The organism is Actinoallomurus sp. CA-142502 (assembly GCF_050936355.1).
Classification (GTDB): domain Bacteria; phylum Actinomycetota; class Actinomycetes; order Streptosporangiales; family Streptosporangiaceae; genus Actinoallomurus; species Actinoallomurus iriomotensis.
Genome location: NZ_JBNJMY010000001.1, coordinates 603,484 through 1,064,856, shown reverse-complemented (window position 1 = coordinate 1,064,856; position 461,373 = coordinate 603,484). Strand labels below are relative to the sequence as shown.

Here is a 461,373-nt window from a genome sequence, read left to right as displayed (position 1 = left end):
CGCCGCGGAACCGGAGGAACTGCGCGCTCCCGACCCGGGCACGTGGCGCCTCACCGCCCTCCCCGTGACCCTCGGCGAGTGACGCAGGCCACTTCGGCCACCTGAGCGTTAAAAGATCAATGAGAAGGGTTCTTGTGAGGGCGGAGAATTCCGCTCTCACGAGAATCCGGCGTTCCGCCGAATGCGGCGATCACGGGCTTCGCCGGGGCCACGAGTGGCATATTGGGTCCACACCGCACGACAATGGGAGCGGGAGATCCTCATGCCTACAGACCATGGCGAACCGAACATCAATGCGCGTCGGTTGGGGCTTTACTTACGGACAATTCGGGAATTCCTCGAATTGTCGTATGACGAGGCGGCGGTTCAACTCGGGTGCCAGTCGAACTGGCTGGTCCGGGTGGAGACCGGGTTCGAATGGCCTTCGCCGGTCGAGGTGGAGCGGATGATGGAGCGCTACCAGGTCCGGGGCTCCATGGTGGCCGAGGTGGTGATCGACCTGGCGTCCCGGCCGAACGGGCCCGACTGGCTGAGCGCCCACGCCGAACGCCTGAAACCCTCCACCCGCGACGTACTGATCATGGAGTCGGAGGCCTCGGTCATCCACACCTACGGCGTGCTGACCGTCCCGTACCTCGCACGCGCGGAGGCCTACGTCCGCCATATCGCCCCCCGCATCGACCCCGACTGCGACGTCGACGCCGAATGGGACCTGCTCGACAACCGCCAGCGCCACCGCCCCGGCGGCCGGCGACGCGACCTCGACGTGATCGTCGACGAGGGCGCGCTGACGCTCCAGCTCTCCGAGCCCGAGGTCATGGTGGACCAGCTGCGCCACCTGCTCGACCTGAGCATGCGCCCGGACACCACGATCCGGGTGGTCCCCCGTGGCGCGCTGTTCTACGAGGCGCGCGCGAACCCCTTCGACCTGCTGGAATTCCCCGAGGTCAGCGACCGGCTCGCGCTCGTGCACAGCGCGCTGGGCACTCACTTCACCCCGGTGGACCTCACCGACACGTGGAACCGCATCGAGGAGGGCGACGCCCTCGCACCGGAGGAGAGCCGCGCCCTCCTCCGGCGTCTGATCAACGAGCCCCCCGCGAGTTAGCCGGCCTGCGCGGCGAACTGGGCGACCAGGCCGTGGGGCGCGTCGCCGGCGAGGCAGAGCTCGAGGTTCGCGGCCGAGTCGGCGGCGGCGACCTCGGCGCGGGCGAACATCGCGTCCTCGTAGGCGGCGAGCGCGGTCTCGGTGTCGCCGGGGTGGCCGATGAGGGCCTGGGCGAGTTCGGCGGCGTCCTGCATGGCGATGTTGGCGCCCTCGCCGGCGAACGGCGACATCACGTGCGCCGCGTCGCCCAGCAGGGTCACCCCCGGCACCCGGTCCCAGCGGTGGCCGACAGGCAGGGCGACGATCGAACGCGGCACCAGCTCGCCGTCGGCGTCGGCGACCAGGGCGCGGAGCCCCGGGTGCCAGTCGGCGAACTCCTCCAGCACGGCCTTCTTCGCCGTCTCGGTGTCGGCGAAGTCGATGCCGTCGAGCCACGACCGGCCGGTCCTGACGGTGGCGTAGACGTGGAGGCTGCCGTCGGACTCCCGGTGGCCGAGAAAGCCCCTGGCGTCGGAGAGGGCGAAGAGCATGCCACCGCCGACCACGGCCGCGGGCTCCGGGTGGCGCGCGGCCGCGTCCTGAAAATCGCACTCGACCATGGACACTCCGGTGTAGGCGGGCCGGGCGTCGGAGACGAGCGGGCGGACCCTCGACCAGGCGCCGTCCGCCCCGATCAGCAGGTCCGTGGTGAAGACGGTGCCGTCGGCGAGGGTGACCTCGTGCCGGCCGTCGCCGAGGGTGCGGGTCGCGACGACCTTGGAGTCCCAGCGCACCGTCCCGTCCGGCAGGGAGTCCAGCAGCAGGTCGCGCAGCTGCCCGCGATCGACCTCCGGACGGGCGTGGGAGGAGTCCTCGTCACTCTGCTCCAGCAGGACGGTGGCGCGCTTGTCCAGGATCCGCATGGCCTCACCGCCGGGGAGCACCAGCGCGCGGAAGTCGTCGTGGAGCCCGGCGGCGCGCAGGGCGGCCTGGCCGGACTCCTCGTGGATGTCGAGCATGCCGCCCTGGGTACGGGCGTGCCGGTCGGCGTCGAGGTCGAAGACGGGCGTCTCGACGCCGCCCACGTGCAGGACGCGGGCGAGGGTCAGCCCGCCGAGGCCGGCGCCGATGACGGCCATGGGGTGATGTGTTCCGGTCATGGGAAAGCCCTTCGTTGCTGAGGGCGGGACGTACGGACGGGGTGTCAGTCCGGCGTCCGCGCGGTGGTACGCGCGCCGTTGATGACGGCGCGGAAGGTCCAGGCCAGTCGCTGTTCGGGAGTGCCGGAGACGAGGTCGCCGGCGAGGGCGGCGATCCGCGGATACGTCTCGGCCGGGACCGCGCGCAGGGCCGCGACGAGCGCGAGGTGCTCGTCCTCGGCGGCGGCGTCGCGGTCGCGCGCGGACTGCTCGGCCGCGGTCGCGGTGGCCACCTGGAGCAGCACGTCCACGCCCCACGCGGCCTGCCCGTCCGGCACGCCGCCCTCGTGGAGGAGGGCGAGCACCGCCTCGACGAGCGCCAGGTAGTTCGGCCCCGACGGGCGGGCGACCAGCGCGGAGTGGGCGAGGTCGGGGTGCTGGAACAGGACCTCGGTGTAGGAGCCGAGCACGCCGGCGAGCCGGTCGCGCCAGTCTCCCGGCGCGCCGACCGGCGCCAGGTCGACGGCGCCGAGCAGCTCTTCGAGGATCGCCGCGTGCAGCTCGGCGGTATTGGCCACGTACACGTACAGCGACGCGGGCCCGGTGTCGAGCTCCTGCGCCAGGCGCCGCATGGTGACCCGTCGCAGACCCTCGTCCTTCATGAGCCGGACCGCGGTGGCGACGATGCCGTCGTAGGTGAGGGCCGGCTTGGCGGGCCGCTCACGGCGGCTGCGGGGCGCGTTTCTCGGAGCCATGACCCAAGTATGACGAACATGTTCGTTACAGACAAGTTCGTAACGAACATGTTCGCCTCTCCAGACCGGGGAACGAGGAATCCCGTCGCCGCCTCTACCGACTCACCCCGTACGGCGTCGAGACCGCCCGCCAGGAGCCGCCGATTCTCGCCGTATCCGATCCCGGCCCGGATGGGCCGCTCGACAAGGTGGCGGCCGAGGAGCATGACGACCTGCGAGCGTTGACGACCCGCGATGCGAACATCCTCTTCGGACAGCTCACGTGGTGCTCGCGGGGGCGACCGCCAGCGCATACGCGGCGCCGCGTTGCTCCAGGTCACCGTGCGGTGTCGGGTTGCTGCCGTCGCCATGCCCTCGTGGGTGCCGGTCCAGCACCTGTGGCGCGTCGCGATTTTTAGGAACACTCGTTCTTGACTGATCGTTCCTCAAAACCCTAGAGTCCGTCGTATGGGACGACGAAGGTCTTTCGATGTGGACGAGGCCGTGGGGGCGGCGGCGGATCTGTTCGCCCGCCGCGCCTACGACGGTGTCTCGATCGACGACCTGGTCACTCGACTCGGAGTGCACCGCAACAGCCTCTACGGCGTGTTCGGCAGTAAACGCGGGCTGTATCTGGCGGCGTTGCGTCATCACATCGATCGCGACGTCCGTCCGCAGTTGGCTCACGTGGCCCAGTCGGAACACGTGCCGGTATGGGACCTGCTGTTGGTCGCCGCGGTCGATCGGGCGCCCGACGATCTGGAGGTCGCCGACCTGGTGTCGTCGGTCTTCGCCGAACTCGACGAAGCGACAGGTGATCCACGCGCCACCGCGGCGCTGCTGGGGCAGTGGCTGCGCCGACGGCCAGATGTCGCGCGCCACCTGGAGACCGCGTCCGACCGTGACGTCCCCAGAGCCAATGATGTGCAGGAAACGTTGCCTAGTAAGGAGATCTGATATGGCAGTCATCAGTGTGCAAGGTCGGGACCTGATTGTGGAAATGGAGGGAATGGACAAGTTGTGGGCTTTGAAGAGCAAGCTGACCATTCCACTCGCGCACGTGCGGGGCGCCACGGTGGACCCAGGGATCTTGGGTGAGCCGAAGGGGATTCGGGCGTCGGGCACGCACGTGCCCGGGGTGATCACGGCGGGCACTTTCCACCGGGACGGCGAAAAGGTCTTCTGGGCGGTACATGACGCGCTCAAGGCCGTGGTCGTGGAGCTGACCGACGAACGTTATACCCGCCTGGTAGTCGAAGTCGACGACCCTCGCGCGGCCGTGGCCTTGGTCGAACAGGCCACGAGCCGATAATCGCCAGAGTCGCGTTCGCACTCGCGGCGGCGGCCTCCACCGCCGCCGTCACGGTCGCGTCTCCGCCGCCAGCGCCACCCTGGCGGCCGGGTTCACCGCCGACGGCCACCACGACTCCGCGACCTGGTTGCCCGCACGCGACGAGCAGGTGTCCTTCGTCGTAGAAGGCACGACTGCCTACGGGACGCTCCACGTGCCAGGCGGCGCCGCCCCGACGGCCTTCCTCACCCTCGGCCTCGTCATCCGGTTGGCGCCCGGGCTCTTCGGGTCGTTCTGGGTCTCGAGCACCGTCATCCTCGTGCCGTTGCCGGTGGTCCTGGCGCGGCGTCACCGGGGCCGGGCGGGATGAGCCCCGGCGTTCACGCCGCCGGCAGGGTCTCCCCCTGCACCGCCTGGATGTCGAGTTCCACCTTCAGCGTGGTGCCGACCATCGCCATCCCGGTCTGGAGGACCTGGTTGTAGTTGATCGCGAAGTCTTCGCGGCGCAGCTCGGTCGTGGCGCGGAAGGCGGCGCGGACGCCGCCCCAGGGGTCGGGGCCGGTGCCGAGGTAGACGAGGTCCAGGTCGACGAGGCGGGTGACGCCGCGCAGGCCGAGTTCGCCGTGGACGGTCCAGCGGTCGGGACCGGCGGGCGTCAGGCCGGTCGAGCGGTAGGTGATCTCCGGGTACTGCTCGGCGGCCAGGAAGTCGCCCGACCTGAGGTGGTCGTCGCGCATGCCGTTGCGGGTGTCGATCGAGGCGGTGCGGATCACCGCCTCGACCCGGGACTTGTCGGCGTCCGGGGCCACCTCGACGCGCCCGCCGAAGTCGGTGAAGTGGCCGCGCACGCTGGACAGGCCCAGGTGCTGGGCCACCGCCGCCACGGACGAGTGCGCCGGGTCGATGGTCCACGGGCCCGGTGGGGGCAGCTCGGCGCCGCCCTGGCGGCCGAGCACGATCTGGCCGAGTTCGGCGCGGCCGCTCGTGGTGACGAGCGCGGTCGACGCGGCGGGCGTGTACCCGGGGGCGGTGACGATGACGGTGTAGCGGCCCGGGGCCAGGGGCGCGTCGTCGGCGACGGCGCCCTCGGTGTCGGCCTCCGCACGCATGATCTGCGCGCCGGTCATGTCGGTCACCGTGAGCACCGCGTTGGGCACGGCCCAGCCGTTGCGGGCGCGAACTCGCGCGCTGAGTGGCATGGCGTTTCTCTTCTCTTCCGTACGGCCGGGGACGCGAGCAGGCGCGCCCCCGGCGAGGAGGGCGCCCCACGTCGGGGCGCCCGCGGGGCGGCTACTCGTCGCCTGGGGCGAGTTCGAGGTCGTGGCCGTCGACGTCGCCGCCGGTCACGACCACCTCGGCGGACTGCGGCCGGTAGCCGGTCGCGACGACCGTGTAGACGCCGCCGTCCAGGTCCGCGAAGGCGTACTCACCGTCGAGGCCGGTCGTGGTGGTGGCGACCACGTTGCCCGCGGCGTCGACCATCGTCACGCGCGCGTCCCTGAGCGGTGCGCCTCCCCCGCGGATCGTGCCCCGCACCTGCGCACCCGGCTGGAGCCGGACGTCGACGCGAGCGGTCTCGCCGCTCTCGATCTCGACGGGCAGGGCCAACGGCCGGTGCTTGGGCGAGTTGACCGCGAGGGTGACCGTCCCCGGCGCCAGGTCGCCGAGGGTGAACTCGCCCAGCGCGTCGGTCTGCCCGGTGGTCAGGACGTCACCGTGGACGTCGGTCGCGACGATGACCGCTCCGGCGACCGGTGCTCCGCTGTCCGCGGCCCGTACCGTACCGGCCAGGCCGCTGCCGCTCCCGAGCAGGATGTCGTACGGCAAAGGCGTGTCACCGACGACGATCGTCGAGGCGTGGGGCTGGTGGCCCGCCGCCGAGGCGATCAGGAAGTACGAACCCGCGCGGGGCACGCCGATGCCGTACGAGCCGTCGCCCTGCGCCAGCGACCGGCCGAGCTGCTGTCCCTCCAGCGAGATCAGCGTCACCGCGGCCCCGGTCACGGGCACGTTGTTCGGGCTGTGGACGCGCCCGCTCACCAGGATCCCGCCGCTCGCCCCGTCGCCCGGAACGGTTCCGGCGAAGGCGGGCGCGGGCGCGGCATGCCGGGAAGGCGCGCCATTCGCGTGGGGGCCGGACTGGGAGAAGGCGGGCGTGCGCGGCGCGGGCACGCCGGCGGGTTCGGGTGTCGGCACGGGCGCCGCGAGCCTGGCGGCGGCCGGCCGGCGGCCGGGCAGGAACAGAGCGAGCAGGAAGGCGAGCACGGCGGCGCCGCCGGCGACCGCCATCACGACACGGAAGCCGTCCAGGGAGGGCAGCGCGACGTTGCCGAAGGTGGTGGTCATCTTGGCCAGTACGGCACCGGCGACGGCACTGGAGACCGACGTGCCGAGGGACCGCATCAGGGTGTTGAGGCTGTTGGCGGCGGCCGTCTCGGACGCGGGTACGGCGCCCATGATGAGCGCGGGCATCGCGCCGTAGGCGAAGCCGATGCCGGCGCCGATGACGCAGGAGGTCAGGATCAGTTCCCAGACGGCGTGCAGCAGCACGATGCTCAGTCCGTAGCCGACGCCCACGATCAGGACGCCGACCATCAGGGTCACCTTCGGGCCCATCCTCTTGGTGATGAGGGCGGACAGCGGAGCCATGGCCATCATGACCAGGCCCGTCGGCGCCAGCACCAGACCGGCGTGCAGCACGGACTGGCCCAGTCCGTACCCGGTGGCCTTGGGCAGTTCGAGGATCTGCGGCAGGATCAGGGACGTTCCGAACATCGCGAAGCCGGTGGCCACCGAGGCGAGGTTGGTGAACAGCACCTGACGGCGGGCGGTGGTGCGCAGGTCCACCAGCGGCTGCCGGGTGCGCAGCTCGAACCATCCCCACAGCAGCAGGATGACGACGGCCGCGGCGAACAGCCCGAGGATCGTCCCGCTGGTCCATCCCCAGTCGGCGCCCTTGGAGATCCCCAGCAGCAGGCAGACCAGGCCGGCCGCCATGCCGATGGCGCCGAGCAGGTCGAAACGCCCACCGCTGCGTACCGCCGACTCGTGCACCAGCCCGAGCACGAGCAGGGTGACGAGGACGCCGAGCCCGGCAGAGACCCAGAACAGCACATGCCAGTCGTAATGGTCGGCGATGAGCGCGGCGGCGGGCAGACCGAGCGCTCCGCCGATGCCCAGAGAGGCGCTCATCAGCGCGGTGGCGCCGGCGAGCCGCTCGGCGGGAACCTCGTCGCGCATGATGCTGATGCCCAGCGGGATGACGCCGGACGCCAACCCCTGGAGGACCCGCCCCACGATCATCGGGACCAGGGAGTCGCTCAGCCCGCACACGACCGACCCGACCACCAGCATGACGAGGCTGAACAGCAACATGAGGCGCTTGCCGTACATGTCGCCGAGGCGTCCCATCACCGGCGTGGCGACGGCCGCGGCCAGCAGCGTCGCGGTCACGGCCCAGGCGGCGTTCGAGGCGGTGGCGTGCAGCAGACGCGGAAGCTCCGGAACGATCGGGATCACGAGGGTCTGCATCAGCGAGACCACGATCCCGCCGAAGGCGAGGACCGCCACGACGACGTTCGCCCGCGGCGGCGCGGACGCCCCCGGCGCGGGGGGTTGGGCATGGGACATGGGTCGAGCCTCCGTACGTATGTCCAGGGGTGCCGGTGCGGCGGAAGTCCCGTCGATCGCTCGGCTCACGAGATGCGGAACCTCCGTCGGGAGCGTGTCCGGCGCGCTCGATTTAAATCAACTGATTGACTTAGCATAGCGGAAGAGCTTCACTGGAAACAGCAGGTCGGCGCCGGGCAGGACAGGAAGCGCGGACGCTCCCCCGCCTCGGGCAGGTGCTCGGCGTGTCTCCCGACCGGCTACGCTCCCTCGGACCCGCCGCCCTCGGCGGAGAAGCCGCGGCCGAGGCGAAGGACGGGCCACCGGAGGGCCGCACGGGCTGCCGGTGCGACGGTGAGGAGACGGACATGGCAGGCGGAACGGCACGCGCCGAGCGAGTACAGGCGACGCGAGAGGCGATCCTGACCGCGGCCGAGCGGCTGTTCGCCGAGCACGGGGTGTTCGCCGTGTCCAACCGCCAGATCAGCGAGGCCGCCGGCCAGGGCAACAACGCCGCCGTCAACTACCACTTCGGCACCAAGACCGACCTGGTCCGCGCGATCGTGCGCCGGCACAGCGATGAGATCGAGCAGATCCGCGTACGGATGGTGGCCGAGGCCGCCGACTCCACGGATCCTCGCGACTGGATCGCCTGCCTCGTACGCCCGAACGCCGAGCACCTGGCCACGCTGGAGAGCCCCAGCTGGTTCGCCCGCTTCGCCGCGCAGGTGATGACCGATCCGGAGCTGCGCGACATCATGACCGCCGAGTCGCTCGCGTCGCCGTCGCTGAACCGGGCCGTGGAGGGGCTGAAGCGGTGCCTGCCCGAGTTGCCGCCCGAGGTACGCGCCGAGCGCGACGAGATGATCCGCCAGCTGATGATGCACGTGACCGCCGAGCGTGAGCGCGCCTTGGCCGACGGACGACCCACCGCCCGCGCCAGCTGGCACGACGCGGCCACTGGACTGATCGACGCGATCGCCGGGCTGCTGCAGGCACCGGTCACCCCGGCGCAGGGCGACTCCTGAGCGGAGCCCCCGCTTACTCCGCGTTGAGCAGGCGCAGGCCGAGCGGCGTGATCAGATGCGTGACCGCCCTGCCGGTGCGCCGTGTGACGACCAGCCCGCCGCGGCGCAGGGTCCGGGCATGTTCGGACGCCGACGCCCCGCTGATCCCCAGAGTTCCGGCGAGCTCGGTGGTCGTCCGTGGCGCGGTCAGTACGCGCAGGACGTCCGCGCGGGTTTGGCCGACCAGCGCGCCCAGGGTGTCGCCGTCCTCTGGTTCGATCAGCGGCATCGGAGTGAGCGCCGGATAGACCAACAGCATCGACCCGTCCGGATGAACGCTGGTCCGCGGCCCGCCCGTCCAGAACGGGGACGGCAGCAGGGTGAGGCCGCGTCCTTCCAGCAGCCGTTCGCCTTCCCACGGCACGTTCATCTCCAGCGTGGCACCGTCCCATCTGGAGCCGGGACAGATGCTGACGAGGGCCGCTCGCAGCCCTTCCTGGGACAACAGCATCTGCCGCCATGCGACGTCGGCATGGAAGCTCGCGCGGACCCGGGTCCACTCCGCTTCGATGAGGCCGTCGTACGCGCCGCGAAGCGCGCGCTCCAAGGTTTGCCAGGCGTCGCGTTCGCCGTCGATCAGCCCCTTCGTCCAGGGCGTGGGCCGACAGCCCCGGGCGAGTTCCGCGCTCACGTCGTCGCGGGGGGTGGACAGCACTCTGTCCAAGCCGTCATCGAAATCCTCGCTCACCGGGTCGAGGAAAACGGGCCCGCCGGCGGTGGGCGGGATCAGTTCGAAGAGCGGCCGAGCGCTGCGAGGCAGCCGGATCCGGCGCGCCCAACGCCTGAACACGGCGTCGTCGCGCCGGAGCGTGGCGATGGCCATGCCCAGCTCCATCAGCGGGGCCGGGGCGGAGGCGATGCGCACCCGCAGAAGATCTTCCGCCGTGAAACGAATTCGGAGCATTTCTCGGCCTTTCGCTCTACACCGAAACCCTCGCACGTGAAGGCGCTTCCTCCCGATGATGCGTTCACTTGTCGACGAAAGGATGGCAATGCGCCGTACGTTCACCATTGTCGCGGTCGCGGCATCGGCGGTGGGCCTGCTCGCCCCGGCCGCAGGCGCCGCCGGGAAGGGCGACTGGCACCCCGCTCCGACCGAGCCGTTCGTGACCTCCGGAGTCTGTTCCTTCACCATGAAGGGCGACATCGTCCGGGACACGACCGAGGCACGGACCCTCTCCACCTACCCGGACGGCTCGGTCGAGGTCGAAGAGGCCCGCGGACCCCTCGTGATCCGCTTCACCAACGCGAGCACAGGCCGTTCCGTCGTACGAGACGTGTCCGGTTATGCCCTCATCCGCTATCTCGAGGACGGCGGCAGGGAGTACCACTTCGACGGCGGGGGAAGCATCCCCGTCCGCGTCGCGAGTCCCGGCTTCCCGCCGGGCTGGTACATCCTGCACGGGCGGTTCACGGTCGTCGGGCACACCGACGGCACCCGGATCTTCAGCGACGTGCACGCCACGGTGGAGAACCTCTGCGAGACGCTGACCTGACTCCGCCCTGAAGGTGGTTCGCGTCACTACGGGCAACGTTGCATAATGCAATTATGGCCCCCGGCAAAGAACTCCGCACCTCCGCATGTCCTCCCGCCTCCTCCGCCGACGAAGGACACGGGCCGATCCGCGCGCGGAGGGGTCTCGCGGCCGCCGCCACGAGCCTGCGGGAGGCTCCGTCCGGGGTGCTGGTGACGGCACTGGTGGTCGGCGCGGGCGCCGGACTCGGCGCGATCGCGTTCCGCTGGCTGATCGTCACCTTCACCCACCTGTTCTCCGGACACGCCGACTACTCGGCGGCGGGACACGCGTCCAACCCACGTCTGCCCTGGCTGGGGCCCTGGTTCGTCCTGCTGGCCCCGGTCGTCGGCGGATTGCTGTACGGGCCGCTGGTGCAGCGGTTCGCGCGCGAGGCGCGGGGCCACGGGGTTCCCGAGGTCATGTTCGCGGTGGCCCAGCGCGGCGGACGGATCGCCCCACGGGTCGCGGTGGTCAAGTCCCTGGCCTCCGCGCTGTGCATCGGATCGGGTGGCTCGGTCGGCCGGGAGGGCCCGATCGTGCAGATCGGCTCCGCGCTCGGCTCCAGCATCGGCCAGGCCCTGCGGCTGACCGAGAACCGGCTCCGGATCCTGGTCGCCTGCGGTGCGGCCGGTGGGATCGCGGCAACGTTCAACGCGCCTCTGGCCGGTGTGTTCTTCGCGATGGAGCTGATCTTGCGCGACTTCACCGCGGAGTCCTTCGGCGCGGTCGTGCTGGCGAGCGTGACCGCCAGCGTCGTCGGCCGCGCCGCGCTCGGTGACACCGCGTTCCTGCAGCTGCCCGCCTTCCACGTGAGCCACCCGGCCGAGTACCTGCTGTACGCCGGTCTGGGAGTGCTCGCCGGAGCGGCCGGTGTGGGCTTCACGCGCGTTCTCTACCTCGTCGAGGACCTGTGCGACTGGGCCTGGCGCGGCCCCGAATGGCTCCGCCCGGCCACCGGCGGCCTCGTCCTCGGCGGACTGCTTCTCGCGCTGCCCCAGATGTACGGCGTCGGCTACCCCGTCCTGGAGAACGCCATCGGCGGCCGGTACCTCATCGGCTTCCTGCTCCTTCTGCTCGCCGGCAAGGCCCTCGCGACGAGCCTCACCATCGGCATCGGTGGTTCGGGAGGCGTCTTCGCGCCCAGCCTGTTCATGGGCGCCATGGCCGGGAGCGCGTACGGCATCGTCGCGCACCATCTGGCTCCGGGCCTGGCCACCTCCCCCGGGGCGTACGGGCTGGTCGGCATGGGCGCGGTGTTCGCCGGAGCGGCCCGTGCGCCGATCACCGCGGTGATCATCATGTTCGAGCTCACCGGTGAGTACTCGATCATCCTGCCGCTCATGCTCGCCATCGTCCTGGCGACCGTCGTGAGCCGCGTGCTGTCCGGCGACACGATCTACACGCTCAAGCTCCGGCGCCGGGGCGTCGACCTCGATGCCCATGAGCCGGTGAACCCGCTGGCCACCACGCCGGTCGGCGAGGTGATGGAACCGGTTCCCCCGTCGCTTCCCGACACCACCGCGCTGGAAGAGGCGGCCCGCCTGCTGGTCACCTCCGACCACGGCGTCCTGCCCGTGACCGCGTCCGACGGCCGATACTGCGGCACGGTCACCGCCCGCGCCGCCGCGGAGGCGCTCACCGACGGCGACGGCCGGCCGGCCACGATCGGCGAGCTCGCCGAGCTGCCCACGCCCGTCATCGCCCACGACGCCCTCGCCGACGCCCTGCACGTACTCGTCACCACACAGGGCACGGGCGTCCCCGTGCTGGCCGACGACAGAACCGCCATCGTCGGCTGGATCACCCATCAGACGATCCTCGGCGCGCTCCGCACGCAGGACGCCGGCCACGGCTGACGTTCTGGGGCAAAGAGCGAGTAATCATCGACGCCCTGTATCACCCGCGCCGGTGATCACCGTACGGGCGCCGGGTATCAGCATCACATGGCCCACCACCACACTCCGGGACGGCTCGTCCGGACGGCCCGGGGCGCATTGGCCGGGGCGGCTACGGTCACGGTAGTGGCCTTGGCACCGCCGACCGGAGCGAACGCGGCCATGACGCCCACCGGAGAGGGATCCGGTCACGGCCAGTGGAACGGCGGCCACGTCAGCGGCGTCGGGAACGGCAAGTTCAACAAGAACGACCTGTCCGTCAACAGCCCCTCGTTCGTCAACGGAAACCAGCACGTGTTCAACCAGAACGTCGGCGGGCAGGCCGCCACGCAGAACGTGATCTGCAAGTGGAGACATACCCGTTGCAAGATCAACCAGCGGATGATCGTCCGGGACCCGTGACGCCGATCGGCGCCCGAAGGAGGGGGTGACCGCGCGTCCCGAGGATCTCGTCCGGGCCGTGCGGGCGGCGGGGATCCGTGACGAGCGGGTGATCGAGGCCCTCCGGACGACGCCACGCGCCGCGTTCGTGCCCGCCGACCAGGTCGGGCGCGCCTACGACGACGTGCCCATCCCGATCGGCCACGGGCAGGTCACGACGCAGCCGTCGCTGTCGGCACGGATGATCGAGGGGCTCCGCCTCGACGGGCGCGAGCACGTGCTGGAGATCGGCACCGGCCTCGGCTTCCAGACCGCGCTGCTGGCACGCCTCGCCGGGGACGTGGTGAGCGTCGAGTACCGGCCCGACCTGGCCCGGCGGGCCCGGCGAAACCTCGCCCGGCTCGGCGTCACCAACGTCGAGCCGCGCGTCGGCGACGGCAGCGGCGGTGTACCGGAGCTCGCGCCGTACGACGCCGTCATCGTGTCCGCCGCCTACCCCGAAGTGCCCGCGCCGCTGGCCGAGCAGCTCCGGCCCGGCGGCCGGCTCGTGCAGCCCATCGGACCGGGCGGGCGGGAGGACGTGGTGCTGTTCGAGCGTACGGCGACCGGGCTGGAGCGCCGGAGCACCCTGATCCCGGCCTGCTTCGTCCGGCTGCACGGCCGGTACGGCTTTCCCCACTGACCCTTGGGGCCGATCAGGTCGTCGGCGGCGCCAGGGTGCGCAGGACGTCGAACTCGTTGCCCTCGGGGTCGGCCATGACCACCCAGCTCCGGTCGGGGCCCTGGCCCACGTCCACCTTGACGGCGCCGAGGCCGAGCAACCTGGTCACTTCATCGTCGGTACCGCCGTCGATCGGGCTGACGTCGAGGTGGAGCCGGTTCTTCACCGTCTTGCCCTCGGGCACCCGGATGAACACCAGGGTGGGCGGCATCTGGCGGGCCCGGACCTCCTCGACGGTCGGCTCCCAGGAGCCGATCTCGACCTTGCCCTCGCTCCGGTCGATCACCGTGAAGTCCAGGGCCGCGCACCAGAAGGCCGCGAGCCGCTCCGGATCGTGGCAGTCGACGACCAACTCGGTGAACCTGCTGGTCAAGATTTCCCCCAGACGCCGCGGACGGAGGCTCAGTTTAGGGGGCTAGGGTGCGAGGCCGGGATTCCGAGCCTCGGGGGTGGTCATGGCCCTGTCACGGGCGTTGGTCCGGCTGCTGGCGCTGACCTGCGGCGTCACGATCGCGAACATCTACTACGCGCAGCCGCTGGTCCACGGCATCGCCCACGACCTTGGGACGGCCGACTCCTCGGCCGGCGCGCTCGTCACCGCGACACAGCTCGGGTACGCCGCCGGGCTGCTGCTGGTCGTGCCGCTCGGCGACATCATCGCCCGCCGGCCGCTGCTCACCACGCTGCTGACGATCGACGCGGTGGCGCTCGCGGCCACCGCCGTCGCGCCCGGACTGGCCCTGCTGAGCGTGCTGGCCGTGGTCATCGGCCTCTCCTCGGTCGTGGTGCAGATGCTCATCCCGTACGCCGCCACGCTCGCCGCTCCCCACCAGCGCGCCGGAATCATCGGCACGCTCATGGGCGCCCTGCTCCTCGGCATCCTGCTCTCCCGTACGTTCGCCGGCGTCGTGGCCGGTCTCGCCGGGTGGCGCGGTGTCTATACCGTCGCGGCCGGGCTGATGGCCGTCACCGCGATCGTCGTGGGCCGCGTGCTGCCGGCCGAGGCCCGCGAGGTCGGGATCGGTTATCTCGCGCAGATGCGCGCCGTCGTACGGCTGGCGCGGAGCGAGCCGGTGCTGCGGCGGCGGTCGCTGGTCGGCGCGGCCCAGTTCGCGGCGTTCAGCTGCTTCTGGACGACGGTGACGTTCCTGCTGTCGGGCCGGTCGTTCGGTTACACGCAGACCGAGATCGGGCTGTTCGCGCTGGTCGGCGCGGCGGGCGCGAGCTGTGTGCTCGTCGGCGGACGGTTGCTGGACCGGCACCGGAACCTCGCGTGGCAGGTCACCGGAGCCGCCCTCGTCCTGATGCTGGCCTCCTTCGGCGTCCTCGCCGCCGGCACGTACGGGCTGGTCTGGCTGGTCGTCGGGGCACTGCTCATGGACGCCTGCAGCCAGGCCGTGCACGTGACCAACCAGGCGGTGCTCTACGACCTGGTGGACGGGGCCCGGTCCCGGATCACCACCGTGTACATGACCGTTTACTTCGTCGGCGGAGCACTCGGCACGACGACGGGCACGGCGGCGTACGGCCGCTGGGGCTGGGGCGGCGCCTGCGCGGCCGCGGCCGGGTTCTGCGTCCTGGCGGTGCTCGCCTGGTGGGCCGCCCGCCGGCACGAGCGGCCCGCGGCCTCCGGCGTCACGGAGCCTCGTGCGGAGGTCGCACGAGGTGGAGCAGGGAGTGGATGACCGGGTCGGCGAGCCGGTAGCGGATGACGCGTCCGGTGCGTTCGCCAGTCACCAGGCCGCCGGTGCGCAGGAGGCGTAGCGCCTGGGAGACGGCGGCGTCGTTCATGCCGGTGGCCACGGACAGGTCGGTCACGCTGATCGGTGCGGCGGCGTGAATCGCCAGGAGGAGGGCGAGCCGGTTCGGATCGGACAGCACCGCGAAGCGACCGGCCCACCGCGCGACGTCGCCCGAGTCTCCGACCGCCGCGATCGCGTCGCACACCCGGTGATCGTCGATGATGCGGCGCCCGGCCCGGTCGGCGGGTACGAGATGCATGATCCCATCTTCCCGCGCCTCACGCGTGCGGGCGCGACATCTGCATGATCAATCAGCCTTGCAGGCTTCGCGCTTCCGTCGTACGTTGTGAGCGCCGTGGTGTTCGGGAAGCCGGTGAAGGACCGGCGCGGCCCTCGCCACTGTGATCGGGTGCACCGCCCATGCACGCCACTGGGCCCCTCGGGGCCTGGGAAGGCGGGCGGTGCGAGACCCGTCAGCCAGGAGACCGGCCACGGCACCGACGCAGTCGTCCACGAGGTGCTGGAAGGCGATCTCCCCCATGAGCCCACGTTCGTTCTCCGTCCGGTCCGCGCTCGAACGGCGGGACTGGACGCGTCTCGCCGCGCTGCTCGGCGTCATCGTCGCGGTGCACATCGCCGCGTGGGGTGTGCTGATCCTGCTGGTCGCGCCGCAGCACTACGCCGTCGGCACCAAGGTGTTCGGCGTCGGGCTCGGCGTCACCGCCTACACGCTGGGCATGCGGCACGCCTTCGACGCCGACCACATCGCCGCGATCGACAACACCACCCGCAAGCTGATGGCCGACGGCAAGCGTCCGGTCTCGGTGGGGTTCTGGTTCGCGCTCGGTCACTCCAGCGTCGTCGTCCTGCTGACCGCGCTCATCTCGCTGGGCACGCACATCGCCGGCACCGTCATGGACCAGGGCTCGGGAACCCACCAGACGCTCGGCCTGATCGGCACCAGCGTCTCCGGCGGCTTCCTCTACCTGATCGCGTTCCTCAACCTGCTCGCCCTGCTGGGCATCCTCCGGGTCTGGCGGACGATGCGCCAAGGTCACTTCGACGAACGCGCCCTGCAGGCCGAGCTGGACCAGCGCGGCCTGTTCAACCGCTTCCTCGGCCGGCTGTTGCGCGCCATCACCCACCCGTGGCAGATGTTTCCGATCGGCCTGCTGTTCGGCGTCGGTTTCGACACGGCCACCGAGATCACCGTGCTCGTGCTGGCCGGCAGCGGCGCGGCCAGCGGCCTGCCCTGGTACGCGATCCTCATCCTGCCCGTGCTGTTCGCCGCCGGGATGAGCCTGTTCGACACCCTCGACGGCACGTTCATGAACTTCGCCTACCACTGGGCCTTCGCCAACCCGGTCCGCAAGGTCTACTACAACCTCACCATCACCGGCCTGTCGGTCGCCGTCGCGTTCGTCATCGGCACCGTCGAGATCGTCGGCCTGCTGCACGACGACGCGGGCCTGGACAGCCCGGTGACCAACTGGGTCGCCGGGCTGGACCTGGACAACGTCGGCTTCGTCATCGTCGGCCTGTTCGTCGTCGTCTGGGCCGTCGCGATCGCGTACTGGCGTCTCACGAACGTCGAACACCGCTGGGCCGTCGAGCCCGACGACACCCCGTGACCGCATCGGGCGCCCTACGCCGCCGGCCGGTCCCGCCCGGCCGCGATGGTGACGGCGACCAGCAGGACGCAGACGCCGGCGACGGCCGCGACCACGGCGGCCACGCCCATCGCCGGGGCCGCCAGCGGCAGGAGCGCGACGGCGACGACGCCGACCGCCACCCCACCGGGGTGCATCGCCCCCTCCGAGGCGATGGGCGCCTGCACCAGCCGGAGCAGGGTCAGGAAGACGGCGACGGGGATCGCGACGGCGTAACAGATGACCGTGGGCGACGGTTCGAGCTTGTGCCCGGTCTGCCCGACGGCCACTTCGAGCCCGGCACCGAGGGCCCCGAGACTCGCGAAGATGGCGTAGTGGCCGTAGCCCCACAGGTACGACCGGTCGCGCCGGTCGCGGAGGCCTTCGCCGGCCGGGGCGAGGAAGTAGATCCACCACAGGGCGAACAGCAGGACGAGGCCGGAGAAGGCGATGGTGAGGAAGGGACCGCTGATGGCGGTGCCCCGCAGCGCGCCCTCCACGCCCCGGGCCACGGCGAGGACGCTCTCGCCGAGCAGAATGATCACGAACAGCCCGTAGCGCTCGGCGATGTGGTGCGGGTGCCAGTTGGTGGACCTGACCCGCTCCGCCCACCGGGGCACCATCAGCTCCAGCACGACCAGGCAGGCGAACAGTGGAAGCCGGACGGACGAGGCGTCCCCGAAGAAGAGGCGGAGCACCCAGCCCACCTGCACGAGGGCGATGCCGGCGGCGTACCGCAGCGCGGTGCGGCGGCTCGACGGGTCCTCGGCGCCGGCCCGCAGCCACTGGGCGACGAGCCCGACCCGCATGACGAAGTAACCGAGCGTGACGGCACGGTAGTCGGAGTGGTCGAACGCGGCCGGCACCCCCGCGGCGAGGACGAGCACTCCGGCCATCTGCACCATGGTCAGCAGCCGGTACGCGACGTCGTCGGTGTCGTACGACGACGCGAACCAGGTGAAGTTCATCCACGCCCACCAGATCGCGAAGAAGACCTGAAGGAACGGGACGAGCCTGGTCAGGCCGTGACCGCCTTCGACGCCGTGCGCGAGCTGGTCGGTGAGCGCCGCGACCGCCACCACGAAGGTGAGGTCGAACAGAAGCTCCAGGGGGCTCGAGACCCGGTGGGGCTCATCGATCGGACGCGCACTCATCCGGATCCAGACCCGGCTACTCGTACGTGCTGGCGGCACGGTCACGCTCCTGTCACTCGGACGGACTTGTCCCAGGACAGGACAGTCTTCAGGCCGCGACCGCCCGGGCGCCAGCCGGGGGCCGGGTGGACGCGCGAACGCGTACGGCATGATGCATCCGGGATGATCGCGTACGGAACGGCACAGGCATGGGTCTGAAGGATCGGGTGGGCGACGTCAGGCGCGCGGCCGGCGCGGGCCTGGACAAGGCGACGAACGTGGGCCGGGAGAAGGCCGCGAGTCTGGACAAAGAGGCGCTCAGCGCCGCCGGACGCGGCGCCGTGGCGACCGCGCGGCAGGCCGACGACTGGGTCCTGAACCAGTTGCAGGCCGTCCGGCCGCCCGCGCTGCCGCTGACCGAGGCGTGGAAGCTGTCCATCGGCGGGATCGTCGCCGCGCACCCGAAGGCGCCCCGGCTGACCGGCCGGCTCCTCGCCCCGCTCGACAGGTTGGGCGCCATCGCGATCGGGCCCGACGAGATCGGGTTCGACGGCGACACGGTGGAGTGGGGCCGGGTCACCGAGGTCCGTACCCGCCCCCTCACGGACCTCGCCGTCGGCGCCGTCTGGGACTTCGCGATCGACGACCTGCGCACCCGCCTGCCACCGGTTCCGGGCCGCAAGTGGGCCGTCACCAAGATCCTCCAGGTCCTGCTCGCCATGACGGTCGACCTCGAGAAGCAGATCGAGGCGGCGGCGGAGGACGACGACGCGCCGCGACTCGTCGCCTGCGAGATCGTGCACCGCGGGCGGATCCAGCGGAACAAGCAGTCGACGACCGGCCTGTTCTCCGCGCTCGCGCTGTGCGCGTTGCCCCAGGTGGGCGAGACGCTGGCGGCCGCCGCCGGTGAGAGGGGCGTCCCGGTCGTGGCCGCCGAGCCGTACGAGCACGTGTCGGCCAACGAGCGCGTACTGAGGATGCGCCGGCGGCGCGAGGTCCTCGCCTCGCAGGCCCACGAGCTGGAGAGCGCCGCCGACGAGGACGACTGACCGGACGCTACACACGACCCGCGCCGCCGAGCCGACGGCCCGGGCCCGGCGGGGTGGTCACCTCGCGGAACGCCGGGCCAGTGAGCAGGGCAGGTACGGGGACTCGGCCCCCGGAACGGAAGCGCGGCCTCGATGACCTTCCACGCCTCGTCGCGGCCGCCCTGCCGAACGAGCTACGGGCGCGGTCCAGGGACATGCGGAAGGCCGGGCGCTCGGGCGGTACGTGGTCGGCGATCCAGCGGTCCTCCGGCTCGTCCGGCTCGGGCGCCAGGTCGCCCCGATGCGGGCGACTCCCTCACCGTCCTCGGACACGTCCCCGGGGTCGGGGATCCAGAACTGCGCGTCGCCGTCCGCTGAGCTCGGCGGAGCGCGGTCCATCAGCTCGTCCTCGTCGCCCCCGGGACTCCACTCGCCTGCAGCCGGAGCGGCTGGACTAGAGGGACCTTCCGCTGTGCTTCGGAAGCCATGACGTCACATCCGCAGGCTTCCATGCTTGCGGTGACGTCACGATGATGTCAGTATGGCGTCATGGACCTCACCCCGTACATCACCAACCTTCGCCGGGAGCTCGCGGTCGCCGCCGAGGCCGGAGGCGATGACGTTCGCGCCATGGCCGAACGGCTCGGGACGGCGCTCGAGTCGGCGGCCCGGCTCGCCATGCTCGAGGCTCTCTCGGCCGCCGCGGACGAGATCACCACCGACCTGGCACCGGGTTCGGTCGAGGTTCGCCTGCGTGGACGCGACCCTGACTTCGTCGTGACGCCACCGCCGACCGAAGTGACGTCAGACGAGACGTCACACGGTGCTCTGCGGAACGCGATCGCCGGCGCGATCGAGGTCACGATGGGCGTGCGGCCGCCCGCCTCGTCCGAGCCCGAGGAGAGCGGCGGCACGTCACGCATCACCCTGCGTCTCCCCGAACATCTCAAGCCGCGCATCGACGAGGCCGCGAACCGCATGGGGCTGTCGGTCAACGCCTGGCTCGTCCGCGCCGTGACCGTCGCCCTCGAACTCGGCGACCAGGGCGGCAGCCCGGGCAGCGGTCCGAGCGGCGGCCGAAGCGGCACGCAGCTCGGGCAGCGCTACACCGGCTGGGTTCGCTGACGCGACCCGCCTTCCTCCCATCCCTGAAACACCGGCCGAAGCCACCGAGAGGGCACCGCCATGCCGAAATACGACACTCCCGAGCCCATCACCGCGGTCATCGACATCACGGCGGGCCGGGTGCAGATCAACGCCGGTGACCGCGCCGACACGGTCGTCGACGTACGCCCGAGTGACCCGACCAGGGAGGGCGACGTCACCGCCGCCGAACAGACCCAGGTCGAGTACGCGGGCGGCCAGCTCTCCGTGAGAGGGCCCAAGAACAAGCTTCGCTCGCTCATCGGCCGCCCGCCGTCGCTCGACGTGACGATCGAGCTGCCGGCCGGCTCACGCGTCGACGCCAAGGGCTGGGCGAACTATCGCAGCCAGGGCCGCCTCGGCGATGCCAGCTTCGACACCGCCACCGGCTCCGTCCGCCTCGACCACACCGGCGCGTTGAAGCTGCGCACCGCCGCCGGAGACGTCTCGGTCGCCCGGACGGACGGGTACACCGACGTGAGCACCTCCACCGGCAAGATCTGGATCGGCGAGATCGACGGCGCGGCGGTGGTCAAGACCGCCAACGGCGACATCACCATCGGCGCGGTCACCGCCGACGCGCGGCTGAACACGGCCAACGGCGACATCAACGTCCACCGGGCCCTGGGCTCCGTCAACGCCAAGACCGCGTACGGCAGCGTCCGGGTCGACGAGGTGGTCCACGGCGCGGTCGTGCTGGAGACCAGCTTCGGAGAGCTGGAGCTCGGAGTCCGCGAGGGCACGGCCGCCTGGCTCGACGTCAGTTCGAAGTTCGGCACCGTCCGCAGCGAGCTGGAGGCCGGCGACGGCCCCGGCGAATCCAACGACACCGTCGAGGTGTACGCGCGCACCGGCTACGGCGACATCGTCATCCGCCGCCCCTGAGGCACCACAACCGAAAAGAGGAACCATGACCACCGCCCCAGCGATCATGGCGACCGGGCTGCGCAAGTCGTACGGCGACAACGTCGTGCTCGACGGCGTCGACCTGGAGGTCGCCGAGGGAACGATCTTCTCGCTGCTCGGACCCAACGGCGCCGGCAAGACCACCATGGTGCAGATCCTGTCCACGCTCATCGGCGCCGACGGCGGCGAGGTGCGCGTCGCCGGTCACGACCTGGCCCGCGAGCCCGACGCCGTACGCGCAGCGATCGGCGTCACCGGCCAGTACTCCGCCGTCGACAGGCTCCTCACCGGCGAGGAGAACCTCCTGCTGATGGCGGACCTGCACCACCTGAGGCGCGCGGAGGGCCGCCGCCGCGCCGCCGAGCTGCTCGAACGGTTCGACCTGACCGACGCGGCGGGCAAGACCGCCGCCACCTACTCCGGGGGCATGCAACGCCGGCTCGACCTGGCGATGACCCTGGTCGGCGACCCGCGCATCATCTACCTCGACGAGCCGACCACCGGCCTGGACCCGCGCAGCCGTCGCACCATGTGGCAGATCATCCGTGACCTCGTCGCGGGTGGCGTCACCATCTTCCTCACCACGCAGTATTTGGAAGAGGCCGACGAGCTCGCCGACCGGATCGCCCTGCTCGACCACGGGCGGTTCATCGCCGAGGGCACGGCCGACGAGCTCAAGCGCCGCATCCCCGGCGGCCACATCCGCCTGCGGTTCGCCGACGCCGACGCGCTGCGGTCGGCCACACACGTGCTCGGCGAGGTGTCCACCGACGAGGAGGGGCTCGCCCTTCGCGTGCCGAGCGACGGCGGCGTCCGGTCGATCCGGACCCTGCTCGCCCGGCTCGACGACCAGTCGATCGAGGTCGAGGAGATGTCGGTCCACACCCCCGACCTCGACGACGTCTTCCTGACCCTCACCGGCCAACCCGAGAAGGAGCCTGTTCGATGAGCGCCCTGACCCTCTCCGCGCGTGACTCGGCGACGATGCTGCGCCGCAGCCTCCGGCACATGCTGCGCTACCCGTCGATGACGCTGATGATCGCCGGGATGCCGGTGGTCTTCCTGCTGATATTCGTCTACGTCTTCGGCGGCACGATGGGCAACGGGCTCGGCGGCGCGGCGGGCGGCCGGCACGCGTACGTCAACTACGTGACGCCCGGCATCATCCTGATGACCATCGCGGGCGCCGCCACCGCGACGGCGGTGTCGGTGGCGATGGACATGACCGAGGGGATCGTCGCCCGGTTCCGCACCATGGCGATCTCCCGCGCCTCGGTGCTGACCGGGCACGTCGTCGGCAGCGTGATCCAGAACCTGCTCAGCATGGCGCTCGTCGTGGCCGTCGCGCTGGCGATCGGGTTCCGCCCCACCGCGAGCCCCATGGAGTGGCTCGCCGCGGCCGGCCTGCTCACGCTGCTCGTCCTGGCGCTCACCTGGCTGTCGGTCGGGCTCGGCCTGGTCAGCAAGACCGTCGAGTCCGCGAGCAACGCGCCCATGCCCCTGATGCTCCTGCCGTTCCTCGGCAGCGGGTTCGTGCCCACCGACTCGATGCCGGCCGGGCTGCGCTGGTTCGCCGAGTACCAGCCCTTCACGCCGGTCATCAACGCGCTGCGCGGCCTGCTGCTGGGCTCCCCCATCGGCAACGACGGGATCGTCGCCGTCGCCTGGTGCGTCGGCATCGCGCTGGTCGGCTACCTCTGGTCGAAGAAGCTGTTCAACCGCGACCCGTCACGCTGACGCCCCTCGCGTACGGAGTGAGGCCGGCGCACCGCCGACGCCGACGACGGCGCTCGCGGTGCGCCGACCGCGTCGTCGGTCTTCATCCGCCCGGTCAGGACGCCTCCACGCCGCTCACGCCCAGCAGCTCCCGATGCCACAGCAGCTCACAGACCCGTTCGAGGCCGCGGGTCAGGTGCCGGCGGTAGGTGCTGAACGGCAGGCCCAGCCGGTCCGCGGCGGCCTGCTGCGTCGGAGTGTTCTGCATGAACGTCATCGTGATCGCCCGATACAGCTTCACCTCGCGCGGGTCGGCGGCGAGTTTCTCCACCGCCTCGTGCAGCACTCTGCGCAGCGCCTCGACCGGCTCGCCTCCCGTCTCGGCGACCACCCGGGCCGGGACCAGCGGACTGGCCGCCAGTTCGTCCGGCCGGTTCCACGAGCGCAGCGCGCCACGGACGCCCGCGTCGAACTCGGCCCGCGACAGCACCGCGTACGTGCGCACGGCGCGGTGCCGCGGTGCCCGCCAGGCCGCGGGCGTACGGCGCGGAGTGAGCTGTTCGAGCCAGGTGTCGAGCCGCGTCTCCTGCCAGTTCCGGCAGAACAGCCCGAAGATGCGGTCGCCGACCCCCACCATCAACGGGTCCTGCTCGCCGAAGAGGGCGAACCGCTGCCAACGCTCCGGGTCCGACACGACCATGCAGGTCCAGGCCACGCCCTCGTCCTGGATCGCCATCGTCACGAGCCGCGCGGCGATGAGGTCCGAGACCGGCGAGGGGAATGCGTCGCGCGCCAGCATGAGCCGCGCGAGCGCGAGGTGTTCGCCCTCGCGCAGCGGGCTCACCCGGCGGACGTACGACCACGCCTCCGCCACGACCGGGTCGACGGCGTTCTCCTCGGCGTCGGGCTCGGTGAGCCGGAGCGTCAGCACGAACCCGGCCGGCTCCCCCGACATCGAACTCCGGTAGACGGAGAACGCCTCGGGCCGCCGTTCGAGCCAGAACTCCACGATGGCGGCGGTCTCGTCGTTGGTGTTCGCGACGGTGATGTCCAGGAGCGCTCTCCGGTCGCCCGCCCGTACGACGTCCTCGCGGAAGTCGTACTCCTCCTGCTCACCGAACAGGCCCGAGCCGTGCCACAGGAGGTACATCAGCGCCTCCAGCTGGGCGAAGCTCGGCGGGTCCGGCGCGGTCCGTGCCTCACCGACGTAGTGGCGGATGAGCCGGCGGTGCATGTCCTGGTACCGCTCGGGATCGCGCCAGGACAGGTCGGCGTCGAGCGCCTCGCGGATGACCTCGTGCGGACGGATGCCCGACGGCACGGACGTCATGAACGACAGGCGCCGCAGCCAGTCGAACAGGGCGCCCGCGTCGACCTCCGGCAGCACGGCGCGCAGCAGTCCCTCGGTGGTGGTCCGCACGTGGGCGCTGACCTCCAGCGCCTGCTGGTGCAGCGGTGAGGGCACCTGACCGACCAGCCGTGTGAGCAGCGCGCCGATCAGGTCCGGGGACGGGGTCCACTCGGCTCCCTCGCGGCCGGTCACGTCGTCGACCGCCGACGCGGCCAGGGACAGGGCCAGCGGGTGGCCTCCGGCGAAGGAGTGCACCGCCGGGTGCCGGGCGACCGGCACCCCGCGCGCGGTGAGCAGGGCGCCCGCGTCATCACGCGACAGGTCGCCCAGGGTGATCACCTGCAGGACGTCCCGCCAGCCCGGATCCGACAGCCACATGGCCCCCGGCGGTCGCCGGCCCGCGAAGACCACGAGCGAGCCGGCGGGAAGGCGGGGCAGGAACCGGTCCCGCAGCCAGCCTTCGAGCGGCCGGTACGTCTCGAAGTCGTCCACGAACAACGCCGCGGGCTCGTCGGTGAACATCTTGATCGCGTCGGCCTCGAACGCCTCCGGGGACTGCGGCGGCCGGTGCTCGCCGATCTCGACCACGATCCGGCCGGCCACGGCGGCCTCGTAGGCGAACCGCTGCAGCAGGGTCGACTTGCCGACGCCTCCGGGTCCGGTCACGAACTGCACCGCGAAGGAGTCGGCGGCGCGGTCCAGCGCCGCACGGAACAGCGCCAGCTCGGCGGAACGGCCGACAAAGGACCGGTATCGTGCCGACTGGAGCTGCTCACCGAGACTGGCGAGCTGCCGGATTTGAGGCTTCATATCGTCGTCGGCCGAGGCGGTCCCGTTCCCCGCGCCGTCCTCCCTCCTTGATCATCCTGTAACGCTAAGGCAACATTGCGTTCGATGTGAGCATTCGAGTGAACAATCGACTTCGCGTCGCCGCAGCGTGTGAAGTCACAGTCCGCCGGAAACGCGACAGAATGATTAGTTTCTGACCTGTCAGGTGAACAGTCAGCCGAGGCACGATGTTGTCGGGTGCCGATCGGTGGCGGCCGACCCTCCCTTTCCCGTTCGGCGCACACGAGACCGACGACGTCATGGCGCCCACACCGTGGAAGGCGAGCCATTGAGCGACCGTGTCATGTTCGGGCTGCTGGGCCCGCTTGAGGCATGGTCCGGCGAGGCCCGGCTCGACCTGGGCCCGCCCAAGCGACGCCTGCTGCTCACCCGCCTCCTGGTCGAGGACGGCCACCCGGTCTCGGCCGACCGCCTGTGTGACGACCTGTGGGAGGGCAGTCCGCCCGCGGGCGCCGTCTCCTCCGTCCACTCCCACATCAGCCGCCTGCGCGCCGTACTGGAGCCGGGCCGTGCGCGGCGGGGGCAGGGCACCGTGCTGGTCAGCGGACCGGCCGGGTACACGCTCAACGCGCCGCCCGAGACCCGCGACTCGACCCGCTTCGAGGAGTCGGTCACCCACGCCCGCGAGCTGCTGTCCCAGGGGCGGCTCGAGGACGCCCGGCACGAGGTCGAGAGCGGCCTGGGCCTGTGGCGGGGTGCCGCCCTGGCCGACGCCGCCAACCACGCCTTCGCCGCCCGCGAGATCTCCCGGCTGGAGGAGATCAGAATGGCCGCCGGTGAGCTGAACGCCACCGTGCTGCTCCAGCAGCGCGAGTACGACCGGGCGGCCCTCATCGCCGAGGAGCTCACCACACGGTCTCCCCTGCGCGAGGCCGCGTGGGCGCTGCTGATGCGCGCCCTCTACCTGGCCGGGCGGCCCGCCGAGGCGCTGCGGCGCTACGAGACGATCCGCACGCTGCTCGCCGACGAGCTCGGCGCCGTGCCGGGCCCCGAGCTGAGCGGCGTCCACGTCGCCGTGCTCCGCCAGGACCTGCCCGCACCGGAGCCCGTACGGCCGCCCGCCCCGCAGGCATCGCCCGGCGCGCGGGCCGCGCCGCCCGCGCGGCCGGCGCGGCCGGCGCGACCGTCGGTCATCGCCCGCCCGCTCGTCGGCCGGGCCGGGGAAGTGGCCCGTTACGAGGAGCTCCTGGGCGACGCGGCCGAGGGCCGGACCCGCTGGGTGCTGCTGTCCGGAGAGTCCGGCAGCGGGAAGACCCGGCTCGCCGAGGAGTTCGCCTCCCGCGCCGCGGACCTGGCGTTCCGCGTCGTGTGGGTCCGCTGCGGCATCGACACCGCCTCCGATGAGGAGGAAGAGGCCGAGAACGACCGGTTCAATCCGCTCGGGCAACTGCTGTCGGCGCTCTACCCGCAGATCCGCGTGGAGGGCGAGCCGGAGGCGATCGCCCGCGACCTGGCCGAGCGGCTGGCCCGCCAGCCCACCATCTGCCTGATCGAGGACCTGCACCGCGCCGGCCGACGGTTCCGCCGGCTGCTCGGGATGTACGCCACGCTGCTGCGCGACGTGCCGCTGGTCGTGGTCTGCACGACGCAGGACACCGACGACGTCGGCCTGCGCGAGTTGCTCGCACTGCTCGTCCGGCAGAGCCGCGCCACCCTGCTCCCGCTGGGCCCGCTCACCGTCGAGGACGTCCACGAGCTGATGAGGCTCCGCTCCACGCCGTTCGACGAGCTGATGGGCAGCGAGCCGCGGGAGCTCGAGGCGGCGGCGCTGCACCGGCGCGGCGAGGGTAATCCGTTCCTCATCACCGAGATCCTCGAACTGCCCGGCGACCAGCGCACCGGATCCGGCGCGCGGCTCCCCGCCTCCGTCATCCGGGTCCTGCGCGCTCGGATGGACCAGCTCGACCAGCGCGTGCTGAAAATGCTGGAGGCCCTCGCGGTGACCGGAGGCGAGCTCGACCCCGAGCTCCTCGTGGGCATCCGGGCCATCACGCGCGAGGAACTGCTCTCGCTCATCGACGCGGCCGTCATCGCCCGAATGCTGGACTGGGAAGAGGGCGCCGACGGCCGGATGGGCCGTTACCTGATGCCCGAGCTCGCCCGCGAGGTGGTGTTGCACGATCTCACTCCCGCCCGCCGTCAGATGCTGCACGCCGCGGCCGCGCGTGCGCTGGGTGAGCTGCCGCACCGCCACCCCGCGCAGATCTCGCGGCACCTGATGGCCGCCGGTCCGCTCGTCGCCCGCGACGACCTGGTGGCGGCGGCGCTGCGAGCCGGCGAACGCTGCGCGGATGACGAGCAGCACGGCGAGGCGGCGGTCTGGTTCGACCACGCGGCCGCCCTGGCCGACGATCCGGCCGTACAGGCCGAGGCCCGGCGCGCGGCGGAGGCGGCGCGCCGGCGGCTCGCCCAGGCACAGCAGGGCATCGGCCATCCGTGCGACCCCGCCGGCATGCCCGGCGACGACTCCGGGTGGGCGGGCCCCGAGCCCCGGGTGAGCTGATCCGGCGTACGGGTCACTCGCCGCTGGGCCACGACCACTCGTCGCCGCTTCCGCACTTGTGGACCTCGAGCTGCTTGGCGTGCTCGTGGGAGCGGCCGATCGGCCCGAGACACAGCCCGTGGCTCGAGTAGTTGCGGATGCGGTACAGGTGGCCGCGGGTGTGGCTCCGGTACCACAGCTGGTTGTCGCCCTTGGGCCGGCAGTAGTACTCGGTCACCTTGGTGCCCGCCGACACGCCCTTGTAGTAGGGCAGGTCCATGCAGAGGTCGTCCTTGGTGTTGCGGATCAGGAAGAGGGCGGTGCCGCCGGGTCCCTTCATGTCGCGCATCACGCCGAGCGACCAGACCTGGTTGTCGGCGTCACCGGGGGTGCAGTAGTACTGCATGACCTTGTCGTCGGGCGACCCCTTCCCGTAGCCGGAGATGTCGGCGCACATCTTGCTTCCGGCGTTTCTCAGCAGCACGTTGGAGACGCCCGACCACGCGGCCTTCTTCTTGGCGGCCGCCTTCTTGGCGTTCTTGTCGTCCTTGGGCTTGACCTTCTTCTTCGCCGACGCGGACGGCGTGGGCGTCGGGGTGGGCGTCGGCGACTGGGAGGTGAACGCGCCCGCCGGCGGCTGCGCGTCACCGGGCAGCACGGTGTCGGCCGCGGCGACGGTCGGATGCTTCTTAGGGTGGTGCGAACCGGTGCCGATCAACAGGATCGGCACCGCCAGCACGATCGCGCCGCCGATCGCCACCCCCGCCAGGATCGGCTTCTTCGGCCGGTCCGGCGGCATCCCGTTCCCGTCGCCGTCGCCGTCGGCTCCGGGCGTCGCCACCGCGACGTCGGTCGCCGTGGCGAAGCTCTGGCCGCCCTTGGCCTGCGCGGCGGTCTCGGCCGCCGGCTCCTTCACCTCGGCGGTCGCCCCGGCGCCCGAGGCCGCCTTGGCGCCGGCGTCCTCCTGGTCCTTGCCGGCGGCCTCGCCGCTCTCCGGCTCGGAGTCGGCCGGCGCCAGGTTCCCGGCGCCCTCCATGTCCGTCTCCGGCAGTTCGACCGGCCGGCGGACACCGAGCGACTCCGCGCGGTCGCCAGATCCTGACTTGGAAGCCACGGTCTTCTTTCCTTTTCTAGAGGTCGGTCGCGGGCGCGACCGGCGGTACGGCGTGGGTGCTCAGCGGGGGCCGTCTCCGGGCCGCGGGCCGGATCACCGGTAGGTGCCGGTGGCCCAGACGGGGTGACCGTCGTGGTCGACGATCACCATGTTGTAGTCGGATTGCAGGACCAGCGTCGAGTCGTCGTGACCGAACGATCCCGACGCCCAGACCGCCTTCCGGCCGGCGGCGTAGAGGACCAGATTGCCGTCGGACTGGAATTCGGCGTAGACCCCGCGCTTGTGCGTCCCGCTCGACCAGATGATCTTGTTGCTCTTGTCGCGCAGCACGAGGTCGCCGCCGGACTGCATGGTCAACGCGATGCGGTTCGAACGCACCGTCTTGCCCGGGTAGATGTCGCGCGGCGCGTGGATCCGCAGAGTCGACGGCGCGCTCGCCGACGGCCTCTCGTTGGACCCGGCCTTGGCCAGTGCGTGAACGCCGGCCGAGGGCTTGGGAGAGGGTGAGGCCTTCTTCTTGGCCTTGGCCTTGTCCTTCTTGCTCGCGGTGGGCGTCGGCGTCGGGGTGGGCGTGCTCGTGACGAACGCACCCGGCGGCTGCTGCGCGGCACCGGGCAGCACCGTGTCGGCCGCGGCGGCGGTCGGGTGCTTCTTGGCGTGGTGCGAACCCGTTCCGATCAGCAGGATCGGGACCGCCAGCACGACGGCCCCGCCGATCGCCACGGCAGCCAGGACGGGCTTGTTCGGCCGATCGGGCGGCATCGCGTCGCCTGCACCGGCCGTCGGCGGCGGGGCCGCGGCGATGTCCCGCGCCGCCGCGGCTTCGTCGTCCTTCTTCTCCTGGACGGCCTTCTCCTGAACGGCCTTCTCCTGAACGGCGGAGTCCGCGGGAGCGTCGGCGTCATCCGCGGCGGCCGAGGCGGCCTCGCCCTGCTCCGCCTCGGCCGGCGCCGGATCGTCGACGGCGTCCATGTCGGTCTCCGGCAGTTCGACCGGCCGGCGGACGCCGAGCGACTCCGTGCGTTCGCCGGACCCTGGCTCTGCAGACAAGATCATGCTCCTTCGAGATCAGATCGCGGACGGCCGCCTGCGGCTCTCCAGGCGCCGGTGAGACGTCACGCCGCCCCCTCTCCCAGGGGCTCGGCGCAGCGCGCCGGCCAGGCGTCCGCGGAGGCACCGCCGGTCGAGGCCGCCTGCCGGCGCAGGGCCTCGTCGAGCCGTTCGAGCGTCGCCCGGTCGGCGTCGTCCAGCCCGCCGGGCCGCTCGTCCACGGGTCCCCCGCCGGTCACCTCGGTCATCAGGACGACCGGCGCCGGGCCCGCGGACCGTACGTCCAGCACGCGGAAGGCGACGCCGGGCGGGAACACCACCTCGTCGGAGGCCGCACCGGGCGTGGAACCCAGCAGCGGGCGTACCCGGCGGCCGGTGGCGGACCAGATGACGTATCCCCCCGCCGCGGCGGACAGCCCGGCGGCGATCCCGATCGGCAGCGCGCTGACCGGTGCCGCCTCCCGCACCACGCTTCCCGGCATGAACCGCTCCAGGCCCCCTTCGGGCAGCCCGCCGCGTACGACGACTCCCCGGTAGGAGGGCAGACGGCACAGGCCCGAGCTCAGGCAGGCGGTGTAGCCGGCGGGCACGCCGCCGTCCCCCTGGCCGAGCTCGTCCTCTCCGCCCGAGAGGTGAATGTGCACCGCGACCAGGTCGGTCCGCGCGGCGTCCACCTGGGCGCCGCGCAACGCGGGCATCCGCGTCATCGCCCGGTTCACCGAGGCGCTGTGCCGTTCCCACACCGGCTGGGCGAGCGTACGGAACTCGGCCCGCTCCGCCTCGGTGCTGCGGCGGACCGCCTTCACCGGGGGCCGGGGCCGGGGCCGCGTTCCCTGAGCCGGGGCAGGCGGCACGACCGGCTTGACCGGCGCCGCCGCGGGCGTCTCGGCGGGCCGGGGCGGCTCCGGCGGGGCGGCCGGGGGCCTGGCGGCCGCGGACTCCGTGGTGATCCTGGGCGCAGCGGATTCCGTCGGCTCCGTGACCTCCATGGGCTCAGCCGGGCGCGCGGGCTCCGCCGGTTTCGCGGGAATCGCGGGTGTCGCGGATGTCGCGGGAATCGCGGATGTCGCGGGTGTCGCGGGAGTCGCGGGAGTCGCGGGTTCGGCGGGAGTCGCGGGTTCGGCGGGAGTCGCCGGAGTCAGGGACTGAGGCGTGACCGGGGTCAGCGGGATCGGGTCCAGCCTCGGCGGGAGCGGCTGGACACCGCGGGGAGTCGGCGGCGAGCCCGGAGGGCGACCGGGACCCTCGGTGGCGGCGGGCGCGGAGTCCGCCGGGTCGCGCCGGGGCGCGGGCTCGGCGCTCTCCCCCGGCGTGGCCGCGTCGCCGGACGCGGGCGTCGCGGGACCGCCGTTCGACGGCGTCACCGGCCCATCGTTCGTCACCGGAGCGCCGGGCCCGTACGCGGTCGGACCGCCGGTCGCCGGAACCGCCGGACCGCTGTTCATCCGCGGAGCGTCCGGCCGGGGCGGGCCGCCGTTCGCGGGCGGACCGGCCGGCATGGACTCGGTGGCACGGGCGGGTTCGGCGAATCCGGTTCTTGTCTCCGACGAGCGCGGGGCCGGCGCGACGGCGGGTTCCTGCGGACGCCGGGAGCGTGGGATGGCGACGGTCTGCACCGCCGACATCGCGGGCTCCGGCGGCGCCTCGGCCGGCGGGGGCTCCGCCAGCGAGACACCGTGGTCGATCGCCAGCCGCAGCAGGCGGAAGTCCTCGCCCGCGGGCTGGTGCGACGGCAGGTCCCGGTGGATGGTGACGAAGTCGCGGACCCCGGTCCCGATCTCGGACAGCAGACGGGACAGGTCGGTGAAGAGCGCGTCGTCGGCCGGCGCGCCGCGCAGGTTCACCTCGATGGCCAGTTGCCCGGACGACACCGGCCGTTCGGCGATGTCGGCCTGCTCACCGCGCGGCCCGACCGACAGGCCGGCCCTCGTCACGCAGACCTGCCAGTGGTCCGAGAGCGGCACGGGCGCCGGGTCCGTACGGCGGATGCCGGACATCGGGGACCGCCAGCGGACCAGCCGGGGCTCGACGGCGCGGCCGTCCGCGTCGTACGGCCGGCACGCGACCGCCTCGACGAACGGCGCCCAGGTCGGCTCGGCGTCCGCACCGATCAGGACGGGCCGTACGTCGGGTTCGGCGTCGGTGCCGACGACCAGCGGGAGGCCGGTCAGCACCTCGACCTCGGCGCCCAGCATCTCGGCGGTGTCCTGGCCGACGCTCAGCAGGTCCAGCGGACCGCAGGGGGCGAGCCGGACCGTCGCCCGGGTGGGGTCCGGCAGCGCGGCCAGCAGGGCCGCGATGTCCTCGGCCGGGACCTCCGGCTCGTCGCTGGACTCGGGGGCGTCGACGAGGACGGTGGGGTGGTCGCCGTCGACCGGCACGGCGTAGCAGAGGTGACCGGCGCGGGTGGCGGGCGCCTTCGCCGACCGCACCAGGATCCCGGCCGGAACCTGCTCGACGACGTGACCGGCGGCGGTACGGCCGGGCAGCCGCGCGAGTTCGGGCTGCCAGAGCGGCGCGGGGCTGCGCGGGCCGAGCGACGTCGGCTTCGCGCCGGGCGTGAACGACCGCCAGCCGCGGTCGGGCCCGTCGGCGCCGAGCGCGAACAGCGAGCCCCCGGGCACGATGATCACGCCCGCGTCCGGGGCGATCACGTTGATCCCCCAGGCGTCGGCGATGCGCTGTGCCATGGCGGGCCGGCCGGAGCGCGACGCGCCCGCGCCTGACAGCGCGAGGCGGACGGTCCGCACGCCCCGGTCGCGCAGGGAGTCCAGGACGGCGCCGAGCCGGGTCCAGAGCTCGGCGTCCGCGCCGTCCGCGCCGACCACGACGGTGAACACCTTCTGCCCGTCGTCGCCGCCGCTGAGGAAGCGGGCGAGCTCGGCCACGCCCTCCGGCCGCGGTGACGCGTCCGCGGAAGAGCGCAGCAGGATGAGGTCGTCGTACTCGTCGACCACGACCGCGGGCCGGTCCTTGGCACGGCCGGCGCGGCCGGCGCGGCCCTTCCTGGGCGAGACGGCCGGGTGCTGCCGGTCTCGGTCCCGGCGGGTGGACGCCCTTCTCCAGCGGGTCACGATCACCTCCGGTGACGGCTTCGGTCGTGGCGGGGAAGGTGGCCGGTCACCGGTGCACCTCCTCCACGTGACCGCTGCACGGCGGTCCGAGGTCAACCTCTCGCCCCGTACGGAGGCGGCTACGGCGAAAGGCGGCCCTCAGTAAGACATACGAACCCGACAGTGTTCGGGTTCAAGACCGATCTACTCCGTTTTCGCCCGGATGTCACCGGCCTTGCCCGATTCTGCCCGGATCTTTTCTCATCCGCCGCAGAGGTGTCCCCCAACCGTGCCCGGTTGCCCGAAGTCACCCGCCGACGGCGGAGGGGCGGAGCGAGGTGACGCCGTCCAGTGCGTCACGGAGCACGGTGGTGTCCACGGTCATGCTCACCGGGGCCGAGGGGTTGAGGTAGATGACGTGGCCGGAGGGTACCCGGTCGGCCAGGTCCCGCACGCTCATCAGCTCGTACGCCAGCCGGCCCGCGGCGTGCAGGTAGCCCGGCGAGGTGAAGACGGGGACCACGGGAGTGGTGCCGTCCGGGGCGGTGGCCGACAGCAGGTCGCCCTGCGGCGTGACGAAGACCGCCGCCTCCGGCAGCGCCGCCAGCGCCTCGGTCACGGCCTCGCCGGGACCGTAGCCCGTGGCGGCGAGCTGCACCGCCGCGTCGACCTCATCGGCCGGCTCCGGCCAGCCGAGCGCCGACGGCGACGGCCGGTACTCCTCGTTGTCGCGCCACTCGACGATCTCGCCCTCCGGGCTGGACCGCCACTGCCCGACCAGCGCCCATGACGGCGGGGCGCCCTCTCCGGTCCAGGTGGGGTCGACCATGCCCAGCCAGTGGTCGGGAGCGAGCCGGGCGGCCTCCCGGATCGAGTCCGGGATGGGGGGCATCGCCCTGTCCGCGCCTTCGACCGGCTCGTCCCCATCGTCGATCGGCTCGCGGGCGTCGCCCTGATCGGCAGTCACTGTGCCCTCAATTCATGTCCGGCCGGCTCGGCGGCGGATCGACGCGGGCGGGTGTAACGTTCCAAACCTGCCGCCGCATCGACGCGCGATTCAGCAACAACCATTTTTGTTTCGTATCCAGAACCACTTTTGTCAAATATGACGACGCTCATCTATGGCGATGATACCGACTCCATCGGATGAGCCGGTGACCTCCGCTTTCGCTCAGATGATCACCCAGAAGCTACCAATGGGAGCATTGACCGTCGAGCCCGCGTCAGCCGAATTTTCTCGATCGTCATTGTTATTTCACATGCCGCTAACGCCCGGCTCCGGATACTTCATCCGTTGTCGGTCTCGGCGCCGACGCCCGGCCCACCGGAGATCCAGGTGGTTTCGTCCCCGTCCAGGCCCGGATGCGTCTGCAACACCGGCAGGTGCACGCGGCGGCGGGTCAGCTCGCCGACACGGGAGACGAAGGCGAGGGCGGCTCGGCGGTCCGTGACCGCGCCGACCTGCCGCGGCCACACCACGATGTCGAAGAACCCGTCCAGCCACGCACCGACCAGACCGGCGAACTCCTCACCCTCCATCGGCCGGCCGCCCGCGCCGTGCGCGGCCGCGACGGGCCGCCCCGGCCGGCCGTCGGAGAACCAGTGGAAGACGGCGGCACCGGACCCGGCGGGCAGCGGGCGGGCGACCGGCACGACTCCGCCCTCGGCGCCGGCGTGCCAAGCCGGGTACGACGTCGGCGAACCCCCGCCGGACGGCACCGTATTCGCCGGATATGACGCCAGGCCCTGGAACCGCCCGTCCCGGTCGCGGACCTGACGCAGCACGATGTCGTCGTGCCAGCCCGGGTGTTCGGCGTCGTGGCGGCGGGGCCGGCCGAACAGGTCGGGCAGCGACTCCTCCAGGCCGCCGGCCAGCCGGTACCCCCCCGTGGGGTTCTCCTCCAGCGGGAGCATCCCGTACAGGCCGCGCGGCGCGCGCACCCGCAGGGTGCCGTGGTGTCCGCGCATGACGAGGTCGAGGGTGAACCGGTAGTGCCGGTACCGGCGCGTGGCCTCCTTGTTCCTCTCGTCGGTGCCGCCCAGCTCGCCGGACAGCTCCTCCGAGTGTTCGCGGCCGTACTCGAACCCGCCGATCCCCAGCGACCGGGCGGTGCCCATCTCGCCGCCGGCCTCGGGACCGAGGGAGAGGTTGAACCCGCCGGAGTGCTCGGAGGTGTCCTTGTCCGCCTCCGACTCCTGTGTGTAGTTCCGGCCCTTGAAGTTCGTGCCGTCGACCGGGCCGATGACCTCGGCCGCGACGATCTCCGCACCGACGATCGTCTTCCGGCCGCCGACCGGCACCTCGTACACGTCGCGCAGCACGTCCTTGATGTCCGGCCGGATGGTGTTCCGCGCGGTGAAGTGCAGGTACCGCAGCCCCGCCCAGGTGGTGAAGTCGAGTCCCGGGACCCGCCAGGCGCCCGGGGCGTTCAGGTCCTTCGGACGGCCGTACGGGGAGGAGGGCAGCCCGGCCCACCGCTCCACCGCGTCCGCGAACGGCACTCCCCATGGGTGCAGGTTCTCGATGAGCGTGTCGACCGCCGCCTGGTCGCGCCCGTCCCAGAGCGGACGGCCGTCCCAGACCGGGTTCCTCCCGAGGACGGGCTCGAGTCCACCGGGAGGCGCGTCGAGGAGCGCGATGTGGTCCGGCACCAGCAGGCGGACGCGACCCGTCACGCCGCCGGGGCCCGGTTCGTCGACGTGGTGCCGGAGGAAGATCCCGTGGGCGTACCAGAGCCGGCCGGGCCACCGGGCGTGCGTGAGCCGGCCCAGGCCCACGAAGGCGAGCCGCATGCCACGGGCCGGTACGTTGAGGACCTCCGGCAGCTCACCGCTCAGCCCGAGCTCGATCCGGAACGCCAGCCGGTGCCGGTACTCCTGAGACCCCTCCCGCGTGCCGGCGCGATAGATCTCCAGCGTCTTCTCGGACTTCTCGGCGCCCCGCGCGGAGGACCGGTGGAACTCCCCGCTCGCCTCGATCCCTCCGTGGTCGCCCTCGTGTCCTTCCTTCCCGGCGCGGGTCCGCAGGTTGGCACCGGCCCCGTACCCGAAGCCCGACGACTTCGTCCTGGTCTTCTTCTCCTGCCCCTCGTCCCGCAGTGTCAGCTTCACCTCGGGCCGCGGCAGTTGCTCGTCGGCGACGGCGACACTGGCGGTGACCCGGACGAACACGTAGCGGACGGCGCCGAACGCGCGCGGCAGCGGGATCCAGCGGACCACCCCCGAACCGGTGAGCGCGACGAACTGGTTGCGCAACGCGTCGGAGGAGTACGCCGCCTCCAGTTCCCGCTTCAGCAGGTTCGGGCGGTCCTGCGGCGGTCCCGGACGCAGCACCCCCTCGTCGCGCAGCCACGCCTCGATCCGGGGCAGCACGTTCTCGGCGTCCATCGTCTCCGGATACGACATCTCCGGCAGCAGGGCGGGCGGCACGTGCCGCGTCGGGCGCCGTGGGACGGGCGGCGTCGCCCCGGGCGCGGTCAGCCCGAGGTCGAAGATCCGCCGCTCGGGGATGACGACGTCGAGCGCGTCCGTCGCGTGCAGGTAACGCGACCGCCAGCTGATCGACTTGCCCTTCCAGCGGATCAGGGTCACCTCGAAGACCGGATCCATCCGGTAGGTGTGGGTTCGCCCGCCGTAGGTGGCCCGGGTGATGTCCACCGGGCCCTTCTCCCGTGCGCGCTCGCGCTTCCACTCCCAGCGCGCCTCGGCATGCCCGGTGAGCTGGATCCGCCCGCCGGGCCCGGTGTTCTCCGCGCTCTCCGGCGAGTGGTCGCTCCACCCTCCGTCCTCCGGGCTCAGTGAATGGGGGTCCTCGGCCTCGCCGCCCAGACGGAACTGCGGTCCGGCGGAGAACGTCGGCCCGGCCTCCCACTTGTGCTTGGTCTCGTCCTTGTAGGCGGCGTTGCCCTGGGCGTACTGCTCGATCTCGGTGTCGTCGCCGGAGTAGAGATGGCGTGGCCGGTAACCGCGCAACCGGATGCGCAACGCCTGTTTGCGGCCGTCCTTGCCGCGCGGCAGAGCGACGTACCGCCCGGTCCGGCTCGTCAGGGACGCGAAGTGGGCGGTGAGCCCGCTCGGACGCGTCGCGTTCTTGATCGCCTCCGGCCATGCGCCGGAGTCGTCCAGCCAGGCGTCGGTGAGGTCGTTCGCCTCGGCGTACATGCGCGCGGCCAGCCGCCACAGCTCGGGCAGGACGAAGAACGCCGGGTACAGGCCCGAGACCCCGCGCGTGAGGCCGGCGTCCGGACGCCGCGGCCACCGCCAGGACTCGGAGGTCCGCCGTGCCCCCGCGATCTGCTCCGGCGTGGGCGGTATCGCGAGCCGGTGCTCCTCGGGGAGGACGATCCGGGCGGTGACGTCCCCGCGCTCGTCGATCCACCAGACGTCGGCCTGCCCGCCGGGCGACCGCACCGACAACCCGTAGATCACGTTGCACGGGTGCTCGTGCACCTGGCCGGTCGTCTCCGTACGGCGGTAGGACTTGACGCCCCCGGTGAGCTGGCGCTTGGGAGAGTAGGAGTACCCGCCGTGCACGCCGGCGGCGCCGAGCGCGAACCGCAGCCAGTTGAACGCCGTGACCCGTGCCCCGATCCCGGCCCCCAGCCGGATTCCCAGCTCGGTCGCCCGGTGCCCGTTCGACGACGCGGCCGCCAGCGCCCGCAGGTTGACGGTCAGGGAGTAGGGGGCGCCGGCGCGGTTCAGCCGCTCCATCAGGTACGCGCGGGCGGCCAGCCGGTACTCCCGGCCGCCGACCCGGATGGTGCGTTCGATCCCGGCCATCGTGGTCGACAGGTCCGCCTCCAGGGCGGGCCTGCTGTACCAGGCGGCCAGTTGCAGATCCGCCTCCGACCAGTCGGCCTTCGCACCCTTCGAGACGGCGTTGTGTCTCCGCAGCATGACCGCCCGGAGCTGTTCGTGCACGAGTTCCGCACCGGGCAGCGTGGCCCCGGTGCCGAACCCGAGGCCCCGGCGCGCGGCGAGGGCGAGCGGCTCTCCGTGGGCGGCGTCCACCGGCATCGCGCGGTCGAGGCGCGCCGGGCGGCGGTACGCCTCCTTGGGCACCACGCCGCGCGGGGTCCGCAGCAACGCGTACACCCGGAGCTGCGCGGCCCCGTCCTCCGCCGGCCGCGCGGAGCCGGTCAGCCGGCGTTCGAAGTCGGCCGCCTCGCTCTTGGGCACCCCGACCTCCGACTCGACCACGGTGGAGACGTCCGGGATGTCGTGCGTGGTCGAGCGGATCTCCACGTTCACTCGCAGCCCCGACCGGTAACGGGCCTGCGTCATCTTCCGGTTGAGGACGGTGTGGCCGAGGGTCTGCTCGGCCATCCCGTGCCCCGCGGCACGCGAGAACGCGAGCGTGAGCGCCGGCCCGTGCACGAATCCCGTGCCGGAATCGTCGTGGTGCTCGGAGGCGGTGAGTCCGGCCACGTTGAGGCCGAGGCCCAGGGAGGTCCCGCTGTCCTTGCCGCGTCCCGGCTTGTCCGTCAGGCCGCTGCCGGTGTCCTCGCGTACGGTCACCTCGCCGTCGCCGAAGTACTGGAGGGTCTCGAGGTCCGCCCGGACCAGGAAGTGTCCCTCGAAGGACTTCAGGTGCCCCGTCGGCACCCGCACCTTCTTCGTCGGAACGCCGCTGCCGAGCAGCAGGCGATCGCGGTTGCGCGCCGACTTCTCGGTCAGGTGCTCCATGACCTCGCCCATCGCGGTCAGCACGGACTCGGCCGGCAGGCCGGCGCCGAGCAGACGCCCCTGCAACTCCGCCACCACCGGGATCAGGTCGACCGCGTTGAGGGACTCCGCGGACTGTGAGGGCCGCCGTCCCGTCCGCCCCCCGCCGACGGTCCGCACCGTCGTCTCCGGCCGCGGCGCGCCCGGCGCGGTGAGCTCGTCCGGCAGGTCGAGGTCGAACCGGGCCGGGAGCACGGCGTCGTTCGGGCGCTCCCTTCCGTCCACGAACACGCGCACCGCCATGCCGCCGCGGAAGCGCGCGTACCCACCCACGAAGAGCTTGCGCCCTGCGATGACCTGAACCTCCCACTCCTCCTCCCGCTTGTCCGCCGAGCTCATGCCCAGCGACGGCAGACCGGGGATGAGCGTCGAGGCCGCCCGCAGGCCGAGCGAGAAGAACGTGAGCAGTGTGCCGTCGAAACCGGCCGAGACCTCCCGCGCCCTCTTGCCCCCGGCCGCCAGCGACGCGAACGACACGTTGTACTCGCGGACCGTGCCGGGCTGCTGCGTGCCCACCCGCACGTCCCGTGGTACGGGCCGGAGCCACACGAGACGGCCACCGGCGGTGAACAGGCGTCCCCGCTGGAAGAGCTCGTCCCACTCGGCCGGGTCGTCGCTCCGGAGCATCGCCCGCAGCTCGCGCTGGATGCCGCCGCTCAGCTCCGGGCCGTCGTCCGTGTGCCGGGAACCGCTCGCGACATGGTGTGCCCAGAGCTGGACCTGGTCCTCGGTCCACGAGTCCACGCCACGCACCGACGCCTCGCCGAGCGCGTCGAAGTCCAGGTACCACGGGCTCCGCCGTTCGGCCCGTTCCGGCTCCTTGCCCTTGGCCGGTTCCGATTCGGGGGAACGCGTGCCCTCCGGGCCTGGGGCGGTCGTCAGGGCACCGCCCTCCTCGTCCGCCCACCGCACCTGCTTCTTCGCCGGCACGGCGAGAGCCGCGGGCCCGTTGCGGAGCTCCGGTCCGGGCAGGACCGGCTGCTCGTCCCCGGCGGGCACGGCCTCGCTGAGGACGATGCGCACGCCCAGGCGCCGGGCGGCCGCGTCCAGGGCCGCGGTGATCTCCGCCCACGTCTCCGCGGTCGCCGGCTCGGTCTCCATCGCCAGCCGGAACCGCTGGACGCGGTCGAGACCCAGCGACGCGACGGGGAGCCGATCGTTCTGGAGGACCGCCTGCGCCCGCTGCCCGGCCGTCAGCCGGACGCCGACGCGCTCGAGGTCCTTGATCCGCGCCTGTGCCGCCTCGTCGGCGAGCGGCGCGGACACGGGCAGGTCGTCCTCTGTCAGACCGGCGAAGAACCGGTCGGCCGGGGTGGCGCCCTCAGCCGGGGACTCGTCGCCCTCCGGCAGGAGCGACGCGTTCGCGTTGAGGGCCCGCGCCAGCGCGCCGCCGAACGTCTCGCCCTCACGCGGCAGGACCGGCAACTCGACGAGCACGCCGGCCGGCTGCGACGACGTCGCAGGGCGGGGCGACACAGAGGACCAGCCGGTCTCGCCCCCCTCCGGATCGGCGTACGTGTGGGCGCTCGCCTTCCCCGTCGCCGGGTCCAGGTCGAAGGCGGTCTCCCACTCGGGCACGTGGGCGCGGCGACCGGTCAGCTCGCTGACGCGGGTGGCGAGCGCGAGCGTGGCGGCACGGTCGACGGCGGACTCGGTCTGGCAGGACCACACCACGATGTCGGTGAATCCGCCCAACCGGCTCTCGATGAGCTCGACGAGCTCATCGGCCTCCATCGAGCGGGTGCCCTCGTCGCGGGTGGCGGCGGTGAACCGGCCGGCCGTGCCGTGCGAGAACCAGTGGAAGGTCTTCTCGCCGAACGGCATCTTCCGCTTGACCGGCGCCATGTCGCCCGTGGCGTCGGCATGCCACGCCGTGTAGGTGGTCAGAGACGACACGTGGGGCAGCGCGGGAGCGCGCGCGGCCAGGTCCTTCGGCCCGTATGAGGCGAGCCCCTGGAACCGCCCGTTCTCGTCCCGGACCTCGTGCAGCACGATGTCGGCGTGCCATCCCGGCGTGCTCGGCTCAGGGGCGAGCCGAGGAGTGAGCGATGAGGGAGGCCCGGCCGGCGGGTCGGTGTGGACCGGCTCGTCGGTGGACGTGGTCCGCACGGGTTCGGGCGGCGGCGGGCCGTCCGGAGCCGGGATGTTCTGCTCGCCGGCGGGCGTGGCCCGGTGGGGCCGCCAGTGGACCGCCGGGCTCGGGTACATCGTGCCGGGTTCGTCGTCGAGGCGCGTGCCGCGCAGCTGGGGGATGATCTGCCTGGTCAGCACCTCATCCAGGGATGCGCCGTACGCGATCGGCTCGCCGCCGTCGGCCGGCACGAGGAGCCAACGGCCGGTGGTGAGGTCGTGGTCCTGCCGGATGTCATCGGTGGTGATCAGCAGGTCGCGTCCGGTTCGCCGCGCGATGCCGGCGGCGAACGCCACGTCGAGGCCGCCCATGACCAGCACGACGGGTCGGTCGCCGAGGTCGTCGAAGCCGGCGAGGCGTGCTGCGAAATCGGCCTCGCCCAGATACTCCGTGACGAATGCCGGGCGGCCCGTGGTCTCGTCGTGGCGCATCGCGCTCAGGACCACCTGCCGGCCGGCCGGGTCGTAGTGTCCGGCGAGCATGGCCCAGTCGCCGTACCGGGGCATGCCGAGAGCCGCGCGCAGCCGGTTCAGCTCCTCGGCGGCGGCCGGGCTGCCGTGCGGCGGAGCGGCGGCCGGGACGTGCGGGAGGTAGCGGCGGCCGTCCAGGCCCGGGATCCCCTCCGAGCCGAACAGCATCCGCTGGGCCAGCGCGGTCTCCGGGTCCAGCAGGAGTTCGATCGTGTGGTCCATGGCGTACCAGAGCTGGGACTCGCCGGCCCCGTAGGAGATGTCGCGGCGTTCGTTGGCTCCGCTGATCCGCGGTCCGGCCAGTACACCGGCGTCCACGCGCAGGTAGTGCACGTGACGCCGGAAGACGATCGGCCGGACGAGCCGTTCGCCGGCGGTGCCGCCCTGGTCGTGGCTCTGCCCGAGGGAGACGGAGGGCTCGACGGGCACCACCGGGTTCCCGCCCGGCGGGGCCAGCGCCGGGCCACTGTCCAGCGACGCGTTGAGCGTCGTGCCGGCGGCGTCCATCAGGTCGTTCTCGGCCATGTGGAGCGACTCGGAGGTCAGCCGGCCGTCGACCCAGCCGAGGGGCTCCGGGTCGTAGAAGCGGGTCTGGATGAACGCCTCGCCGCGCGCGTCCGTGGCCGGTCCGTCCTCGCGCACGAGTGAGGGGAACGTGTGGCCGCCGTCGAGTGTCAGGTGGAAGCTCGTGATGAACTGGTGCCGGCTCAGCAGCCCCGCGTAGGCCTCCCACGGGATGCCGGTGGCGGTCATCAGGCTCCGCACCACGGCGGGCACGGAGCGGTCGGCGTCCGTGCCGGAGAAGACCGCGATCGACAGGTCGAACAGGACGCGCAGCGCGAACGGGTCGATCCCGGCCGGGACGACGCCCCGGCGCAGGATGTCCGCCCGCCCGACCGGGAAGAGCGTCCGTCCGGCGTCGGTCAGCACCTGCTCGGGCGTTGCCGCTGGGGCCAGCCGTCGCACCCGCTCGGCCACCGGCGCGAGGTCCCGCGGCCGGCCGGGCACCATCGACGCTGGGAACTGAGCCCGTTCGACGATGTCCACCGAGTCGGTGGCGGCGACCGGCACGGGCTTGTTGGGATCGACGATGAGCGCGAGCCCGTGGTCCGCCAGGCCGAACGTGAGCACCTGGAGCGTCTTGGACGCGGTGTAGCTGCGGTAGACGGTCGCGGTGATCCGCAGCCGGCCGGTGTAGGCGTGCGTGTCGCCGAGGATCGTCAGTACGTCGCGGGTACGGAAGATCTCGCCCTTCGCGGTCGTCATCTGCTCGTAGTGGTCGCCCTCGGCCGTGCCTTCGAGGTACGTGCCGCTGACCGTCTCGCTGACGGCGGGCATCCGGGCCGTGCCGGCGTTCGCGCCCACGCTGTGCGCCGAGGTCGTCCCGCGTCTGGTGACCCGGCGTTGGGTGTTGAGCCGGTACAGGGCGAAGTTGCGGGCGCGGGTGTCCTCGTAGGTGTAGTCCGCCGGCTCGTCTTCTTCTGGGGAGTCGTCTTTTCGTTCTTCCACACGCAGGACGAGCGTGACCTGTTCGCTGGCGCCGGCCAGCGAACGGGCCAGGTGGAGGATCAGACCGGGGCCCATGAGGGTGTCGCGGTGCCCGATCAGGGCGTTGTGCTCCAAGATCGTGTGCAGCGTGGTCGGCATTCCCGAGCGCACCGTCTTGAGCTTGCCGCCCACGATGTGCCACTGCCGGTACAGCAGTTGTTCGTCGACGTTCCGAAGGACGCCCCGCACCATGGCCAGCACGGGGTTGAGCCCGCCGGGCGTGTACCGCAGCTCCGGCCACTCCAGGCGGTCCGAGGTGGTCACCAGCGGCAGCCGGTCCAGGCGCAGGTGCTCCGCGACGCCGGCGGGACGCTCGACGTACGGCTGGGGCGCCGGCCGCAGCACAAGGAGGCCGCCGACGACGAGCACCTGCATCCGGTCGTGCGACACCGACCAGGTGCCGAGGGCGTTGGCGCTCCAGCTCTTCACCGTGACGTCCCAGAGCATCGTCCCGCGGTGCGGGCGGTACTCGCGGTTCTCCTGGGTGAGCCAGCGGCCGGACAGCACCTCGTACGAGTCGAACTTCGTGTCGGTGACGTTGCGGAACGTCCAGCTCCCGTACGGTCCTCCGTCTTCCAGCTCACCGGCCAGGTCGGCACTGCCCGACACGGTGTGGGCGGTGGACCGGCGGCCGACGAAGATCATCGCCGGCTCGGAGTCGGTGATGTCGGTCTCCCACATCTCGGCCCCGCCGACCTGGGGGCGCAGCCGGAGCGCCTGTCCGCGCAGTGAGATCACCGCGTGCCGGTCGCCGACGTCGTCGCCGTGCACGACCCCGGACGCCTGGACGACCGGGCCGCCCCACATCATCCGGCCGATGATCTGGTCCTCATTGACCGTGACGTCGAGTGTGTCGCTGTAGGTCTCGGGCGGGATCCCGGCGGCCTCGAGCAGTTTTGCGGCCACCTGCCACAGGTCCTCGATGCCGAGGACCTCCAGCGGCTGGTCGTCGGGGCGCAGCCGTTCGGGCTGTCCGGCGGCCCAGGCCCACAGGTCCTCGAACGTCATCGGCGCGACGGGCGGCCGCCGTACGAGGGCCCGGCCCAGGTCGGCGCTCGGCGAGCGGGGGATGGAGTGGCCGACGGTCAGCGGGCTGAGGCCCTCCGCGACCGCATAGCGGATGAGGCCGGCCCAGTCGTCGTGGCGGCGGATCGTACGCGTCGGAAGGCCGAGCTCGGACGTGTTCGTGAGGAGGCCGGCGGCCTGTCGGACGGCGCCACCGGCGAGCCCGCCGACCGTGCCGCCCGAGGCGACGTCCGGCTCGAAGGTCAGCTCGACGTCGACGTGGTACCGGGTGCCGAACAGGAAGACACGGGCCGGCCCCTCGTAGACGAAACCCAGCGAGGACCACGCGCCGGAGCGCGCGGTCAGCATCGCCGTCCGGGAACGGCTGTAGTTGAACTGCGCCGGCAAGTTCAGCCTGCGCAGGACGCTGTGCAGCGGGCCCAGGCGCAGGTGGCCTCCGCCGCGGTAGCCGAGCTTGTCCGCCACCTGCTCGCTCGCGCCCAGGTCGCTGTAGGAGATCGGGTAGTGGTCGATGCGGTACCAGGCCAGCCGGCCGCCGGTCCAGTCCTCGCCCTGCCGCGACCGCACCCACACCTTCAGCCGCAGCCGGCCGCCCACCGCCTGGTAGAGCCGGGTGAACGACATCCGATGGCTGATGAGCCGGCTGGAGTACGCCAGGGCGGTGGTCACCGAGAAGCGCTGGCCGATAGCGCGTTCGAGCCGATGCCGCTGCCGCCGCGTCAGGGCCGGGGCGAGGGTCGCCAGGCGCGGGTCGCCGAACGCCTGGTCGATCAGGTCCATCGCCCGGGGTACCACCTGTTCGAACCCGCCGAGCATGTCGGGGACGGACGGCCCGCGGCTGCGGCCCTTCAGGATGCCGAGCGGCGGCATGCGGTCGGTGAGGTTCTCACCGTCGGCCGGCACGATCATCCGGCCGTCGGCCCCGAGCCGGTACAGGGCCAGACCTTCGAGCACGTCGTTCAGCTCGCGCTCGAACCGGTCCGCCTCCCGCTCCGGCACCTCCACGTAGGTGGTCATCGCGAACCGTACGGGCCGCTCGGCCTCCGGCCGTGAGGACCTGACGTCGACGTCGAGAGTCGTCGTGAGCCGGTAGACCCTTCGCATGGAGGGGTAGGCGCCGTAGCGCCAGTCGCCGGCGCCCATCGACGCCGCGAGGCTCCGGGTGACCGAGCCGGAGGCTCCGACGGAACCCGTCGGACCGATCTGCACCGGTACGCCCCGGATGGTGAAGGTCGGCGGTGACGCGTTGAGGGCCAGGCCCGACGCCACGCCGCCGTTCATCGAGCTCGACTCGCCCGACCAGAACAGGTGCCGCGCGTCCTGCTGGCCGTAAGTTTCGACGGAGTCGACCTGCTGGAACGCCGTCATCAGGCCTCGCAGGCGGAAGGCCGCCCAGTCCTCGGTGTCCTGGTTCAACCGGAACTCATCCGACAGGTAGCCGTGGCCCAGGACGTCCTTGTGCACCCGGAACAGCGCGGACTCGGTGAACAGGTCCGACACCGCCTCCTTGAAGGCGGCGCCGGCGTCGGGGAAGCGGCGCGTGATCCGCCGGCCGGCGGCCTCCGGCCCAAGGTCCACGACCATCGACTCGATGATCGTGCCCGCCCGCCAGAGCACGCTGTGGAACTCCTCGGCCATCGCCTCGGTGTGCTCGTCGGGCAGCGCGCGCACCGGGCCGAACGGCGTAGGCGCTGCCCCGTCCACCGGCGGCGACTCGTCCTCGGCGAAGGCCAGGAGCACGTCGGCCGGGCGGACGACGGTCTGCTCACCGTCCGCGCCGGCGAACGTCACGGACCAGTGGCTACCGGCCGCCGGGTCGTCATGGTTCGCGGGCACCTCGAAGTAGGCGTACTGGCTGTGCCAGATCTGCTGGACCGTCTGGATGACCGCGCCCTCGTACGCGCCGAAGCCCCGCGAGCCCTGCCCCGTGACCGTGGGCATGACGCCGATGTTCGGCAGGATCTTCCAGCCCGTCGCGATGGAGATCGGACCGTCGCCCAGCGACTCGGGCGCGATCGAGCGGTTGTCGGTGAAGTCGGTGAACGTGGACGGCGTGAGAACCTGCGGCAGGTCCAGCGCCTGGGACGGGTGCGCGCCGATCTGGACCGACTGCACCTCCTCCGGACGGCGGTAGCGCGCGCCGCGCTCGCCGGTCAGGGGCCCGAGGACCAGCCGTACCGTGACCGGACCGTTCGGCGTCCGCACCCGCAGCCCGGTCGGTGCGGCCAGCCGGCGGCCCGCCTCCTGGCTGCCCAGACGCGCGAACGCGGCGACGACACCGTCCTCGACCGGCCGCCGCAGGTTCGCGGGCAGCGGCTCCGCGATCGACGCGGCCAGCCGCCTGTCCTCGCCCAACCGCACGTCACCGACCCGGGAGACGTGTCCCCATTCGCCCCATGGCAGGGATCGGCGGAGCCCACGGCCGGCGTTCTCCTCCGCCGCGTACCGGATCCGTCCGGGCAGCCGCCGGGCGGGCCGTCGGGGCGCGGCCTCGGTGCCCGTTTCGGCGTGAGCCGCGGGGTCGGCGGGCGGTGCCGGGTCCGGCGTCCTCGCGAGCGCGGCCTCGGACCGGATCGCCAGCAGTTCGTGCACGGCCACCGGGCCGATGTCCTGTTCCCGGCTTCCCAACCTCCGGCGGAATGCCTCGGCGACGTCCGCGTCCAGGGAGGAGTCGGCCAGGCCGGTCCTGATCTGCTCTTCGAGGCTGTGTACGGCAGCGGTGTGGATCTCGTCGATCCGCCGCTCCACCTCCCGCAGGGCGTCGCGGAGCCGCTCGACGCGGGCGCGCTGGTTCGGCCGCCACGGAGCGTCGGCGAGCGCGCGCAGCGCTTCCAGCCGCTGGTCGAGCGCGGCGCGGAGGGGGGTGGCCGCCTCCGCGCCGAGCACCGAGAACGACGGCTCGACCTGGGCCGCGGCCAGGAGAGCCTCGCTCAGCACGGCCATGGCCTCCGAAAGCGACACCCCGGCGGCGGTCTCCCAGGCCGTACGGAGCCCGGCGACCGTCAGCGGCGCCGAGCCGAACTCCTCCAGCACCAGGGCGGCGGCCATCCGCACGTCGTCGAGTGCCGGGTACTCATCCGGCGCGTAGCCGCCGAACGAGTGAACCAGCTCGCGCAGGTCGCCGAGCCTTACCTCGTCCCCGGGCTCCCGGCCGGGCCGTCCCAGGACGGTGGAGAGCGTGGTCGCGTCCGACCGCATGGCGTCGGCGAGCCGCCGGGCGTTCCTCAGCTGGTCGAAGGTGAAACCGGACCCGTGCACGTCGAACGCGAGCCTGGCCGCCGAGAGGAGCCCGGGCAGATCCGCGGGCAGCACCGCGCTCATCGCGTCGGTGACCAGGCCCGGCGCCCAGCCGCGGTTCACCCGGTGGGCGAGGGCGGCCCAGTCCGGCCGGGCGTCCGGCTCCTGCTCCGTCCCGGCCAGCCGCCGCAGCTCGCCCATCGCGGCGGCGTGCGCCGGGGTGAACCCGTAGGTCACCGGAAGCCGAAACTCGGTGCGGGCCCTGGCGTGTGCCTCGGCGACCTCCCCGCGTGGCGGTGGGGCGAGCGGTCCCTCGGTCGCGCGCGTGCCCGGGGCGGCGGGCCCGGGATGTGTCGCCTCCTCGTCCGCCGGACCCACGATCGTCTCCGCCGCGGGGTCGGCGGAGTACTCTCGCGCCCCTGCTCCCGCCGCCGCCGTCGTCTCGGGCGCGAGATCGACGCCTGAGCGGGGCAACGGGTGGTCGAGCAGGACCGCCGTCGCGTCGGCGACGGCCTCCAGAATCCGCAGGTAGCGGGCGGGCAGAGGCTGCACCGGGTCGAACGCGCCGCCGGCCATGATCCCGTCGGCCTTGACCGCCGACGAGGCCGCCCTGCCCCGGAGCAGCGACCGCCGATCCGGGTACTCGTCGAGCAGGCCGAAGTAGTGCAGCACCTCGTGCACCAGGGCGTAGATGTAGTCGTCCAGCCCCCAGTGCCGGGTGTCCAGCTCGGAGTCGGGGCCGTGCTCCGTCGTGCCCGGCCGTATCTCCACGGCTTTGCGATACTCCGGGGCGTGGACCAGTTTCACCGCCAGGTGCAACTGATCCTTGTGGACCGGCAGTTCGTAGCCACGGTTGACGTAGGCGTCGAACGCCTCGTTCAGCCGGGTCTCCAGGGCCTGGACGTCCTCCCAGGCGACCCCGGGCATCGGCCTCACCGGAAGCACGGCGACCTGGTAGCGGACCCACTGGTCGTCGGTCACCTGGATCCGCTGCACGTTGAAGCGGATGTCGGCGTCCCAGCGCTCGTCCTCGGGACTCCTCGCGGTGGTGAAGCCGACCTTGGGCTCGGAACGCTGCGTCACCACCGGCACCACGGGCGCGTCCGCCCGGCGATCGAACCACTGCTCCTTCGTCACCGGCGTGGCGACCAGCCGGCCCGGCTCGGCCACCGGGACCGGAGCGTCATCGGGGCCGGCCGGCCACAGTGCCGGCGCCGCGACCTCCCGGGGAGTGAATGGGGCCTGGGCGTACCGGTTCTCGCCCGCCGGCGCCCCGACGATCAGCCCCGCCGCTCGCTCGCGGGCGATGATCTGTGCGATCGCCCGGCCGCGTATCCGCAGCGGCTGCCTGGCCAGGTGGCCGGGTAGGCCGTCGTGGATCCGCACCAGCGTCTCGGAGTCCAGCGAGACCGGTTGCCCGTCACGGATCAGCCGGCGAAGCCCCTCCTTCGCCTCGAACATCAGCATCCGGTGGTCGAACGAGGACGGGTCCAGGCTTCCACCGGGATCACCGGCCGGCTCCGGCTCGGGGTGCTCCGCCGCGGCGTCGTGACGGCTGATGGTTCCGTCGGGGTGGTGGACGCGGACTCCGGTGGCCCGGCCGGAGGCGTCCGGGAGGAGGTTGACGGCGCCGGGCGTGGGGGCGATCGCGCCGGTTCCCTCGACGATGGTCAGGCCGAAGTCCCGTGCCACGTCGCCCAGCCCCGCCGACTCCGGCGCCCGCGTCTCGTCGGCGCAGCGGAGGAGCAGGAGGGTGGTGAAGCCCTGCTGAACGATCTCGCGGGCCGTGGTCCGGGCGAGGTCGGGCAGGTCGCGGAGCTTGGCCCCGTGTCCGGCGAGGATGTAGACGCGGCTGCGGTCGCCGAGCGGCACCTCCACCGGCGCGCTGACCTCCTGGCCCGGCGTCCCCGACCAGGAGCGGAACTCCGCGTCCTGCAGGTCACCGTAGAACGGTGACCGCAGACGCCAGTCCTCGTCGTTGAAGAACGCCCGCCCGACGACGCGCCCGTCCGACGAGCGAACGTCGTGCCAACGCGGCGGGTCCAGGGCGGCCTTTTCCGCCGTGAAGGTCAGACCTCGGTGAACGGGCCCGGCGTCGTTGACGTACTGGGGATCCGGGTACCGGCGCTCCGAGTGCCGGCGCAGTTCCTTGATCAGCAGGTCGGCACGCCTGATCAGGTCGTCGAGGTGACGGCTCGCGCGCCTGGCCGAGTCACGCTCGATGATCAGGGCGTCCCGGATGGCATCGATCGCGTGCCGCAGGTCACGTGCGGTCTGGCGCTCGGAGTCCTCGATGAAGTCGCTCAGCGCGACGACGGCGTCCGCCTGGAGGTTGGACGTCACGTTCCCACGGAAGATGGGGTCGCGGACCACGTCCGGGAAGTGCCGGGCCACCGAGCTCAGCAGGTTGGTCACGTCAGTGGCCAGGTCGTCGCGGGGCGGCTCGTACCCGCTGACCGTATCCACGGCCCGGCTCAGCCTGGCGTTGTACGCCCGGCCCTCCTCGGTGCCGTTGTTGTGCGCCACCCGCTCGGCCTGCGCGTGCGTGAGTCGCGCGATCTCGGCGAACTCCTCGGCCGTCTCCTCCGACGTGCGCAGGCTCTGCCGCTGCGAGCCGACGTCGCGGATCTCGGTCACGATCAGCCCGCGGTCGAGCCGGCGCATGTTGGTCCGGATGTTCATCGCGTCGTTCTGGTCCACGTAGACCCTGGGCCGCCCGAGGGGAAGCATCATGTTGTCGACGTAGTCGCCGAGGGTCATGGCCTCGTTTCTCAGCGGGTACTGGAACAGGGAGAGCGCCTGCGGGCCGAACCGACGCCAGCGCCGGTGCCGGTTCGGGTGCTGCTCGTAGTTCCTGATCGCGCGGGCGAGCCGCTCTCGGAGATCGGCGCGCAGTTTCTCCCTGATCTCGGCGTCATGGCCCTGCAGGAACCTCTGGGCCTCCGGCGGCATCGACTCGCGAACGGCAGCGAACGAGGTGCGCAGCACCCCGTGGACGAGGTTCTTCGCCAGGTGTTCGTCCGCGCGGACGAACACGCGGGCGGCGGCGTACGTGTGCGTGTTCATGAACGTCATCGACGCGCGCACGTCGGCGACGCCCGGCACGTACTCCATCGCCGGACCGGCGAACCGGCCCACGCGCCGGCCCACCCGGTCGTCCAGGTACGTCAGCACCACTTCGTCGCCGAACCGCAGACCGGCCTGGAAGTAGTCCTTGACGTCGTCGGCCTCGGCGAACCGCTCGATGGCCCGCAGGAAGGCCAGCGTGGACGTCAGGTACGTGCCCTCGGTGATGTGCGTGTACACCGAGTCGTCGAACCCCGGCGGCAGGAGGACGGACAGGTCGTCGGCCTTCGGCCCGAACTGGTAGTCGGGATCGTCGCCGAACAGTTCCCGCAGCGAGGTGCCGCGGAAGCCGGGCCCGGCCTCGCCGTCGCGCAGCCGCACCGCGTTGTTCAGCCGCCTCCGCGCGTCCCGGATTCCGGCGCGCACCACTGCCGGGTCGTAGTGGTGGTTCTCCCCGGTCGGCCGTACCCGCTCCGGCCTGCTGACGACCTCGACGATGTTGACGCCCTTGCGCTTGACCTTTCCGCGCCGCGACGCCACCGCCGCCTGTTTCGTCGCGAAGTAACGGCCACCGGCGACCCAGAGGTGCGTCGTGTCGGTCTCCACGACCACGCCGGTCGCCCGGTTGAAGACGAGGACCTCGTCCGTCCCACGGAAGGTGGTGAGGCCATGACCGTGGACGACGTGATTCATCTCGTGTTCGCGTCCCTGCGCGGCGAAACCGGGCTCCTCCGGCGCGAGCCGCAGCGCGTCCACGTCGTACGGCGCCTCCGCGAGGGAGTCCGGCACGACCGCGTGGCCGGTCGCGTCCGCCAGGATGACGTGCACGTCCCCGCCCGGCACCGGCGCGCCGTCCTCGACGGCGTACACCCGCGCTCCGGGCCCGGCCTGCGTCTCCACCCACAACAGGTGGCCGCCCTCGTTCCGCAGCGCGTAGGCGTGTCCCGGACCCTGCTGCATCGAGACGAGCAGGAACGCCGTCGTACCCGGTCCCAGGCGCTTCACCAGGGGCGCGACGCTCTCCGCCGGGCCGTGCAGCGGAAGCCAGTCGCCGCCCAGGGCGGCCGCCAGCGCCCGCTCCGGCCGCCGGTCCCCGACCGTGAAGTCGTCCTGGAACACCGCCGGGCCGCCGTACAGCTCGCGTCTCAACGCCTCCAGCCGGTAGACGCAGTCCGCGGCCGTCCCGTCGTACGGCGGCAGCACCTCGGCCAGCCGCCGCTCGAGCGCGGCGGCCGTGATGATCTGGTCGCCGACCGCCCAGTGGCCGCCAATGCCCACCGCGTCCGCGACCCGCCGCAGGTCGACCATTGACAGGTGCGCCGGGTTCGCCTCTTCGGGCAGGAGGTCGCTCATCAGGCCGGCCTTGAGCGCCTTGAGGAACAGCGGCACGTCGCTCGCGGGCAGGCCCAGCTCCCGGTACGCCAGCATCAGCCGTGCGGTCGGCTCGATCCGCGGATCGCTCGTCAGGGCGCCGGCACCGAGGTCGAGCCGGTCGAGCCGTGCCTCCACGCGCGACGCGAGGTCCGCGGTCCGTACGGGGCGCTTGCCCTTGCCCGATACGACGGTGTGCTCGTCCGCCCACTCGTCGAACCGCGCGTGGAACCGGTCGGCGGCGGTGCGCACTCTCGGGCCCGCGCCGGAGGCGGTGACGTCGCGGCTCGCTCCGGTGCCGCTGGGGCCGGCCTCGACCGGATTCCGCACCTGCTCCGGGACGAGGTTCCGGCCTCCCCGCAGCCGGGGCGCCCGGCCGAAGACGATCTGGTGCACGAGGTCGGTGACCAGGCCGGCCGGATCGGTGGGGCCGCCCTGGGGCAGGTCGGCCAGCGCCTCGCGGATCTGTCCCCGGTCGATCCGGCCGAGGAGCCAGCGTCCGCCGAAGCGGGCGAGCCGGGAGTTGACCTCGGTGAAGAGGTAGTCCGAGATCCGGGTCCGGGCTCGTACGCCCGTGCCGGACGAAGCGACCGGGACCGGCCCCGTGGATTCGCCCAGTTGCGCCTGGTACTCCTGGACCATCCGTTCCAGGTCACCGACGGTGCTGACGTTGGCGTCGAGCCGGTGCTGCGGGAACAGGTGCGTCGCCGTCCCGGTGCGGTGCCTCGTCAGCTCCCGGTCCCGGGCGGCGAGCCGCTGCTGCACCTGGGTCCTGAGGTCGCGGACGATGTCGGGGTCGAGCCGGGACGTGAGGCTCTCCAGGTCCGCCCGCACGTTCGCGTACCGCCGGTTCACCCAGGCGATCTGACGGTCGTACTGCGCGCGGGCCACGGCGGCGGAGGTCGGCTGGACCGGCTGGAAGGTCCGCCACGGGATCGGGGGCGCGTCCGTGCGGGTGCTCCGGGTCCCCATGTAGTGGCCGGGCATGCGGACGAAGCTGAGCTGGGCCGGCCCCTCCGGGCCGACCGTGGTGACGTACCGGTCCTGGATCAGCGTGATCCGCAGGCCCAGCTCGTACGCCGCCAGGTGCGCGACGACGTCGCCCGCCTCGTCGTCCCACTCGCCCATCAACCGGATCTGGCTCACCAGCGTCCGCTGCTGCCGCGCGACCGACGGCCCGCCCTCGGCCACGTGGAAGAAGCCTGCGTACCGCGACGGCAGGCCCTGGGCCGCGACGGCGAAGTCGGCCTCCAGCCGGTCCGCGAGCCAGTTCCGCAGCGCCTGCACCGCACGGAGGCGGTTCCCTCGCGCGCTGACTCCGGGGATGTGCTGCTCCAGGTACGCCCCGGCGATCTCGATCAGGCTCTGGTAGAAGCAGTTCCCGTCGCCGGGCACTTCGAGGAGCCGGAGCTGCCGGGCCCGGAGCGTCGCCCGCAGCCGTGCCGGGTCGAACGCCCGGCGTTCGACCTCCGAGGCGAGCCTCGCCTCCTTCGCCACCGTGGTCGCGCTGGAGGAGGTGTCCTTCGCGGGCGCCTTCCCCTTCGGCGCGGTGGCCGTGAGCGGCCGGGCGATCAGGTAGTGGTGCCCGGCCCCGGACGGGAGTTCGCCGCCGCCCTGGTCCGGGAGGACCTGGGTCGTGCCGTCGGGCTTCAGGCTGCGGTAGCGGCTGCCGGACAACACCACCGCGCCATCGATGGTCTCCGGACCGGAGTAGTAGACCAGCGTGCCCTCGGGCAGGCCCGCCGGCAGTGCGTCGGTCAGCTCGACGGTACGGCCGGTGGCGCCGGCCAGGAGCGTGCGGACCGTCTCCTCGTGCTCGTCCAGCACGTGGTCCTCGGTGAGGAAGGCGATCGCCCGGTCCAGCTCCTCCCGCACGACGACGTCTTCGGTCAGTCCACGCTCCGGCCCGTGGCGGAGCAGCCAGGACGTCAGCGTGTACTCGCCCACCGCGCCCAGGTCCGTCCAGGTGCCGCGGGTCATCCCGGCGGCGGTGACCCGGTGCTGCCCGTCCTCGCTGACGTACACGTGCGGGTCGGCCGGCAGCGGGTCGTCCACGAGCGCGGGCCGCGTTCGTACCGGCGGGAGGCCGTGCGACGAACCGGAGCCCTTGCCGATCCGCCTCCCGCCGGCCGGGTCGGTCGATACCGTGCCGTGCTCCGGTGCGGGCGCGGTCCGCGCCCGGGCGAGCACGATGGTGTGCGGCCGGCCGTTGAGCTCTCGCAAAGCCTGGGGTGCCGAGATCTCCCGCGTGCGGCTCGTACCGGTGAGCAGGACGCGGTACCCGGTGCCGGTGGCCACCGCGGCCCCGCTGCGACCCTGGCCGGTGAACCACACCCAGGTGCCGGGCGGCAGGTCGTCCGGCAGCCGGTCGACCTGCTCGACGTCGCGGTCGGCGTGTTCGCCGAACGCCCGGCGGACCCGCTGTGCCATGGTCTGGCCGGTGTCTCCGGACAGGAACCGGACGGCGTCACCGAGGGCGGTCCGGCGGACGTCGCCCACCGTGACACCCTCCGCCCGCGCCCCTCGGGTCAGCCAGTGGACCGGCGCGAAGTCCGCCAGGGCGCCCAGCCGGGTCCAGCCCGGGACGTTCAGGCCGCCGGGGCCGACGCCGTGCTGCCCGTGGTCGTTGCGGTAGACGTGCGCGTCGGCGAGCCGGTCGGCGCGCATCGCGGTGGCCAGGCTCACGATGCGCGGTCCCGGCGCGGCCGTCAGGGTGACCAGGCGCTCGTTCTGGTAGGCGATCCGGCTCTCGAACTCGGTCACGAACCGGGGCAGGTGAGACCCCGAGCGTACGGCGGCCTCCCGCGCGTCGGGCCGGACCAGGCCGTGGTCGAGGTGGTGTTCGATGTCGGCGAGCGCCAGGTGGCGCACCGGTCCGAAGTACCGTTCCGACGCCGCCGGTCCGCTCAGCTCGGCGGGCGGGTCCAGCAGCACGCCGTCGCCGCCCACGTCCAGCGAGTACAGGCGCTGGGCATCCCGCGGCGGCTCCGCCGGCAGCCGGGACTCGGCCTCGAACCACTGGATCCGGCCGCGGTGGTTGACCACGGTGAACCGCCCGCCGGCGCCGGCCGCGTCCTGGGTGACGACGAGGGACACCGCGCCGGAACCGGCGGCCTCCAGCGTCCGGTGCAGCCCGTCGATGGCCTGCTGCGTCGTCGGTTCGCTCCGCTGCCGGTACGCATGGCCCACCCGGCGCTCGTCCAGCACCGACTCCGAGGCCGTCAGCCGCTCGCTCTCCGCCTGTACGGTCTGGTCCGTCCACCGCGCCCGCGCGGTGGACCCCGGCCGGGTGGCGCGCAGCTCGTCGAGCAGGCTCTCCGCCGCACGGGCCGCGCGACGCGCCTCGTCGAGACTCCGGGCGAGCAGCGCCATCGGCTCGTCGTGGTCGCCGAGCGCCTGCCGCAGCCGGAGCGCGTCGCCCTCCAGCGGCCTCATCCGGCCCAGGATGGAGTTCATCTCGGCCGGGTCGTGGCTCGGCTCCAGGGTGAGGCGGATCCGTCGGCCGTCGAGCTCGTCCAGCTGGTCCTGGACGAGCTTGAGGTCCTTCTGCGCCTGCTCGACCTGTCGCGTCAGCCCGGCGTGCTCGGCCTCGAGCCGGGTGACGATCGACCGCCATCCGGCGGCGGCCTCCATGGCCCGTCCGAACAGGCCGGGCAGCGCCCGGTGCACCTCCGCCAGAGCCCGGCCGCGCTCCTCGATCGCGGTGAGGACGGCCTGTTCGAAGGTCTGCTGGTGCGTCCAGGAGGTGCGGTAGAACCGGGCCAGCTCCAGCGGGCCGAAGCCGTGGGCCACGGCGAGGCGGCGCGTCTCGTCGGTCCAGAGCCCGGCGCGCGACGCCTGGTCCGCGGTCAGCGTGGCGTCGCTGAACGTCGCCGGGTCGAACGCGTGGATCCGCCCGCCCGGATCCACCCAGTGCGAGCGCGTGGTCCCGTCCGCCTGCGCGACGTCCACCCGCACGTGGGCCCGCAGCTCGGCCGCGAGGTCGCGGGCCAGGTGCACGGGGTCCATGGCGAGCAGCGCCGCCTCCGGCGGCAGCTCGGCCGGAGCGCCCGATGCGTTGTCGGGGCGCTGGTCGTGGAGCCGGTTCACCTCGTTGACGATCGCGGTGATCTCGTCCTCGACGGAGTGGGCGAGACCGTCGAACAGCCGGCCGTCGTCCCGCGTGAGGAGGTCCTCGTAGCGCTGGAGAGCGGCCGGGGTCCGGAAGCCCGGGTCCTCCTGCCGCACCGCGGTCAGGTCGGCCCGCATGGTCCGCGCCGCCCACCGGAGCATCGACCGGTACTCCAGCGTCCGCGCGTTCTGGCCGAAGGTGAGCACCAGCGGGCCGTTCGCGCCGCCCTGCTCGCGGATGTGGTCCACGATCGGGTGGTGGGCGCGGACGGCCGTGTAGTTCTGGGCCGCCGCGTCGACCAGCAGCGAGGGCAGGTCGAAGGCCGGCGCGGTGGCCAGCCGGTTCCAGGCCGCCGGGTCCACCCGGTTCCGCAGCGCGGCCTCGGCCGCCTTCCGGTTCTTGGCGATGTCGGCGAGCAGCTCCTGGTACTGCGCCTCGAACAGCTCCACGTACACGTCGCCGGAGATCGGGTCGGTGCGGACCGGAGCGCCGACCTTCTTGGGGGCGCGGAACAGGTGGTGCTCGGTCTTCTGTGCCTCCACCCACCACTGGCCGCGCAGGCGCAGCAGGAGGAGCGAGCCCAGCTCTTTGGCGTGGCCCTCCCGGCGGTAGTTCTCGGTGCCGGCGCTGTTCTGGCTCGCGGACGTGACCCGGCTGCCGCTGTCGCTGAACGTGTAGCCGTGGTCCGGACGCTGCGGCGGCGCCCCCTCGGGCTGGGGCGGCTGCGGGTTGATCACGTCGCTGCCGTTGATGGCGTAGTCGCCGACACCCCGGGCCAGGTCGGTGCTGTTGTTCGCGGTGGTGCCGCTCTGGTGCTTGATGTAGCGGCCGGTGCCGGTGCCGCCGTCGGACATCCGCATGAGCACCTGGGCGTCGTACACCTCGCCCTGCACCGACAGGTTCGCCCGCTCGGAGCTGTCGCCACCGATGATCATGCCCTCGGGGAGGGCGTACCGGTTGCCGCCGATCGTGTCCCGCACGTGGTTGGTCAGGTGCGACCGCGACAGCAGCGTCGGCAGCGACAGGCTGGACCGCAGGTTCGGGTCGCCCTTCTTCGTGCCGAGCGCGCCCTGCACCCAGCCGGGCCCGAGCAGCCCGTCGAGGAGCTTGCGGGCCGCCGGGTACAGCCCGTCCAGGACGACGCCGATGAAGGCCGCGTTGCCCGGCATCTTCGGCAGCGGGAGCAGGTCGCGCAGTTGCTCGGGACCGCGCAGGTTGCCCGCCTCGGCGAGGGCGTGCGGGATCTGGAGGTTCAGCGTGCCCGCCACGGTGATCTCGGAGGTCGCGCTGTGCCGGGTCCACCGGTCGAACCCCTTCAGGAGCAGGTTGTTGAGCGGCCGGCCGCCCATCTTGAGCCGCCGCACCCGCACCGTCATCTGGTGCCGGTACCGCACGGCGTAGTGGTTGGCCCAGTCGTAGACGGTCTGCTCGCTGACCGCGCTCTCGGCGCGGGTCGTGCCACGGTGGTGGCCCACGGACGTCTTGAGGTCCACCGGGCCGCTGGCCTTGCTGTTGCCGGCGCTGAGCTTGGCCGGCATCCACGCCTGTGAGCCGTCACGGGACTTGGACTTGGCCGTGCCGATGTAACCGTGCAGGTAGTTCTCCAGGCCGGTGTTCCACTTGTAGTCGACGATCTCCGGCTCGGCGATCAGCACGTCCTTCAGGTACACCTCGACCGGGTCGGTCAGCAGCCAGCCGACCGGGTTGACCAGGAAGAGGGAGAAGCCGTCCTTGCCGAGGAAGTCCTCCCACATGGCCAGCTCACGGCCCCGGGCGAAGATCGACTGCAGGGCGTCGACGCTGCCCTGCATCCGGCCGATCCGCCGGCCCTTGCCGTCCCAGATCTCCGCGCCGGCCGCCAGCATGCCGGGCGCAACCTGCTCGATCCGCTCCCGTACCAGCTGGTACAGGGACCTATAACCCTGGTAGTCGGCGTCGTACAGGCCCGAGTGGCCGAGGAACCGGCCGCTCGGGTCCTTACGCGTCAGGTACTCCGGCAGCTCCATGAGGTGGTACGGGCGGCGCGGGTTGCCCAGCGACTTGCCGAAGGCGGCGTTGAACCGCTCGCGGAGTGCCAGGGACTCGATCGGCCGTCCACCCGTCTGGTGCAGTTCGGCGAGCGCGCCGATCGCGGCGCTGCGGGCTCCCCGCGTCTCGGGCGGCAGCTCGGGGACCTCGTCGTGCCAGCGCATCAGGGTCTGGGCGACCGTGTCGCCGCTCAGCCAGGTGGTGCCCTCGCGCCACTGGGCCAGTACCTCCTCCAGCTGCGCGTCGGTGAGCGCGGGCCCCCGGCCCGAGGAATAGGCGACGACGTCGTCGGGCATCCGCGGGCGCACGTACGGGTCGTACGGGTCGCGCAGGTCCTGGCCGAAGGTCGTGTTGAACCGCTCTCTGACCCGCGGGTCCAGGATCGGCGTCGCCCCGGTGCGGTGCAGGCGCGCCATCGTGCGGACCAGCTTTCCGCGCCGGACGCGCGCCTCCTTGGGAAGCACCCGCACGTCGTTGTGCCAGCGCGTGAGGATCTTCGCCGCCAGGTCGCCGCTCAGCTTCAGCTGACCGGTGTGCCAGCGGAGCATGGCGTCCTTGAGCTGCCGGTCGGAGATCGTGAGGTGCCCGGCGGCGTACTGGGCGAGCGCCTCCGGCTCCGACAGCAGGAACGTCATGGTCCGCGGCGCCATGTTCTCGGTGTGGGACTTCGGGGTGCCGCTGGGCCACAGCTTGGAGTGGTTCTCCAGGCGGCTGCGGACCGTGAAGTCGACCGTGGTCTGGAAGATGTAGACCCGGTTGAAGTCGAGCTGGATCGGCTCCTTACCGCCGGTGGCGCCCATGGTGGTCGAGCGGTTGTGCTGCCAGTGCCGGTTGACGTCCGTCTCGCCGACGAGCGTGGCCGGCCCGACGTCCCCGCCGCCGGCGAGGTCGAGCTGGTCCCAGGTCCAGCCCGTCGCGCTCGTCTGGGTGACGCGGCTCTCGGACAGGAACAGCCGGATGATGCCGAGGACGAACTTGTCCTTGGTGGCCCCGGTGAACTTCGTGCGCCCCATGGCGCCGCTGATGTCGATCGCGCCGAACTTGTCGCGGAACACGCCGGACTCGAACGGCCGGTCGGTCGTGTACTCGCCCTGGAGGATCTCCTTCAGGTGCGCCCGCATCTCGATGGTGCCCGCGAAGGTGTCCCGCATCGACGAGGCCTTGCCGGCCGGGTCGACGAGATGCCCGAGCGCCTGCACCGCGTCGCGGGTGCCGGTGGTGTCGAGGAAGTACACCACCGCCTGGTCGAGCACCGCCGCCGGCGTCGGACCGGTCGTCGTCGGGCCGTCCTCGGTGCCGATCGGCAGCAGATACGCCAGCGCCGTCTGGTCCTTCACCGACCACGTCGGCGAGTCGCGCCGTCCCGCGCGGATCCGGCCCTGGGTTCCCGAGTGCTGGTACTCGACCTTGACCTCGTAGTCGCTGGTCAGCTCGAACTCGTCGACGATGCCGGGGTACTCCAGCAGCTCGGGACGGTTGTTGAGGTAGTTGACCGCGTCGGAGGCGCCCACGATCCGCTGCCACTCCATGCCCATCATGGAGTTCTTCAGCGCCAGGTAGAGCGCCTTCACCTTGATGCCGAACGCGAGCTTGCGGGTGTGGCCGACGGAGGTGCCGGCGCTGTCCATGCCCATCGCCAGGTTGACGGTGTGGAACTGGTTGGTGCTGCGGAGGAACCGCGGCGGGTGCGCGGCGCTCTTCTTCGCCCGGATGGTGACCTTGGCCGAGTCGACGTCCAGGTCCACTCCCATGCCGCCGCGCCGCCTGCGCAGCGTGAACGTCATGCCGTCCTGGTGGATCTGGTCGTAGTGGGAGTCCAGGCCCCGGCTGGAGACCATCTTCTCGAACAGCTCGAGGTTGTCGATCAGGCCGTCGGTCTTGTTGCCGTGCGCGTACCAGGCGTACTCGCCGAACGGGTCCTCGCTGTCGGCGGGGAGGAACCCGGTCCTGCGCAGCTCGGTCTCCAGCAGGCGCTGGACCCGCTCGACGGTGCTGTCGGCGACCATCGGCAGGCCCATGCCGATGCCCTTGCCGTCCGCGACGTACTGCGGCACGGGCTTGGCGGCGGGGTCGCCGGGGCGCGCCCCGAGGTTGCGGATGGCGTCCTTCTGGAACGGCACCTCGCCGCCCTGCGCCGGCGGGTTCTTCAGCGCCGTGCGGTCGACCGGGAAACCGTGCTCGTACGCGGCGGCCTCCGGCATCCGGAGCAGCGCGCGGCCGGTGACCGCCGACGTCGTCCTCGGTGCCCGCGTGTTCGCCTTGCCGCGGACGCTGACCGTCGCCTGGTGCGAGAACCACGCGTCGTACGCGACGGTGTGCGAGGTGTCGCGCGGCACCACCACGTTGAGACCCACCCGGCCCGTCGAGAGCCCCTCGACGTTCGAAGAGGTGTAGCCGAGGGACGCGATCAGGCCGAGCTGCAGGTCGGGCAGGCCGGGGGTCGGCATCAGGTCGAACTCGATGCTCGGGAACGTGAGGGTGCTGCTGTTGGTGATGCTGTGGCCGCCGCTCGATCCGTCGATGGCCGTCCGCACGTTCTCGATGTGCGACTTGTCGCTGGTGGCGCCCACGCGGGTGGCGGTCAGGCGCTTGGACTTGACCGCGACCGTCGCGACCTGCCGCCCGTACTTGTTGTGCAGCGTGAACCGGTAGCCGCGGTCGGTGTTGACCGCGGCGTCCAGGTGCATGTTCAGGTTCCACAGCTTCTGCAGCAGCTCGCCACGGGTGAGGCTGCCCATCGGCAGCTTCAGCCCCTTGGCCCGCAGGGCGGACACGATCTCGTCGAACAGCCGGGGAAGGTTGGTCAGGCCGGAGGCGAAGAAGAACTTGGGCAGCTTCGTGGTCTTGACTGCGTCGCCGGTGGCCGTGACCTGGTCCCCGTCCGGGTGCTCGAGGTAGTGCCCGGTGATCCACAGCAGCAGGCGTTCGTCGGTCGGGCCGGTCAGCCGGTGCGCCGGGGTGTTCCGCCAGCTCTGGGTCGGGCTCTTGCGGACCTTGAACGACCAGTTCGCGGTGTAGGCGACCAGGGTCGCCTCGGCCCGGTTGTCCTCGACGTGACCGCCTTCGGCGTCGGCGATGTGGGTGTTGGACCGGTTCGACTGGTTGGCGGTGCCGGAGATCCCGCCGCCGACCTTGACCACCTGCAGGATGCCGGGTGTCGCGCCGATGCCGAAGGTCAGCGAGAGGGCGCCGCGCGTGGCGCCCGTCTGCCCGGACTCGGTCTGGGTGTGCGCGCCGGTCGCGAACACCGAGTTGATGGTGTCGACCGCGTGGTGCTCACCCTCCACCTTCGGCAGGGTCGACGGCACGAGCGTCGACCCGGCGGGGTTGTTCAGGCTGTGCGGGTCGGTCGGGTCGAGGGTGAACAGCAGCTCGCCGTCGCCGATCGGCACCATCAGGCCGCTCGTGCCGTTGTCGTCGTCCGCCTTGAGCAGGTACGGGTAGTTGGCCAGCAGCCGCTGGGGCAGCAGGCTGAGTTCCTTCTCGGTGTACTTCACCCCGGCCAGGCCGAGCTGCCGCCGGACCTCTCTCATGAGCTCCGGCTGCTGTGGCAGACCGGCGCGCGGGACGCCGATCGACCGGATGGCCGGGTGGGCATCGATCGGCGTCATCGGCGGCGCCGTCGGCTGCGGCTGCGGCTCCGGCTCCGGCGGTTGCGGCACCGGCGGCGCGGAGCGGCCTTCCCGCCGCTCGGGCGCGGTGGACGAGGAGCCCGGATCCGGGTCGGGGCTGGGCTCCGCGCCCGGGTCTCGACCGCCGGCCTTCCCGCCGTACAGCGCCATGATGATCGGGTCGCCCTGCGCGTCGCCCGGGGTGTAGAGGCGGAACCACTCCTCCTTGGGCGGCGCGCCCTCGACCGGCCCACCGGGGCGGCGGGAGGTGACCTCACCGGTGTCCGGGTCGAACGTCGCCTCATGCGGGGTGGCCAGCACCGGCTCGTCCATCGCGCGCGACAGCGGCTCGGCCAGCTTGGCGCCGCCGGAGATCGCCAGGAACGGGCGCAGGTCGGGTGCGCGGCTCATGATGGCCGAGGCCATCGCCTCCACCGTGATCTCCCGGTCGCCCGCCATCAGGCGGCCGCCCCGCATGTCACCGAAGACGAGCACCGTCCCCGCGGGAAGGACGTCGTCGAGCCGGCTCAGCATCCTCGCCGCGTCGGCCGGCGCGGGCATGTCCGCGCCGGGCAGCCAGACCGCGAGCGGGCGGCCGTTGACCACGCCCACCTGGGTCTGCTGGAGCACGTCCTCGATCGGCATCGCGGGCGGCGGCGCGGTCTCGCCCGTGTCGGTCTCCGTAACCGGCTCCAGCGCCGGCTCGACGGCGAGCTCCGTCTCCTCCTCGGGCTCGATCACGGTCGGCTCGTCGGCGAAGCGGACCTTCTTCGGCGGCGTCATCAGGGCGCGCGCGAGGTCCATGCCGGCTTCGGTTCCGGCGCGGGCGATCTCGGCGCCGACCAGCGTCCGCCATTCCCGCGGCGCCCGCTCGCGGGGTGCCTGTCCGGCGGACGGCCGGGTGATCGCCTCGCGGATGACCCGGTCCGTCTCGTCCCCGATCTGCCGGAGCCGCTCGTCGGACAGCATGCCCAGTGTCGTACGGGCCTGGTCGGCGTCGCGCCGGGCGGCGTTCGCCAGCCGGTCGACCAGCTTCACCGCGTCGCCCGACTCCGGCAGGCGGGGCAGGCCGAGGAGGTCGGCCGCGAGGTCGTAGGCGCCCCGGTGTCCGGTCCAGGGGATCTCGGCCGCCGCGATCAGCCACACCATCGTCTGCTGCCGCGCCGCCCCCCGCATGACGGTGGGCGCCGGGTGGGTGCCGGTCAGCTCCCGTACCAGCTCTCCGGCGTCGTCGAGGAGCCGCAGGTACTGCTCCTCGGAGTCGTCCCGCACCTGCTCCAGCGTGGTGCGGGCCATCCGCAGCCGGTCGTCGTCCATGCGGGCGCGCGGCACCCCGGGTTCCCTGAGGTGCGGCGCCAGCTGCCGCGCGAGGTTCCGGCCGGCCGGCAGCCCCGACCGCGCGATCTCCGCCGCCACGAGCAGCCCCGCCCGGTCCAGGCGCGAGCCCGAATCGCCGTGGTCCTCGGCGGACGGCGTCCGCCCGGTGATCTCGTGGAGCACCTCACCGGCCCGGCGCATGACCCGGGTACGCCGGTTGTCCGGCAGCTCGCCGAGCGTCGTACGGGCACGGTCGAGGTCGAGGGGAGACTCCTCCGGCGGGCGAAGGGTGAGCCGGGGCCCGGAGGCGCGCTCCACCAGCAACCGCCGCGCGAGCGCCTCACCGGCCGCCCGGCCCGACCGCGCGATCTCCGCCGCCACCAGGAGCCCCGCCCGATCGGCCCCCGACACCTCACCGCCCGGATCGTGCGCCGACGGCACCCGGCCGCCCAGATCACCCACGATCACGCCGGACTCGGCCATCACCTCCGCACGACGCTCCTCCGACAACTCGCCCAACGTCGTACGGGCACGCTCGACGGCGAGCGGGGAGTCGGGTGGCGGACGGAGCGTCAGCCGCGGCCCCAACGCGGACTCCGCCAGCAACCGCCGCGCCAGCGCCTCACCGGCCGCCCGGCCCGACCGCGCGATCTCCGCCGCCACCAGCAGCCCCGCCCGATCGGCACCCGACACCTCACCACCCGGATCGTGCGCCGACGGCACCCGGCCGCCCAGATCACCCACGATCACGCCGGACTCGGCCATCACCTCCGCACGACGCTCCTCCGACAACTCGCCCACCGTCGTACGGGCACGGCCGAGGTCGAGCGGGGACGCGGGCGGGCGCAGCGTGAGGCGCGGGCCGGGCGCGGGCCTGGTCAGCAACCGCCGGGCAAGGGCCTCGGCGCTCGCCCGGTCGGCCCGGGCGAGCTCCGCCGCGACCAGCAGCCGCGCGCGGTCGATCCGGGTCACGCGGCCGCCGGGGTCCTGCTCCGAGGGCATCTCGCCGGTCAGGTCGGCCACGATCGCCTGCGACTCGCTCAGGACCTCGGCGCGGTGCTCCTCGGGCAGGTCGCCGAGGGTCGCCCGGGCGCGGTCGAGGGCGGTCATGGCCCCGAGCCGGCGTGGAGGCGGCGTGGCGACGGTTCTCCGCGGCTTCGGCGTGGTGGACGTGGTCTCCCGGCTCACCTCGGGTTCGGGCGGCGTCGTCGCCGGAGGCGCCGCCTCCTCCCGCTCCACGGTGACGGGCTCGACGGCGGGCGTCTCCGTGCCGGTCTCGGGCGTCGGGTGGACCGGCGGCTCCAGCATCGTGACGGTGCCGTCGCCGGAGCGGGTCTCCAGCGGTCCGCCGCCGCCCGTGGTCGTCGTGTGCTCGCCCGCGCCTTGCTCCTCCGCGACGTCGCGCAAGGTGGTGATCTTGGACTTCGGAGTCACCTTCGGGGGCTTGGGCTTCGGCGTTCCCAGCTCGGCCCGCTTCTTCGCGGACTCCTCGCGGATGTCGTCGCTCAGGCCCTTGATGCCCTCGCCCTTGCCGTCGCCCGCGCCGAGCGCCTGGCCGGGCCGGTCGAACGGGGCGCGCTTCGGCTCGGACTCACGCCGCGTCGGCGGATCGTTGATCGTCATCGGCGTGCCGCCGAAGCCCTTGCGCGGCTGCCGGGACGGCCGGCCGGACAACGCCTCCTCCACGGACTCCGGCGTCGCGGGGTCGTGAATGGTCGCCGGCCGGTCATACCCCGGACCACGCCGAGCCTGCGACGGCGCGGGCGTCGTCTCCTCGCCGCCGGCCGACTCCTCCGGATCGACTCGGACGGCACCGCCGAGACGGTCGCCCAGCCTCATTCCCGGGTGGTCGAACGGCGTCTCCTCCACGGACTCCGACGTCGCGGGGTCGTGAATGGTCGCCGGCCGGTCATACCCCGGACCACGCCGGACCTGCGACGGCCCGGCCGTCGTCTCCTCGCCGCCGGCCGACTCCTCCGGGCTGACCTGTACCTCGTCGCCGGGCTCCTCACCCAGCCTCATCCCCGGACGGTCGAACGCCGACCCCGCCACCGGCTCCGTCACCGGCCCCTGCGTCTCCGGGTCGTCGATCGTCGCGGGACGGTCGTATCCCGGGCCGCGAGGCCGGGTGGCCGGAGGCGTCACCTCGCCGGCGGCCGAGTCCTCCGCGCTGATCCGGACCTCATCGCCGGGCTCCTCACCCAGCCTCATCCCCGGCCGGTCGAACGCCGACCCCGCCACCGGCTCCGCCGCCGGCGTCTGCGTCGCCGGGTCGTCGACCGTCGCCGGGCGGTCGTACCCCGGACCGCGCCGGACCTGCGACGGCGCGGGCCGGTTCCGGCCCTCGCCGTCGGCCTGCGTCAGGGTGTCCTCGTGGTCCTTCGCCCAGGCGGCCCGCTCCGTCTCGCCGAAGCCCGCGATCGGCCGGCCCGTGCCCTCCCCCAGCCGTTGCCCTCCGGCGGGGAACGGATACCGGGCGTCCGGATCGTCCCGGCTCACGTTGCCCCAGGGCAGCGTCTCGACGAAGTCGGTGTCGCCGCTCTCCGGGTCCCTGACCGGGAAGTCGTCGGTGTTCCCGGGCCGGGCGCCGATGCGGCTCCCGCGCGGCCAGGGTGTCATGGCCGGCCGCACGGCGTCGCGCGGGAGGTTCTCGCTCATGGGCAGGAACCGCAGGCTGCTGAAGTTCAGCGGCAGGTCGGCGTCGTCGCCGGTCTGCGGGTCGAGGAAGTAGACCTTGCCCTTGAGGTTGACGGCGCCGACGATGTGCTCGACGTCCGTGCCATGCGTGCCGATGAGGACCATGCCGTGTGCGCCCGGCCTCCCCTCGAGCGCGTCCTCGATGGCCTTGTAGCCGGCCACGTCGATCGGGTCGCCCCGCTCGAGGTTCGCCAGGTGCTCGTACGGCGAGACGACGTCCGGCGGCACCTGGTAGTAGGCCTGCCGCGCCGGGTCCTGTTCCGGGAACAGCCGCATCTCTTCCAGGGTGAGGTGCAGGCCGATGCCCGTGAGCAGGCAGTTCGTGAAGAAGTCAGCGCCCTTGGCGTACAGCGGATTGATCTTGGGCAGCCAGGGGACCTCCCGCCGGATCCCCTCGGAGCCGAGCCTGGTCTGCGACCAGCCGCTCATGTGCGGCACGGTCAGCCGGACGAGCAGGTCGGGGTCGGTGGTGAGGGCGCGCGGGGCGAAGGTCGCGCCGGCCCACTCGTACAGGGCGGCCGCCTCGGTCTCCAGCACCTCCTCGGGCACCGCGTGCGCCGGGTGGTCGCCGAGCCCGACGTGGCGCCACGCCGCGAGGGTCTCGTACAGAGCGGCGACGTTGTCGGCGATCACCGCGCGGAGGAACAGGGCGCGCTGGTCCGGGTCGAGGTCGAGGAGCCGGTAGACCCGGAAGATCCACTCACTGTGCTGGTTCAGCCGGCGGCCGGGCCGGTAGCCGCGGTCGATCTGGTGGTCGAGCCAGTCGTTCTCCCGCAGCGGGAACGGGCGCTGGTGGTGGTCCCAGCCCAGCACGTCGCGATGGTCTCTGATCACCGAGCGGAAGTCGGTCATCAGGTCGTGCAGCGACCACCCCGCGTCGTCGGCGAGGCGGCGTTCCAGCTCGGCCGCCGGCCTCCCGCCCTTGAAGCTACGGGCGACCGTCTCGGGATCCATCCAGCCGCTGAGCCGGGCGAACAGGCTGCGGTTCGCCTCGCGGACGGCGCCGATCAGGCGCGGATCGCCGGCCAGCGCCGTGGAGAGGGCGCGCTCGTGATCGTTCCGGCGGAAGTCCCAGATCTTCGCGTCGTACTCGGCCTGGTAGCGGGCGGACGTGCCGTTCTCCACCGCAACCAGGAACTGCCGGAACCTCGCGTAGAGCTCGTTCTCCGCGGTGGTCCGGTAGAGCGGATTCGCGTCGAAGCGGTCCCCGGCCGGGCCGAAGACCTCCTTCATGATCTGGAAGGTCTCCAGGTCGTTGTCGCGCAGCTCCTCCGCGCCGTTGAACCGGCGCAGGCCGGTGTTCGGGTCGAGGCCGGCGTTCGCCTTGAAGAAGGCCACCGCCGCCTGCGGGAAGTACTCCTCCACCATCGTGGCCCCGTAGTTGACCTTCCCCGGCCGTGCCGGGTCGTACAGGTCGCGGTCCGGCCACATGGCACTGGGGTCGTTCCACTTGCGGGCGAAGAGGTTTTGGACGCGGGCCTTGACGCCCGGTTCCAGCCCGTGGGCCCAGATGAGGTGCGCGAACTCGTGCGGGAGGGTGCCGTAGCCGTCGGGCGAGGTGAGGCCGATGTAGGCCCACTCGCCGATGAGGCCCTCCTCGTTCGCGGCGGCGATGGGGCCGCCCTGAACCCCCCGGCTGAGCTCTGCCGGCGCACCGGCGTTCACCTTGCCGGCCATGTGGCGCCAGGGTCCGTAGCGGGTGAGCGGCTCGTTCCGCGGGAGGACGAACATGCGCACGTCCGCGGTCAGCATCTTCTCGGCCGCTTCCGGCATGTTCTTCAGCATCCGGGCCATGACCTCGTGCGCCCGGAACCGGGTCGTCGCCGGCTGTTCCGCCTCCGGCGGCACGTGGAGCATCAGCCGCGCGGCCGCGTCCGTGAACTCCTCCGGGTCCGCCATCGACTCGCGCAACCGGCGGACGAACTCGGGGCTCCTCGCCAGGGTCTCCCGCTGGAGCTGCGACATCGCCTCCAGTTCGTTCCGCCGCTCCGCGGGCTTCAGGCCGGCCAGCCGGTCCGCCTCGTCGGTGAACGACGCCGGCCAGTCCGACAGCTTCGGGAACCGGTAGTCCAGGTTCGCCCTGGCCACCGCCTCCTCCGGCACCGACCCCGACGCGGCCAGCGGATCCGGCGAGGAGAACAGATGAGTCAGCGCCTCCCGCTGCTCGGCCGAGTAGTGGTCGAGCAGATCCTGCGCGTGCTCGTCGGGGAACTTGCCCTCGTAGGCCACGTTCTGGCGCAGCTCGTCCTCGCTGAACGGGGCGAAGTGCCGGTAGCGGCGCCAGTCGTCCACGTACTTCAGGGCCGGGTCGTCGTGCCTGAGCTCCTTCAACGCGACTTCGTAGCCGCGCATCACCTCGTGGAAGCGGTGGTGTCGCTGCGACCGCATCGTCGCGAACAGGGCCGCGCGGAGAAGCCCGTGGTCAAGGTCCTCCACGCCTCGCCAGCGCGTGATCCGCTTGAGGTTGAAGGCGATCTTGTAGGCCGAGCCCGACGTGCCGGTGTCCACCAGGCCGCCGTTCGCCTTCGAACTCTGCGCGAAGGCGCTCGTGGCGATCGGCAGCTCCTCGTTGTGGCTGGCCGGGATCCACGGCAGGTCCTCGCCCTCGCCGATCAGCGCCCTCTCGACCTCGCTGAGCGGGGGCCGGACCTGCGACGCCTTCAGTGGCGTGCGGAGGACCTTCTGCTCCTCCTCGATCGCCGCCTCCTTCTCGGCCGGCGACAGGTCCGAAGCGTTGATCTCCCTGAGCCGCTCCTCGTAGTGGTCGCGGGCCCGGGTGTTCGCGCGCTGCGTGCGCTCGGCCTCGATCTCCGGAGCCATGAGCTCGCTCCCCTTCAGGAGCGCGGGGAGCATGCCGCTGGCCACTCCGTTGAACAGGAAGGTGACCCGCTCACGGAGGTTGCCGGAGTCGACGACCCGTTGCAGCGCCTCGATGGACTTCCCGACCCGGCCGGCGTCCCACTCCTTGTCCGTGCCGTACATCGGGCGCCGCTCGTCCGACGTGCGCTCCCAGAGGGTCCGGACGAGCCGGCCGATGTACTCGTTGACCCGCGGGTCCTCGGCCAGGTAGTCGGCGAGCCGCTCCTCGTACCGGAGAGACTCGTCCAGGTACCGGATGCGGACCAGGTCCTCGGGCGAGGCGTCCTTGGGCACGAAGGTCGCCGCGTCGGACCTCGGTGGCGTGCCGGGGGCCGCATGGAGGCGTGCGGGCTCCGTGGTCGAGGGGTCGAAGTAGGGGTTGTGGATGTATTCGCCGGTGGGCGAGCCGTCGCGCAACGGCTGTACGCCGCGGATGAACCGCACGTGGATGCCGCCGGGGAAGGCGACCTCCTCCTGGTCGGGGAACGGCGACGCGATGCCGAGCGTCGCGTTGACGTCGATCCCACCAGGCAGGTCCACGTCGTAGCGGTATCGGTACCTGTCGAAGAGCAATCCGGCCGTGGCCGGGTCGTTCAACGCCGAGTCACGCAGGTAGTTCCGGCTCCGCGACGTGCTCAGGTACCCGGTGTCCTCGGGACTGTTGTACACGTGATCGATCAGGTGCCCCAGTCGAGCGCCCTTGGGGAACAGGCCGCCGCCGGGGCGAAGGACCGTCTCCGGCCTCTCCTTGCTGAACTTGTACAGGGGGGAGCCGTCGCTGCGCCACATCATCGCGTGCGGCAGGCCGGAGGCGAACACCTTGGGCCACGCGGCGGTGACGATCGGATCGAGGGCAGGACGGCCGCTGACGGGATACCGGATCCGGCGGTTGCGCGGCGCCCCGGCGCCCTCTGGCGCACTCGGATCCTTGTAGGTCTCCGGCCGGGAGGAGGCCACCACGGCCGAGCGCCCCGGCAGATACCAGTTCCACGCGGGGCCCTCGTCGTAGAGCCGCCCCTCGCCGTCGCTGACCCGGCCCGCCCTAGGAGCCTCCGCGTCGTACTGTCCGCGTAGCCCGCCCAGCGCCGGGCTCTCCGCGACGAACACCCGCAGCTCCGGATCCTCCGACCCCTGCCCCCACACCGTCCACCACTCGTCACGGATCACGATGGGGAACTCCGCGACGGTCTCGGCGTATTCGGCCTCGAAGCGGGATGTGCCGGCCGCGTCGTTCGCCAGCGTGCTGGGGGCCGAGTAGAGGCGTGCCGGGTCCTTGCCGGCGTCACGCGTGGGCCGGTGGAAGTCGCGTCCGTAGTGGCGCCGCAGCTCGTCCAGGTCGTAGAACCTGCTGTTCTCCGCGATCGGCCGGACGCCCGGTGGGAAGGCGACCTCCCTCTCGTTGTGGAGCATCCGCACGAGGTACCTGTCGCCGTTCTGGAACACGTCCCACTGGATGTTCGCGGCCATCGGCGACACGGACTCGCCCCGCCAGGGGTTGTCGGCGTAGGTGTACGGCCGCTCCGCCGTCGCCGGCCTCTCGCTGCCCGGCAGGCCCAGCAGGGCGGCGAACGGGACGATCGTCTGCGCGTGGGCGAAGCGCAGTGCGGCGCCCACGTCGCTGGTCCCCACCCGCCTGGCCTCGATCTGCGCGAAGAAGTCGTCGAGCAGGACGTTCGCCAGGTTGTACGTGATGTCGCTGTCCGCGAAGCCCGGCCCTCTGCGGTAGAAGGTGGTCGCGTCACTCAGGTAGGCCAACCAGGACGCGTCGTGCGGAGCGACGTACCGCTCCAGGTGCCAGGCGCCCTCGTCGCTCATCCCTGGAGCGATGCTGTAGAGCTCGTACACCGCCCGGGCCGCGTCGAGACCGGTGCCGATCGAGGAGAACTCCTCGGCGAAGATCCGATCCACGAAGTCGGGGGTGAAGATCTTCAGCAGCACGCCGCGAGCCGCGTCACGGATGGCCGGCTGGTCCCTGACCTCCTGAAGCCGGGCCGCGAGGCGCTCGTCGTTGGCGAGGAAGGTCCGGTAGTCGGCACTCCCCGCGGACTTCTGGAAGTGGAGCAGGTCGCGGTCGGTCCTGGCCGGGCCGACGAGTGGCCGCAGGGCCGGGTCGTCGGCGGTGAGCGCGCCGGTGAAGACGTCGCCGCTCTCGATCGTCCGGCCCTTGCCCGAGTTGACGACCTCGATCCGCCCGGACCCCTCGGCGATCTTCGTGAACAGTCCGGGAAGGCGCTCGCGCATCCGCGCCGCCGCGTCCCGCAGTTCCCGCCTGCCCCGGCCGCTGAGGTTGCCGTACCCGATGTTCTCCATCGCGTGGAGCAGCGACCGTACCTTCGGGCCGAACTCCTCGCCGTCCCGGGTGAGGGCGCCTTCGCCGGCGGCCAGGTCCCACAGCCGCAGGATCTGGTCCCCGTCCCTGCTGCTCGCCGCGGCGCGCGAGCCATGGCGGAAGACGCTCTGGGTGAACACCGGCGTGAAACCCGGTGGCGGCTGCTCGTACGTCCGCGGATCCTGTTGCGGCTCGTACGGGGTCTTCGTGCCGTAGCCGCGCCTCACCACGCCGCCGCCGGGGTCGGTCTCCAGGGGCGTCGACTCGACGGCGTCTCTCCCCACGCCCCGCTGCCGCGGCGGCGCGCCCGCCATCAGGCGGACGATGGCGTCGGCCAGACCGCCGGGAGCGGCAGAGCCGCCCGGGGGCAGGTCGCGCAGCGCCTCCTCGATCTGTCCCCGGTCGACCTGGCCGACCAGCCAGTGCCCGCCGAGGTCGCGCAGCCGTGAGTTGACCTCCGTGAGGAGGTAGTCCGTCGCCCGGGCCCGCACGCCCTGGGCCGGCGACGCCGTGGCCGACGAGCCCGCCGGTGTTCCTCCGTGTCGTTGGAGGAGGTTCTCCAGGTCCCTGACCGCGCTGCTCATGATGTCGAGCCGCCGCTGTGCCCGCGCGTACACCGGGACGTCGCGGGGCAGGCGTCCCGCGTCGAACCCCTGGCGGAACCGGGCGATCAGCGAGGCGACCTGGCGGTTGAGCGCGCCGCGTTCCGGCCCCGGACGGCCGTTCGCGATCCGCCTGAGGGCGCTCACCGCGCGTGCCTGCCGCCGGTCGAGCCAGCCGACCTGGCGCGCGAACTGCGGGCCCGCGACCCTGGAGGATGTCGGAGGCAACGGCGTGAATCGGTGCCACGGGACCGCCGGCGGGTTCGGCAGGGTGCTCTCCGCGCCCATGAAGTGATCGGGCCGGCGGATGAAGCTGATCTCCGCGACTCCCTGCGGGCCCAGCGTCTGGACGTACCGGTCCTGGATCAGCGTGATCCGCAGGCCGAGTTCGTAGGCCGCCAGGTGCGCGACGAGGTCGCCCGCCTGGTCGTCCCACTCGCCCATGTCCCGGATCTGCCGCACCAGATCGTCCTGCTGACGCTGGATCGACCGCCGGTCGACGGTGTGGAAGAAGGCGGCGTACCGCGACGGCAGGCCCTGGTTCGCCGCCGCGAAGTCGGCCCTCAGCCGGTCCGCCAGCCAGTTCCGCAGCGCCTGGACCTCCTCCAGGCGGGTCCGGGCGCGCGCCAGCTCCGGGATGTGCCGGGCCAGGTACGGGCGGGCGATGACGATCAGGCTGGAGTAGAAGCAGTTCCCGTCGCCGAGGACGTTGACGGCCCGCAGGTTGCGGGCGCGGAGCACGTCGTTCAGCCGCCGCTCGTCGAAGTCCTGCGCGGTCCCGGCCGTGCTCGCCGCCTTCTCGCCGAGTGCCGCGCTCTCGGCCGGGCGGGCGATCACGAAGGTGTGCCGTCCGTCGGCGACGTCCGCCAGCCCGCCGCGCCCCACCGACACACTGGTCGCGCCGCCCGCCGCCAGGTGACGGAAGCGGCCCTCGGCCAGGGCCACCGCGGCGCCCGTCCCTGTCGGACCGGTGAAGTGGACGAGCGTCCCCGCGGGCAGCGTGTCGGGAAGGGTCGTGGTCAGCTCGACGGGCCGTCCGGTGAATCGCGCCAGCAGCGACCGGACCGTCTCGGCGTCCTCCTTCAGCACGGCGGTCTCGGTGAGGAAGCCGACCGCGGTGTCCATCTCGTCCCGCAGGAGGTCGGCCAGGGGCCGGGCCCGCTCCGCACCGCCGTGGACCAGCCACGAGACGGAGGCGTACGAGGCGAGCGCCCCCTGGTCGGTCCAGCCGTGCTCGGTGAGGCCGGGCGCGGCGACGCGGTACCGGCCGTCGGCGGCGACGTACAGGTGGGCGTCGGCCGGCAGCGGGCTGTCCACGGTGACGCGCAGCGACCGCGAACGGGCCACGTCCTTGCCCGAACTCTTGCCGGACCGGGTCTCGTTGCCGGACCGCGCCGGCCGGGTGGTGCCAGTGATCTTGCTCGTGAGGGCCTTCGGCGTGACCGGCCCCGCCTCGCGGACCGCGACGGGCCGGCCGACGACGATCTCGTGGGGTTCGGTGCCCAGCGCCCGCGTCATCGCCCCGGCCGGCACCAGGCGGGTCGTGCTCCGCCCGGTGAGGAGGACGCGATGGCCGTCGGCGGTGACCAGCGCCGTCCCGGTGCCCTGCGGCCCGGAGAACCAGATCCAGGTGTTCTCCGGCAGGTCGTCCGGCAGCCGGTCGACCGACTCCGCCTCCCTGCCCGGCCGGCCGTCGAACATCTCCCGTACGCGCTCGGCCCGTGCCGGACCCGCGGCGGACAGGTACCGCGCCGCCGCGCCCAGGCCGCCGGCCCGCGCGATGTCCTGGACGCTCGGCACCTGGTCCCGCCCGCTCCGCATGAGCCAGAAGAGCGGCCGGAAGTCGGCCACCGGGCCCACCCGCGTCCAGCCCGGCGTCGTCAGCCCGTCCGGACCGACGGCGTGCTGTCCCTCTTCGTTGCGGTAGAGGTGCGCGTCGTGGGGAACGCCGTCGCGCGCCGCCGTCAGCAGGCTCACGAGACGCCGCTCCGGCGCGCCCGCCAGCCGGTTGAGCCGATCGTCCCGTGCGGCGAGCCCGTCCTCGAACGCGTCCAGCGCCTGTTCGAGCGTTGTCGGCCCACGCCCGGTCGCCAGCCGTTCCCGCACCGACGCCCGCGCGGACGGGGCGACCATGTGGGCGGGCACCTGCGGTTCGAGCGCGATGAGCGCCAGGTCGCGGATCGCGGCGAACGACCGTGCCGCGGGTGTCGAGTCGCGCAGTTCGGCGGGTGGGGCGATGAGCCGGCCGGCGCCGTCCAGGTCCAGGGAGTACAGGCGCGTGGCCTGCCGGGGCGGCTCCACCGGCAGCCCGGAGTCCGTCTCGAACCAGCGGATCCGGCCCTGGTCGTTGACCACGATGAACCGCCCGCCGGTGCCCGCGCCGTCGGCGGTGACGACGAGCGCGAGCGCGCCTCGCCCGGCGGTGAGAAGCGTGGCGTGCAGGCCGTCGATCGCGGCCGGCAGGTCGGTCACGTCGCGTGGCCGGTACGCGAGGCGCGTGCGCCGCTCGTCCAGCTCCAGCTCCGAGTCGCGCAGCAGCTCGTCGGCGGCCGTGATCTCCTCGGCGGTGTGGGCCGCCCGCTGGGTGAGCGGCCGGCCCTGCCCGATGGCGCGCAGGTCGGCGAGCAGTCCCTCGACCGCCGCGAGCTGCCTGCGGGTGTACTCGAACTCCCGGCTGATCGGCTCCTGCCGCTCCGTCAGCTCGCGCACCCGCGCCTGCGGGGCCGCCAGGCTGTTCTCGAGCGGGGTGATCTGCCCGCGCAACCGCGTCAGCTCCGCCTGCGCGGCCTCCTCGATCCGCCGGTCCGCCTCGCTCGGCGGCCCCTGCCGGGCCCGCCGTTCGCGCTGCTCGGCCAGGATCTGCCGTTCCCGCTCCCGCAACGGCCGGAGCCGGGCCTGAAGGTCGTCGACCTCCGCCTGCGCCGTGGCGATCGCGCGGGCGAGCCGGGCGTCCTCGTCGCCGATACGGCGGACGATCGGCACCCAGGCCGTCGCCGCCTCCACGGCCCGGTGGAAGAGCCCCGGGAGCGCCGCGTTCTCCGTCCTCATGTTCTCCAGCCGGACGGCGGCCTCGGCGAGCACGGACTGCTCGAAGGTCCGCTGGTGCGACCAGGAGGTCCGGTAGAACTCCGCGAGCCGGGCCGCGTCGAACCCGTGGGCGGCGGCGGTGGCGCGCGTGCTGTCGTGCCAGAGACCGGCGCGCGTCGCGTCGTCGGCGGACAGCGTGGTGCGCGCGCCGGACGAGGGGTCGAAGACGTGGATCCGGCCGCTCGGGTCCACCCAGCGCGAGCGCGTCGTCCCGTCCGCCTCCTCGACGTCCACCCGTACGTGGGAGACGAGCTCGTGCGCGATGTCGCGGGCGAGGTCGACCGGGTCCACGCCGAGCAGCGCCACCTCCGGCGGGAGCGCCGCCGGGGCGCCGACCGTGTTGTCCGGGCGGAGAGCGTGGACGTCGTTGACCTCGTTGATGATCCTGGTGATCTCGTCGTCCAGGGCACGGGTCAGGTCCGCGACCCGTGTGCCGGCCGGCAGGGTCCCGCCGCGCTCCCGGCTCTCGAGCAGCGCCAGCGCGCGCTCGGGGTCACCGGCGGTGCCTCGCAGCGCCAGGCGCCGGGCGTCGATCGCGCGCCGCGCGGCGCCGTCGGCGTCCGCCCCGGCCCGGGCCGCCGCGCCCAGGGTGTCGGTGGACCACTGGCGGATCGCCCGGTAGGTCGCGATCCGTGCGCTCTGCCCGTGCGTGAGCACCAGCGGTCCGCCCGCCCGGCCGTCCTCCCGCAGGTGATGCACCAGGTGGTGGTGGGCGCGCCCGGCCGTGTAGTGGAGCGCCGCCGCGCGGGTCAGCAGCGGCGTCAGGGCGACCGTCGGCGCGCCGCGCAGCCCCGCCCACGCCTGCGGGTCGACCCGCTCCTCCAGTTTCCGCCGCGCCGCCTCCTCGTTCGCGGCCTTGTCGGCGAGGAAGGTCCGGTACTGCGCCTCGAACATCAGCACGTACACGTCGCCGGTGAACGGGTCGCTGTGGACCTCCGCGCCGACCGGCTTCGGGTCGTGGAAGAACGTGCGCGACGTCTTCTGCGCGCCCAGCCGGAACTGGCCGCGCATCCGGATCAGCAGCGTCGCGCCCTGCTCCTTGGCGTGCTGCTCACGCCGGTAGTTCTCGGTCCCGGCACTGTTCTGGTTGGCCGACGTGTTGCGGCTGCCCGGGTCGGTCAGCGACCAGTTGTGGTCCGGGCGCTGCGGCGGAGCGCCTTCGGGCGCCGCGGGCTGCGGATTGAGCTTGTCGGTGGCGGTGGCGGAGTACTCGCCGATGGTCCGGACGTGGTCGGAACTGCTGGTCGCGGTGGTGCCGCTCTGGTGCTTGATGTAGCGGCCGGTGCCGGTGCCGTCGACCATGCGGCCGATGACCTGCGCGTCGAACAGGTCGCCCTCGAGCCACATCTTGGCGCGGTCACCGGACTCGCCGGCGACGAACAGGTCCTCGGGGAACTCGTAGCGAGCGCCGCCCGTCGCCTCCCAGATGTGGTTCGCCAGGTGCGACCGCGACAGCAGCACGGGCAGAGACAGGCTCTTCAGCACGTCGGTGTCGGCGGCCCTGGCACCGAGGACCTTCTCGTACCAGCTCGGGCCGAACAGCTCGGTGAGCATCCCGTCCCCGATGCGGCGGATGCCGTTCACGATCACGCCGGAGACGAACGCGTTGCGCGGCAGGGCCGGGAGCGGGAGCAGGTCGCGTACCGGGCTCGGGCCGAAGATCGGGCCCGCCTCGGCCAGGGCGTGCGGGATCTGTACATCTAGCGCGCCGTCGAAAGTGCCGCGCGCGGTCCGGCGGAAGCCCGTCCACTTCTTGAACCCGCGCAGCAGCAGGTTGTTCAGCGGGCGGCCGGACATCTTGACGTGCCGGACGTCCACCGTGAGCCGGTGCCGGAGCCGTACGGCGTAGTGGTTCGCCCAGTCGTAGACGGTCTGCTCGCTGACGGCGTTCTCCGCGTGGGTCAGCGCGCGGTGGTGTCCCTCGGACGCCTTCAGATCGCCGGAGCCGGCGCCCTTGCCTCCGCCCGAGGAGAGCTTGGCGAACATCCACGCCTGCGACCCGTCGCGGGACCGGGACTCCGCGCTGCCGATGTACCCGTGGGAGTAGACCTCCAGACCGCGGTTCCGCCGGTAGTCGAGCACCTCGGGCACCGAGACCAGTTCGTCCCGCAGGTTGATCTCCACCACGTCGGTCAGGAGCCAGCCGACCGGGTTGACCAGGTAGAAGGAGTAGCCCTCCTCGCCGAGCAGCTCTCCCCAGATCGCCTGGTCGCGCCCGTGCGCGAAGATCCCCTCCAGCGCGTCCACGCCGCCCTGCATCCGGCCGATCACGCGGCCCTTGCGGTCCCAGACCTCCGCGCCGGCCGCCAGCATGCCCGGCGCCACCTGCTCGACCAGCCGCCGGACGTTCTCGTAGGTGGTCCGGCCGTTGTCGTAGGTGAGGTCGTCGATGCCGGCGTGACCGAGGTGCCGCCCGCCCGGGTCGTCCCGGGTGAGGTACTCCGGCAGCACCATCCGGTCGAAGGGCAGCCTCGGGTGCGAGAGCTTCTGCTTGAAGGCCGTGTTGAACTGCTCGCGGACCGACAGGGAGGTGATCGGCGTCGCGCCCTCCCCGTGCCGTTCGACCAGGGCGACGACCAGCGGCGCGCGTCGTGTCGACAGCCCGGCGGGCGTCTCGGGGACCTCGTCGTACCAGCGCATCAGGGCCAGCGCGACCACGTTCCCGCTCAGCCGGCGGTCGCCGTCGCGCCACTCCTGGAGCAGCTCGGCCAGCCGTTCGTTCGTCAGCGTGGCCCGGCCCTCGGTGTACGCGAGCAGGTCCGACGGCATCACCGGGGTCTCGAACGGGTCGAACGGGTCGCCGAGGTGCTGCCCGAACGCGTTGTCGAAGTTCGTCCGGACCGTCGGGTCCATGATCTGGGCCTCGCCCGTACGGTGCAGCCGCGCGAGGCTGCGGGCGAACGTCGCCGGGCGGACCCGCACCTCGGGGGTCTCCTCATGACGTCGGATGAGAACGCGCGCCATCAGGTCGTCGCTCAACGGGAGCCGGCCGCTCTGCCAGCCGTTCAGCACCTCGGTCAGCCGCTGGTTCGTGAGCCGCGCGCCGCCCTCCGCGTACGCCTTGACGTCCGCCGGCGGTGCGGGCGGCGCGGGCGGGGTGTCCGGGACGGTGGCGTGGGCGAGCCCGGTGCCGAAGGCGGCGTTGAACTCGTGCCGCAGCCGGCCGTTCAGGATCGGGGCCACGCCGTCGCCGTGCAGGCGGGCCAGGGTGCGCACCGCCCGCGCCCGCCAGACCTGGAGCTCCTTCGACGGCGCCGGCCGGTCCCGGAACGAGCGCAGTAGCACGCGCGCCACCACGTCTCCGCGCATCCGCAGGTCGCCGTCCAGCCACTGCCGCAGCACCGTGGCGACCTGCTGCTCCGACAGCGGGCGGCGGCCCCGGGTGTACGCGGTGACGTGGGCGGGCGGCCGGGACCACGTGGACGGCTCGTGGGCCGCGCCAAGATCGTGGCCGAAGACCCGGTTGAAGTCGGCGAGGACCTGGTCGTCCTGGATGCGGGCCGCGCCCAGGCGGTGCCGGCGGGCCAGCGTCTGGGCGAACTTGGCGGTGCGCACCTGGTGTGTCAGGTCCCCCTGCCAGCGCGTCAGCACACTGGCGGCGAGGTTCCCGCTCAGCTTGAGGCTGCCGGTCTGCACGCGGCGGAACATGTCCCGCAGGTAGCGGTCGGACAGCGGCAGGTGCCCCTGGGCGTAGAGCGCGAGCGCCTCGGTCTCGGGCAGCGCGAACGCCATCAGCCGCGGGGTCATGCGCTCCGTGTGGTGCTGCCGGCCGGTGGGCAGCAGCTTGGCGTGCTTCTCCAGGCGGCTGCGGACCTCGAAGTTCACCGTGGTGATGAAGGCCAGCTCGCGCTCGAAGCTGAGCTGGAGGCGCTCGTCGCCGCCGACGCGCCCGCTGGAGCGCGAAAGGTTGTGCTGCCAGTGCCGGTTGAGGTCGTTCTCGCCGGTCAACGAGGCGTTCCCCACCTCGCCGCCCCCGGCGAGGTCGAGCTGGTCCCAGGTCAGGCCGTGGGAGCCGGTGTCGGTGATCTTGGACTCGGCCAGCCCCAGCTTGATCAGGCCCAGGACGGCCGGGTCGTCGGAGATGCCGGCGAACGTGATGTCGCCGAGCGTGCCCCGGATGTCCATCGCGCCGAGCCGGTCGCGGAGGATACCCGACTCGAACGGGCGGTCCGTGGTGTACTCGCCCTTCAGGATCTCCTTCATGTGCGCGCGCATCTCGATGTTGCCCGCGAAGGTGTTCCGGTCGGCCGCGGCCGACCCGGCCGGGTCGGTCAGCCGGCCGAGCGCCTGCACCGCCTCGCGGGCGCCCGTGGTGTCCAGGAAGAAGACGACGCCCTGGTCGAGCACGCTCGCCGGGATGGGGCCCTTCAGCGTGTCGCCGATGTCGGTGCCGAGCGGCAGCACGTACAGCTCGGCGGTCCCGCCCTTGACCTCGATCGGCGCCGGATCGCGCCGGCCCTGGCGGACCCGGCCCTGCCGCCCCGAATGCTGGAACTTCAGGTGGACCGTGTAGTCGTTGGTGACGCGGGCCACCCGGACGCGTTCGCCGGTCTCCCGCAGGTCGGGCATGTTGGTGAGGTAGTTCAGCGCGTCCGTGGCGCCGACGCTCCGCTGGTACTCGATGCCCATGACGGCGGCCTTGAGCGCCTGGAACAGCCCCCGCGCCTTGAACCCGACGGAGATCTTCCGCGAGTGGCTGAAGGCCATCCCGGCGCTGTCCATGCCCATCGCCAGGTTGACCGTGTGGAAGTTCTTCGTCGTGCGCAGGAAGACCGGCGGGCGCTCGGCGTCCGGCCTCCCCTTGATCGTGATCTCGACGGTGTCGGTGTCCCAGTCGATGCCCACGCCGCCCCGCCGCTTGCGGAGCGTGAAGGTCATGCCGTCCTGCTGGGTCTCGTCATAGTGGGAGTCCAGGCCGCGACTGGAGACCATCTTGTCGAACAGCCCGAGGTTGTCGACCTGGCTGTCGGTCTTGTTGCCGTGGGCGTACCAGGTGTAGTCGGCGAAGGGGTCGTCGTCGTCCTTCGGCAGGAAGCCCTCGCGGCGCAGGATGGGTGAGATCGCGTCCCGGATCCGCTGGACGGTCTCCGGGGACACCATCACCAGGCCGGTGCCGACGCCCTTGCCCTCGTTGACCCACTGCGGGAACCGCCGCTTCGCCGGGTCGCTCTCCGGCCGGTCGGAGCTGCGGACGGCGTCGTCGACGAACGGGACGGTGGTCTCGCCCTTCTTGGGCGCCTGCCTCAGCGCCGAGCGGTCGATGGGGAAGCCGTACTCGAAGGCCGTCCGCTCCGGCATCCGGACCAGCGCGTGCCCCCGTACGGGCCTGGTCGTCCGCGCCGCCCGCGTCTTGGTGCCGCCGCGCACGCTCACGGTGGCGCGGTGAGAGAACCAGACCCGGTACGCGGAGGTCTGCGTGACGTCACGCGGCACGAGGACGTTCAGGCCGGTCCGCGCCCCGGAGATCGTGTTGGTGTTCGTGGAGGTGTAGGTCAGCCCGCCCGAGAAGCCGAGACCGACATCCGGGTTGCCGGGGATCGGCGCCAGGTCGAATTCCACGTACGGCAGGGTCAGGCTGCTCGTGTTGGTGATCGTGTGGCTGCCGCTGATGCCGTCGATGGCGGTCCGGACGTTCTCGATGTGCGACTTGTCGCTGGTCGTGCCGACGCGCCGTACGTCGGCCAGGCGCTCGGACCGGATGGTGATCTTCGCGACCGGCCGCCCGAACCGGTTGTGCAGGTCGAAGTGGTAGCCGGACTTGTTGTTCACGGCCGCGTCCAGATGCATGTTCAGGTTCCACAGCTTCTGGAGCAGCTCGCGGCGCGTCAGGCTGCCGAGCGGTAGCCTCATCCCGCTTGTGCGGAGCGACGCGACGATCTCGTCGAACAGCCGGGGCAGGTTCGTCATCCCGGAGGCGAAGTAGTACGCCGGGATCTCCTTGTCCCGTACGCGCGGTCCGGTCGCGGTGACCTGGTCGGGCGCCTTGTCCAGGTAGTGGTCGGGGATCCACAGCAGCAGCCGCTCGTCGGTCTCGTCGACGGCGAGCTTGTGGACCGGCGTCTTGGTCCAGCTCTGGTCCGGGTCGGTCCGTACCTTGAACGACCAGCGCGCGGTGTAGGCGATCAGCTTGGACTCGGACCGGTTGTCCTCGACGTGGCCGCCTTCGGCGTCGGTGATGAGGGTGCTGGAGCGGTTCGACTGGTTGGCGGTCCCGGTCAGCGTGGCGCCGATCTTGACCATCTGCAGCACGAAGGGCGTCGCGCCGATGCCGAAGGTCAGCGCCAGCGCGCCGCGCGTCGCGCCCGTCTGCCCGGACTGGGTCTGGGTGTGCGCGCCGGTCGCGAACACCGAGTTGATCGTGCCGGTGGCCTTGTGGTCGCCCTCGACCAGCGGCAGGTCCGACGCCGCCATCGTGGAGCCCGCCGGGTTGGTCAGCGTGTGCGGGTCCTGGGGGTCGAGGCTGAACAGCAGCTCGGCGTCGCCGATCGGCACCTGCAGGCCCCGCGTGCCGGTGTCGGAGTCGGTGCCGATCAGGTACGGGTAGTTCGACAGCAGCCGGTGCGGGAGCAGGTTGAACTGGCTCTCGGTGTAGTGCGCGCCGGCCTGGTCCAGCTCCTGCCGGACCAGCTTCATCAGCTCGTCCATCTGCGGCAGGCCCGTGCGCGGCACGCCGATCGAGCGGATCATCGGGTCCAGGTCGGCCGGCGTCATCACCGGCAGCGTGCCGGTCTCCGGGGGCTGCGGCGGCTCCTCCGGCTCGGGCGGGCCCTCCGGCTCCAGCTTCTTGGGCGTCGGGTCCGGCACCTTGATCGTCGGCTCGGTCTCCGGGGCGGGCCGCCCTTCCTCCTGGGAGGACCTCTCCTGTTCTCCGGCGAACAGCCCCGGCGAGAACGGCTTGGTCTCCTCCCCGAGGGCGAAGAGCTGGAACCACTCCTCCTGCTCCAGCCGGTCGCCGGGCTCGCCGTCCGGGCGGCGCGGCACCAGGTCGCCGGTCTTCTCGTCCAGCTTCGCCTCGTACCGGGAGGCGATGACCGGCTCGTTCGTGACGTCCGACAGCTCCCTGGCCATCGTCGTGCCGTCCTTCATCAGCAGGAACGGCGACAGACCCGGGGCCTTCTGCATGATCGCCAACGCCACCGCGACGACCGGAACCTCCTGGCCGTCGTGCACGATCCGGCCGTCCTCCATGCTGCCGAAGACGAAGACCGTGTCGTCGAGGCGGAGCTTCGCGAGCCGGGCGAGCGTCTTGGCGTCGAAGTCCGGCACACCCGGCAGCCGGATCGCGACGACGCCGCCCTCGTGCGTCTCCGCCGTGGTCTGGTCGATCACTTCGTCGATCGGCATGACCGGCGGGCCGCCGGGCTTCGGGGTGATCTGAGGCGCCTTCTCGGCGAACGAGTCCCCGATGGAGCCGTACGCCGGGAGTTCCTCGCCCTCGGTGACGGGACCGAGGTCGTCGGGTTCGAACTCCTCGAGGACGGACTCGCCCTCTTCGGGGCCGTAGGAGCCGGCTTCGTAGGCGGGCGGGCGCTCGGTCTCGACCTCCGGCAGCGGCTCTGGCTCGGTCTGGAGCGCGGTCGGGGGTTCGGTCTGGTTCTCGGCCGGGAGCTCGACGGTCTCGACAGGCCGCTCCTCGTCGGCGAACCGCACCCGCTTCGGCGTCGCCCGGCGAGGCGGGGGCGGCAGAGGAGCGTCCGCGACCAGGCCACGCGCGAACCTCTCGCCCGCCACCGAGCCGGACCGGGCGATCTCGGCGGCGACGAGCAGCCGCCACTCACGCGGCGCCCGCCCGCGGGCCGGCCCGCTCGACGGATGGGTGATCGCCGTCCGGATGATGTGGTCGGTCTCCTCCAGGAGCTGCCCCACTCGGCCCTCGGAGAGCAGGTCCAGCGTCTGCCGGGCCCGCTCGGGGTCGTGCCGGGCGGCGTTCGCGAGACCGCGCAGGAGCCGCGTCGCGGCGCGCGGCCGGAGCGCGCGGGGGATGCCGAGGACGTCGGCGGCGAGCCGCCGGGCCGCCGCGTGCCCGGCCCAGGGGATCTCCGCGGCGATCAACAGCATGGTCGCGGTCAGCAGCCGGGACTGCCCGCGCAGGGCGGTCTGGGACGGGAACGCCCCGGCCAGCTCCTGGACGATCAGCCGGGCCTCGTTGAGCAGCTGCGCGTGGCGCTGCTCGGAGTCCTTCCGGATCGCGGTCAGCGTGGAGCGCGCGACGTCGATCCGGTTCTGGTCGGCGAAGACACGCACGTCCGGCTGGAACGGAACCGTCAGCGTGTCCAGGCGCGGCGCCATGCGGCGCGCGAGCGCCTCACCGGCGGCCCGGCCGGAGTCGGCGATCTCGGCCGCGACCAGCGTCCTGAGCCGCGCCTCCGGCGTGACGTGCTCCCCGTCCCCCTCGGCCGGCCGGGGAAGCCCGATCAGGTCGCCGACCACCGCGTCGGCCTCGTCCAGGACCTGGGCGCGACGGTCGTCCGGCAGCCCGTCCAGGCGTGTCCGGGCGCGGTCGACCGCGGCGTCCGGCCCGAGCCGCAGCACCGGCGCGGCCGGAGCCGGACCCCGCACCGCCGGATCCCGCGCCAACCGCCGCGCCAGGGACTCACCCGCCGCGCGCCCCGCCACCGCCGACTCCGCCGCCACCAGCACCCGCGCCCGCCCCAACGGCGAACCCAGCAGCCCACCCGGCTCCTGCGAAGGCACCCGACCGACCAGATCCCCCAGCAGCACATCCGCCTGCGCCAGCGCCTCGGCGCGCCGATCCTCCGGCAGCTCGTCCAGCCGCGCCTGAGCCCGGCCGATCATGTCCTCCGGATGGAGTCGCAGCACCGGCACGGCCGGAGCCGGACCCCGCACCGCCGGATCCCGCGCCAACCGCCGCGCCAGGGACTCACCCGCCGCGCGCCCCGCCACCGCCGACTCCGCCGCCACCAGCACCCGCGCCCGCCCCAACGGCGAACCCAGCAGCCCACCCGGCTCCTGCGAAGGCACCCGACCGACCAGATCCCCCAGCAGCACATCCGCGTCGGCCAGCGCCTCGGCGCGCCGATCCTCCGGCAGGCCGTCCAGCCGCGCCTGCGCTCGCCCGATCGCCGCCTCCGGTCCGAGCCGCAGCACCGGCAGTGACCGCGCGCTGGCCGGGTCCCGTACCGCCGGGTCCCGCGCCAGCCACTCCGCCTCCCGGTACCCGGCCGCCCGGCCCGAGCGGGCGATCTCGGCGGCCACCAGCACCCGCGCCCGGCCCAGCGGCGTGTTCATCAGCCCGCCCGGCTCCTGCGAGGGCGCCCGCCCGGTGATGTGGCGCAGGAGGATGTCCGCGTCGCGCATCGCCTGGGTACGGCGCTCCTCCGGCAGCGCGTCCAGCTCGGTACGGGCCCGGCGCAGCGCGTCCGCCGGCCGGGGCCGCACGCGAGGCGCCGGAGCGGGCGGCGCCGTTTCGGGAGGCGCGGTCTCGGGTGCCGCGGTTTCGGAAGGCGCGATGCCGTCCTCGTCCGCACCGTGCGGCTCGGTGACGGGCGTCGTGTCCTCCGGCTGCCGGACCGGCTCGGTGACCGACGGCTCGGTGACCGGTGGCTCGGTGAGCGGCCGCTCGACGGCGGGCGTGTGGTCACCGGGCTCGACGGCCGGTTCGGCGAGGAGGGACTCGGCCGGCCGGGACGTGTCGGTGGGCGGCTCCGTACGGGTCTCGGCGGGAGTGGCGCCGTCGGTGTGCCGTACGGGCTGTTCGAGCAGTGTCGTGCTGCCGCTGCCGGAACGGTTCTGGAGCGTCCCCCCGGACCGGCGGTCGCCTCCACCCGTCCCCGTCGTCGTCTCGGTGACGTCGCGCAGGAAGGTGATCTTGGGCGGGGTCTGCGCCCGGACCGGCTTGACCGCCGGATTCCCGAGCGCCAGACGTTTCGCCCTGGCCGTCGCGCGGTCCTCGTTGCTCAGCCCAGGGATGCCCTGGCCTCGCCCGTCACCGGCGCCGAGCGCCTGCCCGTTCCCGTCGAACGGATGGGTGACCTTCGCCGGTCGCTCGGGGGTCGGCGGGTCGTGGATGGTCATCGGGTCGCTGCCGGTGCCCATGCCCGGCCGTACGCTCGGCACCTCTCCCTCGGGCAGGTCGTGGATGGTCATGGGGTCGCCGCCGGTACCGGCGCCCGGACGCCGCGCCGGGCCCTCGGACTCCCCCTCGGGCAGGTCGTGGATGGTCATCGGCTCGCCGCCGAAGCCCTTGCCGGTGCGCCGCGCCACCGCGGGCGGCACCCGGAACCCGTTCGTGCTGTTCGCACCGTTCGCCAGAATGCGCTGACCGTTCTCCGACCAGCGCCACGCGATGCGCGCGGCCGTGGCGGCGGCCGGGTCCGCCAGTGGGATGTGGACCGCCGGCTCGCCCTCCGCCCAGGTGGGTTTCAGGTAGATGCCCGACTCACCGGCGGCGACCGTGTACGGAACGGCCTCGACGTCCGGCGACTCCAGCAGCGCGACCAGTTCCTCGGCGTTGGCCACCTGGCCGATCCAGCCGCTGTCACCGCGCAGGAACGCGCCGGTCGGGACGTGCACGAAGTCGTCGCCGAACCGCACCCAGCCGTCGGCGGACAGGAGCCGGCCGTCCGGGAGGCTGATCAGCCCCGTCTCGCTGACCTGGTAGCGCAGCGGCGCGGAGCGCCCCGCGGACGTACGCGTGTAGGTGTGCCAGCGCTCGGCGGCCTTGCCGGTGTACGTCGGCACCTCATCGGCGGACCGGAGGGAGAGGCCGCCGTAGCGGGGTTCCCCGACGGTCAGCTCGTGGCCGATCGGCCGGTTCGCCTCGATCGGGTCGATCCCGGTGTCACGCGACCCGCCGCGCAGCCCACCGCCCCGCAGCCGCAGCGGCTGGGGCTGTCCGTGCAGGAGCTCGGCGGCGATCTGCGGGAGGGCGTAGCCGCCGTTGAAGAGCGCGTGGAGGTTGTCGCTGATCACGGGGTGGAAACCGTGCCGCAGGAGCAGGTCCGGCAACAACACGTAGAGGTTGAGCCGGCCGTTTCCGTCGGCGTACGGGTGCAGGACGTGCAAGGTGCGGACCAGCCGGCCGATCGCGATCAGCCGATCGAGATCCGTGGTCGCCGAGGAGAGCTCCGCGCGGTACCGGTCGAAGACCTCGTTGATCAGGGCCGGTGTCTCGGCGGAGTCGTAGAGCGTGTAGATGTACGTCTTACCGGTGACGTGGCGCTGGTAGACGGTCAGGGCGTCGACGTCCTGACCCGCGTCGATCATCGCCCGGACCTCGTCGTAGGAGGCCATGAGCCGCCGGCCGCCGAGGACCTCGCCGAGGATGTCCGCCGCGGGCGCGATCGCGCTCAGCGGGAAGCGCCCCATGCTGGTGCCGACGCCGTTGCGCTGGAACTCCCCCCGCAGGCCGCCGGTGACCACGGCGTGCAGGTCGTTGTAGGTGTTCCAGTCGAGGTGGAGCGGTTCTACGCGGTTGAAGACCTCGTCGAACGCGCGAAGCATCGCCGCCCGGAAGCCGGGCGACCGGTCGTTGTCGTAGTAAGAGCCGGGATCCCACGGATGTGCGGCGAGTGCGTCGGCGTGATGCCGCGCTTCGATGATGTGCTTCCAGACGTCGCCCGCCGCCACGACGTCGAAGAACCGGAGCGGGGGACGCGGCGGCCTCGACCGGACCGCGGCCGGATAGCGGGCCGCCAGTTCGGCGACGGGGCCGGTACGAGACGGGCGTGCGGCGGTCCGGCGGGTCGGCGTGCCGCTCTCGGCGGCGTACCGGTGCCCGGCGTCCGGAGGGTCGATGACGATTTCCGGCAACCCGCTGGCCAGACGCCTCGAAGGAGCGCCGTGGCGTGTGCTCTGGTACGCCGGGAACGGATCGTCGCCTTCACCGCTGGTCAGGTCCCACTGCCGCAGGGTCCGGTCCTCGTCCGGCACCGTCCGGACCTCGCCGACCTCGAACGCCTGCGGCGTGAGGTAGTACAGCCCGTCCTGCCCGGTCTCCTCGGCGAACGCTCCCGGGTCCCGTACGCGGGCGGTCGTGTGGAACACCTCGAACCAGCCGGGGCCGTCGCCCTCGTCGGTCTGCGCCAGCGCCTCCTCCGCCGACCCCCACGTGTGCAGGACGTGCGGTACGGCCAGGGCTTCTCCCCGTACGGGCGAGGACAGCGTCTCCGCCTCGCCCGGACGCCAGACCGCCCACCACACCTCCCGGCGCACCTCGGGCAGCCGCTCGATCGCCCGGCGGGCCATCTCCCGGTGGACGGTGAACGTCCCGTCCTGGTCCGGGTCGGACTCGTCGTTCTCCTCCCGCGTGGCCTCCAGCTCCGTGTCCCGGATGTCCCGCAGGATCATCAGGGCCGTGGCGTCTCTCGGCGTCAGGCCCTGCCCGGCGGCGGCGCGAAGCTGGTCCTCGCTCAGGGTGGTGTCCAGGAGCCGGTCGTAGCCGCGCAGGTGGGGCGGGGTCAGCGCATCGTCCGGCCCGCGCTCACCAGGGGGCACCAGCGACCGGTCGATCCAGTCGTACATGCCGGCCGCTTCGTCGCCGAAGACCGTGTGCGGCGTCTCATCGGCGAGCCCGGCCTCGTGCCACGCGAGAAGGCTGTCGTACGCCCGCTGCCCCACGTGCTCGCCCGTGGCGAGCACCGCCCGGAGGAACGCCCGCCCGTCACTCCCGGATGACAGTTCCCGGTAGGCCGCGAAGAGCGTTCCGGCGCGGTCGGAGGGCAGGGCGGAGGCGAGGTACCCGCCGATCGTCCGGACCCGTTCGCGCCACTCGTCGTCGCGCGCGCCGTCGTTGCGGGTCGCGACGCCCGTCAGGGTGTTCCAGTGCCGGACCCCGTTCTCGGCCGCCGCCATCGTGGCGAACAGGTCCCACTCCGAGCCGTCCGTGAGGAGGCGGTCCAGCTCCGCCGCCGCGCCGTCCCGGCGGCCGCCGGTGAGGACCGCGGCGGCGGCGTCCTCGTCCATCAGGGTGGAGAGCCGCCCGTGCACCAGCCGCGCGAAGTCGCGGGCGGCGCCCCACGTGGCCGGGTCCGCGGCCAGCGCCCGGGCCAGCGCGGACTCGTACGAGTCGACGAGCCGGGGCCAGTCGGGGCCGTAGACGACGCGGAACGCGGACGGCCGGACCGACCCGGGCGCCTCGGGCGGCGGTGCCAGGCTCCGCAGCTCGGCTCCTGCCGCCTCGACGCTCGCGAGATCCTCGGGGGGCGGCGTGAGCAGGCGCTCGGCGCGGGAGCGCAGCGTGTGCATCGTGTCGGCGAGGACCGCCCGGTGGGCCTGCGCGCTCTCCGCGCTGACCTGCGACTCGCCGTACGCGCGGATCTCCGCCACGGTCATGCCGTCGTGGAGCCCGGGCAGGGCGGTCATCGTGGTCGCGTCGTTCAGCCGTACCTTCGGCGCCCCGGCGACCAGGCCGGAACGCAGGAAGTCCGCGACGGTCCAGCGGAGGTCCTGCACCCGGTACGCGAGCGGCCCCGCCGCAGGCCGGCCCTGCCGGTCCCGGAACCGCTGGTCGGCGTCCGGTATCCGGTCCAGGAACGAGCGCTCGAACATCCCCAGGAACGCGTCGGCGTCGGCGCGCAGGAAGTCCTGCACGTCCTTCGGCAGGGCGGCCAGCAGCACGTCCGGGTCGAGGCGTTCGAGCAGGGCCGCGTTGGACTTGTCCCAGCCGCCGCGGAGCCGGCCGTTGGCCAGCATCGCGCCCTCGACGTACAGCACGGCGGCGTGGTGCCGGAGCTCCTGCACCGCACGGTCGGGCAGGTCGAGGTAGCGGTTCGCGACCGCCGCGTCCGCCGGGACGTACCCGAGAAAACGCCGGCCGATGTAGCGCGCCGTGACCCGGTCGGCGAAGTTCAGCGCGTCGCCCAGGTGGTCCTTGGTGAAGTACCCGAAGCTCTGGTCGCGCCAGGTGTGTTCGAGCACGTGCGTGAAGAGCGCGTGGCCGACGACCGGGTGGAAGTCGATGTTGAGGTGGTCGTGCGACCCGGCCGGCGCGCCGACCGGCCGTGGCCCGGCGGACCAGCCCCGTCCGAGTTCGGTGAGCGACCAGCCCTCCGGCAGGACGCTTTCGAGCGGGACCTCGGCGGTCAGGCCGTCGAGCGTGGCCCCGAAGCTCCGCTCCACCTCGTGCCCGTGGTCGGGGTCGGCGTGACCCGTCTCGTCCTCGAAGACGCGCAGGATCCCGAACGTGGCCTCGATGACCGCGATCGTCCGGTGCTCGCCCGTGCCGCCGGCCCGGATCGCCTCGTCCCGGTCGACGTACAGGCGGCCGTTCGGGCCGAGGTGGGCGTCCTTGGTCTCGATGGCCAGCCAGGCGCCGTCCGGACCGGTCGCCAGCGCCTTCCCTCGTACGACGGTGAGGTTCGGCGGCGGGTTCGGGTGCGACAGGGTGGCCCAGTACTCCTTCTCCGCGGCCATGCCTCCGCCGCGGACCCGCGGCGCGGATTCGGTGCCGGGCAACCGGGGCGCGCCGTGCGCCGACGAGAGCGCGTTCGGGTCCGGCGCCGAGAGCGAGAGCGGCGAGGGTGGGTCCAGCTCGGCCGCGTCGTCGGCCGTCAGCCCCTCAGGCCCGGAGACCGGGGACGGGTCCGGCGACTGGCCGCCGGTCATCGCCCGGTGCGGCGGCACCAGGTCGGCGAGCACGGCCGGGTCGCTGGTCAGGTCGCGCGGGGCGAAGGTCGTGTCGATCCAGTCGTACAGGTCGGCGGCCTCGCCGTCGAAGATCTCCTCGGGCACCGGGTGGGCGGGATCGTCGCCGAACCCGGTGAACCGCCACGCGGCGAGGGTCTCGTACAAGGTCCCCGAGGTGGCGAGCGCCGCGCGCAGCAACGAGGCGCGGTCGTCCGGCCCGAGGTCGAGGTAGCGGAAGACGCGGAACAGGAACTCCACCTGCTCGGACCTGCGACGCCCGGGCCGGTAGCCGCGGTCGATCATCTCGTCGATCCAGCGCTCCTCGCGGAGCGGCGGGCGCTGGATCAGGTCCCAGCCGAGCCGGTCGCGGTTGGAACCAACGGCCGAGCGGAACGCGGACATGAGGTCGGCGAGGTTCCATCCGGCGTCGTCGTCGATCCGCTGCTCCCACTCCGCGTCGGACAGCTTCCCGAGCGGGTCCAGGTGACTCCGGATGGCCGACTTGTCGGGGGTGGCGACGTTGAGCAGGCGGTCCAGCTTGCGCAGGGCCTGGCGGACGGGGCCGACCAGGCGCGGGTCGCCGGCCAGCGCGGCGGTCAGCGCACTCTGGTAGCGGCTGACCAGGCGGTCCCAGCTGAGCTCGGCGTAGGCCGCGGCGTACCGGACCCGCCCGCCGTCGGCGAGCAGCCGCTCGAACGAGCGCAACCCCTGGTAGGCGTCGTTCTCCGTCTGGGTCCGATTGAACGGGCTGCCCTCGAGCAGGCCCTCCTTCACCGACCCGAAGTACTCCTCCATGAGCTGCACGATCTTCGGGTCGTGCGCGCGGAGCTCCTCCGCGGTGTGGAGGCGCTCCAGCTTGGTGATCACGTCGACGCCGGCGTTCACCTCGAAGAAGACGGCGACCGCCTGCGCGAAGTACTCGTAGGCGTTGCGAGAGGAGTAGTTCTGCCGGTCCGGCCGCTTCGGGTCGAACAGGTCACCGTCGGGCCACTTGCCCGTCCCAGACGTTTTCCGCTCGTCGTAGTACTTCTGGACCCGATCCCAATCCCTGTCGGACAGCCCGTGTTCGTGCAAGAGATGCGCGAACTCGTGCACCACGACGCTGAAGCCGTTTGTGGGGTCGTCAGCGATGAGCGACCTCTCGCCGGTGATGTCCTCCTCGGGCGTCACGGCGACCGTGCCGTCCATCAGCCCCAGGTGGGTCTCGGCGATCCTGCCGCTGATCAGGTGACCGGCCTCTCCCGACCAGGGCGCCCGGACGGTCAGGCTCTCCCCCCTCGGGATGATCACCAGCCGGGCGCCGCGGTCGAGCATCCGCATGGCCGCGGCCGGCGCGAATTTCAGCATCCGGGTCATGACCTTCACGGCCACCTCCCGGATCACCGCCGCCTGCTCGGCCTCCGGCGGCACCTGGAGCATTAGCCGCGCCGCCGCTTCCGCGAACTCCGGGCTGCTGTCCTTCAGCCGGTCGGACAGCCGGAGCACGAACTCCCGGCTCGAGGCCAGCGTCTCCCGCTGCGGCTGCGACAGTGTGTTCAGCTCGTTCGCCCGCTCCTCCGGCGTGAGATCCGCGAGCCGGTTCGCCTCGTCCACGAACGACGCCGGCCAGTCCGGCACCGTCGGGAACCGGTACCGCGGGTTCGCGTGCGTCGACCCCGGCGGGCCCAGGTCGGCCTGCGAAATCCGCTGCGCCGGTGCGTTCGTGGTCGGCGCGAGCGCTGCGCCGTCGGAACGCAGGCGCGACAGGTCGGCCGTCGAATCGTCCAGCGGGATGTGGACCGCCTCGGTGGCATCCTCGGTCCGCGTCAGGTAAATGCCGGAGGAGTCCGCGACCAGCGTGTACGGCGCGGCCTCGGTCTCCGGCAGGGCCAACAGGGCCCGCAGCTCGTCGGCGTTGGCGACCTGGCCGATCCAGCCGCTGTCGCCGCGCAGGAACGCGCCGCTCGGCACGTGCACGAAGTCGTCGCCGAACCGCACCCATCCCTCGGGGGACAGCAGGCGGCCGTCCGGGAGCCGGATCGTGCCCGAGTCGCCGACCTCGTACCGCAGCGGTTCCGAGGTCGACGCGAGCGAGCGCTGGAAGGAGTGCCACCGCTCGGCGCCCTTGCCGGTGTGCACCGGCACCTCGCCGGCCGGGCGCGTCGTCAGCCCGCCGGACCGGGGCTCGCCCACCGTCAGCTCGTGGCCGATCGGCCAGTGCGCCACCAGCGGATCGATCCCGGTGTCCCGCGACCCGCCGAGCAGGCCGCCCTGCTCGCGGTGCGGCGGGAGCAGGTCGGCCAGCACCGCCGGGTCGCTCGTCAGGTCACGCGGCCGGAACGTCGCGTCGACCCAGTCGTACAGGTCGGCCGCCTCGCCGTCGAGGATCTCCTCGGGCACCTCGTGCGCGGGATCGTCGCCGAGCCCGACGTACCGCCACGCGGCGAGGGTGTCGTACAGCGAGCCGCCGGTGGCCAGCGCGGCGCGCAGGAACAGCGCGCGGTCCTGCGGCCCGAACCCGAAGTAGTGGAAGACCCGGAACACGAACTCCGTCCGGTCGGACAGACGACGGCCGGGCCGGTAGCCGCGGTCGATCATCTCGTCGACCCAGCGGTTCTCGTACAGCGGGAAGGGACGCTTGATCACGTCCCAGCCGAGCAGGTCACGGTTGTTGTTGACGGCCGAGCGGAACGCGGTCATGACGGTGGCGAGCGTCCAGCCGGCGTCGTCGTCGAGCCGCTGCCGGTACTCGGCGTCGGAGAGCTGCTGACCCGGCGCCACGAAGCTGCGGACCGGGGACTTGCCGGGCGCGCTGACCGAGAGCCTGCGATCCAGCTCGCGGAGGGCCCGGCGGACGGGGGCGATCAGACGGGTGTCGTTCCCCAGCGCGGTGCTCAGCGCGTTCTGGTAGTGGCGGATCGCGATGTCCCACTTGGGCTCCGCGTACTTCGCGGCGTGCCGGACCACGCCGCCGTCCGCGAGGTACCGCTCGAACGACCGGAGCGTCGTGAAGCCCGCGTTGTCGAGCTGGGTCCGCGTCAGCGGGCTGCCCTCGAGCCGGTCCCCGGCCTTCCCGAAGTACTTCTCCATCAGCGTCACGATCGTCGGATCGTGCGCGCGCAGTTCCTCGGCGGTGTGGAGGCGCTCCAGCCCGGTGGTCGGGTCCTTGCCCGGGTTGATCTCGAAGAAGGCGGACACCGCCTGCGCGAAGTACTCGTAGACGTTGAAGGAGGAGTAGTTCTGCCGGTGCGGCCGCTTCGGGTCGAACAGGTCGCCGTCGGGCCACTTGCCCGTCCCGGCCTTCCGCTGGTCGTAGTGGGCCTGGAGCAGGTCCCGGTCGGCGTCGGTCAGCCCGTAGACGTGTATGAGATGCGCGAACTCGTGCGCCACGACGTTGCTGCCGCCGGGGTGGTCGGTGTTGAACAGCGCCGGCTCACCGGTGAGGCTCTCCTCCGCGGCCGAGGCGACCGTGCCGTACTGCGCGCCCCGCTGGACCTCCATGGGCGAGCGGTGCATCAGCACGCCGGCGTCCGTCGTCCAGGGTTCGCGTTGGATGATGCTCTCACCGCGCGGGGTGATCAGCAGCCGCGCGCCCCCGTCGAGCATCCGCACCGCCGTGTCCGGCGAGTTCCGCAGCATCCGGGTCATGGTCCGGATGGCCAGGTCCCGGCTCGTCCCCGCCTCGTCGACCTCCGGCGGCACCTGGAGCATCAGCCGGGCCGCCGCCTCCGCGAACTCCTCGTTCTGGTTGCTCAGCCCGTCTCTCAGGCGGAGCACGAAGTCCTGGTTCGAGGCGAGCGTCTCCCGCTCCGGCTGGGTGAAGGCCTCCAGCGTGTTCCGGCGCTCCTGCGGCGTCATGCCCGCGAGCCGGTCGGCCTCGTCGTGGAACGACGCCGGCCAGCCCGACACGGTCGGCAGCCGGTAATTCGGGTTCGCGGGCGTCGACCCCGGCGGCCCGGCGTGAATCTTCGGCTGCTGCGTCGACCCGCCACCCGCGGTCGGAGCGCCCAGGGCGCCTTCGTGACCGCCGCCCACGGTCCAGGCCGGCGCCCGGGAGACGACCGTGAGGTCGGGCCCGAACTCCTCCAGCAGTTCCTCGATCGTGGTGAGCTGCAACGCGCCGGGTGCCTCCGCGTCGGCGTTCGCCTCCCGTTGCGCCGCCAGGTACTGGGAGTGGCTGAGCACCTGCTGACGGCCGAACGCGTCAAGCGTCCCCGTCGCGAGGGCCACATGGTGCGCGTCGCCGAACGACACCCAGTGCCCGCGCGGAACCACCGGCCCGACCCTCCCGTCGGTGCCCAGCATGTGCCGGGTGGTGGCGCCCGAGCCGACCAGCTCCATGATCGTGCTGGTGTGGGCCTCGTACGCCTGACCGATCGCGTCCTCCTCGGAGAACCCGGAGGCCATGGCCCGGTCGAACGTCCGGACGGCCGCGTCGGTCGCGGCGTCGTGCACGCCGACCAGCCACTCCTTGTTCACGGCGCCGGACTGGTGGGCGAGGAGGAGGATCACCTGCCAGCAGTTCATCGACCCGGATGTCGTCGGCTCCGGCCCGGTGCCACGGATCCAGCGGGCGAAGTCGTTGGGCAGCCCGAACATGCCGGTCTCCGACAGGCGGAACCCGTCGTCGGCGTCCGGACCGGAGTTGCCCCACCACTCGTAGGAGCCGACGGAGTCCTGCCCGAGGCGCACCACCTCGTCCACCGGATCGCGGAAGTCGTGCGACGGCGCCATGCCCATCATCGCCGAGCTCGTCTGCGACCGGTCGTCCTGCCGCGGCTCCGCCATGGCGCCGAAGCCGCCCGGACCGTCCACGTACACCGGCGCGGGGTGGCGGGACGGGTCGGTGGGCCGCCACTCGGCGACCTGGTCCGCCGGCCGCAGGACCGTACCGTCGGGCAGGTACGTCGTCCAGGGCGACGTCCGGCCGTCCGGGCGGACCGGCAGGTGGAGCAGCGCCGGCCCGCCGTCGGCCCCCGGCCCGGGCGCGAACAGCGCGGTGTGGATGCGGATGCCGTGCTCCTGGGCCAGGGACCGCAGGGTCGCCGCCGCCTGCTCGGAGTACTCGGCGCCGGCCAGCATGAGCAGGTCGGTGACCCCGGCCTCGGCCAGCTCCGGCACGGAGCCGGCCGCGAAGAGCTCCGGTGCGCCGACCATGTCGTGGTGGCCCGCGAAGACGAATGTGGTCTCCGGGTCGGCCAGCGGCACGGGGAAGCGCGCCGTGGCCAGGGCGCCGGTCACCGGGTCCCGGCGCCACGCCACGACTTCTTCGGGAACCTGCTTGAACAGCGGTTCCCACCGCCGCCAATCCGCGTCACGGAAGTACCCGACGCCGTAGGGGGCCTCGTGGCCGGAGCGGTAGATCTCTTGGGGCAGGACGGTCCGCGAGGACCGGACGATGCCGCTGTCCGGGAGGACCGACAGCTCGACATGGCGCGCGCCTGTGGCCGGGTCGGTGACGGTACGGACCGCGCCGACGCCGTACGTTCCGTCCTCGGGCACGAAGGACAGCGTGCCGTGGCCGGACGCCGGCCCGAACCTGCCGGTGGATCTGACCTCCCCGTCGAAGTCGGCCACCACGACCCAGCCCGGCTCCGCGCCCGGTTCGACGCTCGCCATGGCCTCCTCGGCCGAACCCCAGAGGCGCCGCCCCGCGGACAGCGGAATCCGCGTGCCCGCCGCCGTGCCGGGCAGCGCGTGCGGCTCACCCGGCTGCCACCATGCCGTCCAGACCCGGGCCGTCACCTCGGGAAGGCGAGCGAGACCCCGGTACGCGAACCGCCGTTGCAGATCGGCCAGCGGGTCCGCGCCCTCCGGCGGCAGGTCGTGCAGCGCCAGCAGGGCGGCGGCCTCCTGGGGCATGAGGCCGATCTCCTCCGCGGCGGCCGTGGCGTCCGCGGAGAGAGACCACGAGACCAGGCGGTCGTACACGCCACGGTGCGGCGGCGTCAGCCGGGCCAGCCACAGCGGGTCGGTCACTCCCCTGCGGAGCGCGAACGTACGGCCGACCCACTCGTACAGCTCGAACGCCTCGCTGCTCAGCGCCTGCCGCGCCGTGTCCCGGCCGAACCCGGCGCGATGCCAGGCCTGCACGATGTCGTACAGCGGCTGCCCCAGCGGGACCCGCCACGCGATCATCGCGGCGAGAAGGCCCCGGCCGCTCTCCTCCGGGTTCGCCAGCCACCGATAGTGGGCGAATATCCGCTCCACGTCGGCGGCCGGCTGCTCGGCCAGGCGATAACCCCGTGCCTCCATCCGCGTACGCCACCAGGCGCTGCGCGGCCCGGGGTCGTGGAAGCCGATCCGGTTCGCCCACGTCTGGGGCAGCCTGCGGGCCGCGCCTTCGAGGGTCCGCATCAGCGCGGCCAGGTCCATGTTCCCGGGGTCGGCCGAGTGCGGGCTCCGGGGCAGCCGGCGGACCGCGGCGCGGGCGGCGGACAGCGTGGCCTCGCGCTGTCCCAGCACGCTCGCGGCGGCCTGCTCGTACTGGGCCCGCTCGTCCGGGAGCTTTCCGGCGTACAGCAGGCCGAAGCGCGGGGGCGGGCCGGGCGGAAGGGGCTCGCCGGGCGGATCCAGGGCTCGCAGCTCCGCGAGATCGTGGTCGAGGCGCGCCACATCCTCGGGGGTGGGGTGATGGAGCCGCTCGGCCGTGGAGTAGAGCTCGACCGCCTTGCCCGTGAGCGCCTTGTGCAGTTCCCGCGACTTCTCCGCGTTCACCTGCGGCTGCCCGAAGACACGTCCCTCGAGCACGTCCTTGCCGAGTGTGCCGCCGGCGGTGTCACGCTCCGTCAGGACGGTGCTGGCGGCGAAGTCGTCCAGGTGGATATCCAGATCGCCGGTCAGCCCGGCGACCAGGTAGTTCTTGACGCCCAGCTCCTCCGGTACGTCGAGGATCGACTTTCCGTCCGCGGGCGGCGTTTTCCCGGCCGCGGCGGCGCGTTGCCGGTAGTCCGGAACCCGAGCCAGGTACGACCGTTCGAAGGCCGCCAGGAACGCCGCCTGGTCCTCGCTCAGGAAGGAGCGTGCCCGCTCCGGCAGGTCGCGGAACGCCGACCCCGGGTCGCGACGTACGAGGACGGCGGCGTTGGACTTCGTGTTGCCCGGCTGGAAGTCGCCGGTGAGGCGCATCGCCCCGACGATGTACAGCTGCGCGGCATGGAACCGGATCTCCTGCACCGCGAGGTCGCCGAGATCCAGCCACGGGTACAGCGCGCGGACGTCGTCCGCGATGCGTCCCAGGTACTCCTGGGACAGGAAACGCGCCGCGACGAAGTCGGCGAAGTCCAGCGCGTCGGCCAGGTGATCCTTGGTGAAGTAGCCGTGGCTCTGGTCCCGCCAGGTGCGCTCCAAAAAGTACTTCAGGTACGGGTGGCCCACGGCGGGCACCACGCCGACGTTGATGTGGTCGTGCGAGCCCGCCGGCGCGCCGACCGGCCGGGGCCCGATCAGCCAGCCCTGGCCCTCCTCCGTCACGGTCCAGCCGCGCGGCAGGATGCCGTCGAGGGAGTGCGTGGCCGGCCCGCCGTGCTCGCCGGGAATCGTGTCCAGCACGATCTCCAGCGCCTGCTCGGCTTTGAACGACTCGTCCGGGTCGGCGTACTCGAGCTCCTCCGGAAGGTCCCGCAGTACCCCGAAGATCGGTTCGGGCACCAGGATGACCTGCCTCGTCGCCCTCCCACCGGCCTCGACGGCCTCCGCTTCGGAGATGAAGTAACGCCCGTCCGGCGTCTGGAAGACGTTCTTGTGCTCCACGGTCAGCTCGGCACCGTCCGGGCCCACGGCCAGCACGATGTCGTCCATGCTGTAGAGCGACACGCCTTCGGGAGGCTTGAGGACGGACCAGTACTCCTTCTCCTTGCCCGACCCTCCGCCGCGCAGGCGCATCGGATCGAGCCGCGCGACGAGCTCTCGCGCCAGGTCGGACAAGGGGGCACGCTGCTCCGTCACACCGGCCCAGAACTCTTCGAACGCGGCGGCGATCTCCTCGCTCTCCCGGTCCTCGCCGACGATCAGGGACCCGATCCTGTCGAGCTCGTCGGCGTCCACGCGGATGGCCCGCGTGGCGAGATCACCGGACGCGCCGGTCGGCGCCGCACCGTTCTCGGCCAGGTACTCGGTCGCGAGCCGCGTCAGGAGGCCATGCAGGTCGCGGACGGCCTCCGGCGCCATGGACGTCTCGGTCGGCCGGGCCACCGATACTCGCACGCCGCGCAGCCGCAGCGTCTCGGCGACCGCCGGGTCGGCGCCGAGCACCATCGCGAGGATCCCCGTCAGCCGCAGGACATCAAGGTCCGGCTGTGCCGGTGTGTCGACCAGAGAGCCGACGAACTCCTGCCCGCGCCGCATCTCCTCGTCCACCAGGTCGCCGGCCTCGTGCGGCGGCGTCATCGACCGTGGCGTCGTGCTCAGCTCCGCAGAGGTGACCGGCTCCGGCGCCTCGGCCGGGTCGGTCCGCGAGACGCGCTGTTCCGGCGTCTCCGTCGCGAGGTCGGGGACGGGCCGCGTGAGCCGAGGCGGCGGCGCCCAGGGCCCGACGGCCGGGTCGCCGATGTCTCGGACGGGACTGAGCGGCGACTCGTCGTGCTCTCCCAGGCCGGGCGGTGTCAGCCCGGCGAGCACGTCCCGGTCGACGGTACGGTCGCGTAGAGCGAACTCACGGTCGATCCAGGCGTACAGGTCGGTCGCCTCGCCGGCCAGGATCTCGGCGGGCACCGTGAAGCCGAGGTCACCGTGGGACTCGGCCCAGCGCCACGCCCGCACCGTGTCGAACAGCGGCCGGGACATCGCCGCGCCCCAGGCCATCGCCGCCTGGAAGAACAGCCGGTCCTCCTCCGGCCCGAAGCCCAGTTTCCCGTAGACCCGGAAGATCCACTCGGCCTGGTCGGGCGGCAGGAAGTGCACGTTGTAACCACGGGCGCCGCGCATCTCGGCGAACCACTCGTCATCGCGCGGGTCCCGGACGTGGGGAGCCTCGTCCCACAGCGCGCGCAGCGCCGGCTCGTGGTGGGCGACCGCCCGGCTGAGCGCGGTCATGACGTCGTTCAGACCCCACTCCGAGTCGCCGCCGAGCAGCCGCTCCAGCTCCTCCGCCGGATACTCGGAGAAGCCCGCCGCGGCCTCCTCCTGCCCCAGGCGCTCGCCCAGCACGGTGAGCAGGCGGCCCGCGACCGCGCGCGCCGTCCGGAGCACCTCCGGGTCCGCGGCCGGCACCCGGCCCACGGCCCGCTCGTACGCCAGACGCGCCGAGGCCCAGGAGGCGCGGGCGTACACGTGCCCGTATGCGACCGGCAGGACGGGTGCGTCGTCGGCGTCCCGTGACGGTTCCCACCCGGCGAGGAGGTCGTCGGTGCCCTCGCTCGTCCGCTGCGGCCAGCCCGGCGGCCGGTACGGCGCGAGCGACGTCTCCTCGACCGGTTCGACCGTCGTCGGGCGTTGAGCCTCGTCCTCCAAGGTGAGGCGCCGGGACACCTGCTCGAAGTACTCACCCGTGCCCTCGATGGCGTCGCGGGCGGGCGCCGGTCCGGCGTTCTCCCGCAGGTGGGGCGGCGTCAGTTCGGGGAGCAGGCGCGGGTCGTCGGTACGGTCTCGCGGGGTGAACTCCGTGTCGATCCAGGCGTGCAGGTCCGTCGTCTGACCGGCCAGGACCTCGGCGGGCACCGCGAAGCCCTGCTCGCCGAGTCCGGCTGCGTGCCATGCCCGCACCGTGTCGAACAGCGGCCGGGACACCGCCGTGCTCCAGGCCATCGCCGCCTGGAAGAACAGCCGGCTCTCCGCCGGGTCGAAGCCGAGTTCCCCGTACACGCGGAACATCCACTCGGTCTGGTCGAGGGGCAGCGGAGCCGGCTCCTCCCGCATCCCGACCAGAGTCTCGTGGTGGTGATGAACCGCCTGGTGGAAGGCGGTCATGACCTCGTGGACGCCCCACTCCGAGTCGCCGCCGAGCAGGCGTTCCAGCTCCTCCGCCGGATACGTGGAGAAGCCGGCCGCTGCCTCCTCGGGCCCGACGCGCCGGGCGAGGGCGTCGAACAGGCGGTGGGCGGCGTCGCGAGCGGCCCGGATCACCTCGGGGTCCGCCGCCGGCACCCGGCCCACGGCACGCTCGTACACCCCGCCTTCGGAGGCCAGGCTGTAGACGGAGGACAGGAGCGCGTCGACCGGCTCGGCCAGGGGGTCGCGGGCGGCCTGCTCCTCGAAGGACAGCCGCCGCAGGAGTTCCTCGTGGTAGACGACGGCCTGATCCGGGCCTTGGCCGGCCGAGGCCGGCTCGGTGGACAGCTCCATGGGGCGGGAGTCGGTCAGGGAGATGCGGACCGCGTCTCCGTCGTCTTCCGGCACGAGATACATGTCCGTCGGCCCACCGACGAGGGTGTACGGCGCGGCCTCCGTCTCTGGTACGGCCAGCAGCCCCCGCAGCTCGTCGGCGTTGGCGACCTGGCCGATCCAGCCGCTGTCGCCCCGGAGGAAGGCGCCCGTCGGCTCGTGGAAGAAGTCGTCGCCGAACCGTCGCCAGCCGTCCGCCGAGAGCATCCGGCCGTCGGGGAGCCGGATCCCGCCCAGCTCACCGACCTGGTAGGTCAGCGGCGTCGAACGCGACTCCAACGTCCGCGAGTAGGTGAACCACCGCTCCGCCGACTTGCCCGCCGGGGGCATCGGCACCTCGTGGGCCGGCACGGTCGTGACGTCCCCGAAACGCCGCTCACCGACGGTCAGCTCCCGGCCGATCGGCCAGTGTGCCGCCAGCGGGTCCACGCCGGTGTCGCGCGACCCTCCGCGCAGACCGCCGCCGTGCAACTCGAGGTGCGCCGGGTCCGGATAGGCCTCCGGGCCCGCGTGCGTCCAGGTCTCGATCGCCTCCGCCGGCCGGAACTCGCCGCCCTCCGGCAGGTACGTCACCCAGGGCGCCGACCGGCCCTGCGCGTCGATCGGCAGGTGGAACACCGCCGGTTCGCCGTCGCCGCCGGGTACCAGCGCCAGCGGGGCGGTGTGGATGCGCAGACCGTGGTCCCGCGCCAGTCGCGCCAGCGTGTGCGATTCCAGTGCGGAGTAACGGACGTCGGCCAGCAGCAGCAGATCGGTGTAGCCCTCCTCCGCCAGCCGCTCCGCGTGCTGGGCGGCGTAGACCGCGGGCGATCCGATCGCGTCGCCGTACCCGCCGTACACCCACGTCCTCGCCGGGTCCGCGAACGGCGTCGTGAACCGCGCCGTGAGCAGTTCCCCGTTCGCGTCCTGGTCCCAGGCGACGACGTCGGTGGCCGCGCGCCGGAACAGCGGCGCCAGCCGCACCCAGTCCTCGGTCCGGAGGAAGAGGGTCCCGTACTGTTCCTCGTCCTCGTCCCGTAGCTGCGCCTCCAGGAGCTCGCCCACCGCGGTGCCGAGCGTCAGCTCGACCGCCAACGTGTCGGCGGCGGTGCGCACCGCGGTGACGTCGAACGTGCCGCCGTCCACGAGGTAGCGCACCCGGCCCTGGCCGCTGGCCGGTCCGAACGCGCCCGCGTCGTGGACGGTGTGGCGCACCCGGGCCAGGACCATCCAGCCCGGTCCCTCGGGTCGGACGTGCGCCACGGCCTCCGCCGGGGACCCCCACACGCGCACGATCGGGGGCAACGTCATGGGCAGTCCGGCCGCCGTCCGGGGGAATGACGCCGGGTCTCCTCGCTGCCACATCGCGGTCCAGGCCCACTGTTCCGCGGCGGGGAGGCGCAGGGCCGCCCTGCGGGCGACGACCCACTGGAGATCGGTCAGCGGCGTGCCGTCGCCCTCGGGCGGCAGGCCGCCGAACGCCAGCAGGGCGGCGGCCTCGCGGCGCGTCAGCCGCATCTGCGCGGCCGCCGGAACCAGGCCCTCGGGCACCCGCGGGTTCACCAGCCGGTCGTACCCGAGGAGGTGCGGCGGCGTCAGTGACTGGAGGGCCTGCGGGTTCGTCACGCCGGCACGGGGGTTGAGCGTACGGTCGACCCACTCGTACAGCTCCGACGCCTCGCTGAACAGCGCCTCGCGCACCGGCTCGCCGCCGTACCCGGCCCGCCACCAGCCGAGCACGACGTCGAACAGCGACGCGCCCTTCGGCACCTGCCAGGCGATCATCGCGGCGAGGATGCCGCGGCCGTCGTCGGAGGCCGGCGCGAGGCTCCGGTAGACGGAGAACGGCAGTTCGAAGCCCGGTGCCGTGTCGTTCAGCCGGTAGCCGCGCGTCCCCTCCATCCAGCTCCGCCACCAGGCGGGCCGCTCGCCGGGCGAACGGCGGGAGAAGCCCTCGACGCCCGCCTCGGCGGCGCGCCGGATCGCGGTGGTGAAGGCGTCCATCCGGGCGCCCAGGCCCTCCGCCGACCGGTCGTCGACCAGGGCCCGCAGGTCGTGCCCCGAGCCGATCGGCCGCTCGCCCGTGCCGAACATCGAGGTGACGTCGCGTCTGAGCTCGCCCGACAGCCGCTGGAACAGCCCGCCGATGGCGGACCGCGTGACCGCGAACGAACCCTGGTGCGCGGCCAGCCGCGCGGCGAGAGTCCGCTCGTACCGCTCGCGCGCCATCGGCCACGCGTCGTCGTGGTAGACGGGGTCGAAGAACTCGGCCGGCTCCAGCTCGAGCTCGTCTCCACGGGGTGGCGCCAGCCGCCGCAGCTCCGCCCGCGCCGCCTCGATCGCCGCCAGGTCCTCGGGCGAGGGGTTGTGCAGCCGCTCGACCCAGGGGCCCAGCTCCCGTACCGCGTCCGTCAGGGCCTGGTGATACTTCTGCGACGTCGCCGCGTCCGTCATCAGCTGCCCGTAGTAACGGATCTCCAGCACGGCCTTGGCGAGCGGCCCGCCGTTCGTGTCGAACTTGTCCAGGACGTTGGTGTTGGCGAAGTCGGCCAGCGTGACGCCCGACTTGCCGAGGATCGCCGTGTCCAGGTAGTCGCCGACGGCGTCGTCGCCCACCGCCATCAGGCCCTCGTCCGGGACGGGGATCTCGTTGAACTCCAGGTACTGCTCGTCGTAGTCCGGGACCCGGTTCCGGAACCTCTCCTCCAGGAGCGCCCGGAAGGCCGCCCGGTCCCGTGGGAGGAACATGTGCGCGCGTTCCGGCAGCTCCTTGAACCGCGCGTCGGTCTCGTGCCGGATGAGGTAGGCGGCGTGGGCCTTCCGGAGTCCGAGGTGGATGTCCCGGTTCAGCGCCATGGCCGCGAGCACGTACTCCGTGAAGGCGTGGGAGCGCAGTTCCTGCAACGCGAGGTCGGGCACGTCCAGGTAGGGGCGGACGACCGACAGGTCCGCGGGGACGTAGCCCAGGGTCTCGAAGGCGAACATCCTGGCCGCGACGTCGTTCGCGAAGTCCCGCGCGTCGTCCAGGTGGTCGCGCGTGAGGTACCCGTCCGTCAGGTCGCGCCAGGTCCTCTCGGCCACGTGTTCGGTCATCAGGCGGTAGATCGCCGACGGCCAGACGCCCACGTTGTACTGGTCGTGCGAGCCACCGGGGGCGCCGACCGGCGGCGGCCCGACCAGCCAGCCCGCGCCCTCCTCGGTGAGCGTCCAGCCCTCCGGGATGAACCGCTCCAGCGGAAGAGAGGGCCGGTCGCCGGGCGTGCCGGTGAGGGCGTTGAACGCGTTCTCGAACGCCACCTCCGTCCGGTACACGTGCTCCGGGTGGGTGTAGCTCTCGCCCGGGTGGTCGCGCATCACCCCGGTGTCGACCTCGACGATCGCGGCGGGCTTGAGGAGGCCGCTGCCCCCCGCCTTCACCGCGTCGTCCTCGAACCGGTAGAGGCGGTCGCCCGGCCCCATGTAGACCTTTTTGAGCTCGACGGACAACGTGGCGCCGTGCGGCCCCCTCGCCAGCACCACGCTGCCCATCGTGGTGGCGTCCTCCAGATCCGGATGCGCGAGGACCGCCCAGAACTCCTTCTCCTTCGCCGACCCCGCGCCCATGAGCCCCACCCGCTGGTCGGGCCGCACCAGGCTCTTGAGGTGGTTCAGCACGATCGCCTCAGCGGCCGACCGCGTGTGACTCCGCTCTCTCGGGGACAGCGCCGCGTACTTCTCCGGCAGCTCGGCCCGCAGGGTCCGCGCCGCCTCGTCGTCGACGGGCAGGCCGCGGCCCCTCAGCGCGGTCCGCACGTCGGCCCACAGCACGCGGTGCGGGTCCAGCCCCGTCACCTCGATGGACGCGGGCGTCTCCGCGGGCGGGGAGGTCTCGTTCAGCGTGGAAGCCTCGGAGAGCGTCACCGTCTCGGCCAGCGTGGACGCCTCGGCCAGCGCGGCGGCCTCGGTGGCGGCCTCCTCGCGGCCGGCCGAGAACGCGTTGGTGGTGGCCGCCTCCTGCTCCGCCCAGGACGCGGACAGGTCCCGCGGGGCGAACAGCACGCGGAACTCGTCGAACGCCTCCTCGTGGAAGGCCTCGGCGGTGTGGTTCAGCCACACCTCGTCGTCCGTGCGGTGGCCCTCGCTGATCGTGTGGAACGACCGGCCCATTCCCTTCAGGGCGGGCGGGGCCAGCGCCTCGAAGGAGAGGTGGGCGGGCAGGTCCGCGGTCAGGCGTTCCACGCGCTGGTCCCACACCCACGTGCGGGCGTCCAGTTCCTCCGTCTTCTTCAGCCCGAGACCGAAGACGCCGTCGTAGGCGTTGAGCATGCGCTCCACCAGGCCCGACCGGGCCCGCGCCAGGTCGTCCTCGGACAGTCGCCGGTCCGGGTTCTCAGCCTGCCAGCGCGCGGACTGCTCCGCGAAGATCTGCTCGGCCTTGCCGGTCACGCCCTGGCGCGCCGTCTCCACCGAGAGCCAGACGTTCAGCCGGTCGGCGCCGGCAGCCTCGTCGTACCACGCGCGCCACTCTTCGAGCCGGGCGGACAGGCTCTTGTCCTGCTCCCCGGTGAACAGCGTGCCGAAGTGGTCGTTGACCGAACGGCCGAGGGCGGTCTGCATCGACGACAGCGTCCCCCTGGCCAGCGTGACGCCGTGCTGGAGGCCGAACCGCTCACGGAACTCCTCGGTCAGCCCCGGGTCGTTCTCCCATGCCGCGTGCCGGGTCTCCAGGTCCCGGAAGGAGCGCTGGAGCGCGGCCTCGCGCGCGGTCTGCTCCGCGAGCCGGGACGGCAGGGACTCGACCGTCTTGTCGAAGGTCTCCCGCCACCGCGTCACCGCCTCCTCGGTGACCGGCTCGCCGGCCGGGAAGTGCCGGTCGTAGCCCTTCTGGAGCGTCTCCAGACCGTCGTGCAGCACCTGCCGGCGGCCCGGGTCGGAGGGCGTGGCGTCCCGGGTCGCGAACCCGTCCAGGAGGGCGCGGTCCGCGTCGGACAGGTCGTCCTTGAACGACCCGGCCCGCGCCTCGTACAGCTCGGCGAACCGCTCCTGCTCGGAGGCGAGACCGGCCCGCCGGTCGAACGCGTCGAACAGGTCCTTGGTCAGCTCGTCCAGCCGGAGGGCGGCCTCGCGACGGCGCGCCGCCAGGTCCTCGCGGATGTCGGAGACCTGCCGGAAGACCTCCCGTACGGCGTCGTCCCAGCGCCGTTCGAACTCCACCCACTCCCGCTCGCGTACGGTCTCGGCGACCGAGCCGGTCAGCTCGAACGGCAGGGAGTGCTCCGGAGAGCCGACCCGGCGCTGCCACAGGCCGAACTTCCGGTCGAAGGCGGTCTGGCCGTGGCGGAGCGCGATCTGCCGGGCCGCCTCCAGGTCCAGCTCGCCGGGGAGCTCGTCGATGACCTCCTGCCGCTCCCGGTCGCCGGCCAGGAGCCGGCGTTCGAAGTCCGCCTCCATCCGGTCCTTGATCTGGGTGAAGGAGGGGTGGTCCTTCGCCTGCGGGTTGGTCAGCAGCCAGGACTCGACCTTCTCCTCGAAGGCCGCCCGGTCCTCGGCGGTCACGGTGGTCTCGGGCAGGCCGGCGAGCTCTTCGTCGTGCTCGGCGAACAGCTCCTCGTACCGGTCGAACAGCCGCGTCTGCGCCGACCGCCACGCGTGCCCGCGCCAGTCGCCGGGCGCGGTCTCCGGCGGCGCGGGGACGAACTCCCGGCCCTGCTCCTCGGCCCCGCGGAGCGCGTTGTCGGCGAGCTGCTCCTCGACGTACGCGCGACGGATCTGCTCGATCCGCTGGTTCGCCCACGAGACCGTCTGGTGGGAGCGCATCTTCGCCTGCCCGGCCTCCCGCGCGACGGACAGGCCGGCGAACTCCTGGCGGGCGAGCTCCCGGCCGCGCGCGACCTCGTTCAGGGCGTTGAGCCTGCGCGTGTAGTCCGACTCCAGCCGGGCGCGCAGCTTCGTGTCGAACGGCCGGTCGCGTACGAGGTCCATCGTCTGCCGGGTGAGCTCGGTCCGCTCGCTCCGGTACCAGGACTGGATCTCCGGCGACCAGTCGGGGGACGGTTCGCGGCTCTCCGCGACCTGCTCCAGGCGGCGGCCCAAGTCGGCGATCGGCCGGGCCTGGGCGTTGAGCCGCTGGGCCTCCTGCCGGACGCTCTCGGTCAGCTGGGCCGACTCGGGCGCGGACGGGTCGGACAGCGCCGCGCGCTCGTCCGTGTAGCGCTCCCGGAGGCGGGTCAGCTCCTCCTCGTGCCAGCGGCGGGTCAGGTTGTCCCATTCGTGCCGGCTCTGGCCCAGGTCGACGCGGCCCTGCGGGCCGTTCACGGTGAGCGCGGCCTCGAAGGCGCGGTTCGCGGCGGTCTGCTGCCGCCATTCGGTCCGCGCCTGCCGGTACTCCTCGCGCAGCCGCTCGACCAGCCCGGCACGTTCGGTCTCGGCGAGCGAGGACTCGCTCAGCTCGCGGACGAAGCGTTCACGCAGCTCCCGCACCTGAGGAGACTGCGTGAAGGCATTCTCCCGGCCTCCCCACGGCCGCCACCGGTCGCCGCCGGCCACCTCCCGGTCGAACGCCTTACCGGCCTCGACCGCCGCGTGCGCCTGGTCCAGCCGCCGGGTCAGTTCCCCACCCAGCACCGTACGGTCCTCGCCGCCCGCCCACTGGTCGGCGAACCACTCGCGGAGCGCGCCCTCCTCCTCCAGCGGCAAGCGGGCGTCGCTCGGGCGGGCGGCCACACGCCGCTCGAACTCCAGGTAAGCCTCGTCGCGGGTGGCGATCTCGGCGCGCAGGGCGGCGAGTTCCTCGCGGACCCGGTTCTCCGCCTCGACCATCCGTGCGGAACGCGGCGCGGGAGGCGCCTCGGTCTCGTGGAGCAGAATCTCCGCGTCCTCATCCGGCAGCGGCGGCTTCTCGGCCTCGTCCGGGGCGTCCTCCACGTACGGCCGCCGGTCCTCCGGGTCGCGCGGCGGAGGATCGTGCGGGCCGTCGGACACGGTCTTGGGGCGCGCGCTCTCCGGGGTGACCGGCTCCGGCTCGATCTCGTCCGACCCGGTCCGGTGCTCGTACGCCTCGACCGGTGTGCGGGTGATGCCGAGCCGCCCGAAGTCCAGCGTCCACTCGGGGTTCTCGCTCCACTCCCGGTAGGCCGCCTCGCGCTCCACGGCCCGCGCGCGGAGCTCGGCGACGCCGGTCCGCGCCGTGTCGACGAGCGCCGCGCGCTCCTCGTCGGTCACCGCGCGGTCCCAGCCGTCGGCGAGGTTCCGCCGGAGCGTCTGGAGCCCCTCCTGGTACTCGTTCCGCGCCGCCGGGAACGTCAGCGGCGGGTGCCCCTCCTCGAACCCGTTCTCCAGGGACTCCAGCACCGAGGCCCGGCGCGTCAGCCGGCCCATCGTCTCGGCGAGCTGCTGCCGCCACGCCTCGTGCTCGGCCTCCGCCTGCGCGCGCAGCCGCGCCACGCGCGGCGCGTCCACCTCGGCCTGGAAGCGCGTCCAGGCGTCCCGCAGAGTGGTGCCGAAGACGTCGCCGGTCTCCTGCTCGCGCGCCAGCATCGCGGGCAGGTCCCGGCCCACGCCGTGGGCCTCGTGGAAGAGCGTCGCCCACTCGGCCCGGAAGTCGTTCGCCATCGACTCGAACGTCCGGTCGGCCATGGCGTACCGTCGCCGCGCCTGGCCGGTCAGCTCGCTCGCCTCGCTGGTCATCTCGTGGAACCGGGACCCGCCGTCGCCCATCGCGCGGTCCAGGCCGGCCTCGAACGCGAGCCGGTCGTTCAGCGACGCGAGGTACGGCTGGAAGTACTCCCGGTCGAACGCGGCCTCCCGCAGGGCCAGCTCCTCCGGCGACCAGACGCCGTCCTCGGGCCGCCCGACCACCGCCTTGTGCGCCTCGGTCACCGCCTCGCGGAAGTCTGCCTCGACCCGCTCGACGTGCTCGGCCGGAGCCTCCAGGCCCGTCAGGGCCTGCTCCACCCGGCGGAGCGCGGCGGCGCGGCCGGCGTACTCGTCGAACCGCGCGGGCATCCCCGCGGCCAGGCGTTCGAACGCCGTGGTCAGCGCGGCGGCGTATTCGTCCCACTCACGGGCGGTCAGCTCCCACGTGTCGCGTCCGCCGAGGAGGCGGCGGGCCTCCGCGCGCAGGTCGTCGCGCAGCTCGGCGAGCACCGGGGCGTGGTCCACCTCGCCGGTCCGCCCGGACTGTTCCCGCCAGTCGATCTCGTACCGCCCCATGTCCTCTTCCGCGCGGGCGAGCAGGGCGTCCTCGGCGGACTTGGCGCGCAGCCGTGCGGCCCAGCGCTCGTCCAGGTCGCGCAGCTGGGGGTCCAGCTCCGCGGCGCGGCGTTCGTAGTCGTCCAGGCGCAGTGTCCGGGTCTCGGCGCCGCCCGGCAGGGTCCGCGTACGGGCCGCGAACTCCGCGTCGTACTCCGCGCGGAGCGTACGGGCCTCGGGAGCGGCGCGGTCCAGGCCCGCCTGCTCCAGGAGACGGCCGAAGTGCTCGTCCGCGGCGGTCTCGAGGGCCATGCGGGTGCGCATGCCCCGTACCAGGTCGTAGACCCGCTGGTCGGCTTCGGCGTGGAACCGATCCCACACCTGCGGGTCGACCCGCTCGCCGCGCAGGCCGAGCCGCTCGGCGATCCGGCGCACCTCGGACTCGACGGCGTCGCCGAACCGCGCCCGCAGCCGGGCGGCGGCGACCGGCGAGTGCGACGCGGTGAGGCGGGAAAGGTCGAAGTCGGTCTCCGCGCTGGAGCGTGCCGAGCGCACCGCCGCTTCCAGCTCCAGCTCGTCGTTCAGCCCGTCGACCAGATCGTCGAAGCGCCGCTCGAACTCCAGCCCGGTCAGCTCGCCGTCCAGGTGCCGCTGGAACAGCTCCTGCCAGCGGCCGTCGAAGCGCTGCCGGACCTGCTCGGTCCACGGCCGCGACGTGTCGGCGTCGACCCGCGCCTGCTCCCGCACCAGCCCCTCGGCCAGCGTACGGGCGTTCGGACGGGGGCCCGCCTCCGGCTCGGGCAGCCGGGATTCGAGCGCCTCGGTCAGCCGCGTGGTGAAGGCCGCGTCGTTGTCCTCGGTGAGGGTGCCGGACTCGGTGCGGACCGCCCGGTACACCGTGGTGGCGTCGTCGGCGAGGTGCTCGGGCACCCCGGTCGAGCGGACCAGCGCGGCCGGGTCCACCCGCGGGTCGGAGCCGAGGAGGATCTCGGCGGTGCGAGGGGCCGACCCGTCGTGCCCGGTGGCCTCGAACACCGTCTCCAGCTTGCCCGCGAGGCGCTGCTGGAGGGACGGCGGCCCACCTGTGCGCCCATCCGTGCCCTCACCGCCGGTCGTCCGCGTGGTGCGGGTGGTGCGCGGGGCGGCCTCGTGCTCGGCGACGGCGTCGCGGTACGCCGACAGGACCAGGGCGTCCAGGTGCGTGGGCAGGCCGGCCGCGCGGACCAGCGTGGCCGGGTCGGGGCGGGGGCCCTCCGGGGGCACGCCGTGCGTGTTGGACGCGCGGTACGCGGAGACGGCGGCGTCGAGACGCTGGTCGGCGTCGCGCTGCCGCCAGTACCGGCGGTCCTCGTTCTCCAGCCGCTCGGTGTAACGGCGTACCTGGTCGTCTCGGCCGGTCTCCAGGCGCTGCTGGGCGGCATGGTCGCCGCCGTCGAAGACGAAGTTCGGCGTGACGTCCTCGTGCCCGGACACCAGGTCCGCCGGCGGGACCGCGTCGTGCGGCGCCGGCGGAGCCTCGTGCGACGTGCCGTCGTGCGAGATGTCGTCGTGCGAGGCGTCGTCCTGCGACGTGGTGTCGTGCGGCTGCGGGTCGTGCGACGTCGTATCGGGCGGCGGGTTCTGCGACGTCGTGTCGCGGGGGGCCGGGGGCGGTTCGTGCTCGGTCTCCGGCGGTGTGCCGTCGGAACCCTTCTCGTTCGTCACCGACTCGGTGCGTACGGGCCGCGCGGGCGGCACGGGCCGATCCTGGACCGCGCCATCGCGCCCGGGCACCGGGGGCGGCGCCGACTCCGGCGGCCGGTTAGACGGCAGCGGAGTCGTCGCGGGCTCGGTGCCCCGGGACGTGACGGCCGGGTTCGTGGACGAGGTGACCGGCCGCTCCACGATGGGCACGCCGTGCTCATCCAGCACCGGAGGCTCGACGATGGGCCGGCCGTGCTCATCCAGCACCGGAGGCTCGACGATGGGTTGGCCGTGCTCATCCAGCGCCGGAGGCTCGACGATGGGCTGGCCGTTCTCGTCCAGCACCGGCATGTTCTCGGAGAACGGGGTCTCCCCGGGCGGGAGGTTCTCCCGCCCCACCGGCCGGCCCCCCAGGACGCCCGGAGTCCGGGTGGTGCCGGTGAGCGGATCCGTGGTGGGCGTGATCGGCCGCTCTTCCACGATCGGCGGCCCGTTCTCCTCCAGCCTCGGCGGCATCTGGGTGAACGGGACCCGCGACGACGGGACGTTCGGCAGGGCCGGCGGCCTCTCCTGCACGCCGGACGGTGACTGGAAGGGGTTGACGGCGGCCGGGTTCTCCAGGTCGGGGCTGACGGTCGACTCGTCGCCGAGCGTCTCGTGCGGCAGCGGTTCGATCAGGCCCGGTCCGGGACGCTCCGGTCCGGGACGCACCGGCCCGCCGCCCCGTGGCCCGTTGAGCCCCGGAACCGGCCCCTCCGGTGGCGGCTGGTCGATGACCCTCTGCGGGCTGAAAGTGTCGACGGTCCCCCTGGGGCCGCCACCGCCGGGGGAATCGCCCGGACCCCTGCCCGACGGCGGGTCGGTCAGCAGGTCGGACTTGTCGATCGGCCGGATGAGGTTCGGGTCGATGTTCAGCTTCGCCATGCGGTACTTCATGCCGCCCAGCGCGGCGCCCCGTACGGCCGCGCCGAAGGCCACACCGCCGATGCCGCCGCCGACGAACATCATCGGCAGGACCTGCCAGTTGCCGTCGATCAGCCCCTGGGTGAACGTGCCGGCGATCGCGCCGCCGCCGCCCATCTTGACGAAGTCGCCCGTGATGTTCGTCAGCTCGGTGATGAACTTGTTGTCGAGGCTCTTGAGGGCGTTGCCGATGAGGTTGTCGAAGAGACCGCCGATGCCCCGGATGCCGATGTCGGCGAGGGCTCCGCCGAGCGCACCCTCGCCGACCCACTTCCAGTTGATGTGGGGGCCCTGCGGGTCGCCGTCGATCGAGGACGCGACCAGGCTCGCCGCCATCATCAGCAGCGCGCCGATCGCCGCCTGGAGAGCCGTCGGCATGAGGAACCGGGTGAGCGACAGGAGCTGCTGCATGATCATCTCGAGGCCGAGACGCGTGGTCTGCTCGGCGACCACCTCCTCGCCGAGCGTCGAGCCGCCGGTGAAGGCGGCCAGCGCCGTCATGATCGCGAGCTGCACCATCAACGCGATCAGCATCGCGATGATCTGGACCTGGGCCTCCAGGAGGCTCCGCGCCCATTCACCGACCTGGTCGCCCATCTGCTGGGCGGCCTCTCTGATCTGGTCGACGTGGTTGATGCCGCCGTTCGCGCCGAGGAACGCGCCGAACGTCTGCTTGAACTGCGCGACGACCTCGTCGGGCAGCGCGCCGTCGATGTCGCTGACGACGCCGGCGTAGTGCTCCGCGAGCGAGCCCAGCTCCTGGTTGAGGTTGTCGAACGGCGTCCTGAGCGCATAGACGTTCTGGGGCGGAGCCTCCGGCGGCTCCGTCCCCATCAGGAACAGGAAGAGCTTGCGTTCGTCCTCGTTGAACGTCAGCCCTTCCGGCGCGTCACCCACGACCCCGTACCCTCGCTTACTTGCCGGTCAGGCCGCCTCTCCCCGGATGGCCCTCACCCTGGTAGGCGCCGTACTCGTTGATGGCGTCGACGATCCCCGCCTGGGTCTTCTTCACGTACTTGCTCTGGTTGTTGAGCGCTTCGTCGAACCCCTCGGGGACCAGGCCGAACGCGGCGAGCACCTGGCTGAACTGGAGCTTCTGCCCGTTGAGCTGCGTGAACGCGGTCCGGCCGAACTCGTCGTGGCCGAGGACCTCCCCGGCGTTGCTCAGCCCGTCCAGGAAGCGCTGGTTGATGCCCTTGATCTCGTCCCCCAGACCCAGGATCTTCTCCCTGGCCGCCTTGGCCCGGTCCGGGTTCGCCTGGAACTTGTCAGACATCGCCATCCTCCACGATCTCGTCGTGCAGTTTCCGGGTCGTCCGGTCCCGGCGCGATGGGGCCCCGCGGCCTCCCGCCTTCAGCGCCGACCCGAAGATCTGTTCCCAGTCGGGGGTGTAGGCGGGCAGGTCCGAGCCGCTCCGGCCCATCCGGCTGATCTCGGAGAAGGTCTCCTTCACCCGGCGGGCCATCACCGCCCGGCCCTTGTCGGCCGCCTCGACGATGGCCGCGGACAGCTGCGCCGGCTCCATCGTCCGGTACTTCTCGTCCAGGAACTTCACCCGCTTCAGCTCGCCCTGCGGGCCGACCGTCACCTCGACGGAGCGGTCCTTGGACCGTACGGTCGTGGACGCCTCGTTCAGCTCGGCGCGTGCGCGCGCCACCGCGGCCTTGGTCGACTCGAGGCGCTCCCGCGCCTCGGCGACCCGCGCCGCCATCTCCTCGTTCAGATCCATCCGTGCTGTTCCCTCCCTCGCGTGACCGTGGCGTACGTCATCCGATGACGGCGGGTGAGCCGCCCTCGTCGGTGCCCCAGACGTCCTCCTCCTCGGGCACCCATGACTCGCGCTCCCGCTCGCCGCTCTCGGTCCGCTCGCGTTCGGCGTCTCCCGCGTACGGGTCGTAGCCCGCGGCGGTGGGCGTGCGCCGGCCCGCCGCGGTCTCGGTCTCGTAGGCGCCCGGGCGGCGGCTCCGCCGGCCGAGGGAACCGCCCTCGGCGGTGACGATGTCGTCGTCGTCGTAGACCTGGCGGACGCGCTCGCCGGAGCCCTGCTTGTCGGCTCCCCCCATGCCGCCCATGCCGCCCATCCCGCCCATCGGCATCCCGCCCATGGGCGTGCCGCCTGTCATCGGCGTGCCGGCCGGCGGCATCCCACCGGTCGTGCTCCCGTCGATGCGGGTACCCAGCGGCAGGTAGTTCCCGGACTGGCTGACGGAGCTGCCGGGCACCAGCTGCTGGGCCGTCGGCAGGGAGCCCGCGGAGCCCAGCGTCCCGTCGTACGGCACCACGTCGTGCAGCTCGGGCTCGTAGGACGAATTGAGGTTCGGCGTTGAGACGTGCGGCAGCGTGGCCCCGTTGCCCAGCGGCGTGGTGATGGTCTTCCCGTCCGGCTCGTGCGTGGTGGCCATTCCCGTCTGCGGGTTGACCGTGGTGACGCTGCCGTCCGGGAAGTGAGTCGTGAGGGTCCCGTCGTTGTTGACCGTCGTCGAGCTGCCGTCGGGGTTCGTGAAGGAGTGCCCGGGGCTCAGGTGCTCGGTCGTGACGCTGCCGTCCGGGAGGGTCGTCGTCTCCTGTCCCGTGTGCGGGTTGATCGTCGTCGAGCTGCCGTTGCTGTAGTCGGTGGTGACGGTTCCGTCGGGGTTGAGATGGGTCTGGCTGCCGACCTGCCCGCCGTTGTATGCGTTCTCCAGCTGGTGCTGGAACTGGTCCTGCTGCTGCTGGAGCTGCTGAAGGTGCTGCAACTGCTGCTGTTGGTGCTGCTGCTCGGGGGTCCCGCCGCCCGGCAACTGCTGGTACTGCTGCTGGAGCAGCTTCTGCTGCTGGTCGTACTGCTGCTGAGCCTGCTTCTGCTGCAGGTCGGCCTGCTGCTGAGCCTGCTTCTGCTGCTGGTCGGCCTGCTGCTGGGCCTGCTTCTGCTGCTGGTCGTACTGCTGCTGGGCCTTGTTCTCCTGCTCCTTCTGGAGCTTCTCCTGCCGCGCGACCTCGTCCTGCTGGTCCTTGCGCTGCTGCTCGTACTGCTGCTTGGCCTGCTCTTCCTGCTTCTTCTGGTAGTCGGCCTGGGTCTGCTGCTGCTCCTTGTACTGCTGCTGGGCCAGCTCCTCCTGCTTCTTCTGCTGCTCCTCCTGCTTCTTCTGTTGCTCCTCCTGCTTGGCCTCCTGTTCCTTCTGGAGCTTCTCCTGCTTGGCCTCCTGCTCCTGCTGGAGCTGCTCCTGCCTCTGCTGCGCCTCCTCCTGCTTCTTCTCCTGCTCCTTCTGGAGCTGTTCCTGCTTCTTCTCCTGCTCCTCCTGCTTCTTCTCCTGCTCCTTCTGCATGGCCGTCTGCATGGCCATCTGCTGCTGGTACTGCTGCTCGGCCTTCTGCTCCTGCTCCTTCTGGAGCTCCTCCTGCTTCTTCTCCTGCTCCGCCTGCTTGGCCTCCTGCTCCTTCTGCAACTGCTCCTGCTTGGCCTCCTGCTCCTTCTGCAGCTGCTCCTGTTTGGCCTCCTGCTCCTTCTGCAACTGCTCCTGCTTGGCCTGCTGCTCCTTCTGTTCCTTCTCCTGCTCCTCGCGCTCCTTCTCGGCCTTGTCCTCCATCTCCTTCTGGTGCGCGAGGTCCTCGGCCCGCTGCTTGTCGGCCTTGTCCTCCATCTCCTTCTGATGCGCCGCCGCGGCAGCCGCGTCGGCCGCCGCCTTGTCCTCCATCTCCTTCTGGTGCGCGAGGTCCTCGGCCCGCTGCTTGTCGGCCTTGTCCTCCATCTCCTTCTCGTGCGCCGCCGCGGCAGCGGCGGCCTTGTCGGCCTTGTCCTGCTCCGCCGCCGCCTTGTCCGCCTGGTAGTCGGACTGGAGGTTGACACTCTGGGTCGTCAGCTTCTGCAGGGTCTTGCTGAGGTCGACCCAGGCGTTGTTGACCGCGTCGAGCGCCTTGCTGCCGGCCGTCCCGAGCTGGTCGACCACGGACTGCTGCCAGCGGCTGACCGCCTCGTCGCCGATGGCCTTCCAGGTGCTCATGTCGTTCAGGTCGCCGTAGCTGGTGCCGTCCTTCTTGTTGGCGCTGGTACGAAAACCCTCGGTGGCCACCTCGTTCGACCACGTGGTGACGTACTCGGAGACGAACGGCACGGCGCGGACCTTGACGAGGTTGTAGTCCCAGATGTCGTCGGTGACCTCGAGCAGGATGTCGTGCAGCCACCGCAGCGGGTTGCCGGTGTAGAGCGCCCAGGTGCTCCAGGTCGAGTGCAGGTTGGTGATGGCGTTGGAGACGCCCTGCTTCGCCCGGCGCAGGTCGTCACCGGCCTTGGAGAAGATGAACTCCAGCGGGAGCGTGTCCGTGTAGTTCTGGTACGTCACGCCGAGCTGGTGGATGATGTCCCAGAAGACACCGGCGGCCTGTCCCCGCCACGCCGCGTCCTCCGCGCCGAGCTGGTCCTCCCAGGTCTGGATCGTGGCGCGGGAGAGATAGAAGAACCGCGCCGCCCGGTCGAACGCCTCGGCGGCCCGCTCGAACCCGGTCAGGTCGACGGCGTTCGCGTCATCGACGTGGATGTCGTTCCAGGAGAAACCCCAGGTGGAGTACGGGTCGTTCATCAACGCCTCGAGCGCGACGCCACCGCCGTAGCTGTAGCTGGCGAGCGGCCCGGAGTCCCACCCCTTGAAGCCATCGGGCATGAGGTGGCTGCCGTGCTCGGTGAACTGGCCGCCGTGGGTCACGCCGCCGGCCGGAACGTCGTGGCCGGTGGTGCCCAGAAGGGTGATCCGCGCCTTGCGCATGTTCACCGTCGAGCCGACACTCGTCGGCCCGTTGAAGAACGGCACGACGAAGTCGGTGTTCTCGATGCGCCAGCCGGAGTTCTGCGTCCGCCAGCTCATGGCGTTGATGGCGCTCATCTCGGCCAGGTCCGGCTCGACGTCCCAGTCGCTGATCTCGAGCTTCATCAGCGGGATGTCGTCGTTGCCGTACAGCTTGTCCTTGAAGATCGTGCCGCGCGGGGGCAGCTTGTAGCCGGTGAGCAGGTTGACGGCCTCGGCCCACTTGTCGTTCGCCGAATAGGCCGGCGCCTTGTCGTCGGTGCTGTCCGCCATGGTCCGCTCTCCGGTGGAAGATTTACGTGGGCCGGGATGTCAGCCGGCGCTCAGGTCTGCTGAGAACCGCCGGTCCCCTGGAAGTCGCCGGGCACGGTACCCAGACCGTCCAGGAAGATCTTTCCGTCGATCTTCACCAGGTTGTCGTGCTGGCCGTCCATCAGCTTGCTGATCGTGGTGTTCAGGTTCGTGTGCAGGTCCTTGAACAGCTTGATCTGCTTGACGTAGACATCCGAGATCGACTGCGCGGTGTCGGTGATGGCCGCGACGACCGCCTTGCCGTGGGTACGCGTGTCGTCGGTCGCCATCTGGCCGATCGACAGCGGATGCTGGATCTTGAAGATCTCCGGCTCGCCCTCGGTGATCTTGCCCTTTCCGAGGAGGCTGTCCATCGTCACCCCCTCGTCGCTGTCCTGATTCGCGATCTTGTCGAGGGAGTCCGAGAAGGGGACGATCTGGTCGTCGACGAAGCTCTTCAGGCCCGCCTTGTCCAAAGTCAATTTCGGCTTGTCGGCCACTGCTCACCTCTCCTGAGTGCGTGGGATGTCAGGCCGTCCGCGTCGCCTCCGGCCGCCCGTGACCACGAGCGGCCGGAGACGGACGATCAACCGCCGATGCGTACCTCGGACCACATCTGGCTGAGGTTGTTCTCGTTGTACTTGTAGCTGCCGGAGATCTCGTCCAGAAGCTGGGAGTGCTGGGTGAGCATGTTCTCCATCGCCTTGATGGCGTTGTCCCACGCGGTCTGCTTCTGGGTGTAGGTGTCCTTGTCGTCACCGATCCAGCTCTTCTTGAGCTCGGAGAGCTCCATCTCCATGTTGGAGATCGTCTGCGCGATGGCCTTGGTCTGGGAGACCAGGTCGTCGGCGGCGTTGCTCATGTGGGAGTAGTCGACGTAGATGTAACCGTCGGTGAAGTCCTCGCTCATCGATGTCCTCGTTTCTCGTCCGCGGGAGGGAGGGGAACGTGCTCAGCCGTGCAGGGCGTCGAAGACGGACTGCGACTGGTTGTACGCCTGGTTGATCGACTCGTTGCTCGACCCCTGCTGCTGGTGCTGGGAGGTCAGGGTGGTGTTGAGCTTGTCGACCATGTCCCGCAGGTTGCCGAGGATGACGTCACACTGCTGTTCCCAGTTGTTGACGAGCTCACCGAACTTCCCGCCGTCCGAGCCCTTGTAGCCCGAGGCGAGGTTGTAGCGCGTCGACTCGACGTCCTGCCGGATCTTCGTGATGCCGGTGAACGCCTGTTCGAGGGCGTTGATGCCGTTCTTGGTCGCCGATACTTGCGACTGTTGCATTCCGTTGGCTGCCACCGTCCGCCTTCCTCTCTGGTTCGGTGCACGGGATCGGGGGCAGGATGGGAAGCGCCCGTCGAGCCGGCGCGTCCGCCATCCGCATCATCGCCCCATGCCCTCTTCTCCTTATCGGGTGCGACTTGTCGTGGACTTGTCACCGCCTTGCCCGGCGCTTCCGCACGGCTCCGTCGGCGTCGGGGCGGAGCCCGAAGCGGCGGCGGCCGCACTCAGGTCCGGGCCGGCCGGCATCATCGCGAGCAGCGGTGACGGCAGCGCCACCGCCTCTCCGATCGAGTAACCGAGCGCCGTGAGATCGGCACTGGTCGGCACGCGGTACTTGGTGCCGGTGTCGGTCACGAGGTAGACGGTGGCGCCGCCCGTGCCGCCGTCGGCCGCCAGCGCCCGTACGAGAACCCCGCCGCCCGGCGGAGTGGTGATGCGGTCCACGGGAACACATGCGGCGGAGGTCGCCGCCTGGGCGACCATGCCGAGCGTGCCCGGATCCGCCAGCACCACGCTCACCCGGGGACCCGCGTCGCCCGGCGCGACCCGTACGCACGCGGCCTGGGAGATGCCGCGGCTCACGAGCCGGGGTGGCGTCTCGGGCAGCGTGCCCGGGGACGACGTCTGGTCCGCCGGGGCGAGGTGCGCGTTCAGCACGTCGGGCGTCAACGAGGCCGCGGTCGCGCTCCGGTTCGCGTACGCCAGGCGGCGGACGTCCGGGTCGCCCATCAGCAGGTCGGCGACGGTGACGCTGATCTCGGCCAGGCCGTTCTGGCGGAGCTGGTAGTAGCGCGGCTCGGAGCCGATCACACCGACCCGGAAGACCTGGCCGACACGGGTCGCGTGCCCGTCGAGGGCCGGTCCGGCGGTGCCCATGCCGGGCACGGCGGGCGCGGTCAGGTCGGGTCCGGCCGGCAGCGCGTCGAGGAACGCCGCCGAGACCGGAGACGGGGGCCGCCCCGCGTAGCCGAGCGCGGACATCGCACCGCTCTTCTGGTCGATCCGCAGCCGGCTGCCCTGCCACACGAGGTACACGGCGGAGTCGGGTCCGGTGACGAGCATCCCCTCGCCCGCGGTCAGCGGGTCGTCGCCCGTGGTGCTCGCGCCCACGGCGAGCGTCGTCGAGGTGGCGGCGGGCCCGGTGTCCCCGGCGCTGGAGCACACCGCCCAGGGGTCCTGGTCGAGGTCCGCCGGCGCCGGCAGCGAGTCGGGCGCCCCGACGATGCCGACCGGCTGCCCGTGCGGCGCGCCGTCCAGCGACTTCGTCCGTACCTTGTGCGTCGTCATCTTGGTGCCGCCGATCAGGCGCGCCGACGCGTAGTTGCGGACCGGCCGCAGCCGGCCGTCCACATACAGGTAGGCGGCGCCGGTGTCCTGGTCGACGATCAGGCTCTGCGGATCGCGCCAGGTGTTCGACCGGCCCGGGGAGATCAGCCCCCAGACGAACGCCGCGGCGCACAGCAGCAGCGCGACGACGATCCCGGCGACCGCGCCGCGGTTCGTCCGGCCCTGCGGGCTCTCCGGCGCGTCCGGGTCGGCCCGCAGCATCCCGGAGGTGATCCGGCCCATGACGAACAGGTGGGCCTGGACCTGGTCACGGCGTGACTGCATCGTCTTCCGCCCGTCCTCTCCTGTCCCGGATCAGCCGATCGCCCGCAACTCGCTGTACACGCCGAGGACCCACAGGGCCAGTGGCAGCAGACTGACCGCCACCAGGCTGTGCAGGATCTCCGCGGCCCGGCCCCAGTACGGCACGAGCCGGCGGCCCGGCACGACCCAACCGGAGATGAGAAGCGCGGCGGCGGCCGACGCCACCCCGACCGCCGGCAGCGTACGGCCGCCCGGATCGACCCCGGCGACGTGGACGGCGATCATCATGGCGGCGCCCCAGACGCCCGGCGCGACCAGGGACAGGCGCTGCCAGACGTTGCCCAGTCCCCGGCTGTGCAACACCAGGAGCAGGGACAGCGCGAAGGCCATCATCAGCTGGCTGAGCCGGTGGTTGTGGGCCAGCGCCGTCAGGCAGAGGGCGGAGGTCAGGCCGACCGTCGCGTACATGGCGGTCATCCAGGTGTCGGCGATGACCGCGCGAGCGGCCACGGCCGACGGCGAGCGCGGTTCGATGCCCTCCTGGAGCTGCTCGGCGTTGGTCGGCAGCGGCGGCGTCCGCAGCCCCGACAGCCGGAACGACAGCGACGGTACGAACGCGCCGAAGATCACCGCCACGAGAGCCACGATGCTCGCCGCGTGCTCGGGCGGCATGTCCGCGACCATCAGCAGGACGCCGCCGAGCGCGCCCGCGAGCGCGAACACGGTCGCGCCGACGAAGAGTGCCGTGTAGGCCGCCACCACGGCGAGCGCGAGCACCGAGGCGCCCGCCTCCGCCGCGGACGCGGCCAGCAGCCGGGCGCCGAGCGTCTGATAGTGGTCCGGGCCGCTCAGCGAGCCGCCGGGCAGCAGCCAGCCGGCCAGCACGAGGTACGGGCCGACCATCGCGCCCAGGAGCGCGGCCGCGGCCGCGTCGCCCACGGCGCGGCTCGCCGCGGCGGCGCCGGCCAGCAGCAGCAACGCGAACGCGCCCGCCGTGATCTCGCGCTGCACGGCCGAACCGCCCGGCAGCGCGATGATGACGAGCGCGCCGATGAGGGCCACCAGCGTCAGCCCGCGCAGCAGCCGCCGGCTCGCCTGCGGGCTCCAGCCGTGCGGGCTCTCCTTCATCGTGGTCGAGATGCCGTCGACGATGTCGTCCAGCCGTACCTCGGGCAGCGCCTCGGTACGGGGCCGCAGGTAGACCGTGTCGCCGTCGCGCAGCCCGAGCGACTCGAGCGTGGCCTCCTGGTCGAGCGGGGCCTCACCCAGCCGCTGGAGCACCCAGCCCTCGTGTTCGAGGCCCGCCTCGCCGAGGTCGTCTCCGCCGTACCCGAGCACGGCCGGAAGCAGGTCGGCGACCGGGACGTCGGCGGGTACGGCGAGGTCGATGGCCTTCGAGGGCGCGCGTACCGTCAGCCGGCACAGCCCCGCCGCCGCGCCACTGCTCATGGGCCCTCCTTCGTCGGAGGAGTGACCAGAGATTGCGTGTCTTCGATTCGCTCGCTCCGCTCGCTCATGGGGCCCTCCTTCGCGATTCAGCTGTGTTCTGTTGTTCTCGTCAGTGCTCTCCGGTTAGGCATACGTAAGCGAAGAGCACCCGGTTCATCCGTGTTCTAACGATCCGGTCGATGGCTGGTCACTGTACGATGCCTGGCAACGAGTCCGCTCGCTTCTCCTCGGCCGCTCTCCGCACACCGCCGACCCATCGCCGCGTGCCGTGCCGCACACGCCCAGGAGGCCCCCGTTGAGTTTCTTGCTTTTCCGCAGGCCCGTGCGCCGACGCGCGCCGGAGATGCCCGACGGGGAGATCAACCTCCAGGAGCCGCCGACCCTCCCCGAAACGGTGCCCGACTCGTCCGCCATCTGGACGTACCTGCCGATGGCGCTGATGTCCGGCGCCATGATGATGATGTACATGACGCGCGGCGGCGGGAGCAGGACCAACGGCTTCCTGCCGATCTCGCTGATCATGATGGTCGCCGCCGCCGGCGCCATGCTGCTGGGCAACGGCATGCGCCGCAGCGGCGAACGCAAGCAGAAGCTCAAGGGCGCGCGCCGCGACTACCTCCGCTACCTCTCCCAGACCCGGCGCAAGGTCCGCAACGCCGTGCGCGACCAGCAGAAGTCCCTGGTCTGGCGGCACCCGTCACCGCTGACGCTGTGGTCCGTGATCGGCACCACCCGCATGTGGGAGCGCCGCCCGTCCGACCCCGACTTCGCCGAGGCGCGGCTCGCCATCGGCGAGCAGAAGCTCGGGCTGCGCCTGTCGCCGACCTCCACCAAGCCGGTCGAGGACCTCGAACCGCTGACCGCCCACGCGCTGCGCAGCTTCATCCGCGCGTACGCCACCGTGCCCGAGCAGCCCACCGCCGTCTACCTGCGGTCCTGGGCCCGGCTGCTGATGCGCGGGGACGAGGAGGCCATCCGCGGCATGGTGCGGGCGATGATCGCCCAGCTCGTCGTCTTCCACTGCCCGGACGACCTGTGGCTCGCGCTGTGCGTCGCGCCCGGCCGCCGGGCCGAGTGGGAGTGGGTCAAGTGGCTGCCGCACAACCACAACCCGCACGACAGCGACGGCGCCGGTCCGGTCCGCATGATCGCCACCGACTTCCCGGAGCTGGAGGGAATGCTCGGCGCCGAGTTCTGGGAGCGCCCGCAGTACGACCCGGAGGCGCGGACCGGCCGCGAGGAGCCGTACACGCTCATCGTGGTGGACGGCGCCACCATCCCGGCCGGGCACCCGCTGGACGGCCCGGGGATGCGCAACGTCACCGTGCTCGACCTGAGCGGCACGCTCACCTGGCGGCCGGGCCGTACGACCCTGCGTCTCGATGTGCGGGACGGCGAGCTGCGGCTGGTCCGTACCGACCGCGACCGCAAGGAGCAGACGACCCTGCTCGGCCGGCCCGACGAGCTGGGCGTGCGGAGCGCGGCCGCGCTGGCCAAGAGGCTCTCGCCGTACCGGCTGGGCGTGGGCGGCGAGACCGCGGAACCGCTGTCGTCCACCATCGATCTGGCCACGCTGCTGGGCATCCCCGACCTGCACCGCCACGACCCCGCGACGCTGTGGCGCAAGCGCACGGCCTCCGAGCGGCTGAAGGTGCCGATCGCGGTCGGCGCCGACGGCACGCCCGTGGAGCTGGACATCAAGGAGTCCGCGCAGGGCGGCACCGGCCCGCACGGCATGCTGATCGGCGCGACCGGCTCGGGCAAGAGCGAGCTGCTGCGCACGCTCGTCCTCGCGATGGCGCTGACCAACTCCTCCGAGACGCTCAACTTCGTCCTCGTCGACTTCAAGGGCGGCGCGACCTTCCTCGGCCTGGACGAGCTGCCGCACGTCTCCGCGGTCATCACGAACCTGGCCGACGAGGCGTCGCTGGTCGCCCGCATGCGCGACGCGATCCACGGTGAGCTGATGCGGCGGCAGGAGCTGCTGCGCGCCGCCGGCAACTACGTGTCCGTGCTGGAGTACGAGCGGGCGCGCGCCTCCGGCACGCCGCTGGAGCCGCTGCCGAGCCTGTTCGTGGTGGTGGACGAGTTCAGCGAGCTGCTCGCCGCACACCGCGACTTCATGGAGCTGTTCGTGATGATCGGCCGGCTCGGCCGCAGCCTCGGCGTGCACCTGCTGCTCGCCTCGCAGCGGCTCGACGAGGGCCGGATGCACCAGCTGGAGAGCCACCTGTCCTACCGCATCGGCCTGCGGACGTTCTCGGCCATGGAGAGCCGCGGCGTGCTCGGCGTCCCGGACGCGCACACGCTCCCGCCGCAGCCCGGTAGCGGCTTCCTCAAGACCGGTGTCGAGGCGCTGACGCGGTTCCGCGCGGCCTACTCCTCCGGCGCGTACCGGGCGCGCAGCAAGGCCGACCAGGCGCGGGTCGCGAGCCAGGTGGTGCCGTGGTCCGCCTCGCGGGTCGCGCCGGTCGAGCCGCCCGAGCCCGTGGAGGCCGAGGAGGAGACCGAGGAGACCGGCGAGACGCTGCTGTCGGTCGCGGTCGACCGGATGCGCGACGCCGGGCCGCCCGCCCACCAGGTGTGGCTGCCGCCGCTGGACCTGCCCCCGACGCTCGACCAGATCCTCCCGCCGCTCGAGCCCGACGACGTTCTCGGCCTGACGACCGTCGACTGGGAGCTCCGCGGCGAGCTCACCGTGCCGGTGGGCATCGTCGACCGGCCCTTCGAGCAGATCCGTGACCTGCTGGTCGTCGACCTGCACGGCGCGGGCGGCCACGTCGCCATCGCCGGCGGCCCGCAGAGCGGCAAGAGCACGCTCATCCGCACCATGATCGCCGCGCTGGCGCTCACCCACACGCCGCGCGAGGTGCAGTTCTACTGCCTCGACTTCGGCGGCGGCACGCTGATCGGCCTGGCCGGCCTCCCGCACGTTGCCGGGGTCGCCGCGCGCATGGACGCCGAACGCGTCGGCCGGACGATCGCCGAGGTCACCGCGCTGCTCGCCGACCGCGAGCAGTTCTTCCTCACGCACGAGATCGACTCGATGGCGACCTACCGGCGCCGCCGGGCGGAGGGCGAGTTCGCCGACCAGCCGCACGGCGACGTGTTCCTCATCGTGGACGGATGGTCGACGCTCCGGCAGGACTACGACCGGTACCTCCCGACGTTCAACGCGATCGCCGCCCGCGGCCTCAACTACGGCATCCACCTCATCATCACGACCGCACGCTGGGTCGAGCTGACGGCGGCCGTGCGCGACCAGGCCGCGACCCACCTGGAGCTGCGGATGGGCGATCCGATGGACTCGGAGATCGACGCCCGCCGCGCGGCCTCCGTGCCGCGCGTCCCCGGCCGCGGCATGACCCGCGACAGCAAGCTGCACTACCTCACCGCCCTGCCGCGCATCGACTCGGTGGAGAGCGCCGGCGACCTCGCGGAGGGGGTCGCCGGGCTGGTGGCGGCGGTGAGCGAGAGCTGGTCGGGGCCGCCGGCGCCGCCGGTGCGGATGCTGCCGGCCACGCTGCACGCACGCGAGCTGCCCGCGCCCGAGGGCGACTTCCGCGTGCCCCTGGGGCTGGAGGAAGAACGGCTCTCCACGGTGTGGCACGACTTCGGCGAGAACCCCCACATGATCGTGGTCGGCGACACCGAGTGCGGCAAGACGAACCTGCTGCGGCTCATGGCCAAGGCCATCACCACGCGGTACACGCCCGAGGAGGCCCGCATCATGGTGGTGGACTACCGCCGTGAGCTGGTCGAGGCGGTGCCCGACGAATACCGGCTCGGGCACGCCGTGTCGATTGACGCGCTACGCGACCTCCTGGACGGCGCCGGACGGGCGATCAAGGCGCGCGTGCCGGGCCCGGACATCGCGCCGGCCCGCATGCGGCTGTGCGACTGGTGGAGCGGGCCCCGGCTGTTCATCCTGGTCGACGACTACGACATGGTCGGCGCGGGCCCGATGCAGCATCCGTTCGACCCGCTCATCCCGCATCTCGCCCTCGGCTACGAGGTCGGCCTGCACCTGGTCGTCGCGCGGTCCGCGGCGGGCGCCGGACGCGGGCTGGGCGAGATGATGATGCGGCGGCTCCAGGAGGTCAACACGCCCTCCCTGCTGATGTCGTGCCCACCGGACGAAGGCTTCCTGTTCGGCAACATCAAGGGCCGCATCCTGCCGCCCGGCCGGGCCCTGCGGATCGCCCGGCGCAAGGCGGTGCAGATGCAGACGGCCCTGCTCGACTGAGCCGCGCACGGCGGCCCGTGGTCCTAGTCGAGTGACGTGTCGCCGAGGGACTCCAGGAGGTCGCGCAGCGTGCCCGCCAGCCGGTCGCGTTCGCGCGGGCCCAGTGCGGCCAGGAGGAGCGCCTCGTTCTCGGTGTGCGGGCCGACCAGCTTCTCGACCGTCTCCCAGCCGCGTTCGGTGAGCCGTACGCGCACCGAGCGGCGGTCCGTCTCGTCGGGCACGCGTTCGACGAGCCCCCGCTTGGCCATCCGGTCGATGCGGTTGGTGATCGCGCCGGAGGTGATCATCGCCGCCCGGTTGAGGGCGCCGGCCGTCAGCTCGTACGGCGGGCCCGACCGGCGCAGGGTGGCCATGACGTCGAACTCCCACCGCTCCAGGTCGTGCTCGGCGAAGAACTCCTTCAACCGGATGTCCAGCAACCGTGACAGGCGGGAGATCCGCCCGACGATCCCCATCGGCCACACGTCGACGTCGGGACGTTCCCGTCCCCACTGGGCCAGCACCAGGTCAACCGCGTCACTCATGGGTCCTCCCCCTCACGATTGACAATCTTAACGTTGAACTACTTGACGTTGAAGGTCTTCGCGCTGCACAGTTATCTCAACGTTGAGATTATCAATGTGGAGAGATCGCCATGCCTCTTTCACGCCTCCCCAACGCGCGGGATCTCGCGCTGACCGGGCTCACCCCGCTCGCCTGGGGATCGACCTACGCGGTCACCACGGAGTTCCTGCCGCCCGGCCGGCCGATGTTCACCGCGCTGATGAGGGCGCTCCCGGCCGGCCTGGCCCTGCTGGCCCTCACCCGTACGCTTCCGCGCGGCGCGTGGATCTGGCGGGCGGCGGTGCTGGGCGTGCTGAACATCGGCGCGTTCTTCCCCCTGCTGTTCCTGGCGGCGTACCGGCTGCCGGGCGGCGTGGCGGCCGTCCTGGGCTCGGTGGGACCGCTCTTCGCGCTGGTCTTCGCGGCCATGCTGCTCGCCGAGCGGCCGACCGCCCGCCGCCTGCTCGCCGGCCTCATCGGGGTGCTGGGCGTGAGCCTGGTCGTCCTGCGTTCCGGCGCGCGCCTCGACACCGTCGGCGTACTCGCCGGACTGGCCGGGGCCGCGGCGATGTCGGCCGGAACGGTGCTCACCAAGCGCTGGGGACGTCCCGCTGGCGTCGGAGCGCTCACCCTCACCGGCTGGCAGCTCACCGCCGGCGGGCTCCTGCTCGTCCCCGTCAGCCTGCTCGCGGAGGGCGCCCCGCCCGCCCTCGACGGCCGCGCGGTGGCCGGCTACGTCTACCTCGGCGTCGTCGGCACGGCGATCGGGTACTGGCTGTGGTTCCGCGGCGTGTCCCGGCTGCCCGCCACCTCGGTCGCGTTCCTCACCCTGCTCAGCCCGCTGTCCGCCGCGGTGATCGGCTGGGCCGCGCTCGGCCAGGCGCTCAACGCGCTCCAGGTGCTCGGCATGGCGATCGCCTTCGGCGGCACGCTGCTTGGCCAGACGCGCCGTACGCGCCCCACCCCCACCCCTGAACCCGCACCGGTGTCGGCCCCGGCCCGCGCCTGCTGAAGGAGAGAGACATGCGCATCACCGTGTTCGGCGCCGCCGGAGACACCGGAAGCCGGGTGGTGACCGAAGCGCTCGACCGCGGGCATGAGGTCACCGCCGTCGTACGCCGCCCCGGCCACCACCACGACGGCGCCGAAGTCCGCATGGGCGACGCCGCGGACGCCGGCGATGTGGCCCGACTGAGCGCCGGCCAGGACGTCGTCATCTCGGCCACCCGCCCGGCACCCGGCCGGGAACACGAGCTCGCCGCGACCGCCGAGGCTCTCCTGACCGGCGTCGCCCGTACGGATCCGGCGGCGCGGCTGCTGATCGTCGGCGGCGCGGCGACCCTGACCGTACCGGGTACCGGCGGCTTCGTGATCGACGACCCGGACTTCCCGGCGGACCGGCGGCCGATCGCGCTGGCGTGCGCCGAGCAGCTCACGGTCTGCCGCACCACCGAAACCGACGTGGACTGGGCCTACCTGAGCCCGGCCGCACTGCTCGAACCGGGGAAGCGCACCGGCGTCTACCGGACGGGCACCGACACGCTGCTGACCGACGACGAGGGGAACTCCGCGATCTCCATGGAGGACCTCGCGGTCGCCCTGCTCGACGAGGCGGAGAACCCGGCCCACCACCGCACGAGATTCACCGTCGCCTGGTGAGGCGATCACCGCGCCTTCCCACCGCGGTCCCGTAAGGCCGTCTGTTTCCGCAGGATCCGGCGCATCAAGCCATAACTGACGCCGAACTCCTGCGCCACGCGTCGGATGGGCCAGCCTTGGTCGTAGAGACGCGCGGCATCCCGTTCGAAGCCCCGCCGCTCGACCACGTTGGCGTCCCGGAGAGCCACCACCTCGCCGCGCCGGTAGCGGCGATGGCCGCCGGGGGTGCGGACGGCGGGCTTGATGAGCCCGTCCCGCGCCCACCGGGCGACCGTGGTGGTCCGTACGCCCAGCAGCGCCGCCGCCTCGCGCGGCGTGAGCAGATCGTCGAAGTCAGGCATCGGGGAGGACCGCCCATACACATTTTCCAGAGGCCACCACGCGACATCCCCACGTCTCCGAGAAAGCCGCGATCAAATGCATTCCACGTCCGTGTTCGCCGTCGAAGTCGATCGGCAGGACCGTGGGGCGATGTGGAGATGAGTCCCACATCTCAAGGCGGACGGCTCCGCCGTTCCAGTCGACCGCGACGATGTAGTCCCGGCTCGGCGCGTGAATCAGCGCGTTGTTGAACATCTCGCCGATGACCTGGACTCCGTCGTCGATCTGACCGGACCGCCCCCACAGACGCAGCCTGGACGCGACGAAGTCTCGCGCTATACCGGCCGACGTGAGGAATGGCGGCAGACGCCGCTCCTGACGCATCGCGTCGCTCCCATCTTTCGCCAACGAGTCGCGGCCTATTGCCGCGATACCGCTAAAGACTGGCCCGAGCGAACTACGATCGGAATGGTTCGACACAGCCACCAGAGCAAGGCCACGGCGAAACACGGTTCACTGAATCAAAAGTGAAATAACCACAAGAGGGAGATTATGGGCAGAACCCCCAGTCCGACGCTGATCACGCTCGGCCGCATCGTGCGGTTCTGTCGGGACGCGGCGGATATCAAGCAGGCCGACCTGGCCAGGACACTCGGCTACTCGGTGGGCTGGCTGAGCAACGTGGAAACGGGCCAGCTCCGCGCGCGGCGCGACCAGGTGGTCGCCATCGAGAAGGCATTAGGCCTGGCGGAGTCGACGCTCACCGACATCTACGACGACCTCCGCCACGACCACCCTGTGGAGCGGTTCGAGAGGTACGAGGAGAGGGAGCGCCGAGCCACGAGAATTCTCGACTACGAGCCCCTGGCCGTACCCGGCCTGCTCCAGACCGAGGAAACGGTACGCGCTCTGCTGGTCGCCGGCCGACCCGCGGACCCGCCGGACGCCATCGACGATCTCGTGGATAGACGCATGGCCCGGCAGCACATCTTTACGCGGGACACTCCGCCGACGCTGTGGGTCATACTCGACGAGACGGTGATCCGACGCCCGGTCGGAGGATCGAAGGTCCACGCCGGCCAACTCGACCACCTGCTGAAAATGGCCGAGCGGCCGGGAATCTCGGTTCAGGTCATACCGTTCGCCACCGGTGCGCACGCGGGCCTCGTCGGCGTATTTCACATCCTCAGCTTCGGGAACGAACCGAGCATCGCGTACACTGAAGATCCAGCGACCGGACATATTCACGAACGACCTGAACTGGTGCGGACGATATCTGATACGTATCACGCGCTTCAGACGTCGGCACTTCCCTCCACAGCATCGCTAGCGATCATCAAGGAGGTGAGAGACGAAATATGACCGTCGAGAATTCCGAATGGCGCAAGTCCAGCCGCTCAGGAGGCAACGGTGGCACATGCGTCGAGGTCACCGTCATCCAGGCCGACTAGGGGACGAGACCATGATCGTCGAGTATGCCGAATGGCGTAAGGCCAGCCGCTCAGGAGGCAACGGTGGCGCGTGTGTCGAGGTCACCGTTCTCCAGGCCGACTAGGATCCCCTGAGCAGCAGAAAGCCTCTGATCAGTGCGATCAGAGGCTTTCACTTATGCGAAGTAGTGGCCTTGCTCCAGGTCTTCGATGAGTCCCGGATGGGCCGGTTCCCAGCCGAGCACCTTTCGGGTCACCTCACTGGAAGTCGGGTTGTCCACCCCCACGACCGTGCCGAGGAAGGCGAAGCGCTCCCCAGCATCCTCTGCGGAGATGCTTTCCACGGGCACACCGGCCCCGCGGCCGATGGTGGCCGCGATGTCGCGGAAGGGGATGCCCTCGTCCGCGACCGCGTGCAGGCGGCTCCCGGCCGGGGCGCTCTCCAGGGCCAGCCGGTACACCCGCGCCGCGTCGAGTGTGTGCACCGACGGCCATCGGTTCGTCCCTTCTCCCACGTACGCCGACGCGCCGGTCTGCCGTGCCACGCCGATCAGGATGTGCGCGAAGCCGTGGTGGTCTAGCGAACTGTGCACGATCGGGGGCAGCCGGACGGCGGACGATCGCACGCCGTGTTCGGCGAGTCCGATCACGAAGTTCTCCGCGTCCACCCGGGGACCGCCGGGAGCGAAGTCGGCCTCGGTGCCCGGTCGTCCGGTGATGCCCGCGCCGGCGAGCATGAGCGTGCCGGACGAGGTGACGAGCGGCTTGCCCGTCCCTTCGAGCGCCGCGGCGAGCGCCTTGATGGCGGCGAAGTCGGCGGCGGCCGCACCGGCGAAGTCACCGGCCCCCATCAGGTCGTGCTTGAAGGCGAGGTGGATGACGCCGTCGGCCGCCTCGGCGGCCTCGCGCAGCCCGTCCAGGTCGTCCAGGTCGCCGCGTCGGACCTCGGCGCCGGCGGCCGCGATCGCCTCGGCTGAGCGGTCCGAACGCGCCAGCCCCACGACCTGATGCCCGGCCCGCAACAGTTCGGGTACGACCGCCGACCCGATGTGCCCGGACGCGCCGGTCACGAGAACACGCATGGGAAACCCTCCCGGAAATGAGTGATGTCACCTGGTGTCATCACACTAGCACGGCGATGACACCGGGTGTCATCAGCTAGTCTTGCCGCATGGGCAGATGGCGGCCGGACGCGCGGGCGCGACTTCAGGAGGCGGCCCTGACCCTCTACGGCGAGCGCGGCTACGAGAAGACGACCGTCGCGGAGATCGCGGAGCGCGCGGGGCTGACGAAGCGCACGTTCTTCCGGTATTTCGCGGACAAGCGCGAGGTGCTGTTCTGGGGCTCGGAACTCCTGGAGCAGCGGATGGTGGCCGCCATCGAGGCCGCCCCGGCGTCCACCTCGGCTCTCGGCCTTATCGGCGCGGCGCTGGACGCCGCCGCCGTCCGGTTCGAGGAGGTCCGCGAGTTCGCCGGCCTGCGGCACCGGATCATCGCCGCCAGCCCCGAACTGCGGGAACGCGAGCTGATCAAGGCGATGTCGCTGACCGCCGCGGTGACACGGGCCCTGCGCGCACGGGGACTCGACGACACCGCCGCCGCCCTCGCCGCCCACACCGGCGCCACCGTCATGCACGTCGCCTTCGAGCAGTGGGTCGACGATCCGAGCCGGACGCCGTTCCAGCAGATCGCCAGGGATTCCCTGGCACAACTCCGGGAGATCGCCTCTACCGGATGATTCACGACCAGGTCGGTCCGACCGCGCAGCGGGTGGGCCACCATCGTTCGCGGGGTTCTCCTGACAGGAGAAAATTCTGCTCACGTAAGAACGCCGCGAACGGCATACCCCACGCCTTGAGAGCGGAAGGGCGGGTTCAACGACGCGTGGCCCGGCAGTTTCGTCACTGCCGGGCCACGCGTTTCTCCTAGCCGTTACGACGGCAGGTCGCCGGGGGGCTCAGTAGGTCGGCTGCACCCACAGCTCGTACTGGCCGTAGCCGAGCGACTGGCAGTAGAAGCCCACCCAGCGGCCCTGCGGGAAACCGGCGTTGCCGGCGTCCGAGCACGCCTGGACCGACGGGTAGACGCCTCCGGGGACGAAAGTGGCGGCGGACGCCGAGCCCGCCGTGGCGAGGGCACCGCCCGCCACACCCGCCGCGAGGGCCAGCGACACCAGAGTCTTACGCATCATGTGAAAACTCCCAACCTGATGAGGAATCGACTCGAGCGCGGATTTCGCTCTTTGACACGACCCGGCCTGGATTGCTCAATCCATTACGGCCTGGGCACGCAGTGACGCGCGCAGGGCGCGCATGGCGTAGTGGGCGCGGGACTTGACCGTTCCCGGCGCGAGGCCGAGCGCGGCCGCCGTCTGCTCGACGCTGTAGCCGGCGTAATAGGTGTAGATGAGGACCTCGCGCTGCTGCACGGTGAGCTCGGTCATGGTCTCCAGCACCGCCCGCAGCGTCACGACCCGGTCGGCCGGGTCGGGCACGGCGGGCTCTTCGGGCTCATCGGCGACCTCTTTCGGCCGAGCCTGCCGGGCGCGGTGGTGGTCGATCACCAGCCGGTGCGCGACGGTGAACAGCCAGGTGCGCACCTGGTCCGTCGTCGGGTCGAGGATTCCCCGATGCTGCCAGGCGCGTACGGCGGTCTCCTGGACGACGTCCTCGGCCCGGTACCGGTCGCCGCCGCACAGCTGGACGACGAAGCTGAGCAGGACCGTGCCGTGCCGCTCGTAGAGCGTGCGGGAGAAGGCGTCGTCCCCCAGAGCGTCCGACTCCTGGGCCGGGCCCTGTACCGGCGCGGGCACCGCTCCCCGCGGCAGCACGTCGCCGCCACGTCGCGCGCGCACCGGCGCGTTCGCCCGATCGCGACCGCGCGGTGCGACCACCGGACGGTCGGCGACGGTGGTCCGGTTCAGCGGCCGGTCCAGCACCTGACTGCGCGTCATAAGGAGGCGACCCCATCTGTTCGTCCGGAACAGGTCGCGCCCTCGTGCTTGACGCGACCACTGTCATCGCGCTCCATGCTGGGCAGGCGGTCTTGGTGCCTGCTTGCCGACTCCTTGCCGACGCGGCCGACGCGCCCGCGGGCGCGTCGGCAAGGTCAGTGCGGGCTCGGGGTGTTCGCGGCCGGGATGTCCTCGGGCAGCAGCGAGCGCAGGGCCGACACGTCCGGTGAACGCATGCCGCCGAGCCGCCGGGCCTGGCGGGTCATCATCGTCTCCAGCAGCTGGCGGGCCAGCCGCGCGTTGCCGAACGTACGGTCGCGCGGGATGGCGTCCACGTACGCCCGCAGCGAATGGACCGTCTCGGGGGCGCACTCGTACCCGTTGGCCTCGGCCTGGCTCCTCATGATCGCGACCAGCTCGTCGGTGCTGTAGTCCTCGAACTCCACGTGCCGGGAGAACCGCGAGGCCAGGCCCGGGTTGGAGCCGAGGAATCGCCGCATCTCCTCGGTGTAGCCCGCGACGATGACGACGACCTCGTCGCGGTGGTCCTCCATCAGCTTCAGGAGCGTCTCCACGGCCTCCCGGCCGAAGTCGTTCCCGGAGCCCTCCGGGGTGAGGGTGTAGGCCTCGTCGATGAACAGCACACCGCCCAGCGCGGTCTGGAACACGTCCCGGGTGAGCTGTGCGGTGTGACCGACGTAGCGGCCCACCAGGTCCGCGCGCGCCACCTCCACCAGCTGCCCGCGTGGCAGTACGCCGAGGGCGTGCAGCAGCTCGGCGTAGAGCCGGGCGACCGTCGTCTTGCCGGTGCCGGGCGAGCCGGTGAAGACCAGGTGCCGGCTGATGTTGGGCGCGGGCAGCCCGGCGGCCTCCCGCTGCTTGGCCGCGGTCAGCAGGTCGACCATGTCCTTGACCTCCCGCTTCACGGCACCGAGGCCGATCATGCCGGAGAGCTGGGCCAGGAGGGTCTCGCGGTCGGCGGAGGTCTCGGTCGCCCGCGCGGCGTCGTCGCTGACGTCCTCGGGCAGGAGCAGCGTCAGGTCGCTCTCGGCCGGGTCGGTCATCCCGGCGAGACGGAACGCCTGACGGTCGACCATCTCCTCGAACACGCCCCGCGCGGCCCGGCCGTTGCCGAACGTGGCGCCGCGCGGCATGCGCTCATAGTGTGCGGCGAGCGCCTGCCGGGTGCGCGGGTCCAGCTCGTACCGGTGGTTCCGGCACATGTTCTCGGTGATCGTGACGAGCTCTTCGACCGAGTAGTTGGTGAACTCGATGGTGCGGCTGAACCGCGAGGCCATGCCGGGGTTGGTGGACAGGAACGACTGCATCTCGTCGTTGTAGCCGGCCGCCACCACCACGACGTCGTCGCGATGGTCCTCCATGAGCTTCACCAGGGTGTCGATGGCCTCCCGGCCGAAGTCGTTCTTGCCCTCCGAGACCAGGGTGTACGCCTCGTCGATGAACAGCACGCCGCCGAGGGCCTCGTTGAACGCCTCCGTGGTCTTGATGGCCGTCGCGCCGACGTACTGGGCGACCAGGTCGGCGCGGGACACCTCGACCAGGTGCCCGCTGCGCAGCACCCCGAGTTCGGTGAGGATCCCGCCGTACAGCCGGGCGACCGTGGTCTTGCCGGTGCCGGGCGGCCCGGCGAAGATCAGGTGCCGGCTCATCGGGGGCACGGGCATGCCGAGCCGGGCCCGGCGCTGCGACATCTGGTTGAGGTTGACCAGCGTGCGCACCTGCCGCTTGACGCCCTCCAGGCCGACGAGGGCGTCCAGCTCCTCCAGCGGCCCCGAGGGCTTGGCCTGCCGGGTCTCCGCGGGCTTGTCGGGCGCCTCGGGGTCGACGTCCTCGCCCACCTCGAGCCCCCAGGAGTCGGCCGCGGCGTTGCCGGAGCTCTCCAGGTCGCGTACGGTCAGCCGCCCGCCGGGGCGGGGCTGACGCAGGCCGGCGCCACGGTTGTCGCGTACGGCGCAGCCGATGACGGAGACCGCCTCGGCGGTGTCGACCCGGATGCCGTCGCCGAGGCTGGTGGACAGCTCACAGGCGTCGAGCGTGGCCCGTGCCCCGGCCGACAGCAGGACGCCGTGCGCGCCGGAGCCGCTGACCCGGGCCCGGGTCATGGTCACGTCGCCGCCCTCGCGTACGACGACGCCCGAGGCCCCGCTGCCGGACACCTCGCAGTCCAGGACGACGCCCATTCCGCCGGACTCGACCGAGATGCCCGCGTCGCCGGCCGACCGGAACGCGCAGTCGCGGAAGGAGACGTTGGCCCCGCCGCCGATGCGCACGGCGACGCCGGTCGCCCGCTCGACGACGCAGTGCTCCAGCCGCCCGCGCCCGTCATCGGCGATCTCCACGCCGTTCCCGCCGGGCGAGGTGACGGTGGCGGACCGGATGAGCGGGGTGGCGCCGGAGCGTACGGCGATCGCGGTGCCGGCGGCGTCCGCCACCTCCAGCCGGTCGAACTCGGGCACCGAGTCCTCGGACAGCAGCACGGACGCCGACGCGTCGGCGCACTCGCGCACCGTCGTCGCGGTGAGCGCCGGCGAGCTGGAGCCGGTGACCTTGATGGCGGAAGCCGTCGAGCCGGTGAACTCGCACTCCTCGAACGTGCCGCGCGAGCGTTCGGTGACGGCCAGCCCGTTGTCCTTCGTACGGGCCGTGCGGCAGCGCCGCAGCAGCGGGTCCGCCCCGCCGGCCAGCACGATGCCGGGACCGGAGGTGATGTCGCTGACCGTGACGTCCTCCAGCACCGGCCGCGAGCCGCTCGTGACGTAGACGCCCACCGCGCAGTCGCGCACGCTGGTGCGCACGATTTTGGTGGCGCTGTCGCCCTCCAGCGCGATGGCCGGCTTGGAGGTCGTGGCGATGTGGCAGTCCTCGATCGTGCCCTGCGCCTCGCCGTTGGCCAGCACGCCGTTGCCGCGCGCGTCGCGCATCCGGCAGCCGCGGATGATGGAGCGGGCGTTCTCGCCCAGGACGACGGCGGAGGTGCCGAGGTTCTCGATCAGGCAGTCCTCGATGACGCTGGCCGTCTCGGCGGTGTCCACGATGCCCGCGCCCTCGGCGTTGGTGATGCGGCAGCCGCGGATCGCCAGCGACCCGGCTCCGCGGGCGAGCACGGCGGTCCACCCGGAGCCGGCCACGGTGCAGCCCTCCATGGCGATCTGACCGTGCGCGGCGTCCACCACGGGTACGTCGTCGCCACCACCGCGCAGCGTGAGGTCGGTCAGCATCACGGCGTCCGTCAGCAACATCACCGCCGTCCCGCTCCGCGGGCAGATCTCCACGCTCCCCCGCTCGCCTTCGGCCACGATCGTGACCCGGGTGCGGATGACGAGGCTCTCGGCGTACCGGCCCGGCCGGATCCGGACGACCGACCCGGTGCGTGCCGCGGACAGCGCCTCCTGGATCGTCCGGAAACCGCCCGGTCCGTCCGGGGAGACCGTGAGCAACTGCCGAGACACGCTGGACCCTCCTCGGGGGCGGTGTGATGCTGTAGGTCGATGATGTCGTGGGCGGCGCCGTTCATATGCCTTTCGGACCATCATGCCGCTCAGGGGGACCGCTTGACACCCTCCCCGGGCGTCCTGCGGACCAGCAAGGACGAATACCTCCGACGACAAGAAAACGACAAGACGGTTCTCCTAGGCTGAGCGCATGCGACGTGTCCCTCGGCGTGCGCGCGCCGTCGCCTCGGTGGCCGTCGCCACCCTCACGCTCGCCGTCTCCGCTCTCCCCGGAGCCGCGTCGGCCACCGCGTACCGGCGACGGCCCGCCGCCGCGCCCACCCCGGTCGGCCTGCCCGTGATGCCGTCGTCCCTCGCCACCGGCCAGCCCTGCACCGGCGCCTCCCCCACGGAGGCGCACGCCCAGCCGTGGACGGTGCGCGCGCTGAGCCTGTCGCGGGTGCGCCAGCTGAGCCAGGGCGCGGGGATCACGGTCGCGGTCGTGGACACCGGCGTGTCCCCCACGGTGCCCGCGCTGGCCGGCCGGGTCTCCGCACCGGGCGGCGCGGACAAGGACTGCGTCGGCCACGGCACCTTCGCCGCGGGCCTGATCGCCGGCCGCGCCGACGACGCGACCGGCGGCGGCGTCGCACCCCAGGCGCGGATCCTCGCCGTACGCGGCACCGGCCCGCGCGGTGAGCCCGACCCCACCGCGGTCGCGGCGGGCATCCGCTCCGCGGCCGACGCCGGCGCGCGCGTCGTGTACGTCGGTGTGGCCCTGATCGTGGGACGCGCCGAACTCACCGCGGCGGTCGCGTACGCCACCCGCAAGGACGTCCTCGTGGTCGCGCCCGCGGCGCTGGACGTGGCCCCCACCACCGGCGGTGTGCCCGGGGCCGCGCCGAGCACCCCGCCGGCCCAGCCGTACTTTCCGGCCTTCATCCCGCAGGTGGTCTCGGTCGAGGACTACGGGGACGGCGGCACCCGCCCGAAGGACGCCCCGACCATCTTCGCCGCCGACCTGGCCGCGCCCGGCGACGCGGTGGTGAGCGTCGGGCCGAAGGGCACCGGTCACTTCATCGGCTCCGGCTCGTCACTGGCGGCGGCCAACGTGGCGGGGACGGCGGCGCTCATCCGGGCGTACGACCCCAAGCTCACCGCCGCCGAGGTCGCCCGGCGGCTGGTCGTCTCCTCCTATCCGGCGGCGGTCCCGATCCTGGACCCGTACGCCGCGGTGTCCGCCGTCTCGTCCACGGCGGCCCCGGCCGCCGCGCCGCGGCCCGACCCCGCCGTCCGGATGCCCGCCTCCGGCGCCGACACCACGCGCGGCCGGGCCCTGATCGTCGCCGCGGTGGGCGGCGGCCTGGTCGCACTGGTGGCCGCCGCCGCCGTGGTCATCCCCCGCGGCCGCGCCCGCCACTGGCGCCCCGCCGGACGCGACGGCTGAGCCGGCGGACGCGCGAGCGCGTCCCCGGCACTCGCCGCTCAGTACTCGTCGAGGATGGCCAGGCGGGCGGTTCCGCTCACGTCGGCGACCGTCGGCCGGACGCCCGCGACGCGGCACAGCAACTCGATGTCGTGGTCGAACGCGGTGTCCAGAGCGTCTTCGGAGTCCATCTCCTCCAGCGCGCGCCGCGCCTCGGGTGAGTTCACCTCGCCGTCGCCGTTCTCCCCGAAGTTGTCGACCTCCTCGCCGTCACGGGACACGATGAAGCCGAAGTCGGCGTTGACGCTCATGTAGCTGGACACCGCGAAGGTGCCCGCCGAGAGGGCGGGATCGTTGACCGCGCGGTACCCGTTGTCCTCCACGAGCAGCGTGTGCGGGCCGAGCGCGAAGGCGGCGACCGTCGTGTTCGGCTCGGCCTCCTCCAGGTCGGCGCGCTCCATCAGGTCGGTCCACGTGCCGGTGGTGACCTGCGACGGTTCGGCGCCGAGGCGCCGCAGCGCCTCGTCCGGCTCGACGTCGTGGATGACGGTCACGCAGTACGCCTCGTCGTTCAGCCGCTCCAGCCATGAGGTGTGGTCCTCTTCCGCCGTCGCGGCCGGTTCGCCCTCGCGCCAGACGACGGTTCCGTCCTCGCGGCGCAGCACGACGCTCTCGCGTCCCACGACCAGCTCGTCGCCCGGCCCGCCCAGGTCCAGCGCCGAGGAACCGTCGTCGGCGCGTAGGCGAAGCATGCCGTCGTCGTCGAGCGTGAGATGGGTGCGGCCGTCGTCCCCGAAGTGACTGTTCCAGAGCCAGCGTCCGTCCTCGCCGTACAGCACGATCCGGCAGTCGTCGCGATGGGCCAGCACCGTGCCGCCGTCGACGGAGGTGAGGGACTGGCGCCGCAGCGTCTCGCCGCGCCGCAGCACCGATCCCCGCGCCACGTCGGCCACCGGCGCCGGGGCATGCGGCCCGGTCCTGACCTCCCAGACCGCGGTGCCCGCGTCGTCGAGCAGCGCGATGCCGCCTTCGTCGTCGACGACGAGCCACTGCGCGTCCGAGCCCGCCGTGCCCGACCGCCAGACCGGTCCCCCGCACAGGTTGCGGACGACGAGTTCGCCGTCCTCGGTCAGGTCGGTCCAGCCGTCGCCGGCCCACCACGTGTCCGTGGCCCAGACCGCCCGGCGCTCCGGGTTGTAGTACAGGACCAGGTTCCCGTCGTCCTGGTGCACGAGCGTGTAGACGCCTGAGATCGAGGTGAGCGACTGGTGTCGCAGGCGTCCGCCGCGGCCCAGCTCCGGGCCGCCGTACACGTGCGGGAGGGCCTGTGGGGGCGCCGGCGACAGGCCGCGCATGTCGTCGCGCCAGAGCGGTTCGCCCTCGGTGTCCACCAGGCAGAGTTCCCGGGTCTTGCGGCCCTCGTACGGGAGGATCCGCCAGGTCAGGAGCGTGTCGGGTTGCCGCTCCATCCACTGGACCAGCGGGGCGATCAACGTGTGGCTCCAGCCGTAGCCGGGCGCGCTCATGCTGACCTGCAGCGAGCCGTCCGGGTTCCGGACCACGACGTGGCGCCTCTTTCCGCCTTCCCGCAGCAGGTAGCGGTCGCCCGTGATCGCAGCGACGGGCGCCGCGTCGCCCAGGGCCGCCGAGTCAACCGGGCCGGTGCGCGAGTTCAGCAGCCGGACGCGTTGCCCGTCGAGAAGTTCGAAGTCTCCGTCGTCGGTGAGGACGAGCGCGCGGGCCTCCGGCGCCGCGCAGTCGGAGCTCCACAAGGTCTCGTAGCGGTCGTCGGCGGACTCGACCTGGATCGCCCCGCCGCTGCCGAGGAGAAACCGTCCCGCGACCGGCCGGTCCGGCTCGCCGGCCCGCCACCGGACCTCTCCGGTGCTCTGGTCCGTGACGGTGGCGACGCCGTCGGCGTCGTATCGCAGCACGAACCGGCCGGACGGCGAGCTGAGCGGTTCATCGTCGTCGTAAAGCCGATTGAACTGGATCAATTCCTGCACTGATATCTCCGCTTCACCTGAGTGGAAAGACGGCGCCGCCCATTCGCCCGGTCAATCCCGCCTACGAAGCGAAGGACGGAACGGTTCACCCATCAGCGACATCTCCTCCCAAATCGCCGTCGAGGATCGAACGCGCCGTACGATGATCGCTCTCGAGAACAGGCAGGTGGCCCGTGATCAGACAAGTCGCCTCGATCGCGGCTTCGGTCGCCTTTCTCCTGCCGGCGGCGAGCACACCGGCCCGCGCGTCCGACACGACGCCCGAGCGCATCGACGACTACAACGTCACCCTCACCGTCGAGCCCGGCGGGCGCCTCCACGTGGCCGAGCGCATCCGGTACACGTTCGCCCCCGGCCGGGAGCGGCACGGCATCGAACGCCGGATCCCCGAGCGCGTGCGGTACGACGGGCGCCACGACCGGGTTCTGCGGCTCAGCGGGTTCCGCGTGGCCGGCCCACCAGGCCCCGCGGGCGCGCTGGCCGGCCACGAGGACGACGGCACGGAGAAGCTGCGCATCGGCGATCCGCACCGGACCGTCACCGGCACCCAGACCTACGCGATCGACTACGACGTCGACCGCGCGCTGACACGCGACGCCTCCGGGATCCTCCTGACCTGGAACGCGATCGGAACCGACTGGAACGTCCCGATCACGCGTGCCGACGTGACCGTACGCTCGCCCGTCCCCATCCTGGGCGTGACCTGCGCCGCGGGCGCCGAGCACGACACGGCGCCGTGCGCACGGGCGACGTCGGCGGGCACCGGCCCTGCTCTTCGGGCGACCTTCGCCGCCACCGCGCTACCCGACCACGCCGGGCTCACCGTCCGCGTCGGACTTCCGCGGGGTTCGGTCCCCGTCTCGCCGCCCCGGCTCCTGGCGCTCACCGAGCCATTCGCCGTGACGCGCTTCACGACAGTGGGAATCGGCACGGCGGCGGGCCTGCTGCTGATCGCCGCCTGGTGGTTCCTGCCGCACCGTCGCCGTGGCCGGGCCCGTGGCGACGGCGGCCCGCCGGACGGCCCGCGCGTGCCGCCGGGGCCGGCCGCGCTGGCGCTGAACGGCCCGGGCGCGGAGCGGCCCGCCCTCGCCGCCACCCTGGTGGACCTCGCCGTACGCGGCCACATCCGCCTGGAGGCGTACCGGCCGACCCGTGAGGAGAAACTGATCCGGGCCATCCGGGGTGACGCGGCGGAGGAGGACCTTCTCGACGTCGAACGCCGGTTCCTCGACATGGTCTTCCGTACGCACCGCACCGCGTCCGTCCACATGCTGTGGACACACGCGCCCCTGCGGCCGATGAGTGAATCGCTGGAGCGCGCCCTCGTCGAGCTCGGCTGGTACCGCAGGTCCCAGCGGGCGCAGGCGGCCCAGGGAACCGCGGCGGCGTGGTCGGCCGGGATCGTGGGCGTGCTCCTGTTCGTGCTCTCCTTCGCCGCATCGTCGTTCGCCGGTGCGGGATGGGTGAGTCTGACCGCACTGGTGCTCGTGCCGGCGCTCGCGGTGATGGGACGGTACGCCGTGCCGCGCCGGGCGGCGGGCGCACGGGCGGAGGCGGCCGCGGACGCCTGGCGGACGACGGTGATGGAAGGACCGCCGCGCGACGACGTCACCGCGCTGTCGCGCACGTTCCCCTACGCGCTGGCGTTCGGACGAGCCCACGCCTGGCCCGAGGCACTGGCGCCGTCGGCGCTCCGCGGCGAACTGGACTGGTTCACCGTCGTCGAGCACGGGCGTGGACGTAGGCGCAGGCGTGAGCGGGAGACCGAACAGACGGTCGCCCCCTGGATCAACAGCCTGGGGGCCGCCTGGCCTCGGCACCGGCCCCTGCGGGGTACCGCGGGTCGTACGGGCCGGAGTTCCGGCCGGGGTGGAAGCACCGACTCCTACCCTCTCGGCTCCGCCGGCGGTGGCGGAGGAATGTCCGTCGGCGATGGTGGCGGAGGGGGAGGAGGTGGCAGCTGGTGAGAGGAAATGGAAATGGCGCAAAATCAACGCGATCGAACATGACGACTCGTCGAATTAAACAGTGATTGACACGATTGACCCAGCTATTTAACTTAAATCAACACCTAGGTGCAGCCCCGCCAAAACGTCCGCCGTGCCGGCCGGCAGACGCTTCCAACCCTCCGCACCAGGAGCCGTCGCCATGCGCAGACATCGCCCCATGACTGCCGCCCCGCCCCCGGCGTCACCGCCATCCCGACGCCGCATCCGCCTGTCGTCCGTCCTCGCCACCCTCGTCCTCGCCATCGGCGCCCTCATCGGCATGACCGGCGCCGCGCCGGCCGCCACGTCGCTCCCCTGCGACATCTACGCCGCCGCCGGCACGCCGTGCGTCGCCGCGCACAGCACCGTACGCGCCCTGTTCACCGCCTACTCGGGCCCGCTCTACCAGCTGACCCGCGCCTCCGACCATGCGACGCACGACGTGGGCGTGCTGTCCGCGGGCGGCTACGCGAACGCGGGCGACCACGACGCGTTCTGCAACGGCACCACGTGCGGCATCACGAAGATCTACGACCAGTCCTCGCGCCACAACGACCTGACCCCGTCGCCGGCCGGCACGGCCGGGACGGGGGCGGACAGCCCGGCGGACGCGAGCGAGATCGCGGTCACCGCCGGCGGTCACAAGGTGTACGGCGTGTGGATCTCCCCGCAGCACGGCTACCGGCACGCCGTCGGGTCCGGCGTCGCGCAGAACGGCCAGCCCGAGGGCATGTACATGGTCGCGAGCGGCACCCACGTCGGATCCGCGTGCTGCTTCGACTACGGCAACGCCGAGGCCACGCCGGCCGACACCGGAAACGGCCACATGGACGCCGTCAGCATCGCCACCACCTGCTACTTCACCCCATGCAGCGGCTCGGGTCCATGGGTCGAGGCCGACCTGGAGAACGGCATGTTCCAGGGCGCCAACGGCTCCAACACCGCGAACCTCGGCAACAACAGCACGTACGTCACGGCACTGCTGAAGAACAACGGCCAGACCACGTACGCGCTCAAGGGCGGCAACGCGCAGTCCGGCAGCCTGAGCACGTGGTGGAACGGCGCGCTGCCGAACCGCGGCGGCTACATCCCGATGCACCAGGAGGGCTCGATCATCCTGGGCACCGGCGGCGACAACAGCAACTGGAACATGGGCACGTTCTTCGAAGGGGTGATGACCTCCGGCTACCCGACCGACGCCGCCGACAACGCGGTGCAGGCCAACATCGTCTCGGTCGGCTACTCCGGTCAGACGAACGTGCCGAACGGCCCGCAGGGCACGGTCACCGGCCCGGGCAGCAAGTGCGTCGACGTCGCCGCCGACGACACCGGCGTCAACCAGGCCGCGGTGCAGCTGTGGGACTGCCAGAGCTACGCCGAGGACCAGCACTGGGAGCACTTCGCCGACAACACGCTGCGCACCCTCGGCCGCTGCCTCGACATCAACGGCAACGGCACCGCGAACGGCACGCAGGTGGAGCTGTACGACTGCAACGGCGTCGGCGGTCAGAAGTGGGTCCAGCAGGCCGACGGCTCGCTACGCAACCCGCAGTCGGGCCGCTGCCTCGACTCACCGAGCGGCGCGACCGGGAACGGCACGCGGCTACAGATCTATGACTGCAACGGCTCCGCGGCGCAGAAGTTCGCGGTGAACGGCGGCGGCGCGATCGTCGGCCCCGGTGGCAAGTGCGTCGACGTCCTCGGCGACGACAACGGCGCCAACTCCACGGCCGTCAACATCTGGGACTGCCAGTCGTACTCGGTGGACCAGCACTGGGTGCACCAGTCGGACGGCACGCTCAAGACGCTCGGCCGCTGCCTGGACATCAACGGCAACGGCACGGCGAACGGCACCCAGGTCCAGCTCTACGACTGCGACGGGGCCGGTGGCCAGGTCTGGCAGCAGCAGGCCGACGGCTCACTGCTCAATCCGCAGTCCGGCCGCTGCCTCGACTCGCCGAGCGGAGCGACGACGAACGGCACCCGGCTCCAGATCTGGGACTGCAACGGCGCCGCGGCGCAGAAGTTCGCCCTGAGCTAGGGCCCTGCGGCGAGGCCCGTCGTCGTGGCGGGCCTCGCCCCGGTCACCGGGCAGATGCGCTTTAAGGTCCATCCGATTCCCGCGACGCAGGCACGCACCCTTTAAGCGTATTGTTTCCGCCGAATTCCATGCTCCTGAAATCGAGTATGGACTCTCCCGAGAATTCCGGGTTACCTTTCTTCGACCATCGACGGGGAGAGGAACGCGCCATGTCACAGCCGCTCGGCGAGGTGGACCAGAAAGCACTTCTTCGGTGGGCGTTCCAGCGCCGTTCGGAGATCTCGAAGATCCTTTCCCGGATGCCCGCCCGCGAGTCTCGAACCGGGGTCGAGACGCTGATCAGCCGGGTGAGCCGGCTTGAGACGAACCTGGTGGGCGGCACGGACCCGATCGAGGCATGGGACGAGTTCGTCGAGTTCCTGGACGGCGAGGGCGCCGACGCCTGGGAGTACTACCTCAAGCAGCAGGAGGCGGTCGACAAGGAGCTACAGGAGGTCGAGCGCCGTAAGGCGCGGGACCGCCTCGCCGCCCTCGCCGCCAGGGTCGCCGTCAAAGCGCGCAACAAGTACCAAGGTGGCCCGAACGCCCAGGTCGGCACCGTGATCGCCGGACTGGTCGACGTGACCACCGGCCGCACGTGGGTCGGCACGAGCGGAGTCGCCGCGCACGCGACCGCGGCGCATCCGGTCATGACCGCACTGCTCGACCGGACCAGAGACGTCGAGAAGTGGCCCGTCGCCTCCTGCGCCGAAGTCGACGCGATGAAACAGTATCTCCACGCGAACAACATCACCTCGCTGCAGGAGATCCCGGCGGAGTCCCTGTTTTTCCACGCCGAGACATGGAACGAAGAAGCCCGCAAATGGCAGGGCCGCAGCGCCTGCAAGAACTGCAGCCAGTGGTTCACCAAAATCCAGGCCCAGCGCGTCTGAGCCAAGGCAGGACGGCGAGGCCCGCGGATACCCCCCTGCGGGCCTCGCGCTCGCGCTCACCGTCCGTCTCGACGGCAGCGCCACGGTACGAGAAAATGTCAGGTGATGAGCCGCAAGAGCAGGAAGCCGCGACAGCGGCCGTTACCGCGGCGTTCCCCCGACAAGGCGAATCCGGGGAGAAACGGGAGCACGCCGCAGAGCGACGACGGCGATGAACGCGGGCGCGCCGCCGAACGCGCGTTGCCCCCCGTTCCAGGGATCGACCTCGGCCAGGTCGCCAGGTGCTACGCCGCGGCCGTGCCGCGAGTTCTGGCCGCGCCACGATGGCGTGCCCTCGGCGCGGATCTGATCGTGCTGGGCCTGTTGTTCTATCTCAGCTTGATGGTGGGGCGGCGCATCGGCGCACTACCGTCGACGTCACCGCCTTCCGCGGTTCTCGTCGCGGTGGCGGTGTACCTGGCGGTCGTCGCCGTCCTCGGGCTCGGATTCGACACCCTGCGGAGCGTGGCAAGGAACGGCAACTTGATCTTTGAGTCGGCCGGTGTGGTCGGGTTCGTCGAATGGTTTGGTCTGGTGGCCGCCCGCGTACCGGCAAAGCACGGCACCGACCGGCCGCGGCCGTTGGACCGGGTGGCGACGCAGCTCACCGTCGTCGCCGCGTCCGTGCGACGCGCGGCCGGCAAGCCCGAGACCATCGGTCACGCCGAGGTCCGGTGGTGGGTCGGTTCGCTGGAACGGGCGGCCCGCGACGCCGAACGCTTCGCACTGCGGAGTGTGCCGTGGTGGGACCTGGAGGCTCGGCACGCGGCGCATCTCGACGGACTCCGCCTCGCCGCGGTCGTACGGGCGCACAAGACACCGTTGACTCGGGCGATGAGCGGCGGCGACTTGGCCAAAGTGGCGAACTCCCTCACCGTGGGTCTGGGCGCGTGGTCCCGGGGAGACTTCGCGGCGCTGGTGCGGAACGCGCCCGAGGTGACGCGGCCCGCCCGGCTACGGCCGGTGCTGGCGCGACTCGGGCCGCCGGCGATCCTCGTCGGCTCCGGGATCGTGCTCCCGCTGCTGCCGCCGCTGAACGCCGCGGCGGAGGCCGCCGCGTCCGCGCGGACCGCGTTACTCGTCGGCGTCGCCATGGTGCTGGCCACCGGGAGCGCCCAGCAGGCCCCGGACTACCTGAAGGCGGTCCTGGATAAGGCCGTGTTGCCGAAGTGACCGGCGACCCTCCGCCCGTGACCTGCTGATCACGCTGGGTCCGTGCGGCGCGGGTGGGGGCCGGGCGACGTCAGGGGCGTGAAAGACTTGGGCCGGGAAGAAGTCGAACGACGCCCGGTGATTCGCGCTGGTCAGCCTGGCCTTGCCTCATCGCACCGCGGTCCGTACGCGCGGTCGGCGCTCGGGGCTCTCCGTGTCGTTCGCCTTGTCGGGGGTACGCGCGGTACCGGTCGCGCGCGCCGGGATCCCGTCTCTTCGGAGTGGGGCGTCCGCGCGCCGTGGCGTCGGTGCCGTCGCAGTGGAAGGAGCACGTGTGAAGATCCCGAGGCGTCTCAACTCCGCCTTGGACTGGATCGGCGACCATGCCCGGGTCATGTTGATCGTCGTGTCTCTGGTGATCGCCGCGATCGCCGTGCCGTGGATGCCCGCCCTGGCCGCGCTCGTGGTGGGCGTCGGCGCCGGCAGTGTGGCGGTCCACTTCCGGATGAGCAAGCGGGTGGCCCGGCTGCGCGCCGAGGTCGACGACCTGCTGCGCGAGAACGGCGCGCTGCGGCACCGGCGGACCATGATCGCCCAGGCGAACATCACGTCCGAAAGCGTGCTCACCCAGAGGCTGCCCACGATCCCCGAGGAACGCGACGAGTAGCCGCCCCGCAGTACGCCGAACGCGCGAACGCCCGCAACCTCGGTTCCCTCCCCCAAAGAAACCGGTGCGGACGTCCGCTCTGGGGCCCCGTGGACGTCGACACACAGCCGGGCCCCACTCGGCCGGAGCGCGAGAACCCCCCAATTCTCGCCGCGGTCCGGCCAATTCTTCGCTCAGACCGCGAGGATACGAAAATCCCCCGCCGACTTGCGTCGGTCCACGGTTGACATCTGCGTGTACACCCACGGTTGACATCACGCCCGGGGTCACCCCGTCGGGATCCGGACGCGCAGCGACGTGCCCTGGCCGGGCGGGCTGGAGATCGCCAGGTCGCCGCCCAGCGCCTCGACGCGGTCCCGGATCCCGATCAGGCCCGACCCGTGCGCGAGGCTCGCCCCGTGCGAGAGGTGGGCCCCGCCGCGGCCATCGTCGTGGCACCACATCCACACGGCCCCTCGCTGGAGGCGGACGTCGATGTGGGCCCTGGTCGCGTTCGCGTGTTGGAGCGTGTTGGCCAGCGCCTCCGAGGCGGCGGCGTACACGGCCGTCTCGACGGTCTCGGCCAGCCGGCCGCCCACACACCCACTGAGCTCCACCGGGAGCGGCGAACGGCGCGCCAGCGACTTCAGAGCGACGTCGATGCCGCCCCGGGACAGGCTGACCGGGTGCAGCCCATGGGAGATCTCCCACAGGTCCGTCATGGCGCCGTGCAGGTCCGCCTCCATGCGCCGCACGCGTTCCCTCAGCTCCTCATCGACGGCGCCCTGGAGGCCGCGCAGCTCCAGGGCGAGTACGACGAGGCACTGCTGGACCCCGTCGTGGAGATCGCGTTCGACGCGGCGTCTCGTGGCGTCGCAGGCGAGGGCGAGGCGGGCGCGGGAGGCGAGCAGCTCGTCCCGGCTCTCGGCGTGGGCGATCGCGGCGGCGAGGAGTTCGGCGAATTTCGCCATCCGCTCCTCCGTGCCGTCGGGCCGCGGCGCGGGCCCGGAGGAGACCTCCGCCATGAGGCCCCACAGGCGTCCCTGGACGATGACCGGGCACGCGACGATGTGCCGCGGCCCACGGGTCCACACGCCGATCTCGGTGCCGTGGCGTGCCTGGTCCGTCCGGCGCGCCGACCGGCCCGTCCGCGCGACCTCGGCCCCCAAGGCGCTCTCGTCGACGGAGCGGCGCCGGGCGGAGAACGGAGCACGGCCGGCCCAGCGGCAGACCACGATGGTCGTACGGTCCGGCTGGTACCTGCTGATCGTGACGTGGTCGCCGCCCAGCAGCCGGCCGAGCTCCTGGGCGACCGAGGCGAACATCCGCGCGGGCGAGGCACCTTGCGCGGCCAGCGTCATCACACGGTGAAGCGCCGCCTGCTCGTCCGTGAGTTCACGCAGCCGTGCACGCGCCGCCGCCAGCGAGATGACGGCGCCCTGCCCGCCGGCCCGCGAGCCGTCGTACGTCCACGCGACCGGATCACCGCGCGCTCCGGCCGGGTCCGTCCGGCGGCGGGCACGGCTCCAGGCCCTGGCCCGGCTCCCCCAGCCTCCCACCGATGGTCCCCTCGACACGAAAAATGACTGGTCACGGGGGATTTCACCAGCAGTCTACGCGGGTCGGCGGATGTTCACCGCCGCCAGCGGGACCACCAGCCACGCCGGGGGCGTGGGGCGGCCTCCGGTGCGCCGACGGGCACGGGCTCGAGCGCGTTGCTGAGGTAGACCAGGCGGAACTTGCCGATCTGGACCTCATCGCCGCTGGACAGGGCGGTCTCGTCGATCCGCTGCCGGTTGACGTAGGTGCCGTTGAGGCTGCCCACGTCGCGTACGGAGAACCGCGCGCCCTGCCGGTAGAACTCGGCGTGCCCTCGCGACACGGTGACGTCGTCGAGGAAGATGTCGCTCTCCGGGTGACGGCCCGCGCTGGTTCTCTCCCGGTCGAGCAGGAACCGGCTGCCGGCGTTCGGCCCTCTCTTCACGAGGAGAAGCGCCGTGTTGGGCGGGAGTGACTCGATCCCCACCTGATCGCCGGTCGACTCGTCGGCCTGCTCGGCCGCCACGGCCGCCTCGATCGCGCTGAACGACATCGTCGACGTCGAATCACCGGGCTCATCTGTCACCGGCGGAACACCGTGAGTGAGCGGAGTGCCGCAGTTCGAGCAGAAGCGGGCACCATCCGGATTGGTGTGACCGCACTGCGTACAGGAAGCGCTCGGCATCGTCGCTCCACCTCCTACCTGTGGCTTCGGGGGTGCCTCGTGCACCGTACGGCACGCGCGTCGCGCATTCGTCCTCCGGTGGCACCACGGCTCCGATCCGTCCGCGTCGCACCGCCCGTCACGCTACGTACGAACCGAAACGATCTTGAAGATTTCCCGCCTGAGGGTTGGCGAAACGTTGACTGATCAACACTTGGGCGCCGCGAGGAGTTCCCGCCGGCACGAGAAACCCGGCGATCCAGTGATCCCGGTCAAGGTTATCTGGCCCGAGGGAGCGATCAATCGATCCCGGATGGGCTGGAAATCTCCCCCCAAAAAAGTCAATCTCTGACGCGTCACGGATGTTCAGCGGGAGGCCGGCTTGACGAGATTGATCGACCTGCGTGATGGAAGACGCGTCGCGGTGGAGGAATGGGGGGCACCCAGCGGAAGCCCCGTCTTACTCCTCCACGGCACGCCGGGCAGCCGTCTCGGGCCGGTTCCGCGGCCCCTCGTCCTGTACCAGCTCGGCATCCGGCTGATCACCTTCGACCGGCCCGGCTATGGCCGCTCCGACCGCATGCCCGGCCGCAGGGTCGCCGACGTCGCCGCCGACGTTCTGGAGATAGCCGACGCCCTGGGACTGGAACGGTTCGGCGTCCTCGGCCGCTCCGGCGGCGGGCCGCACGCACTGGCGTGCGCCGCGCTCCTGCCCGAACGGACGACCCGCGCCGCGGTGCTCGTCGGGCTGGCGCCGAGCGAGGCCGACGGGCTCGACTGGTTCGCCGACATGACCGCCTCGAACGTCGACGCCTACCAGGCGGTCCGCGACGACGGCGGCGAGGTGATGGCCCGCCTCCGGCCGATGGCCGACCAGATCCGGGCGAACCCCGCGCAGTTGGTCACGAACCTCTACGACGAGCTCACCCAGTCCGACCGCCGGATCGTGGCGGATGCGGGCATCAGACGGCAGCTCATCGAGAACTACGCCGAGGCCGTGCGGGACTCCGCCGATGGCTGGTTCGACGACCTGCACGCCTTCGCCACCTCCTGGGGTTTCGAACCCGGCAGCATCGAACGACCGATCATGCTGTGGCACGGCGCCGAGGACACCTTCTCCCCGGTCGGTCACTCACGATGGCTCGGCGAGCACATCCCCTCCTCCTTCGTGATCGTGGAGCGGGGCAGCGCGCACTTCGGCGCGTTGAACGTCATGCCCGACGTGCTGCACTGGCTCGCCGGATCGTGATCAGGCGGGCTGCGGCTCGAGGTCCCGGCAGAGACGCCGGCCGCGCCGTACGGCGACGACGTCAGGGTGATCTTCGCCGAGCAGCCGGCTCATGAGAGCGATCGCCTCCTGGCGGTGTGCCCTCGCCTCCGTGGTGCGGCCCAGCGCCTCCAGGCTGGCGGAGAGATTGCAGCGGGCGGCCAACGTGTCGGGGTGCGTCGGGTACAGGCGGTCGGTCAGCTTCGCGATCGCGTCGCCCTCCAGCTCGGCGGCGTCCGCGTACCGGTCGAGATCGGCGGCGCAGTTCGCCAGGTTCAGCATGCCGGCCAGCGTGAACGGGTGCTCCTCCCCGAAGGTCGTGAGGAGCCGCGGCACGGTCGACTTCGCGAGTTCGTACGCTCCGCCGACGTCCCCGACCTCCCGGAGGAAGATGGCCAGGTTGTTCTCCAGCAGCCGGCCGTAGTGGTGATCCTCGCCCAGGGCGTCGCGGAGCACACCGAGTGTCCGGCGGGTACGGTCCCTGGCGGCGACGCCGTCGCCGATCGCCCACAGGCAGACGGCGACCTCCGCGTCGGCCGCCACAGCGTCGGGCGAGTCCGGATAGAACTGGCGGTAACGGTCGTAGGTGCCCTCCGCCAGCTTGAGGGCCTCCTCGGTATGTCCGGCCTTCCGCAGCGACACCGCGAGGCTCTTGGCGGTGCGCAGTGGATCCGGGAGCTGGTCGCCGAGCACCTCGAGGTAGGTCTCGTAGGTCGCGCGCAGGCGCGTCACGGACTCCTCGTACTCTCCGCCCTCCCGCAGGTCGCGGGCGAGGTTGGCGGCCGAGAAGAGCGTGTAGGGATGTTTCTCCCCGAGTGCGGCCTGCCGGCGCTCCAGCGTGTCCTCGTCCAGCTTCCGCGCGCTGTAGTAGTTCCCGACCGAACGATGCGACACGGCCAGGTTGTTCGCCGTCATCAGCGTCCGGGGGTGATCCTCTCCGTAGAGGTCCTTGAGCGCCGCGTACGTCTCCTCGTCCAGCCGGAGCGCGTTCTTGAACATGCCGAGCGCGCGCATGTCGGCGGTCAGTCCGCTGGCCGTGATGAGCGTGTGCGGATGCGTGGGCCCGATCGCCGGTGACTTCTTCTGCCGGTCCCAGACGTCCATGTCGAGCTTGTACGCCTCGGTGAACAGGCCCTGCGAGCGGTAGACGTTGGCCAGTTGCGACAGCAGGAACAGGCGCTGCCAGTAATCCGCGCCGAGCCGATCGCGCCACAGGTCGGCGAGGTACTGACCGCTGGCGAGAGCGCCCTCGAAGTTGCCGCGCTTCCACTGGTAGCGGACGAGATCGATGAACATCTGCCGGGTGTCCTCCTCGTCGCACTCCGCGGCGAGTGAGGCTTCGACGTGCGGCATGATCTTGTCGAGGCTGGGCCAGTTGTCGGGGTCGTCGGTGTCTCCGTGCGGGGGCCGCGCGCCCACGAGGATCTTGTGTACGTCGTGCATGGTCTCGTTCGCGCGTTCGGGATCCATGCCCTCTCGCATGACGGCCTGCACCAGTGTGTGCACCTGGATGGAGTTGTTCCCCTGGTCCACCTTGGCCAGCGCGAACCGGCTGATCTCACGCACGACCTTGCCCAGCACCAGCTTGTCGCGCAGGGTCTCGTCGTACGGGACGAGGATCTCGGCCGTCTGGTCGCTGTAGATCAGGTCCAGGGAGATCGGCTCGGAGGAGAAGAAGGCGAGGAGTTCGAGCAGGCGGGCCGCGGCCGGTGACGCCTCTCTGAGCTGCCGGAAGGACACGTTCCACGTCAGCGCCACCGACTGGGGGAACTCCTTCGTCCTGAGATCGAGCGTCGAAGCGGTCTCGTGTTCCAGTGCGTTGAGGTACTCACTCGCCGGCATCGACGTGGCCTCCAGCCACGCGGCCACCTGTTCGATGGCCAGTGGCAGGAACCCCAGCGCCCGGCCGATCTTCACGGCGTTCTCCGGGGCGAGGCCCGGCACCCGGCGCAGCAGGTGTAACGCGGCCTCCCTTTCGGTGAAGACGTCGACGGCGATCGGCTTGGCGAGCTTGGTCCAGGCCGGATCCAGGGACGTGATCAGCACGTGGCCGTCACCGCCGGGGAGGAACTGCTTGAGTTCGGTCTGGTTGGGGGCGTTGTCGAAGATCAGGAGCCAGCGCGCGTACGGCGTGCCCCGGCGAAGGGCCTCCAGAGCCGCGTTGGCGGCCTCGGCGACGTTGTCGCCCACTCGTAGTCCGAGCCGGCCCGCCATGGCGGCCAGCGCGCTCCTGATCGAGTCGGGTTGCAGCGCGGGAACCCACCAGACCACGTCGTAGTCGGCGCGGAAACGATGGGCGTACTCAAGCGCGACCTGGGTCTTGCCCACTCCCGCGAGGCCGTGCAGCGCCTGGGGCAGCACGACGCGCTGGGTGGCGCCGAGCAGTTGGTCGCGGAGTTGTTCGAGCACCTGGCCGCGACCGGTGAAGACCGCGTTCCGCCGGTCGACGTTCCACACCGCCGGTGAGGTCCTCGCCGCGCCGGGAAACCTCGCGGTCAGCCGGCCGTGTTCGCTGACCGGCTCGGCGGTACGGCTCGGCCGGCCGAGTGCGCGCAGGACGGCGTCGGCCGCCTGTTCCTCGCCGAGGCCCGTGAGGTCCAGCGGCGTCAGCTGGGAGAAGAACGGCTCGAGCTTGGCATTCAGGATGCGGAGAACCGTCACCTGCTGAAAGGCCGCGCCGGGCTGCGTCGGCGCGAGCGACTCCCAGGTCCGTCGGCCACGCTCGGATTCGATGAAGGCCGGCGAGAGAAGGACGATCGTATGGCTGCTCCGCTCCAGACGAACGTCGAGTTCCTCGGGAGACGCCACGTCCGTGCAGTTGGCCGTGACCCGGAAGCCCGCCGAACTGAGCACTCCCGAGACCCAGTCAGCCCAGGGCCGGTCCTCGGCGGCGTGGACGATGAGCGCTTCGGAGCTCTCCGCGGGTCCACGCCTCGTGAAGCGCTCGAGCGTCGCCAGGCGGAGTTGTTCGTCCATGGGAGAGATGGCCGAGACCTGTCCCTCGGTGATCTCCGCGGCGAGCCGTTCGAACGCGGCCAGCATGGAGTTGGGCGAGCCTGGCGCGTCGCCGAACGTCGCGAGTGTCTCCTCGAACGCGTAGAAGGGCCGATAGGGGATCTCGACGGAGAGCCAGTACCGATTCGCCTCTTCGTGGTCGAGACCTTTCGGGAACCGGTCGAAGCGCGCCCGAGCCAGCGCACGACCCGCCTCGACCTTGGCGTTCTCCCCGAATTCAATACGCATCGGAACCGGAAGGATGCGGATTTTACGCCGGCGGCCGTAGCGCTGGTCGATGTGCCGGGCCACCGCGGAGGCGCCGTCGATGCTCTGGTCGCTCAGGGTGAAGCAGTCGACGAGGACGTCCGGGAACTGCACGGTGCAAATTTCGGCGATGTCGCTCAGTCCGGTCCTGCTGTCGATCAGCACGTAGTCGTAGTGCCGCTTCATGTCCTCTCGTAGCGCGTCGAAGAACTGGCCGCCGCCGAGCCGCCCATAGAAGTTGTCCCAGTCCATGCTGGTGATCAACGACGAGTAGTCGCGGTTCTGACGTCCGGCGGAGACGAAGTCCAGCGTGCCCTCGCCAGGGAAATCCCATTCCAGCGACACCGCGTAGTCGAGTATCTTCGCGAACTCCTTGTGCCAGTCCAGTGCGTTCTCGTGCTGCTCGGTGGCGGCCCATGAGTATCGGCTCAGTAACTCGACGACGCCATCGGTCACAGCCAGCGCGCTCTGATCGATGAATGGCTGGAAGAACCGGTGCAGACCCGGCGACTCGAGGTCCCAATCCAGGGCGAGAACTCGTTTACCGGCCATAGCGAGGATCCAGGAGACATTCGCCAGCGCCATCGTGCGGCCGGTGCCTCCCTTGTAGGAGTAGAAGGTCACTATCGTTCCGGCCGTTTTTTCCACGAGTCCCCCAAACGTCTACTTATCCGGCAGTTCTAGGGTCGGCCGCTCCATCGTCGGCTCGATCTCCGGCGGGTGCACCGGAGCCTCCTTGAAATATCGATTGATCGCTTCACCCACGGCCTTCGGGAGGGCCGCACGGAACGCCTCGATGCTCGCCACCGACTTCACCGAACCGGGGAGGACGAGGCTGCGGCCGAGCACGGCGTCGACGGTCCGGTTGAGGTCCTTCTCCGCGTCGGCGGTCTCCCCGTCGTCGGCGTTGTAGGGCACGAGGACGTTCACCGGATCCTCGTCGATCCGGCGAAGCTCGCCGCCGATCGCCGGATCCCGGCTGACCCACGGGTCGACGAGCAGGACCGTCGGCGACGCGGCCGGATCGGTCGCGGGCTCGTCGACGCTGTCCACTATGGGCTCGTGGCCGAGCTCGGCGACCACCTGCTCGGCGTACCGCGCGATCGGAGTGGTGTAGTCGGCGTTGCGATACGGGGTCCATTCGGGCATGGTCCGCCCGTAGTAGTACGTGTCCCGACCGGGTGGAAGGCTGTCGAGCCGGTGTGCGGCCACCGTGAGCTTGATCGGCCGGCGGCCTCGCGCGCGGCCGCGATAGTCGGCGAAGGCGTTGCCGAGGGCGTCGAAGTCGGAGATCGGCCCGGTCGCCAGATCCGCCTGCTCCGCGGTCTCCTTGACCAGCCGGGCGAGTTGAAGAACGGCCTGTTTGTACTGCTCGCGGTAGCGTCCCAGCTTCATGATTCCGTAGAAGCCCTCCGCGGCGTACTGAGACGGAAAGTCGGGAGGGATGTACTGCATGGACTTCAGGTCAGGCGGGAGTTCGGACGGGTCCAGCCGCGTCCATAACGCGGGAATGACCGCCAACGGGCGATCGAGACCGGCCTGCTGACTCTTCACCCGCCCTAAGAACGCCGCCCACTCCTTACCGCAGTATTCGCTCGTGAAGTACGCGGGCGACAGCAGCGCCAGGAACACGCGGCAGCTCGCCAGCGCCTCGGCGAGATGATCGGGCCACTGCGTTCCGGCGGGTATTTGCCTGTCCATAAAGCCGGGCGTGGGCATTCCGGTAACGACACCGACGTCATGGCAGAGATCTTTGAACAGTTTCGTCACCCAACGATCGGGATCGGTGCCGTCGTCGGGCCGGAAGCGGGACCTCGCGTAGCTGAGGAAGAAGTAGGGACGCCGATCATCGTCACCGTATATTCCCAAGGTCATACATTCCTCCCCATCTCCGACTATACGGGCGGAACAACTGGCAACGGCACCCCTGTTCTCCCGGAGATATGGCGCTCAGCGTTCGCGAGTGGCGGCGAACCAGCCGGCCGCGAAGTCGACCAACCGCCGGAGCGATACCAACCGGGAGTCGGCGAGCCCCACCCGCCCCCGTCTGACGTATGAGGTGTCGTCGAAGGCGGCACCGACCGCGAGGAAGTCACGGTCGTCGAGAACCACGTCCGCGTAGGTCCACCACCGCGCCTCACCGTCCCGCTCGATCACACAGCTGTAGCCGCGCGTCGGCGGGTTTCGGGTGTAGCGGTACTCGGCCAGGTGAAGAGCCGTACAGGTGTCGTATCCGGTGCCGAGCATGAGCACCTCGGCGTCAAGGTCGTACAGCCGGGCGAGCGGGGACTCCTCGCCCAGGTGGCAGTCGGGCGCATGGCCGTCGGTGATCAGCTTCGCCTGCGCGCCCACGGCCGCGAACGACGTCTGCGGATGCTCGCTGCGCAACGCACCGGGGGTGAGCCGGACGCTCTCGGGAAAGACCCCGGCCCCCGTGGACGGTGTGCGCGCCGGATCGAAGGCGGGCATCGCGGCACGGTGGCGACGCCGCTCCGCGGCGGTCATTCCCTCGACCCGGGCCAGATGGGCCCGCGAGGAATCGGAGTTCTCCGGCGTCGGGGTGGGCACGACGACGGTGCCGTCCGGCCCCAGCGCCGCGAGGATCGCTTCCGCCAGAGCCGTCGCGCCGCCGATGAGGCGGCCGATGCGCCGCATGGACGTGTGCACCAGCAGCGCCGTGCCGGGACGCGGACCCAGGGTACGAAGATCGGAGAGGAGATCGTCGCGAGTCATCTCAAGCCGACCACGCGTCCAGCGTGCCGCGCATCTCTTCGACGAATTCCCTGCCGAGCCGGGTCAACGAGCCTGATGCGAGAATCACATCCACATCCGTCGCCGCCTCGGTTATGGTCTGGCCTCCCGGACGCCGTCGCCGGAAGTCGGTAACGGCGAGCCGAGCATACGAGTCGGACAAAAGGCGTTCTGTGTCGGCTGACGCAGTGGACGTGCGATCGTCGAACAGCTGGAGCATGTCCAGGACGCCACCGAGTTTCATCCGCTGTGTCTCCCCCAGCAACAGCAGGCACAACGTCTCGGGGTCCGGGGGCAGGGCGACGGCGACCGAGCCGAAGGCGTCCCGCACCGATGAGCCCATCGGCTCCCCTTCGACCGGCACCACCGTGGACAGGGCGACCGTCAGCGTGGGGACGTACTCGGGACACCGCGTCGCGATGAGGTCCCAGGCCGCGTCGAACATCGCCTGCCAGTGCCCGGCCTGCTCGTCGGTGAGCCGGCCGGCGACCGGCCGCCGGTGACGGTCACGGAGCGGATCCAGGTCCTCGACCAGCAGCGGATGACCGCCGACGTCCAGAAACCGCACCCGGCGTACGGCGGTGGCGCGCTCGACCGTGACCTCGCCGGACCGGATCTCGACCGTGGTCTCGGCCGCGTCGGGGACCTCGTAGCGGCCGACGGTGGGCAGGAAGACCGCGCCGTCCCGCACCGGCACGCGCAGGGCCGCGGACATGCCGGCGCGCGCCGCCGCCACACAGGCGAGAGCCGCCAGACGCCCGTCGTCACGCCGATCCGGGTGGCGCAGCCGGCCCACCGCCCAGACCCGGTTGTACGGATGGCCGAACACGTCGTCCACGATGGCGGGCTCGACCCGGCGAAGAAGATCCCACTCCGGCGACGGGCCGGCCTGGTCCCGCACCGCGGTGATCAACGCCCGGCGAATGCTTCGCTGGCCCCGCTGGAGAATGGTGAGCGCCTCCACCGTGCCCTGCCCGGCCGCGATCGACCGCAGGGCCGCGTGGGGCACGATGTGGCGGGGAACGGATATGCGCCGTTGGACGTGCTCGATCAGTTCTTTCAGGTCGGCACAGAAGACACTGGGGTTGTCGAAACCCGAGCCGGCGCGATAGCGGTGCGCGAAGAGGCCACCTCCGCAACTCTCCAATACCGGGCAGGCGCGGCACGTCGCGCTCACGCCGTCTCTGCCTCGCCGCCGGGCGGCCACGCCTTCGTGTTCGGCGACCTGATCGATCGAGTGCCGGAAGACGTCCGTCCCGGTTTCCGGGGCGCCGTCGAACGCGATCTTGATGGAATCCGCCTGCTCGAACGTCCCGTCGGTCTCCACGACCAGAAGGTCGCTGGGTTCGAGGCCGAGCGACTCGGTCAGTGCCGGGCCGCCCTGACTGGTGCTGATGATGGAGTCGAACGTGCGTACCGGAACCGGGCGACCGTCCGCGAGCCACTTGTCGAAAATGGTGGCGAGCCAGTCGGCGTAATCGGTCTCAACGGCGCGGAATGGAGGATCGTCCCAGGTGGCGTGCGGGAGCAGCAGATCGATCGCCGGCGGATCATGGGACACCAGAGCGTCGTACACCGCGATGGGATCATTTCTTACGTCGATCGTGCAGAGGAGCCCGGAGTAGAGGTCGGGATACCCGGTACGGAGCAGTTCGATGGCTCTGGCCACCTTGTCGAAACTGCTCCGCCCGTCCCGGTAGCGCCGGTGCCGATCATTCGCCGCGCGGTCTCCGTCGAGCGAAATACCGACCTTGACGCCGTGCGCACGGAACAACTCGCAGAACCGGCGGTCGAGCAGCACACCGTTGGTGTGGATGTGCAGGTCGAGTTCGCAGTCTCCGGGGAGTCCCGACTCCAGCGCGCGGATCAGCGCGGACAGCCGCTCGGGGCCGCAGAGCAGTGGTTCACCGCCGTGCAGCACCGCGTGGACCCGGTCGAGCCCCTGGCTCCTGGCGTGCTCCCCGATCCGGGCAGCCACCTGGGCCATGGTCTCGACGGCCATCGTGACCGGCTTGCCACGCCAACTCTGGTCGGCGTGTTCGTAGACGTAACAGTGATCGCAGGCGAGGTCACATCTACTGTGCACCTTGAGCACGAATTGACGAAACGGGAGTCGTGTGCTCATTGTGCGGCTTACGATTTATATGTAAGAGTTGAAGGCGCCGACCGTGCGGGCTTGGGGCTTGCGCTCCCCGAAGGCGAACCGGGCGACCATCGCTTGCATGGCGACACCGGTGGCCGGCTCGGACAACGGGGCGCCACAGAGGTCAATAACGTCGGATGCGTTCGAAGGCACCGTGATCATTGCGTCGTTCATATCGACCATCCAGGTCAGTTGAGAGGACGGCACGACGCCTGGAGTGCCCGGGGTCCACGGCAACCTACGCCGAACACCGCCACATCTCCAGCGGCGTGCCGGAAGGGTAGCCTGACTTCGCAGGCTAGCAAGATAACTCCTTTCCGCCGCCGCCATGCGGGATTCTCGTATGTGATTTTGTACCGAGTCGGCTAAAGCCAAACCCGGGACTCGGCCATCTCGCGCCGACCGGCGCGAAACCGCGACACCGCGCTGAGCTCAGATGTCGACCTGGGACCCCATGACCACGAGGCGGAGCTCGGGCAGGTTGAAACGCTCCGCCGGGCTGGCGGAGTTGTTGGCCAGCACGAGGAACAGGCGCTTACGCCACATGCGCATCCCCGGTGCCCGGGTCACCTGCAACGTCACCTTCGACAGGAAGTACGACGCCTGATCCGGGTCGATGTTCAGTTCGGCGTTCGTACGGTCCGACGCCAGACGACGCAGCGCCGCCGGGATGTCCCGGTCGTCCTGGAAGCCGTACCGGAGGGTGACGTGCACGAGCCCGTCGTCCCGGTAGCCGAGGTCGTCGACGCTGGCGCGTTCGGCCACCGGGACGTGCGGGACGTTCTCGTCCATGGTCGAGACGATCACCACGTGCTCGTGGACGACCTGGTTGTGCTCGACGTTCGCGCGCAGCGCCAGCGGCGTGGTCGCCTTCGTCGGATGCGGGAAGACCGCGGTGCCCGGCACGCGGACGACGTCCGAGCCGCGGAGCGTCTCGACGAACTCCGGCAGCGGACCCTCCTTGGCCGTACGGCGCTCGGTGACGATCTCGCGTCCCCGCTCCCAGGTCTTCATGATGGTGAACACCGACACGGCGATCAGCAGCGGCAGCCAGCCGCCGTGGGCGACCTTCGTCAGGTTGGCCGCGAAGTAGGTGACCTCCGCGCCGCCGATCACGACCGCCACCACCACGAGCCTCCACACCGCCCAGCCCCAGTGCGCCCGCGCCACCACGAGGAACAGCACGGTGGTGATGATCAGGGTCGCGGTGACGGCGACCCCGTACGCCGTCGCGAGGCGTTCGGAGGAGCGGAAGCCGAGCATCAGGCCCAGCACGCCGACGAACAGGATCCAGTTGACGGCCGGCACGTACACCTGCCCGACCTCACGCGGCGACGTGTGCCGGATCCGCAGGAACGGCAGGAAGCCGAGCCGTACCGCCTGCCGCGACACCGAGAACGCGCCGGTGATCACCGCCTGCGAGGCGATCACCGTGGCGAGCGTCGCCAGGACGACCATCGGCACCCGCGCCCAGGTGGGCAGGAGCAGGAAGAACGGGTTCGCGATGCTGCGCGGGTCGCGCAGGATCAGCGCGCCCTGGCCCAGGTAGTTCAGCGTCAGCGCGGGGAACACCACGGCGAACCAGGCACGCCGGATCGGCCGGCGGCCGAAGTGGCCCATGTCCGCGTACAGCGCCTCCGCTCCGGTGATCGACAGCACCACCGCGCCCATCGCGATGAAGGCGATGTACGGGTGGTCGAGCACGAACGCGCCCGCGTACGTCGGCGACAGGCCCGTGATGATGCCGGGACGCCGGACCACCTCCTGCACGCCCGCCACGGCGATCGCCGAGAACCACAGCACCATCACCGGCCCGAACAGGCTCCCGACCCGGTGCGTGCCCCAGCGCTGCGCCACGAACAGCAGCGTCAGGATCGTCGCCGCGACCGGCACGACCACGTGGGACAGGCTGGGCGTGGCCACCTTGAGGCCCTCCACGGCCGACAGCACCGAGATCGCCGGCGTGATGACGCTGTCGCCGTAGAACAGCGAGGCGCCGAACACGCCCAGCGCCATGACCGCGGCAGCCCTCCCGCGCACCCCGCCGAGCACCCGGCGTACGAGGGCGGCGAGCGCCATCACGCCGCCCTCCCCGTCGTTGTCGGCGCGGAGGATGAAGACCACGTACTTCACCGACACGATGAGGGTGACCGACCAGAACACCATCGAGATCACGCCGTAGACGTCGCCGCTCGTCGGGCGCACCGCCCCGTGGTCGATCGAGAAGACCGTCTGCAGGGCGTACAGCGGGCTGGTGCCGATGTCCCCGTACACGACACCCAGCGCACCGAGCATCAGCGCCAGCTGCCCGGCGCGGCCGCCGGACGCACCGGAATGAGAGCCTTGCGGCCGCTTCGCGGAAGACGCGCCGGTGACGTGCGCGGAATCTGTCATGGTGCCTACCTAACCGGACGGCCCGGCGACGACCAACGACGGCCTCCGATTCCTGAGCCGACGACCGGTCGGCTACCGCACTCCTGTCGGCCAAACCCCCGGCTGGCCGACACAGGCCTCGTACTAGGTCGAGTCGACCATTCACGGTAAAGTCCGCTTGGGTCTTTTGGGGTGCATGTGTACGGGGGGAAAGCGGATGACGCATGGGGTTCGACGCATCGTCACGTGGATGGTCGCTGTCGTGCTCATCGGGGCGGGTATCGGATTCGCCGGCACGGGCCAGGCGGACGCGGCATTCAACCCGAAGGCCGGACCGGTCTTCAACGATCCCGAGGGCGACACGGCCGCCCAGTACGCGATCGTCCGGCAGATCGAGACGAACATCGACACCGCGCCCGCGGGATCGGTGATCCGGGCCGCGTTCTACAGCATCAATCTGAGCGATTTCGCCGACAAGCTGATCGCCGCGCACAAGCGCGGCGTTTACGTCCAGGTGCTGATGGACCAGCACGCTCAGAATTCGACCTGGTCTCGCCTGGTCTCCGCGCTGGGGAAGAAGGTGAGCACCGCGAGCGCCGCCAGCTACGCGGCCGTGTGTTACGGCGGGTGCGTCGCGCACCATTACACCAACGGGGCGCCGTCGGCGTTCCTGCACACGAAGTTCTTCCTCTTCTCCGGCGGCGGAACGCGCGCCGTGACCGTCTCCAGCGCGAACCCCACCGACACGCAGGCCGAGGTCGCCTACAACAACAGCTACACCGTGGTCGGCAACACCGGTCTCTACAACGCCTACGTCAAGACCTTCACCGACATGGCGAAGGGTGCGACGGGCAAGTACAAGCCCGGTTACTACTGGACGTACGGCTCGAACCCGAAGGCGTACTACTGGCCCAAGGCCAGCGGGGGCAGCGACACGGTCCTGGGCATGCTGCAACTGGTCACGTGCTCCAAGACCTACCCGAGTCAGGTCCGCGTGGCGATGTTCGAGTGGACCGACAACCGGCTCCCGCTCGCCAAGCAGCTCGTCAGCATGGCGTCCAAGGGTTGCAAGGTCACGGTGGCGTACACCAAGGCCCAGGTCTCCTCGACGGTCCGGTCGACACTGGCCAACTCCAAGATCGACGTACGGGACACGACCCACGGCAAGGACGCCGACGGGTACGCCGAGCACTACACGCACGACAAGTACCTGCTGATCGACGGCCGGTACAGCGGCGCGAGCGGGCAGAAGATCGTCCTGACCGGCTCGGCGAACTACACCGCGAACTCGCTGTACCACAACGACGAGTCGGACGTTAAGGTCACGAGCTCGACGGTGTACGCGGCCTACCTGGCGAACTTCAACGACCAGCTCGCGGCGATCCCGACGATCACCGCGAAGCAGCAGGCGCTCGGCCAGAAGCCCACCATCCCGGTCAACCCCGAGGAAGCCGCCGACAGCTGATCGTCCGCGGTCTCCGCGACGCCGTGCGGCGTCGCGGAGACGCCGGCGGCCGGTGAGAGACTACGGCGCCTCCGTGCGCGGGGAACGGGTCCGCGTCGCCCGGCGGTAGCGGAGCTCGGGACGGCCGACCTGCCCGTACTGCGGCGCTCGTTCGGCGTAGCCGTGGTCGACGAGGTACTCCAGATAGCGGCGAGCGGTGACACGGGAAACGCCCGCCGCCTTCGCCGTGGCCTCGGCGGTCACGCCCTCCTCGGCGTGGCGCAGGATCTCCCGTACGGACTCCAGCGTCGGCGCGCTCACGCCTTTCGGCAGGGCCGATCCGTCGGGGCTGCGAAGAGTGGCGATCGCGCGGTCCACCTCGTCCTGGTCGGTCGCCTCGCCCGGCCGGCCGAGCGTGGAGTGGAACCGGGCGTAGCGTTCGAGTTTGGCGCGGAACGTGGCGAACGTGAACGGCTTCAGCAGGTACTGCACCACGCCGACGGACACCGCCGACCGGACCGTGGCCAGGTCGCGCGCCGAGGTCACCGCGATCACGTCGGCGAGGTGGCCGGCGGCGCGGAGACGCCGGCAGATCTCCAGGCCGTGGCGGTCCGGCAGGTAGAAGTCGAGCAGGACCAGGTCGACGGGTCGCCGATCCAGGACGCGCAGTGCCTCGGCGCCGGAGTGGACCACGTCCACGACGGCGAAGCCGGGCACCCGTTCGACGTAGCGCCGGTGCGCCTCCGCGGCGAGCCGGTCGTCCTCGACGACGAGGACCTCGATCATGCGTTCACCTCCTCGTGCAGCGGAAGCGTGACGGTGAACACCGCTCCGACGTCGCGGTCCACGTCCACGCGCCCGCCGTGCCGGGCGGCCGCCTGCGCGACGAGGGCGAGGCCCAGCCCCCGGCCGGACGGCCGGGCTCCGGGTTTGGTCGACCAGCCGCGCCGGAACACGTTTCGCACGGCGTCGCTCTCGACGCCACGGCCGGTGTCGGCGACCCGCAGGACGAGCGCGCCGGCGTCGGCTCGGACGGTGACGAAGACCCTCGGCGGGCGTCCTTCGCCGTCGGCCGCCGCGTCGATGGCATTGTCGACCAGGTTCCCCAGGATCGTCACCAGGTCGCGCGCCTCGAGACCGTCCGGTATCGCGTCGTCGTCGACCTGCGTGTCGGGCGTGACGACGAGTTCGACGCCTCTCTCGTTCGCCTGCGCGGCCTTGCCCAGCAGCAGCGCGGCGAGCACCGGCTCGGCGACCGCCTCCATCAGCTGATCGGTGAACCGCTGCGCGATCTCCAGCTCGGCCGTGGCGAACTCCACGGCCTCGTCCGTACGGCCGAGCTCGATGAGGGAGACGACGGTGTGCAGGCGGTTGGCGGCCTCGTGCGTCTGCGAGCGCAGCGACTCGGCGAAGCCGCGCACGGAATCCAGCTCACCGCTCAGGGCCTGCAGTTCGGTGTGGTCTCGAAGGGTGACGACACTGCCGAGGTCGCGGGTGCCCGACGTGACGGCGGACTTGTTGACCACGACGACACGGTCGCGGGTCAGGTGGATCTCGTCGAGGCACGGTACGTCTCCCGACAGCGCCGCGGTGAGCGCCTCCGGGAGTCCCAGGCCGGCCACGTGCCGGCCCTCCACGTCGGCGGGGAGACGGAACAGCTCGCGCGCGCCGTCGTTGGCCAGAACGATGCGGTGGTCCGGGCTGAGCAGGAGCAGCCCCTCCCGCACGGTGTGCAGGATCGCGTCGTGGTACTCGTACATCCGGCTCAGCTCGGCGGTGCTCATCCCGTGCGTGTGCCGCCGCAGCCGCGCGTTGGCCAGGTAGGTGCCCACGCCGCCGACGGCGAGGGCGATCAGGGCGACCGCGACCAGGACCAGCACCTGAGCCCTGACCTGCGCGCTGATGGTCCGTACGGTGATCCCCACGCTGACCAGCGCGACGACCTGGTGCCGCGAGCCGAAGACCGGGGTCACGACGCGGACGGACGGCCCGAGCGTCCCGGTGTAGGTCTCGGTGAACGTGTGTCCGGCGAGCGCTCGCCCGGTGTTGCCGAGGAAGCGCTTGCCGATCATCGCGGGATTGGGATGGGTGTAACGGATGCCGTCCGGCCTCATGATCGTCACGAAGTCGACACCCGTGTCGCGCTGGACCTGGTCGGCGTACGGCTGGAGCACCCTGGACGGGTCGGCACCGGTCACGGCCGCGGCCGTCGTCGGCGCGTCCGCGATGCCGGCCGCCACGGCGATGACCTGGTGGCGGGCCGAATCGCTCGTGCCGCGCTCGGCCTTCACCGAGGCGAGGCCGGCGCCGCCGGTCACGACGACGGCGACGACGATCGCCTGCATGAGGAAGAGCTGGCCCGCCAGGCTGTGACGCCGGTGTCCACGGGATGGGTGGCGCATCTCGACAGTGTGCCTCCTTCGGCACGCTGTTCGTTACCGGCACGTTAAGGGGGATTTTCGTGAACGTAATGAACGAAAACGTGACCTGAGTCACCCCGCACCGCATAGTCCTTGCAGATTTCGGCCGATGGAGCCACGAGCAAGGAGATCGGATGCCCGTCGAAACCGCGCCGGTACGACCGCGCCCCCGCAGACGACGCGACCGCACGCACTTCCTCTACCTCGCGGTGGTCGCCGCGGTGATCGCCGGTGCCGTGGTGGGCCTCGCGGCACCGGGCTTCGCCACCGAGCTCAAGCCGCTCGGCACCGGGTTCGTGAACCTCATCAAGATGATGATCAGCCCGATCATCTTCTGCACGATCGTGCTGGGCGTGGGTTCGGTCACCCGGGCCGCGAAGGTCGGCGCGGTCGGCGGCCTCGCCCTGGCCTACTTCCTGATCCTGTCGACGTTCGCGCTGGCCATCGGCCTCGTCGTCGGCAACATCATGCATCCCGGAGCCGGCCTGCACCTGACGGACGCCGCACGGCACGCCGGCCGGGAACAGGTCGGCGAGGGCAGTACGGGAACGGTCGACTTCCTTCTGGGCATCATCCCGACGACGCTGGTGTCGGCCTTCACCGAGGGGCAGGTGCTGCAGACGCTGCTCGTCGCCCTGCTCGCCGGGTTCGGCCTGCAGGCGATGGGCGAAACGGGCCGGCCCGTCCTGCGCGGGCTGGAGTACATCCAGCGTCTGGTGTTCCGCGTCTTGTCGATCATCATGTGGGCGGCACCGGTCGGCGCGTTCGGCGCGATGGCGGCCGTGGTCGGCGCGAGCGGCGTCGACGCCCTGAAGGGCCTCGTGATGATGATGGTGGCCTTCTACGTCACCTGCCTGCTGTTCGTGGTGGTCGTGCTCGGCTCGATCCTGTGGCTCGTGGCTCGGGTGAACCTGTTCTCGCTCCTGCGCTATCTCGCCCGTGAGTTCCTGCTCATCCTGTCGACGTCGTCCTCGGAGAGCGCGCTGCCACGGCTCATCGCGAAGATGGAGCATCTCGGCGTGAGCCGGCCGGTCGTCGGCATCACCGTGCCGACCGGGTACTCCTTCAACCTGGACGGTACGGCGATCTACCTGACGATGGCGTCGCTGTTCATCGCCTCCGCGACCGACGCTCCGCTCTCGATCGGCGAGCAGATATCGCTGCTGCTGTTCATGGTCGTCGCCTCGAAGGGCGCCGCCGGCGTGACCGGCGCCGGTCTGGCCACGCTGGCCGGGGGCCTGCAGTCACACCGGCCCGCGCTCGTCGACGGAGTCGGCCTCATCGTCGGCATCGACCGGTTCATGTCCGAGGCGCGGGCGCTGACGAACTTCGCCGGCAACGCGGTCGCGACGGTGGTCATCGGCACGCTGACCGGGGAGTTCGACCGGGACCGAGCGCAGCTGGTGCTGGCCGGCCGGGACCCGTTCGACGAGACGACCCTGCTGGACGACGCCCCCTCGCGGCCGGACGCGGTCCGCGACTCGCGGGCCGACGGCTCACCGGCCATCGCGGGCGCGGACATCTGAGGAGCACCTGATGAGATTCCCCCTACGTACGGCGGCCGCGGTCTTCCTCGCCCTCACCTTGTGCGGCGCCGCCACCGCTCCCGCGATGGCGCAGGCCGGAGGAACCGTCGACCGTCCGCTGCCGACGACCGGCTGCGGCAAGGCACCGTCGGTACGACCCGGCGACTCGTCGACGGAGTACCTGGTCTCCGGAGGAGTCCGGCGCGGCTACCTGCTGCACGTGCCGGACCGTTACGACCCGCGCCGGCCGTACGCGCTGGTGCTGTCCTTCCACGGCCACAAGCGCACGTCGGCGTACCAGGAGGAGCTGACCGGCATGTCCGCCCTGAACGCCGTCACGGTCTACCCGCAGGGCCTGGTCGGCACCGACGGGCAGACCGCGTGGCAGGGCGCGCCGTACTCCGCCGACGTCGACGACGTGCTGTTCACCAGCGACCTGATCACTCGGCTGCAGGGAGGCTACTGCGTCGACCCGCACCGGATCTACGCGGCCGGCAAGTCCAACGGCGGTGGCTTCACCGGCGTCCTCGCCTGCCGCATGGCCGGGCGCATCGCCGCCTTCGCCCCGGTGTCCGGAGCCTTCTATCCCCAGGGCGGCCCCTGCGAGCCGTCCCGCCCGGCCCCGATCGCCGACTTCCACGGCACCGCGGACACCACGATCCCCTATGACGGCGACCCGGCCAGGGGACTGCCGGACCTCCCGTCCTGGCTGAACGCCTGGGCGGCCCGCGACCGCTGCCTGCCGCGTCCGGCCGAACACGTGATCGCGGGAAACGTGACGGTCCAGGACTGGCGGGGCTGCGCGCGCGGGAGCACGGTGCGGCACTACCGCATCGCGGGCGCGGGCCACGTCTGGCCGAGCACGAGCCCGAACCTGGACTCACCCACCCCGACCTCCATCGACGCCACACCGTTGATCTGGGAGTTCTTCCGGCGAAACCCGCTTCCGGCGGCTTGAGGCCGCCGACGACCGACCGTCAGCCGCGGCGCCGTACGGCGTCGCGGAGGCGGTGGAGGATGTCCTCCAGGATCGGCCGGGACGTCGCGAAGTTCAGCCGCGCGAACCCCTCGCCGCCCGGCCCGAAGGCCGGGCCGGAGGAGAGCAGCACCCGGGCCTCGTCGAGGAAGAACGCGGCGGGGTCCGGGCCGGTGCCGAGGTCGCGGCAGTCGAGCCAGGCCAGGTATCCCGCCTCGGGAGGGCGGTGGCGGACGCCGGGCGGGAGGGCCCCGGCGACCAGCGCCCGGTTGCGGGCGAGGGTCGCCCGTGCCTCGGCCAGCCAGTCGTCGCCGTCTCGCCAGGCCGCCAGCGTCGCGACGACGCCCAGCGCGCTCACCTCGCCGAACAGCAGCGGCGGCTGGGCGGCCAGCGCCTCGCGGACGCGGCGGTCGCCGACGTGCGCGACCGAGCAGCGCAGGCCCGCGAGGTTGAACGCCTTGGTCGCCGAGGTGAGCGTGACCGTGCGGGCGGCGGCCTCGGGGCCGAGCGAGGCGAACGGCACGTGCCGGTGCGGGTCGTGGACGAGCTCCGCGTGGATCTCGTCGGCGATCACGAGCAGGTCATGCCGTTCCGCCACCTCCGCGATCGCGGTGAGCTCGTCGCGGCGGAACACGCGGCCCGTCGGGTTCTGCGGGTTGACCAGCACCAGTGCGCGGCAGCCGTGCCGGGCGACGTCCTCGGCCAGCCGGGCGGCGTCGAACCCCCAGCCGCCGGCACTCTCGATCATGGGGATGGGGACGAGTCGCCGGTCCATGTCCGCGAGCGTCTCCACGAACGGCGGGTACGTCGGCGTGTGGATCGCGACGGCGTCACCGGGCCGGGTGGCGACGTGCAGGATCGCCTGCAGCCCCTGGATCAGCTCGGTGAACTCCCGTACGTGGGCGGGGTCGACGGCCAGGCCGTACCGCCGGTGCATCCGTTCGGCGTACGCGGTCCGCAGCGGGTTGCTCTCGGGGTGGTCGTCCCATGCGGGATAGCCGAGATCGTCCAGGCTCTCGGCGAGGGCCGCCCGTACGGGGGGCGGAGACGGGAAGTCCATGTCCGCGATCCAGGCGGGGAGCACGTCCGCGGCGACGTGGCTCCACTTCACTCCCGGACGCCGCCGCAGCTCGGTCAGGTCGAGGTCGTCGAACATGCGAAAAATCCTACGAAGTGCCGGTCTGACGGATCGCCACGGCCGCCGCGAAGGTGAGGGCGGCCAGCACGCAGTACGAAACGGGGTACCCGCCGGTCAGCCGGGCGAGCAGCGCGCCGCCGCCGGGAGCGAGCGCGATGGCGACCGTGATCGGAGCGGTGAAGACGCCGTTGACGTGCCCGAACGCGCGTGTACCCCAGCGGTCGGCGATCGTCGTGGCCTGGAGCAGCGTGAACATCCCGCGTGCCGCGCCCGCCAGGACGGCGACGACGACCGCGCCCGGGCCGCGGAGCACGCCCAGGACGGCGACCGTGACCGCGCCCGCGGTGAGGATGGCGGCGGCACGGCCGGGTGGTGCGGTGCGGGCGGCGAGCCGCGGGTAGCCCAGCCGGCCGAGCACCTGGCCCGCGCCGCAGAGGCCGAGGGCCACGGCCGCCAGGTGGGTGCCCATTCCGCCTGAGGTCAGCAGCGGGACGAGGTTCACGGTGGCGGCGTAGCAACCGAACGCGGCGCAGGTCATCGCGGCCGTCAGCACGGCGAACGGCCGGCTGCGCACGACCGCCCGCGCATGGGCGTCCCGCTCGTACGGGGCGCCGCGGGTCCGGCCGTGCCGCCAGGGCGGAGTCAGGCACAAGGCGTGCAGCGGGACGGTGACCACGCCCAGGATCACGGCGAGCGCGAGGTAGGTGCCACGCCAGGTCAGGTGGTCCAGCAGGAGGGCGGTCAGCGGGGCGAAGACCGTACTGGCGAACCCGCCCGCGAGCGTGACCGCGGTGAGCGCGCGCACGCGGTCGGGACCGTACCAGCCGGTGAGCGCGGTGAACGCCGGCTGGTAGAGCACGGCCGACTGGGCGAGACCGGCGAGCACCCAGGCGGCGAAGAAGAGCGGCAGGCTCGGCGCGGCGGCGATCGCCACGACGGCGGCGACACCGACGACCGAGCCGGTGGTCATGACCGGACGGGGGCCGCGCGCGTCGATGAGGCGGCCGACGAGGATGCCGGCGAGGGCGGAGACGACCGCTCCGGCGGAGAAGGCCGCCATGGCGGTCGCGGTCGACCAGCCGGTGTCGCGGGTGAGCGACGACAGCGTCACCGGGAACGCGTAGTACAGCACGCCCCAGCTGGTGATCTCGGTGGCGCACAGGCCGATCAGCACACGCCGCGGTGGTCTCGGCGCGGTGGCCCGCTCCACCGCCGTCCCGGTTTCCTGCGGCATGCGCCTCCACCGACCACTCGACGACCAGAGGGGCCGAAAGTCCCGTGGAAGCCGGGTCCGTGGGCTCTCCGCCCCTTGGGGGATTTCCCGCAGGCTGGACGAGGAAACAGGAGGTCGGTCATGCACATCATCCCTGGGCCACGGTACGTGCTCGTCGGATTCGACGGGTCGCCCAACTCCGCGGTGGCGCTGCGGCGCGCGGCGGAGGAGGCGCGTCGGCGCCACGCCCGTCTCGACGTCGTCCGTGTCATCCCGCGCGACGGAGGCCCGCTGCGCGGCCCGCAGGCGTGGCTCCGGCTGCGCGAGGAGGTCGCCCGCCTCCTTCCGCGCGCGCAGCACGTCTCCACCCGCCTGCGGATCGCCCGGGGCGAACCCGGCGCGCGACTGAGCCGGCTCGCGGATCGCGCGGAGGTCCTCGTGGTCGGCGCGCGGCTGAACTCCCGCCACGGCGCCCTGTTCGGCGGCGCCACCGTGCCGACGGTGTTGTCCAACGCCCGCTGCGGCGTCATCGTCTGCGAGGACGGCGCGGAAAGCTGACCGTCCTCGCGGGACAGCCCGCCGGACCCGGTCCGGCGGGCTTTTCGCTTCGGGTATGGAGGGTCAGCGTGGGCCGAGGCGCATGCCTGACGTGTGCTGGACCGGGATTCGCAGGGCCGGGGGGCGGCCCGGTGGGCCGGAGCACGGGCGTGGGATCGGGCCGCCGGTGAAGAGTGCCCGGCCGATGACCGTGACGGACCAGCCGGTCATCGTCCGCGGGTCGACGTCGTCCGCCTGGAAGGCCACGATGCTGCCGCCGATCGCCGCGCCGAGCGTCGGCTCCGCGTGGACCGTGACCACGTCGCCGTCCAGGACGAACGTCACCGGCGTCACGGCCGGCAGCGCCCGGTCCGTGTGGACGATCCGTCCGATCGGCACGGTGGCCAGCAGGGTCAGGCACTGCCGGCGGCCGAGGCCTCCCCCGCCGTCCGCGGTGGAACTCATGGTCTCTCCAGGAAAGGGGAAGGGGAGCGGACTCTCGCCGCTCCCCCTTCGGCGCTACTTGAGGACGGGGAACCGCTGGACGAGGCGCGTCCGGCCCCACCAGCGGCCGAGGCCGAACGTGTCTCCCGCGCCGACCAGGGCCAGGCCGACGACGACCAGCGCGTAGATGAGGTGGTCGTCCATGAAGACGTTGCTGTCCGGCGGGAGGACGACGCTCCACATCATGACCAGCATGACCACGCCCGCGCCGGCCGCGACGCGCATGCCGATGCCCAGGAGCAGTGCCGCGCCGATCCCGGCGAGGCCGAGCATGAACAGCCAGTCGGCCCAGGCGGCGCCGGCGATGGAGTGGTAGAAGCCCTTGAAGGGCCCGGCCGCCGAGAACTTCAGGAAGCCCAGCGTCGGGTGACCGCCGTGGATCCACGCCTGCTTGGCCGGGGTGCCGTGGCCGAGGCCGAACAGCTTGTCGGCGAACGCCCAGAAGAACACGAAACCGAGGGACAGCCGGGTGACCGCCCACACGGCGGGCGCGAAGGTACGGCCGGTGCGGGCGGCGGTCATGCGGATGGGGCGGGAACGAGCGGTCCGGGGGTCGGTGACGGACATCTCTTCACCTCTTTTCACGCCGGAGCGTTTCCGGCTGCCCTCACCCAACGCCAGGGAGCCCGCGCACCGCAGAGGCGAAGGAAACGGTGCGCGCGGGACCTTGGTCCCGCCACCATCGTCAGGAGCTGAGCGGCACGCGCCACTCCAGGACCGTCCCGCCGGTCTCCCCCGCACGGACGTCGAACGTCCCGCCGAGCCGCCGCGCGCGGTCGTCGAGGTTCGCCAGACCGCTGCGCCGGCCGGTCGCGCCGAGGCCGACGCCGTCGTCGGCGACCCGCAGCAGCAGGTCGGAACCGGCGGCGACGGTCACGTCCACCCGCGACGCGTGCGCGTGGCGCGCGACGTTCGACAGGGCCTCGCGCAGGACCGCGATGAGGTGGTCGCCGGTCGCCTCGTCGACCACCGTGTCCAGCAGCCCGTCGAGCCGCACTGCGGGCGCGAACCCCAGGCTCTCGCCCGCGCCGTCGATGACGCCGAACAGGCGTGCCCGCAGGGCCGGCTCGTCATCGGCCGAGGTCTGCAGCGCGAAGATGGTCGAGCGGATCTGCCGGATCGTGTCGTCCAGGTCGTCGACGGCCCGCTGCACCCGGACCGCGACGTCGGGCTTCTTGGTGATCTTGATGGCGCTCATCAGCGTCATGGCGATGGCGAACAGCCGCTGGATGACCGTGTCGTGCAGGTCCTTGGCGATGCGGTCGCGGTCCTCGAAGACGACCAGCCGCTCGACGTCCCGGCGGCGTTCGGCCAGTTCCAGCGCGATGGCCGCCTGCGCCGCGAAGGTCTCCAGCAGCCGGCGTACGGGTTCGGCGAACGGCACCTCGCCCGGCGCGTTGGCCACCGACAGCACGCCGCGCGCGGCAGTTCCGGCGCCCAGCGGCACGACCAGGACCGGCCCCAGAGCCTCGTCGTCGGCGTCGAGCGACGCCAGTGACGTGCCCGTACGGTAGACCCGCCCGGTGAGCGTGTCGTCGAACGGTGTCCGCAGGTGCCGGAACGCATCGGCGTGCCGGCCGTCGGCGGCCCTGACCTCCAGCTCCTCCGTCGCCTCGTGCGCGAGCGCGACCGTCGCGAGCTCGGCGTCGCAGATCGCCCGCGCCCGCCGCACCACCAGGTGCAGGACCTCGTCCGGCTCGGTGCCCGACAGCAGCGCCGTGGACACCTCGGCGTTGGCCTCCAGCCAGCGTTCGCGACGGCGCGCCTCCTGGTAGAGCCGGGCGTTCTCGATCGCCACGCCGGCGGCGGTGGCGAGCGCCGAGACGACGCTCTCGTCCTCGTCGTCGAACTCCTCGCCGTCGGCCTTCTCGGTCAGGTAGAGGTTGCCGAACACCTCCTCGCGCACCCGGATGGGGACGCCGAGGAACCGGTGCATCGGCGGATGGTTCGCCGGGAAGCCGTAGGACTCCGGGTGCTTGCTCAGGTCGGCCAGCCGGATCGGCCGCGGCTGCTTGATGAGCAGGCCCAGGATGCCCAGGCCGTGCGGCCAGTGGTCCAGGGCGTCGATCTGCTCCTGCGTCACGCCGACCGTGATGAACTGGACCAGGCCGTCGTCCTCCCCGATCACGCCGAGCGCGCCGTACCGGGCGTCCACCAGCGTGGTGGCCGCCTCGACGATGCGGCGCAGCATGGTCGCCAGGTCCAGGTCGCCGCCGATCGACACGATGGCCTCGAGGAGCCCGTGCATCCGGTCGCGCGTGGTCAGCACGGTCGCGAGCCGGCTCTGCAGCTCGGTGAGCAGGTCGTCGAGCCGAAGCTGAGGGAGCACCGGGCGAGCGCGATCCTCGCCCGGCGGGTTCGGGATGGACACGGAGCCGTACTCCTCTCCACGCACGGGCCCCCATTGTCCTACCGTCGTAGCATGACCACCCCCATCAAGGTCTTTCTCCTCGATGACCATGAGGTCGTACGGCGTGGGGTCGCCGCGCTGCTGGAGTCCGAGCCCGACATCGAGGTCGTGGGCGAGGCCGGCACCGCGGAGTCCGCGCTGGCCCGCGTCCCGGCTCTGCGGCCCGACGTCGCCGTGCTGGACGTACGGCTCCCGGACGGCGACGGCGTGTCCGTGTGCCGGGAGCTGCGGTCCCGGATGCCCGAGCTCGCGTGCCTGATGCTCACCTCCTTCTCCGACGAGGAGGCGCTGATCGACGCGGTGATGGCCGGGGCCGCCGGGTACGTGCTCAAGCAGATCCACGGGTCAGACCTGGTCGGCGCCGTCCGTACGGTCGCGGCCGGCGAGTCGCTCCTCGACGCGCGCAGCACCACGCTGGTGATGCGGCGCCTGCGCGAACGCCCGCGCGAGGACCCGCTCGCCGCCCTGACCGAGCAGGAACGCCGGATCCTCGATCTGATCGGCGACGGCCTGACCAACCGGCAGATCGGCGAACGCCTCTTCCTGGCCGAGAAGACCGTCAAGAACTACGTCTCCAGCATCTTCACCAAGCTCGACCTGAGCCGCCGTACGCAGGCCGCGACCCTCATCACCCGGCTCCGCGCGTCCGAGTCCCCGGCTCCTTCGGAGGACTGAGCGCCGGAGGACACCCCCGCGACGGGACTTTCGTCCCTCACCTCGTCCGGCCGCCGGATGGTGGGCTTGGTGCCGGCCCGGTCCGGACCGTCCCGACCGGGTAGGGCACTGACCTGACGCCGAGATGAGGGGAACCCGCGATGCTCACCGATGAGGAGATCCGGCCGATCGACGCCTGGTGGCGTGCCGCGAACTACCTGTCCGCGGGCCAGATCTACCTGCGCGCGAACCCGCTGCTGCGTGAGCCGCTGCGCCGGGAGGACATCAAGCCCCGGCTGCTCGGGCACTGGGGCACCTCGCCGGGCCTCAACTTCTGCTACGCCCACCTCAACCGCGTCATCACCGCGCGCGACCTGGACATGATCTACATCATGGGGCCGGGGCACGGCGGCCCGGCGGCGGTCGCGAACGCGTGGCTGGAGGGCACCTACTCGGAGGTGTACCCGCACGTCTCCCAGGACACGGCCGGGATGGCGCGGCTGTTCCGGCAGTTCTCCTACCCCGGCGGCATCCCCAGCCACGTCGCGCCCGAGACGCCGGGCTCCATCCACGAGGGCGGCGAGCTCGGCTACTCGCTCGCGCACGCGTACGGCGCGGCCTTCGACAACTCCGACCTGATCGTGGCCTGCATCATCGGCGACGGCGAGGCCGAGACCGGGCCGCTGGCGGCGAGCTGGCACTCCAACAAGTTCCTCGACCCGGCGAAGGACGGCGCGGTCCTGCCGATCCTGCACCTGAACGGCTACAAGATCGCCAATCCCACCGTGCTCGCGCGCATCCCGGAACGGGAGCTCGAAGCGCTGCTGGAGGGGTACGGGCACCGCCCGATCATCGTGAGCGGCGACGACCCGGCGGTGATGCACCGGCTGATGGCGGAGGCGCTGGACGAGGCGATCGGCGAGATCCTCGCGATCCGGCGGCAGGTACGGGAGACGGGCGCCACCGGGCGGCCGCGGTGGCCGATGATCGTGCTGCGGACGCCGAAGGGCTGGACCGGCCCGAAGGAGGTCGACGGACTGCCGGTCGAGGGCACCTGGCGGGCCCACCAGGTGCCGCTCGCGGGCGTACGGGACAACCCGGCGCACCTGGCGGAGCTGGAGGCGTGGCTGCGGTCGTACCGGCCCGAGGAGCTGTTCGACGCCGACGGGCGGCCGGTCGCGGGCGTGCTGGCGGCGCCGCCGGCCGGCGACCGGCGGATGAGCGCGAACCCGCACGCGAACGGCGGCCTGCTGCTGCGCGACCTGGAGCTGCCGGACTTTCGCGCCTACACCGTCGCGGTCGACGCGCCCGGCACCAAGTCCACCGAGCCGACCCGTGCCCTCGGGGCGTACCTGCGCGACGTCGTCGCCGCGAACCGGGACAACTTCCGCATCACCGGGCCGGACGAGACCGCCTCGAACCGGCTGTCGGCGGTGTTCGAGGTCACCGACCGGGTCTGGGCGGCCGACGTCCTCAAGGTGGACGAGCACCTCGGTCCGCACGGCCAGGTCATGGAGGTGCTGAGCGAGCACCTGTGCCAGGGCTGGCTGGAGGGCTACCTGCTGACCGGACGGCACGGCCTGTTCAACTCCTACGAGGCGTTCATCCACATCGTCGACGCGATGTTCAACCAGCACGCCAAGTGGCTGGAGACCACCCGGAAGATCCCCTGGCGGCGGCCGGTCGCGTCGCTGAACTACCTGCTGTCCTCGCACGTCTGGCGCCAGGACCACAACGGCTTCACCCACCAGGACCCCGGCTTCCTCGACGTCGTGATGAACAAGAAGCCCGAGGTCGTCCGGGTCTACCTGCCGCCGGACGCGAACACACTGCTGTCGACGATGGACCACTGCCTGCGCTCCCGCGACTACGTCAACGTCGTCGTCGCGGGCAAGCAGCCGGCGCTCGACTGGCTGTCGCCGGAGGACGCGATCCTGCACTGCACCCGCGGCATCGGCATCTGGGAGTGGGCCAGCACGCCTTCTCCCCAACCAACCGGCCCCGCCGACCTCCACGGCGCTGGCACCGACCCCGACGTCGTGCTCGCCTGCGCGGGCGACATCCCGACGCTGGAGACGCTCGCCGCCGTGGACCTGCTCCGGCGGTACTTCCCCGGCCTGCGGGTGCGGGTCGTCAACGTCGTCGACCTGATGCGCCTGCAACCCGACACCGAACACCCCCACGGGCTCTCCGACCGGGAGTACGACGCGATCTTCACCGTCGACCGGCCGGTGATCTTCGCCTTCCACGGCTACCCGTACCTGATCCATCGCCTCACCTACCGGCGCACCGGGCACCATCACCTCCATGTCCGCGGCTACAAGGAGGAGGGCACCACCACGACGCCGTTCGACATGGTCATGCTCAACGACCTCGACCGGTTCCATCTCGTCATGGACGTCATCGACCGGGTCCCCTCCCTCGGAGGCCGGGTGGCGAACGTCCGGCAGGAGATGGCCGACGCGCGGCTGCGTGCTCGCGCGTACACCCGCGAACACGGCGAGGACATGCCGGAGATCTCCGGCTGGACCTGGCCCACCACCGACTGAGAGAGGAGCGCACGTGCGGATCCTCGTGGTCAACGCCGGGTCGTCCAGCCTGAAACTCAGCCTGCTCGACCACGACGACACCGTCCTCGCCCGGCCCGCCGGCCTGGACGACCTGCGCGACCTGCCCGCGCCGGACGCCATCGGGCACCGCGTCGTCCACGGCGGCGCGGAGTTCACCGACCCGGTCCTGATCGACGACGACGTCGAGGCGCGTCTCCGCGCCCTGACCGAGCTGGCGCCCCTGCATCAGCCCAAGTCCCTGCACGGCATCGACGCCGTACGCGCGGTGCGGCCCGGCGTCCCCGAGGTGGCCTGTTTCGACACCGCCTTCCACGCCCACCTGCCCGAGGCCGCGGCGACGTACGCGCTGCCCGCCGCGTGGCGGGAGAAGTACGGCATCCGGCGGTACGGCTTCCACGGGCTCTCTCACGCCTATGCCACCCGGCGCGTCACCGAGCTGCTCGGCCATGTGCCGGAGCGGCTCGTCGTCTGTCACCTGGGCGCCGGCGCCTCCCTGTGCGCGGTGGCGCACGGACGCTCCGTCGACACGACCATGGGCTTCACCCCGCTGGAGGGCCTGGTCATGGCGACCCGGTCCGGCAGCGTCGACCCCGGCCTGCTGCTCTGGCTCCAGGAGCGCACGGGCCTCGCGCCCGGCGAACTCGCCGACACCCTCGAACACCGATCCGGGCTGCTCGCCCTCACCGGCACCGCCGACATGCGCGAGATCGGCGAGGGCCTCGGCCTGGAGGTGTACCTGCACCGCCTGCGCGCCGGCGTCGCCGCGATGGCCGCCGCGCTCGGCGGGCTGGACACGCTGGTGTTCACCGGCGGCGTCGGCGAGCACGCGACAGGGGTACGCCGCCGTGCGGCGGAGGGGCTGGGCTTCCTCGGCGTCGCACTCGACCCGGCGCGCGAGGACACCACCGACGCCGAGATCGGCGTCCCCGGCGCCCCCGTACGCGCCTTCGTCGTCACCTCGCGCGAGGACCTGGAGATCGCCGCCGGGGTCCGCGCGCTGTGTGACCGCCGCGCAGACGCCTGGTGAAGTCCTCCAGGCCGGCGTGACGAAAATGCAGGCGGACAACAAGCTGCCCGGTGCTCATCGGCATGGTCCGCGACGGCGACAGGGTCGAGTACGCCCACCGAACGCGAACTACATCCCCAACTACGCGCTCGGGGTCGGGCGGGTCCCGACCAAGTGCGGCGAGGTGTTCACGCACACCGGCGAGGTGCTCGGCTACGCGAGCACCTGGATCAGCAGCGGCGACGGCCGACGCCAGGTAGCGATAGCCCGGAACGAGTACCACCTGGTCCAGGGCGACCGCTCGGGATGGGACACGGCCCTGGACGCCTACTGCGCGACCGGACAGTAGCCCTCTCCGACCATCAGCAGGCTCCGGGTCACGGACGGCGGATGCGGTAGCGCATGTGCGTGACGTGCTGCGCGAGATCCTCGACCTGCGGAGTGGTCAACCGGCGGACCGGGTCGAGCTCGATGTGCTCGGCGGGCAGGCCGTCGAACAGCCTTCGTCCCTGCCCGAGCAGGACCGGTACGACGTGTAGTTCCAGTTCGTCGAGCTGCCCTGCCCGCAGCAGCGCCTGCCCCGCCCCGGCACCGTGCACCATCACGTCGCCGTCTCCGGCCGCCGCGCGGGCCTGTGCGGCGCACTCGTGTACGTCGGTGACGTAGCGGACGCTGCCCGGCGGCGGATCGTCCGGCAGGTCGTGGGTCAGAACGAAGATCGGGACGCCGTCGTGGTGATCGCCGTGCCAGCGGTCGGCGTGCTCGTAGGTGCGGCGGCCGGAGATGAGGGCGCGGGTGGCCAGCGCCTCGGCGTTGACCTGTCCGTTCGGTCCCGGGTCGTTGCGCCGATCGAGCCAGTTGAAGAGCCGGAACCCGCCGATGCCCATCGGGTTGTCCGGGCTGTCCTGCGGCCCGGTGACGTAGCCGTCCAGGGACATGGTCATGTACAGCCGGATGATCGCCATTGCCTCAGCCCTCCGTCCTCACGCGGTAGCGCAGGTGCGTCACACCCGGCCCGTCCACGTCGCGGAGCAGTTCGAGCTCGATGTGGTCGGGTGGCATGTCGTCAAAGAGCGGTTCACCCTGTCCGAGCAGGACCGGGACCAGGTGAATCTGCAGTTCGTCGAGCACACCGGCGGCGAGTGCCAACTGAGCGGTACGGGCTCCGTGGACCAGTACGTCCTTGTCACCGGCCGCGTCCTTGGCCATGCTCACCGCGGCCGCGACGTCGCTCACATAGGTGACCCCGGGCCATCGCGGCTCGGGATCGGGCTGACGGCGGCTCAGGACGAAGATCGGCACGCCGTCGTGGTGGTCGCCGCCCCAGCCGTCGGCGAGCTCGAACGTCCGCCGGCCGACGACGACCGCCCCGGTGGCCATGGCCTCGTCCATGACTTCACGGTTCACGCCCGCCAGGTGGCTGCCTGTTCTGTGCTCGGCGTCGGCATCCGGCAGAAACCACTCGTGCAGCCGCTGCCCTTTGTCACCGAGCCCGTTGCCCGGCCCCGCGTTCGGCCCGGCGATGAACCCGTCCACCGACATCGACATGTACAGCACGGTCTTACTCACGTCTTCAATCCTTTCGGTACGTACGAAGGTGTGCGACGAGGGTCATCGCGGGTCCGGTCCGGTGCTCGTGAACTCGATCTCGATAGCGATCTCTATGGTGTCGGCGACCACGAGTTCGCCGGCGCCGAAGCCGAGTTGGATGTCGACACCGAACGCGGCACGGCTGATGGTGGTGGTCGCCGAGAACCCGGTGCGCTGCACGCCGGACGGGTCGTCGACGACGCCGAGGAACTCGGCCTCCAGCTCGACGGTGCTGGTGACACCGTGCAGGGTCAGCTCGCCCACCAGGATGAAGGTCTCGCCGTCGAAGCCGCGGACCTCGGTCGAGGTGAACTCGATCTGCGGGTACCTCTCCACGTCCAGGAAATCGGCCGACCGGATGTGCTGGTCACGCTGTTCATTGCCGGTGCGCACCGAGGCGGGGTCGATGAGGGCGGTCACCCGGCCGCCGCCCTCGCCGACGCTCAGCGCCGCCGAGACGAGCGCGAACGTCCCCCTGACCTTGCCGACGCCCATGTGGCGGACCTTGAACGAGACAGCGGAATGAACCGGATCGCCGACCCAGGCGCCGGCGGCGAGCGTGCTATCGACAGTGATCATGGCGTACAGGGTTCCCTCTGTTCGTTTGCGGCTGGTGACACGTTCATCAACGGCACCCGGTGCATCTGTAGGTCAGCTCACCTTGGCAGGAATCGGTCATGCCGATAAGGTCCGATTCCGTGGGCCGATCGGGTACCAATTCAGGGCTGGCCGAGGACCTGCTCATCGAGCTGAACCGCGATGGCAGGGTGCCTCTGCACCGGCAGATCGAGGCGTCCATCCGCGCGAGCATTCGGGCGGGCCGGCTGCGAACGGGCGCGTCGCTGCCACCCACCCGCGCCCTCGCGGCCGGCCTCGGGGTTTCCCGCGGGGTGGTCGTGGAGGCCTACCAGCAGCTCGTGGCCGAGGGCTACCTCGCCAGCCGATCGGGCGGGTACACCCAGGTCGCCGCGTCGATGCCGCCGGTCGCCGCCGACACGGGCTCCACGGCTTCGACGGTGCGGCCGGCCGCGCGCAGAGCCGGCTTCAGGATCGACTTCGGGTACGGGCGCACCGACGTGTCGCAGTTCCCGCGGGCGGCCTGGCTGCGCTCGATCCGCACCGTGCTAGCGACCACGCCCAACGACCGGTTCGCCTACCTCGACGGGCGGGGCGTGCCGGAACTGCGCGAGGCCCTGTGCGACTACCACAACCGGGTGCGCGGCACCTCGTCGGTCCCGGACAACGTGGTGATCTGCAACGGCTACGCGCAGGCCATCTCGCTGCTGATCCAGGTGCTCGCCCTGCACGGCGCCAGACGGATCGCCCTGGAAGACCCGTCGTCCGACGACGACGCCCGGGTGCTGGCCGCGGCCGCCGGTCTGGACGTGGTCGGCATCCCGGTGGGTCCGGACGGCGTCCAGGTCGATGCGCTCCATCGGGCCGACGCCGATGCGGTCGTGCTCACGCCGTCGCACCAGTGGCCCACCGGGGGAGTGCTGTCGGCTACGGCGAGGGCCGAGGTGATCCGCTGGGCGAAGCACCGCGGCGCGATCGTGGTCGAGGACGACTATGACGCGGAGTACCGCTACGACCGGTCGCCGGTGGGCGCCATGCAGGGCCTGGCGCCCGACCATATCGTCTACTGCGGTACGGCCAGCAAGACGCTCGCGCCGGGGTTGCGGCTCGGCTGGATGGTGGTGCCTCCCCAGCTGGTCGCCGACGTCGCCGCGGCGAAGGTGCTCGCCGACCGCGGTTCGCCGGTCATCGAGCAGTTGACGTTCGCCGACTTCCTCACCCGCGGCGAGTTCGACCGCCACCTGCGCCGGATGCGTCCGGTGTACCGCCGCCGCCGTAACGCGCTGCTGGGCGCCCTGCGCACTCACCTGCCCGATCTGGAACCGGCCGGGATCGCCGCCGGGCAGCATGTGGTCGCCTGGCTCCCGCCCGACCTCGAGGAGGCGGCGGTGGTGACGGCCGCCGCCCGGCACGGGCTCGGCATCAAGGGCGTCGGCCCGTACCGGATCGCCGACACCGGACCGGGTGGCCTCATCTTCGGCTACGCCCCCCTTGGCGAGACCGCGATCGCCGAGGGGGTCGCGCTGCTGGCGACGGCCATCCGGGAGGTACGGGGAGCCTGATCCCGTACGAGCGGCACCGGCGCGTCACTGTGCCGGGCGGATGTTCTGGTTCAGGTGGAACACGTTGGCCGGGTCGTACGCGGTCTTCACCGCGGTCAGCCGGGCCAGCTTCGCGGCCGAGTACGCCCGCCGTACGCCGCGCCGCCCATCGGCCAGTTCGTCGGCCGTCAGCGCGTTGACGTACACCCCGCTCGCATAGGGTTCGAGCGCCGCACCGGCGGCGCGGGCCGCACCCATCCTGGCGTCGTCCTCGGCCGGGTCGGTCCAGCGGGAGCCGGCGCCGAACTCGAACATCGTGCCGCGGTGGCTGAACGCCGCGTCCGCATCCGGGACATCCGCGATCGCGCCGCCGTGCGCCTGCAGGTCGACGCCCGGCAGGTACGGGCTGGAGCTCAGGTCGGTGCCGCCGCGCAGCAGGAACGCCTCGATCGCCGCGGTCGGGAATCGCCGCAGGTAGTGCCCCTTGGCGTAGCGGCGGTAGGCGTGGCCCCCGGTGGTGTCGTTGCGCTGCTGGAGGTCGAGGTAGGACGGTGTGGTGACGCGCGACGCGAGGGGACGCCCGAGCGCCCGCATCGCGGGAAGCAGCCGGCGGCCCTGCTCCGGGTCGCCGACCCACACGAACCCCACCGTGGCGATCGGGCCGGCGGGACCGCTGTCGACGGCGGCGGTGAACGTCGCCTGCCGGGGCGCGACGGCGTTCAGGTCGCGCCAGCGCTCGATGACCGGGACGGCGTCCTCGGCGCGGAAGTCGAACTCGGCGACCAGCGTCCGCGTGCCGGTGTGATGCAACGCGAACTCGAACTCCGTCACGATGCCGAAGTTGCCGCCCCCGCCGCGCAGCCCCCAGAACAGGTCGGGATTCTCGTCGCGGCTCGCGGTGACCAGCTCCCCCTCGGCGGTGACCATCGTGTAGGAGATGACGTTGTCGCAGGCCAGGCCGTGCTGGCGAGCCAGCCAGCCCATGCCGCCGCCGAGCGTGAGCCCGCCGACGCCGGTGTGCGAGACGTTGCCGGCGGTGGTGGCCAGGCCGTACGCCTGGGCCGCCCGGTCCAGGGCACCGAGCAGTGCCCCGCCCTGCACCCGGGCCCGGCGACGGACCGGGTCGATCCGCACACCGCCCATGGGCGTCAGGTCGATCATGAGACCACCGTCGGGCACGGCGAAGCCGGCGGCGTTGTGGCCGCCGCAGCGCACGCCGATCTCCAGGTCCAGTTCCCGGGCCATCCGCACGGCGGCGACCACGTCGGCGACGCTCGCCGCGCGGACGATCATGCGGGGACGCCGGTCGATCATGGCGTTCCAGACGGTACGGGCGGTGTCGTAACCGGCGTCGCCGGGCATGAGGAGCCGGCCGTCGAAGTGAGTCGCTGTCGTTGTCATGCCACTCAGCCTGACAGGAATTGGTACCCGCAATAAGGTCCGATTTCAACGGCCAATCAAGGACCAATTTTGGCGTGGGGCGGTGGTGCGCTCGCCCCGCGTGCCGCCTTGCGGTACCGACCCGGGGTGGTCCCGAACTCCCGCTGGAAGGCGTGTGAGAGTGCGTACGGGCTGCCGTAACCGACCCGGCCGGCGATGGAGGCCAGGGTCTCCGACGTCTCCCGGAGCAGGGTGGCGGTGAGGATGATGCGCCACCACGTGAGGTACGCCATCGGAGGGCGGCCGACCAGGGTGGTGAACCGGCGCGCGAGGGTGGGGCGGGAGACGTTCACCTCCGCGGCCAGGCGCTCGGTGGTCCACGGGACGGCCGGATCCGAGTGCAGCGCCCGCAGGGCGCCGGCCGTCACCGGATCACCCAGCACGCGTGGCCAGGCTCCGCTGGTGGCCTCGCTCATCCAGGCGCGGATCATGTAGACGAGGAGCAGGTCGAGCAGGTGCGGCAGCGCGACGCAGGAGCCGGGCAGCCTTTCGTCCAGCTCACCGGCGAGCAGGTCGATCGCGGCGCGCAGTTCCCGGTGACCGCCCACGCGGCTGGGAAGGTGGACGACCTGCGGCATCTCCGCCAGAAGCGGATGGATGCGGCTGCAGTCGAGCCGGTACCGGCCGCAGAGGATCTCCGTCTCGCCGCGCTGAGGCCGTTCGGTGAGCACATGGCCGGTGCCATGGGGCAGCAGCACCGCGTCACCCACGCCGAGGGACACCGGGTCACCGTCGTCGGGAAGCAGCCGGCAACCGCCCTTGAGCACCACGTGAAAGCCCGCACCGCCGAACGGGTCCAGCCGCGTGCACCAGCTGCCGCTCATCCGTACCCGCTCGGACGAGGGGTGCCCCAGCCGCACGGCGGAGATCGCGTCGCTCACCACATCCATCCATGGACTGTAGCCTCCGTATGGTCTGTGAGCCGGAAGCGTATCTCGGTGAGCCAGATGCGCATTGAGACGCTCTTCCGCCTTTCCTACGGTCGAGTGCATGACAAACGAGAGTGTGCACCGCCTCGTGCTGGGCGATGTCGAGGTCATCCGGGTCGTGGAGTGGCAGGGCCCGTTCGTGCCCGTCTCCGGCTTCCTCGCGGAGACCGCCGGCGAGGTGTGGAAGGACAATGAGGACTGGCTGGCGCCGGACCACTGGGAGCCGGATACCGACCGGGCGGTGGTGGCGCTGCAGACCTGGGTACTGCGCAGCGGCGGGCGGACCGTCCTGGTCGACACCGGAGTGGGCAAGGGGCGCGAACGACCGGGCTCGCCGCGGTTCCACCACTGGCAGGGCGATCTTCTCGGCCGCCTGGCGAAGGCCGGCATCCGCCCGCAGGACGTCGACGTCGTCGTCAACACCCACCTGCACGTCGACCACGTCGGCGGGAACACCGTCGAGGCGGACGGGGAGTGGGTACCGGCGTTCGCCAACGCCCAGTACCTCATCCCGTCCGCCGACGACTTCCACTTCGGCCCGGAAGGCGCCTACGGCGACGGCTCGCAGGCGGACGGCCGCCTGATCTACGAGGACAGCATCGCGCCCGTCCACCGGGCCGGGCAGGCCGTGCGTTGGGACGGTCTCCACCGCATCGACGAGCACCTCACCCTGGAGTCCGCGCCCGGCCACACGCCCGGCTCGTCCGTGCTGCGGCTCGCCTCCGGCGGCGACAGGGCCGTCTTCGTCGGAGACCTGCTGCACAGTCCGGTGCAGATCCTCCGGCCCTGCCGCAACAGCAACGCCTGCCTGGACCCGGAACAAGCGGTGGCGAGCCGCCTGCGTGTCCTCCAACGCGCGGCCGACCAACGGGAACTGCTGGTTCCCGCGCACTTCGCCGGTGACGCGGGTGCCGTGGAGGTCCGGCGGCGAGGCGACGGATTCACCCTCGGCCCCTGGGCGACGCCGCCTGGATCATGACACCGATGAGCTCCTCCGCCGGCGCCCCTGGAGCTCGGCCTCAGAACGCCTCGTCGAGGCTGACCGTCCCTTCCACGGCGACCTGGTAGGCCGAGACCCGGCGTTCGAAGAAGTTGGACAGCTCCTGCACGTCCTGCAGCTCCATGAACGCGAACGGGTTCTCCGCGCCGTACCGCGGCGGCATGCCCAGCCGGGCGAGTCGCTGGTCGGCCACGTAGCGCAGGTAGGTGTGCATGTCCTCCGCGCTCATGCCGGGCAGGCCGTCGCCGCAAAGATCGTGGGCGAAGGCCAGTTCGGCGGCGACGGCCTCCTCCAGCATCGCCGTCACCTGCCCGGCCAGCTCCTCGTCGAACAGCTCCGGTTCCTCGGCGCGTACGGTGTCCACGACGCTGAAGGCGAACTCCATGTGCATCGACTCGTCGCGGAAGACCCAGTTCGTGCCGGAGGCCAGACCGCTGAGCAGGCCGCGCGAGCGCAGCCAGTACACATAGGCGAAGGCGCCGTAGAAGAACAGGCCCTCGATGCACGCGGCGAAACAGATCAGGTTGAGCAGGAACGCCCGCCGGTCCGCCCTGGTGCGCAGCTGCCGCAGCTCGCCGAGCGAGTCGATCCAGCGGAAGCAGAACTCCGCCTTGTCGCGGATCGAGGGGATGTTCTCCACCGCCGCGAACGCCCTGACCCGCTCGTCGTGGTCGGGCAGATAGGTGTCGAGCAGCGTCAGGTAGAACTGGACGTGCACCGCCTCCTCGAACAGCTGCCGCGACAGGTACAGGCGCGCCTCGGGGGCGTTCAGGTGGGCGTAGAGGTTCAGCACCAGGTTGTTGGACACGATCGTGTCGCCGGTGGCGAAGAACGCGACCAGCCGGTTGACCAGGTGCAGCTCCTCGGGCGTCAGCCGGGCCAGGTCGGCGAGGTCGGAGTGCAGGTCCACCTCCTCCACCGTCCAGGTGTTGCGGATCGCCGCGCGGAACCGGTCGTAGAAGTCCGGATAACGCATGGGCCGCAGCGTCAGGTCCATGCCGGGGTCCAGCAGCGTCATTGGCACGCCTCGCAGGTCTCGGGGTTCTCCAGGGAGCAGAAGACGGCCTCGGCCGCCTCAGTCGCGGTCACGGTCGTCTGGGCGATACGCGTCGCCGGGCGTGAGCGCAGGTAGTACGTGGTCTTCAGGCCCGAGCGCCACGCGTAGGCGTACATCGACGAGAGCTTGCCGATGGTCGGGCTCGCCATGAACAGGTTCAGCGACTGGGACTGGTCGATGTACGGGGTCCGTGCGGCGGCCAGGTCGATCAGCGCCTTCTGCGGCAGCTCCCACGCGGTCCGGTACAGGGCGCGCAGATCGTCGGGCAGCTCCTCGACGCCCTGCACCGAGCCGTCCGCGCGCTTGATGGCGTCGCGTACCCGCGGCGTCCACAGGCCGCGCTCCTTCAGGTCCGCCACCAGGTAGGTGTTGATCTGCAGGAACTCCCCCGACAGCGTCTCGCGCTTGAAGACGTTGGACACCTGCGGCTCGATGCACTCGAAGCAGCCCGCGATGGAGGCGATGGTCGCGGTCGGCGCGATCGCCACCAGCAGCGAGTTGCGCAGCCCCACCTGCCCGATCCAGTCCCGCAGCGCGTCCCATTCCTCGGCGTGCACCGGCGCGGCGTCCGGCCAGTGGTCCGGGTGCAGGACGCCGCGGGCGGCGCGGGTGCGGTCGTAGGACGGGTGCGGGCCGTACGCGGCGGCCAGCGTCGCCGACTCCCCGTACGCCGCGAGCGCGATCTCCTCGGCGATCCGCGTCGACAGCGCCAGCGCCTCGGGTGAGTCGAACGGCAGCCGGAGCCGGAAGAACACGTCCGCCAGGCCCATCACGCCCAGGCCGACCGGCCGCCACCGCCGGTTCGCCTCGGCCGCCTCCGGCGTCGGGTAGAAGCCGCGGTCGATCGTACGGTCCAGGAACCGTACGGCCGTACGGGCCGTCGTCCGCAGTGCCGCCCAGTCCACGCCGTCGCCGGTCACGTGCGCGGCGAGGTTGATGGAGCCGAGGTTGCACACCGCGGTCTCGCCGTCGGAGGTCACCTCCAGGATCTCGGTGCACAGGTTCGACAGGTGCACGACGTTGCCGGGCTCGGCGGTCTGGTTGCAGGCGCGGTTGGCCGCGTCCTTGAACGTCATCCAGCCGTTCCCGGTCTGCGCGAGGGTGCGCATCATCGCGCCGTACAGCCGCCGCGCCGGCAGCTGCCGGACGAACCGGTCCTCGGCCTCGGCCGCGCGGTACGCGACGTCGAACTCCTCACCCCACAGGTCGACCAGTTCCGGCACCTCCTTGGGGTCGAACAGCGACCAGACCTCATCGGCCTCGACCCGGCGCATGAACTCGTCCGGCACCCAGTTGGCCAGGTTGAGGTTGTGCGTACGCCGCGCGTCCTCGCCCGTGTTGTCGCGCAGTTCGAGGAACTCCTCGACGTCGGCGTGCCAGGGCTCCAGGTAGACGCACGCGGCGCCCTTGCGACGCCCGCCCTGGTTGACCGCCGCGACGCTCGCGTCCAGGGTCCGCAGCCACGGCACGATGCCGTTGGCCAGGCCGTTCGTGCCCCGGATCAGCGAACCCCGGCTGCGGACCCGGCTCCAGGAGATCCCGATGCCGCCCGCGTACTTGCTGAGCCGCGCGACCTGCCCGTACCGCTCGTAGATGGCCTCCAGCTCGTCGCGCGGTGAGTCGAGCAGGAAGCAGGAGGACAGCTGCGGGCGGGCGGCGCCGGAGTTGAACAGGGTGGGCGAGCTGGGCAGGTACGCCAGCCGCGACATCAGCCCGTACAGCTCGGCGGCCTCGCTCACGCTGTCGGCCAGCCCGCACGCGACGCGCAGGAGGAAGTGCTGCGGACGCTCCAGCACGCGGCGCGTCTCCGGGTGCCGCAGCAGGTAGCGGTCGTACACGGTGCGCAGGCCGAAATAGGTGAACCGGTCGTCGGCGTCGTGGTCGACCAGGGCGTTCAGGCCGGCCGCGCCGCCGGCGACGAACGCGGCGGTCCGCTCGTTCAGCAGGCCCTCGGCGTAGGCCGCCGCGACGGACTCCGCGAAGGTCACCGGCCCCGTCTCCTCGGCGATCGACCGGGCCAGCAGCCGGGCGGCCACGGTCGAGTAGGCCGGGTCGGTGACCACCAGGGACGCGGCCTGCCGGGCGGCCTCGGCCAGGTCCGCGGCGGCGCCGACGCGCCGGGGATCGGCGTCCGGCAGGCCGGCGCAGGCGCGTTCGACCTCGGCCGCGATCGGCAGGGGGGTAGTCGGCGCGACGAGCTCTTGTGTCACGTGCTCTCTCCCTCGGGAACTTCCGCTCCGCGAGAAGGCGCGCACGACGACGGAACTCGCCGCCGGCCCTCCCGCGAGGCCTGGACGACCGCACGCTCGCGCGCACGGGCCGCTGGCAGGTCTTCGGACTCGCGGGCGCCTCGCCCATCGGACGCGTCCTACTGGCCGTCGCTTCCCGGGCCCGTCGGCCCAGTGCCGTTGACGGCGGTCGTTTCCCGCTCACCGCTGCGGGGCAGTCCCGGACTCACACCGGGTTCCCTCTTGTCTCACCGGTCCCATCGGTCCCTGGTGAACCAGCAACGCCAGAACCATACATCTAGGGTTTGTCTTGCGCCACCACCCCAAGATGTTGGCCATGTCGGTTCCGCAGAGTCGTCACGTACGCCGGACGGGACGCTGGCTATAGGCTCGACGGCGAGTAGGCGATCGGGACATACCGCCGCGCGACGCCGCGGGTGATCCCACAGGACGGAAGGGCGGGGGCGGTGACGGAGGACCCTACGCGCCGGCGGCGGCCGGCCGTGTCGCTGCCCGTCGCACTGCTGCTCGCCCTGTGCGCGATCCTCACCCCCGCCCTCATCTCGACCGGCGGCGGCATGGCCGCCGCGTCCCCGGCGAAGGCCGAGATGGCGGTGACGGGAGCCGCCTGCCCGCTGCTCCGGCCCGGTGCCGCGCCCCGGCTGGACAACGCCGAGAGCAAGCCGCTCCCGGCCGCCGCCCTGCCGGCCGCCGCGCGGCCCGGCGCTGTCATGTGCGCCCGGTCGAACCCGCCCGGCACCCGAGTGACGACCACCGCCCTCGGCCGGTTCACCCGTGACGGCCGCGCGCCTCCGTACGCGTACTGACCTGGGACGTTCCGCGAGGAGTCGTCCCCGTGGAACAGCGCTGACACCGGCTCGCCGAGCCGCCTTCTCACCGGCCCTCGCCCGCCCCGCACCACGGGCCCGGCGTGGCTGCCGTCTACCCGCCATCAAGGCGGAACACCACCGAACCAAACAGGGAACAGCCGTGGACGTCGAACGCACCGCTCTGCCCGGAATCGGGCTGCAACACGTCTTCACCACCGCCAAGGGCCGCCGGATCGGCGCGATCTCTCATCGCGACGGCCGCCGTGACCTGCTCGTCTACGACCGTGTCGACCCCGACACGTGCGTGCTGACGGTGCCGCTCACCGTCGAGGAGGCCAACGCGCTCGCCGAACTGCTCGGCTCCGCGCGGATCGTCGAACGCCTGACCGAACTGCACCGGCAGGTCGAGGGTCTGGTCAGCTCGCAGATCCCGATCGCCGCGGGCTCCCCGTACGACGGGCGTACGCTCGGCGACGCCCAGATCCGGACCCGGACCGGTGCCTCCATCGTCGCGGTCGTCCGCGACGGGAACGTCGTCGCCAGCCCGCGCCCGGACTTCGGCTTCCAGGCTCGCGACATCGTCGTCGTGGTCGGCACCGCGGAGGGGACCGCCGCCGCGGGCGACGTCCTCGCCACGGGATAGGCCGCGGACGCATATGACGGGTCAACTGATCGAGCTCGGGGCCATCATCCTCGCCCTCGGGCTCCTGGGGGCCGTCTCGGTACGGTTCTCCATCTCCCCCATTCCCCTCTACCTGCTGGCCGGCCTCGCGTTCGGCTCCGGCGGAATCCTGCCGCTGACGACCAGCGAGGAGTTCGTCTCGCTCGGCGCCGAGGTCGGCGTGATCCTGCTGCTGTTCACGCTCGGCCTGGAGTACACCCCCGACGAACTCGTGGCCACGTTGCGCACGTCCGCGCCGGTCGGCCTGGCCGACCTCGCGCTCAACGCCGCACCGGGCGCGATCGCGGCGATACTCCTCGGCTGGGGACCGGTGGCTGCCGTGGCGCTGGCCGGCGTCACGTGCGTCACCTCCTCGGGCATCACCGCCAAGGTCATCGGCGACCTGGGCTGGCTGGGCAACCGGGAGACGCCCGCGGTGCTGTCGGTCCTGGTCTTCGAGGACCTCGCCATGGCGGCGTACCTGCCGATCCTGACCGCCCTGCTCGCCGGGGCCGGGCTGCTGGGCGGCACGCTCACGCTGCTGATCGCGGCGGGGACCATCAGCGTCATCCTGTTCGTGGCGCTGCGGCACGGCACGATCGTGGAGCGTTTCGTGGCCAGCCCCAGCCAGGAGGTGCTGCTGCTGAAGGTCCTCGGACTGACCGTGCTGGTCGCCGGGCTCGCCCAGCAGTTGCAGGTCTCGGCGGCCGTCGGCGCGTTCCTCGTCGGCATCGCGGTGTCGGGGCCGCTCGCTCACGACGCGCGGCAGCTCATCGCCCCGCTGCGCGACCTGTTCGCGGCCGTCTTCTTCGTGTTCTTCGGCCTTCACACCGACCCGACCGAGCTACCGCCCGTCGTCGGGATCGCCGCGCTGCTCGCGGTGGCGGGCATCCTCACCAAGTCCGCCACCGGATGGCTGGCCGCCCGCCGCGCCGGAGTCGCGGCGACGGGACGCCTGCGCGCCGGGACGGCGCTGGTCCCCCGAGGGGAGTTCAACATCGTCATCGCCGGCCTGGCCGTCACGGCCGGCGGCGACTCACGTCTGGGCCCCCTCGCGGCGGCGTACGTTCTCATCCTCGCCGTCGCCGGGCCGCTCCTGGCCCGCGCCGCCGAACCCTTCGCCCATGCCGTACGGATGCGACGGTCGACGGCCGGTTCGTAACGACGTTCACCGGGGCCCGCGGGCCCCGGTGAACCGTCCGGGCGGATATCGCGGTGCGGAGGCGGCCGCGACCGCCTAACGTGACCGGCGTGAGGGCACGGCCGGAAGACCTCGATGAGGAGCGCCTGCTCCGGGCGCTGGACGCGTGGGGCATCGGTGCGACGTCGCTGGAGTACGCGCCGGTCGGTTTCGGCGACCACCACTGGATCGCGGCCGGCGGCGGGGAGAAGTGGTTCGTCACCGTCGCCGACCTCCGGCTCAAGGGTGAGCCGGACGCGCACGCCGCGCTGCGGCACCTGCGTGCGGCCATGGACACCGCCGCGGCCCTGCGCGACCTGGCCTTCGTGGTCGCGCCTCTGCCGGCCGCCGGTGGCGAGACCGTACGCCCGCTCGGCCCTCGGTACGCCGTCAGCGTCTTCCCGTTCCTGGCCGGGACGTCCGGCGACTTCGACCGGCCGCGGACCGAGTCCGAGCGGGGCGCCGTGCTGGAGCTGCTCGCCGTATTGCATCGGCAGGCGCCTCCGGCGTCGGCGGCGGTGCTCGGCCTGGAGCTGTCAACGCGCGACCTCCTGCGGAGCGCTCTGGACGGCGCGATCGGCTGGGCGGCCGGGCCGTTCGCCGAACCCGCCAGAGCCCTGCTCGCCGGACACGCTCGGGCGATCCGGCGACGGCTGGAGGAGTTCGACCGGCTGGTCGAGGACGTGCGGACACGCGGCGGCGCGCCCGTCCTCACCCACGGCGAGCCGCACCCGGGCAACCTCCTGCGGTACGAGGACGGTCACCTGCTGGTCGACTGGGACACGGTCGGGCTCGCGCCGCCCGAACGCGACCTGTGGTCGGTCGCGGAGAGCCCGGAAGACCTGGAACGGTACGCCGACGCCGCCGGCCGTACGGTCGACGCCTCCGCCCTCGCGCTGTACCGGCTCCGCTGGGACCTCGAGGAGGTGGCCTGCTACGTCGACTGGTTCCGCGCGCCGCACGACCGTTCCCCCGACACGGAGGAGGCGTGGCAGGGACTCTGGGAATCGGTCGCCAACCTGGGTGAACGGTCCGTAGGGTCCTGCCATGATGCAAAGGCGTAGATCCTGGTGGGCCGCCGGTCTCCTCGTGCTGGGGATCGCGCTGCTGCTGAGCACCGCGCTGATCGAGGCGCTGTCCCCCGACTCCGTCGGGGCGTCGGTCCTCCTGGGCACGTTCGGGGTGATCTGCCTCGTCGTCGTGGTGGGCACGCCGCTGCGGCGACGACGCGCGGGCAGCGCGGCCACCGGCGGGCGTCTCATCGCGTCCGCGCTGGTGCTCACCCTGCTCTGCGGCGTGCTGTACACCCTGCCGCCGCACTCGGTCGTGTTCGCGGCCCTGCTGCTGATCGTCGCCGCCGGGTTCTTCACGATCGGCGTGGCGATCGTGGGCGGCGGCTACTTCGGCCTCGTCGGCGCGGTGGGCGCCGGGCTCATCTGCGCCGCCGTCATGATGGCGCCGACGCCGATCGCGCTGGCCACCATGGACCACACGGTGACGTGCGAGATCCCGGCGCAGCGCTACGCCGGCACGAGTGACGACTTCGACGTCCACTGCCCGGGCGGCAAGGTCTACCCGATCCGCTCCCGGCAGCCGCACGCGACGGGCGTGCCGGTGCGCATGCTCATCGACCCGCACGGCCTGCTCCGGCCGGAGATCGCCGACCGCGTCCACGTGCACAAGGACGAACTCGCGCTCCTGCTGTCGCTACTCCTCGGCGCCGCAACCGTGGTGGCCGCCTACGTCAACCGCCGCCGGGGCCGCGTACGCCCGGTCGTCTCCCCACGCCCCGGCTCCGGGGGCTGACTCCGGACTCAGCGGCAGCCGGCGCAGTCGTCGCAGAGGGTTTTGATCCAGGCACGCTCGCGGGGAGCGCCCGGGTTGCCGCAGGACTCACAGATCCCGGCCGACTCTCGCTCGGCGGCGTGGACGAGCTCCCTCGCCGCGTCGTCCTCCGCCTTGTAGCGTGCGGACTGGCCGGGGTCGGGCCAGTCGGTGTTTCCCATGTTCAGGTGGCGCAGCAAGCCGGTGTAGAGCTGCACGCGCAAGGTGCCGTACTTCTCCTTGACCTGCTGGACGCGGTAGGTGGGGCTGACGGCCAGCAGTCGCTCGTGCAGGCGTAGCAGCAGCGGATGCCAGCCGGGGCCGACGAAGTCGAGGTGATCGGGAATCTGCTCGGACACGAGCTCATTATCGGATCGAACTTCGGGCATCATCGCCTGAACGCCGGGTACCGGCTCGCTCATGCGGGTGATGACCATGAACCTCTGGGGCACGCGCGGAGACTGGGCGCAGCGGCGAGAGGTGCTCAAGAAGGGAATCGGCGAACTCGACCCCGACCTCGTGGCCTTCCAGGAAGTGATCGAGACCTCGTCGTACGACCAGGCCGCCGACCTGCTCGGTCCGGGATATCACCTCGCGCGCGGTGCGGCCCGCGAGACGGACGGGCAGACCATCGCGATCGGCAGCCGGTGGCCGATCGGCGAGGTGCGCGAGGCCGACCTGAACGTCACGCCGCGGACGGCCGGGTTCGCCTGCACGACGATGGCCGCGCGCATCGAGGCGCCGGACCCGATCGGGCCGCTGCTGTTCGTCAACCACTTCCCCAGCTGGCGGCTGGACATGGAGTACGAGCGCGAGCTCCAGGCCGTCGCCGCCGCGCGCCTGATCGACGACCTCTCGGACGGACAGGACCCGCACGTCGTACTGGCCGGGGACCTCGACGCGGCACCCGAGTCGGCGAGCATCCGGTTCTGGACGGGCCGCCAGTCCCTGGACGGGATGAGCGTCTGTTACCGGGACGCCTGGGAGCGGATCCACCCGGATGAGCCGGGCGTCACCTACACCCCCGACAACCCGCTCATGGTGGACGGAGACTGGCCGTTCGGGCGGATCGACTACGTGCTCGTACGCTGCGGCCTGCACGGCGGCCCCACGCTGCCGATCCGCGACTGCCGGCGGCTCTTCGCCGAACCGGTCGACGGCGTCCAGGCCAGCGACCACTACGGCGTCACCGCCGACCTCGGCGATCCGGAGCGGTGATCGCGGCGGCCGCCCGCCAACCGCTGGTGAGCGCACCCTGCACGGACGGGCTGTCGCGGTGGTCGCCGACGACATACCGGCCGTCGCCCAGCGCGACCGGACGGCGTAGCCGGTCCATGGGCGGTGACGCGTCGGGTAGCGCGTGCGGGATCCGCACGGTCGCCAGATGTTCCCATTCTCCGGTCACCGTGCCGTACACACGCGCCAGCTCGGCCCTGACCGCGGCGTGGTCGGCGTCGGGCGCCGCGACCGTGGTGGCGATCAGGTGCCGGCCGGGCGGGGCGTAGGCCGGTACGGCGTTGCTGACGACGACGGTGTTCGCGATCGACGGGCCGCCGGGCCGGCCGAACCCGTCGGCGTCCAGGACGAGCGTCGCCTCCTCCAGCGGGGGTTCGGACGCGGCGTGGTAGACGGTGGTCAGCGCGTGCATGACCGGTGCCGGTAGCTCGGGCAGCAACCGGGCGGCCGTGACCGGGTCGGTGGCGACCAGCACCACGCGTGCCCGTACCGGGCCGGAGGGGGTGTGCGCCGTGGTGCCGCTCAATCGCTCCACGGGGGTGTGGAGCCGGATCCGTTCGGCCGGCAGCGGTGCGGCGAGCGCCGCCGGCACCGCTCCCACCCCCGTACGGGGCAGACCGATGCGGCCGTGGACGAACGACCGCACGATCATGGCGAGGACGTGGCTGGAGGTGGCCAGTTCCGGGTCGGCGAACACCCCGGTGAGGTACGGGCGGACGAGACCGTCGAGCATCGCCGGGGACAGCCCGCTCATCGCCTGGGCGGTGGTGGTCTCCGGCTCGTCCAGCAGCCGCGCCGGGGGCAGGGCGGCGTACCGGGCGATGATCGCGGCCAGCCGGACCCGATCGGTGACGGTGCCGACACCGCCGACGGCCGACTCCAGCATGCCCGGCACGCCCCGCGGGTCGCGCAGCGGATGGGCGTAGCGTTCCAGCCGGTCTCCATGGCGGACCAGCACTCCGGACCGAAAGCAGCCCAGGTCCAGAGCTGCCAGGTCGACCAGGGCGGCGAGTCGTGGATACGCCGTGTTGACCACTTGGAAGCCGCGGTCCAGGAGGAACCCGTCGGTCTCGTCGGTGGCCACGCGTCCGCCGACGCAGTCGCCCGCCTCCAGGAGCAGGAAGTCGACGCCGTCGCGCTGGGCCCGCCGGGCGGCGGCCAGGCCCGCCATCCCCGCCCCGATGATCAGCACGTCGGTGTCCGTCACGTCTTTCAACTTCCCGCCGCTCGGCCGCCCAAGCGTCCAGCGGACGCCTAGACGCAGCCGTCGAACGCGACGTCGACCGGGGTGGGTGAGAACGTGCCCGAGGCGGTGCCGGCCGAGATCGACGCGGCGAAGTCGACGTTCGGGCACTTGCTGACGCCGCTCACATGGCTCCACTTCATGGTGTTGCCGGTGATCGTGGTGTGCAGCATGCCGGTCGCGCCGATGCCGGTGACGACCCGGGCGGTCTGCGAGCCGGTGGTGTTTCCGGAGATCTCACCGCCGCTGCCGGTGTTGGACTTGGGCCCGAACCAGGAGCGCGTCCCGTCGACCAGCCCGATGACGTAATGGGTGTTCGGGCTGGTCCACATCGTGTTGCCGCTGATGGTCGCCCCGGTGAAGCCGACGGTCGCCGGCGTGTCGGACGGCAGCGGGTCCAGGCCGAGACCGCCGTACGCGGAGTTGCCCGCGTTCAGCACCGTGTTGCCCGTGACCTTGGACTGCTGGGCGACCGTGGCGCCCGTCACCGGCTGCGAGCGGTAGAGCACGATCGGGACGTCGGAGGCGTCCACGATCTGGTTGTCGCTGACCGTGGCGTCCTGGCAGGTCACCGCGACGCCGTCGCTCCAGGTGTTGGTCTTGACGTGGTCGCTGGAGTAGGCCGTGATCACGTTCCCGCTGATCTCGACGTCGGCGCAGGCGTACCCGTCGAAGGCGCCCAGCGCGTACACCGCCTGCGGCCCGGCGGAGTTGGAGATCTTGCTGTTGGTGACGGAGGTTCCGGTGCCGCCGTCGAGCACGACGTTGTCGCGGCTCGCGTCGGAGTTCTCCGGGGTGTCGCGCGCGCCGTCGACCCAGACGTTCTCCAGGTGGGCGCCGTCGCCGAGCTCGACGAGCCGGTCGTTGAACGCGCCGTCGCGTACGAGCCGGCCCATCGACGCGTAGTGGCGCGGGTCGGGGCGACCGGTGGTCGCGAGGGTCACCCCGGCGGGGATCCGCAGCTTGGCGCCGAGCCGTACGACGGCCTTCGAGGCGAGGTAGACCGTGCCGCCCTTGGGCGTGGCGTCGAGGACCTTCTGCAGGTCGGCGCCGGTGCCGGTGAACCCGCTGCCGCCGGTCGGCAGGGTCAACGCCGGGATTGTGCCGAACTGGTACGACGAGCCGCTGCCGTCCCTGACCCCCGTGCAGATCTTGGGCACGAGCGCGGTGAACTCCCCGCCGGTGAAGAACTTGTCCACGACGGTGGACCAGGCCATGCCGCCGTTGAGCTGCCCGATCCAGTTGTCGAAGCCGGCCTCGTCGGGCTCGCGGTTGATCGCCCCCCGGTAGAGGGCGAGCACCTTGGCGTCGTCGTCGTACCCGAGCCCGGCGAACTCCGAGGAGGTGTAGATGGACCGCCCGACGTTGGCGAGCGTGGTGACGTTGCAGCCGTCGGACTGGAAGTACGCGACGTCACCCTGCCAGCCCGCCTGGTCGGGGAGCCGGCCGAGCGCCTCGGTGTACTGCTTGGCGATGAACTGCCCGGGAACGTAACCCGCGTCCGCGTGCGCCGCCGTGACCGGTGCGAGCACCGTCGCCCCCAGCGCGACCGCCAGGGCCCACCGTCGAAAAGCCACCCTGTTCCTCCGTCCCCGAATCCGTCGAAACGGTCGGAGAATAACCAGCCGGAGCCGGAGCCGAAGGACATTTCAACGATCCTTGTCAGCCGGGCTTGGCGTTCCGCATGCGTTCGTCGGTCCAGTACGTGGCGACGTCGTGCGGATCCTGCGTCGAGCGAACGGTGACGGTGTCCTCGGGCTGCTTACCCGCGTGCACGCCGTACGCGACGGCGATCCCGGCCCCGAGCCCGACGACCACGACCCCACCCGCGACGACGACGCGCGTCCTGCGTTTCATGCCACTGCCCTCCCGTTGTTCCTGAACCGAACGATACGACGCCACCTCCGATACCTGCTCGGAGTTTCGCTTGCTCGGGATTCATCGAACGTGGTCAGATTCGTCGTCGGGAGATGTCAGGGGACGTGAGGGCATGACCACCGGGTTCGTCGCCCGCCGAGGAGCGGCATATGGCCGTTGACCGCGCTGGAACGAGCCCGGAATGGGATGTCGGGTACGTCGAGCAGCAGCCCCCAGCCGAACGACGCCCGCCGCCGGATCGCCCCGATGACGATGCGTTCCCCTCCCGCGCCGACAGCCGCCTCGCCGCAGCCGCCGCCTCCAGCGGGGAGAAGCACGGCCGCCCGATCGACGAATCCGTGCGTAACGGCGCGGGGCCAGAATCAGACATCCCGGAGTTCACCCCGGAACAACTCGCGGAGCTCCGGAAGGCTGAAAGCGATATACGCGGCTTAACCGAAAAGCATGGCGTGCGCGTCGACTACACCAGCCACCCCATCGATCCGGCCAACGCCCTGGAACTCAACAAGGCGATAACCCGCATGGCACGCGAGTACCCGAGTGTGTTTCGCCACGTAGGAATCATCAAGGTACTCGACTCTCACCGCATGAGTGAAAACGGCTCGGGGCCGAACGCTCTCGGCCACGCCATTCATGAGGGCCAGCGGCCCACGGGAGGCGGCGAAATCGAGCCGGGAATATATTTCGGCCAATCGCATTTCACCGACAAAAGCACGACAGACCTTGAGGCCGCCAATGATCGGGCACGAAACTGGAACATCAGCGGCACCGCCGAGGGTACGCTATATCATGAGTTCGGGCACGTGATCGAAAACAGGCTTCGCAAGAACTCTGCGATTAAGAGGGAGTTGACAGGAGAGCTAAGGAGCGCGGGAATCAGCGTTGACCCGGACAGCCTCGTCGTAGCGTTCCCACCGGGGCCGCAGGCGGTCATCGACGGATTGAGCCGTTACGCTGCCACTAAAAACACCATGGAGATGATCGCCGAGGGCTTCAGCGAGTGGCAACTCGATCCGCATCCTCGGCCCATCGCAAGGGCCATCGGCACGGTAGTCGACAGACACTTCAAGGATGAGATCGGATGCTAGAAAAGAAGCAGTGGTCAACTTGCGATGCGTGCACGCACCTAAAGACCACCATAAACCCCGACGACACTGGCGAATCCCCATATACACTAGAGACGTGGTTTTGTGTAGCGTTCCCTGACGGAATACCAGGGGATATCTATCCTGGCGGGTATGACCACCGACTCCCTTATCCGGGCGACAGGGGAATCAGGTTCGAACTGAAAGATGCCGGCGAAGGCCTCCTCCAAGAGTACGAGCGTCGAGTTCCGGAGAAACAGAGAACTCGCGATGTGACTGAGACCGCTCGGGAGCATGCGAAGCACCGTGATCTGCTACTGGACCGACGCACCCTCATGGCCGAACGGCTGGCCGAAGCCCCGTCGTTGGAGATTCCCGTACGTGAGGACGGCGCACCTGCCGTACTCAATGTCGGGAGCGCCCGATGGCTTGGCGTGACGACCACCGGAACGCCGGCACGCGGCTGGCGGATTCCCGAGGACTGCACGGGATGGGAACGGATAACGCTCGATCGGCTTGTGTCGAACATGTCGGACGACACGATGCTCTACATCGACGAGCAGGGCCCGCTGCTGCCCGTACGCGATATCCGGAGGTGACCGAGGGGGCGAGGTGACGGCTCAGGTTTCGGGTGGCGCGCTCGGCTTTCTCGGCTGTGCGGATCGGGCAGGCCGGCTGGGGCGTCCGAGACTTGCACGTGAGGCTCCCGATGCCAGCACGCGCGCCTGCGGCATGTCCGTGCTCGGGTGGCTGAGGGCTTGGAGCTCGGCCAGGGCCTGGCGCTGGCGGTCGGAGATCCGGTAGACGCCCGAGTCGTCGAGGCAGCGGACGTAGTCGTCGAAGCTCTGGTTCTGGATCGCCAGGTTGCCGATGGCGGACCGGAACGCGTCGGGCCCCGCCCGGAACGTCCGGCCGGGCTCCTCGCGGAGGTCGACCAGCAGCAACGAACGCTCGGCCGAGGAGAACGTCACATCGTCGGCGACGACGAGCACCGGATAGCGGCTGTCGTCCGGGACCAGCGCCAGGAGTTCCGGGACGGACAGGCCACGGTGATCGGCGTCCTCCATGACCGTCAGCCAGTCGTCGCCGACCTCGTCGAGCAGCGACCGCCAGGCCTCGTCATCGGTGAAGTCGGTGCGCAGGAGCGGCGAATGGTCGCTCTCGGCCAACCGTCCGGCGGTCATGTGCCCTCCAGGTCTCGGAAAGAGGCCGCCAGCCTGCAAAGTCCCTCCGACAGGAAGCCGTGCTATGGCCGGTCGGTCAGCGCGCCTCGGCGGAGTTCCCGGCGGAGGTCGGCGGCGGTCTGGCCGTACTCTCGTTTGAGCGCGCGGGACAGATGGGCCGAGTCGCGCAGTCCCCACCGGGCGGCGATCGACGCCGTCGTACGGCCCGCGAGAGTCGGGTCGAGGAGGTCGGACCGTATCCGGCGCAGGCGTTCGGATCGGACCCATGCCGCGAATGTCACGTCGCGGTGGCGCAGCAGCGTATGCAGGTGACGGACGGAGATCCCGTGCCGTGCGGCCACGGACTCCGCGGACAGGGTCGGGTCGTCCAGGTTCGCCAGCGTGTACGCCAGGATCCGGTCGGCGAACTCCGTGCCGGTGTCGACGCGCTCGGGCGTGCTGTCGGTGAACGCCGCGACGACCAGCGACGTCATGGCGTCGGCGATTCGTACGCCGCCGGGGCCGGGCAGTTCGTCGAGGTGGTCGGCCAGTCCGGTCAGCACGGACGCGATGACCGATCGGGTGCCCCGGTCGGCGGGCAGCACACGCGCGCCGTGGCGTGCGACGGCGTCCGCTCTGCTGCCGAACGCCGCACGCGGCACGCCGACGACCACGACGTCGCAGGAGTCCGGGGCCGTGACGTTGTACGGCCGGGTGGCGTCGAAGATCACGATGTCACCGGGGCGCATGCGGGCCCGGTGGCCGGCCTGCGCCACGTCCAGGCCGCCGCGGCGGTGCAGGACGAGCTTGAACAGATCCCGGTCGGTCGAGGTGATGGCCCCCGGCCGCCGTACGACGGCGTGGGGCGTACTGCGCACGCGGGCGACGACCATGGGCCCGACGTCGGCATGCTTGACGTGCGCACGGAACGGCGCGCCCGCCGCGGCCTCGATCCGCAAGGGCACGAGGAACGATGAGACGAGCTTCTGCAGCACTCCGGCGTGCAGCACCTCGGCACCCGAAATCATGATCTCAACGATAGATCCGAACACTCCGCCTAATCACCCGAATTGACCTCCGCGAGAAGGCGTTCGGCCTGGCGGACCACGGCGAGGTCGACGAACGCGCCGTTCTCCAGGGCGACGGCTCCCGTGTCCGTGACCGTGGCGGACGCGAACGCCTCGACGACGCGGCGCGCCGCCTCGACCTCGGCCGGGTCCGGCCGGTACGCCTCGGCGATCACCGGTAGCTGCGCCGGATGGATCGCGGCCCGCCCCCGGAAACCCAGGGCCCGGCCCATCCGGCAGGAGGCCGCCAGGCCGTCCAGGTCCGCGACGTCGGGATACACCGACTGCACCGGAGCCGGCAGGCCCGCGGCGCGGGCCGCCACGACGACCCGTGACCTCGCCCAGGTCAGGCCCGCGTCGTCCGACACGCCCAGGTCGGCGCGCAGGTCGGCCTCGCCCAGGCCGATGCTCGCCACGCGCGGGTGGGCGCGGGCGACGTCGTAGGCCCGCTCGACCCCGAGTGCCGACTCCAGCAGCGGATGCAGCGCGACCCCCGGCGCGAACGCCGCCGCCTCCCGTACCTGGTCCGCCGACTCGATCTTCGGCAGCCGTACGCCGTCGGTGCGCGACAGCAGCGGCGCCAGGGAGGCCAGGTCGGCGCGGCCGTACGGGGTGCGCAGGTCGTTGACGCGGACCTGGATCGGTCGCGGCGGATCCGCGAGCAGCCGCACGACCGCCGCCCGCGCGGACTCCTTGTGCGCGACCGCGACGGCGTCCTCCAGGTCGAGGATCACCACGTCCGCGCTGGAGGCCAGCGCCTTCTCGGCCCTGCGGGCGTGGTCGGCCGGTACGTAGAGCAAAGTCGGCATCAGACGACCCCCCGCGAGCGCAGCCCGGCGATGTCGTCCGCGCTCAGCCCAAGGGAGCCGAGGATCCGGTCGGTGTCCGCGCCGTGGGACCGGCCGCTCCACCGTACGGCGCCCGGCGTGCCCGACAGGCGGAACAGCACGTTCTGCATGCGCACGGCCCCCAGGTCGGGATCGTCCACGGTGGTGATCGCCTCCAGCGCCGCGAGCTGGGGGTCGGCCATGATGTCGGCGACGTCGTAGATCGGCGCGACGGCCGCCTCGGCCCGCTCGAAGGACTCCAGCACCTCGGCGCGGGTGCGCGCGCCGACCCACGCGGCGACGGCCGCGTCGAGCTCGTCGGCGTGCTCGGCACGGCCCGCCCCGGTGGCGAACCACGGTTCGTCCAGGTACTCGGGGTGTCCGACCAGCCGCATCACGCGCTCGGCGATGCTCTGCGCCGACGTCGAGACGGCCACCCACGAGCCGTCGGAGCACCGGTAGGTGTTGCGCGGCGCGTTGTTGACCGACCGGTTCCCGGTACGCGGCGGGACGACGCCGAGCTGGTCGTACGCGGTGGGCTGGCCGCCGAGCACGGTGAGGATCGGCTCGATGATGGACAGGTCCACCACCTGGCCCGTGCCGCTCGCGTCGCGGGCGCGCAGCGCGGTCATCACGGCGTACGCGGTGGCGAGCGCGGCGATGCCGTCGGCGAGGCCGAAGGGCGGCAGCGTCGGCGGGCCGTCCGGCTCGCCGGTCATCGCGGCGAACCCGCTCATCGCCTCGGCGAGCGTGCCGAACCCCGGGCGCCGGGCGTACGGGCCGAACTGGCCGAAGCCGGTGACGCGCGCGAGCACCAGGCCGGGGTTGGCCTCGCTGAGCCGTTCGTAGGACAGGTTCCAGCGTTCGAGGGTGCCGGGCCGGAAGTTCTCGATGATCACATCCGCGTCGCGGGCCAGGCGCAGCAGCAGTTCCTGCCCCTCCGGCGCGGACAGGTCGAGGGTGATCGTCTGCTTGTTGCGGCCGAGCATCTTCCACCACAGCCCGATGCCGTCCTTGGCCGCGCCGTGCCCCCGCGACGGGTCCGGCCGGCGGGGGTGCTCGACCTTGACGACCTCGGCGCCGAAGTCGCCGAGGAACATCGCGGCCATCGGGCCGGCGAACAGCGTCGCGATGTCCAGGACGCGGACGCCCTCCAGCGGTTTCGTCACAACGCCTCCGCCCCGAGGTTCGCGAGGGCGGTGGTGCGCTCGGCCAGCTCGCTGATCCGCACGCCGTCGAAGCCGGTGAGGCTGCTGGTCATCCGGTCGCGCAGCGGCGCGGTCCACGCCTCGGGCAGGCCCGGGGCGCCGCCGAGTGCCCCGGCGATCGAGCCGACGGTCGCGCCGTCGGAGTCGGTGTCCCAGCCGCCGGCCACCGCCGCCGCGATCGAACGGGTGAAGTCGCCGTCCCCGTGGGCGAGGGCGGCCGCGACCAGGGCGGCGTTGTTGACCGAGTGCACCCAGTGCAGACCGGCGTGACGCTCGTGCAGCCCGTCGAGGAGCCGGTCGAGGTCGGGTTCGGCGCGGGCCGAGGTGACGGCCTCGTCGACCGCGCACGCCATCCGCGAGCCCTCCGGCAGCACCGCCCGGCCGGCCCGCAGCACCTCGTCCACCGAGTCGGCGACGAGGGCGGTCGCGCACATCGCCGCGGCGAACATCGCGCCGTAGACCCCGTTGGCCGTATGGCTGAGGCACGCGTCGCGGTGCGCCATGGCGGCCGCGGCCGCGGGATCGCCCGGGTTGACCCAGCCGTAGACGTCGGTGCGGATCTGCGCGCCGATCCACTCGCGGAACGGGTTTCGGTACGTCGCGGTCCGCGGCGGTTCGACGCCGAGCAGCAGGTTCCGGTAGGCGACGCGCTCGGCGGTGAACACCCGTCCGGCGGGCAGCTCGTCCAGCCAGGCCTGGGCGACCTCGTCCGTGGTGAAGTGCGGCCCGTGTCGTTCGAGCAGCGTCAGCGCCAGCATCGGGAAGTTCAGGTCGTCGTCCTCGGGTGTGCCGTCGAGGTTCTCGGCGAGGCTGTTCACCGCGCTGCGGCGGTTCCACGGCCACCGATCGGCGATCTCCCGGGGCAGGCCCTTCGCGGTGAACCAGCCGCGGATCGGCCAGTTCCCGGTGGCCTCGGCGATCTCCCGGATGCCCTCGCGCGGGATCTTCTCCACCGGCTTGCCGAGGACGCAGCCGGCCGCGCGGCCCAGCCACGCGCCGTACACGCGGTCCTCCTTCACGGTGGCGGGCGTGGCGGCGGGCCAGTCCGGGCAGGCCGCGATGATCTCCGGCAGGGCGGTCGGCTCGTGCAGCGGCGAGGGAATCGTGTCGAGCTCGGCGAGCAGGTCGTCGGCGAGCGCGCGCAGGTCCGGCTCGGCCGGCTCCGGGGAGGCGCCGGCGCGGGGCGGCGCGTCGTGCCCGCCCGCCGCGTGCCAGCGGTCGGCGATCGCGGAGACGTCCCGGCCGTCCTGCTCGGCCTGCCGCAGCTCGTGCCCGACGAGGTCCTCCGGCTGGATCCAGGTCAGCCTCATGCCAGCAGCCCCTCGAACGCACGCTCGTGCGTGCGCCTCCGCTCGACGTCGGCCGCGTGGACGCGCTCGGCCACGGCCGCGATGGCCCGGCCGGGCGCCTCCAGGTCCAGCCGGCTGGCGGTGGAGATGTCCCCGCGCCAGTCGGCGGGTACGGCGTCCGCCCCGCCCAGGGCGCCGGCGATGGCGCCTCCCATGCTGGCGATCGAGTCGGCGTCGCGGCCGTAGTTGACCGCGCCGAGCACGGTGTCGCGGAAGTCTCCCGCCCCGATCAGCAGGAACGCGAGGGCGAGCGGCAGCTCCTCGATGCTGTGCGTCCGGCTCGGCCGGCGCGCGCCCAGCCCCTGGTCGCGGTACGTGTCGGCGACCGTGTCGTACGGACGGACCGCCTCGCGCAGCCCAGCGAACGAGCCGTCCCAGTGCGTGAAGTCGCGCGCCCGCTCGCAGACGGCCTCGACCGCGGCGCGGGTGCCGTCCCTGGCCACCCGGATCGCCGTCGCGACCACGGAGTCGGGCGTCGCGCCGGGCCGCATCGCCTCGGCGACCGCCGCCGCGAACACGCCCGCCGCCTCGCGTCCGTAGCTGGACTGGTGCGCGCCCGCCAGCTCGACGGCCTCGGCGTACGCGCCGTCGGGGTCGGCGGCGTTGACCACGCCGACCGGCGCCATGTACATCGCGGCGCCGCAGTTGACGATATTGCCCACACCGGCCTCGCGCGGGTCGACGTGGCCGTAGTGCAGGCGCAGGACCAGCCACTTCTCGGCCAGGAACACCCGTTGCAGCGGCAGCGCCTCCGCCTCCAGCTCGGGGATCCAGCGCTTCTCGCCCATCATCTCGGGCACGAGGTACTCCGCCGCCGCGTACGCGTCCAGGTGGCCGCCGGCCCGCTCGTACACGCGGATCAGCGCGTGCGTCATGAGGGTGTCGTCGGTGACGTGCCCGTCGCCCTTGTGGTACGGCGCGATCGGCCGCGCGTTGCGCCAGTCGGCGAAGTACGGCGGGACGATGCCCGTCACCCAGCCGTCGTAGCGCTCGCGGATCTGCTCGGGCGTCCACCCCTCCGTGGCCCCGCCGAGCGCGTCGCCGACCGCGGCACCGGTGATGGCTCCGACGGCCTTGTCCTGTAGGAGCGTCATTGTTTCCCTTCCGTGCGTGCGCCGGATCGTTCGGCGACGCCGTCGGCGATGGCGATGAGGTCCGCGCCCGCCAGGTCCGGCAGGCAGCATCCGGCGAGCACTCTGGTACTGGCCCGCCAGGGTTCCGGCAGTGCCGCGTAGCCGGTGAGCGCACCGGTCAGCGCGCCGGTCAGCGCGGGTGCGGAGTCGGCGAGCGAGGCGAGGCAGGCGGCGGCCGGCACGGCGCGGGTCAGGTCGCCCGCCGACGCGTTGGTCAGCGCCAGCGCGACCGGTACGGTCTGCGCGGCGGCCACCCCGTAGCTGTAGACGTGGTCCTGCACCGCCGCGTCGAGCGCGGGGACCACGGCGAACGCGTCGCCCGGCGCGTCGAGCGCGTCCAGCGCCGCCTGCCGGATCGCGGTGCCGCAGGGCAGCGCGGCGAGCCCGGCGTCGACGGCGTCGACGGCGGACCCGCCCGCCACCGCGACGGCGACCGCCGAGGCCATCGCGGCGGCCCCGTGCACGCCGTCCCCGGCGTTGGTGACCTCCGCGTCGGCGCGGGCCCGCCGGGCGGCCGCCTCCGGGTCGCCCGGTGACGCCGCGCCGAACGCCACCGCGCGTACCGCCGCGGCGTCGTCGAAGTAGTGCGGGTTGTCGTGACCGCTGGCGGGCGGATCCAGCCCGCGCGCCAGGTTGTCCAGGGCCGTGCGGACCGAGATCCGGGCCCGTACGGTGTCGTCCAGCGCGGCGAACGCGGCCCGGCGGTCCTCCTCCAGCGTGCGGGCGGTCCAGGCGAGCCACTCCGCGTCGTCGGAGGGGCCGATGCCCAGCGCGGCGACCGGCTGGTTCAGCGCGAACGGCACGGGCAGCGCCGTGACACGGTGCTCCTCGGCGAACGCGTCGAGCTCCCGGCCGAGCCTGCGCGTCCACGGGGCCAGCAGCGCCCACCGGTGCCGGGCGGCGGGCCAGCCGGCCGCGTCGCCGATGGCGAGCCCGGCGAAGGCGCCGCGCACCCGATCATCCCCCGATGACATGTCCGTTCCTCCGCTCGTCAGCCGCTCATCCGTCGCCGCACCAGGGCGTCGGCGACCTCGCGTACGTCCCGGCCCGCGACCGTGGGCAGGCACGCGCCACGGGCCGGGCCGATGGCGCGCGCCCAGCGCGCCGGGATCCCGCCCTCGCCCCGGCCCGCGCCGGCGAGCGCGCCCGCGATCGCGGCGGTCGTGTCCGCGTCCCGGCCGAGGCTCACCGCGGTCACCGCGGACTCCTCGACGTCACCGCCGCCGGCCAGGTAGGCGGCGAAGGCGAGGGCGACCGCCTCCGGCGCGAGGTCCGTCCACGGGTAGTGGCGGGTGACCACGGCCGCATGGAGGCGGCGTGCCAGGTCGTCGCGGGATGCGGCGATCCGGATCGCGGCGCCGACACTGCGCGCCGTCCAGGAGTCGGCCGGTACGGCGGCCAGCCCCGCCGCCACGACGGCGTCCGGTTCCGCGCCGGTCATCGCGACGGCGACCGCCGCTGCGACCGCCCGGCCGCCGTGCACTCCCTCGCCGTTCTGGCTGACCGCGCCGTCGACCGCCGCGAGGCGCGCCGCCTCCGCCGGGTCGCCCGCGGCGAACACCCCGTACGGGGCGGAGCGCATCGCCAGGCCGTCGGACCAGCCGTGCCGATGCCAGAGCCCGGTCAGCGGCGGCTCCAGCCCGCGGCGGAGCGCCTCGACCGTGCCGAGCTCGGAGAAGCCCGCGCCCTTCATCGGCCCGCTGATCGGCAGGATCTGCTCCCGGTACGTACGGGCGACGTCCTCACTGGTGAGCGCCGAACCGTACGTCTCGAGCAGCAGACCCACGAAGATCGCGTACTCGGTGTCGTCGGTGCCCGCCGCGACGCCGTCCGGGCCGGGCTCCAGCTCGGTCAGCCGGCCCCACCGCCGGGTGATCTCCTCGGGGGTGAGGTTCTCGGCGGGGCGCCCGAGGGCGTCGCCGGCCGCCAGGCCGAGCAGACACCCCCGAGCGCGGTCCGCGATCGTCATCTGGCCGCTCAATGCTGGTATCTCGCCAGCACCTTGTCCCCGTCGCCGGTCAGCTTCTGCGCCAGCTGATCAATGCTGATCTTGTTGGCGAAGTAGGACTGGAGCGCCGGCGTGGCGACCTTGGTCTTGAACTCGTCGTAGCCGTCGACCTTCAGGTACGGGGCGAGGATGAGGCTCTTCGCCGAGGCGGTGGCGATGTCCCAGCCGTCCTTGGAGGTGTTCAGCGACGGGTCCTTGGCGGCGGTCTGGCTCGTCGGGATCAGCCAGTCGCCCTTGGCCAGCTCCACCTGGTGCTGCCCGTTGAGGAACCAGCTGATGAACTTCACCGCCTCCTTCGGGTGCTTGCTGTCGGCGGCGACGGACAGCGTCTGGGCGATCTCCCCCTGCTGCGTCGTCTGGCCCTTCAGCGGCGGGATGGTGACCCACTCGAAGTTCTTCGGCGCCTGCTCGATGACCTGCTGGCGCATGTAGATGCTCGCCGGGAGCATGGCGTACTTGCCGGCGTAGAAGCCGGGCAGCGGGTCGGCGGTGCCCATGCCCAGCGCCGAGGGGTCGGCGCTCTTGTCCTTGTAGAGCTGGTCGTGGATCCGCTGGAGCACCTCGCGCTCCTGCGGGCCGACCTTGACCGTCGTCTTGCCGCCCGAGGTCTGGAAGAACGTGCCGCCGTAGTTCAGCGACAGGTTGAGCACGCGGTTCACCGGGGACTTCAGCGCCCAGGCCACGCCGAAGCGCTTGCCGCTCGTGAGCTTCTTGGAGATCTGCTGGAACTGGTCCCAGGTCCACGGCGCGTCGACGGTCGGCACCTTCACACCGGCGTCGTCGAGCAGCTTCTTGTTGGCCAGGATGACCTGCGACTCCTGGAGGAACGGCACGCCGTAGATCCCCTGGTCACCGCCGCCCTGGCCGGCGAACGTCGCGGTGCCCCAGGCCGCCTGCGGGATGTCGCTCTTCAGGCCGGCCGGGAGCAGCTTGGTCAGGTCGGTGAGGTACCCCTGGCTCGCGAACCCGGCCAGCGCCGAGGAGTCGTCGTGGATGACGTCCGGCGGGTCGCCGCCCTCGAAGGAGGTGACGAGCTGGTCGTTCACGTTGTCCCAGCTGCCCTGGACGTACTGCACCTGGATCTTGGGGTTCTCCTTGTTCCACTCGGCGACGAGGCGTTTGTTCGCCGCGAGTGAGTCCTTCTGCCAGGCAAGGCTGAGGAACTTCAGCTTGACCGGCTTGCCGGAATCGCTGCTGCCACCGCCGGAACAGCCGGCGGCCAGCCCGATCACGGCGGCCGCGGCCACCGCGGCCACGGAACGAAGACGACGACGCATGGGCAACCTCCTGATTAACCCTTAACGGCACCGGCGGTGAGGCCCGAGCGGAGCCGACGTTGGATGACGGCGAAGAAGATGAGACTGGGGATGGTCGCCAGCACGGACGCCGCCGCGAGCGGTCCCAGCCGGGCGGCCTGTTCGGCGCCGGTGAACTTCACGAGCGTGAGCGGCAGCGTCGCCTTGTCCGGGTCCTTGAGGATCACGAGCGCGAAGAAGAACTCGTTCCACGAGGAGATGAAGGCGAACAGCAGGGTGGCGATCACCCCCGGGGTCAGCAGTGGGGCGATGACCCGGACGAGCGTGCGCAGCCGCCCGGCGCCGTCGACGGCCGCCGCCTCCTCCAGCTCACGCGGAACGCCGCGGACGTACCCCTGGAGCATCCACAGCGCGAACGGCAGCGTGAACGTCACGTGCACGAGGATCAGCCCCGGCAGCGTGTTCACCAGGTCCAGCCGCCGCAGGATCATGAACAGCGGGATGATGATCAGCATCACCGGGAACACCTGGCTGACCAGCACCCACCCGATCGCCACCCGGTTGAGCAGCGACCGGTGCCGGGCCAGCGCGTACGCCGCGGGCAGCGCGAGCACCACCGTGATGACCGCCACCGAGAGCGCGACGACCAGGCTGCGCAGCGCGCTCCCGGTGAGGTCCTGGGTGGAGAACGCGTCGGTGAAGTTGCTCAGGGTCGGGTGGTGCGGGATCCAGCGCGGATGCAGGGTCGCCATCTCGCGCTGCGTCTTGAACGACGTCGACAGCAGCCACAGCAGCGGGAACCCGAGAAAGACCAGGTAAGCGAGCAGCGCGACGTATTTGAGCGGCTTGCTCATGCGTTCTCCCTCATCTGGCGCCAGAGGTAGAGGCCGAGCACGACGAGCACGACGATGGTGATCGCGACGCCGAGCGCCGCCGCGTACCCGAAGAACCCGTAGCGGAACGCCTCCTCGTACGCGAAGAGCATCGGCAGCCGCGTACGGCCGCCCGGTCCGCCCTGTGTCAGCGCGTAGACCATCGCGAACTGGTTGATGTTCCAGACGAAGTCGAGCGAGGTGATCGCGATGATCACCGGGCGGAGCTGCGGCAGCGTGATGCTCCAGAAGCGCCGCCACACTCCCGCGCCGTCCACGGCGGCGGCCTCGTGCAGTTCCGACGCCACGCCCTGCAGCCCGGCCAGCAGGACCACGGTGGTCTGCGGCATCCCGGTCCACACGCCGACGACGATGATCGCCGGCAGGGCGGTGCCGAAGTTGTTCAGCCAGTCGACGTTGTGGCCTATGACGTGCGCGTCGCGCAACGTCGCGTTGAGGATGCCGGCGTTCGGGTGGTAGACGAGCCGCCACATCAGGCCGATCACGATCGGCGGCATCGCCCAGGGCGCCATCGCGAGCGCCCGGGCGAGCCCGCGGAGCCGCAGGTCGGAGTTGAGCAGCAGGGCGAGTCCGAGCGCGGCGGCGAACTGCAGCACCGTGACGCTGACCGCCCAGATCAGCCCGATCTTGAAGGAGGACCAGAAGTCCCCGTCGGTCAGCACCTCGCCGAAGTTCTTCAGTCCCACGAAGGAGACGACCGCGTTGCGGCCGCCGCGCGCGTCCGTGAAGGACAGGTAGATCCCGTACAGCAGCGGACCCACGCTGAAGATCAGCACCGGGATGAGCGCCGGAAGCAGGAGGAACGAGACGCCGCGGTCGGCGCCGCGGCCACGCGCGGCCCTGCCGCGGACGGCGGCCTGGACGGCTGTCATGAGGTGCCCTTCGTCGATCCGCGAACGACCAGACGGGGTTCGACCGTGACGACGCGGGGCTCGGCGTCGCCGTCGGCGAGACGGTCGAGCATCAGCTCGGCCGCGCGGCGGCCGCGTTCGGCCGACCCGAGCGCGACGCTGGTGAGCGTGGGCCAGGCCACCGGCGCCAGGTCGGTGTCGTCGGTGCCGACCACGGCGACGTCCTCGGGCACTCTCAGCCCCTCCGCGCGCAGCACGTCCAGCGCGCCGAGCGCGATCAGGTCGTTGGCGCACATGAGGGCGTCCGGGCGGGTCCGCGCGAGAAGTCTTCGGGTGGCGGCGGCGCCGTCCGCGCGGTAGAAGTCGCCGATCTCGATGAGCGCCGGGTCGTGCGGCAGGCCCAGCTCGGTCAGCGCGTCGGCGTACGCGCGGGCGCGCGCGGCGCCCGGCACCGTGTCGAGAGGGCCGTTGACGAAGCCGATGCGCCGCCGCCCCAGCGCGTACAGGTGGTCGAGGGCGAGACGCAGCCCGGTGCGCGAGTCGGCCCGTACGTTGTCGACGGGCGTTCCGTCGGGCACCGAGCCGATGACCACGACCGGGGCTCGCGCCTCGGCGAACGCCTCAAGGTGCCGCTCGGTGAGGCGGATCGGGCTGATGATGAGGCCGTCCGCGTACCGCTCGCCGAGCCGGCGCAGCACGTCGAGCTCGTCGTCGATGTCGGCGTCGGTGGAGTGCAGGATGAGGCGGAAGCCCGCGTCCTTCAGCACCGGCTGCATCGCCCGGACCATCGCCACGTACGTCGGGTTGCCGATGTCCGCCATGGCGAACGCGACCTGGTTCGTCCGGCTCGACTTCAGCGACCGCGCCACGGAGTTGGGGACGTAGCCGAGCTCCTCGGCGGCGACCCGTACGGCGCGGACCGTCGCCTCGCTGGTGGGCAGCCCGTTCAGGACACGCGACACCGAGGCGATCGAGACGCCGGCACGCTCGGCGATGGTCGTGATCGTCGGTCCCTGACGCATGACCACCTCCAGTCGGGGTTCTCCGTAAACGTTTACGGCTACGCCGTCCGGGTGGTCGTAAACGTTTACAGATGGGGGCGAGGCGCGAGCTGAGCGACGCCTCTGGGAGTGAGGAGTATGAAACCGTCCAGAAACCTCCACGTCAAGGGGGGTATGTGAATAAGCTCCCTGCCGAGCCCGTCGACGGACAGGGGGACGCCATGACCGAGGGCCGGATCTGGTTCCCTGGCAACCCGTGGCCGGACGGCCACCGCATCGCCGAGTTCCGCTGGACGGGCTGGCTGTCGCCGGAGGACGGCGCCGGTTTCGGCTTCTCCCTGAAGAGCGCGCCGTACGACGAGGACGACCGGGCCGAACTCGACGGCGAGGAGGACCATCCGTTCGGCGGCGGCAGGGCGACCTGGCGAAACTACGGCTGGACCACCATCGATGCCATGCAGGGCTTCGTGGCCGGCACGCCGGACGAGCCGCTCGACTTCGGCCGGCTCTCCGAACGGGAGTTCCACGTCGACCCGCTCGACCAGGTGGCCGAATACGAGGACCACGACGACTACGCGTTCCACGTCTACCTGCTCGGCCACGACTCCGTGGCCGACCACCGGATCCGCTTCCCGGTACGGCAGGCACCGTTCCGCTTCGACATCGCGTGGAACGGGCGCGTCGCCCTCACCTACATCGGTGAAACCGAATTCGAGTACGAGTTCCGCGCGCGGGTCTCCGCGGCCGACTTCACCGGCTTCGAGCTGCCCCGCGACCTGAACGACGACGACGCTCAGGCCCTGCTGGCCCGCTGCGTACGCGACGCCGACGCGTTCCGCCTGGACGACCGGGGCTCCGTTCGCCGCTTCGTCCCCGCGACCTGAACCGTTCCCGCGCATGCCTCGTATGCGGAAGTGAACTGCCTGAAAAGGCGGTTCTTCCGACACCGAAGGGAACCTCATTATGGGTGCTCGTATGAAGGCCATGCTGGGTCTGACCGCGGCGGGTATTTTCGCATCGGTATTGGTCCCGTCGGCGGCGCACGCGGACGGCGTGAACTTCCGGTTCTGCAACGTCAGCGGCAACATCGACCCGCACGATGAGTACGTGGCGTTTCCGTACCGCGGATGGTTCGCTTCGTACGTCGAGGCGCCGGGCGGTTGCTGGAGCGCCAATCTGAGCGGCGTGGCCAACGACGAGGCGGTGGGCTACCGGAACGTCAACGGACAATGGCTGGCCGTCGCCACCAAGTATTTCAGTGACTCGTCGGGCTCCGTCGAATTCGACTTCTGACCCTCCAGTCGACCAAGGCCTGGTTCGCCATCGCGCGAACCAGGCCGAACGTTGACTCTCGCCACAGATCAACCTAATTTCCTCCTGACGCCCCCCGGCAAGGAGGCCCGGATGCGCGACCAGGGACTGGGCTCGTGGCCGGTACGGCGAGCGCGCAAGACCCCGGACGACATCGCCCTCGTCCACGAGGACCGGTCGGTGACGTACGCGCGGTTACGCGACCGGGTGGTACGGCTCGCGCACGCACTGCGCCGCGCCGGGGTCGGGCCCGGCGACCGGGTCGCCTACCTGGGCTTCAACCATCCGTCGTTCCTGGAGACGCTGTTCGCCACCGGGATGCTCGGCGGGGTGTTCGTCCCCCTCAACGCCCGGCTGGCCGGGCCGGAGATCGCCTACCAGCTCACCGACTCGGGCACCTCGGTGCTGGTCCATGCACAGCCTGTGGACGACCTTCCGGTGACCACCATCGCGCGGGAGGAACTCGATCGGCTGCCGGAGGCGGATGAGCCGATCGACTCCCCGGTCGCGCTCGACGATCCCTGCATGATCATGTACACGTCCGGCACCACGGGACGCCCCAAGGGCGCGGTCCTCACCCACGGGAACATCACCTGGAACGCCGTCAACGTCCTGATCGACCACGACCTGATCGCCCGCGAGGTCGCCCTGGTGTCCGCGCCGCTGTTCCACACGGCGGGGCTCAACATGCTGACGCTGCCGGTGCTGCTCAAGGGTGGCACCTGCGTGCTGACCGCCGGGTTCGACCCGGACGCCACCTTCGACCTGATCGAACGGCACCGGGTCACCTTCATGTTCGGCGTACCGGCGATGTTCCAGGCGGTGGCCCGCTCACCGCGTTGGACGGAGGCGGACCTGTCGTCGCTGCGGCTGCTGACCTGCGGCGGAGCGCCCGTGCCGCCGTCGCTCATCGCGACGTACCAGGAGCGCGGGCTGACCTTCCTCCAGGGGTACGGCATGACGGAGGCGGCGCCCGGCACCCTGTTCCTCGACGCGGCGCACGCGGTGGCCAAGGCCGGCTCGGCGGGCGTGCCGCACTTCTTCACCGACGTGAAGGTGGTCGCCCCCGGAGGTCTGGACGAGGTGCCACCCGGCGAGACCGGCGAGGTCGTCGTCGACGGCCCGCACGTCATGTCCGGCTACTGGGAACTGCCGGAGGAGACGGCGCGGGCGTTCACGGACGGCTGGTTCCGTACGGGCGACGCCGCGCGCCTGGACGCCGACGGCTACGCCTACATCGTCGACCGCATCAAGGACGTGATCATCTCCGGCGGCGAGAACGTGTATCCCGCCGAGGTGGAGAACGCCCTGCTCGCCGACCCGGACGTGGTGGAGTGCGCGGTCATCGGCGTACCGGACGAACGCTGGGGTGAGACGGGCCGCGCCATCGTCGTCCCCCGCGAGGGCTCGAACCTGACCGCCGAACGCCTGCTCGGCTCACTCGCGGAACGGCTCGCCCGGTACAAACTCCCGACCTCGGTCGTCTTCACCGACGAGATCCCCCGCAACGGCACCGGCAAGATCCTCAAAGCGCGGTTGCGCGCTATGCACGGCGGTGCTCAATAACGGTCTTCCGAGTATTTGGGGCACTGAAAAGTCCATCCTCGGTCAACCGGGCCGCGCCCTCTTGGTAGTGACAGACGCCGTTTGATTTGGCCGACTCTGGTCGGCCAGGCGCTCCCAACCGTCCAAGGTATGGCAGCCGCGAAGAAGCGGGCCGACGAAGAACGTCCGGCCGACGCGTCGATCGGCGAGCAAGACGATAAGCCCAATCCAGGCCACGACCCTTAGGCGCTTCGCATCAGCGTTGTCGCCTGGTCGTCTGCACCGACGAAATCTCCCGCAACCCGACCGGCAAGATCCTCAAGGCGAGGTTGCGCGCGTTGCACTGCGGCCCACTGGCGTCGCGCCAGCCTTCATGGTCGATCGCCGCTCGTCGTCAGTCAGCGCATAGAGCCTGTCGTATGAGGTAGACCGCGTAGGTCATCTCGTAGCGTTCGACGAGCGCGTCCAGCACGTCATCTGCGGTGACTCGCGGCCCGACCCGCCCAGAGCGCTCGGCGATGGCCACGACCGCATCGAATGCTCGAACAGGTTCCAGTTCGACCGTGCTCGCGGCGAAATCGGCCGGCAAGATCACGCCGATTCCGTCCGGAACCTTGCTGCGTGGAAAATCCTTGACGTTGTGTGTGACGATCGCTCCAGCGCCGGCGACGACTGCTGCGGCGAGCACGTGTTCGTCGTCCACGTCGGGAAGGCCGTATGTTCCTTCCAGGCTCTCCCAGCCGTGCACCTCGGCGTCATTGAAAGCCGAACGCATTCGATCAATCAGGGACCGGGCACGTACTGCAGCCTTGTCCTTCTGCTCGCCCCGCCGGACTAATTTTTTGGCTTCGTGATGCTCCAGTTCTTCAAGGATGGCCGCGCTCCAGACAGGCCGGTACATCCCCTCGACCGCTAAGGAAAGCAAGAAGTCACGCTGCAGACTGGGCCACAGAACACAGGTATCCAGAAGCGCGGAGAACATCTCCTAATTCTGTCAGGATGTGCGGCCTCTGCGGCGGCGTTTCGCGACGGCGTGCCGGACTTCGCGTAGCTGCTCCAGCACCGTGTCGAGGTCTTCTTCGTCGTCCATGTCGACAGCGGTGGCCTCTAGCGCGGCGTACTGAGCGGCACGTCGCTGCTCCCGATAGGTAAGCAGGTCGCGGAGAAGGACACGACGGTGACTTCCCGCCCGTTCGAAAGGGATCTTGCCCTCGTCGAGCAGCTTGACCAACGTCGGACGGCTCACCCCCAAGAGGTCTGCGGCCTGCTGCGTCGTCAGCGTCTGAGTCAAGGGTGCGACGGTGACGGCCAGCCCCTCTCGCAGGGCCTCTACCACGTGGCGAAGAGCACGATAGATCTCAGCCGGGAGCTCTATGCGATCACCTGGGGCGGAACCCGCCAGGAAGTAGCGCGGCGCGGGTCTGCCTCGGCCAGCCTCTTCATGCGCCTTGAGGAAGTCATAGATCTGAGCGACTTGGCCGCGTGCATCCGGTAGGTAGGTCTCTTGCCGCATGGTCACTGCGTTCATGGCGCCTCCTCGCAAGAACCGTACCTCGTTACGTTTCTTTCGTCTATCTTGCCCACAGCTGCTTTCGGTGACACCTCCACGCCGATCCCAGTGAAGCGATCACGATCCAGCGCGCCGGACGAAACAGCATTTCAACGAGGCCACAGCAGCCCGGATCGCCACGGATCGTCCGGTCTTGGCGTAGCGTCTCGCCCCCGCGCCGCGTCTACACCTGGGAGCCCCAACGGCTCGCACCAGGCTCCGGCCACCCAGAGCAGGTGGTTGCTCGGACGGCGGCCAGCCCTTCTCGTCAGGTCAGCCGGGACTAACCTTCTTGACCTCTACGCAGTTCGTGTTGGCGTCGCCACCGCTTCTACTGCTCTTCTTCCAGCCGTCCGGTGTCTCCATCAGAGAGCCTCCAAGGCCCGTTGGACCAGTTCTCGGGACGATGGCTCGGGAAGCGCCAGCTGCCCTATTCGGTCGAACCGGATGCCGTATTCACGCACCTCGGTGACAGACGGCACGAGCCTTCCTCCTCCTGTCGCCTCAGTGTAGGCGATATCTCCCGAATCGCCAGATATGACCAGAAAGCTCCCGCTGAAACCTCCGTGGGCTCCCGCGGCGCGAGGAACGATCCGTAGCCCTATGTTCGGCTTTTCCATCTCCTCCAGCAGGCGGGAAAGCTGCTTACGCATCAGCTCCGCGCCACCCACCGGCCAGTCGAGCACGTTCTCGGTGAGCAGGAGCCACAACATCGGCGGCGAGTCTCGCTTAAGGATCTCCTGACGCCGCATCCGCTCTTCGACCAGGCCGTCCACATCGGCGGCTCCAGTGGCCGTGAACAACTCGGCGGCATACTCGGGGAGCTGGAGCAGGCCTGGGATCGCCAGAGCCTCATACGACTTGATCACCTTGGCCGCGACCTCATGTTCGAGGTACTGGCCGAACCACTTCGAGTTGGACTTCAGCTTGGCGTAGCGGAGCATCCTGCCGAAGTGGTGATTCAGATCCCACAGCTTGTCCAGGATCTTTGCGTCTTTGTCCTGAATCCGCCGTCGCCCGTTGAGGATGTTGTAGACGCTGGAAGGGTCCCGGTTCAGGATCCGCGCTAACTCGGCACCCGACAGACCGGACTTTTTGACGTGATGCCGCAGGTCATCAGTGATCCAGTCCCACATGCTCGTGTCGGGATTGAGCCGTGATTCCGAACTCATCCGTCCTCCTAGCGCTTCCAATCATTCCAGGAAGGTATCGCCGGCCGCCTGGACCGCCCAGACTTCACCACGACTCGTAATACGACGAAGCGAGGTGAAGCCTTGATGGCAATACTTCATCGGAATAAAGAGACTACCAATCTCGCCAGGATGTGGACCAGAAATTTCCTGTCGACCCACCACAGGGAAGATCTGGTCGAAATTGGAGAAATCTGCATTTCCGAGCTGGTCGGCAACGCCATCAGGCACACGACGAGTCCGCTGATCCGGCTGACCATGCGCCCGAACGACGGCAGCCCGCTGTTCGAGGTATGGGACGACTCACCGAAGCTCCCGGAATTCCCGAAGGTCGTTTCCTTCGACGATTTGGAGGCGGAGTCGGGCCGAGGACTGTGCCTCGTCAAGCATCTGTCCCGAGACTGCGGAACCGGCCCCGCCGCCGAGGACGGAAAGATCGTCTGGTTTCGCCTCTAGACGTCACGGCAAAAGAACCTCCCCTCCTGCTGGATTGGCCTCCCCCATGTCTGCTGATTTCGATGATCTGCTCAAGCCGCGCGAGGCGGCGGCGCTGCTGGGCGTACGGACCACCACGCTCGCCCGGTGGGCGCGGGACGGGCTGCTCAAACCCGCCGTTCACACCCCCGGCGGCCATCGTCGCTACCGGCGCGGTGAGGTGCTGGCCGTACGGGCCGCCGGCACCGTGAAACGGCCGTTCGAGGAGGACGCGGCCCGGCTCTACGAACAGGGCTGGCCGATCCGCCGGGTCGCGGCCGAGTTCGGCGTCAGTTACGGCATGATGCGCCGGATCCTGGCGAAACAGACGGCTCTACGGAACCGTGCCGGCCGAATGGAGGAGGCGTGATCGGGAAGCGCACCGTGCATGGGTCATTTGTCGTCCCCCGTGCTCTTGGTCCTCTTCCTGGTCAGTGCGGGCATCGTCTGGTACGCCGGAGTGCACCTGTCCGACACCACCGACGTGCTGTCGGAGCGGCTCGGGCTCGGCAGTGCGCTCGGCGGGCTGGTGCTGCTCGCCGTGGCCACCAACCTGCCCGAACTCGCCATCACGGTGAGTGCCGCCCTCGCCCATGACCTCGACGTGGCGGTCGGCAACATCCTCGGTGGCATCGCCGTGCAGACCGTCGTCCTCGTCGTGCTCGACGTCGCCGGCCGGAGCGAGCCGCTGGCGTACCGGGCCGCCGGCCTGCTGCTCGTGCTCGAAGGCGCGCTGGTCGTCGCGCTGCTCGCCGTCGTCGTCATGGGCACGCAACTCCCCGGCGACTTCGCCTACGCCCGGCTGGACCCGGCGGCCGTGCTCATCGCCGTCGTCTGGGTGGCCGGGCTCCTCCTGCTGAAACGAGCCGGCCGGGGGCTGCCCTGGCACGAGGGCGGCGACGCGCCCGGTGCGCAGGCCGAGCCGCGCGGCCACTCCAAGGGAAAGAAGGAGAAGCGGGCCACCGCGCAGGGCGTCGGCACCGGACGGGCGGCGCTCGTGTTCGGCGCCGCCGCGGTCGCGACGCTGGTCGCCGGAGTGGTGCTCGAACGCAGCGGCGAGGCGTTCTTCGGCCGGGTCGGCATGAGCGGCGTGGTGTTCGGCGCGACCGTGCTGGCCGCCGCGACCTCGCTGCCGGAGATCAGCAGTGGCGTGACGTCGGTACGGCTCGGCGACGACCAGCTCGCGGTCAGCGACATCTTCGGCGGGAATGCCTTCCTGCCCGTGCTGTTCCTGGTCGCGTCGGTGCTGTCCGGCCATCCGGCGCTGCCGGCGGCGCACCGCTCCGACATCTACCTGACCGCCCTCGGCGCGCTGCTCACGCTCGTCTACATGACCGGCCTGATCTTCCGGCCGCGGAACCGGCGGCTCCGCATGGGCCCGGACAGCCGGACGGTCCTGGTCCTGTACGCGCTGGGCGTCGCCGGCCTGATCGCCATCGGCGGCACCTGAACAACGTGACGAACGGCCCCCTCTTGCGCACGGCACGCAGGTGCGACATAAGGTAAGGCTCGCCTAATTCAAGGTGATTCTCAGCCAAAGGAGTCCCGAGTGTCTCTTCGGCGCCGCGGCACAGCCGCCGTCGCTCTCGCCGTCGCCGCCGTCCTCTCCCTCGGGGCGTGCGGCAGCGGATCCGCCGGGAACGGAGAGGAGGGCAGCGCCGGGAAGAAGGACAAGCAGTCGGTCGCGAAGGGCGGCAAGGACTTCGCGGACGCCGCGAGGAAGACGGCCGCGATGGGGACGGACGCCAAGCCGGGCCAGTGGCCGCGGACGATCACGCACGCGATGGGCCGTACGGTCATCAAGGCGCAGCCCAAGCGGGTGGTCGTGCTGGACGTCGGCGAGCTCGACAACGTCGTGTCGCTGGGGATCAAGCCGGTCGGACTGGCCCCGACCGAGGGATCGCCGCAGCTGCCGTCGTACCTGAAGAACGACGCGGGCACGCCGAAGAACGTCGGCACGATCAACAACCTCAACCTCGAGGCGATCGCCGGGCTCAAGCCCGATCTGATCCTGGGCAGCCAGCTCCGCGCCGCGGACTCCTACGACGAGCTGTCACAGATCGCCCCCACGGTCTTCTCCATCCGCCCCGGCTTCACGTGGAAGGAGAACTACCTCCTCAACGCCGCCGCGCTCGACCGTACGGCGCAGGCCAAGGCGAAGCTCGCGGAGTACGACGCGCAGGCCAAGGCCCTCGGGAAGAAGCTGGGCGCGAAGAAGCCGACCGTGTCGATGGTGCGTTTCATGCCGAACGGTGTCATCCGGCTGTACGCGAACGCCTCCTTCATCGGCACCATCCTCAAGGACGCCGGCATCCCACGGCCGAAGAACCAGGACATCAACGACCTGGCCGCCGAGATCAGCGCCGAGAACATCGACCAGGCCGACGCCGACTACATCTTCACCGGCGTGTACGGCGACCCGAAGGCCACCGACAAGAGCAAGGCCCAGGGCAACCCGCTGTGGAAGAACCTGAAGGCGGTCAAGGACGGCCACGCCTTCGACGTGCCGGACGAGACCTGGTACCTCGGGCTGGGCGTCACCGCGGCCGACGCGGTCCTGAACGACCTGCAGAAGTACCTGACGGCGTGACCGCCCGCTCCGGGAGGAGAAGGTGAGCGCGCCGACCCGCCGCCGTACCGGCTGGCTGCTCGCGGCCGCGCTGATGCTGCTCGTCGCCGTGCTGCTGAGCCTGGCGGTGGGCAGCCGGCAGATCGGCCCCGGCGAGGTGTTCCAGGCCCTGCTGCACGGCGGCACCAGCGACAACGCCCAGGTGGTGCGGTCGCTGCGGGTACCCCGCACCGTCATCGGCATCATGGTCGGCGTCGCGCTCGCGTTGGCCGGGACCCTGCTGCAGGGCGTGACGCGCAACCCGATCGCCGAACCGGGAGTCCTCGGAATCAGCCAGGGCGCGTCGGTCGGCGTGGTGTGCGCGATCGCCTTCTTCGGTGTGCACACGTTGGCGGGTTACGTGTGGTTCGCGTTCGCCGGCGCGGCGCTGGCGGCGGCCGGCGTGTACGCCGTCGCCAGCGGCGGCTACCGCGGCGCCTCGCCGGTCAGGCTCGCCCTGGCAGGCGCCGCGATGAACGCCTTCCTCGCCTCCGTGGTCTCCGGGATCGCCACCACCAACGCCCGGGCCCTGGACGAGTTCCGCTTCTGGCAGGTCGGCTCGATCAGCGGACGCGGCAGCGAGATCGTCGGTCAGGTATGGCCGTTCCTGCTGGCCGGTCTGCTGCTGGTCGCCGTGGTGTCCCGTGGGCTGGACGCCCTGGCCCTCGGCGACGACGCCGCCACGGGCCTGGGCCACAACGTCGCCGTGCTGCGCGCGCTCGGCGCGCTCGGCGCGACCGTCCTCACCGGCGTGGCGGTCGCCGCCGCCGGCCCGATCGCCTTCACCGGCCTGGCCGTACCGCACATCGCGCGGAGCCTGGTCGGCAGCGCGCACCGCTGGGTGCTGCCGCTGGCCGCGCTGCTCGGACCGGTGATGCTCCTCGTCTCCGACGTGATCGGCCGGATCGTCTTCCCACCCTCGGAGATACCGGTGGCCGTCATGACCGCGCTGCTCGGCGTGCCGTTCCTCATCGTCCTCGTACGGCGCAAGTCGGTGGTGGCCGCATGAGTCGTGCGATGTCGGGACGCCCGCCCGGTCACGTCTTGTTGCGCCTTGGACGCGGCAGCTTCCTGGTGCATCGGCGGGCCCTCGTGGTCGTGGTGGCGCTCGCCGTGCTGCTGGTGGCGGTCGTGGTCGCCTCCCTGTGCGTCGGTGAGTCCTTCGTCTCGCCGGTGGAGGTCTGCCGGGTCCTGCTGGGCCGGCCCAGCCCCGACCGGCTCGTCGTCGGCACCCTGCGCCTGCCACGCCTCGTCGTGGGCCTGCTCGCCGGGGCCGCCTTCGGCGTGGCCGGCGCCCTGATCCAGACCGTCGCCCGCAATCCGCTGGCCAGTCCCGACGTCATCGGCGTGACGCACGGCGCGGGCGCGGCGACGGTCGCCGCGATGAGCTTCGGCGTCGTCTCGCACAACGCCCTGCCGTACCTCTCCGTCGGCGGTGGCCTCGCGGCGACGCTGCTGGTGTACGTCTTCGCGTGGCGGCGCGGGCTGCACGCCTCCCGCTTCGTGCTGGTCGGCATCGGCATCTCGGTCGCCCTGGGCTCCCTCACGCAGTTGTTCCTCACCAAGGGCGACTACCTCGTCGCACAGCAGGCCAAGGTATGGCTGACCGGCTCCCTCAACGGGCGCGGCTACGACCAGGCGGCGCCGCTCGCCCTCGTTCTGCTGCTAGCGCTCCCGGCGGCGCTGTGGGCGGGCCGCGCCCAGCGCAGCGTGACCTTCGACGATGACACGGCCACCGCTCTGGGCGTACGGCTGGACCAGGTACGGCTCGGGCTGGCCGCGCTCGGGGTCGTCCTGGCGTCGGTGGCGACCGGCGCCGCCGGGCCGATCGACTTCGTCGCCCTGGTGGCGCCGCAGATCGCCCGCCGGCTCACCCGTACGATCCAGATCCCCCTGCTGTCCTCCGCGCTGACCGGCGCCCTGGTCGTCGTCGTGGCGGACCTGCTGGCCCGCCGCCTGTTCGCCCCGATCGAGCTGCCGGTCGGCGTCCTCACCGCCGTCGTGGGCGCGCCGTACCTGATGTGGCTCATCGTCCGCACCCGCAGCCGTTCCGGAGGCACGACTTCATGAGCAGCAGCCGCCTTACGGCGAAGGACCTGACACTCGCGTACGAGGACCGGACCGTCGTCGACGGCCTGGACCTGGAGATCCCCGACGGGCAGGTCACGGTCATCGTCGGCCCCAACGCCTGCGGGAAGTCCACCCTGCTGCGGGCACTCGGCCGGCTGCTCAAGCCGCGCCGCGGCGTCGTGCTGCTGGACGGCGCCGAACTCGCCCACGTCTCCCGCAAACAGATCGCGCGGACGGTGGGCGTCCTGCCCCAGTCACCCACGCCCCCGGACGGGATCACCGTCGCCGACCTGGTGGCACGCGGCCGCCAGCCGCACCAGACGTGGTGGCGGCAGTGGTCGGAGGAAGACGAGCGGGCCACCACGGAGGCGCTGGAGCGCACCGAGACCGCGGACCTCGCCGAGCGACCGGTGGACGAGTTGTCGGGCGGCCAGCGCCAGCGCGCGTGGATCGCGATGGCCCTCGCCCAGGACACCGATCTGCTGCTCCTCGACGAGCCCACGACGTACCTGGACATCGCCCACCAGGTCGAGGTGCTGGACCTGATCCGGCAGCTCAACCACGAACGCGGCCGCACCGTCGTCGCCGTCCTCCACGACCTCAACCAGGCGGCCCGGTACGCCGATCACCTCGTCGCCATGAAGGCCGGCCGCGTCATCGCCCAGGGCCCGCCACGCGACGTCGTCACCGCGGAACTGGTCCAGGAGGTCTTCGGCCTGGCCTCCGTCGTCGTCCCGGACCCGGTCACCGGCGGCCCGCTCGTCGTCCCCGGCATGGCCTGGCAACCCGAACCGGACGACGACCGCACCCGGTAAACAGGCCGGTGACCGGGTAGAACACGCGCATGGGTGAGCAGCGCAGGCTCACGTTGGCCGTGACCGGGGCCGGCGGGACACGCATGGCGCGGTACGTGCTGTCCGCGCTCGTCCGGGATGAGCGGGTCGGGCACGTGGACCTGCTGGTGTCGGAGGCCGGCCGGACGCTGATCGCGCACGAGTTCGGCGGGTCGCGGACCGACGATCCGGTGGAGCGGCTTCTCGGGGAGCGACACGACAAGGTCGCCGCGTACGACCCGGAGGACCTCACCGCCCCGATGGTGTCCGGCAGCTACCCGACGTGGGGCATGGTGGTCGTGCCCTGCGCGCTGGGCGTGGTCGGGCGGATCGCGCATGGGCAGGCGAACACCCTCCTGGAGCGGGCGGCCGACGTCTGCCTGAAGGAGCGCCGCGAACTGGTGCTGTGCGTACGCGAGACGCCCTTCAACCTCATCCACCTGCGCAACATGGCGCAGGTCACCGAGGCCGGCGCCGTCGTGTACCCGATGATCCCCACCTACTACAACGTCCCGCGGACCGTCGAGGAGATGTTCGAGGAGTTCACCGCCCGGCTGATGGGCTTCATCGGGCTCGGCCAGACGGACTACTACGAGTGGGCCGGGGAGACGCCGGCGCACCGAGACCGCAGCCACTGAGGGGTTCCGGTGGCCCATGACGACCTCCGCTCGTTCCTCGACGAGCTGGACCGGAACCGTCAGCTGCTGCGCGTCACCGAAGAGGTGGCGCCCGAGCCGGACCTGGCCTCCGCGGCCAACGCCGCCTGCCGGATCGGCCCGAACGCTCCGGCGCTCCACTTCGACAACGTCACCGGCTTCACCCGTGCCCGGATCGCCCTGAACGTGCACGGCTCGTGGGCCAACCACGCCATCGCGCTCGGTCTGCCGCCGGAGACCTCCGTGAAGGACCAGGTCCAGGAGTTCATCCGGCGCTGGGAGGAGGCCCCGGTCGAACCCGAACGGCGGGCGGACCCGCCGTGGGCGCGCAACACCGTGACCGGCGACGACGTCGACCTGTACGCGGTGCTGCCGCTGTTCCGGCTGAACGACGGCGACGGCGGCCACTACCTCGACAAGGCCGCCGTGGTCTCCCGCGACCCCGAGGCGCCCGACGACTTCGGCCGCCAGAACGTCGGCACGTACCGCATGCAGGTCAAAGGCCGTAACCGGCTCGGCCTGCAGCCCGTGCCCATGCACGACATCGCCGTCCACCTGCGCAAGGCCGAAGAGCGCGGCGAGGACCTGCCGGTCGCGATCGCGCTGGGCAACGACCCGGTCATCACGATCGTCGCCGGTACGCCGCTGGGGTACGAGCAGTCGGAGTACCGCCTGGCCGGGGCACTGCGCGGCGCACCGGCGCCGATCGCGTCCGCCCCGCTCACCGGCCTGGACGTGCCCTGGGGCAGCGAGGTGATCCTGGAGGGCGTCGTCGAGGGACGCACGCGGGAGTTCGAGGGGCCGTTCGGGGAGTTCACCGGCCACTACTCGGGCGGCCGGCGGATGCCGGTGATCCGCGTGGAGCGGATCTCCCACCGCGACGACCCGATCTTCGAGGTGCTCTACCTCGGCATGCCGTGGACCGAGATCGACTATCTGATCGGGCCGGCCACCTGCGTCCCGCTCCAGCAGCAGCTCCGGGCGGAGTTCCCCGAGGTACGGGCGGTGAACGCGATGTACACCCACGGCCTGCTGGCGATCATCTCGACCGCCAAGCGGTACGGCGGCTTCGCCCGCGCGGTCGGCACGCGTGCCATGACCACGCCGCACGGCCTCGGCTACTGCAAGGTGGTCATCATGGTCGACGAGGACGTCGACCCGTTCGACCTGCCGCAGGTGATGTGGGCGCTGTCCACGAAGGTCAATCCGGCGAGCGACCTGGTCGACCTGCCCGCCATGTCGGTCCTCGAACTCGATCCGGGCTCGGAGCCGCCCGGCATCACCGACAAGCTGATCATCGACGCCACCACCCCGGTGCCCCCGGACGTCCGCGGCAGCTACGGCCGGCCCGTGACCGACCTGCCGGAGACGTCGCAGTGGATCGCCAGGCTCACCTCGATGCTCGCCAGGGGAGACTCATGATCTGCCCGCGCTGCGCGTACGAGGGCGTCGACACGCTCGCGCGCTCACCGGTGCCCGAGGTGTGGGAGGTCCTGCGATGCGGGCGGTGCCTCTACGCGTGGCGCACCACCGAGCCGGCCCGCCGTACGAGCCGCGAGCACTACCCCGAGGAGTTCCGGCTGACCCAGGACGACCTCGACCGGGCGCCCGAGGTCCCGGCCGTCCCGCCGGTCCGCCGCTGACGGTCGGTCAGATCGCCATCGACCGGGGCGCCGGGGCACCTCGATCGTGACCGCCTCCGTAACTCCGCCAGGCCGTGGCCAGGCGGCGCACCGCCTTCGTCAGCGTGCCAGGGTCGGCGAGGAAGTGGATCCGGATGAACTCCCCGCTGCCCCCAGAAGCGTCCAGTCCGCTGCCGGGCAGCACGGCGACGCCGTGACGGAGGGCCGTCTGCGCGAAGGAGTCGCCGTCGCCGTGGGGAAGGCGCACCCACAGGGTCTGGCCGCCGGTGACGGCCGGCGCCTGCCACCGCGGTAGCCGTCGCGCCAGTTCCGCACGCAGGTGGTCATGGCGGGCCCGGCGGTCCGCGGCCAGGTCCTGACAGAGCGTTTCCACGTGGGGAAGGAGTTCGGCGGCGGCGAGCTGTGCGGGGAGGTTCCCGCCGAGATCATGAACCGCTCTGAGCCGGGCGAGGCGGTCGATGACGGGCCGCGCGGCTCGTATCCAGCCGATGCGGAGCCCGCCCCAGACGCTCTTGCTGAGCGAGCCAACGGAGATGACCGTCTCACCGAACGCGGCGAGCGGAGGTGGTGTGTCCTGCCCGGGAAAGGCCAGGTGAGCGAGGACTTCGTCGTCGATGAGCGGTACGTCCGCGGCGTCGGCCGCCGCGGCGAGCCGCCGGCGCGGGAGCGCCGGCAGTACCCCGCCGGTCGGGTTGTGATGGGTGGATACGACGTAGGCGAGTTTCGGGCGAGGGCCAGGTGTTCGGGTCGCCGCCTCGAAGCCGTCCAGCCCGACGGGGAGTGTCCGCACGGACGCGCTCTGTTCGTGGAACGCCTCGAGCGCGCCCGGATAGGTGGGTGCCTCGACGAGGACCGTGCCGCCGGGCTCGACGAGAGTACGGGCGAGCAGGGAGAGGGCCTGCTGACCGCCGTTGGTGACCAGAACCTGCTCGGGGCCGGTCGGCACCCCACGGCGTGTGTAGTGGTCGGCGACGGCGCGGCGCAGCCGCCTGTGGCCCGATGGGTGGTACCCGATGTCGTTCGTGACCGTGGCCAGCCGGGACAGCGCCCGCTCGTACGCCGTCAGCAGCATCGCCGGCGGCGCGGCGGGCGCGGCGCACGCCAGGAGGATCACGTCATCGTCCCGTGGCTCCAGCAGGTGGAGGAAGACCGGTGCGCCCGTCGTGTCCCGAGGCCCCGGACGCGGTGGCCCGGCCACCCGGGTCCCGCTGCCCTGGCGACGGACGATCCGGCCTTCGAGGCGCAGCTGGTCGTACGCGGCCACGACGGTCCCGCGTCCCACCGCGAGGGCGGACGCGAAGGCCCGGTCGGGCGGCAGTGCCGTGCCGGGCGGCAGTTCGCCTTCGTCGACGAGGCGCCGCAGCCGCGCGGCGAGCAGGAGATACAGCGGTCCGCGGCCCGCCGACCACCGGCCCAGGCGGTCGGCCAGCTCGGCTGGGTCCATCGGCATGATCGAGTGTTTCCGGTCCAGGAGGCGATTGGTTCGCTCGGTGGACCAATTGTGGCGTATTGGCTCTGGGGCCCGGCCACGGCGAAGGCCAGGATCGCGGCATGACCACACGACATGAGGACCTGCGGCACCTCGCCGCGGTATCGGTGCCCGAGGCCGTCGCCGCCCTCCCGGGGCCCTTCCAGCAGCGCGATCTGGCGATGGTGAACGGCTCCACCGTCGTTCGGCTCGCGCGTCTGGAAGGCGAGTTCCCCTGGCATCACCACGACGAGGACGAGCTGTTCCTGTGCTGGGACGGCGGCTTCGAGATCCAGCTGGAGGGACGGGACCCGGTGGTGCTGACCGCGGGCGAGCTCTTCGTCGTCCCCAAGGGGATGCGGCACCGCCCCGTCGCCGACGAGACCGCCCACGTCCTGCTCATCGAGCATCCGGACACCAAGCAGTACGGGAACTGACGCCCCCGGACGTCGCCGGCCCGGAAGACGAGAAACCCCCGCGCGGGGCGCGCCGCGCGGGGGTCCTTCTCGATGGGCCGGCGGAGGTCAGGTCACCGAGGGGACGGTGCTGGAGCCGGTCCCGGGCTCCAGCTTCTCGCTGACACTGCCGGCGGCCGACCGGATCGAGCTGAGGGGCGCCGCGATGTCCTCCAGCGACGCGCCTTCGGCCTTGACTCCGAAGATCGCCGCGATCACCCCGGCGACGATCATGATTCCCGCCGAGATCAGGTAGGCGATGAACAGGCGGCCCGGGTTCGGGTGGTCCTGGTCGCCGATCAGCGAGCCGAAGACCGTCGGGCCGAGGGCGCCGAACAACTGGGCGATGGCGAAGAAGATGGCGATCGCCTGCGAGCGGAGCTCCATCGGGAAGATCTCGCTCACGGTCAGGTATCCGGAGCTGGCCGCGGCCGAGGCGATGAAGAAGATCACCGTCCACAGCACGGTCTGGCTCATGGCCGTCAGGGCGCCGATCTTGAACAGGTAGCCGCTGAAGGCGAGCAGGGCACCGGACACGATGTAGGTGCTCGCGATCATCTGCTTGCGGCCGATCGTGTCGAACAGCCGGCCGAGGAACAGCGGCCCGAGCAGGTTGCCCGCGGCGAAGGCGAAGAAGTACGTCGCTACACCGCTCTCCGAGACCCCGTAGAAGTGCGTGAGCACGAGGCCGTAGGTGAAGAAGATCGCGTTGTAGAGGAACGACTGGCTGATCATCAGGGTCGCGCCGAGCAGCGACCGCGTCGGGTACTCCTTGAACAGCGTCTTGGCGACCTGCAGGAACGAGACCGACTCCTGCGGCCTGATCTCCAGGGTCTTGGCCTCGTCCACCGGCGCGAGTTCCTTGCCGGAGGCCGCCACCTCGCGTTCGATCTGCGCGATCGTCGCCTCGGCCTCATCCGCGTGGCCGTGGGAGAGCTGCCAGCGCGGGCTCTCCGGCAGGGTGCGGCGCAGCGTCCAGATCGCCAGACCCAGCACCGGGCCGATGAAGAAGCCGACCCGCCAGCCGAGGTTGTCGGAGAACACCGAGTGGTTGAGCAGGACGTACTCGCTGAGTGAGCCGAGGATCGCACCGAACCAGTAGGTGCCGCTGACCGCCAGGTCGACCCGGCCCCGGTACTTCGCGGGAATGAGTTCGTCGATCGCCGAATGGATCGCCGCGTATTCACCGCCGATACCCATGCCAGCGACGAAGCGGAAGAACAGGAAGATCCCGTAGTTGAACGAGAACGCGGTGAGACCGTTCGCGACGAGGTAGAGCCCGAGCGTCGCGACGAACAGTTTGCGTCGTCCGAACCGGTCGGAAAGCCGACCGAAGACAAGTGCGCCGACCACTTCACCGATCAGATAGATCGTCGCGGAGAAGCCGACATCCTGGGACGTGAGATGGAGCGTGTTCGCGTGCTGGAGAACGGGGCCGATGATGCTGGCGATCTGGATCTCCAGGCCGTCCAGGACCCACGCCACACCGAGAGCAATGATCATCCGGGTGTGGAAGCGAGACCAGGGCAGCCGGTCGATCCGCGCCGGCACGAGACTCCGAACGATGGCCTGCGGGGGGGCCTCTGCCATCGTCTTCCTCCTTCGTGTTGTTTCCGTAGGGTTACAAGACGATCACCATAGGCGCAGATACATAACATGTATATAGGGTCAGCAGAATTCTTGTGATTACTCATGACAGACGTCGTATCGTACGTGCTCTACCGCACTGATAGACGATCTGATCGTCCAGATGGCGCCGCACGGCGATCATCCCTTGAGACGCCCACAGCGAGCGCGTGGCCGCCGGACGCCCGCGTCGACGACACGCCGTGGACGCGCCGGAGGCCCCCGGCGGGCGCGTCCCGAGGCTTCCGCGGGCGCGCCGGGCGGCCCGCACGCGCCTCGGGCGGGCGCGTCACGCCCTCCGGGCCGCCGCCTGGACCCCGAATGGCGATGACCGCGTTAGGAGCGCGAAATAGCGGGCAAGGAGAAAGTGGGCCGAGGCGAATCGGAGACGGTTCACAATTGGCTCAACGATGCCTTTATCGATAAGGAGACAGCCATGAGCGCCGCCGACAAAGCCCGCAACAAGGCCGACGAGATCAAGGGCAAAGCCAAGAAGGAGACCGGTAAGGCCATCGACAATGAGCAAATGGAGGCCGAGGGCAGGTCGGACGAGGCCAAGGGCGATCTGAAACAGGCCGGCGAGAAAATCAAGGACGTCTTCAAGGACTGACGAGTTCGACCCCCGTCACAGGACCCGTCCGCGACCGGACGGGTCCTGAACGCGTGCGGAAACGCCGTTTCCGGCCGCGCGATCGGGTCCACCGGAACGCGCGCCGCTCCTCCTTAGGCTCTCGCGCATCGAAGCGAGAGGAGCCACGACGTTGTTCCGCGTTTCAGGCCGCACCCGGCCCGCCGCCGTCCGCTGGGCCGCGCTGATGGCGCTGGCCGCCATACCGACCGGCTGCCGCGCGCGACCGGCGACCGCCCCCGCTCACGCCGCCGCGCCGACCCCCACCCCGACAGTCACCGCGACACCTACCGCGACGGCCTCCGCGACACCGGACACGCCCCCGGCGTCGCACCCCGTCACGGCACCGGCCACCGGGGTGCCGAGCCGCTCCGCCATCCGGCGGGTGATGGCCCGGACGACCGAGGTCGCGACATCGGAGGGGCACTTCGTCCTCGACCAGGGACCGGTCAGCGTCGCCGACGGGTACGGCGGGACGCTCACCGCCGCGGTCGGCCAGCGCTACCCCACCGCCGACGCGCACGGCCAGCTCGTCTTCTTCTGGCACGACACGCGCTTCCTCGGCCTGGACTCCGTGCGCGAGAGCGACACGATCACCGGGCTGCGCCGGGGCACCGCCGGCGCCTTCCGCGTCACCTACGCGCACTACGCCCCCTCGGACGCCGAGTGCTGCGCCTCCCTGCCGCCGGTCACCGTCGCGTACCGCTGGACCGGAAGCCGGCTCGTCGCCTCGGGCACGCCTCCTCTGCGCGGAACGCCCCTCCGCATCCATGTCGCCCTGATTGGATGATCAAACGCAGGCGAAACGGACTAAGCCGGGGCCAGCGGGGTAACAGCGCCCGGCGGGAGGCGCTAAATGGGCATACGTGATGGTTTCCGACGTTTCGGGCGTCGACGGCGGCAGGTGCAACGGACCGCACGGGAGGTGTTCGGCTGGCGGGAGCTGAGGCCCGGCCAGGACGAGGCCATGCAGCATCTGCTGCAGGGGCGTGACGTTCTCGTCGTCATGCCGACCGGGGGCGGGAAGTCCGCGACGTACCAGATCCCCGCCCAGCTGCTCGACGGTCCGACCATCGTGATCTCGCCGCTCATCGCCCTGCAGCGCGACCAGATGCTGTCCCTCGCCGAGCGGAACGCCGGGGGCGCGGTCGTGGTCAACTCCGCCCAGCGCGCGGGTTCGAGCGAGAGCTCCCTGGAGCAGGTCCGCGCCGGTAAGGCGGAGTACGTCTTCCTCTCCCCCGAGCAGCTCGCCAAGCCGGATGTCGTGGACAAGCTCGTCGCGGCGAAGCCCTCGCTGATCGCCATCGACGAGGCGCACTGCGTGTCGTCCTGGGGACACGACTTCCGGCCCGACTACCTCCAGCTCGGCCGGGTGATCGAGCGTCTGGGCCATCCGCCGGTGATCGCGCTGACCGCGACCGCCTCACCGCCCGTACGCGAGGACATCGTCGAGGTACTCGGCCTGCGGAACGTACGGCAGGTCATCCGGGGCTTCGACCGGCCCAACATCGCGCTGCGCGTGCGCCGGTTCACCGAGGAGTCCGCCAAGCGACGGGCGCTCGTCGAGGACGTCGCCGGACGTGACGGGCTCGGCCTCGTGTACGTCGCCACCCGCCGCGACGCCACGGCGTACGCGAAGGAGCTCACCAAGGCCGGCGTACGCGCCGAGGCGTACCACGCGGGGATGAAGGCCGCCGACCGTGAACGGGTGCACACGCTGTTCTCCGAGGACGGGGTCGACGTGGTGGTGGCCACCTCGGCGTTCGGCATGGGGATCGACAAGCCGAACGTCCGGTACGTCCTGCACAGCGCGCCGCCGGAGTCGCCGGACTCCTACTACCAGGAGATCGGCCGCGCCGGTCGCGACGGTGAGCCGGCCGAGGCGGTCCTGTACTACCGGTCCGAGGACCTGGGCCTGCGCCGGTTCTTCGCGGCGGGCAGGCCGGACGAGGAGATGCTGCTCCGGCTCGCGACGCTCCTCCACGAGCACGGCGGCACCGTGAAGGCACGGGCGGTCCGGGAGACGCTGAGTATCGGCCCGTCCAAGCTGACCGGCCTGGTGAACCTGCTCGAACACGCCGAGGCGGTCGAGGTCAGCGAACGCGGCGAACTGCGGTACGCCCCGAAGGGACCCGCACCCGAGCAGGCGGCGGCCGACGCGATGGAGTGCGACGAGAGCCGCCGCAAGATGGACGACTCACGCATCGACATGATGCGGGGGTACGCCGAGACGACGGGCTGCCGCCGCCGCTATCTGCTGGAGTACTTCGGCGAGCCGTACCCCCGGCAGGCCTGCGGCCACTGCGACACCTGCGCGAGCGGGTCGGTCGAGACCGAGCAGGCGGACACGCCGTTCCCGATGCACTCGCAGGTGGTCCACGCGTCCTGGGGCGCCGGGACGGTCATGCGCGAGGAGCCCGACCGGATCACCGTGCTGTTCGAGGAGATCGGCTACAAGACGCTCTCGCTCGACGCCGTCCAGCGCGACTCCCTCCTCACGCTCGCCGAACCGGTTGCCGGAGGACGGTCCTGAGTTCGGCCGGCTCGGTCCGGCGGGAGTCCCCGAGGTAGATCTCGTGATGGTGCCCGGACATGGTGAGATCGTTGGCCGCGAGGTACTCGTGATGGAGCCGGGCGAGCGCGGGTCCTTCGTCGTCGTAGGGGCCCACGTGCAGGAGCTGGGCACTGGTGCCCTCTTCCAGCGTCTCACGGCGGACGTCGGCGATCGTGGCGAGCTTCTTCTTCGCCAGCGCGGCCTGCCGGCACTCGTCGATGAGGTCTTCGGTGATCCAGTCGGGCTGGCTGACGAGCATGCGCCAGTGCCAAGCGCCCTTGTCGCGGGTGATGAACACCTCGGGCCGGTCGGACCACCACAGCCCCTCGAGCGGCCCGACGACGAAGTCCCGGTCGAGGGTGCGCTTACTGGTGAACTTGATCGTGTAGGCGACGGTGTAGAGCGCCTCGACCGCGCGGGCGTAGTCGGGGCTGGTGTTCGGGTCGCCGCGACCGTCGACGGCGATGAACTGCTGGGCGGGCACGTCGACCAGCGCCCAGTCGGTGTTCTTCGGCGCGTAACACTGCTTGAGCTCCCGCTTGACGTCATAGCGAGTCATGGACTCTCCTGGCTCGTCCGGTATGCGTCCAGCCACCGCTGTTCGGCCTCCAGCTGGCCCAGCGTGTAGTCGAAGATGGCGCGGACGAAATCGGGAATGTCTGGCTGGGTGTCGCGGGCCGCTCCGATGGCGGCGATCCTCTCCGTCAGGGCCGCGGCCCGCCGGTCGAGCGCGGCCCTCAGGCGCTCGGGCGGAATGACCGGCTGGTTGGCCAGCCCGACCAGGATGGGCGGGAACACCGGCCGGAGCTCGGCCACCGCCGCCTCGGCCGCCCGTGCGCACGCCCGGCGCCCCTCGGGCGTCGGCTCGTACACCCGGCGCGCCTTTCCCCGTCCTGCTCGCGGCGAGCCGACCTCGGTGATCAGGCCACGGTCGCGCAGCCGCCCCAGTAGGTAGTAGATCGAGCTGAAGCCGATCTCGGTCCACTCGCGCATGCCACGAGCGTCGATGACCTCGTCGAGTTCGTAGCCGTGTCTCGGCTTCTCCACGAGCAGGCCGAGCAGGGTCAGCTCGGCGGGCGTCAGGTTGGCGGCCATGGTCGTATTCTAGTACTAGAATAGGCGCTGTTCACCCATCGGAGGGTAGGAATTCAGCGGCCGCTCCCCCAGGCCGTCGATCATGCTCCGCGGACACGAGCGATGGGGAGGCGCTGATGGGTGAGTCGCGGAGCGAGGTGGCCCGGCGGCAGGTGCTGCGCGGGCTGGGCGGGCTGGCGGTCGCCGGACCGGTGTTGGGCGGGGCGGGACGGGCGACGGCACTGGTGACGACGCCGGACGAGGCGGGCGCGCCGGCTCCGGAACAGCTGCACCTGCAGTTCGGCGCCGACGCCGGGCACGAGATGGCGGTGTCCTGGGCGGCGCCGCAGCGCGTGAACCGGCCGGTCGTCCGGCTCGGCAAGCCCGGCCACGGGCTCGGCACGCGTGTGCCCGCGGAGGAGCGGGTCTACACCGAGGCGCTCACCGGCCAGACGGTGTACACCTACCACGCCGTACTCCCGCGGCTGAACGCCGACAGCCGCTACGACTACCAGGTCGAACACCGGGGCGCGGCGCCGCTCGCCGGGTCCTTCCGCACCGCGCCGACCGGACGGTCCAAGGGCTTCCGGTTCACCAGCTTCGGCGACCAGGCCATCCCGGCGAAGGTCGGCAAGGGCCTGGGCCCCGCGACCCCGAACGCCGGCTACATCGTCGACGCGGTCGACCGCCTCGACCCGCTGTTCCACCTGCTCAACGGGGACCTGTGCTACGCCAACGTGAGCGACGCGCCGGTCGAGACGTGGCGTTCGTTCTTCGCCAACAACCAGCGGTCGGCCAGCCGCCGCCCCTGGATGCCGTGTGCGGGCAACCACGAGAACGAGGTCGGCAACGGCCCGGAGGGCTACCTGTCGTACCAGACGCGGTTCACGCTGCCCTCGAACGGGTCGCGGGAGTTCGCCGGCAACTGGTACGCCTTCACGGTCGGCCCGATCCGGGTGATCTCCATCAACAACGACGACGTGTGCCTGCAGGACGGCGCGTTCAGCGCGTACCGCCGCGACAACGTCCCGGGCTACAAGGCGAAGGGCTACGACCCGTACATCCGCGGGTACAGCCACGGGGCGCAGAAGGCCTGGCTCGAACGCGAGCTGCGCGCGGCGAGCCGCGACCACGGCATCGACTGGATCATCGTCTGCATGCACCAGGTCGCGATGTCCTCGGCGCACTTCAACGGGGCCGACCTCGGCATCCGGCAGGAGTTCCTGCCGCTGTTCGACAAGTACGGGGTGGACCTCGTCGTGGCCGGCCACGAACACCACTTCGAGCGGACGTTCCCGGTACGGGGCGTGCTGCCGGGCAGCTCCCTGCTCACGCCGGCGCCCCAGGCCACCGACGCGAAGGTCATCGACACGACCAGGGGCACCGTCCACATGATCATCGGTGGTGGCGGCCACTCGTCCGCGACGCCGTCGTCGGCCTTCGACAACCCGCACGACGGCGTCCTGATCTACGACGTCGGCCCCGGCGACCCGCAGAACCAGCGCGCCTCCCTGACCACGACCGAGCCCGCGCCGTGGTCGGCCTACCGTGATCTCCAACGCCCGTACGGCTTCGCGTCGTTCGACTTCGAACCCCACGCGCCGGGCGGCCACACGGAGATCACCGTCACCCACTACGGCGCCGACCTCGGCTCGGCCGACTACCAGGAGCTGGACCGCTTCGTCCTCCGCAAACCCCGCGGCTGATCCACGACAGAATGCCGTTTTTGCCCACCTGACCTGGGACGACATACTCTGAGCGAGGCGAGCGCAGGGCTCGTCGCAGTCGATCACGAGGCGGTCCGTGGGAGTACGCGACGCGGTCACGCGGCTGGCGAACAGGCCGGCCGCGCGCTCGTTGCGCGCACGTGCCACGGAGTCCACCGCGGCGCTCAGATCGGCGCTCGTCGACCGGGCCGAGCTCGACCGGCTCGAACGGGCGCACGGGGCGCTGCGGCGGGTGACGACGCTGGTCGCCCGCGGGCTGTCGCCCACAGAGGCGTTCACGGCGGTCGCGAGCGAGCTCGGCGCGCTCGTCGGCGCGGACCACGCCGCGATCGACCGGTACGAGGACGACCAGACGGCGACGGTGGTGGGATGGTGGTCGGATTCGCGTTCCTCCGAGATCATCGCGCCGATCGCGGAGCGGTGGCCGATCGGGCCGCGCTCCGCCGCGGCGCTCGTGTTGCGCACCGGCGGGCCGGTCCGCAGGACCGGCGCGTCCTTCACCGGCGAGGCCGGTGCCTGGGCCCGGTCGCATGGAATCGGTCACATCGTCTCCTGCCCGGTCTGGGTGGAGGGGCGCCTGTGGGGGGATGTCGCGGTCATGTTCCGCGGCGAGACGCCACCGCCGGACGACACCGAGACGCGCCTGACCGACTTCGTCGAGCTCGTCGCCTGCACGCTCGCGCAGGCCGAATCGCGGGCCGACCTGATCGACTCACGTGCCCGGGTGATCTCGGCCTCGGACGCCACACGCCGCCGGATCGAGCGCGACCTGCACGATGGTGTTCAACAGCACCTGGTGGCCCTCACGTTCGACCTGCGCGCGGCGGAGTCGGCCACGCCGGCCGGCCACGACGACCTGCGGAAACGATTGACGAACACGGGCGAGAGCCTGGCGAACGCCATCTCCGAGCTGCAGGAGATCTGCCGGGGACTCCATCCCGGCGTCCTGTCCAAGTCAGGGCTGAAGACGGCCCTGCAGACGCTGGCGCGCCGGTCACCGGTGCCGGTGGAGCTGCGTGCGGAAGTGCCGCCGTCGCTCTCGGAACAGCTCCAGGTGACGCTTTATTACATCGTGTCCGAGGGCCTGAACAACGTCGCCAAGCACGCGGACGCCTCCGTCGTCCGCGTCGACCTCGACCACGACGACCACGAGATCCGCCTGTCGATCCGTGACAACGGGCGTGGTGGCGCCGTCGTCGGCCACGGGTCGGGACTGATCGGGCTCAAGGACCGCGTCGACACGGTGGACGGCACGCTGCGGCTGCGGAGCCCGACCGGCGAGGGCACCTGGCTTGAGGTCACCATCCCTATGTGACCCCCTGTCCATGCGCCCGCTCGGCGCGCTCGCCGCTTGGTGTCCCCGTCCTGGTGCGGCGCGGTCACGGCTGCGGGGTCGTGAAGATGCGGTTGAGCTGGTGGTCGATGAGGGCCACGGCCTGTTCGGGGGTGTGCTGGCCGAGCAGGACGCCGGCCTGGAGTCCTTCGGCGCCCGCGACCAGGAAGGCGGCTTCGGCCGCGATGTCGACGCCGGGGAGCAGCTGACCGAGTTCGCGTCCGTGGCCGAGCAGCTCGGCGACGAGTTTCTCCAGGGCGGGCGGAGACTCACGGACTGCTGCGGCCAGGGCGGGGTCATTGAGGAAGCGCACGAAGTAGGCCACGTACACCAGGTGCCGATTGCGCCGTTCCTCGTCCAGCGGGAGAAGTTCCAGGAGCACGCCCCGCACGAGCAGCCGCATGCCGGGTGTTTCGCCTAGTTGTGTCAGGCGTGCGCGGGCCCGCTGCTCGGCGTCGGTGTTGAGGATCTCCAGGGCTCCGAGCAGCAGCTGGTCGCGCGTTCCGAAGTAGTACTGCAGCAGCCGGGCGGAGACTCCGGCCTCGGCCGCGACCTGACGCAGCGTGACATGCTCCAGCCCGCCGCGGGCGGCCAGACGCCATACGGCCTCGGCGATCTGCTGACGGCGCAGGTCGTGATCGACATATCGCGGAATGCGTCCCTCCTTCGCGGAGTCCCGGCGCCGTGTGGTGCGATCGTACCAACACGGGTTATGGTTCGATCGCACCACAAAATCGCGGTGCGCCCGTGTGCGGCCGTCACGGCCGCCGAACCGGACGGAGAACCGAGCCCAGATGAAGTTCTCGATCGTGCAGATCATCGGCGTCGCACTGCTCGTACTGGGAGCGCAGGGCGCCATCCGGCTGCTGGCCGACCACCACAACGCCGGGTTGCTGCGCTGGCTGCCCGGCGGGTTCGCGGCGCGGCTCGCGTGCTACGCGGTGGCGACCGTCGCCGGAGTGCTCCTGGCCGCTTGGGCAAGCACCAGGGGCAAGCAGAGTGGGCACGGCGAATGACCGGTTGGACGGCCACGGCCACGCGGATGCTGACCATCGCGGCGGCCGCAGCGGTGCTGGCGGATTGCGGCACCGCCGCGCCGGCCGACCACGGTTCCGGCCCTGTCGCCATGACGGTGTCGGGCGAGGTCCGCGGGCTCGCTCTGGATGGAGTGCGCCGTTTTCATGACATCCCGTATGCGGCTCCGCCGGTCGGGGAGCGGCGCTGGCGGTCACCGCAGCCGGTTAGCGGCTGGTCAGGCACCCGCGACGCGACCAAGCCCGGCCCGGCTTGCCTGCAGCCGGATGCACCCGACATGCCCAAGGGCACGCCGCAGAGCGAGGACTGCCTGACCGTGGAGGTGACCACACCAGCCCGCGACCGCCACGCCAGGCGGCCGGTCCTGGTGTAGCTGCCCGGCGGCGGGTTCATCACCGGCGCCGGGTCCGCCTTCGACCCGACCAGGCTGGTGCGGACCGGCGACATCGTGGTGGTGACGGTCAACTACCGGCTCGGGGTGTTCGGTTTCTTCGCCCATCCCCAGCTTGGTGACAGCAACTTCGGGTTGCAGGACCAGGTGGCGGCGCTCCGCTGGGTACATGCCAATATCGCCCACTTCGGCGGCGACCCGGGCAACGTCACTCTGGCCGGGGAGTCGGCCGGTGCGATGAGTGCCTGCACGCTGATGACCTCACCGGCCGCCCGGGGACTGTTCCACCGGGCGATCGTCCAAAGCGGCTCATGCCTGACGAGTCATCCGGCCGGAGCCATGGGCCAAGGCGTCGCCGCGATCTCCTCCTGGCACCCGATCACCACGATCCAGAGCACCGGCCAGGCGCTCGCCAAGCAGCTGTCCTGCACTGACGTGGCCTGCCTGCGCCGTACGACCGTCGGCCGGCTCCTGCCCTACACCGCCCGATTCTCGTTGGTGGCCTACGGCACCGATCTCGTCCCGCGCGAGCCGGCCAAGGTGTTCGCCGCCGGCCAGGAGGCGGCCGTGCCGCTCTTGCAGGGCAACACCGACGACGAGCATGTCGAGTTCACCCTGGCCGCCTATCCCGAAGGAATCACCCTCCGTCAGTACCCGGCCCTGCTGAAGACCGCCTTCGGACCGACCGCCCCACGCGTCCAACACCGCTATCCCGCACAGCGGTTTCCCTCTCCCACCGCGGCGGCCGGCCGGGTGTTCAGCGACAGCGACTGGAGCTGCCCCTCCTGGAAGTCCGGTCGGCGACACGCCAGGAGAGCAAGCACCTACGCCTACGTCTTCACCGATCCGTCCGCCCCCACCACCAGCGGGCAGCCGCTGCCCGACGATGTCCGGCCCGCGACCACGCACGGAGCCGAACTCTTCTCCCTGTTCGACTTCCACGGAGCCCCCGGCCTCACCGCCGCCCAGCGACGCCTGGCCGGTCAACTCATCGGTTACTGGGCCCGATTCGCAAAACCGGCAACCCCAACGGCGCGGGCGCGGTGACCTGGCCACGTCTGGCTGCCACAGACACCGCGCTCCAGCTGGCTCCCAGCGCTGTGCGACCGATCAACATCAGAACCTCCCACCACTGCGACCTCTGGCCCTGAGCGGGTGTCCTGAAGGCACGTCAGCGTACCGTCCGGCCCTCGGTTCAAAACATCCGGCGATCGGTGCTGGCGGCGGGCGCACTCGGCCGCACAGTCGGGAACTGAGGGGCTATCCGCCCTGAACGGCCGGCCGACGATGGGAAGTACCGGGGACACTGTGAATACGACTGCACCGAACCTCGTCGTGGCGGGGGGCACGGACATCGCGCACGAGCTGCGCGGGACGGGCCGGTTCCCCGCGGTGTTCAACGTCTTCTCCGCGAGCGAGCTCCGCGCGCTGTCCCGTAGCGGCCGGGTCAGGCTCCCGGCGGCGTTCGTGTTCGCTCCGCGTTTCGCCGAGGACGTCGACGGGGCCGGTGTGGCCGTCCTGGCGAACGGGCTGGCCGACATCGGGTTCAGGGTCGTGGTCCACGACTCCTTCGTCGAACGGGGCGACCGCTTCGGCGCGAACGTCCGCATCACCGGAAGCCGGCAGCCGATGCCGGAACTGCTGGCGTTGCTCGGCGCCGCCGGGCGGAGCCCCCTACCGCTTCCCGCCCCGGCCTCCGACGGACCTCCGGGCCCGCTCTCCGGCCCTCGTGCGGGCGGACGGGTCATCGCCACCGCCGCGGCGAAGGGCGGCGTGGGCCGGACCAGCCTGATCGTGAACCTCGCGGTCCACGCCGCGCGGTCGCTGCGGTCGGCCGGCCGTACGGGACGGACGGTGCTGCTGGACACCAGCGTCCAGAAGGCCGACGTCGGACGGTATCTGAACGTCAGATCCCCGACGATCCTCGACCTGCTCCACGCGCCCGGACCGCTCTCCCCGGACACGGTGCGGGACCATCTCGCCCACGTTCCCGACCTGGATCTGTACGCGCTGCTCGGGCCACCGGATCTCACCAGTGCCGATCCCGCCTCGGTGGGCTCCGCGCCGTACCTGCGGATCATCGCTCTGCTGCGGGAGGTGTTCGACTACGTGTTCATCGACACGCCGGTCGCCGAGCCTCATCGCACAACCCTCACCGACCTGATCCTGCGTGAGGCGGACGCGGTCCTGGTCCCGGTCGAACCCAGCCGTCCGACGCTGGAGACCATCCACTCCTGGCTGGAGAGGATCACCATGCCGCCGTCCTCACGCGGCGGCGGTGTCGCTCCCGAGAAGCTGTCGCTCATCCTCAACCGGGCACGCGCCGACGTCGGCTGCGGCCCGGAGGAGATCATGCGCATCATGGACGGTTGGCGATTCGTCGGAAGGATTCCCCACGACCGCGAATGGACGCGCGCCGTGAACGGCGGAAAGTTGGTCGCGTCCAACGGTGACCCGGAGCTGGACGCCGTCTTCGGCGGCATCCTGCGGGCCGCCACCGAGGACCCGGTGTTCGCCACGGCCATGGGATCGCCGAACGGCGGCGGGGGCAGGCGCCGGGGGATCATCGGCCTGCCCATCAGGTGATCGACGGCTACCGTCACGTTTCTTCGCGGAAGGATCTGCCCCATGTCAGCGACACAGCCCCCCACTCCGGCGACGGACTTCTGGAGCGCCCTCGGCGTCGGGAACGACACCCTGGACCGGAACGAGACACCGGACCACCAGGCCTCCCCGGCCGCGGGGACGGCTGCCGATCCGGAGGCCGAGCCATCCGAGCAGGCCGAGCTCGATCTGGAGGCCACCGTACGGGACTGGGCGTCGATGTTCACCGGTGATGACGGTCCTCCGGAGGACGACACGGCCGAGGCGGAGGAGGTGACGCCGGCCGCGCAGGACGAGGACACGGGGCCGGATCCGGAGCCGCACGTCCTGGCGGAAGCACCGGAAACGGAGCCGTCCGACGAGCTGTTGTGGCCTCCCCGCTCGCCGTCCCCGCCGTCCCCGAGCCCTGCCGAGGAGGAGCGGTCCGTCGCCGCCGTCGCGCAGCGCGCGCCCGAGGCGCCGCAGGTCCACGCGGACCCGGCCGAGACCCGGATCCTGCTGGCCAACGGGCAGAGCTTCCGCCATCTCTGGCTGGACGAACGCGTCGACGAGGTGCACATCCGCGGTACGCAGGTGAGCGTGTGCGGGACGCTCGGCGTCTACCAGGTTCCCGGCTTCGGCAGCCTCACCATGGCGCACCGGGCGATCGCCGCCGTACGCGAGGAGGCGGGAGCGGTCGTCACCCAGATCGGTGACTCCGTCGTGCTCAGGCGCTCCCGGCGAACCGGCCCGGCCCTGCCCACGCTCGTCGCCGCGGGCGTCGTCACCGACGACCAGCTCGCCGAGGTCAGAACGGCGCTGGAGCGGACTCAGGCGGTGGTCCTGACCGGGCCCGCCGCTCCGGTCATCATGCGTTCCTTCACGGCGCTGCTCCCGAAGGGCAGCCGGGTCTTCGAAGGGCCGTACGCGGCCCTGCCCGCCTGGTGCGTCGCTGCGGAGAGCCCGCTGGACGCCGACTACGTGGTCGGAGTACGCCCGGGTGCGCCGGCCGAGGAGATGGCGGCGATGGGACAGATCGGTGCTCTGATCGCCAACCCGGAGACGGCGTTCGAAGCCGCGGTGCGGTTCGGCGTGCAGGGAAGGTCCGCAGCGCCCGAGAAGCTGACCTCCGGCCATCCCCATCGTTGAGTCGTCGTGAGTCTCCCCGTTCCGGTACCGGTGTGGGGCGACTCACCACGGCTCACGCGTCATAGTCGTAGATCTCCAGAACCCGGGCACGCGTGGCGACTCCGCGCAGTGGCGCGATGAGGCGACTCAGTGCCACCCGGCGTGCCGTACCGGGCAACTGCCGTACCGCGGTGGGCCGCCGCGGGCCGCCGTCCGTCCCTTGCAGCTTGAAGCCGTAGGCCGGATCGACCCAGACCCTGCCGTACGGCGTGTCCATGACCGCGACCGGCTCGTCGGCGGGCGCCGCGGCGAGCTCCCAGAGTTGCCACCCGGTGCGGAGGGTGGCGTCGGCGAAGGCCGTGACCTGGTCCAGATCGCGCCGAAACCGCGGCACCTGTGGACCACTCAGTAAGGTCGGCCGGCGGACGAGCGGGGTCGCGTCGTGGCAGCCCAGCCGGAAGGCGATCTCCGCCACCCGGTTCAGCACACTGCGATGGACCAGGACGGTGTCCACGCCGTCGACCACGACGATGGCCATCCCCAGCAGGCCTTCCGTGGATGCCGGTGCCTCGTGCCCTCTGCGGGTGACCCTGTTCACGCGTCCTCCCGCACCGCGCACATGTCGACCACCCGATCAGAGTCCAGGATGAAGGAGGCCGCCTCGTCCGGGGTGATGCCCAGCACGTCGAGGGCCAGCCGGATCGGGCCGAGTTTCTCGGCGTCACAACCAGGGCACCGCGCGCGGTTGTCGGAGTACACGTGCATCGACGAGTCCTCGTCGCCGTTCCAGTGCCGGCTCGGGCGCGGGCATCGCCACTCGTCCCGATCCGGTCCGTCGGATGACGAGCCGAGCCGGCGCAGCAGCGTACGGATGTCCACCGCGTCGGCCTCGCGGATCCGCTCGTCGTGGTGAGAGCCGGACTCGGTGTCCTCCCCCTGTTCGAGCCGGTACCGGACGGCCTCCTGCCGGACCTTCTCCAGGTCGATCCCCTGCTCCGGGTCGTCTTCGGTGACCGGGACGGGCTCCTCGCCGGTGGACAGGAAGGGGAACCGGTCGTCGGAACGCCTCCGAAGCGCCGCGACGAGGACGAACATGGCGAGCGAGTCCCGGGACGAGTCCGGTGGAACCATGCGGAGCCGTTCCGCGTACCGGATCACGGTCGCGGCCTCCGGGCTGACGAGTCCCGGTTGGCTCGGCCCCAGCGCGACGCAGCGGACGCCGTCGGCGAACGGCTCCCCGACCTGCGCCCAGACGAGGGCCTCGTCGGGCTCACCGGCGTCGGGGAACGGCCCGCCGTCGTGGTGGAGCCGGGAGAACCTCAGGATCACCCCATCGGCGTACGCGTCGATCCGCCGCCCGGCGAATCCGCACAGGCCCGCGTACGTCACGAGGCCGTGACGGCCCGCCGGCGCGAGGAAAATCGCCGGGGAACGGAAGTCGGCAGCGGTGAGCCCGCTGCTCCGCATGGCGCCGACGGTCGAGGAGATGACATCGCCCTCCTCCAGGACGAGATCGACCGTCCTGACTCCCTCCGGCGCCGGTGGCGAGCCTTCGGTGCGAATGGCGAGCGCGTAGTCGGTCAGCGTGGGCATGGGTTCGGATCTCACGACTCTGACCGTCCCGACAGATGGACGACCCGCATATCCCGGTCACGGCTGTCAGCGGATGGCGCCCGGCTCATCGCGCCCCGTCAAGCCGTGTCCGCGAAGGGCTCGTGGAGCTTGCTCAGCGCCTTCTCCTGAATCTGCCGTACGCCCTCGCGGGACAGGCCGAGCTGGTCACCGATGATCCGGAGCGATTCCTCCGACTCTCCGTCCAGCCCGAACCTGCGGGTCAACACGTACCGCTCGCGGGCGTCGAGTCTCGGCAACCCGCGGTCGCTGAGCGCACGCAGGTCGAAGCGGAGAAGCACCTCGTCCTCCACACTCACCGCAGAGTCGGTCAGCCGCTCCGCCCACGGCATCTCGTCCGCGTCGTGACCGGCGCTCAGTGCCTGAAGGCTGTCCAGCCGCGGCGCGTTCAGGACACGGCGCGCCTGCCCCTCGGTCACCGCCGCACGCCGGGCGATGTCGGCGTAGTCGAGCGAGACGTCCGCGCCGGACGCCTCGACGAACTCACGGGCGGCGGCGAGGATGGCAGGCCGTTTCTCGAAGTCGCCGGGGTTGAGGTTCGGGTGGTCGGCGTCGCGCACGGCACGCAGGACCTCCCGCTGGATCGGTTTGAAGGCCCAGGTCGAGAACGAGCCCAGCGCCGGGTCGTAGGAGGAGATCGCCCACAGCAGACCGACCTTGCCGGCGCTCTCGAAGTCCTCTCGATGCTCGGTGCCCTTCGCGGTGAACGTCGCGACGTACCGGCGCACGAGACCGTAGTTGGCGGTCATGATCTCGTACGTGAGGTCCTCGTACTCACGCTCCACCGTGCGCAGTTCGAGTTCCGCGGACGCGTCGGCCTCGCCCGCTGCGATCTCCGCACGCAGGATCTCGAGTCGTTGTTGGAGGTGCCTCCGGCGGCCGAACAGTTCGCTGTTGCGGCTGCGGTGATCACGGGCGTCGAGGCGGTCGTTATCGCCCCGCTTCACGATATGCATGGTCCGTCACCCCCACCGCTTTCATTTCTTAAATGACTTCTCCGAGAACTACCCAAAGACCCTAAGGGCGACGGATTAAATCACGATGTAGCAGTGATTAATCATCCCTGGCGGGGACCTTCAGCAGTACACGCGCACCATGGTGGCCAGGTTGGTGCCGTCCAGCGTCCGCTGCGACCACGGCGCGACGTAGTCCCATTTGCCGTTCTGGTAGTAAACAGTGAAGCCGTTGCCGTAGGCGATGGCGTAATCGAAATAGTCGTGGAGCGAGCTGTCGCCGCACCGTTCCACGTTCCAGTAGGAGTTCTCTACGGGGATCCTGTGTCGAATACAGGCGTGCCCATAGTCACACCCGTAATTCCAGTACGTGGGGAGAGCGGGGGTCGTCGATGCGGCCTGAGAGGGCGCCGCGAACAATCCGATCGCGGAAGCGGCCATCGTGGCACATGCAAGAAGTTTTGCGAGACGACTGGGCATGACTTTTGGTTCCTCCTGTTACGGGCACGGCAAGCCGCACATGATTACGCAGAGTTTGCCGTGTGCCCCTGGAGGCTCAACGTACGAGGCGAGCAGGGATCCGCTCGAACGTTTAAACAAATATGGAACCATTCTTCATGACCTGCCGTGACGACCGGCGGGCGATCCGTGCCGAGGCGCCGCTAGGCTCCTCCAGCACTGCGGTTTCGCTGGAAGGTGTTCGTCATGGCGCATCTGCCGGTCTCAGGGGAACGCGGGTACGCCGGCCTGCGGCCGAATCCCCTCACGCCCGAGGATCAGGTTCGGCTGCGTGAGCTGGCGGAGCGATTCGGAATCCCGGAGCGCACCGCCGATCTCCTGACGATGGCGCAGAACGGCATCCTGATCCGTCCGCCCGCCGACGGCGAGGAGACCTCTCTGGAGCGGACGCGAACGGCCGGGCCCCTGTCGCTGCCCGCAGGCTTCCGCTGGCCGCACGTCCACTGGGACCGGATCGACGACCACCCGGACATGGACGACCTGGTCCCGCTCGGCGCGCTGGTCTGCCAGTGCGACTGGTCGACCGGCTTCCCGCTGGAGAGGGAAGAGCACGGCCGGCTCGTCCACCGCGACCGGCTGCCGTCGCTGCTGCATCACATCATCCAGCTGGACCTGGCCGAACTGGCCCCGTACGACATCAACGGCCTGCTGCCCCGTACCGGCCTGCTCCAGGTCTTCGCCGGCCGGACGACCGACGCGGCGGGCGTGGGCATCGGCCACGTCGAGTACCTGCCCGACGGCAATGATCCGGCTCTGGTCCCGTTCGACCTGCGCGACCGGGCCGACCCGGCGGTGTCCGCCGCCTGCGAGTGGCGCCGTTCCTGGCCGAACGAATACGGTCATCGGCCGGCCGCCCTGACCGCCCAATGCCTGTCGACGCTGCCCATGTACGTCGGCCCGGTGCTGGCCGGCGGCCGGCCCGACGAGGACTGGTTCGACGACGACGAGGACCTCGACGACGAGGACCTCGACGGGGAGGACCGGCTCGGCGGCCGGGACTGGCCCGGTGACGAGCACGGGGCCGGCCTGAGCGCGCGGCTCGGCGGAAGAGAACACGGCACGGGCTTCGTCGGCGGGGAGTTCCGTCTGCTCGGCCACCCGCAGGACTTCGACAAGGAGTTCTACGGCGGGTACCCATGGCACGGGCTCGACCCGACCATGCCCAGAGGCGCCCAGATGCTGGTGGGCTGGGTCGACCCGGGCACCGACAGCCCGGCCTACGTCTACGTCGACGACGGCGCGCTCGCCCGAGGCGACTTCAGCCAGGTGACCGTGGAGTTCACCCAGCAGTGAGCCCCGCGCCGGTGGTCCGGCGCGGGGCTGTGGGGATCGGCGAGCTGCCGGCTCAGCCGTTCCAGCCGGAGGTGAGCTGCTGCCGTGCGGCGAAGCCGGTGGCGCGGCCCGCGTAGACGTACATCACGCCGGTGTTGCTCTGCACGCCCAGCAGGTCCGGGGCGCCGTCGCCGGTGATGTCGCCGGTGTAGGTGAGCGAGCGGATGCCGCCCCAGCCGGAACCGAGCTCCTTACGGGTGCCGAGCGCCTTCGACGCGCCGGGGTAGACCCACAGCGTGCCGTCCGAGATGCGCACCGCGATCAGGTCGGGCTTGCCGTCGCCGGTGATGTCCTTGACGCCGACCAGCTTGTTCATGCCGTTCCAGCCGCCGGTACCGATCTTGATACGGGTGCCGACCGCCTTGGACGCGCCCGGGTAGAGCCAGAGCGTGCCGTCGGACTTCTTGGCGGCGATGAGGTCGGGCTTGCCGTCACCGGTCAGGTCGCCGATCCCGGTGAGGTCCTTCATGCCGGTCCAGCCGCTGTTACCGATCTTGATGCGGGTGCCGAGGGCGTTCGTGCCGCCGGGGTAGAGCCACAGCGTGCCGTCGGACTTCTGGACGGCGACGAGGTCGGACTTGCCGTCGCCGGTCAGGTCGCCGATGCCGGTGAGCTCGGTCATCCCGTTCCAGCCGCCGGTACCGACCAGTCGCCGGTTCGCGGCGTCCAGCGTCGGGCCGGGGTAGAGCCACAGCTTCCCGGTCGCGCGTTCGGTCGCGACCACGTCGGCGGTGCCGTCTCCGGTCAGGTCGCCGAGGCTCGCCAGGTCGGCGTCGGTGTGGCCGGTGACCTTGTACATGCCGCCGGGCTGCATGTCCGCGGCGAGCTTGGCGGCGGTGATGGTGTGCGAACCGCCGGTGGCCTTCCACGGGTCCCAGACGGTGATCGTGCCGGCGCTGCTGTCGTAGCCGTACGCGATGATGGCGTGGCCGACCTTGGAGCCGGTCATGCCGGAGTTCCAGGGCAGCTTCTCCATCCACACGCCGAGGATGGGCGCCCGCTTGAGCACGCCGACGTCGTAGGAGACCTGCGACATCATGCTCGACGCCGTCGAGGCGTCGGAAAAGCCGTAGCTGTAGCCGAGCGGGTCGGCGTAGTTGTTGACGACGGGCAGCGCCTGGCTGCCGGACGTGCCCTTGGCCGCCGTCGTGCCCATCTGGGTGGCCAGGGTGTCCTGGCTGACGGACACTCCGAACGTCGACAGGCTCATCGACGCCGAGGTGGGCACGCACTTGTAGTTCGTGTTCTGGTACTGGCCCGTCAGGGACAGCTTCGCCGAGGAAGGGGCCGAGGCGGTGGCCGCCGCCGCGACCTTCGGGGCCATGAGGGAACGCGTCGCGTTGACGACGGCGTCGCCGCGCGGCGGACGGGGGGCCGTGGACGCGTCGGCCGTTCCCGCCGTTCCGGTCACTCCTACGGCCGCCAATGCGAGCGCGGCCACCGGGACCACCCACGGCAGGCGCCGGCCGAACGACTTCATGGACTCTCCTCGCATTCGGGGGAGCGCGGCCTGCTCCGCGAAGGGCGGCCACGCCACGAAAAGACCGGCGGGCGCGGGCACCCGCGTCACCGGTCAAGATCTTCGACGCCGTCACAAGATACGAGGTTCCCGACTGTTCGTTATCAGCGGGGCATACTTGGGCGCTCCGCCACCAGGCGGTCGGCCCAGCGGCGCAGTGCCGGTTCGATCGGCGGGAGGCGCAGCCCGGCCGCCTCGGCCACGCGGCGCGCCGAGCGGGTGTCGTAGCGGTCCTCACTCAGGAAGGTGAGGGTCTCCGGCTCCACGCCGGTGAGCCGGGACGGCAGCCGGCGCACCAGGCCGACCGGAACCATCAGGCGTGGGGCGCGTACGCCCAGGTGGTCGGCCAGCAGCCGGACCAGGTCCCGCAGGTACGGCGTGTCCTCGTCGAGGACCCAGTGCGCCCCGCCGGGCTCCGGGTCGTGCTCGGGCACCGCGGCCATGAACCGGGCGAGATGGTCCACGGTGACCACCGGAACGAACGTGCGGGCCGTGCCCGCGAGGGCGGGAAGCCGGCCGGCCCACAGCTGTACCACCAGGTCCGCCAGGCCGATGTACTGGCCCGACTCGCCGGTGACGGAGTGCCCGATCACGGTGCTCGGGTTCACGACGGTGAGCGGCAGGCCCGCACGTGCCGCGAGCTCGCGGACGGCCGCGTCGCCCTCCACCTTCGACGCCTCGTAGGCGCCGCGGACGCGGTACAGCTCCTCCGACTCGGCCGCGGGCAGGGGATACCGGGTCGCGGCGTCCGAGCCCACGCGGTACCCCGACACGTGGACGACCCGCCGTAGGTCGCCCCGGGTCGCCGCCCATCGCACCACGTTGAGCGCGCCGTCGACGTTGGCGGCGCGCGCCTCCTCCCGGCCGAGCCCGAACCGGAACAGCGCGGCCGCGTTGAACACGTCGCGCACGGCCCCGAGCCGCGCGTCGTCGGCGCTCGACAGGCCCAGCCCGGCGGCCGCGATGTCGCCCGGGACGACCATGAGGTCGGCCGCGTCCCCGCCGTGTTCGCCGATCCACTCGCGAAGCCGGTCCGCTCGCCCGGGAGAGGCGTCGCGCAGGACGGCGGCGACCGGGCGGCCCTGGCCGAGCAGTTCGAGCAGCAGCCACCGGCCGATGAAGCCGGTGGCGCCGAGCACCACCGCGTCAGGTGTTCGCACCGAAGATCCTCCCAGTAGACCGATCTACATATTCCATGGACATGGCGATTCCCTTCGGGCGGACCGGCCGGTCAGCTCGCCAGGAGCGTACGGACGCGGCGGCGGGCCTGCTCGACCGGCGTGCGACTGCGGTGGGCGCGGGCCAGGACGAGCGCGCCCTCGACGAGAGCGAGCACGGTCCCGGCCAGCTCTTCCGCCTCCTCCGGCGGGCGCCCCTCGGCGCGCAGGGCGTCGGCGAGTGCCCGTTCCCAGGCGCCGTACACGTCCGCGCAGATGCGTCGCAACGGTTCGTGGGTGGCGGAGACCTCCAGCGCGACCGTCGCGACCGGGCAGCCCTTCGCGTAGTCCGCCGCCTCCATCCGGTCGGCGAGCGCGCCGAGCAGCGCATGGACCAGGTCGACGGCGCCGGCCGCACCGGAGCCCAGCTCCCGTACGAGCGCGTCGATCTCCTTCCCCGCCCGCGTGAGCGCCTCGCCGACCAGCTGGTCCTTGCCGCCGGGGAAGTGGTGGTACAGCGAACCGCGGGGAGCGCCGCTCGCCGCGAGCACCTCATTGAGGCCGGTGCCGTGGTACCCCTTCGCCTCGATCAGGTCGCGCGTCGCCTCGATCAGCCGCATACGGGTCTCGTCGCCCTTGACCGCCATGCGAGCAATCTAGACCGATCTACATATTTCTGTCCACGTCGGCGCGCCCAGCCTCCGTACGGGCTCAGGCCGTTTCGGCGGCCAGCCGGTCCAGGGCGGGCCGCAGGTCGGTGCCCGGTGTGACGACCTGGACGGCCAGGCCGGTCAGCCGGCCGGCGAGCCGGGCGTTCAGGCTCCGCTCTCCGATGTCGCCGGAGAGCTGGTGCGGCTCGACCACGACGACCGCGTGCTCACCCTCCACGAGGAGGTCCGCGACCTCGACCGGCATCATCGCGTTCGTAAGGAATGTGGCACGGTCGTCGGAGTGTTCGACGATCTCCAGTGTCTCGCTGCCGAAGGCGCGGTTCAGCAAGCTCTCGACGCCCTTGACCCGGGTCGCGCCGGGACCGACGCATGCCCGCCTCGCGTCGACGCCAGGGACGGTGGGAGCCACGGCGATCTTCGTTCTGGTGCCGGCGGCCCGCGCGATGGCCTTGATGACGACCTTGCCATCGAGGATCTCCCCCACGAACCCCGTCAGGAGGCGTTCGACCAGTTCGTGCGAGGTGACCGAGAGCATCAGCTCTCTTTCGTCGGACACGCCCACGACGAGCGCGATGACGGTGTCTCCCGGTGCCGGTACGGGCGGAGCGGCTCCCGCGGAAAGCTCGTGGGCGACGCTGCGTGGCAGCAGCGCGTCATGAGCCCGGCCGGTTCCGGCATCGTAGACGGTGCAGGTGAACCCCTCCGGGCCGCGTGACTTGATGTGCGCCGTCACGGCCTTCCCGAGGAGCGGCGGCTCGAGGTCGGGATCGCTCAGGATCGTTCGCACCGTCAGGGGGTCCTCTCGCCTCACGAACCGTTCGCCGGTCCTCTTCCCTAACGTCCGTCAGACGCCGGAACGGCAACCACGACCTCGCCCGAGCGCGAAGGGTGTTGCGCATCCGGGCGATGGCCGCACTGTCTGATCCGGATAGGGCGGGAGGTGAAGCATGCCGGAAGAGTCGCCGATGCGCCTCACTCGGGCGTCCGGTGAAGCACCGTGAGTGCGGGCACTTCAACGCAAGCCGGAACGGGGCACGGTTTCGCGTGGATGGTCGGCTTGGGGGTCGGCGCTACCGGGCTCGTCATGACGTCGATGCTTTTCGTCACGTTTGTGGTCTTTCTTCAGACGGAGTCCAGTTCGCTATGCGGCGGCTCCGGGCCTTCCGGCGATTCCGGTGATTCCGTGACGGCGGTGCAGGCGAAGGCTGCGCCGTCGGCGGGCGACATACCCGAGAACTATCTTGCTCTGTACCAGAAGGCCGGAGCAGAGTGGAACATCCCCTGGAACATCCTCGCCGGAATCGGGTGGATCGAGACCCACCACGGCACACTTCAGGCGCGGGGTGTGCACTCCGGAGAGAACTTCGCGGGGGCCGGAGGGCCGATGCAGTTCCTGCAGCCCACGTTCGATCGGGCGGCAGTGGACGGCGACCACGACGGCGCGACGAGCCGATACGACCCGGCCGACGCCATATTCAGTGCTGCCAAGCTCCTCAAGCTCCACATCTACCCGGGCGGGAGCGACGCAGAGCTCAAAAGCAGAACGCTCACGGACGCCCAGATACACCAATCAATATTCTCGTACAACCATTCTGAAGCGTACGTCAACGACGTCCTGGCGGCGGCGAATCGCTATGCGCAGGGTGGTTACACCAAGACATCGGCCAACTTCGCGGGCATGGAATGCGCCCTGGGGATATCCGCGATGAGCAGCTCCTTCGGTCAGAGCATCGCCGACGGGGCCGCATATTATGCGAGACGGGACCAGGGCGGACCGAATCCCAGCCGGTGGGTCGGCCGGCTGATCCCCTATTCGTGGGGCGGCGGCGACCTCGACGACGGTCCCAGTTACGGCATTCAGCAGGGTGCGTACACCAAGGGATTCGACTGTTCAGGCCTCGCCTGGCACGTGGTCTACATCGCGTCCGGCAAGAAGATCGTTCTCCCTCGTACGGCGGACGCGATGTACGAGAGCAACAAGGGAGTCAAGGTACCCCGCGACCAGCTGGCGCCCGGGGATCTGGTCTTCTTCAACGGGCTGAGCCATATGGGCATCTACTGGGGCGTGTACCAGGGTAAGCACTGGTTCGTCGAGGCCCCGGACACCGGCCAGTTCGTGAAGTTCAGCGTGCTCGACGGCAGGTCGGGTTATGTGGGAGCGCTTCGGGTGACGCCGCCGGCGGACATGGCGAGCCCGTCCCCGAGCTCCTCGGACTGGATTCGTGCGATGCCTCCGCTCGGAGCGGGGACCGGCGGTGATGTGACGTGACCGGCACGTCGGCGACGGGAATCCGTTCCGTACTCTGCGTCGTTTCGGCGGCCGCGCTTCTGGTCGGCTGTGGTGGCGAGAGGCGGGCACGGCAGGACCGCGTGCGGTCCGATCCGGGCGCACCGACGGTCGTTCCGACGGCCGGCGGCGGTTCACCGTCGCCGGCACGGAGTCCCCACGTACCCGGTGGTCTTCCGGACCGGCACCGGATCGACCAGAAGGACGCGACGGCGGTGTCGCGGGCCGCCCTGACCGTCATGTACACGGTCGACAGCACCGTCGACACCGGATTGCGCGACGCGCGCCTCCGCGCGGCGGCCTACCTCACCTCCGGCTACACCACCGTGGTCGAGGGGGAACCCGAGCAGTACGTGCCCGAGGAATGGCGGCGGCACCGGGCCTACCTCGCAGTGCGGCTCCGACCACTCGTCCGGGAGACCGGGGCGCCGCACGACCGGCGGACCGCCGCCTATCGCCAGTGGGAGATGACCACGGTCCCCACGGGACGCGACCGCTGGCGCGGTTCGTCCAGCGCGTCGGTGGTCTTCATGTCCCTCGCGAGGTCATCCGAGCGCGCCCCCTGGCGGGTCTCCGATGTGACCGTCGCGGACGACGGATAGTCCCTGGACAGGAGAGCGGCCGAGGCCGCTCGGGATCGAAGAGAGGAGCCCGATGAGTGATACCGATGACGATGCGGCGTACACCATTTTTCTGGGTATCGCCTTTGTCGCCGTCCCGGGCGGAACATGCAGCTTCATGACCTGGCTGGCGGGCCAGCTGTCCGGTCTTCTCGCGAGCGGTGCCTGGCCGGACTCCAGCCCGACGGACTTCCTGAAGGTGGCCTTCCACTTCGTGCGGAACCCCGGCGATCCGCGGAGTGCGTGGCCGCCCGCCGCGGCCGCCATGATCGGTCCCACCGCGCTGTTCTTCGTCTTGCTGATCGTGCTTCTCCTCATCACGGCGGTGGTGCTCTACGTTCTGGCGCGGCTGCTTCTGAACTGGCGGCGTCACCAGCCGTACCGTCGGCTGCGGCTGGGCTTCGCGTCCGGCTGGGAGGTCCGCAAACTGCTGAGCGCGCGTACCGTCCAGAACAAGGCGCGGCAGGTCCGGCCGGCCACGGGGAATCGGTCCGCGCGCGAGGTGAAGCCCGAGGAGGTCGGTTTCTTCATCGGGCGGGACATCAGGTCCCGGCGGAAGCTGTACATGTCCCTGGAGGACATGATGATCGTCGTCGCGGCGCCGCGGCAGGGAAAGGACGTGCACTTCGTCACGCCTTTCACCATCGACGCGCCGGGTCCCTGCATCGTCACCTCCAGCCGGCGGGAAACGTTCGTCAACACCGCCATGATGCGGGCGCGGTACGGCGAGGTGTATGTGTTCGACCCGTTCAACTGGACCGGGTGGCCGAATCGGCTGCGCTGGTCGTTCTTGGACGGGTGCCAGGACATCAACGTGTGCGCGGTCAGATCCGGAACGCTGGCCCAGACGAGCGGTTTCGAGATCGCGGGAAGCGGAGCCACCAGGACCGCGGGTGTGGTCACCATCCTCCGCTGTCTGTTGCACGCCGGCGCGATCGGCGGGCTCACCATTCGTGACGTGGTGCGCTGGGTCCACGAGGCCAACAGCGATGAGGCGCTGGACATCCTGCGCCGGGGCGAGAGCGAGGGCAGGGCGACTCCCGGGTGTGCGGCACAGCTGGAGTTCGCCGGCCAGGACAAGAATTTCTGGTCCGGTGCGATTCAGGTCATGAGCTGCTTCTCGATTCCACAGATTCTGGATGACCTCTCGCCGTCACCCGATGAGGCGTTCGACTACAAGGAGTTCCTCAAGGGCCGCAACACCTTGTACTTCGTCAGCAAACAGCAGAGCGACTACGGCGGGATCGCGCCGATCGTCACCACGATCGTCGAACAGTTCTTCCGCTCGGCCCGTGGCGCGGCGATGAGGCAGCCGACCGGTCGCCTCGAACCGCCGCTGACCTTCGAGCTCAACCAGGTGACCGACATCTGCCCGATGCCCGGCCTGCCGACGTACATGGGCGAGTCCGGTGGGTACGGCATCAGCGTCCACGCCTATCTGACGTCGTTGGCGGACGCGCGTAAGAAGTGGGGATCGGACGGAGCCGCGCGCCTGTGGGACAACGCCACGTTCCGCGTCATCTCCGGCGGCACCGGTACGGCCAAGGACCTCGCCGAACTCTCCGAGCTCGTGGGCAAGCACGACGGGAGGCCGGCGCTGCAGCCCGAGGAGATCAGGACCATGCCGTTCGGCCGCGCCGCCGTCGTCGCGGGCACGGCCCGTCCTGTCGAGATGTGGCTCACTCCCTGGTGGAAGCGCAAGGACCAGGAGGAGATCGCCCGAGGCAAGCAGGCGGTCGAAGCGATGATCCAGGACTACAACGCGTCTTAGGGCCGCGTCGCTCTCGTCGTCGAGTGGATCCAGCGCTTGTTGGTGTCGTTGACGTCCGCCTCGACGGCGGTGAGCTCGACCTTGAACGGGATGCCGGGGCGGCCGCCCACTTTGACGAGGAACTTGCCGCGGCCCGGGGGTTCGTTGTCCTGGTTGAGAGTGGGATCCCAGGAGGGAGGTGTCGACCAGTCGACGATCATGCGCTGTTCGATGGAGGACATCCGTACCACTTCGTTCACCATGGGCATCTCGGCCTGCGGCAGCCCGCCGCAGATCACCATGCCCGCGCGTTCGGCGAAGCCCTTGGCCTTGAGCCGGTCGGCGTGGTCGGCCAGGGCCAGCAGGTCGGCCATGGTGTGTGTGATCATCACCTGTCCCAGGCCGCGCTGCCGGTTGAGGCGGGTGAGGGCGTCAACGCGGTCCACCAGGCCGCGTCCGGACCGCAGGACCCGCCAGAGCTCGTCCAGGACGACGAAGAAGTGCCGCTGAGGCGCCATGCCCTCGTCGGCCAGCGCATGCATGGCCTCCACCGCCCCGAACCCGTCCGACCAGCACGCCAGCAGGACGGCGGCCTGGAGTTCGGCGTCGGCGTCGTCGATCCCGCTGATGTCGATGCAGACGCCACCGGGGTTGTCCAGCTGGAGCGGGGTGGTGGTCTGGTGCGCGAACGTCTCCCCCATCGGGCCGTCGAGCAGCCCGAGCAGCGATGCGTGCAGCGGATCGGAGGCCCGGCGGTAGCGATCCTCGTTCCCCCGGGACAGGGTGACCGCGCGGACGCGTTCCGGTCCTTCGTCGATCACCCTGATCAGGTCGGGCAGGACGGGTACGCCCTGGTGGCGTTCGTCCAGCACCCGCAGGGCGGCGTTGAGGATGGTGCGTTCGGTGTCCGCGATCGGAGCCCCGCGCACGATCGTGACCAGCGCGGAGACGATGTTCAGCCGCCGGCCGTGCGCCTCGGCGGTCAGCCTGGCCCGGGCCGGCTCGGGAAGCCGGGCCGCCACGGAGGCCGTCGCGCCGGGGTCGAGGACGTTCAGTGATCCCAGTCCTCGGCCGAGCCTGATTACCTGCCCGCCCATCGCCCGGATCAGGTCGGCGTAGTCGGGTTTGAGGTCGCCGAGCACCATCGGGAACACCCCGTACCCGGCCAGCCCCACCACCATCCGGCGGACCAGGGTCGACTTGCCCAGCCCGGGCTTGCCCAGCACCAGGGCGGACGGGTTGTGGATCAGGTTGGCGCGCTGGAACCACGAGATCGGATCGCAGCACAGGGCGGTACCGGTGATCAGCTGCCGGCCGAGCGGCACGCCCACCATCGGCGTCCCCGAGCCGGCGCCGAACGGCCACAGCCCGCACACCTGAACGGTGGTCCCGCGCCACTCCGGAGGCATCTCCACGAAGGAGGCGCGCCCGCCGCCCCGGCCGGTGAACCCCCGGTATCCGGGCTTGCGCTCGGTGTTCGCGGGCTTCCGCTTCTTCTTGTCCTTCTTCTTGCCCTTCTTTTCGCCCCCGACGTCGGCGTCGCGAACGGTCGTCTCTCCGTCCGCGGCGTCGAGGAGGTGCTCCAGCGAATCGTTCACAGAGACTCCCTCACGACGGCGGGCACCTGAAGATGATCGGGAAGAACGACGCCGACAGGCAGGGCCGCCGCGAACGCGGACGCCTGCGATCCGTACATCCGGCGCAGCCGCAGACGCGCGGGAGGCGCGAGGGTGTCGACGGCGGCGGCCGCGAGCGGAAGTTCGTCGGCCGAGCGTACGGTGGCGGTGACGAGGATGGTGAACCGGGTCAGCCCCGCGCCCCGGGCCTCCTCAAGGGCCGCCTGGTCGCTGCTGACGACGGCGACCTCGTCTCTGGCGGCGCCGTTGAGGCGGAAACGCGTGTCCTTGCGGTCCCGCTCCACGATGGTGGCCGCAGTGGCCGGATCGTAGGGGCGGTAGAGGAAGGTGACGCGCTTACGCGCGATGTCGTGGTGCGGTGACACCAGCCCCGTCATCACGCTGGACAGCACCTCACCGCGAGGCGCCTCCGACATGCCCCAGGTGATGGAATGGCCGCTGTCGTGGACGTAGTGATCCCAGAGTTCCTGCGTCGCGACCGGCCCGGCGTCCTCCCAGCGCGTTTCCTGGCCTTCCGCGCTCTCCAGATCCGACTGCGAGTCCGGATCGTAGGCCATGCGTACGACCCGGGTGAGGTGGTCCGCGGTCACCGGGCGAGCGGTTCCGGCGCCGGTCATCTCCAGCGTGGAGGTCAGCCCGGGGAGACGCATCCCGATCTCCCGTGCCATCTCGTCCTGGTCACGGCGCTTTCCTCCGGGACGTGCCGTGGCCGCGTAGGTGACCGCGATCCAAGTGGAGACCCGTGCGCTGCCCCTCGGGTAGTTCCAGACGATCTCTTCCAGGGCCGCCCTTGCCAGCTCCGGTGCGTTCGGGTCGATGTTGGCGCTGACCTCGTTCCGCAGGCGGGTCCCGAGGTCCGGGACCGTCTCGATGGTCACGCTCGCGCCGACCAGTCCCGGCTCGAAGCCCAGCGCGGCGAGCCAGTGCCCCCAGTAGGCGACCCAGGAGTCGATCTGCTCCTGATCGACCAGCGCCGCGCCGTCGGCGCTGCATTCGAACACCGCGGTGTAGTGCCCGGTGGACGGCACTACGACCATGGCGAACGGACGTCCGTAGGAATCACGCGCCTCCACCAGCCGAGACTGGGCGAGCAGCCCGGGAAGCCGGTGCGAGCCGGAAGCGACGACGCTCAGCGGCCCCGAGCGGTAGAGGTGCCAGCCGCGGGAACGGCCCGACCACCAGGCCACTCGGGCCGTCATCTTCTGGAGGGCGGTCCGGCCGTGCTGGTCCTGGATCACCAGCGGCAGCATGACCAACCCCAGCACCACGGTGCTGATCAGCGCGGGCACGATGGACACCATCGCGATCAGCGTGACCGTGACCATTCCGCCCATGAGGATCATGGTGCCGATCAGCCCGAGGCGCCCGATCCCCGGCGAGACCGGCTTCCGCCAGTTTCCGTACGTGGGTTCACGGTAGTCCGTTGGCACTTGGCAACCTCAATTCCTATACGACGCTGCTGCCGGAAGGACCGCGCGGAGGGGCCGGCCGAGGGTTCACAGGCCTGGAGGTGGTGGCGCCGCTGGGCGTGCCGGCGCGGTTGGCGGAAGGCGACGGCGGAGCCGGCGACGAGGGCGTGCTCGGGGGTGGTGGGGGGTCTGTAGATGGCGGCGCGCTGGGAGCCGCATTCGAAGGAGCACCCGTAGGGGTAACGGGAGAAGGGGCTGACGGGCTGCCCGCAGGGGAACCTGGTGCACCACCTGGGGGATTCTGGCCGCCTTGCGGTCCCTTGGGGGTCGGGGAGCCCGTAGGCCCGTTGGGACCCGAAGGGCCGGTAGGGCCGTTGGGACCTGGAGGGCTCGGCGGGCTCGGAGGGTTGCCGTTGGTCTGACTGGGGCCGGGACGGTTGCCCGGAGGTGGTGAGCCACCCCCGGGTCGGGCACCACCGCTCCCCGCGGCAAGCCCGGCGGGCCGGAGAATACTGGCGCCTTTGCCGACGTTGAGCGCGGTGCTGCCGAATACGAAGTGACCGATTCTACGCAGGGCGGTTCCGGTACCGTCACCGATGTTGTTGGCCCGCGTGACCTGAGAATCGACCGCGCGCATGGTCGCGGGCAGCGCCACCACCGCGCCGATACAGAGGAACATGCCCATCAACTGATCCACAAAATATGCGGACATCAGCATGCGCAGGGCCCCGGCGTAGATCGTCGCGGCCACGGGCTTGAACAACTCGAACGATATCAACCAGATGAGGAGCCTTCTGTAGGCATTATCTCCGTACGGGCTGAACCTGGAGGCCGCCGCCACCGGGAGTACTGCGACGATGAGCACCAGGCCCGCGTTCCTGAAGAACATCAGCATGAACTGGATGAGGGACGCGATGATCGACGCGGTTCCGGTGAAGAGTATGAGGAGCCAGGCGCCGGTGCCTCCGAAGTCGATATTCGAGGTGCCATCCGCCCAGTTGTTCCACCAGCTGTCCGGCTTGCTGTGCACCGCCTCGTTCAGGATCCACGTGGAGTATGCATCTCCCGCCAGAGAGAAGAGGTTGATTCCAGCGGCAAGCGTGAACACGATGATGACCAAAACGAAAAGTTGAGAAAATGCTTCCCGGAAGGCCTCACCCTTACGTTGGATGGCCACTCTGCCGGCCGCGACGATAAGTCCGACGATGGCCGAAACCATGGTCAGCCATCCAGTGCTGTCCCGCAGGAAGACGAGCACGCTGCCTTTCTGGTCACTGAGCCCAGGGGTCGGCACGTTGATCCACCACGCCAAAAGGTAACGCAAGAAGGTGACCGAAGCCGCCGCGACCTGCTCTGTGAGCCAGCGGGCGAGAAGAGTGAAAAGTTTGATCGTTTGATCGAGGAGCATAATCAGTCAGCTTCTTTACCGGGAAAGGCGAGCCGGTGATCGGCTGCTACAGAGCGGCGCGGACGATGGATGGTGCGACGGCCAGCATGACGCAGCAGAGGAACAGCAGGCCCGCCACCCGCAGATGGCCGCCCCCCTCGCCCGTTCGGTAGGTGACCGCCATGCGCAGGCCGAGCCAGATGATCGAACCGACGACCAGGGCATAGACGAACCAGGACACCCAGCTGACGACCGTCAGTACCGGACTGGCGATCGTCGAGGGGGGCTGCTGTTCCGACGGACGGGGCATGTTCGTCGGTATCGGATCGGCGGGTGGCGGGGTGATGGGCGGGGAGGGGACGTGCTCGTCTTTCGGGTCCGGAGCCGACTTCTTGTCATCGTCCGGGCAAATACCAGACAGAATCCCGGGCATGAAATCCTTGCACCAGCTAGTTTTCTTCTTTGTTGCCACAGTCGACACGGTTGAGGAACAAGAGTCGACGAACGGGTTACTCTCACGGCATGGGCTGTCGGTTTCCACGGCGGCGGCAAGCTGTATGTCTCGAACGGACGTCCGGGATTCTTCCGGGGAGTAACGCTGCGCGGAGACAGTGACGCTGATCGCCCCTATTGCGATGGCCAGGGCGGCAAACCTGACCGATCGGCACGCGCGCCGCATCGTCCTCATTATTTGAGGCCGGCGATGGTGGAGACGAATGCCGTTGAGGATCCGATGAAGATGACCCCCAGGAAGACCCAGCCCATCCCTGTGAGGTGGCGCCCCCCTTCACTCCGGCGGTGATGAATCGCCATGTTAACGCCAAGTCCTATGAATGCTCCCACGCACGTCAGGTACCCGACCCATTTCATCCATCTCAATCCTGTGAGGATTTTGGTAGATCCCGGCGGCGTTTCCGGCGAGCCGGGGTCGGGGATGTTCCCGTCGGCCAGGATGTGGTGCGCGGCCTCGGTGAAGGGCACATGCGTGGCGACTCGAGCGTGGTGTGGCACGCTCAGCAAGATGTCACTCGCCCACGGAACCATCACATTAAACATGTGCATCCTCGGAAACTATGTGGTGTAGGTCGTTGGCCAGTCGTGAGTAGGCGGATGGCAGCCTGGCCTGGTCCGGGGGGTCGCCGATGCGCAATGCCTCCACCCACGGCAGTTCCCAGAGTCGAGGCACGCCTCCGGAGATCAGCCGCACCAGATCGCTGAGTGGTTTAGGGCGTTTTCCGGGAGCGTCGGCGACCACGACCAGCCCGAGCAGCCGGACGTTCGGCAGCACACCCGCGGCCCACTGCCGGGCGGCGGCCTGAGCCGCGCAGAGCCCGGCGGCGTGGCTACGCGCGACGAGAAGCACCCGGGCCGACACCGGGGGCACGGGCATCGGCCAGTACCGTCCAGCGCTCATGCTGCGGGGGATGAGGGCCGTCAACGTGGAGACGCCGGCTCCCCCATGGCACGACGAGAACCAGAGGTCCGGACCGGCGCCACGGTAACCGGCCAGCCCCAGCGGACTCGTGGGCGGTGGTGCCAGACGTGCCGGTACGACCGCCTGCGCCTGGAACGGTCCGCCGGCATACCCTCCGTGCTGAGGGGAGTGCGCCGCCACAGCCGGCGCGGCTTCCGCACCAGATGCCCGGTGCGGCCGGGCGACGTCCGCAGCTTGCATCACTACACCCTCCTCTGTAAGGGCAAAAGAGCAGGTCAGTGTTATGGTGTGGACCGTCCGAGAGTCGCTGCGATCGTCAACTACGCGGCGCGAAGAAAAGCGACCGGCGGGCTCTCGGCTACCTCGGCTTCAGGGGAAGCAACTTCTTCCAGCGGCTCGTCAACGGCATGATCGACCGGTCCCCCGCCGGCATGGCGAACGCGGGGTCATCGCTGATGGCGGCCAGGATTCCCCGGAGCGTCCTCTCAAGGTCCGGTCCCGGGCGCACGCTCGCCGGCTGGGGCGTGTTCACCGCCCGCATCCATCCCTCGTCCTCGGGGATCAGGCCGGCGAAACGCCAGCCGCCCAGTCGGTCCATGACCTCCTTCGGTCCGCACTCCACGTCGGGCCTCGCCCGGTTGAGGATCACGAAGACCTTCTCGGGAGGAACCCCGCCGCCCCCCTGCTGCTGCGGCGTGACGAGGGCCGACAGCCAGGAGCCGATGGCCTCCAGCGCCACCCTGTCGGGCTCGACCGGCACCAGGATGACGTCGGCCTCGGGGAGGACCAGGTCGAGGAACGTCCGGTGGTTCGTTTCGGCGACCGGCGTGTCGATGAAGACGAAGTCGAACGTCTGGCGCAGCACGGGGAGGATCCGGCGGTACAGCGAGTCGATCCTGGAGCGATCGACGCTGACGACGTCCTGCGGGGCGAGCAGCGCGTAGAGGCCGATCTCGGAGATGCTCGTGAGGCTCTGGCGCACCGTGTCCGCCGCAGGCGACCAGGGCGCCTGGAGCAGGTCCAGGACGGTCGGCGATTTGAGGTTGAGGAAACGCGCCACATCGGCCCGCTCCAGGTTGACGTCGACCAGCACGGCGGACCCCGCGCGGCCCGCGCTCTGAAGCAGCCTCGCCGCGTGCATCGCGAGGTTCACGGTCGTGCTCGTCTTGCCGGCCCCGCCCTTCGCCGAGGTGATCGCGATGACCGTGCCCTGTCTGCGAGGTGCCGCGGGAACCGGTGCGGGGATCGCCTGGGCGGGTGGTGCTCCGGGAACCGTCCATGGCTCCGGCGGCGGCTCGGGCTGGAGCTCCAGCTGAGGCTCCGGCTCGGCGGCGCCGAGTGCCACCAGCAGCTCCGCCACGTTCAGCCGCTTCGCGACCAGGACCACCTTCGGGTCGAAGACGTCGCCGCGTTCGGTGAAGGACACGTGGACAAGGACGGTGTGCCCGTTGCGGACCAGGCCGTTGGCCAGTACGGCGACCTCCGCGCCAGGGACGTCCTCGGCGAACCCCGGCGCGAACACGAACGTGACCGGAGAACCCACCCTGCCGCTCCCGGAGAGCTCCCGGAGCTCCGAGGCGGAGGCGACATCGAACACGAACGGGAACCGTCCGGTGTTCCGGAGCCTGCTCGCGACACCCGGGTGTCCCGCTACGACGAGGGCCGGCGCAATAGCCATCACGAATTCCTCAGTGCTCTGGTTGTCGACCGGACGAGCCCGGCCGGTGCTCCTGTAACGGACAGTGCGGGCAAACGGCACTGCCGCCAGCACCGGCCGCCCGCTGCCGAACACCGGCGCGACTCGCGACCCGTACGCTGTGGGCCGGCACCCCTCCGCCACAGGATGAAATAGGTTCCCGCGAAGAATGTCACACGACTGATGGGCTTGAAGGCGGTCGAAGGTCTAGGACTATTCGAGCCGGTGACGGCCCTTTTCAAGAAGACAAAGCAACTCGTCCACGAGCTCCCACAAGAGCCCAAACGAATCTTCAAGCGCTTAACGCACGGGCCGGAGCACGCACTCACCGAGTCCGAGCGGAGCCGCTTTTTCGACCTGGCCGAACGAGCTCGCGATGACGGAATAAGGTCACTACCGAAGAAGAAGGAACGACTCGCCGTGATCGGCGGTGTCAACGTCCGAACCGGCCGGACGGCGTTCGGGAGAAGCTCGAATCCGGTAGGGTGCGCCGAGGATGACGTAGTGCGCCAACTGGGCGGCGATCCGAATGAGGTCCTCTTCTCGAAGGCCACTCGCCGGCGCCTCGCGCGGCTGAATTCACAGATCGCGATATGCCGTCACTGCCAGGCCAAGTACCGTCCAAGTCAGTTCCCTCCCGGGACGAAGTTCAAAGGGGCCTTCGAAAGCGGAGGTTCCGGAGTTTTCGACATGTGAGCCCGAGCGCGAGGAGAGACTGGTGAACAACGAAGAAGAGTGGGACTGGTTCGAAGAGGTAGAAGACCGCGAGCCGAGAGATCCGATGCTTTCCGCCGTTCTGCGCGCCGTTCGGCAGGCCGGCGACGAATGGTCGTCACTCGGGATACCTCCCGAGGCCACCATTGCCCGGTTGGACGACAACGGATTGCGCGTCTTCATCGACGTCCTGGACAAGGACGACGACGTCCTGGCGACTCTGCGGGTCGACGTCAAGCGGGACGGGACGTCCGTCATGGCGTGGTCGGACGGAGAGCTGGCCGAGGTGGAGGAGCGGATGGAAGATACCGATCCGCTCGATATCGCCCGATTCTCTTCGCCCATTCCCGAAGAGCTCGCCTCGCACGTCGTCGCATGGCTGGACGGGCAGCTGAGGCGGGTCGTCGTGCGCTACGAGTGGAGCGTCCGAGGCAGGATTCGCGCCACCTGTGAAGCGTTCCAGGACACCGGGACGGTGCTCGCGAGCAGCGGCGCCAAGCCTCATGGCGGCCTCGACACGGCCGATCGAAAGACCCAGATCCGCCCGTAGGAACCTCACCGCGGCCAGTGTTCGCCCGCACGAATGATGTCCCATTAAGTCGGTAGGGATGGTTGACTACCCTGCGACACGCGTGTTCTCATCCTGATATGCGCGCCCGGCCCGCGCTCATTCGCCGGCGGCACGTCGACCTCGTCCGGGTCACCGCCGCCCGCTGTCGCGTCTGACGTCGACCCCACGCCCCCTTCTCTTCCGCCCCGCGGGCCGTACGCCCGTTCTAGGAGCGCAGTTCGCCATGCTCAAAAAGTCCCTCCTCGCCGGAGCCGCCGCGCTGGTCGCCTCGGCCGGCGCCGCCGGATGCGGAGCCTCCGCCGCCTCCCGCGGGTCCGCACTCAAGATCGGTTACTTCCAGGGCGCGGTCGCCGGACCCGAGGCCGTGGTCGCCGCCGACCCCGACCTCGCCTCTCATGTCAAGGCGCCGATCCACCTGCGCCCCATCGACAGCGGCGTCGCCGGGATGGCCCAGCTCCGCGCCGGCGCGTTCCCGGTGGTGTCCGGCGTCGGCAACCCGCCGTTCGTCGGCGCGTTCACCTCCGGCACCGACGTCGAGGTCGTGTTCGTCGAGAGCATCGACGAGTCCGGGCTCGCCGTGAACGACAAGATCAAGTCACCCGCCGACCTGAAGAAGGTCGGCGTGCTCGTCGGCTCCACGCTCGACTTCCAGCTCCGCGGCTGGCTCACCGCGCAGAGGCTGACCGGCAGGGTGCAGGTCGCCAGCTTCGCCAGCGAGGCCGCCGAGGCCGCCGCCTGGAAGTCCGGGAAGATCGACGCGGTCTACATCAGCCAGGCCTACCTGATCGACCTGAAGAAGCACGACGCCCGTGTCCTGACGACCGCGGCCGACGTCGCCCGCCTCGGGTACGCGGCGGTCAACATGCTCGCCGTCGACAAGGCGTACGCGAAACGGGACCCGGCCGTCGTGCAGCAACTCGTCTGCCAGGTGTCCAGGGCGCAGACGCTGGTCAAGGGCCCACAGGCCGCCAAGTACGTCACCGCCGCCACCCGGTTCCTCGGTGTGAGGCCGGCCGACGCGATCGCGGCCACCAGCGACTACCCGTACGTGCCGCAGAGCGAGGAGACCGGCTGGCTCCAGGGCGCGGACGGCCACGCCGCCTCCGGCAGGCTCGCCAAGAACTTCCAGCTCACCGCGCAGTTCCTGGTCACCCAGGGCCGGGCGAAGACGGTGCCGCCGATCGATCAGATCGCCGCGCACATCGCCCCCTCCTTCTGGGCGAAGGCGCAGTCGGGCGGGTGCACATGAGTGAGCGAAGCGAGCGAATCGACCAACACGGTCCGCCCGGTCTCCTCCCGACGAAGGAGGGCTCATGACCGAGAGAAGTGCCCAGGTCGTCGAGGAACCGGTCGCCGACAAGCCCGCGGCGGTGCGGCTCCGCGACGTCGGCAAGACCTTCCGCAAGCGGCGGCGCGAGACGACCGCGCTGGAGGGAGTGAGCCTGGACATCGCCGCCGGGGAGTTCCTGTGCCTGGTCGGCCCCTCCGGCTGCGGCAAGTCGACACTGCTGAGCATCCTGGCCGGCTTCACCGAGGCCGACACCGGCGAGGTACTCGTCGACGGCCGTCCGGTCACGGGCCCCGGCCCGGATCGCGGTGTGCTGTTCCAGACGCCGACGCTCTTCCCGTGGCTGACCACCCGGCAGAACGTCCTCTACGGCCCGCGCGCCCGCCGCGCCCTCACCCCGGACGTGCGCGAGGAGGCCGCCGAACTGCTGGAGACGGTCGGGCTGGCCGAGTTCGCCGACGCCTACCCGCACGAGCTGTCCGGCGGGATGCGGCACCGCGCGGCGTTCGCCCGGGTGCTGATCAACCATCCACGCGTACTGCTCATGGACGAGCCGTTCGGCGCGCTCGACGCGATCACCCGAGCCGGCATGCAGCGGTTCCTGCTCGAACTCTGGCAACGGCGGCGCACCACAATCGTCTTCGTCACCCACGACGTCGAGGAGGCGACGCTGCTCGGCGACCGGGTGTCGGTGCTGTCCGGCCGCCCGGGGCGTACCAAGGCGGTCCTCGACATCGACCTGCCCCGGCCGCGTACCTACGACGACACCGAGACGCTCGCGTTCGTCACGGCCAAGCGCCGGATCCGGGAGGTGTTGGAGCGGTGAGCCTCGACACGGCCCCGAGCCGTACGGTCACCGCCGTACGCAGGCGGGAGCGGCGGCAGCGGTCCTGGCGACGGCTGTTCGTCGGCACGGCGGCGCTCGCGGCGGCACTCGCGGTGTGGGAGGTCGCGGCCTACGCCGTGCACGACGCGGTCACCCTGCCCACCGTGCAGGAGACGGTCCGCCAGCTGGTGCACTACCTGGCGGCGCCGTACCCGCAGGTGCAGGGCAAGACGCTGGTGACGGACGCGCTGATCAGCACGGGCCGGATCCTGGCCGGCTTCGCGCTCGGCACGGTGACGGGCCTGGTCCTCGGCGCGGCGATGGCGGGCGTCCGCGTCATCCGCGAACTCGCCGACCCGATCGTCGGGGTCATGCGGCCGCTGCCGCCGATCGCGTTCATCCCGTTGCTGGTCGTGTGGTTCGGCATCGGCGAGGCGTCGAAGATCGCCCTCATCTTCTTCGGCGTACTGCCGGTCGTCACGATCGCGACGCTCGGCGCGCTCGACGCCGTACCCGACGAGTTCACCCACGCCAGCCGCAGCCTCGGCGCGTCCTCCTTCCACACGATGCTGCACGTACGGCTCCGCGCGGCCGTGCCGGGGGTCGTCACCGGCATGCGCATCGCGATGGGCGGGGCGTGGACCAGCATCGTCGCCGCCGAGATGATCGCCGCGACCGGCGGGGTGGGCTTCCTCATCCTGCAGGCCGGCAACTACCTCCAGACACCGCTGATCTTCAGCGGGATCGCCGTCATCGCCGTACTCGGCTTCACCTTCGACGGACTGCTGCGCCTGCTGTTGCGCGCGGTCGACCCCACGGCACGCCGTTAGAAGCACGGTCAGAGAAAGGGAACGCCCATGTCCAGTCTCGACATCCACCGGATCGGCGGGCGGATCGGCGCGGAGGTCGTCGGCGCCGACCCGCGGGACCCGTCCGTCTTCGAGGCCGTCAACGCCGCGCTGCTGGAACACAAGGCGCTGGTCTTCCGCGGCGCCGACCTCGACGACGAGGAACAGATCGACTTCGCGTCGCGGTTCGGCGCGCTCACCACCGCGCATCCGACCGTGCCGTCGGTGGAAGGGCAGCCGAACATCCTCCCCGTCGACGGCGAGGAGGGCATCCGCTCCAACCAGTGGCACACCGACGTGACGTTCGTACGGACGCCGCCGAAGGTGAGCACGCTGCGCGCCCTCGTCGTCCCCCCGTACGGCGGGAACACCCTGATCGCCAACTCCGCGGCGGCCTACCGGGACCTGCCCGCGGAGCTGCGGGAGTTCGCCGACCGGCTGTGGGCGGTGCACACCAACGACTACGACTACGCGCTGCCGCGCGTGAACCCCGAGAAGGCGGCGGAGTACCGCCAGGTGTTCGTCTCGACGCGCTACCGGACCGGCCACCCCGTCGTCCGCGTGCACCCGGAGACGGGCGAGCGCGGCCTGTTCATCGGCGGGTTCGCGCAGCGCGTCGTCGGGTTGAACGGCAGCGAGTCACGCGACATCCTGCGCATCCTCCAGGCGTACGTCACCCGCCCGGAGAACATCCTGCGCGTCGTGTGGAACCCCGGCGACCTGGTCGTCTTCGACAACCGCATCACCCAGCACTACGCACCGGACGACTACGGCGACCAGCCGCGCCGCCTGCACCGCGTCACCGTCGCCGGCAACACCCCGGTCGGCGTGGACGGCAAGGAGAGCTACGTCATCGAGGGCGACGAGGCACGCCACTACACCCCGGCGGCCGCCTAGGAACCCGCGAGGCGGGGTCCGATCGTCTCGGCGAACGCGGCGACGTCCTTCTCGGGCAGGTCGTAGCCGGACGCGAACGTGTGGGCCGGGAAGAAGAAGACGTGGAGGTCATCGCCGCGTCCGATCTCCTCCCGGGCCCGCAGCAGCCGCTCGGCGCAGTACTCGGCCGGTCCGAACAGGCCGAACGCGTCGCAGATCTCCGTCGCGAGCTCCGGCGGGATGTCGCCCGGCCGGTGGTCGTCGGCCAGGTCGATGCCCGCCTCCCGCAGCCAGCGCAGGTTCGCCTTGCTCGGGTAGGTGAGGAACGACTGACCCTCGCGGAACTCGCGGCGCGGCCACTCGCGTACCTCCTCGAACGGGCCGACCGCCGTCGTCACGATGAAGATCTCCTTGATGGACGCCGGGTCGCGGCCGGCGCGGCGTGCGCCCGTCGCGACGTGCTCCCGGGCGACGCGGACCGCGTCCGGGTGCAGCCCGACGAACATCATCACGCCGTCGGCGACCTCACCCGCGAGTTCCAGCATGCGCGGCCCGGCGGCCAGCACGAACACCTCCGGCGGCGGCGTGACCGGGTGGGTGAGGACGGTCTCGCGGGCGCCCAGCGGCGTGCTCTCGCCGCGGAGCAGAAACCGTACGGTGCGCACGGTCTCGCGGAGATGCGCGCGCCGCGCCTGCGGCTCGCCGGCCCGCTCGACCGACAGGAAGCCGGGCGCGAGGGAGAGCAGGAACCGGCCCGGGGCGAGCTCGGCGACCGAGTTGCTCAACGCGGCGAGCACGAGCGGGTGCCGGGTGACGGCGTTGGAGGTCGCCGGGTACAGCGTGAGGCGGCTCGTCCGCTCCGCGGCCAGGGCGAGCGCCACGTACACGTCCCGTCCGGTGTGGTGGTGGTCGTGCACGCCCACGCCGTTGAACCCGGCGTCCTCACAGCGTGCGATGAAGTCGGCCACCTCACGCAGGGGACGGCCGACGGGAACGCGAATGTCCACCTTCACGGTCATGAATCCTCCTTCGTCGGGGAGAGTGACCACCGGGCCGCGCTTCCGACTCCCTCGCTTCGCTCGGTCATGGACGGGGGCCTTTCGTCTTTCATTGGTCGAGATAGCCGCGGATCACGCTGAAGCTCAGGTAGTCGTCGTTGACGTAGGCGACGGTGACCGCGAGCGGGCTTTCGTCGGCGTGCACGTGGAGGTGGCGCAGGAACAGCAGCGGGTGGTCCGCCTCGATCTCCAGCGCGGCACGGACGTGCGGCGGGGGCAGTAACGGCCGTACCCGCGCGACCGAGTAGCAGACCGGCCGGCCGACGTGCGTCTCGATGAAGCTGAACGTCGAGTCCATCGCCTCCGGGGTGGAGGACGGGTAGCGCAGCAGCCGGGCCGGCACGTGGTCGACGCTGTAGACGGCGGGCCGCCCGTCGGCGGTGAAGACGCGCTCGACCTCCCAGGCCGGCTCGCCGGCCGGCAGTTCCAGCGCGGTGGCGACGTCCTCGGACAGCTCGGTCGCGCGCCCGGAGACGCGCTGGCCCGCCTCGTACCCGGCGTCCGCCAGTAGATCGACGAACGCGCCGGCCTCGGCGAGGTTCGCGGTGACGCCGAGGACGTGCCGGTTGATGAAGGTGCCGGCGCCGTGGAGGCGGCGGATCCGGCCCTCCTTCTGGAGGGACTGCAGCGCCGAGCGTACGGTCGCGCGGCTCACGCCGAGCGAGGCGGCCAGCCGCTCCTCGGCGGGCAGCCGGAGGGTGCCCTCCGCGCCGAGCCGGGCGATGAGCTCCCGCAGCCGCGCCTTGACCTGCCGGTAGCTGTCGGCCGTGATGCGCTCGACCGGGAGGTTCATGCGTCCTTCCCGGCGTCGCGGCGGCCGATCGGGCCGTCGTAGCGGCGCAGCCACTCGATCAGCTCGACGAGGCGGGCGACGATGTGGTCGTGGTAGCGCTGCCCCTTCTCCTCGGTGACGCCCAGCGAGGAGCTGAAGGAGCCGGTCGGGGTGAAGGCGCGCTGCTCGTCGCCGGACCAGACGATCTCGACGCCGTCGGGCGCCTTGCCGAACAGGTCGTCGCCGACGAACCCGCCGAAGACCTCGTCGAAGTCCACGTGCGCGTCGGTCAGCCGGTCCATGCGGATCTTGCCGGGGTAGCGGTAGTGGACGTGCGACAGCTCCAGCTCGCCGGCGTGGTGCTCGTTGGTGTCCTTGATCTCCGGCGCGGCCGACCGGGCCAGGTGCAGCGGGTCGGCGATGACGAAGAGCACCTGGGGCAGCTCCTCGTCGTGGAGGACGCGGGCGGCGGTGTGCAGCGCGGCGAGGTTCGAGCCCTTGTGCCCGTTGAGCAGGATGATCCGGTCGAAGCCGTGCCGGGCGAGGCTGCGCGCGACGTCGCGGACCAGCAGCGTGAGCGTCTCGGGCCGTACCGAGATCGTGCCGGGGAAGCCGGCGTGATGGACCGAGTCGCCGAACCAGATCGGCGGCGTCACGACGACGCGCGCCCGCTGCGCCGCGTCCTCGGCCAGGGTGATCGCCACGTACGAGTCGACGCCGAGGACACCGGCGGGACCGTGCTCCTCGGTCGCGCCGATCGGCACGATCGCGATCCGGTCGCGCTCCAGATAGGAGGCGACCTCTTCCCACGTCAGGTCCTGTATCCAGACCGAGGGCAGATCCGTCGCCATGGCAGTCCTCCTCACCGCAGGGTTCGCCAGAAAAGGTCTGACGTCTAACGACAGCTACCCTATTGACTTAGTATGGTTTTTGCCAGTGACCCGTAATCTTCCGGCTGATGCGCACAGGGGGTACCCGCGTTGACGACCCGATCCACGCCGCCCGCCGACCCGGCCGAGGCACGCCGGCTGTTCCGCGAGGGGCTGGTCACTCCCACCGCGGGCTGGGCGCCCGGCTTCACGCAGGCGAACACGATCATCGTACCGAGCGAGTACGCCTACGAGGTGCTGCTGTTCTCCCAGCGCAACCCGCGGCCCTGCCCGGTGCTCGACGTCTCCGACGCCGGCAGCCCGCGCACCGTCCTGGCGCCCGACGCGGACCTGCGCACCGACTTCCCCGCCTACCGGATCTGGCGCGACGGCGAACTGGCCGAGGAGACCGCCGACATCCGCGACCACTGGCGCGACGACCTGGTGACCTTCCTCATCGGCTGCAGCTTCACCTTCGAGACGCCGCTGCTCGCGGCCGGCATCGAGGTCCGGCACATCACCGCGGGCACCAACGTGCCGATGTACCGGACCAGCGTCGAGTGCCGTCCGGCGGGCCGGATCCACGGGCCGCTGGTCGTCTCCATGCGGCCGATCCCGGCCGACCGGGTGGCCGAGGCGGTACGGATCTCGGGCCGGTTCCCGTCCGTGCACGGCGCGCCGGTGCACATCGGCGACCCGGCCGGCCTGGGCATCACCGACCTCGGCACGCCGGACTTCGGCGACCCGGTCGAGATCCGGCCGGGCGAGGTGCCGGTCTTCTGGGCGTGCGGGGTCACTCCACAGGCCGCCATCATGGCGTCCCGCCCGCCGTTCGCCATCACGCACGCGCCCGGCCACATGTTCATCACCGATGTCCCGGACACCCGTTACGCCGTGTGAATTTCGGGTTGTTCATCCCAGCAGGTCGAGGAGACGACCGGCCTGGCGCTCCAGGGTGCCGGGCGGGTTCCGGTCGCGGGCGGGACCGCCGGGGCCGAGCATGAGCATCCAGGAGTAGGCGAACACTCGACGGAACTCGCGGACCCGGCGGGCGACGGCACCCGGAAGGTCGAATTCTCCGAGCAGCGCGGTGGCGTCGAACGTGCCGGGGGTCCGGGCGGAGATGTGTTCGGCGACTTCGGCGAGTTCGAAGGCGCGGTCGCTGCGGCCGGAGTCCTCGAAGTCGACCAGCCGTACCCGCTCGCCGTCCCACAGGTAGTTCGCCAGGTTGCCGTCGGCGAGCCCGAGCACGGGTGTGTCGATGCCCAGGAGACGGCCGGTGTCGAGGCCGTCGAGCCACTTCGCCCCCGCCGCGTACGCTCCGGCGACCGTGGGATCCGCACCGAGGTCCGGTCGGCTCTCCCGCAGGGCCCGAGCCTTGGCCACGGCCGCCGCCGGGTTCCACGAGGCCGGCGGCAGACCGGCCACGACCGATCGCGGGACCGCCTCGTGCAGCGCTCCGATCGCGCGCGCCATCGCGGCCGTGTGCCGGCGCGTGGTGGTCATGCCGCGCAGCGGAGTTCCCGCCAGGCGCGACATCACCACGTACGGGGGCCGCGCGGCGAGGTCGGCGTCGATCGGCCGGGGCGCCAGGCCGGGCGAGTGTTCGGCCAGCAGCCGCAGCGCGCGCCACTCGCGTTCGGCCTCACCGCGACCGGCGGAGACGAAGCGTTTGGTCACCCGGTCGCCGCGCGTCTCGATCTGATGGGTGCTCGCTCGGCCGACCACGCGCCGAGGCTACCGAACCTGCCGCCGGCCGCTCCTACGAGTCGTCATCGTCGTCCAGGGCACGGGTGTCGCGCAGCTCGACGTACGGTTCCTCCGTCTTCGGCAGGCCCCCGGCGATCGCGCGTCCGCGTTCGAGCTCGGCGTTGAGTTCGGCGCCGAGCAGGATGGCGATGTTCGACATCCAGATCCAGACCAGGAAGATGATCAGACCGGCGAGGCTTCCGTACGTCTTGTTGTACGACCCGAAGTTCGCGACGTAGAACGCGAAACCGGCCGAGACGACCAGCCAGATGACGACGGCGAAGAGGCCGCCGGGGGTGACCCAGCGGAACCCCTGCTTGGCGTTCGGCCCCGCCCAGTACAGCAGGGCGAACAGCATCCCGGCGACGAGCAGCAGCGCCGGCCATTTCACGATGCCGAAGATCGTGATGGCCGCCGGCCCGGCGCCGACCATCGCGCCGACGCGCTGGGCGACCGGCCCGGACACCACCACCGCGACGGCGCACGCCGACAGCAGGACCAGCGTCGTGAGCGTGATGACGACGCGGAGCGGCAGGGTCTTGTAGATCGGGCGTCCCTCTTCGACGTCGTAGATGGCGTTGGCGGCGCGCATGAACGCCGCGACGTACCCGGAGGCGGACCAGATCGCCGCCGCCAGGCTCACGACCGCGACGATCCCGGCGCCGCCGGGTCCCCGCTGCAACTCGGTGATGGCGTTCACGAGGATCTGCCGGACCTGCCCGGGCGCGAGCTGGCCGACGTTGGTGATCAGCGACTGCGACACCGATTTCCCGGCCAGGCCGACGATGGAGACGACCACGAGCATCGCCGGGAAGATGGACAGCACGCTGTAGTAGGTGAGGGCGGCGGCCCAGTCGGTGACGTTGTCTCGCCGGAACTCCCCCACCGACCGCCGGACCGCGGCCCACCACGAGCGGCCGGGCAGGTCGGTCGGGCTCCGTGGCGCGTCCGTGGCGTCCGTGCTCATGAGCCCTCCTTCGTCGGAAGGGCGATCCCGTCGCGCGTGTTTTTGATTCGCTCGCTTCGCTCGCTCATGGGCCCTCCTTCGTCGGAGGAGAGACCATGCGCGCGTGTTCTTCGATTCGCTCGCCGCGCTCGCTCATTCGGCGTCGTCGTAGTTCTGGCTGTGCAGGAGGTAACCGCGGTTCAGCGCGGCCTTGACCGCTCCGCTGATCGCGCCCTGCAGGGTCGCGGCGATGAGCACCTCGGCCCAGCTTCGCTCCAGGTCGCCCGCGTCGGGGGTGTCATCGTCGCGGGCGATCAGCCGCCAGGTCTGCTTGAAGATCACACCGGCGATCAGGCCGCCGGCGATGCCGAGCGCCGCCGAGGCCGACCGCGACATCGAGTTCCCCTTGCTCATGATGTCTCCTTCGTCGGAGGGGTGGCCAGGAATACGTGCTTGTCGGTTCGCTCGCTCCATTCGCTCATGACCGCTTCCTCCTGCTCAGCGCCAGCAGGGCGGCCGCGGCGCAGAGGCCGGCCGCGCCGTACACCAGGGCGGGCCGTCTTCCCGCGGTGTCCGCCGCCTGGCGCGCGGGCTCGGGGATGTTCTCTTCGGCCCGGCCGAGCGAAGCGGTGACCTTCTCCCGTGCGCGCTCGCGCATCCGCGCGGCGCTGCCCCGTACGCGTTTGGGCACGTCCACCTTCGCGGCCAGCGCCTGCACGGTCTTGGCCAGCTCCTGGCGGTTCTGTTCGATCCCGGCGACGAGCTGCTCGCGTTCGCCGGCGCCGCCCGTCCGGGTGGTCTCGTGGCTCATCGTTGACGCCCTTCGAGGTTCGCGTTCGCTGATGCCGCCCACACGTACCCGGACAGCGCGCACTAATGCGGCGTCAACCGATGTTCGCCGGGCCGGGCGAACACGTCCTCAGATTTTTTTCGCGGTGATGTCGAATGGCGTCGACTCCGTTCGTAGCCAGGGTGAGAGGCCGGCAAGGAGCCGGTCGCGACACACCGGAGGCTCACGATGTCCGTCACCACCACCGCCGTTCCCGTTCCCGCGAAGTCGCTGATCGCCGGGGGTCTGACCGCGGCGGCCCTCGCCGCCGTGGCGACCTCCGCCATCGCGGCGGCGGGTAAGGCCGCCGGGATCAGCCTGGCCGTCGGCGGCGCGCCGATCCCGGTGTCCGGGTTCGCCGTGCTGACCGCGATCTTCTCCGTGGTGGGCCTGGTGCTGGCCCTGGTCCTGGCCCGCATGGCCCGCCGTCCGCGCACGGTGTTCGTCCGCACCACGATCGTGCTCACCGCGTTGTCGCTGGTGCCGGACGTGCTCGCGGACGCGTCCGCGGCCACGAAGGCGCTGCTGATGCTGACGCACCTGGCCGCCGCCGCGATCGTGATCCCGGCCATCACCCGCCGCCTCGCCGCCTGAGATGAGAAGGAGCGTGCCCACCGTGAACCAGGAGAGCGTGAGCGCCACCCTGACCTTCGCCGTGCCCGCCGCGAGAGTGTTCGCGGTGCTGGCGGACCCGACGACCCATGCCGCGATCGACGGCACCGGCTGGGTTCAGGCACCCGCCGACCGGGCGCCGCTGACCGAGGTCGGGCAGATCTTCCGGATGGACATGTATCACTCCGACCACTCCGACGGCGACTACCAGGTGGTCAACAAGGTCGAGGTACTCGACCCGCCGCGCGCCATCGGCTGGATGACGGGGACGGAGCAGAGCGACGGCCGGCTGGAGTTCGGCGGCTGGATCTGGCGGTACGACCTGACGCCGACCGGTCCGTCCGAGACCGCGGTCACGCTCACGTACGACTGGTCGGCGGTGCCGCAGTACATCCGGGATCGCGGCATCCGGTTCCCGCCGTTCGGCCCTGAGCACCTCACCAACTCGCTGTACCACCTGGCCGAGCTCGCCGCACCGGCATCCCGCGTCTGAACGCCCACCTGCGACATAAAGGAGAACTCCCATGACCACCGACACCACCAGCGCCCACTCGCAGACGCCCGACGGCTGGACCGCGGGAACCTGGACCATCGACCCCGCCCACACCGCGGTGAGCTTTTCGGCGCGCCACCTGATGAGCCGGGTACGCGGAACATTCGCCGAGGTCAGCGGGCAGATCGTCACCGACCCCGACCCCGCCCGCTCGACCGTCACGGCCGTGATCGGGACCGCCTCGGTCAACACCGGCAACCAGATGCGCGACGATCACCTGCGGTCGCCCGATTTCTTCGACGTCGAGCGGTACCCGCAGATGAGGTTCGTCAGTCAGGCACTGCGCCGGGTGGCCGGCTCCTGGGTGCTGTCGGGTGAGCTGACGATCCGCGATGTCACCCGGGCGGTGGACCTCGAGGTCGAGTTCCTCGGCTCCGACCCGACCGGGCTCCAGGGCGAGCCGCGGATCGGATTCTCGGCTCAGGCGACCATCAGCCGCCGCGACTTCGGCGTCACCTTCGGCCTGGTCGCCGACGGCGCCAAGATCATCATCGCGGACAAGATCGACATCACCCTGGACGTCCAGGGATTCCTGGCCTCCTGAGACACCGATCGCACCGGGCCGAGACAGAACGGAACAAGACAATGACGAAAGCGAATCGGGTCCGCTGGGTGGCGCTGGCGGTGGTGTGTGCGGGATCGCTGATGAACGTGCTGGACACCACGATCGTGGGTGTCGCCCTGCCCGCGATCCAGCATGATCTGGGCTTCAGCCAGGCGTCGCTGGCGTGGGTGGTGAACGCCTACCTGCTCACCTACGGCGGGTTCCTGGTGCTGGGCGGGCGGCTGGGCGACCTGTTCGGTCACCGGCGGCTGTTCGCCGCGGCCGTCGGCGTCTTCACCTTGGCCTCACTCGCCTGCGGCCTGGCTCCCGCACAGGGATTCCTGCTGGCCGCGCGTGCGGTGCAGGGGCTGGCCGGGGCGATCGCCTCCGCCGTCGCGCTCTCGCTGGTGGTCTCGCTGTTCCCCGAACCGGCCGGGCGGGCCAAGGCAATGGGTCTGTTCGGATTGATCAACGCCGGCGGCGCCAGCATCGGGGTGCTGGCCGGCGGTGTCCTGACCGGCCTGCTGTCCTGGCAATGGATCTTCTGGGTCAACGTCCCGATCGGCGCCGCGGTCCTCCTCGCCTCACTGCGCGTGCTGCCCACCGGCCCGGTCCGGCGACGCGGCCGGCTGGACGTGGTCGGCGCGGCCCTGGTGACCGCCGGGATGCTACTGGCCGTCTACGCCATCAACGGCGTCGGCCAGACCGGCTGGACCTCGAGCCGCACCATCGGCCTGCTGGCCGCCGTCGCGGTGCTGCTCGCGGCGTTCGTCGCAGTCGAGTCCCGCACCGCCGCCCCGCTGGTGCCGCTGCGGCTGCTCCGGCAGCGCAACCTGACCGCCGCCGGCGTCATCGGCCTGCTGTGGACCGCCGCCATGTTCGCCAACTTCTTCCTCACCACGTTGTACCTGCAGCAGGTCCTCGGCTACAGCGCGCTCCAGACCGGGCTGGCGTTCCTGCCCTCGAACCTGCTCATGGCCGGCGTGTCCGCCGGCGCCTCGGCCCGGCTGGTCGCCCGCTTCGGCACCAGGCCGCCGCTGGTGGCCGGGCTCCTGCTCGTCGCCGCCGGCCTGGCCCTGCTGGGCCACGCGCCCGTCGCGGGCCACTTCGCCGTGGACGTGCTGCCCGGCGGCATCCTGCTCGGCGCCGGCGCCGGAACGGCCATGTCCCCGCTCCTGCTGGCCGCCATCGGCGACCTGCCACCGGATGAGTCCGGTCTGGCATCCGGCATCGTCAACACCTCGATCATGCTCGGCGGCGCGCTCGGCCTCGCCGTCCTGGCCAACGTCGCCACCGGACGCACCGACCGGCTGACCGCCGCCGGGCACCCCCACCTGGACGCGCTCACCAGCGGCTACCATGCCGCCTATCTCACCGCCGCCGCCTGCGCCGCCCTCGCCGCCCTGCTCGCCGCCCGCTGGCTCCGCCCCGGCGCCACGCCCGGGAACCCCGCACCCACCCCGACCGCGCGACCCGCACTCGCCACCACAAGTCGAAGGAGTTCACCATGAAGCAGTACCTGCTCGCCGTCCAGCTCGACGAGAGCGCGCCGGCGCCGTCCGACCGGGAGTTCAAGGAGCAGATGACCCGGACGGGCAAGGTCAACGACGAGATGCGGTCCGCCGGTGCCTGGGTGTTCGCCGGTGGCCTGGTGTCCTCACACGCCACCACGGTCGTCCGCCCCGGCAACGGCACGACCACGATGACCGACGGCCCGTTCGCCGAAACGAAGGAACAGCTCGCCGGGTTCTGGGTGATCCGCGTCGAGGATCTGGACCAGGCGCTGGCCTGGGCCGACAAATGCGCACTCGCCTGCGAGGCCCCGATCGAGGTGCGCCCGTTCGACGAGTACTCGCAGGCCTGAGCACGAATGGATCTGGAGACCCTCTACCGGACGGAGTACGGCCGGTGCGTGGCCACGCTGACGCGCGTCCTCGGTGACATCGGGCTCGCCGAGGAGGCCGTCCAGGACGCGTTCGCGGTGGCCCTGCAGAAGTGGGACCAGCCGCCGCCCAATCCCGGCGCGTGGATCGTGACCACCGCCCGCAACCGGGCGATCGACCGCCTGCGCCGCGAGTCCACTCGCCAGGCCCGCCACGCTCAAGCGCTGCTGCTGCACCAACCCGACGAACCACAGGAGGTGGGACCGGTGCGCGACGACCAGCTCCGCATGATCTTCACCTGTTGCCACCCGGCCCTGTCCCCGCTCGCCCAGACCGCGCTCACGCTGCGCCTGCTGGGCGGGCTGGAGGTGGGAGAGATCGCACGGGCCTACCTGGTGCCGGAGGCGACCATCTCCCAGCGGATCGTCCGCGCGAAGAAGAAGATCCGCGACGCCGCCATCCCCTACCGCGTGCCCGAGGGCGCCGAACTCCCCGATCGGCTCGCGCCCGTACTCACCGTGCTCTACCTGGTCTTCAACGAGGGATACGCGTCCACGTCGGGGGAGCTGCTGCGGACGGACCTGTGCCTGGAGGCCATTCGCCTGGCGAGGGCGCTCGCCGAGCTGATGCCCGACGAGCCGGAGGTGATCGGGCTGCTGGCGCTGCTCCTGCTCACCGAAGCCCGGCGCCCGGCGCGGGTGGGGCCCGCGGGCGAGCTGGTGGTGCTCGCCGAGCAGGACCGGTCGCTGTGGAACCGGAAGCTGATCGCCGAGGGGCATGAGCTGGTACGGCGGTGCCTGCGCCGTGGGCAACCGGGGGCGTACCAGTTGCAGGCCGCCATCAACGCCGTGCACACCGACGGGCCGGCGACCGACTGGACGCAGGTGCTGGCGCTGTACGACCAGCTGGTACAGCACGTCCCGACCCCGATCGTCGCGCTCAACCGCGCGGTCGCCGTCGCCGAAGTGCACGGACCCGCGCCGGCGCTGGCCATCATCGATGAACTGGACCTGCCGGGCTACCACCTGCTGCCCGCGGCCCGCGCGGACCTGCTCACCCGCCTCGGCCGCACCGCCGACGCCCTCGCCGCCTACGACGAGGCGATCAGCCTGGCGACCAACGACACCGAACGAGCCTTCCTGCAGACCCGGCGGGCACGCCTGGCCTAGACGTCCTCCTCGGCGTCGGCGTCGGCGCGGCGGCGGCGCGGGAGCTCGGCGGCGGTCTCGGCGGACGGGGCCGGCTCCAGCAGTGCCTCCGGCGACGAGTCCTCCCGCAGCTCACCGATCGGCAGCTCGCCGATCGGGATCTCGTCGAGTCGTACCGCGCCGACCTGGGCGGACTCCTCCTGGGACCGGGCTCCGCCCGGCGGGTCGACGGTGATCAGGCCGTCCTTGAGCAGGATGGCCAGGTCCGAGAGCACGGAGTAGAGGCCGCGGCCGAGGGTGAAGGCGATGTCGCGCGCGCTGGCCCGCCCGTCGGCGGTGGCGAGGATCGCGGCGCGGCCCGGCGCGAGCACCGGGTTCCGCCGGGTCTCCGCGGGCGCCGGCCGCGTGTGGATCGTCAGGCCGAACGGCCGCCAGCCGGCGACCACCTCCAGCCGGCGGTGGGTCTCCCGTACGATCCGCCCGGTGTCCAGGCCGGGTTCGGCGGGCAGCAGAGGCGGCAGGTCACCGGGCCGCGCGGGCCGGGCGGTGCAGGAGGTGACGCCGCCCAGGGCGATCGCGAAGATCGCGTCGAAGACGGCGGTCTGCGTGAGCACCTCGACGGCCGCCGCGCCGAGCAGCCCGCGCTCGACCAGTTCCTCCGCCAGCCGGCCGTACGGGGCCGCGGCGGTGAACACCTCGCTCCAGTCGGCCTCGGAGATCCGGCCGGAGCGCAGGAGCAGCGACTCGATCCCCGGCGCGACCGGGGTGGAGGCCGCGAGGACCGCGCCGTCCCGCATGACCACCTCGCCGCCCTGGCCGCCGTCGAGCCGGAGGGTGCCGGAGAAGCGTTCTCGTCCTCTTCGTGTGAGAGCCGTGGTGAGAATGCCCGACCTGGGGAAGGACACCGCGGCTCCGCTCGGCGGCTCGGTTCGCGAAACGGGTTCTGTCACGTCGGCCATCCATCGGAACGGGAGTTCAGGGACGTTATGGGGTATTTCGGCTAAGTCATCATGCCAGGTGTGCGACCGAAATCCGGCACATCCCCGCCGTAACTTCGGTCAACCGAATGGCACCTCTTCAGGAACCTCCGGTCAGGTCACATGTCAAACGGCCCTCGTCGCGGCGAATGCCCGACATATCGCCATCCGGCCCGGTACCTTTCTCCTCAGATACATCACGCCTGCCGACCGGTGTCACAAAAGGTGTTTCGGTCACGGGGAAGCTCGGTCAGGCGGCTCACGGGGTGGGAGGCTCGATGAATATCGAAACCGCGCTCAAGGAAGCCATGGCGATCGACGGGGCCCTCGGCGCCGCACTGGTCGACTATGAGAGCGGCATGACGCTCGGCGTCAGCGGCGGCGGCCGCGAACTCGACCTGGAGGTGGCCGCCGCGGGCAACACCGAGGTCGTCCGCGCCAAGGCCCGTACGCTCGAGTCCCTGGGCATCACGGAGTCGATCGAGGACATCCTGATCACGCTCGACCAGCAGTACCACGTGATCAGGCTGCTCAACCGCGGCGGCAGCCAGCTGTTCTTCTACCTCGCCCTCGACCGCTCCCGCGCCAACCTGGCGCTCGCCCGGCACAGCCTGCGCCGCATCGAGAGCGAAGTCGACCTCTAGGCTCGGCGAAAGCAGGACAGGGGATGAACAAGGAAGCGGTGCTCGCCGAGCTGCACGCCCTGCGCGAGCAGGTCGTCGGGGTGCGAGACAGCGCGATCGCGTCGGTCGACGGCATGCTCGTCGTGTCCGACACGGACAAAGTGCGCCCGGACGCGCTGGCCGCCCTCGCGGCGGCGGCCCTCGGGCTGGGCAAGAGCACCAGCAACGAGGTCGGCATGGGCGAACTCCGCGAGGTCGTCACCCGCTGCCAGAGCGGCCACATCGTCGTCTACGCGATCCAGGACCACAGCCTCCTCGTCGTCCTCGGCGACGAGGGGCTCGACATCGCCCGTCTCCACCTGCGGTCCCGCCCGGCCATCAGCCGGCTGGCCGAGATCCTCGGCTGAGGGTCAGGTCGACCGCTGGGCGCGGTGGCGTTCGTCGCCGCCGTCGAAGTCGGTGTAGGTGTAGGGGTTCGGGACGCGCTCGGCGGCGGGCAGCTCCGGGGTGAGGCTGTCCTGCCATGCCTGCTCGCCCATGGTGGACCGGGCGTACTCCACGGTGCGGCCGACGGCCGCCCTGGCGCCGGCCAGGTCGGCGCCGACGAGACGGTGCTCGTGCTTGACCACGCGCCCGTTGACCAGCACGGTGTGCACGTCGCCGCGGCTCGCCTGGTAGACGACGGTGCCGTACGGGTGGAGCAGCGGGTACAGGGCCGGGGCGTCGTCGTTCTTGATCAGGACGAGGTCCGCCTTCTTGCCCGGCGTCACGCTGCCGATCACCGAGTCGAGCCCGAGCGCGCGGGCGCCGCCGATGGTGGCCCATCGCACGACCTCCTCGGCACGCAACGAGTTGTGCACGACGGTGTCGCCGCGGGCGTGCGCCTCCAGGTGCTCCCGCGAACGGTCGGCGGACAGCGTGGCCCGCATCGCGGAGAACAGGTCGGCGCTCCACCACACGCTGGTGTCCATCGACAGCGAGACCGGGATGCCGTGCCGCCGCAGCTGCCAGCTCGGCGGGTACCCCTGACCGGCGCTCTGCTCGCTCTCGGTCGACACCGACACGGACCCGCCGCTGGCGGCGATGCGCTGGTAGGAGTCCTGGCTGAGGGTGGCGGCGTGGACGTAGGTGGTGCCGGGCGTCATGAAGCCGCCCTCCCACATGAGCCGGATGCCGTCGTCGTTGGTCGCGCCCCAGACACCGGCGTGCGTGGTGACCCGCAGGCCCAGGTCCCGTGCGGCCTCGAACGCCCCCCGCTCCGGGAACTTCGGGTCGCCGGTGACGTCGAAGGCGAGCTGCAGGCCGAGCATGTCGTCCGGCGCGCCGAACCGCTCGACGAAGCCGCGGAACTCCGGGCTGTTCGTCCACTCCCACGGGGCCCCGAGCAGGTTCCCGTACGCGAGGACGAACCGGCCGGGCGCCGCCCGCAGCGCGTCGGCGGCGGCCTCGCCGTGCTCCACCGTCCGCAGCCCGTGCGACCAGTCCACCGTGGTCGTGACGCCCGCGTCCACCGCCTCGATCGCGGACAGCGTGTCGCCGGCGTGGATGTCCTCGGGGCGGAAGATCTTGCCCCAGTTGAGGTAGTAGAAGACGAAGTACTGCGTCAGGGTCCAGTCGGCGCCCAGCCCGCGCAGCGCGGTCTGCCACATGTGCCGGTGGGTGTCGACCATGCCGGGCATCAGGATGCCGCCGGAGGCGTCGATCTCGGCGGTGCCGCCGGGCACCGCGAGGTCGCGGCCGACCTCGGCGATCGTCTCGCCGGTGACGAGCACGTCGCCCTCGATGACGCCAGCGTCGTCCATGGTGAGGACGGTCGCGTCGCGGAAGACGATCGGGCGGCCGTCGAACTGGTCGGGGTTCATGAGTCCTCCTTCGTCGGCTGGAGTGACCACTGGGGCGCGCCTTCGATTCCCTCGCTCCGCTCGGTCATGGCGTCACCTGCTCAGGTGGAGATGTCCGGGTACGGCAGGGCGAAGTGGGACAGCTTGGCGGCGTAGTCGAGCTGCATCCCCAGCGGCTCGGTGAAGTCGCGCTCGAACATGGCGATCCACAGCGTCAGGGTGAGGAAGTTGTGCGCGCCCATCGCGAACAGCGCGACGTGGTCGTGCGTCCTGAGTGCCTGGCGCTCCTCGTCCGTGAAGGACAGCCAGGTGGTGCGCTCGCCGCTCGGCAGGTTGAGGATCTCCCCCGCCTTCTCGGCCTCCCACCACGCGACGGTGCCCTCGGGATCCTCGCGGTACCGCTCGACGAGCTCGGGGTCACGGTCGATCGTGTAAAGAAACTTGTTCACCAGGTACTTGCTCATGCTCCCACTCCGTTCGGATACCAGGTGAAGTAGGCCTCCATGGTGTGGAAGAGGTCCAGGTTGTCGGCGTAGTCGGCCTTGCGGCCGTCGGCGAGGCCCATCATCAGCATGAAGTCCATGAAGCCGTGGGTGGCGTTGCCCGGGGCGTGCAGGCTGTCGAGGGTGACCTCCGAAAGGCACCCCTCGAGGTCGCCGTTCGCGATCCACTCGACCGCCTTCGCGTCGAACTCCGGGTCGGGCCCGTGGGCGCCGAACTGGCGCGGGCCGCCCAGTTCGAGCGACAGGTGCCCGGTGCCGATCACCGCGACGCGCAGGTCGCTCGGCCACGCGTCGACCAGCTCGCGGATCGTCCGGCCGAGCCGCACGAACCGCTCCGGGCGCGGCAGGGGCGGGGCGAAGATGTTGGTGTAGATCGGCACGATCGGCAGGTCGTTCTGCGGCCGTACGGTGAAGATCGGGCACGTGATGGAGTGGTCGACGCGCAGTTCGTTGCTGAACGCCAGGTCGAAGTCCCGGTCGATGCCCTCGCGCAGGATGTACGCCGACAGCTCCTCATGCCCCTTGAGGAGCAACTTCGGCAGGCCGAACTCCCGCTCCTCGTTGTAGTAGTTCGCGTCGTAGACCGGGGCCTTGCCGACCAGGAACTGCGGCATGTTGTCCAGCCAGAGCTGGTGGAAGTGGTCCGAGCCGACCATGACCAGCACGTCGGGGCGGGCTCGCGTCAGCGTCTCGCGGTAGGCCTCGACCTTCCGGACCCACGCGGCGGCGAAGGGCGGCGCCTCCTCGGCGGGAAGCCGGCTGGTCCGGTAGTAGAACGGATGGTGCGTCGTGGCCAGAATCGCGACGAGATTCGCCATCGTGACGGTCCTTCCTCGTTAACAACCGCCTACCGGACACTCGTCCGATGAGCGGCGTTAGGGGAAAGATGGCGCGGGAGCCGAGTGGTGTCAAGGGGCCCGTGCGCCGGACGGCCGGCGGGTTCACGGCTCCTCGGCCGCTGTGCGACCATGCTCACGGTGTCACCGTCCGGTGACGCCGGTCGACCAGGGGGGAGATCATGGCCGGACGCGGCTCCGATCCCGACTTCGTCGAGGCGCTCGCCCGCGGGCTCGACATCCTGTCGTGCTTCGGCGAGCGGCGTCCGCGCATGACGCTGACGGAGGTCGCCGCCGCGACCGGACTGGCCCGCCCGACCGCGCGCCGGCTGCTGCTGACGCTGCGCGAGCTCGGCTACGTCCGGGCGGACGACGGCGCGTTCACCCTGACGCCGCAGGTGCTGCGCCTGGGCATGTCGTACGTTGGCGCGCTCGGGCTGTGGGACATCGCCCGCCCGCACCTGGAGGGCCTGGTCGCCCAGACCGGCGAGTCGTCGTCGATGTCGCAGCTCGACGGGCCCGACATCGTCTACGTCGCCCGCGTCTCGGTGCCGAAGATCATCACCTTGCGGGTCGAGATCGGCACCCGCTTCCCGGCCGCCCGCACCTCCCAGGGCAAGGTGCTGCTCGCCGCTCTGCCCCCGGACACGCTCCACGAGACGCTGAGCCGCCCGAGCCGCGCGGGCCTGCCACCGTTCCTGCCGCGTGACCCGGCCGAGCTGGAGGAGGAGCTGCTCACCGTACGCGCACGGGGCTGGGCGCTGGCGGATGAGGAACTCGCACCGGGCATCCGGTCGGTCGCGGCGCCGGTCCGCGACGGCACGGGCCAGGTCCGCGCCGCGATGAACGTGACCGTACACGCGGCCGAGACGAGCGTGGACGTACTGGTCGGCGAGCACCTCCCCCGGCTGCTGCGAACGGCGGGCGACGTCTCCGCCGAGTGGGCCCTCTGGCAGTCCCGCCCGCACACCGAGGTGAGCGCCGACCCGGTCACACCCATACGTAGTTGTCGTCAGTGACGGCGGGCAGAGCCGCATCGGTCACCGCGGCGAGTGGGTCGGGAAGCGCGGCCAGTGCCGGCCCGATGGGGGGAAGATCGGCAGCTCGGCGGTCGTGCGGTAGTCGATCCAGTCGACGAGGCCGATCTCATGCCCGCCGGGAACCTCGTCGTATTCCTCGGTGGCCAGTGCCTCGCGGACATCGGGGGTGATGTGGAGTCGGTAGATGAGGTGCAGCTTTCGCGGCGGCGGAGTAGCCCCGGGGCGGGAGACCATCTGGTCGATCACCCACAGCAACTCCGGCGCGTCGGCCTGGGAGTGGGCGAGGCCGAGTTCCTCGGCCAGCTCACGCCGCAACGCGGTCAGCAGGTCTTCGCCGTGCTCGACATTGCCGCCGGGCGGAGTGAAGTGAGTCGACCCTGGCCGGTCCCGCCGTATCAAGGCCACGTCGTTGCCACAGAAGACGAGCGCGCCGACGCGGATCTTGATACGGGCGAAATCCGGTGCCATGACCTCACGTGAGTTCGACGTCATGGTGGCCAGTATCCCGGCCATGTGATCGGTACTCCCTGATTGAGCGATTGGCCATGACAGTCGGAACGGGCTCCACTTGTTGACGGGTTCGGGGACCAGTTGGTGATCATCTAGACGGAAGATGTTGGTGAGTTTGGGCACCACTGCGCCTGCGTTCGAGCGTCCCCGGCTGGTAGGTCTCCCCGTCTCAGTTCAGGTGGCACTATCTCAGTCACGTTCGCGAGATCACGACACCTGAGTTTGGGATTGCACTCATCGAGGAGTACCGATGCATAGCCGTGATGCGCAGCACGCCGCGCGCTTGGCCGCATATGGGGCCGTCTCAACGCGTCTGTCCCTGATGGGTGATCGTCAGCTCAAGCAGGCCGTGGTGGCGGCAACTCCGCTCGGGTCCGGCATCGGTGGCCGGTCAGGAGAACTGGACGTCGCTGGGGTTCGGGTCTTCGTAAAGCGTGTCCCGTTAACGGATGTCGAGTTGCGGCCGGAGAACACGAGGTCGACTGCGAACCTGTTTGGCCTGCCGACGTTCTACCACTATGGAGTGGGCTCGGCCGGTTTCGGAGCCTGGCGTGAGCTTGCCGTGCATGTCATGACCACCAACTGGGTCCTCACGCGCGAATACGAGGGCTTTCCGCTCATGTACCACTGGAGGGTTCTGCCCGACTCGCCTCCAGAGGGATTTGCTGAGCAGTTCGGAGGCGTTGACGGGGCGGTCGCGTACTGGGAAGGTTCGCCCGCCGTGCGCGAGCGGCTGGAGGCCGTCGGCCGGTCATCGTCCAGCCTGGTGCTCTTCCTGGAACACGTGCCGCAGACGCTGGCAGAGTGGCTGGAAGACGAGCGAGATGAGGCGACGAGCGGTCGAAGCGAGTCGCCCTACCCATGGGTGGATGAGGCCCTGCTCCGGGGGACCACCTTCATGAGTTCTCGCGGGCTCGTCCACTTCGACGCCCACTTCCACAACATCTTGACCGACGGCCGCCTGCTCTACTTCGCAGACTTCGGACTCGCCCTCAGCTCCGGTTTCGAACTGTCGGCCGCCGAAGCCGAGTTCCTCGCAGACCATCACGCCTACGACCGCTGCTTCACCGCCGGCCATCTGCTCCGGCACCATCTGCCGAACGGCGTAGTTGGCAATACCGAACATGCGGCGTTCTTGCGCGAGTGGATCGCAGGCCGAAAGCCCGACCGGATCCCGCCCGAGATCACCATGGTCATTGACCGGCACTGCCAGATTGCCGTAGTCCTGGATGAGTTCCACCGCCGTCTGCTGACGGAGAGCAAGAAAACGGCGTATCCGACCGCCGAGCTCGAGCTGGCCCTGTGCATGTCAGTGACGGGCGCCCGCTAGCGTGCGCTCCTGTGTGGGGGGACGAACCACGTTCGTCCTTTCGACGACTTGTGGCAGATCGCCGTCATGCTCCCACCGTCACCATCACGGTGGTGCCCAAACTCACCAACACAACCTCCCGGCCCCCAGCGGGTGCGGTCAGTCTGACACGTTCCAGGGCTGGCTGGGGTGATGGTTGGCGTTATCTCGGGAAGGTGACGAGTTCGGCGAGCGCTTGGTCGAGATCGTCGGCGATGCCTTGTTGAAGAAGTCGCTGGAACACGGGGTCTCCGGCGGCGGCCAGTTCTCGGATCCCGTCGGCGTGGGCCTTGACGCGTTCCCGCACCGCTTCGAGGAAGTCTGTTGCAGTGCCCGACCAGCCGTAGGTGTCAAGGAATCGCTGAAGCCGACGGGGACGGGCGTCAAAATCTGTGAACCCTTCGGCGGCGGCGACATGCCGGGCGTGCAGTGGCACCCAACTGAAGACGGTGAAGGCCAGGTCCCATTCGGGTCTGACGGGCCCGGCGAGGTCCCAGTCGAAGAATCCGGCCAGTCGGCCGTTGTGCCAGGCGGCGTTGTAGGGGGCTGCGTCGTTGTGACCGATGATCAGGCCTGGCGACCAGCGGTTTCCGCCTTTCCAGACAGCGTCAGGTGGCGGGAGGAAGTCGGCGACTGCGTGGTGGTAGGCGTGCATCCAGCGCGCCACTTGGTCGAGTGTGTCGTCGGCGTGGACCCACCCTGGCCAGGGTTTGTTACTTCCGACGGTTCGGCCTTCGAGGAAGGTGAGGATCTCCCGGCCCTGCTCGTCGAAGCCGAGTGGGCGTGGGGCGGCGGTGAACTGCTTGGTCGCCAGATGAGTGAGCAGCGCGTGCACTGCGGCCGTCCATGGTCCGGCGGCGCGGCGGACGGTATCGCCGATCCGAATAGCACCGCCGATGTTCCCGCCATCGAGTCGTTCAGCCGAGTCCACGACGATCACTCCTCCGGCAGTCGATGACCGCATCGATCAGCCCTGTGGTGCAGGTCAGGCCATAGGTAGCGGCGAACAACTCCAACCGGCCACCTTGACCCAGCCCTCCGGACCGGACTCTCCATCCAGGTAGGTGAGGACCTCGCGACCCTCCTCGTCGGTCCCCAGCAGCCGTGGCGAGTAAGGGAAACCGACCTGCTCCAGATGCCCGAGCAACGCATGGACGGCCGGTGTCCACGGGTGGGTGGGCCTGCGGACGGTGTCTCCCAGACGTACCACCCTGCGGTGCGGTGCGTCCTGCAGCACGTCCTCGTCTGCCATGAGTTCCGAGATTACCTTCGCCGCACTTGCGGTCTCCTCCCGGTCGGTCACAACGTGGAACAGCGGGGAACCAGTCATCATCGTCTCGGTCGCTTCGCTGTGGACGGCCGCGCACAGAGGAGGGCCGTCGGCGCGTTGAAGGCATCAGATGTCCCGCGAGGGGTGGCCGCTGCCGTTGCCACGGCCGCCGCGCTCGGCCTGGGGGTCGATGACGCGGTCGTTCTTCACGACTCGAACCGGATCGCCGTACGCCTGCGGCCCTGTGACGTTCTCGCGCGGATCGCGTATGTCGCGCACCGGGCCGCCGCCGAGTTCGAAGTCGAGGTCGCTCGGCGGCTCGCCGGAACGGACGGTCCGGTGGCCGCGCTCGAGCCTCGTGTCGAGCCCCGCGTGTACGTGCGTGACGGCTTCGTGGTCACGCTGTGGAGGTACTACGAGCCGGTGCCTTCACCCGAGCTCACGCCTGCCGAGTACGCGCGGGCGCTCGTGCGGCTGCATGCCGGCATGCGGCAGGTCGACGTCTCCGCGCCGCACTTCACTGATCGCGTCGCGCAGGCGCGGTCGCTGGTCGGCGACCGCGCCCGCACCCCGGAGCTCGGTGAGGCGGAGCGCGGACTGCTCGGCGACGCGCTGACGCGCCTGAGCCGTGCGATCGGCGACCGCGGTGCCGATGAGCAGTTGCTGCATGGTGAGCCGCATCCCGGCAATGTGCTCAGGACGAGGAGCGGACAGCTGTTCATCGATCTGGAGACATGCTGCCGCGGTCCGGTCGAGTTCGACATCGCCCATGCGCCCGAGCAGGTCGGCGAGCACTATCCGGCGGCCGATCCGGACCTGCTTCGCCAGTGCCGGATCCTCACCCTGGCGATAGCCACAACGTGGCGCTGGGATCGAGACGACCAACTGCCGAACGGACGCCGGCTGGGCGAACAGTGGCTCGACCAGATCCGGGCGGCACTCGGTCACTAGTCGGAGTGGGGGTGGGGGCCGCGGGTCGTACGAGCCCGGTCTCGGAAGATCCACCCTCCACCGCTTGACGAACCATCGGAGCATCCCGTTGACAGATGGTGCTCGGCGCGACGAGAGTTACGGACAGCTGTCCGTATCGCGGTTGGAGCGCCTCATGTCACCAGCAACCTCCGGCCCGCTGTCGGGCATCGTGGTGGCCGACTTCTCCCGGGTGCTCGCGGGCCCGTACTGCACGATGCTGCTCGCCGACCTGGGCGCCGACGTGATCAAGGTGGAGGGCCCGGCCGGCGACGACACCCGGCACTGGGTGCCGCCCGTACGCGACGGTGTGGGCACCTACTTCCTGGCGGTCAACCGCAACAAGCGGTCCATCGTGCTCGACCTCGCCGACGCGGGAGACGCCGAGGTCGCGCACGCCCTGTCCGCGCGAGCGGACGTGTTCATCCACAACTTCAAGCCCGGAGGCCTGGCGAAGTTCGGGCTCGACTACGACGCCGTGGCCGCGCGCAACGCCGACGTCATCTACTGCGAGATCAGCGGCTTCGGCTCGGCGGAGGGCGCGTCGCTGCCCGGGTACGACCTGCTCGTCCAGGCCATGTCCGGGCTGATGAGCCTGACCGGAGACCCCGCCGGCCCGCCGTACCGCTCCGGCATCTCCGTCTTCGACATCATGACCGGCCTGCACTCGGCGATCGGCATCCTCGCCGCACTGCACCACCGCGACCTCACCGGTGAGGGCCAGCGCGTCGAGACCAACCTGCTGTCCACCGCGCTCAGCACCATGGTCAACCAGGTGTCGGCGTACATCGCGGGCGGCGTGGTCCCCCACCGGATGGGCAACGCGCACCTGAGCCTGTTCCCGTACGAACCGCTCACCACCGGCGACGGGGAGCTGATCGTGGCCGCCGGCAACGACGGGCAGTTCCGCCGCCTCTGCGCCGCGCTCGGCGCGCCCGAGCTGGCCGGCGACGAGCGCTTCACGACCGTGGGGCGCCGCAACGAGAACCGCGAGGAGCTGCGGCCCCTGCTCCTCGACCGCCTCGCCACCCGGTCGGCGCGGGAGTGGTTCGACGTGCTCACCGAGGCGGGTGTCCCCTGCGGGCCGATCAACGACGTGCGCGGCGGGGTCGAGCTGGCCCGCGAGCTGGGCCTGGAGCCGGTCGTCTCGCCCGAGGGTGTGCCGAGCGTACGCAACCCGGTGCGCCTGTCGGCCACGCCCACGCGCTACGACCTCGCGCCGCCCGCCCTGGACGCCCACGGCGACGAGGTACGCGCCTGGCTCGGCCTGCCCGCCCCACACCGTACGGAAGGACCCCGCAAGTGACGCGACCCGTACCCGAGTTCCCCACCTCGCTCGGCACGTCCGACCCCACGACCATCACGCTGCTCGGGCAGGATCTCGCGCGGGACCTGATGGGCAAGGTGAGCTTCGGTGAGCTCGCGTACTGGCTGCTCACCCTCGAACGGCCGACCCCGCGGCAGTCGCGGCTGTTCGAGGCCGTGCTGCTCGGCCTCGCCGACCACGGGTTCACCCCGACCGCGATCGCCGCGCGGCTGACCTACCTCAGCGCGCCGGACGCGATCCAGGGCGCGCTCGCCGCGGGCCTGCTCGGCGGCGGCTCGCGGTTCCTCGGCGTCACCGAGGACACCGGCCGCTTCCTCGCCGGCGTGCTCGCCGAAGCCGGCGAGCACCCTTCCGACGAGGCGGGCTGGGACGCGCTGGCCGAACGCGCGATCGCCGCACGCAAGGCCGCCGGCCTGCTGGTCCCCGGCCTGGGCCACCCGGTGCACAAAGAAGGTGACCCGCGCACGCCGGTCATCATCCGCATCGCCCACGAGGAGGACCTGTACGGGCCGCACCTGGCGCTGTTCGAGGCCGTCGGCCGCGTCCATCCGCGCATCCTCGGCCGTACGCTGCCGCTCAACGGTGCCGGGGTGAGCGGCGCGGCCCTCGCCGACCTCGGCCTGCCACTCGAACTGCTCCGCGGCACCGTGCTCCTCGCCCGATGCGCCGGCCTGCTCGGGCACATCGCCGAGGAACTGCGCCGCCCGATGGCGAACGACGTCTACCTGACGGTCGACCGCAATGCGACGTACGTGGACCCCGATTAGGCTGCGCTCGTGCAGAACAGGACGTTCCGGATCGTGGACGGCGAACGGATCGAAGGAACCTGGCGGCATGTCTTCATCCACAACTGGACCTACCACCTGACCGATCTGCTGATCTACGCGGACGGGGCGATCTGGTGCTGGGAGTGGGTCGACCTCGACGGATTGCGCACCAAGCTGGCCCAGGGCTGGATCGCCACCGAGATTCCGCCGGGAGCGCGAGCGTCGGCGCACGACCTGGCCTCGTGGGTCTTCGACGAGCCGCGTGTCTGGATCGATCCGGACGACTTCGTCGTCCAGGTCGCCGACGAGATCGATCGGCTGAACGGTCGTCCGGACTCCACCGACCGCTGCCTGCGGGTTCTGGATCGGTACCTGGCCGGCCGTTCCGACGAGGACAGGCGAGCGCTCGCCACCGCGTACCTGGCCATTCCGGCGATGGACCGGCGCTATGCCCTGGGCGACATGGACGCCAAGGACTGGCCGCTGCGCGTCCTGTGCACCCCGGTGGGCGACGAGGCGGTCGGCGCGCCTGAATCCCCGGACCGGTTCGGCGTCGTCACCGAGGACATGCGCCGGTGGGCCTTCGACTACTTCGCCGAGCAGGATCGCAGCCGCGCCGAGTACGCCGATCGGCGGGAGCCCGACGACCCGCCCGGGCCCTCGGCGGGACCGGTGAACCTGGAGGCGGTCGTCTACCCGAAGGGCTGGCCGGATGATCCGGGCGTACTGGTCCTGCGGAACGAGTACCCGGCCGAGATCGAGTTCGGTGGCGTCCGCCATCCGACGGTCACGCACGCCTACTGGTCGTTGTCCACCGGTGATCCTGACGCGGCCGAGCGCATCCGCACCGCGGAGCGGCCGTACGAGGCCCGAAAGATCGCTGAGAAGGCCGTGCGTCGTCCGGAATGGTCCGGCATGCGGCTCGGGGTCATGTCCGCGCTGCTGCGAGCCAAGTTCGCCCAGCACCACGATCTCGCCGACATCCTGATCGCCACCGGTGACGCGCCCATCCACTATTCCGACCCGGGTTCGGTCTACTGGCACGCGCGCGGGGAGCGAGGCCGTAACTGGGTCGGGCGGCTGCTGGAACTGGTCCGCGGCGAGCTCGTCGCCGAGCGGGCCGGACTGGCGCTGCGCTGAGCCCCCGGTAGGTGGCGATGTGGGGCCGGCGCGGGATGATGGGTTGATGCCGGACGAGACGGATCTCACGACACAGCGGGTCCGAAACCCCTGGGGGCAGGGCGACCGGCTGCGTACGGAGATCCTCGACGCGGCCGTACGGCTGCTGTCGGAGCTGGGCGGCGCCGAGGCGCTGACGATCCGCGGCGTCGCGCGGGCGGCCGGCATCGCCCCGGCGAGCATCTACCAGCACTTCGCCGACAAGGCCGCGCTCGTCCGCGGGGTCGTCGAGTACGACTACGAGCGCCTCTCGGCCGTCATGCGGGAGGCCGACGAGAGCGCCGACACCGACGACGTGGTCGGCCGGGTCCGGGCCCAGATGCACGCCTACTGCCGGTTCGCGATCGCCAATCCAGGCCACTACCGGCTGATGCTGGGCAACCGCCGCGTCGCACGCGAGCCGGACGGCCGGCCGCGCGGCCCGCTGGTGCCGGTGGTGGAGTCGGTCGCCGCCGCGTTCGAACGCTGCGAGCGGGCGGGTGCGCGGCTGCGCCTGCCGAGCGACCGCGCGGCCGTGATGGTGTTCGTCGGGACCCACGGCCGCGTCGCGCTGTTCCACTCGGGCCGGGCCGACGAGGACGCCGACCGCATCCTGCAGTTCGTCGACGAGCTCATCTCCCTCGTCGTCGAGTAGGAACCCCGCCCTGCCGGACGGCCGTTAGACGTTCGAACCGCAGGTAGAGGCCTTGTAGGCCAGGACCTGGTAGCTGGTGTGCGCTCCGACGAAGTTGGTCACCGCCGCCGGCTTCGCGGCCGATGCCGGTGCGGCCACCGCGCCGGGCCGAGTTCGGAAACCTGCAGGACAAACCGCTCTTTAGCAGGCGAAACGTGATTTAGAACTCATTTCAGCACTCTCCTCAGGCACTGCCGTACGGCATATGCTGAGGCAATCGCCGAACAATCGTTCGGCAACTGTCCGTGTAGGAGGCCTCGATGCCGGACACCCGTGTGCCCGCCTACCCGATGAAGCGCGACTGCCCCTTCGACCCACCGCCCGAACTCGGCCGGATCCGCGCCGAGGACCCCGTCACCAGAGTGCGGCTCTGGGACGGCAGCCACCCCTGGCTGATCACCGGTTACGACGACCAGCGCGCGGTCCTGCGGGACCGCCGGTTCAGCGCCGACGTGCGGAGACCCGGATACCCCCACGTCACCGCGGGCTCACGGGCGAGACGCCGCCGGTCGCGGACGTTCATCTCGATGGACGAGCCCGAACACGGCAGGTACCGCCGGATGCTGACCAGCACCTTCATGATCAAGCGTGTGGAGGCTCTGCGCCCGCGGATCCAGGGGATCGTGGACGACCTCATCGACACGATGCTGGCCGGAACGCCGCCGGTGGACCTGGTCTCGGCCTTCGCGCTGCCCGTGCCCTCGCTGGTGATCTGCGAGCTGCTCGGCGTCCCGTACGCCGACCACGACTTCTTCCAGCGATGCAGCCGCGCCATGGTCAGCAGCCGATCCACGCCCGAAGAGGCGGTCACCGCCGGCGACGAGCTGAAGGAGTACCTGATCCGCCTGCTCGACCGCAAGGCCGGCGAGCCCGCCGACGACCTGCTCAGCCGGCTGGTCGTCGAACAGGCCGAGACGATGACGCGCTCCGAGCTCGCCGACATGGGCATGCTGCTGCTCGTCGCCGGCCACGAGACCACCGCGAACATGATCGCGCTCGGCACGCTGACCCTGCTCCAGCACCCCGACCAGCTCGCCGAGCTGCGCGAGGGCGATCCCGTGCTGATCAAGAGCGCGGTCGAGGAACTGCTGCGCTACCTCAACATCGTGCACAGCGGCCGGCGCCGCGTGGCCACCGAGGACGTCGAGGTCGGCGGGCGGCTGATCCGGGCCGGTGAGGGCGTCATCGTGGCGACCGACGCAGGCAACCGCGACGAGAAGGCCTTCCCCGACCCGGACGTACTGGACCTCCACCGGGAGGCGCGCCACCACGTGGCCTTCGGGTACGGCGTCCACCAGTGCCTCGGCCAGCCGCTCGCGCGGGTCGAACTGCAGGTGGTCTACAGCACGCTCTACCGCCGCGTCCCGACGCTGCGGCTCGCGGTGCCGCTGGAGGAGATCCGGTTCAAACACGACATGCTCGTGTACGGCGTCCACGAGCTGCCCGTCTCCTGGTGAGGAGGGATTCGGCATGAAGGTCAGCGTCGATCAGGAAAAGTGCATCGGATCGGGCCAGTGCGTCATGCTCGCCGCCGCCGTGTTCGACCAGCGCGACGAGGACGGCATCGTCGTACTCCGCGACGCGAACCCGCCGTCGGACCTGGACGACGACGTGAGCGAGGCCGCTCAGGTCTGCCCCGGCCTGGCGATCAGCGTCGAGGACTGACCACCTCGTACGGCGTCTCAGGCGCTGGGCCGGAGCAGGATGCCGGCGGCCATCGTGCAGGTTCCGGCCAGCGCCGTGACGGCGGCCAGCAGGACGGCGGCCGGGATGCCGACGGCGCCCGCGACCGCGCCGAAGGCGAACGGGGTGATCGCCGCACCCGTGAACAGGCCGGCCTGCACCCACGCGCCCGCGCGGGCGCCCTGCCCGTCCAGCAGGCGCATCACGGAGGCGAGCAGCAGGCCCGTCCAGCCCCAGCCGCCGGCCACGGCCAGGACGGCGCCGACGATGAACGCCACGGGCGTGCCGAACGCGGTGAGCGCCAGGCCCAGGGCGCCGCTGAGCATCATCGCCGCGACCACGGCCGGGTTGTGCCGGGGCTCCCGGTCGGCGACGCCGCCCGCGGTCAACCGCACGGCGATGGCGAGGACGCCGGCGAGCGACTGCATCAGTCCCGCGGTGGCCGTCGACAGGCCGGAGTGGGTGCCGATCTGGATGAAGTAGGAGGCGGCCGAGTTGGAACCCACGGTGGCGAGTCCGGCCGCCAGCGTCCACAGCAGGAGCACCCGGCGACCCGCTGCCTGCGGAGCGGTCTCGTCGTCCTTGCCGGTGGCGGATTCCTCCTCCTGACGAGCCGGGCCGGTCCGGCCGAGCGGAGCGACGCAGAGCGCGAGGACGGGGAAGGCGGCCGCCGTCACGAGCGCGGTCCGCCAGCCGTAGGGCCCGGCGACCAGTCCGGCGAGCAGGCCGGGCAGCAGCGGGGCCGCGCCGAGCGCCGCCCCCACCAGGCCGGTGGCGAATGACAGCCGGTGTCCCGGCACACGCGCGGCGACGTATCGCCCGGCCGCCGGCTGGGGCAGCGTGTTGGCCGCGCCGCCGATCAGCAGCGCGCCGATGAGCCCGGCCGGGCCGTTCGCCACGGCCGCCAGCAGCAGTGCGGCGGCGGCCAGCAGATCGATCACCAAGAGCACCGCCGGGAGCGGCAGGCGCGCCGCGACGCGGCGGGCGACGCCGGATCCGAGCGCGGTGACCGCGAAGAATCCACTCAGCGCCAGCCCGACGGCGGTCCCGGAGATCTCCGTACCGCGCTCGATCGGGGCGGCGAGCGCGGCCACGCCGAACACGGGTGTCATGGCGGCGACGGCCGCGGCGACGACCGCTCCCATGCCGCGCCACGGCCCGCGATCCGCAGGCCGCGGCCGGCGGACGATGGGGGTGGGAGCCAGGGTGCTCATGCTTCTCCTTTCCACTGCGCTTCCACCCTCGACCGGCGCGGTACTCCGATGCCAATAACTGCGCTTATGCCGTAATGGCATTATCAACAGGTGGATATCTCACTGCAGGCTCTGCGCTGCTTCGTCGCCGTGGCCGAGGAACTGCATTTCACCCGGGCCGCCGAACGTCTGCTCATGGCCCAGCCCGCGGTGTCAAAGTCGATCAGGCGGCTGGAGGGCACCCTGGGGGCGCCACTGTTCGTCCGGAGCAGCCACGGCGTCGAACTGACCGACGCCGGACGTTCCCTGCTGCCCGTGGCGACGCGGATGCTGACCGACTTCGACGGTTGGACGCGGGACCTGCGCGCCGTGACGGCCGAGGCGACCCGGGTACTCCAGGTGGGATACCACTCCAGCATCGAGCCGGCCCTGACGAACCGGATCGAGGCGGGATTCCGGCGATCGCGTCCCGGCTGGAGTGTGCGGATGCGGGTCGTCGACTGGGCCGACCCGGCGCGGGGCGTGCTGGACGGTGAGATCAGGGCGGCCCTCTTACGGTTGCCCGTGCCCGGCCGGGAGCGGCTCGACGTGGAGGTGCTGAGGCGGGAACCGCGGTGCGTGGCGCTGCCCGACGGGCACCGGCTGCTCGACCGCGACACCGTGCGCCTGGCCGATCTGAAGGACGAGGCGTTCGTCGCACTGCCCGCCGCCTCCGGGCCCCTGCGCGAGTTCTGGCTGGCGGCCGACCGGTTCGGCGGCCGGCAGCGCATCGCCGCCGAGGTCGGCAACTCCGAGGACTTCTTCCAGAACGTCCAGTCGAGCCGGGCCGTGGGAATGATCGCCGAGTCGAGCGCGCGCGTCTACCGGCGCCCCGGAGTCCACTACCGGCTGGTCGAGGACGCCGAGCCGAGCGAACTGGCCGTCGTGTGGGAACGCGACAGCACCGATCCGGTCGTGCGCGACTTCGTGCGCGCGTGTTCGGAGGCGGCGGAATCGGCCTGACCAGCCTCTAGGCGGGTGTCTCGTCGTTGTCGGCGGTCGGGTGCTTCACCTTCATCGCCCAGGCGATGAAGCGGGTGATCTGCGGCAGGGAGGGCTCGTCCTGCGGGCGGTCGGGGCGGCGGCCGTCGCTGGTGACCGGGGTCAGCCGGGCGACGCGGTTGAAGTCGCCGCGCAGCCGCAGCCAGCGACGGCTGCGCGGCTCCGCGTGCTCGGCCAGCCGCTCCTCCAGGGCGTTCTCCAGCGCGTAGCCGACCGCCTGGTTGACGCGCGTGTGCTCGCTGACGCCGTGCCGGAACTGGCCCTCGGGGTCGCGCGGCTCGGGTACCCGGCGGCGCGCCGACTCCGGGCGCAGCACCGCGTCGTACAGCGCCTCCGCGTCGGCCATGTCGGCCCGGTGGTAGAAGAAGTCGGCGCGTGCCTCGCGCATGCGGCGGCGTACGGCGTCGTCGAAGAAGTGGCCGGTCACCACGATCACGGTGAGCCGCTGGGCGTGCCGGCGGATGTGCTCGACGACGGCCACGCCGGGGAACTGGTCGGTGGTACGGCGGTGGTCGGCGGCGTCCACGATCGCCACGTCGGCCTCGCTCCACACGTCGTCGACGGTCAGCGCCTCATCGTGGTCGTACGCCCCGGCCAGCGTGATGCGGTCCGAGGCGGACAGCAGGGCGGCCATCCCGTGGCGGTTGACGGCGTCGTCGTCGACGACGACCACGCGGACGCACGCATCGACAGGCCGCGGCATGCCCGTCCTCCCCACGCATGGAATCTCCGTCCCCATGATTACGGATTTCCGCCGGATAAACCATTGCATTACAGAAAGGAATGACCACTCATTCGGCCGCGGCCGTGGCCAGCATGGTCCCCGCCTCTTCCAGGCGGCGTTCGATCTCCTCGCCCATTTGACGCGGTACCGCGTTTCCGAGAGCGCGATAGCGATCCTTCAGCTGATCGACCGCTTCGGTGGTCAACTCGACCACCAGCAGCCGGCCCCGGCGGAACCCGGCACGGACCGCCTCGTCGTGAATTCGGAGGCGCTGCGCGTGCATGTCCGCGACGTCCTGGTCGAGGATGTCGCGGACGCCCATGATGGTGAGCAGCGGCGGGGCGAACCAGCACAGCCCGATCACCGCGCCCGCGGCCGGGAACGGCGGCATCGCCAGCGCACCGGCGCCGACGGCCGCGGCGAGGCCCAGCGCGACGAGCGGCAGCCGGCTCCGGCGCAGGTCACGGGCGTGCACGTAGACGAGCGGCACCACCCAGTGCAGGAAGAACTCGAAGGGCAGCCGGCCGCTGCCCACCCGCATCGCGAGCGAGGTCACCACGCTCTGCAGCGCGCCCAGCAGCAGCGCCACCGGGATCACCCGTCGCGCCAGGTCGCGCCGGTCGCGACCGGCGTTGCGGTGCGCCCACCAGGCCGCGGCCATGTTCGCCAGCGCCAGCGGTCCGGTGAGCCAGAGCGGTACCGCCTCCCAGGCCGGCACCGACTGGCAGAGCACGATCATCGCGCCGCCGATGAACGCGATCGGCGCGGCGGTGACGGGCCAGGTGCCCGGCCGCGGGTCGGCCGGGACGACGACCGTACGCCCGTCCACGAGGACCTCCTGCCGCTGGCCGGGCGGCCCCAGGTGCGGGGCGTCGACCGTCACCGTGCCGCGCGGTCCCATCGCGTCCAGATCCGCCTCCAGGCGGCGGGCCTGGGCCGGGGACAGCAGGAGGGTGCCCGCCCCGGGGGTGATCCGCAGTTCGACGTCCGTGGACAGGTCGGGGCTGCGCGAGTTGTAGGCGCTCTGCCAGCGCAGCAGCGCGACGCCGAGGTAGGTCGACTGGCGCCCGCAGGCCTCGGCCAGGGCCGCCTTCCAGCCCGAGAACGGCCCCGGAACCGGCGCGGGCTCGTACCGCGCGATGAGCGGCGCCGTCCGCACGAGGAGGTCGACCACGGAGTCGGCGCCCATCGCGACGCTGTTCTGCCCGGCGAGCTCGGCCTGGCTGACCGCGGCCTCGATGTGGTGCCGCATGAGCCGCGCCTCTTCCCGCCAGCGCGCCAGCAGGTAGCTCCGGATGAGCCGTCCGCCGAGGGCCGCGAAACCCGGCCACAGGAGCGTCAGCAGCGTGAAGTGCCCGCCGGCGGCCTGGGCCGCGGTGGCCGCGCCGCCGACGAGAACCGGAGGGACCAGACCGCGGGCGCCGTACCAGAGCCCCGCCTCGGTGATCGCCGGGCTGGCCGCGATGACGACCACGTCGCCGGATCCGGGCAGCGCGAGCGACCACAGCGTCACGTCGAGCGTGTCGAGCGCCACGCGAGGCACGATCCGCCGGCCGGGGCCGCTGAGCAAAGGCGCGAGCACGCAGTCGAGCACGCCGCAGCCCAGAGCCGCGAGCGCGAGCGGCCAGCCGTGACCGGTCTGGAGCGCGACCATCGCCTCGAACAGGCGGGTGACGAGCTTGAAGCTCAGCAGCATGCGGAGCGGGAACGCCTTGGCCACCCGGGGCATCAGCCGGCTCAGCGCCAAGTCATCCCGCGCCGCGTCCGCGCCGGCCGCTCCGCCCGTGGTCACCGACCGCCTCCTGCCGTCATCCGCGTTCAACTATGGCCCAGCACCGCGTCCCGCCGTGCGGGTCAGCGGGGCATCGCGCAGACCGGCCCGGACTGCGCGAGCGCCGTCCCTCCGTCGGCCCGGCGCAGGAGCACGCCGACCAGGAAGCAGTACTGCCGGCCGGCACTGAGCGGCACCGCGACGTACGTCTCCGGCAGCCGGCCGTCGGCCCGAGACAGCGCGACGACGGGCGTGTCATCGGCGGGCTGACGGCGGATGATGATGCCGGCCCCGTCACGCCGGGCGTCCGGTGGCAGAGTCCAGGTGAGCACGGCCTGCTGCGGCGCGGGCACGGCCTTGAGCTTGGCAGGCTGGTAGCGGGTGAGTTCGAGCTTGCTGAGCACGGGCGCCTGCCGGGTGGCGGTGGGCGCCGGGTGCGAGGGGAATGCGGAAGCCGAGGGTGTCGGGCCGGGCCGCCGCGCCGCGGCCTGCGGCGACCGGCTCTTCCCCCACACTCCGGCAACGCCTGTGACGGCGACGATGACCAACGCGGCGGCCACCACGACCAGCATCCGCCGCCGCCCGCTGGAGCCGTTCGCCCCGACTTCCAGATCGGCCACCATCCCGACGAGCGGCCCGCCGGAGTCGGCGGCGTCGTCGGGAGTGGGCGCCGCAGTCTCCTCCGGGCGGACGGTCTCGACGGTCTCGGCCGTCTCGGCGCCCCGCAGGGGGACGACGGAGTCCGGCGGTGCGAACGTCGCCGTCGCCTCCCTGCGGGCCGAATCGACCGGATCGGTGGTCTTGGCGGCGTGCAGGGCGGTGGCGAGTTCCGTCGCCGAGGCGTACCGGGTGGCCGGGTTCGCCGCCAGGCCGCGGCGGACAACGGCGAGCAGAGCCTCCGGGACGTCTGGACGGGTGCCGGCCGTGGGCGACGGCTCGAGCTTGCGCTGGATGAGCGTCGCGTGGCCGGCCCAGGCCGCCGGGAGGTGCGGGGGCTCGCCGTTGAGCGCCGTGGCCAGTACCGACGTGAGGGCGTACACATCCGCCGCGGCTCCCGGCTCTGCACCCTCCAGCACCTCGGGTGCGAGGTGGACGCAGGTGACCGGCGCCCAGGACAGCGGCGGCGCGGCCGGGGACCACAGCCCGAAGCCGGTGAGCGCGGGGGCGGTCTCGTCGGCGAGCCAGACGTACTCCGGCCGGATGTCGCCGTGCACGATCCCCATGGCGTGCGCCGTGCTCAGTGCCTCGGCGAGCCTCACCGTGAGCGCCACGGCGGCGGCCGGTGACAGCGGCCCTCCGGAAAGCCGGTCGCCCAGCGACCCGCCCGGCGCCGCGGTGACGACATACGGATGGCCGGCGCGCGTGCGGCCCGCGTCGTACACCGTCGCGATGCCCAAGCCCTGCGGCAGGTGCGCCAGCGTCCGGCGGAACCCCTCGAAGTCCCCCACATGGGGCGCTACGAACAGCAGTACCGGGCGTCCGACACCCTCCTGCACAGCGTGAAAGGCGACCACCGGGTCGGCGGCCGGTACACGCGTCAGGCCGATGTAGCCGTCGGGGACCTGGATCTCGGCCGTTCTCGACCGCCTGAGCTTCATTTCGTTCCCTTCGGCGCAGTGCGGCGCGCCCACGGCGGGCGCACGAGCTCGCGGAGTCGCTGGGCGCGGGTGATCCGCCCGTCGACCAGCGTCCGCATTCGCGTGGCGATCAGCCATGCGGCGGCCGCGTCGGCCTCGCCGGCCGGGCGGCCGGAGAACACCGAGGCCGACAGGTGGCGGGCGAGGCTCTCCATGTGCGTGCCGGCGGCGTCGCCGAGTCGGCCTCGCGTGTGTTCGGTGACCTCTTCGGCGGTCGACGTGGTCAGGTCGCCGGTTCCGGGCAGCCGGGCGAGCGCGTCGACGGTCTCCTGCCACGCGCCGACCACCTGCTCGTACGGCGTGCCGGACCGGCGTCGCCGCCGGGTCAGCGCGCGCGTGACCGGTCCCGGCAGGAGGTAGCCGGCGAGCAGCAGGAGCGGCAGGGCGGCGACGGGCCACCACCGGTACACCGCCCCGCCGGACGGCGGCGGCGAGGGCCGCGCGGCGGCGGATGGATGAGGCGTCGCGCCGGTCCCCCGGGCGGCGACGGCCTGGTCCAGCGCGGCACGCTCGGGTGGCTCGCCCACGGACCGGCCGATGGTGCCGCCGCCGTCGCCGGCGCGCGGCACGGGATAGAACGGCACCCAGCCGAGCCCACGCAGGGCCACCTCGGGCCAGACCACCACATCGGCCGTTGTCACCTCGTACCGTCCGCCGCCGACCGGGTGGCCCGGCGTGAAGCCGACCGCGATCCGCGTCGGGAAGCCGAGGTGCCGGGCCATCAACGCGAACACCGTGGCGAACTGGTCGGCCGTGCCCCGATGACTCTTGTCGTAGAAGAAGTGCAGGTGCCCGACGGTGCGGCCGGGCGCGGCGCGCACGTCGTACCGGTCCTGGGTTCGCAGCCGGTCCTGGAGCGTGAGCAGCCGCTGGTACGGGCTCGCGGCGTCCTGCGTCAGCCGGTCCGCGTCGGCCACGATCGACGGGGGCACGTTCGCGGGCACGTCAAGGGTGTCGGCGTACGACGGGCCGTACGCCGGGGTCGCGTCGGCCGCCTCCCGCGCGGTCAGGCCGGGCACGGTCGCGGTCACGCGGTAGCGCAGCCCGGTGGCGGCGTTCCCGCCGGCCGTGGTCAGCACGCCCGTCGTCCGATCGACCCGGACGAGCGTGCCGCTCACCTCCGTGGGCCGGTCGGGCGAGGGCAGCCAGGCGAGCGGCAGGTCGTCGACGGCCACGCTCTCCCGTACGGACCGGCCGGGCCGTCCGCCGGCGGGCAGGCGCGAGCCGACCGGGACGTACGACGCGCCGGAGGACCAGTCGAGGCCGTCGTAGTGGTCGAACACGGCGAGCCGCTGGTTCACCGGCGCGGCGGTGGTCAGCGTCAGCAGGCGACGGGGCGGTTCGGCCGCCCACAGCGAGGCGTACGCGAGGGGGTTCAGCTGGCGTTCGAGCCGTTCGGGCGGGTGGACGAGCGCGCGTGGGTCGAAGACCGGCCGCTTCCCCTCGTACGGGAGCCAGGCGGCGGTGGTGAGGGCGCCGAGGACGACGGCCGCGCACGTGACGGCCGCGACGAGGATCCGCCGGAGGCCGAGGCCGCTCCGGACCGCCAGCAGGACGACGGCGAGCCCGGCGAACAGTGCGGCGACCGGCAGCCCGCGTCCCGGCTGGGAGACGCCGAACCCGATGCCGGTCAGCAGCACGAGCCCTGGCGGCAGGAGCGCGAGCAGCGGGGTGACGCGCGGGTCGGCGGCGCGCGCCGCCCAGTACGCCGCCCACCAGACCAGGGTGAACACCCAGAACAGCACGGCCGGCGTCGCGGGCAGCGGCAGCGCCTGGGTGAGCGCCATCCGGAACCCGTCCACCAGACCTCCGCGCACCACCTCCGGCAGGCCGGCGCCTCCGGTGCCGAGCGCCAGTGACAGCGGCAGCCCGGCCGCGAGCCAGCCCGCCACCGCGACCGGCAGCGATCCGCGCCGGACGGCGACGGTGGCCGTGGCGAGCACGGCGGCGAACGGCACGACGAGCAGCACCCGCGCCGTGCACAGCGGCACGAACGCCAGGCCCGCCACCCCGGCGAGCGCCGCCGTGAGGACGCGCGACGGTACGGTCACGGCCGGCCCCCCGCCAGGTCGTTCCAGCGGGCGCAGGCCTCCGCCGCCCGGCCCGCGGCGATGACCCGGACGGCGCCGTCCGCCATCGCCGCGGGGGTGGCCGCACCCTCGGCGGACAGCACGATCAGCGCCGTACCGTCGAACCGCGGGGCGACCTGCCGCAGCGCCGCGAGGTCGGCGTCGCTCGTCCGTCCGGTCACCGCGATGAGCGCGGCCCCCGTACGCCGGTGCGGCAGGGCGTGCGCGAGCCCGCTCACCCCCGGCCCCGCGCCGAGCGACAGCCCGGCCAGGAAGTCCAGCGCCTCCCCCGCGTCGCCCTTCGCCTCGACCGCCGACTCGCCGGCCACGCAGCGGGCCGGGAAGCCCAGGCGTACGGCCGCGGCCAGCGCCGACGCGGCCACCTCGACGGCCTCCTCGAAGCAGGCGTCGCCGTCGTAGCCCGCGTAGGCGGTGTCGAGGAGGACCGTGGTGGCGGGCAGGCTCGTGTCGAGGTTCTCCCGCACCATGAGCGTCCCGGTGCGGGCGGTGGACCGCCAGTGGATCCGCCGCAGGTCATCGCCTGCGACGTACTCGCGGAGCCGGTGGAAGATCGTGCCGCCGGCCACGACCGTGTCGGCCGGGCCCTCCGGGTTGCGCGCCCGTCCCGACGGGACGATGGTCATCGGATGCGTCGCGGGGTGGACGTACAGCCCTCGTACCTCGCCGGCCGCGCCTCCCGCCGAGGCGAGGCCGAGGCAGTCGCGCCGCTCCCAGCGCAGCGGCCCGGCCTCGAACACGCCCCGGCGGGTGGTGTCGAGCCGGTACGTCAGTGTGGTCTCGCCGCCGGGGCGCAGGAACGGCACCTCGACCGGCACCCGGTGCGACCCGAGCCGGTCGTGCACGACCGTACGGGGCATCGGCAGCCGGCCGGTGTTGCCCACGGTCAGCACGCACACCGCGGGGTCCCCGCGCGGCACGCGCGTCGGCTGCACGTCGCGGGACAACTCCAGCGAGGGCCGCCACGCCACCGCGGCCACCGCCAGGACGACCGCCAGCAGCGCGGCGCAGCCGAGCACGTCGAGTTCGGGATAGCCCAGGCGGTAGCCCCCGGCGAGGCAGCACAGGCCGGCGACGAGGAGGGCGACTCCGGTACGGGTGGGCACGGTCTACCTCCCGTCCGGCACCGGCGTCGAGGCGAGCACCGCGCGGACCACGTCCTCGCCGGACCTGCCGCCGACCTGGGCCTCGGCCGTCAGCAGCACGCGGTGGGCCAGCACCTGCACGGCCAGCGCCTTCACGTCGTGCGGCGTGACGAAGTCGCGCCCGCTCGCGGCGGCGTGCGCGCGGGCCACGCGCAGCAGCGCGATCCCGGCCCGCGGGCTGGCGCCGAGCCGTACGCCGGGCACCGTCCGCGTCGCGGCGGTGAGCCGTACGAGGTAGTCATAGACCGGGTCGCCGACGTGCGCCCGCTGCGCAGCGGCGATCATCTCGCCGACCGCGGCGGCGTCGGTGACCGTGTGGACCGGCCGGGCGCGGTGGCCGTTCGCCTGGGTCCTCAGCACCTCCATCTCGGCGGTGTGGTCGGGGTAGCCGACAGTGAGCCGCATGGTGAACCGGTCGATCTGGGCCTCCGGCAGCGCGTACGTGCCGTCCATCTCGACCGGGTTCTGGGTGGCGACGACCATGAAGGGCCGGCGGACCGGGTACGCGACGCCGTCCACCGTCACCTGCCGCTCCTCCATGACCTCCAGGAGCGCCGACTGGGTCTTCGGGGACGCGCGGTTGATCTCGTCGGCGAGGACGATCGAGGAGAAGACCGGGCCCGGCCGGAACTGGAACTCCTGGGTCCGCTGGTTGAAGATCGACACTCCGGTGACGTCGGAGGGCAGCAGGTCGGGGGTGAACTGGATCCGCCCCCAGTTCACGCCGAGGGCCACCGCGAGGGCGCGCGCGATCGACGTCTTGCCGACGCCGGGGACGTCCTCGACCAGCAGGTGCCCCTCGGCGAGCAGGCAGATGAGGGCCGTGTTGACGACCTCGCGTTTGCCCTTGATGTCCTGGGCGACGCTGTCGCCGATGGCGGTGAAACGGTGCGCGAACTCGGCGACCGGCAGCGGTGGCGGCGGCGCCTGAGTCGTCAGAGTCATCGGATCCCTCTCCTGTGGGGCGTCATGGTTCAAGAACTCGGTGGTCACGGGCACGGCCAGACGCTCTGGTAGGCGTTCGCCCCGCCGAGCCACAGCGTGCTGACGTAGCCGCGCTTGCCGCCGGACTCGATGAGGACCCACTGCGTCGACCGGACCCCGTCGTCGTCGCCGATCGACTGCCCGTCCTTGTGGCAGTAGCCGACGACCGTGGAGCCCTGCGGGGCCTCGCCGGTCGCCGCGCTGTCGTGCGTGGGGTCCTGGCGCATGGTCGCCCGGCAGTTCGGCAGGTCGGTGCACGGGTTGACCGGGTCGGTGGTGGTCTTGGACACGTCGACGGTGAACGACTTGCCGTCGCCGCCGGACCGCGCCTTGGCGGTGGCCGCCGGCGAGTCGCCGCCGTCGGTGTGCGCGGTCACCGAGAAGGTGTAGGTGCGCAGGAAGACGAGCCGGGTCGCGTCGACGGTCAGTACGGTGCTGGTGGTCTGCACCGAGCCGGAGGAGTCCCCGCCGTCGGTGTAGGAGACGGTGTAGGAGATGTTCTTCGGCGCGCCGGACGGCGGGGTCCAGGAGACCCGGATCGAGCCTCCGGGCTGCGGTGCCGCGTCGACGCCGGTCGGCGCGCCCGGCGGCTCGGGCGCCGGCGTGGCGGGCTGCGTGGTGGGCGTCGTCGGGGGTGTCGGCGTCGGGGTGGTCGGCGGCGTCGGCGTGGACGTGCCGTCCGTGGGCGTGTCGCTCGGGGTGGTCGGGATGCCCGGTGACGTGTTCTTTCCGTACGGCCGGGAGGGCACACCGGGACCGGGCGTACGGCGGGTGACGGGTCCGGAGGGGCCGCTGCCCGGGACGCTGGGCCGGGTCGCCGGAACGCTCGGCGTCGAGCCGGGCAGCACCGGACCGGCCGGGCTCGGGGACTTCTTGGCGCCCGGTTGCGCGGGCGTGAACTTCCGCACCGGCCGCGGCGTCCCGTCGGCGCCGACCACGACCGCGTGGGAGCTCTCGGTGTCGTTGAAGTAGACGGCGTCGTTCTGGGGCAGCGTGTCGATGGGTCCCGCCTTGCCGCTGACCGGGAACGACGGCTCCCACGTGTTTCGGGAGGTCGAGTAGACCAGCACCGAACCCGTGGTCTGGTCCGGCACGTAGACGCGTTCGCCGTTCATCGCGGGCGCGCCCAGGTCGTGCCCGCCGCCGGTGTCCAGTCGTACGGCCCGCACCTTGTGGGCGTCGGTGTCGACGACGAAGAGACGGCCGCCGGCCTTGTCGACCAGCGGCAGCCGGCCCTTGTCCTGAGCGGAGGGGGCGAGCAGCGCCGCGCCGGAGCCGGCCCCGGGAAGCGCCGCCGACCAGGCGACACCCGTGGCGGTCAGCACGCTGACCCGGCCCTTGGTGCCGTCCACGACGACCGGCCGCCCGCCGACGATGGACACGGCCATGCTGGAGCCGCGCCCCTGGACGTCGACGGGGGTGCCGAGCCCGTTGGAGGTGACCGGCACGGCCATGCCGTCGTCGGAGCGCGGCACCCACAGCGTGCCCTGGCCGTCGACGCCCGCGGTGCCGAGGTGGCCGGGGACGCGGATCACCGGCCCGACGTTCTCCAGCGTCGCCAGGTCGATGCGCTGCGCGGTGCCCGCCCCGTAGTCCACGAGGTACGCGGCCTTGGCCCCGGCGACGAGCCGCACCCCGGGCACCGTCGCCCGCGCAGGCCCCGCCGTCAGCCGCCCGGAGTCGATCTTGGTGAGCACGCCGGTGCTCGGGTCGTAGACGAGGATCGTGTCGCCGTCCTGGCTGATCTGCAGCCGGTGCCCGGCCGTACCGGGCAGCACGATCTCCGCCGACGGCCGCCCGCTCGTCGCGTCGACGAGCGTCACCGAGCCCCGGGGCGTGGTGCCCAGCCAGGCGGTGCCGGCGTGCGTCGAGAAGCCGGCCGAGGCGATCCCCTTGCCGGCCACGAACGCGACCCCGGCGAGAAGCAGCGTCGCCGCGAGCCCACCCGCGATCGTCCGGCCGGGCGTCCGCCGTGCCAGCAAGGCACGGACAGTACGCCGCGCGAGGTTCTGCAGGCTGCCGAGCACGCGTTCCTCCTCGAAGAACCCGGGGCGCCGCGCGCCCCGGGACTCATTCTGAGGAGACGAAGTGCGCGTTATGGTGACCCGCTTTGCGCACCTAGGGCTCGAGGTCGGCGGGCAGCAGGGCGAGCAGTTCGTCGCGCGTCGGCTCGGCCACGGCCGAGAGCCGCCGCGCCTGCCGCTGGATCATCTCCTCGAGCACGACGCGGGCCGTACGGCCGTTGCCGAAGTGCCGGTCGCGCGGGATGGCCGCGAAGTGGCCGAGCAGCGCGAACTCGGTCTCCTCGGCCAGCTCGTAGTGCAGCTTCCCGGCCTGTTCGCCGACGATCGTGACGAGTTCCTCGGAGGAGTAGTCCTCGAAGGTGATGGTCCGGGTGAACCGCGACGCCATACCGGGGTTGACGGACAGGAACCGGTCCATCTCGTCCGGATAGCCGGCGACGATGACGATCACCTCGTCGCGGTGGTCCTCCATCAGCTTGACGAGCGTCCCGATCGCCTCTCGGCCGAAGTCGTCGGAGCCAGAGGAGAGCATGTACGCCTCGTCGATGAACAGCACACCACCGCGCGCCTTGTCGAACGCCGCCTGCGTCTTGGGCGCCGTGTGCCCGACGTACTCCCCGACCAGATCGACCCGGCTGACCTCGACGAGATGCCCCTTGGCGAGCACACCGAGAGCGGCGAGGATCTTCCCGTACATGCGCGCCACGGTCGTCTTGCCGGTGCCGGGACTGCCGGCGAAGACCAGGTGCCGGCTGAGCGGAGGAGGCGGCAGCCCGGCCCGCTCCCGCTGCTTCGCGACGAGCGTCAGCTTCACCAGATCGCCGACCTCCTGCTTGGCCCGTGCCAGCCCGACGAGGCCGTCCAGCGCGGCGAGCAACTCGTCAAGATCGTCCACGGCGGGCGAGACGGTGCCATCCGCCGTCTTGCCGCCGCCGCGTCCGGAGTGCGGTTCCGTGTCGGCCGCCGGCCGATCGACGCGTGTCAGGGCGCCTTCGGCGGTGCCCAGAACGAGCGTGTAGCGGCCCTCGCCGTGCGTACCGCCGGCGATCCCGACCGGAACGGCCTCCGTCTCGTTGATCAGGCAGTCCTCCAGTGAGCCCGCGGCGCCCTCCTCGGTACGGATGCCCTCGCCCGGCACGTGCGAGACCGTGCACCGGCTGAGGTGCGGCGCGCCGCCCCGTCCGATGCGGATCCCCGCCCGGCCCGGGCCCGTACGGGAGACGACGCACTCGTCGAACGATCCCCCGCCGCCCTCCACCGTGATCCCGTACTCGGCCACGTCAGAGACGATCACCCGCCGTACCACCGGATCGCCGCCCTCGACCGCCATTCCACTGCCGCCGCAGGCCCGTACGAGACAGTCCTCGAACGTCCCGCGCGCACCGGCGATCTGGATTCCGGACGTCTGACCGCGTTCGACGGTGACCGAGCGGATGACCGGATCCGCGCCGCGCGTGACGTACACACCGTGCCCGCGCACGTCGTCCACCTGGCAGTTCTCGATCAGCCCGGTCGCGTCCTCATCGATCCAGACGCCGTGGCTGTCGCACCCGGAGATCCGCAGGCCGCGCATGACCGGGTCGGCGCCGCCGTCGACCGCCACGGCGGGCTGGCCGGCTCCGGAGACGACACAGTCGTCGAAACTGCCGCGCCCTCCGCCGGTGACATAGATTCCGTTGCCGTCGGGCCCCGTAACGGCGCAGCCGGTGACGACCGGGTCGGCGGCCGCGGTCACCAGGACCCCGCCGCGCCCGGCCGTGACGCGGCATCGCTCGACGCGGCCCCGCGCGCCGTCGCGGACGCTGATCCCGAATCCGGCCGAGGTCACGTCACAGTCCCGCAGCGTCGGGCTGCCACCGGTCATGGCGACTCCGCCCGCGTGCTCGGCGGTGATCTCACAGGACTCGATCGTGCCCGCGTCGATCCGCACCGCCGGCTCACCGGCGTCGCCACCGCGCACGGACAGCCCGCGGACGGTGGCCGACGCCGCCGAGACCGACAGTGTGACTCCATAGTGCGACTGGACGAGCACCGGACCGGCGGCCTCGCTCGCCGCCTCGATCGTGACGTTCTTGGTCACGGTGAGGTTCTCGACATAGGTGCCGGGCATCACCACGACCCGGTCGTCGTCCGCCGCCGCCTCCAGGGCCGCACCGATCGAGGCGAAGCCGCCCCACTTGCCGCGCTCGACCCGCAGGGTGCGGAGGCCGGGTGCCGGTTCGGTGAACTGCGCGGCGGTCATGGCCGCAGGTCCTTCCATCGTGCGCCGTCCTCACTTGGTGCCGGGCTCGGGTTCGTCGGGGCTCAGGTGTGGTTCGTCAGCGGTTCGCGTGATCGGCATCAGGCGCAGCTTCCGCGGTCCGGGAGGGTTCTGGGGCCGCGCGTCGTGCCGCGACGGGAGGCCCTGAGGTGGCCGTTCGCGCAACGGACGCGACCACGAACCCGACGGCTCCGGCTGGAGGACGACGCGCCGCGGGAGTGCGTCCGGCCGTACGCGCGGGCGACCGTCCGTGTCCCCTGGAAGCGACGGCCGTGGCCGGGGCGGCACTCGGAACGCCGCCTGGGGCCGGGCCTCACCGGCGGCACCGCCCGGGGCGTGCGCGCCGGGTACCGGCTTGGCGGGGACGTCCGGGACCGGCAGGCGGCCAAGCCACTTTCGCAGCTCACGGATTGCCGGCGCGTGCCGCTGGAGGACCTCACGGGGGATGGCGCCGCTGCCGTCCGCGAGCCGCTGGACCCGGCCGACCAGCGTCTCGATCCTCGCCTGCTCCTCCGGCCCGATCGCGCCCGCTTCGACCGCGGCCCGGACACGCTTGCCCGCATCGGTGACGAGGGCGCGCATCTCGCCTCGGAGCACGTCCGCGACCTTGGGCGGAGTCTCCCCCGCGGGAGGAGGCACGGGCGACGGGTTCTTCAAGGATTCCAGTAGGCGGCCGATCCGGGTCTCCTCGGCCGCCTTCGCCTCCGCGGTGGCGAGGGCGGCCCGTTCGGTGGCGGCCAGACGCTCGTGGATGACGTTCTTGACTCCCGGCGTCTTCAGCAGGAGCCGCCGGCCGTAGTGCTCGATCCAGGGCTTGAGATCAAAGGTGCGGACCCGGTTCCACGGCACGGTCCCCGGGCTCGGTCCCCAGCCGAGGAAGCCGTGCAGGTCGGGGTGGATCCGGACTCCGCCGATCACGTCGGGGACGCTGGCGAACAGGCCCGTCAGCGCCTCGGCCCCCACGGTCCAGTCCGGCTGGAGGAAGTGACCGGTGTGCGGGTCGAAGAAGAGGGAGAACTCTCCGGTGACCTGGACGAGACCGACGCCACCGAACTGGAACAACGCCGGGCGCTCGCTCGGCGGGATCCCCGGAACGGTGGCCGCCACCTGCACCGTGGGGAACGTCGCGAGTTGCACGCCCCACTTGGTGTAGAACTGCTCGGTCTGGAAGACGTCGCCGGCGGGACGCAGCTCTGAGGCGGGGGTCTCGTACACCCAGAAATCGCGTGGTCCCGGGCCGTACCTCGTGACGATCGTCTCCCGGCCGACCTGGTCGTAGAGGTGGAAGTCGCGGCGCAGCCCCGGAATGTACTGCAGGTCGAGGTTGGGCCCCACCGGCACCGACACCTTGAGGGTGATCGGGCCGAGCTCGATCGGCACGTCCACCGGTTTGAGCATGTGCCAGAACGGCAGGATGCCGTCGCCGAGTCCGCCGTCGATCCGCAGCATGCTCAGGCCGCCCTCGGTGACGCGGCCGCTGTCGATGATCAGCGACTGGTGCCGGTAGACCTCCACCGTCAGCTCCACGCCGTTCGGGGTCGCGACGGTGTGGCGGCTGTGCAGGATCTTGGAGTCGACCGGCAGGATCCCCCCGATCGGGTCGGGCCACGGCTGCCTTCCCGTGAGCCAGTCCTTGATGATCTCCCGATGGGTGAGATGGACCTTGCGGGTCACGGGCACGTCGAGATCCGTCGTGGTGACGCCCTGCCAACTCCGCGGGTCGCCGAGCGTCGCCGCCACATGGCCGCCGAGCAGGCCCTTCCGGCCACCGCCCATGACCTGGGCCATGTGGCGGAACAGCTCCCGGCCGTCGGCGGCGTCGAGCCGCTGCGCCTCGCCACGGGTCTGGATGTAGGTCTCATCCTGGCGCCGTTGCCAGTCGAGATTCACGCGTTCGTTCGCGACCGGCCGGTACGCCTCGCCGACATGCCTGGAGGCCACGTCGATGACGTCGCCGTTCCACAGAGAATGCAGGGCCGGCGCCTCGTCGATCGCCGCCTGGACGAACGCGACGTCCGGTCGTGCGGCCATCTCGTCGGCGATCACCTTCTCGGCGAGCGGCTCCACCGGATCCAGCAGCTTCTTGATCTGTACGGTCAGGTCCGCCTTCTTCGCCCGGAGCCGGGCGGCCTTGACCGGATCCGTCGTCTCCAGCTTGGCGGCCTGCCGTTCGAGGTGACCGAGTCTCCACAGCTTGGGCGACGCCTTCCGTGAGTCGGCCAGGGCGGCTCGTACGGTCCGGCTGCGCGGGTCGACGGGAAGCGGCCGGGTCGGCTCGGGCGAGTGCTCCACCGGACCGTGGACGCCGGCCTGGCTCAGGATGGTCTCCGGCTCGCCCGCTCGGCGCACCTGGTCGAGAAGTCCGGCCAGGGCATCGTCGTCCCCGGCGGCCGCCTTCCGCAGGGCGTCGGGGTCGAGTGCCACGTGACCCTCGTCGTGAAGTTTCCACAGCTTGGTGACGAGCCGGTGCAGTGCCCTGCCCCGCTCCTGCTCCGACGCCGCCGGCCCGGCGTCGATCCCGGCCAGCCGCCCGAGCGCGTACTCCACGGACCGGGTCGCCCCGGGCACGGATCGCAGCGAGCCGAGCGCTCGTTCGAGCTCGGCCAGCCTGCTCTCCAGCTCGGTCACCCGGGCGGTGTCGCCCGCGTGGCGGGCGGCGTCGGCCTGGGCACGGACCTCGTCGATGTGGGAACGCAGGTCGGTCATGGCGCGCCTGCTCTCGATCCACCGCAGCTGGTCCCTGGCCCGGCCGAGATCGTCGAGGATGGCCCCGGCCGCCGTCCCGTCTCCCCGGGACGTCGCCTCCGCCAAGGCGGCCTCCAGCCCACCGACCCGCGTGCGCGACACCGCCTCCTCGACCGGCAGGAGCTCCGGATGTGCCTGGAGGTACCGCCGACCGGCGCGGTCGAGGCGGTCACGCTCGCTCAGCGCGGCCTCCAGCCGGGCGACCACCTCCTGGTGTCGCGCCTGAGCGGCGTCACCGGCCGGACTCGCCGTGTCCAGCCGATGGAGTTCGGAGCGCAGCTCGTGGACGGTGCGCTCCACCTCGGGCAGCCGGGAGAGCAGGTCCGTACGGAGCGCCCCGGAACCGCCCTCGGCGAGGCCCGCCAGCCCGTGCCGGCTCAGATACTCGTGGACCTTCACGGCGTCGATCACGGACTGCCGTACGTCCTCGGCCATTCGCCGCTGCGCCTCGGGCAGTGCCGCCGGATCGGCGAAGTCCTTGAACAGGTCGTCAACGGCTGAGGTCATCTCCGACGACAGCGTCACCACCCGCCGGGCGCGGTCCACCAGCCGCTCCAGCCGGGCGACCTCCTCGATGTCGCCCAACGCGGTGCGGCTCAGCCGGTCGAGGGATTCCTGCCGGAATCGGAGCACGTCATCTCGGCCGATGGGGCCGTGGACGGGCATGCGCAGTGCCGTCGCCCGGAACTCCGCCAGCCTGGCGCCGGCCGCGTCGAGATGTCCCTGGTAGGTCCGCGTGAGCCGCCGTACGAGCTCCATCGACTCATGGATCCGCGTGAGCGGTGATTTCGCCAGCTCGGCGAGCCGGGCCGTGACGGTCTCGAGGTGTTGTCTCCGCGTCGCGATGCTCGCCTCGACGTTCTCCGCCTGGGCGGGGAGGTGCGTCTCCGGCGCCGGCTCGGTGGACGCCGGTCGATGTTGTTCGGGGAGCGGCCGCGCCTCCGGGACCTCGACGTCCACGCGCTTCGCCACCTGCGTGGCGATCGCGTCCGGCTCCGTCCCCACGATGGCCTTCGTGTCCCGTTCGGCCTGGTGGGTCGCGAGAACGATGCGTCCGCTCCTCGCCTCGACGAACACGATCGACTTCGTCGTCACGGTGCCCTTTCCCTCCCCGTCGGCGTGGGGAAGGGTCGCGTGCACCTCGACCATGACGCTGCCATTCCGCATCCGCTCGATGGTCGCGACATGACCGGCCCGCATCGCCTCCGCGACGGAGCGCATATAACCGCCGGCCGGAAAGTTGCGCTCATTCGGTGTGGGCACCAGGCCGGGCGCGTGTTTGTGCGGGTGGTAGGCGGCTGCCGCGGGATTGCCGAAGTTGATGTCGTCGGCGATGCCGATCAGTTTCGCGTGGATCTCCTGGGCGAACCGCTGCCGCACCATCGGATCGTCGAAGTCCACGGCGGCCAGCTCCTGCAGGAAGGCCTCCGAGACGAAGTTGTTCGGCTTCACCGAGGCCTGCGCGAACTCGAGTCGGAAACGTTCGCCGATGATGTCGTCGAACTTCCGCCCATAGGCCACGAGCGCGGCCGAGTCGTTTCGCTGCAGAGGAGCCAGGGGCCGACCGTTGTCGTCGACGTGACCGAACCAGTCGGGATGCAGGGTGAACTCGGTGAACAGCGCACCGTAGTACTCGTAGAGATTGCCGAACTTCGTCTGGTCCAACGGCAGGGCGGTACGCCGCGCGTATCGCAGCGCGAACGCGCTCGCCTTCCGGACGAGCCGGGTGTTGGCCGCCCTGAGATCCTCGTACGCCCGCAGCTTCGCCGGATACTCCGCCATCTCCTTCGCGTAACGCGGAAGCTTGTACTTCTCGTGGATCTCCAATGCCTGGCGGTACTTCTCCCACTGCTTCGGTGCCTGATCCTCGGGAACGCCGGGCGGCGCGGGCTCCTTCGGCGCCACCGGTTCTCTGGGCGGCTTCGGCACCGTGACGAAGGGATTCCTGAGAACGGCATCGACGATGCGCTTGATGCCGGCCGGATTGTCAGGACCGAAGATCTCGTGAAGCGTGATGTCGGAGAATCCCGCCCCGCCCTCCTTGCCCAGCAGCTTGAGCACCTTGTCGAGTCCCGCGACGTCCGCCACCTTGTCGCGGAAGCGCGGCGACGGAAGCAGCTTGACCTCATCGGCTTCCAGACCGGCCGACTCCCGGTGCGACAGGTCATCGGCGAGCGGAGACGCGGTGCCACCCCTGAGATGCTGTTCCAGCAGCTGCAGGCGTTCGCCGAGGGCCTCGCGCAGCTGAGGAGTGGGGGTCTCGGCGAGATCCGCGGCGATGTCCTTGACGTCGCCGATCAGGCTGGCGCGCGCGGCGTCCGGGGGGAGCCGCGAAGAGTCGCGGGCGAGCGCGTCGACGAGGCCGTCCAGCCGAACGACCAGGTCCTCATCAGGCGCGGTCAGCAGGTCCCGGAGAGCCGCGATGCGCGGTCCGACGTCGATCGATGTCCCGGCAGGTGGCAGCCCGAGCACCGCCCGTACGGCGTCCGGCACCTCGTACTCGTACGGGTGGAGCCCCTGCTCGATGAGGATCGCCGACTTCTGCCCCGGCGACATGCCGAGAAACCGAAGATCGCCCATGGACGGGCCGGTCGCCGGCAGCCAGTGGGGATGGACGTGCATCCAGATGCGTTTGATCGCCAGCGATCCGTCGTCGAGCAGAGCGTACTTACCGGCCTCGACGATGTGGAAGCTTCCGTCCTCGAACTCGACGACATTGTGCTCGAGATGGGTGTCCAGGTTCAGATGCCACAGCGCCTTCCACAAGCGCTCGAAGGCCGGCGAGTCGGGGTGGAGGACCGCCGACGGATCGACGCCGGGAACGACCACGAGCTTTCCTGGAGCGGCCCATGGAAGCTCCGGATACACGTCTCCCGGCGGAAGGTTGTTCGGGCCGAAGTCCTGCCCCTTGGGCAGCGGCTCGACCGGACCGTACGGGTTGAGCGGCCGGGTGGCATTCGGACTGAGCGGCTTCAGGCCGTTGTTCTTGGAGAACACCTCGGCCTGCGGATAGTCCGGAACGTTGTTCCCGCCCGGCTCGGCCTGGGTGAGCACCCGGGGCTTCGGTAGGGGCACCTTGGCGGCCGTCTGTTCCGGCGATGCGGCGATCTTCGGTACGACCTGTTCCGGCTTGCCGGAGGTGACCCCGACCTCGCCCACCTTCATCGTCTCCGGCTGGACCCGCGCGGACTCCGCGCCGACCACGTCGACCGGTCTGCCCGACACCTGCTCGAGGAGCCGCTGGATCGGACCGAACACCTCCGAACGTTCGGTCTCGCTCAGCGACTCCAGCGGCCCGTACGTGCGGGTGCCGTCGGGCAGTGTCCTGTCGACCATCGGCTCGTGCAGCACGAGCCGCGCCTCGCCGTCGACGCCCAGGACGTACCGCGTGGTCCAGCTGATCTCATACGCCGCGTTCTCCGGCGTGACGTCCGGCGGGACGTGCACCGTGACCCTCTTGTCTCCGCCGGGCAGGAGGGCCGCGCCGTGGATGGCGCGCATGTCCTCGACGCGGACGCCGTACGCGGCGCCTTCGCCCGGCGCGTGCGCGACCTCGGGCGGGTTCAGCACGACGTCGAGTTCGCCGTTGTGGACGGTGAGCGACCCGGGGAGCCGTTCGGCGATTCCCCGGAGCGTCTCCTCCGCCTGCGCGACGACGACCTCTCGCGGAATCCGGCCGCGCAACGCCTCGGCGTTCTCTCCCGGCGCCAGGCGTAGCGTCACCTCACCCGTCCTGATGTCGACGTCGCCCGTGACGTCGACGAACGCGGTCGTGCCCTCGTGCTCGATCGGGAAGGAGAACCGCTGGATCTCCCCGCCGGTCTGGTACACGGCCGCGACGTACTCGGCGACCTCGCCCCGGCCGAACTCCGGCACCGAGGAAGGCTGCCGGACGGGGGCGGGCAGGACGGGCGGTCTCCCGGACTCGACCGGTGGGAAGAGTTCCGCGCCCGTCGGCGCGACGACCGGCGCCGTATGGACGGGAAGGTCCGGTATGTGTGCGAGCAGAATGTTCTCTCCCCGAACGCCGGGCCCGTCGCCGTGGATCACTTCGACCCGGCGACCGAGCGCGTCCGCGAGGTCGGTCACCAGCGACCGCATCTGGTTCACGGCCTCGTGCTCGGGCATCGCGTCACCCTCGACTTCGAGGTCGGTCAGCCGGATGGTCTCCCGCCGTCCGGGCTCGCGGACGACCCGCGGCGTGAACGAGACCCGCGTCCCCTCGCCTAGGTCCACCGTCGTCCGTACCGGCTCGCCGCGCGCGACGGAGATCGACTCGAGAACCTGGTGGAACGCGTGCGCCCCCTCACTGGGATGGAACCCGAACGCACGGCTTCCGGCCTCCCCGCCGGGGACCTCGACACGGAAGCCGGTCCCGGTGGCGTCGGCGATCTTCCGAAGGGAGTCCTCGATCCCCGGGGCGAGCCGCGTCCGGTCGAGCGCCGCGGCCGGTCCGTCCGGATCGAGGGTGAGCGTTGTGGCCCTGGTCGCCGGGTCCCGGGTGACGGTGACCGTGATGGGGTCCTTCGTCCCTGGCACCGGCATCCGGAACGTCTCCCGGCCACCCGGGGCGACGCTCGTGAAGGCATCGACCGCGCCTCGCATCCAGTCCGGGTGGACCGACCCCAGCACGCTGTTCAGCGACTGCGCCGTGGCGAGGTCCGGTGTGACGCCAGGCGTCTCATCGCTCGCGCCGTGCTGCCGCTGCTCGGGCGCGTCCGGGAGGGACGGCGCGGTGTGCTCGGTGGGCTGGAGTTCTGAGACGGGCGTCGCGTGGGCCTGCTCGCGCGTGGTGGGGACGACCGGCGTGACCTGGCCCTTATGGAGGGTGAACAGGGGGTTCTCGCGCTGCTCCCACATCGTCCCCGTCTCTCGGCGGGTGGGGAGCCGGTACTCCAATGTGGGCGCTCCGCGGCCGGTGCGGTCGACCGGGGTGTCGGCCGCCGAGTAGGTCGCGTCCTTGGTCTCGACGGTGGTCCGGTGGCCCGGGTCGTCGGTCATCGTGAGGAGACCGTCACCGTTCTGGCGAAGCGTGCCGACGCGATCGAGGTGACCGTCCGGGCCGAGGGCGTAGAGGTCGACGGCGCGGTCGCCACCGGGACGCATGACGGACGTGACGATCCCCTGGTCGTTCACGGTGACCACGGATCCCTCGGGCAGTCGCAACACCGAGGGGTCGAGGCTCCCGCTCTTGCCGTCGTACTGGATGATCTTTCCGGTCTCGGGGTCGACGGTGATCGAATGGTCGAGCCGGTGCTGGGTCTGGTAGATCCCGTGCTCGTCCCGGATCTCGGCCGTGCCGTTGGCGTAGTAGGTGGCCTGCCGCTCGAAGTGCTGCTGACCGGCGCCGTCGACCCCGTAGCTGGTGAGGGTCTTCGTCGGCATCTGGACGTCGGTGAGCTTGCCGGTCTTGGGATCCACCAGCCGCACGGTCTGCGTGCCGTTCGTGAGATGGTCGACGTGCGTGCCGGCCAGGGTGACCTTCTCGAACCCGCCGTCCTTGTACGTGACGTCGATGGCCCCGTCGTTCCAATGACCGGTGCCGACCTCGCGTCCGGTACGGGGGTTCAGGACGCTCAGTGTGCCGTTGTGCTCGGTGAACTGCCAGGTCTTCGTGTATCCACCCGGGTGGTCCTGCCGGACGGTGAACCCGTCGGGCGGCGGAGTGTGCGGCGGGTGGAAGCCGGAGAAGACACCGATGGCGACGTTCTGCGCCGACTGCTCCCAGTTCCAGCCTTTCTGCCAGCCCATCGCGATGTGGAAGCCCTGGAGCGCGGCATCCGTGCCGAGGCCGGTGCCGATCGCCAGCGAGGCGTTGATGGCCCGCTGCCCCGCGCCGGACTGCCAGAACTCGCTGTCCTTGGTCAACGCGTTGATCTTCGGCGTCGCCCAGTGGGTGAAACCCTCCGACGCGGCGCCCACGGCGGCCGACTCGATGACCTCGACGACGTTGATGTTCGCCTGGAGCGGCGGGGGCTCCTCGCCCATCATCGAGCTGTAGATCTGGTTGAAGGCGTTCTGGTTGAAGATCTGGAACCCGATGTCGATGCCGGCGCCGACGATGGCGCCCTTGAGCAACTGGAGCGCCAGGTTCTTGGCCGTCATCTCCGCGAGGTTCTTCAGAGCGGCGGTGATGGACGTCTTGACGAACTGGACGGCCACTTCCTTCGCGGCCTGGACGCTGACCTCCTCGACTCCCTTCATGAAGATCATCTCGCCGATCTTCCCGAACAGCCCGGCGATCGGAACGAGGACCGTCACGACGGTGAGGACCACGTCGATGACCTGCAGGACCAGGTCAGTGAACAGCAGGGACCCCACCGCGTTGGCGAGGCCCTCCATCTGGTCGGCCGCGTCCAGGCTGCCGTCCTTGAGGATCAGCAGCATCTCCGCCGGTGGCTGCTCCTGGTCGTCCAGCCTCGTGAGCTTCTTCGCCCCGTACGACAGGCCTGAGTACCAGTTGGCCCTGTCGCCGCTGAAGTCCCGTGCCCACTCGCGGACGAAGGAGTCCCGTCCGTCTCCGACCCACGACTTGAGGTCGTTCTTGACGTCGTCGGTCCCCTGGTCGATCACCGTCTGTACGGTCGCGGCGAAGTCACGGAACGCCTGCGCCGCGTCGTAGAGCGGCTGGACCCTGCTCTTGATCCAGGGGATGTGCTGCCACGCGTAGTCCTGGGCCTGCTGTGCCGTCCACTGGCCGCCGTTGGCGGGATAGCCGCTCGTGGGCGTCGGGGTGGGCGTGGGACTCGGTACGGCGGGATAGGTCATCGTGGCCCCGCCTCAGCTCTTCTTGAAGAACGGGCTGCGCGGATCGCTCGTGTCGAAGTACCAGTACGGGTAGTGATCCGACATGTCCTGCCCGTTCTGGTAGCGCGCCTGGTCCATCGCCGACCTCGGGTCGACCGCCGTCACCCCGAAGGGGGCGAGGTTGGCGTTCTCCTGCTGGATGTACGCCGAGGCCGTCTGGCGCAGACCGCCGGCCTGGGCGGTGAGTCCGTTCATGACCTGGAGCGCGGCGTCGCTGTGACTGTTCGTCGTGTCGGTGTACTGCTGGTGGAAGTCCGCGAGGTTCTCGTCGTCCCCGAAGACGTCGTCGACCTTCAGATCGGCGATCTTCCCGTACAGCTTCGCCCAGGCGCCGGACAGCGTCTGGTACAGGTCGTCCATGTGCCCGGCCAGGGTTCCGAGCTCGTTGACGTTCACCGAGAACGAACTGGCGATCCCGTAGATCGTGGCGGCGGCCTCGACCGGCGTCAGGTGCTGACCGTTGACGTCGTAGCCGTCCTTCTGCCAGAAGGAGTCAGGCAGCAGGGGAATGTCCTTGCCGTCCGCCGGCGGAAGCTTGACGCCGTTCTTGGCCATCTCGTCACGGAGGATCTTGTCGCGCTGCTCGGGGGTCAGCGACAGCGGGTCGTACCAAAGCCGCTGGTCATCCGTCATCTCCGGGTAGGTGTAGTCGTAGGTGTACGTCGGCTCGCCGCCCGGCGTCTGTGTCGCCGACTGCGGCTGGACCCCATCGGCCGGTGTGGTGTCGTCCTGCCCCGCTCCCTGCGCCGTGGCGTCGGTCCCGGTCGCCGGCCGTTCCGCCGAGAGCGGGACCACGTTCCCGGAGGCGTCGGTGGTGGCGACCGGATTCCCGGACGCGTCATAGAGGATCGATCCCGGGGCATCCGACGACGGCGTGCCACCGGAAATCGGGCTGAACCGCCCAGAGTCGTCCACGGTCCCCGCCGGATGACCGGACGAGTCGTACAGGACGGTGGGAGCGGCGTCGGCCGACGTGGCCCGGTCGGAGATCTCGCCGCCGAGCGGCTGGCTGGACGTGTCGTACGGCCGGTCTCGCGTGTCCTGAGAGCCGGTCCAGCCGACCGTGTCCTGCTGGGGCGAGGCAGGGTCCGTTCCGTGATGCCCGTGCGTGCTCGGGGTTCCGGCGGCGGTGGGCGACTGCGCGGCCGGGTCCGGCACCTGCTTGCCGGGCGAGCCGGGGTCGGAGCCTTGCATCAGTGACGCGGTCCCCGGATCCAGGGGCGTGTATCCCTGGTCGCCCGGCCCCGGTGGAACACCTGCCCCGGGGTGGACCGGACCCTGATGCGAGGTGTGCGAGGAGGGAGCGTGGCCATCGGCATGGCCCCCGCTGAGCAGACCTGCGGCGGCGACGCCGCCCAGGCCCGCCGCCGCCCCCAGACCGAGCGTCCGGGCCGGGCCGGCCCCGCCGGTTCCGGCGGAGTCCGGCGGGCCGGCGTGTGGATCCGTCCCAGGGTCGGCCGGTTTCTTCGACCGCACGGTGGGCGTACCCGTCCCAGGGACGGCCGGGCGCCCTGCCGTGGGCGTGGACGGCTCGGCGCGTACGGTCGATCGTGTCCGCGCCTCAGGCGCGGCCAGGGCGTCGTCCGGCGTCTCGCCGATCGCGACCGCGGCGCCGACCGCGGCACCCGCCGCGGCACCCGCGGCCAGTGTCTTCGCGCGCTCCGCGTCATCGCCGTCCCGGACGGCGCGCTCGTCCGGCTCGGTTCCCTCCTCGGGCGCGGGTCCCGGGCTGTTGACCTCTTCTGCCACAACACCACCCCGATCAACGTCTGAGCTGGGATGCCCGGGTGAGCGCGCGGCACGGCGAACGCTTCTCGGACGCATCCCATGATGAGAGCCCGATGTGCGCGATCCCGAAGGTCAGAACACGCACCGTCTCCACGCTCACGACGCGGGCTCATCGCCCGCGGCGAGCGGGTCCACCGGCGCCTGTGCGGTCTGCACGAGCACCGGACGCTGCTTGCGGCGCACCAGGAGCCCACGCCCCGGCGGTTGTGCCGTCGCACGCACGTTCCCGAGTACCGGCCCCTCGCCGGGATCACCGGACATGACCAGTCCGGGCTGGCGGAGTTCGCGCAGCCGGCCGAGCAGCGGCTCGAAGCCGCCGCGCGCCATCCCGCCGACCCGCCTGGCGAGCACCACGTGCAGGCCGAGGTCATGCCCTTGCGCGAGCAGGTCGACCAGAGGCAACAGGGGATTGCCCGACGGCGAGGCGACGAGGTCGTAGTCGTCGACGACGACATAGAACTCCGGGCCGGTCCACCACGAGCGCTCCGCCAGGACCTTCGGGGTCAGCGTGGCCGGGGGCAACCGCTCGACGATGCCGTCGGCGAGCTCCTTGACCGCCGCGGCCGCCGCCGGAGCCGCGCCGCAGTAGGCCCAGGTCTGCTCCTGCCGTACGGCGCCGAGCAGCGTGCGCCGGTAGTCGATGACGAGGAACATCGCCTCCTGGCCGCCTCTGCGAGCCTGGAGTCCGGCGAGCCAGGACCGCAGGAACGTGGTCTTGCCCGACTCGGCGTCGCCGAGCACCACGAAGTGCGAGTCGGCCCCGGCGAGGTCGAGGTGGACGGGCCCGAGCTCCAGCTCGTCGATGCCGATCGGCACCCCGCGTTCGGTGTCCTCACCGGGCCCGGGCAGGTGGGCGTGCGACAGCTCGGCCGGAAGCAGCCGGATCGGCGGTGCGGCCGGTCCCTGCCAGGCCGACGCCGCGGCACTCACGACCTCCTCGACGGACGTCCCGAGTTCGGGGAGCGCCACTTGGACGTGGTCGCCCTCCATCGTGAGCGCGCGTCCTGGCGCACCGGAGGGCAGGGACGCCGCGGCCTTGCGGTTGATCTGTGAGTCGGCGGGATCGTTGAGGCGGAACTCCATCCGGCCGCCGATGTTGTCGCGAAGCTGCGGGCGCAGCTCCATCCACCGGTTCGCCGCGATGACCAGGTGAACGCCGACGCGCTGCCCGCGCGCGGCGATGTCGAGAATCTGCGGATCGAGATCCTCGAGCTCGGTGCGCACGGCGCCCCAGCCGTCGATCACGAGCAGGACGTCGGCGACGGCCTCCGGCGGAAGGTCCCTCTCGCCGCGACGGCGGCGCATGGTCTCGGCGGAGTCGATCCCCAGCTCGCGGAACCGTTCGTCGCGCTCGTCGACCAGCTTCCAGATCTGCCCGACCACGCGGCGAACCTTGTCGGGCTCCAGCCGTCCGCTGACCGCGCCGACGTGCGGTGCTCCGGCCAGGGCGAACAGCGACCCGCCGCCGTAGTCGATGACATAGGCGTTGAGCTCTCGCGGTGTGTGGGTGACCAGGGCGGACAGCAGCATGGTGCGCAGGAACGTGCTCTTGCCGGTCTGCGGCGCCCCCACCACGGCGAGGTGGCCGGCCCACCGGGTGAAGTCGACGCCGAACGGACGCTGTGCCTGGGCCTCGGGCAGATCGAGGACGCCGACCGGCACCGCGCCCAGGCCCGCACCGGTCCAGCCGCGGGCCTGGAGTCCACGGCGCGGATCACGCTCAAGCGGAGGGAGCAGGCGCCCGAGCGGGATCTTCGGGTCCAGCGGCGGAAGCCAGACCTGGTGAGCGGGTGACGCGCCGGCGGCACGGATCAGCGTGACCGCGGTCGCCATCTCGGTCGGCCGCTCACCGTCACCCGATGCCGGGACGGCCGATGCGGGCTCCGGCTCGGCCGACACCGCGCCGGCGGTGAACAGGGCGGCGCGTGGGGTGTCATCCGGCATCTCCTCGGGCGTCATGTCGGGGGCCGAGACGAGCGCGGAGCGGAACCGGTCGTAGATGGTGGTGTCGACCTTCAGGTAGGCCGAGCCCGGGACCGGGGGCAGGTGGTAGGCGTCCGGTTCGCCGATGACGACGTTGCTCTCCACCGCGCTGAACGTCCGCAGGCAGATCCGGTACGACAGGTGACTTTCCAGACCGCGCAGCCGCCCCTCCTCCAGACGCTGGCTGGAGAGCAGCAGGTGCATGCCGAGGCTGCGGCCGAGCCGCCCGATCGCCACGAACAGCTCGATGAAGTCGGGCCGGCCGGCCAGCAGTTCCCCGAACTCATCGACCACGATCAGCAGGTACGGCAGGGGAGGCGCGTCGGGTCCGAGCAGGCCCGCCGTCCGGCGGCGCTGGTACTCGCGGACGTTGTCGACGTCCCCCGCGTCGCGGAGCAGTTTCTGCCGGCGCTGCTGTTCACCGAACAGCGCCAGGTACATCCGGTCGACCATGGTGAGGTCGTCGGCCAGGTTGGTGATCATGCCGGCGACGTGTGGGAGGTCGGCGAGCCCGGCGAACGCGGCGCCGCCCTTGAAGTCGACCAGGACGAGGCTGAGCACGTCCGGCGGGTGGGTCAGCGCCAGGGCCGTCACGAGAGTGCGGAGCAACTCGCTCTTGCCGGAACCGGTCGCACCGACGACGAGGCCGTGCGGCCCCATGCCCTGCATGGCCGATTCCTTGAGGTCGAGGATCTCCGGCTGTCCGTCCCCGCTCACCCCGATCGGCACCCTGAGGACGTCGTACGGCGATGACAGAGTGGACCACATGTGGGTCACGTCGAGATGGCGGGCGGCGGGCGTGCCGAGGAGTTCGACCAGCCGCGTGGTCTCACTGAGCGCCGTGCGTGCCGCGGGGTCGTCGAGGCGCAGTGGCGCCAGGCTCCGGGCGATCGCCGTGCGGAGCACGGGGTCCGATGGATCCGCCTGCCCGGTCGCCTCGCGGTCGGGCGACTCGAGCGTGAAGGCACCGTCGTCGGCGACCCGGACGCGGGTCTGGACACGCGGCGGCTCGTCGCGCTGCACCTCGACGCAGAAGACGACGCTGACCTCCAGGGCGGGAGCGCGTTCGGCCAGTTCACCGAGGATGTCCAGGCGACCGGCGGGGGACGCGGCGCCATAGCCGTCGACGATCACGAGCAGGCGGCGGCGCGACTCATCGGCGGGCTGCTCGGTGAACGGCGAGGTACGGCGGCGCGCCTGGTCCCGGCGGCGTTCGAGATCCTCGGCGAGCAGTTCTCCGAACCCGTCGCCATCGGGCAGGGCGAGGACCGACTCGCCGGCTCTGGCGTGCGGAAGCCACTTCACGAACTCCCAGTCCTCGACCTCTTTCGGATGGCACACGGCGACGAGCAGGTCGTCGGGGGCACAGAACGTCGTCAGCTCGGTGACGAGGTCGACGGCCATCGCCCGCGTGCGCACGGCGGATCCCACCAGGCTCACCACCGGCGTCTCGCGAAGGTCCAGCAGGATCGGCTGGCCGGACAGCCGGCCCGCTCGGGCGATCAGCCGTTCGGCCTCGGCGCGCAGTTCGGTGCGTCCTGCGGCGAACGGACCGTCGCCGGTCGCCTGGAACCCGATCGGGGTCGCCAGCGGCACGTCTCCCGTGCCGATCCGTACCGTGAGGAAGTCGGGGTGGTCGGGCCGCCGCTCCCACACGCGGACCCGGCTCCGGCAGATCGCCCAGCGGCCCCGCGCGTCCGGGTGGGCGAAGCCGGAGCCGACGGCCTGCATCGAGGCGACGGCGCGAGCCTGCGCGGCGGTCTTTCGCAGGTAGGCCCGGTACTCCGTCGCATCGGCCCGGCTCTTGCGACGCACCAGCGCCCGCTGCTGGTGAAACATCGCGAAACTCATGCCGATCGAGCCGACGGCCATCGTCGAGCCGATGACGATGTACAGGGGTCGCGGGTTGTAGAGCATGAACATCATGCCGCTGACGCCGCTCATCATCGGCAACAGCAGCTGGAACCACGAACCCGGCGGTGGCGCGGGGGGCTCGGCCGGTGGCGGGACGAGGACGATCGGCTCGGTGGGTACGGCCGGCGGCAGCACGCGGGCGGGCCGGTGCAGCAGGACACGGCTCATGGACACATCCAGGCGTGAGACGGACGACGCGGTGGTGGGACGACCCGCGACACCGTCCGGCCCAGTATCTCCCCGGACCCCCGCGCGTTCCGAGGGAGCGGAACGCGCGGGGCGGCTTCGTAATCTCGCGGCGGGACGACCGCGACGCACCACTTCGCAGAGGGGAGAGTTCGTTGGGACTCAGGACCGGACCGCAGACCACGCCGTACCCCGGGGGCGGCGCTCCCGGCGGCAGCCGGCTGAACACCGACCTGGGCGCCATGGTGAGCGCGCAACAGTACGTGCACGACGTCGCCGACCTCATCTACGGCGAGATCCAGCGGCTCATGAGCACGATCGACGGGCTGAGCGACAACTGGAGGAGCTCGTCCGCCAGCGCGTACAACACCGCGATGGGCAACTGGAACACGCAGGCCACCGAGCTGAAGAACGCCCTCTACAACATCGGTGACGGGCTCGCGCAGAGCCACAAGACCTACAACGAGATGGAAGAGAACAACCGCCTCGGCATCACCCAGGCCGCCGCCGGCCTGCCGTACTGAGGCAACGATCCGAGGAGAAGACGATGGGCACACCCGCCGATGACGGAGTCATCACCGTCCACTTCCCGTGGATGGACACCGCGGCCGAGGATGTCCGCGCCTGCCACAACACGCTCATTCAGCAGCAGGAGGACCTCAAGGGCTTCCTGAGCCGGCTGCGTGGTGAGTGGCAAGGCGTGGGCGGAGAGAGCTGGGACCACGCGCAGCAGCGGTGGCACAACGCCGCTGATGGCCTCTACCTGGTGCTCGGCCAGCTGTACCAGGCGCTCACCGACGCGCACACCAATTACACGACCAGCGAGAAGGCGATCGAGAGCTTCTGGAGCTCCTGAATCGGCCCTGCGGAGGAGGAACCGGGAAGATGCGCGGAGACCTGTCGGCCGTCACCGTCCACGCGACCGGCCGTCGCGTGGACCTGGTCCTGCCGAACACCGTGCCGATCGCCGAGCTGACGCCCACGATCGCCGAGCTGTGCGGCAGCGGTGAGGACGACGTCCGGCCGGCGGCGTGGACGCTGTCACGCGTCGGCCGGGAGCCGTTCTCGCTGAGCGCGACCCTGGCCGATGTGTCCGTGGTGGACGGCGAGGTGCTGCATCTCGTCGACCCGGGTGTCTGGACCTCGCCGATCCCGTCGCGGCTCGATGAGCCGGTCGTCTCCACGGCCACCGGTGATCGGGAGTGGTCCTCCCGGCGGTTGCTCGAACCGGTGCTCGGCGTGCTGAGCGCGGCGCTGTCGCTCGGTGCGGCCGGGTTCGTCGCGGTGCGGCCGGCGCTGCGCCACGGCGCGGGGCCGGCGCTGCTGGCCGCGGTGGCCGCCGTTCTCGCCGCCGCCTATCTCCTGCCGGCCGGGGAACGCCGCCGGTTCGGCCGTCCCGCGTTGGCGGCCGGCGCCTGGGGACTGGCGGCCGTGGCCGGCTGGGCGCTGGCCGGTGGCCGGTTCGACGCCGCCGGTGGCTGCGGCGCCGCCATCGCGCTGGTCGTGACGGTCCTGGCGTCGGCATCCATGCTGGCGCCCGTGGTCCTCGGCGCGGCGCTGGCCGGCGCCTTCGGGACCGTGGGATTCCTGCTGGCCGCCCTGGGCCTGCGGCCGGTGCAGGCGGCCTCCCTGGTGGTCATGTCCGGTGCGGTCCTGGCGCGCTGTCTGCCCCGCCTGCTGAGCGACCGGCTGTCCCGCCGGACGGCCGGCGCGGAAGCGGGACGGGTGACGGAGTTCGCCCGCGCCTCGCGTTCGCTGCTGGTCTCGCTGACCTCGGGCTGCGTCGCCGCCGTCGTCGCGGGGTCCGTGCTGCTGGTCGCGGCCGGTGACCCGCTCACGATCGCGCTCGCCGCCGTGGCGGGCGGGATGCTCGCGCTTCGCGCGCTGACCTACCGTTTCGCCCGTGAGGCCGCGGCTCCGGCGATCGGCGCCTGTCTCACCCTGGTCGGCGCGCTGCTCGGCGTCGCGGTCACGGTGCCGGCCGCCGGTGCGGGCGCCCTGCTGCTGATCCTCGCCGGAGTGGGGACGGCACTGCTCACGTTCGTGCCACTCGGGGACGGCGTGCGGCGCACGACGATGTGGTGGACGCTGCTCGACGTCTGTGCCGCTCCGCTGACGCTCTATTCTCTCGGCGTCCTCGACGCCCTCAGCCGAAGCATGGGCGGCCTGTTCGGCTGAGCGCCTCCCCTCAGCTCCAGAGGAACTCGGCCTGCGCGGCGGCCATGCGGTCGCAGGAGTCGTCCGCGCAGGTCTGGGCGGCCGCCTGGTCGGTGTACGGGCGCAGGTAGGTCATCTTCACCCACGCCGAGCCGGTGCGGCGGTCCGGTGTGCCGATGGTGAAGGTCGCGGGCAGTTCGTACCAGCCCTGGTACTCCTGTTCCGCCACGTCGAAGGTCGCGACGTTCGACGCGCTCCCCGCGGTCGAGGTGACCGTGACCCGCACCCACGCGCCGGCCTGGGCCTGCGGGATCCACAGGCGGACCTTGATCTGGTCCCACCGCGCGCCGCCCGCCGGCCGGCCGAGGTTCCACTCGTACCAGGCGTTCCGGTCGGTGGTGGTGCGCACCGGCCCGGTGTACTCCGGGTAGCCGCCGCTCGCGGCCGGGGACCACGCGCCGCCCGACGTCGAGCAGCACGCGCCGCCGGGGCCGGCGATCGCGTGGTTGGCGTAGGTGAGATCGCCGCCTCCGCTCTGCGGTGTCTGCTGGGGGGCCATCGACGCCTGTCCCGCCGGAGCCTGCCCGGCCGTCGTCGCCGGACCTCGCGCCGTGCCCAGCGGGTCCTTCTTGATCTGGGGGATCACGGCGGCGGCGACGACCACGACGGCGGCGGCCGCCGCCGCGCCGAGCGCCGGCCCGAGCCGTACGCCCGGTCTGCGCACGTCGGACTCGACCGTCTCGGCGAAGGCCCAGCGGTCGACCGTCTCTTGGGAGGGGTCCTGCTGCGTCACGTGGCGCCTCACATGCCTGCCGATGAGCGTTGCCCTCGCACCGTACGGGCCGGCGCGGTGCGTTCCGGCTCACCGGAACGCGCACCCGCGGGACCGCGTCCGCCTCACATTCCGAGCGGGTGTGTCGTCGTAGTGCGGAGACGAACCGCGAAGGAAGGAAACCGATGTTGGAACCGGTCAACGTCGCGATCATTTACTACAGCGCCACCGGCACGGTGCACGCCCTGGCGCGAGCCGCCGCCGAGGGCGCGGAGAAGGCCGGTGCGCACGTGCGGCTGCGCAAGGTCGCCGAGGTGGCCCCGCCGGAGGCGATCAGCGCCAACCCGGCCTGGGCCGAGCACGTACGGGACACCGCCGACGTCGCCGAGGCCCGCCTCGACGACCTGGAGTGGGCCGACGCGATGCTGTTCGGCACCCCCACCCGCTTCGGCAACCCGGCCGGCCAGCTCAGGGCGTTCCTCGACACCACCGGTCCGCTGTGGTTCCAGGGCAAGCTCGCGGACAAGGTGTACTCGGCGTTCACCGCCTCCAACACCGCCCACGGAGGGCAGGAGTCCACCCTTCTGGCGCTGGGGAACACCTTCTACCACTGGGGCGGCATCATCGTGCCACCCGGTTACACCGACCCTGTCCAGTTCCAGTCGGGCAATCCCTACGGCACCTCCCACGTCGCCGGCGACGGTCCGCCCGGCGAGGTGGTCCTGCGGGCGGCCCGGCACCAGGCCCGTCGCGTCGTCGACACCGCCGCGTCGCTCAAGGCGGGCCGCGCCGCCTGACGCGGATTTGCCGGAGTAGGCCGAATTTCGGGGTTGCGCCGGTGCGGACGTGTTGGGAAGGTCGCGGCATGACGACCGTACGGGCGAGGACGCCGGTCGGCGCGGGGCGGCCCGGGTTCGCGACCGGGCCCGTGGCGGTCGTGGTCGTCGGGCTCGCCGCCGTGCTCAGCGCGTTGTCCCCCCGGTACGGCTTCCACCGTGACGAGCTGTACTTTCTCGTCGCCGGCGGGCATCCCGCGTGGGGGTACGTCGACCAGCCGCCGCTGACGCCGCTCGTCGCGAGGGCCGCCACGGCGCTGTTCGGGGACACCCCCGCCGGGCTGCGCGTCGTCGCGACTCTCGCGTCCGCCGCCGGCGTGCTGGTCACCGCGCTCATCGCACGGGAGCTGAACGGGGGACGGCGGGCGCAGGTGTTCGCCGCGCTGGCCGCGGCGGTGTCCGGGTTCGTCCTCGCGGTCGGGCACATGGTCTCGACGACGACGTTCGACCTGCTCGCCTGGCTGCTGGTCGCGTGGCTGGCGCTCGGGCTGATGCGTACGGGCGGCGGCCGCCGGTGGCTCGGGCTCGGGGTCGTCGTGGGGCTCGCCCTGCTGAACAAGTATCTGGTCGGCATGCTCGCGGCCGCCCTGCTCCTCGCGGTGCTCGCCGTCGGGCCGCGCGGCGCGCTGCGCGGCCGGTGGCCGGTCATCGGAGTGCTCGTCGCGGCCGTCATCGCCGCGCCGAACCTGTGGTGGCAGGCCACGCACGGCTGGCCGCAGCTCACCGTGGCCGGGGGCATCAGCGCCGACGACGGCGCGGAGAACCGCGTGCTGTTCGTGCCGATGCAGATCGTCTACCTGTCGCCGTTCCTCGTCCCGGTCTGGATCGCCGGGATCCGGCGTCTGTGGCGTGACCCGGAGCTGCGGTGGGCCCGCGCGATGGTCGTGGCGTACCCGGTGCTCTGCGTCCTCGTCCTGGCGTCCGGCGGCAAGCCGTACTACGCACTTCCGGTGCTCCTCGTGCTGACCGCCGCCGGCTGCGAGCCGCTGGCGCGGTGGACGCGCGGCCGCCCGCGTACCGCCGTCGTCGCGGTCGCGGGTGTCCTGGCGGCCGCCACGTCCGCGCTCGTCACCCTGCCGCTGCTGCCGACGAGCGCGCTGTCGGCGGTGAACGGGATCAACAAGGAACAGGGCGAGCAGGTCGGCTGGCAGGCGCTGACCTCGGCCGTCGCGACGCAGTGGTCCGCGATCCCTCCGGCGGAGCGTGCCCACGCGGTGATCTTCGCGGAGAACTACGGCGAGCACGGGGCGATCGCGCGGTACGGGCCGCGGCACGGCCTGCCGGTGCCGTACTCGGGCCACATGAGCGACTTCGACTGGGGACCGCCGCCGGACTCCGCGACCGGCCCGGTGGTGCTGGTGTACCAGGACGGCGACCGGAACATCGGCCGGTACTTCACCGGCTGCCGGGCCGGGAGCCGCGTGGACACCGGCACCGACAACGAGGAGCGGGGCGCGCACGTCGACCTGTGCTCCGGCACCACCGCACCCTGGTCGGTGATCTGGCCGCGCCTGCGGCACTACTACTGAGGACCGGCCACCGGCTCGCGTCGGTAATCACCGGCGAGCGACGGCAGCACCTGGGCGAGCTCGGCGTGCACCCGCTCGTCGAGCCGTACGGTCTGGTCGCGGAGCCGGTGCCAGGCCTCGGTGAGCACCAGCCGGGTCAGGCCGGGCAGCAGGTCGCGCGCGCGGCGGGCCATCCAGCAGGTTCCCTCGGTGGCGAGCCAGTGCGCCTGGGCGCGCAGGCTCGGCGGCGGGTTGGACGGCTCGGGTTCGGGCAGCCGCCACAGCGGCACACCGCGGTCGGCCAGGCCGTCGGCGAACAGGCCGGCCAGGAGCCGGTGCCCGCGCTCGCTCGGGTGGATGCGGTCGACGCCCCACATCGCCGGGTCGTACAGGGACGGGTGCCCGGCCAGGTCGAGGTGGACCGTCTCGTACGCGGACGCGAGGTGCCCGACGACCGCGTTGACCGCCTGGATCCGCCGTGCCAGCGGCCGGCGGACGACCTCGGGGACCCGCAGCATCCGGCCGGGGTCGGGCAGGCTCGCGGTGAGCACCACGGCGCCGGACCGGCGCAACGCCACGACGGTCCGCTCCAGGCGAGCGGCGATCGGCGCGATCGCGAAGTCGCTGCGCAGGGTGTCGTTGACGCCCACGAGCACCGAGGCGTACGCGGGCCGCCGGGCGAGCGCGCGGGGAAGCTGGTCGGTGACCACGTCCTCGACCAGGGCGCCGCAGCGTGCGTGGTTGTCCAGCGCCAGGCCGCCGGGCGGCGCGATCGCCTGGCCCAGCAACACCGCCCAGCCGCGCCAGCCGCCCTGCGGCAGCGGATCGCCGAGGCCGACCGTCACCGAGTCGCCGAGCGCCGCGAACCGCACCGGCTCCGGGGTGCCCCTCATCGCGGAGTTCCGTGCGCCCGGAGGAACCCGTCGACCGCGGTCTGCCAGTCGAAACGCGTCGCCTGTTCGCGGGCGACGCGTCGGCGGCGCGACGGGTCCCGGGCCAGGAGCCGTTCGACCGCGTCGGCGTAGGAGACCGGGTCGTCCTCGGCCGTGAGCCCGGCGCACCCGATCACCTCGGGCAGCGCGCTCTCGCCGCTCACGACGACCGGGGTGCCTGCGGCGAGCGCCTCCAGCGCGGCCAGCCCGAACGTCTCGACCGGGCCGGGCGCGACGGCGACGTCGGCGGTGGCGAGCAGCCGGGCGAGCAGGACGCGGTCGGCCACGTGGCCGAGGAACCGTACCGGCAGCCCGTCCGCCTTCGCCTCAAGTGATCGACGCCGCGGGCCGTCGCCGATCACGACGAGCGTGGCCGGCACGCCCCGGCGGCGCAGCTCGGCCAGCGCGCCGATCGGCCGGTCGGGCCGCTTCTCCGGCGACAGCCGGCCGCAGTGCACCAGCAGCGGCCCGCCGGGCCCGGCCAGCGCGGACCGTAGCCTCGCGTCGTACCGGTCGGGTGAGAAGGTCTCCAGGTCGACGCCGAGGGGCACGCGGACGACATTCGGCACGGCCAGCCGACGGAACTCCGCGGCGGCCCACCTCGTGGTGCAGACGACGACGTCGTAGGAATCGGCGGTGGCGCGGTTCATCCGGTCGGCGAGCCGCTCCGCGGGCAGTCCCGGCGGCCCGAGCAGGCGCAGCAGCCCGTCGAGCCCCTCGTGGGAGACCATCATCGACCGGACACCGTGCGCGGCCGCCCACTCTCCGGTCCACCGCAGGGTCGTACGGTCGGAGACCTCCAGCCGGTCCGGCTCCAGCTTCTCCAGCAGCCGCCGCAGCCTCCGGCGGGCGGTGATGACCCGGTAGCCGCCGGTGCCGGGCACGAGCGGTCCGGGGATCGTGATGATCCGCCCCTGTTCGTTCCATTCGTCCCGGTGCCGCGGACCGGGCATGATCAGCACCGGATCGTGCCCGGCCCGCACGTAGCCCGCGCCGAGCTCCCGCAGGGCGGTCCGCAGGCCACCGGAATGGGGCGCGACGGCATTGGCCAGCCGCACCACTCTGACGCCTCCCACGCTCGTACGATCGCCCGGGCGACCGACCTGCGCCGCAACCCCGCGTAACCGGAACGCGAATCTTGTCCGACGGCGCGGCTTTCAGGACGCCCGCTCGGTGAACACGCGGTCGGCGAGGGCGACGAGCACGGCGGAGGCTGTGACGGCGGCGGCGAGCAGGAGCAGGACGCGCCCGCCGAGCCCGGCCGCGATCCCGGTGAGAGCCGCGCCGGCGGAGGACACCGCGATCTTCAGCCCGGCGCTGGTGACGAACACCTGGGCGTGCGCCGACGGCGGCGCGTACCGCGTGCGCGCGGCGAGGGTGGCGGTGAACGACGTGGCGATGCCGACCCCGATGAAGGCGAACCCGGCCAGGGCGAACCCGTACGCCGGGGCGGCGGCGCACAGCGCCGTCGCGACGGCCAGCAGCGTGAAGAGCCGCCGGGCCAGGGCGTCGGGATCCGCGCGCAGCGGAAAGACGGTGACGAGCAGCGCGCCGGCGAGGTTGCCCAGCCCGAGCGCCACGGTCAGCGTCGCGCCCGCGCCCGGCCGGTCGCTGAGGTGCGGGCCGAACAGCGCGGCGATCACCGGCAGGGCGCCCAGCGCCAGCGCGGAGAGCAGCGTCATGATGGTCACCCGCCGCAGCCCGGCGTGCGCGGTGAGGACGCGGAGCCCGGCCCGCATGCCGTACGCCCCGTCCGGGACGCGGGTGCGGCCGGAGGCGGGTCCGCGCGGCAGCGTCAGCGTGAGGACGGCGCCGGCCGCCGCCGCACCGGCGAGGCCGAAGACGGCGGACAGCGGCCCGGAGAGCGCGGCCAGCCCCGCCACGACGGCCGGCCCCGCCGTCCCGCCGATGCTGTAGGTCAGCGCGTCCCACCCCTGCGGCCGCCCATCCGCCCGCCCGCCGACGATCGCGGGCAGTCTGCTGCTCAGGCCGCCGGTCAGCAGCGGTCCGCAGCAGCCCGCCACGGCGACCGCGCCGACCGCCGGCGCGAGCGGGAGCCGGCCCAGCGCGACCGCGCCGGCCGCGAGCGCGGCGGCGTAGAGGAGGTACGCCCCGGCGAGCAGCCGCCGCGCGTCCCGCGCCCGCTCCAGGCGGCGGGCCGTCCAGGGGCCCAGCAGGTGGGGAGCGCTCAGCGCCGCGGCGAGGACGCCTCCGGCCGCGGGAGCGCCGTCGCCCAGTCCGGTGCCCGGGTCGACGGCCAGCAGGACCAGTCCCACTGACGCGCCCGAGTCGGCGCCGCGGACCAGGGCCGCCGCCACCAGATAGCGCACCAGCCCGGCGGCACGGCCTCGCCGACGCTCGGTCGCCCGCTCGGCGATCGCCACCCGGCACCTCCTCGCGTCACCTCATTGACCGGTGACGCCCACCTTGCCCCGTGACCGCGTCACCGGTCAATATGGTGATGTGTTCTTCTTCCTGAGCGGCCGGCCGTGCCTGGACCTGACGACGACACTTCAGGTACGCCACCGCGAGCACCCGGTCGAGACGCTGAACACCCCGTCGGACGTGCGTGACTGGATCGCGCAGGCCGGGCTGACCGGGCCGGTGGACGTCGACGACGCCGGCCTTGAGCAGACCCGGGAGCTGCGCGAGACGATCCATCGCCTCTGTCGTGCGGCCCTGACGGCCACGGCCCCGGCGCCCGGCGACGTCGCGTCGCTCAACGCCACCGCCACCCGTCCGCCGCTGGTGCCGCGCCTGGCCGACGGGTCCGTACGCCACGAGGGCGACCTCTCCCAGGCGCTGTCGACGCTCGCCCGCGACGCGATCGATCTGCTCGCCGGCCCGTACGCCGGCCGCATCCGTGAGTGCGCACACCCCGACTGCAGCCGCCTCTACCTGGACGCCTCACACGCGGGCCGCCGCCGCTGGTGCGGCATGACCGCCTGCGGAAACCGCTCGAAGTCGGCCGCCTACCGCCGGCGCCAGACGAGCCGTTAGGTGCCGGCCGCGCCGGAGAAGGCCGCCAGGGCCTCGGCGTCGGAGTGCACGGTCAGGAGGTTCTCGGCGATGAACTCGGCGAGGCCCGGGCAGTCCGCCGCCTCGGTGCGGAACGTCCGCGCGGCGGCCTCCAGGTCGTAGGCCGTGCGCCGCAGCACGATGTCCGGCCCGAGCAGGGCCCAGTGCGCACCGGGACCCGCGCCGTACGGCATGCCGACACTGCCCGGGTTGACGAACCGGCGACGGTCCGCGAGACGGTCGAAGGGCATGTGGGTGTGGCCGAGCACGACGGTCGGCTCGTCCGTGCCCGCGAACGCCTCGCGGTACCGGTCCAGCGGCGAGTCGACCAGGATGAACTCGGCGTCGTCGCGCGCGGTGGCGTGGCAGAACCGTACGGCTCCCAGCCCGGTGACCTCCAGCGTGACGGACAGCGGCGGGTCCGCGAGCAGGGCCCGGTGCCGCCGCTCCAGCCGGGTCGCGCAGTACTCCGCCGTCCGGCGGACCACGTCGGGCAGCCCGGGGGCGAGCGTGCCGTCGAAGGCGTCGGCGACCTCGCGTTCGCCGTTGCCGCGGACCCAGACGGCGCGCTCGCCCAGCGCGGCCAGCCGGTCCAGCGTCTCGGCGGGCATCGGCCCGGTCGCGATGTCGCCGTTCAGCACGATCGCGTCGGCCCCGCAGGTCTCGACCTCCGCGAGCACCGCTTCGAGCGCGGGAAGATTGCCGTGGATGTCGGACAGAACCGCGACGCGCATGATGCCTCCTTATCTCTGATCCTGTCCGTTCGCGAGGGCGCGCGGCGGCGGATTCACCGAGGGCTGAACGATCAGTGCGGCCGGTAGGTCCAGTGCCAGCTCTCGCTCGGCACGTCGTTGACGAAGCCGTAGGTCGCGGCGTGCGCGCGCAGCCAGGCCAGAGTGCGCGGGTCGCGGACGTCGATGTCGGCGCTCAGGCCGAGGCCGTGCGTGCTCTCGCCGGGCGCGGCGGCGAGGTTGCCGCGCCCGTGCACGTAGGCGTCGTAGAGCCGCGCCTGTTCGGCGTAGGTGCGATAGCCGGAGTTCACCCGCAGGTCCAGTCCTGCGGCGCGCGCCGCCGCGTCCATCCTGCGGAACCGGCCCGCGGCGACCCTGGTCATCGTCTCGCCGTCACCCACGGGTCCGAGACGGCTCGGCGGCACGCGGCCGTTCTTGAGCCCGCCGACGCCCGGATCCGGCAGGCGCGTGCCCGTATCGCGCGAAGGCGACACGTGGCCGCCGATCCGCCCGGCCAGGTGCCCGCCGCGCACGATGACGCCGCCGAGCAGCGCCTCCTTGACCGCCCGCTCGTACGGGTCGGTCGTGGGCCCGATGCTCGCGACGAAGCGGCGGGCGTCGGCCGCGCTCCACTTCCCGTCGCCGCCGTCGGCCCGCTCGGCGAGCCGCCGTACCTTCGCGGCGTACGTGCCCTGGCGCTGCAACCGCTCCGCGACGAGCGGCAGCTGGGTCGGCGCGTCGAGCGCGGTCAGCACGTTGGTGACCAGCGTGGCGAGCGCGGGATCGGCCAGCCGGGCACGGGCCGGTTCGACGTCGGCGGCGAGCCGCCGCAGGGCGAGACGGGTGTGCTCGACCCGCGCGGCGGAGTCCTCGAAGAGACGGGCGAGCCGGCTCAGCTCGGCCAGGTCGAGCACGACCCGGCCGTGCGTCGGCGCGGGGTGCGCGGTCGGCTTCTTCACGTCGCCGCTCACCGCGCGGACCGCCGCCCGCGCGGCGGGCAGATGGGCCCGGTAAGCCCCGTTCGTGTACGTCGACCAGGGCTGGAAGGAGGTGCCCTGACCGGAGATCGACCAGGCGGCACGAGCGTTCACGGCCGGGTCGAACAGCGCGGCGTCCGACTTGAGGTGGAACGCCCGCCGACGGTCCGGGCCGAGCGAGCCGATCATGTTGACCTGCCACAGCCCGTACGAGTCGTCCGGCGGCACGGCGTTGTGCGCGTGCGGATCCCCACCGGACTCGGCGAGCGCGACCGCGACGGCCGTCGCGAGCGCCGACCCGCGGAACCCGGCGTCGTAAGCCTGCTGGGCGATCCGCCTCGGGGTCAGGACGTGCGACACGACTCCTCCTTCGACGCGGACGCCCCACCGGCAAGCGCGTCGCGTACGGCCTCGTGGCCGGTGGCGGTGAGCGCGTAGGCGGGATCTGCCACGTCATCGGCGTCGCCGCGCTCATCGGGGGTGATGATCCCCAGCCCGGCCGGTCCGGCGTCGAGCCGCATGACTACGGCGGTCCACCTCGACGTCAGGACGTGGGACACGGCTCCTCCTTCGGCACTGACGACCCGAGGAGGCCGGCGAGCGCGTCCCGGATGGTCTCGCCGCCGGTGGCGGTGAGCGCGTAGGCGAGATCTGCCACATCGTCGGCGTCACCGCGTTCCTCCGGCGTGATGAGCCACAGCCCGGCCGATCCCGCGTCGAGCCAGGTGATCGCCGCCGCCGTGTGGGCGGCCGGGCCGGTCGTGCGCACCGTGACCAGTACTCGCGCCTCGGACAGGACGGTCGTGAGTGCTCCGCCGGTGCCCTCGTCCCCGAGCCCGGCGCCTTGGGCGAGCAGCGCGTCGACCCGTGCCAGCAGCCGCGCGCTCGCCACCAGACGCTCACCGGTGCGCGCGGAATCCGTACGCGGGACGAGCGGCTCGGCGACGGCCAACGCGGCCGCGCCGATCGGCTCCTCGATCGGCGCCAGCTCCCAGATGGACGGAACGGACTCGGCCGCCAGCAACCGCCGGTCGCCGGACTCCCCGAACACGTGGCGGCGACGGCCGGCCGGGCCCTCGTCGCGCCGTACCTCGACCATCGTGTCCGGGTGAAGCAGCGGGTCCAACGCCCCTCGGACGGCCGACGCGAGCCTGGGTCCGGGCTCGGCCAGCCCGCGCGCCAGCAGCCCCCGCACGGCCACGGCCGCGGCGACGCCGTGCTCCTCCGACGCCCATCCGCTCGCGAACGCCGGAAGCGGCGCGCGCCCGGCCAGCCACGCGGCGGCGCACAACTCGTCCGAGGACAGCGCCCCGGGCAGGCCATCCCCCGTCACCCGCATGACTTCTTCTCTCCGGCCCGCGCCGGGCAGACCGTCCGCCGTCACTCGCGTCACTTCTTCTCCCCCGTCCGCACCGCCGCACCCGCGCGACCGCACAGTGACAGCAGCAGCGTGAGCGTCGCCCGCTGATCGTGGAGTTCGCGGACGCGACGGTCGGTACGCCAGCGGAACCGGCCCGCGCCGGGTCCCTGCCAGTGCAGGCGCGCGGTGCCGGAACGAAGGTCGTCGACGATGTCGTCGAGCCGCCGGATCTCGGCCCGGATCCGCGCTTCGGCGTCGGCCCACACCGCCTGATCGGCGTGCCCTGTGCCCATGGGTCACCTCCCGGTACGCCGAGTCTGCGGGCACGTCGCGCACCCGGGGAATGGAAAGGGTTTCCCATATCCGCCGTTCCGCCGGGCGGTTAGCGTGCGGAACCGAGCCAGGGCGCGGGACGCGCTCTTCGCGGAAGAGGTGAACGATGGCGACCGGTAACGCGACAGGCACCCCTCCCTGCGCGGGCCCGTACCCCGACGGTGGCCCCGAAGCGATCCATGCGCCGGCCGCGGACCTGCGGCGGCTGACCGCCGTACCGGCTCCCGCACTGACCGGGCGGCGCGGGACGCACACTTCGCGGAACAGGTGAACGATGACGACCGGTAACGCGACAGGCACCCCTCCCTGCGCGAGCCCGTACCCCGACGGTGACCCCGAAGCGATCCACGCGCCGGCCGCGGACCTGCGGCGGATGGCCGGGCGGCTGACCGCCATGCCGGCTCCCGCGCCGGCCGGGCAGCGCGCGACGCACACCTCGCGGAACAGGGTGAACGATGACGACCGGTGACACGACAGGCACAGCCCCCTACCCCGACGGTGACCCCGAAGCGATCCGCGCACTGGCCGCGGACCTGCGGCGGATGGCCGGGCGGCTGACCGCCGTGCCGGCTCCCGCGCTGGCCGGGTGGCGCGGGCCGGCGGCCACGCACGTGCGTTCGCTGCTCGGTGCGGCCGTTCACGACGCCGGTCGTACGGCGGGCGATCTGCGTGCCTGGGCCGCCTCCCTCGACCACGCCGCGCACACCCTGGAAGCGGACCAGCGCGCCTGGGTGAGGAGGCACACCCCATGACGGTGCTCTCGGTCGACGCCGAGGCCATGTGGCGCGGCGTACCGCAGGTCGAGCAGCTGGTGTCCCTCCTGGAGGACGTGGCCCGTGGGCTGGACGGCGTCGCGGTGCCGGCCGGCGTCCCTCCCGTGCTCGCCGCGCGGGTCACGACCACCGCCATGGCGGGCGCGCGCGATCTGCGGGCGCGGGCGCGGGGGCTCGCCGGCGTGCCGGAGGACCTACGGCGGCGGGTCGCGGCGGCGCGGCTCGCCGACGCGCCCCTTCTGGCGGGCGCCGGATGGGGGCTGCGCCTGCTGGGCCTGCACTTCCGCGCCTTCTCGATGCAGACTCTCAGCACGTCGATGAGCTGGGGTGTCGCGGCCCGGGAGATACGCGAGGGCCGGGCGGCGGGCGAGACGTACAAGGCGGGTACCTGGCGTGCCTTCCGCACCAGCGCCGTCGCGGCGGAGGAGGCGAGCGCCACCCGGGGCGTCCCGGCCGCGCTGGCCCGTACGGCCTCGGCCGGCGGGCGCGCGGTCACCGGCGCGGGCTGGGCGCTGACCGCCTACTCCAACCTCCGTGATCCCCGGCTGTCCGCCGAGCAGAAGGTCGGGCGCACCGCCGCCTCGATCGCCACCGGTACCGGCGTGTCGGTCCTCGCCGGGGCCGCGTCGGGCGCGGCGTTCGGTTCGGCGGCCGGGCCGCTGGGCACGCTCGTCGGCTTCGGCGCGGGTTCGGCCTGGACGCTGCTGGACGGCAGGTTCGGGGTGTCCAACCGGATCGGTGACGCGGCGGCCGACGCCGCCAACGAGGTGGAGCACGTCGGAGGCGACGCCGCGCACGCGGTCGGGCACGTCGGAGGCACGGTCGGGCACGGCGTGAGCTCCGTCGCACACAAGGCCCTCGGTGTCGTCGGCCTCTGACCCGCGACAGGCCCGCTGGGAACGCACCGACGCCGCGCCCGACGAGGCGCAGCACCTCGGAGACGACACCGCGCACACGGTCGGACACCGCATCAGCCCCGTCACGCACAAGGTGTCGTCGGTCTGTGACCCGCGGCAGGCCCGTTGGGAACGCGTCGACGCGGCGGCGGCCATCGTCCGCGCCGCCGTGCCGTCCCTGCCCGGCGCGACGCCGGAGGCGCTTCTCGCCGACGTCACCGCGGGCCTGACGACGCGATTCACCTGTGTCCTGCCGATCGACGTCACGACCGGCCCGAGGGACGCACGGCGCGGGTCGGTGCGGTTCCTGCACGCGGCCGTCGCCCCGGACGGTGAGGGCGTCGCCATCGAGACCCTGCTGCACGGCGGCGAGGTGACCTGCTGGGTCTGCCCGGCGCAGCGCTACGCCGCCGAACGGGCCGCCGCGCGGCGGGCGATGGCCGGCCGCCCGCCCCAACCCGGCGGGAACGCCGACCCGGCGGCCGAGGCCCGGCCGACCATCGCGCCGGTGAACACCTGGAAGCTCTCCCAGCACTGCCCCGCCGCCCAGGTGCCAACACACGACACCGCCGAGCCCCGGCCGACCGTCGCGACGGCGCAGACCTGGATCCTCACCCAGCACGGCCCCACCGCCCAGGTGCCAACGGACCACACCGCCGAACCCCGGCCGACCGTCGCGACGGCGCAGACCTGGGTCCTCACCCGGCGTGGCCCCACCGCCCGGATACGGCCGGACGACACCGCCGCCGAGGACCTGCCCGCCTCACTCCTGCCGCTCTGGATCGCCGCGACCACGCGGCTCGGCCCGCGTCCGGCGCCGGCCGACCGGCGGATGCTGATCACCACGCGCCCCGCGCTCGACCGCCTCCTCGCACTGTCCGGCCCGGACGAGGCCGCGGTCCGTACGGCGCTGGACGACCGGGAGCTGCCCGCTGACGACGCCGCGCGGCTGGCCGATCTGGTCCGCGGCCTCGTACGCCGCTGGCAGCTGGACTGGGCCTCGAATCGGCTGGAGATCATCGACGCCACGAGCGGACTCTGGCACGTACGGACCGGCCTGCCCGCCGCGCTGACGAGCGAACTGCCGGCAGGCGAGACGCCGGTCGCGCTGGCCCGTACGACCGCGGCCGACGTCTGGCACGACCTGACCCTGACCCTCGGCTGAGGTCAGGGCCAGACGCAGCCCAGCCGCTCGTTGTCCTCCGCGCCCCAGGACGCGGGGTCGCTGGTGATGCCGTACAGGCGTGCGCCGCCGGCGTCCCTCCACACCCGGTAGATCGGCGTCGTGCCGCTCACCCCGCAGTCCATGAACGTCGCGGCCGGGCTCGGCCCGGTCCAGTCCTGGTACGCGCCGATCCGGGAGTAGAAGTGGTTGACGTCAAGGCCGTTGCAGTGGCTGGGGCCCGTCGTACAGGTGAAGCCGTTGATCGCCTGCGGCGCGGGGATGTTCTCCCCGGCCTTGTAGGCCAGGCCGACGTGGAACGCCTGGTGCCCGTACCCGGCGGGGATGTCGCCCTTCGGGCGCAGCACCCAGACGTCGGCGTCGTTCTTCTGGTAGATCCAGTAGTCGACGAGCGCCCACGGCGAGTAGTGGATGGTGACCGTCGTGCCGATCGGGTACGTGCCGGCGGGCTGGTCCTGCGCCTCGACCTTGTCCGTCGACGGATAGGGCTGCTCGGTCTTCTGACAGGTGAAGCCGCGTGCGGTGATGTCGGCGCAGGCGGAGCCGGGGCTGCCGCCGACGTAGCTCGGCAGCGTGTTGTTCGCGCTGTAGTAGGTCAGCGTGATCGGCTGCTTGATGTTCCGCCTGGTGTTCGGCGGCACGTCCTGGTCGTAGACGGTGCCGGGCTGCTGCCCGGTGCCGGCCGCGGTGGCGCCCTCCTTGCGCGTGCAGGCGAACCCGTCGGCCTGCACCTGCCCGCAGGCGGCGTCGACGCTCTGGCCCTTGTAGTCGTGCGTCGTGCCGGTGCCGCTGTAGTAGACGAGCCGGGCCACCGCGCCTTCGCCCGCCTCGGTGCCGGCCGGCGGCGTCTGCTGGTACACCTCGCCCGGCCGGTGTGCGCCGGTCGCGGCCGCGCCGATCGTGGCCTGGCACTTCATCATGAAGGCCTTGAGCCGTGCGCAGGCCTCACCCTGGGTCTGGGAGAGCACCGACGGCACCGTGAACCGGTCCGGGTAGGTGATGGTGACCTTCTTGCCGTCCGGTACGGCGCCGGGTTCCGGGTCCTGCGTGGACACGACGGCGAACTGGTCCGGATCGACGACCGGCGTGGCGTCGGTGCGCCGTACGCAGGTGAGCTTCGCCTGGCCGATCAGGCGGCAGGCGGCCTGCCGGGACAGCCCGATCACCGAGGGCGCCTTCAGCGGCGTCGGCTTCTGCCGCGACGGCCGGTCGGGCGGGGCGGAGGCGTCGCTGTCACGGGGGCTCGGCGGCCCGGACGGGCCCTCGCCTGGGCGCGGCGTCGTGGTCGGGGCCGGCTCGCGGTCGGACTGGGAGTCCCGTACGTCCGGTCCGGCGCCCTTGTCGGCGGTGTGGTCCCGCCCGTCGCCGTCCACGATGAGAGCGCGGCGGTCGTACTGGCTGTTGGCCCACACGTGGCCGCCGCTCACGGTGAGGTCGAACGCGTCACCCTGGCGGCCGGGCACGGTCAGTGGCCGGCCGACCCGGCCGGAGGCGGCGTCGACGCGCCAGAGCTGCGGCTTGGCGTAGTCGGGCACGTAAACGTCGCCGCCGAGCACGACCGGGGCGTCGAGCCGCGCGCTCGGCCCGGCGGGCAGCGTCGCGCGGGTCGTGCGGCCGGTGCGCGGGTCGAGGACGCCGACGCGTCCGCTCGTCCGGTCGACCGCCAGGACGTACCGGCCGGCGCCCCGCCAGGAGCCGAGCACGACGCCGGAGCCGGCGACGCCGAGGTCGCCGATCGCGTGCGGCCGGTCGGAGTCCACGACGTACGCCTTGCCGGCGCCGGTCACCGCGACCGGGTGCCCGTCGGCGACGGTGATCCCGGAGACCGGTTCGCCCAGGCGTACGGTGCGGCGGACACGGCCGTCCGCGACCTCGACGACCTGCGCCGCGCTCGTGAGCACCCAGACCGAGTCACCGGCGGGGACGGCGTCCAGGATGCCCGTCCCGACGGAGACGACCGGGGCCGCGGGCTTGCCCGGCGGGGCCAGCTCGGTGATGGTGCCGCCCTTCTTGTCCACGAGGTAGCCGGAGGAGTCGGTGGCGAGCGCCTCCAGCTGGGTGCCGCCGTCCGGGTTCGGCATCGGAGGGCCGGTGGGCGCCATCGTGGAGCCGTCGAGGATGGTGACGGTTCCGGTGGTCTTGTTGACGACGGCCACGCGGCCGTCGGGCAGCCGGACGGTCTGGATCGGCTCGGATCCGGTGGCCAGCTCGATGGCGGTCTGGGCGTCGGACTTGCCCGTCTCACCGTTGACGTGCGCGACCGTGTGCCCGCGGGACAGGAACGCCGAACCGTCGCCGAGCAGCGGGCGGGCGACCGAATAGCCGACACCGGTGCTGACCGCCAGCACCGTGACCAGCAGCGTCACGGCCATCAGCGCCGAACCGGCGCGGCCGGCCGGTCCCGAGGGAAGACGCAGCCAGGTGGGGCGGCGGAGTCCTCTCACCAATTTCCCCCTCTGAACCGATTTCTGCCACCGGGCGGCAAGACTATAAACGGGAAGGTATTTGCTGAATGGCACACCTTTCCCAAATGACCGGCCGTGGCCATACGGGTGAAGTGCGGAGGAGACGGATGGAGTCCAGCGCGGACGACGGCGGCCTGACGATCGAGGCGGACGGATCGACGTACCGCCTCGCGCCCGGTGACACCTTCACGTTCGGCCGTGCCGAGAGCTGCACCCTCTGCCTGGACTCCGGCGACGCCGCGATCTCCCGGCTGGCCGGCGAGATCGAGCGGGTCGGCGAGGTGTGGTTCGTGTCGAACCGCAGCTCCAGCCGGCCGTTCTCCGTCGTCGACGGGCCCGGTCTGCGCCGGGTGCTGGCGCCGGGGCAGCGCGACGCCGTCGAGGGCCGGGTCCGCGTCATCGTGGACGGCACCGGCGGCCCGCACGAGCTGGTCCTCCAGGGCCCGGACCCGGTCGCCGGCGGGCCCGGCGAGGCGGTGACCGGCCTGCCGACCGCGGCCGGGCAGGACGTGGTGATCAACGACCGGGACCGGCTGGCCCTGGTCGCCCTGTTCGCCGGGTACCTGCACGAGGGACCGCGCTACGACCCGAGCCCCCGCTCGTACGAGGCGGCGGCGAGCCGGCTCGGCTGGCCACGGACGACGCTCGTCAAGCGCGTGGAGTACATCCGGACCCGGTTGACCAACGCCGGCGTGCCGAACCTCCAGGGCTGGAACGCCCTGAGCGCGCTCGCCGAGTACGCCCTCACGACGAAGCTGATCACGCCGGACGACCTGCGCCTCATCGGCAAGACCCCCTGACCGACCGGGCCGCACAACCGGCGGCTGTGGCCCCACACCCCGCGGTTGTTTGCCGCCGGCGGGTCGCGCGCTGTTGGATCGCCTCGGTCGATGCGGGGGAGGTCGGGATGAGGCGGTCGCTGGGCCGGGAGTTCCGGTGGTTGTGGACGGCGTTCGCGGTCAGCACGGTCGGCACGTGGCTGGCGTTCAACGCGTTTCCGCTGATCGCGCTCCGGGTGCTGCACGCCGGGCCGCCGGAGGTGTCCGTGCTGGCCGCCGTGGGGATGGCGGTGGGCGCGGCGGTGGCCGTGCCGCTCGGACCCTGGGTGGAGTTCCGCCGCAAGCGGCCGGTGATGGTCGCGATGGACCTGGCCCGGTTCGCGGCGATGCTGAGCGTCCCGGCCGCGTACGCGCTCGGCCTGCTCACCTTCGTCCAGCTCCTCGTCGTGTCGATCGTCGTCTCGGCGTGCGACATCGCGTTCCGGGCGGCGAGCGGCGCGAACCTCAAGGCCGTCGTGCGGCCGGAGGACCTCCTCGTCGCGAACGGGCGGTTCGAGTCCACGACGTGGACCGCCACCATGATCGGGCCGCCGCTCGGCGGTGCCGCGATCGGGCTGCTCGGCCCGGTGACGACCGTGGTGGCCGACGCGGTCAGCTACCTGCTGTCGGCGTTGGGCATCCGCGCGATGGGCGGCGACGAGCCGCCGCCCGCGCGGCGGGAGACGGCACGGCCGCGCGCCCGCGACCTGTTCGACGGGTGGCGGTACATCCTCACCCACGCGGAGCTGCGGGCGCTGTTCCTCCACTCCAGCCTGGTCGGCGGCCTGATCCTCGCGACCGAACCCCTGCTGACCGTCCTCATGGTCGACCGGCTGGGCTTCCCCCTATGGCAGTACGGCCTGGCGTTCGCGGTGCCCTGCACCGCCGGGCTCGTCGGCTCCCGGCTGTCCCGCCGGATCGTGGCCCGGTACGGGCGGCGGAGGGTCGTGCTGGTCGCCGGGACGCTGGCGGCGTGCTGGCCGGTCGGGCTGGCCTTCATCGGCCCCGGAGTCGCCGGGCTGGCCCTCGTCATGGTCGTCGAGTTCGGGCTGATCACCTGCCTCAGCGTGTACAACCCGGTGCTCGCCACCCGGCGGCTGGAGCTCGCGCCGACGGACCGCGTTGCCCGGGTGCTGTCCGCCTGGACGGTGACGAAGAACGCCACCATCGCGGCGCTGACCGCGTTGTGGGGCCTGCTGGCCGGCCTGACCGGTCCCCGCGTCGCGATCGGGATCGCGGGCGTGTTCCTGCTGGCCACGCCTCTGCTGCTGCCCCGCCGGGAGGGCGCCTTGGGGAGGTCTTCCGATTCCGCTCCGGCGGAGCCGGCTCTAGCTTCGGTGGCGTCGCGGGACGCAGGGCCCGCACCGACCCGAGGAGACACCGATGATCCAGGCGGATCTGCCTGAGCTGGAGGCACTGTCCCGCCGGCTCGGCACGTGCAGCCACGACGTCCACGACCTCAAGCAGGCGCTGAGCACGCTCATCCACACCACGACCTGGACCGGTGGCGCGGCGGACCGTTTCCGGCAGGTGTGGGAGAGCCAGTTCCGCCCGGCCCTGGACACCATGGCCGCGGAGCTGACCGACGCGGCGCAGGAGGTCGAGCGCCGCCGGAACGCGATCGACCACGCCGCCAACTGAGGAACGGCGGTGGACCTCGACCTGGTGGCGCACACCGGCGGCCGGGCCGTCGCGATGACCGTCGAGGCCGACGAGGGGGCGACCGTCGGCGACCTGCGCCGGGCGATCGAGGACCTGGTGGGACCGGCCGACGCGCCGATCACGGCCGGCTCACCACCCGTGCCGCTCGACGACGCCGCGCCGCTGACCGGGCTGGTCAGCGGCACGACCGTCACGTTCGGCACGCTGGGCGCGGGCGCGACCGTGCCCGCCGGCGGCGGCACGGGGCTGGAGGCCGCCGTGGTCGGCGGCCTGCACGCCGGGATCACGTGCAGGCTCACGCCGGGCGACGCCGTGCCGGTGGGGCGGGCGGCGTGCGGCGGCCTGCTCCTGCCCGACCCGGAGGTGAGCCGGTCGCACGCCCGGCTGCTCGCCGCCGAGGACGGCAGCGGCGCGACGGTCACCGACGCCGGGTCGGTCAACGGCATCCGGTTCGGCGCGTGGCGGCTCGACGGACCGCTGCACCTGCGCGCGGACCAGGTGGTCGGCCTCGGCGAATCGGTCCTGGCGGTACGGGTGCCCGTCGCGGGTGACGCCGAGGTGGTGCCGGACCCGGCCGGCGGGACCCGGCTGTTCAACCGGCCGCCGCGCATCCGGGTGCCCGAGCGGCTGCCCGAGCTGGTCGTGCCGGCCGAGCCGGAGCGGCCGGGCGGCTTCCGGCTGCCCTGGGCGGCGACGCTGCTGCCGCTGCTGCTGTGCGGCGCGCTGTACTTCGTCGTCCCCGGCGGGTACGCGGCCTACCTGCTGCCGATGATGGCGCTGTCGCCGCTGATGGCCGTCGCCACGGTGGTCGGCGACCGGCGCTCGGGACGGCGCGAGTACGCGCGGGCCAGGGCCGGTTACGAACGGGCGCGGGCCGCGTTCGAGACGGAGCTGGAGGCGGCCGTGGCCGCCGAGGAGAGCGCCGAGCGCGCCGCGTACCCGGACCCGTCCGCCCTGGTCCGGCGCACCGGTGCGGGCGGTGCGGATCCGGCCGCCACGTTGTGGCAGCGGCGGCCGGGCGACCCCGACTTCCTGCGTCTGCGCGTGGGGCTGGCGTCCCGCCCGGCGCGCCTGGTGCTGCGACCCGATCCCGCCGCGCCGGTCCGCGCCGCCGAAACGACGCGGCCCGAGCCGCCCGCCGTACGCGACGTGCCGGTCACGGTGGACGTGGCCGACGCCGGGGTGCTGGGCGTCGCCGGCCCCCGGCCGATGACGCTCGCCGCCGCGCGGGCATTGATCGTGCAGGCGGCCGTGCTCCACTCGCCCGCCGAGCTGGGCCTGGTGCTCATCACCGGCCGGGACACGGCGGCCGACTGGGAGTGGGCGACCTGGCTGCCGCACACGCTGCCCGCCTCGTCGGCCTTCGCCTGCACGCGCATGGTCGCGACGGACGCCGCGCAGGCCGAGGCGCGGCTGACCGAGCTGCGCCGCCTCGTGGACGAGCGCCTCGCCGAGCAGCGCAGCGCGCTCGGTCAGGGCCCGCCGCCGGGCCGCGCGCTGCTCGTGGTGCTCGACGGCGCGCGGCGGCTGCGCGACCTGGCCGGGCTGGGCGAGCTGCTCGCCACCGGACCCGCCGTCGGCGTGCGCGTGCTGTGCGTCGACACCGACGAGACGGCGCTCGCCGACGAGTGCGGCGCGACGCTCGTCGCGACCACCTCCGCCGGGTCCCGGGTCACCCTTCGCCGTACCGGCCGCACGCCGGTGGAGGACGTGCTCGCCGACGGGCTCGTCGCGGACGCGGCCGAGGCGGCGGCCCGGGCGCTCGCGCCGCTGCGGCTGCTCGGCGAACGCGGCGGCGACGCGGCGCTGCCCGACCGGGTGGACCTGCTCGACGTCGCGGGCCTGTCCCCGGTCACGCCCGCGGCGATCCGCGACCGCTGGGCGGCGAACCCGGACGGCCGCTGCACCACCGTGCTCCTCGGCGCCGGGCCGGCGGGCCCGGTGAGCGTCGACCTGCGGCGCGACGGGCCGCACGCGCTGATCGCCGGTACCTCCGGCTCGGGCAAGTCCGAACTGCTGCAGACGCTGGTCGCCTCGCTCGCCGCCACGAACACGCCCGACGCGCTCACCTTCGTCCTGGTGGACTACAAGGGCGGCAGCGCGTTCGCCGCCTGCGCGGACCTGCCGCACTGCGTGGGGCTCGTGACCGACCTCGACGGGCATCTCGTCGGCCGGGCCCTGGACTCGCTGACCGCTGAGTTGCGCCGCCGGGAGCGGCTGTTCGCCGGCGCCGGGGCCAAGGACATCGAGGACTACTGGGCGCGGACCGGCGCGCGCCTGCCGCGGCTTGTCATCGTGGTCGACGAGTTCGCCTCCCTCGTCGAGGAACTGCCCGACTTCGTCTCCGGGGTCGTCGGCATCGGGATGCGGGGCCGCAGCCTCGGCGTCCACGTCGTCCTGGCCACACAGCGGCCGGGCGGCGTGGTCACCGCCGACCTGCGCGCCAACCTCAACCTGCGGATCTGCCTGCGGGTGACGGCGACGTCCGAGTCGCTCGACGTCATCGACGTCCCCGACGCCGCCCGCATCCCCGTACGCCGGCCCGGCCGCGCCTACGTGCGCACGGGCCACGGAGAGCCGGTGGCGTTCCAGGCCGCGCGCGTGGGCCGGCCCCGCGCCGAGACGGACACCGCCCGGCCGCCCGTACGGGTCTCGCTCCGTCGCGTCGAGACCCTCGGCCGGCCGGTCGCCGAGGCCGTCCCGGTGGAGGAGAACGCCGCGCGTACGGACCTGACCGACCTGGTCGCGGCCGTACGGGAGGCCGCCGCAGGCCTCCCCGCGCCGTCGCGCCCGTGGCTGCCGCCGCTGCCCGAGCACGTCTCCCTGTCCGCGCTGCCGGGCGAGGCCGGGGTGATCGGGCTGGCCGACCGGCCGTCCGCGCAGGCGCAGGAAGCGTTCGTGCTGGACCTGGAGCGCACCGGGCCGGTCGCGATCGCGGGGATGGCGCGGGCCGGGCGCTCCACCGCCCTGCGCACTCTCGCGGCGTCGCTGGCCCGCGCGTCGTCACCCGCCGACCTGCACCTGTACGCGCTGGACTGCGGCAACCAGGCGCTCGCCGCGCTGACCGCTCTCCCGCACTGCGGCGCCGTGGTCGACGGCGCCGACCCGGCGCGCGTCGAACGGCTGCTGGCCGCCCTGCACGCCGAGGTCACGCGACGGCAGCGGGTCCTCGCGGCGGGCGGCCACGGGTCGCTCGCCGAGCAGCGCGCCGCGGCCTCGGAGGAGGAGCGGCTGCCGTACGTCGTCGTGCTGCTCGACCGCCTCGAGGCGTTCTTCGCCCGCTACGCCGAACGCGACGGCGGGCGCCTGGTCGACCGCGTGGAGGAGCTGCTGCGGACCGGCCCGGGCGCGGGCGTGACGATGGTGCTGACCACGGACCGGTCCGGGTTCCACCACCGGGTGTCCTCGGCGGTCGCGGCCCGGCTCGTGCTGCGGCAGGCGACGCCGGACGACGCCGCGGCCTTCGGCCTGGACCCGCGGACGACGCCGCGCCGGATGCCGCCGGGCCGCGCCGTCTGGACGGTGACCGGCGAGGAGGTGCAGGTCGCCCGGGACACGGACCTGCCCGCCGGCCCGTGGGCGGACGTGCCGCCGGAGCGGCTGCCGCGCCGCGTCGACCCGCTCCCCGACAGGATCTTCGCGGCCGAGGCCGAGCTGCTGCGCTCCGTCGCGCGGCCGGTGAGCCCGGCCGTCTGCACGCCCGCGGTGGGCGGCGACCACCTCGGCCCGGTCGACGTCGACCTCACGGCGGACGGCGGCACCTTCCTCGTGTGCGGGCCGCAGCGGTCGGGCCGTTCCACCGCGCTGGCCGCGATCGTGGCGGGCCTGGCCCTCCCGGTGCTGGCGGTCGCGCCGCGCCCGTCGCCGCTGCGGGACCTGGCCGGCGCGCCCGGCGTGCTGGACGTGCTGACCGGCGAGCCGGCCGACATCGCGCTCGCGGTGGAGGACGCGGCCGTCACCGGCCCGGTCGCGCTCGTCGTCGACGACGGGGAACTGCTCGGCGACCACGCACTGACCGACGCGCTGGAGTCGTTCTGCCGCACGGCGCGGGACACCGGCTCGGTGCTGGTCGCCGCGGCCACCACCGACGACGTGCTGGCCAACCCGTATCGCGGCTGGCTGGCGGCGGTACGCCGGTCCCGTTCCGGGCTGCTGCTCAACCCGGCCACGCACGTCGACGGCGAGGTGTTCGGGTTGCGGCTGCCACGGTCGCTGTCCGGCGGCTGGCCGGCCGGGCGCGCCCTGCTGGTCCGGCGCGGCGAGACGACGCCCGTACAGGTGATCACGCAGGTGAACGGCGAAGCGGGTGATCCACATGAATCCTTCTAAGCCGCCATATGCCTGCGATACCTTGGTCGGCGCGCTCGTGCGGCCGCCGGCGGACGTCGACATGGATGAGGTGGCGACCCCCTTGACGATGCCTTCCGTGGCAGGCGTGCGACTGCTCGGGAGCCTTCCCGCTCGCGGCCCGGTCGCCGACGTTCCGGCGGTCCGCACCGCCGACGGCCGGCCGGTGCGGCTCATCCTCGTGACCGCCGAGCTCGACACCGCGCTCCGCCGGCGGATCCGCACCGAGTCCGCCGACCTGGAGGACCTGCTGACCCGCCTCGACGCGACGGCGGTGCTGCCGCTGGCCGACCACGGCCTGGACGCGGACGGCCGCCCGTTCCTGCTCGCCGACCGGCCGGGCCCGACCCTGCGTGAGGCGCTGGCCACGGACGGCCCGCTGCCGCCCGGCGAGGTCGTCGCCGCGGCCTCCGCCGCCGCCAAGGGACTGCGGCTGCTCACCGAGCAGGGCCTGACCGGTCCGCCGCCCGGCGTGTGCCGCACCGCCGCCGGGCCGGTTCTGGCCACGCCCCTGCCGCCGTCTCTCGGGGAGCTGGAGGCGGCGCTCGGCGAGGGCACCGGCGACGAACCGCCCGAGGTACTCGCCGGGGAGGACTGGACACCGGCCGGCCAGACCTACGCGCTCGCGTCGATGCTGTGGACCCTGCTCGCCGGACGCCCGCCGTACGGCGGGCCCGACCGCCGGCTGGCACGTCTCGTCGCGGACGGGCCTCCGGAGTTCGGCCGCGCCGGGGTGCCCGAGCCGGTCATCGCCGTACTGCGGTCCGGGCTGGCCGCCGACCCCGCCGACCGGCCGGCCAGCCCCGGCGCCCTCGCCGCGGCGCTCGCGGAGGCGACGCGGAAGCCGACGATCCCGCCGAGCCCTCCCCCGCCGTCCGGGCGTCCCCTCGGCAGCCGGTACGACCTGCTGAGCCGCATCGGCGGCGGCGCGACCGGCCAGGTCTGGTCCGGGCGGCGGCGCGAGGACGGCCTTCCGGTCGCGGTGAAGATCCTGCGAGGCGAGCTGTCGGAGGACCCGGACACGGTCGAGCGCTTCCTGCGCGAGAGCCGCGTGCTGCGGAGCATCCGCCACCCGAACGTCGTCGAGATCTACGACTTCGTCAAAGAGGGCGACGTCTTCGGCATCGTCATGGAGCTGGTCGAGGGCGAGGACCTGCGGCACGTCGCCGCGCGCGGCCCCCTGCCCGCGGCCGAGGCGGCCGAGCTCCTCGCGCACACCGCGAGCGCGCTGGCCGCCGTGCACGCGGGCGGCATCGTGCACCGCGACGTCAAGCCGGAGAACATCCTCGTCGCCGAACGGGACGGCCGCCGCACCGCGTACCTGTCCGACTTCGGCATCGCGCGCGGCATCGCCGGGTCGGCGCACACCCGGCTGCTCGGCACCCCGGCCTACCTCGGACCGGAGCTGTGGGCCGGCCGCGCGCCGACGGCCGCCACCGACGTCTACGCGCTCGGCATCACCGCGTACGAGCTGATCGCCGGCCGCCTGCCGTTCGACGCGCGCAGCCAGGAGGCGATGATGCGCGCGCACCTGGAGCTGAGGGCGCCCCGGCCGGACGGCGTCGACGACGCCGCCTGGGCGCTGATCAGCGCGTGTCTCGACCGCGACCCGGCCCGGCGCCCCGACGCCGCACGGGTCGCCGCCGGCTGGGCGTCCCTCGCGGGCCCGCGGGTGATGGCGGAACTGTCGCCCGGCCAACGGGCTAATCCCGACCAGCGAGCTAATCCCGACCAGCGAGCTGATCCCTACCAACCAACCCCGACCGACCTCCCGGCCCCGACCGACCTCCCGCCCACGCGGTGTCCCCAGCCGGGGGACGCGGCGGAACGTTTCCCGGCCGGGCACGACCCGGTGACCGGCACGGTGGCGTCCGCCCGGCCGCTGCCCGTACGCCCGGCGCCGCCCGCGCCCCGGACGCGGCGGCGGCTGCGCGCGCCGCTGCTCACCGTGCTGGCCGTGGCCGTCGTCGGCGCGGGGACCGGTGTCGTCCTGGCCACACGTGACCACGGCACGTCTTCCCCGGCGCCCCGCGCGGCGGCGTCGACGCCGCGGACCGGCCACTACTACTACGTGCCGGCCTCGGTCGTGGTCTCCGGCACCGGCGGGACCCTCTCCTGGGAGGGGCAGGCCGAGTCGCTGCCGGGGTTCACCGGCTACCTCGTGTCCGACGTCAGCGGCGGGACGATCCGGCCGCTCTCGGACGTGCTGCCGAAGAACACCCACTCGTTCGCGCTGCACGACCTCCCGCCGGGCCGGCGGTCGTGCTTCGCCGTGATCGCGGTGATCACCGCGTCGCCGCCCGGCCAGTCCGCCCCGCCCGCCTGCGTCACGCCGTCGGGCGCGAGCCCGACCCCCCGAACCCGATGACCGCGATAGGACCCGTCTGATGTCGCAACCTCCCACCGAGCCCACCGCCGGCGCGACGGCCGAGCTGGCGCACGCCGTCGTCGCCAACGTCGAGCAGGTCCTGCGCGGCAAGACGGAGGCGATCCGGCTGGCGCTGACCTGCCTCCTCGCCGGTGGCCACCTGCTGATCGAGGACGTCCCCGGCACCGGCAAGACGTCGCTGGCCAAGGCGCTCGCGGCGAGCTTCGGCGGCAGCGCGCACCGGATCCAGTTCACCCCCGACCTGCTGCCGACGGACATCACCGGGGTCTCGGTGTGGGACCAACACCGCGCCGCCTTCGAGTTCCGCCCCGGACCGGTCTTCGCCAACGTGGTCGTGGCCGACGAGATCAACCGTGCGTCGCCGAAGACTCAGTCCGCGCTGCTGGAGGTGATGGAGGAGGCGCAGGTCACGGTGGACGGCGTCACCCACGCGGTGCCCCGGCCGTTCCTCGTCGTCGCCACGCAGAACCCGATCGACATGGAGGGCACCTACCGGCTGCCGGAGGCGCAGCTCGACCGGTTCCTGATGAGGATCTCGATCGGCCACCCGAGCGTCGCGGTCGAGGAGGAGATCCTCACCGGCCGGGCGCGCTCGGCGCCGCCCGAACTGTCGGCGGTGACGACGCCCGAGCGGTTCGCCCATGCGCAACGCGGGATCGCGGCCGTGCACGTGGCACCGGAGATCGCGCGGTACGTGGCGATGATCGCTCAGGCGACCCGTGAGCACGAGGCGCTGCGCCTCGCCGTCAGCACGCGCGGCAGCCTCGCCCTGCTGCGCGCGGCCCAGACCCATGCCGCCTGCGCCGGACGGCACTTCGTCGTGCCCGACGACATCCGGGCGACCGCGGCGGCGGTGCTGACGCACCGGCTCGTGCTCGCCGCCCAGGCCGAGGTGCGCGGCACCACGACGTCGTCGGTGCTCACCGAGGTCCTCGACCGCCTGCCGGTACCGGTTCTGGCGCCCGGGGCCGCGTCCCGCCACCCGGCCTCGCCGACCCCGCGGTGAACGGCCCCGCCGACGGCGCCGCGCCGCGCCGGTGGCCGGTCACCGGCACGGGCATCGGGCTGGCGGTGCTCGCGGCCGTCTCGTACGCGCTCGGGGCGGCGTTGGGCTACCCGGTGCTCGTCGCCCTGGCGATCGGCTCGGCCGCCGTCCTCGTGGCCGCGGGCTGCTTCGTCACGGTCCGCCCGTCCGTGCGGCTGACGCGTCAGGTCACGCCCGACCGGGTCACGGTGGGCGAGCACGCGCTGGGCCGTCTTCACGTGCGCAACACCGGCCGCCGTCCGAGCGTCGCGTTCACGGCGGTGGACCGCGTCGGTCCCGAGACGATCGCCCTGGACGTACGGACCGTGGCCGCCGGCGGCATGCGGGCGGTGAACTACCCGCTGCCCGCCCCGCGGCGGGGGCGAATCCCGCTCGGCCCGCTGACGGTGGAGCGGCGCGACCCGTTCGGGCTGTTCCGCTGGGCACGGCGGCAGACCGGCGACGACGTGCTGTGGGTGCATCCGCGGATCCACCCGATGCGCCCGCTGCCGGTCGGCATCGTCCTCGACTACGAGGGCCGTACCCACGAGAACGCCCGGCTCGGCACCGTCACGTTCTCCGCGCTGCGGGAGTACGTGCCGGGTGACGACCCGCGCCAGATCCACTGGCGCTCGACCGCCCGGCTGGGCACCCTCGTGGTGCGCGAGCACATCGACACGACCGAACCGACGACGACCGTGGTGCTCGACACCCGCGCCGGCGCGTTCGAGACCGACTCCGCGTTCGAGGACGCGGTCGAGGTGGCCGCCTCGGTGGTGCACACGGTCGAGGACCTCGGCCGCCCAGTCGAGCTGCACGTCATCGGCGCGTCCGGCGACGGCCCGGTGCTCGACCGGCTCTCCCTCGCCGAGCCCGACCCGGACGCCGACGTGGCCCTGCTGCTCCGCGCCGTGGACCGCGGACCGGCCGGCGGCGCGCTCGTGGTCGTGACCGGGACGGCCGAGTCCGGCCTGCTCACCAGGCTCGCCGAGCAGCGGCGGCGCTTCCGTCCCGTCGTCGTGATCTCCCTGGCGGGTGACGCGGCGCCGCCCGACGGCGGGCTGCGGCGTCGCCCCGGCATGGCCGTCCTCACCGCGCGGTCGGCGGCCGAGGCCGCGGTCGCCTGGAACCGGATGGTCAGCGGTGATGCCGGATGAGGCGTCTCGCGCGCGCCGTGCTCGCGGGCCTGCTCGGCGCGCTTGCCGGGCTCGGGTTCGGGCCGGTGTTCGGCGGCGTGCCCGGACCGGCGCCGTTCGTCACGGCGGTGGCCGCGTGCGCCGGCGCCGCGACACTGGTCGTGGCGGTCGCGGCGCTGGTTCCCCGGCTGCCCTCGACCGTCGTCTCGCTGGCCGGCGCGGTGCTGGTGGTGGCGACCGCGATCGCGGTGACCGGGTCGGGCGCGGCGATCGCCGACGGTCCCTGGCGGCTGCTGACCGGCGCCCTGCCCGCCGACCCGACCGGGCCGCCGCTCGGCGCCGTCGCCCTGTTCGCCGGGTTGGCGACGCTCTTCGCGGGCCTGCTCGCGGCGTACGCCGGCAGCCCGCTCGCCCCGGTCGTGCCCCCGCTCATCTGCCTGCTCGCCGCGCTGGGGCTCGGCGCGTCCGGGCCGCCGCTGCCGGGCTGGTACGCGCCGGCCGTCGTCGTGCTCGTGCTGGCCGTGCTGTTCGCCGGTCAGGGCGCGGCGCCGCGGCCGGGCGTGCTCGCCATGGTGGCCGGGACCGGCGCGGTGGCGGTGGCCGCCACCCTTCTGCTCGGCCCGGCCGCGCCGGGATCGGGCGAGCCGGCCGACGTGCGCACACTCGTGTCCGCGCCGGTGCTGCCGCGCAGCGGGGTGAGCCCGCTCCAGCAGTACCTCGCGCTGCGCGACGAAACGCTGCCGGTCCGCGTGACCGGCACCACCTCCCGCCCTGGCGGCGTCCTGCGGATGGCCACGCTCAGCCGCTTCGACGGGACGTACTGGACGGTCTCCGGAGACTTCCGGCTGGCCGGCCGCCGGCTGCCGCACCCGCCCGCCGGAAGCCGGCAGGTCACGGTGACCTCGCGGATCCGGGTGGAGTCCGGCGATCCGGACTGGGTGCTCAGCCCCGGCCGTACGACACGGCTCACCGTCGCGGGTCTCGGCGTGGACGAGAGCACCGGCGACGTCGCCGTGCCCGCCGGGACCGCGTCGCCCACCGCGTACGACACGACCTCGATGGTGAACCAGGCCGACGCCGGCGCCCTGCGGTCGGCCGAGCCAGTGCCCGCCTCCGCCCCGCTCACCCCGCCGATGCCCGCCGTGATCCGCGGGTTCGTCGAACGCACGGTGGCCGGGCGGCCGTCGGCGTCCGGGCAGCTCATCGCGCTCTACCAGCGGTTCAAGACCGCGGGCGACTTCCGGTACGACGAGGCCAAGGACGTGCCGGGCGGGCACGGTTACTACCAGATCCAGCACCTGCTGGAGACCAAGCGGGGCACGAGCGAGCAGTACGCCAGCGCGTACGCGGTGATGGCGTGCGGCCTCGGCGTCGACGCCCGGGTGGTGATGGGGTTCCGCCCGGAGTACCGGGGAGACGCGTTCATCGTGACCGGCCGCGACGTGGACGCGTGGGTGGAGGTGCGCTTCGCCGGGCTCGGCTGGGTGACGATCGACCCCAGCCCGCGCGGCAACACGATCGGCACCCGCGAGAACCGGCCGCGGACGCCCACACGGACCGGCCAGGTCGAGGACCCGCTGAAGAACACCACGCCGCGCCGGGGCGGGGGCACCCGGCCGCGGGCGACCGGCGACGGCCCGCCGCGCGGGGTCCCGCAGCCGGATGACGTGTGGCTCCCGGCCGGGCTGACGGCCCTCGCGGTCCTCGTGCTGCTCGCTCTGTCGGTGCCCGGCGCGAAGACGGTGCGACGGACCCGCCGCCGGCGAGAACGCTCTCCCCGGCGCGCCGTGCTCGGCGCCTGGTGGGAGACGGTGGACCGGATGCGGGAGGCCGGCCTCCCCGCCGGCCCGTCCCTGACGACGGGCCAGGCGATCGCGCTGACGGGCGGCATGCCGGAGATGTCCGTGCTGGCGACGATGGTGGACCACGCGGCGTACGCACCGGAGGACACGACCGCGGACCTGCCCCGGCAGGCGTGGGAGGCGGCCGGAGAGGTCCGCCGCCGGCTACGCGCCGGAATGGGCCGGCGCGGCCGGCTCCGCGCGTTCTTCGACCCCCGTACGCTGCTCCGGCCACCCCGATCAGAGGGTCGATCACGGCGATGAGACGGTATGTCTGGGAGATCCGACATCGGAGGTTCGAGTGTTCAACCGGGGGCTGGGAGACGACGCCGAACTGCGTCCGCTCGAACCGTGGCAGGCCGCCGAGTTCGCCGCCTACACCGACCGGGTGCGCGACGCGCTCAAGCCGTGGATCCCCTGGGCGTACACCGTCACGGACGTGACGTCGGCCCGCGCCTTCCTGCAGGGCTACGCCGACCGCCAAGCCGCCGACACCGGCCGGATCTTCGGCCTGTACGTCTCGGGCATCCTGCAGGGCGGCCTCGTGTACCGTGCGTTCGACGCCGCCCAGGGCGTCTGCGAGATCGGCGTCTGGCTCGCTCCGGAGGCCCGCGGGCGTGGCCTCGTCACCCGCGCGGGCCAGGTCCTCATCGACTGGGCGCTCGACGTACGCGGGATGACGCGCGTCGAGTGGCTGTGCGACCCGCGTAACGAGGCGAGCATCGCCGCCGCCCGGCGACTCGGCTTCACGTACGAGGGCACCCACCGCAAGGCCTTCCACGTCGACGGCGAACACCGCGACGTCCAGGTCTGGGCCATCGTCACGTGACACCCGCCGGTGTCAGGTCGGGGTGGGGGCGGTGCCCTGGGTGGAGGCGGACTCGTGGGCGATGGTGAGCAGGGCGTCCGTCGCCGGGTTGGCCGGGCCGTTGGACGGGACCGCGACCGCGACGACCCACTCCGGGGCCGTCGCGCGCAACGGCCGACCCTGCCGCCGAAGGCACCCCGGCGGCGAACACCGGCACCGATCCGCTGGACACGCTCGACACGGACGGCCTCGCCGACCACGCCATGGACTACTGGAACAACTTCGTCGCTCGCAAGGAGGCCGCCGAGCCGTCGATGACCGCCGACGGGGTCATCCAGACCTGCAAGACGCTCGCCGCCGCGGCTCACCAGGTCACCAGCGCCGAACTCGCCGGGGAGTACCCGAAGATCGGCCCGGTGACCGACTTCGAGAACAAGGCCGAGGCGTCCGGCTACCTGGTCTACATCGACTGACGCCGTACGGGCCGGCCCCGCCCGCACGGGCGGGGCCGGTCTCACGATGGATCGAACCTGGGGTTCGTCACCCAGTCGCTGAACCTCGGTGCCGTGTCACGACCCAGGTCTTCGGGGTTGAGCACGGACCGCCAGCGGCTGACGTACCTCGCCGGGAAGCCGCCGGGAAACGCCACCTCCCGCTGGTTCCGGTACATCGCCGCACCGGCCGTCGCGTCCACATCGACGCCGCCGCGCAGACCTCGGAGCTCGTACTGAAAATTGCCGGCCCACGACAGCTCGGCGTTGCGCGTGGTGCTGACGAAGCCCGAGCGACCTCCGAGGTGCTGGTAGAGGTCGGCGTCCACGAGGTCGTGCGGCGTGAAGTAGCCGTCGAGCAGGCGCCCCGGAGGACGGTCGTCGTACCGGTAGAGGGGCTCGTCCGTCTTACGCCACACCACCTCGTCCGCGGACGGCGTCATCTTCTGGATGACGTGGTCCACTCCCTGCCGCCACTCGGCGTCGTTCTTCGGCACGTGCCCGAGTTTGGCGAACCAGGGCAGCTCGACCCTTCCGACGGCCGGACCCGCTCGTAGCAGGTCCTGCTCCGGCCCTCGCAGGAATCTGCGTATGACAGCTGTGAAGACCCCGGCCTCACCGGCACTCATCGGCGCACCCCCGCGCTCACTCACCATCAGACGCGCGGGAAACCTTAACCCGCCGGGCCGGAGCCGGGCGTTGTTCGGCGTCAGCGCGTGTAATTCGCTGACCGCGGCGTGAGATTCTCAGGCGGGGGCGGCGTCGCGTACGGAGGTGGACTCGCGGACGATGGCGAGCAGGGCGTCCGTCGCCGGGTTGGCCGGGCCGTTGGACGGCACCGCGACCGAGACCACCCACTCCGGGGCCGTCGCGCGCAGCGGTACCGCGACGACCTTCTTGTTCTTCTTGTACGCGATCGGCCGCGGCACCAGAGCCACCCCCAGGTCGGCGGCGACGAAGTCGAGCAGGCTGTGCACGTCGTTGACCTCCACCGCCACGTGCCGTTCGAGTCCCGCGGCGCCGAACGCGCGGTCGGTGACCTGCCGGGCGCCCCAGTCCGGGTGGAAGTCCACGAAGGTCTCGTCCGGCAGCGCGGACCAGTCGACCGCCTCACGCGCGGCGAGCGGGTGGCCGGGGTGGCAGACCAGCATCATCGGCTCGGTCGTCAGCGGCGTCAGTCCGACCCCGGCCGGCGCGCGCCCGCCGGACAGCGCGACGAACGCCAGGTCCAGGCCGCCCGTACGGACCTGCTCCACCAGGCCGGACGAGCCACCCTGGCGGAGCCGGACCTCCACGCCCGGATGCACGGCGCGGAACCGGGACAGCACCATGGGCAGGTCGATGACGGCCAGGCACTGCTCGGTGCCGATCGACACGGTGCCGCGCAGCAGGCCCTGGACCGCGGCGACCGCGCTGCGGGCGGCCGCGAGGGTGCGCCGGGCCTCGGCGAGCAGCGCGCGCCCCGCCTCGGTGAGGGCCACCCGCCGCGTGCTGCGGACGAACAGCGGGGCACCGAGTTCGCGTTCGAGGGAGCGGATCGAGGCGGACAGGCCGGACTGCGCGAGACGCAGGCGTTCGGCCGCTCGGGTGAAGTGCTCCTCCTCCGCGACGGCGACGAAGTACTCCAGGTGACGCAGTTCCACGACTCATCACTCTAACTGCTTGATTCCATCTGTTTTTTCTGTTGGACACGGGGAAGCCGTGCATGGAGGCTGTTGACGACAGCCGCCGATCAGCGGGCCCGCGCGGCCCCCGAAGAGCCGCGCCGTGCGCCCGTGCACCGGGCCCGCGCCCGCCGGCGGCTGCAGCCCTGACGAACGCCATCTTGGAGGTCTTGTCACATGCGTACTCGCCGGATCGGTGACGTCCAGGTCGGCGCGATCGGTCTCGGGGGCATGCCCATGTCGATCGAGGGGCGCCCCGAGGAGAGCCGTTCGATCGCCGCGGTGCACGCCGCGCTCGACGCGGGCGTGACACTCATCGACACCGCGGACGCCTACCACATCGGCCCCGATGACATCGGGCACAACGAGTCGCTGATCGCCCGGGCGCTGGCCACGTACGGCGGAGACACCTCCGGCGTGCTGGTCGCCACGAAGGGCGGCCACACACGCCCGGGGGACGGCTCCTGGGGGCTCGACGGCTCGCCCGCGTACCTGAAGCGGGCCTGCGACGCCTCGCTGAAGCGGCTCGGCGTCGAGGCGATCGGGCTCTACCAGCACCACCGGCCGGACCCGTCCGTGCCGTACACCGACTCGATCGGCGCCCTCCGGGACCTGCTGGACGAGGGCAAGATCCGCATGGCCGGCATCTCGAACGCCAATCCGGCTCAGATCCGCGAGGCGAACGAGATCCTCGGCGGACGCCTCGTGTCGGTGCAGAACCAGTTCTCCCCGGCCTTCCGCAGCAGCGAGGACGAGCTGCGCCTGTGCGACGTGCTCGGCATCGCGTTCCTGCCGTGGAGCCCGCTGGGCGGCATCTCCAGCGCCGGTGACCTGGGCGGTGAGCACGCGGCGTTCGGCCGGGTCGCGGAGGCGCACGGGGTGAGCCCGCAGCAGGTCGCGCTGGCGTGGATGCTCGCCAAGTCGCCGGTCGTGGTCCCCATCCCCGGTTCGAGCCGTCCCGAGACGATCGTCGACTCCGCCAAGGCCGCCGACCTCGAACTCACCGACGAGGAGTTCGCCGAGCTCGACGCGGCCTGACCCCAGTTCAGCGAGGAGAACCATGGCACTTCCCACAAAGCGGCTCGGCACGACCGATATGCGGATCACGCGCGTCGGCTTCGGCGCGTGGGCGATCGGCGGCGGCGACTGGGCGTTCTCCTGGGGACCGCAGGAGGACGCGCAGTCCGTGGCGGCGATCCGGTACGCCGTCGAGCACGGCGTCAACTGGATCGACACCGCCGCCGTGTACGGGCTCGGGCACTCCGAGGAGGTCGTTGCCCAGGCGCTCAAGGACATCCCGGAGGCCGACCGGCCGTACGTCTTCACCAAGGGCGGTCTCGTCTGGGACCCCGCCGACCGCCGCAAGCCGGCACGCCGCACCGGCGCGGAGCTCCGCCGCGAGGTGGAGGACTCGCTGCGCCGCCTCGGCGTCGAGCGCATCGACCTGTACCAGATGCACCGGCCGGCCGAGGACGGGACGCCGCTGGAGGAGTACTGGCAGACGTTCCTCGACCTCAGGCAACAGGGCAAGATCCGCGCGGCCGGCCTGTCGAACCACGACGTGAGCCGGTTGGAGACCGCCGAGATGCTCGGGCACGTCGACTCGCTCCAGCCGCCGTTCTCGGCGATCCACCGCGCGGCCGCCACCGAGATCGGCTGGTGCGAGGCGCACGACACCGGGGTGATCGTCTACTCGCCGATGCAGGCGGGCCTGCTGACCGGCGCGTTCTCTCGCGAGCGGGTGGAGAGGCTGCCGGAGGACGACTGGCGCCGGCACAGCCCCGACTTCACCACGAAGCTCGACACCAACCTCGCCCTGGCGGACGCGCTCGTGCCCGTCGCGAAGCGGCACCAGGTCCAGCCCGCCGCCGTGGCGGTCGCCTGGACCCTGGCGTGGACCGGCGTGACCGGCGCGATCGTCGGCGCCCGCCGCCCGGACCAGGTCGACGGCTGGCTACCGGCCGCCGACCTGGACCTGACCCCGGCCGACCTGAACGAGATCGCCGCCGCGATCGAGCAGACCGGCGCGGGCGAGGGCCCTGCCACACCGTCCGTCTGAGAGCGGCCTCGCGGGAACAGCACCTGACCTGCACAAATCAGGTCAGGTGCTGTTCGGTGTCTCGAGGGCCGGCACCACTGAGGTGTGCCAACGTCCGCAGGTCGATCGTGTCCGCCATCGCCTGATAGGCCGCGGCGTTGGGGTGCAGGTGGTCGCCGCTGTCGAATCCGGCCCGCAGGGCGTCGGCCCTCGCCGGGTCCCGGACGACCGAGTCGAAGTCGAGCACCGCGTCGAACGCTCCGGATGTACGGATCCAGGCGTTGACGAGCCGCCGTTGCTCCTCTACCTGGGCGCCGCACACCGGGTAGCCCCCGCACGGCGTGATCGTCGCCCCGATCACCGGCAGACGCGCCGCGTGGACACGGTCCGCCACCTGCCGCAGTCCAGCGATCAGTCGCGTCGCCGGCACCGCGCCCGCCGTCAGGTCGTTCACCCCCTCGAAGACGATGACGGCCGACACCCCGGGTTGGGCCAGGACGTCCGCGTCGAGCCGGTGCAGTGCGCTGACCCCGTAGTACGCCGGCTGCCGGTCGAGGGTCACCTCGTTCCCGCCGATACCCGCGTTGACGACGGACGCCCGGCGTCCGGGTGGACCGCCGTCGATCCGGCGGACCAGGTCATCGGTCCACCTCGTGTCGCTGTCGAGAGCCGTTCCCGTGCCGTCGGTGATGGAGTCGCCCAGCGCGACGATCGTTCCGTCGCGCGGTGAGGCGAGCACGTCGACCCCGTCGAGGAAGTACCACGACGTCACCCGCGTCGTGAACGCGTCGCCGGCCAGATCACCCGCGTGGTCGCCCACCGCGACATAGGACGTGGTGTGGGCCGCGCTGTGCCAGCTGGCCGGCCCGGTCGGGCCGGGGGCGTGCAGGCTGACGGCCAGCTTCTCCTGCGGGCCGACGGTCAGACGCACGGCGTCACTGGCGACGTCGGCGCCGGCGGGTATCGTCACCGCCGGCCGTCCGCCGAACGTGATCCGGACGCCGTGATCGAGCGCGGCGCCGTCGGCGATCCCGACCGACATGTCGTCAAAAGTCACCGGACGGTCGCCATAACGGTTGGTCAGCCGTATCCGCAGCATCCATCCGCCGACACTCGTGTGGACGACGTCGCGCACCGTCTGGTCGCTCAGTCCGGTCGCCGACAGACCCGTCGCGGCGGCCGCCGTCGGGCTCGCCGCCCATGTCGCCGTCCAGCGCGTACCGGCGGCGTTGTGCGCCGGCCGCGCATGGGCCGTTCCCTGGCTCGGCGCCGTCAACAGCAGCGCGCCGAACCCGCCGATCAGGACCAGACGGCCGGCGCGGCCGCGCGGTGACTTGTGGGTGGGGGGACCGGCCATGGTGAACGCCCTCCACATCGCCCGATGCGACCCGGCCGACACGCCGGGTTCTGGCCGAACGCCGGCTTCCGACGGCGCTCCATGTCAGGAATATGTCGGAGTGATCGACGCATCAAGGCATCTGGCCGTATCCGGGCAGCCAGACCGGGTCCGGTACGTCGGGGAAGCGGACCACGCGGCGATGCGTGAACTCGATCGGGGAGGTGTGGCGATACAGGGTGAGACCGTTTTCGATGCGAAGGATTGCCGATGATCAGTGGATGTAAAAGGCGGCAGCGGACGGGACGCCGGTGAGCGCCGCCGAGGTGGCCTCACGTCCTGAGCAGCGTTCCGACGCCGAGGTGATCGCGGACTCCCAGGACGAACCAGAGGCGTTCGCGGCACTGTTCGACCGTTATTGGGCCACGCTCCACCGCTACGTCGTACGACGGCTGGGACCGGACGTCGCCGAGGACCTCGTCGGTGACGCGTTCCTGGTGGCCTTCGAACGGCGAGACCGCTTCGACACCGGCCGTGCGGACGCTCGTCCGTGGCTCTTCGGGATCCTCACCAAGCTGATCTCCCGTCATCGCAGGTCGGAGGCTGCCCGCTACCGGATGATGGAGCGAAGTTCGCATGAGACGACCGCCGAGGAACCTGCGGACCAGGTGGCCTCGACCGTCTCCGCGCTGGCGGTCCGCCCGGCACTCGCACGGGCACTGGCCGGCCTGCGCGCCGGCGATCGCGATGTGCTTCTGCTGGCCGGCTGGGCGGATCTGTCCTACGAGGAGATCTCGGTCGCGCTGAACATCCCGGTGGGCACCGTGCGATCACGCCTGCACCGGGCGCGCCGCAAGATGCGGGCGGCCCTTGGAGACAACAACCCTCTGCTCGTCGGGGAGATGGCGTCATGAATGAGATGGAGATGCTCGCGCGGATGGGACGGCAGCTGGACCAGGAGGCGCCGCCCACACTCGGGCGACAGCGGCAGCGGCAGCGCTTGCTGGAGGCGGCCGGGAGCCCACGCCGCCACCGAGCGATCAGAATTCCGCGATGGGGCGTCCCGGCCACCGCCGGATTGGCCGCCGCCGCAGTGGCGACGGCGGTCGGGGTCGCGACCGTCGGGACGGGCTCCGGGAGTCCGGCCCGGACGCCCGTTCGGCTCGACAGCGCCTCGGTGACCCTGACCCACGCCGCGCAGGTCGTGTCCCTGCGCACGGCGATCACGCCCAGGCCACATCAGTGGATCTACACCAAGACCGTGGAGTACGGCACCGGCAGCGACGGTCACCACCGCGTCGACGAAGAGTGGTCGCGGTTCGACAGCCGCGCGGAAGCCTACTTCGACGGCGGCAGGTTCATCGTCCACAAGAAGAGCGGTGAAAGCGGAATCGATTCGCCGCAAGGCGCCTACACCGTTCTGAGTTCGCTGCCCACCGATCCGCGTGCGCTGCTCGACAAGCTGTCCTCGCTGTCCGGCCGATTCGACAAGCTGCCGGGCGATTCAGGGCTGGACCAGAACCAGCTGTTGTACTCCCGCATGGTGCAGCTGCTGCGCAATGCCCAGATCACCGCCCCGCCACGGATCCAGGCGGCCGTGTACCGCGCCATGGCCACATTGCCCGACGTGCGGATCGACCGGGACATCGTCGACGGAGTCGGCCGTCATGTCATCGGCGTCCATTACGGTTCCCGCGGTGGCCGCCGCCTGCTTCTGGACCCGAAGACATACCAGGTCGTGGGGGAAGAGACCGTGTGGGGCGGAAAGCCCACCGCCGCCGAGATCGAGATGGCGAAGACCAAGCACCTCAACCTCAACCTGCCCGCCGGCACGGTCACCAGCGGCCTGGCCACCGAAAAGGTCGCGGTAGTCGACAAGCCCGGCCAACGCTGAACCAGATCGACACGGCCTCGGGAGGCACCGCCGGTGCCTCCCGAGGCTCGTCGAGTCGTGACCAGAACGGTTCGGTAGCCGCGCTTCAGCTCCGCCCGCGCCGGCCGCCTTCTCGGGCGTCTCCCCGGCCGGGCCGTGGGATATAGCGCCGGGACGGGCGGCGAGCGCGTGTGTCGGGGCGATGCGACCGCAGCGCCCTGGTCAGCCAGGGAATCTCATCGTCGCCGGTCTGTCCGCGCAGCGACAGCCGGTCTGCCACGGTGATGATGATCTGCTCGACATCTTCCGGCGAGTAGATCGGGTCGGCGTTATTCAGAATCCACGCCGCGACGAACCGGCTGTGGACGACCGGCACTCCCCCGACTTCCTCGACTTTGAGACGTCTCCAGGGTGCGCCGCTCACGGCAAGAATCGCATGCGTGTCGATGACCTTACCGAGAGTGCCGCGAACGAACTCGGCCATGGCCTCGGCCTGTTTTTGGACCGTCATAATTGGCGAAACCGGCGGAAACTCGTCCGCATCAAGGCGATCATCGTCTGGCCAAAGGAGGGTCTGCGTCCGGAAGGTCTCGCTATCGATCAACCAGATCCCGGTCGGCCCGACGAGTATATGATCGGCGGTGTCGTTCCCTTCCAGGAGACAATCGTGGAACGCGTAGTAGCCTTCCCGCTCCAGCCGGAACAGTGCCCGGACCGTCGTCCGCGCCGCGCGCCTCGACTTGAAGATCGAGGTCGCCATCTGATGGCGACGCCACACGTAGGCGAATTCCGCGGCCACCGCGAGTAAGCCGATCACCAACCCGTTCCGCCACGAGAGCACAACGGTGAAGAACATGAAAGGAACGAAGAACACCAGTAGTCGAATCGCGACCCGGCGAGGGCGACGTCGAATCCATCGCGCTTCGTAATATCCCTGGGTCGATTCCCCAGCCGCGGTGGCCCGATTCTTGCTGTAGATCGATCGTCTAGGCATCGCTGACCTCTTTGCCGGAAATTCTGTTATCTCGCGGACCGCCTAGGCGCCAGCTAGCTTTCCCACAGAAGAGCGAAGTAAGCCTGCGAAACCGTACATATGTGCACATCAACGAAGTTGTCGGACAGTAAGCTTTTTGTCGCACACAGTGGGCCTTTTCGTCGCGGCGTCCGGCCGGCCTCAGACCGGATTCGGCACGTCGGGGAAGCGGACCACGCGGACCCGGCAGGGGGAACGGCGTTCGAGGTCCAGGGCCGGGCAGCGGTGCAGGCGGGCCGCCCAGCCCCGACGGATGCGGGAGCCGACGAAGAGCGCGCAGGCCGCCCGGTCGGCGGCGTACGAGCGCAGTGCCTGGGCCGGTTCGCCGTCGACGACCGCGTACTCCCACTCCAGAGGCAGGTCGGCCAGCAGCAGCGCGCACTGCAGCCAGGCCTCGAGTTCGAGTTCGTCCCGCCACTGTTCCGCCAGCGGATAGGCCTCCCACGCCATCAGCTCCAGCGGCCGGGGCGACCGGCGTACGTGCAGGGCCACGAGCCGGAGTCCGCCCGACACCGCCTCGGCCGCGGCGGTCTGCAGTGCGACGCGCCCCGAGTCGGTGCCGTCCACCCCGGCCAGCACCACGCCGCCGTACGCCATCTCAGTACCGCTCCGCAGGCTGCGTGCGCGGCATCTCCCGGCCTCCCCTCCGGCGGACCCGCAGCCGAGGGAGGCAGGCGACTCCAGTGAAACCACCGACTACCAGCAGTAGCCGGTCGGGCCCCTTCGGGTCAGCGACTTGACCGGAGAGTGGCCCCTGCGTCTCATGGCTCTGTCCTGCTCGGACATGCTCTTGCATCCCGCTCGCCAGTCCCCGTTGTCCACAGCCTGTGGACAACGGGCGGCTACGTTCGGTGGAAGTGGATCTCCGACAGGCCCAGCCGGGCGAGGCTCTCGGCGGTCCTGGCGGCCTCCCGTTCGCGCGACCGTTCGCGGTACATCAGCTCGATCTTCTCCTCGATGTTGGCCCGGTGCACGGCGACGGCGACCCAGGCGAGATCCGAACCTGGCCGCATGTCGATGAGCTCCGCCTCGTCGCCCAGGTGCGGGATCCTCGTCTCGGACTGCCCGGCGTCGATCCGCGTCTCCCGTACGAAGTCGCGGTGGGCCTCCTCGGCGTCGCTGACCGGGCCGACGCCGTGCTCCAGTTCGAGCACGACGCTCAGCCGTCCGAAGTCGACGAGCGTCGTCCCGTCGGCCGCGAGACGGGTGGAGTTCCACTGGCAGGTGTGCCGCGCGACGTGCGGGAGGTCGTCGCTGCGGCTGAGCATCCGGTCCACCGTGGCCCCCGGCAGCAGCACCCGCGCCTGGGCGTCGAACATCCGGCACGCGTCGGGAAGGTGCCGGGCGTGCCGGCGCAGCGGCCAGGCGTCGCTCGCCCACGGCGGGTCGATGAGCACGAGCACGACGGCGGCCACGGTCAGCAGCGGGCCGGCGGCCAGGCGCGGCACGCTCCACTGCGGCCGGGTCACGACGCCCGCGTGCGCCCGGACGTGGGCGCACAGCGCGTCCAGCGCGCGGTCGAACTCCGGGTCGGCGCGGAACCAGAACCGGGCCGGGGCCGCGAGCTCCACCAGCCTGCCGTCGCGCAGGCAGAGGACCGGCCACTCCAGGAGCAGCCCACGCCGGACCGTCACCAGGCCGACACACGAGCCCGGCACGGCGACACGCCACAGCGGCGGCCGCCGGGTGACGATGCCGTCGCCGGTGAGGCGCGTACGGCCGCCCAGCACGGCCAGCGGCCGCCCCACGAGGACGAGCACGACGAGCGCCACGGGCAGCAGCAGCGGCGTGCCGTGGCCCATCAGCCCCATGACCGCGTACAGGCCGCTCACCACGGCCCCGGCGAACACCGCCGGCCAGGCGACTCTCCGCACGGCCCGGCACACACCCAGCGGCTTGCCTGCTTCCGACATCTGCTCCCCCGGACGCGTATCCCCGTGCGGTAACGCCTGGCGGCGCTGTCACCTGCGGTTTCCACGTTCTTCCGTACCCCCGCGACGGCCCGATGAGGCGGCGGTGGGAGCGCTTCGCCCGCGAGATGGTCGGCGACCAGCGCGTCCACGAGCGCTCGCGGGGCGCCGAGCGCTTCCGGCACGAGACGGCCGGTACGCTCACCGTCGCCTACGACATGCCGACCGCGCTGGACGGCTCCGGCCGGCGCCTGTTCGTCCTGACTCCCTCCGACGAACCCTGCGAGCGCGTCCTGCGCGCCCTCGTCACGGCCCACGCCGGCGCCTTGGGCGCCGTGGTGTGGCACCGCGACGCCGGGCAGTCGGTGACGGCGGGGCGGACCGGGTGGGACGCGGGGTCGTTGGCCTGGATGGCCAGGCTCACCAGGGACTGCAGCAGGAACAGGTCGCCTTCGGTGTCGAGGTGGACCTGGACCCAGCCGGTGTCCGCGAAGACGTCGACGCGGCCGGAGGCGGAAAGCGCGGTGTCGAGACGGTCGATGACCGGCCCGGTGAGGAAGACCTCGGCCAGGTCGTCCCGATGGAGGTGGAGGACCTGCAGGCCGTGCAGGGCCAGGGCGCGGCCGGGCGGATGCTGCACCCGGCACTCCGTCAGCGGCCAGTTCTGGAATCGATCGATCACCAGGTCGGCGTACGAGATCGGGCGGTTTCCCAGGCGCATGAAAGCCAGCGTGGCCGATCACCGCCGCGAACCGGCGATCAGCGGGCGTCCTGGTGCGATTCCGCCCGTTCCAGGTGCCTCCCGGAATTCCTGGTGCGTTCCTGGAATCCCCCCGGACGGCCCGGCCGGATTAGTGCGACGACGTCGCGGACGGTTGGATGTACGCATTCGGCGCCGAGGAGGACGCATGCTGACCGTCGACATGGTGAGGGCCGGAGCACGCCGGCATCGGGACCGCGTGGCGATCCGGTACGGGGACCGGTCATTGACGTTCCGCCAGGTCGACGAGGCGGCCAACCGGATGGCCAACGTACTCCTGGGCATGGGCGTCGAGCCGGGCGAACGCGTCGGGCTGCTGCTCGGCAACGGGCTCTGGACGGTGCCGCTGGACTTCGCGTGCCTCAAGGCGCGGGCGTGCCGCGTGCCGCTGAACGCGCGGCTGTCGGCGGAGGAGCACGCGCGGATGCTCGCCGACGCCGGGGTGCGCACGCTGGTGCACGAGTCCGCGCTGACCGGACGCGCCGACGAGCTGAGCGAACGCCTCGACGGGCTGCGCACGCTCGGGCTCGGCGACCTGCTGGAGCAGACGCACGCGGCGTCGGCGGCCGATCCGCGTCTGCCCGCGCGGCCCGACGACGTGATCCTCGCCCTCTACACCTCCGGCACGACGGGCACGCTCAAGGCGGCGCAACATACCCAGGCGAGCTATGCCGCGATCGTCGCCAACATCATGGCCAACCTGGTCAGCCCGGCGCCCGACGACGTGATGCTGCACGCGGCGCCGCTGATCCACGCGAGCGGCACGTTCGTGCTGCCGTTCTGGCTGCGCGGCGCGCAGGCGGCCGTACTCGACGGCTTCGACCCGCAGGCGTACCTCGCGGCGATCCCCGAACACGGCGTCACGCACGCGAACCTCGTGCCGACCATGCTCCAGATGCTGCTGGCCGCCGGTGGCGCCACCGCGGAGACCGGCCGCCTGCGTTCGGTGATCTACGGCGCCTCGCCGATGCCGCGCCCGGTCATCGAGGAGGCGATGGCGGCCTGGGGCCCGATCTTCACCCAGTACTACGGGCAGACCGAGGCTCCGCTGTGCCTGTCGGTGCTGCCCGCCGCCGACCACGTCGGGCCGGACGCGCCGCTCGGCTCGTGCGGGCACCCGTCCGTGGACGCGGAGATCCGGCTGGTCGACGAGCACGGCGCCGACGTGGCGGACGGCGAGCCGGGCGAGATCGCGGTACGCGCGCCGTTCGCGATGGCCGGTTACCTGAACGCGCCGGAACTGAACGCCACGACCTTCCTGGGCGACGGCTGGCTGCGCACCCGCGACGTGGCGCGCTTCGACGACCGCGGCTACCTCTACCTGGTCGACCGCACCTCGGACATGATCGTCAGCGGCGCGTACAACGTCTATCCGCGGGAGGTCGAGGACGCTCTGCACTCCCACCCGGCCGTGGCCGAGTGCGCCGTCGTCGGCGCGCCGGACGAGCGCTGGGTGGAGGCCGTGGTGGCGTTCGTGGTGCCCCGGCCGGGCGTCACGGTGACCGGCGCCGAACTCACCGCGCACGTACGGGCCCGGCTCGCCGGGTACAAGGTGCCCAAACGGGTGGAGTTCGTCGCGGCGATCCCCAAGAGCGGTGTGGGCAAGGTCCTCCGCCGGGCGTTGCGCGACCCGCTCTGGGCGGGCGTGGAGCGTACGGGAGGGGACCGATGATCCGCGTCGAGCGTGCGGGCGCGGTCACCACGGTGGTGATCGACCGGCCCGAGGTGCGCAACGCCGTCGACCCCGAGCACGCGGCCGAGCTGTACGCGGCGTTCACCGCCTTCGACGCCGACCCGGAGGCGAGCGTCGCGGTGCTGTACGGCGAGGGCGGCACGTTCTGCGCGGGAGCGGACCTGAAGGCCGTCTCGGCGGGCCGGTTCGACGTGGCCGCGCCGGAGGAGTCCGATCGCGGCCCGATGGGTCCGACGCGGCTGCGGCTGTCCAAGCCGGTGGTCGCCGCCGTCGCCGGCCACGCGGTCGCGGGCGGCCTCGAACTGGCCCTGTGGTGCGACCTGCGCGTCGCCGAGGAAGATGCGATCTTCGGCGTCTTCTGCCGCCGCTGGGGCGTACCCCTGATCGACGGCGGCACCGTACGCCTGCCGCGCCTGATCGGCCTGAGCGCGGCCATGGACATGATCCTCACCGGCCGCCCGGTCGGCGCGCAGGAGGCCTCCCGCCTGGGCCTGGCCAACCGCTTGGTCCCGGCCGGCCAGGCGCGGGAACGCGCCGAGGAGCTGGCGGCGGAGATCGCCCGCTTCCCGCAGCTCTGCATGCGCCACGACCGCCTGTCCGCCTACGAGCAGGCGGGCCTGCCGGTGGAGACCGCGATGGCGAACGAGTGGCGCCACGGCGAGGTCGCCCTCGACGCCGAGGCCCGCCAGGGCGCCACCCGCTTCGCGAAGGGCAGCGGCCGGCACGGCGACTTCGACGCCATCTGAGCGCATCGACCCCGGACGCCCTCGCGGCCGAGGCCGACCGCCTCTCCGTCCACGTCCAGGCCGCGACCTCCAGGCTCCGCGCACGCCGGGACCGCCTCTCGGAGGGAACGGCATGACGGACCCGGACGAGAGCCTGATCGTCGAGAGGTACCGCGCGCTGCCGCGCATCCTCCCGCCGTCCTACCGGCCGGCACGGGAGGAGGAGATGGTCGCGGCCTTCGCCGAAGGCATGGGCGACACGGAGGAGGAGCGCCTCGGCCGGCCGGCGCCGGGCGAGACGGCCAGCGTGGTCGCGCTCGCGGTCCGCCTCTGGTTCGGCGGCGTAGGCGCGCCTCCGCGCCTGCTCGCCTTCGGGCAGACCGTCCGGCTGTACGCCGTCCTCGGCGTCCTCGCCCAGGCGGTCCTGGCCGCCGCGGGAGCGCTCGGGCTGCTGACCACCGTCTTCTTCGGATCCGACGAGGCGCGAGAGGTCCTGCGGACGGCGTACGGCGAGTCGGGCTCGATCGACGCCGCCGCGCGTGTCGCCTGGCACCTGCTGGACCTGCTCTGGATCCCCGTCTACGTGGCGGTGGTGCGCGGGCATCGCCGTGCGGCACGTCTGCTCGCGGTCCTCGCCGCCGTGCCGCCGCTGCTGCGGTGGGCCATGCCGTTCGTGTGGCCGTGGCACGTCGTGATCCTCGCCCTGGCCACCGTGCTGCTGCCCGCGCCGGCGCTCGCGGTGGCGTTCCATCGGGACGCGCCGGCCGTACGCCCCCTCGGCGGGCTCGCCGCGCTGCCGGTCGGCGCGGTCGCCGTCTTCGCCGTGCCCTGGCTGGTCCCGAGCCTGATCCCGGACCCGGACGGCGTCTGCTGCTGGGTCGCGCTCGGCACCGGAGTCGTCTGCCTGCTCCGCTCCCGGTCGTCGGCCGACGGCGAGGCCGGGCACCGTTCGGCGGCCGTCGCGCTGTACGCGACGCTCGTCCTCATCGTGCGGCTGTCCTCGACCGACGTCGGCGACGCCGTTCCGTACGCCGATCTCATCGCGTACGGGCAGGCCGCGGCCCTGCTGGTCCTGGCCTGCGCGCTCGCCGTCCGCACGGCCGTGGGTCAGCCGTGGCGGAGCCAGCTCCGGGTGGCGCGGCGCAGGTGACCGAGCCGTGACGTCGGCCCGTGCGCGGACCTGCGGGCGCTCAGGACGGCCGCCAGACCCGCCTTCGGAGCGGGCACGTCGGCCGCCGGTGTGGAAGCCGCGTCCCCCCGTGTGACCGCCACCGGCGGGAAGTTGACCGGCAGCGAGTGCAGCGCGCGGTGGAACGGGCCCGGTCGCCACTTCAGCATGTGCGCCGGCACGGCGAGTTCCATGTCCGGCAGGGCGTCGAGAACCTTCTCGATGGCCGCCGAGGCGATGAGGCGGGCCTGGCCCTGGGCCGGGCAGGTGTGCGGGCCGGCGCTCCAGGACAGGTGAGCGCGGTTGCCCCCACGGTGGTCCGTGGCCAGGGCCGGGTCGGTGTTCGCGGCGGCGAGACTGATGACGACCGGCTGGTCCTTCGGCAGCGTCACACCGCGGAAGTCGACGTCTTCGGCCGGGTAGGTCATCGCGAAGTTGGCGAGCGGCGGGTCGGTCCACAGGATCTCGTCGAGCGCGTCCTCGACCTGGAGGTTGCCGCCGGACAGGTCGCCGGCGAAGCGCTCGTCCGACAGCAGCAGCCGCAGGCCGTTCACGATCAGGTTCTGGAGCGGCTCGGTACCGGCGCCGAGGAGGGTGAGGATCTGGTGCATCATCTCCTCGTCGGTGAGCTCCACGGGGTGCTCGGCCAGCCAGGAGGTGACGTCCTGGGCGGGTTCCCGCCGCTTGAGCCGCACCAGCTCCAGGACGGCGTCCCGCATGATCTCGTTCGACTGCTTGGCGTTGACGGTGTCGAAGATGCCGCTCATGCCTTGCACGAGACGGTCGCCGATGTCCGGCGGGCAGCCGAACATCTCGTTGAAGACCAGCAGCGGCAGCACGCGCGCATAGTCGGCGACCAGGTCGCCGGCGCCCCGGCCCGCGAAGCGGCCGATGAGGATCTCGGCGCTCTTCTCGACGTACCCGCGCAGCGCGAACAGGTCGACGCGGTCCAGGCTGTCGGTGACGGCCAGCCGCAGCCGGCTGTGGGCGGCGCCGTCGGCGTGCCGGCAGTTCGGGCGGTACATCATCAGCGGCAGCACCGGGCAGTCCTCCGGCACCGTCTGCTGCCAGCCGCGCGGGTCCTTGCGGAACGTCGTCGGGTCGCGCAGCACCCGCAGGGCCTCGTTGTACCCGGTGACGAGGGAGGCGGGCACGCCCGGGGACAGGTCGACCGGCACGATGGGGCCTCGCGCGCGCAGGCGCTCGTACACGGCGGGCGCCTCGTCGGCCAGCTGGTACAGCGGGTACCGGTCGCCGTGCGCGGGGCAGCCCGGCGGCGGGGTGCCGGCCGGTGACGGATCGCCGTTCACGCGGACTCCCGCTTCTTGCTCTCGATCAGGTACTCGACGAGCGAGATCAGCGCCTGGGTCGAGGACGCCGGGTCGCGCGCGTCGCACCTGACGAGGGGCGTGGTCGGCAGCAGGTCGAGTGCGTCGCGCAGCTCTTCCTCCGGGAACATCGGCGCGCCGTCGAACTCGTTGATCGCCACGGCGTACGGCAGGCCGCGCTCCTCCAGGAGCGTCATCACGTCGAAGGATTCTTCGATGCGACGCGTGTCGGCGAGCACCAGCGCGCCGAGGGCGCCGCGTGCCAGATCGTGCCACAGCGCCTTGAAGCGCTCCTGGCCCGGCGCGCCGAACAGGTACAGCACGAGGTCGTCGCTGAGCGTGAGGCGGCCGAAGTCCATGGCGACCGTGGTGGTGGTCTTCTCCGGCACACCGGTCAGGTCGTCGACGGCCTCGCCGACCTGCGTCATCTGCTCCTCGGTGCGCAGCGGTTTGATCTCCGACAGCGCTCCGACGAGCGTGGTCTTGCCGACCGCGAAGTGCCCAACGATCAGGATCTTCACGGAGTGGCGCACGCTCTCGCGCACGTACAGACGGTCAGAGACGAGCGCGGAGCCCATCCAATACCTCCCTGAGCAGATGGTCCGACGGCTCGGCGGGCTCGGCAGCGGACGCGCGGGTCACGATGTGCCCGCTGTCCACGAGGTCGGACAGCAGAACCTTGGTAACGCTGACGGGCAGTGCGAGATGGGCGGCGACCTCGGCGACCGAGAGTGCGCCGCCCTGACACAGCTCCATCACCTTGCGTTTCTCCGGGCTCAGCCCGGCGACCTGGGTACGGCTCGCGATCACGAGAGTGACCAGGTCGAAGATGTTGCGGGTCGGGTGCGCGCGGCCTCCCGTGACGACGTGGGGCCGGACCAGCGCACGGTCGTGCCGCGGCGGGCTCACCGGACGCCGCCCAGATCACCTCTCGGCGGGGTGGTGAGCTCCTTGCCCAGACGCTGCACGAGCTCCTGCAGCCGGAAGGACACGGCCTCCATGTCGACGTTCTCGGTGGCCGAGACGGCCAGGTACGCGCCCGGGCCCGCGGCGACGAGGAAGACGTACCCGTCGTCGAACTCGGTGACCGTCTGCCGCCACGTGGTCTCCGCCTGGCTGCAGAACTCCGCCGTGCTCCGGGCGAGCGACTGCAGGCCCGCCATGCCGGCGGCGTGGCGTTCGGCGTTGTCCACGCTGATCCGCTCGGAGTGGGCCATCAGCAGTCCGTCGGCGGAGAGCAGCACGGCGTGGCGCGTCTCCGGCATCTTCAGGGCATCGTCGAGCATCCAGCCGAGCTTGTTGGTCGCGGCGTCGTTCATTCCGGCGATTTCCCTTCGGAGTCATGCGAGACGGTGGCGCGGCCGGACCTGGTGCCGCGCTGCCAGGCACCCAGCCCGGCGGCGGTCTGCCGGGCCGGACGGACGGGTTCACCGGGCGGTACCGAACCCGGCTGCGGGGCCGGCCGCCCTGGCGCGGCCGCCGGAGCCGGCGGGGCCGCGTTCGTGTTGTGGTCGGCCGTGGACACGCGGCGCCGGCGCGGCAGGCCGCCCGCGGTCAGCGACGGCTGCTGCTCCACCGGGGCGCCGGAGGGCTCAGGCACCGGCTCACGCCGGGCCGGCGCGGGCGCGGGCGCCGCGACCGCGGCCTTGGGGCGGTCCTCGATGCGGGTCAGCAGCCCCGTGGGCAGGAAGACCACGGCCCGCACGCCGCCGTACGGCGAGCGCGTGTCCACCGAAACGTGGAAGCCGTACCGGGCCGCGAGCACGCCGATGACGGCGAACCCGACCTGCGGCGGGTCGCCGAGCCGGTTGATGTCCACCGTTTCCTGACCGGCGAGGAGGCGTTCGGCCCGCTTCAGCTCCTCGGTGGTCATCGCGACGCCCGCGTCGTCGATGACGATGGCCATCCCGTTGTGCGCCGGCTGGAAGTTCACCTCGACCGGGGTGTTCGGCTGCGAGTGCCGCGCCGCGTTGTCGAGCAGTTCGGCGAGGGCGAGCACGACCGGCTCGACCGCGCGGCTGACGACGGCGTCGCTCACCTGGGAGTGGACCTGGACCCGGAGGTAGTCACGGATCCGGGAGGTGGCGCCGCGTACGACGTCGGTGAGCGGTGAGGCGGACCGCTGCAGGCCCGGCCAGGATCCGCAGAGCACGGCGCTGACCTGGGCGCGGCGGCCGAGCTGCGCGTTCATGTGGTCGATCTTGAGCAGGCCCTCGAGCACGTCCGGGTCGTCGTGCTGGGCCTGCATCCGGGAGATCGCCAGTTGCTGTTCGTTGGCCAGGCTCTGCACGCCGCGCATCATCGCCTTCAGCGTGGCCTTGGCGGACTCGTCGGCGCGCGCCTTGGCCCGGCCGCCGGCCTCGGAGAACATCTCGATGACCTTGTCCAGATGCCGCCCGTACGGGACGTCGCGCAGCCGGGGGTTCAGCGGGCCCGGAACGTCGACCGGCCGGCCGTTCAGGGACTGGACCAGGGCGGGCAGGCGCGCGGTGACCAGGTGTGCGATCTCGTTCTCCCGGACGCCCACACCGCTTTCGAGCAGGCCGATCCGGTTGCGCAGGCGCTTGGTGGTCTGCCGCTGGCGTACCAGCATGGCCACGACGACGAATGTGACCACGGCGAGACAACACACCGCTGCCACCAACAGTTGTTGCTCCATCAGATCCTCGCGGGCGGTGAGACTCAAGACAGGAACGGTTGTCGGGCCGGATCGGTTACGGGGTCGCTCCGCCGGTCCGGGTGGGAAGACACCCATGCCGCCCGGTCCGGACGAAAGCGCACTGTTCTGGTCACATCCGCGTGATCTTACGACCCCGGCGAGCAACGTTGGGGCCATTCCGCCCACTTGGGTGGCGTCTCCCCCTATATAGGGAGGTCGGCCCCGGGGCGATGCCGGGTGACGGTCGGTGGCGAATCCGCCGGGGTAAATAGATTCACGTGCACCATCGGGAGGCCGAGAACCTCTTCCGCTCACCGTGGCGACCGGGTCACATGTGGCGATTGACCCCGATCCTGTACATCGTCGCCATCGTGGTGGCCGACGCCCTTCTGCCCGCCAACGTCCACCTCGGCCCGCTGCTGGCGGTGGCCCCGGCCCTGACCGCCATGGTCGCCGGCCCGTGGACGACCGCCTTCTCGGGGCTGCTGGCGCTGCTGGCGCTGCTGTTCGCCGGGCGGCTGCGCGGCGGGCTGAGCACCCTCAACCACCAGGTGCAGATCAGCGCACTCGTGCTGATCACGTGTTTCCTGGTGGTCTACTGCCTGCTCCGCGACCGGCGCCAGCGGGAGCTCGCGCAGGTCCGGTCGGTGTCGGAGGCCGCGCAGCGCGTCGTGCTCCGCCCGATGCCGGCCCGGATCGGGCCGCTGCGCGTCGCCTCGGTCTACATCGCCGCGGCGGCCGAGGCCCGCATCGGCGGAGACCTGTACGCCGTCGCCCGCACCGACGGCGCGAGCCGCCTGCTCATCGGCGACGTACGCGGGAAGGGGCTGGCGGCGATCAGCGACGCCGCGGCCGTGCTGTGCGCGTTCCGCGAGGCCGCGCACCGGTGTGTCGGCCTCCCCGCGCTCGTCGGCAATCTGGAGGAGAGCGTCACCCGCAACCTCGCCGAACTCGGCGGCACGGACTCTCCGCACGCCGTGGAGTTCTTCATCACCGCCGCGGTGGCCGAGGTGCCCGACGACGAGCCGGTGGTACGCCTGATCAGCCGGGGTCACCCGCCACCACTGGTGCTGCGCGGACGGCGGGTGCTCAAACCACGGTTCCAGGACCCCGCACCGCCGCTGGGGATGACCGAGCTGATCGCGAGTGACCACTCCGTGGAGACCCTGCCGTTCCGCCCCGGGGACCTGCTCGTGCTCTACACCGACGGGGTCATCGAGGCCCGGAACCGATCCGGCGCGTTCTACCCGCTCGCGGAGCGTCTCGAGTCATGGCAGGACGGCGATCCGGAGGCACTGGTCCACCACCTCCGCACCGATCTCCTCGCGTACGTGGGCGGCCGCCTGCCCGACGACGCCGCCGTGGTCGTGGTCGAACGCGCCGACCAGACACCGGACGTCGGGCCCTTCCCCGACCTGTCCACCTACTGACCTCCGCCGCCGCGATGAGTTCCGGCCGGGTCGGGAGTCTGTACCGGTGACCGTCCCAGGACGTCGGGCGCCGCCGCCCGGCACGAGACACCACGGAGAACACCATGACGATCACGCCGGACGACCCGACCACCGCGCTGCCCGGCCGCCCGCCCGTCGTCGACCTGGCCACCTGGCAGGCCGCCCGCGACGAGCTCCTGGTCCGCGAGAAGGCCCACACCCGCCAGGGCGACGCCCTGGCGGCGGCCCGCCGCCGGCTGCCGATGGTGGAGTTCGACGGGACGGTGGAGGTCGTCGGGCCCGACGGCCCGGTCCCGTTCCTGGACCTGTTCCAGGGCCGCGACGAACTCGTGGTCTACAAGCACATGTGGCACGACGGCGCGCCGCACCAGGGGCAGTGCGAGGGCTGCACCAACATCGCCTGGCACCTGAAGGACGCGGTCTACCTCAACGCCCGCGGCGTCTCGTTCGCCATCGTGACCACGGGCCGGTGGGAGGAGGTGGCCCCCTACGTCGAGTTCATGGGCTACACCCAGCCCTGGTACTCGGTGCGCGACGTGGACGCGCCGATCGGTGGGGACATGGGATACCTCACCTGCTTCCTGCGCGACGGCGACCGCGCGTTCCTCACCTACTCCACGACGGGCCGGGGCAACGAGGCGGTCGCCGGGTTCTTCAGCCTGCTCGACATGACGCCGTACGGCCGCCGCGAGGCCTGGGAGGACCAGCCCGAGGGCCGGCCCGAGGGACGGCACGCGTGCTGGTACTGGCGCTCGGACGCGGACGGGAACGCCACCTGGGGCCCGACCAGCCGCCCCGTCCCCCAGTGGACCCGCCCCGGCGCGACCCCGGTCCAGACCCTCGGCCGGCGTGACCACGACCACTGACGCGACGGCGCGGAAGGGGTCAGGGGCGTTCGGCGCGGAGGGCGGCGAGAGTGTTCCAGGCGCGGGTCGCCAACTGGAGGTTGAAGTACGTGTCCGGGTCGGCCAGGTCGTGGCCGGAGATCTCGCGGATCCGGCGCAGGCGATACTTCAGCGTGCTGCGGTGGATCGCCAGCGCCGACGTCGTCGCCTCGTAGCTGCGCCCGCACTCCAGATAGCGGCTCAGCGTCCCCACCAGCCCCGACCCCTTGCGGGCGTCGTAGTCCAGCAGGTTCCCGAGCCACTCGCGGACGAAGCCCTCGACCGTCGCGGGTTCGCCCACGTCCGCGAGCAGCCGGTACACCCCCAGCCGGTCGAACTCCGTGGCCTGGTGATCGCCCGTGACGGCGGTCTGGAGCCGCAGCGCCAGCCGGGCCTCGTGGTAGGAGCGCGGCAGGTCCAGCGGCCGGTCGTACGCCCCGCCGACGCCGATCCGGCACAGGCCGCCGCCCAGTTCCCGGCGTACGGCCTCGCGGAAGCGCGACCACGGCCGGTCGGTGTCGGACAGCACGACCACCTCCCGGCCCCGTACGGCGAACAGCGAACCGACCCCCGTGTCCCGCATCGCGGCGGCGACGGCGCGCCCGAACCCCTCGTCGACCGGGCCCACGACGACGATCACCCGGTGCGGCCGCCGCAGGTCGTAGCCGAGGGCGTCGGCGCGGGCCAGCACGGTCTCCTCGCTCGCGCCGGACAGGAGTTCCTCGACCAGGTCACGCCCGAGGCGCAGTTCGGCCTCGGCGACGTTGTGCAGGTGGGCGAGTTCGAGGCCGAGGACGGTCGCGGCGTGCTGGAGGGCGACGCGTTCGGAGCGGCCGGCCGACTCGCCCGGGTCGATCAGGGCGAGCAGGCCGAGAACGTCGTCGCGCGGGCCGGCCGTGACGACGAGACGGTCCTGGCGCCGCAGGGGCCGGGACGAGCGCAGCGCCTCGTTCAGTGTCCGCTCGCGCGACTCCCACGGCTCCTTCGGATACGGGTCGGGGCGGCGCGGCCCGGCCCAGGCCCGCAGGTTCCCGTGCCGGTCCTCGACGGCGATCGGGTACCCGGTCAGCTCGTGCAGTGCGATCGCGATGCCCTCGGGCCCCTCGCCCGCCGCCGCGACGCGGGTGAGGCGCTCGTGCACGGTCGTGCTGAACTCCAGTTCGGCGACGGTCTCGGCGAGCGCGGCGTTGGCGGCCCGCAGCCGTTCGGCGTCGGCCCGCTGGCAGGCCCGCTGCCGGGCGCCGGCGATCGCGATCCCCGCCTGCTGGGCCAGCACCCGCAGCAGGAACTGCTCCGCCGAGGACGGTTCGCCGCCGGCGCTCGCCACCAGGTAGCCGAGATGACCGTCGAGGCTGCGCAGCGGGAACGCCCACGCCCACCCGCGTCCGAGCACCGCCACCGGCCCACCGGCCACGCTCAGCACCGCGAACTGCGTCTCCAGATCTCCCCGGGCGTCGGAGGTGGCGTGCACGCCCGGCACCGCCTGCCAGCCGCCGTCGGTGAGGTGGACGCCCTCCAGCCGGCACTGTCCGAGCGAGGGCACGGCCGTGGCCGCCAGCCCGAGGATGTGGTCCTGATCGTCGCTCTCGCTCATCACCATGGACAGGGCGAGGAGTGACCGCATGCCGGACAGTTGATCCTGCGGGGACGGGCCGGGCGGCGACTCCGGGATAATCGGCATCGCGACGCACCCCCCGTCCGTCGCGTGGCGGCGCGGCGGGTCCGGTCGCAACCCCAGAAAGCGCGATGACCAGCCATTTCCCCCCTCTTACCAGCATAGGTACCCAGTTTGTGCACCACCGGCCCCCAGGACCGGGATCACTGATCGTTTCGGCCCCCGGGGACACCCGTCAGGTCGGAGTACGCGGGGGCACGTGACGCCCGGACCGTACGGGCGCGCGGTTTTGGCCCCGCGGTGACCTGTCGGGGCCCTGGGCGCGCACCGGACGCTGAAGCCATGACGGCTACCGTGTCCCGTGATCCGGACCCCGCGGCGAGGACGATGCGCGGCCGGAGGCGCGAATGGACCGCGGTGCTCGGGCTGCTGCGGGCGGCGGAGTCCGGGCGGCCGGGAACCCTCCTGGTGGAGGGCGAGCCGGGTACGGGCAAGAGCCTGCTGATGGATCAGGCGGTGCGCGAGGCCGCGTCGCGTGGGCTGATAACGGTCGCCGGCCGGGCACGGGAGTTCGGCTCGCCCGCGCCCGCCGAGCCGCTGCTGGCCGCCTTCGGCGAGCGGTCGCCGCCGGAGCCGTGGATCGAGCGGCTGCGGTCGGCCCTGGACCGGCGTGCCCGCGTGGGTCCCGTGCTGGTGGCGCTCGACGATCTGCAGTGGGCCGACCCGGACACGTTCGCCGCCCTGGAGCCCCTCGCGTCGCGGCGCACCCGGCACGCCGTGGCCTGGCTGCTGGTCCGGTGTACGGGCGCGGGCCCCGACGCCGCGGCCCGCCTGTTCGACCGCAGGGAGCGCGACGGCGCCGAGCGCCGCCGCCTCGGCCCGATCGGCGACGACGCGGCGACCGAGATCGCGATCGACCTTTTGGGGGCGGTGCCCGACGCCGCACTGCTGGCCTCCGCCGCCGAGGCGGGCGGCAACCCCTTCCTCATCACCGAACTCCTGACCGGCCTTCGCGACGAGGGTGCGATCAGGGTCTCCGGCGGCCGCGCGCGCCTCTCCTCCGCGCGGCTGCCGGATCGAGTCCGCACCGGCGTGGCCCGCCGGGTCGGCGGACTCAGCCCCAGGACGCGCCACCTGCTGACAGTGAGCGCCGTCCTGGGGCGTTCCTTCTGCCCGGAGGACGTGGCCGAGATCCTCGGCACGACCCCGGCGGCGCTCGTACCCGGCCTGGAGGAACTGCTGGAGGCCGGGCTGCTGGCCGCCGCGCCGGCGGTTCTGCGCTTCCGGCACGAGCTGATCCGCCGCGTGGTCGTCGAGACGGTGCCGCCGCCGGTACGGCAGGCCCTGCACCGCCAGATCGGCGAGCTGCTGGCCGGGCGCGAGGACTCGGTGGCCTCGGCCGCCGCCCACCTCATCCGCGGCGTACGGCCGGGAGACGCGCGGGCCCTGGCCCGGCTCGACGAGGTGATCGCCTTCGTACTGCCGAGGTCGCCGCGGAACGCGGCGACGCTCGCCATGCACGCCCTGGAACTCACCGGCCCGGCCGAACCCGCACGGCCCGAGCGCACCCTCACCGCGGTCCGCGCCCTCACCGCCACGGACCGGCTGGATGAGGCCGCCCGGCTCGCGCGTGCCGCGTTCGACCGGCCGATGCCCGCGCCGGCCTGCGCGCGGCTGCACTGCGTGCTGGCGGAGATCCTGAGCCTGCGGGGACGCGACGACGAGGCGGCCGAAGAGGCGTCGGCGGCACTCGCCGAGCCCGGCCTGCCCGGCGGCCTGCGCGACGACGCCGAACTGGCTCTCCTCAACGCCAACGCGGGCTCCGGCACCCGCGAGCGCGCGCAGGCGATCGTCTCCTCCAAGGGCGAGCACGGCGACGCCCTGGTCGCCGGGGCCTTCATCACGCTCGCGCTGACCGAGTGGGACGCGGGCCGGCTGACGTCCGGCCTGGCGCTCGCCGAGGAGGCCGTACGCCGCGCGGTCGCCGCGGACACGCGCCGGGTCCATCCCCGGCTGGTCCTCGCCATGCTTCTCACCGACGCGCAGCGGCACGACACGGCGCGGACCGTCATGACGAGTGCCGGCGACGACACGCTGGGGCCGCTCGCGTGGTCGGCGGCGCCGGCCGTGCTGGCCGCTCGGGCGCACCTGGCGGCGGGCCGGTTCCACGAGGCGATCGCCGCCGCGGAGACGTGCCTGTCCTCGGCGGGCGGCCCGCGGCTGCTCGTGGCGTCCGCGCGGTCGGTGCTCGTCACGGCGTCGCTACGGGCCGGGAACGTGGGCGCCGCCCACGAGCACACGGCGGCGCACCGGACCGCCCGCGCCGCGCCGGGTTATCCGCACACCGCGCTCGCGCTGGCGGCGGCCCAGGTCACCGAGGCGCGGGAGGGAGCGGAACGGCTGGCCGGCGACTTCGGCGCGCTGTGCGAGCAGGTCCTTCGGCACCGCTGGACGCTGGTCGCCGATCCCGCGGCGGCGGCGTGGCTGGTCCGTACGGCGCCCGCCGTGGACGCCCGGCCCGCGGCCGAGGCCGTGGTCACCGCCGTGGAGCGCCTCGCCGCCGACAACCCGGCCTTCCCCGCGATCCGCGCCGCCGCGGACCACGCGCGGGGCCTGCTGGACGGCTCACCGGCGGCGCTGGGACGGGCCGCCGCGGACCACCTGGACCCGTGGGCACGGGCGTCGGCAACGGAGGACCTGGCCGTACTGGTCGCCGCGGACGAGGAGACCGCCGAGGCGAGACGCCGCGCGGTGGCCGCGTTCGACACGGCCCTGTCCGCGTACGAGACGATGGAGGCCGTCCGTGACGCGGCCCGGGTCCGCCGCCGGCTGAGGCGCCTGGGCGTACGCCGCCGGCACTGGAGCAGCACCGACCGCCCGGTCTCCGGCTGGGCGAGCCTCACCGACACCGAACGCGCCGTGTCGGAGCTGGTCGCCCAGGGCCTGACGAACCGTCAGGTGGCCGACCAGCTGTTCATGAGCGCGCACACGGTGGCGTTCCACCTGCGCCACGTGTTCCGCAAGCTGAACATCGGCTCCCGCGTGGAACTGGCCCGCCTCACCCTCCAGCGCAGCGCGTGAGACCTCGTCGTCAGGGCCGGCCTTCGGGGCGCCCCTTGGCGACCAGCACCTGTGCCGGTCGCAGCTGCCGCGCGCCCTCGCCGTATCCCGGCGCCAGCACCCGTACGACCGTGCCGTCCGGCGCGTCGGAGGGCACGACGGTGACCGCGTGGTGGCGCGCCGGATCGAACCGCGCGCCCATGTCCTCCTGGCGGGGGTAGCCGAGGCGGGCGATCACGTCGCGGGCCTGGTCGAGGACCGCGCGGACGCCCTGGATGACGGCGCCGGGCTCGGCGTCGGCGTGGTCGAGGGCGCGTTCGAGGTCGTCCAGGACCGGCAGCCACCGCGCGGTGGTACGGGCGCGTTCGGCGTCGCGTTCCTCCTGCAGGGCCCGGACGGTGCGTTTGCGGAAGTTGTCCAGGTCCGCCAGCGCCCGCCGCCACCGGTCCTCCAGCTCGGAGATCTTGGCGGCGTGATCGTCCTGGGCCGGCGCGGACTCCGGCTCCTCGGGGCCCGGCGTCTCCGTGTCGGGCCCGGCCCGGGCTTCGGGCTCCGATGCGCCGGCCTCCTGCGGCCAGGCGCCCTCCCCGCGGTCGTCGGCCTGCGGCGCGGTCTCGCCGCCCGGGTCACGTGGCCAGGCACGCGGCTCCTCCGGCACCGGCCCGGTGTCCTTCATCGGAGCCATGATCCTGCCTCCCTGACGGCCCGGCGACGACTCTCCTGCAACCGACGCTCGTCGCATGGGCGCGCGGGCACATCCTCAGACCTGGTAGCCCGGCCCTGTCTCAGCCGGTGAGCGCGGCGGCGAGGAGCGCGGCCGGGCCGTCGGTCAGGCCGCCGTGCAGCAGTTCGACGCGGTGGACGAGCCGGGGCACCGGGACCCCGGCCGCCACGCCGTCCAGCGCCGGTTCCGGCAGCAGCGCCAGCCCGTGCCCGGCGAGCGCGAGGGCGATCAGGCCGCGTACGTCGGTGCCCTCGTAGCGCAGTGAGGGCCGGAACCCGTCCGAGCCGCTCGCGGCACGCAGCCGGTCGAGGGGCATCGCGGCCTCGGGGGCGTCGATCCAGCGGGCGTCGGCCAGGTCGGCCAGGCGGAGCCCGTGCCGGCCCTCCAGCGGATGGCCGGGCGGCAGCAGGACGGCCAGCGGAGCCTGGGCCACCGCGACGGCGCTCAGCGGGCCCACGTCCGGCAGGGGCAGCGGGTCGGTCGGGGCCGCGACGCCGTCGACGAGGCCGAGGTCCAGGGTGCCGTCGGCGACCCGCGCCGCGATCTCGGCGCGTTCGAGCACCCGGACGGTCGGGGACACGAGCGGTCGCCGGGACCGTACCTCCGCCAGCGCGCCCTCGAGCCCGCCGCCGAGCGCCAGCGCGGAGACGCCCACGACGAGGTGTTCGGCGGGCGCGGCGACGAGACGGGTGACGTCGGCGCGCGCGGCGGCGAGACGCAGGAGCAGCGGCTCGGCGTGTTCGAGCAGCCGGGCGCCCGCGTCGGTGAGCGCGACCGGGCGGCGGCGCAGCAGCGGCGTCCGCAGGTCGGTCTCGAGCGCGGCGACGTGCTGGGACACGGCCGACTGCGTGTAGCCGAGCTCGGTCGCCGCGGCGGTGAACGAGCCGTGCCGGGCCACCGCCACGAACGTGCGGAGCAGGTGCGTGTCCACGCCACATAAGTATCACTGATGACAAGTCACGAGATCATCGTTGGCGCTGAACTCGCCCTCGCGTCCAGGATGACCGCATGGACACCTTCACCCCGCGGATCGCCCTGGTCGGCGACCGCTCCCCGAACGTACGGGCGCACGTCCGGATCCCCACGCTGCTCGCGGCGCTCGCGGAGCGCGACCGCCTGGTCCTGGACGCGTACTGGATCCCGACCGAAGAGGCCGACGGCGCGGTGGACGGCTTCGACGCGATCTGGCTGGTGCCGGGCAGCCCGTACCGCAGCCTGGCCGGCGCAGTCGCCGCCGCCCGTACCGCACGGGAGCGGAACATCCCGTTCCTGGGTACATGCGGGGGTTTCCAGCACGCCCTCCTGGAGTACGCGCGGAACGTCTGCGGGCTCGCCTCGGCCGACCACGCCGAGTACCCGTCCGCCACCGGCGACCCGCTGATCACGCCGCTGGCCTGCTCGCTCGTCGGGCACGAGGGCGTCGTACGGGTGGCGGACGGCTCGCTGGCCCGGCGGATCCTGGGCGCCGAGCACACGGTCGAGCGGTACCACTGCTCGTACGGGCTGAGCCAGGCGTTCCTCGACGTGCTGCGCGAGCGCGGGATGCGGTTCAGCGGCGCCGACGAGAACGGCGAGGTACGGATCGCCGAGCTGCCGGGTCACCCGTTCCATCTGGCCACGCTGTTCCAGCCCGAGCTGGCGGGCGACGGCAGCCGCCCCCACCCGATCATCAGGGCCTTCGCCGCCGCCGCGCACGCCACCCGCACCGTGACGGCCTGACCCGCCGGGCGAACGTGCCGTCCGTTTTCCGCCAGCGGACGTCTTCTCCCTGCCGCACAGTGGAAGGGTGATGACCGACGACAGCGGACGGAACGTGGACGCGGCGGACTGGACGGCGCTCGCCGAGGAGCTGGACACGCACGGCTGCGCGCTCACGCCGCGGCTGCTCACGCCGGAACAGTGCCGCGACATCGCCGCCCTCTACGACCGGGAGGAGCTGTTCCGGAGCACGATCGACATGGCCCGGCACCGGTTCGGCTCCGGCGAGTACCGGTACTTCACCCACGACCTGCCGGATCCGATCGCCGGCCTGCGCGAGGCCTTCTACCCTCATCTGCTGCCCATCGCCCGTGAGTGGGCGGCCCGCCTCGGCCGTCCCGCGCCCTGGCCCGACGACCTCGCCGAATGGCTGGCGCTGTGCCACGAGGCCGGGCAGGCCCGGTCGGCGCAGATCCTGCTGCGCTATCACGCGGGCGACTGGAACGCCCTGCACCGCGACGTGTTCGGCGACATGCTGTTCCCGCTCCAGGTCGTGATCGGCCTCGACGAACACGGCACCGACTACACCGGCGGCGAGTTCCTCCTGGTCGAACAGCGTCCCCGCGCCCAGTCCCGCGGCACGGTACGGGTCCTCGAACAGGGCCACGGCCTGATCTTCACCACCCGCGACCGCCCCGTCCGCACCAAGCGCGGCTGGTCGGCCGGCGCCGTACGCCATGGCGTCAGCACCGTACGGACGGGCCGCCGCCGCGCCCTCGGCCTGGTCTTCCACGACGCCACCTGACCCATGTCCGCTGTTCGCGCCTACACGTTGATCGCTGCGGACGGACGTCCCTACCGCAGCCTCACACCGGGCACGCTCGGCGGCCACCGGCAGCAGCGGTTGTACGGGCGGCTGGACTGCCCTTCGGCGCTGAGAGCCATCGCGCGCGGTGGCTATGTCCGGCATCGGGTGTTCTTCGCCGACGAGGCCACCGCCGCCGCGGCCGGCTACCGGCCATGCGCCGTCTGTCTGCCCGAGGAATACGCGCGATGGAAGGCGAACACATGACTCTCCGGTACGAACGCGGGCCGTCCCGCTCGCCGTTGGTCGCCGCGGCCGAGGTGGCCGCGTACGGTGAACCGTCGCCACCGTCCCGCCACACCGACGCGGAGCTCGCCGCTCTCATCGGGCTGCTGACGGGGCGGGTCCAGACCGTCGTGGTGGGTCACGGCCGCGACGACGCCTCCCGAACGGCCGCCCGGGCCTTCGCCGCCGCCTGGCAGCGGCCGGGCAGGGAGATCATCACCATGGTGGACTGGCCGGAGACGGCCGCGTCCTGGCTGCGGTCCGCCCGGCGACTGACCGCTCCGGCACCGGACGCGTGGGTGGTGGCCGCCGCCCCGCTCGGCTTCGCCCAGCTGAGCCGCCGCCTGCGGTACAGCACCGGCTGGGACCCGCGGCGAACCTTCGCCTTCGCCTCACTCCACGACGCGCCTGCCCGCGCTGGCCGGCCCGGAGACGGTGTGCGGGCTGCGCGGCGCCACCGCCGACGGTGGCTTCTGGGAGATCCGCCCCCGGTGAGCGCACACGCCGCCGGAAATCCGGATGCGCGGCGGCCCCGATCGCGTCCACCATGGAGCATGGGCTGGAACATCACGGGTGATCTGGACGCCTACCTCACCGAGGCCGGCGACTTCCTACGCGCCGACCCGGTGGAGAACACCGTGCCCCTGGGCGTGGTCGAGACCCTGCGGGCGAAAGGCGCGGACGTCTTCGGCGAGGGGCCGCTGTTCGGCTGGTGGCGCCCGGACGCGGGCGTACGGGGCACGCTCCTGCAGACCGGCACCTTCCCGCTGCAGCTGAGCGCGGTGCCGGACCAGGCGGCCGCCGCGCTCGCCGACGCACTGGCCGACCGTGGCGTCGTCCTGCCCGGGGTCAGCGGCCACCCGTCGGCGGCCCGCGCGTTCGCCGACATCTGGGAGAAGCGGACGGATGCGGTCGCGGAGGTGCACATGCGCCAGCGCCTGTTCCGCCTGGATCGGCTGGAGCCGCCGGACCCACGCCCGGACGGTCTGCCACGCGTCGCCACCGGCGCCGACCACGGCCTCGTGTTCGACTGGTTCAGGGCGTTCGAGGAGGAGGCGTCGGCCGGCGGCCTGACGAACGCCGCGCTGATCGACGACCGCATCGGCTATGACGGGGTGCTCCTGTGGGAGGTGGACGGCCGCCCGGTGACGCTGGCGGCCCGTACGCGCGTGGTGTCGGGGATGGCGCGGATCGGCCCGGTCTACACGCCGCCCGAACACCGCCGGCGCGGGTACGGAGCCGCGGTCACCGCGGCCCTGGCCCGGGCGACGCTGGACGCCGGCGCCTCGCACGTCGTGCTGTTCACCGACCTGGCCAACCCGACGAGCAACGGCGTCTACCAGCGCATCGGCTTCCGCCCGGTCAGCGACCGGCTGATCCTCAACTTCCGCCCGGGAGCCTGAGAACGCCGAAGCCCTCCCCCGCCGGGGCCCCCCATTTCTATTGTCGGGCGCTCGGGTCGGCGGGAGAAAGGTCCTTGGTACGGCCTGTGGATAACCGCCGGAGGGCTATGGTCGGGGTTTCCCCCTCTGAAAGGCCTTCCGATGTTGCGTATCGCCGGAATTCTCCTTGCCGGGACCGGGGCGGCCCACTTCGCCGCTCCGCAGGTGTTCGACCCGATCTCCAAGGCCGCCTTCCCCGACGACACCCGCCAGTGGACCTACCGCAACGGTGCGATCGAGGTCGCGCTCGGGCTGGCCCTGACGACGAAGAGGACGCGGCTCCTGGGCCTGGCGGGCACCGCCGGGTACGCCGGCTGGCTGGCGAGCCGGGTCCGCGCCAACCGCGGCGCGTCACAGTAGGCCGGCCTCGTACACCAGGATCGCCGCCTGGACGCGGTTGGTCAGCCCGAGTTTGGCGAGCGCACGGCTGACGTGCGTCTTCACCGTGGCCTCCCGCATGGTGAGCTCGCGGCCGATCTCGGCGTTGGACAGGCCGCGGGCGACCGCGCGTACGACCTGACGCTCCCGTGTGGTGAGGACGGCGAAGCGTTCGTGGGCCGCCTCGGCGTGTGACGGACCCCGCTCGACGAACGATCCGATCAGCCGCCTGGTCACGGTGGGGGCCAGCATCGCGTTGCCGGCCGCGACCGTGCGGACGGCGGAGGCCAGGTCGCGCGGCGGAGTGTCCTTCAGCAGGAATCCGACGGCGCCGGCCCGCAGTGCCCGGTGTACGTGTTCATCCAGGTCGAACGTGGTGAGCATGATCACCTTGGGCGGGTCGTCCCGGCGCACGATCCGCTCGGCGGCGGTCAGCCCGTCCATGCCGGGCATCCGCACGTCCATCAGCACGACGTCGGCGCGGAGCCGCTCGACCGCGGCCACGGCCTCGGCGCCGTCCCGCGCCTCGCCCACCACGACGATGTCGCCCGCCGCCTCCAGGATCAGGCGCAGTCCGGACCGTACGAGCGCCTCGTCGTCGACGACCAGCACCCTGATCACCCGGTACCTCCCCCGGCCGGCAGCCTGGCGGTCATCCCGAACCCGCCGTCCGGCCGCGGGCACGCCTCGAACTCGCCTCCCAGCAGGCCGACGCGCTCCCGCAGTCCGCTCAGGCCCAGGCCCGCGCCGGGGAGCGGCTCTCGCGACCCCTCGCTGGGGCCGTTGCGCACCGCCACCTCGATCTCGTCCGGAAGATAGCGCAGGACGACCTCGGTGGACGCGCCGCCGGCGTGCTTGTGCACGTTGGTCAGGGCCTCCTGGACGACACGGTAGGCGGTCCGCTCGACCAGGTCCGGGAGCGCCCGGACCGTGCCCTCGTCGCGCCGGGTGACGTCGATGCCCAGGCTCCTGGTCTGGTCGAGCAGCCGGTCGAGATCGGTCAGCGTCGGCTGGGGCACCGTGGCCGCACCCGCGTACGGCGAACGGAGCACCCCCAGGACGTTCCGCAGGTCGCTGAGCGCCTCGCGGCCGATGCCGCGGATCAGGGCGGCCGCCTCGGCGGTGCGCTCGTCGCCGGCGCCGACCTCCAGCGCCCCCGCATGCAGCACCATCAGGGAGACGCGGTGGGCGACGACGTCGTGCATCTCCCGGGCGATCCGCGTCCGTTCCTGCGCCCGCGCCTGCTCGGCGCGGGCGGCCTGCTCACGCTCCAGCCGCCGGGCGCGCTCGCGCAGCGCGTCGACGGCGAGCCGCCGCGCGTTCACCCACAGACCCGTGGCCAGCGGCAGGCACACGAGTACGGCCAGCAGGATCGCGAGGTTGGGGAAGGTCGCGGTCGCGAGATACCGGGGTCCGCCGACCGCGGCCCCGGTCCCGATCGACATTCCGGTGACCGCGAGCGTCGCCAGGCCGAAGGGCACCACGCGCGCCCGCCGCAGGTTCGTACCGGCGTAGTACGAGGCGACCATCACCGCGGGCCAGAGCGCCAGCCACACCCAGCCCACCGCCGCCAGCACGAACACGGGCCATCGCCGGCGCCGGGCGAGACCGGCCGCGACTCCGGACGCCACGCAGGTCGCGATGGCCAGGAAGCGGACCCACACGGCCGCCGGACCGGCCGCCGCCGGGAAGAGCTCGCCGAGGAAGCCCTCGACCGACACCACGGACAGCAGGCAGACGGCCGCGCCGAGGATCCACGGGAGGGCCGGATCGATCAGGCGGTCGATCCGCCTCAGCCGCTCGATCGTCCGGTGTCGCTCCATGGCCCGAGCGTACGGGCGGCGAGCCGCCCCGACCCACGACGATCGTCGTACCGGCCGCCAACGAAAGTCGTAGCCGGCCGATCAACGACCAGCGGACGTGATCGTCGTCGCATCGGCTGGAGGCTGCGGTCCATGCGGAAATCCATCATCGGCGGCCTGCTGGCCGCCACCCTCCTCACCTGCACCGCCGCCGCCCCGGCGCCCGCGGAACCCGAGCTCGGCCTGCCCCGGCCGACCGGCCCTCGCCCGGTCGGCGTCACGACGTTGCAGCTGGTCGACTCCTCGCGTACGGACCCGTGGGTGCCGGCGTCGGGCGCGCGCCGGCTGATGGTGTCGCTCTGGTACCCGGCGTCGGCGGCAGGGGGCACGCGCGCCGCGTACATGACCCCGCAGGAGTCGGCGCTGCTGCTCAAGGGAGAGGGCGTCACCACCGTGGCGCCCGACACGCTGAGCCGGACCCGCACCGACGCGTACACCGACGCCACGCCGACCCGCGGCCGGCATCCGCTGGTCGTGCTCTCCCCGGGGTTCTCCCTGCCGCGCTCGTCCCTCACCTCGCTGGGCGAGGACCTGGCGAGCCGGGGCTACGCGGTCGCCGCGGTGGACCACACCTACGAGAACTTCGGTGAGACCTTCCCCGACGGCCACACCACCACGTGTGTCGTGTGCGAGGCCGACCCGACGCCCGCCCTGGCGCGGAAGCTGGCCGCCGGCCGGGCCGCCGACGTGTCGTTCGTCCTCGACCGGCTCACCGGCCCGCATCCCGCATGGAAGGGCGGCGTCTCCTCCTCGCGGATCGGCATGGCCGGGCACTCCCTCGGCGGAGACTCCACGGCCGTGACCATGGCGGCCGACCGGCGGGTACGGGCCGGGATCGACATGGACGGCACGATCAACACGCCCGTCACCGGGCTGTCCCGCCCGTTCCTGCTCATGGGGACCGCGGCCGGGCACACGCCGTCGTCCAAGGACGCGACCTGGAACGACGCGTGGCGGCACCTGACCGGGTGGCGACGCTGGATCACCGTCGCCGGCACGCAGCACTCCTCGTTCACCGACCTGCATCCGCTCGCCGACGACCTCGGCCTCGCCTTCGGCGCGGACATCTCCGGGACCCGCGCGGTGCAGATCACGCGGGCCTACGTCGGGGCCTTCTTCGACCGCCACCTCCGGAACCGGCCCGAGCCCCTGCTGGACGGGCCCTCGCCGGCCTGTCCGGAGGTGACCTTCTGGAACTGACGCGGGAGAGCGGCGGCCCCTCGCGCGGGGGCCGCCGCCGCCGGTCAGCGGCCGAAGACCATCAGCGCGGAGCCGCGGTCGTTCGGGTACGGGGTGAAGGCGTAGCCGGTCTGCGTGTAGAGCAGGCCGTGCGAGACGACCGCGCCGCCGCCGCCGGACAGGGCGCCGCCCCGGCCCGGCAGGCCGTTGACGCCCTGGACGTCCCGCATCGTGTCGTAGCTCCACAGGACCCGGCCGGTGTCCGCCGAGTAGGCGCGCATCTTGCCGTCCATGCCGCCCTCCCAGACGAGGCCGGGCGTCGTGGTCACCGCCGGGGTGAAGCCGCGCTGGCAGATGTCCGGGTACTTCGCCGCGCCGCCCGTCGTGCAGCCGTCCGCCGGGCTCGGCGCCTGCCACAGCACGTGCCCGGTGGCCGGGTCCAGCGCGAACAGCGTGCCCGGGTCGGCCATGTACGTCGCGACGTACAGCCGGTGCCCGTCGTAGCTCGAACCCCACTGGATGCCGGACAGGCCGCCGTTCGGCATCGGCGTGGACAGTTGCCGCCGCCAGACCGCCTTGCCCGTACGGGCGTCGAGCACGTGGTACACGCCGACCTTCTGGCCGATGCCGACCAGGCGCCGCCCGCCCACGGTGAACAGGTTCGGCGCGGCGCCGAGGTCGAAGTCCAGCGCGGTGCCGTCCGGGAGGTTCGGGCAGTACTTCTGGTCCGCCGGGTCCTGGCTGCCGCACTCGGCCCGCCAGGTGTCGACGTCGGTCATCTTCCTGGTCCAGCGGGCCCGCCCGGTACGGGTGTCCAGCGCCAGTACGGAGTCGAAGTGCCCGCCGCTGCCGGTGTAGTTCTGTCCGGTGCCGACGTACACGGTGTGCGTCTCCGGGTCGACCGCCGGGCTGCTCCAGACCCCGCCGCCGGACGGCGCGTACCTCGGCAGACCGTTCGGCCAGGTGCCGTCCTGCTTGGGCTTGGGCACGGTGTAGTAGCGCCAGGCGACCTTCCCGGTACGGGCGTCGAGGGCGTCGAGGTGCCCCCGGAAGGTGCAGCAGGCGTGGTCCTTGCCGGCGACGTTCTCGCCGCTGGACACCCCGACGTACACCCGGCCGTCGAAGACGATCGGCGAGCTGGTGACGACCGCGCCGGGTGTCGCGTCGAGCCGTGTCACCCAGTCGAGCCGCCCGGTGCGCCGGTCCACCGCGTACAGGTAGCCGCGGATGTCGCCGAAGTAGACCCGGCCGCCGGAGACCGCCGGGCCGTCCTGTACCTGCGTGCCGCCGGTGCCGACCGTGGTCAGGTCGAAGGTCCACCGCGCGCCGCCGGTACGGGCGTCGCGGGCGTACATCTTGCCGTCCGGGCCGCCGAAGTAGACCGTGCCGCCGGAGACCGCGGGCTGGCTGCGCGGTGTGCCGGCCTCCTTCGGGTACGCGAAGGCCCACTTCAACTTCAGCCCGCCGACATTGGCCGGCGTGATGGTGTGTTCGGCCGGGTTGTACCGCGACCCGAGCCGGTCGCCCTGCCAGGTCGGCCAGTCGCCGTTCGCCCGCGGCACGGCGGCGCCCGCCGGCGGCACCATCGCGGTCAACGGCATGACAAGAGACACCACGATCGGTATCGCCATTCGCCGGCGCCCTCGCGCTCCGCGCATCCCATCTCCTCCCGGTGCCCGCGCCCACCGCGGGCTCCCGGCCAGACTGGCGAACGCGCACCGGGCTCCACATCGACCAGACGGTCACACCCGATCAACCGAAAGTCCGGAGATGAACAGCCGATCGGATGCCCGTTCCTGGTCAGCGGTTCATGCCGGTCCACCGCGAGACGTCCACCTTGAGGAAGGCGGCCTCGCGGTCGAGGGTGGCGATCACGGTGTTGGCGGTGACGAGCACGCCGAACAGGACCGCGAGCGTACGGTGCCCGAGCACGTCCAGGCAGATCATCGCCGAGCCGAAGACGAGCGCCTTCACCGCGAGGACCCCGGCGAGCGGCAGTGCCACCCGGGCCTTCGGCGCGGCGAACAGCCCCCACATGACCGCCGCCGCCAGCGGCGTGCCGATGCCCAGAATCAGGTGCAGGGCGAGCCCGCTCCCGACGGTCGCGCCCCACCAGGCGAGGATCGCCAGCGCGAGCAGTTCGAAGAGGAACGCCAGCCCCTCGTTCACCAGGTGCGCCGGACCGGTGGCGACGAGGTCGCCCCCGGTGAGCCGCCGCCAGCGCGGGATCTCGCTGTAGATGGTGCCGATGACCAGCGCCCAGACCAGCAGCGCCACCGGCACCGGCCAGGCCGCCCAGGACGCGGTGACCGCGGCGAGGAGTTGCAGCACGACCAGCGCGACCGTGACCCAGCCGGGCACGGCGACCGGAACCTGGGTCTTGTCGCCGGGCGTGGCGAACACGGCCGGGAGCCCGATCAGGAGCAGCAGCGCGACACCAGCGAGGACCGGCGAGTGGGAGGCCAGCGCCCAGGGCGTCGCCACCCAGGCGACGACCTCCGCGGCGAACCGCGGGGCCGCCGAACGTTCGGTACCGACCGGCGCCTCGGGCGCTCCGGTCTCTCGCGTGGAAGCCAGTGCTCTCTCCCGTACATCCCGATGCCACCAGGTACGCCCCAGTGTGCCCCGCTTCTGATCGCTCCCGCCAGAGCACCCCGCGTGGGCCGGGAGGTCACATCGCAGGATGTTTCGCGCGGCGCAGCAGGTATGCGGCCGATCCGATCGAGCCGACCGTGGCGACCAGGCAGATGGTCGAGGCGAGTCCGGCTCCCGAGGTCTTACAGGCGCCGTCCGCGGAGCAGACACTGGACCCACTCCAGAAGAAGAGGAACCAGACGCCGACCGCCAGCCCTCCGGGGAAGATCAGGGTGCCGATCAGCTTGTCGAGGGTCGTCCAACGAGCGGAGGCCCACAGAAGCACCACTCCGATCACCCAGCCGAGGCCGGGTAGGACGATGCCGCCGATCAGCAGGAGGATGACCGCCACGAGCTCGAAGGCGCCCACCGCGCGTCGCCCGGTGGCCGCCGCCCGAGGTGAGGGCTCCGCCTCGGCGCCCGCCTCACGGACGATGTCCTCCGGCGTGCCGAGGCGGTCGAGGACGGTGCGTACGGTCGCCTCGTCCTGGTGCCCCTCCTGGGACAACGTGATTTCGATGTGGGCCTTGATCTCGGCGAGCAGTTCCGCTCGCTGGGCCGACGGCAGCGTGCGCGCCGCCGTCTCGAGGCGGCCGAGATAGTCCTCGATCAGTTCGTCCGTAGCCGTCATCGCTTTCAATTTCCCTTCCCTATGAAGTACTTCACGGCGTCGCTGAATCGGTCCCACTCCCCGGCGAAAACGTTCAGCGCCTGGCGCCCGGCCGAGGTGAGCCGGTAGTAGCGCCGCGGCGGACCGGTGGTGGACTCCTGCCATGTGGTTTCGACCAGGCCCTGCCGGCGCAGCCGGGACAGCAGGGGGTAGATGGTCCCTTCGCTGGTGACCATCCCGTCGACCTCGCCGAGAAGGCGGATGATCTCGACGCTGTAGCGCTGCTCGTCGCGCAACAGCGCCAGCACGCAGTAGGGCAGCGCGCCCCTACGCATCTGCGTGAGGAGGTTCAATGCATCACCCTGTTCCATGCCACGCATGGTACCTGCCTCGGCATGGGTTGTCGATGGAGGCAGGACGATCGGGTATTCGACCAGATGAAAAGTAGCTCAATAAATAGCCGTTAATCGCGCCATAACGCGCGAAATTGCAGCGCAGGACCAACTCTTCGCAGCTCAGTGGGCCGATTGACGCGAGCGGTCGCGGGAATTGAATTCATGCGCGCCGGCTCCGCGGCCGCATTTCCCGGCCACGGCCCCGCACGTCACCGCGGGTGAAGGGAGCAGATGGTGTCCATCCTCACCCGGCGGGCGGGCCTCGCCGTTCTGGCCGCGATCGCGTTCGTCTCCGTGCCGGTCCGCGGCGTCGGCTCTGCGGACGCCGGCGTCGATCCGCTCGCGGGCCTGCCGGTCAAGCGGGCGTGCCCGGACACGTCCAAGCCGGGCATGGTGACCTGTCTCGCGCTCGTGCGCACCGACGTCACGCCGCAGCACGGCATCCAGCCGCAGCACGCGCCCACCGGGCTCGGCGCGCGCGAGCTGCGCGACGCCTACCGGCTGCCGACCGCGACCGCAGGCAAGGGCCAGACGGTCGCCATCATCAACGTCTTCGACGACCCGAAGGCCGAGTCCGACCTCGCCGTCTACCGCGCGCAGTACGGCCTGCCGCCGTGCACCACCGCGAACGGCTGCTTCCGCAAGGTCAACGCCGACGGCAGCACCCGGCTGCCCCACGCCGACACCAGCTGGGCCGAGGAGATGTCCCTCGACCTCGACATGGTCTCGGCGGCCTGCCCCAACTGCAGGATCCTCCTCGTCGAGGCCGACGAGCCCTCGATCCCCGGCCTGGGCCAGGGCGTCGACACCGCCGTACGCCTCGGCGCGAAGTACATTTCCAACAGCTACGGCGGCGCGGAGTCGGCCTCGGCGGCCGCCTCCGACTTCCAGCACTTCGACCACCCGGGCGTGGCGATCACCGCGGCCTCCGGCGACAGCGGCTACGGCGTGCTGTTCCCGGCCACGGCCCCGCACGTCACCGCGGTCGGCGGCACGACACTCAGCCGGGCGTCCAACGCGCGGGGCTGGGACGAGACGGCGTGGAGCGGTTCGGGCTCCGGCTGCTCGACGCAGGCACCCAAGCCGCCGTGGCAGAAGGACACCGGCTGTTCGCGCCGCACCGTCGCCGACGTCGCGGCGGTCGCCGACCCGCACACGGGCGTCGCGGTGTACGACACGTTCGGGTTCGGCGGCTGGCAGGTCGTCGGCGGCACCAGCGCGGCGGCGCCGATCATCGCCGGGGCGTACGCCCTGGCCGCGTCGCTGCCGGGCACCGGGTACGCGGCCGCGGTCCCGTACGCCCATCCGGACAAGCTGCACGACATCGTCCAGGGCAGCACCGGCACCTGCACTCCGGCGTACCTCTGCACCGCGGGCCCCGGTTACGACGGCCCGACCGGGCTCGGCACACCCGACGGCGTGGACGCCTTCCGCGCCGGCCGGGCCGAGGCGAGCCGGGTTCGCGAGGCGGGCGTGTCCTGGCCGGCCCTGGCGGCCGCCCGCCCCGGCCCCGGCGCCCCCGCACCGCGCGCCGTCGCGGACCACGCCGTCACGGGCGGCGCTCCGGCACGTATGGCGGCCGCGGCCCTGCGGCCGCTCGTCAACGGCGGTTTCGAGACCGGCTCGCTGGCCGGCTGGACGTCCGCGGGCGTGGTGACCGGCGTGACCAAGGACCATCCGCACAGCGGAAGGTACGCGGCGCTGCTCGGTTACCCCGACGATCCGAAGAAGGGCGACTCCGTCATCCGGCAGAACTTCACCGCCGTGCGCGGCAACCGCAGGCTGTCGTTCTGGTACAACGTCAGCTGCCCGGACAAGGTGCGCTACGACTGGGTGACCGTCTCGCTGCGCGACGACACGACCGGCGTCACCAGTACGGTGCTGCCCCGCACCTGCACGTACTACAACACGTGGGAGAAGGCCGAGGCTCCGGTCGTCGGCGGCCACGCGTACACCCTGACGCTGCTGAGCCACGACGACGGCTACTTCGGCGACCCGACGTCGGCCAAGTTCGACGACGTGACGCTGTCCTGACGCTCACGGGTGCAGGGGCAGCCCTTTGAGGGTCTTGTCCAGGGGGTTCTTCGGCCCGAACACGGCGAGGCCGACCAGCGCCAGCTCCTCGGCCGGCACGGCGCGGACGGCGGCGCGGTTGGCCTCGTCGTGCCCGGTCTTGAACATGTCCTCGGTGAAGACGGCGACGTCCAGGGAGCGGTTCACGGCCGCGCCGCGCACCCGGCCGAGCGCCTCGGCGCCGGCGGCGTAGACGAGCACGGGCTGGCGGAACATCGACAGGTATCCGGTGCCGGAGCCGTCCTCGTACGGCTCGCCGATGACCTCGGGGTGGTTCGCGGCGACCGCGCCGGCCAGGAACGCGGTCACATTGAGTTTCTGCCAGACGGCCAGATCCTCCCGGACGACAATGCCGATCTTGGTGTCGAATCGCATGGCCCGATCCTGGCGCGGCCGCCCGCCGGGGGTCTTGAACGCTCGTGCGCCGGTCACGGGCGACAATGGAGCGGTGCCACGCGATTGGTCCCGTTACTGGCACTCGGGTGATCGGCCGCTGGAGGCCATGCACGCCCACTTCGAGCGGCATGTCTACCACCGGCACAGCCACGAGTCCTACTCCTTCGGCGTCACGGAGAGCGGCGCCCAGTCGTTCACCTGCCGCGGCGGGGCGCACACCAGCGCGAGCGGCATGGTGATGGCGTTCAATCCCGACGACCCGCACGACGGTCACGCCGCCGACGGGCTCGGTTTCACCTACCGCATGGTGCACATCGGGCCGGATCTCGTCCGCGACGTGCTCTCCGACCGGGGAGGACGCCCCGCCGGTCTGCCGCTGTTCGCCGAGCCGGTGATCGACGATCCGGCCGCCGCGCGGCACGTCGACGCCCTGCACCGCGCGCTGGTCGGCGGCGCGCCGGCCCTGCGGCGCGACGAACTGCTCGCGGCCACGGTCGCGTGCCTCACCCGCCGCGCCACCGGGTGGCGACCCGAACGGCCCACCGCCGCCGAGCCGACGGTCGCCGCGCTCGCGCGGGACGTCATCCACGACACGTATCTGGAGGACGTCACCGCCGACGACCTCGCCGCCGCGACCGGCCGTACCCGCTACGCGGTCTACCGCGCGTTCCGGTCGGCGTACGGGATGGCGCCGAGCGACTACCAGCGGCAGCTGCGGCTACGGACGGCCCGGCGGCTGATCGCCGCCGGCGAGCCGCTGAGCGACGTCGCGGCCCGGACGGGGTTCGCCGACCAGGCCCATCTCACGCGCTGGTTCACCCGCTACTACGGCGTCACGCCCGGCGGCTATCGGCTCGCGCGCCTCAGGACGGGGTGAAGCCGGGCAGCAGGACGGGCAGCCGCTCGGCACCCGCCGCCGTCACCGTCACGTCCCGGCCGCCGACCGGCGCGACGAGCCCCTGGTCGAGGAAGGCGTCGAGCACGGAGCGGCCGAGCGCCCCGCCGAGGTGCGGAAGCCGCCACGTACGGTCCAGGCAGGCGGTGGCGAGCTTGCGGCGGCCCGGATCGACCGCCGCGAGGTCGACGCCGAGCTCGCCGAAGAGCGTGGGGTCGGGCCCCAGGCTCCGGCCGTCGTCCGTCAGCGCGCCCCGCCGGACGAGCGCGCCGAACACCGCGACGCCGAGCCGCCCGGCGAGGTGGTCGTAGCAGGTCCGCGTCGCGTCGGCGGTGGCACCGGCACGCCGCGGCCCCGCCTCCGGGTCGGCGTGCGCGTAACGGGACAGCGCGGTGAGCACGTCACCGAGGCCGGGGGCGGCCGCGCGGTAGACCGCGTGCCGTCCGGTGTGCTCGACCTCGACGAGCCCGGCCGTACGCAGCCGCGCCAGGTGGTTGCCCAGGCGGGGCGCTGTCACGCCGAGCGCGTCGGCGAGCTGGCTGAGCGTGTGCGGGCCCTCGATGGCGAGGAGCTGCAGGGCGGTGAGCCGAATCGGATCGGCGAGCTCCCGCGCGAGCGCGGTCACCGCGCTGGTCACCGGGTGCCGAGGATCGACCCAATCCGACATGCCGGTCAGGCTATCACCATTCATGGAACCGTGAATGGTGCTTGCGCCGTCGTCGCGCACCGACCTACATTCACCTTTCAGAGTTCTCTGAAAGGTGGCGTGGTGGCAACGATGGCGCTCTCGGCGGTACGGCCGGGGCTGCGGCGGCTGCTCTGGGGACGCGGGATCTCGGCACTGGGTGACGGCCTGTGGTTCACCATCTGGGCGCTGTACTTCACCCGGATCCTGCGGCTGTCCCCGGGCACCGTCGGCCTGGCCATGACGCTGGCCGGCGGCGCCGGGCTCGCCCTGGCCGTGCCGATCGGGGCGCTCGCCGACCGGTACGGTCCGCGCGGCGTGCTCGTCGCGATCACCGTCGTACGGGCGGCGGCGATGGCCGGATACCTGGTCATCCACGGCACCTGGGCGTTCCTCGTGGTGACCGTCTTGTTCACCGCGCCGGCCAACGGCGCCACCGCGGCGCGGACCGCGATGGTGGCCGGGCTGGTCCCCGGCGACGCCGAGCGGATGCGGACCCTGGCCGGGCAACGCGTCGCCCAGCACGTCGGGTACGCCGTCGGCGCCGGGCTCGGCGCGCTGGTCCTGTCGGCCGACCGGCCCGGCGGCTATCTGGCGGCGATCGCGGGCGACGCGGCCAGCTTCCTCGTACTGGCGGCCGTGACCGCGACCGTGCCCTCGGGGGCGCCGGTCGCCCGCTCCCGTACGACCGGCGCGCGGCTGGTCCTGCGCGACCGCCCGTACCTGGCCGTCGCCGGGGCCACGGCGGTGCTGTCCCTGTGCTGGGCGATGCTGTCCACGGGCCTCCCGCTGTGGATCTCCCGTACGGGCCGGCTCCCGCTGTCGCTGAGCGGCGCGGTCGTGGTGATCAGCTCGGTCGGGATCGCCGTTCTCCAGGTGCCGGCCGCCCGGCTGGCGCGCGGCGTCGGCGCCTCCGCCCGTACGGCGGTGTGGTCGGGCGTCGCGCTGGCGGTGAGCTGTGTGCTGCTGGCGACGACGTCCGCCGGGCCCGTCCTGGTCGCCGCGTCGGTCGTCATCGTCGCGTCGCTCTTCCACGTGGCCGGTGAGCTGGGGTTCGTCGCGGCGAGCTGGGGGCTGTCGATCCCCCTGATGCCCGAGCACGCACGCGGGGCGTACCAGGGAGCGTCGGAGGGGGCCACCGCGACGGTGCAGATGTTCGCGCCCGCGGTGTTCACGCTGACGCTCACCGGGCTCGGGGCGGCGGGCTGGCTCCTCGTCGCCGCGGTGTTCGTCGCGTGCTCCGCGCCCCTGCCGGCACTCGCCCGCCGGGCCGAGCGAACCCGACGCGAGCCGCGACACACCATCTGACCAGCTCGAACATCGGTGATCGCGCCCCCTCTCTTCGCTACCGTCGCGATCAAGGCCTCCGCGAGCCGCGGGGGAGCGAAAGGAGCCCTCGTGCGAGTCGTGGTCATCGGAGCGGGCATCGTGGGCGCCGCCGTCGCGGCCGGACTGACCCGCCGCGGCGCGCGGGTCACGGTGCTGGAGGAGCGCTTCGCCGGCGCCGGCACCACCGGCGCGTCATTCGGCCTGGTCACCGCGGATCACACGGAGTCGGAGCCGTACCACACGCTGGCCCACGCGGCCGTCCACGCCCACCACGCGCTGGGCAGCGACGCGTTCGTGCCGACCGGGCACCTGGTGTGGGCGACGGAGCGAGCGAGCCTGGAGGAGCTGAACCGGCGGGTGGACTGGCTCGCGGGCCGTGACTACGCCGTCGAGTGGATCACCGCCGCGCGGGCCGCCGAGCTGGAACCGGGCCTGGTCCCGCGGCCGGACGGCACCGAGTACGCGCTGTTCCCGGAGGAGGCCCACGTCTTCCCGGCCCGGCTGCTCGGCCGCCTGCTGGCCGAGGCGCGCGCGGGCGGCGCCGACGTCGAGACCGGCGTCGCCGTACGGGAGATCCGGTCGAACGGGTCGGGCGCGAACGTCGTGCTCGCCGACGGCGACGTGCGGACCGCCGACTACGTGGTGAGCTGCGCGGGCCGCTGGACCGGCATGCTGCTGGACGTCGCGACGCTCGATTCGCGCATGCCGGGCGCGCACACGGGCGGCTTCCTGGCGAGCACGACACCGGTGACGGCCCCGCTGTCGCGCGTCCTGTCGACGGACCGCCTGAGCGTACGCCCGGACGGCGGGGGCCGCCTGCTGCTGCGCGCCCCGGACCTGGACGCGGCCGCGGACCCGGCGGTGCCACCGCCGCCCCGGGTCGGCGCGGAACTGCTGTCCCGCCTGCCGGAACTGCTGACCGGCACCGACGGCGCCCACGTGGAACAGGTACGCGTCGCCCAGCACGCGGGCCCGTGCCGAGGCCGCACGGCGGCGGGCTTCGTGGACCACGCGTACCGCGTGTACGCGGCGGTGACCCGCGACGGCATCACCCTCGCCCCGCTGCTGGCCGACCTGGTCGCCGGCGAACTGCACGGCACGGAGTCCGCCTTGCTGAGCCCGTTCCGCCCCGGCGCCGAGGTGCTCGCGTTCCCCGGCTAGCCATCCCGACCGGGGCGGGTAGGGAGGACGTCGTTGGAGGCTCGCTACCGCCCGGTCGCGCAGTAGGCGTCCACGGCCGTGTCCCATTGAGCGGTCACGCCAGGCTCATTGTCCGTGACCAGGCCCACGTGGTATTCGTTCTGGGCCACCACGACCTGGCGTTCGCCGTCCGCGCTGCTGATCCAGGTGCTCACGTAGCCGAGCACCTCGCCGGTGTGGGTGAACACCTCGCCGCACTTCTTGGTGTCGACCCGCCCCACGCCGAGCGCGTAGTTGGTGAAGCCGCCCACGGTCTCGAGTTCCTGCTGCTGGGCCGGGGGCAGCAGGCGGCCGGAGAACAGGGCCCGGTCGAAGTCCGCCAGGTCGTCCATCGTGGACACGATCGCGCCCGCCGGCCCGAACGCCGAGACGTTGGAGAAGGAGATGTCCCGGACCCATTCGTAGCCGTGCAGCCAGTTCCCGTACAGCTTGGGGTCGTCGGTCGGGAAGGTGGTGTTCTTGAGGCCGAGCGGGTCGATGATCCGGTTCTTCACCTCGGTCGCCGGGTCGTTCCCGGTCACCGCCTTGATGACCATGCCGGCGAGAATGTAGTTCGTGTTCGAGTAGGCGAACTTGTCCAGCGGCGGATTCGAGATGGCGATGTCGACCAGTTTCCGCGGATCCCAGTGCTTGCCGTTGTTCAGGTCCGCGATGTATTCGTTGCGGAACGCCGTGTCCGAGATGTAGTCGGGCAGGCGGCTGGTGTGGTTGAGCAACTGCCTGATGGTGATCTTTTTGCCGTCGTTGCCGTTCTTGTTCACTACGCCGGGCAGCCACCGGTCCACGGTGTCGTCGAGCGACAGTTTGTGCTCGGCCTCCAGTTGCAGCAGCACGGTGGAGGTGAACTGCTTGGTGTTGCTGCCGATGCGGAACTGCGCCTTCGGGTCCGCCGGCACCCGCATGAACATGTCTCCCCAGCCCGCGTGGGCGTACTCGACCGTCTCGCCGTCGCGGACCATGCCGATGACACCGGGCAGGTTGTTGTCCGACCGCGCTTTCGTCACGCCCGCCTGGAGCACCTCGCCCGGCGTCTGCGCCTCGGCCCGCGCGGCGGTCACACCGGCGGCGCCGGTGATCAATATGGAAAGGGCGATGACCGCCCGGGTACCGGCTCTCCAGAATTTCACCTGCGCCAACCTCCGAAATCGGCTGCTCATAAACCGCAGTAAAGTTAGCGGCGACCGATTAAATCGGAATGAAATGATGGTTTCAGTGGCGCTGAGTCACCCGGGTACGTGGCTGGGCCGCGCGGGGGCGCATGATGAGTGCGGCGACGTAGTACGTGCACGGCCCGGATCCCGTGTTGGCGTAGCCGTGGGTGACGTCGGCGGCGAAGTAGGCCGAGTCGCCCTCGTTCAGGTCGACGGGCGTGTCGGCGATGGTCAGCCGGAGGGTGCCGGACTCGACGACGACGTACTCGTGGGAGCCCGGGGCGTACGCCGGGAAGCGGCCGGCGTCGCAGTCCGGAGGCAGGGTCGTGCGGATCCACTCGAAGTTCACTCCGGGCACGACCGGCGACAGGACGGTCCGCCGCCATCCTCCCGGCTCGTCGACGCTGTCCTGGTCGGCGGCGCGGCGCACGATGATCCGGGTGTCCTCGGGCTCGGCGACGAGGTCGGCCAGAGACACACCGAGGCCGTCCGCGATGCGGGCCAGGACCACGATCGTCGGGGCCTTCTGCCCGCGCTCCACCGACGACAGCATGCCCACGCTCACGTCGGCCGCCTCGGCCAGCTGCTGAAGAGTCAGGCCCCGGTCGTGTCGCAGCCCCTGGATGCGTCTGCCCAAGGCCACAAGCATTTCTCTATAATAGCTGCGAATTTCACTATAGAGAAACGAGCATGCCGTGGCAGTCCCCGAAGCGGTCATTCGCCCCGCCGTTCCCGCTGATCTGGAGGCCGTGGCCGAGATCTACGCGCACTACGTCTCCGAGACCGTGATCACCTTCGACCAGACCTCGCCGACCGTCGCCGATTGGCAGGGGCGGCTCGACGACCTCGCCGGCCGGGGGCTGCCCTTCCTGGTCGCCGACCTCAACGACGAGGTCGTCGGGTATGCCTACGCCGGCCCGTGGCGCCCCAAGCCGGCCTACCGGTACACGGTGGAGGACTCGATCTATCTCGCCCCGGACCGGACGGGGCGGGGGCTGGGCGGAGCGCTGCTCGGCACGCTGCTGCCCCGATGCGCCCAGGCGGGCATGCGCCAGATGATCGCGGTCATCGCGGACACCGGGAACGGCGCCTCCACCGCGCTGCACGAGCGTTTCGGCTTCGCGCCCGCGGGCCGGCTGACCGGCGTCGGACACAAGCACGGCCGCTCGATCGACACGCTGCTCATGCAGCGGGCCCTGACCACGGATTAGGTCCAGGACTCACGGCCACGGCTCCGCGACCACGCGCAAAAGGCCCGACGCCCGCACGCTCGGGCCCGTCGCCGTCGACCAGGTCCGGCCGAGACCGTAGCCGCGCACGGCACGGGAGCGACCACAATGGAGGCGTGGGCATCCTGATCGAGGTCGCGCCCGACCTGCGGCTGTTCCTGGCGTCCCGGCACCGGGACGGGCGGGTCGACGCCGCCGTCGACGGCACGTCCTCGCTGGGGCACGTGGTCGAGTCGCTCGGCGTCCCCCTGCCGGAGGTCGGCACGCTGCTCCTGGACGGCGGCCCCGTCGCCACGTCGCATCGACCCGTCGACGGGGAGCACGTCACCGTACTCGCCGTCTCGCGGCCGCAGCCGACGCCCGATCCGCCCCGGTTCCTGCTCGACGTTCACCTCGGCACCGTCGCCCGGCGGCTACGGCTCGTCGGGGTCGACGCCGCGTACGGCAACGATCTCGACGACGACACCCTCATCGACATGGCCAACGAGCAGCGCAGGATCCTGCTCACCCAGGATCGTGGCATCCTCCGCCGCCGCAAGCTGTGGTTCGGCGCCTTCGTACGCGGGAGCCGGCCCGATGAGCAGTTCGACGACCTTCTCGACCGGTTCGCGCCGCCGCTGCGTCCGTGGACGCGCTGCACCGCCTGCAACGGCCGGCTCGCCCCCGTGGCCAAAGAGGAGATCGAGCACCGCCTCGAACCCGGCACCCGCCGCTGCCACGACGAGTTCGCCCGCTGTCAGGCCTGCGACCGGCTCTACTGGAAGGGCGCGCACCACGAACGGCTGAGGGAGATCGTGAACGACGCCCGTCGGATGCGCCACGCGTGACCGAGGGAAAGACGCGTCAGCGTGGGTCCCCTGCGGGGATGCGTGCGCGTACGAGGAAGCCGCCGTTCGCCTGCCGGTCGGCGCTGAACTCGCCGCCCAGGGCGTCGACCCGCTCACGGAGCCCGGCGAGGCCTCGCCCGCTTCCGCCAGGAGATGCGGTCCGTGCGCCGGAGCCGTCGGTGCCGACCCGCACGGTGATCTCCTTCTCGCCGTAGCACAGGTGGACCATGGTGCGGCTGCCGTGGGCGTATTTGAGGGCGTTGGTCAGTGCTTCTTGCACCACCCGGTAGGCCACGAACTCGGCGCTGCCGACCGATTCGGCCCGTTCGCCCTCTTCGGTGAACTCCACGGGCTGCCCGGCCCGGCGGGTCTGTTCCACGAGGGTGCGAAGGTCGCCGACGGATGGGGTGTCGACGGGAGTGTCGTGGTCGGGGTTGAGCAGGTCGAGCAGATGCCGCAGGTCGGAGATGGCCCGGCGGCCGGTGTCGGTGATGGTGCTCAGGGTCGCGTCGAGGCGGTCGGGCGCGGCGGTCAGGTAGCGTGCCGCCTCGGCCTGCACGACCATCGCCGTCACGTGGTGGGTCACGACGTCGTGCAGCTCGCGGGCGATGCGGGTTCGTTCGGCGGTACGAGTCGCCTCGGCCACGCGTAGGCGCTGTTCGGCCTCGGCGGCCCGGGTCGCGCGCAGCCAGGATCCGACCCCCCACACCAGGACCAGCGAGACGTAGAACAGCGCGAATCCGTCCACCTTCTCGGTCCCGCCGAACAGGTGGAGCGCGACCGCCAGCGACACGTAGCCCAGGCTGAACGCGACGGCGACGACGCGCCGCCGACGTTCCAGATGGGCGCCCACGCTCAGCAGCGCGATGGGCAGCGCGGTGCCCGCCACCTCGTGGTAACCGCGGAGCTGGTCGAGGGCGAAACCGATCGACACCAGGGCCAGGCAAACGGCCGGCCACCGGCGGCGTACGGCGAGCGGGAGGCCCTCGAGGGCGACCGCCGCGAGGGTCAGGGCGTCGAAGGGGCGGGTCGCCAGCCCACCGAGCTGTGTCCCGAAGCCGTGGAACGCCGGAAACAGCGACGCGGCGAACAAGAACAGCGCGAACGGGAAATCCCGGACCGTGACGTCAGACCGTCGCCACAGATCCGGGATCCGCCGGTAGTCGATCACTGAGCGACCGTAGCGGTCGTGGCGGCCCGGGCGCCGCGCCGGCGGGGAACGAGGTTGCCGCGCCGGCGGGCCACCCACAGGAACACGATCGTCAGTAGCACGCCGAAGGTGACCGCGGACCCGCTCGCCTCCGGCCCGAACTGGCCGCCGGTGATCATGGCCGGACCCGACGTCACGCTGTGCAGCAGCCCGTGGGTCTGGCCGTTGCCGGAGACCTCGGTGCCGAAGATGGCGGCCTCGGCGAAGTTCCAGCCGAAGTGCAGGCCGATCGGCACCCACAGGTTGCGGGTGGCGGCGTACGCGGCGGCGAGCGTGCCGCCGGCCTCGATCGCGATGGCGATCGCACCCCACAGAGTGGCGTCCGGGTTGAGCAGGTGGTACGCGCCGAACAGCACGCTGGTCACCACCAGCGCCACCCAGGTGCCGGTGCGTCCCTCGATGATCCGGAACAGCACACCGCGGAACATCAGCTCCTCGGTCACCGCGGCGGCGGCCATGAAGCCGAACAACCCGACCGGGCCGGTCACCGACCCGAACCCGTCGACCCGGTAGGCCCCGTTGAAGGCGATGTTCCCGATGACGGCGCCGAACCACGCGACGCCGATGAGCACCCCCAGGCCGACGCGAGCGGTGGCGCCCTTGACGGCCACCTCCACCGGCTGGCGGCGCTCGGACCACCGCACCACCTTGGCGTACACGAACAGCGCGAGCACGGGCGTCGCCGTACCGAGGACCAGGCACAAAAGCGCGTTGTCCTGCACCGTGGCCACGAGCTGGCCGCCGATGAAAGCGACCACCATGACGGGCAGCAGCTGCTTCAACAATCGCATGACGATTCCTTCGCGATTTTTCTTTGCGGATTCCGCGGCTGGGAGCGCCGCGGCGATATGGAAACGCTAGGGATTCGCCGGCCGGAAATCGTCACCGCGCGGTGGACAGTCGCTTGTAGCTCGCACGGGGGACAAGCGCGCCTCCAGGTGTCCACCGTGCGGTGACGATTCCGGGCCGTCGGATCAATAGCGTTCTCCACATCGCTTTCTCACTGGAGGAAAATATGAATCCCACGTTCAGGGCATCCGCCGTGATGGCACTGTGCTGCGCCGTGACCGGCACGGGGCTGGTCGGCTGCAAAGACGTCTCGGACGCGCATACGAAATCATCTGTAACCAAAATCGACGGCCGGACGGTGAACGTCTCCTGCTCGGGCAAACCGATGAAACACAAGCCCGTCATCGTCTTGATGCCCGGGCTGGGCGATGGGCTGGAGAAGATGGCCGGCATCCAGAAGACCCTGAGCGAGAAGAACCGGGTCTGCTCCTACGACCGGCTCGGCGAAGGCGCGAGCGACCAGCCGGACGGCCCGCAGACCTTCGCCGGCAGCGGGAAGATCCTCACCGGGGTCATCGACCGGGTCGCCGGTCACCGGCCGGTCGTGCTGGCCGGGCACTCGCTGGGCGGGATGATCGCCGCCAGGTACGCCCCCGGCCACCGGGACAGGGTCAAGGGCGTGGTCCTGATGGACGCCACATCACCGACCTCGGTCGCCGACGTCACCAACGCGATCCCCGAGTCCGCCACCGGCCCGGCGGCCGAACTGCGCGCGCAGACCCTCCAGGTCGACCGGGGCGACAACCCGGAGAAGCTCCTCATCACCGACGGGAAGGTCCGTTCGGCCGGCGACATCCCGGTAGCGGTGATCCAGCATGGGAAGAAGTACCTCGCGGCCTTCCCGAGTACGGACCCCGCCTGGAGGAAGACTGGGCCAAGGGTCAGCGCGAATGGCTCGCGATCTCCCACCACAGCAAGCTGATCACGGCCACGAACAGCGAACACTACATCTACGTCGACCAGCCCGACCTCGCCGTCAAGACCATTCAGCGCGTCACCTCCGAAGCCGCGCGCTGAGCGGTTGAACCGCCGGGCGTTCCCTTCCGTATGCCGAAGAAGGGGTTGGTCTGCGTCACCACAGCGGAGGGGAACGAGGCATTGCTGTCGGATCAGTCGACGAGCGCACGAGCCGAATGGCAGTCCTGCCGGGCGAGGACCCGCTGTACGCGCGGCGCCCGGTACGTCACCGGGGCGGACATCGTCCGGATCTCCCGTACGCTCGCCCTCGAACCGTGGAAATTCACGCAGACCGCGCCCGCCACGGTCGGCGACCCCACCGGGATCGTCCTCGACAAGGGCCGCCGCCGCGTCACCCTCAAGCTCGCCAACGCCGCCCACGGATGCGTCTTCTCGATCCGTACGCCCAGCGGCGCCGCCTGCTGCGGCCTCGGAGACGTCGCCCCCGTCGCGTGCCGGATGTTCCCGATCGATCCGAAGGACGGCGTTCCGACGGTACGTCCCGAACGCACCTGCGACTGCCATGAGTGGAAGCTGGAGGATCTGGACCGGGGGGCGGTGGTCAAGGCCATGAGCACCTGGACGGCCGACCGTGACCACTGGTTCGAACTCGTGGAGCGGTGGAACGCGCTGGCGGCCGACTCCGACGAGGAGTCCGACATCAAGGATTTTCAGCGCTACCTGCTCGAAGCACAGAGCGCCCGCGAGGCCGGCGCGGGATGGCCCGAGGATGTGACGGCATGAGCAGCGGTCCCAACGTCGCCGGATGCGCCGGTTGCGCCGCCAGGTGCTGCCGCAAGTACCAGGTCGGGATAACCCCCAGGGATGTCCGGGTACTCGCCGAGGGCACCGCCATGCATCCCAGCGACTTCGTCCGGCTGCTGGACACCGACAAGGAGGGCTTCCGCCTCCGGCCGGGCGGACCCGCGAAAAAGCTCTACCTGCAACGATCGGCGGACGACAGCGGCTGCGTGTTCCTCATGGAGATCGCCTCCGGCGAGGCCCGCTGCGGCGTGTACGCCCACCGTCCGCTCGTGTGCAGCACCTTCCCCATGAGCCTGCGGGGCGGCGTGGTGACGGTCCGCGAGAACGTCGTCTGCGGCCCCGACTCCTGGAACCTGTTCGCGATGGACCTCCCCAACAGCCGACGTGAACTCACCCTCGACAACGCGGCCCGCGCCGAACACCGAGAGATCATCCAAGCCTGGAACAAGCGCATCGACGCCTCCGGCCGGGAAGCGACACCTTACGATCTCTACGACTTCCTGCTGAGGTACACCCCCGAAACGGCGGCGCAAGCTCAAGAAGACTGAACGCCGCCACGCATTACGACCTTGATCTCGACACAGTCAGAGGCATTGCCCTGCGAACGGCTCGACTTACGCCAACCATCGGACTTGGTCATGTCATCGCCTCCATGGCGGTTCCGATCAGACTCCGAGACTGACTTACGGGGAGTGCGTAGTCTCCAATGTGATCGTAATTGACCATCATCCGTTCGACATCTTTCTCACCCCGGTCGAGCCGCCCACCGCCTTGAGCTTCCAGGTACGCGATCGTGTCGGTCGCCGTCTCAATGACCTGGAACGATCCGTCCAGTCCAAGGTGCTCGCCGGTATCGGTGGGGACCACGCGGACGCTGACGTTCGGTCGCTCGCCTGCCTTCAGAAGGTGGGCGAGCTGCTCGCGCATGACCGCCTTCCCGCCTACGGGCCGGCTGAGGATTGATTCATCCAGTAAGACGGACAGCCGCACTGGAGGATCACGACGCTCTAGCAACAGTTGCCGCTCCATGCGCCTGTTGAGAGCCGCGTCGACGTCAAGCACGCCACCCGCGATGAGGAGCGCCCGCGCGTAGTCGGGCGTCTGCAGCAGGCCGGTGACGACGAGCGCCTCATAGGCGCGGATGATCTTTGCGCGGCGCTCGTAGCGCAGAAACTGCTCGAACCAGCCCGAATCATGTTGCTGGTTCGCGTGGGTGACCAGGCGTTCGAAGTGGCCGCACGTGTCCCACGCGCTGTCTAATTTTCGGGCGTGCTCGATATCCAGTGGGCGGAGGCCCGATTCGTAGTTGTGTACAGCGGATCGGCGCACATTCAGGATGCGGCCCACATCGGCCTGCGACATGCCGTGCGCGAGGCGATATCTCCTTAGGTCGAAGGCCACCCAGTCATGAAGTGATCCCAAGGGATCCAGCTCGTCGGCGAGCGCCATGCGACACCTCCCCGTACACGATTTTTTTGTGTACGACACAGGCTACACATTGAATGTCACGCTCGTCGGTAATTCCACTTCACAGCGGAGATGGGCGATCCCATGAACGCACACATATCGGAAAGGCCGGTTGCGGCCGTGGAGTTCGGCGACGACGGCGTCCGGACTCTCTTCGTCAAAGACGCCACCGCGCCCGGTGAGGCGCGTACGTGGGTCGCGGCGTATTTCCTCGCCCATGGCCGGGCCGACGTCATTCCCGACGCACGGATCCTCGTGAGCGAGCTGGTGACCAACGCGCTACGGGAAGAGGCATTGTTCGAGGTCAACGGCGGTGCCGCCATCGGTTTGACGATCACCCGGGGCCCGCTCGCGTACCGCGTCGGCGTGTACGACGGCAACCCCGATCCCCCGCCGGCACCTCCGGAATTTCCCGCTCTGGACGCCGAGGCGGGGCGCGGCCTGGTGCTGGTCGCCGCGATCGCGACGCAGTGGGGCTCGACGCCCGCCACCGACCCCGCGACCGGCCGCCAGGGCAAATACGTGTGGTTCGAACTGCCGCGCACGGCGTCCGATGAGTAAGGACATGGCGCCCCACTTCGACGATCTGCTCACGCCACGTGAGGCGGCGGCGCTGCTGGGCGTACGGACCACCACGCTCGCCCGGTGGGCAAGGGACGGGATCATCAAGCCCGCCGTCCACACCCCCGGCGGCCATCGCCGCTATCGGCGCGGCGAGGTACTGACCCTACGGACCGACAACACCACCGAACGACGGATCGACGAAGACGCGGCCCGGCTCTACGACCAAGGTTGGCCGATTCGCCGGGTGGCCGCCGAGTTCGGCGTGAGCTACGGCATGATGCGCCGCATCCTCATCAGGCAGACGGCGCTGCGAAGTCATGCACGGCCTCGTCATAGTGCCGCTGAGCCGCCATGACCTCGGGGGTGTGTGCCGAGATCCAGCGGACCAGTTGGGCGAACGGGCGGGACAGGCCCCGGCCCAGCTCGGTCAGCTCATAGCTGACCTGTGGCGGGGTGGTCGGCTCCACGGTGCGCTCGACCATCCCGTCGCGGACCAGGGTCCGGAGCTTCGCGGAGAGCATCTTCTCGCTGATGCCCTCGATGCGCTCGCGCAGTTCGAAGAAGCGCATCGGCCCAGGCGTCAAGGCGGCGAGGATCAGCGGCACCCATCGTCCGGTGACATGTTCCATCACCTCCCGCCCAGGGCAGGCGCTGTGAAACGTGTCACTGATCCACCGGGCGTCGCTCTCGTCCACCTGCTCACCTACCGCGGTCGCATGGGCTTACCAAAAGGTACGTACTTACAAAGGGTAAGCCCAGAACCTAATGTCTCCCGCGTCTTCGTACGACGAGCAGGGAGAGGCAAGATGAACAGCAAGCGGGTAGCGCTGGTCAGCGGAGCCGGCCGGGGAATCGGGGCCGCGACCGCGCGCGAGTTGGGCCGGCTCGGCTATCACGTGATCGTCAACTATCTGCGCGACGCCGAGTCCGCGGAGCTGGTGGTCGAGCAGATCGGCGACGCGCAGGCGATCTCGGCCGACGTGACCGACGAGGCTCAGGTCACCGCGCTGGTGGACCGGGTGGTCGCCGAGCACGGGCGGATCGACGTGCTGGTGGGCAACGCCAACACCGCGGCACCGCCGTTCGGCCCGCTGGAACACGTCCCGTGGGAGGCGTTCGAGGCCAAGGTGAGCGGCGAGCTGGCCGGGCTCTACCACCTGACCCGGCGTGTGCTGCCGGTCATGCGCCGGCGGCGGTCCGGCCGGATCGTCTACGTCTCCGCCACCGCGGCCGAGCTGATCATCGGCAGTGCCGCCCACTCCACGGCCAAGGCCGCCGTGAACGCTTTCGTCCGGCAGGTCGCCGGCGAGGCCATACGGGACGGCGTCACCGTCAACGCCGTCGCCCCGGGCGCGGTCGGTACCGATGCCACCGCTGAGGTGTTCACCGACGGCATCCGGCGCCACTTCGGCGACCGGTCCGTGACCGGCACAATGCTGCGGCCGCAGGACCTGGCTCGCCCGATCGCCGCGCTCGTGGACGGCGCGTTCGCCGCGGTCACCGGCCAGGTGATCCCCGTCGATGGCGGATACCCTCTGCTGAGCCAGTTGCTGGACGGCCTGCCGGCCCGATTCCGCGATGACGCGGTCAGTCGCTGAACTTCAGGTGTGAGCCGGTGATCCGCAGGGCGATCCCCTTCGAGGACACTTTCAGGCTCTTGAACTTCAGGCCCATCGGCAGGCCCGTCACCGGGACCGTGAAGTCGAGGTCGTCGCCCAGGTCCGACAGCGGGAAGCCCTCCACCGACACCGCGTGCACCCGTATGCCGTTGCCGACCTTCGTGACCTGGGCCGTCGCGGTCGCGGTCGCGACCTCCAGGTCCACGTCCGCCTTGACCGTGTCGGGGCCCGCGGCGGTCAGTGACAGGTCGGGTTGGCCGGCGGCCTTGGTCAGTGCGCCGAACGACACCGTCGCCGTGCCGTCCACGCTGCCGATCGTGCCCGAGCGGAAGCTCGAGTCCACCCGTACGTCGCGGGCGTCGCCGTCGATGGTGCTGATCGTCAGCGGGCCCTCCCGTACGTCGTGAGCGGTCATGCGGGCGTGCGGGAAGTGGCGGCGCAGCACCTGGGTCAGGAACGGGAAGCCGTAGATCGTGACGTCGGGGCGGGCGCCGAAGCCCTCCTTCTGCACCTCGGAGGCGATCCGGCGCTCGGCGTACGCCGCCGCGACGCGGTCGCCGGCGACGGCGATCCCGGCCAGCACCAGAATGACGATCACCAACACCACGGGCCAGCGGCGCCTCCTCCGTCTCGCGGGGAGGTCCGGGCGCGTCGAATCCGACGAGAATGTGCTCATCGCGGTCTCGCACTGCGGGCCAGCATGTCATTCACCCAATTTCACCGACGGCCTGCCGTCAATAGCCAAAATATGCCACGCGGGAAAGATGGGCGTTCGAGGTTATTGCTCTACACTGCGGTGCTATGACGGTCGAGGGCTCCGTCTCATCCGTGGCTCCCCCGGCGCTCGTCGTGCGGACCACGGGGACGGTCCGTACGCTCCAGCCCGGTGGGTCCTATCAGGTCGGCCGCGATCCGGCCGCCGACATCACTGTGGACGATGCCCGGGTGTCGTGGCGGCACGGTGTGCTGCGCACCGATGACAACGGCTGGATCTTCGAGGACCTGGGCAGCACCAACGGCACGTTCGTTGGCGGCCACCGGATCCGGCGCGCGGGCATCGAGGGCGAGATCCTCCTCTCGCTGGGCCACGTGACGAGCGGTGTCCAGTTGGCCTGCTCGGTTCCGCCGATGATGGACCAGCGGACCGGCGTCGACCGTGAGCCGACCTCGATCATCCAGGTACGGACCCGGCGGCTGCGGATCGGCCGTGCGCCCGACAACGACATCGTGCTGCCCGATCTGATCGTCTCCCGGTACCACGCGGAACTGCGCGAGGTCGCCGGCGGCCGGCACGAGATCGTCGATCTGGGCGGCCATAACGGCACCTTCGTCAATGGGCGACGCGTCACTTCGGCGGTGCTGAACAATACTGACATCGTCGGTATCGGACGCGCCACTTTTCGCCTGGTCGGGAATGAACTAAGGGAATTCGACGACACCGGCGACGTCTCGCTGATCGCCCAGGACCTCGTCGTACGGACCGCCAAGGGCAAGGTCCTGCTCGACCACGTGAGCTTCCCGATCCCGGAGCGGTGCCTCGTCGGCGTCATCGGTCCGAGCGGCGCGGGCAAGTCCACCCTGCTCGGCGCGGTGACCGGCACGCGTCCGGCCACCGAGGGCAGCGTCCAGTACGACCACCGCGACCTCTACACGCACTATCCGGAGCTGCGGCACCGCATCGGCCTGGTTCCGCAGGAGGACATCCTGCACACCCAGTTGCCCACGCGGCGGGCGCTGCGGTACGCCGCGGAGCTGCGGTTCCCCGGCGACACCAGCGGGGCCGAACGCGACCGCCGCGTGGATGAGGTGCTGGAGGAGCTGGGCCTGACGCCGCACGCGCAGACGCGCGTCGACCGGCTGTCCGGCGGCCAGCGCAAGCGCGTGAGCGTGGCGCTCGAACTCCTGACCAAGCCGTCGCTGCTGTTCCTGGACGAGCCGACGTCCGGCCTGGACCCCGGGCTGGACAAGTCCGTCATGGAGATGATGCGCGACCTGGCGCACGACGGCCGCACCATCGTCGTCGTGACGCACAGCGTCGCCAACCTCGACACCTGCGACCGGCTGCTCGTCCTCGTCCCCGGCGGGCGGGTGGCCTTCTACGGGCCGCCGTCGGAGGGGCTGACGTTCTTCGGCAAGAACAGCTGGGCCGAGGTCTTCCAGGCGTTCGACCGCGAACCGGGCCGCGACTGGGCCACGGAGTTCCAGGTCTCGCCGCTGTACGCCCAGTACGTCGTGTCCGGTCTCGACGGCGGGCTGAACGGGCGGAGGCGCGACGTGTCGCCGCCGTCCAAGCCGCCACGCCGGCAGGGCCGCCTGGCCCAGCTCGGCACGCTGTGCCGCCGCTACCTGGCCGTCATCGGCTCCGAACGCAGCTACCTCGCGGTGCTCGGCATCCTGCCGGTCGTGGTCGGCGCGCTGATCCGCGCGGTGCCGGCCCAGTACGGCCTGGCCGGGCCGCCGGGCAAGAACGCCGACGCCGCCTCACTGCTGCTGACGCTGGTCATCGGCGCGGTCTTCGTCGGCGCCGCCAACGCCGTACGCGAACTGGTCAAGGAGCGCGCCATCTACCGGCGCGAACGCGCGGCGGGCCTGTCGTCGGGCGTCTACCTGCTGTCCAAGATCCTCATCCTCGGGCTGATCACCGGTGTCCAGTCCGTGCTGCTGGTCATCATCGGCATGGCGGGCCGCCGGATGCCGGCGCACGGCGCGGTGACCTCTCCGCTTCTCGAACTGATCCTCGCGATGGCCGGGCTGGCGATCGTGTCGATGGCGATGGGCCTGCTCATCTCGGCGGCGGTGAGCACGTCGGAGAAGACCATGCCGCTGCTGGTGCTGGTGTCGCTGGCGCAGGTCATCCTGTGCGGTGCGCTGGTCGCGCTGCCCGGCAAGATCGGCCTCGAACAGCTCGCCTGGCTCGCGCCCTCCCGCTGGGGCATGGCCGCCACCGCCGCGACCGTCGACCTGAACCACCTACAGCCGCCGCTGCACGACACCCCGCCCGACTCGCTGTGGCGGCACACCCGAGGGGCGTGGATCAAGGACATGGGCGTGCTGGCCGGCCTCGGCCTGACCTTCCTCGTCATCGCCTGGTGGCGCCTCGAACGCCTGCGCCCCGGCCGCCGTACCCGGCTCTGACCGGCGGGCCGCTCAACGGCGGATCCGGGCGATCCGCACCCGCTCACCGTCCGCCGATGAACGCGGACGCGGGGACGAACAGCTCATGACCGGTGGTGAAGCGAACGCGCACTCCGGCGGCCGTCCACTCGGACGTCCGAACCGCGAAGGTTCCGCCGAAGGTGGGTGTGATGTCGACCATGTGTCCGTAGGACAGGCTCGGATCGCTGCCGATCACAAGGTGGTACGACGTGCCGTGGAGCAGTGTCCGTTCGCGGTAGAGACCCAGGTGGTGTTCGTACCCGTCCTGATAGCGCACCGTCGATGGCTGGTCCTCGCGGTGGACGAGCGTCGAACGCGGCCAGGTCGCCACGGCGAAGAGCGACGCGGTCAGCGCGATCCCGGCGACGGCTCCGAGGGCCAACAGACCGAGACGTCTCCCCCAGCGCGCTCCAGCTGCTGCCATAGGGGGACTTTAGCCACTTCCGCCCCGGCTCATGGTCAGGTCGTCGGAGGCTGCGAATCCCGGCGGCGCAGGGTGAGCAGGGCGACGTCGTCCGCCACGATCTCGCGGCCGATGAGGGACAACATCACCTCGGCGCAGACTCTCTCAGGCGGACCCGGCACGACCGCTTCGCACAACCGGCGAAGGTTCGTGTCGATCGGCACGTCCCGCCGCTCGATGAGCCCGTCGGTGTAGAAGCACAGCACGGCCCCGGCGGGGATCTCCACCGTGGCCACGTCGCGTCGCGGATCGGGATCGATCCCGATGAGGACACCGGACCGCAGATCGACCGTGTCGCTGGGGCCGTCCGGGACGGACAGGACCGGCGGCCAGTGGCCGGCCGAGGCGATCCTCGCCCACTCCAACCGCGGATGGCACACGGCGTACGCCACCGTGGCGATGGCGCCGGGTTCGAAGTGCTGCATCTTGCGGTCGAGCTTGTCCAGGACCGCCGCCGGATCGCTGGTCTCCAGCGCGTACGCCCGGAGGGCGCTGCGCATGCGGCCCATCACCACCGCGGCGTTCAGCCCGTGCCCGGCGACGTCGCCCATCACCACGCCCAGTTCGCCGGAGGGAAGGGTGAACACGTCGTACCAGTCTCCGCCGACCGTGGACGCGCCCGGGCTGTAGCGCGCCGCCATCTCGACGCCGGGAATGTGGGGAAGGGCGGTGGGTACCAGGCTTTGCTGGAGCGCACCGGCCGCGGCACGCTCCGCGCCCATCGTCAGGGACCGCGCCGCCTGCGCGGCCCGGTCGGCGGCGAGTTGCAACAGCGCGATCTCGTGGTCGGTGAAGTGCCGGGGGTTGAACTTGCCGACGTGCAGCACGCCCACCAGTTCGCCTTCGGCCACGAGGGGCACACCGAGCAGCGAGTGGAGGCCGCGCTGCACCAGCAGCGGGTTGACCACATGCGCGGAGTCGACCGTCTGGAGCTGCACCGGCTTTCGCTCGGCCGCCACCCGCCCGGCGAAGCCCTGGCCGACCGGGACGACCACGCGCTGGCGCACCTCCTCCTCGATCCCCTTCGCCGCGGTCGCGACGAGCCGCGTGCGGGATGAGTCGACCAGCAGGACGACCGCCGTGTCGACGTCAAGGATCTCGCGAAGCCGCTCCAACAGCTCGCTGAGCAGGTCTTCACTCGTCATCAGCGACAGTGCGGTGTCGGTGATCGACTGGATCTGCCGCAGTCGATCCTCCGCCGCGGACCCGATGCCAGAAGACGTTGCCACCCGACAAGAGTAGGTGGTGCTCATACGTCCCGTTGCCTCCTGCCTGCGCCTCCGGAATCGCCGTTACTGGACCGTCGCAGTCGACTGCGGAGCGTGACGAAACAGGCGTCTCTCTGTTACCGCAGGTCACTCTGAGCGAGGGCGATCCGGAGCCGTCGCAGCCGTACCGGGTCGGCGATCACGTCCACGGCGGTCACGCGGTCGCCGTCGACCTCGACCCGCAGGACGAGCAGCAGCCGCCCACGCGGGGCGACGACGAGGCCGATCTCGCCGTCCACCAGCGCCAGGTCGGCGACGCGTGCCCTGGCCGTGTTGGTGAGCGTCTCCTCGGCGATCCGCCGCGCTCCCCGTACCTCGCCCTCGCCGCCCGGCGCGACGCGATCCGTCCGCCGTACGACGTCCGGGGCCAGCACCGCGAGCAGCGCCTCCAGGTCACCGGCGCGCGAGGCGGCGAGGAAGGCGCCCACGACCTCCCGCTGCCGTACGAGGTCGGCGGCGGGAACGGCGGGCGTGCCGTGCATCCGCCGGCGGGCGCGGCTCGCGAGTTTCTTGGCCGCGACCGTCGACCGCTCCAGGATCGCGGCGATGTCGGCGAACGGCACGGCGAACAGGTCGTGGAGGACGAACGCGACGCGTTCCGCGGGGCCGAGCGTGTCGAGCACGACGAGGAGGGCGAGCCCGACGGACTCGGCCAGCACCGCCTCGTCCTCCGGGTCGGCGCCGGGCGCGGACGACGCGACCGGCTCGGCGGTGAGCTCCTCGTCCCGGCGCCGCCGGACCCGGAGCATGTCGAGGCAGACCCGGCCGACGATCGTGGTCAGCCAGCCCGTCACGTTGGCGATCTCGCCGATGTCGGTGCGGGAGGCTCGCAGCCAGGTCTCCTGAACCGCGTCGTCGGCCTCGTCGAGCGAGCCGAGCATGCGGTACGCGACCGCCCGCAGATGGCCGCGGTCGGTGTCGAACCGCTCCGCCAGCCGTACTTCCGTCTCCATGGGTCACCTTTCCGCGCCAGGCGTCGTCATAGCGGTGACCGAAGAGAAGAGGACTGATGATCCACTACGAGAACGGCGCGGCGCGGCGCGCACCATCCTATGGGGGAGCTCGATGACCGGCTTGCTGCACCTGGACTCGAGTCATTCCGGCGACTCGGTGAGCAGGCGGCTGAGCTCGCTGTTCGCCGAGACCTGGCGGGAGCGGAACGGCGAGGCCGGGTACCGGTACCGGGACCTGGCCGCCGACCCGGTCCCGCTGATCAGCCCGGCCTACTGCGCTCTGGGCCGCCGGGTCGAACGGCACGGCTACGTCTCCCCCGCCAAGGTTCCGTCGCTGGTGGAGGGCGCGGCGGAGGGACGCGAATGGGCGCTGACACTGCCGCTGATCGAGGAGTTGCTGGCGGCGGACACCGTGCTGGTCGGCGGCCCGATGTACAACTTCTCGGTGTCGGCCTCGCTCAAGGCCTGGATCGACCGGGTGACCTTTCCGGGCGCGTACGCCGACCCGGACAGCGGGGAGAGCCTGCTGCGCGGCACGAGAGTCGTCGTGGTCACCGCGCGGGGCGGGGCGTACGGGCCGGGCACGCCCCGCGAGGGGTTCGACTTCCAGGAGCCCTACCTGCGGACCTACTTCACCAACCTCGGTGTGGCCGAGGAGGATCTGGCGTTCGTGCACGCCGAGATGACCCTGGCGAGCCTCGTGCCGGACCTGGCCCATCTGCAGCCGGTGGCGGAACGCTCGCTGGCGGCGGCGCGGGCGGCGATCACCGACCTGGTGGCGCGGTCCTGATCCGCGCATTCCCCTCACGTGCTCGTCTCTCAGCGGCGTCGAGTGCGGGGGTGAGCGGTGCGAGCGCGGCCCGGAGCAGGTCCGGTAGCGAGCCGGACGGCACGACGAGCCAGCCGGCCGTGGAGGCCGCGGTGGTCGTCCCCAGCCACTGTTCGAGCGCGACGCGAACCGCGGCGGCCACGCTCGCCGCGAGCACGCGGGCGGTGTTCGGGTCGGTGTCGCCGAGGCGTTCGGCGATCGCGTCGGCGAGGGGATGTTCGACCGCGGTCGCGGCGTCGACGAACGTGTCGCGCAGCGCGGGGCGGGTGGTGATCAGGAGCAGCGCGTCGCGACCGGGTCCGCCCGTGGCGGTGTACTGATCCACGATCGCCTCGATGACGGCCTCGGCGAGGCCGACATCGGCGGACCGGTCGGCCACCGCCTCCGCGACCCGCGCTTCCCGCTCACCGGTGACGGCGGCGACGATCGCCTGTTCTCGGCTGGAGAAGTAGTTGTTGTAGGTCCTCGGTGAGACTCCGGCGGCCTCGGCGATGTCGTCGACGCGCACGTTCTCCGGTCCACGCTCGAGAGCCAGCCGGAGTGCCGCCGCGCGCAACGCCTCTCGGGTGGCCTGCTTCTTCTGCTCGCGCAACCCCGTCCGTCTCGTCGTCACCGTCCCAGCCTCCCACCTTTGATGCGTACACGCAAACTTGCGTGCACGCACTTTTCTTCCTAGCCTGGGCCACATGATCACAGATGTCGTCATCGTCGGCGGCGGCCCGAACGGGCTGATGCTGGCCTGCGAGCTGAGCCTGGCGGGAGTCCGGCCGGTCGTGCTGGAGCGACTGCCGGAGATGAGCGAGGAACCGAAGGCCAACGGACTGCTCGGCCAGGTCGTGAGAATGCTCGACCACCGGGGGTTGCACGAACGCCTCAGCGGCAGCCCGGAACCGCCGCAGCCGAACTCCGGGTACTTCATGTTCGGCGCGATGGGCCTGGACCTGAGCCTGCTGGAGAGCAGCCCCGTCCATGCCCTGCCGGTCCCGCAACGACGCATCGTGCAGGTCCTCCAGGAGCGCGCCGTCGAACTGGGCGTGGAGATCCGGAGGGGCCACGAGGTCGTCGGCCTGTCGCAGGACGACGACGCGGCGACCGTCGACGTCGCGGGCCCGAGCGGGGCGTACCAACTGCGCGCCCGGTTCCTGATCGGCGCGGACGGGGCACACAGCACTACCCGCAAACTCTCCGGGATCGGGTTTCCCGGCATCACCTACGACCGGATGACCGTCCGCTCAGCGCACGCGACGGTCCCGGCGGACTGGGTCGACTCCGCGACCGGTGCGCTGCACGTGCCCGGCCACGGCGCCGTTTCACCGTTCCTGCCCCACCGCACCGAGCACGGCGGGTTCTCGTACGCGCCGCTGCCCGGCCACCCTCCGTTGATCAGCGCCACTGAGTGGGGCCGATCCGAGAGCGACACTCCGATGAGCCTCGACGAGTTGCGGGCGAGCATCCGCCGCGTGCTCGGCGTCGACGTGCCGCTCGGTCCGCCGGACGGCGAGGGGCCGCACGTGCTGCGCCGGCTCACCGGCGGCAACACCCGAGTCGCCGAACGGTTCTCCGCCGGCCGGGTGTTCCTGGTCGGTGATGCCGCCCATGTGTACGGTGCGACGGGGGGAGGACCCGGGCTCAACCTCGGTCTGCAGGACGCGGTCAATCTCGGCTGGAAGCTCGCCGCCGTGATTCGCGGCAGCGCCCCGCCCGGACTGCTGAACAGCTATGAGACGGAGCGGCGAACGGCCGCCGACCGCATGATCATGAACGCGCAGGCGCAGTCGGCCCTGATCGCGCCCGGCAGTGACGTCACCGGACTGCGCGCGTTGTTCGCCGAACTGCTCCGCGACCGGAGCACCGTGCAGCGCCTCGCGGAACTCACGGCAGGCGCCGACGTCCGCTACGACATGGGCGAACCCGGAGCGCACCCGCTGACCGGCCGGTTCGCCCCGGACATCGAACTGCACACCCCGACCGGACCGGTCCGGCTGGCCGAGCTGACCAGAACCGCACGCCCCCTGCTGCTCGACCTGACCGAAGACGCATCGCTGGCGGAGACGCCCACCCTGCGGCACGGCCAGGTGGACATCGTCACCGCACGCCCGCAGGCCCTCGCGCCCACCGCCCTGCTCCTTCGACCGGACTGCTTCGTGGCCTGGGCGTCCGCGTCACCCCGACCCGATGCCACGGAGCTGGCAGCGCTCCGGGCGGCCTTGCAGCGGTGGTTCGGGGGTGATCTCAGTGCATGCCCATCGCCATCATGACGATGAGGCCGCCCACGTGGATCACGAAGACGAAGACGAGCAGCGTCACGAACAGGAACGTCGCCGGACCGTGTTCGAAGACGCGGCCCTCCTTGAGCGGCTTCTGACTCGCCTGCCGCGCCGCGATCCGCTCCTCGAATGACATGCGGGCCATGAGTCCTCCGGGCGAATTTGTACCCTAATGATTTGTACACCAACTATCATAGGGAGCATCCCGCCCTACTCGGAGGCTTCCGTGAGTGACGTTCGCGACATCGATGACCCGCTGGCGCTCGAGCGTCAGGTGTGCTTCGCGCTGGCGGTGGCGTCGCGCAACGTCATCGCGGTCTACCGGCCGCTGCTGGAGCCGATGGGCCTGACCCACCCGCAGTACCTGGTGATGCTGGCGCTCTGGGAGCGGTCGCCGTTGTCCGTGAAGGAGCTCAGCGGGCTGCTCCAGCTCGACCCGGGCACCCTGTCTCCGCTGCTCAAGCGCCTGGAGGCCAGTGGTTACGTCCGGCGTGGCCGCGACAGCGGCGACGAGCGGGTGCTGGCCGTCACGCTGACCGACGCGGGCCGCGCGCTGCGCGCGGAGGCGGAGAAGATCCCGCCGACGATCGTGGCGCGGCTCGGCATGGAGATCACCGAGCTGGAGGACCTGCACGGCGCCCTGACCCGGCTCATCGCCGCCGCGAAGAACGCCGTACGCTGACGGGCCGGCCGCACCCGCGACCGGCCCGCCGGCGGAGCGCTCAGCTCAGGTCGCGCCGCCGGAAGCCGGCCAGCCCGGCCGCGGTCAGCAGCCCCGCGACCACCACCAGCCCCACGACCGGCATCGTCCGCATCGGCGCGCCCGGCAGCTTCGGCACGTGGGTGTAAGGCGACAGGTCCATCGCCCACTGCTTGAGCTTCAGCAGCGGGCCGAGCTCGCCCAGCAGCAGGAACAGCCCGAGCAGGCCCCACGCCGCCGCGGCGAGCCGCGGCGCGAGACCGAACAGCGCCACCGTGATCCCGGCGAGGACCCAGACCGCCGGCAGCTGCACGATCGCGCTCCAGAAGATCCGCGGGAACTGGCCGCCCAGATCGTGGCTGCGCAACCCGTGGACCAGACCCACGATGACGCCTTCGAGGGCCATCAGGACCGCGGGCCCGACGACCGCGAACAGCACGTGCCCCGCCGCCCAGCCGGCCCGGCCGACCTTCGTCGCCAGGATGGGCTCGGCGAGCCGACCGGTCTCCTCCGAGCGCAGCCGGAGCACGGCCTGCACCGCGTACGCCGAGGCGAACAGCGCCATGAGGCTCATCGCCACGTTCGTGAAGGCGTCGACCATCGCCTGCCCGCCGCCGAGCTTCTCCAGCACGTCGCGTCCGCTCTTGCCGCCGACCATGTCCTCGACGTTCGCCGTCACACCGCCGATCGCCGCGCCGTACACGACGAAGCCGGCGGCCCAGGCCAGCAGCGAGCCGCGCTGCAGTCGCCAGGCGAGCCCGAGCGGACCGGCCAGGCCGGCGCCCGCCTCGGCCGGGCCGAGCCGGTCGGGCAGCAGCCCGGCGCCGATGTCCCGTCGGCCGACGAGCGCGAACGCCGCTGCGACGCAGACGGCGGAGAACACCACCGGGATGAGGAGCACCCACCAGTCGTCTCCCGCGTACGGCCGCAGGTGGGACACCCAGCCGAACGGCGAGAGCCACAGTAGCCAGGTCGGCCCGTCGTGGCCGCCCGCGTCGCCGCCCGCGCGGATCAGATAGCAGAGGCCCAGGAAAGCGATGGCCAGCCCGCTCGCCGTACGGGAGGTCGTGGTGAGCTGCGCAGTGACGGCCGCGACGGCGGCGAACACCAGGCCGACCGCGAACCAGCCGAGCGCGAAGGCGATCGAGCCGGCGGCGGGCAGGCCCAGGGCGACGAGGCCGATGGTCACGAGCACCGCGAGCACCAGATTGGTGGTCACCACGGTGATCAGCCCCGCGGTGAGCGCGGCGTACCGTCCGACGACGCCGGCGCTCACCAGTTCGAGACGGCCGGACTCCTCGTCGCCGCGCGTGTGGCGCACAGTGAGGAGAAGAGCCACCACGCCGACGAAGGCGGAGGCGACCCCGCCGACCTTCCACAGGCTCACCGACCCGACCGAGGCCGCGTCCTGCACCGGCCCGTACAGCGCCAGCATCGAGGGGTTCTTGTTCACCGACGCGGCGAAGTCGACGCGTTTGTGCAGGGTGTCGAAGGCGGCCCGGCTGCTGTAGGCCGTGCCGATCGCGGTGACGGCGAAGAGGTAGATCCAGAAGGGCACCGCGACGCGGTCGCGGCGGAAGGCCAGCTTGGTGAGCAGCCCCGTGCCCGCGAGCGCGTTCACTCCGCCGCCGCCGTCTCGTCCTCGTAGTGGCGGAGGAACAGCTCCTCCAGCGTCGGCGGCCGGCTGATCAGGCTCCGCACGCCCGCCTCGGTCAGCCGCGCGAGCACGCCGTCCAGCTTGGGGGTGTCGACCTCCAGGCTCACGCGCCGGCCCTCGATCTTCGCGTTGTGCACGCCGGGCAGGTCGGCCAGGCCGTTCGGCGGGTTGGCCAGCTCGACCGAGATCGAGGTGCGGGTGAGGTGGCGCAGGTCGGCCAGGGAGCCGGACTCGACCGTACGGCCCTTGCGGATGATGCTGACCCGGTCGCACAGCGCCTCGACCTCGGACAGGATGTGGCTCGACAGCAGGACGGTACGGCCGCTGTCGCGCTCCTCCTGCACGCATCGCTGGAAGACCTCTTCCATCAGCGGGTCCAGCCCGGAGGTCGGCTCGTCCAGGATGAGCAGCTCGGCGTCGGAGGCGAGCGCCGCGATCAGGGCGACCTTCTGCCGGTTCCCCTTGGAGTACGCCCGGCCCTTCTTGCGCGGGTCGAGCTCGAACCGCTTCAGCAGCTCGGCCTTCCGCTTGGCGTCCTGCCCGCCGCGCAGCCGCCCGAGCAGATCGATGACCTCGCCGCCGGACAGGTTCGGCCACAGGGTGACGTCGCCCGGGACGTACGCGATGCGGCGGTGCAGTGTGGCGACGTCGCGCCAGGGGTCACCGCCGAGCAGGCTCACCTCGCCGGCGTCGGCCTTCAGCAGACCCAGCAGGACACGGATGGTGGTCGACTTGCCGGCGCCGTTCGGGCCCAGGAAGCCGTGCACCTCGCCCGTCTGGACGGTGAGGTCCAGCCCGTCCAGCGCGCGGGTCCGGCCGAAGCTCTTCACCAGGCCGGATACGGATATGGCGTCTGTCATGTTCGTGAAGGTACACTAGTTTCACAAATTCGTGAAGCCAGTGAATCCGTATAAAGTAGTTGCGTCTACTAAGGGAGTGTGGTGTGGCAGAGCGGGATCCCGAGGCGGTACGGCAGTTCGTAGAGCGGTTCGCGTCCGCCCTGGTCGACGCCGGGTTCCAGCGCATGCCCGCACGTGTCTTCGCCGTGCTGCACGGCACCGACTCCGGCCGGCTCACGGCCGCCGAGATCGCCGAGCAGCTGCAGGTCAGCCCCGCGGCCGTGTCCGGCGCGGTGCGGTTCCTGATCCAGTTCAACATGATCCGGCGCGAACGCGAGCCGGGGTCGCGGCGTGACGTCTTCGTGGTCGAGAACGACTCCTGGTACGAGGCGATCGTCAACCGCGACGAGATCCTCCGCCGCTGGAGCAGCAGCGCCCGCGAGGGCATCGAGGTCCTCGGCGCCGACACTCCGGCCGGCCGGCGGATGGCCACCTCTCTGGCGTTCTTCGAGTTCATCACCGAAGAGCTGGAGGAGCTCATCGACAGGTGGCAGAAGGCCAAGGCCGAACGGCTGCCCGCCGAGGACTGACCTCGCCGCGGGCCGGCCCCGCGCGTGACCGGCCCGCGCGACGGGTCAGCAGTCCGGGATGACGGTGCCGTTCACGTCCTTGGCCTCGTCGTTGCCCCAGCGGGCCAGGTAGTAGGCCGAGACGTACGCGCCGCGCCCGCTCTTGCCGGGGAACGCGCGGTCCAGGTCGGTGCGCAGCCACCAGTGGTTGAACTGCCGGTCGTTCCCGACCTTCGCGCCCCGTACCTTGCAGTAGACGTAGTTGCGGCCCTTGTTCAGCACGCCGCGCGGCTCGGCGGTGTTCGGCCCGGCGTAGCCGGTCGCCGCCGCGAACGTCTCCACCCAGTGACGGCCCGCGGCGGGCGGCGGCGGCGTTCCCCCGTTCCCGGCGATCCGTACGGCGCCGGCGTAGTCACCGCCGAGCCGCACCGGAGCCGTACGGACGTGGGTGCCCGACTCGTAGGCCTCCACCATCTGCCCGGCGCCGAGGTAGATCGCGACGTGGTGGATGTTGCCCCGGCCCCAGAACATCAGGTCGCCCGGCAGCAGCGGCCCGGCCCCCTGGCCCGGCGCGAACCGCGCGACCGCGTGGCCCGTGTGGAACTGGTCGTTCGCGACGCCGTTCAGGATGTCGCCGCCGGTCGCCCGGTAGTAGGCGTAGCGCACCAGGCCGGAGCAGTCGAAACCCCGGCGCTGCCCGTCCTGCCTGCTGTCGGGGTCGTGACCGTCGTAGTGGCCGAAGGTCGGGCCGGGCACGGATCCGTGCCCGCCGCCCCAGGAGTACCAGACCCCGATCTGGCCGCAGGCGGCGGCGACGGCGCGCTGGGCCACCGCGGAGGCGCCCGGCGCGAGCACCCGGCACGCCGGCGCGGCCGTCGGAGCCGCCGACGCGGACGGCCCGATCGCCGCCACTGAGGCGCCGATCCCGGCGGAGACGATGACAAGACGTACGAACACGAAGATCCCCCCGAATGGTCGTGTGCGATGACCGGGTAGCGGCGGGCCGCTCCCCGGTCCCCCGACCGGTCACCGTAAGGGACTCTCCGCAGGTAGAAGCGTCACCACGCCCGTACGAGGGTCAGCTTCCCGCGGCGGTCGCGGTGGTCGCGGCGACGGTGCGCTTCGTCTGGACCGCCTTGCGTAGCGCGTCGGCCACCGGGCCGGTGTAGACCGCCAGTTCGTCCAGCGTCCGGCGGTACTCGCGGCGTTCCCGCCGGGACACCACCGTCCTGACCTCGCCGCGGGCGGCGAGCGCGAGCACCGCGGCGGTGCGCGGGTCGGTGCGCGCGGGCGACTGGCGCAGGGCGCCGCGGACGGTCTCCGCGTACTGCCTGACCGCGTGCCGGTCGCGCGGCTCCACCCGGTCGGGCAGGAGCGCCCGGTGCTCGATCGTCAGGTGGTTAGCGGCCTCCAGCTGCTCCCGTACGGCGCGGACCGTGGCGCGCTCGTGCCGGCCGATCCAGCGATGCCACGCGCGCGGCCGGTGGGCGGCGATCTGGTCCGCCAGGTCGTCGAGCACGGGATCGCCGGTGGGCCGGGCGTCCGAGGCGGCCCGGGCCCGGCCGCCGGTGTCGGTCACCCGTTCGGTCAGGTACAGCTCGGCGAGGGCGGCGGCCCGCAGCACCAGCCCGAGCTGCGAACGCGAGGTGAGCCGGTTCGTGTCGGTGTCGAAGGCCAGCAGATACATCCGCGCGGGCAGTGACTCTGGAAGCCTCATGAGCCCTCCTTCGTCGGAGAGTGATCCTGGGCCCCGTGCCTTCTGATTCGCTCGCTCCGCTCACTCATGAGCCCTCCTTCGGTGGTCGGCCCGGCCGGCGCATCCGGCCGGCGTTGCCGGGCATCCGGCCCGCGTCGCTGAGGGCGCGCCGGAGCAGGAACTCGATCTGGGCGTTGGTGCTGCGCAGCTCGTCCGACGCCCAGCGCGCGAGCGCGTCGTGGACGGCGGGATCGAGGCGGAGCAGCACCTTCTTGCGCTCGCCTCGCCCCGCCGGCCGCGCGTCATCGCCGCCGTCGGGACGCGGCTCGCGGTCCGTCACTGGCAAGTCCGGAGGAGGACCGGTCCTTTGGAGCTGGGAGGGTTTTGGACCATGGAAGAGGTGGCCCGGCATAGCCGGGACAGCCCTGAACACAAAGCGTTCATAACCGTCTTTCCGTCCTGTTCTTCCGTTCATCGTTACTGAGCTTGTGGCACTGCAAAACTTCGAACGTGCGTACGAGCTACAAGGTGCGGGCCTACCCCACCCCGGAGCAGGCGGCGGTGTTGAACCGCACGTTCGGCTGCGCACGCCTGGTATGGAACAAGGTCCTGGCATGGCGGAAGGCCCGCTATCGCGCCGAGGGGCTCAAAACCTCCTACGCCGAGACCGATCGCTATCTGACCGAGTTGAAACGCGACCCGGACCTGGCGTTCTTGTCCGAGGTGTCCTGCGTGCCGCTCCAACAGACGCTGCGGCATCAGCACAGGGCGTTCGTCAACTTCTTCGCCGGGCGTGCCCGGTATCCGAGGTACAAGTCCCGCCAGCGCAAGCAGTCGGCGACCTTCACCCGCTCGGCGTTCCGCTGGCGGGAAGGCCGCCTGTATCTGGCCAAGATGATGGACACACCGCTGGAGCTGGTGTGGTCCTGGCCGGACGTCGATCCCGCCTCGATCGAGCCGACCTCGGTGACGGTTTCGCGGGAGCCGTGCGGACGTTGGCATGTCTCCCTCGCCGTCGAAGTCGCAGACCCTGAACAGGCGTCGGCGACCGACGCGGTGGTCGGTGTGGACCTGGGTGTCAAGGACTTCGCGGTTACCTCTGACGGAGACAAGATCGCCAACGCCCGCAGACTCGCCAGGCGAGAACGTAACCTGGCCCGCTACCAGCGGCGCATGGCCCGTAAACAACCCGGGTCGAACAACCGGGCCAGGGCGAGAGCGAAGGTGGCCCGCGCACACCGTAAGGTCACCGCGTCCCGCGCGGACTTCCTGCACAAGACCAGCACCCGCCTGGTCCGCGACCACGACGTCATCGTGATCGAAGACCTGAACGTCAAGAACATGGTCCGTAACCGGCGGCTCGCCAAAGCGATCTCCGACTGCGGCTGGGGCGAATTCCGCCGTCAACTGGAGTACAAGACTGCCAAGTATGGTCGTCGCCTGATCGTGATCGACCGCTGGTACCCCAGCTCCAAGATCTGCTCGGCGTGCGGCCATCTGCTCGCCGAGCTGAGTCTTTCCACCCGGGCGTGGCGGTGCCCATCGTGTCGCACCCTGCATGACAGGGACATCAACGCGGCCAAGAACATCCTGGCGGCAGGTCTTGCCGTGTCGGCCTGTGGAGGTGACGTCAGACACCCGGGGCCTCCTCGGGCGCAGTCGCCCCTGAAGCAGGAACCCCAGCCCGCGAGGGTTGGAATTCCCGTCCTTAGGGCGGGAGTAGTCAATGGTAGAGGGAGCCGGTGTTGACGACGGGCTGGGCGTCACGGTCGCCGCAGAGCACGACGAGCAGGTTGCTGACCATGGCGGCCCGCCGCTCCTCGTCCAGGTCGACCACGTCACTGTCGGCGAGCCGGGTGAGAGCGGACTCGACCATGCCGACGGCGCCGTCGACGATCCGCTGCCGGGCGGAGACGACCGCGCCCGCCTGCTGGCGGCGCAGCATCGCCTGCGCGATCTCCGGGGCGTACGACAGGCGCGTGATGCGGGACTCGATGACCCGGACGCCCGCCGACGCGACGCGCTCGGTGATCTCCTCCGAGAGCTTGCCGGTGATCTCGTCGGCGTTCTCCCGCAGGGAGAGCAGCTCGTCGCCGTGGGCGTCGTACGGGTAGCTGCCCGCGATGTGCCGTACGGCGGTCTCGGTCTGGATGGCGACGAACTGCACGAAGTCGTCCACCTCGAAGACCGCCTTCGCCGTGTCCTCCACCTGCCACACGACGACCGCGGCCATCTCGATCGGGTTGCCGTCCGCGTCGTTGACCTTGGCGACGTCGGTCTCGTGGTTGCGGATCCGGGTGGAGATCCGCCGCCGGGTGGTCAGCGGGTTCACCCACCGCAGCCCGTCGGTGCGGACCGTGCCGGCGTACCGGCCGAGCAGCTGCACCACGCGCGCCTGCCCCGGCGCCACGGCGGTCAGCCCCGGAAGGACCAGCGCGGCGATGATGACGATCGCGATCCCGACCCCGGCGGCCACGCCCGAACCCCCGTTCGCGCCCGTGCCGATCAGTACGAACCCGACGACCAGGGCGACGATGACCCCGCCCAGCACCGGCCACCCGGACAGCCCGCGAACGTCACGCTCGGCGACCTGCGCCCTCGGCATCTCCACACTCATGACCCTCATCCTCCCTGAAGCCTTAGGCAGGAATCTAGCATAGTGATATCACTTTTCGCCCACACCTGGGCGCTCGGCGCCGCGTCGCTGATCAGCGCCCTGGCCGTGCTGAGGCCGTCCGCCTGCTCGCCGAACACGCCGCGCAGGACGTGCCCGGGTCATCGCCCGGTCAGCCGCCCAGCAGCCAGGAAGGAGCCGCCGAGTCGATCGGCAGGGCGTAGCCGTAGTTCATCGACGCCACGACCTCTTGCACCGACGTCTGCTGCAGGCGGCCGAAGGGCTGGTCCGTCCCGTCGTCGGGCGGCATCCGTTCGGGATGCACCCAGTGGCTGAGAACCTCCTGCCGTCCCTGCGCGTCGCGCGTGCCGAGGCTGGTCATGGCATGGCTGTTATTGATCATGACCACATGCCCGGCGGGGATGTCCGGCCCGCTGATTCCCATGGCCGGGTCGACCTCGAAGTGGGTGCGTTCGCCCCGGAGAAGGTGATCGTCCATCACCTTCCAGAAGGCGCACTCGGCCGGCCACGAGTCGCCTCTCTCGCGCCAGGCGGCCGACGCCGCGTCGGCCGCCTCCTCGTGTATTCGCCGCAGCGTCGCCTCGTCGACGGCACCGGCGCGATGCGCGATGTACATGACGGCGTCGGTGCAGGCCATCGTGCCGGACGGTCCGGGTTCGGGCCCGGTGCCACGCATCCAGCGGCCGAAGTCGTTGTCACGTCCCCACAGCGTCTTCTCGCTCAGCCGCCAGCCCGCCTCTTCATCCAGCTTGGTGCCGCCCTGCCAGCGGAGAGAGCCGACCATCCGCCGCCCGGTGTCCACGATCCGCCGGGCCCGCGCCTCCATCGCGGGGCTCTTGGCGAGAACGTTCTCGGCCTTGGCGGCGGCCGGACGAGGCGCCTCACGCGCATACCACTTCACGGCGTCGAACAGTCCGAGCCGCTCCGCCTCCTGGATGGCGGCCCTGCCCACAACGCTCACGAGTCCCACCTGTCATCGCCCGAACGACGGCGGCGGCGCCGTGAGTATCGAATACCACGAAGGGCCCTCTGCCGTCAGGGACGAGGCGGTGGCATGGCGGCCGGGTGCTCGGCGAGGCGTTCCAGGGCGATCCGTACGGCGGTCTCCAGCTGCGGGTCCCGGCCCGCCGCCCAGTCGTCCGGGCCCATCACCACCTCGACGTCCGGCGCGACGCCCCGGTTCTCCACGTCCCAGCCGTGGCCGTCGAACCAGGTGGCATGGCGCGGCACCGTGATCCCCGTGCCGTCCATCAGCCCGTGGGCGCCGTCGATGCCGATCACGCCGCCCCACGTACGCGTGCCGACCACCGTGCCCAGCCCGAGGGCGCGGACCGCCGCGGTGAGGACGTCGCCGTCGGAGCAGGTGTGCTCGTCGGCGAGGACGACGACCGGGCCGCGCGGCGCGTCGCGGGGGTAGCTCACCGGGCTGCGGTGACGGCCCACGTCCCAGCCCACGACGCGCCGGGCGAGCTTCTCCACGACGAGTTCGGAGACCATCCCGCCCCGGTTGCCGCGGACGTCGACGACGAGCCCCTCCTGGGCGATCTCGCTGCGCAGGTCACGGTGGAACTGCGCCCAGCCCATGCCGTCCATGTCCGGGATGTGGAGGTAACCGAGCCGGGCGCCGCCCAGCTCGCGGACGCGTGCCCGCTGCTCGGCGACCCAGGCCTGGTAGCGCAGCCGCCGGTCGGTGAACAGCGGCCGTACGACGATCCGCCGTACCGGTCCCCCGGCTCCGGGCGCGATGGTCAGCTCGGTGAGCGTGTCGTACGAGCCGGTGAGCAGCGGCCCCGGCCCGGTCAGGCCGTCCACCGGCCGGCCGTTCACCGCCACGACGGCGTCGCCGGGCCGCACCTGGGTGCCCGGCGCCGCGAGCGGGGAACGGGCGTCCGGGTCGGAGGTCTCGGCCGGCAGTATCCGGGTCACACGCCACAGCCGGTCGTCGTCGCGCTCCAGGTCGGCCCCGAGCAGTCCCAGCCACTGACCGGTCGCGCGCCGGCGGCCGTACACGTAGGCGTGGGAGGAGCCGAGTTCGCCGAGGAGGTCCCTCAGCAGGTCGGCGAAGTCGTCCGGGGTCGCGATCCGGTCCAGCAGCGGCCGGTAGCGCGCCAGCGCCCCGTCCCAGTCGACCCCGTTCATGTCCTGCGACCAGTAGTAGTCGCGCATGACCTGGCCCGCCTCGTCGTACGCGTGGCGCCACTCCACGGCCGGATCGGCGGTGACGCGCAGCCGGGACAGGTCGACCTTGGCGTCGGCGCCCTCCCCGTCGTCGGACCCGTCGGTCGCCAGCACCCGCAGGTCACCCTCGGCGATGATCACCATGCGCTTGCCGTCGCCGCTGACGCTCAGCCGGTCGGCGCCGGTCGTGATCTCCTCGCAGGTCCGTTTGGCCAGGTCGTAGCGTTCGAGCATGTTCTTGGGCCGGCTGTCGTCGTCCTGACCGCCGCCGCCCTCGCCGAGCATCCCGGTGAGCGGCCGGCGCAGCCACACCAGGCCGCCCTTGACCGCCCTCAGGTCGGAGTAGCGCGCGTCGGACACCGGAACGGGCACGACCCGTGCCGCGATGCCGTCGAGCGACACCGTGGCCGAGGTGTCCTCCTCCTTGTCGTCGTCGCTGCCCGCGGCCGGTGGCCGGCCCTCCGGTGTGGGCTCGAACGGCGACGGCGCCGCCGCGTCCAGGGGCACCAGATAGGGCCGGCAGCCGAACGGGAAGGACAGGTCGAAGAAGTGCGGGTCGAAGACCGGGTCGAACCCGCGCCAGGAGAGGAACACCAGGTGCGCCCCGTCGGTGGTGAACACCGGCTCGCTGTCGGCGAACCGGCCGTCCGTCACATCGGCGATCGTGCCGTCCGCGACCCGGGCCAGCCGGATCCGCGACAGCCGTTCGGCGCCCGCGTGCGTCCAGGCGAGCCAGGCGGAGTCGGGCGAGAACGTCAGGTCCTCGGCCGAGCCGTGCTCGTTCGAGGCGAGCTCGCGCACCTCGCCGGAGGCGACGTCGACCAGCAGCAGCCGCCCGTCGTGCGCGGCCACCGCCAGCGTGCCTCCGTCCGGCGCCGCCGCGAGCTCCTCGACCCGGCCGAGCCGCCCGGCCGCCAGCCGCCTCCGCGCGGCCGGCTGTTCCTCACCGGCCGCCGCGGCGATCTCCAGGGCGTCCCCGTCGCTCGAGTCGATGACCCACACGACCTCGCCGGTCTCGCCCAGCACCCGCGGCAGCCGGGCCCGTACGCCGGGGGCCGCGGCCAGGGCACGCGCCGGCCCGTCGCGATGGGTGATCCAGTGCACGCCGCCGTGTACCTCCACGGCGCTGGCCCGCCCGGTGTGGTCGCAGGACAGGTCCCGAACGCGCGGCGAGACCGCGTGCGGATGCCGCGCCGTACGCGGCCCGGCGAGGCGTACGTCCAGGCGGACCGGTTCGGCGTCGAGGCCGTCCACCAGCCACAGGTCCCCGGCGGCCTGGTAGACCACCCGATCGCCGTCGCCGGCGGCGTGACGAGCGTAGAAGTCCGTGGCCGCGGAGTGCCGCCGCAGATCCGTGCCGTCGGGCGCGACGGAGTACAGGCGCCCGGTCCCCTCGTGGTCGGACAGGAACGCCGGCCGGCCGGCGAACCACACCGGGCAGTCGAGATTGCCGTCGAGGTCGGCCAGAACGCGCCGGAACCCGTCGTCCGCCCGTACCCACAGCCTCCCGGTCGCACCGCCCCGGTAGCGCTTCCACGCGGCCGGCTCCTGCCCGGCGACCGTGACCAGGGCCACGGCCCCATCGGGTGCGACGTCGGCGGCGCCCACCGGCCCCCAGCCCATCGGCTCGGCGGGCTCGCCGTCCACCGGCACCGCGTACGCGTGGGTCTGGTGATAGAACGGCTGCCGCCACGAGGTCACCGCGAGGATCCGCCCGTCGGGGGTCCAGCCGCACACCTGCGTTCCGGGAGCGCCCCAATAGGTGAGCCGGCGGCTCTCGCCCCCTTCGGCCGGGGCCACGTGGACCTCCGGATCACCGTCCCGCCTGCTGGTCCAGGCCACCCACCGCCCGTCGGGCGAGAACCTCGGGTGATCGACCGGAACCTCGTCGGCGGACAGGCGCCAGGCGCGCCCGCCGGACAGCGGGGCGATCCAGACGTCGTCTTCGGCCACGAAGGTCAGCAGATCGCCCCGGACATGTGGATAACGCAAATATCCAGACGCAGTCACGGGCGTCGATGTTAAGCGTTGCCGCGCGATGGCGTACCGGTGTCCGGGACGATCTGCGGGGCTACGTGGTGGAGCACCTGGGTGACCGCGACGGGGTACTGATCGTCGATGACACCGGGTTTCTGAAGAAGGGCACCCGCTCGGCCGGGGTGCAGCGGCAGTACTCCGATACCACGGGCCGGACGGAGAACTGTCAGATCGGCACGTTCTTGGCCTATGCCGCCTCAGGTGACACGAAAGACCGGCCAGCCGATCTCGGTGCGCCACGCAGCGGGATCGCTTGTGTCACGAGGGCCGACAACGTAGACCTCCCGCACCGGCCCGGCCACCGACATCGCGTTCTCCACCACCCAGGTCCCGAGTTCGCCGTACGTGACCTCGATGCCGTCGTGCTCGCCGACGTGGGTGGTGACGGCCAGTTCCGCGGCCGGCAGAAGCGCGGGGTGCACGCGTCCGGTGCGAGGTGGCGCAGCGGTCGGCAGGTAGACGACCGCGTGACCGCGCTCCTGCTCGAAAAGGGCGTTGTCGTAGCTGCCGCCCGGCGGTCCGGTCACGGCGGCGCCGACGGCCGCCTCCAATTCGGCCATCGCGCCTGCGTACCAGGTCGCGACGTCGCGATGCCCGACTACGGCCTCCACCGCCGCGACCGTCCGGGCGGGCTCCGCACGCAGCTCGACGTCGATCGGCGCGGGGTCGGGCCGGAGCAGGCGGCGCAGCGACACGACTGCGGCCCGGGTGCGGTCGAGCACGTCCTCGAGGCGTTGCAGGTGGTCCGCGACCAGGGCCGCCCGGACACCGGGGTCGGGGGTCCGCAGGATCCGCTGCACATCGCTCAGGGGGACGTCCAGCTCGCGGAGCCGGTGGATGACCTGCGCGGTCGGGATTTGGTCGACGCCGTAGTAGCGGTAACCGGTGGTCTCGTCCACCACGGCGGGTTCCAGCAAGGCCGCCTCGTGATACCGACGCAGTGTCCGCACGCTCAAGTGGGTCAGCCGCGAGAACTCCCCGATGGTCAACATCTCCTCATTCTGAACGCTCCCTCTGGGGGAGAGTCCACGGCTTGACCCTCCCGCGCCGTGAGGTCACACGGTGGGCTCATGACACAGCACACCGATCTCCCGTCCGATCTGCTCCCGACCACCGTGCGCGAGTTCTTCGCCGCCCACGTCGTCCGCGACGCCGACACCGCCTCGTCGTTCCTCGCCGAGGATGCGGTGGTCGTCGACCAGGGCGAGACCTTCCGCGGCCGAGAGGAGGCCCAGGCGTTCCTGCGGGACGCCGGGTCCGAGTTCGAGTACACGACCGAGCAGATCGGCGCTCGCCGCATCGATGACGCCCACTGGGTGGTGACCGTGCGGCTCGAGGGCACCTTCCCGGGTGGCGTCGCCGAGCTCGACTATCGGTTCGCGCTGCGAGATGACCTCGTCGCCGAACTCGTCATCGCCGACCACTCAGCCTGACCGAACCCGCGTCACCTCGATCTTCAGTGGAGAGAAATGTCTAGTTCGGATCGCGATCGTCTCGACGGTCGCCGGGCGCTGGTCACGGGCGGTTCGAAGGGCTCGGGCAAGGCCGTTGCAGAGAGACTGCGAGAGATGGGTGCCGACGTCTACGTGACGGCGCGAACGATGCCCGACGGGTACGAGCGCCCTGACCGATTCATCGAAGCGGACATGTTGACGGTAGAAGGCACCAACGCCGTGGCCGATCGAATCGCAGAGGCCGGCGGCGCACTCGACATCCTGGTGCACGTAGTCGGAGGGGCGTCGACGCCGTCTGGTGGATTCGCGGTCATCACCGATGACCAGTGGCTCACCGAGCTGAACCTCAACCTCCTTGGAGCGGTACGGCTAGATCGAGCTCTTCTCCCGGCAATGATCGCGTCCGGGTCGGGCGTGGTGCTGCACTTCACCTCAATCCAGCGTGAACTGCCCCAATACGACGCGTCCTTGGCTTACGCAGCAGCGAAGGCCGCGCTGCGCACATACAGCAAGGGACTTGCCAATGAGCTCGCGCCGCGCGGCGTACGGGTCAACGCAATCAGCCCCGGCGGAATCGAGACCGACGCCTACGAAAGATTCGTGGACCGGATCGCCGAGGGCAACGGACTCACACGTGAAGCAGCCAAGCAGACCATCTACGACTCGCTCGGAGGAGTACCCCTGGGACGATTCGCGAACACTGAGGAGATCGCGGACCTGGTCGGGTTCCTGGTCTCGGACCGCGCATCGGCAATCGTAGGCGCCGAATACGTGATCGACGGCGGCACCGTCCCGACCGTCTGAGCCAGGCACCGGCTCCGAGGAGAACGCATGACAGCGAAAGAGCGCGGGTTTCGCGGGAGCGTCCTTCACGCTGGCGAACTTCAATGACCTGACCTGGCGAAAGTCCTCCCGCAGCACCAACAATGGTGGCCAGAGCGTCGAGGTCGCCACGTACGAACGCGACTGAGCAGAATCCACCCTCGGGCCCCGGCGCGACGTGCCGGGGCCCGAAGTCGTGGCGGGCGGACCGGGCACTCCGCATGAGGGGCAAGATGGAATACGTGCGCCTCATCGACCGCCTGCCCGCCGCCCCCGAGCCCGACGCCGTCTTCGACGCCTTCAACGAATGGGTCGGCGAGCGTGGCATCACGCTGTACCCGGCGCAGGAGGAGGCGCTCATCGAGGTCGTCTCCGGCTCGAACGTCATCCTCAACACCCCGACCGGCTCCGGCAAGAGCCTGGTCGCGGCGGGCGCGCACTTCGCCGCGCTGGCCCGCGACCAGGTCACCTTCTACACCGCGCCGATCAAGGCGCTGGTCTCGGAGAAGTTCTTCGACCTGATCGCCATGTTCGGCAGCGAGAACGTCGGCATGATGACCGGCGACGCGAGCGTCAACGCCGACGCGCCGATCATCTGCTGCACCGCCGAGGTGCTGGCGAGCATCGCGCTGCGCGACGGCGCCGACGCCGACATCGGCCAGGTCGTGATGGATGAGTTCCACTTCTACGCCGAGCCGGACCGCGGCTGGGCGTGGCAGATCCCGCTGCTCGAACTCCCCCAGGCCCAGTTCCTGCTGATGTCGGCGACGCTGGGCGACGTCTCGCGGTTCGAGGAGGACCTGACCCGGCGCACCGGACGGCCCACCGCCGTCGTCACCTCGGTGACCCGGCCGGTGCCGTTGAAGTACGAGTACCGGGTCACGCCGCTGCACGAGACGATCGAGGAGCTCCTGGAGGACCAGAAGGCCCCCGTCTACATCGTCCACTTCACCCAGGCCGCGGCGGCCGAGCGCGCCCAGGCGCTGACCAGCATCAACGTCGCGACCCGCGCGGAGAAGGACGAGATCGCGGCGCTGATCGGCAACTTCCGGTTCACCACGAAGTTCGGCCAGACGCTGTCGCGGCTCGTACGGCACGGCATCGGCATCCACCACGCCGGGATGCTGCCGAAGTACCGCCGCCTCGTCGAACGCCTCGCCCAGGCCGGACTGCTCAAGGTCATCTGTGGCACCGACACCCTCGGCGTGGGCGTCAACGTCCCGATCCGCACGGTGCTGTTCACCGCGCTCAGCAAGTACGACGGCAGCCGGGTGCGCCGCCTGCGGGCACGGGAGTTCCACCAGATCGCCGGGCGGGCCGGCCGGGCCGGCTTCGACGTGGTCGGGTTCGTCGTCGTGCAGGCGCCCGAGCACGTCGTGGAGAACGAGAAGGCCCTCGCCAAGGCGGGCGACGACCCCAAGAAGCGGCGCAAGGTCGTACGGAAGAAGGCGCCCGAGGGGTTCGTGAGCTGGGACGAGGACGTGTTCAACAAGCTCGTCGCCGCCGAGCCGGAGCCGCTGCAGTCGCGGTTCCAGGTCAGCCACGCGATGCTGCTGAGCGTCATCGGCCGGCCCGGCAACGCGTTCCAGGCGATGAAGAAGCTGCTCACCGACAACCACGAGGACCGCGCCCGCCAGCGCAAGCACATCTCCCAGGCGATCGCGATCTACCGGAGCCTGCTGGCCGGCGGTGTCGTGGAACAGCTGGAGGAGCCCGACGCCGAGGGCCGGTACGCCCGCCTGACCGTCGACCTGCAGGAGGACTTCGCCCTCAACCAGCCGCTGTCGACGTTCGCCCTGGCCGCGTTCGAGCTGCTCGACCCGGCCTCGCCGTCGTACGCGCTGGACGTGCTGTCGGTGATCGAGTCGATCCTGGAGAACCCGCGCCAGATCCTCGCCGCCCAGGAGAACAAGGCCAAGGCCGAGGCGGTCGCGCAGATGAAGGCCGACGGCGTGGAGTACGAGGAGCGGATGGAGCTCCTCCAGGACGTCACGTACCCCAAGCCGCTGGAGGACACGCTCTACGGCGCGTACGACGTCTACCGCAGCGGGCATCCCTGGGTCGCCGACCATCCGCTCCAGCCGAAGTCGGTCGTCCGCGACATGTACGAGCAGGCGATGACCTTCACCGAGTACGTCGCGAACTACCAGCTCGCCCGCGCCGAGGGCATCGTGCTGCGCTACCTCGCGAGCGCCTACAAGGCGCTCCAGCAGACCGTGCCCGACTCGGTGAAGACCGAGGATCTGCACGACCTCATCGAGTGGCTCGGCGAGCTGGTCCGCCAGGTCGACTCCAGCCTCCTCGACGAGTGGGAGCAGCTCCAGAACCCCTCGGCGGAGCCCCAGATCCAGCTCGAGGAGACCCCGAAGGCCGTCACCGCCAACGAGCGCGCGTTCCGCGTCCTGGTCCGCAACGCGATGTTCCGCCGGGTCGAACTCGCCGCGCTGGAGCGCTACGAGGACCTGGGCGAGCTGGACGCGGCGGACGGCTGGGACGCCGACCGCTGGGCGGACGCCCTGGACGCGTACTTCGAGGAGCACGACGAGATCCAGACCGGCCCCGACGCCCGCGGCCCGAAGCTGCTGCAGATCGAACAGGAGCCCGAGCTGTGGCGGGTACGCCAGGTCTTCGACGACCCGGCGGGCCACCACGACTGGGGCATCAGCGCCGAGGTCGACCTGCGCGCCTCGGACGACGAGGGCCGCGCCGTCATCCACGTGGCCTCGGTCGACCGCCTCTGACGCCCCGGAAGTTATCCACAACCGCTCCGCACGCCTTTCTGCGACGGTGCGCGGCGTTGGACAATGTGAATGGGATGGACCCCCCTGGGCGGGCGGGGGATCGGTCGCCGGGAGGGGGATCGGTCGCCGGGAGTAGGTCCATCGCCTCATGCGCGTTCTGAGTCTGCTGGCTAAGGTCGGCGCTCATGCAGACGACGGGGATCGTTCGCCGTCAGGTGGCGGAGCGTAGGCGCGACACTCTGGAACGGCTTGTCACCGAGCGGGATGTATGGGTGTCGACAGCACATCCTGATCATGGCCCGCACCAGGTGCCGTTGTGGTTCTTGTGGGACGGGCGAGCGGTGTGGATGTGCACCAGTGCCACTTCCGCGACGGCGCGGAACGTCCGCGAGGAGCCGCGCGTGCGCCTGGCGCTGCCGGACACCTTCGACGTGGTGCTTCTCCAGGGCGAGGCGGAGTGCTTCCTGGACCAGGATGTGCCCGGAGACGCGGCGGAGTCCTTCGCCGCCAAGTTCGGGTGGGACCCGCGTGCGGAGGAAGATTCCTTCCTGTATGTGCGCGTGGTGCCGAAGAGTGTGCGCGCCTGGCGCGGAGAGCCGGAACTACGCGGCAGAGTCATCATGCGCGACGGGACGTGGCTGGAATAGCGGCCGTCCCTTGGACTCGACGTCGAGGGCGTGCACCACGACGAAGTAGCGGTGAGAGCCGTGCCCGGCCGGTGGGGCGGCGCCGATGAAGCATGCCACGCGGGCGTCGTTGGGTCGTTGGAAGGCGCCCTCGGGAGCTCGGCGACGGCGGCGGGGACGCCGAATGTCGTGGATCTCACGGATGTCCCGCGACCCGTAAGTCCGTATTCTCGGGAAACAATCTTGTTTCGGCTCCCCTGAGGAACGGGTATGCACGGGCTTCGCTTCGCGGTTCTGGGCCCGGTCCGCGCATGGCGGCACGACACCGAACTCGACCTCGGCACGCCCCAGCAGCGAGCCGTACTGGCCGTCCTGCTGCTGCGGCGTGGCCGTACGGCGACCGCCGAGGAGCTGGTCGACGCGCTGTGGGGCGAGGAGCCGCCGGTACGCGCGATGACCGCCCTGCGCACGTACGCCTCACGGCTGCGCGCCGTGCTGGAGCCCGAGCGCGCGGCGCGGCAGAAGGCGACGCTGATGGTCTCGGAGGCCGGCGGGTACGCCCTGCGGCTGCCGCGGGCCGCGCTCGACCTCAGCGTGTTCGAGGACGGGCTGTCCGCCGCCGAGGAGGCGCGGCGGGCGGGCGACCTCGACCAGGCCGCGGACGCCCTGCACTCGGCGCTGGAGGTCTGGGACGGCGAGCCGCTGTGCGGCATCCACGGCGACTGGGCCGAGGCGCAGCGCGTGCACCTGGAGGAGCAGCGGCTCACCGCGCTGGAGACCCGGTACGCCATCGACCTGGAGCGGGGTCGCGCGGCGAAGTCGGTGGCCGACCTGACCGAGCTGACCATCGCGCACCCGCTGCGCGAGCGCCTGCGCGGGCTGCTCATGCTCGCGCTGTACCGGTGCGGGCGGCAGGCCGAGGCGCTCGCCGTGTACGCCGACACGCGCCGGGTGCTCGTCGATGAGCTGGGCATCGACCCCGGACCCGAGCTGACCGAGCTGCACGCCAAGGTGCTGGCCGGCGACGCCTCCCTGGCCGAGAAGCAGCCCGTACGTCCCGTGGAGCCGGCGCGTCCGCTGCCGGTGCCCGCGCAGCTCCCGGCGGACGTCGCCGACTTCACCGGACGCGCGGCCATCGTCGGCGAGCTGACCGGCGTGCTCGCCGAGGCGGACCGTACCGCGATGCCGGTCGTGACGGTGGCCGGCATCGGCGGCATCGGCAAGACGACCCTCGCCGTCCACGTGGGTCACGCGGTCCGGCCGCAGTACCCCGACGGCCAGCTGTTCGCCGAGCTGCGCGGCGCGGGTCCCGACCCGGCCGGGCCCGAGGCGGTGCTCGGCGCGTTCCTGCGCGCGCTCGGCACCCCCGACAAGGACGTGCCGGCCGGGCTGGAGGAGCGGTCGGCGCTGCTACGCAGCCGCCTGGCCGACCGGCGGATGCTCGTGCTGCTGGACGACGCGCGCGACGCCGACCAGGTGCGCCCGCTGCTGCCCGGCTCGCCCGGCTGCGCGGTGATCGTGACCAGCCGGTCCCGGCTCGCCGGCGTGCCCGCCGCCCGTACCGTCGACCTGGACGGCCTGGTCACCGACGAGGCGATCACATTGTTCGGCCGCATCGCCGGCGAGCAGCGGGTCGAGGACGAACGGGAGATCGCGGCCGAGGTCGCGGCGGCCTGCGGGCATCTGCCCCTCGCCGTACGGATCGTGGGCTCGCGGCTGGCGTCGCGGCGGAGCTGGTCGATGGCGACGATCGCCGAACGCCTCACGGACGAGAGGCGGCGGCTCGACGAGATGCGGGTCGGCAACCACACCGTCTCGGCGACGTTCGAGCTCGGGTACGGCCAGCTCTACGACGAGCAGGCGCGCGCGTTCCGGCTGCTGGCCCTGCCGGACATGCACGACGTGCCCCTGCACGCGGCGGCGGCCGTCCTCGGCCTGCCGGTGACGGCCACGGAGGACCTGCTGGAGTCGCTGGTCGACGCGAGCCTGCTGGAGACCCCCGCGCCGGGCCGCTACCGCTACCACGACCTGCTCCGGCTCTTCGCCCGCCGCCAGGCCGAGAAGTACGACTCCGAGGTCGCGCGGGCCGACGCGCCGCACCGGATGCTCGACTTCTACTTCGCCTCCGCCCGCAACGCCTACCTGACCGCCGAGTCCGGCGACGGCGAGCGGCTGAGCACGCCGGAGACCCGCGGCACCGAGTTCGCCACCGCCGGGGAGGCACTGGCCTGGCTCGGCGGCGAGACCGCGAACCTGTGCGCCGTGATCGCCGAGGCCACCCGCGGCGATGCCCCCGACCTGGCCATCGCCGCCGACCTGCTGCTCAGCCTCGAACCGCTCATCATGTCCGGCACCCACCTGTGGGAGTTCGAGCAGACGGCACGGCTCGTGGTCACCGCCGCGCTGGAGAAGAACGACGCCCGCAGCCGTGGCCGGGCCGGCTACATGCTCGGCCTCATCCTCCACGCGGCGTTCCGGCTGGACGAATCCGAGGCGAGCCTCCGGAGCACGGTCGAGCTGGCCGAGGCCTCCGGCGACGGCCACATATGGGCCGAGGCGCTCAACGGCGTCGGCGTCGTCACCTTCGAACATCGCCGGTACGAGGACGCGTTCGCGTTCTTCCAGCGCGCGGCCGACGCCTTCGCCGACCTGGGCTCCACCGAATGCGAGGCGGACTGCCTCAGCAACGTGGCACGCGCAGCCGCCGAGCTGCACCGCGACAAGGAGGCACTCGACACGGCGGAGCGGAGCCTGGAGCTGTTCCGCGCGCTGGGCAGCGCGGTGGGTGCGGCCAAGGCGATGCAGTTCCTGGGGGCGATCCTCGACGGGATGGGACGGCCGGAAGAGGCGATCCCGCACTACCTCGACTGCCTGGCCGTCTTCCGTTCCACCGGGCTGCGCCTGCGCGAGCACCACACGCTGTACCGGCTGGCCGAGAGCCACCTGCGGGCCGGCCGCCCCGTCGAGGCGGTCGCCCACGCCGAGGAGGCCCTGGCCATCGCCCGGGAGATCGGCCAGCGGTTCGGCGAGGGACGCGCCCTCGAAGTCCTCGGCCGCGCGCTCACCGCCGACGGCCGCCCGGACGACGGGCGTACCTGCTGGGAGCAGGCGCTCGCCGTCTTCCAGGCCCTCGACGCCCCGGCCGCCGACGACGTTCGCGCCCTGCTCGACCGCGCGCCCGCGCCACGTTGATCAGATGTTGATCCGGCGTCACTAGGCTCCCGCCATCATTTCCGAAGAAAGGCCCGGAACAATGGCCGACCAGCCCAACACCACCGACGAGACCACCCCGACGACCGACGACGACAAGGACGGCCTCGTCCAGCCGGACAGCATGAACCCGCACATCGTCCCCGAGAAGACGTCCGACGAGGACGGCGAGTAGCCGATGACACCCGGAACGGGCGTGGTCTTCCGGAGCGGCCGCGCCCGTTCCTCAGCCGGGTGACATCTGTGCAAAAGTGACCACATGTTCGAGCAGACGTGCGCGGAGCTGACGCGCGCCGCCATCGACCGGGACGACGAGCGGGCCTTCGGGAGACTCCTCCGCAAGGTGCATCAGGCGGCCACCGTGGTCCCCGTGGCGGAGCTCACCGCGGGGGTCCGGCTGCTGGCCCAGGGCGTCGCCGAGGCGCCCCTGGACTACGCCGCCTCGCTCGCCGTGATGAGCGGCATGATCGTGGAGAACGGGGCCGACGCGGACGCGCCGGGCACCGCGGTGATGGGCCGTCTGCTCGAGGTGACGACCGGCGCGTTGACCTTCGCCGACGCCTGGGCGAAGGCCGCGGGCGGCGAACCGCCGGACCCGGCCGAGCACCAGCCCTCCCGCGAGGTCTGGGACGTCGTACGGCCCGGGCTCGGCGACGGCGCCGGACCGGCGATGGAGGCGTGGTGGTCGCTGCCGAGGTTCGCGCTGGCGGCGTCCACGGTGCTGTCGGTGTCCCCGATGGTGCGGGCCTCCGTGCCCGACCGGGAGACGCTGGCGGCCGCGGTGGACCGGGCCGAGGATCACTGCGGTCAGCTCACCTACGTCCGCGACCTGCTGCGGGTCCTGGACGGTGAGCGCCTGCTCGTGCTCGACCGGGCCAGCGGACGCGGCTGGACGGTCGTCATCGGCGGGATCGGCGACAACTTCCAGCTGCACACCCTGCTCGCCGGCGAGCTCATCCGGCCGGACCGCCTGCCCGGCCAGGCCCCCGACCCGCGCTGGGTGGCCTCATCCCTCGACCAGGACGTGCCGCCCGGCACGCCGGCGGTGACCGGCCAGTGGAACCTCGTCGACGTCGACGGCGAGTGGATCTGGAACGAAGGCGTCCCGGCCGACATCCCCGAGGTCGGCGGCACCCGTGTCGTGGTCCTCGACCCGCCGCCGTACGAGCGGTCGTGGAACCCGGGGCGTCGCTTCCCGCAGATGCCGGCCTCGCTCTTCGTCGAGGCGGCGCACGACCCGGCGAGCCTCCAGGCTTGGTGGCAGCGGGTCAGGCCGGCGACGACGCGCCCGACCGGCTGATCGCCGCCGCTCGTGCTCAGTGGCCGTCCTCCAGGGCGTCCAGGAACTGCTTGGCCCACAGGTCGACGTCGTGCTCGATCACCCGTTTGCGCATCGACCGCATCCGGCGAGCGCGTTCCGCCGGGCTCGCGTGCATGGCCTCCCACATGCGGTTCTTCGTGCCGCCGATGTCGTACGGGTTGACCAGGAAGGCGCGGTGCAGCTCCTGGGCCGCGCCGGCGAACTCGCTGAGCAGCAGGGCGCCCTTGAGGTCGGACCGGCAGGCGACGTACTCCTTGGCCACGAGGTTCATGCCGTCCCGCAGCGGCGTCACCACCATCACGTCCGCCGCCAGGTAGAGCGCGACCAGCTCCTTGCGGGTGTAGGACGTGTGCATGTAGTTGATGATCGGTGCGCCCAGTTCGGAGTACAGGCCGTTGGCGCGGCCGACCTGCTGCTCGATGTCGTCGCGCAGGATCCGGTACTCCCGGACGCGCTCCCGGCTCGGCGTCGCGACCTGCACGAACACCGCGTCACCGCTCTTGAGCCGCTCGTCCTCGAACAGCTCGGTGAACGCCTGCAGCCGCTGCTGGATGCCCTTGGTGTAGTCGAGGCGGTCGACGCCCAGCAGCAACGACGCCGGGTTGCCGAGGTCCTCGCGGATCTGGACCGCACGTTCCTGCACGTCCGGGTCGGCGGCCAGGGTGATGAGCTCGTTCGCGTCCACCGAGATGGGAAAGTGGTCGGCGCGTACGACGCGGTCCGCGATCGCCACCTCGTGGCCCTGCGTCTTCAGGTCGAGGAAGCGGCGGCACAGCCGGACGAAGTTGGAGGCCGCGTCGCGGCTCTGGAAGCCGACGAGGTCGGCGCCCAGGAGGCCGTACAGGATGTCGCGCCGCCAGGGCAGCTGCTGGAACAGCTCCATCGGCGGGAACGGGATGTGCAGGAAGAAGCCGATGCGCAGGTCGGGGCGGAGCTCGCGCAGCATCTGAGGGACGAGCTGGAGCTGGTAGTCCTGCACCCAGACGATCGCGCCCTCGGCCGCGACGTCGGCGGCGGCGCGGGCGAACCTCCGGTTGACCCGCTCGTAGACCTCCCACAGGCTCCGCCGGTAGACCGGCTGCGCGATCACGTCGTGATACAGCGGCCAGAGCGTCGCGTTGGAGAAGCCCTCGTAGTAGTGCTCGACGTCCCGCGCCGACAGGCGTACGGGGATCAGGGACAGCCCTTCGGCCTCGAACGGCTCGAGGTCCTCATCCGGGGCGCCATGCCAGCCGACCCAGGCTCCCTCGCGACGCTGCATGACCGGAACGATGGCGGTGACCAGCCCACCGGGGCTGCGCCGCCACGAAGCCGTGCCGTCACCGTCAGTGACCCGATCGACCGGTAGACGGTTGGCGACAACGACGAACTCACTCTTCTTGGACACATCCACGCCCCATACTTCCCCCAAATATCGGGTCTTGACCCTGATGGGCGATTTATGTGGCGATGGTCATGCTGACGCCCTCCTGTGGCCATCGAGACGTCACCCGACGGCCACAGGAACCCAGGCGCGGTCCCGGCTCAGGACCCGTCGATCAGCTGGGCCAACCTCCTCGGCTCGAAGGTGATCTGGTCGAAGGTCGCCGAACAGCCGTCCCCGACGGGCGACTGGGCGAAGAAGCCGTACGACGGGGCGCCGGAGGCGTACAGGGCGAAGTGGCGGATCAGCCGCCAGTACCGCCCGTCGAGCGAGGCGTGGAAGGCGTACGCGGAGTCGACGCGGGCGACGCGGAGCCAGACGTGGTCGCCGGTCACGACGAAACCGCTGGCGCGGTCGGAGGCTCCGCGGGTGACGACGGAGACGGTCTCGGGCTCGTTCTGCGCGGACATCTCCAGGCCCAGCTTGGCCCACGCGCGGTCGTTGAGCCACACGAGCAGCCCGCCGGCGTCGTGCGACCGGCAGTGCCCCACCGACACGCGGGCGCTGAGCAGGAAGTCGCCCTGCGCGTGCGCGAGCAGTTTCGGAGCGTCGAGCACCTCGCCGGTGCGCTGCGGGCTGACGAACAGGTCCGTGCCCGGCCTGGCGCCGATCACGAGGCCGTCGTCCTGCGGAAGATAGGAGCCCGCGGCTCTCCCGTCCCACCGCAGAGACACGGGAATGCGCGGAATTCCGACCTGCTCCGCTGCGTGCGTCACACCCGTCTCCTTCGCGTACGGGAACAGCGTTCGGGAACGCTCCAAAAATACGGCGCGAACAGGCGGTCCGTACATAGTGAACTTTGTCGCGGGTCATGGGGGTCACGTCCCGGACGGGGCATGCCGGGGCGGCGGCTAGCCTTCGCTGGTACGGGCGGGACCCGCGGTCCCTCGAAGGGAGTCGTCGAAGTGGATCCTCGTGTTCGCCGGGTGCGGGAGGCCGACGTCGAGGCCGTGGTGGCGTTGGTGCACGCCCTGGCCGAGTACGAACGGCTGTCCGACGAGTGCACGATGACCCCGGCCCAGCTGCACTCCGCCCTGTTCGCCCCGGAACCGGCACTGTTCGGGCACGTGGCGGAGGCGGACGGGGAGATCGTCGGCTTCACGCTGTGGTTCCTGAACTTCTCGACCTTCGACGGGGCGCACGGCATCTACCTGGAGGACCTGTTCGTCCGCCCGAACCATCGGGGTACGGGCCTGGGCCGCGCACTGCTGACGGCACTGGCCGAGGAGTGCGTCCGGAAGGGCTACTCCCGGCTGGAGTGGTCGGTGCTGGACTGGAACGAGCCGTCGATCGGCTTCTACGAGTCGCTGGGCGCCGCGCCGAAGGACGGCTGGACGGTGTACCGCCTGACCGGCGACGCCCTGACCGCCGCCGGAAAGGACACCCTCACCCGGCCATGACCGTCGCCGGCGGGCATGTGGTGGGCGTCACATCGCGGAGGTGTCACGTCGGCGCCGAGCCGTTTGTCCCATGGGCGTCACCGGCACCACGGTGACCCACGGCTCGGGAGGGTAAAGCAATGGAGAACGACCACCGCGTCGTCGTCCTAGGCGCCGGCTACACGGGCATGATGACCGCGATCCGCCTGGCCCGCCGGACTCGGCGCGCCGATGCACGAATCACCCTGGTCAACCCCTCGGAACGGTTCACCGAGCGGCTGCGGATGCACCAGCTCGCCGCCGGGCGGCACCTGGCCGACCACCGCATTCCCGACCTGCTCGCCGGCACCGGCGTCTCCTTCGTACGGGGCACGGCCACCGCCATCGACCCCGACGGCCGCACGGTGGTGGTCGACGACGGCGCGACGACGCTGGACTACGACACCCTGGTGTACGCCCTGGGCAGTTCGGCCGACACCAGCCGGGTGCCCGGCGCCGACGCCCACGCCTTCACGCTCGACAGCCCGCGGACCGCCGTCTCCTTCGCCACCTGGCTCGGCGAGCTCGCCGCGACCGGCGGCAGTGTCACGGTCTGCGGCAGCGGCCTGACCGGCGTCGAGGCGGCGACGGAGATCGCCGAAGCCCATCCCGGCCTGAACGTCACGCTGGTCGGCCTCGATGAGCCGGGCGCGATGATGGGCGCCAAGGCACGCGCCCACCTGCACCGGGCGCTCGACCGCCTCGGCGTCACCGTCAAGGTGGGCGCGCGGGTCACCAAGGTGCTGCCCGACGCCGTCGAGCTGGAGACCGGCGAGGTCCTCCCCTCGGACGCGTGCCTGTGGACGGCCGGCGTCACCGCGTCCTCGCTCGCCGCCGACGCCGGGATCGCCGTGGACGAGCGCGGCCTGATCCTGGTCGACGCGACGCTGCGTTCGGTGTCCCACCCCGGCGTGCACGCCGTCGGTGACGCCGCCGCGGTCCGGTTGCCCTGGGGACGGATCCACGGCACCTGCCAGAGCGGCCTGCCCACCGCCCAGTACACCGCCGACACGATCGCCCGGCTGCTGCGCGGCAGGCCGGTCAGGCCGTTCCGGTTCGGCTACGTCCACCAGCCCGTCAGCCTCGGCCGGCGTGACGCCGTCATCCAGTTCACCCACGCGGACGACACCCCGCGCCGCGCCTACCTCAAAGGCCGCGTCGCCGTCCGGTACAAGGAGACCGTCAGCGCCAGCCCGGTCAAGGTGTACCGGCTCAGCAGGCGCATGAACGTCAGCGTCACATTCTTCAAGGGCGGCCGCGCCACCCGCGACCGGGCCCGACGCACGCTGTTCGGGACGCCGGGCTCATCGTCCGGTTTGGAAGTATGAGCCGATGACCGACGCGACGCCCGATTCGGATCCGTACATCGAGCATCGGCGGCTGCTGTTCGCCACCGCCTACCGCATGCTGGGCAGCGTCACCGACGCCGAAGACGTCCTCCAGGACGCGTGGCTGGCCTGGAACTCGACGGACCGCGCCACGATCCGCAACCCCAGGGCCTATCTGGTGCGAGCGGTCACCAACCTGTCGCTGAACCGGCTCACCTCCACCCGGGCGACCCGCGAGACCTACGTCGGCCCATGGCTGCCCGAGCCGCTGCTCACCTCGCCCGATGCCGCCGCGGACGCCGAAAAGGCCGACACCGTCTCCACCGCGATGCTGGTCGTGCTGGAGACCCTCAGCCCCGTCGAACGCGCGGTCTTCCTGCTCCGCGAGGTCTTCGGCTACTCCCACGGTGAGATCGCCGACACACTCGACCGCCCCGAACCGACCATCCGCCAGATCGCCCGCCGCGCCCGCGAGCACGTCCGGGACCGCCGCCCCCGCTTCGACACCGACCGTGCCGAGCGGGAGAAGGTCACCGCGCGGTTCATCGCGGCCTGCGCGGGCGGCGACCTGAACGCGGTCATGGAACTGCTCGCGCCCGACGTGACCGCCTGGACCGACGGCGGAGGCAAGGTCACCGCCGCCATCCGGCCCCTGCACGGGGCGAGCCAGGTCTCTCGCTGGATTCTCGGTGTCCTGGCCAAGCCCGAATCGGCCGGTATCGTCCCGGAGCCCACTGTCATCAACGGCGAGCTGGGCTTGTTGTGCACCATCGAGGGCGTCCCCGTCGCCGCTCTCACCTTCGACATCGCCGACGGCCGGCTGCACAACCTTTGGTTCCAGGTCAACCCGGACAAACTCCACGGCCTACGCGCCGGGCACGGCATGGCCTGAAGGACACACGCCGACCCGCCAGGCGGAGCCGCTGGTCAGACGGAGGCGCTGGTCAGACGGGGTCGCCCGGAAGGCCGGCGAGGGACAGGCGCGGGCCGAGCCACAGGTGGAAGGAGCCGGCCGCGTTGAGCCAGGCCGTCGTCGTGGCGGCGAACTGCTCGCTCGTCACGCCGCCGCCGATGTGCGTCGTCGCCTCGCTCACGATGATGACCGTGCCGTCGTCGTCGGTGGCGGTGTAGACCTTCAGGCCGACGGTGTCGCGGTTCCACTCGTCGAGGACGGCCCGGAGGGCGGGCTTGTCGTCCACGGTGAAGAAGCGGTCGTAGATGGTGCGGGCGGCGTAGACCTCGCCGTCTCCGTCGAAGGTGAAGAAGAGGCTGTAGCACTGCCATCGCGTCGCGAGACGCCCGCGCGTGTCACGTACGCTGGCGACCTGAAGTCGCTCAAGAATCCGCTCAATACGGTCGAGATCGGGCCTAATGACACCCGACTGGGGCATTTCAGACGCCGGACTCGGAGGCTCGTCTCCCACTGTTCTCGCTCCCCTTCTGCTGACGGCAATGAGATTGTGCCGCACGTAAAGCAGTGTCGTGCCCGCACCGCGCTATCTGTGGAAAAGCCCCGGGCTATGCCGGGAAAGCTCCGGACGATCCATCGTCACTCGGGGCGAAATATGCCGTTGTAGCGTCGAACGGGACATAAGTCGCGATGTGCGTTTATCGGGGGCACAACGAGTGGCGCTCGCGGTCGATGAGGGGATTGCGAATCCCGCGGTCGAGCGGGCTTCGGAAGCGACGGTACGCCCCGGTGGCGCCTGGAGCTCCGATCGGTCGGATCGGCCATGCCCCACGGCGGGGCGTACCCCTAAATTAGCTGTCATGCGCTACGGCGTGGCAGGTCAGGCGTCCGCGGCGGTCAGCTCGATGCGCGCCACCTCGACGCAGTTGCCACCGTTACCACTGCGGCTGCTCTTCTGCCACGTGACCTTGGTCTCGACGCAGTTGCCGCCGTTGCCGCTGTGGCTGCTCTTGCGCCACGAGGACGCAGGCCGTGGGTTCGTCATGTCGCGAACACCCTTCTTATCGTGAGAGTTCCTTCACCTTCTCGCGAATCAACGCCGCAGAGTCACCGGTGTTGACCGCGGCCGAGCGGAGATGGTCGAAAATGAGGCGCCCTTGCTCTGTGTCGGCGGGCTTCTCCAGATAGACACACCCCACCAGGTGTTCGATGTATAGCAGGTCCGGATAGCCGTCGAAGGTCAATAGAACAAAAGGTCCATCAATCGCGGCATGAATTCCGGCCCGGTATGGGAGCACTTGGAGCGACACATTCCCGAGTTCACCGAGGTAGAGCAGGTGCTCCAACTGCTTGACCATCACCGAGGGGTGTTCGACGACACGGTTGAGAACGGCCTCGTCGATCACCGCCCAAACGTGCAGTGGGTTCTTGGACTCGGTCACGCGCTTCTGCCGCGCCATGCGCACCTCGACGCCGGCGTCGACCTCATCGGTCGGGCGCGACTGGGCGCCGAGCAGGATCGCGCGGGCGTACTCGGGGCACTGAAGGATGCCGGGGATCACCTGAGCCTCGTAGCCACAGGAGGTGCGAGCCTCGGCCTCGAACGCCAGGAAGTCGATGAAGCCCTTCTTGACCTTGTCGCTGTACTCGCGCCACCAGTCGCGCTGGCGGGCGCTGCGGGCGAGCAGCACGAGCTGCTCGCGCTTGTCGCCATCGACGCCGTACGTCTCGCACAGCTCCATGACCTCGCCGGAGGTGATCCGCATCTTCGCGGTCTCCATGCGGCTGATTTTCGATTGCTCCCAGCTCATGTTCGCCGCCACCTGCTCGCCGGTCATTCCAGCCTGTTCCCGCAGGTGACGAAGCTCTCGCGCGAGCTGCCGCCCGCGGACCGTGGGGGTGTACGGCATTGCTTCCTCACATAATGCGCTGAATCACTTGCACTGGATCATCATTCTGGGCCAGAGTGTAATCGCACGACTACAGAACGCTTCAATATCCAAGTTATCCACCAAGGGCTGGGCGGGCCGGCGTGACCGCCCGGTGATCGACGTCAGTCGAGCACGCCGAGGCGCACCGGCGCAGCCCGCAGACCGCGGCAAGGAGGACGTTCCTCCTGGCCGCTCCGCGGAGCCGCGACTCTGGGCTCCGCTTGGGGAGAGCCGAGTCCAGGGTCGCGGTTCCTGACCAGACCGAGAAAGGGTCGCCATGGAGGAGTATCCGGACGATCGCGTACTCATATGGCGCCGATCCTTTCCCGGCTTGGCCGAGCACGTACGCCAAGCGCGCGAATTCGCCGGTTTTCTCCTGGCCGACCTGCCGCGCGTGGACGACGTCGTCCTGGTGGTGAGCGAGTTCGCCGCCAACGCCCTACGACATACCGCCTCGGCCCGGCCGGGAGGCCACTACACCCTGGAGGTCCGCCGCTGGCACGACGGCGCGTCGGTGTCACTGACGGATGAGGGCAGCCACAAGGTGCCCCGCGTCCCCGACCTGGGCGACCTGGCCGAGTGCGGCCGCGGCCTGCAGACCGTCGAGGCCGTAGCGTCCGAGTGGCACTGGACCGGCGACCGCCGCGGACGCACCTTCACCGCCACCTTCCTGACCCGAGCCCACGCCGTACTGGTGTCGTCGATCAGCCCGTGCGAGGTCTTCGGCGACGACCTGCACCCGGCGGCCGTCCTCACCTCCGACTCCGCCCTGTAGACCCCGGGGCCGCGTCCCTTTCCCGCGCCCCTCGCTGCGGGTGTTCTAGAGCAGCAACTCGGCGAGCTCGTCGAGCAGCGCCGTCACCCGCGCGGCCCGTACCTGATCCTCGACGACGCGCACGATCACCGCGTCCGCCGACCGCCCCGCCCTCGCGAGCACCGCCCGCCGCGCCGCCTCACTCAGCCAGACCCGAGTACGCCGCCGGTCCGCCGCGTCCGGCGGCGTCTCGATCAGCCCGCGCTCCTTCAGCCGCGCCACCGACTCGGAGACGTGACTCTGCGCGAAGCCTGTCCGTACCTTGATCTCGCTCACCGCACTGCCCGGATGCTTCAACACGTCTTCGATCACCGCGACCTCGGCAGGCGTCAGCGCCGCGTCACCCGCGGAGGTCGTGACCTCCCGGGACAGGTCGATCAGCCGCTTGCCCAACCGGTGCATCCGCACGCCGTCCATACCGTCGAGGGTATATCGGCGCAGATGCATCGGTGCCGATGTATCCTGGCGCGGTCGAGAGGAGCGGGACCATGGATGCCTCACCGCTGAACGGTGTCGGCGGCACGTCGCTGGGGGTGGCACGCGCACGGGCGTGGGAGAGCCGCCGCCCGGACCGGCTGTTCGACGACCCGTACGCCGCGGAGTTCGTCGCCGCCGGCGGTTCCGGTGGCCGGGCGCCTCTCTCTCCGGCACGGGCCCGGCTGGCCTTCCACGTCATCATCCGCACCCGCTTCTACGACGACTTCCTGCTCGCCGCCTGCGACAGCGGCTGCCGCCAGGTCGTGCTGCCGGCCGCCGGCCTGGACACGCGCGCGTACCGCCTGCCGTGGCCGCCCGCAGTCACGCTGTACGAGCTGGACCTGCCGGAGGTGCTCGCCTTCAAGGACCGGGTGCTGGCCGGTGCGGGGGCCGAGCCCCGCTGCGCACGCACCGCCGTACCGGTCGACCTGCGCGAGGACTGGCCCCGACGGCTGACCGACGCCGGCTTCGACGCGTCGGCGCCCACGGCGTGGCTGGTCGAGGGCCTGCTGGTCTACCTCAGCCCAGAGGACGCCGACCGGGTGCTGAGCCGCGTCGGCGCGCTGTCGGCCCCCGGCAGCCGGATTTCCCTAGAGCGCAACAACGCCGCCTCGGTCATCGCCGAAGAGGACCGCGGCGGCATCGAGGAGTACGCCGATCTGTGGCAGGGCGGCGTCGGCGACACCGCCGGCCGGCTTGCCGGCGACGGCTGGCAGACCGAGGTACATGAGCTGGCCGATGTGGCCGCCTCGTACGGCCGGCCCGCGCCGAGCTCCTCCCTGAGCGGGTTCCTCACCGCCACCCGCTGACCTTCACGGCAGGGCGTCGACCAGAGCGGACGTCACGTCCTTGGTGGTCGCCCTGCCGCCGAGGTCGCGGGTACGCAGGGCCGGGTCGGCGGTGACCGTCTCGATCGCGGTCAGGACGTCGGCCGCCGCCTTCTCCCGCCCGAGGTGGTCGAGCATCAACGCGCCGCACCACACCTGCGCGATCGGGTTGGCCACCCCACGCCCCGCGATGTCCGGGGCCGAGCCGTGCACCGGCTCGAACATCGAGGGGTTCCGCCCGGTGGGATCCAGGTTGGCCGACGGGGCCACGCCCAGCGATCCGGACACGGCCGCGGCGATGTTGCCGAGGATGTCACCGAACAGGTTCGAGCCCACGACGACGTCGAGGTCCTCCGGATGGGTGATGAACCGCGCGGTGAGGGCGTCGACGTGCATCCGCTGCCACTTCACGTCCGGGTACGAGGCCGCCACCTCGGCGGTGACCTCGTCCCAGAACGGCATCGTGTGCATGATCCCGTTCGACTTGGTGGCCGAGACCAGCGCTCCACCGCGCTGGCGCGCCAGGTCGAAGGCGTACCGCAGCAGCCGCTCACACCCGCGCCGCGTGAAGATCGACTCTTGTACGGCCACGTCGCCGGCCGGGGTCGCGAACCGCCCGCCGACGTCGGAGTACTCCCCCTCGGTGTTCTCCCGCACGATCGCCACGTCGAACGCCTCACACCCGCGCAGCCGGCTGGCCAGACCGGGCAGCAGCCGCACCGGCCGGATGTTCACGTACTGGTCGAACGCCCGCCGAATCGGGATGAGCAGCCCCCACAGCGAGATGTGGTCAGGCACACTGGGCGAACCGACCGCGCCGAGGAAGATCGCGTCCGTCTCACGGAGCCGGTCAATGCCGTCCGGCGGCATCATCGCGCCGTGCTCGGTGTACCAGGAGCAGCTCCACGGCAACTCGCACCAGCTCAGCGCGAAATCGTGCCGCGCGGCGACCGCGTCGAGCACCCGCTGCGCCGCGGGCAGCACCTCCTTGCCAATGCCGTCACCCGGAATCGCCGCGACGAGGTGCCCGTCGACGCCGCTCACGCGACCACCGCCGGCGCGGTCACCCGGTGCATGATCCGCGGCTCGCCCGCCCCACACGCGATGTTCACTGTCGGTGCGAGCGGGATGAGCTCCTCACCGGAGCCGAGCCGCCACCGCCCGTGCCCCTCGCCCAAATCCGTATTGATTTTCAAGGTCACGGTTGCACTCCTGGGGGGACCCACATCTCGGCGACCGGGGCAAGTCACCATATCTTGCCGCCTCACCTCTTCACCAGAGTTTCCGCAGGCCAGAACGTTGCCCGACGCTCGCGGGTCACGAAGGCGTCGCTGGCCCCGCACGCCATCCGTGAGGGATGTAGACGGCTCTGGCGCGCTTGACAGCCAAGTTCTGTCCTCGCGGTAGGTGCCGGTGCAGGTTCCGCCTCGGTTACGTAGGGCGACGGGCGTGCGGAGGATGCGGGCGCATGACGCCATTGCCGCAGTCGAACTTCTCGGCAACCTGGCGAATCTCCAGCCCTGGTCGTACAGGCGGGCGGCGTCTTCGGCCCACTGCCGTTCGGCCTCGTCCAATGTCGCGTCCTGTCGGCGGCGGGCAGCCGGATCTCCTTCGAACGCACCAACGCCGCCTCGGTAATCGCCGAAGGGGACCGAACGGACATCCACGAGTACGCGTCACTGTTGAAGGGCTGCCTTGGCGAGGACACCGCCGGTTGGCTGAACGCTCACGGCTGAGTTACGAAGGTCCACCACCTGACCGATGTAGCCGAGTCGTACGGCCGCCCGACGCCGAGCAAGTCCCTCAGCGGCTTCCTCACCGCCATCCGCAAGGCCTGAAGATCTACGCTGGCAATCTACTCAGGCGCGGCGACCGGACAGCCGACGCAACATTCCGCCGCCGGCTCAATGCGTTCGAACTCCCCCTTGCCGCGATCATAGATGCACGCAATGCCGAGCGCCTTGAGTAGGTCGGCCATATCCTCCGAGGGCCGCGCCGGAAGCAGAATCGCCCGGCGCTTGGTTCGCGCATATCTGCCATAGTCAAGGATCTGACCGATCGCAAGCCTAATATAGACCCGCGCCGCCGACGATTTGGCTTCAATCAGTTCATCCGCCGTAACGTCGAGTAGATCACTGCGCAGAGGAGCCACATGCGCGGCGGACTTCATTGTTCGCTGCATTACCTTATGGCCTCGCCTCTCAAGCCAGTCGGCATAGCGACGAACAAGTTTAGACTCTCGACGCTCTGCCTCCGTGACTGACCCGGCACCGTTGACCAGGAAGGTATCGGCCTTGTGCGCGTCTAGATCCACGTCCTTCACCGTCAGAGTCGGCTCGGGTGTGGCCGCGAGCACACCAGCGGGAAGCAATCTAAAGACGATGGCGCGGCGCATATTAAGCAGAAGATCGGGACCGTCTTCGAACCGGAAGGGGCGTTCGCTGTCGATAGCATATTCACCGACGTAACGAACTAGAGGTCCCTTGACCTCCTGAAAGAGCCGCAGCGACTTGCCGTCCTCTTTGTGACGTAGCAGAGCTGCGTTACCTCTTACAAAACGCTGATCACCTATTTTACCTTCTCCTGTGTAGGCATAGCTGCCATCCGGCCGCGGACCATCACGATAGCCGTACTGCTGGCCTCCCTTAGTTTCGAAGAGCAAGATATCCGCGGACTTCCGGGGCGTCGAAATGCCGCCCTGAGTTTGACCACCGCACCGGCGGTGGACCTCCTGCCTCACCAGTTCTTCGCCCTCACGGATCTCCCATGACATAGGAGACAAGCTACGCCAAAACGGGCCATCTGCCCGTAAGCCTGCTGTGCCCGTGATCTGTCAGTGGATGCCAGTACGGTGCTCACGTGGCCAAACTCTTGCCAGGCGTCTACGAGCACCTGATCACGACCGAGATCCTTCGCGGCCTTGACACGGTCAGCAGCGACCTTCTGCAGCAGGAAAGGCTGGAGCAGGGGGATGCCACCCAAGTGTTGGTTCGGCATCTCACCGGGTTGGCGCGGCGCGCGTTGGAGATCGCTGCTGAGACCGACAAAAACAAGGACTCACTGGCAGCGCAGGTCAAGGTAGCTAACGGCATCGCCCAGGCCATCGGAGTTCTCGTAGCCGAGTCAGTGACGGAAGAGGACCACATCGCTGACGGACATGCCGTTTTGCTGGCGATCGCCGACGGCCGTCGTCCGGATGGCACCGTCACCTTCCCCGAGCGACCTGACGTTCCTCTCTCGACGAGCGCGCTTCTCGTGAACGGCCGTGACCAACCTCAGGTCGGCCCGGAGGTGATCAAGGAGCTCGCCTCGGCCGATCAGGTTGATCTGCTCTGCGCCTTCATCAAGTGGCATGGCCTGCGACTGATCGAGGATGCACTACGTCGCTTCACCGAGCGTGGCGGCAAGCTCCGCGTGATCACGACGACCTACATCGGCGCGACCGAACGCAAAGCGCTCGACCGGCTCATCGAGCTTGGCGCTGACGTCAAGATCAGCTACGAGACGCGAACAACGCGACTCCACGCCAAAGCGTGGCTCTTCCATCGCGGCTCTAGCCTCGACACGGCGTACGTCGGATCCTCCAATTTGTCGAAGACCGCCATGACCGACGGCAAGGAATGGAACGTCCGGATTGCCCGTGTCGAGCAGCCGCACCTGCTCGAGACGTTCCGTGCCACGTTTGAGGAGTACTGGGCCGATCCTTCCTTCGAAGCGTACGACCCTGAGCGCGACGCGGAGCGTCTCGACCTGGCGCTGACGAAGGAGAGCGGCGGCCCAGCCGATCTCCCTCTCCAGATCACCAACATCGCGGTGAATCCCTATCCCTACCAGCGCGAGATTTTGGATGAGCTCCAGGCAGCACGTGAGCTCCACAAGCACTGGCGGAACCTCGTGGTGATGGCTACCGGTACCGGCAAGACCGTGGTTGCCGCCTTGGACTACAAACGGCTCGTCGCCCAGGGCGCCGTCAACTCACTGCTCTTCGTCGCCCACCGGAAGGAGATCTTGGAGCAGAGCCTGCTGACGTTCCGCCAGACGCTCCAGGACGGCGCTTTCGGTGAGCTGCTCGTTGATGGTCAGCGCCCACAAGGATGGCGGCATGTCTTCGCGTCTATCCAGTCGCTGGCACGTCTGCCGATCGAGCCAGAGCGGTTCGACATGGTCATCGTCGATGAGTTTCACCACGCCGAAGCAGCCACCTACGCCCGGCTACTCGGCCACCTCCAGCCGAAGGCGCTGCTCGGACTGACAGCGACCCCTGAACGTACCGACGGCGCCGACATCATGCATTGGTTCGATGGAGGCAAGCCGGCTGTTGAACTCCGTCTTTGGGAGGCTTTGGAGCGAGACCTCCTGGTGCCCTTCCATTACTTCGGCATCCATGATGCGACCGACCTGTCGACGATCACGTGGCGGCGGGGCACCGGCTATGACGTCGCGGAGCTGACCAACCTCTACACCGGGCATCACGCTCGTGTAGCGATGGTGATCCAGGCCCTAACCGACAAGCTCGCCAGCCCGCGCGCCATGCGCGCCGTCGGTTTTTGTGTCAGCATCGCCCATGCCGAGTTCATGGCCGACCAGTTCAATCGGAAGGGCATCCCTGCTGTCGCGGTTACCTCGGCGACCGACCGCAGCGACCGTGAGCAGGCACTGCGAGATCTACGTGAGCGCAAGATCAACGCTGTCTTCACCGTGGACCTGTTTAACGAAGGCGTCGACGTGCCCCAGATCGACACCGTTCTTTTCCTACGGCCGACCGAGAGCGCGACCGTCTTCCTCCAGCAGCTCGGGCGGGGGCTGCGCTTCGCAGAAGATAAGCCCTGTCTCACCGTGCTGGATTTCGTCGGCCGCCAGAACACCAACTTCCGCTTCGACCTGCGCTACCGCGCCCTGACCGGAGACAGCGCTCGCCAGCTCGAGCGCGACGTGACCGATGGGTTTCCCACGCTCCCGGCAGGTTGCCATATCGATCTCGACCGCGAAGTTAGCAAGCTCGTACTGGAGAACCTCAAGCAGGCGATTGGCCAAAATAAGAGGGCGATCGTTGCCGAGATTCGTAGCCTCGCCGAAAAGCGCCTGATTGAATTCCTGGACGAGACACAGATCGAGCTCGAGGACCTCTACCGAGGATCTCGGGGAGGATGGGTCGGACTCCGCCGAGACGCTGGCGTCGAAAAGCGCATCCCTAGCGATCCCGTCGATGACAAGGCCCTCGCGTCGAGCATTGGGCGTATGTTGCACATTGACGACCCCGAGCGAATCACCTTTATACAAGACATCTTCTCTAGTGAGAAGCCACCTCAAGTGAACGGCTTCGACGCGCGTCAGCGTCGTCTCCTGGCGATGCTGCATGCCTCCATCGATAGCAGCCAGCCGCTGAGTTCCCTCGAACACAACATTGCTCGGTTCTGGCGCAACCCTGCGCGCCGAGAGGAGATCCTCGAGATCGCCGAGGTCCTCTCGGCCAGGCTCCACCGCATCACACCAGCACTGACTGAGGCGATGCACATCCCCCTTCATCTCCACGCCACGTACGCCAAAGATGAAATCCTCGCCGCGTACGGCATGGAGAAGCCACGGTCTTGGATGGCTGGCGTCCGCTGGATGCCGGACGAGCAAGCGGACCTCTTCTTCGTCACTATCAACAAGACAGAGCAGCACTTCTCTCCGCAAACCATGTACCGCGATCGAGCCGTCAGCCCGACCGAGTTCCAATGGGACTCACAACACACGACCGCGGAGACATCAGCGACCGGCCAGCGATACATCAACCACGTCGCGCGGCAGTCGACCGTTCACTTGTTCATTCGCGAGAACAAGGGAGATGCATACACCTACGCCGGTCCGATGCACTATCAGGACCACGAGGGCGAACGCCCCCTGCATATTCACTGGAAGTTGGCCAATGATCTCCCCGCTGACGTCTTCCGGTACGCCAAGGTCACGGCCGGCTGAGGTTGTGCAGGCCAGGTTTGCCGGCGGTGTAGAGCCACTTCTGGAAGAGCGGGCGGAGGTTCTTCTTCGTGTAGTGCTGGGCGAAGGCGATGAACTGCGCGGTGGTGGCATTGCCGTTGCGCTCGGTCTTGGGCCAGTCCTTCACCAGCTGGAAGAACGCGGTGTCTCCGATGGTGCGGCGGACCTGGTGCAGAGTCATCCCGGCGCGGAGGTACGTCAGTGGGTCGAAAATGTGGTCACGGCCTGGCTTGGCGACCTTGCCCTTCCACACCGTGGCCGGGGAGCGGTAGGCCGCGTCGAACATCTGCTGGACGGTCTTTCCGCCGTGCTGTTCGGTGTACAGCCATTCGGTATAGGTCGCGAAGCCCTCGTTCAGCCAGATGTCCGACCACTGCGCGGGGGTGACGGTGTCGCCGAACCACTGGTGGCCCAGCTCGTGGGCGAGCATGAACGCGGGCGGCAGGCCACCCGCGCGGCCGGTGGCGTACACCGGGCGGGTCTGGGACTCCAGGGCGTAGCCGACGTTCGGAGCGAGAACGATGATGCCGCCGACTGAGGAGAACGGGAAGCCTCCGTACAGCTTCTGCTCCCATTCGATGTCGTCGCCGGTGACCCTGTTGAGCTGGTTGGCGGCATCGGCCACCGTCTGGCCACCGGTGGTGGCGATCGCCTTCGGGTCGACGGCGGTGATGTTGCGGAGGCCGCTCTTCGTACGGGTGTCCCGGACCTCGAAGTGGCCTATGGCGATCATGACCAGTTCGCTGGCGGTCGGTTCGGGATTGGTCCAGCGGAAGGTCGTGGTGGCGCCCTGCGTCTGTTCGCCGGCCGGTTGGCCGTTGGCGAGGACCTTGAGCCCCTTCGGCACGGTCACGGTGAAGTCGTACGTCGCCTTGTCGCGCAGGCTCTCGTTGACCGGATACCAGGTCGCCGACCCGGTCGGCTGCGACAACGTCACCACGCCGTCGTGCCTGGGGATCCAACCGGAGACGCCGAGCGCCTTGTCCCTGATCGGCTTCGGGGCGCCGGCGTAGGCGATCTCGACCGTGAACTGCCGGCCCTTGGGGAGGCCGCTTCCGGGGGTGATGACGAGTTCCTGTCCGCCGGTTTGCTCGTACGTGGCGGGGCGCCCGTCGACCGTCACGTTCGAGACCTTCAGCGGGTCGCGCAAGTCCAGGTCGAACCGTGAGAGGTCCTGCAGGGCGCTGGCTCGTATCTTCGCCGTGGCGTTGATGGCCTTCGTGCCGACGTCGTAGGTGAGGGAAAGGTCGTAATGGTTGGCGTCGTAGCCGCCGTTGCCCATCTTCGGGAAGTACGGGTCGCCGGAACCCGCTGCTCCCGGCGTGAAGTCGTGCGTAGCGTCGGTCGGCTTGGCGGACGCAGAGTCAGAGCCCGAGTGTGAAGCCCCTGTGCACGCGACGGCCAGCGAGGCGCGCATGCCAGCCGTCACCACGGTCGCGACGACCTTCCGCGCCCGTGGGTTGATTCCTGCCATACCGAGGCTCCCGTTGTCTGCATGCTTTTAACAATCAGGAGAGCATCCTCCTCTACCTTTCATCCGGATATGCCGGATTATCGGAACCCGGCCTTCCGATGACGGCGATCAGTGGCTGGGCGGCCAGAAGCCCGACCATCGCGGCCACCGGACTTCCCGGGGAACCTCGGCAGGCTGCCTGGCGAGCAGATCGACGCCGTAGGTGGGCGTAGAACGGCCGCAGGCGCGTGAGGGGTCTCGGGACCGTGTTGTTGTGGCAGGGCGGTGATGCGGCTTAGCACTCCCGGCCCAGGAGCATGTGAGGGTAGCCCCGGTTGATCCGGTCACCGAGGCTCACGTCGAGTCCGTCGATGAACTTCTGGAGAAGTGCGACTGCCTCCTCGGCGCTCCCGGCCTCGCCTTTGAACTCGAACTCGACGAAATCCCCTGCGCTGGCCACGGTGTCGAACGCGACGGCGACCTCACCTGGAATGGTCCATTCCTCGCGAATCTTGTTCACTGTGACCAGCTTCGTGAAGGCGAGCGCGAGCAGAGTGCGGCGCAGTGCTTCGATGTCCTCGACAGCCGTCTCGTACTCGTCGCAATGCGTCTTGATCTCGGCATCCTCGGGATGCCACCGCTTGTAGTTAACCGATGCGCCGTTGTCGGTCTCGCGGAGACGCAGCCACTCGGACACCACGGCGGGGGCGAGGAAATCGCGGTGTGGGGCGTTGTAGTAGGTGTCCACCTGCCGGACGGCCGGGCCGTGCTCGCCGCCGCGTTCCTCTAACTCCTGCTTGATCTTGTCCGGCTCGGTAAGCGCGAACTTCCGCTCGACCTCGATGTACTTCACTGCCACTCTCCTTGATGGTGGGTCCCGTCCCCGTGGTCAGCCTAGGGATGGGGCGTCAGGGGGGCGTGGTGTTCCGGCGAGATGGGCACCGGGCTGGCTACTAAGGTGGACGAACGGTTCATGGGCAGGAGCGACAACAACGATGGGTGTTGACCGTCCAAGTGAGGCTGACTCGGCTAGCGAGGCCGAAGAAGGGCGGATGCCGCCCGATCGGCCAGGCGTTGAAGGATACCCATCGCGCGCTGAGAGCAAGCGCGTCGCTGCGGAGGCCAACAAAGACATTAAACCGCCCTCTGACCTGGCTCCTCAGCCCGTGATGGACAAGACCGCTTACTCACTCGGGAAATCCGAACAACACGACGCGGGCACGGAGCAGTCCGATGCTCCGAGGAAGCAGGATGGTGTCTCGGATACACAGGCCACGATCGATACCCAGGCGACCGTTGATGTAACCGGTCGTGACGGTGCTAACGCTGCCGACGTCGAGGACGATCACGATCGGCCAGCCGAAGGCGGTGAGTTCACGGCCATTTCTGGAGATGGTCTTTCTGAAGACGTCGCTCTTGCGGCTGATCTCTCGAATCCTGAGGTCGAGACGGGCCTCCTAGACAGGATAAAGAGAATTTCAAGCATACCTGAGCGCGATGATGCTCCACGGGAGATCCGTGGCGTCATTAACCGTTTGGACTATCAGGACCCAAAAGAGGATCCCGAAGCGGTTCCAGACCGGTACGGAAGGCCTCTCGATCGCGCCGACGGTACCCGTACGCCGCTTTTCAAAGGAGATCCAACTCGCGAGCAGGTTACACAGGGCGCCCTTCAAGACTGCGGCATCATTTCTACGTTGGGCGCTGTAGCGAGTCATCGCCCCGAAGCGATTCGAAACTGCATTCGCGAAACCGACGATGGCAACTATGAAGTGCGCCTACATGAGACCAAGTTTTCAGCGTCACATTTAAGATATGAGCCGACTGGGCGGATGATCACGCTAGAGATCACTCCCGAGATACCAGTTTTCGACAGCCAGCCAGATCGCCCGGCTTTCGCCGATCCCGGAAACAGCGGCACCGCTTGGGCGCCGATACTCGAGAAATCGATCGCCGGCAGCGATCGAACTTGGAGCGAAGAACGGCGAGATAAATGGCAACAGCGCTGGGAGGTTCAGAGCGGCACAAAAGAGGAAGCCCCTAGTGGCTACGTACGCCTTCACCAAGGAAGCAACCACAGCGAGCGCGCAGAGCTCCTTACTCAGCTAACAGGAGAGCCTTCAAAAGTGTGGGAATTTCCTACAGGCTATGACTCCTTCGGGCGCAGCCCCGACCGGCAGGTAGTGGACGAATTCCGCAGTCACCTTGCTGAAGGCAAACCCATACTGGTGGGGACGCGCGATCGACGACCAGGGGAAAAACAGCTCACAAATAATCTCGTTGACGGCCACGCTTATGAAGTGACAGACGTCGACAACGAAGGTAGGATCCACCTGTGGAACCCATGGAATAAGAAGCAGCCTTACCCGTTGACGGCGGCTCAGTTTCGGGCAAATATTAGGCCACGTTACAGCACCCTGGAGTAATCATGACAGTCCGCCAAATCGTTCTTCGGCATGGCATTCAATTCAATGCGAATATTGGTAGCTTCAGCGCCATATATGCAGAGGAAGACTCTGCTAGTGGTTCACCCGAAGTGCTCGTCAATATCGCAGCCGATGGAGAGCGCGAGTACGTACTCCATCCGGGTGATACCTTCACGGTACGGGATCAGACGTGGAAGCTGGCAAGCGTTAATAACCCTGGGCTGCATGATTGGACTGTCGTTCTAGAGCGGGTGGACTAGCGTCGTTCAGTGGAACGATCCTGCGGTCTAGACCTTCCCACCGCCCACAGGTTGATACGACAGGCAGCCGCAGAATATATTCCGAGCATCGGCGCGCTGTCGGTCGGCGACGATCAGCGGACGTCGACCGCGCAGGGCGGGCTTATGACCCGCTGTGCTTGTTTCGTACCGCCTCGAACGCGGCGTGCACGGCGACTTTCTCTTCGTCGGTGAGATCCATCGGTCGGTGGGCGAAGGCGTTGTCCGATGTGACCTGTGTTTCCAGCCCCGCCTGATGGGCGGTGGATGTAAGCGCGCCGACGACATGGAGCAGCAGGGAGATCGATTGTGTCGCCTCATCCACCTCCTGGTGAGCGTCGAACTTCTCGACCAGTCTCCGCAGTCCTCGCAACTCGTCATCGCGCTCAGAAGGGCCCGCCGTACGGCGCACCGGGGCGCGGAGGTCGTCCTGAAACGATGATCGATCACGAAAACGGCCATGCAGTGGCTCGCCCAGCGCGTCCAGGATGTCGTAGAGCCCGCCGTAGGCCCATTCGATCCGCCAGCCCGGCCACGTGGGCGCCATGACCGCCAGCACCGCAGCGCGGTAGGCGACGTCCTCGTAGCAGTGCGAGTGCCAGAGCAGGCGACGCTCGTCATGGTCGATCAGCGCGGCCGCCTCGCACTCCAACTCGTCCAGCCACCGGTCGCAGGACTGCTGCCCCTGAGCGAACCGGGTTGCCGCATTCGGGCCGGCGAGCAGATCCAGCTCCATGGAATGTGCGCCCCAGTGCGTGTAGCGACGCTTCCACGAACCGTCGGCTTTCACAACGTAATGCGCACGAGAGCCCATGAACTTAATGTAATCACATCATCACGTAGCGCAAAGCATTGACGCCCTCCCTCGTAGCGCGAGCCGTAGCCCGGAGCGAGCGGGCAACCGCTGCGGCGAGCAAGGTCAACACTCAGGCAATCCGGAGTTTGCCGAGTTCTTTCCCACGGGAAGAACCCGTCGAGGGGTGGTGATGCGCAGGGTTCTCGTGGCGGTGGCGCTCGTCGTGGCGCTGTGTGGCGGGTGTGCCGGCTCCGGCATGCCACGGCCCGTGAGCAGTTCGACCAGTTGGAGTCGGGAGCGGTTTCTCCGTGCTCACCCGCCCACCGGCACGCCGACCGCCGAGCCTGCCGGCTTCGGGAAGAAGGTCGGGGCGCTCTTCTCCCACGACACCAAGGGCGACCACTTCTGCACGGCCAGCGCCGTCGACAGTCCCTCCCGCAATCTCATCATCACGGCCGCTCACTGCGTGCACTCCGGTGAAGGCGGCGGATACGTCAGTGACCTCGTCTTCGTCCCCGGCTACCGCAACGGGAACGCCCCGTACGGCGTCTGGAAGGTCAAGGCGCAGTTCGTCGACGACCGGTGGGCGAAGGGGTCCGATCCCGACCTCGACGTCGGGTTCGCCGTGCTTCAGCCGCTCAACGGCAAGAACATCGCCGACGTCCTCGGGGCCAACCTGCTCGGGATCAACCAGGGGTTCACCAACCTCGTCCGGGTCACCGGCTATCCCAAGAGCTCCGACAAGCCTGTCACCTGCATCAACCGCACCACCAGAGAGCTCAAGTACCAGATGCGGTTCGCCTGCAACGGCTACGCGCCCGGCACCAGTGGCAGTCCCTGGCTGACCCACTACGATCCGAAGACAAAACGGGGCGAGGTCGTCGGGGTGATCGGCGGGTACCAGCTCGGCGGTCTCGAGGACGCCGTCTCCTACAGTGCCTACTTCGACGACGATGTACGGAAACTGTACGAGCGCGCCATCGGGCAGGCGTAACCGAACGAAGACAGGGATCATGGACGTCGACGTCGTAGTCATCGGTATGGGTCCGGGCGGGGAAGAGGTCGCGGGGAGTCTCGCGGCGGCCGGGCTGAGCGTGGTCGGGATCGAGAACAACCTGGTCGGCGGCGAATGCCCCTACTGGGGCTGCATTCCGAGCAAGGCCATGGTGCGGGCGGGCGACGTACTGGCCGAGGGGCGTCGCGTGCCGCGGTTCGCCGGGTCGGCGGACATCGAGGCGAGCTGGGCGCCGGTCGCGGGACGGGTGCGCGAGGTCACCAGCGCATGGGACGACGGCGCCGCCGCCGAGCGCTTCACCGGCAAGGGCGGCCGGCTCGTGCGCGGGGCCGGGCGGATCACCGGGCCGAAGGAGGTCACGGTCGGCGACGAGGTCTTCCGTGCCCGGCGGGGTGTGGTGATCGCGACCGGTACGGCCCCGGCGGTGCCGCCCATCGACGGGCTGGAGGGCACCCCGTACTGGACGAACCGCGAGGCGATCGAGGCGGAGACGCTGCCCGAGTCGCTCGCCGTCCTGGGCGGCGGCGCGATCGGGTGTGAGCTGGCGCAGGTGTTCGCGCGGTTCGGCACCCGGGTCACGATCCTGGAGGCCGGGCCGCGGCTGCTCTCGCTGGAGGAGCCGGAGTCGGGCGAGCTGCTCCGCGCGACCTTCGAGAACGAGGGCATCGACGTTCGCGTCAACGCCAAGGCCGAGCGCGTACGGCACGACGGCGACGGCTTCGTGATCAACGACGACCTGCACGCCGAACGCTTCCTCGTCGCCGTCGGCCGTCGTACGAACCTGGCCGGGCTCGGGCTCGGGACGGTCGGGCTCGACGAGAGCGCGCGGTTCGTCGAGGTCGACGACCGGATGCGGGCGGCCGACGGCGTGTGGGCGGTCGGCGACGTGACCGGCAAGGGCGCGTTCACGCACGTCGCGGTCTACCAGGGCCGGGTCGCCACCCGCGACATCCTCGGCGAGGACGGGCCGGGGGCCGACTACCAGGCGCTGCCGCGCGTCACGTTCACCGACCCGGAGATCGGCGCCGTCGGGCTCACCGAGCGTCAGGCGCGCGAGCGGTACGCCGACGTCCGCGTGCACACCACCGACCTGGCGAACAACTCGCGCGGCTGGCTGCACCGGGCCGAGGGCTTCCTCAAGCTGATCGAGAGCGAGGGCCGGCTCGTCGGCGCGACCTCGGCGGGCCCGATGGGCGGCGAGATCCTCGGCGCCCTGGCGGTCGCGGTTCACGGCGAGGTCCCGGTCGAACGCCTCCGGCAGATGATCTACGCCTTCCCGACCTTCCACCGGGCCATCGACGCCGCACTCCTCTGACCCCTGACGCCCGCGCTGATCGGTGGCACGATGTGCCGGGAGGTTGGGATGCCGGATCCGTTGTTGTTACGCCCGGGAGATCCGGAGACGATCGGGTCGTACGATCTGACCGGGTTTCTCGGCGAGGGCGGGCAGGGGGCCGTCTACCTCGCGGAGAACGCCGACGGCGACCGTGTGGCGGTCAAGGTGCTGCACGCCAGGTTCGCCGGGGACGACCGTGCCTTACGACGGTTCGTACGAGAGGTCGACGCCACACGCCGGGTCGCGCGGTTCTGTACCGCCCGCGTGCTGGAAGTGGCCGTCAGCGGCACCCAGCCGTACATCGTCAGTGAGTACGTTCCCGGCGAATCGCTCAAAGAGCTGATCGCTCGTGACGGGCCCCGGGAAGTCGGGGCGCTGGAGCGGCTGGCGGTCAATACGGCCGCCGCCCTGGCGGCGATTCATCGGGCCGGGATCGTCCATCGCGACGTCAAGCCCAGCAACGTGCTCATGGGGCCGGACGGGCCGCGCGTCATCGACTTCGGCATCGCCCGCGCCCTCGACCACGTCACCACCCAGTCCACCGGACTGATCGGCACGCCCGCCTACATGTCTCCCGAGCAGATCGCCGGCGGCGGCATCGGTCCCGCCTCGGACATGTTCTCGTGGGCCCTCACCCTCGTGTACGCGGCCGTCGGCAGACCCGCGTTCGGCGGTGACAGCGTGCCCGCGGTCATGCACCGCATCCTCACCGGCCAGCCCGATCTGTCCGGCGTCCCCACGCCCCTACGCGATCTCATCGCGGCGGCACTCGCGAAAGACCCCGAGCAGCGCCCGACCGCGAATGACGTGCTGCCCGCCCTGGCCGGTCCGCCGACGGCACAGAGGCCGGTCGTCCTCGGGCCGCCGAAGGACGACGCCCCCTTCGCAGCCGTACGGTCCGACGCGTCCTCCGAGCCGGCCGTAGCGCCGCCGGACGAGGTCACCCACGAGCCGACCGTGCAGGTATCGGACGATCAGACCGGCGAGCCGACTCTGACGGCACCCGGCCATCACACCCCCGAACCGACCTCGATGCCACCAGACGATGCCATCCTCACGCCGGGGGTGATGGCACCGCGCGATGCCGCCCCGGAGCAAGGGGTCATGGCACCACGGGACACCACTCCCGGACCGGGGGTGATGGCACCGCGCGAAATCGCCGTCACGTCCGAGCGACGCCCGATGACCCGGCGCAAGGTCCTGCTGACCGCGGTCGGCGGCCTCGCCGGGGTGACCGTGCCGACCGGCCTCTACTACCGGCTCCACGACAGGCACGGGACGGCCTCCCACCTCGAGCTCGCCGCCGTTCTCAGAGGCCACAGCGCCGAGGTCCGTGGAGTGGACTTCGGCCCCGACGGGAGGTTCCTGGTCAGCGGTGGCCGCGACGGGATACGAATATGGAACGTCGCCACCCAGAGCGGCGTCGCGACGCTGGCCCTCAACGTCGCCGTCACGTCGGTGGCCTTCAGCCCGGACGGCCGAATCCTGGCCGCCGGCACGGAGTCCCACAGGGTCGAGTTGTGGAACACCTCCACGGGCCGTCTCACCGCCACGCTCGAAGGGCACAGCTCTCCGGTCGGCTGTGTCGCCTTCAGTCCCAACGGCAAGATGCTGGCCAGCGGAGGTGGCGA

Annotated in this window: 361 protein-coding genes, 3 pseudogenes and 2 riboswitches (2 of these 366 cut by a window edge); of the genes and pseudogenes, 176 read left to right on the top strand and 188 right to left on the bottom strand. The window is 71.4% G+C overall.

Going from position 1 to position 461,373, the window contains the following annotated elements; genetic code table 11:
- Positions 1-82, top strand: partial view of a cytochrome P450 family protein gene (locus ACQEV1_RS05175; RefSeq protein WP_433391802.1) — the 3' portion only. 1,109 nt of this gene lie to the left of the window's left edge; the window shows 82 of its 1,191 coding nt (coding positions 1,110-1,191); its start codon lies beyond the left edge, outside the window; its stop codon occupies positions 80-82.
- Positions 83-181: 99 nt separating this feature from the next.
- Positions 182-1,108, top strand: a complete 927-nt coding sequence (locus ACQEV1_RS05170; RefSeq protein ID WP_433391799.1) for a helix-turn-helix domain-containing protein — start codon at positions 182-184, stop codon at positions 1,106-1,108.
- On the opposite strand, the gene ACQEV1_RS05165 is transcribed toward ACQEV1_RS05170, so the two are convergent.
- Positions 1,105-2,247 (bottom strand): FAD-dependent oxidoreductase, encoded by a 1,143-nt coding sequence (locus ACQEV1_RS05165; RefSeq protein WP_433391796.1) that lies wholly within the window; start codon positions 2,245-2,247, stop codon positions 1,105-1,107. The genes ACQEV1_RS05170 and ACQEV1_RS05165 overlap by 4 nt on opposite strands.
- Before the next feature lie 44 nt (positions 2,248-2,291).
- Positions 2,292-2,981, bottom strand: coding sequence for a TetR/AcrR family transcriptional regulator (locus ACQEV1_RS05160; protein WP_433391793.1), 690 nt, complete (start codon positions 2,979-2,981; stop codon positions 2,292-2,294).
- Between the two features lie 471 nt (positions 2,982-3,452).
- Between ACQEV1_RS05160 and ACQEV1_RS05155 the strand changes: the two genes are divergently transcribed.
- Together ACQEV1_RS05155 and ACQEV1_RS05150 are read left to right on the top strand one after the other, a co-directional pair.
- A complete protein-coding gene (locus ACQEV1_RS05155) occupies positions 3,453-3,917 on the top strand; it encodes a TetR/AcrR family transcriptional regulator (RefSeq protein WP_285633029.1) in 465 nt (154 codons plus the stop codon).
- A 1-nt stretch (position 3,918) separates the two neighbouring features.
- Positions 3,919-4,272, top strand: coding sequence for a hypothetical protein (locus ACQEV1_RS05150; protein WP_285633031.1), 354 nt, complete (start codon positions 3,919-3,921; stop codon positions 4,270-4,272).
- Positions 4,273-4,320: 48 nt separating this feature from the next.
- Here ACQEV1_RS05150 and ACQEV1_RS05145 read toward each other — a convergent pair whose 3' ends face one another.
- Entirely contained in the window at positions 4,321-4,443 is a 123-nt protein-coding gene (locus tag ACQEV1_RS05145) for a hypothetical protein (RefSeq protein ID WP_285633033.1), read from the bottom strand.
- A gap of 22 nt (positions 4,444-4,465) precedes the next feature.
- Between ACQEV1_RS05145 and ACQEV1_RS05140 the strand changes: the two genes are divergently transcribed.
- A complete protein-coding gene (locus tag ACQEV1_RS05140) occupies positions 4,466-4,621 on the top strand; it encodes a hypothetical protein (protein WP_433391789.1) in 156 nt (51 codons plus the stop codon).
- A gap of 10 nt (positions 4,622-4,631) precedes the next feature.
- Here the strand turns inward: ACQEV1_RS05140 and ACQEV1_RS05135 are convergent, their stop codons facing one another.
- Both ACQEV1_RS05135 and ACQEV1_RS05130 read right to left on the bottom strand, forming a co-directional pair.
- On the bottom strand, positions 4,632-5,450 hold the full coding sequence (locus ACQEV1_RS05135; RefSeq protein WP_433391787.1) for a YceI family protein: 819 nt from the start codon (positions 5,448-5,450) through the stop codon (positions 4,632-4,634).
- A 91-nt stretch (positions 5,451-5,541) separates the two neighbouring features.
- Positions 5,542-7,881 (bottom strand): MFS transporter, encoded by a 2,340-nt coding sequence (locus tag ACQEV1_RS05130; protein ID WP_432705654.1) that lies wholly within the window; start codon positions 7,879-7,881, stop codon positions 5,542-5,544.
- Positions 7,882-8,228: 347 nt separating this feature from the next.
- On the opposite strand from ACQEV1_RS05130, the gene ACQEV1_RS05125 reads away from it, so the two are divergent.
- Entirely contained in the window at positions 8,229-8,888 is a 660-nt protein-coding gene (locus ACQEV1_RS05125) for a TetR/AcrR family transcriptional regulator (RefSeq protein ID WP_285633037.1), read from the top strand.
- 13 nt (positions 8,889-8,901) lie between these two features.
- Here the strand turns inward: ACQEV1_RS05125 and ACQEV1_RS05120 are convergent, their stop codons facing one another.
- On the bottom strand, positions 8,902-9,831 hold the full coding sequence (locus tag ACQEV1_RS05120; protein ID WP_433391782.1) for an ArsR/SmtB family transcription factor: 930 nt from the start codon (positions 9,829-9,831) through the stop codon (positions 8,902-8,904).
- A gap of 88 nt (positions 9,832-9,919) precedes the next feature.
- Here ACQEV1_RS05120 and ACQEV1_RS05115 point away from each other — a divergent pair, with 88 nt between their 5' ends.
- The 4 genes from ACQEV1_RS05115 (at position 9,920) to ACQEV1_RS05100 (ending at position 13,402) form a co-directional block, all read left to right on the top strand.
- Complete coding sequence (locus tag ACQEV1_RS05115; RefSeq protein ID WP_433391779.1) at positions 9,920-10,423, top strand: hypothetical protein; 504 nt, start codon at positions 9,920-9,922, stop codon at positions 10,421-10,423.
- A gap of 53 nt (positions 10,424-10,476) precedes the next feature.
- Positions 10,477-12,300 carry a chloride channel protein gene (locus ACQEV1_RS05110; protein ID WP_433391776.1) on the top strand — a complete coding sequence of 608 codons (1,824 nt, stop codon included), beginning with the start codon at positions 10,477-10,479 and terminating at the stop codon, positions 12,298-12,300.
- 165 nt (positions 12,301-12,465) lie between these two features.
- Positions 12,466-12,741, top strand: a complete 276-nt coding sequence (locus tag ACQEV1_RS05105; protein WP_433391773.1) for a hypothetical protein — start codon at positions 12,466-12,468, stop codon at positions 12,739-12,741.
- 25 nt (positions 12,742-12,766) lie between these two features.
- Positions 12,767-13,402, top strand: a complete 636-nt coding sequence (locus ACQEV1_RS05100; protein WP_433391770.1) for a protein-L-isoaspartate(D-aspartate) O-methyltransferase — start codon at positions 12,767-12,769, stop codon at positions 13,400-13,402.
- A 13-nt stretch (positions 13,403-13,415) separates the two neighbouring features.
- Here ACQEV1_RS05100 and ACQEV1_RS05095 read toward each other — a convergent pair whose 3' ends face one another.
- The gene (locus ACQEV1_RS05095) at positions 13,416-13,814 is read right to left on the bottom strand and encodes a VOC family protein (RefSeq protein WP_433391767.1); all 399 of its coding nucleotides are present in this window, start codon (positions 13,812-13,814) and stop codon (positions 13,416-13,418) included.
- A gap of 82 nt (positions 13,815-13,896) precedes the next feature.
- Between ACQEV1_RS05095 and ACQEV1_RS05090 the strand changes: the two genes are divergently transcribed.
- The gene (locus ACQEV1_RS05090; protein WP_433391764.1) at positions 13,897-15,126 is read left to right on the top strand and encodes an MFS transporter; all 1,230 of its coding nucleotides are present in this window, start codon (positions 13,897-13,899) and stop codon (positions 15,124-15,126) included.
- Here ACQEV1_RS05090 and ACQEV1_RS05085 read toward each other — a convergent pair.
- Positions 15,077-15,442: an ArsR/SmtB family transcription factor gene (locus ACQEV1_RS05085; RefSeq protein ID WP_285575294.1), complete on the bottom strand. Its 366-nt coding sequence runs from the start codon at positions 15,440-15,442 to the stop codon at positions 15,077-15,079. The genes ACQEV1_RS05090 and ACQEV1_RS05085 overlap by 50 nt on opposite strands.
- 80 nt (positions 15,443-15,522) lie before the next feature.
- Positions 15,523-15,691, top strand: a riboswitch (cobalamin riboswitch).
- 31 nt (positions 15,692-15,722) lie between these two features.
- On the opposite strand from ACQEV1_RS05085, the gene ACQEV1_RS05080 reads away from it, so the two are divergent.
- Entirely contained in the window at positions 15,723-16,814 is a 1,092-nt protein-coding gene (locus ACQEV1_RS05080; RefSeq protein ID WP_285633058.1) for a HoxN/HupN/NixA family nickel/cobalt transporter, read from the top strand.
- Positions 16,815-16,828: 14 nt separating this feature from the next.
- On the opposite strand, the gene ACQEV1_RS05075 is transcribed toward ACQEV1_RS05080, so the two are convergent.
- Complete coding sequence (locus ACQEV1_RS05075; protein ID WP_433391761.1) at positions 16,829-17,986, bottom strand: low temperature requirement protein A; 1,158 nt, start codon at positions 17,984-17,986, stop codon at positions 16,829-16,831.
- A 206-nt stretch (positions 17,987-18,192) separates the two neighbouring features.
- On the opposite strand from ACQEV1_RS05075, the gene ACQEV1_RS05070 reads away from it, so the two are divergent.
- The 5 genes from ACQEV1_RS05070 (at position 18,193) to ACQEV1_RS05050 (ending at position 22,779) form a co-directional block, all read left to right on the top strand.
- Complete coding sequence (locus ACQEV1_RS05070) at positions 18,193-19,014, top strand: hypothetical protein (RefSeq protein WP_433391758.1); 822 nt, start codon at positions 18,193-18,195, stop codon at positions 19,012-19,014.
- 528 nt (positions 19,015-19,542) lie between these two features.
- The gene (locus ACQEV1_RS05065; protein ID WP_433391755.1) at positions 19,543-20,118 is read left to right on the top strand and encodes a hypothetical protein; all 576 of its coding nucleotides are present in this window, start codon (positions 19,543-19,545) and stop codon (positions 20,116-20,118) included.
- Between the two features lie 60 nt (positions 20,119-20,178).
- Complete coding sequence (locus ACQEV1_RS05060) at positions 20,179-21,021, top strand: DUF4097 family beta strand repeat-containing protein (protein WP_285633069.1); 843 nt, start codon at positions 20,179-20,181, stop codon at positions 21,019-21,021.
- A gap of 25 nt (positions 21,022-21,046) precedes the next feature.
- Positions 21,047-21,991: an ATP-binding cassette domain-containing protein gene (locus ACQEV1_RS05055; RefSeq protein WP_285633072.1), complete on the top strand. Its 945-nt coding sequence runs from the start codon at positions 21,047-21,049 to the stop codon at positions 21,989-21,991.
- Positions 21,988-22,779, top strand: a complete 792-nt coding sequence (locus tag ACQEV1_RS05050) for an ABC transporter permease (RefSeq protein WP_285633075.1) — start codon at positions 21,988-21,990, stop codon at positions 22,777-22,779. Before ACQEV1_RS05055 ends, ACQEV1_RS05050 begins: the two co-directional genes overlap by 4 nt.
- A 94-nt stretch (positions 22,780-22,873) precedes the next feature.
- Here the strand turns inward: ACQEV1_RS05050 and ACQEV1_RS05045 are convergent, their stop codons facing one another.
- Complete coding sequence (locus tag ACQEV1_RS05045) at positions 22,874-24,919, bottom strand: AAA family ATPase (RefSeq protein WP_433391750.1); 2,046 nt, start codon at positions 24,917-24,919, stop codon at positions 22,874-22,876.
- Positions 24,920-25,226: 307 nt separating this feature from the next.
- On the opposite strand from ACQEV1_RS05045, the gene ACQEV1_RS05040 reads away from it, so the two are divergent.
- Complete coding sequence (locus ACQEV1_RS05040; RefSeq protein ID WP_433391747.1) at positions 25,227-27,461, top strand: BTAD domain-containing putative transcriptional regulator; 2,235 nt, start codon at positions 25,227-25,229, stop codon at positions 27,459-27,461.
- Between the two features lie 13 nt (positions 27,462-27,474).
- Here the strand turns inward: ACQEV1_RS05040 and ACQEV1_RS05035 are convergent, their stop codons facing one another.
- The 14 genes from ACQEV1_RS05035 to eccD form a co-directional block, all read right to left on the bottom strand.
- Positions 27,475-28,554: an RICIN domain-containing protein gene (locus ACQEV1_RS05035; RefSeq protein ID WP_433391745.1), complete on the bottom strand. Its 1,080-nt coding sequence runs from the start codon at positions 28,552-28,554 to the stop codon at positions 27,475-27,477.
- Positions 28,555-28,647: 93 nt separating this feature from the next.
- Positions 28,648-29,604: a hypothetical protein gene (locus ACQEV1_RS05030; protein ID WP_433391743.1), complete on the bottom strand. Its 957-nt coding sequence runs from the start codon at positions 29,602-29,604 to the stop codon at positions 28,648-28,650.
- A 65-nt stretch (positions 29,605-29,669) separates the two neighbouring features.
- Positions 29,670-32,678, bottom strand: a complete 3,009-nt coding sequence (locus ACQEV1_RS05025) for a hypothetical protein (RefSeq protein ID WP_433391741.1) — start codon at positions 32,676-32,678, stop codon at positions 29,670-29,672.
- A gap of 286 nt (positions 32,679-32,964) precedes the next feature.
- A complete protein-coding gene (locus ACQEV1_RS05020) occupies positions 32,965-33,624 on the bottom strand; it encodes a type VII secretion system-associated protein (protein ID WP_285633093.1) in 660 nt (219 codons plus the stop codon).
- The gene (locus ACQEV1_RS05015) at positions 33,621-33,776 is read right to left on the bottom strand and encodes a hypothetical protein (RefSeq protein WP_285633096.1); all 156 of its coding nucleotides are present in this window, start codon (positions 33,774-33,776) and stop codon (positions 33,621-33,623) included. The genes ACQEV1_RS05020 and ACQEV1_RS05015 overlap by 4 nt, the downstream gene beginning before the upstream one ends.
- Before the next feature lie 168 nt (positions 33,777-33,944).
- Complete coding sequence (locus ACQEV1_RS05010) at positions 33,945-110,447, bottom strand: scabin-related ADP-ribosyltransferase (RefSeq protein ID WP_433391736.1); 76,503 nt, start codon at positions 110,445-110,447, stop codon at positions 33,945-33,947.
- 16 nt (positions 110,448-110,463) lie between these two features.
- Entirely contained in the window at positions 110,464-110,826 is a 363-nt protein-coding gene (locus tag ACQEV1_RS05005; RefSeq protein ID WP_285633099.1) for a hypothetical protein, read from the bottom strand.
- Entirely contained in the window at positions 110,819-111,280 is a 462-nt protein-coding gene (locus ACQEV1_RS05000) for a YbaB/EbfC family nucleoid-associated protein (protein ID WP_285633100.1), read from the bottom strand. Before ACQEV1_RS05000 ends, ACQEV1_RS05005 begins: the two co-directional genes overlap by 8 nt.
- Positions 111,281-111,317: 37 nt before the next feature.
- Positions 111,318-114,602, bottom strand: a complete 3,285-nt coding sequence (locus ACQEV1_RS04995; protein WP_433391731.1) for an AAWKG family protein — start codon at positions 114,600-114,602, stop codon at positions 111,318-111,320.
- A gap of 50 nt (positions 114,603-114,652) precedes the next feature.
- Positions 114,653-115,120, bottom strand: coding sequence for a type VII secretion system-associated protein (locus ACQEV1_RS04990; protein WP_285633103.1), 468 nt, complete (start codon positions 115,118-115,120; stop codon positions 114,653-114,655).
- 86 nt (positions 115,121-115,206) lie between these two features.
- Positions 115,207-115,530: a WXG100 family type VII secretion target gene (locus ACQEV1_RS04985; protein ID WP_285633105.1), complete on the bottom strand. Its 324-nt coding sequence runs from the start codon at positions 115,528-115,530 to the stop codon at positions 115,207-115,209.
- Between the two features lie 42 nt (positions 115,531-115,572).
- Positions 115,573-115,914, bottom strand: coding sequence for a hypothetical protein (locus ACQEV1_RS04980; RefSeq protein ID WP_285633107.1), 342 nt, complete (start codon positions 115,912-115,914; stop codon positions 115,573-115,575).
- A gap of 108 nt (positions 115,915-116,022) precedes the next feature.
- Positions 116,023-117,510: a type VII secretion protein EccB gene (gene eccB, locus ACQEV1_RS04975; protein WP_433391728.1), complete on the bottom strand. Its 1,488-nt coding sequence runs from the start codon at positions 117,508-117,510 to the stop codon at positions 116,023-116,025.
- A 30-nt stretch (positions 117,511-117,540) separates the two neighbouring features.
- Complete coding sequence (gene eccD, locus ACQEV1_RS04970; protein ID WP_433391725.1) at positions 117,541-118,938, bottom strand: type VII secretion integral membrane protein EccD; 1,398 nt, start codon at positions 118,936-118,938, stop codon at positions 117,541-117,543.
- A 295-nt stretch (positions 118,939-119,233) separates the two neighbouring features.
- Here eccD and eccCa point away from each other — a divergent pair, with 295 nt between their 5' ends.
- Positions 119,234-123,184: a type VII secretion protein EccCa gene (eccCa, locus tag ACQEV1_RS04965; protein ID WP_433391722.1), complete on the top strand. Its 3,951-nt coding sequence runs from the start codon at positions 119,234-119,236 to the stop codon at positions 123,182-123,184.
- Positions 123,185-123,207: 23 nt separating this feature from the next.
- On the opposite strand, the gene ACQEV1_RS04960 is transcribed toward eccCa, so the two are convergent.
- Positions 123,208-123,708, bottom strand: a complete 501-nt coding sequence (locus tag ACQEV1_RS04960; RefSeq protein WP_285633111.1) for a MarR family winged helix-turn-helix transcriptional regulator — start codon at positions 123,706-123,708, stop codon at positions 123,208-123,210.
- 110 nt (positions 123,709-123,818) lie between these two features.
- On the opposite strand from ACQEV1_RS04960, the gene ACQEV1_RS04955 reads away from it, so the two are divergent.
- A complete protein-coding gene (locus ACQEV1_RS04955) occupies positions 123,819-124,739 on the top strand; it encodes an EamA family transporter (protein ID WP_433391718.1) in 921 nt (306 codons plus the stop codon).
- 11 nt (positions 124,740-124,750) lie between these two features.
- Positions 124,751-125,386 (top strand): NAD(P)-dependent oxidoreductase, encoded by a 636-nt coding sequence (locus tag ACQEV1_RS04950; RefSeq protein WP_433391715.1) that lies wholly within the window; start codon positions 124,751-124,753, stop codon positions 125,384-125,386.
- A gap of 5 nt (positions 125,387-125,391) precedes the next feature.
- Here ACQEV1_RS04950 and ACQEV1_RS04945 read toward each other — a convergent pair whose 3' ends face one another.
- Positions 125,392-125,727, bottom strand: coding sequence for a MerR family DNA-binding transcriptional regulator (locus tag ACQEV1_RS04945; protein WP_433391712.1), 336 nt, complete (start codon positions 125,725-125,727; stop codon positions 125,392-125,394).
- Entirely contained in the window at positions 125,720-126,091 is a 372-nt protein-coding gene (locus tag ACQEV1_RS04940) for an ATP-binding protein (RefSeq protein WP_433391710.1), read from the bottom strand. Before ACQEV1_RS04940 ends, ACQEV1_RS04945 begins: the two co-directional genes overlap by 8 nt.
- Before the next feature lie 168 nt (positions 126,092-126,259).
- Here ACQEV1_RS04940 and ACQEV1_RS04935 point away from each other — a divergent pair, with 168 nt between their 5' ends.
- The 3 genes from ACQEV1_RS04935 to ACQEV1_RS04925 are packed head-to-tail and all read left to right on the top strand — an operon-like array spanning position 126,260 to position 127,262.
- Positions 126,260-127,069 carry a helix-turn-helix domain-containing protein gene (locus ACQEV1_RS04935; RefSeq protein ID WP_433391707.1) on the top strand — a complete coding sequence of 270 codons (810 nt, stop codon included), beginning with the start codon at positions 126,260-126,262 and terminating at the stop codon, positions 127,067-127,069.
- Positions 127,066-127,158, top strand: a complete 93-nt coding sequence (locus tag ACQEV1_RS04930; protein WP_433391704.1) for a DUF397 domain-containing protein — start codon at positions 127,066-127,068, stop codon at positions 127,156-127,158. The genes ACQEV1_RS04935 and ACQEV1_RS04930 overlap by 4 nt, the downstream gene beginning before the upstream one ends.
- The gene (locus tag ACQEV1_RS04925; protein ID WP_433391701.1) at positions 127,125-127,262 is read left to right on the top strand and encodes a DUF397 domain-containing protein; all 138 of its coding nucleotides are present in this window, start codon (positions 127,125-127,127) and stop codon (positions 127,260-127,262) included. The genes ACQEV1_RS04930 and ACQEV1_RS04925 overlap by 34 nt, the downstream gene beginning before the upstream one ends.
- 51 nt (positions 127,263-127,313) lie before the next feature.
- On the opposite strand, the gene ACQEV1_RS04920 is transcribed toward ACQEV1_RS04925, so the two are convergent.
- Complete coding sequence (locus tag ACQEV1_RS04920; RefSeq protein WP_433391698.1) at positions 127,314-128,219, bottom strand: SDR family oxidoreductase; 906 nt, start codon at positions 128,217-128,219, stop codon at positions 127,314-127,316.
- An 89-nt stretch (positions 128,220-128,308) separates the two neighbouring features.
- Between ACQEV1_RS04920 and ACQEV1_RS04915 the strand changes: the two genes are divergently transcribed.
- Entirely contained in the window at positions 128,309-128,875 is a 567-nt protein-coding gene (locus ACQEV1_RS04915; RefSeq protein ID WP_433391696.1) for a TetR family transcriptional regulator, read from the top strand.
- Positions 128,876-129,094: 219 nt separating this feature from the next.
- Here the strand turns inward: ACQEV1_RS04915 and ACQEV1_RS04910 are convergent, their stop codons facing one another.
- The 3 genes from ACQEV1_RS04910 to ACQEV1_RS04900 form a co-directional block, all read right to left on the bottom strand.
- Entirely contained in the window at positions 129,095-129,328 is a 234-nt protein-coding gene (locus tag ACQEV1_RS04910) for a hypothetical protein (RefSeq protein ID WP_433391693.1), read from the bottom strand.
- Between the two features lie 75 nt (positions 129,329-129,403).
- Positions 129,404-130,090: a sigma-70 family RNA polymerase sigma factor gene (locus ACQEV1_RS04905; protein WP_433391691.1), complete on the bottom strand. Its 687-nt coding sequence runs from the start codon at positions 130,088-130,090 to the stop codon at positions 129,404-129,406.
- A gap of 155 nt (positions 130,091-130,245) precedes the next feature.
- Positions 130,246-133,560 (bottom strand): right-handed parallel beta-helix repeat-containing protein, encoded by a 3,315-nt coding sequence (locus ACQEV1_RS04900; RefSeq protein WP_285633124.1) that lies wholly within the window; start codon positions 133,558-133,560, stop codon positions 130,246-130,248.
- Positions 133,561-133,753: 193 nt separating this feature from the next.
- Here ACQEV1_RS04900 and ACQEV1_RS04895 point away from each other — a divergent pair, with 193 nt between their 5' ends.
- Positions 133,754-134,989, top strand: a complete 1,236-nt coding sequence (locus ACQEV1_RS04895; RefSeq protein WP_285633126.1) for a S8 family serine peptidase — start codon at positions 133,754-133,756, stop codon at positions 134,987-134,989.
- Between the two features lie 38 nt (positions 134,990-135,027).
- On the opposite strand, the gene ACQEV1_RS04890 is transcribed toward ACQEV1_RS04895, so the two are convergent.
- Positions 135,028-136,974 (bottom strand): DUF6461 domain-containing protein, encoded by a 1,947-nt coding sequence (locus tag ACQEV1_RS04890; protein ID WP_433391688.1) that lies wholly within the window; start codon positions 136,972-136,974, stop codon positions 135,028-135,030.
- 173 nt (positions 136,975-137,147) lie between these two features.
- Between ACQEV1_RS04890 and ACQEV1_RS04885 the strand changes: the two genes are divergently transcribed.
- From ACQEV1_RS04885 to ACQEV1_RS04865, 5 genes are all read left to right on the top strand, one after another.
- A complete protein-coding gene (locus ACQEV1_RS04885) occupies positions 137,148-138,941 on the top strand; it encodes a DUF2207 domain-containing protein (RefSeq protein WP_433391686.1) in 1,794 nt (597 codons plus the stop codon).
- Positions 138,942-139,140: 199 nt separating this feature from the next.
- The gene (locus ACQEV1_RS04880) at positions 139,141-141,003 is read left to right on the top strand and encodes an arabinofuranosidase catalytic domain-containing protein (RefSeq protein ID WP_433391684.1); all 1,863 of its coding nucleotides are present in this window, start codon (positions 139,141-139,143) and stop codon (positions 141,001-141,003) included.
- Between the two features lie 209 nt (positions 141,004-141,212).
- A complete protein-coding gene (locus ACQEV1_RS04875) occupies positions 141,213-141,935 on the top strand; it encodes a hypothetical protein (RefSeq protein WP_433391681.1) in 723 nt (240 codons plus the stop codon).
- A gap of 297 nt (positions 141,936-142,232) precedes the next feature.
- Positions 142,233-143,147: a hypothetical protein gene (locus ACQEV1_RS04870; RefSeq protein WP_433391678.1), complete on the top strand. Its 915-nt coding sequence runs from the start codon at positions 142,233-142,235 to the stop codon at positions 143,145-143,147.
- 313 nt (positions 143,148-143,460) lie between these two features.
- Positions 143,461-143,793 carry a hypothetical protein gene (locus tag ACQEV1_RS04865; protein ID WP_285633141.1) on the top strand — a complete coding sequence of 111 codons (333 nt, stop codon included), beginning with the start codon at positions 143,461-143,463 and terminating at the stop codon, positions 143,791-143,793.
- Positions 143,794-144,059: 266 nt separating this feature from the next.
- Here ACQEV1_RS04865 and ACQEV1_RS04860 read toward each other — a convergent pair whose 3' ends face one another.
- Positions 144,060-145,331, bottom strand: coding sequence for a GAF domain-containing sensor histidine kinase (locus ACQEV1_RS04860; protein WP_433391674.1), 1,272 nt, complete (start codon positions 145,329-145,331; stop codon positions 144,060-144,062).
- A 74-nt stretch (positions 145,332-145,405) separates the two neighbouring features.
- Positions 145,406-145,996 carry an FHA domain-containing protein gene (locus ACQEV1_RS04855; RefSeq protein WP_349497842.1) on the bottom strand — a complete coding sequence of 197 codons (591 nt, stop codon included), beginning with the start codon at positions 145,994-145,996 and terminating at the stop codon, positions 145,406-145,408.
- Positions 145,997-146,357: 361 nt separating this feature from the next.
- Between ACQEV1_RS04855 and ACQEV1_RS04850 the strand changes: the two genes are divergently transcribed.
- On the top strand, positions 146,358-147,224 hold the full coding sequence (locus tag ACQEV1_RS04850; protein ID WP_433391671.1) for an alpha/beta fold hydrolase: 867 nt from the start codon (positions 146,358-146,360) through the stop codon (positions 147,222-147,224).
- Here ACQEV1_RS04850 and fxsT read toward each other — a convergent pair whose 3' ends face one another.
- From fxsT to ACQEV1_RS04825, 5 genes are all read right to left on the bottom strand, one after another.
- Complete coding sequence (fxsT, locus tag ACQEV1_RS04845; RefSeq protein ID WP_433391669.1) at positions 147,225-151,127, bottom strand: FxSxx-COOH system tetratricopeptide repeat protein; 3,903 nt, start codon at positions 151,125-151,127, stop codon at positions 147,225-147,227. It lies immediately after the preceding gene.
- Between the two features lie 39 nt (positions 151,128-151,166).
- The gene (locus tag ACQEV1_RS04840; RefSeq protein WP_433391667.1) at positions 151,167-152,378 is read right to left on the bottom strand and encodes a TIR-like protein FxsC; all 1,212 of its coding nucleotides are present in this window, start codon (positions 152,376-152,378) and stop codon (positions 151,167-151,169) included.
- 75 nt (positions 152,379-152,453) lie between these two features.
- Complete coding sequence (locus ACQEV1_RS04835) at positions 152,454-153,236, bottom strand: aminoglycoside N(3)-acetyltransferase (protein WP_433391665.1); 783 nt, start codon at positions 153,234-153,236, stop codon at positions 152,454-152,456.
- Position 153,237: 1 nt separating this feature from the next.
- On the bottom strand, positions 153,238-155,349 hold the full coding sequence (locus ACQEV1_RS04830) for an FxsB family cyclophane-forming radical SAM/SPASM peptide maturase (protein WP_433391662.1): 2,112 nt from the start codon (positions 155,347-155,349) through the stop codon (positions 153,238-153,240).
- Positions 155,350-155,829: 480 nt separating this feature from the next.
- Positions 155,830-157,791 (bottom strand): potassium transporter Kup, encoded by a 1,962-nt coding sequence (locus ACQEV1_RS04825; protein WP_433391659.1) that lies wholly within the window; start codon positions 157,789-157,791, stop codon positions 155,830-155,832.
- A gap of 229 nt (positions 157,792-158,020) precedes the next feature.
- On the opposite strand from ACQEV1_RS04825, the gene ACQEV1_RS04820 reads away from it, so the two are divergent.
- Positions 158,021-159,235 carry a phospholipase D-like domain-containing protein gene (locus ACQEV1_RS04820; RefSeq protein ID WP_285633159.1) on the top strand — a complete coding sequence of 405 codons (1,215 nt, stop codon included), beginning with the start codon at positions 158,021-158,023 and terminating at the stop codon, positions 159,233-159,235.
- Positions 159,236-159,295: 60 nt separating this feature from the next.
- Here ACQEV1_RS04820 and ACQEV1_RS04815 read toward each other — a convergent pair whose 3' ends face one another.
- The gene (locus tag ACQEV1_RS04815) at positions 159,296-160,000 is read right to left on the bottom strand and encodes a response regulator (protein ID WP_285633162.1); all 705 of its coding nucleotides are present in this window, start codon (positions 159,998-160,000) and stop codon (positions 159,296-159,298) included.
- Positions 159,997-161,616: a sensor histidine kinase gene (locus ACQEV1_RS04810; protein ID WP_433391655.1), complete on the bottom strand. Its 1,620-nt coding sequence runs from the start codon at positions 161,614-161,616 to the stop codon at positions 159,997-159,999. The genes ACQEV1_RS04815 and ACQEV1_RS04810 overlap by 4 nt, the downstream gene beginning before the upstream one ends.
- A 152-nt stretch (positions 161,617-161,768) precedes the next feature.
- Between ACQEV1_RS04810 and ACQEV1_RS04805 the strand changes: the two genes are divergently transcribed.
- Together ACQEV1_RS04805 and ACQEV1_RS04800 are read left to right on the top strand one after the other, a co-directional pair.
- On the top strand, positions 161,769-163,160 hold the full coding sequence (locus ACQEV1_RS04805) for a cation:dicarboxylate symporter family transporter (protein WP_285633166.1): 1,392 nt from the start codon (positions 161,769-161,771) through the stop codon (positions 163,158-163,160).
- 10 nt (positions 163,161-163,170) lie between these two features.
- Positions 163,171-164,118 carry an alpha/beta hydrolase family esterase gene (locus ACQEV1_RS04800; RefSeq protein ID WP_433391651.1) on the top strand — a complete coding sequence of 316 codons (948 nt, stop codon included), beginning with the start codon at positions 163,171-163,173 and terminating at the stop codon, positions 164,116-164,118.
- A 19-nt stretch (positions 164,119-164,137) separates the two neighbouring features.
- Here ACQEV1_RS04800 and ACQEV1_RS04795 read toward each other — a convergent pair whose 3' ends face one another.
- Both ACQEV1_RS04795 and ACQEV1_RS04790 read right to left on the bottom strand, forming a co-directional pair.
- Positions 164,138-165,292: a MalY/PatB family protein gene (locus ACQEV1_RS04795; protein WP_433391648.1), complete on the bottom strand. Its 1,155-nt coding sequence runs from the start codon at positions 165,290-165,292 to the stop codon at positions 164,138-164,140.
- A 10-nt stretch (positions 165,293-165,302) separates the two neighbouring features.
- The gene (locus ACQEV1_RS04790; protein ID WP_433391645.1) at positions 165,303-166,508 is read right to left on the bottom strand and encodes an MFS transporter; all 1,206 of its coding nucleotides are present in this window, start codon (positions 166,506-166,508) and stop codon (positions 165,303-165,305) included.
- Positions 166,509-166,628: 120 nt separating this feature from the next.
- Here ACQEV1_RS04790 and ACQEV1_RS04785 point away from each other — a divergent pair, with 120 nt between their 5' ends.
- Positions 166,629-167,045, top strand: a complete 417-nt coding sequence (locus ACQEV1_RS04785; protein ID WP_433391642.1) for a universal stress protein — start codon at positions 166,629-166,631, stop codon at positions 167,043-167,045.
- 63 nt (positions 167,046-167,108) lie between these two features.
- Here ACQEV1_RS04785 and ACQEV1_RS04780 read toward each other — a convergent pair whose 3' ends face one another.
- The 3 genes from ACQEV1_RS04780 to ACQEV1_RS04770 all read right to left on the bottom strand — a co-directional run bounded on the left by ACQEV1_RS04780 (position 167,109) and on the right by ACQEV1_RS04770 (position 169,899).
- Positions 167,109-167,489, bottom strand: a complete 381-nt coding sequence (locus ACQEV1_RS04780) for a pyridoxamine 5'-phosphate oxidase family protein (RefSeq protein WP_285575183.1) — start codon at positions 167,487-167,489, stop codon at positions 167,109-167,111.
- Positions 167,490-167,543: 54 nt separating this feature from the next.
- On the bottom strand, positions 167,544-168,095 hold the full coding sequence (locus tag ACQEV1_RS04775; protein WP_432705656.1) for a hypothetical protein: 552 nt from the start codon (positions 168,093-168,095) through the stop codon (positions 167,544-167,546).
- Positions 168,096-168,213: 118 nt separating this feature from the next.
- Positions 168,214-169,899: a GAF domain-containing protein gene (locus tag ACQEV1_RS04770; RefSeq protein ID WP_433391638.1), complete on the bottom strand. Its 1,686-nt coding sequence runs from the start codon at positions 169,897-169,899 to the stop codon at positions 168,214-168,216.
- 51 nt (positions 169,900-169,950) lie between these two features.
- On the opposite strand from ACQEV1_RS04770, the gene ACQEV1_RS04765 reads away from it, so the two are divergent.
- From ACQEV1_RS04765 to ACQEV1_RS04750, 4 genes are all read left to right on the top strand, one after another.
- Complete coding sequence (locus ACQEV1_RS04765; protein WP_433391635.1) at positions 169,951-170,613, top strand: response regulator; 663 nt, start codon at positions 169,951-169,953, stop codon at positions 170,611-170,613.
- Between the two features lie 140 nt (positions 170,614-170,753).
- Positions 170,754-173,141, top strand: a complete 2,388-nt coding sequence (locus ACQEV1_RS04760) for a phosphoketolase family protein (RefSeq protein ID WP_433391632.1) — start codon at positions 170,754-170,756, stop codon at positions 173,139-173,141.
- Between the two features lie 13 nt (positions 173,142-173,154).
- Entirely contained in the window at positions 173,155-174,189 is a 1,035-nt protein-coding gene (locus ACQEV1_RS04755; RefSeq protein ID WP_433391630.1) for an acetate/propionate family kinase, read from the top strand.
- 16 nt (positions 174,190-174,205) lie between these two features.
- Positions 174,206-174,517 carry a hypothetical protein gene (locus ACQEV1_RS04750; protein ID WP_433391628.1) on the top strand — a complete coding sequence of 104 codons (312 nt, stop codon included), beginning with the start codon at positions 174,206-174,208 and terminating at the stop codon, positions 174,515-174,517.
- Positions 174,518-174,545: 28 nt separating this feature from the next.
- On the opposite strand, the gene ACQEV1_RS04745 is transcribed toward ACQEV1_RS04750, so the two are convergent.
- The 3 genes from ACQEV1_RS04745 to ACQEV1_RS04735 are packed head-to-tail and all read right to left on the bottom strand — an operon-like array spanning position 174,546 to position 176,337.
- A complete protein-coding gene (locus tag ACQEV1_RS04745) occupies positions 174,546-175,133 on the bottom strand; it encodes a dihydrofolate reductase family protein (RefSeq protein WP_433391626.1) in 588 nt (195 codons plus the stop codon).
- 4 nt (positions 175,134-175,137) lie between these two features.
- Positions 175,138-175,737, bottom strand: a complete 600-nt coding sequence (locus ACQEV1_RS04740) for a dihydrofolate reductase family protein (RefSeq protein ID WP_433391624.1) — start codon at positions 175,735-175,737, stop codon at positions 175,138-175,140.
- Between the two features lie 42 nt (positions 175,738-175,779).
- A complete protein-coding gene (locus tag ACQEV1_RS04735) occupies positions 175,780-176,337 on the bottom strand; it encodes a YceI family protein (RefSeq protein ID WP_433391622.1) in 558 nt (185 codons plus the stop codon).
- A gap of 119 nt (positions 176,338-176,456) precedes the next feature.
- Between ACQEV1_RS04735 and ACQEV1_RS04730 the strand changes: the two genes are divergently transcribed.
- Positions 176,457-177,896, top strand: a complete 1,440-nt coding sequence (locus ACQEV1_RS04730; RefSeq protein WP_433391619.1) for a PLP-dependent aminotransferase family protein — start codon at positions 176,457-176,459, stop codon at positions 177,894-177,896.
- 24 nt (positions 177,897-177,920) lie between these two features.
- Here the strand turns inward: ACQEV1_RS04730 and ACQEV1_RS04725 are convergent, their stop codons facing one another.
- Together ACQEV1_RS04725 and ACQEV1_RS04720 are read right to left on the bottom strand one after the other, a co-directional pair.
- Complete coding sequence (locus ACQEV1_RS04725) at positions 177,921-179,276, bottom strand: FAD-binding oxidoreductase (protein ID WP_433391616.1); 1,356 nt, start codon at positions 179,274-179,276, stop codon at positions 177,921-177,923.
- A 56-nt stretch (positions 179,277-179,332) separates the two neighbouring features.
- Positions 179,333-180,205 (bottom strand): cupin domain-containing protein, encoded by an 873-nt coding sequence (locus ACQEV1_RS04720; RefSeq protein WP_433391614.1) that lies wholly within the window; start codon positions 180,203-180,205, stop codon positions 179,333-179,335.
- Between the two features lie 100 nt (positions 180,206-180,305).
- On the opposite strand from ACQEV1_RS04720, the gene ACQEV1_RS04715 reads away from it, so the two are divergent.
- Positions 180,306-181,223 (top strand): MBL fold metallo-hydrolase, encoded by a 918-nt coding sequence (locus ACQEV1_RS04715; protein WP_433391611.1) that lies wholly within the window; start codon positions 180,306-180,308, stop codon positions 181,221-181,223.
- A 40-nt stretch (positions 181,224-181,263) separates the two neighbouring features.
- On the opposite strand, the gene ACQEV1_RS04710 is transcribed toward ACQEV1_RS04715, so the two are convergent.
- Both ACQEV1_RS04710 and ACQEV1_RS04705 read right to left on the bottom strand, forming a co-directional pair.
- Positions 181,264-182,262 (bottom strand): ribonucleotide-diphosphate reductase subunit beta, encoded by a 999-nt coding sequence (locus ACQEV1_RS04710; protein ID WP_433391608.1) that lies wholly within the window; start codon positions 182,260-182,262, stop codon positions 181,264-181,266.
- A complete protein-coding gene (locus ACQEV1_RS04705) occupies positions 182,259-184,511 on the bottom strand; it encodes a ribonucleoside-diphosphate reductase subunit alpha (RefSeq protein ID WP_433391605.1) in 2,253 nt (750 codons plus the stop codon). The genes ACQEV1_RS04710 and ACQEV1_RS04705 overlap by 4 nt, the downstream gene beginning before the upstream one ends.
- A 97-nt stretch (positions 184,512-184,608) precedes the next feature.
- A riboswitch (cobalamin riboswitch) is annotated at positions 184,609-184,824 on the bottom strand.
- A 172-nt stretch (positions 184,825-184,996) separates the two neighbouring features.
- Here ACQEV1_RS04705 and ACQEV1_RS04700 point away from each other — a divergent pair.
- The 5 genes from ACQEV1_RS04700 to ACQEV1_RS04680 all read left to right on the top strand — a co-directional run bounded on the left by ACQEV1_RS04700 (position 184,997) and on the right by ACQEV1_RS04680 (position 189,006).
- Entirely contained in the window at positions 184,997-185,356 is a 360-nt protein-coding gene (locus ACQEV1_RS04700) for a hypothetical protein (RefSeq protein WP_433391602.1), read from the top strand.
- Positions 185,357-185,519: 163 nt separating this feature from the next.
- Complete coding sequence (locus tag ACQEV1_RS04695) at positions 185,520-186,002, top strand: cation:proton antiporter regulatory subunit (protein WP_285575158.1); 483 nt, start codon at positions 185,520-185,522, stop codon at positions 186,000-186,002.
- A gap of 13 nt (positions 186,003-186,015) precedes the next feature.
- Positions 186,016-187,182, top strand: coding sequence for a cation:proton antiporter (locus ACQEV1_RS04690; RefSeq protein WP_285575156.1), 1,167 nt, complete (start codon positions 186,016-186,018; stop codon positions 187,180-187,182).
- Positions 187,183-187,271: 89 nt separating this feature from the next.
- Positions 187,272-188,264, top strand: a complete 993-nt coding sequence (locus ACQEV1_RS04685) for a phosphotransferase (protein WP_433391598.1) — start codon at positions 187,272-187,274, stop codon at positions 188,262-188,264.
- Complete coding sequence (locus ACQEV1_RS04680; protein WP_433391595.1) at positions 188,248-189,006, top strand: hypothetical protein; 759 nt, start codon at positions 188,248-188,250, stop codon at positions 189,004-189,006. The genes ACQEV1_RS04685 and ACQEV1_RS04680 overlap by 17 nt, the downstream gene beginning before the upstream one ends.
- 8 nt (positions 189,007-189,014) lie before the next feature.
- On the opposite strand, the gene ACQEV1_RS04675 is transcribed toward ACQEV1_RS04680, so the two are convergent.
- Positions 189,015-189,383 carry a hypothetical protein gene (locus ACQEV1_RS04675; protein WP_285633221.1) on the bottom strand — a complete coding sequence of 123 codons (369 nt, stop codon included), beginning with the start codon at positions 189,381-189,383 and terminating at the stop codon, positions 189,015-189,017.
- Between the two features lie 70 nt (positions 189,384-189,453).
- Between ACQEV1_RS04675 and ACQEV1_RS04670 the strand changes: the two genes are divergently transcribed.
- Positions 189,454-190,242, top strand: coding sequence for an endonuclease/exonuclease/phosphatase family protein (locus tag ACQEV1_RS04670; RefSeq protein ID WP_433391591.1), 789 nt, complete (start codon positions 189,454-189,456; stop codon positions 190,240-190,242).
- On the opposite strand, the gene ACQEV1_RS04665 is transcribed toward ACQEV1_RS04670, so the two are convergent.
- The 3 genes from ACQEV1_RS04665 to ACQEV1_RS04655 all read right to left on the bottom strand — a co-directional run bounded on the left by ACQEV1_RS04665 (position 190,211) and on the right by ACQEV1_RS04655 (position 193,360).
- Entirely contained in the window at positions 190,211-191,467 is a 1,257-nt protein-coding gene (locus tag ACQEV1_RS04665; protein ID WP_433391588.1) for an FAD-dependent oxidoreductase, read from the bottom strand. The genes ACQEV1_RS04670 and ACQEV1_RS04665 overlap by 32 nt on opposite strands.
- Positions 191,468-191,514: 47 nt before the next feature.
- Complete coding sequence (locus ACQEV1_RS04660) at positions 191,515-193,080, bottom strand: DUF4214 domain-containing protein (RefSeq protein WP_433391586.1); 1,566 nt, start codon at positions 193,078-193,080, stop codon at positions 191,515-191,517.
- Between the two features lie 85 nt (positions 193,081-193,165).
- Positions 193,166-193,360 (bottom strand): hypothetical protein, encoded by a 195-nt coding sequence (locus ACQEV1_RS04655; RefSeq protein ID WP_433391583.1) that lies wholly within the window; start codon positions 193,358-193,360, stop codon positions 193,166-193,168.
- Between the two features lie 170 nt (positions 193,361-193,530).
- Between ACQEV1_RS04655 and ACQEV1_RS04650 the strand changes: the two genes are divergently transcribed.
- Entirely contained in the window at positions 193,531-194,469 is a 939-nt protein-coding gene (locus ACQEV1_RS04650) for a hypothetical protein (RefSeq protein WP_433391580.1), read from the top strand.
- A complete protein-coding gene (locus ACQEV1_RS04645; RefSeq protein ID WP_433391577.1) occupies positions 194,463-195,065 on the top strand; it encodes a hypothetical protein in 603 nt (200 codons plus the stop codon). Before ACQEV1_RS04650 ends, ACQEV1_RS04645 begins: the two co-directional genes overlap by 7 nt.
- A 21-nt stretch (positions 195,066-195,086) precedes the next feature.
- Here the strand turns inward: ACQEV1_RS04645 and ACQEV1_RS04640 are convergent, their stop codons facing one another.
- The 12 genes from ACQEV1_RS04640 to ACQEV1_RS04585 form a co-directional block, all read right to left on the bottom strand.
- Positions 195,087-195,650: a DUF6924 domain-containing protein gene (locus tag ACQEV1_RS04640; protein ID WP_433391575.1), complete on the bottom strand. Its 564-nt coding sequence runs from the start codon at positions 195,648-195,650 to the stop codon at positions 195,087-195,089.
- A gap of 62 nt (positions 195,651-195,712) precedes the next feature.
- Complete coding sequence (locus ACQEV1_RS04635) at positions 195,713-196,657, bottom strand: helix-turn-helix domain-containing protein (RefSeq protein WP_433391573.1); 945 nt, start codon at positions 196,655-196,657, stop codon at positions 195,713-195,715.
- A gap of 29 nt (positions 196,658-196,686) precedes the next feature.
- A complete protein-coding gene (locus ACQEV1_RS04630) occupies positions 196,687-197,505 on the bottom strand; it encodes an HpcH/HpaI aldolase/citrate lyase family protein (protein WP_433391570.1) in 819 nt (272 codons plus the stop codon).
- A complete protein-coding gene (locus ACQEV1_RS04625) occupies positions 197,505-198,692 on the bottom strand; it encodes a CaiB/BaiF CoA transferase family protein (protein WP_285633250.1) in 1,188 nt (395 codons plus the stop codon). The genes ACQEV1_RS04630 and ACQEV1_RS04625 overlap by 1 nt, the downstream gene beginning before the upstream one ends.
- A complete protein-coding gene (locus tag ACQEV1_RS04620) occupies positions 198,689-200,041 on the bottom strand; it encodes an ADP-ribosylglycohydrolase family protein (RefSeq protein ID WP_433391566.1) in 1,353 nt (450 codons plus the stop codon). The genes ACQEV1_RS04625 and ACQEV1_RS04620 overlap by 4 nt, the downstream gene beginning before the upstream one ends.
- Positions 200,038-201,174: an ADP-ribosylglycohydrolase family protein gene (locus ACQEV1_RS04615; protein WP_285633254.1), complete on the bottom strand. Its 1,137-nt coding sequence runs from the start codon at positions 201,172-201,174 to the stop codon at positions 200,038-200,040. Before ACQEV1_RS04615 ends, ACQEV1_RS04620 begins: the two co-directional genes overlap by 4 nt.
- A complete protein-coding gene (locus tag ACQEV1_RS04610; RefSeq protein WP_433391564.1) occupies positions 201,171-202,187 on the bottom strand; it encodes an ADP-ribosylglycohydrolase family protein in 1,017 nt (338 codons plus the stop codon). The genes ACQEV1_RS04615 and ACQEV1_RS04610 overlap by 4 nt, the downstream gene beginning before the upstream one ends.
- Positions 202,188-202,204: 17 nt before the next feature.
- Positions 202,205-203,182, bottom strand: a complete 978-nt coding sequence (locus tag ACQEV1_RS04605; RefSeq protein ID WP_285633260.1) for an ADP-ribosylglycohydrolase family protein — start codon at positions 203,180-203,182, stop codon at positions 202,205-202,207.
- A gap of 8 nt (positions 203,183-203,190) precedes the next feature.
- Positions 203,191-204,498 carry an ABC transporter substrate-binding protein gene (locus ACQEV1_RS04600; protein WP_285633263.1) on the bottom strand — a complete coding sequence of 436 codons (1,308 nt, stop codon included), beginning with the start codon at positions 204,496-204,498 and terminating at the stop codon, positions 203,191-203,193.
- Between the two features lie 14 nt (positions 204,499-204,512).
- Positions 204,513-205,331: a carbohydrate ABC transporter permease gene (locus ACQEV1_RS04595; protein ID WP_285575119.1), complete on the bottom strand. Its 819-nt coding sequence runs from the start codon at positions 205,329-205,331 to the stop codon at positions 204,513-204,515.
- A complete protein-coding gene (locus ACQEV1_RS04590) occupies positions 205,328-206,242 on the bottom strand; it encodes a carbohydrate ABC transporter permease (protein ID WP_285633266.1) in 915 nt (304 codons plus the stop codon). The genes ACQEV1_RS04595 and ACQEV1_RS04590 overlap by 4 nt, the downstream gene beginning before the upstream one ends.
- The gene (locus tag ACQEV1_RS04585) at positions 206,239-207,243 is read right to left on the bottom strand and encodes a LacI family DNA-binding transcriptional regulator (protein ID WP_285633270.1); all 1,005 of its coding nucleotides are present in this window, start codon (positions 207,241-207,243) and stop codon (positions 206,239-206,241) included. Before ACQEV1_RS04585 ends, ACQEV1_RS04590 begins: the two co-directional genes overlap by 4 nt.
- Positions 207,244-207,398: 155 nt before the next feature.
- On the opposite strand from ACQEV1_RS04585, the gene ACQEV1_RS04580 reads away from it, so the two are divergent.
- From ACQEV1_RS04580 to ACQEV1_RS04570, 3 genes are all read left to right on the top strand, one after another.
- On the top strand, positions 207,399-208,106 hold the full coding sequence (locus ACQEV1_RS04580) for a hypothetical protein (protein WP_433391559.1): 708 nt from the start codon (positions 207,399-207,401) through the stop codon (positions 208,104-208,106).
- 91 nt (positions 208,107-208,197) lie between these two features.
- Positions 208,198-208,515 carry a hypothetical protein gene (locus tag ACQEV1_RS04575; protein WP_285575106.1) on the top strand — a complete coding sequence of 106 codons (318 nt, stop codon included), beginning with the start codon at positions 208,198-208,200 and terminating at the stop codon, positions 208,513-208,515.
- A 111-nt stretch (positions 208,516-208,626) separates the two neighbouring features.
- A complete protein-coding gene (locus ACQEV1_RS04570) occupies positions 208,627-210,099 on the top strand; it encodes an acyl-CoA synthetase (protein ID WP_433391557.1) in 1,473 nt (490 codons plus the stop codon).
- 373 nt (positions 210,100-210,472) lie between these two features.
- On the opposite strand, the gene ACQEV1_RS04565 is transcribed toward ACQEV1_RS04570, so the two are convergent.
- From ACQEV1_RS04565 to ACQEV1_RS04550, 4 genes are all read right to left on the bottom strand, one after another.
- Positions 210,473-211,060, bottom strand: coding sequence for a PIN domain-containing protein (locus ACQEV1_RS04565; protein ID WP_433391554.1), 588 nt, complete (start codon positions 211,058-211,060; stop codon positions 210,473-210,475).
- Positions 211,061-211,072: 12 nt separating this feature from the next.
- A complete protein-coding gene (locus tag ACQEV1_RS04560; protein WP_285633281.1) occupies positions 211,073-211,606 on the bottom strand; it encodes an excisionase family DNA-binding protein in 534 nt (177 codons plus the stop codon).
- Between the two features lie 294 nt (positions 211,607-211,900).
- Positions 211,901-211,993 carry a DUF397 domain-containing protein gene (locus ACQEV1_RS04555; protein WP_432705657.1) on the bottom strand — a complete coding sequence of 31 codons (93 nt, stop codon included), beginning with the start codon at positions 211,991-211,993 and terminating at the stop codon, positions 211,901-211,903.
- Entirely contained in the window at positions 211,993-212,799 is an 807-nt protein-coding gene (locus ACQEV1_RS04550) for a helix-turn-helix domain-containing protein (RefSeq protein WP_433391549.1), read from the bottom strand. Before ACQEV1_RS04550 ends, ACQEV1_RS04555 begins: the two co-directional genes overlap by 1 nt.
- A gap of 105 nt (positions 212,800-212,904) precedes the next feature.
- Here ACQEV1_RS04550 and ACQEV1_RS04545 point away from each other — a divergent pair, with 105 nt between their 5' ends.
- From ACQEV1_RS04545 to ACQEV1_RS04500, 10 genes are all read left to right on the top strand, one after another.
- Positions 212,905-213,273, top strand: coding sequence for an ATP-binding protein (locus ACQEV1_RS04545; RefSeq protein WP_433391546.1), 369 nt, complete (start codon positions 212,905-212,907; stop codon positions 213,271-213,273).
- 46 nt (positions 213,274-213,319) lie between these two features.
- Positions 213,320-213,661, top strand: coding sequence for a MerR family DNA-binding transcriptional regulator (locus ACQEV1_RS04540; RefSeq protein WP_433391544.1), 342 nt, complete (start codon positions 213,320-213,322; stop codon positions 213,659-213,661).
- A 39-nt stretch (positions 213,662-213,700) separates the two neighbouring features.
- A complete protein-coding gene (locus tag ACQEV1_RS04535; protein ID WP_433391541.1) occupies positions 213,701-214,741 on the top strand; it encodes a hypothetical protein in 1,041 nt (346 codons plus the stop codon).
- 99 nt (positions 214,742-214,840) lie between these two features.
- A complete protein-coding gene (locus ACQEV1_RS04530; protein WP_433391538.1) occupies positions 214,841-215,881 on the top strand; it encodes an ABC transporter substrate-binding protein in 1,041 nt (346 codons plus the stop codon).
- A 22-nt stretch (positions 215,882-215,903) separates the two neighbouring features.
- Positions 215,904-216,908: a FecCD family ABC transporter permease gene (locus ACQEV1_RS04525; protein ID WP_433391534.1), complete on the top strand. Its 1,005-nt coding sequence runs from the start codon at positions 215,904-215,906 to the stop codon at positions 216,906-216,908.
- Entirely contained in the window at positions 216,905-217,969 is a 1,065-nt protein-coding gene (locus ACQEV1_RS04520) for a FecCD family ABC transporter permease (protein WP_285633301.1), read from the top strand. Before ACQEV1_RS04525 ends, ACQEV1_RS04520 begins: the two co-directional genes overlap by 4 nt.
- Positions 217,966-218,784, top strand: coding sequence for an ABC transporter ATP-binding protein (locus ACQEV1_RS04515; RefSeq protein ID WP_433391530.1), 819 nt, complete (start codon positions 217,966-217,968; stop codon positions 218,782-218,784). Before ACQEV1_RS04520 ends, ACQEV1_RS04515 begins: the two co-directional genes overlap by 4 nt.
- 29 nt (positions 218,785-218,813) lie before the next feature.
- Entirely contained in the window at positions 218,814-219,440 is a 627-nt protein-coding gene (locus tag ACQEV1_RS04510) for a UbiX family flavin prenyltransferase (protein WP_433391527.1), read from the top strand.
- A gap of 9 nt (positions 219,441-219,449) precedes the next feature.
- Positions 219,450-220,880 carry a non-oxidative hydroxyarylic acid decarboxylases subunit C gene (locus ACQEV1_RS04505; protein ID WP_433391524.1) on the top strand — a complete coding sequence of 477 codons (1,431 nt, stop codon included), beginning with the start codon at positions 219,450-219,452 and terminating at the stop codon, positions 220,878-220,880.
- Positions 220,877-221,101 carry a non-oxidative hydroxyarylic acid decarboxylases subunit D gene (locus ACQEV1_RS04500; RefSeq protein ID WP_433391522.1) on the top strand — a complete coding sequence of 75 codons (225 nt, stop codon included), beginning with the start codon at positions 220,877-220,879 and terminating at the stop codon, positions 221,099-221,101. The genes ACQEV1_RS04505 and ACQEV1_RS04500 overlap by 4 nt, the downstream gene beginning before the upstream one ends.
- 7 nt (positions 221,102-221,108) lie before the next feature.
- Here ACQEV1_RS04500 and ACQEV1_RS04495 read toward each other — a convergent pair whose 3' ends face one another.
- Positions 221,109-222,551 (bottom strand): PLP-dependent aminotransferase family protein, encoded by a 1,443-nt coding sequence (locus tag ACQEV1_RS04495; RefSeq protein WP_433391519.1) that lies wholly within the window; start codon positions 222,549-222,551, stop codon positions 221,109-221,111.
- A gap of 101 nt (positions 222,552-222,652) precedes the next feature.
- Here ACQEV1_RS04495 and ACQEV1_RS04490 point away from each other — a divergent pair, with 101 nt between their 5' ends.
- Positions 222,653-223,006, top strand: coding sequence for a cupin domain-containing protein (locus tag ACQEV1_RS04490; RefSeq protein ID WP_285633313.1), 354 nt, complete (start codon positions 222,653-222,655; stop codon positions 223,004-223,006).
- An 87-nt stretch (positions 223,007-223,093) separates the two neighbouring features.
- Here ACQEV1_RS04490 and ACQEV1_RS04485 read toward each other — a convergent pair whose 3' ends face one another.
- Positions 223,094-224,614 (bottom strand): MFS transporter, encoded by a 1,521-nt coding sequence (locus tag ACQEV1_RS04485; protein WP_285575065.1) that lies wholly within the window; start codon positions 224,612-224,614, stop codon positions 223,094-223,096.
- 472 nt (positions 224,615-225,086) lie between these two features.
- Between ACQEV1_RS04485 and ACQEV1_RS04480 the strand changes: the two genes are divergently transcribed.
- The 3 genes from ACQEV1_RS04480 to ACQEV1_RS04470 all read left to right on the top strand — a co-directional run bounded on the left by ACQEV1_RS04480 (position 225,087) and on the right by ACQEV1_RS04470 (position 227,811).
- The gene (locus ACQEV1_RS04480) at positions 225,087-225,260 is read left to right on the top strand and encodes a CsbD family protein (RefSeq protein WP_285633315.1); all 174 of its coding nucleotides are present in this window, start codon (positions 225,087-225,089) and stop codon (positions 225,258-225,260) included.
- A gap of 151 nt (positions 225,261-225,411) precedes the next feature.
- Positions 225,412-226,068 (top strand): LppP/LprE family lipoprotein, encoded by a 657-nt coding sequence (locus ACQEV1_RS04475; RefSeq protein ID WP_433391515.1) that lies wholly within the window; start codon positions 225,412-225,414, stop codon positions 226,066-226,068.
- Positions 226,069-226,182: 114 nt separating this feature from the next.
- Positions 226,183-227,811 carry a RecQ family ATP-dependent DNA helicase gene (locus tag ACQEV1_RS04470; protein ID WP_285575057.1) on the top strand — a complete coding sequence of 543 codons (1,629 nt, stop codon included), beginning with the start codon at positions 226,183-226,185 and terminating at the stop codon, positions 227,809-227,811.
- On the opposite strand, the gene ACQEV1_RS04465 is transcribed toward ACQEV1_RS04470, so the two are convergent.
- The gene (locus tag ACQEV1_RS04465) at positions 227,774-228,391 is read right to left on the bottom strand and encodes a GyrI-like domain-containing protein (RefSeq protein WP_433391512.1); all 618 of its coding nucleotides are present in this window, start codon (positions 228,389-228,391) and stop codon (positions 227,774-227,776) included. The genes ACQEV1_RS04470 and ACQEV1_RS04465 overlap by 38 nt on opposite strands.
- The gene (locus ACQEV1_RS04460) at positions 228,388-228,927 is read right to left on the bottom strand and encodes a PadR family transcriptional regulator (RefSeq protein ID WP_285633325.1); all 540 of its coding nucleotides are present in this window, start codon (positions 228,925-228,927) and stop codon (positions 228,388-228,390) included. The genes ACQEV1_RS04465 and ACQEV1_RS04460 overlap by 4 nt, the downstream gene beginning before the upstream one ends.
- A 116-nt stretch (positions 228,928-229,043) precedes the next feature.
- Between ACQEV1_RS04460 and ACQEV1_RS04455 the strand changes: the two genes are divergently transcribed.
- Both ACQEV1_RS04455 and ACQEV1_RS04450 read left to right on the top strand, forming a co-directional pair.
- A complete protein-coding gene (locus ACQEV1_RS04455; protein WP_285633328.1) occupies positions 229,044-230,612 on the top strand; it encodes a purple acid phosphatase family protein in 1,569 nt (522 codons plus the stop codon).
- Between the two features lie 97 nt (positions 230,613-230,709).
- Positions 230,710-231,948 (top strand): GAF domain-containing sensor histidine kinase, encoded by a 1,239-nt coding sequence (locus tag ACQEV1_RS04450; RefSeq protein ID WP_433391508.1) that lies wholly within the window; start codon positions 230,710-230,712, stop codon positions 231,946-231,948.
- Positions 231,949-232,012: 64 nt separating this feature from the next.
- Here the strand turns inward: ACQEV1_RS04450 and ACQEV1_RS04445 are convergent, their stop codons facing one another.
- Complete coding sequence (locus ACQEV1_RS04445; protein ID WP_433391505.1) at positions 232,013-232,693, bottom strand: TetR/AcrR family transcriptional regulator; 681 nt, start codon at positions 232,691-232,693, stop codon at positions 232,013-232,015.
- A 67-nt stretch (positions 232,694-232,760) separates the two neighbouring features.
- Here ACQEV1_RS04445 and ACQEV1_RS04440 point away from each other — a divergent pair, with 67 nt between their 5' ends.
- The 4 genes and pseudogenes from ACQEV1_RS04440 (at position 232,761) to ACQEV1_RS04425 (ending at position 237,124) form a co-directional block, all read left to right on the top strand.
- Positions 232,761-232,982: a hypothetical protein gene (locus tag ACQEV1_RS04440; protein WP_433391502.1), complete on the top strand. Its 222-nt coding sequence runs from the start codon at positions 232,761-232,763 to the stop codon at positions 232,980-232,982.
- Positions 232,979-234,439 (top strand): annotated as a pseudogene (locus ACQEV1_RS04435) (carboxylesterase/lipase family protein). The gene ACQEV1_RS04440 and the pseudogene ACQEV1_RS04435 overlap by 4 nt, the downstream one beginning before the upstream one ends.
- A gap of 261 nt (positions 234,440-234,700) precedes the next feature.
- On the top strand, positions 234,701-235,978 hold the full coding sequence (locus ACQEV1_RS04430) for an AAA family ATPase (RefSeq protein ID WP_285633337.1): 1,278 nt from the start codon (positions 234,701-234,703) through the stop codon (positions 235,976-235,978).
- 42 nt (positions 235,979-236,020) lie between these two features.
- Positions 236,021-237,124, top strand: a complete 1,104-nt coding sequence (locus ACQEV1_RS04425; RefSeq protein ID WP_285633340.1) for a hypothetical protein — start codon at positions 236,021-236,023, stop codon at positions 237,122-237,124.
- A gap of 52 nt (positions 237,125-237,176) precedes the next feature.
- Here ACQEV1_RS04425 and ACQEV1_RS04420 read toward each other — a convergent pair whose 3' ends face one another.
- The 4 genes from ACQEV1_RS04420 to ACQEV1_RS04405 form a co-directional block, all read right to left on the bottom strand.
- Entirely contained in the window at positions 237,177-237,701 is a 525-nt protein-coding gene (locus tag ACQEV1_RS04420) for a hypothetical protein (RefSeq protein WP_433391498.1), read from the bottom strand.
- A complete protein-coding gene (locus ACQEV1_RS04415; RefSeq protein WP_433391495.1) occupies positions 237,698-238,711 on the bottom strand; it encodes a hypothetical protein in 1,014 nt (337 codons plus the stop codon). Before ACQEV1_RS04415 ends, ACQEV1_RS04420 begins: the two co-directional genes overlap by 4 nt.
- A gap of 83 nt (positions 238,712-238,794) precedes the next feature.
- Complete coding sequence (locus ACQEV1_RS04410; protein WP_433391492.1) at positions 238,795-239,682, bottom strand: sigma-70 family RNA polymerase sigma factor; 888 nt, start codon at positions 239,680-239,682, stop codon at positions 238,795-238,797.
- A 129-nt stretch (positions 239,683-239,811) separates the two neighbouring features.
- Entirely contained in the window at positions 239,812-240,129 is a 318-nt protein-coding gene (locus tag ACQEV1_RS04405) for a hypothetical protein (protein WP_285633352.1), read from the bottom strand.
- A gap of 264 nt (positions 240,130-240,393) precedes the next feature.
- Here ACQEV1_RS04405 and ACQEV1_RS04400 point away from each other — a divergent pair, with 264 nt between their 5' ends.
- Positions 240,394-241,500 carry a hypothetical protein gene (locus tag ACQEV1_RS04400; protein ID WP_433391489.1) on the top strand — a complete coding sequence of 369 codons (1,107 nt, stop codon included), beginning with the start codon at positions 240,394-240,396 and terminating at the stop codon, positions 241,498-241,500.
- Between the two features lie 52 nt (positions 241,501-241,552).
- On the opposite strand, the gene ACQEV1_RS04395 is transcribed toward ACQEV1_RS04400, so the two are convergent.
- The 4 genes from ACQEV1_RS04395 to ACQEV1_RS04380 form a co-directional block, all read right to left on the bottom strand.
- Positions 241,553-243,019: an FG-GAP-like repeat-containing protein gene (locus tag ACQEV1_RS04395; protein WP_433391486.1), complete on the bottom strand. Its 1,467-nt coding sequence runs from the start codon at positions 243,017-243,019 to the stop codon at positions 241,553-241,555.
- Between the two features lie 143 nt (positions 243,020-243,162).
- Positions 243,163-244,218 carry an SDR family oxidoreductase gene (locus tag ACQEV1_RS04390; RefSeq protein WP_433391483.1) on the bottom strand — a complete coding sequence of 352 codons (1,056 nt, stop codon included), beginning with the start codon at positions 244,216-244,218 and terminating at the stop codon, positions 243,163-243,165.
- A 71-nt stretch (positions 244,219-244,289) separates the two neighbouring features.
- Positions 244,290-244,862 carry a TetR/AcrR family transcriptional regulator gene (locus ACQEV1_RS04385; protein ID WP_285633365.1) on the bottom strand — a complete coding sequence of 191 codons (573 nt, stop codon included), beginning with the start codon at positions 244,860-244,862 and terminating at the stop codon, positions 244,290-244,292.
- Positions 244,863-244,926: 64 nt separating this feature from the next.
- Positions 244,927-245,673, bottom strand: a complete 747-nt coding sequence (locus ACQEV1_RS04380; RefSeq protein WP_285633369.1) for a hypothetical protein — start codon at positions 245,671-245,673, stop codon at positions 244,927-244,929.
- Positions 245,674-245,970: 297 nt separating this feature from the next.
- On the opposite strand from ACQEV1_RS04380, the gene ACQEV1_RS04375 reads away from it, so the two are divergent.
- The 3 genes from ACQEV1_RS04375 (at position 245,971) to ACQEV1_RS04365 (ending at position 249,564) form a co-directional block, all read left to right on the top strand.
- On the top strand, positions 245,971-247,155 hold the full coding sequence (locus tag ACQEV1_RS04375) for an NlpC/P60 family protein (protein ID WP_285633372.1): 1,185 nt from the start codon (positions 245,971-245,973) through the stop codon (positions 247,153-247,155).
- Positions 247,156-247,256: 101 nt separating this feature from the next.
- Positions 247,257-247,775 (top strand): hypothetical protein, encoded by a 519-nt coding sequence (locus tag ACQEV1_RS04370; RefSeq protein WP_433391478.1) that lies wholly within the window; start codon positions 247,257-247,259, stop codon positions 247,773-247,775.
- Positions 247,776-247,827: 52 nt separating this feature from the next.
- Positions 247,828-249,564 carry a type IV secretory system conjugative DNA transfer family protein gene (locus ACQEV1_RS04365; RefSeq protein WP_285633379.1) on the top strand — a complete coding sequence of 579 codons (1,737 nt, stop codon included), beginning with the start codon at positions 247,828-247,830 and terminating at the stop codon, positions 249,562-249,564.
- Here ACQEV1_RS04365 and ACQEV1_RS04360 read toward each other — a convergent pair.
- From ACQEV1_RS04360 to ACQEV1_RS04335, 6 genes are all read right to left on the bottom strand, one after another.
- Positions 249,561-251,141 carry an ATP/GTP-binding protein gene (locus tag ACQEV1_RS04360; protein ID WP_433391474.1) on the bottom strand — a complete coding sequence of 527 codons (1,581 nt, stop codon included), beginning with the start codon at positions 251,139-251,141 and terminating at the stop codon, positions 249,561-249,563. The two genes, ACQEV1_RS04365 and ACQEV1_RS04360, sit on opposite strands and share 4 nt — an antisense overlap.
- Positions 251,138-252,610, bottom strand: a complete 1,473-nt coding sequence (locus ACQEV1_RS04355) for an SCO6880 family protein (RefSeq protein ID WP_433391471.1) — start codon at positions 252,608-252,610, stop codon at positions 251,138-251,140. The genes ACQEV1_RS04360 and ACQEV1_RS04355 overlap by 4 nt, the downstream gene beginning before the upstream one ends.
- Positions 252,611-252,626: 16 nt before the next feature.
- Positions 252,627-253,997, bottom strand: coding sequence for a hypothetical protein (locus ACQEV1_RS04350; protein ID WP_433391468.1), 1,371 nt, complete (start codon positions 253,995-253,997; stop codon positions 252,627-252,629).
- Positions 253,998-254,043: 46 nt separating this feature from the next.
- Positions 254,044-254,655 (bottom strand): hypothetical protein, encoded by a 612-nt coding sequence (locus ACQEV1_RS04345; RefSeq protein ID WP_433391465.1) that lies wholly within the window; start codon positions 254,653-254,655, stop codon positions 254,044-254,046.
- Positions 254,656-255,024: 369 nt separating this feature from the next.
- The gene (locus ACQEV1_RS04340; RefSeq protein WP_433391462.1) at positions 255,025-255,651 is read right to left on the bottom strand and encodes a DUF6668 family protein; all 627 of its coding nucleotides are present in this window, start codon (positions 255,649-255,651) and stop codon (positions 255,025-255,027) included.
- A gap of 118 nt (positions 255,652-255,769) precedes the next feature.
- The gene (locus tag ACQEV1_RS04335) at positions 255,770-257,008 is read right to left on the bottom strand and encodes an AAA family ATPase (RefSeq protein WP_433391459.1); all 1,239 of its coding nucleotides are present in this window, start codon (positions 257,006-257,008) and stop codon (positions 255,770-255,772) included.
- Between the two features lie 282 nt (positions 257,009-257,290).
- Here ACQEV1_RS04335 and ACQEV1_RS04330 point away from each other — a divergent pair, with 282 nt between their 5' ends.
- From ACQEV1_RS04330 to ACQEV1_RS04305, 6 genes are all read left to right on the top strand, one after another.
- The gene (locus ACQEV1_RS04330) at positions 257,291-257,803 is read left to right on the top strand and encodes a hypothetical protein (protein WP_433391456.1); all 513 of its coding nucleotides are present in this window, start codon (positions 257,291-257,293) and stop codon (positions 257,801-257,803) included.
- A 22-nt stretch (positions 257,804-257,825) separates the two neighbouring features.
- Positions 257,826-258,371: a hypothetical protein gene (locus tag ACQEV1_RS04325; protein ID WP_433391453.1), complete on the top strand. Its 546-nt coding sequence runs from the start codon at positions 257,826-257,828 to the stop codon at positions 258,369-258,371.
- Between the two features lie 244 nt (positions 258,372-258,615).
- Positions 258,616-259,641, top strand: a complete 1,026-nt coding sequence (locus ACQEV1_RS04320) for an ABC transporter substrate-binding protein (protein ID WP_433391450.1) — start codon at positions 258,616-258,618, stop codon at positions 259,639-259,641.
- A 64-nt stretch (positions 259,642-259,705) separates the two neighbouring features.
- A complete protein-coding gene (locus ACQEV1_RS04315; RefSeq protein ID WP_433391447.1) occupies positions 259,706-260,506 on the top strand; it encodes an ABC transporter ATP-binding protein in 801 nt (266 codons plus the stop codon).
- Positions 260,503-261,336, top strand: coding sequence for an ABC transporter permease (locus ACQEV1_RS04310; protein ID WP_285633410.1), 834 nt, complete (start codon positions 260,503-260,505; stop codon positions 261,334-261,336). Before ACQEV1_RS04315 ends, ACQEV1_RS04310 begins: the two co-directional genes overlap by 4 nt.
- A gap of 27 nt (positions 261,337-261,363) precedes the next feature.
- Positions 261,364-262,251 carry a TauD/TfdA dioxygenase family protein gene (locus ACQEV1_RS04305; RefSeq protein ID WP_433391443.1) on the top strand — a complete coding sequence of 296 codons (888 nt, stop codon included), beginning with the start codon at positions 261,364-261,366 and terminating at the stop codon, positions 262,249-262,251.
- Here the strand turns inward: ACQEV1_RS04305 and ACQEV1_RS04300 are convergent.
- The 3 genes from ACQEV1_RS04300 to ACQEV1_RS04290 form a co-directional block, all read right to left on the bottom strand.
- The gene (locus tag ACQEV1_RS04300) at positions 262,248-263,249 is read right to left on the bottom strand and encodes an LLM class flavin-dependent oxidoreductase (protein WP_433391440.1); all 1,002 of its coding nucleotides are present in this window, start codon (positions 263,247-263,249) and stop codon (positions 262,248-262,250) included. The genes ACQEV1_RS04305 and ACQEV1_RS04300 overlap by 4 nt on opposite strands.
- A gap of 88 nt (positions 263,250-263,337) precedes the next feature.
- Positions 263,338-264,081, bottom strand: a complete 744-nt coding sequence (locus tag ACQEV1_RS04295; RefSeq protein WP_433391437.1) for a GntR family transcriptional regulator — start codon at positions 264,079-264,081, stop codon at positions 263,338-263,340.
- Positions 264,078-264,911, bottom strand: a complete 834-nt coding sequence (locus tag ACQEV1_RS04290; protein ID WP_433391434.1) for a creatininase family protein — start codon at positions 264,909-264,911, stop codon at positions 264,078-264,080. The genes ACQEV1_RS04295 and ACQEV1_RS04290 overlap by 4 nt, the downstream gene beginning before the upstream one ends.
- Before the next feature lie 129 nt (positions 264,912-265,040).
- On the opposite strand from ACQEV1_RS04290, the gene ACQEV1_RS04285 reads away from it, so the two are divergent.
- Positions 265,041-265,829: a putative hydro-lyase gene (locus ACQEV1_RS04285; RefSeq protein ID WP_433391431.1), complete on the top strand. Its 789-nt coding sequence runs from the start codon at positions 265,041-265,043 to the stop codon at positions 265,827-265,829.
- Between the two features lie 12 nt (positions 265,830-265,841).
- Here ACQEV1_RS04285 and ACQEV1_RS04280 read toward each other — a convergent pair whose 3' ends face one another.
- From ACQEV1_RS04280 to ACQEV1_RS04265, 4 genes are all read right to left on the bottom strand, one after another.
- A complete protein-coding gene (locus tag ACQEV1_RS04280) occupies positions 265,842-266,657 on the bottom strand; it encodes an aminoglycoside phosphotransferase family protein (RefSeq protein WP_433391428.1) in 816 nt (271 codons plus the stop codon).
- Positions 266,658-266,691: 34 nt separating this feature from the next.
- Entirely contained in the window at positions 266,692-267,645 is a 954-nt protein-coding gene (locus tag ACQEV1_RS04275; protein WP_285633424.1) for a YihY/virulence factor BrkB family protein, read from the bottom strand.
- Between the two features lie 132 nt (positions 267,646-267,777).
- On the bottom strand, positions 267,778-268,038 hold the full coding sequence (locus tag ACQEV1_RS04270) for a DUF4235 domain-containing protein (protein WP_433391425.1): 261 nt from the start codon (positions 268,036-268,038) through the stop codon (positions 267,778-267,780).
- 64 nt (positions 268,039-268,102) lie between these two features.
- On the bottom strand, positions 268,103-268,435 hold the full coding sequence (locus ACQEV1_RS04265) for a DUF3618 domain-containing protein (protein WP_433391422.1): 333 nt from the start codon (positions 268,433-268,435) through the stop codon (positions 268,103-268,105).
- Positions 268,436-268,642: 207 nt separating this feature from the next.
- On the opposite strand from ACQEV1_RS04265, the gene ACQEV1_RS04260 reads away from it, so the two are divergent.
- The 6 genes from ACQEV1_RS04260 to ACQEV1_RS04235 are packed head-to-tail and all read left to right on the top strand — an operon-like array spanning position 268,643 to position 273,214.
- Positions 268,643-269,047 (top strand): DUF6069 family protein, encoded by a 405-nt coding sequence (locus ACQEV1_RS04260; protein ID WP_433391420.1) that lies wholly within the window; start codon positions 268,643-268,645, stop codon positions 269,045-269,047.
- Positions 269,048-269,069: 22 nt separating this feature from the next.
- The gene (locus tag ACQEV1_RS04255) at positions 269,070-269,558 is read left to right on the top strand and encodes an SRPBCC domain-containing protein (RefSeq protein WP_433391417.1); all 489 of its coding nucleotides are present in this window, start codon (positions 269,070-269,072) and stop codon (positions 269,556-269,558) included.
- A gap of 31 nt (positions 269,559-269,589) precedes the next feature.
- Positions 269,590-270,162: a YceI family protein gene (locus ACQEV1_RS04250; protein ID WP_433391414.1), complete on the top strand. Its 573-nt coding sequence runs from the start codon at positions 269,590-269,592 to the stop codon at positions 270,160-270,162.
- A gap of 41 nt (positions 270,163-270,203) precedes the next feature.
- The gene (locus ACQEV1_RS04245) at positions 270,204-271,673 is read left to right on the top strand and encodes a DHA2 family efflux MFS transporter permease subunit (protein WP_433391411.1); all 1,470 of its coding nucleotides are present in this window, start codon (positions 270,204-270,206) and stop codon (positions 271,671-271,673) included.
- A complete protein-coding gene (locus tag ACQEV1_RS04240; protein WP_433391408.1) occupies positions 271,670-272,026 on the top strand; it encodes a YciI family protein in 357 nt (118 codons plus the stop codon). The genes ACQEV1_RS04245 and ACQEV1_RS04240 overlap by 4 nt, the downstream gene beginning before the upstream one ends.
- Before the next feature lie 6 nt (positions 272,027-272,032).
- Positions 272,033-273,214 (top strand): RNA polymerase sigma factor, encoded by a 1,182-nt coding sequence (locus ACQEV1_RS04235; RefSeq protein WP_433391405.1) that lies wholly within the window; start codon positions 272,033-272,035, stop codon positions 273,212-273,214.
- Here the strand turns inward: ACQEV1_RS04235 and ACQEV1_RS04230 are convergent.
- Entirely contained in the window at positions 273,211-274,143 is a 933-nt protein-coding gene (locus ACQEV1_RS04230) for a hypothetical protein (RefSeq protein ID WP_433391402.1), read from the bottom strand. The genes ACQEV1_RS04235 and ACQEV1_RS04230 overlap by 4 nt on opposite strands.
- A gap of 305 nt (positions 274,144-274,448) precedes the next feature.
- Here ACQEV1_RS04230 and ACQEV1_RS04225 point away from each other — a divergent pair, with 305 nt between their 5' ends.
- The gene (locus tag ACQEV1_RS04225) at positions 274,449-274,814 is read left to right on the top strand and encodes a hypothetical protein (RefSeq protein ID WP_285574969.1); all 366 of its coding nucleotides are present in this window, start codon (positions 274,449-274,451) and stop codon (positions 274,812-274,814) included.
- Between the two features lie 23 nt (positions 274,815-274,837).
- A complete protein-coding gene (locus ACQEV1_RS04220) occupies positions 274,838-275,200 on the top strand; it encodes a roadblock/LC7 domain-containing protein (protein WP_433391399.1) in 363 nt (120 codons plus the stop codon).
- Positions 275,201-275,203: 3 nt separating this feature from the next.
- Here the strand turns inward: ACQEV1_RS04220 and ACQEV1_RS04215 are convergent, their stop codons facing one another.
- The 3 genes from ACQEV1_RS04215 to ACQEV1_RS04205 form a co-directional block, all read right to left on the bottom strand.
- Positions 275,204-276,655 carry an amidohydrolase family protein gene (locus ACQEV1_RS04215; protein WP_285633449.1) on the bottom strand — a complete coding sequence of 484 codons (1,452 nt, stop codon included), beginning with the start codon at positions 276,653-276,655 and terminating at the stop codon, positions 275,204-275,206.
- Positions 276,656-276,735: 80 nt separating this feature from the next.
- Positions 276,736-277,098, bottom strand: a complete 363-nt coding sequence (locus ACQEV1_RS04210) for a hypothetical protein (protein WP_285574960.1) — start codon at positions 277,096-277,098, stop codon at positions 276,736-276,738.
- Positions 277,095-277,955 carry an extradiol ring-cleavage dioxygenase gene (locus ACQEV1_RS04205; RefSeq protein WP_433391395.1) on the bottom strand — a complete coding sequence of 287 codons (861 nt, stop codon included), beginning with the start codon at positions 277,953-277,955 and terminating at the stop codon, positions 277,095-277,097. Before ACQEV1_RS04205 ends, ACQEV1_RS04210 begins: the two co-directional genes overlap by 4 nt.
- 200 nt (positions 277,956-278,155) lie before the next feature.
- Between ACQEV1_RS04205 and ACQEV1_RS04200 the strand changes: the two genes are divergently transcribed.
- Positions 278,156-278,992, top strand: coding sequence for an IclR family transcriptional regulator domain-containing protein (locus ACQEV1_RS04200; RefSeq protein ID WP_433391392.1), 837 nt, complete (start codon positions 278,156-278,158; stop codon positions 278,990-278,992).
- A 21-nt stretch (positions 278,993-279,013) separates the two neighbouring features.
- On the opposite strand, the gene ACQEV1_RS04195 is transcribed toward ACQEV1_RS04200, so the two are convergent.
- On the bottom strand, positions 279,014-279,646 hold the full coding sequence (locus ACQEV1_RS04195; protein WP_433391388.1) for an NUDIX hydrolase: 633 nt from the start codon (positions 279,644-279,646) through the stop codon (positions 279,014-279,016).
- Between the two features lie 127 nt (positions 279,647-279,773).
- Here ACQEV1_RS04195 and ACQEV1_RS04190 point away from each other — a divergent pair, with 127 nt between their 5' ends.
- On the top strand, positions 279,774-280,853 hold the full coding sequence (locus tag ACQEV1_RS04190; protein ID WP_433391386.1) for a protein kinase family protein: 1,080 nt from the start codon (positions 279,774-279,776) through the stop codon (positions 280,851-280,853).
- A 181-nt stretch (positions 280,854-281,034) separates the two neighbouring features.
- Here ACQEV1_RS04190 and ACQEV1_RS04185 read toward each other — a convergent pair whose 3' ends face one another.
- The 3 genes from ACQEV1_RS04185 to ACQEV1_RS04175 form a co-directional block, all read right to left on the bottom strand.
- Positions 281,035-281,802, bottom strand: coding sequence for a phosphotransferase (locus ACQEV1_RS04185; protein WP_433391383.1), 768 nt, complete (start codon positions 281,800-281,802; stop codon positions 281,035-281,037).
- A gap of 54 nt (positions 281,803-281,856) precedes the next feature.
- The gene (locus tag ACQEV1_RS04180; RefSeq protein ID WP_433391380.1) at positions 281,857-282,123 is read right to left on the bottom strand and encodes a hypothetical protein; all 267 of its coding nucleotides are present in this window, start codon (positions 282,121-282,123) and stop codon (positions 281,857-281,859) included.
- Between the two features lie 144 nt (positions 282,124-282,267).
- Positions 282,268-282,420: a hypothetical protein gene (locus ACQEV1_RS04175; protein ID WP_433406175.1), complete on the bottom strand. Its 153-nt coding sequence runs from the start codon at positions 282,418-282,420 to the stop codon at positions 282,268-282,270.
- Here ACQEV1_RS04175 and ACQEV1_RS04170 point away from each other — a divergent pair.
- From ACQEV1_RS04170 to ACQEV1_RS04140, 7 genes are all read left to right on the top strand, one after another.
- Complete coding sequence (locus ACQEV1_RS04170) at positions 282,364-283,092, top strand: phosphotransferase family protein (RefSeq protein WP_433405843.1); 729 nt, start codon at positions 282,364-282,366, stop codon at positions 283,090-283,092. The genes ACQEV1_RS04175 and ACQEV1_RS04170 overlap by 57 nt on opposite strands.
- A 154-nt stretch (positions 283,093-283,246) precedes the next feature.
- Entirely contained in the window at positions 283,247-284,416 is a 1,170-nt protein-coding gene (locus ACQEV1_RS04165) for a CaiB/BaiF CoA transferase family protein (RefSeq protein ID WP_433391378.1), read from the top strand.
- Positions 284,413-285,204 carry a citryl-CoA lyase gene (locus ACQEV1_RS04160; protein ID WP_433391375.1) on the top strand — a complete coding sequence of 264 codons (792 nt, stop codon included), beginning with the start codon at positions 284,413-284,415 and terminating at the stop codon, positions 285,202-285,204. Before ACQEV1_RS04165 ends, ACQEV1_RS04160 begins: the two co-directional genes overlap by 4 nt.
- Before the next feature lie 9 nt (positions 285,205-285,213).
- Positions 285,214-286,344 (top strand): NADAR family protein, encoded by a 1,131-nt coding sequence (locus ACQEV1_RS04155; protein ID WP_433391371.1) that lies wholly within the window; start codon positions 285,214-285,216, stop codon positions 286,342-286,344.
- A 46-nt stretch (positions 286,345-286,390) separates the two neighbouring features.
- Entirely contained in the window at positions 286,391-287,017 is a 627-nt protein-coding gene (locus ACQEV1_RS04150) for a TetR/AcrR family transcriptional regulator (protein WP_285633477.1), read from the top strand.
- Between the two features lie 299 nt (positions 287,018-287,316).
- Positions 287,317-288,513 (top strand): cytochrome P450, encoded by a 1,197-nt coding sequence (locus tag ACQEV1_RS04145; protein WP_433391369.1) that lies wholly within the window; start codon positions 287,317-287,319, stop codon positions 288,511-288,513.
- 13 nt (positions 288,514-288,526) lie between these two features.
- Positions 288,527-288,721: a ferredoxin gene (locus tag ACQEV1_RS04140; RefSeq protein WP_285633483.1), complete on the top strand. Its 195-nt coding sequence runs from the start codon at positions 288,527-288,529 to the stop codon at positions 288,719-288,721.
- 17 nt (positions 288,722-288,738) lie between these two features.
- Here ACQEV1_RS04140 and ACQEV1_RS04135 read toward each other — a convergent pair whose 3' ends face one another.
- Positions 288,739-289,953, bottom strand: coding sequence for an MFS transporter (locus ACQEV1_RS04135; RefSeq protein ID WP_433391365.1), 1,215 nt, complete (start codon positions 289,951-289,953; stop codon positions 288,739-288,741).
- Positions 289,954-290,043: 90 nt separating this feature from the next.
- Between ACQEV1_RS04135 and ACQEV1_RS04130 the strand changes: the two genes are divergently transcribed.
- Positions 290,044-290,934 (top strand): LysR family transcriptional regulator, encoded by an 891-nt coding sequence (locus ACQEV1_RS04130; RefSeq protein ID WP_285633489.1) that lies wholly within the window; start codon positions 290,044-290,046, stop codon positions 290,932-290,934.
- A gap of 7 nt (positions 290,935-290,941) precedes the next feature.
- Here the strand turns inward: ACQEV1_RS04130 and ACQEV1_RS04125 are convergent, their stop codons facing one another.
- The 11 genes from ACQEV1_RS04125 to eccCb all read right to left on the bottom strand — a co-directional run bounded on the left by ACQEV1_RS04125 (position 290,942) and on the right by eccCb (position 319,010).
- A complete protein-coding gene (locus ACQEV1_RS04125) occupies positions 290,942-291,676 on the bottom strand; it encodes a hypothetical protein (RefSeq protein ID WP_285633492.1) in 735 nt (244 codons plus the stop codon).
- A gap of 88 nt (positions 291,677-291,764) precedes the next feature.
- Complete coding sequence (locus ACQEV1_RS04120; protein WP_433391360.1) at positions 291,765-293,489, bottom strand: hypothetical protein; 1,725 nt, start codon at positions 293,487-293,489, stop codon at positions 291,765-291,767.
- A gap of 62 nt (positions 293,490-293,551) precedes the next feature.
- Positions 293,552-295,066: a protein kinase domain-containing protein gene (locus ACQEV1_RS04115; RefSeq protein WP_433391357.1), complete on the bottom strand. Its 1,515-nt coding sequence runs from the start codon at positions 295,064-295,066 to the stop codon at positions 293,552-293,554.
- Positions 295,063-297,156, bottom strand: a complete 2,094-nt coding sequence (locus ACQEV1_RS04110; protein WP_433391354.1) for a transglutaminase domain-containing protein — start codon at positions 297,154-297,156, stop codon at positions 295,063-295,065. Before ACQEV1_RS04110 ends, ACQEV1_RS04115 begins: the two co-directional genes overlap by 4 nt.
- Positions 297,153-298,298, bottom strand: a complete 1,146-nt coding sequence (locus ACQEV1_RS04105) for a DUF58 domain-containing protein (RefSeq protein WP_433391351.1) — start codon at positions 298,296-298,298, stop codon at positions 297,153-297,155. The genes ACQEV1_RS04110 and ACQEV1_RS04105 overlap by 4 nt, the downstream gene beginning before the upstream one ends.
- A gap of 3 nt (positions 298,299-298,301) precedes the next feature.
- The gene (locus tag ACQEV1_RS04100; protein ID WP_433391348.1) at positions 298,302-299,282 is read right to left on the bottom strand and encodes an AAA family ATPase; all 981 of its coding nucleotides are present in this window, start codon (positions 299,280-299,282) and stop codon (positions 298,302-298,304) included.
- A gap of 44 nt (positions 299,283-299,326) precedes the next feature.
- Positions 299,327-301,348: a fibronectin type III domain-containing protein gene (locus ACQEV1_RS04095; RefSeq protein WP_433391345.1), complete on the bottom strand. Its 2,022-nt coding sequence runs from the start codon at positions 301,346-301,348 to the stop codon at positions 299,327-299,329.
- A gap of 91 nt (positions 301,349-301,439) precedes the next feature.
- Positions 301,440-303,587, bottom strand: a complete 2,148-nt coding sequence (locus ACQEV1_RS04090) for a right-handed parallel beta-helix repeat-containing protein (protein ID WP_433391342.1) — start codon at positions 303,585-303,587, stop codon at positions 301,440-301,442.
- A 30-nt stretch (positions 303,588-303,617) separates the two neighbouring features.
- The gene (locus tag ACQEV1_RS04085; RefSeq protein ID WP_433391339.1) at positions 303,618-313,118 is read right to left on the bottom strand and encodes a hypothetical protein; all 9,501 of its coding nucleotides are present in this window, start codon (positions 313,116-313,118) and stop codon (positions 303,618-303,620) included.
- A gap of 12 nt (positions 313,119-313,130) precedes the next feature.
- Positions 313,131-314,906: a hypothetical protein gene (locus tag ACQEV1_RS04080; RefSeq protein WP_433391337.1), complete on the bottom strand. Its 1,776-nt coding sequence runs from the start codon at positions 314,904-314,906 to the stop codon at positions 313,131-313,133.
- A gap of 135 nt (positions 314,907-315,041) precedes the next feature.
- Positions 315,042-319,010 (bottom strand): type VII secretion protein EccCb, encoded by a 3,969-nt coding sequence (gene eccCb / locus ACQEV1_RS04075; RefSeq protein ID WP_433391335.1) that lies wholly within the window; start codon positions 319,008-319,010, stop codon positions 315,042-315,044.
- A gap of 173 nt (positions 319,011-319,183) precedes the next feature.
- On the opposite strand from eccCb, the gene ACQEV1_RS04070 reads away from it, so the two are divergent.
- The 3 genes from ACQEV1_RS04070 to ACQEV1_RS04060 are packed head-to-tail and all read left to right on the top strand — an operon-like array spanning position 319,184 to position 321,206.
- Complete coding sequence (locus ACQEV1_RS04070; protein ID WP_285636969.1) at positions 319,184-319,552, top strand: WXG100 family type VII secretion target; 369 nt, start codon at positions 319,184-319,186, stop codon at positions 319,550-319,552.
- A gap of 23 nt (positions 319,553-319,575) precedes the next feature.
- Entirely contained in the window at positions 319,576-319,884 is a 309-nt protein-coding gene (locus ACQEV1_RS04065) for a WXG100 family type VII secretion target (RefSeq protein ID WP_433391332.1), read from the top strand.
- A 29-nt stretch (positions 319,885-319,913) separates the two neighbouring features.
- Entirely contained in the window at positions 319,914-321,206 is a 1,293-nt protein-coding gene (locus tag ACQEV1_RS04060; RefSeq protein ID WP_433391329.1) for an EsaB/YukD family protein, read from the top strand.
- Between the two features lie 10 nt (positions 321,207-321,216).
- On the opposite strand, the gene ACQEV1_RS04055 is transcribed toward ACQEV1_RS04060, so the two are convergent.
- Entirely contained in the window at positions 321,217-321,978 is a 762-nt protein-coding gene (locus tag ACQEV1_RS04055; RefSeq protein WP_433391327.1) for a hypothetical protein, read from the bottom strand.
- 164 nt (positions 321,979-322,142) lie between these two features.
- Between ACQEV1_RS04055 and wrbA the strand changes: the two genes are divergently transcribed.
- Together wrbA and ACQEV1_RS04045 are read left to right on the top strand one after the other, a co-directional pair.
- Positions 322,143-322,754 carry an NAD(P)H:quinone oxidoreductase gene (wrbA, locus tag ACQEV1_RS04050; protein ID WP_285636981.1) on the top strand — a complete coding sequence of 204 codons (612 nt, stop codon included), beginning with the start codon at positions 322,143-322,145 and terminating at the stop codon, positions 322,752-322,754.
- A gap of 68 nt (positions 322,755-322,822) precedes the next feature.
- Positions 322,823-324,322: an ArnT family glycosyltransferase gene (locus tag ACQEV1_RS04045; protein ID WP_433391323.1), complete on the top strand. Its 1,500-nt coding sequence runs from the start codon at positions 322,823-322,825 to the stop codon at positions 324,320-324,322.
- On the opposite strand, the gene ACQEV1_RS04040 is transcribed toward ACQEV1_RS04045, so the two are convergent.
- The 3 genes from ACQEV1_RS04040 to ACQEV1_RS04030 all read right to left on the bottom strand — a co-directional run bounded on the left by ACQEV1_RS04040 (position 324,316) and on the right by ACQEV1_RS04030 (position 327,617).
- Positions 324,316-325,194 carry an SGNH/GDSL hydrolase family protein gene (locus ACQEV1_RS04040; RefSeq protein WP_285636987.1) on the bottom strand — a complete coding sequence of 293 codons (879 nt, stop codon included), beginning with the start codon at positions 325,192-325,194 and terminating at the stop codon, positions 324,316-324,318. The two genes, ACQEV1_RS04045 and ACQEV1_RS04040, sit on opposite strands and share 7 nt — an antisense overlap.
- A complete protein-coding gene (locus ACQEV1_RS04035; protein ID WP_433391320.1) occupies positions 325,191-326,309 on the bottom strand; it encodes a glycosyltransferase in 1,119 nt (372 codons plus the stop codon). The genes ACQEV1_RS04040 and ACQEV1_RS04035 overlap by 4 nt, the downstream gene beginning before the upstream one ends.
- Before the next feature lie 81 nt (positions 326,310-326,390).
- Entirely contained in the window at positions 326,391-327,617 is a 1,227-nt protein-coding gene (locus ACQEV1_RS04030) for an MFS transporter (RefSeq protein WP_285636992.1), read from the bottom strand.
- A gap of 79 nt (positions 327,618-327,696) precedes the next feature.
- Here ACQEV1_RS04030 and ACQEV1_RS04025 point away from each other — a divergent pair, with 79 nt between their 5' ends.
- A complete protein-coding gene (locus tag ACQEV1_RS04025) occupies positions 327,697-328,233 on the top strand; it encodes a CGNR zinc finger domain-containing protein (RefSeq protein WP_433391317.1) in 537 nt (178 codons plus the stop codon).
- Here the strand turns inward: ACQEV1_RS04025 and ACQEV1_RS04020 are convergent.
- The 5 genes from ACQEV1_RS04020 to ACQEV1_RS04000 form a co-directional block, all read right to left on the bottom strand.
- Entirely contained in the window at positions 328,230-328,985 is a 756-nt protein-coding gene (locus ACQEV1_RS04020; RefSeq protein ID WP_433391314.1) for a metallophosphoesterase family protein, read from the bottom strand. The genes ACQEV1_RS04025 and ACQEV1_RS04020 overlap by 4 nt on opposite strands.
- Before the next feature lie 71 nt (positions 328,986-329,056).
- On the bottom strand, positions 329,057-330,319 hold the full coding sequence (locus ACQEV1_RS04015; protein WP_433391311.1) for a D-alanyl-D-alanine carboxypeptidase family protein: 1,263 nt from the start codon (positions 330,317-330,319) through the stop codon (positions 329,057-329,059).
- Positions 330,304-330,519 (bottom strand): hypothetical protein, encoded by a 216-nt coding sequence (locus ACQEV1_RS04010; RefSeq protein ID WP_433391308.1) that lies wholly within the window; start codon positions 330,517-330,519, stop codon positions 330,304-330,306. Before ACQEV1_RS04010 ends, ACQEV1_RS04015 begins: the two co-directional genes overlap by 16 nt.
- Positions 330,504-331,352, bottom strand: coding sequence for a hypothetical protein (locus tag ACQEV1_RS04005; protein WP_433391306.1), 849 nt, complete (start codon positions 331,350-331,352; stop codon positions 330,504-330,506). The genes ACQEV1_RS04010 and ACQEV1_RS04005 overlap by 16 nt, the downstream gene beginning before the upstream one ends.
- Positions 331,349-331,612, bottom strand: a complete 264-nt coding sequence (locus tag ACQEV1_RS04000; protein ID WP_433391304.1) for a hypothetical protein — start codon at positions 331,610-331,612, stop codon at positions 331,349-331,351. Before ACQEV1_RS04000 ends, ACQEV1_RS04005 begins: the two co-directional genes overlap by 4 nt.
- 314 nt (positions 331,613-331,926) lie before the next feature.
- On the opposite strand from ACQEV1_RS04000, the gene ACQEV1_RS03995 reads away from it, so the two are divergent.
- From ACQEV1_RS03995 to ACQEV1_RS03980, 4 genes are read left to right on the top strand one after another with little or no spacing between them, the layout of a single operon-like run.
- On the top strand, positions 331,927-332,121 hold the full coding sequence (locus ACQEV1_RS03995) for a hypothetical protein (RefSeq protein ID WP_433391301.1): 195 nt from the start codon (positions 331,927-331,929) through the stop codon (positions 332,119-332,121).
- Positions 332,108-332,404, top strand: coding sequence for a hypothetical protein (locus ACQEV1_RS03990; RefSeq protein WP_433391299.1), 297 nt, complete (start codon positions 332,108-332,110; stop codon positions 332,402-332,404). The genes ACQEV1_RS03995 and ACQEV1_RS03990 overlap by 14 nt, the downstream gene beginning before the upstream one ends.
- Positions 332,401-333,303: a hypothetical protein gene (locus tag ACQEV1_RS03985; protein WP_433391296.1), complete on the top strand. Its 903-nt coding sequence runs from the start codon at positions 332,401-332,403 to the stop codon at positions 333,301-333,303. Before ACQEV1_RS03990 ends, ACQEV1_RS03985 begins: the two co-directional genes overlap by 4 nt.
- Entirely contained in the window at positions 333,287-334,486 is a 1,200-nt protein-coding gene (locus tag ACQEV1_RS03980; protein ID WP_433391294.1) for a hypothetical protein, read from the top strand. The genes ACQEV1_RS03985 and ACQEV1_RS03980 overlap by 17 nt, the downstream gene beginning before the upstream one ends.
- 2 nt (positions 334,487-334,488) lie before the next feature.
- On the opposite strand, the gene ACQEV1_RS03975 is transcribed toward ACQEV1_RS03980, so the two are convergent.
- Positions 334,489-336,948, bottom strand: coding sequence for a hypothetical protein (locus ACQEV1_RS03975; RefSeq protein ID WP_433391291.1), 2,460 nt, complete (start codon positions 336,946-336,948; stop codon positions 334,489-334,491).
- A 128-nt stretch (positions 336,949-337,076) separates the two neighbouring features.
- On the opposite strand from ACQEV1_RS03975, the gene ACQEV1_RS03970 reads away from it, so the two are divergent.
- The 9 genes from ACQEV1_RS03970 (at position 337,077) to ACQEV1_RS03930 (ending at position 351,015) form a co-directional block, all read left to right on the top strand.
- Positions 337,077-337,769, top strand: a complete 693-nt coding sequence (locus ACQEV1_RS03970; RefSeq protein WP_433391289.1) for a hypothetical protein — start codon at positions 337,077-337,079, stop codon at positions 337,767-337,769.
- 107 nt (positions 337,770-337,876) lie between these two features.
- The gene (locus tag ACQEV1_RS03965; protein ID WP_433391286.1) at positions 337,877-339,193 is read left to right on the top strand and encodes an MFS transporter; all 1,317 of its coding nucleotides are present in this window, start codon (positions 337,877-337,879) and stop codon (positions 339,191-339,193) included.
- A complete protein-coding gene (locus ACQEV1_RS03960) occupies positions 339,171-339,428 on the top strand; it encodes a WXG100 family type VII secretion target (RefSeq protein WP_285574821.1) in 258 nt (85 codons plus the stop codon). The genes ACQEV1_RS03965 and ACQEV1_RS03960 overlap by 23 nt, the downstream gene beginning before the upstream one ends.
- A gap of 9 nt (positions 339,429-339,437) precedes the next feature.
- Complete coding sequence (locus ACQEV1_RS03955) at positions 339,438-343,778, top strand: FtsK/SpoIIIE domain-containing protein (protein ID WP_433391281.1); 4,341 nt, start codon at positions 339,438-339,440, stop codon at positions 343,776-343,778.
- 97 nt (positions 343,779-343,875) lie between these two features.
- On the top strand, positions 343,876-346,164 hold the full coding sequence (locus ACQEV1_RS03950) for a protein kinase domain-containing protein (RefSeq protein WP_433391278.1): 2,289 nt from the start codon (positions 343,876-343,878) through the stop codon (positions 346,162-346,164).
- 19 nt (positions 346,165-346,183) lie between these two features.
- Positions 346,184-347,191, top strand: coding sequence for an AAA family ATPase (locus ACQEV1_RS03945; protein WP_433391275.1), 1,008 nt, complete (start codon positions 346,184-346,186; stop codon positions 347,189-347,191).
- A complete protein-coding gene (locus ACQEV1_RS03940) occupies positions 347,188-348,366 on the top strand; it encodes a DUF58 domain-containing protein (RefSeq protein ID WP_285637032.1) in 1,179 nt (392 codons plus the stop codon). Before ACQEV1_RS03945 ends, ACQEV1_RS03940 begins: the two co-directional genes overlap by 4 nt.
- Entirely contained in the window at positions 348,363-350,450 is a 2,088-nt protein-coding gene (locus tag ACQEV1_RS03935) for a DUF3488 and transglutaminase-like domain-containing protein (RefSeq protein WP_433391271.1), read from the top strand. Before ACQEV1_RS03940 ends, ACQEV1_RS03935 begins: the two co-directional genes overlap by 4 nt.
- Before the next feature lie 37 nt (positions 350,451-350,487).
- Entirely contained in the window at positions 350,488-351,015 is a 528-nt protein-coding gene (locus ACQEV1_RS03930; protein ID WP_433391268.1) for a GNAT family N-acetyltransferase, read from the top strand.
- A 12-nt stretch (positions 351,016-351,027) separates the two neighbouring features.
- On the opposite strand, the gene ACQEV1_RS03925 is transcribed toward ACQEV1_RS03930, so the two are convergent.
- Positions 351,028-351,165 (bottom strand): hypothetical protein, encoded by a 138-nt coding sequence (locus ACQEV1_RS03925; protein ID WP_433391265.1) that lies wholly within the window; start codon positions 351,163-351,165, stop codon positions 351,028-351,030.
- Between the two features lie 92 nt (positions 351,166-351,257).
- Here ACQEV1_RS03925 and ACQEV1_RS03920 point away from each other — a divergent pair, with 92 nt between their 5' ends.
- On the top strand, positions 351,258-351,467 hold the full coding sequence (locus ACQEV1_RS03920; protein WP_433391262.1) for a hypothetical protein: 210 nt from the start codon (positions 351,258-351,260) through the stop codon (positions 351,465-351,467).
- 41 nt (positions 351,468-351,508) lie between these two features.
- Here ACQEV1_RS03920 and ACQEV1_RS03915 read toward each other — a convergent pair whose 3' ends face one another.
- Positions 351,509-352,114 (bottom strand): scabin-related ADP-ribosyltransferase, encoded by a 606-nt coding sequence (locus ACQEV1_RS03915; RefSeq protein ID WP_433391259.1) that lies wholly within the window; start codon positions 352,112-352,114, stop codon positions 351,509-351,511.
- A gap of 117 nt (positions 352,115-352,231) precedes the next feature.
- Positions 352,232-353,128, bottom strand: coding sequence for a LysR family transcriptional regulator (locus ACQEV1_RS03910; RefSeq protein WP_433391256.1), 897 nt, complete (start codon positions 353,126-353,128; stop codon positions 352,232-352,234).
- A gap of 198 nt (positions 353,129-353,326) precedes the next feature.
- On the opposite strand from ACQEV1_RS03910, the gene ACQEV1_RS03905 reads away from it, so the two are divergent.
- Positions 353,327-354,187: an aldo/keto reductase gene (locus ACQEV1_RS03905; protein ID WP_433391253.1), complete on the top strand. Its 861-nt coding sequence runs from the start codon at positions 353,327-353,329 to the stop codon at positions 354,185-354,187.
- A 22-nt stretch (positions 354,188-354,209) separates the two neighbouring features.
- The gene (locus ACQEV1_RS03900) at positions 354,210-355,208 is read left to right on the top strand and encodes an aldo/keto reductase (RefSeq protein WP_433391249.1); all 999 of its coding nucleotides are present in this window, start codon (positions 354,210-354,212) and stop codon (positions 355,206-355,208) included.
- 37 nt (positions 355,209-355,245) lie between these two features.
- Here the strand turns inward: ACQEV1_RS03900 and ACQEV1_RS03895 are convergent, their stop codons facing one another.
- Positions 355,246-356,544 (bottom strand): SGNH/GDSL hydrolase family protein, encoded by a 1,299-nt coding sequence (locus tag ACQEV1_RS03895; protein WP_433391246.1) that lies wholly within the window; start codon positions 356,542-356,544, stop codon positions 355,246-355,248.
- A gap of 290 nt (positions 356,545-356,834) precedes the next feature.
- On the opposite strand from ACQEV1_RS03895, the gene ACQEV1_RS03890 reads away from it, so the two are divergent.
- Positions 356,835-357,437 carry an RNA polymerase sigma factor gene (locus ACQEV1_RS03890; protein ID WP_433391243.1) on the top strand — a complete coding sequence of 201 codons (603 nt, stop codon included), beginning with the start codon at positions 356,835-356,837 and terminating at the stop codon, positions 357,435-357,437.
- A complete protein-coding gene (locus ACQEV1_RS03885) occupies positions 357,434-358,417 on the top strand; it encodes a CU044_5270 family protein (protein ID WP_433391240.1) in 984 nt (327 codons plus the stop codon). Before ACQEV1_RS03890 ends, ACQEV1_RS03885 begins: the two co-directional genes overlap by 4 nt.
- Before the next feature lie 85 nt (positions 358,418-358,502).
- Here the strand turns inward: ACQEV1_RS03885 and ACQEV1_RS03880 are convergent, their stop codons facing one another.
- From ACQEV1_RS03880 to ACQEV1_RS03865, 4 genes are all read right to left on the bottom strand, one after another.
- A complete protein-coding gene (locus ACQEV1_RS03880) occupies positions 358,503-359,252 on the bottom strand; it encodes a nuclease-related domain-containing protein (protein WP_433391237.1) in 750 nt (249 codons plus the stop codon).
- Between the two features lie 318 nt (positions 359,253-359,570).
- On the bottom strand, positions 359,571-360,026 hold the full coding sequence (locus ACQEV1_RS03875; protein ID WP_285574783.1) for a universal stress protein: 456 nt from the start codon (positions 360,024-360,026) through the stop codon (positions 359,571-359,573).
- Positions 360,027-360,271: 245 nt separating this feature from the next.
- Positions 360,272-361,342, bottom strand: coding sequence for a hypothetical protein (locus tag ACQEV1_RS03870; RefSeq protein ID WP_433391233.1), 1,071 nt, complete (start codon positions 361,340-361,342; stop codon positions 360,272-360,274).
- Positions 361,343-361,550: 208 nt separating this feature from the next.
- Positions 361,551-362,060, bottom strand: a complete 510-nt coding sequence (locus ACQEV1_RS03865) for a luciferase family protein (protein WP_433391230.1) — start codon at positions 362,058-362,060, stop codon at positions 361,551-361,553.
- A 187-nt stretch (positions 362,061-362,247) separates the two neighbouring features.
- Between ACQEV1_RS03865 and ACQEV1_RS03860 the strand changes: the two genes are divergently transcribed.
- The 3 genes from ACQEV1_RS03860 to ACQEV1_RS03850 all read left to right on the top strand — a co-directional run bounded on the left by ACQEV1_RS03860 (position 362,248) and on the right by ACQEV1_RS03850 (position 365,667).
- On the top strand, positions 362,248-363,771 hold the full coding sequence (locus ACQEV1_RS03860; RefSeq protein ID WP_285635342.1) for a class I adenylate-forming enzyme family protein: 1,524 nt from the start codon (positions 362,248-362,250) through the stop codon (positions 363,769-363,771).
- Entirely contained in the window at positions 363,768-364,538 is a 771-nt protein-coding gene (locus tag ACQEV1_RS03855) for a crotonase/enoyl-CoA hydratase family protein (protein WP_433391227.1), read from the top strand. Before ACQEV1_RS03860 ends, ACQEV1_RS03855 begins: the two co-directional genes overlap by 4 nt.
- A 112-nt stretch (positions 364,539-364,650) precedes the next feature.
- A complete protein-coding gene (locus tag ACQEV1_RS03850) occupies positions 364,651-365,667 on the top strand; it encodes a hypothetical protein (RefSeq protein ID WP_433391224.1) in 1,017 nt (338 codons plus the stop codon).
- On the opposite strand, the gene ACQEV1_RS03845 is transcribed toward ACQEV1_RS03850, so the two are convergent.
- Genes ACQEV1_RS03845 through ACQEV1_RS03825 form a run of 5 tightly spaced genes read right to left on the bottom strand, consistent with a single transcriptional unit; the run spans position 365,625 to position 369,699 of the window.
- A complete protein-coding gene (locus ACQEV1_RS03845; RefSeq protein ID WP_433391221.1) occupies positions 365,625-366,995 on the bottom strand; it encodes a cytochrome P450 in 1,371 nt (456 codons plus the stop codon). The genes ACQEV1_RS03850 and ACQEV1_RS03845 overlap by 43 nt on opposite strands.
- Positions 366,992-367,591: a GTP-binding protein gene (locus ACQEV1_RS03840; RefSeq protein WP_285635331.1), complete on the bottom strand. Its 600-nt coding sequence runs from the start codon at positions 367,589-367,591 to the stop codon at positions 366,992-366,994. The genes ACQEV1_RS03845 and ACQEV1_RS03840 overlap by 4 nt, the downstream gene beginning before the upstream one ends.
- Positions 367,569-367,922 carry a DUF742 domain-containing protein gene (locus tag ACQEV1_RS03835; RefSeq protein WP_285635328.1) on the bottom strand — a complete coding sequence of 118 codons (354 nt, stop codon included), beginning with the start codon at positions 367,920-367,922 and terminating at the stop codon, positions 367,569-367,571. The genes ACQEV1_RS03840 and ACQEV1_RS03835 overlap by 23 nt, the downstream gene beginning before the upstream one ends.
- Entirely contained in the window at positions 367,919-368,332 is a 414-nt protein-coding gene (locus ACQEV1_RS03830) for a roadblock/LC7 domain-containing protein (RefSeq protein ID WP_285574754.1), read from the bottom strand. Before ACQEV1_RS03830 ends, ACQEV1_RS03835 begins: the two co-directional genes overlap by 4 nt.
- Complete coding sequence (locus ACQEV1_RS03825; RefSeq protein WP_433391215.1) at positions 368,329-369,699, bottom strand: ATP-binding protein; 1,371 nt, start codon at positions 369,697-369,699, stop codon at positions 368,329-368,331. The genes ACQEV1_RS03830 and ACQEV1_RS03825 overlap by 4 nt, the downstream gene beginning before the upstream one ends.
- 314 nt (positions 369,700-370,013) lie before the next feature.
- On the opposite strand from ACQEV1_RS03825, the gene ACQEV1_RS03820 reads away from it, so the two are divergent.
- Both ACQEV1_RS03820 and ACQEV1_RS03815 read left to right on the top strand, forming a co-directional pair.
- The gene (locus ACQEV1_RS03820; RefSeq protein WP_285635321.1) at positions 370,014-371,102 is read left to right on the top strand and encodes a PP2C family protein-serine/threonine phosphatase; all 1,089 of its coding nucleotides are present in this window, start codon (positions 370,014-370,016) and stop codon (positions 371,100-371,102) included.
- Between the two features lie 104 nt (positions 371,103-371,206).
- On the top strand, positions 371,207-371,989 hold the full coding sequence (locus tag ACQEV1_RS03815; RefSeq protein WP_433391211.1) for a DUF899 domain-containing protein: 783 nt from the start codon (positions 371,207-371,209) through the stop codon (positions 371,987-371,989).
- A gap of 19 nt (positions 371,990-372,008) precedes the next feature.
- Here ACQEV1_RS03815 and ACQEV1_RS03810 read toward each other — a convergent pair whose 3' ends face one another.
- Positions 372,009-373,688 carry a PucR family transcriptional regulator gene (locus tag ACQEV1_RS03810; protein WP_433391208.1) on the bottom strand — a complete coding sequence of 560 codons (1,680 nt, stop codon included), beginning with the start codon at positions 373,686-373,688 and terminating at the stop codon, positions 372,009-372,011.
- Positions 373,689-373,964: 276 nt separating this feature from the next.
- On the opposite strand from ACQEV1_RS03810, the gene ACQEV1_RS03805 reads away from it, so the two are divergent.
- Positions 373,965-376,703 carry an AAA family ATPase gene (locus ACQEV1_RS03805; protein WP_433391205.1) on the top strand — a complete coding sequence of 913 codons (2,739 nt, stop codon included), beginning with the start codon at positions 373,965-373,967 and terminating at the stop codon, positions 376,701-376,703.
- Between the two features lie 10 nt (positions 376,704-376,713).
- Here the strand turns inward: ACQEV1_RS03805 and ACQEV1_RS03800 are convergent, their stop codons facing one another.
- Positions 376,714-377,367: a nucleotide exchange factor GrpE gene (locus tag ACQEV1_RS03800; protein ID WP_433391202.1), complete on the bottom strand. Its 654-nt coding sequence runs from the start codon at positions 377,365-377,367 to the stop codon at positions 376,714-376,716.
- Between the two features lie 100 nt (positions 377,368-377,467).
- Positions 377,468-378,337 (bottom strand): LysR family transcriptional regulator, encoded by an 870-nt coding sequence (locus ACQEV1_RS03795; RefSeq protein ID WP_433391199.1) that lies wholly within the window; start codon positions 378,335-378,337, stop codon positions 377,468-377,470.
- A gap of 77 nt (positions 378,338-378,414) precedes the next feature.
- Between ACQEV1_RS03795 and ACQEV1_RS03790 the strand changes: the two genes are divergently transcribed.
- From ACQEV1_RS03790 to ACQEV1_RS03770, 5 genes are all read left to right on the top strand, one after another.
- Positions 378,415-379,125 (top strand): CTP synthase C-terminal region-related (seleno)protein, encoded by a 711-nt coding sequence (locus ACQEV1_RS03790; protein ID WP_285635309.1) that lies wholly within the window; start codon positions 378,415-378,417, stop codon positions 379,123-379,125.
- A 70-nt stretch (positions 379,126-379,195) separates the two neighbouring features.
- Positions 379,196-379,909 (top strand): 2OG-Fe(II) oxygenase, encoded by a 714-nt coding sequence (locus ACQEV1_RS03785; protein ID WP_433391196.1) that lies wholly within the window; start codon positions 379,196-379,198, stop codon positions 379,907-379,909.
- Positions 379,910-379,912: 3 nt separating this feature from the next.
- Positions 379,913-380,176, top strand: coding sequence for an Ada metal-binding domain-containing protein (locus ACQEV1_RS03780; RefSeq protein WP_433391193.1), 264 nt, complete (start codon positions 379,913-379,915; stop codon positions 380,174-380,176).
- On the top strand, positions 380,173-381,597 hold the full coding sequence (locus tag ACQEV1_RS03775; RefSeq protein WP_433391189.1) for a GNAT family N-acetyltransferase: 1,425 nt from the start codon (positions 380,173-380,175) through the stop codon (positions 381,595-381,597). Before ACQEV1_RS03780 ends, ACQEV1_RS03775 begins: the two co-directional genes overlap by 4 nt.
- A 141-nt stretch (positions 381,598-381,738) precedes the next feature.
- Complete coding sequence (locus ACQEV1_RS03770; protein ID WP_285635298.1) at positions 381,739-381,996, top strand: hypothetical protein; 258 nt, start codon at positions 381,739-381,741, stop codon at positions 381,994-381,996.
- Here the strand turns inward: ACQEV1_RS03770 and ACQEV1_RS03765 are convergent.
- Together ACQEV1_RS03765 and ACQEV1_RS03760 are read right to left on the bottom strand one after the other, a co-directional pair.
- Positions 381,988-382,635, bottom strand: coding sequence for a response regulator (locus tag ACQEV1_RS03765; protein WP_433391185.1), 648 nt, complete (start codon positions 382,633-382,635; stop codon positions 381,988-381,990). The genes ACQEV1_RS03770 and ACQEV1_RS03765 overlap by 9 nt on opposite strands.
- On the bottom strand, positions 382,632-383,837 hold the full coding sequence (locus ACQEV1_RS03760; protein ID WP_433391182.1) for a sensor histidine kinase: 1,206 nt from the start codon (positions 383,835-383,837) through the stop codon (positions 382,632-382,634). The genes ACQEV1_RS03765 and ACQEV1_RS03760 overlap by 4 nt, the downstream gene beginning before the upstream one ends.
- A gap of 132 nt (positions 383,838-383,969) precedes the next feature.
- Here ACQEV1_RS03760 and ACQEV1_RS03755 point away from each other — a divergent pair, with 132 nt between their 5' ends.
- On the top strand, positions 383,970-385,076 hold the full coding sequence (locus ACQEV1_RS03755; protein WP_433391179.1) for an alpha/beta hydrolase family protein: 1,107 nt from the start codon (positions 383,970-383,972) through the stop codon (positions 385,074-385,076).
- 44 nt (positions 385,077-385,120) lie between these two features.
- Here ACQEV1_RS03755 and ACQEV1_RS03750 read toward each other — a convergent pair whose 3' ends face one another.
- The 4 genes from ACQEV1_RS03750 to ACQEV1_RS03735 form a co-directional block, all read right to left on the bottom strand.
- On the bottom strand, positions 385,121-386,686 hold the full coding sequence (locus tag ACQEV1_RS03750) for a PQQ-binding-like beta-propeller repeat protein (protein ID WP_433391176.1): 1,566 nt from the start codon (positions 386,684-386,686) through the stop codon (positions 385,121-385,123).
- A 169-nt stretch (positions 386,687-386,855) separates the two neighbouring features.
- The gene (locus tag ACQEV1_RS03745; protein WP_433391173.1) at positions 386,856-387,539 is read right to left on the bottom strand and encodes a YrdB family protein; all 684 of its coding nucleotides are present in this window, start codon (positions 387,537-387,539) and stop codon (positions 386,856-386,858) included.
- 187 nt (positions 387,540-387,726) lie between these two features.
- Positions 387,727-388,320, bottom strand: a complete 594-nt coding sequence (locus ACQEV1_RS03740; RefSeq protein ID WP_433391170.1) for an HAAS signaling domain-containing protein — start codon at positions 388,318-388,320, stop codon at positions 387,727-387,729.
- Positions 388,321-388,325: 5 nt separating this feature from the next.
- On the bottom strand, positions 388,326-388,670 hold the full coding sequence (locus tag ACQEV1_RS03735) for a PadR family transcriptional regulator (RefSeq protein ID WP_285635281.1): 345 nt from the start codon (positions 388,668-388,670) through the stop codon (positions 388,326-388,328).
- A 258-nt stretch (positions 388,671-388,928) separates the two neighbouring features.
- On the opposite strand from ACQEV1_RS03735, the gene ACQEV1_RS03730 reads away from it, so the two are divergent.
- The gene (locus tag ACQEV1_RS03730; protein ID WP_433391166.1) at positions 388,929-390,728 is read left to right on the top strand and encodes a S8 family serine peptidase; all 1,800 of its coding nucleotides are present in this window, start codon (positions 388,929-388,931) and stop codon (positions 390,726-390,728) included.
- A gap of 3 nt (positions 390,729-390,731) precedes the next feature.
- Here ACQEV1_RS03730 and ACQEV1_RS03725 read toward each other — a convergent pair whose 3' ends face one another.
- Complete coding sequence (locus tag ACQEV1_RS03725; protein ID WP_285635277.1) at positions 390,732-391,142, bottom strand: DUF2000 domain-containing protein; 411 nt, start codon at positions 391,140-391,142, stop codon at positions 390,732-390,734.
- A gap of 73 nt (positions 391,143-391,215) precedes the next feature.
- Here ACQEV1_RS03725 and ACQEV1_RS03720 point away from each other — a divergent pair, with 73 nt between their 5' ends.
- Positions 391,216-392,040, top strand: a complete 825-nt coding sequence (locus ACQEV1_RS03720) for an AraC family transcriptional regulator (protein WP_433391163.1) — start codon at positions 391,216-391,218, stop codon at positions 392,038-392,040.
- Here ACQEV1_RS03720 and ACQEV1_RS03715 read toward each other — a convergent pair.
- Entirely contained in the window at positions 392,027-392,725 is a 699-nt protein-coding gene (locus tag ACQEV1_RS03715) for an ArsR/SmtB family transcription factor (RefSeq protein WP_433391160.1), read from the bottom strand. The two genes, ACQEV1_RS03720 and ACQEV1_RS03715, sit on opposite strands and share 14 nt — an antisense overlap.
- Positions 392,726-392,836: 111 nt before the next feature.
- On the opposite strand from ACQEV1_RS03715, the gene ACQEV1_RS03710 reads away from it, so the two are divergent.
- Together ACQEV1_RS03710 and ACQEV1_RS03705 are read left to right on the top strand one after the other, a co-directional pair.
- Entirely contained in the window at positions 392,837-394,051 is a 1,215-nt protein-coding gene (locus tag ACQEV1_RS03710) for an MFS transporter (RefSeq protein WP_433405841.1), read from the top strand.
- A gap of 90 nt (positions 394,052-394,141) precedes the next feature.
- The gene (locus ACQEV1_RS03705) at positions 394,142-395,233 is read left to right on the top strand and encodes an NAD(P)/FAD-dependent oxidoreductase (RefSeq protein ID WP_433391157.1); all 1,092 of its coding nucleotides are present in this window, start codon (positions 394,142-394,144) and stop codon (positions 395,231-395,233) included.
- Positions 395,234-395,277: 44 nt separating this feature from the next.
- Here ACQEV1_RS03705 and ACQEV1_RS03700 read toward each other — a convergent pair whose 3' ends face one another.
- Complete coding sequence (locus ACQEV1_RS03700) at positions 395,278-396,399, bottom strand: serine hydrolase domain-containing protein (RefSeq protein ID WP_433391154.1); 1,122 nt, start codon at positions 396,397-396,399, stop codon at positions 395,278-395,280.
- A gap of 82 nt (positions 396,400-396,481) precedes the next feature.
- A complete protein-coding gene (locus ACQEV1_RS03695; protein WP_433405839.1) occupies positions 396,482-397,066 on the bottom strand; it encodes a helix-turn-helix domain-containing protein in 585 nt (194 codons plus the stop codon).
- 52 nt (positions 397,067-397,118) lie between these two features.
- On the opposite strand from ACQEV1_RS03695, the gene ACQEV1_RS03690 reads away from it, so the two are divergent.
- Both ACQEV1_RS03690 and ACQEV1_RS03685 read left to right on the top strand, forming a co-directional pair.
- Positions 397,119-397,634 carry an N-acetyltransferase family protein gene (locus ACQEV1_RS03690; RefSeq protein WP_433391151.1) on the top strand — a complete coding sequence of 172 codons (516 nt, stop codon included), beginning with the start codon at positions 397,119-397,121 and terminating at the stop codon, positions 397,632-397,634.
- Between the two features lie 134 nt (positions 397,635-397,768).
- Complete coding sequence (locus ACQEV1_RS03685; RefSeq protein ID WP_433391148.1) at positions 397,769-398,479, top strand: Mut7-C RNAse domain-containing protein; 711 nt, start codon at positions 397,769-397,771, stop codon at positions 398,477-398,479.
- Positions 398,480-398,495: 16 nt separating this feature from the next.
- On the opposite strand, the gene ACQEV1_RS03680 is transcribed toward ACQEV1_RS03685, so the two are convergent.
- Positions 398,496-399,650 carry a sensor histidine kinase gene (locus tag ACQEV1_RS03680; protein ID WP_433391145.1) on the bottom strand — a complete coding sequence of 385 codons (1,155 nt, stop codon included), beginning with the start codon at positions 399,648-399,650 and terminating at the stop codon, positions 398,496-398,498.
- Positions 399,647-400,480 carry a lysostaphin resistance A-like protein gene (locus ACQEV1_RS03675; RefSeq protein WP_433391142.1) on the bottom strand — a complete coding sequence of 278 codons (834 nt, stop codon included), beginning with the start codon at positions 400,478-400,480 and terminating at the stop codon, positions 399,647-399,649. Before ACQEV1_RS03675 ends, ACQEV1_RS03680 begins: the two co-directional genes overlap by 4 nt.
- Before the next feature lie 383 nt (positions 400,481-400,863).
- Here ACQEV1_RS03675 and ACQEV1_RS03670 point away from each other — a divergent pair, with 383 nt between their 5' ends.
- From ACQEV1_RS03670 to ACQEV1_RS03660, 3 genes are all read left to right on the top strand, one after another.
- Positions 400,864-401,460: an alpha/beta fold hydrolase gene (locus ACQEV1_RS03670; protein ID WP_433391139.1), complete on the top strand. Its 597-nt coding sequence runs from the start codon at positions 400,864-400,866 to the stop codon at positions 401,458-401,460.
- A 176-nt stretch (positions 401,461-401,636) separates the two neighbouring features.
- Positions 401,637-402,239, top strand: coding sequence for a hypothetical protein (locus ACQEV1_RS03665; RefSeq protein WP_285635251.1), 603 nt, complete (start codon positions 401,637-401,639; stop codon positions 402,237-402,239).
- Positions 402,236-402,808 (top strand): YkgJ family cysteine cluster protein, encoded by a 573-nt coding sequence (locus ACQEV1_RS03660; protein WP_433391136.1) that lies wholly within the window; start codon positions 402,236-402,238, stop codon positions 402,806-402,808. Before ACQEV1_RS03665 ends, ACQEV1_RS03660 begins: the two co-directional genes overlap by 4 nt.
- Here ACQEV1_RS03660 and ACQEV1_RS03655 read toward each other — a convergent pair.
- Positions 402,796-402,900 carry a DUF397 domain-containing protein gene (locus ACQEV1_RS03655; protein ID WP_433391133.1) on the bottom strand — a complete coding sequence of 35 codons (105 nt, stop codon included), beginning with the start codon at positions 402,898-402,900 and terminating at the stop codon, positions 402,796-402,798. The genes ACQEV1_RS03660 and ACQEV1_RS03655 overlap by 13 nt on opposite strands.
- A complete protein-coding gene (locus tag ACQEV1_RS03650; RefSeq protein WP_433391130.1) occupies positions 402,897-403,709 on the bottom strand; it encodes a helix-turn-helix domain-containing protein in 813 nt (270 codons plus the stop codon). Before ACQEV1_RS03650 ends, ACQEV1_RS03655 begins: the two co-directional genes overlap by 4 nt.
- A 138-nt stretch (positions 403,710-403,847) precedes the next feature.
- Between ACQEV1_RS03650 and ACQEV1_RS03645 the strand changes: the two genes are divergently transcribed.
- Both ACQEV1_RS03645 and ACQEV1_RS03640 read left to right on the top strand, forming a co-directional pair.
- A complete protein-coding gene (locus ACQEV1_RS03645; protein ID WP_433391128.1) occupies positions 403,848-404,288 on the top strand; it encodes an ATP-binding protein in 441 nt (146 codons plus the stop codon).
- Positions 404,281-404,646, top strand: a complete 366-nt coding sequence (locus ACQEV1_RS03640; protein ID WP_349498049.1) for a helix-turn-helix domain-containing protein — start codon at positions 404,281-404,283, stop codon at positions 404,644-404,646. Before ACQEV1_RS03645 ends, ACQEV1_RS03640 begins: the two co-directional genes overlap by 8 nt.
- Here the strand turns inward: ACQEV1_RS03640 and ACQEV1_RS03635 are convergent.
- Positions 404,585-404,986 carry a winged helix-turn-helix transcriptional regulator gene (locus ACQEV1_RS03635; RefSeq protein WP_285635238.1) on the bottom strand — a complete coding sequence of 134 codons (402 nt, stop codon included), beginning with the start codon at positions 404,984-404,986 and terminating at the stop codon, positions 404,585-404,587. The genes ACQEV1_RS03640 and ACQEV1_RS03635 overlap by 62 nt on opposite strands.
- A 111-nt stretch (positions 404,987-405,097) precedes the next feature.
- Between ACQEV1_RS03635 and ACQEV1_RS03630 the strand changes: the two genes are divergently transcribed.
- Positions 405,098-405,889: an SDR family NAD(P)-dependent oxidoreductase gene (locus ACQEV1_RS03630; protein ID WP_433391124.1), complete on the top strand. Its 792-nt coding sequence runs from the start codon at positions 405,098-405,100 to the stop codon at positions 405,887-405,889.
- On the opposite strand, the gene ACQEV1_RS03625 is transcribed toward ACQEV1_RS03630, so the two are convergent.
- On the bottom strand, positions 405,879-406,517 hold the full coding sequence (locus tag ACQEV1_RS03625; protein WP_433391121.1) for an LmeA family phospholipid-binding protein: 639 nt from the start codon (positions 406,515-406,517) through the stop codon (positions 405,879-405,881). The two genes, ACQEV1_RS03630 and ACQEV1_RS03625, sit on opposite strands and share 11 nt — an antisense overlap.
- Positions 406,518-406,711: 194 nt before the next feature.
- On the opposite strand from ACQEV1_RS03625, the gene ACQEV1_RS03620 reads away from it, so the two are divergent.
- On the top strand, positions 406,712-409,045 hold the full coding sequence (locus ACQEV1_RS03620; RefSeq protein ID WP_433391118.1) for an FHA domain-containing protein: 2,334 nt from the start codon (positions 406,712-406,714) through the stop codon (positions 409,043-409,045).
- Positions 409,046-409,088: 43 nt separating this feature from the next.
- On the opposite strand, the gene ACQEV1_RS03615 is transcribed toward ACQEV1_RS03620, so the two are convergent.
- The 3 genes from ACQEV1_RS03615 to ACQEV1_RS03605 form a co-directional block, all read right to left on the bottom strand.
- Positions 409,089-409,490 carry a hypothetical protein gene (locus ACQEV1_RS03615; RefSeq protein ID WP_433391115.1) on the bottom strand — a complete coding sequence of 134 codons (402 nt, stop codon included), beginning with the start codon at positions 409,488-409,490 and terminating at the stop codon, positions 409,089-409,091.
- 35 nt (positions 409,491-409,525) lie between these two features.
- Positions 409,526-410,758 (bottom strand): PP2C family protein-serine/threonine phosphatase, encoded by a 1,233-nt coding sequence (locus ACQEV1_RS03610; protein ID WP_433391112.1) that lies wholly within the window; start codon positions 410,756-410,758, stop codon positions 409,526-409,528.
- Positions 410,759-410,874: 116 nt separating this feature from the next.
- Positions 410,875-411,750 (bottom strand): sigma-70 family RNA polymerase sigma factor, encoded by an 876-nt coding sequence (locus ACQEV1_RS03605; protein ID WP_433391109.1) that lies wholly within the window; start codon positions 411,748-411,750, stop codon positions 410,875-410,877.
- 112 nt (positions 411,751-411,862) lie between these two features.
- Between ACQEV1_RS03605 and ACQEV1_RS03600 the strand changes: the two genes are divergently transcribed.
- The gene (locus ACQEV1_RS03600; protein WP_433391106.1) at positions 411,863-412,540 is read left to right on the top strand and encodes an FMN-dependent NADH-azoreductase; all 678 of its coding nucleotides are present in this window, start codon (positions 411,863-411,865) and stop codon (positions 412,538-412,540) included.
- Here ACQEV1_RS03600 and ACQEV1_RS03595 read toward each other — a convergent pair.
- Positions 412,515-413,192 carry a TetR/AcrR family transcriptional regulator gene (locus tag ACQEV1_RS03595; protein WP_433391103.1) on the bottom strand — a complete coding sequence of 226 codons (678 nt, stop codon included), beginning with the start codon at positions 413,190-413,192 and terminating at the stop codon, positions 412,515-412,517. The genes ACQEV1_RS03600 and ACQEV1_RS03595 overlap by 26 nt on opposite strands.
- 73 nt (positions 413,193-413,265) lie before the next feature.
- Here ACQEV1_RS03595 and ACQEV1_RS03590 point away from each other — a divergent pair, with 73 nt between their 5' ends.
- Positions 413,266-414,837: an FAD-dependent oxidoreductase gene (locus tag ACQEV1_RS03590; protein ID WP_433391100.1), complete on the top strand. Its 1,572-nt coding sequence runs from the start codon at positions 413,266-413,268 to the stop codon at positions 414,835-414,837.
- Here ACQEV1_RS03590 and ACQEV1_RS03585 read toward each other — a convergent pair.
- Positions 414,812-414,991, bottom strand: a complete 180-nt coding sequence (locus ACQEV1_RS03585; protein WP_285574641.1) for a hypothetical protein — start codon at positions 414,989-414,991, stop codon at positions 414,812-414,814. The genes ACQEV1_RS03590 and ACQEV1_RS03585 overlap by 26 nt on opposite strands.
- Positions 414,992-415,072: 81 nt before the next feature.
- Between ACQEV1_RS03585 and ACQEV1_RS03580 the strand changes: the two genes are divergently transcribed.
- A complete protein-coding gene (locus tag ACQEV1_RS03580; protein WP_285635208.1) occupies positions 415,073-415,528 on the top strand; it encodes a MarR family winged helix-turn-helix transcriptional regulator in 456 nt (151 codons plus the stop codon).
- 40 nt (positions 415,529-415,568) lie between these two features.
- On the opposite strand, the gene ACQEV1_RS03575 is transcribed toward ACQEV1_RS03580, so the two are convergent.
- Positions 415,569-417,167 (bottom strand): ABC transporter permease, encoded by a 1,599-nt coding sequence (locus ACQEV1_RS03575; RefSeq protein WP_285635205.1) that lies wholly within the window; start codon positions 417,165-417,167, stop codon positions 415,569-415,571.
- Positions 417,164-418,063 (bottom strand): ABC transporter ATP-binding protein, encoded by a 900-nt coding sequence (locus ACQEV1_RS03570; RefSeq protein WP_285635202.1) that lies wholly within the window; start codon positions 418,061-418,063, stop codon positions 417,164-417,166. Before ACQEV1_RS03570 ends, ACQEV1_RS03575 begins: the two co-directional genes overlap by 4 nt.
- Before the next feature lie 83 nt (positions 418,064-418,146).
- Between ACQEV1_RS03570 and ACQEV1_RS03565 the strand changes: the two genes are divergently transcribed.
- Positions 418,147-418,632 carry a GbsR/MarR family transcriptional regulator gene (locus ACQEV1_RS03565; protein WP_433391095.1) on the top strand — a complete coding sequence of 162 codons (486 nt, stop codon included), beginning with the start codon at positions 418,147-418,149 and terminating at the stop codon, positions 418,630-418,632.
- 45 nt (positions 418,633-418,677) lie between these two features.
- On the opposite strand, the gene ACQEV1_RS03560 is transcribed toward ACQEV1_RS03565, so the two are convergent.
- The 3 genes from ACQEV1_RS03560 to ACQEV1_RS03550 form a co-directional block, all read right to left on the bottom strand.
- Entirely contained in the window at positions 418,678-419,568 is an 891-nt protein-coding gene (locus tag ACQEV1_RS03560) for a C40 family peptidase (protein ID WP_433391092.1), read from the bottom strand.
- A 121-nt stretch (positions 419,569-419,689) separates the two neighbouring features.
- On the bottom strand, positions 419,690-420,328 hold the full coding sequence (locus tag ACQEV1_RS03555) for a GOLPH3/VPS74 family protein (protein ID WP_433391089.1): 639 nt from the start codon (positions 420,326-420,328) through the stop codon (positions 419,690-419,692).
- 64 nt (positions 420,329-420,392) lie between these two features.
- The gene (locus ACQEV1_RS03550; RefSeq protein WP_285635190.1) at positions 420,393-420,647 is read right to left on the bottom strand and encodes a hypothetical protein; all 255 of its coding nucleotides are present in this window, start codon (positions 420,645-420,647) and stop codon (positions 420,393-420,395) included.
- 170 nt (positions 420,648-420,817) lie between these two features.
- On the opposite strand from ACQEV1_RS03550, the gene ACQEV1_RS03545 reads away from it, so the two are divergent.
- Entirely contained in the window at positions 420,818-422,056 is a 1,239-nt protein-coding gene (locus tag ACQEV1_RS03545; protein WP_433391086.1) for an RNA-guided endonuclease InsQ/TnpB family protein, read from the top strand.
- Here ACQEV1_RS03545 and ACQEV1_RS03540 read toward each other — a convergent pair.
- From ACQEV1_RS03540 to ACQEV1_RS03530, 3 genes are all read right to left on the bottom strand, one after another.
- The gene (locus tag ACQEV1_RS03540; RefSeq protein WP_433391083.1) at positions 422,031-422,924 is read right to left on the bottom strand and encodes an SPFH domain-containing protein; all 894 of its coding nucleotides are present in this window, start codon (positions 422,922-422,924) and stop codon (positions 422,031-422,033) included. The two genes, ACQEV1_RS03545 and ACQEV1_RS03540, sit on opposite strands and share 26 nt — an antisense overlap.
- A 169-nt stretch (positions 422,925-423,093) precedes the next feature.
- Positions 423,094-423,903: a hypothetical protein gene (locus tag ACQEV1_RS03535; RefSeq protein WP_433391081.1), complete on the bottom strand. Its 810-nt coding sequence runs from the start codon at positions 423,901-423,903 to the stop codon at positions 423,094-423,096.
- A 74-nt stretch (positions 423,904-423,977) separates the two neighbouring features.
- Positions 423,978-427,073: a S41 family peptidase gene (locus ACQEV1_RS03530; RefSeq protein ID WP_433391078.1), complete on the bottom strand. Its 3,096-nt coding sequence runs from the start codon at positions 427,071-427,073 to the stop codon at positions 423,978-423,980.
- Between the two features lie 92 nt (positions 427,074-427,165).
- Between ACQEV1_RS03530 and ACQEV1_RS03525 the strand changes: the two are divergent.
- Positions 427,166-427,354, top strand: a pseudogene (locus ACQEV1_RS03525) (transposase); the annotation flags it as partial.
- Here the strand turns inward: ACQEV1_RS03525 and ACQEV1_RS03520 are convergent.
- Positions 427,355-428,149, bottom strand: a complete 795-nt coding sequence (locus ACQEV1_RS03520) for a MerR family transcriptional regulator (protein WP_433391075.1) — start codon at positions 428,147-428,149, stop codon at positions 427,355-427,357.
- A gap of 78 nt (positions 428,150-428,227) precedes the next feature.
- Between ACQEV1_RS03520 and ACQEV1_RS03515 the strand changes: the two genes are divergently transcribed.
- From ACQEV1_RS03515 to ACQEV1_RS03495, 5 genes are all read left to right on the top strand, one after another.
- Positions 428,228-428,590 (top strand): nuclear transport factor 2 family protein, encoded by a 363-nt coding sequence (locus tag ACQEV1_RS03515; protein WP_433391072.1) that lies wholly within the window; start codon positions 428,228-428,230, stop codon positions 428,588-428,590.
- A gap of 36 nt (positions 428,591-428,626) precedes the next feature.
- Positions 428,627-429,415: an SDR family oxidoreductase gene (locus ACQEV1_RS03510; protein WP_433391069.1), complete on the top strand. Its 789-nt coding sequence runs from the start codon at positions 428,627-428,629 to the stop codon at positions 429,413-429,415.
- Positions 429,416-429,485: 70 nt separating this feature from the next.
- Entirely contained in the window at positions 429,486-429,581 is a 96-nt protein-coding gene (locus tag ACQEV1_RS03505; protein ID WP_433405837.1) for a DUF397 domain-containing protein, read from the top strand.
- A gap of 85 nt (positions 429,582-429,666) precedes the next feature.
- Positions 429,667-432,174 carry a DUF3516 domain-containing protein gene (locus ACQEV1_RS03500; RefSeq protein ID WP_433391067.1) on the top strand — a complete coding sequence of 836 codons (2,508 nt, stop codon included), beginning with the start codon at positions 429,667-429,669 and terminating at the stop codon, positions 432,172-432,174.
- A gap of 185 nt (positions 432,175-432,359) precedes the next feature.
- Positions 432,360-432,821 carry a pyridoxamine 5'-phosphate oxidase family protein gene (locus ACQEV1_RS03495; RefSeq protein WP_433391064.1) on the top strand — a complete coding sequence of 154 codons (462 nt, stop codon included), beginning with the start codon at positions 432,360-432,362 and terminating at the stop codon, positions 432,819-432,821.
- 6 nt (positions 432,822-432,827) lie between these two features.
- Here the strand turns inward: ACQEV1_RS03495 and ACQEV1_RS03490 are convergent.
- Positions 432,828-432,956, bottom strand: a pseudogene (locus ACQEV1_RS03490) (YbhB/YbcL family Raf kinase inhibitor-like protein); the annotation flags it as partial.
- Between the two features lie 114 nt (positions 432,957-433,070).
- On the opposite strand from ACQEV1_RS03490, the gene ACQEV1_RS03485 reads away from it, so the two are divergent.
- The 3 genes from ACQEV1_RS03485 to ACQEV1_RS03475 all read left to right on the top strand — a co-directional run bounded on the left by ACQEV1_RS03485 (position 433,071) and on the right by ACQEV1_RS03475 (position 437,310).
- On the top strand, positions 433,071-435,992 hold the full coding sequence (locus tag ACQEV1_RS03485) for an AfsR/SARP family transcriptional regulator (protein ID WP_433391061.1): 2,922 nt from the start codon (positions 433,071-433,073) through the stop codon (positions 435,990-435,992).
- A gap of 61 nt (positions 435,993-436,053) precedes the next feature.
- On the top strand, positions 436,054-436,185 hold the full coding sequence (locus ACQEV1_RS03480) for a hypothetical protein (RefSeq protein ID WP_285635164.1): 132 nt from the start codon (positions 436,054-436,056) through the stop codon (positions 436,183-436,185).
- A gap of 84 nt (positions 436,186-436,269) precedes the next feature.
- Entirely contained in the window at positions 436,270-437,310 is a 1,041-nt protein-coding gene (locus ACQEV1_RS03475; RefSeq protein ID WP_433391057.1) for a hypothetical protein, read from the top strand.
- A 16-nt stretch (positions 437,311-437,326) separates the two neighbouring features.
- Here ACQEV1_RS03475 and ACQEV1_RS03470 read toward each other — a convergent pair whose 3' ends face one another.
- Both ACQEV1_RS03470 and ACQEV1_RS03465 read right to left on the bottom strand, forming a co-directional pair.
- Positions 437,327-438,718, bottom strand: a complete 1,392-nt coding sequence (locus tag ACQEV1_RS03470) for an alpha,alpha-trehalose-phosphate synthase (UDP-forming) (RefSeq protein WP_433391054.1) — start codon at positions 438,716-438,718, stop codon at positions 437,327-437,329.
- Between the two features lie 137 nt (positions 438,719-438,855).
- Positions 438,856-439,470, bottom strand: coding sequence for a DUF1349 domain-containing protein (locus tag ACQEV1_RS03465; protein ID WP_433391051.1), 615 nt, complete (start codon positions 439,468-439,470; stop codon positions 438,856-438,858).
- Between the two features lie 189 nt (positions 439,471-439,659).
- On the opposite strand from ACQEV1_RS03465, the gene ACQEV1_RS03460 reads away from it, so the two are divergent.
- From ACQEV1_RS03460 to ACQEV1_RS03450, 3 genes are all read left to right on the top strand, one after another.
- Complete coding sequence (locus tag ACQEV1_RS03460) at positions 439,660-440,154, top strand: GNAT family N-acetyltransferase (protein ID WP_285574588.1); 495 nt, start codon at positions 439,660-439,662, stop codon at positions 440,152-440,154.
- A 119-nt stretch (positions 440,155-440,273) separates the two neighbouring features.
- On the top strand, positions 440,274-441,500 hold the full coding sequence (locus ACQEV1_RS03455) for an NAD(P)/FAD-dependent oxidoreductase (RefSeq protein ID WP_433391048.1): 1,227 nt from the start codon (positions 440,274-440,276) through the stop codon (positions 441,498-441,500).
- A 4-nt stretch (positions 441,501-441,504) separates the two neighbouring features.
- The gene (locus ACQEV1_RS03450; RefSeq protein WP_433391045.1) at positions 441,505-442,392 is read left to right on the top strand and encodes an RNA polymerase sigma-70 factor; all 888 of its coding nucleotides are present in this window, start codon (positions 441,505-441,507) and stop codon (positions 442,390-442,392) included.
- Positions 442,393-442,444: 52 nt separating this feature from the next.
- Here ACQEV1_RS03450 and ACQEV1_RS03445 read toward each other — a convergent pair whose 3' ends face one another.
- From ACQEV1_RS03445 to ACQEV1_RS03435, 3 genes are all read right to left on the bottom strand, one after another.
- Positions 442,445-442,891 (bottom strand): YbjN domain-containing protein, encoded by a 447-nt coding sequence (locus tag ACQEV1_RS03445; RefSeq protein ID WP_433391043.1) that lies wholly within the window; start codon positions 442,889-442,891, stop codon positions 442,445-442,447.
- 399 nt (positions 442,892-443,290) lie between these two features.
- The gene (locus ACQEV1_RS03440; protein WP_285635102.1) at positions 443,291-443,455 is read right to left on the bottom strand and encodes a DUF397 domain-containing protein; all 165 of its coding nucleotides are present in this window, start codon (positions 443,453-443,455) and stop codon (positions 443,291-443,293) included.
- 16 nt (positions 443,456-443,471) lie between these two features.
- A complete protein-coding gene (locus tag ACQEV1_RS03435) occupies positions 443,472-444,320 on the bottom strand; it encodes a helix-turn-helix domain-containing protein (protein WP_285574575.1) in 849 nt (282 codons plus the stop codon).
- 352 nt (positions 444,321-444,672) lie between these two features.
- Here ACQEV1_RS03435 and ACQEV1_RS03430 point away from each other — a divergent pair, with 352 nt between their 5' ends.
- Positions 444,673-445,116 carry an ATP-binding protein gene (locus ACQEV1_RS03430; RefSeq protein WP_433391039.1) on the top strand — a complete coding sequence of 148 codons (444 nt, stop codon included), beginning with the start codon at positions 444,673-444,675 and terminating at the stop codon, positions 445,114-445,116.
- 45 nt (positions 445,117-445,161) lie between these two features.
- Here the strand turns inward: ACQEV1_RS03430 and ACQEV1_RS03425 are convergent, their stop codons facing one another.
- Positions 445,162-445,572: a helix-turn-helix domain-containing protein gene (locus tag ACQEV1_RS03425; RefSeq protein WP_433391036.1), complete on the bottom strand. Its 411-nt coding sequence runs from the start codon at positions 445,570-445,572 to the stop codon at positions 445,162-445,164.
- A gap of 71 nt (positions 445,573-445,643) precedes the next feature.
- Between ACQEV1_RS03425 and ACQEV1_RS03420 the strand changes: the two genes are divergently transcribed.
- Positions 445,644-446,441, top strand: a complete 798-nt coding sequence (locus ACQEV1_RS03420; RefSeq protein ID WP_433391033.1) for an SAM-dependent methyltransferase — start codon at positions 445,644-445,646, stop codon at positions 446,439-446,441.
- A 3-nt stretch (positions 446,442-446,444) separates the two neighbouring features.
- On the opposite strand, the gene ACQEV1_RS03415 is transcribed toward ACQEV1_RS03420, so the two are convergent.
- The 3 genes from ACQEV1_RS03415 to ACQEV1_RS03405 form a co-directional block, all read right to left on the bottom strand.
- Complete coding sequence (locus ACQEV1_RS03415) at positions 446,445-447,503, bottom strand: tartrate dehydrogenase (RefSeq protein WP_285635090.1); 1,059 nt, start codon at positions 447,501-447,503, stop codon at positions 446,445-446,447.
- Positions 447,500-447,661 (bottom strand): LamB/YcsF family protein, encoded by a 162-nt coding sequence (locus ACQEV1_RS03410; RefSeq protein WP_433391030.1) that lies wholly within the window; start codon positions 447,659-447,661, stop codon positions 447,500-447,502. The genes ACQEV1_RS03415 and ACQEV1_RS03410 overlap by 4 nt, the downstream gene beginning before the upstream one ends.
- Positions 447,662-448,314: 653 nt before the next feature.
- Positions 448,315-449,232 (bottom strand): hypothetical protein, encoded by a 918-nt coding sequence (locus ACQEV1_RS03405; protein WP_433391028.1) that lies wholly within the window; start codon positions 449,230-449,232, stop codon positions 448,315-448,317.
- A gap of 86 nt (positions 449,233-449,318) precedes the next feature.
- On the opposite strand from ACQEV1_RS03405, the gene ACQEV1_RS03400 reads away from it, so the two are divergent.
- Positions 449,319-452,420: a DUF3427 domain-containing protein gene (locus ACQEV1_RS03400; protein ID WP_433391025.1), complete on the top strand. Its 3,102-nt coding sequence runs from the start codon at positions 449,319-449,321 to the stop codon at positions 452,418-452,420.
- On the opposite strand, the gene ACQEV1_RS03395 is transcribed toward ACQEV1_RS03400, so the two are convergent.
- Both ACQEV1_RS03395 and cyaB read right to left on the bottom strand, forming a co-directional pair.
- Complete coding sequence (locus tag ACQEV1_RS03395) at positions 452,407-453,912, bottom strand: M1 family metallopeptidase (protein WP_433391022.1); 1,506 nt, start codon at positions 453,910-453,912, stop codon at positions 452,407-452,409. The two genes, ACQEV1_RS03400 and ACQEV1_RS03395, sit on opposite strands and share 14 nt — an antisense overlap.
- Positions 453,913-454,186: 274 nt before the next feature.
- Positions 454,187-454,744, bottom strand: coding sequence for a class IV adenylate cyclase (gene cyaB / locus ACQEV1_RS03390; RefSeq protein WP_433391019.1), 558 nt, complete (start codon positions 454,742-454,744; stop codon positions 454,187-454,189).
- A gap of 142 nt (positions 454,745-454,886) precedes the next feature.
- Between cyaB and ACQEV1_RS03385 the strand changes: the two genes are divergently transcribed.
- Complete coding sequence (locus ACQEV1_RS03385; RefSeq protein ID WP_433391017.1) at positions 454,887-456,317, top strand: C2 family cysteine protease; 1,431 nt, start codon at positions 454,887-454,889, stop codon at positions 456,315-456,317.
- Between the two features lie 2 nt (positions 456,318-456,319).
- Positions 456,320-456,577, top strand: coding sequence for a DUF6406 domain-containing protein (locus ACQEV1_RS03380; RefSeq protein WP_432705670.1), 258 nt, complete (start codon positions 456,320-456,322; stop codon positions 456,575-456,577).
- Between the two features lie 142 nt (positions 456,578-456,719).
- Here ACQEV1_RS03380 and ACQEV1_RS03375 read toward each other — a convergent pair whose 3' ends face one another.
- On the bottom strand, positions 456,720-457,409 hold the full coding sequence (locus tag ACQEV1_RS03375; RefSeq protein ID WP_433391014.1) for a hypothetical protein: 690 nt from the start codon (positions 457,407-457,409) through the stop codon (positions 456,720-456,722).
- 172 nt (positions 457,410-457,581) lie between these two features.
- On the opposite strand from ACQEV1_RS03375, the gene ACQEV1_RS03370 reads away from it, so the two are divergent.
- The 3 genes in view from ACQEV1_RS03370 to ACQEV1_RS03360 are tightly spaced (at most 48 nt apart) and all read left to right on the top strand, a layout consistent with a single transcriptional unit that may run on beyond the window.
- Complete coding sequence (locus ACQEV1_RS03370; RefSeq protein ID WP_285635065.1) at positions 457,582-458,385, top strand: trypsin-like serine peptidase; 804 nt, start codon at positions 457,582-457,584, stop codon at positions 458,383-458,385.
- 19 nt (positions 458,386-458,404) lie between these two features.
- Positions 458,405-459,721 (top strand): dihydrolipoyl dehydrogenase family protein, encoded by a 1,317-nt coding sequence (locus ACQEV1_RS03365; RefSeq protein ID WP_433391010.1) that lies wholly within the window; start codon positions 458,405-458,407, stop codon positions 459,719-459,721.
- Between the two features lie 48 nt (positions 459,722-459,769).
- Positions 459,770-461,373, top strand: the 5' portion of a protein-coding gene (locus ACQEV1_RS03360) for a protein kinase domain-containing protein (RefSeq protein WP_433391006.1). The gene runs 529 nt beyond the window's last position; only the first 1,604 of its 2,133 coding nucleotides appear in the window; it begins with the start codon at positions 459,770-459,772; the stop codon falls past the right edge of the window.

Coding starts and splice junctions, on each gene's coding strand:
- ACQEV1_RS03830 (WP_285574754.1), bottom strand. CDS start 368,332: ATGAACGACGCCGCGACCAACAAGCTCGGCTGGATGCTCGACGATGCC.
- ACQEV1_RS04735 (WP_433391622.1), bottom strand. CDS start 176,337: ATGATCACTGTCGATAGCACGCTCGCCGCCGGCGCCTGGGTCGGCGAT.
- ACQEV1_RS04290 (WP_433391434.1), bottom strand. CDS start 264,911: ATGGCGACGGATCTGCCCTCGGTCTGGATACAGGACCTGACGTGGGAA.
- ACQEV1_RS04550 (WP_433391549.1), bottom strand. CDS start 212,799: ATGAGTTCGGAATCACGGCTCAATCCCGACACGAGCATGTGGGACTGG.
- ACQEV1_RS03810 (WP_433391208.1), bottom strand. CDS start 373,688: ATGCCGATTATCCCGGAGTCGCCGCCCGGCCCGTCCCCGCAGGATCAA.
- ACQEV1_RS03475 (WP_433391057.1), top strand. CDS start 436,270: ATGTTCGAGCAGACGTGCGCGGAGCTGACGCGCGCCGCCATCGACCGG.
- ACQEV1_RS03450 (WP_433391045.1), top strand. CDS start 441,505: ATGACCGACGCGACGCCCGATTCGGATCCGTACATCGAGCATCGGCGG.
- ACQEV1_RS04060 (WP_433391329.1), top strand. CDS start 319,914: ATGCGCGGAGACCTGTCGGCCGTCACCGTCCACGCGACCGGCCGTCGC.
- ACQEV1_RS04500 (WP_433391522.1), top strand. CDS start 220,877: ATGATCTGCCCGCGCTGCGCGTACGAGGGCGTCGACACGCTCGCGCGC.
- ACQEV1_RS03515 (WP_433391072.1), top strand. CDS start 428,228: ATGACACAGCACACCGATCTCCCGTCCGATCTGCTCCCGACCACCGTG.
- ACQEV1_RS04330 (WP_433391456.1), top strand. CDS start 257,291: ATGGGCTTGAAGGCGGTCGAAGGTCTAGGACTATTCGAGCCGGTGACG.
- ACQEV1_RS03875 (WP_285574783.1), bottom strand. CDS start 360,026: ATGGCGTACGGCGGCGTGGTGCTGGCCGGGGTGGACGGCACCGACTCG.
- ACQEV1_RS05170 (WP_433391799.1), top strand. CDS start 182: ATGCGGCGATCACGGGCTTCGCCGGGGCCACGAGTGGCATATTGGGTC.
- ACQEV1_RS04510 (WP_433391527.1), top strand. CDS start 218,814: ATGGGTGAGCAGCGCAGGCTCACGTTGGCCGTGACCGGGGCCGGCGGG.
- ACQEV1_RS03510 (WP_433391069.1), top strand. CDS start 428,627: ATGTCTAGTTCGGATCGCGATCGTCTCGACGGTCGCCGGGCGCTGGTC.
- ACQEV1_RS04480 (WP_285633315.1), top strand. CDS start 225,087: ATGAGCGCCGCCGACAAAGCCCGCAACAAGGCCGACGAGATCAAGGGC.
- ACQEV1_RS04820 (WP_285633159.1), top strand. CDS start 158,021: ATGGTCGCTGTCGTGCTCATCGGGGCGGGTATCGGATTCGCCGGCACG.
- ACQEV1_RS04575 (WP_285575106.1), top strand. CDS start 208,198: ATGAAGGCCATGCTGGGTCTGACCGCGGCGGGTATTTTCGCATCGGTA.
- ACQEV1_RS04630 (WP_433391570.1), bottom strand. CDS start 197,505: ATGCCGACTTTGCTCTACGTACCGGCCGACCACGCCCGCAGGGCCGAG.
- ACQEV1_RS04795 (WP_433391648.1), bottom strand. CDS start 165,292: ATGTTCGACGACCTCGACCTGACCGAGCTGCGGCGGCGTCCGGGAGTG.
- ACQEV1_RS05125 (WP_285633037.1), top strand. CDS start 8,229: ATGGCAGGCGGAACGGCACGCGCCGAGCGAGTACAGGCGACGCGAGAG.
- ACQEV1_RS03760 (WP_433391182.1), bottom strand. CDS start 383,837: ATGGAGCGACACCGGACGATCGAGCGGCTGAGGCGGATCGACCGCCTG.
- ACQEV1_RS03920 (WP_433391262.1), top strand. CDS start 351,258: ATGGACTACTGGAACAACTTCGTCGCTCGCAAGGAGGCCGCCGAGCCG.
- ACQEV1_RS05050 (WP_285633075.1), top strand. CDS start 21,988: ATGAGCGCCCTGACCCTCTCCGCGCGTGACTCGGCGACGATGCTGCGC.
- ACQEV1_RS03785 (WP_433391196.1), top strand. CDS start 379,196: ATGACCGACGACAGCGGACGGAACGTGGACGCGGCGGACTGGACGGCG.
- ACQEV1_RS05065 (WP_433391755.1), top strand. CDS start 19,543: ATGGACCTCACCCCGTACATCACCAACCTTCGCCGGGAGCTCGCGGTC.
- ACQEV1_RS04520 (WP_285633301.1), top strand. CDS start 216,905: ATGAGTCGTGCGATGTCGGGACGCCCGCCCGGTCACGTCTTGTTGCGC.
- ACQEV1_RS04465 (WP_433391512.1), bottom strand. CDS start 228,391: ATGACTCGCTATGACGTCAAGCGGGAGCTCAAGCAGTGTTACGCGCCG.
- ACQEV1_RS04045 (WP_433391323.1), top strand. CDS start 322,823: ATGACGACCGTACGGGCGAGGACGCCGGTCGGCGCGGGGCGGCCCGGG.
- ACQEV1_RS04895 (WP_285633126.1), top strand. CDS start 133,754: ATGCGACGTGTCCCTCGGCGTGCGCGCGCCGTCGCCTCGGTGGCCGTC.
- ACQEV1_RS03570 (WP_285635202.1), bottom strand. CDS start 418,063: ATGACAGACGCCATATCCGTATCCGGCCTGGTGAAGAGCTTCGGCCGG.
- ACQEV1_RS04880 (WP_433391684.1), top strand. CDS start 139,141: ATGACTGCCGCCCCGCCCCCGGCGTCACCGCCATCCCGACGCCGCATC.
- ACQEV1_RS04940 (WP_433391710.1), bottom strand. CDS start 126,091: ATGCGTCAGGAGCGGCGTCTGCCGCCATTCCTCACGTCGGCCGGTATA.
- ACQEV1_RS04260 (WP_433391420.1), top strand. CDS start 268,643: ATGTCCGTCACCACCACCGCCGTTCCCGTTCCCGCGAAGTCGCTGATC.
- ACQEV1_RS03960 (WP_285574821.1), top strand. CDS start 339,171: ATGATCCAGGCGGATCTGCCTGAGCTGGAGGCACTGTCCCGCCGGCTC.
- ACQEV1_RS04345 (WP_433391465.1), bottom strand. CDS start 254,655: ATGCGGCGCGCGTGCCGATCGGTCAGGTTTGCCGCCCTGGCCATCGCA.
- ACQEV1_RS04340 (WP_433391462.1), bottom strand. CDS start 255,651: ATGCAAGCTGCGGACGTCGCCCGGCCGCACCGGGCATCTGGTGCGGAA.
- ACQEV1_RS03715 (WP_433391160.1), bottom strand. CDS start 392,725: ATGTCGGATTGGGTCGATCCTCGGCACCCGGTGACCAGCGCGGTGACC.
- ACQEV1_RS03370 (WP_285635065.1), top strand. CDS start 457,582: ATGCGCAGGGTTCTCGTGGCGGTGGCGCTCGTCGTGGCGCTGTGTGGC.
- ACQEV1_RS05015 (WP_285633096.1), bottom strand. CDS start 33,776: ATGAGCGTCGTCATATTTGACAAAAGTGGTTCTGGATACGAAACAAAA.
- ACQEV1_RS03995 (WP_433391301.1), top strand. CDS start 331,927: ATGACGACCGGTAACGCGACAGGCACCCCTCCCTGCGCGAGCCCGTAC.
- ACQEV1_RS03675 (WP_433391142.1), bottom strand. CDS start 400,480: ATGCGATTGTTGAAGCAGCTGCTGCCCGTCATGGTGGTCGCTTTCATC.
- ACQEV1_RS04775 (WP_432705656.1), bottom strand. CDS start 168,095: ATGTCCGTCACCGACCCCCGGACCGCTCGTTCCCGCCCCATCCGCATG.
- ACQEV1_RS04805 (WP_285633166.1), top strand. CDS start 161,769: ATGCCCGTCGAAACCGCGCCGGTACGACCGCGCCCCCGCAGACGACGC.
- ACQEV1_RS03485 (WP_433391061.1), top strand. CDS start 433,071: ATGCACGGGCTTCGCTTCGCGGTTCTGGGCCCGGTCCGCGCATGGCGG.
- ACQEV1_RS05130 (WP_432705654.1), bottom strand. CDS start 7,881: ATGTCCCATGCCCAACCCCCCGCGCCGGGGGCGTCCGCGCCGCCGCGG.
- ACQEV1_RS04405 (WP_285633352.1), bottom strand. CDS start 240,129: ATGGCCGCTTCCGCGATCGGATTGTTCGCGGCGCCCTCTCAGGCCGCA.
- ACQEV1_RS04125 (WP_285633492.1), bottom strand. CDS start 291,676: ATGCCGCGGCCTGTCGATGCGTGCGTCCGCGTGGTCGTCGTCGACGAC.
- ACQEV1_RS04615 (WP_285633254.1), bottom strand. CDS start 201,174: ATGACGCTCCTACAGGACAAGGCCGTCGGAGCCATCACCGGTGCCGCG.
- ACQEV1_RS04785 (WP_433391642.1), top strand. CDS start 166,629: ATGCACATCATCCCTGGGCCACGGTACGTGCTCGTCGGATTCGACGGG.
- ACQEV1_RS04945 (WP_433391712.1), bottom strand. CDS start 125,727: ATGCCTGACTTCGACGATCTGCTCACGCCGCGCGAGGCGGCGGCGCTG.
- ACQEV1_RS05080 (WP_285633058.1), top strand. CDS start 15,723: ATGAGCCCACGTTCGTTCTCCGTCCGGTCCGCGCTCGAACGGCGGGAC.
- ACQEV1_RS04835 (WP_433391665.1), bottom strand. CDS start 153,236: ATGACTCGCGACGATCTCCTCTCCGATCTTCGTACCCTGGGTCCGCGT.
- ACQEV1_RS04485 (WP_285575065.1), bottom strand. CDS start 224,614: ATGGCAGAGGCCCCCCCGCAGGCCATCGTTCGGAGTCTCGTGCCGGCG.
- ACQEV1_RS03985 (WP_433391296.1), top strand. CDS start 332,401: ATGACGGTGCTCTCGGTCGACGCCGAGGCCATGTGGCGCGGCGTACCG.
- ACQEV1_RS04040 (WP_285636987.1), bottom strand. CDS start 325,194: ATGAGGGGCACCCCGGAGCCGGTGCGGTTCGCGGCGCTCGGCGACTCG.
- ACQEV1_RS04950 (WP_433391715.1), top strand. CDS start 124,751: ATGCGCATCACCGTGTTCGGCGCCGCCGGAGACACCGGAAGCCGGGTG.
- ACQEV1_RS04825 (WP_433391659.1), bottom strand. CDS start 157,791: ATGACAGATTCCGCGCACGTCACCGGCGCGTCTTCCGCGAAGCGGCCG.
- ACQEV1_RS04320 (WP_433391450.1), top strand. CDS start 258,616: ATGCTCAAAAAGTCCCTCCTCGCCGGAGCCGCCGCGCTGGTCGCCTCG.
- ACQEV1_RS04395 (WP_433391486.1), bottom strand. CDS start 243,019: ATGAAGTCGTTCGGCCGGCGCCTGCCGTGGGTGGTCCCGGTGGCCGCG.
- ACQEV1_RS03850 (WP_433391224.1), top strand. CDS start 364,651: ATGACGGACCCGGACGAGAGCCTGATCGTCGAGAGGTACCGCGCGCTG.
- ACQEV1_RS04985 (WP_285633105.1), bottom strand. CDS start 115,530: ATGAGCGAGGACTTCACCGACGGTTACATCTACGTCGACTACTCCCAC.
- ACQEV1_RS03540 (WP_433391083.1), bottom strand. CDS start 422,924: ATGAGTGTGGAGATGCCGAGGGCGCAGGTCGCCGAGCGTGACGTTCGC.
- ACQEV1_RS04425 (WP_285633340.1), top strand. CDS start 236,021: ATGTCAGCGACACAGCCCCCCACTCCGGCGACGGACTTCTGGAGCGCC.
- ACQEV1_RS03935 (WP_433391271.1), top strand. CDS start 348,363: ATGAGGCGTCTCGCGCGCGCCGTGCTCGCGGGCCTGCTCGGCGCGCTT.
- ACQEV1_RS03405 (WP_433391028.1), bottom strand. CDS start 449,232: ATGTCATGGGAGATCCGTGAGGGCGAAGAACTGGTGAGGCAGGAGGTC.
- ACQEV1_RS03815 (WP_433391211.1), top strand. CDS start 371,207: ATGACGATCACGCCGGACGACCCGACCACCGCGCTGCCCGGCCGCCCG.
- ACQEV1_RS04200 (WP_433391392.1), top strand. CDS start 278,156: ATGGCCGGACGCGGCTCCGATCCCGACTTCGTCGAGGCGCTCGCCCGC.
- ACQEV1_RS05090 (WP_433391764.1), top strand. CDS start 13,897: ATGGCCCTGTCACGGGCGTTGGTCCGGCTGCTGGCGCTGACCTGCGGC.
- ACQEV1_RS03970 (WP_433391289.1), top strand. CDS start 337,077: ATGGAGTCCAGCGCGGACGACGGCGGCCTGACGATCGAGGCGGACGGA.
- ACQEV1_RS04460 (WP_285633325.1), bottom strand. CDS start 228,927: ATGGCCGCCAACCTGACGCCCGCCGAGCTGACCCTGCTCGGCCTGCTC.
- ACQEV1_RS04190 (WP_433391386.1), top strand. CDS start 279,774: ATGCATAGCCGTGATGCGCAGCACGCCGCGCGCTTGGCCGCATATGGG.
- ACQEV1_RS04400 (WP_433391489.1), top strand. CDS start 240,394: ATGGCGCATCTGCCGGTCTCAGGGGAACGCGGGTACGCCGGCCTGCGG.
- ACQEV1_RS04545 (WP_433391546.1), top strand. CDS start 212,905: ATGGCAATACTTCATCGGAATAAAGAGACTACCAATCTCGCCAGGATG.
- ACQEV1_RS05000 (WP_285633100.1), bottom strand. CDS start 111,280: ATGGATCTGAACGAGGAGATGGCGGCGCGGGTCGCCGAGGCGCGGGAG.
- ACQEV1_RS04295 (WP_433391437.1), bottom strand. CDS start 264,081: ATGAACCTCCCGGTCGAGCGCATCACGGCCGACAGCTACCGGCAGGTC.
- ACQEV1_RS04165 (WP_433391378.1), top strand. CDS start 283,247: ATGTCACCAGCAACCTCCGGCCCGCTGTCGGGCATCGTGGTGGCCGAC.
- ACQEV1_RS04765 (WP_433391635.1), top strand. CDS start 169,951: ATGACCACCCCCATCAAGGTCTTTCTCCTCGATGACCATGAGGTCGTA.
- ACQEV1_RS04960 (WP_285633111.1), bottom strand. CDS start 123,708: ATGAGTGACGCGGTTGACCTGGTGCTGGCCCAGTGGGGACGGGAACGT.
- ACQEV1_RS03520 (WP_433391075.1), bottom strand. CDS start 428,149: ATGTTGACCATCGGGGAGTTCTCGCGGCTGACCCACTTGAGCGTGCGG.
- ACQEV1_RS03755 (WP_433391179.1), top strand. CDS start 383,970: ATGCGGAAATCCATCATCGGCGGCCTGCTGGCCGCCACCCTCCTCACC.
- ACQEV1_RS04710 (WP_433391608.1), bottom strand. CDS start 182,262: ATGACGCTGCTGGACCCCGGCATGGACCTGACGCTGCGGCCCATGCGT.
- ACQEV1_RS05055 (WP_285633072.1), top strand. CDS start 21,047: ATGACCACCGCCCCAGCGATCATGGCGACCGGGCTGCGCAAGTCGTAC.
- ACQEV1_RS03885 (WP_433391240.1), top strand. CDS start 357,434: ATGAATGAGATGGAGATGCTCGCGCGGATGGGACGGCAGCTGGACCAG.
- ACQEV1_RS03555 (WP_433391089.1), bottom strand. CDS start 420,328: ATGAGGCTTCCAGAGTCACTGCCCGCGCGGATGTATCTGCTGGCCTTC.
- ACQEV1_RS03440 (WP_285635102.1), bottom strand. CDS start 443,455: ATGACGAACCCACGGCCTGCGTCCTCGTGGCGCAAGAGCAGCCACAGC.
- ACQEV1_RS04620 (WP_433391566.1), bottom strand. CDS start 200,041: ATGAGGCTGACCTGGATCCAGCCGGAGGACCTCGTCGGGCACGAGCTG.
- ACQEV1_RS03865 (WP_433391230.1), bottom strand. CDS start 362,060: ATGCGCCTGGGAAACCGCCCGATCTCGTACGCCGACCTGGTGATCGAT.
- ACQEV1_RS04100 (WP_433391348.1), bottom strand. CDS start 299,282: ATGACTCTGACGACTCAGGCGCCGCCGCCACCGCTGCCGGTCGCCGAG.
- ACQEV1_RS04385 (WP_285633365.1), bottom strand. CDS start 244,862: ATGGCGGTCAAGGGCGACGAGACCCGTATGCGGCTGATCGAGGCGACG.
- ACQEV1_RS04490 (WP_285633313.1), top strand. CDS start 222,653: ATGACCACACGACATGAGGACCTGCGGCACCTCGCCGCGGTATCGGTG.
- ACQEV1_RS04440 (WP_433391502.1), top strand. CDS start 232,761: ATGAAGTTCTCGATCGTGCAGATCATCGGCGTCGCACTGCTCGTACTG.
- ACQEV1_RS04790 (WP_433391645.1), bottom strand. CDS start 166,508: ATGCCGCAGGAAACCGGGACGGCGGTGGAGCGGGCCACCGCGCCGAGA.
- ACQEV1_RS04760 (WP_433391632.1), top strand. CDS start 170,754: ATGCTCACCGATGAGGAGATCCGGCCGATCGACGCCTGGTGGCGTGCC.
- ACQEV1_RS04855 (WP_349497842.1), bottom strand. CDS start 145,996: ATGCCGAGCGCTTCCTGTACGCAGTGCGGTCACACCAATCCGGATGGT.
- ACQEV1_RS04680 (WP_433391595.1), top strand. CDS start 188,248: ATGATGCAAAGGCGTAGATCCTGGTGGGCCGCCGGTCTCCTCGTGCTG.
- ACQEV1_RS03725 (WP_285635277.1), bottom strand. CDS start 391,142: ATGCGATTCGACACCAAGATCGGCATTGTCGTCCGGGAGGATCTGGCC.
- eccB (WP_433391728.1), bottom strand. CDS start 117,510: ATGCAGTCACGCCGTGACCAGGTCCAGGCCCACCTGTTCGTCATGGGC.
- ACQEV1_RS03605 (WP_433391109.1), bottom strand. CDS start 411,750: ATGGAGACGGAAGTACGGCTGGCGGAGCGGTTCGACACCGACCGCGGC.
- ACQEV1_RS03880 (WP_433391237.1), bottom strand. CDS start 359,252: ATGTTCTTCACCGTTGTGCTCTCGTGGCGGAACGGGTTGGTGATCGGC.
- ACQEV1_RS04180 (WP_433391380.1), bottom strand. CDS start 282,123: ATGGCAGACGAGGACGTGCTGCAGGACGCACCGCACCGCAGGGTGGTA.
- ACQEV1_RS04840 (WP_433391667.1), bottom strand. CDS start 152,378: ATGACCTTGGGAATATACGGTGACGATGATCGGCGTCCCTACTTCTTC.
- ACQEV1_RS03590 (WP_433391100.1), top strand. CDS start 413,266: ATGATCACAGATGTCGTCATCGTCGGCGGCGGCCCGAACGGGCTGATG.
- ACQEV1_RS04600 (WP_285633263.1), bottom strand. CDS start 204,498: ATGCGTCGTCGTCTTCGTTCCGTGGCCGCGGTGGCCGCGGCCGCCGTG.
- ACQEV1_RS03660 (WP_433391136.1), top strand. CDS start 402,236: ATGAGCAGCGGTCCCAACGTCGCCGGATGCGCCGGTTGCGCCGCCAGG.
- ACQEV1_RS04605 (WP_285633260.1), bottom strand. CDS start 203,182: ATGACGATCGCGGACCGCGCTCGGGGGTGTCTGCTCGGCCTGGCGGCC.
- ACQEV1_RS03385 (WP_433391017.1), top strand. CDS start 454,887: ATGGGTGTTGACCGTCCAAGTGAGGCTGACTCGGCTAGCGAGGCCGAA.
- ACQEV1_RS04780 (WP_285575183.1), bottom strand. CDS start 167,489: ATGAGTTCCACCGCGGACGGCGGGGGAGGCCTCGGCCGCCGGCAGTGC.
- ACQEV1_RS03445 (WP_433391043.1), bottom strand. CDS start 442,891: ATGCCCCAGTCGGGTGTCATTAGGCCCGATCTCGACCGTATTGAGCGG.
- ACQEV1_RS03905 (WP_433391253.1), top strand. CDS start 353,327: ATGCGTACTCGCCGGATCGGTGACGTCCAGGTCGGCGCGATCGGTCTC.
- ACQEV1_RS04245 (WP_433391411.1), top strand. CDS start 270,204: ATGACGAAAGCGAATCGGGTCCGCTGGGTGGCGCTGGCGGTGGTGTGT.
- ACQEV1_RS04140 (WP_285633483.1), top strand. CDS start 288,527: ATGAAGGTCAGCGTCGATCAGGAAAAGTGCATCGGATCGGGCCAGTGC.
- ACQEV1_RS03480 (WP_285635164.1), top strand. CDS start 436,054: ATGGCCGACCAGCCCAACACCACCGACGAGACCACCCCGACGACCGAC.
- ACQEV1_RS04235 (WP_433391405.1), top strand. CDS start 272,033: ATGGATCTGGAGACCCTCTACCGGACGGAGTACGGCCGGTGCGTGGCC.
- ACQEV1_RS04220 (WP_433391399.1), top strand. CDS start 274,838: ATGAACAAGGAAGCGGTGCTCGCCGAGCTGCACGCCCTGCGCGAGCAG.
- ACQEV1_RS03775 (WP_433391189.1), top strand. CDS start 380,173: ATGACTCTCCGGTACGAACGCGGGCCGTCCCGCTCGCCGTTGGTCGCC.
- ACQEV1_RS05120 (WP_433391782.1), bottom strand. CDS start 9,831: ATGCTCCGAATTCGTTTCACGGCGGAAGATCTTCTGCGGGTGCGCATC.
- ACQEV1_RS04720 (WP_433391614.1), bottom strand. CDS start 180,205: ATGGATGTGGTGAGCGACGCGATCTCCGCCGTGCGGCTGGGGCACCCC.
- ACQEV1_RS04515 (WP_433391530.1), top strand. CDS start 217,966: ATGAGCAGCAGCCGCCTTACGGCGAAGGACCTGACACTCGCGTACGAG.
- ACQEV1_RS03630 (WP_433391124.1), top strand. CDS start 405,098: ATGAACAGCAAGCGGGTAGCGCTGGTCAGCGGAGCCGGCCGGGGAATC.
- ACQEV1_RS03895 (WP_433391246.1), bottom strand. CDS start 356,544: ATGGCCGGTCCCCCCACCCACAAGTCACCGCGCGGCCGCGCCGGCCGT.
- ACQEV1_RS04930 (WP_433391704.1), top strand. CDS start 127,066: ATGACCGTCGAGAATTCCGAATGGCGCAAGTCCAGCCGCTCAGGAGGC.
- ACQEV1_RS04215 (WP_285633449.1), bottom strand. CDS start 276,655: ATGAACCCCGACCAGTTCGACGGCCGCCCGATCGTCTTCCGCGACGCG.
- ACQEV1_RS04810 (WP_433391655.1), bottom strand. CDS start 161,616: ATGCGCCACCCATCCCGTGGACACCGGCGTCACAGCCTGGCGGGCCAG.
- ACQEV1_RS04815 (WP_285633162.1), bottom strand. CDS start 160,000: ATGATCGAGGTCCTCGTCGTCGAGGACGACCGGCTCGCCGCGGAGGCG.
- ACQEV1_RS04315 (WP_433391447.1), top strand. CDS start 259,706: ATGACCGAGAGAAGTGCCCAGGTCGTCGAGGAACCGGTCGCCGACAAG.
- ACQEV1_RS04670 (WP_433391591.1), top strand. CDS start 189,454: ATGACCATGAACCTCTGGGGCACGCGCGGAGACTGGGCGCAGCGGCGA.
- ACQEV1_RS04300 (WP_433391440.1), bottom strand. CDS start 263,249: ATGACCGTGAAGGTGGACATTCGCGTTCCCGTCGGCCGTCCCCTGCGT.
- ACQEV1_RS04875 (WP_433391681.1), top strand. CDS start 141,213: ATGTCACAGCCGCTCGGCGAGGTGGACCAGAAAGCACTTCTTCGGTGG.
- ACQEV1_RS04590 (WP_285633266.1), bottom strand. CDS start 206,242: ATGACAGCCGTCCAGGCCGCCGTCCGCGGCAGGGCCGCGCGTGGCCGC.
- ACQEV1_RS03425 (WP_433391036.1), bottom strand. CDS start 445,572: ATGGACGGCGTGCGGATGCACCGGTTGGGCAAGCGGCTGATCGACCTG.
- ACQEV1_RS03585 (WP_285574641.1), bottom strand. CDS start 414,991: ATGGCCCGCATGTCATTCGAGGAGCGGATCGCGGCGCGGCAGGCGAGT.
- ACQEV1_RS04725 (WP_433391616.1), bottom strand. CDS start 179,276: ATGACAACGACAGCGACTCACTTCGACGGCCGGCTCCTCATGCCCGGC.
- ACQEV1_RS04495 (WP_433391519.1), bottom strand. CDS start 222,551: ATGCCGATGGACCCAGCCGAGCTGGCCGACCGCCTGGGCCGGTGGTCG.
- ACQEV1_RS04455 (WP_285633328.1), top strand. CDS start 229,044: ATGGGTGAGTCGCGGAGCGAGGTGGCCCGGCGGCAGGTGCTGCGCGGG.
- ACQEV1_RS04270 (WP_433391425.1), bottom strand. CDS start 268,038: ATGAGCAAGGGGAACTCGATGTCGCGGTCGGCCTCGGCGGCGCTCGGC.
- ACQEV1_RS03620 (WP_433391118.1), top strand. CDS start 406,712: ATGACGGTCGAGGGCTCCGTCTCATCCGTGGCTCCCCCGGCGCTCGTC.
- ACQEV1_RS04560 (WP_285633281.1), bottom strand. CDS start 211,606: ATGAACGCAGTGACCATGCGGCAAGAGACCTACCTACCGGATGCACGC.
- ACQEV1_RS04205 (WP_433391395.1), bottom strand. CDS start 277,955: ATGGCGAATCTCGTCGCGATTCTGGCCACGACGCACCATCCGTTCTAC.
- ACQEV1_RS05110 (WP_433391776.1), top strand. CDS start 10,477: ATGGCCCCCGGCAAAGAACTCCGCACCTCCGCATGTCCTCCCGCCTCC.
- ACQEV1_RS03380 (WP_432705670.1), top strand. CDS start 456,320: ATGACAGTCCGCCAAATCGTTCTTCGGCATGGCATTCAATTCAATGCG.
- ACQEV1_RS03900 (WP_433391249.1), top strand. CDS start 354,210: ATGGCACTTCCCACAAAGCGGCTCGGCACGACCGATATGCGGATCACG.
- ACQEV1_RS04240 (WP_433391408.1), top strand. CDS start 271,670: ATGAAGCAGTACCTGCTCGCCGTCCAGCTCGACGAGAGCGCGCCGGCG.
- eccD (WP_433391725.1), bottom strand. CDS start 118,938: ATGAGCAGTGGCGCGGCGGCGGGGCTGTGCCGGCTGACGGTACGCGCG.
- ACQEV1_RS04365 (WP_285633379.1), top strand. CDS start 247,828: ATGAGTGATACCGATGACGATGCGGCGTACACCATTTTTCTGGGTATC.
- ACQEV1_RS04020 (WP_433391314.1), bottom strand. CDS start 328,985: ATGCGCGTCGCGGTTCTGTCCGACATCCACGGCAATCTTCCCGCGCTC.
- ACQEV1_RS04915 (WP_433391696.1), top strand. CDS start 128,309: ATGGGCAGATGGCGGCCGGACGCGCGGGCGCGACTTCAGGAGGCGGCC.
- ACQEV1_RS04000 (WP_433391304.1), bottom strand. CDS start 331,612: ATGGGCACAGGGCACGCCGATCAGGCGGTGTGGGCCGACGCCGAAGCG.
- ACQEV1_RS03365 (WP_433391010.1), top strand. CDS start 458,405: ATGGACGTCGACGTCGTAGTCATCGGTATGGGTCCGGGCGGGGAAGAG.
- ACQEV1_RS03640 (WP_349498049.1), top strand. CDS start 404,281: ATGAGTAAGGACATGGCGCCCCACTTCGACGATCTGCTCACGCCACGT.
- ACQEV1_RS03455 (WP_433391048.1), top strand. CDS start 440,274: ATGGAGAACGACCACCGCGTCGTCGTCCTAGGCGCCGGCTACACGGGC.
- ACQEV1_RS04585 (WP_285633270.1), bottom strand. CDS start 207,243: ATGCGTCAGGGACCGACGATCACGACCATCGCCGAGCGTGCCGGCGTC.
- ACQEV1_RS04995 (WP_433391731.1), bottom strand. CDS start 114,602: ATGGCGGACAGCACCGACGACAAGGCGCCGGCCTATTCGGCGAACGAC.
- ACQEV1_RS04145 (WP_433391369.1), top strand. CDS start 287,317: ATGCCGGACACCCGTGTGCCCGCCTACCCGATGAAGCGCGACTGCCCC.
- ACQEV1_RS04645 (WP_433391577.1), top strand. CDS start 194,463: ATGCTAGAAAAGAAGCAGTGGTCAACTTGCGATGCGTGCACGCACCTA.
- ACQEV1_RS03650 (WP_433391130.1), bottom strand. CDS start 403,709: ATGGCGCTCGCCGACGAGCTGGATCCCTTGGGATCACTTCATGACTGG.
- ACQEV1_RS04570 (WP_433391557.1), top strand. CDS start 208,627: ATGCGCGACCAGGGACTGGGCTCGTGGCCGGTACGGCGAGCGCGCAAG.
- ACQEV1_RS04375 (WP_285633372.1), top strand. CDS start 245,971: ATGACGTCGATGCTTTTCGTCACGTTTGTGGTCTTTCTTCAGACGGAG.
- ACQEV1_RS04135 (WP_433391365.1), bottom strand. CDS start 289,953: ATGAGCACCCTGGCTCCCACCCCCATCGTCCGCCGGCCGCGGCCTGCG.
- ACQEV1_RS04910 (WP_433391693.1), bottom strand. CDS start 129,328: ATGATGCGTAAGACTCTGGTGTCGCTGGCCCTCGCGGCGGGTGTGGCG.
- ACQEV1_RS04565 (WP_433391554.1), bottom strand. CDS start 211,060: ATGTTCTCCGCGCTTCTGGATACCTGTGTTCTGTGGCCCAGTCTGCAG.
- ACQEV1_RS03840 (WP_285635331.1), bottom strand. CDS start 367,591: ATGGGCTCCGCGCTCGTCTCTGACCGTCTGTACGTGCGCGAGAGCGTG.
- ACQEV1_RS03395 (WP_433391022.1), bottom strand. CDS start 453,912: ATGGCAGGAATCAACCCACGGGCGCGGAAGGTCGTCGCGACCGTGGTG.
- ACQEV1_RS03375 (WP_433391014.1), bottom strand. CDS start 457,409: ATGGGCTCTCGTGCGCATTACGTTGTGAAAGCCGACGGTTCGTGGAAG.
- ACQEV1_RS03600 (WP_433391106.1), top strand. CDS start 411,863: ATGACCGGCTTGCTGCACCTGGACTCGAGTCATTCCGGCGACTCGGTG.
- ACQEV1_RS03420 (WP_433391033.1), top strand. CDS start 445,644: ATGGATGCCTCACCGCTGAACGGTGTCGGCGGCACGTCGCTGGGGGTG.
- ACQEV1_RS04350 (WP_433391468.1), bottom strand. CDS start 253,997: ATGCTCCTCGATCAAACGATCAAACTTTTCACTCTTCTCGCCCGCTGG.
- ACQEV1_RS04905 (WP_433391691.1), bottom strand. CDS start 130,090: ATGACGCGCAGTCAGGTGCTGGACCGGCCGCTGAACCGGACCACCGTC.
- ACQEV1_RS03750 (WP_433391176.1), bottom strand. CDS start 386,686: ATGGCGATACCGATCGTGGTGTCTCTTGTCATGCCGTTGACCGCGATG.
- ACQEV1_RS03670 (WP_433391139.1), top strand. CDS start 400,864: ATGAAACACAAGCCCGTCATCGTCTTGATGCCCGGGCTGGGCGATGGG.
- ACQEV1_RS04275 (WP_285633424.1), bottom strand. CDS start 267,645: ATGAGCACGGACGCCACGGACGCGCCACGGAGCCCGACCGACCTGCCC.
- ACQEV1_RS03870 (WP_433391233.1), bottom strand. CDS start 361,342: ATGTCGGAAGCAGGCAAGCCGCTGGGTGTGTGCCGGGCCGTGCGGAGA.
- ACQEV1_RS03800 (WP_433391202.1), bottom strand. CDS start 377,367: ATGGCTCCGATGAAGGACACCGGGCCGGTGCCGGAGGAGCCGCGTGCC.
- ACQEV1_RS03805 (WP_433391205.1), top strand. CDS start 373,965: ATGACGGCTACCGTGTCCCGTGATCCGGACCCCGCGGCGAGGACGATG.
- ACQEV1_RS03770 (WP_285635298.1), top strand. CDS start 381,739: ATGTTGCGTATCGCCGGAATTCTCCTTGCCGGGACCGGGGCGGCCCAC.
- ACQEV1_RS05165 (WP_433391796.1), bottom strand. CDS start 2,247: ATGACCGGAACACATCACCCCATGGCCGTCATCGGCGCCGGCCTCGGC.
- ACQEV1_RS03915 (WP_433391259.1), bottom strand. CDS start 352,114: ATGAGTGCCGGTGAGGCCGGGGTCTTCACAGCTGTCATACGCAGATTC.
- ACQEV1_RS03990 (WP_433391299.1), top strand. CDS start 332,108: ATGACGACCGGTGACACGACAGGCACAGCCCCCTACCCCGACGGTGAC.
- ACQEV1_RS03855 (WP_433391227.1), top strand. CDS start 363,768: ATGATCCGCGTCGAGCGTGCGGGCGCGGTCACCACGGTGGTGATCGAC.
- ACQEV1_RS04065 (WP_433391332.1), top strand. CDS start 319,576: ATGGGCACACCCGCCGATGACGGAGTCATCACCGTCCACTTCCCGTGG.
- ACQEV1_RS03790 (WP_285635309.1), top strand. CDS start 378,415: ATGGACACCTTCACCCCGCGGATCGCCCTGGTCGGCGACCGCTCCCCG.
- ACQEV1_RS04150 (WP_285633477.1), top strand. CDS start 286,391: ATGCCGGACGAGACGGATCTCACGACACAGCGGGTCCGAAACCCCTGG.
- ACQEV1_RS04595 (WP_285575119.1), bottom strand. CDS start 205,331: ATGAGCAAGCCGCTCAAATACGTCGCGCTGCTCGCTTACCTGGTCTTT.
- ACQEV1_RS04250 (WP_433391414.1), top strand. CDS start 269,590: ATGACCACCGACACCACCAGCGCCCACTCGCAGACGCCCGACGGCTGG.
- ACQEV1_RS04085 (WP_433391339.1), bottom strand. CDS start 313,118: ATGACCTATCCCGCCGTACCGAGTCCCACGCCCACCCCGACGCCCACG.
- ACQEV1_RS04225 (WP_285574969.1), top strand. CDS start 274,449: ATGAATATCGAAACCGCGCTCAAGGAAGCCATGGCGATCGACGGGGCC.
- ACQEV1_RS04715 (WP_433391611.1), top strand. CDS start 180,306: ATGACAAACGAGAGTGTGCACCGCCTCGTGCTGGGCGATGTCGAGGTC.
- ACQEV1_RS04955 (WP_433391718.1), top strand. CDS start 123,819: ATGCCTCTTTCACGCCTCCCCAACGCGCGGGATCTCGCGCTGACCGGG.
- ACQEV1_RS03710 (WP_433405841.1), top strand. CDS start 392,837: ATGGCGCTCTCGGCGGTACGGCCGGGGCTGCGGCGGCTGCTCTGGGGA.
- ACQEV1_RS04655 (WP_433391583.1), bottom strand. CDS start 193,360: ATGAAACGCAGGACGCGCGTCGTCGTCGCGGGTGGGGTCGTGGTCGTC.
- ACQEV1_RS04935 (WP_433391707.1), top strand. CDS start 126,260: ATGGGCAGAACCCCCAGTCCGACGCTGATCACGCTCGGCCGCATCGTG.
- ACQEV1_RS05150 (WP_285633031.1), top strand. CDS start 3,919: ATGGCAGTCATCAGTGTGCAAGGTCGGGACCTGATTGTGGAAATGGAG.
- ACQEV1_RS03500 (WP_433391067.1), top strand. CDS start 429,667: ATGGAATACGTGCGCCTCATCGACCGCCTGCCCGCCGCCCCCGAGCCC.
- ACQEV1_RS04925 (WP_433391701.1), top strand. CDS start 127,125: ATGCGTCGAGGTCACCGTCATCCAGGCCGACTAGGGGACGAGACCATG.
- ACQEV1_RS03740 (WP_433391170.1), bottom strand. CDS start 388,320: ATGACGGCTACGGACGAACTGATCGAGGACTATCTCGGCCGCCTCGAG.
- ACQEV1_RS04555 (WP_432705657.1), bottom strand. CDS start 211,993: ATGGAGACACCGGACGGCTGGAAGAAGAGCAGTAGAAGCGGTGGCGAC.
- ACQEV1_RS04610 (WP_433391564.1), bottom strand. CDS start 202,187: ATGTCATCGGGGGATGATCGGGTGCGCGGCGCCTTCGCCGGGCTCGCC.
- ACQEV1_RS04800 (WP_433391651.1), top strand. CDS start 163,171: ATGAGATTCCCCCTACGTACGGCGGCCGCGGTCTTCCTCGCCCTCACC.
- ACQEV1_RS05085 (WP_285575294.1), bottom strand. CDS start 15,442: ATGCATCTCGTACCCGCCGACCGGGCCGGGCGCCGCATCATCGACGAT.
- ACQEV1_RS05115 (WP_433391779.1), top strand. CDS start 9,920: ATGCGCCGTACGTTCACCATTGTCGCGGTCGCGGCATCGGCGGTGGGC.
- ACQEV1_RS03735 (WP_285635281.1), bottom strand. CDS start 388,670: ATGGAACAGGGTGATGCATTGAACCTCCTCACGCAGATGCGTAGGGGC.
- ACQEV1_RS03965 (WP_433391286.1), top strand. CDS start 337,877: ATGAGGCGGTCGCTGGGCCGGGAGTTCCGGTGGTTGTGGACGGCGTTC.
- ACQEV1_RS04210 (WP_285574960.1), bottom strand. CDS start 277,098: ATGAGCAAGTACCTGGTGAACAAGTTTCTTTACACGATCGACCGTGAC.
- ACQEV1_RS05135 (WP_433391787.1), bottom strand. CDS start 5,450: ATGCCACTCAGCGCGCGAGTTCGCGCCCGCAACGGCTGGGCCGTGCCC.
- ACQEV1_RS05060 (WP_285633069.1), top strand. CDS start 20,179: ATGCCGAAATACGACACTCCCGAGCCCATCACCGCGGTCATCGACATC.
- ACQEV1_RS04265 (WP_433391422.1), bottom strand. CDS start 268,435: ATGAGCCACGAGACCACCCGGACGGGCGGCGCCGGCGAACGCGAGCAG.
- ACQEV1_RS03860 (WP_285635342.1), top strand. CDS start 362,248: ATGCTGACCGTCGACATGGTGAGGGCCGGAGCACGCCGGCATCGGGAC.
- ACQEV1_RS03495 (WP_433391064.1), top strand. CDS start 432,360: ATGCAGACGACGGGGATCGTTCGCCGTCAGGTGGCGGAGCGTAGGCGC.
- ACQEV1_RS04690 (WP_285575156.1), top strand. CDS start 186,016: ATGACGGGTCAACTGATCGAGCTCGGGGCCATCATCCTCGCCCTCGGG.
- ACQEV1_RS03780 (WP_433391193.1), top strand. CDS start 379,913: ATGTCCGCTGTTCGCGCCTACACGTTGATCGCTGCGGACGGACGTCCC.
- ACQEV1_RS04650 (WP_433391580.1), top strand. CDS start 193,531: ATGGCCGTTGACCGCGCTGGAACGAGCCCGGAATGGGATGTCGGGTAC.
- ACQEV1_RS04115 (WP_433391357.1), bottom strand. CDS start 295,066: ATGAAGCTCAGGCGGTCGAGAACGGCCGAGATCCAGGTCCCCGACGGC.
- ACQEV1_RS05075 (WP_433391761.1), bottom strand. CDS start 17,986: ATGAGTGCGCGTCCGATCGATGAGCCCCACCGGGTCTCGAGCCCCCTG.
- ACQEV1_RS04920 (WP_433391698.1), bottom strand. CDS start 128,219: ATGCGTGTTCTCGTGACCGGCGCGTCCGGGCACATCGGGTCGGCGGTC.
- ACQEV1_RS03945 (WP_433391275.1), top strand. CDS start 346,184: ATGTCGCAACCTCCCACCGAGCCCACCGCCGGCGCGACGGCCGAGCTG.
- ACQEV1_RS04635 (WP_433391573.1), bottom strand. CDS start 196,657: ATGATTTCGGGTGCCGAGGTGCTGCACGCCGGAGTGCTGCAGAAGCTC.
- ACQEV1_RS05045 (WP_433391750.1), bottom strand. CDS start 24,919: ATGAAGCCTCAAATCCGGCAGCTCGCCAGTCTCGGTGAGCAGCTCCAG.
- ACQEV1_RS03435 (WP_285574575.1), bottom strand. CDS start 444,320: ATGCCGTACACCCCCACGGTCCGCGGGCGGCAGCTCGCGCGAGAGCTT.
- ACQEV1_RS04540 (WP_433391544.1), top strand. CDS start 213,320: ATGTCTGCTGATTTCGATGATCTGCTCAAGCCGCGCGAGGCGGCGGCG.
- ACQEV1_RS05160 (WP_433391793.1), bottom strand. CDS start 2,981: ATGGCTCCGAGAAACGCGCCCCGCAGCCGCCGTGAGCGGCCCGCCAAG.
- eccCb (WP_433391335.1), bottom strand. CDS start 319,010: ATGAGCCGTGTCCTGCTGCACCGGCCCGCCCGCGTGCTGCCGCCGGCC.
- ACQEV1_RS04305 (WP_433391443.1), top strand. CDS start 261,364: ATGTCCAGTCTCGACATCCACCGGATCGGCGGGCGGATCGGCGCGGAG.
- ACQEV1_RS04090 (WP_433391342.1), bottom strand. CDS start 303,587: ATGACCGCCGCGCAGTTCACCGAACCGGCACCCGGCCTCCGCACCCTG.
- wrbA (WP_285636981.1), top strand. CDS start 322,143: ATGTTGGAACCGGTCAACGTCGCGATCATTTACTACAGCGCCACCGGC.
- ACQEV1_RS04745 (WP_433391626.1), bottom strand. CDS start 175,133: ATGGCGATCATCCGGCTGTACATGACCATGTCCCTGGACGGCTACGTC.
- ACQEV1_RS03615 (WP_433391115.1), bottom strand. CDS start 409,490: ATGGCAGCAGCTGGAGCGCGCTGGGGGAGACGTCTCGGTCTGTTGGCC.
- ACQEV1_RS03655 (WP_433391133.1), bottom strand. CDS start 402,900: ATGACCAAGTCCGATGGTTGGCGTAAGTCGAGCCGTTCGCAGGGCAAT.
- ACQEV1_RS05005 (WP_285633099.1), bottom strand. CDS start 110,826: ATGTCTGACAAGTTCCAGGCGAACCCGGACCGGGCCAAGGCGGCCAGG.
- ACQEV1_RS04640 (WP_433391575.1), bottom strand. CDS start 195,650: ATGACCGCCGGACGGTTGGCCGAGAGCGACCATTCGCCGCTCCTGCGC.